Below are 461,373 nucleotides of genomic sequence, written 5' to 3' on the forward strand. Positions count from 1 at the left end.
AAGCCGTCAAAATCTACGGGGTAATTTTTAGCTTGCTGGGTGGTTTCTTGGGCGGCTTGTTGGCACAGCGCATGAACATCATGAAACTGATGTTTGTTGGTGCGATTCTAGCCAGTTCAACCAATCTGATTTTTATTGGTCTAGTCAAATCAGGTCAACAGCTTTCTGATGTGACCGTGCAGGTCGGTGATCAGCGCTATCAGGCACAGTCCGATGAAGTGGGCTACGTTCAGGTTTCAGTGCCGAGCCAAGTCTTGGCACAAACCGACCATGTGACATTTTCAACCCAGTATTTAAATGATGCTCAAGGGGTTGCACAGACGCAGCTGCCGATTTTGAAACAATCAGATCAATTGCAAGTGCAACTGTTTCCAATTTCGCATGACAATGTATTGACTGAACAAGAACTGAAACAAAGCTTAGTTGTGAAAGGTCAAGTGGCCGGTTTAGATTTCGACAACATCAATAAAGACAGCAGCATTGCCTTGGTATTAAATGGCAAAGATTATCCTGCAAAAATTGACACACAAGGCGTATTTACAGCAGCCATTGATGGTAAAGCCTTAAATACTGCAACGGATAAACGCATTACGGTTAAATTCCTAGATACAAGTTTAAAGGCAGTTCCTGAAGTTCAACTCACGTATCAAGTGGCTGCTCAAGTGAAAAATCAAGTTCAAAACACCGCCGAAAACTTAGTGATTGATGTAGATCCAGTTGCCGTAATTGATCCAAGCTCTGATCAGAATATTGAACTGAAAGCCAAAGTGGTGAAACCGTATAGCTCAAATTGGCTGTATTTTGCGATTATTGTCGATAACTTAGCATCAGGCTTGGCTGGGGCTGCATTTATTGCTTTCTTATCCAGTCTGACCAGTGTGTCTTTCACTGCGGTGCAATATGCGATTTTTAGCTCACTTATGACCCTAACCCCCAAGATTTTAGGGGGCTATTCAGGTACTATAGTTTCCAATATTGGCTATCCAAAATTCTTTTTGATGACCACGTTAATTGGGATTCCCATTTTAATACTGGTGGTTTGGGTGGCAAAACTGTTAGGCGATCATCAACGCAAAACATCTATGCATGAGGAAATATAATATGCGAATGCTCCATACCATGTTACGTGTAGGCAATTTAGAACGTTCTTTGGCGTTCTACACTGAGGTACTCGGTATGACTTTGCTTCGTAAGCGTGATTATGAAGAAGGTCGTTTTACTTTAGCGTTCGTTGGCTATGGCGATGAAGAAAACAATACCGTGCTTGAGTTGACTCATAACTGGGACACAGACAGCTACGAACTCGGCAATGCTTATGGTCATATCGCGATTGCTGTGGACGATGCTTATAAAGCCTGTGAAGAAATCAAAGCACGTGGTGGCAATGTGGTGCGTGAAGCAGGGCCAATGAAAGGTGGCGTGACCGTGATAGCGTTTGTTGAAGACCCAGACGGTTATAAAATCGAATTGATTCAACAAGACAAATTTGCACGTGATAACTAAGTACTTGAGAACGCATAAAATGATGAAGGATTTTCACTTCATCGCTTAAATAGTCTCATCTTCGATAATGCCCGGAATCTGTTAAGATGACCGGGCATTTTTGTATGAAAAATAAAATAGAGGGAATTGGGTGTATGCTGAAATTATTAGCCATTGATCGCTTTACGCTGTTGTTATTTTTGATGGTGATTTTAGCCAGTTTTTTCCCTGTATCTGGGCAGGGCGCGCAGGCTTTTAGTGTGTTAACCACAGTCGCGATTGCTATTTTATTTTTTTTACATGGTGCAAAGTTATCACGCCAAGCAGTGGTTGAAGGCATCATGCATTGGAAATTACACAGCTTGGTGTTTGTGTTTACCTTTGCCTTATTTCCGCTCTTAGGTTGGTTGGCAAAACCGATCTTGGTGCCATTACTTGGACAAGAGCTGTATTGGGGCTTTTTGTTTATGTGTTTCTTGCCCTCGACAGTGCAATCTTCGATTGCATTCACGTCTGTAGCAAGAGGCAATGTGGCGGCTGCGGTCTGCAGTGCATCATTTTCCAATATTATCGGGATGTTTATCACCCCAGTATTGGTGGCATTTTGTATTTTGGGGCAAAGTCAGCATGGCTTCGATCCAACCCAGTCGATTATTCAAATCACCTTATTATTGCTGGTGCCTTTTATTTTGGGACAATTGCTTCGTCCTTACGTTTTCCCCTTGATGAAAAAAATGCCCAAAGTGGTCAAAGTCTTTGATCAAGGCTCCATTTTGATGGTGGTATATGGGGCATTCAGTAGTGCGGTGGTGGCAGGCTTATGGACTCAAGTGAGTTGGACGACATTGTTATTGTTAATTCTGGCTTGTTCAGTTTTATTGACCGTGGTGATGCTATTGGCACTGTATATTCCCCGTGCAATGGGCTTTAATCCCGCAGATCAGAGAACCATTTTCTTCTGTGCATCTAAAAAGACCCTAGCCAGTGGGGTACCGATGGCACAAATTTTATTTATTGGTCAGCCTTTGGGAATGATTGTTTTACCAATCATGATTTTTCATCAGATCCAATTGATGGTCTGTGGCATCATTGCCAATTACTGGTCGAAAAAGGCTGAGCCTCAGCTTCAGGAATAATTGGATATCTGCATCAAATTGACGTATAATACGCCCACTTGTTGTGCTTAGCTCTGACGGTATCCGTCTCGGTGGGCCAAAAGAATGGTCTGTTGTGGTGTTGATCTGCCATTGAATTCAGTTCAATGTGCTTCCTCGTTTGAGAGTGATCAATTGCGATGACAGCAAAACCTTCTTAATTTTTATGGAGCATCGACCATGCGCGCCGATATTCACCCAAAATATGAAACACTCGTTGCTACTTGTTCTTGCGGTAACGTAATCGAAACTCGTTCAGCTCTTGGTAAAGAAACAATCTACCTTGACGTATGTTCAGCTTGCCACCCATTCTACACTGGTAAACAAAAGAATGTGGACACTGGCGGTCGTATCGACAAGTTCAAACAACGTTTTGCTGGTATGTCACGTTCTATCAAACGTTAATACTGCAAGACCAAAAAAACAGGCTTTATGCCTGTTTTTTTATGCCTGAAATTTCTTAGATCAAGATGAGTGCCCTATTGATGATCATCTTGTACAAGACCTTATTGGTCTTGTACGTCAGTTAAATGATCGAGTTTTTTCTGGAAATAATCACCCTGTAAGAAGCGGGCTTCAATATTCCAGGCATTCGCAAAGGTACTCATATCATTCAGCTCTTTGGCTAGAATCTCGATCGGTTTAATTTCAAGATAAGTATTGATTCGCGCTTGTAGTTCAGGCAATTTTTTATCATTACTGAGTAGTGCGGTCAGCTTCGGATCGAGGGTTACCAGTGAGATATCGGTTTGTTTTAAAATTGCTTCGCTGGAAATGGTCGAACCAAAGTGACGAATTGAGATTTCAGCGCCACTTTGACGAAGCAGTTCAATCACCTTATTGGCTTCATTTAAATTTTTGGCGATGTCTTCTTCATCAAACTGCAAAATCAATGGGTTGCTTAACTTACTACCAACAATGGTCAACAGTTTGGAAACCAATGCTGGAAGCTGTGCATCGTGCAATAAAACATGACGGTTTAGATTTACAATCAATTTGGCTTCAGGATATTGGGTAATAAAGTTATGCAGTTGCTTACATGCTTCGACTAATATCCAACGATCAACTTTAATGGACAGTTCTTGGTCTTCATCGAGTTCAATCAGACTGCTGATCTGTTTAAACGCATTGTCATAGATCAAGCCACTGGTGACTTCGTAGGTATTCACATTACTGTCATGCTTGTCATACAGCTGTTGATATTTAAGCTGTATTGCATTTTTATCTAAGGCTGTTTGAATGTGGCTGAGAATTGCAGATTGATTAAAATTCAACGGTTCAACATTTAATGCCAGTTGAGTGTCTTGGCTAACATTCTCTTTAGATATTGAAATACTTGAGGAAATTGGAGCACTTTGACTTGGCATGGGTTCTAAAGAAAGTCCTGCAAGGTCATATGAGCCTGTTGCTTTCGCCGTTGATGTATCTAAGCTCGATGCTGTTGATGTTGCCAATGTTGAATCAGCTGACAATGAGGTTGAAGCTTGGAAATCTACAACGTTGAATTCCAGTTCAGATTCAAGACTATTTTTCGGCAGACGGGTATTATAGGCATCGGCAATTAAGGGTTCAAAAGCAGTGTCATTGAGTTGTTCAATAGTAAAGAAGCTGTAGCCAATTTTGACATTCTGTTGATAGGTTTTATCGCCTAAGGTCACCAACTGTGGCTTTTCAAGTGCTGCTAAAGCGGTTAAACGTGAATTTAAAATCTCTTTGTTTTCTGCTTGAACAACAGTTGCATACAAAGCCGTTTCAAGTTTAAACACTGAACCATTAATCTGAGTTTTAATAAAATCTGCGAGCTGGTCAAAATAGCCTTTAAAGGTGTTCCAATCAGAACTTAAAATCGCTTCAGGGCAACTGGCGAGGCTGAACAGAATAATTGCATTTTCTTTGGCAGGATGATTCTGCACAAAGCGTTTTACTTTCTCATAAGTATTTAAGGTCAGTGAGGCAAAATTGTTTTGAGAGGGTTCTACGCTATGTGCTGTAGCCGTCGCCGTCGCGATGGTGATCTGCACCGCATCATCTTCATGACTGGCAATAAACTCAACATCCAATGGGTTTTGTGCGGCCGCATGTGGATTTTGCGTATCCACATCAAAATGACCATGCTCAAATTGACCTTGAGAGACCTTTTTAAAACGAGATTTAAAGTCGTTTAAGGCTTTGGGCTGAATCACATCAAGTAAAGGTACACCCATGATGTCAGCTTGATCTTTGATACCAAAAAGATTCAAATATTCGGCGTTGGCTTCAACATGAATACCTTCTTGAATCACCGCAACTGCTTTATTTTGCTCTTCAATCTGTTCAATTTTTTTTAGTTTTACATTTTCTAAATCATCAGACAGATTTTTTTGAACTTGTAGCGTGCGACCATAGGACAAAGCACGAATGACACTGATATAAAAACGATCCTGATAATCCAAATTCACCACGTCATAGACGCCTTTTTGGATATAAGACATATATTGTTCGTAGTGATAATTGTTCGGTGTTAACAATAAAATCGGAATATCTGCATTGTCTGAAGTTTGGATCAGTGCTGCTGCTTGTTCAATACGAATATCATAAGCACGACCGAAAATGACCAAATCCCATGGGGCATTCAGTTGCTTTTCAAAGGATTTCAAATCATCAAGCAGGGTGGTTTGAATCAGATGATTGTTGTCTTGTAGAATTTTAACAATTTCATTGTAGCGAATTTGATTATCATCAATGATCAGAATGCGATTTTCTGAACGTTTCAGTTGTTTTGATAATAATAAATTTCTCACTTCAGCGCTTCCCATACATCTTGGTGATTATTAGATTCAATCTTTTGTTCATGAACAAATTGATCAATAAGTGATTGTTGTTCATCATTTAATAGCTCAAAGTCAAACTGTATGAAACTTTGTGTAATCAAAAGGGTTTTTATTAAATACACTTTAATGTCTTGACCAGATAAGCGCAAATAAATCGTTTGGTGCTCTTTAAAAAAAGCCAAGTTCGGCAAAATGAGTGATGACTTGGTATTTTCTAAATTTTGGATCTGAACCAATAAACATGGATGGAAGTTAACGCCAGAGCGATCTGTAATTACTTTTACCGCACAGGGGAAAATATCTTGTGCCAAGACTTCTAAACCCAGTTCATAGGATTTATTCACCGATTGCTTGATCCAGCGAATCACACCACCTTTCCATTGATTGTGTAAATGTTCACTTACCAAAATAAATTCGCCGGTTCTCAAGTTATGAGGGGCTTCTTGATTCGACCAGCGTACTCGATAACCATTAATACTGATATCGAGCACTTGCGCTTGGTAAATATGTTTGGCTTTTCGGTCTAAAAGATTTAGATCTTTTTGAATACTATTGTCTTGGGTATTGGCTAAGTTGGCATACAAATTCGTTTCAGATTGAAAATCATAATGATGATTTAAGTGCAGTGTTTCATGAAAATTCTTGGCTTTAGATAAATAAAAATGTGCAGTCAATAAACTAAAGCATATTTGCAGTTGTGCCGAATATTCATAGCGTTCATGTTGGCGTTCACTGCTTGATCCGAGGACATTTTGCACATGAAACTTTAACGGTGCAGATAGATACACCTTTTCATTTTTAGATGAATACTCATTTTCTTTTTGAATGGTCAGATTGATGTGTTCAAACAGGCTTTGCGTTGCTATAAAAATATTAGCTTTAAAGCTGTCATGCTGACGACGGTTATAAACCGGCGGATGGTCTTTACGGGTGTCGATAATATAACGTGATAGGGTGGTTTCTCGAGGTAAAATTTGAACCATTTTGGCCCAATCAAAACTGCACTGATACAAGGCATGAATTTCTGAAGGGCGAATTTGATGAGTATTGAAAATCTCGAGTAACAACACTTGTGCATAGGCTTGCTGAATGTTGTAAATGGTCCGGTTAATGCCTTGCAATTGATTGATATTAATCAGTTGTTCCTGATTTTTAAGCGCTAAATCATACAATGTATGGGTCATCAGCCATTGATTGGATAAGGGCGAGCTATATAGCATCTGTTGTTGCACCAACAACAAGCCCAACTGCTCTAAACCATAATAGCTCGCCAAAATCCGCGCGGTTTTTAGATTTCTTTTTTCAGTAAATCTAAAAAAAGAAATCTTTTGCTGTTTGAGTTGGCTCTCGCTACGCATCGCAATATCAATATAAATATTGGCAAAGAAAGTTCTTAAGCGCGTCGACAGTTCAATAATATGTTTATTACGATCTGAGTGAAACAAACCTTGATTAAGAAAGTTTTTTTCTAAACTGACCAAGACATTTTCAATCAGTGGATGCAAACTTTGAATCAAATCGAAACGTAAGGTTTCCAAGCATTGCAACTCAGCCAATTCATACAAGGCGTTATAGACAGCTTCAGTGGTATCGCCCAATTGCATCAGGGAAAAGCTCGATGACCATTCAGAAATTGCAGCCACAGTGGGTTCTGAGAACGTTAATTTTTCACGGGTTAAAGCGGTTGGAAGCTGAAAAATTTCTGCAATTTGTTCCTGAATCATGGTGCCCCATCTCTAAAAAGTCGCAATACCAAATAGCGGTGTTTTATTTTTTTCTCCCGCAATTTCTCGTACAAGTTTTGGTACTAAATATCCAGGCAAGCTGGCCAGCACATCTTTATAAATCAGGTCGATTTGGCGAGGCGCTAAATCAAAGTGATGTGCGCCTTTGACTTTATCTAAGACATGCAAATAATAGGGCATGACTCGTGCTTCAAATAATTGATGACTCAAAGCGACTAAAACATCCGCTGAATCATTGACCCCTTTGAGTAAAACAGCTTGGTTTAACACCAAAATGTCTTGCTTGGTTAATTGTAGCAATTTTGAGCAGGTAAAATCATCTAATTCTGCCGGATGATTAGAGTGTACCACTACGATAATACGTAGCCTACTGTTTTTTAATAAAGAAATCAGTTCTTCATCGATGCGATTTGGAATCACAATCGGCACACGAGAGTGAATACGCAAGATTTTTAAATGCGCAATCGACTCTAATCTTTCGATCCATTGTGCCAATTTTCGGTTCGACAAAGTCAGTGGATCACCCCCACTTAAAATCACTTCGTTAATCTGAGCTTGTGACTGAAGATAGCTTTGAATATTCAGCCAATCATCATTTTTAGGTAAATTTTCTTGGTAAGGAAAATGTCGTCTAAAACAATAACGACAATGCACGGCACAGGCACCGGTTAAGGTGAGCAAAAAACGTGAGCTATATTTGTGTAATACACCAGGAATATGATTGGCAGATTCTTCATCTAAGGGATCGGTCACGAAACCAGGATGTTCTTCAAGTTCAAGATGATGCGGTAGAACTTGTAGCAGAAGGGGATCAAAAGGATCGCCAACGCTCATTTTTCCGACAAATGCGCGTGGGACACGCAATTTAAACTGTTCAGAAGCCAGAATTGCCCCTGATAATAGTTGCTCGGGTGAAAGCTGCAGCAGTTCAAGCAACTCTAAAGGGTCAGTAATTAAGTCACTGAGTTGAGATTGCCAGTTTTGCTCTTGATACAAATAGTTTATCATGCCGCATGTAAAAAATAATGCTAGTCTAGCATTAATAGATTTAAGTTAGTAAGTTTGGAGCGAGCCTTTCATGGCCAATTATTCTACAAATGACTTTAAGCAAGGTCTTAAAGTAATGCTTGACGGCAACCCATGTTCAATCATGGAAAATGAATATGTAAAACCTGGTAAAGGTCAAGCATTCAACCGTGTAAAACTTCGTAACCTGAAAACAGGTAAAGTGTTAGAAAAAACATTCAAATCGAATGAAACACTTGAAGGCGCGGATATCGTTGACGTTGAAATGGATTACCTTTACAACGACGGCGAACTTTGGAACTTCATGGACCCTGTAACATTCGAACAAATCACCGCAGATAAAGTGGCGATGGGCGATGCTGCAAAATGGTTAAAAGATGACTCGAATGAAAAATGTACCATTACATTGTTCAACGGTGTTCCACTTTCAGTGAGCGCACCGAACTTCGTAGTGTTGAAAATTGTTGAAACTGATCCAGGTGTACGTGGCGACACTTCAGGTGGCGGCGGTAAACCTGCGAAACTTGAAACTGGCGCAGTTGTACGTGTTCCGTTATTCGTACAACAAGAAGAAAGCGTTCGCGTAGACACTCGTACGGGTGAATACTTAGAACGTGCATAATGGTTTAAAAATAGACTATTATTGCAAGGGATGATGAAAATCATCCCTTTTTTTATGCCAAAGTCTTAGATGAATGGACATGTATGAGGAGTAGAGTCGCAAGGGAGTGACAGTATTTCAAATAATAAAAAATGAAGCTGATTAATGTACATACAGATATGAGGGATTTTGAATGGAAACAGTTGATTCGAAGTTGAGCCCAACTTCGAAAATAATATGGCTTTTGGTTGCAATATTAGGTGCAGTCTCTTTCGGTATTTTAGCGGTCAGTCGTGGTGAACACGTCAATGCAGTGTGGTTGGTCCTCGCTGCGATCTGTGTGTATAGCATCGCTTACCGTTTCTATAGTTTATTCATTGCTAACAAAGTGTTTGAACTCAATGCACGTCGTTTAACGCCTGCGCATCGTTTATCCGATGGTTTGGACTATGTGCCGACCAATAAAAGTGTGTTGTTTGGACATCACTTTGCCGCGATTGCAGGTGCAGGGCCTTTGGTCGGACCTATTCTTGCAGCGCAAATGGGTTACTTACCGGGCACTATTTGGTTGCTTGTCGGTGTGGTGCTTGCTGGTGCTGTACAAGATTTCTTGGTGTTGTTTATTTCCACCCGTCGTGATGGACGTTCACTCGGTGAAATGGCCAAGCAAGAACTCGGTTCATTTGCCGGTGTGATCGTGATGCTCGGTGCTCTGGGGGTGATGATCATCATTCTTGCCGTATTGGCATTGGTGGTGGTGAAAGCATTGACCAACAGTCCATGGGGCGTATTCAGTATTGGGGTCACAATTCCCATTGCGCTGTTTATGGGCGTATACATGCGATATATCCGTCCGGGTAAAATCGCAGAAGTTTCGATCATCGGCTTTATTTTGATGATGCTGGGCATCATCTATGGGGAAAATATTGCGCAACATCCCTACTGGGGGCAACTGTTTACGCTTTCAGGTACGCAGTTAACGTGGTGCTTAATCATTTATGGTTTTATCGCCTCTGTTTTACCCGTATGGTTATTGCTTGCACCGCGTGATTATTTATCGACGTTTTTAAAAATTGGTGTAATTGCAGGCTTAGCAATTGGCATCATGGTGGCATTACCTGATTTGAAAATGCCGGCAGTCACCCATTTTGTTGATGGTACAGGTCCTGTCTTTGCAGGCTCGATGTTCCCATTCTTATTTATTACCATTGCTTGTGGTGCAATCTCAGGTTTCCATGCCTTAGTGTCTTCAGGCACCACGCCAAAACTGGTCGATAACGAACGCGATATTCGTGTGATCGGCTATGGCGGTATGTTGATGGAATCCTTCGTTGCGATCATGGCGATGATCTGTGCAACGGTACTTGAACCTGGGGTGTATTTTGCAATTAATGCACCTGCGGCAGTCTTAGGGACAACGGTTGAAAGTGCAGCGGAAGCAGTACGTACTTTAGGCTTTGTGATTACCCCTGAAGCACTGAGCCTTTTAGCACAAGAAGTTGGTGAGACGTCAATTCTGTCTCGTACTGGTGGTGCGCCAACCTTTGCAATTGGTATGGCACATATCATTTCAGAAATCTTTAATAGCCGTGCAATGATGTCATTCTGGTATCACTTTGCGATTCTATTTGAAGCACTCTTTATTTTAACCGCAGTCGATGCGGGTACCCGTGCATGTCGTTTTATGGTGCAAGATACAGTCGGTATCGTGATTCCTGCGGTGAAAAACTCACACAATTTCTTCGGTAATTTACTCGGTACCGCGGTTGCAGTTGCAGGTTGGGGCTTCTTCGTTTATCAAGGTGTGGTCGATCCACTCGGTGGGATCAACAGCTTGTGGCCGCTGTTTGGTATTGGTAACCAAATCTTGGCAGCGATGGCACTGATTTTAGGTACTGTCATTCTGTTCAAAATGAAGAAAGAAAAATATGTGTGGGTGACGATTCTGCCGACCATTTTCTTGTTCATTACATCAATGACTGCGGGCTGGCAAAAAATCTTCCATGAAAATCCTAAAATTGGTTTCTTGGCCCAAGCCAATCGTTTCTCAGATGCGATTGCCAAAGGTGAGGTGTTAAAACCAGCGAAAGATTTAGCGGAAATGCAAACCATTGTCATGGCCAATCAAATTAATGCTGGCTTATGTGCATTCTTTATGATCGTGGCATTTGTGATGTTATTTGCTGCCATTGGCGTGATTCGTCGTGCTTTGGCCAATCCACAGCCAACGGTAAATGAAGCGGAAGCGATCTATAACGACGAAACTTACCCTACCAAGTCATAAGGAGCTTTGAGATGCGTTTAAAGGATCAGATTCAACGTAAATTGGCTTTGGGTAAGATCATTAAATTTACCGTGTTGGCACAGCCGAAAAAGTTCTTAATGTTAAATGGCATTAAAACCATTCAAGTGATTTGGCAACGCTTACAACAGAGCTTTCGTTTGATGGTCGGTGTACCAGACTATCAAACTTATTTGACCCATATGGCAAAACATCATCCTGATCTTGAGCCGATGGATTCGAAAACTTTTTATCGCTACTGCGTAGATGCGCGATATCCATCAGCTGGTGGTGGCATGAAGAAATGTCCATGTTAAGATTTTGTTGATGTGATAAACATTGCAAGAAACGGAGCTTAGGCTCCGTTTTTTTATGATGGGTCAATTGATTGAGTAATCATTCAAAAATAAACTTCAATCCAAGCGCGATGTGATTATGATGTAAGACAGAAAAACAAAAGGGAAGCATAATGAACATTGGAATTTATGCTGCAGGCGCCATTGGCAGGTTCATCGATGCAAGATGATTTAAGCGCAGAACGAGTAAGTGAAGTGGATTGGATTAATGGTGAAGTCGTGCAATTGGCAAAAGTTTTAGATGGTATGCACCAATAAACCAAAATTTGATCGAGCTGATTAAGCAGGCTGAACAAGTCAATCCACCACAAAGTATCGATGCACATTCATGATTAAAATTGCTGAAAGATGACAGCTAAAAACAGTAAAACTAAAAGTTGTATAACAAAAATATAAATGTTTAGATCTCAGTCTAAAATGGATAAACGATGTTTCTGTTTTATTTGAGTATTTTTAAATACCGTGTATGTTAATTGAGCATGGGATTTTTTTTATTGGGGAAGAGTGGCGATGTGGGCGAAACCAAAGATTCAACAGCAAGATTTAAATGCTGCTCAGCAGCAGCTCAATGAAAAAATAGCCCTTTATCAGCCCAAAATTAAAGCCTTTCTGCATCAGATCAATCAAATTATTTTAGATAAGAATCAACAAACCCAATTGGCACTTTGTTCATTGTTGGCAGGTGGACATGTGCTGTTTGAAGACTTACCCGGCTTAGGGAAAACCACGTTATCGAGTGCTTTGGCGCATTTGGCTGGTTTGAAATTTCAACGGATTCAATTTACCAATGACATGTTGGCCAGTGATGTGATTGGCATCAATATGTTTAATCAAAAACAACATCAATTTGAGTTTAAGCAGGGTCCTATTTTTACTCAAATTTTATTGGCAGATGAAATTAATCGTTGTAGCCCGAAAACCCAAAGTGCTTTACTCGAAGCGATGGAAGAGGGTTTTACTACAGTCGATGGAGTGCGCTATGCATTACCCCAACCGTTTTGGGTGATTGCGACTCAAAATCCGTTGTTTCAAAGTGGCACTTATGCCTTACCGGAGTCTCAACTGGATCGCTTTTTAATGCGATTATCTTTGGGCTATCCCTCACGCTCGGCGGAAAAGCTATTGCTCCAACAAGATTCTCGCTACACCTTAATTTCTGCCTTATCGCATATTTTTCATGCGTCTGAAATCTTGGAATTACAGGCTGTAACCCAGCAAATTGCAGTGAATGATGTGGTGCTAGATTATCTACTAGATTTGGCCAATGAAACTCGTAAAGGACGACAGGGTTTATCAACACGTGGGGTATTGGCATTGAAAAAAGCAGCCCAAGCACATGCTTTGATTGAGCAGCGAGCCTTTGTCACCGTTGATGATGTTCAAGCGGTCTTTGTCGCTGTCACAGCCCATCGTACAGGACTCAGTGAGGTCGAAACTTTAGCCTTAATGAAGCATGTAGCTGTACAAGGTTAAAGCTAGGATTGCGACCAATAATGCTAAAAGCCCAACTTCGACAATGGATGGCAAAACGGTTTAGTTTGACATCGAGTAAGCAACTGAAACAACGAGATATCCTGATTTTTATTTATCAGCAAGGCTATCTGTATTTGGTGTTGATTTTGATTACCTTTATCGCAGGAATCAACTATGCCAATAACCTGATTTTAGGCTTTTGCTTTTTGATCAGTGCGCTGTTGTGTATCAGTTTTTATTTAACCTTTAAACAACTTCATCAGTTGGAGATTGAATTTATTTTGCCGGAAGTTGGGCGGGTTAATAACAGTTTTATCCTTCAAGTCTATTTAAAACAAGCCACTCCACAACAGCGCTATCTGTATTTAAAAGTAAATGATGAAATTCAGCCGATTTTATTTCAAGACACGCAACTAAAAATAGAACTGAGCTTAAAAGCTATGACCCGTGGAGCAATGCAGATTCCGCCGATTCAATTGTATTCGACTTATCCATTGGGCTTAGTACGTGCATGGAGCTATTTTTATCTGTCTGAGCCGCTATGGATTGCTCCAGAAGCAAAACATTTTCAAAATAATGTTCAAGCGACTTCGAGTTTGGGTGAACCGGATTTTGATGAATTTCGAGAGCTTCGCAATTATCAAGCCGGGGATTCTTTACACGCCGTGTCATGGAAGCAAGCTGCCCGTGGGCAGGGCTTATACGTAAAACAATTTGAAGATCAGAAAGATGCCAATGTGATCACTATTGATTATGCGCATATGCCCACTACCAACCATGAAGAAAAACTCAGTTTAATGATGGGTTTGGTCGATGAGTGTGAGCAACAGCAAATTCGCTATCGATTGATTTTAAATCAGCACTTTTTAGAACAATCAGTAGGCACACAACAGTATTTAAAAGCACAATTCGTTTTGGCACAGGCGGATTAACATGGAAAAGTCCGTTCAATTGCCTGTGTTATTAAGTTTAAGTCTGATTCTGATTGCACAAGCGGCATTTTCACCGCTATTTTTAACGGTTATTTTTGTGTGGATGCTGCTGACCACCTTTCAGCATTTCAGAACATTGAAAGTTCAGCCCGATCATCAGGTGTCAAGAGTCCTTAAATTGGTCTTGGTCTTCTTGGCGTTATTGAGTATTTATTTCAGTTATCGCAGTTTTATTGGGGTAGAGGCTGGCACGGCATTTTTAGCGGTGTTTTTATTTGCTAAAGCTTTAGAGCTTAAATCTAAACGTGATCTGATTATTCTGTTTAATTTTGCCTTATTTGTTAGTGCGAGTTTATTTCTTTATAGCCAATCGATCTGGATGGCGATACTGGTCATCGCTTGTCTGATCAGTTGTTTATTTGGCTTGTATCGAGTGCAAACTGTTGATTTTGAATCAACTCAACCCTCGATGGTTTCAGCTTTAAAGACTGATTTAAAGCATATTTTAAAATTGATTGGCTTGGCGATTCCATTCTTTGTGCTGCTGTTTATGTTTTTTCCACGCTTTCCACCGCTTTGGCATATTCCATTGGCGAGTGATCAGGCAGTGACCGGCATCAGTGACCGTATGTCACCGGGGGATATTGCAGAGTTGTCACAGTCATCGGAATTGGCATTTCGGGTACTGATTGATTTAAAAAAACTGCCGTCACAACAATCGCTGTATTGGCGTGCAATGGTATTAGATCGCTATGACGGTCAAACGTGGACGGCACATGAGGTGAATCAAAATTTAAAGCATTTCAATCAAAAAATTGATTTAAGTCAAGCGGTTGAATATCAGTATTTGCCTGCTGAGATGCGCCAGCCTTGGGTGATGGCTTTGGAAAAATCGATACCCAATGAGCGCCGTTTAAGTCTGCATCAAGATGGTTCTATTCGCTTAAATCGTTTGGTGCAGTCCAATCAGCCAATTGCATTAACATGGCTAGGCGCACAGAAACAAGCGCAGATCAGAGACGCTGTTTTGCATCCACAGCAATATCAAGCCTTGGCCAGCTTTCCTGCACAGCTTGATCCTCAAGCACAGCAGCTGGCACGTCAGTTATTTGAAAAAAGTGAGTATGATCCTGAGCGTTATATTAAAAATGTGATTGATTGGTATCGTGCCCATGATTTTGTCTATAGCTTAAAACCCGGTGTGCTGGGGCAGCATCGAATTGATGAGTTTTTATTTAAAAGCAAACAAGGTTTTTGTGAGCATTATGCATCGAGTTTCGTGTTACTGATGCGTTATGTTGGTATACCGGCAAGGGTGGTGGTGGGCTATCAAGGGGGACAGGCTGCACCGGATGGTCAAAGTTGGGAGGTGCGTCAACTCGATGCACATGCATGGACTGAAGTTTGGCTGAATGGGGCATGGCAACGAATCGATCCCACGGCGGTGATTGCACCCCAACGACTCGATCTGGGCATGCAAAACTACATTTCCAATGATCAAGCGGTACTGGGAGATACTCAGTTTTCGGCACTGAAATATCAACATTATGCCTTGCTGAAAAACTTGAGAATTTGGAGTGACTATGCCAGTTTTCAATGGCAAAACAAAGTGGTCGGTTATGATTCAGCACGGCAACATCAGTGGTTAAGAAGACTTGGCTTGGATTCTTCTTACGCTTATGGATTATTGATCATGGGTGGGTTAATGCTGATCGGGGTGTTATACGCACTAATGATTCAATATCGTCGTCATTGCAAGACCACAGAATTGGATAAAATCATGGCTCGGTTTAGCAAGCAATTGGATGTAGATCAGCACAAAAAATCTTATGAGACTTTTCAGCAATGGATAACACGGTTGTCATCCAATCAGGCAATGGATGCGCAAGCACAACAGATTATTCAGTATTATCAAAAAATAGTCTATTTAGATCAAAAAGATAAATCCACTGTAAAAACATTGGATGATTTGCTTAAAGATTATGCAATTGTGTTGAAAGTGCAGAAAAAAACTTGTCAGCAAATCGAAAAATGAATATGATCGCTGTCATTCTAGGTTTATAGCTCAGTTGGTTAGAGCGCTACGTTGACATCGTAGAGGTCACCAGTTCGAATCTGGTTAAACCTACCAAAATTTGAAAACCTCCTTCTTTAAGGAGGTTTTTTTATGCCTTATTGAAAGTAAGGGGGGAATTAGGCAATTGCATTTGTGTTTAATACATTCTCTCAAGTTGAGATTGATCTCACTCTTCATTTACGAGTAATCAAATAGAAGTAATCAAAATAAAATGATTTGAATGCATAAATCCAATAAATTATGACATGATTTGAGAATTGATATCGAGCAAAAGTCCATCACAGTTTTGCTCCATTTATGTTGTTTTTATTTATGTATTTATCTAAGTTAATCGTTAAAAAATATCAAAAAATACTACTATCAATTTTAAAAATAACGAAATTTAGCTACGAATATAGCACTATAGAACAACGATGTTGACTGAGCTGTCTTGAGAGCGGATACTTTGACTGTTTTATTTAAGCAATCGGTTCGTAGGGGTTGAGTCATGAGCTTGGCCCTCAAAAACACAATCTAAAGCAAGGGGCTATATATGGCTGGTGGAAAGTCAACAATCATCTACACACTGACCGACGAGGCGCCACTGTTGGCGACTTACTCGCTACTGCCTATCATTGAGACCTTTACTAAGCCGGCTGGCGTTGAGATCGTAAAAAAAGATATCTCTGTAGCCGTACGTGTACTTGCAGAATTCGCAGACTGCTTAAGCGAAGAGCAAAAGGTACCTGACAACCTTGCAGAGCTAGGTCGTCTTACTCAAGATCCAAACACCAATATTATTAAACTTCCTAATATTAGTGCGTCTGTTGGCCAATTAACGGCATGTATTAAAGAACTTCAGTCTAAAGGTTATGCAATCCCGGATTATCCAGAAAATCCACAGACTGAAGAAGAAAAAGCAATTAAAGCGCGTTACAGCAAATGTTTAGGTTCTGCTGTGAACCCTGTATTACGTGAAGGTAACTCTGACCGTCGTGCGCCTACGGCAGTAAAAAACAACGTGAAGAAAAATCCACACTCTATGGGTGAATGGAAACAATGGTCACAAACTCACGTTTCTCACATGGATGAAGGTGACTTCTACCACGGTGAAAAATCGATGACTTTGGATCGTGCACGTAACGTGAAAATGGAATTGATCACCAAGTCTGGTGAAACCATCGTTCTTAAGCCAAAAGTTGCGCTTCAAGACGGTGAAATCATCGACTCAATGTTCATGAGCAAAAAAGCGCTTTGCGACTTCTATGAAAAAGAACTCGATGACTGTAAAGAAGCGGGCATTTTGTTCTCTTTACACGTAAAAGCGACCATGATGAAAGTTTCACACCCGATCGTATTCGGTCACTGTGTGAAAATTTACTACAAAGAAGCGTTTGAAAAACACGCTAAATTGTTTGAAGAACTTGGCATTAACGTAAACAACGGTATGTCTGGTCTTTACGAAAAAATTGAGACTTTACCAACGTCTCAACGTGAAGAAATTATCCGTGATTTACATGCATGTCAAGAACACCGTCCAGCACTTGCGATGGTGGATTCTGCAAAAGGCATTACTAACTTCCATTCACCAAACGACGTGATTGTAGATGCTTCTATGCCTGCAATGATTCGTGGTGGCGGTAAAATGTGGGGTGCTGACGGCAAACCTTACGACTGTAAAGCTGTAATGCCTGAGTCTACATTCGCGCGTATTTACCAAGAAATGATCAATTTCTGTAAATGGAATGGTAACTTTGATCCGAAAACCATGGGTACTGTGCCTAACGTTGGTTTGATGGCTCAAAAAGCTGAAGAATACGGTTCACACGACAAAACGTTTGAAATCGCTGAAGCGGGTGTTGCGAACATTACAGATATCGACACTGGCGAAGTGTTAATGTCTCAAAATGTTGAAGAAGGCGATATCTGGCGTATGTGTCAGGTGAAAGACGCGCCGATTCAAGATTGGGTGAAACTTGCGGTAACACGTGCACGTAACTCTGGTATGCCAGCAATCTTCTGGTTAGACCCGTACCGTCCGCACGAAAATGAAGTGATCAAGAAAGTTGAAAAATACTTGAAAGATCATGACACCACTGGTTTAGACATTCAAATTATGTCTCAAGTACGTGCAATGCGTTATACGCTTGAACGTGTTGCGCGTGGTCTAGATACCATTTCTGTTACCGGTAACATCTTACGTGACTACCTCACAGACTTGTTCCCAATCATGGAATTGGGTACTTCTGCGAAAATGTTATCGATCGTTCCGTTAATGGCGGGCGGTGGTATGTACGAAACAGGTGCGGGTGGTTCAGCGCCTAAGCACGTACAACAGCTTGTTGAAGAAAACCACTTACGTTGGGATTCTTTAGGTGAGTTCTTGGCATTGGCTGTTTCTTTAGAAGAAATGGGCATTAAAGAAGACAATGCTCGTACTAAACTTCTTGCGAAGACTTTAGATACAGCAACAGGTAAAGTCTTAGACAACGACAAATCTCCATCACGCCGTACAGGTGAGTTGGATAACCGTGGTAGCCACTTCTACCTAGCTAAATTCTGGGCTGAAGAACTTGCGAACCAAGATCAAGACGCTGAGCTTAAAGCTAAATTTGCACCGCTTGCGAAAACGCTTGCTGACAACGAAGAAAAAATCGTTGCTGAGCTTGCGGCAGTTCAAGGTCAACCAGCGGATATCGGTGGTTACTACGCTGTAGATCAAGACAAAGTCAATGCAGTGATGCGTCCAAGTGCAACTTTGAATGCTGCTTTGGCTAGCTTCACTGCTTAATCTTGTACGCTACTGATATGAATTTCAATTTAATGTGATCATGTCAGTAAAGTGAAAAAGCCGATGCAATTGCATCGGCTTTTTTTATTGAATATGTATTTGATTAAAATAAAGTATTTCTACAACGCTAAACCTCTACTCATTCAATATACTGTATTTAAATGCAGGCTATTAAGTGCCTGCTTTCAAACCTAGAAAATGAGCCACTTTTGGAATGCGTGAAAGCACCATTTTTTCCCAGACTATAATAAAAATCAAGGACAGTCCTAAAATGGGTAAAATCACCGCTAGTACCACGATGCTGAATTGCACAGTCCAACTGAGTTTGTTCGATAATACGATCGGTGGTGCACCCAATATATGTGCAGGTTTGCGTCTAAACCACATTTCAAGCGCACTGGTACAAATCAAAATTAATGAAACGACCGTAATCACTCCAATTACAACATTCAACCAACCAAAGAAACGACCTTCATGAATGGCAACGCCATAGCCAATGATACGGTCTAGAAGCAGTTGATCACTAAAGTGCTTTACTTGCACCACTTGAGCTTGCGTATTGAACACGACTTTTTCACGTAAGGTGCGGTTTTGAGATTGTGATTCAACCGTCCACGGTTGTTTCATACTGATAATTTCGGGTTTGACCAGCACAGGGTAGGCAAGTTTAAAGCTTGGCGCTTGTGCCACCACTTGATCGAGTATGTTCATTTGAGTTGCATCAAGTGTGGTTGCATGCACCATGCCATGATGCGCTGCATGTTGATGTTTGTGTTGCTGCTTGGTTTCTTTAAACATTTTTTGTTGGTGTGCAGCTTCAGCTTTACTGCTACTGATCCATTCCTGTTGCACTTGGGTATAGCCTGTCCATTCACGGACATTTTTCAGCATGGTGCCCCAAGAGGCCGACCATGGTAGCCCTGAAATAATCAAAAACAAAACAATGATGGAAATCCAAAAACCCAACACGCTATGCAAGTCTTTCCAAAAAGGGCGGTCTTTACGCTGAAAACGTGGGTAGAGCATACCTGCGGCTTTGAATTTTCCACCTTTGCCCAACCACATGAAGATGCCGGTAAGGATGAGTACGACTGTCCAACCTGCGGCAATTTGCATGATGTGTGAGCCAAGATCACCCAGCATAAACTCACCATGTAAGGCAAAAATCTTGCGGGTAAATTCATCATTTTGATTGATGATTTTCATTACATCCAACGTTTCAGGATGCACATAGACTTTAATCACCTGATCATTCACCGCCAAAATTACACGACCGGCTGCTTCTGAAGAGGGCGGCATTTCATAGGCTGAAAATACGGCATTGGGCACAGCATCCAAAGCTGCTTGGACTTGTTGTGAAGCAGGCTGAACCTGTTGAATACTTAAGTGGTCATAAGGGCGATCGTACCAAGCATCAATTTGGGGTTTAAATAAATAGATTAAGCCGGTACACGACAGCCATAAAATAAAGGGTAAGCAAAATAACCCGGCATAGAAGTGCCAACGCCATACTGTGGTATAGGCTAAGCCCGATTGATGTTTTGACTGCTTGTTAGACGTAGCGTCGGATATAACTGACATAGTGTTCTCACATCAACCCAACCTACCTCATCGTAGATTTGAGTAGGAGGGGGTGATATTGATCAGATCTAATGACCTTTAAAAATGATATTTTGCGCCAAAAGTGAAATTGAACGGCATCGCATAGGATGGAATGGTGGATGTATTGAGATCACCATTGGTGTTGTGGCTGAAGCCTTGATCATAGTAATCACGTGCAAACAAATTCTGCGCAATCGCATACAGTTGAAGTTTAGGCGAGGCTTGATAGTTGACACTAACATCTGCAGTGAATGCACCATCATTGCGTTGTAAGTGTGACGTATCATTCCAATAACTGGCAAAATCACGCAGTTGAACATTCAAATTCAATTTATCTGTGGCTTTCCAAGATGCACCTAAGGTAGCATTCCAAGTGGGAATTTGACCGAGTTGTTGACCTGTTGGACTGACTTTACTTCGGGTAAGCTCAGATTGAGTATAGGTGTAGCCTGCATTAAGATTGATACGATCTGTAACTTGCCAATCTGCCATCAATTCAAAGCCTTGCATTTTTGCATCACCCGCATTGATATATTGGCGCAGATTGCTTGCCGCAGAGACCTCAGTGCGACAGTATTGGTTTGACGGATCACAGCCATTTTGCACAATGGCATAGTCAATATAATCTTTGACTTTGTTATAGAAATAAGTGCCTGAGAAATTGAACTGATTGTGATTGAAATCAAAACCTAATTCAGCGCCTTTGTTGGTCTGTGATTTTAAATCGGTATTCGGAACGGTGTAGTTATTGCCACCAATGAAACTACGGTACATTTGATTGAGACCGGGTGCTGAGAAGTTTTTATACACTGCACCTCGAACATCAAAACTGTCCATTGCATGATATTTAAACCCTAAACGTGGACTAAAATGGTTTTCATCTTGATCAGGTAGAGGGTTGTTAATCTCGCTTTGACCGTATTGACCAAAGGTTTTGGCTTTAGAGGCTTGCCAAAAATCTTCACGTAAGCCCAAAGTAATATCAAGCGGGATGCTGTCAGCACGGTAAAGGGCTTGAGCGAAAATGCCATAAAACTGATGGGTCGCTTCAGCCGTTATATCACCTAAATGACCTGAAGCATTGAAAATATGCAAAGGATCTTTGACATCAATCTGGCGGTAATCCACTCCGAATTTAATGTCATGCAGATTTTTCCAATCGGTTGAGGTGCTGAGTGAGCCGCCAAAACTATCGTATTGCGCTTTTTCTTTTTGACTGATGTTTGAAATGCCATTGAAAGGCGTTGCAAGGGTGTAACCAGCATTAGATACATTTTGGGTTTGCATTTCATTGTACTGATACCAACCCACACTATGTAAATCCCAAGTATTAGAAAGTGCAGTTTTCCCGCTATAGGCGATGCGATAACTGTCCCATTGGTTCTCTGCTTGCGCATACTGCAAACCGTTTTCTTGGGTTTGGCTGGATTGCAATGCTAAAGCATATTCATCGCGTTCCCGTGGGGTATAAACGGCTTTGATATTAAAGGTATCAACTTGAGTTTGGGTTTTGCTCATTTCAGGGTGACGATACTTTTTCGGCGTTTGCCAATAGCCATCGGAATAACTACCGTCATAGCTGAAACCAATTTTCAGTTGGTCTGAAACCTCAAAACCTTGATTCACGCCATAAGTGCTGGTGTTGAAACTGCCATAACTGGCATAAACATCGGTCCCTGATTTTGGGGTGCGGGTGACGATATTAATCACACCGCCCATCGCCATATTGCCCCACAAACTGGTTGCACCCCCGCCACGAATCACTTCAATGCGTTCCACTTGCTCTTTTGGAATCTGCGCCCAATTGATGGTTCTAAAGTAGGGATCATTGGCAGGAATACCATCCAAAAGCACCAAGGTTAAACCATTGGTAGAGGTACCGAAACCACGAATATTCAGCAATTGCCCCGTTGGATGAATCTGCGTTGATAGACGCGCAGGCGCAAACACGCCGGGAATTTTATTGATGATTTGATCAAGACTGGTCTGTGGCGCATTTTGAATTTGTTCATGTTGGATAATCGTGGTGCTCATATCCATATCTTTTAAATCACTGCCACGACTGGCCATGACTGAAATCGACTCAAGTTGATTTAAAGATTTCACCGCAGATGGCTCTGAAGTTTCGGCTGCAAAAGCTGAATGACATGCCAAAATCGCCATCGACAATAGGCTAAATTTAAATACACCGTTCTGTGTGTTCATCATCTTATTCCACCCAAATATTGGGTCATCAATAGAGAAATAGCATTGCTTTACGCCAAAAGCGCAAAACAAGATGAAGGCTTAAATCACCGCGAAAGGGGTGAACACAGAAGAAATCGGCGGGGCTCGATTTGGAAACAGAAACAGATGTAGTTTCTGATGCAATCTAAATGGGTAGATTGTTTGCGGTCGAATGCGAAGGCTGATCAGTGCTGTTAAAAGCACAATCAAGCAAGCCAGCAGTATTGGATCGAAATTGTGTCCAAAGACTAAGCAAAACTTACAATTCGCAAAGGGACTATGAATGGGTTTATCGTGGCTATGCGTTGCATCTACATCTTGATGTGATGTGATCGCATGCGAAGCATGATCAACAGGATGTATAGATACTTGATGATTCATTGCTGCATGGTCAACCACCACAGCTAACTCCTCACATACACCAAAACCTAATTCCGGATGTTTCATCAGGATCGGTGTAATAAAGACAGAAAGCTGCATCAACCATGCAAAGATAGCCAGATAAAAAGGCACTTTCTGAATATTTGAACGCAAAGCGGGAATCATCTTTGGAGCAAAGGAGAGTGTGAATTATATTGTTTTTGCACTGGGGATAAAAGCACAAAATGGCAAGGCGATATTTTTCAACATTAAAAGGTTCATCTTCTTGAGCAGTACTCCTGATTAAGTTTTTATAATTAAAGGGATAAAAATTGAAAAAAAGGAATTCAATGATCTGAAAACATTTTGTGAAGAATTTGACACAGCATTTGAAAATGTCGCATTTTATTTAGATTCAAGCATAAAGATTATCAATTGATATAAATCTCTTTATAATGTTGTCATTCTTATTCATACAGCATGTCTTACTCAAAAGCATGTTGAACTGAAGCCATATTTTCTATTCATATTTTTAAGTCCATTTTCATGAACGATATATCAGTCGTTTCATGTTTTGAACTCTTATTTGTCCATGAAGTGACACATAAGAATATTTAGGTGCCCGCATGGAAATCAAAGTCAATTATCTTGACAATCTTCGCCAAGAAGCCAAGTTTGACGACTTCTCAGTGATTGCAGATCAACCGATTCGCTATAAAGGCGATGGCTCTGCGCCCGGTCCATTTGACTACTTTCTCGCATCTTCTGCGCTGTGTGCGGCGTATTTCGTCAAAGTATATTGCGCAGCGCGAGATATTCCGACAGACAATATTCGTTTATCGCAAAACAATATTGTTGATCCTGAAAATCGCTATAAACAAATTTTTAAAATTCAGGTCGAGCTTCCTGCTGATATTTCTGAAAAAGATCGTCAAGGGATTTTACGTTCGATTGACCGTTGTACGGTAAAGAAAGTCATCCAAACGGGTCCTGAGTTTGTGATTGAGGAAGTCGAAAGTATTGACTCAGATGCACAAGCCTTGCTGATGCCAAGTCTAGCTTCTGAGCATAAAACCATGATTCCGGGTAAAGATTTACCTTTGGAAGAAACCATTGCCAATATGTCAGGTATTTTGGCCAATCTAGGAATGAAGATTGAAATTGCCTCTTGGCGCAATATTGTACCGAACGTATGGTCATTGCATATCCGAGATGCACAATCACCAATGTGTTTCACCAATGGTAAAGGTTCAACCAAAGAAAGTGCATTGGCATCTGCTCTAGGTGAGTTTATTGAGCGTCTGAACTGTAATTTCTTCTATAACGATCAGTTTTGGGGTGAAGAAATTGCCAATGCGCCGTTCGTACATTACCCAGATGAAAAATGGTTCCAGCCGGGTCCAAATGGTGAATTGCCTGCTGAAATCTTAGATGAACATACACTCGCTATTTATAACCCTGATGATGAGCTGTTAGGCACGCATTTGTATGACACCAACTCAGGCAATACAGCGCGTGGCATTTGTTCATTACCTTTTATGCGTCAGTCCGATGGTGAAACGGTGTATTTCCCCTCCAATTTGATTGAAAATCTATACTTATCCAACGGGATGAGCGCAGGTAATACGTTAGAAGAAGCACAAGTGCAATGCTTGTCGGAAATCTTTGAACGTGCGGTAAAACGTCAAATCTTGGAAGGGGAAATCGCACTTCCGGATGTCCCAGAAGAGGTCTTGGCGAAATACCCAAGCATTGTTGAGGGCATTAAAGGGCTGGAAGAGCAAGGTTTCCCTGTGTTGGTCAAAGATGCCTCACTAGGTGGTCAATTCCCGGTAATGTGCGTGACTCTGATGAACCCACGTACCGGTGGTGTATTTGCGTCTTTTGGTGCGCATCCGAGTTTTGAAGTTGCGCTTGAGCGTAGTTTGACCGAGCTTTTACAAGGGCGTAGTTTTGAGGGTTTAAATGACCTACCAAAACCAACCTTTAGCTCAAATGCGGTGACTGAACCAAATAACTTTGTTGAGCATTTTATTGATTCAAGTGGCTTAGTATCTTGGCGTTTCTTCTCTGCAAAATCAGACTATGACTTTGTAGAATGGGATTTCACTGCTGAAGGTGAACATGCCAATGCTGAAGAAGCGGCTACGATGTTTAGTATCTTGGAAGACTTGGGTCATGAAGTGTATATGGCGGTGTACAAGCATTTAGGTGCGACTGCATGCCGTATTTTGGTGCCGGGTTATTCAGAAGTATATTTGGTCGAAGACTTGGTTTGGGACAACACCAACAAAGCTTTGCTTTACCGAGAAGATATCTTGAATTTACACCGTTTGGATGATGAGCAATTAGAGGCTTTAGTTGAGCGTCTTGAAGAATGTGATTCAGATGACTATACCGAAATCAAAACTTTGATCGGCATTGAGTTTGATGACAATACCGTTTGGGGTCAAATGACCATTCTTGAACTGAAATTGCAGATTTATTTAGCATTGCAACAGTTTGAAGAAGCGAAAGATTTGGTTGAAGCGTTCCTACAGTTCAATACCAATACCGTTGAACGAGGTCTATTCTATCAATGCTTAAATGTGGTGCTTGAAGTTGAACTCGATGAAGAAATGGACATCGCTGACTATCAGTACAACTTCAAGCGTATGTTTGGTGAAGAGCGACTGAATGCTGCTTTAGGTTGTGTTGATGGAAGTGTACGTTTTTATGGCCTAACCGAAACCAATATGCAGCTCGAAGGGCTTGATCGTCATCTACGTCTGATTGATAGTTACAAAAAATTGCATAATGCACGTGCTAAATCGGCGAACTTGGCTTAAATGTAAATGCTTTAGTTAGAATCTCTTAATGAGCCCAAATTAAACCTTTGGGCTTATTTTTTATCATTTTTTTTGAGTAATATAACCCGTATTGATATGGTTTATGGGTGACAAAACAAGTAATTTCATGTAACATAAAGTTATCAATAAATATAAATATGTAAATACAATGAAAATATTATTGACGCTTATTTCATGTTCAGGGTTGTTGACGGCAGGCTATTGGGGGCATGTCAGTTATGACCAGAAAAGAATAAAACAGATAGATCAGGTTATTCCGAATCCATCCAATAAACCACAGACGATTAAAAGTGAAAATATGTTTGAAAAACAAAGTCGAATTTATTCCATGTGATCAATACTTTAGATTTATGAGGATTTATGCTGCCGATTTCTCGCATAGGGCTTGAGCAATAATGCGTTTAAAGTGATTACTTTGCAAAACACTATGTTATAATTTGTATATCGAATCTGATAGTTAATGTATGGCCTGTGGGCGATACAAATAAAATGTTTAGGCTGCTATAGGCAGCTTTTTTAATTGTATTTTATTTATCGGAACTGTCATTTGGGTACGTTTTTTGAATGTATTATTTGTGCACTTGATGCCAATAATCCATTTTATTAATGATCTAAAGTTACTTAACACATAGCTCAAACTCAAACAGGGGCTCAATAATGACAAATCCAAATCCTTCAGCGGGTTTGCTTGAACGCTTATTTAAACTGAGCGAGAACAAGACCACTTTTAGAACAGAAGTGATCGCAGGTGTAACCACATTCTTAACCATGTGTTACATCATCATTGTAAACCCATTGATTCTGTCTGAAACAGGAATGGATCATGGTGCGGTATTTGTTGCTACCTGTTTAGCAGCAGCCATTGGTTGTATGGTGATGGGGATCGTCGCGAACTATCCGATCGCTTTAGCGCCAGGCATGGGCTTAAATGCTTACTTTACCTATTCCGTCTGTATTGGTATGGGCATTCCTTGGCAAACGGCATTGGCTGCTGTGTTTATGTCGGGTTTGGTGTTTATTGCCATCAGCATGTTTAAAATTCGTGAAGCGATTGTCAATGCAATTCCGATGTCTTTGAAGTTCGCCATTGGTGGCGGGATTGGTTTATTCCTTGCCTTAGTTGCACTGAAAAATGCCGGCATTATTGTCGATAATCAAGCCACTTTGGTGGGCTTAGGTGACATTAAAGAACCAAAAGTATTGTTGGCATTATTGGGCTTTTTCCTTGTGGTGGTGATGCATCACTTTAAGGTTCGTGGCGCCATTATTATCAGTATTTTGGTGGTTACAGGTTTAGCTACAGCATTAGGCATTAATGAGATCCAAGGCGTTGTGGGTTCAATTCCGTCTATTGCGCCAACGTTCTTGCAAATGGATTTTAGCGGTCTATTTACGGCCAGTATGGTCGGCGTGATCTTCGTATTTTTCTTGGTGGATTTGTTTGACTCAACTGGTACTTTGGTGGGTGTAACTCATCGTGCAGGTTTGTTAAAAGATGGTAAGTTACCGCGTTTGAAAAAAGCATTATTTGCTGACTCAACTGCGATTGTGGCAGGGGCTGCACTCGGAACTTCATCAACGACCCCATATATTGAATCTTCTGCAGGCGTGGCAGCCGGTGGTCGTACAGGCTTAACCGCTGTTGTGGTGGGTGTCATGTTCCTGTTGTGCTTGTTCTTGGCACCATTGGCACAATCTGTCCCAGGTTTTGCAACTGCACCAGCATTGCTGTTTGTGGGTGTACTCATGATTCAAGGCATTACCCATATTGATTGGGATGATGTGACTGAAGCCGTACCTGCATTTTTAACCATCGTATTTATGCCGTTTGCATATTCAATTGCTGATGGTATTGCAATGGGCTTTATCAGCTATGCACTGGTGAAATTATTCACAGGTAAGGCAAAAACTGTACCGTATATGGTGTGGATTATTGCGGTGCTTTGGGTGATTAAGTTTATGGCATTTGGCGGTTAAGGTTGTCGAAGTACAAAAAGGGCGTAAACGAGTTTTGCGCCTTTTTTACATCTAGATGCTGTGTATCATAGACAATATATTGTGGTTAGATTGAGGAATAAACAATGAATCAAAGAGCGCTCATTCAAGCATTACCCAAGGCAGAGTTGCATGTGCATATTGAAGGGACATTTGAGCCTGAACTCATGTTTGCTATAGCACAGCGTAATCAGATTGAAATTCCATATAAAAGCATTGAAGAAGTCAAACAAGCCTATAACTTTCATAACTTGCAATCGTTTCTCGATATTTATTATGCAGGTGCAAATGTCTTAATTCATGAGCAAGATTTTTACGATTTAGCTTGGGCATATTTTAAGAAATGCGCTGAAGATCATGTGGTGCATACTGAAATGTTCTTCGATCCGCAAACCCATACCGATCGAGGTGTACCTTTCGGCATAGTGATCAATGGATTACAACGTGCCTGTAATGATGCGCAAGCTCAGTTTGGGATTAGCTCGCATTTGATCATGTGTTTCTTGCGTCATTTAAGTGAAGAGGCGGCATTTGAAACTTTAGAGCAGGCGCTACCGTATAAAGACCAAATCATCGCGGTGGGATTAGATTCGAGTGAAGTGGGTCATCCGCCATCGAAGTTTGAACGTGTCTTTGCCAAAGCACGTGAAGCAGGTTTTTTGGTGGTGGCACATGCCGGTGAGGAAGGTCCTGCTGAATATGTGTGGGAAGCGCTAGATTTGCTTAAAGTGAATCGAATTGATCATGGTGTACGTTCAGAAGAAGATCCTGTGTTGATGCAACGCTTGATTGCAGAGAAAATGCCACTTACGGTTTGTCCACTCAGTAACTTAAAACTTAAAGTGGTCGATGATATGCAGCAGCATAATATTCACCGCTTGTTGCAGCAAGGTGTGCATGTCACAGTCAATTCTGATGATCCATCTTATTTTGGTGGTTATATGAATGATAATTTCTATGCCATTGCTGAGGCTTTGGATCTGAGTAATGATGAGTTAAAGCAATTGGCGATCAATTCGTTTGAAGCGTCATTTATCTCTGAACAGCAAAAACAAGCATGGTCAGAACGTATTCATGCACTTTAAGCTAAGCGCAATATTATCATGAAGGGTGTTTGATACACCTGTGTTTTAAAGAAGGTAAAGCTGTGAAAAAATTATTGACTTGTGCTGTGGTCATGCTCGGGATATTATCGGGCTGTCATTCAACTGACTCGAATGGTCACAATAAAACGCTTTCACAGAAGATGTTACGCCCAGTCATTGCGCATGAATGTCAATCTGAGTTAACGAAGTCAAAAGTATGGAAGGCTTCAAGTTTGTTTTTGGCAAAAGATACACAAACTCAAATTAAGGATCAGGCCTGTGCGTGTGTCAGTGAACATGCGTTAGACGACGTTGCCACCAGTCAAATTTTGAAAGCGACAGTAAGCGAGACTGCAAAAAATGAATTGGTTCGTCAGGCTGTGGTGAATAGCCTTTCAGGCTGTTTACAAGATACCTTGCAGACGCTGTAAATTTGATGCAAGTCATGATTAATCAAGAAAAAAGCCTAAATTCAATTTAGGCTTTTTTCTTGGCTAAAAGACGAGAGCTAGGTCAGTCTTTAGGTTGCTGGGTCATACTGCGCAGGATATGATCACGATCAATAAAATGATGCTTCAGTGCAGCCAACACATGTCCAACGATCAGTAAGCCGACCGTCCAAGATAAATACACATGTAGTGGTTTAACAACAGCTAAAAGTTCAGGATTGTCTTGAACCATGCGAGGAATTTCAAATAAATACAAGACTGGTGCAGGGTGTCCAGCACTCCAGCTATATAAACAACCTGTGACAGGCATGGCAATCAGCATCATATATAAAATCAAATGACCGGCATGTGCTGCCTTTTGCATTGTAGGTGACATGGAGTCAGGCAGTTTCGGTGCAGGATGGGTATAGCGCCAGAAAATTCGTATTGCCACTAAAAAGATAATGGTCGTGGCAATATTTTTATGTAAGGTAATCACTTGACCTTTAAAGCTACCATCAGCGTCATAGCTTAAGAAATTACCGCTATAAAAACCAATGATCCAAGCCACAATAAAAATGAGCGCCATGAGCCAATGCAGCACTTGCGCAGTGCGTGTGTAATATTGAGTATTATTCGACATTATGTAGATTCAAATATATTTTAATCGCTCAATACTAAATCAATCTTTTTCCTTTAAGAAGTTGAGTTTTAGAACAGTGTGTTGATGATCTGCAACGCACAAAATGCATTAAAAATGTTCGTGTGATCATTCAACACAAAATAGAGATTCCTTAACTCAGCAACTTTGTGCAAAATACCGCATATTCTTTTATCAACTCAGGATAAAACTGTGAAAAAATTAATCGCTGCGCTTATTCCAATGGCTTTTGCTTTGTCTGCATGTGTAACCGATACCACAGGTACTGCTGCAACAGGTACAACGACAGGTTTGGGTAATGGTTTGGCTATGACGGCTATTAAAATTGGCGTACAAGCGAAATGTGCATCTGAAATCAACAACAATACTTATTGGAAAACCGGTTCTAAATTGTTAACCGAAACTCAAGCCACTGAGTTACAAACTGAAGTGTGTTCATGTGTTGCGGACAAAGCAACTTCAAGCGTATCTGCTGCTGATTTGGTTGTGGCCGCGATGGATAAATCATCTCAAGCAACCCTTGCAACACGTGTGGTATCAAGCACATTGAATGCATGTGTGGTTGAAACGTTAAAAAACTAAGCGCAGGCTAAGTTTTTAAAATCACGATCTTAAGTGCTCTGATCTTGTTTGAAACATGATTAGATTGATGCTTAAGGTCGTTTTTTATGGTTGAGGAAAAGATATGTTGGTAGCGGGTGCAGATGAAGCAGGGCGCGGACCTTTGGTGGGTTCGGTGGTTGCTGCGGCAGTCATTTTAGATCCAAATAACCCGATTGAAGGGTTAAATGATTCGAAAAAACTCACAGAAAAAAAGCGTGAAAAACTATTTATCGAGATTCAGGAAAAAGCCTTGGCTTGGGCAATTGCTGAAGCAAGTGCGGCTGAGATTGATGAGCTGAATATTTTACAAGCATCGTTGCTGGCTATGCGCCGTGCAGTTGAGCAACTTGATATTCAACCTGAGCATGTCTTGGTTGATGGCAATAAAGTTCCACAAGGTTTGCAGATGGGTTGTGATGCGATTGTGGGGGGGGATGCCTTACATGCTGAGATTTCTGCTGCCAGTATTTTGGCAAAAGTAACGCGTGACCATCAGATGATCGAATTAGATCGCCAGTATCCGCAATTTGGTTTCGCTAAGCACAAAGGTTATCCAACCAAGGCGCATTTTGAAGCAATCGCTGAACATGGGGTGATTGATCAGCATCGTCGTAGTTTTGGACCGGTTAAAAAAGCTTTAGGTTTATAATTGATGATATTGATCAACTCATTCATTTACTAAAATTTTTTGGATGAAATTTAGTCAAATTTAAAGCGGCTAAGTAGCCGCTTTAGGATCTAAGAACGAGTCAACTTAACGGTTGAAATCGTTCTGAGGTTGAACAAAATTTTCTTCTTCAAAAGAAGGTTGGTAATCTTGGTCTAAGTGCTGCAAATGCTCGTGCATTGCACGTTCATGTTGAATTCGTTGATAGATTTCTTCACGGTGTACAGATACTTCTTTTGGTGCATTCACACCAATACGCACTTGATTGCCTTTGACACCAAGTACAGTAACACTGACTTGATCCCCAATCATTAAAGTTTCACCAACACGACGGGTGAGAATCAGCATGTTTATCTCCTTGCTTAAACGCTAAACCTGCGATAGTTTTTCAAAAAGCGACAATAACAACCTCAGCATTAGGCCTAATTTTAACAGAAAATTGTGACGAAATATGCACTTCGAACAATACTGAATCAATTATCCCAACAATTTAAGGTCTAATATAACAGAGCCACCATAGTAAAAACTATAGTGGCTCTGATTATTTATTCATCTTTATAACTAAGTTTTAGCTATAAGCACGAAATTATGCGCGTGCGCTAGACTCACCTGACTCACGGTCTAAACCGAAAGCGGTATGCAATGCACGAACAGCAAGCTCTAAATACTTTTCATCAATGATCACAGAAATTTTGATTTCAGAAGTCGAAATCATCAAAATGTTAATGCCTTCATCAGCAAGGGCAGTGAACATTTTGCTTGCTACGCCTGCGTGAGAACGCATGCCGACACCCACGATTGACACTTTAACAATGTCATCACGAGTCGCAACTTCACGCGCACCAATTTCTTTTGCTGTTGCTTCAAGAATCGCTTTGGCTTTTGCAAGTTCACCACGGTTGACTGTAAACGTGAAGTCAGTTGTTCCATCTTCTTCAACATTTTGAATAATCATGTCGATTTCGATGTTGGCATCGCCAATTGGGCACAAAATTTTAGATGCAATTCCTGGTTCGTCTGGCACACCAAGAATTGTTAATTTTGCTTCATCACGGTTAAACGCGATACCTGAGATAATTGGTTGTTCCATGTTGTCTTCCGCTTCAGTGGTGATTAGTGTCCCGACATTTTTTTTGAAATCTTCATCGAATGCGCCATCATCGTCATTATCAAAACTTGATAATACACGTAAAGGCACTTGGTATTTGCCTGCAAATTCAACTGAACGAATTTGTAAAACTTTTGAACCTAACGATGCCATTTCCAGCATTTCTTCAAAAGAAATACGGTCAATCTTTTTCGCTTTTGGTGCAACGCGTGGGTCAGTGGTATAAACACCATCCACGTCTGTATAAATTTGGCATTCATCGGCTTTCAGTGCTGCAGCCAGTGCAACGCCTGAAGTATCTGAACCACCACGACCTAAAGTTGTGGTGTTGCCATTTTCATCAAAGCCTTGGAAGCCAGCCACCACAAGTACACGACCTGCATCTAGGTTTTCCGTCAATACATCAGTATCGATGGATTCAATGCGGGCTTTGTTAAATGAGCTGTCTGTCTTAATACCAACTTGGCGACCTGTTAGCGATTTTGCATCCACGCCAATCGACTTGAGCGCCATTGCTAACATAGAAATCGTAACCTGTTCACCGGTAGAGACCATTTGGTCAATTTCACGGGGATCAGGGGTTTCGGTAATGGCTTTCGCTAAAGCAAGTAAGCGATTGGTTTCGCCACTCATTGCTGATACAACCACCACGACTTTGTGACCGTGATCATGCCAACGCTTTACACGACGAGCAACATTTAAAATGCGCTCGGGAGTACCCATTGAGGTACCACCATATTTTTGTACGATTAATGCCATAGTTGTTCCATAAGAGCCATGACCCTGACACAACCTTTGTCAGGGTCCGTTACACAAAAAGTGAAGTCTTATTTTGCTGCCAGCCAAGCTGAAAGATCAGCCATAACAGGAGCAAACTTCTCGTTCAGTGGCGCGCCACCTTGTGCCAAGTCAGGTTTACCACCACCTTTACCACCAAGCTCAGTCGCTAAGTGTTTAATGATGTCACCTGCTTTAATAGAAGCAGTGAAGTCTTTTGCGACAGAAGCGATTAAGCTGACTTTATCACCCTCTACGCCTGCTAACACAATCACTGCATTTTCTAATTTAGATTTCACACCATCATGTAGGTTACGAAGTGATTTCGCATCCATGTTTTGAACAGTGGTGATCAGCGTTTGACGACCTGCAATGTCTTGAACTTGGCTTAAAAGTTCAGCTGCTTGGAAGTGCGCTAATTTTTGATTCAATTGATCAATTTGTTTTTGCAGGCTCGATGCTGTTTCAACAATTGCTTCAACTTTATCTAAAGTTTGATCTTTCTGTGCTTTCAAAATCCCATTGATCATATGGATATCACGATCGGCCTTTTGCGAAGCTTCAACGGCTTTGGTTCCTGTCACAGCTTCGATACGACGTACACCTGCTGCAACACCACCTTCAGAGGTGATCTTGAACAGACCGATGTCGCCTGTACGTTTAACGTGAATACCACCACAAAGCTCGATGGAGAAGTTTTTCTCATCAATGACTGAACCCATTGAAAGTACGCGAACTTCTTCACCATATTTCTCACCGAACAGCATCATCGCACCTTTGGCTTTTGCAGATTCGATATCAAGCAGTTCAGTGGTCACTTCAGTGTTTGCAATCACTTCAGCATTGACTAAACGTTCAATTTCTTGAAGCTGTTCAAACGTCACCGGTTGATCATTGGCAAAGTCGAAACGTAAAACGTCAGAGGCTACCAAAGAGCCTTTCTGTTGAACGTGCGTACCCAAAACTTGGCGTAGGGCAGCATGAAGAAGATGCGTTGCAGAGTGGTTACGTGCAGTCGCAGCACGGATATCCGCTTTTACAGTCGCTTCAACAGATTGAGTCGCTTTTAAGCTACCCATGGTCACGATACCTTGGTGTACAAATGCACCACCTGATTTCTTGGTATCTTGAACTTCAAAAATACCCGTATCGTTTTTGAAGAGACCTGTATCACCGATTTGACCACCGCTTTCTGCATAGAAAGGCGTTTGGTTCAGTACGATGAGTGCTTCGTCACCTTCGACCACTTCGTCGACTTGCTCGCCATCTTTGTAGATCGCAACAATTTGACCTTGACCTTGAGTTGCATCATAACCATCAAACTGAGTATCGCCTTCAACATTGACAATGCTGTTGTAGTCGATTGCGAACTTACCGGCATCACGGGCACGCTGACGTTGCGCTGCCATTTCAACTTCAAAACCCGCTTCATCAATGGTTAACTCACGTTCACGCGCGATGTCAGCAGTTAAGTCCGTTGGGAAGCCGTAAGTGTCATAAAGCTTAAATACAGTTTCACCTGGAATCACAGAACCTTTTAGATTTGCCAATTCACCTTCAAGCAATTTCAAACCTTGCTCTAAAGTTTTTGCAAATTGTTCTTCTTCTTTCAGTAATTGCGCTTCGATACGTGCTTTGTTGGCTTCCAGTTCAGGATAAGCGGCACCCATCACGTCAATCAAAGGTTGCAACATTTTGTGGAAGAATGAACCGGTCGCACCGAGTTTGTTACCGTGACGTACGGCACGACGGATGATACGACGAAGGACATAACCACGACCTTCGTTAGACGGGTTTACGCCATCAGCGATCAAGAAGCAGCATGAACGTGCATGGTCAGCCACAACTTTTAAAGATGCAGGGTAATCAACCGGTTTGTTTTCTGCTTGTGCTTTTGCTTCAAGTTCAGACGTATCTAAACCAATGATTTCTGCAGCAGCTTTCAATAGGTTTTGGAACAGATCGATTTCGTAGTTTGAGTTGACGTGTTGTAAAACTGCAGAAATACGCTCTAAGCCCATACCTGTATCCACAGAAGGAGCAGGAAGTGGGTGGAGTACGCCATCAGCAGTACGGTTGAACTGCATGAACACGTTGTTCCAGATTTCGATGAAACGGTCGCCATCTTCTTCAGGTGTGCCTGGTAGGCCACCCCAGATGTGATCACCATGGTCATAGAAGATTTCCGAACATGGACCACAAGGACCTGTGTCACCCATTGCCCAGAAGTTGTCTGATGCGTATTGACCGCCTTTATTATCGCCAATGCGGATAATACGGCTAGCGTCTAAGCCAACATCTTTGTTCCAGATATCAAAAGCTTCATCATCGGTGTGATAAACAGTGACATAAAGTTTATCTTTAGGAAGTGCTAACCAATTGTCACCGGTTAGGAATTCCCAAGCAAAAGTAATGGCATCACGTTTGAAGTAATCACCAAAAGAGAAGTTACCTAACATTTCAAAGAAAGTATGGTGACGCGCAGTATAACCAACGTTGTCTAAGTCGTTGTGTTTACCACCTGCACGTACGCATTTTTGTGATGATGTTGCGCGTACATAATCGCGTTTTTCCAAGCCAAGGAAGCAGTCTTTAAACTGGTTCATACCGGCATTGGTAAACAATAAAGTCGGGTCATTGGCTGGTACCAGAGAACTCGACGCGACACGTGTATGCCCTTGCGATTCAAAGTAGCGCAAAAATGCTTCACGGATTTCAGCTGATGTCATAAAACGAGTACTCACAACCAAGTCACTCCATATTTCGTATTGGCGAATAGTGTGTCTGGATAAAATCATTGCAAAATGATCTGTTTCCGCACACTGGGCTTAAAATTTTCAAACGCCAAATTATAACGGAAAATGTAATGCGCACCAATGATTTTGAACTTGATCGGTGACAATAATATTTAAAGATATTTTTTATACAGTGTTTAACAAAAATGATAAACCCTTGATGCAGAGAGATTGAGCGAGTTTGGTGCATTTGTGCAGATTTTAGTCTCAAAATTGCCCTAAAATAGCAAAATTATCATTATGAAAATAAAGAATTAATCCGATAAAAATAATTTATAAGTCAATAAATAAGCACTAATGCCGAGAATTCCATCTCTGTTAAGAATTTCTGTCTGTAATGCAGCGAAATCTATTAACATAGGGCAGTGGTGAGATCTTTTCACAAGCATTTAAAGGGTATCGAATGCAACGAGTTGCGATAAATGGGTTTGGGCGGATTGGACGTAATGTATTGCGTGCTTGGTTTGAGCAACCTAAACAGTTTGGGTTTGAAATTGTCGCAATCAATGATGTGGCTGATGTTGATACCTTGCTTCACTTATTTAAGTACGATACGACGCATGGGCGTTTTCAAGGTCAGGTTGAACTGTGCTACCACAACCAACAGGCGTATTTACAGATTTCAACGCCGAAAGCGCAGCTAAATGTGCAGGTGTTGAATCAAGCAGATCCAGCGCAATTGCCGTGGGCTGAGCTAAAGGTTGATGTGGTTTTAGAATGTACTGGACTGTTCCGTTCACGAGCTGCTGCAACCCAACATTTAACCGCGGGCGCAAAACGGGTGATTATTGGGGCTGCCCCTTTCGATACGGTGGATGCGTCAATTGTGTATGGGGTGAATCATCAAGAGGTCAAAGCAACAGATCGGATTATTTCGAGTGTGTCATGTACTACGCAGGCTTTGGTGCCTTTGGTGAAAATCATTGATGATGCGTTTGGCATTGAAACGGCATTGATGACTGAGATTCATGCAGTGACGGCAGATCAATCGGTGTTGGATCATGCGCATCGTGATTTAAGACGTGCCCGTGCTTCAGGACAAAATATTATTCCGACCACGTCATCTGCATTGGGTGCACTTAAAAATGTCATGCCTAAGATGTCAGATCGAATTGATGGTTACTCGATTCGCGTGCCGACCATTAATGTCGCAGCGATTGATTTAACTTTTGTTTCCCAATCTGCGATTGATTCAATGCGTTTAAATGAAGCATTGGTGCAAGCCGCACGACATGACTATGCTGAGATTATGGATGTCACTGATGAACCTTTGGTGTCCTCAGACTTTAATCACTCGCCTTATTCTTTAATTGTGGATTTAACCCAAACCTTAGTCGTTGGCAAACAGGCAAAAGTCTATGCGTGGTATGACAATGAATGGGGTTATGCCAACCGCTTATTGGATTTATGTGAGTCGTTTCAGTAGAGATTAACATTTTTAAAGATTAAACGATTCGCTCAAGAATAAAAGCAGGGGGTTGAAGTCACTTAAGATGCAAGCATGCGCTTAGACTTAAGGATGGGCTAAAAAGTTCAAGCCTGCTGCCTACTAAGTGAAATCAAAAGATTCAAGCTTGTGCTGTTAGATAAAAAATAAAAGGGGAAGAAGTGAATGCTGACGATATGGATTTTGGTGGTGCTGGTGATCGCGGTGACAGTCCTGTTTTGGATATTGATCAAAGATCAGAAACAGCGCGCAATACAACAGCACCATTTGGCAAATCTTGCTGACATGGAAAGCAAAGTAGATGGCCTGACCCATAATCTGCACAAGACCTTGGAAATTATGCAGGACTTGGCTAAAAAGATGCACGTCCAACAAGCGCTATTAGATCAAAGCACCGCGAAGATAAAACAACTTGAACTGCAAAATGTGGAATTGGTTAAAGTGATGACGCAATCGATTCAGTCTAAAAAGTAAAATATTGTTTTACCTAATTGCTTGATACTTAATCTTGTTGAGATTTAAACCAATATCAAACGTAATAGCGCAGCCGATAGCATACTGATGCCCACCGTAGGCAGTAAAGAAAAGCGACTCGCTGCAAACAGGGTAATCGCCATTGCGATCAAATCTGCCGGATTGTCTTTAACGAAATAAGGTGCAATCACGGAGATTAAGACACAGCCGGGCACCACTTCCAAAATTCGACGTTGTTTAACCGTTAATGTTTTATTTTTCAGTAACACATAGCCGAGTACGCGCGTAATATAGGTGGTGAATGCAATAAAAACAATCGCGATAAGGGTGCTGGTATGGATCATGATGCTTCTCCCGAATGGTCTTGAATCGCGTCTTTGTGATCAGAATCATCATGCTCATCAATCAGGATAAACGCAGAAAGAATGCCACTGATCGCACCAATCGGTACATACCATCCTGCGGGTAAATATAAATACGCTAATGCTGCTGCAATCAGGCTGACCAACCATGGGCGTGCTGCACGTACCCCTTTCCACATACTGCGTAATAACACCAAAAACACAGCAGGAAAAGCCATGTCAAAACCAAAGCGACTAATATCACCCAGCACTGGCCCGATGACTGCCCCTAAAGTGGTAAATCCGAGCCACATCACATACAGGGCAAAGCATAGGCCTGCATAAAAGGGCATGCTAAACGCATGTTGATATCCCATTTTTTGTTGATTTTTTTGCGCATCGGCGAAGCTCACCGCCCAACTTTCATCAACCATAAAAAATAAAGCGCCAAACACGGTTTTATTGGGTAAGTGACGAAGATAGGGCACAAGACTTGCCCCCATCAATAAATGACGGCTATTGATCAAAAAAGTAATAAACATCAGCATCAATAAATGCGGGGGCTGTGTCCATACTTCCAAAATCGCAAATTCCGAGCCACCTGCAAAGTTCAAGCCCGTCAATAATGATAGTTCTAGTGTGCTAAAGCCTTTTTGGACTGCTTGCGCGCCCAAAACCAAGGCAAAAGGAATAATCCCAAGCAGCATGGGAATCGAAGTTTTCACGCCACGTTTAAATTCGGAAAACTCATACAATGCAAGTCGATGTTGGGTGCTTTGTCTAAAGGTAAACATGCAAATATCTAGATCGGGTAGAACAGCGCTATTTTATTTTGATTAGGCTAGCAGAAGGTGTTTAATTTAGCTTATTCTGGTTTTAATTCGCGATATAATTTCATTCATAGTTTAAAATGCGCAATTTTATTGCTTAATTTTAATATGATGTGAAACATAGCTTGGTAGATGAGTAAAAATGATGGATCAGATTGATAAGAAAATTTTAAACGCCCTACAGCGCAATGGAAAATTGCAGAACAATGAACTGGCACAATTGGTGGGACTCTCACCCTCACCATGTTTACGTCGGGTGAAGCAACTCGAAGAAGAGGGGGTGATTGATCGATATGTTGCACTGCTTAATCCACAGAAGATCGATTTGGGTTTAACTGTGTTCGCCCGAATATGGCTCAAAGGGCAAGATGCCAAAACCGTGAATGCTTTTGTCGATGCCATTCAAACTATGCCAGAAGTGGTCGAATGTCAGCTCATGGCAGGCGATTGTGATTTCTTTTTAAGAATTGTGGTGGGTGATTTGGAAGATTATCGCCGTTTTCAAATTCATCATTTGACCCAAATTCCAAGTGTGCAAAATGTCAAAACTGAAATTCCCTTACAAACCGTTAAGAAGACCACAGAGTTACCTTTGGGCTAGCTGATCGTTTTGGGTTGAAATGTATTTACTGCAAATTGAATCATCGAATGACAATAAAAAGTTCAATTGGATATTTTTAATCCATTAAATCCTCTTAAGAAGCCATAAATATGGGGGATTAATCTTCTAAAATTTTAACGATAGGTATAAAGTCAAATCTAAGCTGCTGTTAAATCGATTATTTGGCGAAGCCTGATTAAATCTGCTTAAAACAGTGAACAGTCGGTTAAAAATTGCCGATGTTTTCTTTAAAAGTCAGGTGCAGAGCCAAAACTATCGTGGTAGACTAGGAGAAATCGGGTGTGTTCCCGATTTTTTTATGCGGGTTCGTTCCGCACTGACAGGATTTAGGTTTACAACATGCCCATTTCAGAGACATGGTTATTACCTGATGGTGTAGCTGATGTGTTACCAGAACAGGCGCAAGTGATTGAAACTTTGCGTCGTGATGCCTTAGATTTCCTTGCATCTCGAGGTTATCAATTGGTGTACACGCCATTTATCGAATACATCGAATCTCTTTCTTCTCTTTCAGAATCAAATCAAGACTTAGATTTAGCCACGTTTAAAGTGATCGATCAATTATCAGGTCGTTTGCTTGGTGTACGTGCCGATATGACGCCACAAGTTGCTCGAATCGATGCTCACGTTCATCCAGTGGTGGGTGTGGCACGTTACTGCTATGCAGGCACTGTATTGCATACTAAGCCTCAAGGCTTTAATACCACACGTGCGCCTTTACAGTTGGGTGCAGAGTTGTTTGGTTCAGACAGTATCGATGCTGACGTCGAGATGATTGACGTGATGTTGAACTTACTGAAAACGACGCAGAATCATGAAGGGATCCATCTCGATTTAGGTCATGTGGGTTTATTCCGTAGTTTGGTCAAGCACGCAAAACTCAGCAAAGCAACTGAACGTCAGTTATCTGATTTGTATCAGCGTAAAGCGTTACCTGAATTGGCAGAATTCACTGCAAGCTTGAAATTTGGTCAAGATTTTTATGTATTGGGTCGCTATGCAAGTGATCTTGATACGCTTGAAGCCAAATTAAGTGGTGAAGTTTTTGAAAATCACCAATTCAAACAAGCCTTTGATGCATTGAAAGCGACCAAAGCTGAAATTCAAGCACGTTGGCCTGATTTAGATATTGGTATTGATGTTGTAGAACTTCGTTCATATCACTATCACACAGGTTTAATGTATGCCGTATATGCGCCAAACCGTGCAGCCCCATTGGCTCAAGGTGGACGTTATGATGGTATTGGTGAACACTTTGGTCGTGCACGTCCTGCAACAGGTTTCTCTTGTGACTTATATGCGTTAAAAACAAGTCAGCTTGAACCTGTGAGTGTGGTGGTTGCACCGAAAGGAACACAAACAGATTTAGTGAAAGCCATTGAGCAGACACGAGCATTAGGCTTTAGTGTGGTTCAATTGTTAGGTAATGATGACCCTCAATCTATTCCACATGCGACGCATCAATTGGTGCAACAAGCAGGTGAGTGGGTCGTTACACATATTTAATCGCTTATCTAATCATTGTTAGGTAAGTTTCAAATTTCAACAGCATGATGCAATGAGGCTATTATGGGCAAGAATGTTGTGGTACTGGGTACCCAATGGGGCGACGAAGGTAAAGGTAAAATCGTTGACCTGCTCACTGATCAAGCGGCTGCGGTTGTTCGCTATCAAGGTGGACACAATGCAGGTCATACACTTGTCGTAGGTGGTAAGAAAACAGTTCTTCACCTCATTCCATCTGGTATTTTACGTGAAAACGTACTGTGCTTAATTGGTAACGGTGTCGTTCTTTCTCCTGAAGCACTGATCAAAGAGATGGGCGTTTTAGAAGCGGAAGGTGTGCCGGTTAAAGAGCGTCTACGTATTTCTCCAAACTGTCCGCTTATTCTTCCGAACCATATCGCACTTGACCAAGCGCGTGAGAAGAAACGTGGTAATGCGAAAATCGGTACTACAGGTCGTGGTATTGGTCCAGCATATGAAGATAAAGTTGCGCGTCGTGCCGTACGTGTAGCTGACCTTGTACGTGGTGGTGATCATTTGAAAGCTCAACTTGAAGAGCTTCTTGAATACCATAACTTCCAATTAACTCAATTCTACGGCGTAGAAGCAGTTAAATTAGAAGACGTATTAGCACTTTGCGACGAATGGCGTAAAGTGGTAGCACCACTTGTTGTGGATGTTACTGGCGAGCTTCACAAATACCGTAAAAACGGTGACAACATCATGTTTGAAGGTGCGCAAGGTTCATTGCTTGACGTTGACCATGGTACATACCCGTATGTAACCTCTTCAAACACGACTGCTGGTGGCGTAAGCTCTGGTTCAGGTTTGGGTCCATTACACCTTGACTATGTGTTGGGTATCACTAAAGCGTATACAACGCGTGTAGGTGCAGGTCCATTCCCAACTGAACTTGTTTACGATGCTGCTAACGATGTGGGTGATGCGATTGGTAAACACCTCGGTACTGTAGGTTCTGAGTTTGGTGCATCTACTGGTCGTCAACGCCGTTGTGGTTGGTTCGATGCTGAAATTCTACGTCGTTCTGTAGAAGTGAACTCACTTTCAGGTATTTGCTTAACTAAACTTGACGTTCTTGATGGTTTAGAAGAAGTGAAAATCTGTGTAGGTTACGAAGCTGCGGATTCTGGTTGTGTCGGTTCTTCTGATGCGCTTGCATTTGAAACTTTAAAACCGATCTATGAAACGATGCCAGGTTGGTCTGAATCGACTTTCGGCGCGAAATCTATCGATCAATTACCACAAGCTGCGCTTAACTATGTTAAACGTCTTGAGCAATTGATCGAATGCCCAATCGATATTATTTCGACTGGTCCAGATCGTGAAGAAACCATCGTTCTTCGCCACCCATTTGATGCTTAATCTTTTAGATTAGCCATTGAATAAAAGCCTCGCATTTGCGGGGCTTTTTTATATCAATTAAAATTAAAAGTGTGACGTAGGTTTTATTTTTATTAAAAAATGATGTATATTTAATCACATAACTAAAATTTTTTAAAAAGTTATAACTTATACAATAATTTTAAATGGGTAAAATCATGTTCTTAAAAAAAATTCTATTGAGTTCTTGTGTCTTATTGACTTTATCTGGTTGTACTACTGTTGCGGAACTGACAGGTAATGATTCTACAACTTTAAGTTTAAATGCTGCTCAAGATTACCAACTGATTGTAAATGATGCAAAAGCACAAAATGCTCTTGATACCTCTTCATCGACCTATAAACGCGTTAATGCAGTTTTTCTGAAAATGAAGCCATTTGCTGACCAGGTCAATAAAACAGGCCAGCAATTTGATTGGAAACTCAGTGTTTTAAAGTCAAATGAATTAAATGCATTTGTCATGCCGGGCGGTAAAGTTGTGTTTTTCACTGGTATTGTTAATCAACTTAAATTGACCGATGCTGAGATTGCGGCAATTATGGGTCATGAAATGACACATGCTTTAGAAGAGCATTCTAAACGTAGTGCAGGCGCAACTGCAATTACCGATATGGCAGTGAAATTAGGTAAATCTTATGCGGGTGAAAAGCTCGGTTCTTTAGGTTCACAAGCGGTAGATATCGGAAGTAAATATGGGGTAGGTCTACCGTATTCACGTAATCTAGAATCTAAAGCGGATCGTGGTGGGCTCATGCTTATGGCAAAAGCAGGTTACAATCCTGAAGCCGCTATTACCGTATGGGAAAAAATGAATAAAGCGGATGGTGGAAGTACCAATGGTGCGCAGAAATTTACGTCTACGCATCCATCAAATAATGACCGTATCACTGATTTAAAGAAAAACATGGTTGAAGCAAAGCAGTTATATGCAGCAAGTGCGAAAGCAAAATAAAAGTAATATGGAATTTAAGAAAAAGGAATACGCCATGTATTCCTTTTTTTTGTCTACTAAAGTTGCAGAATAAGATTCAATTCTGGCGTGATTAAATCTATTAGTATAGATTTTATTCGAAAATTCATTGAGCACGGAATGCAGAAGAATATTGCCAATACCATTTTTTATTCACTGTTGTTTGCGATGGGTGGCGCACCGACCATTGCAATGATCATTATCAAAGCGCAAACCTCCAATCCTGAAGTGATTTATCAAGCCTTGATGGGCTTATCCGTGATGATAGCCTGTATTTTGGTACCGATTATTTTGATTCAGAACGCTTACCTATGGATGAAGCGTAATAGTGAGCAAATTGAACAGCGCATCGCACCTGTGGCACGATTTTATTTGCTGTTAAATGTGTTGTGTTTGGGCTATTGGCTGAGTCAGCAATTTTTATAATTTTTCATACTCTCCTTTGCTGTATAGCGAATTACACAATTGCTATGAAAATGAAGAAAGTTTAGATTTCATCTGGCGATGCATTTGCATATAATTCAAAGAAATCTAATCATTTATATGATCCTTGGCGGAGATAACAAGAATGAATAACAAATTACTTTTAGCACTTTGTGCAAGTAGTATGATCACATTTTCAGGGTGTACCACCATGGCAAGTTTGGCGGGTGCAGACACGCAAACTTTGAACTTGAGTGCGACTGAAGGGTTTAACAAGACTTTGCAAGAAGCACGCAGTAAAGGCACGCTTGACACTAGTTCATCGACTTATCAACGCGTCAATGCGGTATTCAATCGCTTACGTCCATATGCGGATCAAGTCAATCAAACTGGGGTGAAATTTGACTGGCAGTTGGCAGTATTGAAAGCAGATACTGTGAATGCCTATGTTGCACCGGGCGGTAAAGTGGTGGTGTACACGGGTATTGTGAATAAACTCGGTTTAACCGATGCTGAAATTGCAGCTGTGATGGGACATGAGATGATCCATGCTTTAGAAGAGCATGCAAAAAGTAAAATTGGTGCGCAAGCGTTAACTGACTTGGCTTTAGGCATCGGTTTAAGTGCTGCTGGCGTTGGACAAGGTGCATCAGCTGCAGCACAATTGGGCAGTCAGATCGGGATTGGTTTACCGTATTCACGTAATCTAGAAAGCCGTGCTGACCAAGGGGGCTTAATGTTGATGGCGCGTGCAGGTTATGATCCTCAAGCAGCCATTACTTTGTGGCAGAAAATGAATAAACTCGAAGGCAGTGGTGGTTCATTTTTGTCAACCCATCCATCCAATGCGCAACGTATTCAAGCGATGCAAAAGAATTTACCTGCTGCACAAGCGATTTATAAAGCGCGTTGATACAGCCCAAATAAAAAGGATGTCGAGGCATCCTTTTTTGTCTTTAAATCTGAGCAATGCTTTGGTTGATTCTATTTGGCTTCGCATAAAACAAAGCAGTGGTTTTAGAGGATTTCTAAGTCTTTTTAAAGCGTTGCTTTAAAAAGATTTAGGGAGCAGGGTTGGGCTGTTGTTTATGAATCGCTTCGATTTCTTGCAGAATCTCTTCAGATAAATCTATGTCGAATGCGTCAATGTTTTCTTTGAGTTGATCGAGATTGGTTGCGCCAATAATGGTTGAGGTCACAAAGAATTGTTGTTTGATGAAAGCCAAAGCCAGTTGAGTTAAGCTTAAACCATGTTTCTCTGCCAACAGGGCATATTGTTCCGTTGCCCATTCGCTTTCGGGGTTGCTATAACGGCTAAAACGCGAGTAGAGCGTGACACGAGCATTAGCAGGGCGTGCACCATTACGGAACTTACCTGACAAATAACCAAAAGCTAGCGGTGAATAGGCGAGTAGACCTACACCCTCATAATGGGCGATTTCAGACATGCCGACTTCGTAAGTGCGATTCAGCAGATTATACGGATTTTGCACCGTCACCACTTTTTCTAGACCGAGTTGTTCAGCCAAATGCAAAAATTTGAGTGTGCCCCAAGGGGTTTCATTGGACAAACCGATATAGCGAATACGTCCTTTTTTGACTTCATCACTGAGCGCAGACAAGGTTTCTTCTAAATCGGTAATGTCCTGTGCAGCTTGGGCCTCTTGATTGCCATAACCCAATTTGCCAAAGAAATTAGTCGGGCGTTGTGGCCAATGGAGTTGATACAAGTCGATATAATCAGTTTGTAGACGTTTTAAATTGCCATCTAAAGCACTTTCAATATCAGCTTTGTTGAATCGGGTTTGTCCACCTCGAATCTGACTACCCCCTTGCGAGGGACCTGCAATTTTTGAGGCAATGAATAACTTGTCACGACCGCCACGTTGTTGAATCCAATTGCCTAAAATGACTTCTGTTGCGCCTTGGGTTTCAGGTTTAGGTGGAACAGGGTACATTTCCGCAGTGTCCCAAAAATTGAGACCACGATCTAAGGCATATTCGAGCTGTTCGAATGCTTCAGCTTGGGTGTTTTGCTCACCAAAAGTCATGGTGCCTAAACAGATTTCAGGCACTAAAATGCCAGTATGGCTCAAAGGTTTAAATTGCATAGGGTGTTGTCCTTAAACGTTCGACTATCTTTTATATTTCAATCAGTAGTTTAACCGAGTACAAACTGTAGATTAATGCAAAATTCAGCAATGCTATGTATAAAAAGTTAAAAGCTATGAAAGCGGATGATCAAAAAATTATGCTGTGAATGTCGCAACTGAAGCCATTAGGCGACTTAAAAATATCCAAATTTTAAGCTGAATTTTTAAGCTGACAATAAAAAAGCAAATCCGAAGATTTGCTTTTTTAGACGTGATGTTGATGTAAAGACTTATTCGTCATCTACATCATCAAGATCTTCTTCAACAGCATGAACTGCTTCTAAAGACGCATCAAAAATCAAAATGGCTTTACCATCAGTTTCGATCATGCCTTGTTCTTCAAGAGTTTTTAGAACACGACCGACCATTTCACGTGAACAACCGACAATACGACCAATCTCTTGACGAGTGATACGAATCTGACGGCCATTTGGCAAAATCATTGCTTCAGGCTGACTTGAAAGGTCGATTAAACAACGCGCAATACGACCCGATACATCGATAAATGCAAGGTCAGTCACTTTACGTGTGGTGTTTTTCAAACGGCGAACCAACTGTGCGAAAACAGCGTAGCTCAAATCAGGATATTGTTTGCTGACTTCATGGAAATTGGCATACGAAATTTCAGCAATCTCGCAAACATCACGAGTGCGAACTTCCGCTGTACGCTGTGGGTTGGTTTCAAACAGACCCATTTCCCCAAAAAAGTCCCCAGGGTTCAAATAAGCAACAACAATTTCACGGTCATCATCTTCACGTAAAATAATTGAAACCGAACCTTTTAAAATTAAATACAGTGATTTTGACTCAGAGCCAGCATCAATGATAGCAGTACGTTTTGGAAAGCGATTGATGTGGGCACGCTTAAGCAAAGCTTTGACCGATTCAGGCAGTTGACCTGGCGACAAAGCATCTGTACTAAGTTGTGAAAAATTAGAAGTCATGCTTTTTAAATTCCAAATTGGATAATAACTAGATCAAAAGTCAGAGTCGAAATCATCGCTTCTATACAGCAGAGATGAAATTCCTTATCAACTCAAATTATGCTAGTGTACAGTACACAGTAAATTTATAGCTTTTTTTAGGTAGTTGCAATGCATACTAGCGTACATTGGTTAGAGAATGTTGCTTTTGAAGCAAAATCGGAGAGTGGTCATCAAATCATCATGGATGGTGCGGAAGCTTATGGTGGTCAAAACCGTGGTCCACGTCCTATGGAGTTGATATTAATGGGACTTGGTGGGTGTGCTTCGTTTGATATTGTGACCATTTTAAAGAAATCTCGCCAAGATGTGACGGGTGTTGTGTGTGAGCTAAAAGCGGATCGTGCAGACACGATTCCGGCTGTATTTACCAAGATTCATTTGCACTTTGTGGTGACCGGTAAAGGCGTAAAAGAAAAGCAAGTTGCAAAGGCGGTTGAGCTGTCTGCTGAGAAATATTGTTCAGCCAGCAAAATGCTCTCTGACGGCGGTGTTGAAATCACCCATGATTTTGAGATTATCGAAGCTGAAGCGAGTGAATCAGAAGTGCTAAAAGCTGAATAAAAAAGTGTAAATTGAACAGCATATGGGTCTTTAAAGGATTGAATATGCAAAAAGGCAACTGAAATTCAGTTGCCTTTTTGGTTTTTAGATTAAGCTTTTTGATTAGATGGTTTTCTATTCAATCTTAGGGATTGCTGAGAAATAATTGCGGATCTACTCGAGCATTATTCAAGCTCATGCTCCAATGTAAATGCGGTCCTGTAACACGTCCTGTTTTACCAACCAAGCCGAGTACTTCACCTTGTTGAATAGGTTGACCTTGATCGACCTTAATGGCGCTTAAATGACAAAACATGCTAATCAGACCCTGACCATGATCAATCAGTACCGTTTTACCATTAAAGAAATAATCACCGACACCGACTACAACACCTGAGGCGGGGGCAACCACACGCTGACCCACAGGGGCAGGAATGTCGAGCCCAGAATGTGGGGCACGTTCTTCACCATTAAAGAAGCGTTTACGTCCAAATGAGTTGCTAAATTTACCTGCTGTCGGGCGGATAAAATTGGGAAATTCAGTCCATGTTCTTGGACTAAATGACGTGTAAATATCGTTTTGTGCTTTAGCTTCTATAGCATAACGCTCAAGTTGTTCAGGGTTTGGATTGACATACGCCTGATTCTTTACAGTTAGACGTTGTTGCGCATAGGGATAGGATTGAATATTGATTTCAATGGGCTTTTGATTGGTCTGTAATGGTAGCCTCCCCAAAGATGCTGACAAAGGAATGCCAAAGATCGCATAACGTTGCTGTTGATGTTGCGTAATCAAGATTGGCTGATTGTGGTAGCTGACCTGATGAATATTGTCTTGTAGTGGAATCACCGCTATGCCACCGGGACGGAGCGATTGTTTGGGTAAGTCTGCATATAAGGCTGTGGTATTGAAAACGAAATATAGACTGGTACAGCAGAGTGTAAATCTGTGACATAAACGAAATAAAGGCATAAAATTTTATAGTTATAAAAACATTGTAATAAGTATGCGCCTAAGACCATGATCGAACAAGAGATTATAGGCGCTATTAAACCTGAGAAGTATAGTGAGTAAAATGCCTATTATGGAAAATGAACAGAAGTTAATCTTGTACCCAAGGCAGTTTGTGAAAACGCCAACCATTAAAACGGCCACGGTGTTGGTTTTCATCTAGATCGCCCTCAAAACCTTGATCAATGTTATACACCGACTCAAATCCGGCATTAAACGCCACATTGGCTGCCGCCGCTGAGCGTTTGCCACTTCGGCACAGTAACAAGATCAGTTTGTCTTTTCCCACTTTGGTTTCTAAATCTTGTGCAAAGCGTGGATTACGATTTAAAGAAATACCTGTTGCCCACGGAATATGAATGGTGTTGGCAATATGTCCGACAAATTTACGTTCTTCTATGGTCCGTACATCGACAATCACGGCTTGCTGAGTTTGAAATAATAGCCAAGCATCTTGTGGAGAAACAGTGCCTGAAAACTCGAGATAATGGTCTTCAGCCAATTGTTTAGCACGGTTTAGAATCTCTGCAACTTCATCAGGGCTAAGCTGAGGTGTTTGGGCTAAATACGTCATAACAATGCCTTTTAAGCGCTAAAGTCAAAATATGTTTTGAGTGATTTGTGAATATGTATATGTAAATCAGGAGAGTCTAACTATTAATAAAATCACTACATATATTCAGTTTTATTAATATACATTTTTTCTATATTCTTTAAATGAATAAAAATTCAATTAGATATACTCAATATCGAAATGAAACATAGTCAAAAATGAGATATGGATATGTTGATTTGATTGATCTATTTACAGCATTTTCCAATAGAATTTACAGCATGTTTTTGAATATGGTGTTTTTTGAAATGTCTCAAGTATTTGAATAAGACTTATCTTAAATCAAGCATTTAAAAGTGATTTAACAGCTCTAAATAACGTGCAAAACATAAGATTTGAACGTTCAATTGAGGCATTTTAAATTTTCAAGATCAAAATAATAATCACAATGGTGGGTGAAAGATGGCTTGGAATATTCATAAAATTGTTGACGATTTACAACAGGTTCGTCATGAATGGCGCGTTCAGCAAAACAGTCTTAAAGAAGAGGGCGGACGTGAATTGCCCTCACGGGCAGAAATTAAAAAAATCATGGATGACCTGTGTGGCATTCTTTTCCCCATGCGCTTGGGACCGCACGATTTAAGACAACACAGTGAAAATTTCTATATTGCGCATACTTTAGAAAAGACCTTATATGCACTGCTCGAACAAGTAAAATTGAATTTGTCCTATGACTATAAATATAGAAAGCAGATTGAGAATCCAGTCGATATTCAACATTTGGCAGAAGAGATTGTTGGAGATTTTGCTGAACAATTACCCAAAATTCGAAAAATCTTAGATACCGATGTGATTGCGGCCTATGAGGGCGATCCTGCAGCGCGGAGTGTGGATGAAGTATTGCTGTGTTATCCGGGCATATTGGCGATTATTTATCACCGAATTGCACATGAATTCTATAGAAAAGACTTATCATTATTGGCACGGATCATTGCGGAATTGTCGCACTCTAAAACCGGGATTGATATTCATCCTGGTGCTCAAATAGGACAGGGGTTTTTTATCGATCATGGTACCGGTGTGGTGATTGGTGAGACCTGTATCATTGGTCAAAATGTCCGAATTTATCAAGCGGTGACACTCGGCGCTAAACGTTTTGAAATTGATAATGAAGGACGTTTGCAGAAAGAATATGCCCGTCATCCGATTGTCGAAGACAATGTAGTGATCTATGCAGGAGCAACGATTCTTGGACGCATCACCATTGGCAAAGGCGCTGTGATCGGTGGGAATGTTTGGATTACTCAAAGTGTAGAAGCGAATAGCTTTGTATTACAAAGTCATGCTTCTAAATCTCAAAATTAGATATGTAAGAGAAATATCAAAAAGACACTTAGAAGTATTTGTTTGAATGTATATTTCAAACTTTCTGACTTTAAAAAGCTCGAATCTAGATTTGGGCTTTTTATAGCATTCATACAACGCTTGAATCAGACATCTGATTAGATGATCAGCATCAAAATGTCTCAATCCATCAATAATTCAAAATGATCTGCTTTGCAACGCAAATACACTTGAAAAAGAGCCATCGAGATCACATATTATCACTAAGGTTTAATTGTTGTATTTTTATAAGTTTTTGAAAAATATATTAAAAAATTAATTGTATTAGATTGAAATTACGTTAAATGCTCCCATTAATGATTCAAGTACAGAATTTGTTGTAAGGAATAACAAGAATGCGATTTGAAAAATTTACTAATCGTCTGCAACAAGCACTCTCAGATGCACAATCTTTGGCTATGGGTAAAGACCATACGGCAATTGAAGGTATTCATATCCTAGCGGCACTACTCGATGAACCTTCTAATTTAAGTTTGTTACAGCAAGCAGGTGCAAACCCGCGTGAGTTACAAGCCAAGCTTGATCAAGCGTTAAAAGATGCAGCAACGCTGAGCTCGCCAACAGGGGATATTAATCTGAACCCTGAAGCGGTACGTGCCTTAAATTTGGCAGACAGCTATGCACAAAAAGCAGGAGATGAGTTTTTATCAACTGATTGGGTCATGTTGGCATTGGCTGAAACAGGCAATACTAAAAACTTACTCAGCAGTGTTGGTGTAAGCACAGATAAACTCCGTAAAGCGATTGAAAATATTCGAGGTGGCGACAAAGTCATGGCAAATAATCATGAAGATCAACGTGATTCACTCAATAAATACACCATTGATTTAAATGAGCGTGCGTTGTCAGGCAAGCTCGACCCTGTGATTGGTCGTGATGAAGAAATTCGCCGAACTATCCAAGTCTTATCACGCCGTACCAAAAACAACCCTGTGCTGATTGGTGAGCCGGGTGTGGGTAAAACTGCGATTGTAGAAGGTTTGGCGCAACGTATTGTCAATGGTGAGGTGCCTGAAAGCCTCAAAGGTAAACGTGTTTTATCTTTAGATTTGGGTTCATTACTGGCTGGTGCAAAATACCGCGGTGAATTTGAAGAGCGCTTAAAAGCCGTTCTTAAAGACTTAGCCAAATATGATGGTGAAATTATCCTGTTCATTGATGAGTTACATACGCTCGTAGGTGCAGGTAAGGGCGATGGTGCGATGGATGCCGGCAATATGTTGAAACCTGCTCTAGCAAGGGGTGAACTTCGTTGCGTTGGTGCAACCACATTGGATGAATATCGTCAATTCATTGAAAAAGATGCCGCTTTAGAACGTCGTTTCCAAAAAGTGTTGGTGGATGAGCCAAGTGTGGAAGATACCATCGCGATTTTACGTGGTTTGAAAGAGAAATATGCCACCCATCATGGGGTGCAAATTTTAGACTCTGCGATTATTGCTGCGGCGAAAATGTCGCATCGTTATATTACCGATCGTCAATTGCCGGATAAAGCGATTGATTTGATTGATGAAGCAGCATCACGCATCAAAATGGAAATTGACTCAAAACCTGAGCCTCTAGACCGTTTAGACCGTCGCTTGATTCAATTGAAAATGCAGCTTGAAGCCGTGAAGAAGGATGCGGATTCGGTCAGTAAAGCAGAAGTAACCCATTTGGAAAATCAAATTGCGGAAGTTCAGAAAGAATATAGCGATTTGGAAGAACAATGGATTGCAGAAAAACGTCTAGTCGATGGTACCAATCAAGCTCAGATTGAGCTCGATAAAGCGCGTACTGCCTTTGAAAAAGCACAACGTGAAGGTGATTTGGCTGAAGCAAGCCGTTTGCAATATGGCGTGATTCCTGAGTTGCAAAAACGTTTGGATGAAGAAGAAGTGGCTGAGGTGAATGAAGAGCCGAAACTGATTCGTACCAAAGTCACTGAAAACGAGATTGCTGAAGTCGTCAGTGCCGCAACCGGTATTCCTGTGTCAAAAATGCTGCAAGGTGAACGCGAGAAATTACTTCAAATGGAGTCATTCTTGCATAACCGTGTCGTAGGGCAAGAAGAAGCAGTGCAAGCTGTATCGAACGCTGTACGCCGTTCACGTGCAGGGTTGTCTGACCCGAACCGTCCAAGTGGCTCATTCTTATTCCTTGGACCAACAGGGGTGGGTAAAACTGAGTTAACCAAAGCACTTGGTAACTTCTTGTTTGACAGCGACGATGCGATTATTCGTATAGACATGTCTGAGTTTATGGAAAAACATTCCGTGAGCCGTTTGGTGGGTGCGCCTCCAGGATATGTCGGTTATGAAGAAGGTGGTGTATTGACTGAAGCGGTGCGCCGTAAACCGTATAGCGTTGTATTGTTTGATGAAGTGGAAAAAGCTCATCCAGATGTGTTTAACATCTTGCTTCAAGTATTGGATGATGGTCGTTTAACCGATTCTCAAGGTCGTGTGATTGACTTTAAAAATACCGTAATCGTGATGACGTCAAACTTGGGTTCAAATGATGTACGTGAGTTGGGTGAAGGCGCAAGCGATGATCAAGTGCGTGCAGTGGTGATGGATGCAGTATCGGAACATTTCCGCCCTGAATTCATTAACCGTATTGATGAACTGGTAATCTTCCATAGTTTGAAGAAAGCGCAAATTCGTGGCATTGCAGACATTCAATTGGATCGTTTACGTGAGCGTTTGGCAGACCGTGACTTGAGCCTAACTGTGGATGACAGTGCATTTGATCAATTGATTGATGCTGGCTTTGACCCTGTGTATGGTGCGCGTCCATTGAAACGTGCCATCCAACAACAAGTGGAAAATAGTTTGGCGCAAAAAATATTGGCAGGGGATTTTGTCCCAGGTGATAATATTTTGATCAAAGCTGAAAACGGTCAACTTGAGTTTGGTCGAGTGAAGCTGAGCTAAATGTCACTCAAACATATTTAGGTTCTGTTTCAATGTATTGATCATCGCCTAAAAACAAAGCCTGACTTCGGTCAGGCTTTTTTATGTCTTATGCAAAACTGTGAGATGTGCATGAAAGTGTCTGATGAAGTGATGAAATAATTTTATTGTGTATAAAAATTAAACAGTTTGTCGGAAATGTAAATTTGAGATTGATAATGAGCCATCAAAAACGTTATCTATATAACCAAAAGCAGAATAAAGGTGTATTAAGATGAAATATTTATTTAACAATAAAAATAGGGCGTTTAACTCAAATTTAACAAATTACAAAAAGGCAGTTTCATTAATCACTAGGCTAACTATGAGCTTATGCATGGTGTCTGCATTTAGTGTGTATGCTGAATCCGATGCATTTTTGGCAGAACAACGGGTTGAGAATCCAAAAGTAACGGAAGCATTGATTTCAGAAGTTAAACAAGAGGCACAGAAACCGGTTTCCGATCAACGCGTCAAGCATGATCAAAAAGCCACAGAGCAAGCCAATCAAATTAAAAAAGAGAATTTAGAAGAAAATGCCACATCGGACTATGAATTGAAACGTAAAACTGACACGGCAAAATTATTGAATGTCGCGAAACGAGAATACATTCCAGCCAAGCAAAGTCATGTGATTTATACAGTCGGATATGAAAACAAAAATGTGCACTTTGGCAATAAAGCAAAATAACATTGAACCTAGATCCAATTCATGTTGCGATAAAACAAAGTACACATTTTATTTAAAGCTCAGCATCAATTGTGATTCTGAGCTTAATTGATTGATAATAAACAGCTTTAAACGTTTAAGCCTGTAAGTGGCGGATACGCCAAGAACGGTGAATTTTGGTATTGCGTTTGAAGTCTAAACCAATGGTTTCATTGGTCAGTTCTTCAACGTCAAAGAATGCTTTGATTTCATCATCCAACTCAAAACCACGATAGTTATTTGAGAAGTACAATGTACCACCCGTAGTTAAGCGGTTCATGGCACGTTTTAACAATGACAAATGGTCACGTTGAATATCAAAAGTCCCGTGGAATTTTTTCGAGTTAGAGAATGTTGGTGGATCGATAAAGATTAGGTCATATTGCTCATGACCTTCTTTTAACCATTCAAAGCAATCACTTGCAAAGAATTGGTGCTGTTGATCTGCATGATCGACAGTCAAACCATTCAATACAAAGTTTTCTTTAGACCAATTCAAATAGGTATTGGATAAATCGACACTGGTGGTACTTGCAGCACCGCCCAAAGCCGCATGTAAGCTGGCAGTTGAAGTGTAGCTATACAAGTTTAAGAAGTGTTTACCTTTGGCTTCCGCAGCAATGCGTAGACGCATTTGACGGTGATCGAGGAACAAGCCTGTATCAAGGTAGTCAGTTAAGTTCACTAAAACTTTAGCTTTACCTTCTTGCACGATAAAACGTTTAGACGCCGTACTTTGTTTGGTGTACTGAGTTTTACCTTCTTGACGAGCACGGGTCTTGATAAAGATCGCATCACGACCTAGACCTGTTACGGCACGAATCCCTGCTAACGCAAGATTGAAACGTTTTTTGGCTTTTTCAGGATCAATAATTTTTGGTGGCGCATATTCTTGAACGTGTAAACGGTCACCGTATAAATCCACCGCCACGTTAAAGTCAGGTAAGTCGGCATCATAAATACGTAAGCAGTAAATATCTTCTTTCACTGCCCATTTCTTTAAGTTCTGCATGTTCTTTTGCAGACGGTTGGTAAAGTCTTCCGCACCTTCAATTTTTTCAAATTGTTGCGGTTGCCAATCGGCTAAGAATGGTTTAGCCACCGCAGCAGGTTTGATTTCACCTGAACGGATATAAATCGGCAATTTACCATTCATCAAACGCAGCGTTTGTGGCTCTTTAATTGCCAATACGTCAGCTTGCTCAATTTGCGCAGCAATAATCGCTGTTTTTTGATTTGGGAAATGCTTTTGTAGTAAACCCGATAAACCTAAATAGAACGCACGGCTAGACACTTTGTCACCTAAACGCTCACCATAAGGGGGGTTGGTCACGATCACAGCCGTTTTACCTGCGGCTTGGAAATCAGGCCAATCTGCCAAGGTACGTTCTTCAATTTGAATGCGATCTAGAAGTGATTCAAAACCAGCTGCACGGATATTTTGTTTAGTCGCTTTTACCGCTTCCCAATCTGCATCATAAGCATAGAATTTTGGCAGTGGTTTTTCTAAAGCAGCTTTATGACGTTCAGCTGCTTCACCTTTAATCGACATCCATAACTCATGGTCATGACCATTCCAACCATTGAAACCGAAACGACGTACTAGACCAGGTGCACGATCCGTCAACATCATCAATGCTTCAATAATGAATGTCCCTGAACCACACATTGGGTCAAGGAAAATATCAGGATTTGAATCTTGTAATTTTACACGACGTAAAATCGCAGCCGCTAAATTTTCCTTAATCGGTGCATCGGTCATGTAATGGCGATAGCCACGTTTATGCAGTGAATCACCTGACAAGTCTAAGCAGTAAGTATGTTCAGTTTTACCTGCTAATACATAAAGGGTAATTTCAGGTTGTTTAATATCAATGCTTGGACGTTTGCCCACAGCTTCCATAAACGAATCGACTACACCATCTTTCACACGAAGAGTAGCGAATAAACTATTTACTTTGATTTCACGTTCAATATGCAGACGCACAGCAAAGGTACTTTGTGGTGCAAAAATGAGTGACCAATCGAAGCTATTTGCGCCTTCATAGAGTTCTTCTGCCACATCACGCGCATCATGACTAAATTCAATTTCATGCGTATGAATTGGAGTGAGTACACGAGACGCTAAACGTGACCACATGCAAATACGGTATGCACTTTCAAGTGTGCCTTTGAAAACTAAACGACCTGGGAACCGTTCGATATTTTGAACCCCTAACGCTTCAATTTCTTCTTGAAGTAAGGTTTCAAGCCCATCTGCACATGTAACCCAATATGTAGAAAGACGTGGTTTCAAATTCATTTAATTTTCCAAAAGCAAACAAGCAATCTTATATTTTAACGTATTTTGAGACTTAAAACCGCATCAATAAAATGATAGGGGATGTTTTTTTATGAAGCGATTTTATTTATATAAATAATTGGTCAAGTTAGGGTGACTTCAAAATAGAGGATTGATTAAAAATAAATCATACAATTTACGTTAATGATTGAGTTTGATCTATTCTGATTGGCGATTATGATTCAATTGTCATCAACATAAGTTAAAAAACAAATATATGAAAAAGCTTTTTTTTACTTTATGGATACTCTGCTTCATGCACAGTAATGTGTGGGCAAATCTTACTAAAGATGTATTTTGGAATGCCGATAAGACTTTGGCGGTTTATACGAAAAATGTAGCTAAACAAACCAAAGTAACAATTTTGATAAAGCAAGATCAGCATTTACGAGAAATTGATATTAGCCAAGTCGAAGGTATGAATTTAGGCAAGTTAGCTCTTTATCGTAATGATTATTATGACCGAGTTGAAACGAAACCCATTGAATGGGTGTATAGAGATGATGGGAAGTTTCAGGTGAATATTCAGACACGGGTTTGGAAAAATGGTAAAAGACAAACTGTGAAAGAATATGTCACTTTTGATAAAAATGGTAAGGTGTACTGGCGCTGATGATTATTTGTTATTTCGCAATTTTATAAAAAATGTTTAAAATAAATTAATGAAAATTAATAAATAATTATAATATTTTCTAATAATTGATGAGTAATAAAAAAGCAATCAATACGCTTTGTAACTGCCAAATCAAAATGATCTCTGTATAATACGTTGACTTAACGTATAAGGAATCTCTCATGCACTTGGCGGCATTGCATTCACCGAGCCAGATTCAACTCAACCAAGATGGGCATTTAAAACATTTCCTCACCATCGAAGGTCTTTCTAAAGAAACACTGACAAAAATATTAGATACAGCCAATTCTTTCTTTAACGATCAAAACCAATTGATCACCACGCCACTGTTAGAAGGGCGCACGGTGATGAATCTCTTCTTTGAAAACTCAACCCGTACCCGTACCACTTTTGAAGCGGCTGCAAAACGCTTATCTGCCAATGTTTTAAACATTGATATCGCTCGTTCAAGTACTTCAAAAGGTGAAACGCTACGTGACACTTTGTGGAACTTAGAAGCAATGGCGGCGGATATTTTTGTAGTACGTCATTCATCTTCAGGGGCTGCACACTTTATTGCGCAAACGGTATGTCCAAATGTCGCGATTATTAATGCAGGTGATGGTCGTCATGCCCATCCAACCCAAGCGATGCTCGATATGCTCACCATTCGCCGTGAGACTAAAAAGAATTTTGAAGACATTTCCATTGCGATTATTGGCGATATCAAACATTCGCGTGTCGCACGTTCTGATGTCGCAGCATTACAAACATTAGGCTGTAAAGATATTCGCGTGGTGGCACCGAATACCTTATTGCCTTATGGCTTTGAAGAATATGGTGAAGGGGTTCGTTTGTTTAATGACATGGAAGCAGGGATCAAAGACTGCGACGTAATCATTACCTTACGGATTCAAAATGAACGGATTGATTCGCCTGCACTGGCATCTCAAGCCGAATTCTACAAAATGTATGGTTTAAACAAGGAACGCTTAGCCATGGCAAAACTGGATTGTATCGTGATGCACCCGGGGCCGATGAACCGTGGTGTCGAGATTGATTCCAGTATTGCCGATGGTCCGCAAAATGTGATTTTGCGCCAAGTGACCAACGGTATTGCAGTACGTATGGCAGTCTTGGCCTTGGCAATGCAAGGTCAGTTGCAAGAAAAAGGTTTAATTGAAGCGATTGCGGTATAAGGGATCAGTCATGACTATTGTAAAAATTGAAAATGTACGTGTCTTGGATCCAATTCAAAAAACGGATAGCGTAAAAACCGTTTATCTTGAAAATGGTAAATTGGTTGCAGAAACTGCAAATGTGACAGAAAGCATTGATGGTCAAGGCAAATGGCTCATGCCCACCATGGTGGACTTGTGTGCGCGCTTACGTGAGCCAGGTCAGCAACAACATGGTACGCTTAAATCAGAAGGTCGTGCAGCACGTGAAAATGGGATTTTGCATGTGTTTACACCTCCTGATTCAAAACCGATTGTGCAAGACAATGGCGCCTTAATCCATGGCTTGGTTGAGAAAGCCATGCTGGATGGTGGTATTTACCTTGAAGTGATTGGTGCACAAACCCAAGGTTTAAAAGGCAATCAACCTGCCAATATGGCGGGCTTAAAGAAAGGCGGATGTACGGCTGTGTCTAATGCCAATGCACCGTTTGCCGATGATGATGTCGTACTTCGTACTTTAGAATATGCTGCTGGTCTGGATATGACGGTGGTGTTCTATGCCGAAGAACATCAAATTGCCAAAGATGGTTGTGTACATGAAGGCTTCATTGCCTCTCGTCAAGGTTTACCGATGATTCCAGCGTTGGCTGAAACCATTGCGATCGCCAAATACTTATTGATGATTGAAGCGACAGGCGTGAAAGCCCACTTTGGCTTATTGTCATGTGGTGCTTCGGTTGAGTTAATTAAAATTGCGAAAGACAAAGGTTTGAAAGTCACCTGTGATGTAGCGATGCATCAGTTACATTTAACCGAACAATTGATTGATGGTTTTAACTCACTGGCACATGTGCGTCCACCATTACGTTCAGATAATGATAAACAATTATTGCGTCAAGGTTTAAAAGATGGTGTGATTGATGCGATCTGTACCCATCATGAACCTTTAAGTAGCTCTGCAAAACTTGCACCTTTTGCTGAAACTTTGCCGGGTATGACCGCTTTTGATACCTATATACCTTTGGGTGTGCAGCTGATTCAAGAAGGCTTGTTTGAACCTTTAGCATGGGTGGAGAAAGTGACGCTTGCAGCGGCAAAAGTCGCCAATATGGTTGAGCGTTGGCAAGACGAGGCGGGTTGGGTGTTGCTTGATCCTGAGCTTGAGTGGACACTCAGCAAAGATGCAATTTTGTCTCAAGGCAAAAATACGCCGTTATTGGGTCAGCGCTTGAAAGGTAAAGTCATTCAGGTGTTTACAGCCTAAGTATTTAAATGGTTGTAGAACGTTTTTGCTGTCATCTAAAGTGCCCAGCATAAACCTTTTTAAAAGTCAGCTTCGGCTGGCTTTTTTATTATTTGATCTAAACCGATGCTGTTTTATAAGTCAAAATTTAGGAAAAAAATCATCAATGAGATTAAAAAATATACATAAATACCATGCTCTTGTGTTTTAATAAAATTTAGAATGATTCGATCATCCAACAACAATAAACACAATGCATCATAAAAAAGGAGTCACCAAATGGATTTAATACAGATTCTAAAAGACCGTATTATTCCGATCGTTCTCAATCAACACGGTTCAACTGAACAAGAACCGAGTGTGGTTGCTCAGAAAAGTACAGCCATCGCCACTTTTTTGCCGATTCTACTGACCATTTTAAAATCCAAACCGGATCTGATTTCAAGCTTACAAAGCAGTCTGAATCCACGCTTAGGTGATCTGTTTGGTAGTAATCCAATTTTAAAAGACAATCTACTCGACTCTATTCAACCGGCTGTCTCTAAACAAGAGACTGAAACTTTGTTAAATCATTCTATTGCGCCAACTTTAGGGGTATTAGGTGATCTGGCAGGCAGTGAAGATCCGCATTCAATCTCACACTATTTGCAACAACATGCCGATACCATTAAAGGAGCATTGCCAGTTTGGGCGACTTCAATTTTAGGCGGCTTAGGTCTCGGTGCTTTTGCAACGCATGCAGCAGCGGATTCTGGCGTGAACAGTACGCCATTGAGTACGCCAGTCACCACATCATCGCATGTGGCACCGACTCAAGTTCCGCCAAGCCATTCCAATATTCCGCCACGTGAACCTGAGCAAAAAAAATCAAGTTTATTGGGGCCAATATTGGGGCTGATTCTTTTGGCGATTTTGGTCGGGCTTTTACTACGTTACTGCAATAAAAAAGATGAACCGGTTCAAGCCGATCAAGTACCGGCATCGACTGCAGTGGCTGATCCTGTGGCACAACCTGCATTCTTTGAACTGAGTACCGATGCTTCAGGCGGATTAGTGACGTGTCAGGCACGTATTGGCAATCCATCTTTCACCGACATTATCCAAAAAGAAGTAAAGTCTTTGTTTAATCATCCTGTCGGTTGTGGGATTGATTCAAGCAATCAATATAACGCTGAATTGGTTGATCAAAATGGTTTATCCAGTATTCTGAAATTGTTAAAAGGTGTGCCAAGCACCACCTTGACTTGGACAGGTAATGAAATTTCACTACAAGGTCAAGATGCGGCTGCAACCCAAGCACTGGCAGACAAGATTAAAGGACTTGTGCCTAATGTAACGGTGAAAACAGAGCAAGGCATTGATGTGAATAGCGCTGTGAACACCAGTGTCAGCGATGCAGAAAAAGCTTTAGCAAGCATTAATCCTGATCAAGTGAAACCGATTGATATCGCAACGGCATTAAATTTACAAATCATTAATTTCGCTACGGGTTCAGATGACATTCCGGATATCAATAAATCGGTATTGGATCAGGCAGCAGCACTTATGAATCGTGTACCGAATGTTCAGTTAACGGTGAAAGGGCATACCGACAATACCGGTGATGCAAATGCCAATAAAGAACTTTCACGTGAGCGTGCGCAAGCTGTGGTGGATTATTTGGTTTCTAAAGGTGTAGATCCGAGTAAGTTGAGTGCAGTTGGTTTAGGTCAAGATGAACCGATCGCTGAAAACACCACTGAAGAAGGCAAGTTTAAAAACCGTCGTATTGCATTTGAAGTGACCAATACCGAAACAGGTACACAACGTACAGTGGATGGTGAAAAAGTGACAGAGAAAAATTAAGCCTCAGGCTGGATTGAATACAGCTATATTTCATCAGAAAAACCTCATTATTGAGGTTTTTCTGTTATAGAGAGTCGTAAAAAGAATAAGATTTTGCTTTAATGATGCAGAAAATAATGACAACAAGGTCACATAAATGAATAAGATTTTTATAATGAGTGTGTTAGCGACATCTTTAAGTTTAGGAGGATGTGATAAATTCAAAACTCAAAAGGATGAAACCGTGCAAGCCAGTGACGCTGCTTGGAGTTGTACCAATCAAGAACATCTGAATGATCTGCAAGATTTCCTCAAACAAGAATATCTCAAAGAAGTGGAGAAGAGCTTAAGAAACTCACGTCATTATCAAGCCGATGAAGCTTTACTCAAAACCATCAATGATGGGTTGAAATTCCAAATTAAAAATATTCGTACCATTACCCAAGACCCTAAAGCGACTTCGCAGTTGGAGTGTGAAGGTCAAGTGGTGGTGAACTTTCCAAAAGGTCTGCAAAAACGTGCTGAAAATGCCTATTTGGAACAACACAATGACTGTGAAGAGTGTGATGGAGAAGATTATTCATCGTTAAATGATTATCTTGAAGCGCGTGAAGTGGCGCTGAGCATTGACAACGATCTCATTAAAGGCAACTTTAAATTTGATGTGTTAAAAACCGATAAAGAAGGCTATACCCTAAGTGCAGAGCATCAAAATGCAGTGATCGAGGCGGTTGCCTTTGTCACCACAAAAGCGGTGCAATATGAAGCCTATGTGAATGAAAATGCGCAAATCCGTGTCAATCAAGAACATAGCAGTATGCAGAATGCTGAACAGACTGAGCTTGCACAGAAAGCCATGGATATTCGTAAAAAGGAATTGGAAGATGACAAGAAAAAAGTCGTTGATCGTTTAAATCAGACTTGGGATCGCTTTAGTGATGAACAAAAAGCACAACTTCAACAAGACCAATCGGATTGGTTTGAAAAGCGTGACGTCGATTGTAAAGTGATTTCTCAAAAACGTGTTTACGATATGTCTGAAAGTGAGCGTGAAACCTACCAAAAACAATATGAGTATTGGGATGATGCAATGACTGCTCAAAATGCACAAATGCAATACGATAAATGTTTTACGCAGCGCAGCAATGAACGTATTGTCTATTTAAATAACGTATTTAACTAAGCTAAGATCAGCTATTGCCTGAAGTGCACGCTTAAACATTTAAATATTCAGCATCAGATAAAAGGACGAATTGATTCGTCCTTTTTTTATTGGCATGCTGTGTGCAAGTTTAACAGGAAATAACAGTATGCGGATCAGTTTGATTGGGGCAGGGCGAGTCGCCACCCATTTGGCACAAGCATTCAAAGTGAAACATCAAATTATCGATATTTATAGTCGATCATTCGATAAAACTGAGCAGTTGGCACAGCAGGTCAATGCCAGTGCGTGTGCGCAGATTGAGGAGATGCAGTCCGATGTTGATCTGCTGATTATTGCGGTGAGTGATCAGTCTATCGCGACAGTGATTCAGGAGTTAACAGGGCACTTCCCAAATTGCTTGATTGTGCATACCTCAGGCTCAACCCATCTTAATGTTTTGGCGCAATACCATGAGCGGGTGGGTGTGTTTTATCCACTGCAAACCTTTAGTCTAGAGCGAGCCGTCGACTGGAACGCTACGCCGCTGTTTGTGGAGGCAAAACAGCATCCAGATTTAGAAATCTTACAGGTGCTGGCAGAACAATTCAGTCAGCGCGTATATTGCTATGATTCAGCCCAGCGTTTAAGTTTGCATTTGGCCGCTGTATTTGCCTGTAATTTTACTAACTATTGTTATGACATAGCCAAACAAGTGGTGGATGCCGAGCAGGTCGATTTTAGCTTGCTCTATCCACTGATATTAGAAACGGCACAAAAAGCCACGCAAAATGATCCAATGCAGATGCAAACTGGACCTGCCATGCGTGGAGATCAGAACATTATGAGCATGCATACACACATGCTTGAACACGCGGATCGACAGGATTTAAGTCAGGTTTATGCCTTGATGAGTGATCAGATTTTAAAGCGACATCATTAATCTGTTTGCTATGTATCAGTACAAAAAAGAGCTTCATTAGAAGCTCTTTTTTTAAATCGATTTATTTGATTTTTTTGAAGTAGAAGTCGTTAATTTTATGACCTTCTTCTAAACCACGACGTTCAAATTTGGTTTGTGGACGCCAATCTGGGCGAGGATAGCTGTTGCCTTTACCTGCCAAGTTTTCTAAACGCTCACGATTATCTAGAACATCCAGCATCCACTCAGCATACGGTTCCCAGTCTGTTGCAGAGTGGAAAGTACCGCCCAATTCTAACTTTTCTTCAACCAATGGCATACGATCGTGTGATACAAAGCGACGTTTAAAATGACGTTTTTTCTGCCATGGATCAGGGAAGTAAAGCTGAATCGCATTGATGCTGTTGTCCGGCATTTCACGCAGTACTTGAATCGCATCGGCATCTAACAGACGAAGGTTGCTTAAACCAGCCATACCTGCTTCATAAACACACTGTGCAATCCCCGGTACATGCACTTCGATCCCGACATAGTTGCGTTCAGGGTTGGCTTTTGCCATAAGCACCAGTGAACGACCCATGCCAAAACCGATTTCTACTGTCAAAGGACGCTCTGGATGCTCAAATTGCTGACGTAAGTCACCAACCGGGTACTCCAAAATCATATGACCATATTGCTCAAGTGCAGTACGTTGTGACGTGTTTAGCGGAGAAGAACGACGCATAAAGGTCACAATTTCACGGTGCTCGTTCAAGTTGTCTAGTTCTACAACTTGCGGGTCTAATGGTTCGTTCGACATAAATTGGCAAATGTAAAAAATTCGAATGCGGTATTTTAAGACCTGAGACCATCAAGTCAAACTTTTTTCATCGTGAATCTGATCCGCTTCAAAAATCAAAAGGAGGTTTTTAAAAGTGAATGACCTCCCGATGATAGGTAAATTGTGATTGAAAGGTCTTAACTCACCTGATCGATCAAGGTGCGACTCGCTTCATTCATCCCGATCAATTGCACTTGAATCTGTTTCGCTTCGAATTTTGCTTGCACACTTTTCAGCATATTGACTGAGGTAATGTCCCAAATATGTGCTTGGCTCAGATCGATACTGACGTGCTTGAGTTGCTCGTTAAAATCAAAGAATTGATAAAATTTTTCTGCACTGCTAAAAAAGATTTGACCTTGAATTTGGTAAACACGATGATCAGGCGTTAATAGATTTGATTGCACTTTGACTGCACTTTCCAGTTTATTGACCAAAAATAAAGCCGACAACATCACGCCAACCAAAACCCCCAAAGCCAAATTGTGTGTGGCAAGTACAATGATCACGACTGCAATCATCACCAGATTACTTTGTTGAGGATGCTTGTTGAATTGCTTGACTGAACCCCATTGGAAAGTGGTGAATGCCACCATAATCATAATCGCAACCAATGCCGCAATCGGGATATACGCCAACCAATCTTTTAAGAACACCACCAAGCAGAGTAGAAATACCCCTGCAACCAGTGTCGATAAACGGGTACGCGCACCAGAAGACACATTGATAATCGACTGACCAATCATGGCACAACCCGCCATACCACCCATAAAGCCACTGACCATATTGGCAATCCCTTGACCGCGGCATTCTTGATGGCGGTCACTGTCAGTTTGGGTCACTTCATTGACCACGGTGGTGGTCATCATGGTCTCGAGTAAGCCCACAGTCGCTAAAGTGATTGAATAAGGAAAAATAATTTTCAGCGTTTCAAAATTCAGCGGAATTTCAGGAATTAAAAAAATCGGCAATGTATCGGGAAAATGTCCGAGATCGCTCACGGTACGCATATCTGCACCCAAAACCATGGCCAATACACTTAACACCACAATACAAATCAGTGGAGATGGAATCGCCTTACCGATTTTCGGTATATAAGGAAACAGATACACAATCGCTAAACCCAACACTACAAAAAGGTAGGCGGTGCTGTCCATTTTGCTCAGTTCAGGCAACTGTGCGGTAAAGATCAAAATCGCCAAAGCATTTAAAAAGCCATACACCACAGATTGCGACACAAAGCGCATCAGCTTGGCCACTTTAAAATAACTGGCAATCACTTGAATTACACCAGTTAAGATGGTGGCCGCGAGTAAATACTGTAGACCGTGTTCTTTAACCAGGGTAATCATCAATAAAGCTAGCGCACCGGTGGCTGCTGAAATCATGGCAGGACGCCCACCAAAAAAAGCGATGCTCACGGCAATACAAAAAGAGGCATAAAGACCGACTTGAGGGTCTACACCTGCAATGGCTGAAAATGCAATGGATTCAGGAATCAACGCCAAACCGACCACCAAACCAGCAAGGACATCGGTACGGATGTTAGAGAACCATTCCTCTTTTTTCAGACTAATCACTGCAAACCTTTTATACAATTTTGAATGGAGCGTATCTTAAAGCAAGTCTTTGCCAAAATGCAGAACAATTTGCTTGAAAATAGCCTTGAATGATTGAATATTTAAGCTCAATCACTAAAGCTTTACGCATATTCGCAAATAAAAAAGCAGTTCAACTTGAAAAAAGTTGATAAGCCATTTAAAACTGATAGAGAAGACATAACGACGTTAAATAACAAGGACAATCTATGAAGTTGTATTATTCGCCAGGCGCATGTTCACTGGCTGCACATATTATTTTAAATGAAATTAATGTCGATTTTGACTTGGTAAAAGTCGATTTGAAAAACCATCAAACTGAAAAGGGCGATGATTATTTTCAGATTAATCCCAAAGGTTATGTGCCTGCTTTAGAGATCAATCCTGGCTTGATTCTGACTGAAAATGTAGCGATTTTACCATTCTTGGCACAACACGATCCCAAACAAGATTTAATTCCACCTTCAGGTTTAGGGCGTGCTAAGGTCTTAGAATGGCTGGGATATTTAAACTCAGAACTGCATGATGCTTATGCGGTATTCTTTGGTGCGCCATTATCAGGTGAAGCAAAAGAAAAAGCCTATGCTGAAATTGATCGTTTACTGACGTATATTGATCAAGCGATTGAAAAATCAGACAATGACTATTTAGTGGATGACAACTTTGGTCCTGCGGATGCTTACTTATTTGTACTGACCAATTGGTCGAACGGCATTGAACATGATTTAAGCCCTTATAAAAATGTGATTCATATACGCAATAAAGTGGCAGAACGTCAATCGGTGCAGATTGCAATGCGCGATGAAGGACTCATTCCTTAATTGCTTAGATTGAACGAACAGTTCACACATGAAAAAGGACGCTCGAGCGTCCTTTTTTAATCTTCGCTAGTTGAAAAGGACTATTTAAAGAAATAACCGGTTTCAGGTGAGCTGGCATTAGCTATACGTTTGCGCGGCATACGCCCCGCTAAATAGGCTTCACGCCCCGCTTCCACCGCTTTTTTCATCGCAGAGGCCATCAAAATCGGATGTTGTGCGGCTGCAATGGCAGTATTCATCAGCACGCCGTCACAACCGAGCTCCATCGCAATCGCGGCATCACTGGCGGTGCCGACACCCGCATCCACCAATACAGGCACTTTGGCATTTTCTTTAATGATGGCGAGGGTATGTGGATTTAAAATTCCCAAGCCTGAACCAATCAAACTACCCAATGGCATAATCGCCACACAGCCCATACTTTCAAGTTCTTGTGCCACAATCGGATCATCAGAGGTATACACCATCACCTCAAAACCATCATCAATCAATGTCCTTGCAGCTTTGAGTGTTTCGACGATATTGGGATATAAGGTTTTTTCGTCCCCCAACACTTCAAGCTTGACTAAGTTGTGACCATCCAGTAGTTCACGTGCGAGCATACAGGTACGCACCGCAGTCTTGGCATCGAAACAGCCCGCAGTATTGGGCAGTAGGGTGTATTTTTCAGGTGGAATCACTGAGAGTAAATTCGGCTGATTGGGATCTTGACCAATATTGACCCGACGAATCGCCAAAGTCACAATTTCAGCGCCACTGGCTTGAATCGCTAGATCGGTTTCATGTAAATCTTGATATTTACCTGTTCCGACCAAGAGACGTGAAGAAAATTGACGAGAACCAATAATCAGCGGTGAATCTTCCATGACTGCTCCTTTTAACCGCCACCGACGGCATGAATGATTTCAATACGATCAAACTCAGCAATCGGGGTAAGACTAAGTTTGCTTTTAGAAATGATCATTTCGTTCATTTCAATAGCAAAGCGTTTGTCTTCAAGCGACAGCTCTTGTACCAATGCCAATAAATTTTGGCACTCGGTTTGTTGAAGTTCGCCATTGATATAAATCATCATATTGAGCATCCCTAATGAGGTGCTTTAAAGCACTTTGAAATTCTTATTTTTAAAATTTATCGGGCATATTTAAAAGCATGCCAAGCCAAGACTAACCAGCCTGCAATCATCAGTGCACCGCCAATCGGCGTAATCGCACCCAAAATCCGAGGTAAGCCCAAAGCCATGACATAGAGTGAGCCACAGAAAAATACAATGCCAATTTGAATCAGCATGAAGCTGGCTTTAATTGGAATCTGAGGAATCACTTTGGCCATGATGCCAAGCAGCAATAACCCGAGTGCGTGATAAAAGAAATAATCAGTTGCGGTTTGCCACCAACCCAGTTGTTCAATTGAAGCTTTGGCTTTTAAACCATGCGCACCAAAGGCACCGAGCATCACCGCAAGGGCTAAGTTTAATGCTGAGATTGCAATCCACATAATGAACGTTGATTAACTAAATATGCATCCAACCATAGCATGATCAGCACCAAGTTTTAAGAGCAAAAAAAGCCGATTGCATGTGCAACTGAGTCAAATGCTGTAGGCACAAAAAAAGGGCTGACGCCCTTTTTTTATTGAATTCAATGTACAAAATTCGATTTAAATGCAATGCATATTAATTGGATGACATTGCCACTTTAATTTTATCCATCGCATTTTTTTCAAGTTGACGAATACGCTCCGCAGAGACGTTATATTCAGCCGCCAACTCATGCAAAGTGGATTTATCATCATCGAGCCAACGACGCTGTAAAATATTACGTGAACGATCATCCAATTGATCCATCGCGTCATGTAGCGCAGAGGTACTCTGTTGTTCGTAGTCTTCCTCTTCGACCAAACGCGCCGGGTCGTAACGATTGTCTTCTAAATACAGTGCAGGGGCAACATAAGTTGAACCTTCATCATCGTCATCGCCTTGTGCTTCAAATGCTGCATCATAGGCGGTTAAACGACCTTCCATTTCTAACACTTGTTCAGGAGTGACATTCAAGTCATTGGCAATCGACTTGGCTTCATCAAGTGTCAGTTTTTTGCTGGACTTTTTAAGGCTACGCAAATTAAAAAACAGTTTACGTTGCGCTTTGGTGGTCGCAATTTTGACGATACGCCAGTTGCGAATCACATATTCATGAATTTCAGCTTTGATCCAATGCACAGCGAAAGACACCAAACGCACACCCATATTCGGGTCGAAACGTTTGACGGCCTTCATTAAGCCTAAGTTACCTTCTTGGATGAGATCGCCTTGTGGTAAGCCATAGCCTGCATAACTACGCGCAATATGCACCACAAAACGCAGGTGAGACATCACCAACATTTTCGCTGCATCTAAATCTTGATCGTAAAAATAGCGATCAGCCAACTCTTTTTCTTGTTCAGCTGTCAAAATTGGTATTTGATTCACCGTGCTAATATAAGCACCAAGATTTACCCCAGGCGCAGACAATGACAGGGGCATCAATTGATTGCTGCTGTCAGTCATGTGTTCTCCTTGTTGGATAAGCGTTGTAAAACCAATAGTGTCATCTTAATTCGAATAAGCAACATAATTAAGGAAATTTGGGTAGTGAAATGTAATTTTTATTTCACTTGAGCACAATTTATGCATCAGCTTAGTTTAATTGAAAATAATTAAGTTTCAATCAAGTAATGAAATTCACTGGCAGATATTTTTTCCAATTGAAAGCGATAACTATGTATGTGGCAATAACGTGCAATATCGATCTGACTATTGGGGTCGGAAGCCTTCAATAGATACTGTTTTAGATCCGGTGTTTTTTTCAACTGTTTCTTCAGTAACAGCAGGGGCATTGGGCAGGGTTTTCCCAAGGCATCGATTTCAATGGGTAAGGTCATTAATTGGACAAACCAAGTTGTTATTGACTGTATTCTAACAAATTCCGATTTGCGCCTTAAAAATTTTGTGAAATTTCTACAAAATTAATTTAATAGCAGCTTTGGTAAAGCTATTTGGGTGATATATATACGAATTATTGTGAGATAAATTGCAAAAATTTCTCTATTAATTGTAATAAACCCGTGTTAAGCTCGTTGCGTACTTAAGGATTGGAATAGGGATATTTTTTCTCTAAGCCTTATGTATGAATGGATGTAACCGGGATTTTGTTAATAGTTTTACAGAATGATTACAAGCTTTGAAATACAAAAATGTTTTAAAACTTTGTTTAGCTCTGCTGTTTGCAACACCGGGTGGTCCCTTTTCTTACCAACTGAGGATTAACTTATGACAGCTCGCGAACAAGGCGTAGTTAAGTGGTTTAACGATACTAAAGGTTTTGGCTTCATTCAACGCGCTGGCGGTGATGACGTATTCGTTCATTTCCGTGCAATTCAAGGCGACGGTCACCGTTCACTTCGTGACGGTCAACGCGTAGAATTCAGCGTTGTACAAGGTCAAAAAGGTTTTCAAGCTGAAGAAGTTCAGCCTTTAGACTAATTATCATTTTCTAAAAAATGATGATAACGCTCCAATTTTGATGAATTGGGGCGTTTTTTGTTTATAATGATCACTCATATTTAAAATTTGAACATCGAGCACGTATATATGTCATCTGGTTTCGAAACCCTTAATTTACATCCGCAACTTAAGCAAGCGATTGATGCTTTAGGGTTTAAAGGAATGACCCCCATTCAAGAAAAAGTATTGAAGTATACTTTGGCGGGGCATGATGCAATTGGTCGTGCACAGACAGGTACAGGTAAAACTGCAGCATTTTTGGTGAGTATCATCAATGATTTGCTTAGCAATCCTGTGACCACGCAACGTTTTCGTGGTGAACCACGTGCGTTAATCTTGGCACCGACACGTGAACTGGCGATTCAAATTGAAAATGATGCACGTGATCTGACCAAATTTTCTGACTTAAATGTGGTGACTTTGGTCGGTGGTGTCGATTTTGACAAGCAAAAGAAACAGCTTGATCAAGGTTTTGTCGATATTTTGGTGGCAACACCAGGTCGTTTAATTGATTTCACAGAACAAAAAGAAGTTTGGCTCGATCAAATTGAATTTTTAGTTATTGATGAAGCAGATCGTTTACTCGATATGGGCTTTATCCCATCGGTAAAACGGATTGTGCGTTTCTCACCGCGTAAAGAACAACGTCAAACGCTCATGTTCTCTGCAACCTTTAGCTATGATGTTTTAAATTTGGCACAGCAATGGTTGTTTGAACCAGTGACGGTTGAAATTGAACCTGAAAAGAAAACCAATGCAGACGTTGAACAACGTGTCTATGTGGTCGGTAAAGCAGATAAATACAAGCTCTTGCAAGAAATCCTACGTGATGAGCCGATCGAAAAAGTCATGATTTTTGCCAATCGTCGTGATCAGGTACGTAAACTATATGATCATTTAAAACGTGATGGCTATAAAGTGGTAATGTTGTCCGGTGAAATTGCGCAAGACAAACGCACCAAAATGCTTGATCAATTTAAAAATGGTCAGCACAACATCATGATTGCAACAGACGTCGCAGGGCGTGGTATTCATGTCGATGGCGTATCGCATGTGGTGAATTTCACTTTGCCTGAACAATCTGATGATTATGTGCATCGTATTGGTCGTACCGGTCGTGCAGGTAGCCGTGGTGTGAGTATCAGTTTCTTGTCTGAAGATGATGCGTTCTATTTACCGGAAATTGAGAAAGCCATTGGTCAAAAAATTCCACTCACGCGTTTAGATGGCTATTGCTAATCATTGAAGCGAAGCAAGAATAATTTAAGTTTTGCAGGTTAATAAAAAAGTCCCAATACGGGACTTTTTTATTTTCTAAGTTTTTAATTGATTAGCTTGCACGGCAAGTAAAGGTTATTAAAGATTGATAGTCGGTGTCTTTTTCAATGCCAGTACCTTTGCCTAAAACAGTGCCGAGTACACTGGCTGCGGCAGTGACCATTTGTCCGGTTTTTTCATCGACAACGCCTTTTAACGCACCGTTATATTCGGTTTTTTCACTGACCAAAACGGGGGTGGCATTTTTACCACAGGTTTTATTGGCAGCTGAAATCGCATTATTTTTGGCAATCACTTGAGTTTTACCTAAACCTGAAATTTCATATTGATTATTAGCATTTTGAATCGCCAAAGTTTCTGTAGGGGTAGATGCACAAGCGGTTAAAATCAAAGTACTTACAGCAACTGCGCAAAGGCTAAGAGTCTTTTTCATCTGGATTCCCAATCTTAAAATATAAAAAATTAAATATGAATCATATGCTAGCGGGTTGTGATGAATGAAGTCAGGAGTCTTTGTATAAGATTTGCGTTTTCCTATGCTTTTACTGTGATTTTACTTAAATCTGTAACGGTTAATTCAAGTTGAGCGCTCATTTTCGCACTTTATGCTTTCGAGGTTTATGCTAAGCTAAGTCATCCGTTTTCTTACAGATCATTCGTCAATGTCAGATTCTTCTCTACATGCAGTGCATGACAATATTCATCAACGTCAGTCCATTGGTCATTTAGTTGAGCCAGCACCTAATGCAGAACAATTAGAAATGGCATTTCAAGCAGCAATGACGGCACCTGATCATCATCGATTAAAGCCGACACATTTTATTATTGTGCCCCCTGAGCAACGTGAAGCGTTTGGGGCGGTGTTGGCTGATGCGATTCGTGATACGGGCATGCAAGATGAACAGCAAGTAGATCGCGTGCGTAATCATCCTTTTCGCGCACCATTATTGGTGCTTGCAGTAACACGTTTTCAAGAACATGCCAAAGTCCCTGAGTTCGAACAAACCTTAAGTACTGGGGCAGCCATTCAAAACTTCTTGTTGTCTTTGCAAGTACAAGGCTTTTCAACCATGTGGCGTAGTGGTGCTGTGGTCGAGTCACAACTGTTTAAGCAACAATTGGGTTTGCAAGCGCACGATTTGATTTCAGGGATTATTTATATTGGGACTGCGGTGAAAGCGATTCCGCCACGCCATGAGATAGATACCAAGGCCAATGTTTCTTATTGGGCACCTTAGTTATGTTGCATATATGAACAAGGATTAATCAGCTCAGCATGTGACTGTGTTTAAAATTTAAGTGCATTTAAGTGTTGAGTTTGAGAAGTAAACAACGAGTTTAGGATAAAAATAAATGTCGGAATTGAAATTTACGGATTTGGTTCGTCCAGTTGCAGTCAATCATAAAACAGCGTTACGTGTGACGGTATTGGGTGGGGGAAGTTTTGGTACAGCCATGGCCAATACCGCTGTAAGAAATGGCTGTGACACCATGATTTGGATTCGTGATGAAGCGATTGCCAATGAAATTAATCAAACCCATATTAATCGACGTTATTTACCTGATTTTCAGTTAGAAGCGGGCTTACGTGCTGAGTCAAATTTGGAACACGCCGTGCGTGACCGTGACATTATTTTGGTGGCGATTCCAAGCCATTCATTTCGTGATGTACTGCGTCAAATTAAGCCCTTTATTAGTGCGCAAGCGGTGATTTCGCTGACCAAAGGCATTGAGGCAAAAACCTTTAGTTTTATGAGCGATATTATTCGCGAAGAATTGCCTGAAGTGCCTTATGGGGTGTTGTCAGGTCCAAATTTGGCCAAAGAAATCATGAGCGGTATGCCGGCAGGAACCGTGATTGCCAGTGATTCAGAGTTAGTTCGCTCAGCAATACAAAGCGCTCTGCATAGCGCTTTGTTCCGTGTCTTTGCCAGTGATGATGTGCATGGGGTTGAGCTCGGTGGCGCATTAAAAAATATCTATGCTGTGGCAATGGGTATCGCAGCGGCCTATAAAGTCGGTGAAAATACCAAAAGTATGATTTTGACCCGTGCTTTGGCGGAGATGAGCCGTTTTGCAGTCAAACTCGGTGCCAATCCGTTGACCTTTCTTGGATTGTCGGGCGTGGGTGATTTATTTGCCACCTGTAACAGTCCACTGAGCCGAAATTATCAAGTTGGTTTTGCGTTGGGTTCGGGTAAAAGCTTAGAGCAAGCCACACAAGAATTGGGTCAAACCGCAGAGGGGATCAATACCATTGTGCAGGTCAATACCCGTGCCAAAGAACTGGATGTATATATGCCAATCACTACCGCGCTTTATGAGGTGATTTTTGAAGGGGCACCACCTTTAAATATTGCAGTGTCGTTAATGAAAAATGGTCATCGTAGTGATGTGGAATTTGTATTGCCTCATCAAAAAGTATGATATTTTGATCGCAGATGAAATGCGCTGAGATTGACGAAGCTGTTAAAGTATATTCGTCAATTTAGGCGCGTCGCTTTACAGCGATATAGCATAATAAAATGGAATAATACGTGTAGGATCAACACATGCAATTGACACTTGTTCGTCATGGCGAAGCAGCACCTGCATTAAATGGTCAAGACGAAAAGCGACCATTGACGGCTCGAGGGCATGCTCAAGCCCAAGAAACGGCAGAATATTTAAATTCTTATTTCTTGAACCCAAAAAATCAAGGCAATCTGCACAATGATGATCAGCCCGATATTTTTGTGGTGAGTCCATTGTTACGTGCGCAAGAAACTTTGGCACATATTCAGGCATATTTCCCACATGTTGCGACTTTAATCTGTGACAACATTAAACCTGATGATAATGCCAAAGATGCGATCGAATGGCTCAGTCAATTGCCGTTTGAAAATATTGTGGTGGTCTGTCATATGAATGTGGTTGCACATATGGCTGAGCAGTTAACTCATGAATATTTTCATTCATTTCATTTGGCTGAAGCACGTATTTATCAACAAACAGTGATTGCCAATGGGCTGTCGACACAAATCCAGTCTTTCATTCCTAATGCATAATGGAATAATGCAAGCATACAAAAACAAGTAAATTACACGGTAGATCAAAATTAATGTTGTATTTATGGATGCCAGAAGCCAATGGGGTTTGGCAATGGTCGCGTGGTGAGCAGTGGAATCAGGCCAGTAGTCTTGAACAATTGATTCAAGAGATCAAGCCTGATCAAGGGGAGGAAGCAGTGGTTTTCTTTCCAAGTCGAGATACGCAAATCATTCAGCAGACTTTGCCTAAAGCGCAGTATAAACAGCTTGGTTATGAGGGAATTAAGTTTTTACTCGAAGACTATGTGATCTTGCCAATTGATCAAATGAAAGTGTTGTCATATTTTCAAGCACCGGATCAATTGACGCTTTTAGGTGTTGCCAATCATACCGTGTTGACCATGCAACACGCTTTGAGCTTGATTCCAGTCAAGATCGTCTCCTTACTGCCTGACTTTTTAGTGCTTCCTGAACCGCAACATAACGAAACGGTGCTCGCCAATATCAATGGGCAGCTCTTGGTTCGAGAGCATGCCTTGAAAGGCGGATCGATAGACGATTTAGGGTTATATTTGGATATTGCTCCTAAAGCTGAAAAATATCGTTATGCGGATTTAAATGGAGCACAGCTCGAAAGTTTGTGGGTGAACAGTACAGAGGAGCAACGTGAGCGTTTTGATTATCAATTCCAACCGATATTAAAAGCCAAGCAACATCCTTTTAATGTATTACCCAAAGCCAAAAACAGTGATCAGCGTGTATCAGGTTATTGGAAGGCATCGGCATGTGTTTTGCTCGCCTTCATTGTTGTGCAATTTGGCTATGACCTCATTCGTTGGGCGAAACTGAAAAAAGTGGCAGATCAAACCGCACAAATTTCAATTGATCAATATCAGTCTTGGTTTGGTCGAAACAGTCGAGTCACTGAACAGAATCTTAAAAGCTTATTTGAAAGTAATTTACGCCTCAGCCAAGCGGCCAATACTCAAGCTTTACAACTCATCAGTCGAGTTGGGCCGATTTTAATGCAACAGCAAATTGTGGCAAATCGCGTGGCATACGATGCGGATCTGTTGAATTTGGATTTGGTGGCACGCAGTTCAGAGCAGTTGCAAAGTTTGGTTTCGCAACTGAATCAGCAAGGTTTTAAAGCCGAATTAGGCAATATTCAAACGCAGGGTGACGCTGTCGTCGGTTTGGTGAAAATACAATAATGAAAGCATTCGATAAGGTACAGGACAAAATCGATCTTTGGATTGAGCAGGTGCAAGCCTATTTAGCACGGCTCTCATTGCGTGAGCGAATCATGGTGATTGCGGCAACCATCATTGTGCTTGTGGCGATCATTGTGACATCGCTTTGGAAAATGCATTCAGCGGCAGAACAACAACAAGATCGTTTAAATGAACTTAAAGATAATTTGGTATGGATGCAGAGTCATGTGGTAACCATGAAACCTGCTGATGATTTGAGTTTAACGGTGGCAGATAAAATTCAGCGGGTTTCACAGCAGCAAGGAATTTCTGTGGCATCTCAACAGGTTGGTGAACAAATCCAATTGGTTGCGGAACATCAGAATTATGCCATCTTGGCAAATTTTCTCACCCAGCTGGTTCAGATGGGGGTGAATATTGAAAAAATGGAGCTAAATGAAGCTGGACAGCAGATCAAATTAACAGCGACTGTTCATTGATCGGTGAAAATAAACATCTGACAGGCATAGCGTTTTAGCCAATCTATGCCTATAATGTGGCAACTTAAAAAGCAGTAGACTTTTTGGATATGTTATATTCGCTTGCTCGTCCATTTTTATTTTCTTTGGCGCCAGAGCGTGCACATGATCTGACATTATCATTGCTGAAAAAGACCTATAAATTGGGTCTGATGCGCCAGTCGATCGAAGCCAAGCCTGTCACATGTATGGGCATTGAGTTCCCTAATCCTGTAGGTTTAGCCGCAGGTTTAGATAAAAATGGTGCCTATATCGATGCACTGGCAAGTTTAGGTTTTGGTTTTATTGAAATTGGAACCATTACCCCACGTCCTCAATCGGGCAATCCTCAGCCCCGTTTATTCCGTATTCCTGAAGCACAAGCCATTATTAACCGTATGGGGTTTAATAATGATGGTGTTGATCAGCTGATTGAAAATGTCAAAGCCGCCAATTATAAAGGCGTGTTGGGCATCAATATTGGTAAAAATGCCGACACTGCTGTGGAAGATGCGGTGTCTGATTATTTAATTTGTCTTGAAAAAGTCTATAACTACGCCTCGTATGTAACGGTGAATATTTCCTCGCCAAATACTAAAAATTTGCGTAGTCTACAAAGTGGTCATGCCTTAACCGAATTGCTTGAAACACTCAAAAAACGTCAGCTTGAATTGGCTGAAGAGTATCAGCATTACGTGCCATTGGTATTGAAAGTTGCGCCAGACTTGAGTGCAATGGATATCTCTTTTATTGCGGCGGAACTGATTAAATTTAAAATTGATGGTTTGATTGTCACCAATACCACGTTATCACGTGAAGGCGTTGAAAATCTGGCTTTTGGTGATGAGGCCGGTGGTTTATCAGGTGCGCCTGTATTTGAGAAAAGTACCGCTTGCTTAAATGCATTTTCAAAGTTACTCAAAGATCAAATACCTTTGATCGGGGTCGGTGGTATTCTTGCGGGCCAACATGCTACTGCGAAACAACAGGCAGGTGCACAGCTGGTTCAAATTTACAGTGGCTTGATTTATACAGGTCCTGCATTGATTAAAGACTGTGTAGATGCTATGACCTAATTTATGAACACACTTGATATCTTCATCCTGATGGTACTGCTCATTGGAGGGCTTAACGGTTTGCGACAAGGATTTGTAAAAGCCTGTGCGAACTTGATCGGTTGGGTTTGTGCCCTGATCGTGGGTGCTAAATACGCCACGTTGATCGCCCCTTCAATGTCAGCCCTCAGTCCGGATCCAGTGGTTCAAAAGATTGCTGCATTTGCGTTTATTGTATTGATCATCGTGGTGCTGACATGGATTGTGACCAGTATCCTCAATCGTGTGCTGAAAACCTTAAAGCTTGGTCCCCTTAACCGTTTGGCAGGGGGTGCTTTTGGCAGCTTGAAAGGTTTGCTCATCGTCCTCATCTCTATGCAAGGGATTGGTTCGTTTGTGGAAAGCTCACCGTATTGGAAACAGTCTAAATTTATCCAAGCGCTTTTGCCTTATGCACCTATGGCAACTGCATTGACCAAAGACACCGCGAATAAAGCAATGAGTCATATAAAATCAGGTGAATTAACCGAACAGGGACAGGATTTAGAATCGACTAAACATGACTCGGATGTTCATCAAGATTCATCATCACATTCAACGAAAAACCCTTTTAATTAATCCTAGCTTGTCTGCGAGGTTGCTATGTGTGGAGTTGTTGGTATAGCTGGTAAATCACCCGTTAACCAAATGTTGTTTGATGCATTAACGATGTTACAACATCGTGGACAAGATGCTGCTGGGATCGTGACCTGCGCCAATGGTCGTTTATTTTTAAGAAAAGACAATGGTATGGTGCGTGACGTGTTTCATACTCGTCACATGCGTGCTTTGTTGGGCAATTACGGCATTGGTCATGTTCGTTATCCAACAGCGGGGTCTTCGAGCAGTGCTGAAGCACAACCGTTTTATGTCAATTCACCGTATGGTATTACCTTAGCGCACAATGGTAATTTGACCAATGCTGCCGAAATTCACGATGACTTGTATAAAACTGACTTACGTCATATGAATACCGATTCGGATTCAGAAGTGTTGCTCAACGTATTTGCACATGAGTTGCAAAAACGCGGTAAATTGAATCCAACTGCTGATGATATTTTCCATGTGGTGTCACGTGTGCATGAACGCTGTAAGGGCGGTTATGCCGTGGTTGCCATGATTACCGGTCATGGGATCGTGGGTTTCCGTGATCCAAACGGGATTCGTCCTTTGATCTTGGGCTCTCGCGATACTGAATTGGGGGTTGAATATATCTTGGCTTCTGAGTCTGTGGCTTTAACTGCACTGGGCTTTAAAGTTGAGCGTGATGTCTTCCCGGGTGAAGCGATTTTTATTGATGACTCAGGTCAATTGTTCTCGCAACAATGTGCCACTAATCCGCAACATCGTCCATGTATTTTTGAATATGTGTACTTTGCGCGTCCAGATGCGACCATTGATGGGATTTCAGTATATAAAGCCCGTTTAAAAATGGGTGAAAAGCTGGCGCATAAAATTCTTTGTGAATGGGGTGAGTTCCACGATGTTGATGTGGTGATTCCAATTCCAGATACCTCACGTACTTCAGCACTTGAGCTTGCCAATATTTTAGGGGTCAAGTTCCGTGAAGGTTTTATGAAGAACCGTTATATCGGTCGTACCTTCATTATGCCGGGGCAGCAACTGCGTAAAAAATCGGTACGTCAAAAACTCAACCCAGTTGAGCTTGAGTTTAAAGGCAAAAATGTATTGTTGGTGGATGACTCGATCGTACGTGGCACCACCTGTAATGAAATTATTCAAATGGCACGTGATGCCGGTGCCAAGAAAGTCTTTTTCGCTTCTGCTGCACCGATGGTGAAATATCCAAACGTGTACGGTATTGATATGCCGGTGAAAGATGAATTGATTGCATCGAATCGTGATGTTGAAGAAATTCGTGAAATCATTGGCGCAGATCGTCTGATTTTCCAAAATTTAGAAGATTTAAAAGACGCCGTGCGTACCAAGAAAGTTCCTGATTTACGTGAATTTGACTGTTCGGTATTTGATGGAATTTATGTGGCAGGGGGCATTGATGATGCTTATCTTGATAATCTTGAGCAACAACGTTGTGATTCTGCCATGAAGAAAAAAGATGGCTATGTCGATGTCAATGTCGATGCTGCATCGGTAGATTTGAGTGGCATCAAAGAGATGTAAAAACGGCGTAGAAAGTCATTAAAAAAGCGGGTAATTCCCGCTTTTTTAATTTATGATTTAAAAACAATGTATCAGGACAGTTTACATTGAAAGATGTGAGTCACTACTTTATAAAAAACAAAAATATTCTTTGGTCTGCAAGCGTTTGTCTGCTTGTGGTTGTATTTTCTATTGTGATTTTAAATACCGTTTTGGGGTTGTTGGTTCATTATATTGATCCAACCCAATCGATCTTTTGGCATTCCTTAAGCCCTTATTTAATGGTGGTGTTGGTCACAGTCATTGGTGGCTCGATGCTGTATGAGTTTTACGTGTTTCGCTCAGGTGGGCATACACTGGCGAAACAGTTAAAAGCACGGCAACTAACTTTAATGGAAAGTACCCCTGAAGAAAGTGCCGCACTGCGCATCACTGAAAAATTGGCACAGACCTTTGCAATTGATACCCCAACACTGTATGTATTGCCCGATGAAATTGGTGTGAATGCTTTGACTGCGGGGTTTCATCCCAAAGACACCGTGATTATTTTGACTTGGGGGGCATTACAAAATTTAGATGAGCTTGAGCTGTATGGTTTACTCGGACATGAGTTCAATCAAATCCTCTCCGGTGAAGCGACTGAAAACACTCGATTGAAAATTCTATACAGTGGTGTGATTACCTTTAGTCAGTGGGGCAGTAAAATTGCACGTTGGGGTTTTCGCAATAACGAACACGGTCGACGCCATAAACTTGAAACCAGTTTGGTGGCAATCGGTGGGGTGATTTGGCTGATTGGTAGTTTGGGTGTGCTGATCACGCGTTTGATCAAGTACCTGACTCTCGGTGGGCGGACTTTTTATAATGACCATAAAACCAAACGCTTATTGTTAAACAATGCCAATGTACAAACCTTACTCAGAATCTATGTGCATCATGCCGGCTCGCAAATCCATAGTGAATATTCCGAAGCGATTTCGCATATGTGTTTTGCCAATTCACTCAGCCCACAGAGTTGGCTAAATATTCATCCGAGTATTCAAAATCGTATTTATGAGTTGAATCCGAGTTTGCTTGAAGATTTACAGTTGGAAAACTTACAGAAGTTGCGTAGTCAACCTTTGTTTAGTCTCATGCGTTCTTTAGAAGAGTCGGTGGCAGAAGAATATAACCCATGGGTATCTCCGCAGCCCTTGCCATTGCTGCGCTTATCTCCGATTAGTTTTGCGATTAAAGATGCGATTAAACCTCTAAATGCTGAGGTGCGTCAGCAGATGAGTCGACCGGACTTGATTCAACGTGCGATGCAAACTTCAACAGGCTCACGTGAGGTGATGGTGACGATTTTAATGATTCGCCAGTATCGTGAATTTATCCCATCAGATGCACAAGTCAGCCGTGCTATTGTCGATTCGTTATTGAATATTGACGGTCGTGTCCATATCCAAATTTTTCATGAAGCTTGTAGTAATTTAGGCAATATGCCTGCCACCAGTGCCCGTCAATTTATTACCAAGCTGGCTAAAATTATCCAGGAAGATGGTGAAATTGGCTTGTTGGATGCCTTGCTGATTGAAAAAGTCAAAGCAGAACTGAATCTACTTCCGATTCATCGACCTACCTCTATGGAAGAGGCGAAGCCTCAAATCGTACGTTTGATCGATGCCTTATTGCATGTGCAACAGCTCAACAGTGCCAATCAATTGGAAGTGCGCTATCAAATCTTAGAGCGCGTACTCACGGTTGAAGAGTTAGAGCTGTATGAAGAAATTTCGGATGAACCGATTGATTTGGGCGAGATATTAAATGATATCGCAGGTTTGTTGCTGCGTGACCGTTTGAGTATCTTGGGGGTGGCGGAAATCTGTCTGTGGAATGACCGTGTCATTACCCAAGATGAACTAGACGTGCTTGAATTGCTGTATTGGCGTTTAGGCTTTGAAAGTGATGAAATTGTAGAGCAAATGCATAAGCAAAATAGTGTGATGATCATCTAGTTAAATTGCGTTAAAATTATTCAAATAAATTTATTTGCTTTGAAAATTGATTTTAAGGCATTTTGAAGTACGCAAATGCAGATATAAAGCTCAGCATTTGCTTGCGAAAATCGTTAGAATACCCGACCCCGATGAATACTAGTACCGATGTAATGAATGTGAATATGGTAGAGCATCAGCGAAGTCTATTGGCTGTTCTAGGTATCGATGTTTGGATGCCTAAAGTCAATGCGCCTGTGCGAAACTATAGCGCGTCGTTATATCGTGATCAGGCAGCGCTTGAAACTGCTTATGTAGAACCGATTCAATCGTTTGATACAGTTTTAGTGCCTGATTCCACTCAGACTTCGCTTCAACCACAGCAAGCGTCTGCGTCAGCTGAAGTGACTCTGGTTCGGGAACAGGTTCAGCCACACGCTGTTGAACAAAAGGTTGCGCAAGTCACTGTATACGATGATGCTCGACCCGTCATTCACATTGATGCCTTTGAGTTGCAAGCGTGGTGTACCGAGCGCTGTATCATTGTGGTCGATAGTACCGATCTCAATGCTGCGCAAAGTCAGTTATGGCGTAATATTCAACGTGCGCAAACTGGACACTTCTTTGATTTAAAATGGCCTTTTCCACTCGCACTGCTCCAAGATGGGCGTGGAGTACAGGTCTATATTCAAGGTTTCTTGGACGCTATGCGAGGGGAAAAGAAAATCATCAGTTTAGGTCAAATTAAACATTGTCAATATACAGATGTGGTGGTGCTTGCAAGTCTAAGCGAAATGTTGGATCAGCCACTGTTAAAGCGAGATCTATGGGCATTGATGAGATAATACTTTGATCATGGGCTAAAAGCGGTATCATCACTTTGTTTTAAATTGTTCCAGTTTCGATGATTGCTGTTTGGGTTGCTATGGTAATGCTGTATACCTGCTCGTCTTGTCAAGCTCACTCAATCCATTGTTCATGTGAAAAGCAAATCATAAAAGTGTGGCTATAAAAATTAAAATCAGTGTATAAATAAAGCAGGTTGAATAATAAAGACAGGGACACAATGCGTCAAAAAGTCGTGGTATTTAGTCAAATCGATTCCAATATTCTTGAAAAATTAAAAGCACAATATGAAGTTGTGGTGATTGACCCGAAAGCAGGCGAGGTCAATCAACAAATACTTGAGCATGTGGTAGATGCAGACGGCATGATTGGGGCAGGGCGTTTATTAAATCAAAGCAATCTGAGTTCGGCCAAAGAGCTAAAGATTATTTCTTCTGTCAGTGTAGGCTATGACAATTATGATCTCGATTATCTCAATCAACGCAAAATTTGGCTGTCCAATACGCCACACGTATTAACCGAAACCACCGCAGATTTGGCCTTTGCATTGCTCATGAGTGCTGCACGTCAAGTCCCACGTTTGGATCAGTGGACCAAGCAAGGGCAATGGACTCGAACCGCAGGAGCTGCGCAATTTGGACAAGATATTTTTGGAAAAAATTTAGGCATCATAGGTCTGGGGAATATTGGGGCAGCCATTGCACGACGGGGTTTTCATGGCTTTAACATGAATATTCTTTATCATAATCGTCGTGAAAATATAGAACGTGCTGAAGCACTCAATGCCACGTACTGCGAATTTGATGAATTGTTAGAGCAGTCAGATTTTGTAGTGGTGGCGGTAGATTTAAATGCAGATTCTAAAGCATTAATTGGGTCGGCTGAATTTGAAAAAATGAAACCAACGGCTGTTTTTGTCAATATTTCGCGGGGTTCAGTGGTCGATGAGCAAGCCTTAATAGATGCATTAAAGTCACGACGCATATTTGCAGCAGGTTTGGATGTCTATCAAAAAGAGCCGCTACAACACTCTGAATTGTTTGAATTGGACAATGTTGTGACCCTACCACATGTGGGTTCTGCAACTGCTGAAACGCGCTATAAAATGGCGGCTTTAGCGTATCAAAATTTGCTTGAAGGTCTCGCAGGGCGACAGCCGCAATATGTGGTGAATCCGAACTTTTAGCGCATAAGATGTCGATAAAAATTGATAACACTTCATTGCCAATTCATCCTAAATTCAATGTTATAGTCGCATAAAACAGGATTGAGTGTGTATTTTGAAGAAGACCCTACTCGCCTTGAGTTTAAGTCTAAGTGCGCTGTGTAGCGCAGACAATGATTTTGGTTCTGATCAGGCATCCACGATAAAAATTCCAGAAATTGGAAGTGGAGTGGGGTTGATCGATCAACAAAAAGAAAAAATTATTGGTGAAAAAGTCTATCGCCAAGTGCAACAGCAACTCCCGGTATTGCATGATGTTTGGCTAGAAGATCAGTTTATGATGATCTTTACCCGCATCCTAAGTCATACCCAATTAGGTCGTCCTGTGGGGCTTGTGGTAGTCAATGATCCGCAGATTAATGCCTTTGCTGTGCCAGGGGGATTGTTTGCTTTAAATAGTGGTTTGATCACCTCGGCGAAAAATCTCGATGAAGTGGCAGGGGTGATGGCGCATGAAATTGCCCATGTGTCACAGCGGCATTATAGTCGCTCACAAGAGGCCTTTAAGGGGCAAGGTCTGTTGGCACTAGCAGGTATTATTGTCGGGGCTGCCATCGCTGCACAGGCCGATAGTGATGTTGGAAACGCCCTGATGATGGGCACGCAAGCGGCAATGATTGATAAACAACTTAGCTATAGTCGAAATCAAGAGCGTGAAGCAGACCGTATTGGGATGCAACTGATGTATGGTGCAGGCTACAATCCTCAAAGCATGGCTGATTTCTTCGAAACCATGAATCGAGCCACTGCACGCGTCAGTTATTTGCCTGATTTTTGGTATACCCATCCCTTGACCACTGAGCGTATGAGTGAGGCGCGACTACGGGCCAATCAGCTGCCTAAAGTGCCGTATAGCAATACCCAAGAAGACTTTGAAGTGATTAAGTGGTACACCGCTGTGATCACCAATCAAGCTACTGAAAATCAGCTTAAAACCATTGCCCAACGCCGTAATTTCGCAGGACTGTTGGCGTTGTCGGTGTATTACTATCGACAAGGCGATTATAGCGAAGCACAACGTCATATGAATGAAGCCAAGCAACTGAATACATCGAGTACTTTATTAAACTTAATACAAGCGGATATTTATCTCGGGCAAAATAAGCCTGATGATGCTTTAGCTGTGATTGAATATAAGCAACGCATCATGCCTGAAAATCGAGCGCTGAGTTATAAGCTGGCTGAAATTTACTTAAGAAAAAATAATATTCAACAAGTTGAAATGATTGCCAATAAATTCAGTCGGAAAAATCCGAGTGATGTGGTGGCATGGCAATATTTACAACGTGCTGCCAATTTAGATAAGGATAATCCAATGCGAACCATCAATGTTTTGCGTTATCGGGCTGAGGTTGAATATTGGCGAGGTGCTGAATCAACGGCGATCAAATCACTTTTGCATGCACAAAGACTGGCGAAAGATAATGTATCAATGTCTGCCAAAATCAGTCAGCGTTTAAAAGTCATGCAGGCGGAACGTCAAGAGAAAATTTAAATCATTATTTCTATGTAGAGGTGAGGCTACATGATTAAAGGGCAATGTTTATGTGGGGCAATTCACTATGCTTATCATGCAGAGATCAAACAGAGTATTTTGTGCTTTTGTCAGGATTGTCGTTTAGCACAAGGCGCACTATTTGGATGGAATAGTCCTATTGATCAACAGGCATTTGAAATCACTCAAGGTAAGGCATTTTTAAAAGCTTATTTTCATACCCCAAATAAAGCACGTGTCTTTTGTATACAGTGTGGAAGTCCAATTTACTCTTACCGCTTAGATTTGCCGAATGTTTTAAGGCTTAGATTGGGGAGTATTACTGAAGGTGAAATTCCACCGCCAAATCAAACATTTTATAGTCAATATCAGCCTGATTTTATTCAAATTATTAATTGTTTAAACAATTAGTCTTGCGGTTGTTTTAGCGTAAATTCATTCATTTTTGACGTATACTGTAGGCTAAGGCAATAGAGATTGTATGAAGTCGAATGAAAAAAATAGTCTTAATGAGTGTGTTTTTGTGGATGTCAGCGACCAGCATGGCGCAGCAAGTTCCTGAAAAATATGTCAAAGAAATTGATAATATATCGACTCAATATAATACCGATATGAAATATTTTCTACGTACATTAGATTCGCATACCACATCATTTAATCCGCAACAAAAAGCTCAATTCTGTGGCATCGTCAGTCGCTATGTGAATGCTTTTTATCAGGCGACGGACAAGAATCGTAGTTCATTACCTGTGTCTTATGCCCAAATGAGCAAGCAAGATGTGATTGATAAAGTCATGCAATCCAAAGAGATGCGCTTAATCAGCAAATATAATATTCAATGTGACTTAAACGGTTCGCTTTAAAAAAACGGATTTATTTATCACTGAAAAAAATAATATCGATTTTTGCAGAGATGAAATCGGAATGTGATGAATTAAGATTTAAATATGAAATTTGAAAAAGGCTTGAAAGGATAGGGGGAAATTGATTTTTAATTATTTGAATATGAAGTAGAAAATATGAAACTATTTTTAGAGGATTGAGCGGGCTATTTAAACATTAATCAATGACACGGGTTTAAATAGTCCAAATCAAACGTGTGACGCGATAGGATTAAGCAAGCTTTGCTTTGATTTTAGCTGAAACTTGTGCAGGATCGGCACGTCCGGCTATGATCGGACGTAGAGAATTCATCACCTTACCCATATCTTTAATGCTAGTAGCTTGTTGAGCAGCAATCGTTTGCTCAATCATGGAATCAAGTTCTTCCTCAGTCATAGCTGCTGGTAGAAATTGAGATAACACCTCAACTTCGGCTTGTTCCTTACTAGCTAAGTCTTGTCGATTAGCACCTTCAAAGGCTTTAATCGATTCTTTACGTTGTTTGATTTGCTTTTCAATGACCGCGAGAACTCGACTATCATCAAGTTCAACGCGCTCATCGACTTCGATTTGCTTGATTGCTGCCTGTAGACCACGAATGACCGTTAACTTATCCATTTCTTTAGCACGCATTGCAGCTTTCAAAACGTCAGTTATTTGGGTTTTTAAAGTCGTCATCTATATTGTCCAGACAGTCAATGTGTCACAAATTAATCTTAGTAAAGGCGAGTCGTACGTACTGATTCACGCGCCAATTTCTTTTGGTAGCGTTTAACAGCAGCAGCTTTTTTACGTTTACGTTCTTGAGTTGGTTTCTCGTAGAATTCACGTTTACGAACGTCAGCTAAAACGCCTGCTTTTTCGCATGAACGTTTGAAACGACGGATAGCTACGTCTACTGGTTCGCCTTCTTTCAATTTAACTTGTGGCATGAAGAATCCTCTAGTTTATGGATAAGACTGAGTGCACCATTGCACTAAGTCACAAGTGAAGTGCAGTATTTTACTCATTTACATCTCATACCACAAGCCTATAATAGCCTGAGCAATATTTTGAAATGGGTAATAGGCAGTTTAATGATCGTTTTAGGCTTAGAAACGTCGTGTGATGAAACAGGTCTTGCACTGTATGACAGTGAAGTCGGCTTAAGAGGACAGGTGTTATATAGTCAAATTAAATTGCATGCAGAATATGGTGGTGTGGTGCCAGAACTCGCGTCACGTGACCATGTGCGCAAACTCATTCCGCTCATAAATCAGTTGCTTGAAGAAAGCAATCTGAAAAAATCCGAGATTGATGCAATCGCCTATACCCGTGGTCCTGGTCTAATGGGCGCACTTATGACCGGCGCACTTTTTGGTCGAACTTTGGCATTTGCCCTGAATAAACCTGCGATTGGTGTGCACCATATGGAAGGTCATATGTTGGCGCCTTTATTGTCAGAAACACCGCCTGAATTTCCGTTTGTCGCATTATTGGTTTCGGGTGGTCATACCCAATTGATGGCTGCTTATGGCATTGGTCAGTATGAAATGCTGGGTGAATCGATTGATGATGCAGCCGGTGAAGCCTTTGATAAAGTTGCAAAAATGATGGGCTTGCCATACCCGGGGGGGCCAAATATTTCTAAATTAGCCTTACAAGGTGATGCCAAAGCATTTGATTTCCCACGTCCAATGTTGCACCAGGGTTTGGACTTTTCTTTTAGTGGTTTGAAAACTTCTGTTTCAAATCAGTTGAAAAAAGTTGAAGGTCAGGGGCGTGAAGCAGATATTGCAGCCTCTTTCCAAGAAGCTTTAGTAGATACTTTGGTGAAAAAATCGGTGAAAGCACTGAAGCAAACCGGTTTAAAACGTTTGGTGATTGCAGGCGGTGTCAGTGCCAATAAACGTTTGCGTGAGCGTTTAGAAGCCGATTTAGCCAAAATTAAAGCCAATGTATATTATGCAGAACCGGCACTGTGTACGGACAATGGAGCGATGATTGCATTTGCAGGTTATCAACGTTTAAAAGCAGGTCAACAAGATGGTTTGGCGGTCACCACGACACCACGTTGGCCAATGACGGAGTTGACCAATCCAGAAGCGGTATAAAATTTCAATATATAAAAGAGGCGAAAGCCTCTTTTTTAATGGTGATCTGTTATTAAACTTAATAAATCTTAATTAAAGTGGAGTTTTAGCTTGATCTAAGAATGTGATTGGGATCCATACAATATTCGTATGATTGTTTTATTCATAAGGCTTCCATGTTTTTGTTTTTTCGTTGTATTCATATTGAATTTGATCATGGTAATTTGTTTCAAAGCCTATCTCATCTTCAGTTTTTTTAATTTCGAAGCATTGTCGAATATTGCTATAGGTTTCGTGGGTGCCAGGGTGGTCGCCATCATATTGCGATCCAGATAAGCAAACTTTAGGCTGACTTATAGAATATTGAAAACTAGGTTTTTTCATCGTAGCACCTTGGTTATTTTCCCAACCTGTATATTGATAATTGAGTGGGTAAGCCATACCAGTTTTCGTATCTAAAGCGATTAACTCTAAAGCGTCTGTGTTTCCGATATTCAATAAAATATAGTGTTGAGCAAAGTTGGCTTTCTGAGTTTTGAGTACATTTTTATATCGTGCGATATTCTTCTTTGAACAAAAAGAACCATTGTAACCATCTGAATCGCAATGGTTCACTTTTTTGAAAGGTGCATTCTGCGTGGTATTCGCATGGCTTGCAGTTATGCTCACTAAAATGCTAGACGTGAGTAGGAGTATTTTATTCATCAATATTTCCGATTTTTTAATTTTTAAAATTGAGTTGATTTAAGATTTGATGGATCAAAACACAACGTTATTCAGACTTAGCCTCCTGAATCGAGGCTTGGAATTTTTCTTTCATCTCAGCATACTGAGGATGGGCTTTAGCTTCATCCCATTTTTGTTTAAAAATCTGTGCAGCAGCAGCTTTTACAGGGTCTTCTGAGCTACGAGGTAACTCTTCACGACCATGCGCACCACTTAAACCTTTTTTATCCTCAGGCACAGCACCGTCATATTTCTTACCGCCTTTATGATTGGCATATCGGCGAGCACGGGTATAACCCATTTGTAGAAATTTTCGAGCCATGTCCGCCCCCACAAAATCATCATTTTCTAAATAATCTAAGAACAGTTGATAGATCTTTTCAGAGCTTTCCGTGGCTTTGGCTTCATCGGCGAATTTCCAATAGGGTAATATTTCTGATTTATACGGCTCAACCAACAATACGCCTTGTTCGCCACGACCAACACGATATAGCTCAGGGCGTTTCCGAAAGTTGATCTGTTTAAAATCGAGTGAGTAATCAAAACTATTGGAGTGAACACGTGTAGCGCGTTTAGGAATATCTGATCTGCTTTTATTGTTCATAATATCATCCTATTTAATAGATGAATCATACTTGGCAAGTCCTTCAAAATCGATACAGATTTGTAATCAAAACAACGACAGATCTCAACTTGTATCTGGCGAATTAAAGCTTTTATGATGAAAGAAATCAAAAAATCGAATAACAGCACATATTTAAAAAAATCAAAAAAGGAATGACACAATGCACCATGATGCAGAACACTTTAAAGATCATCCTGCTTTTAAAAAAGGCGTTCGTTTTGATTATGAAGTCATGGACTTACATACCATTCAAGATGGTGCAAAGCCAGAGCAAAATATCGAGTTTCGGCTAGGTGGATTTGGTTCAGATCTTTCTCCGCATCCGCTTTACCCTAATCAGTTTTATGCGCTGACCGATCGGGGGCCGAATACCGATTACAACATCAACCATGATCATGGAAAAATGTTTTTAGATCCGGGTTATGCGCCTCGGATTGGGCATTTTGAAATCACGCCACAAGGCAAAATTCAAAAAATTAAAGAAATACTTTTAAAAACTCCCACAGGTCAGCCGATTACAGGGTTGCCCAATCAACATTTTGGCGCGACCAAAGAAATTGCTTATGACCGAAATGATCAATTGTTAAATCCAGGCACAGATGAATTTGGATTGGACACCGAAGCCTTCGTGGCTTTAGACGATGGAAGCTTTTGGGTCAGTGATGAATACGGTCCTCATATCGTGCATTTTGATGCCAATGGTATTGAGATTGATCGGATCAACGCCTATGAGTCTGACACACGTCGCAAGCAGGGGTATTTACTGCCATTAGAATATGCCAACCGCCGTCAAAATCGCGGCATGGAAGGGCTGACCATTACACCGGATCAAAAGACTTTGGTGGGGATCATGCAATCTGCCATGAGTAATCCAGACGCTTCAGTGAATCATTCAGATTTAACTCGAATCGTGATGATTCATTTAGAAACCCATCAAATCTCACAGTATCTGTATAGACAAGACATCAGTCAAAACGTCCATTCCAATACTGCCATTAGCGCTTTATCTGAAATGCAATTTTTAGTGGCTGAGCGAGATGACGATTTTTATAAGGATAATCCGCAGGCGTTTAAGCGGGTATTTAAAATTAATATTGATGCAGCCAGCAATTTAGAGGCTATTGAAGACGCAGAGCATGTTCAGCAAGATCGACATTTAGGCTTATTGATCGATGGTTTAACCGTAGAACAATATGTCTTACAACACGGCTGGGAAGGATTGGCAGCCGTCGGCATTAAACCTGTGAGCAAAACCTTGGTGGTGGATTTGGTTGAAAGATTGAAATATCCGCATGACAAAATTGAAGGCTTATGGGTCATCGATGATACTCATTTAGCGGTATTAAATGATGATGATTATGCCTTTAGTGATGAGGATGATGTGATTCAACAAAAGTATTTGGATACTGCCAAAACATTGATTGATGGCAATACCTTATATATTTTAGATGGATTAGATTTAACAGCAGAATGACTCTAACAGCTCGAGATTGATGCGCGAGCAAAACGAATGCTCAATCTAAGTCTGTATAAAGCACGGCATTAATCCATGAAAGCCAAACCAAGCAGCACAGATTCAAATCAAAATTGCATCAAGCCTGACTCAAATAAAACCACATAAAAAACAGGATGTGTCTAGGCACATCCTGTTTGAGTTTCTTCTAATGAAAGGTTTATTTCGTTGTGTTCAATAGCTGCGAACCAATCCAATGTTTCGAGAACTGATAAGCGGCACGTCCAGAACGTTGACCACGTGATTGACACCAGCGTAAGGCTTCGGCACGTGCTTGTTCAGTGAGCGACATACCATCTTTAGCCAAATAGGTTTCCACAATTTCTAAATATAGATTTTGATCCATTGGATAGAAAGACAGCCACAAACCAAAACGATCAGACAGAGAAATTTTTTCTTCAATCGCTTCTTGCGGATGCAGTTCTGTGTACTGCGGTACATCAACACGGGTGACAGGGGTATTTTCATGCATAAATTCAGGCAATAAATGACGGCGGTTACTGGTCGCATAAATAATGAAATTGCTTGAACCGGATTGCAGTGAGCCATCTAATACGCTTTTTAAACTGCGATAATTTTCATCTTCAGCATTAAATGCCAAGTCATCGCAATACACGATAAATTTCTCAGGTCGGTCTTGAATCAATTTTTGAATCTCAGGCAAGTCCGACAAATCATCACGTTCAATTTCAATGAGTCGAAGTCCTTGATCTTGATACTTAGACAACAATGCACGCACGATTGAAGACTTTCCTGTACCCCGAGAACCCGTCAACAGCAAATCATTGGCAGGCAAGCCCTTTAAAAATTGTTCCGTGTTTTGTAGAACTTTTTCTTTTTGACGATCAATGCCTTTTAAGTCATCTAAATCAATGATTTTCGGTTTGGGAATGCCAATCAGTTGATGATCTTGCCATTTAAAGGCTGGCGCTGAAAAGTCAGTGGCTTGTTTCGGTGTCGGTAGAACATGTTGAAGTTGTTCCAAAACAACGCTTAAGCGTTCAATCAAATGCTCGGGTAATTCTATTGTTGCCATAATGTAGCTACTAAAAATTCTGTTTCATTTATACTAATCGAGAACCAGCAAATAACCTATTCCAAAAAGGTCATGTTATTTGAACCCTAAAGAATGAAACTTTTGGTCAATAAAAAAGATCGCATTGCAGATTGATTAATTTTAACTTTTTGATCATAGTCACTGTATAAAATATGCTCAATACAACAATAGATCTCAAGGATTGAAATCTCAGGAAAAGCGCAATGATGTTTAAACCGATGCATGATCTGAATCCACACCAAGCCTATCGCATTAAAAAATTAAAACGTCAGTTAGACAAAGCGGAAAGCTATGAGGAATGGAAAACCATTGCGCTAAAATTGGATGATGAAAGTGGCGCACAAGAATGGAAATACGACAACAGTTCACCGTATTTTGATGCAGAAATCATTTCACATCGTTTGAATCTATTGCGTAAATACCAACTGAATAAACGTGTCGTGGATTTGATTTATATTCTGAGAGAAGGGTTAAGTCACGATATTGCCAATATTGGTCATCCGATGCTGTTTGCGCATACCTATATTGGCACCAAAAAACTGATTGAAGATTACATTGAGGAAGTCAGTAAAAGTTTAATCTTTATTGCTTCACAAGACTGTGACTCCCTTAGCTTACAGCAAAAATTAGAGTTTTTTGAAAACTGCCAATTGTCCTATGGACAACCAGCGATGATGTTTTCCGGTGGCGCATCTTTAGGCTTGTTTCATAGTGGGGTCTGTAAAACTCTGATTGAACAAGATCTCATGCCCAAAGTACTCTCAGGTTCAAGTGCCGGCGCCATGATGACTGCGATGCTGGGCGTATCCAATGCCGAAGAAATTACCCAATTGCTGACCGGTGAAAGTTTTTATAGTGAAGCCTTTCACTTCCGCAGTTTTAAAGAGTTAGTGCAGGGCAATGGTGGGGTTGCGGATGTTCGTTATTTAAAAAAATTCTTGATTGAAAATTTAGGCGATTACACCTTTAAAGAAGCCTATGAAAAATCAGGTTTAGACATCAATATCAGTGTTGCACCCTATGATGTCACGCAAGAAGATGCACGGATTATGAATAAATATACCGCGCCGGATTTGTTGGTGTGGAGTGCGGTGTTGGCGTCTTGTGCAGTGCCGATTTTGTTTCCGCCGGTACGTTTAACCAGTAAACGTTATGATGGGGTACATACGCCGTATTTGGCCAGTATCCGTTGGGTGGATGGCAGTGTACGCAGTGATTTTCCACAAGAGAAAATGGCACGTCTGTATAATATTAATTACACCATTGCCAGTCAGGTGAATCCGCATATCGTACCGTTTATGCAAAGTGATGCAGAACGCTTCCGGACCGATTTACTCAGTTGGCCTCAGCGGATTGTACGTAAACATGGCAAAACCATTGCCATGGATGTGATGAACTTTACCCGAGATCGGGTGGGGCGTGTACCGACAGTGCGCCGACTGTTAGATCATGGCTATGGGATTATTGATCAGCGTTATTATGGTGATTTAAATATCGTGGGCAATTATAGCCTGCGTCATTATCAATATATGTTACAAAACCCACGTCCGCATTTATTTAAAATTTTACAACGAGAAGGCGAGCGGGCAACTTGGGCTAAACTATCCAGTATTGAAGCGCATGCACGAATTGGTAAAACCATTGAGCATTGCCTTACGCAATTGAAATCAAATTCTATTAAATGTGACGCCGTTGAATCTCATACTTCCCAAACACCTCACGACAGTTCTATCTCGGCTCAAGCCAGCGGTTAATGGCAGGCACAGCCAAAGTTTTGGTCGTCGGTTGCATCAAGTGCAATTTGACGATCAATATTATTGGCTGAAATTTCAATATTTAGGTTTAAGTCATGTCCATGAACAATCTTTTCACAATGAATTGAATGTTTATCAAAGACTATTAGCTCAACAGCCCAATATCACTGCACCCTTTCAAATTCTGAGCTTAAATCAGACGGCTCAAAAAAAATTAGGGTATTTAGAGCCTATTGAAAATGACGGAATCATTGATTCAATGTTGTGTGTAGAACATTTGAGTCCCTTATTTCAGCAAAATCCACACACCCTAGAACGTGATCAGGTACGACATGTGCTGTTACAGAGCATCGAAGTACTTGAGCAGTTGCATGATTTAGGTTTTGTACATGGCGATCTCAAACCCACGCATTTTAGACAGTATCAATCACAGGCTGTTTTGATTGATTTTGAGCAGAGTTTTCATATCAATGACCTAATGACACTTTCTAATCAGCAAGATGATTCCCAGAGCCATACGGCAACACCGCATTATATGGCCCCTGAACTGTTTCATGGACAGGCCAAATCATTTTCAAGTGATGTTTATGCTTTAGGAATTATTTGGTTGGAATGGTTAAACCAACAAAGATTTCAACAAAAAAGCTATTTGGATTGGGCGAAATGGCATTGCCAAAGTTTAGAAATTGAATTACCCATGCGGTTTAAAGATTTTGAAACAGTTTTAGGACTCATGTTGACGAAAAACAAAGCCCAACGTTGTACGAATTTTTATCAAATAAAACAGAGATTAAACAATAATGTATATTAAAAAAGCATAAATAGAGTGGGTTGTTTTATATTTAATCAAACGCATGTTTTTTTAATAAAAAGTGCTTGTCAGGGCGGAGTGATCTCTATAATATACACAGCCATCGGGGACGTGGCGAAATTGGTAGACGCACTGGATTTAGGTTCCAGCGCCGCAAGGTGTGAGAGTTCGAGTCTCTCCGTCCCCACCAAGTAATTTACTTAGGTGGAACGACCGAAGTAAGTGAAATAGAGGATTGGTGTAATGGTAGCATGACGGTCTCCAAAACCGTTCGTCAAGGTTCGAGTCCTTGATCCTCTGCCAAGTTTTATGAAACTCCATGCAATTATCATTGTAGGTGAGTATTCAAAGGGGACGTGGCGAAATTGGTAGACGCACTGGATTTAGGTTCCAGCGCCGCAAGGTGTGAGAGTTCGAGTCTCTCCGTCCCCACCATATTTAAGCAAGGTTGATTCCTTGCTTTTTTATTGTCAAACTTAGACAATAGAAAAAATAGAGGATTGGTGTAATGGTAGCATGACGGTCTCCAAAACCGTTCGTCAAGGTTCGAGTCCTTGATCCTCTGCCAAGTTTTATGAAACTCCATGCAATGTTTTATTGCTGGTGAGTATTCAAAGGGGACGTGGCGAAATTGGTAGACGCACTGGATTTAGGTTCCAGCGCCGCAAGGTGTGAGAGTTCGAGTCTCTCCGTCCCCACCATTATTTAAGCAAGGTTTGATACCTTGCTTTTTTATTGCCTAAATTTTATAAAAGTATAGCTGTGCTGATATTTTGGAAAATACATCGCAATTTAATTGCCTGAATATGTTTTTCATTTTTATTCTAATAAAAAAAATAGAAAGAAATTGCACATTCTGTTTATTAGCTGATTAGCACTGCTGCAAAGAAAGACAGGGGGGATTGTTTTGATATTTGAAGGACTCAATAAAAAGGCATAAAAAAGCCCAAATCCTTTGGGCATCGTGTTCTAAATATTTCAAAAATTAAATTCGTCATGCTCAGTTTAAATGTACTGAATCATGTGTGTGCCTTAAAACACTATTTATCCTGTTTCCTAGATATAGCCTAATGCACTGTCACCCGATCTGAAATTCAGAATACGGCTCAATTAATCATTGTTTAAATTCTACTTAACTTTAGAAGCATCATGATGCTGATCATGAAAATGCAATACTGGATAAACTCCGCATTCATAATCATTCTTTGAAACTATGTTAAGCCAGCATAAATTAAAAATCATTCAAAATAGAAACTGCGCTTTAGCAAGAGTTATGCTTTTAAATGATCCTCAAACTCTTCACCCAATTGCATTGCCAAATTATTACCTGCCAACTCATTGGTCACTAGGCCGTATTCTTTCTTAAAACTGAAAGTAAAGCCCCCATTGTCAGTCAAACTTCTCACTGAATAGCCCAACTTTTCTAACCAAATACGAAATGCGATTAAATTCTTTGCTTTAACGACCTTTTTCACGATTCAACTCCATTTAGTGATAGTAATTAAATAGGGATAAACAAATTGCTTTTAAAGGGTAAATTGCAAGATAAATGCAAAATCAATCTTGTTTGTCTATTTTATATTCAAAAATAAATTCTGTAATATTCAATATGTTTCAAAATAAATGTTAATCCTTTGTTAATTTGTTGAATATTAACAATAATTTTGATATATCTGGTTTTTGGCTAAAGATTGTATTTTTCAATAGTTGTAAGATTTAATTTCAACAATTACTTAATATATAAAGTAAATGGAGAGATCGGAGAATCTAATTCAAAAATATTCATGGATGTATCGATTTTTTTGACTCAAATGCTTCAATCCGCTATAAACAGCTTTTTTAAAAGCCTTAAGACCATGTCTAATTGCCTGACCATTGAAGACGATGTTGCTCATACCGTTGAGCAGATGAAAAAGCTCAATCAAACTGCCGTAGCGGTGATGCTCGGGCATGAGAACTGGTTGATCTTCACTGAGCAATCTAAAGTGTCGTATACACCTTTTGGCAGTGCGCGTCGTTATCAACCCGCGTTATCGGGTTTGCTATTGGTTCGTGTCGATGAAATGGATCTCGTGCGTGTAGTAACTCAGCAAGAATTGGATGAGTACAGTCAAACCCATCAAATCCTTTAAGACTATTTTTCGGCTTGATTCTCAATTGGAGCGCCAAAAAAAAGATCAATTAAAATTGATCTTTCAACTCACGGATGCGTTTAAATTCTGCTGCGCTATCCACCCGTAAAAATGGATTGGTTGCAAGTTCTAGTTCAATCGTTGAGGGTAGCGTGATTTGATGATTAGCGCGCAGTTGATTGACGTTCTGCATCCGTGATTGCAAAGCTTTATTTTCTGGTTCAATCGTGAGTGCAAACTGTCCATTGGACTGGGTGTATTCATGTGTGCAATAGACTTGTGTACGCGGTGGTAGGGCAGCTAAACGATTCAGGGATTGATACATCTGTTCAGCTGTGCCTTCGAATAATCGCCCACAGCCCATCGCAAATAGTGTATCGCCACAAAATAGCGTATCAATTGCATCGATGAAATACACAATATGACCGAGGGTATGACCGGGAACCGAGAAAATATCAACTTTTAAGCCATTAAACTCAAAGCTTTCATCATTTTGCAGTGGACGGCTGATGAAAGGAATCTTTGATAGCTCTTCACGTGGCCCGTAAACCGGAATGGGGCGATTGGCAATTAAATCTGGCACGCCGCCAATATGATCTTTATGCCAATGGGTTAACCAAATTTGCTTAAGATTAAAATGGTGCTGGGCACAGAAATTTTCAACAAGCACGGCTTCAGTGGGATCTACAACAATGACCTCTTGGGTATCGGTGTCTTCTAAGACCCAAATGTAATTTTGCAATGCATTTTTTACATTGATGACATGAATTTTAAATTTCATTCAATTATTTCCTTATCCATATCGATTAGTTTAATCAACTATTTTCGAAAGATCTAATTAAAAATTAATTTTATAAATCAGTAAATTATGTGTATTTTAAGTTTTGCTATTAGAAAGATATGATATAAAAACAATCAAGTGAGAATGATTATCATTGCAATTATTTCATAAATGTAAATAATAGCGATTCTTATTTATAGTATCTCTCTGCTATGTTTGCTTATCTTCCTCATTTTAGTTGTGCAGTTTTGGTGGTCTTTACACCTGAGTTATACGCCAATTCTCTTTCTGAAAAGGATGCGCTAGTAGGAGCAGTATCGGCAGAACTGAATACAATTACCATCACAGCAGAACAAGTCAAAAAAGAGGTGGGGCAACACACATATTCTAAGGAGGATTTAGAACGTACGCCCAATACGCAAAAAACCATCACTGATTTTTTGAAAGTCAATCCAAATGTACAGTTCTCAAATACAGCATTGTCTGGCGGCACACAAGGGGAGTTGACCGCTCAAGAAATCAGTATCAATGGGGCTTTATTTTATGACAATAAATTCTTGGTCAATAATCTAGATATTGGTAATCATTTGAATCCGGTTTCATCTGGGGATGCAGGAGCAACCAGCTTAGCAGGAGGAGGTCTTTCGGCGACGATGAATACCGATCTGCTGTGCGAACTTGAAGTTTTGGACAGCAATATTTCTGCGGAATATGGCGAATTTATGGGAGGCGTTGTAAAAGCCAAGACCTGTTCACCAAAAACCAAAACGGGCGAAGTTCATGGATCTGTGAGCTATGACTATACCAACAGCGATTGGTCAAATATTCATTTTATCGATGATGAAGAGTTTGATGATTTTGAGAAAAATACGGATGCCACATATCAAAAAGATTTTGTTAAACAAGGTATCAGTGCCACAGTTTATGGAAAAGCTCGAGATGATTTGGGTATAAGTGTTTCAGCTTCCCGTCGTTGGTCTGATATTGGATTAACGGCTAATCTTGCGAATCAACCGGAATCCAATCAACAAAGACAAATTGATCATCTTAATGCCAATATTTATTATGACTTCAATGATAAAAATAAATTAAATGTTGGCTTATACCTGCAGAATGAAACTGCTTCAAAGAAAATTAATAATATTCAAAGCGGTTCATATGAATCTAAAAAAAATAATTTTGCTTTAGATGCAGCATTCATGAGTGACTTTGATCATTTCAAGCTTCAGCAAAATATCGTTCTACAACGCAAACAAATGCTGAAAGACTCTGCAAGCAATGAGGCTATTTTGTGGAACCATTCTGCGGATAAACCTTGGGGGACAGGCTCTACTAGTACCCAAGGCGGATATGGAGATTTAGCATCGACAGAAAATAATGTTGAATACACGATCAAAGCAGAACTTGAACCCTTAGCGTTTTTAAAAACCAATCATCTTTTAAAATTCGGTGCAGGTTATCAGCATCAGGAAGCGAATTGGGAACGTCCTGAAAGTGCTTTTATGTACTATCCACCCATAAAAAATATGGGATTGGGAATCAGCAGTTGCACAACGAATGACGGTCAGATCGACAAGTATTGTGATTTAAGCTATGACAAAGATGGTATCCAAGGGCAATATTTAGCGAAACGCTATCATTATCAAGCGGGTGAAAATGAAGTTGTACAAGACAATGTTCATGCATTCTTTGAGGACCAAATCCATTGGCAAAATTATCTGAAAATGCGTTTAGGCGTACGCTATGACTATGACAGTATTGCTAAAAAGCATAATGTTGCTCCACGTACCAACTTACAAATTCTACCTTTTGGCAATGCCTCCTTGGTATTGACAGGGGGATGGAATCGTTACTATGGCAACAATTCATTTTCATATCAGTTAGAAGATGGTGTAAATGCATTAACCATAGAGGAAAGACGAAATAGCATTAACGATGATTGGATTTTCTATAAAAATGTCACGGGTACAAATGTGGGTCGTTCTGCATTAGACACGCCTTATGCGGATGAGACTGTATGGGCTTTAAGTTCAGATTTGGGTAATGTGAGAACTCAGGTTAAATATGTGCATCGAGATAATAAAAATCAGATTCGAAAGAATCGAGTTGAAGGGACAGAATATACCTACACCAATCAGGGTCAAAGTCAGGCAGATACGTATACTTTTGAAATAGGCAGTATCCAACCCTTTTCACTTTGGGGCTCTGAAAACCGAATCAGTCTTGCTGCTGACTATACGGATATCAAACGTAATTTTAATGATTACAATGATTCACTCTTTAATAATGAAGATGTTTACATACGTTATAACGGTAAAATTATTGAAAATGTAGATCGACCTGCAGATAATTTTGCTCGTCCGTGGTCAGCAAGATTGATGTTAGATACTCAGTTTAAACACATTCCTCTCACCATTAATCATCTTTTTCGATATCGTTCAAGCTATGACGCTATGACCCTAAATACGTTAAAAGGTCAAAATATTATCCAATATAAGGATGAGTTCATTACAAAGGATTATCTTCCTACGCGTGTAAAAGATGCCTTTACTTGGGATATCCGTGCGAATTATGCATTGAATACAGGTAAAAAGACTTCGACCATTTTGGGCCTAACAGTGAATAATCTCCTAGATGCACATCATTATTATCTCAATAGTGAGGGTCGTAAGGTGTCTGAAATGGGTCGGCAGTTTATTGCAGATATAAGTTTTAAGTTTTAATGAATGTTGATGAAAAGTGATGTCATGATGAAAATAGTATTCTGCAGTATTTCTACAATTTTAATTCTCTCCTCCCTTACAGGATGTACATTGTCAAAAACGGCTTTGCCGAAAGCTGATGTTGCACTCGGACAACCTGTAAGAACATGTAGAGTGAACCCAGATATTCAGCGTAATCAGATTCCAGAAACTCCAAACAATATGAGCTTACCTGATTTTGGACAAGGGATTATTGGATGGGCGACAGGCCCTGAAGGTGCTCAATCACGGTTAGAAAGTGTATCTAAAGCAGATCTCCCAACTTTTAAAGAAAAGGGTGTGACTTTGGAAATGGTGGAAGAGTGGCAGGCATTTTACGAAAACGAAGTAAAACGTAATCCATGTAATCCAACAGCACCATATCGTGCACAGTTAATGAAAAAAATTGCAGACCTTTGGGTGCAATAATTTTATCAAAATAGCATGTTGATTTTATTAACATGCTATTGCTTGATTGATTTCAAGCTTAGTAAGTTTGCCATTTTTGAAATGAAATTGAATTGCTGCTGTATAACCCAGTTCAAACTCATCCGGCTTGTTTAAATAGATTTGATTTTCTTTTTGATTCAATAATAAAACAGCATTTATTTTATTTTTTGCACTGTTTGGAAAGTCTTGCTTAAAACGAGCAACACTATAGCTAGCATCGACTTTCTTTTTTCCCACCCAAATTTCATCTTTCGAATGATTAAAATGATTTAAAGTGAGCCAAACATTGCCTTTGGTTGTCCCAAGTTGTTGGAAATTGCTTTTATTTTTATAAAACTGATCAGATTGAATACTTGGATTGTCCTCAGAAAATATCTCAAATTTCAAGGTTTTTTGATCGCTTGTTTGCGTTGAAAATTCGTAATTGCCACTGCATTCGGAGAATTCTTTTTTGACCTTTTGAACTTTGTTATTTAATAGTGATTCAACTTTTTGAGCAGACAATGCTTGGTTGAGTTCAACACCATTCACTTTAACCGAGTTGACATAATCAAAGGGGATTGCTGCATACAGATATGATGCAGTGAAAATAGATAGTGTTGCTACCGTATAAAGGCATTTATTTATTATCATTTTTGTCATGGCTAAAATTTTATAGTTATATGGAAAGAGCATTAGCATAATTCTAAATCATAAAAAATTAAACCCTCATGAATGAGGGTCTAATTGAATCACTGTACAATTGATTAACGCATTTTCGCTAAACGTTCACCCACCATTTGTACGATTTGCACCAAGATCAAGAGCACCACAACAGTAAGAATCACCACGCTGGTATCAAAGCGTTGGTAACCATAAGAAATCGCTAGGTCACCAATCCCGCCTGCACCTACAGCACCTGCCATTGCAGTCGCACCAATCAGACTGATGGTGGCTGTAGTTAAGTTTAAGATCAATGAGCTACGTGCTTCAGGCAAAATAAACTTGAAAATGATTTGTAATGGCGATGCACCCATGGCTTGCGCAGATTCAACAATACCTTCATTGACTTCAAGCAGTGAGGTTTCAATCAAGCGACCGATATAAGGACCGACGTAAATCGTTAAAGGCACAATTGCAGCCCAAGTACCGATAGAGGTACCGACAAGGACTTTAGTCAGCGGAATCACTGCAATAAGGAGAATGATGAAGGGGAGTGAACGTAAGGCATTCACAATCGGGTTTAGTCCGTAGTAAATGGCTTTATTCGGTAAAATCCCTTCAGGGCGGGTCACCAATAGAATGATCGCTTGAATAAAGCCCCAGATACAACCAAACAACATTGAAAAGAACACCATATGAAAGGTTTCTTGTAAGGCTGTAATGAATTGATCTATGGATAAAGAACTCTTCCAAAACGGTGCAGTCAACTCAGTTAACCATTGAACGATCAGTTCTCTCATGCTTGTACTCCTGATTGTTCAACTTCAACACCTTGTTGTTTCAAGAATGCAACTGCTTGTGCAATTTCAGCAGAGTCGCCTAACAATTGAATAAACATTTGTCCAATGACACTACCATTGATTTCAGTCATATTGGCAAACAAAATATTTAAACTAATATCAAATTGTTTAATCACGGCTTGAATCACTGTTTCTTGTGCTGAACTGCCCAAGAATTTTAAACAATAAATACTGTTGTGATTTTGATTTTCCAAATTTTTTAAAATATTGATCGGAAGCTGTTGTTGCAGAACCGTTTGAATAAAGGTCTTGGTGGTTGAATGTTGTGGTTGACTGAAAATTTCTAAAGTCGAACCTGTTTCAATCACTTTGCCTTGTTCCATCACCGCAACATAGTCACAAACGGTTTCAATCACATCCATTTCATGAGTGACCATGACAATGGTGATGCCTTGCTCTTTATTGATCTTTTTCAATAAAGCCAACACAGATTGCGTGGTTTGAGGGTCAAGCGCAGACGTGGCTTCATCGCAGAGCAGAACCTTAGGATGATTTGCCAATGCACGGGCAATACCGACACGTTGCTTTTGACCGCCCGAAAGTTCATCTGGGAAAGCATCTTTTTTATGCTTGAGGTCGATGAATTCAAGCAACTCATTTAAGCGTTTTTCACGCTCAGCTTTGCTCCAACCGAGCAGCTTCATCGGCATTTCAATATTTGCAGCGACAGTTTTGGTCTGCAAAAGGTTGAAGTGCTGGAAGATCATGCCAATATTGGCACGCTCTTGACGAAGAGAACGTGCATCAAGTGCAGTAAAATCTGTCCCATTCATTATGACCTGACCTTCATTGGGTCTTTCCAATAAATTAATCAGACGGATCAGGGTACTTTTACCTGCACCACTATAGCCAATAATGCCAAAGATACTGCCTTCAGGAATCGTTAAATTAATCTGATCCAAAGCACGTAAGGTTTGACCTTTCAGCTGATAGTGTTTTGAAATATTTTTAAATTCAATCATATCGTCAAGAACTACTTAGAAAAGAAAACAGGCAAAGATTGTTTGCCTGTTATTTGCATGAAGTATATTACTATTTCGCATCAGTAAGATAGTGAATTGGTTTGTTCACGTCGACTTTGGTGCCCCCAAAGTGTTCCAGAACGTATTTTGCGACAGCGTCAGAATGATATAGCTTACCGACTTTTTTCAGTACAGCATCGTCTTTACGTGATTGAGCAACCGCAAGCACATTGACGTTTAAGCGTGTGCTTTGGTCAATCGGTTCATAAAAAATAGAATCTTTGAGTACGTTTAGCCCCCCTTCAAGTGCAAGGGTATTACCTAAGACGATGGCATCCACTTCATCGATGATACGAACTGCAGTTGCCATTTGAATGGGCTTGATCACCACATTTTTTTCATTTTCAGTCATGTCATTGGGTGTACCTGTGGCAGGATTAAAATCGACTTTAAGTTTCAGCACACCTGCAGATTGTAAGAGTAACAATGCCCGTGCTTCATTGGCCGCATCATTGGGAATGGCAATGGTTGCACCTTCAGCAAAGTCTTCTACTTTTTTAACTTTCGTTGAGTAAATCCCCATTGGCTCTAAGTAGGTGGTCGAGATCGGCGCTATTTTGGCTTTGTTGCTTTCATTGAATGCTACAAGGTATGAATAGGATTGAAATGCATTGATATCGATTTCTTGATTGGCAACCGCACTATTCATAGACACATAGTCAGTGAAGTTTTTGACATCAAGCTTAATGCCTGCTTGCTTGGTCTCAGGCAGACTTGCAATATAGCGCCAGATCTCTGCATCTGAACCTGTTGATGCCATGGTCACGGTTTGAAGTTCAGTTGAATCTTTTATTGCGGCTTTATCAGCAGTTGATGGGTTGGGTTCAGAACAGCCTGTGAGTCCTATGGCAAAGCCTAATACTAGACCAAGAATTTTTTTCATGCTTTTTTCTTTCCCCATAATTGAAATTCACACGATGTTTTGGATTTATTTTAAGGTGCTATTGATGTGAATTTGAATCTACACACTCCCTTAGAATAAAGCATAAAGTGAAGCAAAAATAGCCATAAAACTGCGTCAGCCCATTCTCTACATTTGAAATTAAAGCATTGATCATACTAAAGTTCAAAGTATTCCAATTTAAATATAGTGCTAAAATTTGCAGATATATTAACAACGTTTCATTATCCGATATAGTGGAGAAGCTCAGCTTAAAAATTTGGTTCAATGCATAAGTAAAATCACATTTTTTGAATTTTTGTTAGAATTACAGAGGATTAATTAAAACTTAAATCTTTTCTAAGGAATTGTTTTTAAAAACAAGGCTTTAGAATATTTTACGTGATTAAAATATCTAAAATGAATAAAGATTGAAGAAACAACATTATTTAAAGCAATTTGCCAATAAAAAAGCCCACACATGGCGGGCTTTTATAAGCATTTGAAATGAAGTTTTAGCTTATTTCAAATTGGCAAATTCACTTACAGGTTTGTTCACTTGAACTTTAGTGCCGGCAAATTTCTCAGTCACAAATTTTTGCACTTGAGGTAAGTGATAAAGCTCACCTAATTTTGCATAGGTTGGATCATCTTTATTGGCTTTAGATACACCCAATAAATTCACATATAACTGCGTAGTTTGGTCAATCGGCTCACGGAAGACTGAATCTTTCAGTACGTTTAAGCCACCTTCAAGCGCTAATGTATTCCCTAAGACAATCGCATCGACATCGTTTTTAACACGAACAGCTGTGGTCATTTGAATCGGTTTAAGTTTCAAAGCTTTCGGGTTTTCAAGCACATCATTTACTGTGCCTTTGGCACGGTCAAAATCAGGTTTTAATTTGATTAGACCAGCAGACTGTAATAATGACAGGGCACGTGCTTCATTTGCCGTATCATTTGGAATTGCAATGGTTGCACCTTGTGGAAATGCATCAACAGTTTTGATGTTGTTGGTATAGATTCCCATTGGTTCAAGGTAAGTGGTCGCCAAAGGATAGACCTGTGCATCTGGGTTTGAAGCGTTGTATGCAGCAAGATAGTTAAAAGATTGGAATGCATTCACATCCATTTCACCACTTGCCACAGAAGTATTTAACACAACATAGTCAGTCAAATTTTTAACTTCAAGCTTAATGCCTGCTTGCTTGGTTTCAGGCAAGCTTGCAATGTAGTTCCAAACATCGGTATCTGAACCGGTTGAAGCAACCTTAATGGTTTTTACCGCTTCAGTTTTTGTATCCGTTTCAGCAGTTGTTGGTGCTTCTTGTTTTGAACAACCCGTGATCCCGACTGTTAAACCTAAAATCAAACCAAAGATTTTCTTCATGATATGTCCTTAGTAAAATGAAATTTTTCAAATTACATCTAATGTGTCTTGAGTCATTGAAATTTTAAAACTTAACCAATGGCTCAATTTAATTGATCTCTATATTTTTTAGTTATCTCGATGGATAACAATATGCATCCATCATAGCAAGATTTTTTTATTCAATACATTGAACTAAAAGATATCTCTTAGTAAAAAATGTGATAAAGAATTTAACTTAATAATATTTCATTGTTATAACTTTCAATCATTTATTTTTACTAGAGCGTTTATTAGAGTTTTTTGTGTCCTCTATAGAACCTTATAAAATTTTTAGCTATGAGTAGTCGTAAAAAAGATATAGAGCAATTCAAAATAGAATGCAGGGCGCAAAGGAGAGCATCAAAATTTATCTAAGGTTTTGAGTGCTGTGTTCGATATTGACTCGGTGTAAGGCTAAACCATCGTTTAAAAGCACGGCGGAAATTGGAAGCATCATAATAATTGAGTAAGCTCGCAATAACTTCAATCGAAAGTTCAGTGTGCTTTAAGTAATAGAGGCTTTGTTGACTTAACACCGACTCCCTGATCTGTCTAAAATCTGTGCCTTCTTGCTCAAGATAACGTGCTAGCGTTCTTTTACTAACAAATAATGACTGTGCAACTTGTTCTTCACTGATGAAATGGTGCAGATTAGAAATCAGAATTCTTTGTACCTTAGATTGGAAGCTGGCTTCAGGAAGCTGTATTTGGTTTAACAAATATTCGCACTGCTGTTTGGCAATCAGGTAAATTTCAGGATTGGCCGCACTATTGGGGATGTCACACAGTTGCAGTGGGATCTGAATACCTGCAATCTTATGGTCGAATGAATATTCAGCATCAAAGTAATCTGCATATAACGCGGAATAGCGTGGTTCAGGAAAATTAAAATTGATTTTGGCTGGGTTTAATGTCTGACCAATCATAAATTCTGCACATTCGCAGAATACCACCATACATGCCTCAAGCAGTACGCGACGCATCTCTTGCGATAAATCGATATTAAAGACGATGGAGCAGTGAATAAATTCATGGGTTTTTTGTAGTTCTACATGGGCGAAATTCATCCGAGTCGGTAAGAAGTGCTGTATCGCTTCGAGTGCAGTCATGAGGTTGGGAGAGCTATGGAGTAGGAATCCCATTGATCCATGTGTCGTAGGTTTTAAACGTGCACCCAGTCTCAAACCAAAATCTTCACGATGATTTAGATGCAAAGCGTGATTAAAAATCGTTAAAAAGTCCTGAGTCGAGATTCGTTGATCTTCTTGTTGTAAGACTTCGATATTCAAGCCGGTAAATTGAAACAGTTGAGGAAGCTCTTTGAGAGATAAGCCAAGTTCCTGTGCCATTATTCTAATATAGCTTGCAGGAATCGCAGGATCAGACAGGGAATTCGTCTGATTTGGAGGGACATGATCTACATAAGGCTCAAGCATAACGGTGTATTCATTTGTTTATTTTTTCAGTTTTAACTGAATTTTTTAAAATTGAAAATGTCAAAAAATGACTTGTTGTTGTCAAAAAATGACCTGCACGAATCATCTAATCAGGCATACAGTGTACAGAGCAAAGGATGTGATCAATGAAAAGAACAACTCACCTGAAAACAATACGCATAAGCAAGGAATCAATAAAATGAACAGTGTGGTTAAAAAAATAAAAACTGCCCGTGTAAATCTGGTCAATTTTACGACCCGTTATATTCCTTTGGAAAATCACATTACAGTGGCGCATGTTTATCATAGTCTTAAAGACCGATATTTTGAGAGCCGTGATTTTAAAGCCTTTATAGATGAACAGCTTCCAGATCCTAAACATTGTGATTTACAGCAGATTGATTTAAGCAATCCGTTTTTGTATCGAAATGGATTGTGGAAAGATGTATTTCAACGACTTCGGAAAGAAGCGCCTGTGCATTATCAGCCTAACAGTCCTTTTGGTGCATTTTGGTCAGTGACGCGTTATGAGGATGTGATGTTTGTCGATAAGCATCATCAGTTGTTTTCTTCAGAGCCAGTCATTTTATTAGGTGAGCCGCCGCAAGGTTTAGAACTCGAAATGTTTATCGCGATGGATCCGCCTAAACATGATGTTCAACGTAAGGCGGTACAAGGTGTTTTTGTCCCTAAAAACCTGCAAGAAATGGAAAGTCTGATTCGAACCCGAACCATAGATGTCTTAGATCATTTACCTGTGAATCAAGCTTTTGATTTTGTTGATCGGGTGTCGATTGAACTGACTTCGAGAATGCTTGCAACTTTACTGGATTTTCCTTATGAACAGCGCAGAAAATTGGTGTATTGGTCGGATCTTGCATCTTCGACTCCAGGAACTACAGGAGGAGCAATGACCCTACAAGAAACCTTTACTGGGCTGAAAGAGATGGTTAAGGCAATGTCGGCACTTTGGCATGATAAAGCAGCTAAAATTAAAGCAGGGGAAACCCCGACCTTTGATTTGATGAGTATGTTGATTCGAAGTGAAGCGACCCAAGATTTAATTCATCGTCCATTAGAGTTTATTGGAAACTTAGCACTGCTGATGGTTGCGGGAAATGATACGACGCGTAACTCGATGAGTGGAGGCGTATACGCCATGCACCTTTATCCTCAACAGTTTGAAAAATTGAAGCAAGATCAGCTATTGTTGCCTAACGCGATCAGTGAGATCATTCGTTGGCAAACACCTTTAGCCTATATGCGCCGTGTGGCAACGCAAGATGTGATGCTAAATGGTCAATATATTCGTAAGGGCGATAAAGTGGTGATGTGGTATGCCTCTGCAAACCGAGATGAATCCGTTTTTGAGCGTGCGGATGACTTTATCATTGACCGTGATAATGTGAAAAAGCATCTGTCTTTTGGTTTTGGGATTCATCGTTGTATGGGCAGTCGCTTGGCCGAAATGCAACTGACCATTTTATGGGAAGAGTTGTTGAAGCGTTTTGATCGTATTGAAGTATTAGAACCGCCTGAGTTGGTACAATCTAATTTTGTACGGGGTTACTCAAAAATGATGGTCAAGCTCCATCCGCATGTACAACCCTCATAAATTGCAGAATATAGGATTAAAGGTGCCACATGGAGAGTGCCTCATTCAATATGTGGCTCAGATTAACAGAAAGGAATTGAGAGATAATCTGATCTAAACTTTTCATACAATACATGTGGACAGAGTTCATGCTCTTTTGGAATCAAAGGGTGATCGAACGCTCTGACTTTTTCTAAGTCAATTTGTTGCATGACCCTTTGTGAGGGAAGGTTGGCTGTAGCAGTAAATGAAATCACTTTTTCTAAGCGTAGAGTTCTAAACGCATATTTTAAAACAGCTTTAGCACCCTCGGTGGCATAGCCTTGATGCCAGTACTGTGGCAGTAAGCGCCAACCGATTTCAGGTGCATCTGCCATATCGAATTCAGGCGGATGCACATGTAGACCGATAAATCCTATAAATTCACCTGTAGCTTTGAGCTCAACCGCAAATAATCCCCAGCCACGTGTTTCAATGGCATCACGTAGGCGATTCATAAATGCTATGGCTTCCTCAGTATTCAGTTTTTTATAGAAGTAACGCATCACGTCATCATCTGCACACATTTGGATAAATGGGGCAGTGTCGGAGTCTTGCCATTGGCGGAGGATTAGGCGAGGGGTTTGGATATAGGTAGTCATGTCGAAAGGATTGTTGATAGATGTTTTAAAGCATCATAGATATATTTACTAAAAAAAGAACGATGATTTCGGTGATTCCGCAAGGGGATGAGCGGGGATACACCTCTCCCTGACCCTTTCCTGAGAGGGGAGGGTAATTTGGAAGTTAGAATTTTAGAGGTATATTTGAATCGATAAAATTAATAAATTCGTCTGTGGATTTCATTTCAGTTTAAACGCCAACCTCGTGTTTCAATCGCATCGCATTATCGTCTACAAATATTTGGAGAAATGGGACAGTATGAGGGGCTTGCTATTGGTACGGGATCAGAAGAAGAGTTTAAATAAGTAGCATAAAACAGTATATTTTCTTTATTTGATTCGTATATGTATAATTACAAAAATATAAGCGTCGTCGCATGTAGTAAATAATTTTTGAATATCATAGGTTTAGAACACGGTATAACAAATGAAAGTTAAAGAATTAATTGAGCAGTTAAAGAAGTTAGATCCAGAACAAACAGTATTAGCTATTTGTGAGGATGAAGATATTGTACGCAAAAATGAGGGGTTTGAAACTTTTTGGGTTGATTCAGTATCTTCTGTTCGTGCTGAGTCAAAAAGAGAAGATTTTGGGGAAGTTAAATTTAAATTTGGTGAATATCCTGAAAGTAAAGATCATGTTTTTATTACGTTAGAACATAAATTTTAACGTATCGAAAATATTTATTTGAGTATTTAAGGTATTAAAAAACCCCGCATTTAGCGAGGTTTTTCTCAATCAAAATATAGATTAAGCATTTTCACGCGTAATGGCACGGTAACCAATATCTTTACGATATTGAACGCCATCAAATGTTACTTTTTGGCAAAGTTCTAACGCTTTCGCTTGTGCTTCACCAATCGTATCACCTAGAGCAGTCACACAAAGCACACGACCACCTGCAGTTACGATATCGCCATTTTCATTGGCTTTCGTACCCGCATGGAATACTTTCGCATCTGCCATCACAGTGTCTAAACCTGAAATCACATCACCATTGCTCGACGTTTCAGGGTAACCACGTGATGCAAGTACGATACCAACTGTTTTACGCTCGTCCCATTTAGCTTCTGAAGGCAAATTGCCTTCAATACCTGCTTGAACTAAATCAACTAAAGATGATTTTAAACGCATCATAATCGGTTGCGTTTCAGGGTCGCCAAAACGACAGTTAAACTCGATTACTTTTGGTTGACCTTTGTCGTCAATCATCAAACCTGCGTATAAGAAACCTGTATAAATATGACCATCTTTTTTCATACCTTCAACGGTAGGACGCATCACTTCATTCATGGTTTTTTCAAATACGTCTGCAGTCACCACAGGCGCAGGAGAGTATGCACCCATACCACCCGTGTTTGGACCTTGGTCGCCTTCAAAGATACGTTTGTGATCTTGCGAAGTTGCCATTGGCAAAATGTTGTCGCCATCAATCATACAAATGAAAGAGGCTTCTTCACCAGCAAGGAACTCTTCAATTACAACACGTGAACCTGCATCGCCAAATTTGTTGCCTGCCAACATGTCATCAATTGCATCGAATGCTTCTTGATTCGTCATCGCCACGATCACGCCTTTACCAGCAGCAAGACCGTCAGCCTTAATCACGATCGGCGCGCCATTTATCTCAACAAATGCTTTAGCGGCATGGACTTCTGTGAACACGTCATAGAAAGCGGTTGGAATGTTATGGCGTTTTAAGAAGTGTTTCGCAAATGCTTTAGAGCCTTCAAGCTGTGCAGCAAATTGGGTTGGCCCCCAAATTTTTACACCTGCTTCACGACAAGCATCCACAACACCGTTTACAAGTGGTGCTTCAGGGCCGACAATGATTAATTCGACTGCATTATTTTTGGCAAAATCAATAATGGCAAGGTTGTCGAGAATGTCTAAAGCGACATTTTCACATTTATTTTCAGTTGCAGTACCTGCATTACCTGGCGCAACAAAAACTTTTGTTACTTGATCGTCTTGTGCGATTTTCCACGCCAATGCATGCTCACGACCGCCACTACCCAAAACTAAAATGTTCATCTTTAGAATAACCCTCGAAAATGAAATCCCAATGCCGAATTCGGCTTAAAAATCACTAACATCTTAAATTAAGATGCAAATCAATACAGACATAATAAACCCCCCTTTATCAAAAGGAGGGCTTATTTTAAGTTTTACAACTTAGTGGCGGAAATGACGCATACCAGTGAAGACCATTGCAATACCAGCTTCATCGGCTGCAGCAATTGTTTCTTCATCACGCATAGAACCACCCGGTTGAATAATGCATTTGATACCTGCTTTCGCAGCGTTATCAATACCATCACGGAATGGGAAGAATGCATCAGATGCCATTACCGCACCTTCAACCACAAGACCTGCATGTTCAGCTTTGATTGCAGCGATACGAGCAGAGTTGACACGGCTCATTTGACCTGCACCCACACCAATGGTTTGACGGTTTTTCGCATACACAATCGCGTTAGACTTCACGTATTTCGCCACTTTCCAAGCGAAGATCATGTCATCGATTTCTTGTTCAGTTGGCGCGCGTTTCGTTACCACTTTTAGGTCAGATGCTTTGATCATGCCTAAGTCTTGGTCTTGTACTAACAAACCGCCGTTTACACGTTTGTAGTCAAGTTGTGCGGCACGTTCGTCAATCTTCGGAAGTTCACCACATACCAGTACACGCACGTTTTTCTTCGCGCCAGTCACTTCAAGTACGCCATCAGCAATACTTGGCGCAATGATCACTTCAACGAATTGACGGTCTACAATCGCTTGCGCTGTTGCAACGTCTAATTCACGGTTGAATGCAATGATACCGCCGAATGCAGATTCAGGATCGGTTGCATAGGCAAGGTCATACGCCGCTTTAATGCCGTCTAGAGACACCGCAACACCACATGGGTTCGCATGTTTAACGATGACACAAGCAGGCTTCGCAAATGATTTCACGCATTCAAGTGCTGCGTCTGTATCGGCAATATTGTTATAAGAGAGTTCTTTCCCTTGTAACTGCTTCGCTGTTGAAACAGACGCTTCAGTTGCAGCAGGGTCTACATAGAACGCAGCAGATTGATGCGGATTTTCACCGTAACGTAAATCTTGTGCTTTATTCAATTGTGTATTGAATGTACGTGCAAATTTATCAGCTTGACCTTCTTCCTTACCTACGCGAGCGCCTAAGTAAGAGGCGATCATGCCGTCATATTGAGCTGTATGTTCAAATGCTTTAACTGCAAGGTCAAAACGTGTTGCATGAGATAAAGCACCCTCAGCTTTCAGCTCAGCAATCACGGTTGCATAGTCAGATGCATTCACAACAATACCCACAGAAGCATGGTTCTTTGCCGCAGCACGAACCATAGTTGGACCACCGATGTCGATATTTTCAATGGCATCTGCAAGTGAACAGTTTGGTTTTGCTACAGTCGCAGCAAATGGATATAAATTCACAACAACCAAATCAATGGCATCGATGTTGTGTTCAGCCATTACAGCTTCGTCTAATCCACGACGCGCTAAAATTCCACCATGAATTTTAGGATGTAGTGTTTTTACACGGCCGTCCATCATCTCTGGGAAACCTGTGTGCTCTGAAACTTCAACAACAGCGACATTATTGTCTTTCAACAATTTATATGTACCGCCAGTTGATAAAATTTCTACCCCTAGAGCAACCAGGTTCTGGGCAAATTCAACAATACCAGTTTTGTCAGAAACAGAGATTAAAGCGCGTTTAATAGTCATGATCTTCGTCACAGTTTTTAAGAAACAAAATAAAACAAAAGGAACAGATTAAAACAATGTATTAAATTCAGGTCAAAAAAAATGCCTGCGTTCAACGCAAGCATTTTATCATTTATTCACTCATTAAACCGTGAGCTTTCAACTTTTTACGTAAGGTACCACGGTTGAGTCCGAGGATCTCAGCAGCACGTGTCTGATTACCACGCGTGTATTCTAACACTACAGATAAAAGAGGTTTCTCCATTTCTGCTAGCACCATGTCGTAAACTTGAGATGGCTGCTCGCCTTGCAATTGTGCAAAATAATGGCGAACTGCGCGATCTACGTGAATACGAAGAGCAACATCAGATTGTGCAGTAAAAATAGGAGATTTGCTATTCATGCGAGTTAATCCGAAAATCAATATCACTAGGATAAAGTGATAAATGTGGTCAAAAAATAAAAAATTAGCTCCGTTTTAAATACTAAAACGGTTGGCTCTAAAACAAGAACTTTAGCTTGCCACAACTGCGACAATTGCGCGAAATTTAACCGTAACAATAGATTAATATTTGTTACAGCCCCTATTTAAAAAAAATAAAACCTGATGCGCACAATTTTTGAATCAAGCGCAGAAGTTAGATGTTATTTTTTAGAAATAATGCGAGAAGTCGATATGGCAAAGCTTTCGTGGGGCGTATCATACCATTCTGAAAAAAAAAGTGAGCAAGAAAACTACATTTTTTTGCTTTTTTTAATAGGTTTTTTCAATCCTAAGGACGGATTACTTCTATTTTGTAACTATCAAATGAATTTCGAGGGGTATTGATAAAAAAATGGAATTTAAAAGGGCTTTCAGTTGGAATTCTGGTAATGCCATGTAAACTTTCAATCAAATATTCACTGGGTGATTTGATCATAGAGTGAATGACTTTATTTTGCTTCATTAAGCTTACCTTAATTAAAGGCAGTTCTAAACCTTTCTTATAGTGATTCACAAGTACCCCTTTAAACTCAGTTTGATCACTGCCTTTTCTAGCCAATGTGATTTGTTCAGGTTTGATATGGGTATAACGTTCATCTAAGGTTTCACAGTTAAAGGCATGACAGGTTTGGATAAACGCGGCATTTAACAAAGGATGACGTTCTAATAGTTGTGGATTGAACCAAAGCACTTGGAAAATCAGCAGAAAGACCAGCGTTAAATTCACCAATGACCACGTGCCATAATACAGCACGGTCTTTTTTGAAAATTTACCATCGGTATGATGTTGACCTGAAGCGAGGTTCAGCGCGGGGAATTGGGTAACAGGATCGTTAGTAAAGGTATTCAGGTTGTTTAAATAGGTTCTTAAATTGATATTAGAGCTTTCAGGCTTGCGCTGAAAAATATCTAAGACATGCTGTTCAGCAGAGTAGTCTTGCATCACCATCGGCGCTTGATCAAAGATCCGCCCTAGAGGGGGCTGTTGAACCTGATCATCTTTGATCTGATTCAGATTCAACAATGCATTAAATTCAGCAGAACACTTTGGACAACACACCATGCCTTGCGCTACAGTCAATTGAGTCACGGTGACTTTATAGATCGTAGAACAGTTTGGGCAGCGGGTCTGTTTTTCACTCATAGTTCAGAATTTAACTCTTTTTTAAATTTTATGGCGTTTTCCTGAAATACGGCACCAGTTCTGGTCACGTTTTTCAACCGCTAATATATCAAAAAATTCGGCATAAACATTAGAAACATCATCAACTTGCTCTTCAATTACACCTGCAAGTGCGAACTCACCCTCAGATTTAATCAAAGTTGAGAAGTCAGCCGCAAGCGCCATCAGCGGACCTGCCAAAATGTTAGCCACAAACACGTCAGCTTTAATATCACCGAGTTCAGCATTAAACTCTTCAGGTAAGCCAACATAAAGGTTGTCTAAAACGCCATTCAGTTCAGCATTTTGTTGGGTCGCCAACACCGCTTGTGGGTCAATGTCTGTGGCATAGACTTTCTTTGCACCTAAAAGCAGGGCAGCCACACCTAAAATGCCTGAACCACAACCATAGTCAATCACGATTTTGTCTTTCACATCGGTTTGACCGAGCCATTGTAGGCAAAGGAAAGTCGAAGCATGGTTACCGGTACCAAACGCCAAACCTGGATCAAGTTTGATATTCACCGCATCTGCTTCAGGTGGCTGCATCCATTCAGGGACGATCCAGTATTTTTCACCAATTTGAATCGGTTCATAGGCATCCATCCAAGTGCGTTCCCATTCTTGGTCTTCCATGAACTCACTGCGCATTGGTTCTGTTGGTAATTGCGTGCGAATAAAAGTTTCTAATGCTGCAACATCAATGTGCTCATCATCTTCTTGGGCATAAATACCGGTCACAATCACTTTATTCCAAAGTGGCGTTTCCCCTGGAAGAGGCTCAAGCAAATCTTGATTTTCAGCATCATCTAAAGTCACGCTCACTGCGCCTAAAGATTCTAAAAGCGTTTCAGTAAAATCAACTTGTGACTTTTCAACCGTAATATGAATTTGTAACCACTTCACAGGAATAACCTAAATCTATACGTATAAAGGCAGTATTGTAGCCGAAGCGTGGCAAATACGCTTCATTTTCAGTAAATCGACTTTAAATAAGCAGGGTCAAGATACAGTGTCCTCAACATCATGATCCATAGTTGAAGATAAAGGATGCATAGCGCATCCTTTATCTTCATCAGTGTGGGCATAGATAGATTGAACAAATGTAATGCATCATGCCTCATTTCAATCAATCACTAGTTTAATCAATCACTATGCTGTGCTTCCAAAGGAAAAGGCATGTAGCGATTAAGCATCAAACCAAATAGCGCAGCGAAGATATACATAAAGATCGAATACACCGCAGCAGGCATGGCGACGGTTGAACTCGCCATAACGGTAAGAGCAATGGTCATGGCCAAGGTACTGTTGTGAATGCCAATTTCAAAGGCACAGGCACGCGCTTGTGCACTATTAATGCCAAAGAACCGTGGTACACAATAGCCGACCAATAAGCTACAGATACAAAAAATGGCAGTTGCCATACCCACTTGTGCGAAATACTCCATGATATGAGCACGTTCTTTTAAAATCGCACCTACAATAATCAGCACTAAAAATAGTACTGAGAATATACGTAATGGCTTATTCAATTTCTCAGTAAAATGTGGGGCAAAATGACGAATCAGCATACCAATCGCAACGGGAATCAAAATAATCCCAAACACTTGCATGATTTTACTGAACTGAAGTGAAATCTGTTGCCCCTCATTCATAAAGTGATAAATGGCAAAATTCATAATCAAAGGCAGGGTAAATGCAGCGACCACCGAATTGATGGCGGTTAAGCTAATATTTAAGGCTAAGTCACCCTTAAATAAGTAACTGAACAGATTGGCTGTACTGCCCCCAGGGGAGGCTGCCAATAACATCAGTCCGACCGCAAGCAAGGGCGGTAATGCAAACAATTTACATAACAGGTAGGCGATCCCCACCAATAAGAACAACTGACAGAACAAAGCAATTAAGACTGCTTTGGGGTGTTTGCTAACTCGCTTAAAGTCGTTTGGGGTCAGTTCAAGCCCTAAACCAATCATGATAATGGCTAATGCCAAGGGCAATATAATGGTAATCATCCCGCTATCCATAACATTCTTCCTGAATGAGTTTATTTAAATTCGGCGTTCAGTCGCTGTGAACGTATTTATTGTTTTAAAGCATGTGATCGAAATCCACATTTTTAATATAGCTGAATGTTTTTGATTGTGCTGAATAAATACGCAATTTTAGATATAAAAAAAGCAATCCACTCAAATGCAAGGCTTTGAATGGATTGCTGATCGATCTATAACATCGGTTAACAGTTTTTAGATGGATAAAGGTGCTGAAGTAATATCGGCAAGCTTAAAAATTAGGATTTAGGCATCGGTGGTGCATAGCCGAGTGCACATTTACCTTTATATTCCTGACCACCTATGCTGGCTGTTTTCGCGGCTGCATCACTTGCGCAGACAGAGCGTAATTCTGCTTCATCGCCTTTTAAGCCTTTGGTGACCGTTGGGAAAAACTGGGTTTGACATGTCCCATTCCAAATAATACCGCGATAAGCAAAGCTGACTTCCGCACCTTCGGATTTGCCTTTACAGACTTGTTGATATTGTTTGGCGTTATAGGTGCTTTCCACCTTATCGTTGGCAAAACCAACAGTACTCAAACCCATGCTACATAAAAACGCACTTAATAGAATTTTATTTTTCATGTTGTATCCCTATAGCGTGAACTTAGCTCATTTCAGACTAAACTTTTCTGTTTATTTGTTAAGTTGGCTTGCTGTAAGGATTCATTTTTGATTGTGAAATTTATATATAAATGTGCAAATTTTATACACATTTTCATTTTTTGCGTGTAAATTATTATGCCCAATTCAACAATGAATAAAAATCTGAGAATCTGTCTCCTCAATCTCAAAATTTGTTATAATTTTAAGTCATTCATTTTATCTCCTAATTACCACTATGCATTATCCTAAAGTTTACGATGTCATTGTTATCGGTGGCGGTCACGCAGGTACGGAAGCGGCATTGGCTGCAGCGCGTATGGGTCGTCAGACATTGCTTTTAACTCATAACATTGAGACTTTGGGGCAGATGAGCTGTAACCCAGCGATCGGTGGTATTGGTAAATCACATTTGGTACGTGAAATTGATGCTTTAGGCGGTGCAATGGCATTGGCTGCCGACAAAGGCGGTATTCAATTCCGTATTTTAAACTCACGTAAAGGTGCTGCGGTTCGTGCAACGCGCGCGCAGGCTGACCGTGTACGTTTTAAAGCTGCCATTCGTCATACCTTAGAAAATCAAGCGAATTTGGATATTTTCCAACAAGCAGCAGATGACCTAATTGTGGAAGGCGATACCGTAAAAGGTGTTGTGACCCAAATGGGGATTCGCTTTGATGCGAAAACGGTTGTGCTTACTGCTGGTACATTCCTCGGTGGCGTGATCCACGTCGGTTTAAACAATTCTTCAGGTGGTCGTGCTGGAGATCCTCCTTCGATTTCACTTGCAGCACGTTTACGTGAACTTAAACTGCCTGTGGGTCGTTTAAAAACAGGTACACCACCGCGTATTGATGCACGTTCAGTGGATTTTTCAGTGATGACGGCGCAACCGGGTGACTTCCCATCTCCAACCATGTCATTCATGGGCGATGTGTCGATGCATCCTGAGCAAGTCAATTGCTACATTACGCATACCAATGAACGTACCCATGACATTATCCGTGGTGGTTTAGACCGCTCTCCGATGTATACAGGTGTGATTGAAGGCGTTGGTCCACGTTACTGCCCATCCATTGAAGACAAAATTCACCGTTTTGCCGATAAAGACTCACATCAAATCTTTTTGGAACCAGAAGGTTTAGATACACACGAGCTTTATCCAAATGGTATTTCAACGTCGCTTCCATTTGACGTGCAGTTTGAATTGGTTCGTTCAATGAAAGGGATGGAGAATGCGCACATTCTTCGTCCGGGTTATGCAATCGAGTATGATTACTTCAACCCACAAGCCTTGAAGTTCTCTTTAGAAACTAAAGCGATTAATAACTTGTACTTTGCAGGTCAGATTAACGGGACAACCGGTTATGAAGAAGCAGGTGCACAAGGCTTATTGGCAGGTTTAAATGCTGCACGCCGTGCATGGGATCAAGAACAATGGACACCTAAACGTGATGAAGCGTACATGGGTGTATTGGTTGATGACTTAATTACACTCGGGACTAAAGAACCTTACCGCATGTTCACTTCACGTGCGGAATATCGTTTGATGCTTCGTGAAGACAATGCGGATCAGCGTTTAACGCCAATTGGTCGTGAAATGGGCTTGGTGGATGACGAGCGTTGGGCGTCTTACTGCGAAAAAATGGAAGCCGTAGAGAAAGAAACGGGTCGTCTGCAACATCTATGGGCTGCGCCAAACAATCCATTGGGTAAAAAATTCGTAGAGTTAACGGGTGGTGATTTAAGCAAAGAAACCACTGCAATCGACTTATTAAAACGTCCAAATGTGAACTTCGCTCAAATTGCTGAATTGACTGATTCTGAAGTTACGCCATTTGTCGGTGAGCAAATTGAAATTGCAGTGAAATATGCCGGTTATATCAACCGTCAGCATGAAGACGTTGCACAAATGAAGCGTTTGGAGGAGACTCGTATTCCTGTAGATTTCGATTATGACATCGTTTCAGGTCTTTCTCGTGAAATTACTTTGAAATTGAAAGACATTCGCCCTGAGACTTTGGCGCAAGCCAGCCGTATTCCGGGTGTAACGCCAGCCGCAGTACAATTGGTGATGATCACTATTCGTAAAAATGCTGCCGCAGCTAAAAAATCTGCTTAATCCTTTAAGCATTTAGAAAAGCCCGCATAATGCGGGCTTTTTTTATGATGAAAATAAGTCCAATCAGAAACAAATGATCAACCCAGTTATCGGTGAATGTTGCCAGCGAATAGATCGGCGAATCGTACTATCTACAGAAGAGAAAACCAATCTAGATGACTGAATGCTTAATTTATTTTAAAAGCATATAAACAAAGCCAAATCCTTCCTAATGAAAGAATCAGATTTAAGCTGCAAAAAAGTGTATTTCACATTTTTTTTGAATAAGCTTAAAGTGACTCTACACCAACAACCAAGAGGAAGATGCCATGACGATGAAATCGATTCGTTATAATGGATATGATCTCGCATGCTGCAGTTAAATATGCGACAACATGATCTCCAAACGATGTCTACATTGCCATTTAGTCCAATGGCTACTCGGGGCTGGATTGAATGCAATGTAGATAAATCTCATCCAATAAGAACAACATCGCCTATTAAAATAACAATTCTAAAAAATCTACAAAGAGCCCTTGATGGCTCTATTTTTTTGTCGAGTCATTCATCCAAACGAGAGTGGATAGAATGTGCTATTTGAGGCTCTGAAAAGATGACGCTATATGAATACAAAGCTACATTTAAAATATTATTCGATCTCATGCACCGCATTAAATACATTTACAGGCTCAATGCGAATAATCTTTTTCCCAAAACTTCTCAGCCACCACACCAACTGAGAGGTAAAAGGCACAGAAGCGCTGACTTTAAAGAGCTCTTCTGAAATTTGAGTAATGGTCTGTTCTTTACTGAGCTGACTTTCAGTGAAATATAAGGCATCTGCTTCATTCATAATCAATTCAAGATCAACCATTTCTGTGGGTTGATTAAAATCAACACGAAAGCCGAGTGCACCTGAGTCGATATATTCATCAATATCGAAATTCACCGGATGTAAGGCACGACTGTCCAGCACATGGGCAGATTTAAAGCGATGTAAAGCAAAGGTTTGCACTTCGGTTTTATCATGACGGGTACAGATCAAATAAATGATCGAGCCTTTTTGCACCAAAGCCAATGGATTTAAAATATAACTGCGGTCTTCACCCAATGGTCCTCGTGCGCGATAGACACATTCAATTTGCTTGTCTTGTAATAAACCTTCATAAATCGCTTGTTGTGCCGCTTTCTCGACCACAGGAGGAATCAGCGGTTGGCTGGCCGGTACAATGCGAACCCGATTGATCCATTGCCGCACATTGTTTTGGGTGGATAAGCTCCGCCGTGCCAAATCAAACCACGGATTCATTTCTTCAATCAGGCTCGGTGGAAGCAGATGTTTTAAATGTTCTTCCACCATCATAAAGGTAACCGCTTGTGAGCTGGTCATATGCGGTAGGCTTTGAATCGGAGCATCTGAGCGCCAGCGCCAACCTTGAGGAACAGTTTTATTGCTTTCGATCGGAAAGCGTTGTGAAATTTGGTTTAAGTCACGTTGAATCGTACGTAAACTGATTTCAATACCTTCACGTTCAAGGGTTTCTTGAAGTTCACGTGTGCCCATCCATTTCCCAGTGGACAGACGTGAAAGAATTTGCCACTGTCGATAGAGGCTATTCGAGGTTTCTTTTTCTTGTGATGACATAAATGTATGAACAACGAAAAATTAAAATAAGTGACTCGATCACAATAAAAAAACTCGCTTAGATAAGCAAGCATCGCTTGCGTTTCTTTTTCTATATTTGGAAACAACTTAGTTGATTTAATTCTAACTTCGGCCATTGAATTGGCTGAACTTCTGAGTATTAATAGCCATACAGCCAATGATTTTTAATTTGGCATTAAACTTGCTACCTACACTTACAATTGATAACAAATCAGAGGTTAGTATGCTTAAAGAAGATCAAGATACAACTTCGGTAATAAATAATTTGAGCATGGAAAATAATACCCAAGCATTTGAAAAATCATTAGATATCGAAGTGAAACACAACAGTACTGCATACTTATTTGATCAATTAAAATCCGAGTTTTTTAATGAAATGTTGGATGATGAAGCGATATGTAATGAGGCTTCAAAGAAAATTGAAGCATGGCTATGTCAGCACAGTCTAGATGAATTAAAGGCACTGAATCATCAAGCCAAAGAACATTTTTTATATCAAGGGATTACTTTTGCCATGTATGGTGAAGCGGAAGGCACTGATCGAATTATTCCCTTTGATTTAATTCCACGCGTCATCGCAAAACAACAGTGGAATAAAATGGAGCAAGGATGCTCACAAAGGGTGCGTGCACTGAATTTGTTCCTCGATGATATCTATCATGATCAAGCGATTTTAAAAGAGAACATTATTCCTGCTGAACAAGTACTGAGTCATGAGGCTTATCAACCTTTAATGTATAAACATGATTTGAAAGGAAAAATTTATAGTCAAATCAGTGGAATCGACATTGTTCGAGACAAGAAAGGCGAATTTTATGTGCTTGAAGATAATTTAAGAACACCATCAGGTGTGTCTTATATGTTGGAAAGTCGAAAGATTAGTGAAAAGCTGATGCCTGAACTGTGCCAAAAAAATCAACTTTTAGGCATAGAGCAATACCCTAAGCTATTAAAAGAAATCTTAGAAGAAAATGCCTACGTGGATAATCCTTTTATTGTTGTGCTCACCCCAGGTCGCTATAACAGTGCATTTTATGAACATTGTTTTTTAGCAAGGGAAATGGATGTACCTCTTGTGACAGGAAGTGACCTTTTTGTTGAGAACAACAAGGTTTATGTAAAAACAGTATGGGGCAAGAAGCAAGTTGATGTAATTTATAAGCGATTGGATGATGTTTTTATTGACCCATTGTGTTTTAAACCAGACAGTACCTTAGGTGTTGCAGGTTTAATGTCGGCTTATTTAAATCATAATGTAGTGATTGCCAATGCACCAGGTACGGGTGTCGCAGATGACAAATCAATTTATCCTTATGTTGATCAGATGATCGAATTCTATTTGGGTGAAAAACCCATTCTACACAATGTTCCGACTTATCAATGTCGTCAAGCCGATCAATTGGACTATGTGGTTCAAAATTTAGATCAATTGGTGGTAAAAGAAGCCCAAGGTTCGGGTGGATATGGTATGTTGATTGGACCTCAAGCATCGGAGCAAGAAATCGATGCATTTAAAATCAAACTCCTCAAAAATCCACATCATTACATTGCACAGCCGACCTTAGCCCTTTCAGTTGCACCAACACTCACTGAAACCGGTTTAGGTGAACGTCATATTGACCTTAGACCTTTTGTGCTGAGTTCGCCATTTAGAACGGAAATTGTGCCCGGTGGACTAACACGGGTGGCGATGCAACCAGGCTCTTTGGTGGTCAACTCTTCACAGGGTGGTGGTATTAAAGACACATGGATTATTGATGCTTTGCACTCTTAATTCAGGATTTAAAGACTCGATGTGAAATCAAAGCTTTAAAAGCTTTAATTTCCGAGCATTTTTGAAACATTTTTATATTTATTAGAATATTTTTGAAACACCAGGAGGATGGCATGATTATATTAAATAGTAATGCGCAAAATATTTACTGGGTTGGACGTTATCTGGCACGTATTCAATATCTGTGCGGGCAATTTCCATTTCAAACCGATGAAGAAGCCAACCAATATTCACATGCATTTTGTTTGCCGGCGTTTAATGCCTCATCTTTAAATGAATTGGTACTGAACCCTGAGCAACCGGCATCATTCCATCAACAATTTCAATATGTCAAAAACAATATTCAAGACCTGCGTGGTGTACTGTCGATTAAAGCCTACTGCGAATTAAAGCAGATGATTGATACCGCAAATGCCAATGCCGGTTATATCTGTACAGTGGTCGACGAATGCAGTGATGTACTTGAAGCCGAAAATGAAGATATCTTTTTGTTTTATAGCTTAGGTCAGTTGTTTGAAAATTTAGACCGTCAGATTCGTCTCAACCATGATATTGAAAAAACCATGCAGTCTCTGTCAGGCTTGATTGAGATGCTCAAAGCTAAAGGTTGGGACAGTGTAGATGAAGCATGGCAACATTTGATTCAGCATCCGAACAGTAATAGCTTTTATCAGTTGCATGATCAAGTTCAGTACCTGTTTGAGGTGGCTGCATGAAATTGATGATTAATCATCAAACCCACTATCAATATACCGATTGGGCGAAAAATAGTGTCCAATATATCAAAATGACGCCTCAAACCAACGCGCACCAAGCGGTGTTGACCTGGGGAGTGAGTGTGCCGGGTCAAACGCAGTCGCAATTGGATGCGTTTCAGAATATTTGGCTGACCAGTACACAGCGTTATGCCTACCAGAATATGACCATCATGGCGCAAGGTATAGTGGAAATTAACCCACATACTCAATATGCGATTGATTTAGATCTTCTGCCTCAGATTTTCTTACAAAATACCGAGAGTACCCAATGCGATGCAGAAATGCGGGCATTTGCCCAGACTTATGTTCCTGACATTAGTCATGCCAATTTGGTCAAGCTTTCAGAAGCTTTAATTCAGCGTATGCCGTATATTAGCTATACCACAGACGTACATACCAAGGCAGTTGATGCCTTTCATCAGCAACAAGGGGTATGCCAAGACCATAGTCATGTGTTTATCGGCATGTGCAAAGCTTTAGGGATACCGGCACGTTATGCTTCTGGGTATTTATATGTACCGGATAGTAGCCATTTGGCAAGCCATGCTTGGGCTGAAGTATTCTTAGATCATAAATGGCATAGTTTTGACATTAGTAATCAACTCTATACGCCTAGTTCACACATTTATGTTGCAATTGGGCGTGATTATTGGGATGTTGCACCTGTAAGAGGGGTTCGTGAAAAAGGTGGTATTGAGAGCATGAGTTCGATTGTGCAGGTACTGCCATGTTAAAAAAATAAATGAAGGGTGTTTAATGACTTATTGTTGTGCAATGCGTTTGAAAGACGGTTTGGTATTTATTAGTGATACTCGAACCAATGCAGGCGTCGATCATATTTCTGTATTTCGTAAACTGTATACCTTTGCAGTCGAAGGTGAGCGCTTTATTACGATTCAAACGTCTGGAAATTTGGCAACAACACAGGCGGTCATTGGACACCTTAAGAATCAACTGGATTTAAGACAAGAGCCTAATCTGTATAGCGTGAACAACATGTTCGAGTTGGCAGAGTTGGTTGGACATACTTTAAAACGCGTCATTGCAGATGTGACAGCAGATCAACAAGAACAAAGTAATTATTACTGTAGTTTGTTGGTGGGTGGTCAAATTCGTGGTGAAGAAATGCAGTTGTATAATATTTACCCGCAAGGAAATTTTATTAGCGCCACAGATGACACGCCGTTCTTTCAAATTGGTGAAAGTAAGTATGGCAAACCGATTTTAGATCGGGCTTTGCGTTATGACACTTCACTTTCAGATGCACTGCGTTATGGTTTGGTGTCTTTTGATTCGACCTTAAGATCCAATGTTTCTGTGGGAATGCCTTTGGATGCGATCATCTATAAAAAAGACAGTTTTGCATTTCCGAAAGGTAAAAGGATCTATGAACAAGACCCGTATTTTAATCACATCAGTCGTGAATGGTCAGATATACTCAGACAAGGTTTAAATACTTTACCTGACCCTACAGAAGATTATTGGCAATAAGCAAAGATTATCTAAATGCCTTGAATATAACAAATAGACATATTTTTAAAGAAAAAGCCCAATTTGATTGGGCTTTTTGATTAATGAGAAGAGTGAATTAAATTTGTTTGCGTTGAGGACGATTGCTTAAACGACATAACAGTTCATAACCAATGGTTCCATTGGCTTCTGCAACGTCATCCACCAAACGGGTATTGCCCCAAAGCTCAACTTTAGTGCCCAACGAGGCATTCAAGCCTGATACATCAATTGCGATCATATCCATCGCTACACGACCAATCACACGGGTCAATTGACCATCCATTGCCACATAATTTTGTTTCGGGAACGCACGTGGGTAACCGTCACCATAGCCAATGGAGACAATCGCCAATTGCATTGCTTGATCTGCAACAAAATGAGAGCCATATCCGACACTTTCGCCGGCTTGAATGGTGTTTAAAGCAATAATTTCAGCTTCAAAAGTCATGACTGGCTTGAGATCAAGTTCTTTGACAGATTTGTCGGCAAAAGGTGATGCACCGTAAAGCATAATGCCCGGGCGTACAAAATCGAAATTCAGTTCAGGCCATTTAAAGAGGGCAGCCGAGTTACAGCATGAGGCCAGCACAGGGGCACAAGCTTCTTTGACCTGTAGAAACTGCTGTTTTTGTTGTTCATTCAATGGATGCTGTTCAGCATCGGCATTGGCAAAATGCATGGCAAGTACGCAAGTAAAGCCTTCAGCTTTTAAGCTGTTAATGACTTCAATAATTTCAGGCACTTTAAAGCCTAAACGGTTCATACCGCTGTTGAGTTTGACCCATACTTTAAGGTTTTTACCGACATAGGCATTTTTGTGAGTGCGTAGCCAATCGACTTGCTGCTGATGATGCACCACCACTTCGATATTTTGGTCAACCGCAACTTGCATTTCATCTTCAGAAAATACCCCTTCAATCAGGGTAATCGGTTGATGATAACCCAGTTCACGAATCTCTAAGGCTTCTTCCAAGCACGCTACACCAAAAGCATCCGTTGCGCTTAATCCGCCCAAGCAATCTGCGACACCATGACCATAGGCATTGGCTTTGACCATGCTGACGATTTTGGCTTGAGGGGCAAGTTGTTTAACACGATTTAAATTATATTGAAGGGCTTGATGATCAATATAAACTGTAGCTTGGCGCACCGAGTGACTCCCGTGGTTAATGAAATATCATGCATGAAACTTCATCTAAAACATCAGACTAATTTGAAATAAAATCATCAGTCTGAATTGAACTGGATGGATAGCGGAGTATTGTATGCCGATGTTTGGCAAATAAACATGCTTGATTGATTCTATTTCTAAGTTTTGAAAATTTTATCTAATTTAGCATTTTTATAGTGCATTAAATTTCCACTGCACATAAAAAATGGACCCAATCAGTCCATTTTTACATGCTTATAAAGCCCATCAGTATTATTCTTCATCATCGTACTGGGCATAGTATTCAGGTGATAGGTTACTAAAACGCGTATATTGACCTTCAAATGCCAAGCGTACTGTACCAATCGGGCCATTACGCTGTTTACCGATGATGACTTCTGCTGTGCCGGCTTCTTTGGATTCTTTGTTATAGACTTCATCACGGTAAATAAACATGATCAAATCGGCATCCTGCTCGATGGCACCAGATTCACGTAAGTCAGACATTACAGGGCGTTTATTGGGACGATTTTCCAAAGAACGGTTGAGCTGTGATAAGGCGATGACAGGGCACTGCATTTCTTTGGCCAAGGCTTTTAAACTTCGAGAAATTTCACCAATCTCACCAACACGGTTATCGCCCATGCCCGGTACTTTCATCAACTGTAAGTAATCGACCATGATACAACCGAGTTTGCCCCCATGTTGTTTGGCAATACGACGTGCACGTGCGCGCATTTCCGTTGGAGGTAATGCCGAGGAGTCATCGATATATAGGTGTTTTTCTTGGAGTTGTAGAATGGTGCCAGTAACTTTAGACCATTCATCTCCATCCATTTTACCTGAACGCAAATGTCCTTGATGGACACGTCCCCACGATGAAATCAAACGCATCGCAATCGAGTCTGCAGGCATTTCCATAGAGAAAACCAATGCAGGTAGATTGCTATTAAACAGAACACTTTCGACCAAGTTCATAGCTAGGGTAGTTTTACCCATGGATGGACGGGCTGCGACAATAATCATGTCACCGGCTTGCATTCCAGAGGTTTTATTGTCTAGTTCTACGAAACCTGTACTTAGACCAGTAATACTGCCTTCAAGCTGAGAAAGCTCATCGAGTTTAGTGATCAGATCCGCTGTCACGCTACTGATCGGCTTAGGACCTTGTGCTTTGGCGTTATTATTATGTTGTTCTGCAATAGAGAAAATATTGGTTTCGGCTAGATCTAAAATTTCACTGACTTCACGACCTTTGGTGTCATAGGCATTTTGCAAAATTTCATTGCCGACTTTGATCATGTTGCGAAGCGTGGCAAATTCACGAATTTTGGTGGCATAGGTTTCTAAGTTATAGAAGCTGGCAGGGGAGTCTGCCATCAATTGCATTAAATACTCTTCACCACCAATGGCATCGAGCAAATTTTGCTTGATCAGCCAATCGTTTACTAATACCGCATCATAAGGTGAATTTTCTTGTGCCAATTTTTCAATGGCACGATAGATGTATTTATGACGTGTCGCATAAAAATCATTTTCAGACAAAATATCACTGACTTGCTCATAAGATTCAGCAACGGTCATGAGTGCCGCCAAAACCGCTTGTTCAATCGACAAGTTATGCGGAGGCGTGCGGAATTCTTTTAATGATGCTGCATCATTTTTTTTAGCGTCAGCATTAAAGTTGTTAGATTTCGCAGTGGCAGTCGCCTGTGACATATAAGACCTTGATTTTTAATAAAACTGAAACGATCAGTTAAAACTGATGGGTTTAATCTAGAGAGATTAAGAGCATAACTGAAATATCAGTTGGAGAGGAGATATTACAAATAAAAATCGCTAAAAATAATAGCCAACTCAAAAAATGCTGAGTTTAAAAATAAAAATATTACGCTCGATCAAATTTTAAAGATAAAAAAAGAGCATGCAAAAGCATGCTCTCTTTTCTACAAAAATTACTCTGCTACGATAGTAACAAGAACTTCTGCAGCAACATCGTGGTGCAATTGGATTGCGATGTTGAATTCGCCAGTGTGACGAAGTGCACCGTTCGGTAAACGAACTTCTGCACGGTCAACTTCAAGACCAGCATTTGTCAACGCGTCAGCGATGTCACGTGTACCGATTGAACCGAATAATTTACCTTCATCACCAGATTTAGCAGTGATCACGATATTTACTTCGTTCAACTGGTCAGCACGTGCTTGAGCAGCAGCTAAAACTTCAGCTTCAGCTTTCTCAAGTTCTGCACGACGAGCTTCGAATGCAGCAGTGTTTGCTTCAGTAGCAGCTACTGCTTTACCTTGAGGGATAAGGAAGTTACGGCCGTAACCAGCTTTAACTGAAACTTTATCGCCTAATTTACCAAGGTTTTTAATGCGTTGTAATAAAATAATATCCACAGCTCAACCTCACTTATGATTGTCAGTGTAAGGAATCAACGCTAAGTAGCGAGCTTGTTTAATCGCAAGCGCTAATTGACGTTGGTAACGAGCTTTAGTACCAGTGATACGGCTAGGAACAATTTTGCCGTTTTCAGTGATGTACTGTTTTAAAGTATCGATATCTTTGTAGTCGATGTACGCAACTTTCTCAGCTGTAAAGCGGCAGAACTTGCGACGACGGTAAAAACGTGCCATGTAGGTTCTCCTTAAGCTTCAGCAGAGTCTTGAGTTTGTTGTGCTTCTTCACGTTGAGCTTTACGCGCACGCTTTTCTTCAGCACTTTTAGCAAGCAATGACTCTTCAGTGATTGCGTTCTCACGACGAATAATAACGTTACGAAGGATAGCATCGTTGTAACGGAATAATTCTTCTAATTCATTAAGCGTAGTTTGGTTACATTCTACGTTCATTAGAATGTAATGCGCTTTGTGAATTTTGTTGATTGGGTAAGCCAATTGGCGACGGCCCCAATCTTCAAGACGGTGAATTTGACCTTCAGCATCTTTGATGTGAGAAATGTAGCGTTCTACCATTCCCACAACTTGATCGCTTTGGTCTGGGTGTACCAGAATTACGATTTCGTAGTGACGCATTGTCAGCTCCTTACGGTTTTATGCAGCCCCTAACTTAAATGTTAGAAGCAAGGAGTCACAATTCAAAAAGCCTAAAAGACCAGATCATTGTGTCGCAAAAAATTGCGAAGCTGTATTCTAGGCACTTTGCTTGAAAATTACAAGGAATGTCAGGCGAATTCCAAGAAGAATTTAAGGTTTTAGAATTAATTAAAAATGTCTTTCTTACATAAAGTAAGTAAATGACTGAGAGAAATAAAGTGAAGAAAGCAGGGAGGGGTTTTGCTTAGATTATTTGTAAGAAGTGAAAAACAAAAAAGATAGAGTTGAACTCTATCTTTTTAAAAAATTGGCAATTGCGGAGCAGGAGATAAAGCAATAAAGAAGAAGCTTATGCTTAACACGGTAATCAAAGTGACTGAGAAAAGGAAATAACGTTTTGCCCAGATTTGATCATTCTCTGCTTTGAAACCAATCACACTCAAATATAACCAATAAATACAGAGTGCATTTAAAATCACTAAATAGAACCAATGGGTATAACCAAATACAAAAAGTAAATTCATGCAAATGGTAAACAATACGACATAAATCAATGATTCGATTTTTGTGCGTAAAACTGAACGTGCCACGGGTAAAATCGGGACACCCGCATTTTTATAATCATCAAAACGATAAATTGCAATGGCCCATGAATGTGGCATTTGCCATAAAGCGTATCCGATAAAAATAAGTAATGCAGCTACATCAAACTGTTCTGCAACAGCGACATAACCAATGACAGGTGGACTTGCACCTGAAATGCTGCCTACAACAGTTTGGTGAATTGTTGTTCTCTTGGTCCAAAGACTGTAGAAAACCACATAAACCACAAAACCAATCAATGCAAATAAAACAGCATAAGCATTAACGAGGAACCAAAGTAAAGCAAATCCTAAAACACCCAGCACTAAAGCGAATACTAAGGCAACGGAGGGTTTAATGGTTTTTTTTACTAAAGCCCGGTTTCGTGTGCGTTGCATTTTATGGTCGATATCTTGGTCGATCACATTGTTGACAACACAACCTGAAGCAACAACCAGTGTTGTTCCGAGTAGGGTGATAAAGAGGAGAAGGAGATCTATAGAGCCTTGGGTGGCTAAGAAATAGCCACCCAAAGTGGTAACGAAGTTACCAAATAGAATCCCTGGCTTAGTCAGGAATAAATATTTTTTTAACATGATGAGCTGATTAGATCATCATATTAGAGTGTAGGTAATTCATGATCCATACAGAACCCACTAATAGAACAGCAATAGTAAGAATTGTATAAATAAACGCGACCACGTTCCAACGTTGTTCAGAAGATGAGTTCATGTGCAAGAAGAAAACTAATTGAACAAGAACCTGAGCAACAGCGGTAATTGCAATCACTGCAACAATCGCACCACGGCTGAAACTATCAGCATGCATTGCCATGTAGAAAGGAACTACAGTCAACAATACTGAAAGAATAAAACCTACAGTGTATTGCTTCACAGTACCGTGTGAAGCACCAGCAGCATTATGATCGTGACTCATTATAATACTCCCATCAAGTAGACTACGCTGAATACGCAGATCCAAACGATGTCAAGGAAGTGCCAGAACAAGCTTAAGCAAGCTAGACGACGAGTGTTAGGAAGCGTCAAACCATTTTTCTTGATTTGAATCATTAACACGATCATCCACACCAAACCAGATGTTACGTGAATACCGTGCGTACCAACTAAGGTAAAGAACGCAGATAAGAACGCACTGTGGCTTGGGCCATGGCCTTCGTGAACTAAATGAGAGAACTCATAAAGTTCCATACCGATGAATGATGCACCGAATACAAATGTGATTGCTAACCAAGCTAACACTTGACCAACATTCTTTTTGTAAGAAGCAAGTACTGCGAAACCAAAAGTTACAGATGAAATCAAGAGAGCAAAAGTTTCAGTTAAAACGAAACCTAAAGACTCACTGAAAAGATCATGTGGACTTGGTGTTCCCGCAGGAATATGGCTGCTTAAAACAGCGAAAGCGATGAAGAGTGTACCGAATAAAATCAAGTCACTCATCAAGTAAACCCAAAAACCGAAGACTGTGATGTCAGTATCATCGTGATGATGATCATCATGTCCGTGGCTTTCGTGATGAAGTACTTCAGTCATATCCTTAGTCCTTCTTCAAATGTTTTTCAAGGATCGCATAGCGTTCGTTTTCAATACGTTCAACTTCAGCAGCTGGTACATAGTAGTCCACTTTCTTAGTGAAAGAAGAAACAATGAAAGTGATGATTGAAGCAGCGAATGAAACAACGACTAACCACCAAATATGCCAGATTAACGCAAAGCCCATTACAGTGATAACTAAGCCTAATACGATACCAGCAGCACGGTTTGTTGGCATGTGAACGTCTTCATAATGCGTTGGACGTGCATACGCAACACCATTCTCTTTGTCTGTCCAGAAGCGGTCGATACCGTCAGCTTGTGGAAGTACAGCAAAGTTATAGAACGGAGCAGGAGATGAAGTCGCCCATTCAAGCGTACGACCATCCCAAGCATCACCTGTAACATCCAAGTGTTTGTCGCGTTGTAAGTAACCAACTACGATTTGAAGGATGAAAGAAGCAATACCACAAGCAACCAATACAGCACCGAACAAAGCGATCGCTAGGTACGGGTCCCAATCAGGGTTGTTGTAAGAGTTCAAACGACGAGTCATACCCATGAAACCAAGGATATAAAGTGGCATGAACGCAAAGTAGAAACCGAAGAACCAGAACCAGAAGCATGCTTTGCCCCAGAATTCACTCAATTTCCAACCAAACATTTTTGGCCAGTAGAAAGTGATACCTGCGAACATTGCGAATACTACACCACCAATAATTACGTTATGGAAGTGGGCAATCAAGAACAATGAGTTATGTACCAAGAAGTCCGCTGGTGGCATAGCCATCAACACACCTGTTAAACCACCGATACCGAAAGTTACAAGGAAACCGATAGTCCAGTACATTGGAGATGTGAATGTAATACGACCCTTGTACATAGTGAACAACCAAGAGAAGATTTTCACACCAGTAGGAATCGCAATAACCATGGTCATGATACCGAAGAACGAGTTAACGTTGGCACCTGAACCCATAGTGAAGAAATGGTGAACCCATACAACGAACGCAAGTACAGTAATTGCGATAGTTGCATAAACCATTGATTTGTAGCCGAACAATGTTTTGCGAGAGAACACTGAAGTGACTTCTGAGAAAATACCAAATGCTGGTAATACCAAGATGTAAACTTCTGGGTGACCCCAAGTCCAAATCAAGTTCACGTACAACATTGGGCTACCGCCTAAGTCGTTTGTGAAGAAATGGAAACCGAAGTAGCGGTCAACCGTTAACATTGCAATTGTAGCTGTTAACACTGGGAATGATGCAATGATCAGAATCGCAGCACATAAAGATGTCCACGTAAAGATCGGCATATCCATAAGTTTCATACCAGGTGCACGCATTTTGATGATGGTAACGAAGAAGTTAACACCTGTTAAAAGCGTACCTAAACCTGAAACCTGAAGTGCCCAGATATAGTAGTCAACACCTGCACCTGGAGAGTATTCGATACCTGATAGAGGCGGGTAAGCCATCCAACCAGTTGCAGCGAATTCACCAATTGCGAGTGAAGCCATCATTAAGCCTGCAGCACCGGCGAATAACCAGAAGCTCAAAGAGTTTAATAATGGGAATGCAACGTCACGAGCACCGATCTGTAAAGGTACAGCGATGTTCATTAAGCCAACAACAAGACCCATCGCCACGAAGAAGATCATGATCACACCGTGTGCTGTGAAGATCTGGTCGTAATGTTCAGGGTGTAAGTAACCTTCACCGCCGCCTTTAGCGAGGAAAAGTTGTAAACGCATCATAATCGCATCGGCAAAACCACGCACAAGCATGATTGTCGATACCAATAGATACATGATACCAATTTTTTTATGGTCTACAGAGGTAAACCATTCAGTCCAAAGGTAGTTCCATTTTTTGAAATAAGTGATCGCACCAACAACGGCGATACCACCTAAGATCATCATGGCAACAGTTACCAACACGATTGGATCGTGCGGAATTGCTTCTGGACCTAACTTACCTAATAAGAAACTCATGTCTTATTCCTCTACAGAAGCCGCATGATCTACATGTGCTGCTTCAACCGCTGCTTTAGTGTCAGCATTGTTAAAGTTGCTCATGTATTTGTTGATCACAGATTCAAATAACTTCGGTTCTACTGAAGAATAGTAAGTCACAGGGTGTGGCTTTTTAGGATAAGGCTTCATTGCTTCAGCTTTAGCCTTTTCTTCAGGAGTAGTTGCATTTGCAATAATTGCTTCGATTTGATGTGGAGAACGATCACCATCACGTAACGCCGCAAATTCAACTTTATCCAAAATGCCTTTTTGAACAGCTTCTGGATTTACTGAAGTACCGTTACCTGCTTTGATTGCAGCAACCCATTCAGCAAATTGAGCTTCACTTACAGAGTGAGCCAAGAAGTGCATTTGCGAGAAACCATAACCCGAGTAGTTTGATGAGAAACCACGGTATACGCCTTGTTCATCAGCAAGCATATGAAGTTTGGTTTGCATACCCGCCATTGCATAGACCTGACCTGCTAACTGTGGAATGAAGAATGAGTTCATTGTGAAGTTAGAAGTGATTTTGAAGTTAACTGGAGTTTTTTCTGGGAAACGTACTTCGTTAACAGTTGCAATTTCTTGTTCAGGGTAAACGAAGATCCATTTGAACTGTTCAGCGATAACTTGAACGGTTACAGGAGCTTTGTCACTCTCAAGTGGACGGTATGGGTCATACTTGTGGGAACCCCACCAAGTTAACCATGCAAGAATACCAATAATAATTACAGGAATACCCCAAACAACGATTTCAATCGTAGTTGAGTGTGCCCATGTTGGTTTATAGTCTGCATCTTTATTTGACGCGCGATATTTCCAACCAAACCACAATGCCATTACTGCAGATGGAATAACCACCAACAGCATTAGGTAAATCGCAGTCATCATTAGGTTACTTTGACCTGCAGCGACTGGACCTTTTGAGTTTAGAAGTACTAAATCACCACCACACCCAGTTAAGAGTGCAGCAAGCGTTGATAAAGACAATACAGCTAAAGTCGTTTGTCTCATTTTACAACCTCGGTGAAGAGTCCCATTCCCTAAAATTAATTTATGGGATAGCGAATAAAGTGTCACATGATTGAGAACATTCTCACATCGTGAGAGTTCGCAATCATGAAACACCGCTACGTTGTGGTGCATTATGCCCTAATTAGAGCAACTAAGCTATACATAAAGTAGTATTGACTTAGTTGACTAATCCCGATATTTATAGTCAACTTTAAAATGCTTGACTTATCTTTCTTTTTTTAAATCAATGAAATAGAAAAATCACATTGAAATTAAGCGTTTAGCTGATGGTGTTAATTTTGACGCTTAATGACCTTGGTTTTGGCTAATTTATCGTGCAGTGTTTGACGTTTTTTACTCAAAGCGAACACATGGTCAACAACCGTGATAAATGGAAAGAAAACCAGATTCAAAACGATAAAAATCACACTTCTTAAGCTAAATCCGCGCATTAAGTTTACTTTTTGATCTGTTTCTGCATCTACAATTTGAATCTTAACAAGTTTCTTACCAATACTTTGTCCGCTTTTTGAAATAAATATTGCTTGCATAATAAGCATCAAAACAACGTAAATTCCCATTGCTTGCCAAGCTTCCATTGGAATTAATGAAAATAGCTCACTTTGGAGTGCAATGGCTTGATCAGAAGTGGTCGCAGCTTGCATCTTTTGTTGAATCACAGCCAATTGATCTATTTGACTTTTGTCCAAAAAGAATGAGGGCATCGCAAGGCTTGGAATCCAAAATAAAAAATCGATCAATTTTGCTGCAACCCGAGAGCCAATAGAGGCTAATTCAGGCTTATTTTTTTTATTTACGCCGATATGACGAATTGTAGGGTTTTGATCAGCATTTGAATTGTTATTATTTAATCTATTATCAGATGGTGATAAATTGCTATTTTGTTGGTAACCGATGGGTTCAAACACCAATTTTCCTTGAGTGATTTCACCTAAAGCTTTCCATTCAGGCATTCCTTGGTACCACGCTAAATCAGTCAGGAGTACCTGTTGGCTTGCGAGCATTTGATTGATTTGCTCAACGGTATAAGGACCAGCTTGTTGATTATTTCGCGCCAAGTAAATTTGCATAAACTAACATCTCAAACGAATTCTAAAAATAGTGGACAAAAAAAAGACCCACGAATGGGTCTTTTTTTAACACGTTTTACTGTGCTTGTTTAGTCTTTTCTTCAGCAAGGAAGAACCAAGTATCTAAAACAGAGTCTGGGTTTAATGAAACTGATTCAATACCTTGTTCCATGAGCCAAAGTGCAAGATCTGGGTGATCCGAAGGACCTTGACCACAGATACCCACATATTTACCCGCTTTACGGCAAGCATGGATCGCCATAGAAAGAAGTGCTTTCACTGCAGGATCACGTTCATCAAATAAATGAGACACAATGCCTGAGTCACGGTCTAGACCAAGCGTCAATTGAGTTAAGTCATTTGAACCGATAGAGAAACCATCGAAGTGTTCAAGGAATTGTTCAGCTAATAATGCATTGGTTGGTAATTCACACATCATGATCACTTTAAGGCCGTTCTCGCCACGTTTAAGACCGTTTTGACCCAATAGCTCAATCACACGTTTCGCTTCAGCTACGGTACGTACAAAAGGAATCATGATTTGGATGTTGGTTAAGCCCATTTCGTCACGCGCTTTTTTCAAGGCACGGCATTCAAGCTCAAAACAGTCACGGAAGTTATCAGATACATAACGACTCGCACCACGGAAGCCCAACATTGGGTTTTCTTCTTCAGGCTCGTATAACTTACCGCCAATCAAGTTTGCATATTCGTTTGACTTAAAGTCAGACATACGAACGATCACTGGCTTATCAGCAAATGCTGCAGCAAGGGTGGAAATGCCTTCAACCAATTTTTCAACGTAGAACTCAACAGGAGATGCATAACCTGCAGTACGTGCCATCACAGCGGCACGTGTTTCGCGTGGCAGACTGTCAATGTTGAGTAAGGCTTTAGGATGCACACCGATCATACGGTTAATGATGAATTCTAAACGTGCTAGACCGATACCCGCATTTGGAATTTGCGCGAAGTCGAATGCACGGTCAGGGTTACCGACGTTCATCATCACTTTAAATGGTAAATCTGGCATGGATTCAATTGAATTGCGTTGTACTTCAAAGTCCAAAGCGCCTTCATAGATGAAACCTGTATCACCTTCAGCACAAGATACAGTCACTTCTTGACCATCAACAAGCAATTCTGTTGCGTTACCACAACCGACGATTGCTGGTACGCCCAGTTCACGTGCAATGATCGCAGCGTGACAGGTACGACCACCACGGTTGGTGACAATCGCAGCAGCACGTTTCATTACTGGTTCCCAATCTGGGTCAGTCATGTCTGATACAAGTACGTCACCGTCTTGTACTTTGTCCATTTCACGGATTGAAGAGACAATACGTACACGACCAGAACCAATACGTTGACCGATTGAACGACCTTCACATAAAACAGTACCTTTTTGTTTGAGTAGGTAGCGTTCCATCGTGCCGACATTTTCACGGCTCTTCACTGTTTCTGGACGTGCTTGAACGATATAGATTTGACCGTCGTCACCATCTTTTGCCCATTCGATGTCCATTGGCGCACCGTAATGTTGTTCGATGATCATGGCTTGTTTAGCTAAGTTTTCAAGTTCAGCATCCGTTAATGCAAATTGTTGACGTTCTTGTTTTTCAACATCAACAACAACAACCGACTTACCTGCAGAACCTTCTTCACCATAAATCATTTTTTGGTGTTTAGAACCGAGGTTACGACGGATCACAGCATGTTTACCTGCGTTCAATAACGGTTTAGACAGGTAGAATTCATCCGGATTCACCGCACCTTGAACCACCATTTCACCCAAACCATAAGATGCAGTCACGAACACTACATCACGGAAACCTGATTCAGTGTCGAGGGTAAACATTACACCCGCAGCACCTGTTTCAGAGCGAACCATGCGCTGAATACCAGCAGACAGGGCAACGATGTCATGATCAAAGTTTTGGTGTACACGGTACGCAATTGCACGGTCGTTATACAAAGATGCAAACACTTCTTTGATCGCGATTAGAACGTTATCGATCCCACGGATATTTAAGAAAGTTTCTTGTTGACCCGCAAAAGATGCATCGGGTAAGTCTTCCGCTGTTGCTGAAGAGCGTACAGCCACCGCAATATGTGGGTTACCAATCGACAAAGTCGCGAATGCTTCGCGAACTTCTTTTTCTAAAGCAGGAGTAAGTGGCGTATCTACGATCCATTTACGAATTTTGGCACCTGTTTCAGCCAGTGCGTTTACATCATCTACATTCAGCTGTTTCAATTCAGCAGAGATTTTTGCGTTTAAACCACTTTGTTCTAGGAATTCACGGTATGCAGCAGCAGTAGTCGCAAAACCACCTGGAACTGAAACGCCAGCATTTGCTAAATGACTGATCATTTCTCCAAGTGAAGAGTTTTTACCACCCACGATCTCAACGTCGTGTTTACCTAATTTTTCCAGACCGATTACGCGTGCTTCCAAAGTTGTTACTCCACTTATGCAGTATTTATCACCATCTTGGCATGATGATTTTGACAAAAACTCAGTAAAAATATTTTACTAAGCGACAGCCATGTAAGATCAGTTTACTATAAAGATTATACTGTACTTAAACAAATTTTTAAGGAGATTTTTAATGTCGGAAAGTAAAGAAATTAAAAGGAGCGTTTTTTTCATTTCTGATGGAACAGCCATTACTGCAGAAACCTTAGGTCACTCATTATTGGCTCAATTTCCGCACGTCACTTTTGACATTCATATCATTCCTTATATTAGCTCAGAAGAAGCAGCCACAAGCGTTGTAGCCGAAATTAACAAACGTGCAGAGATCGACGGAGAGCCACCTTTGGTGTTTGACACATTGGTCGATCCTTATGTACGAGACATCATTAATACCGCCAATGCGATTAATTTAGATGTGTTCGAGGGGCTCATCAGTAAGCTATCTGAAGTGCTTGAAACAGAGCCTACAACTTTAGTCGGACAAACGCATGCGGTGACCGATTCAGAGTCATATAAAGCACGTATTGATGCAGTACATTTTGCACTCGATAATGATGATGGTGCCCGTACTCGACATTACGATAAAGCTGACCTGATTTTGATTGGGGTCTCACGTTCGGGTAAAACACCGACCTCTATTTATTTGTCGCTGCAATTTGGTATTCGGGTCGCAAACTATCCGTTGACTGAAGAAGACTTAGATGACAACCGACTGCCTGCTGTTTTGAAAGAACATAAACACAAGTTGTTTGGTCTAATGATTGATGCTGAAAGGCTTGTAGCAATTCGTTCTGAACGTAAAGCCAATAGCCGTTATGCCAGTTTTAGACAGTGTGAGATGGAACTGCGTGCAGTTGAAGGGATTTATATTTCGGAAGGCATTAAATTTTTAAACGTCTCAGAAATGTCGATTGAGGAAATTTCAACACGTGTTTTACAAATGACAGGTCTTAAACGTCGTATTGGTTAAGTCCGTCATGTTGTCGCTAGTTGTGGAAGAAAAGAGCTAAATTGATTTGGCTCTTTTTGATGATTATCTAGCTCAAAATCATATAATTTTTGTATTAATTGTTAATAAAGGCTTATAAATTTTACAAGAAAAGTGCTTTATTTATTCTTAAGAGGCCTCGATCTTCCTTAGAATTTGACCCATTATAAATAAAATAAATAATCGGCTTTGTTCGATGTTTAAATCATCAACTTAGCCATTTTTTTATGTTCAAGCGCCTAATATTTAATCTTTAGCTAGGATTTTTTTTAAGTTTTTAGGATTGAAAATAGACTGAAATCACGCAGAAAAATAATACCAAACACAAAATCAGGATAAAAATTGACTCATTTGACGCAACATTTTGTTTTCTGGTCATGGAATTTTGAAGTGCAATGGATTCTTTTTAACACGATATTGAAGTAATGATAATGAAATAATTTAGTTTTACTTACATAGAGCAACATAAAAACCATACAAAGATTAAGAGATTTTTTTATGTACTTTGATCATTATTCAATAGAGGATTGTTTTTTGAGAATTTAATCAAAAAATAAACAATTTTAGGCATTACATTAGATAACGATAATTTTGATAGGGTTTGCATAAGATTCGAAAAACTTGAGTAAACACTCATTTTTTGATGAAGAACTTAATGTGAACTCTATAATGAAAAATTCTTATTATCTTGAAAAATTTTATGCTTTTATCCCGATTTCATTGCTTATTTTAACGCCTGAAGTAGTTTTTGCTCAGAACTCCAAGGATCAGAAAGAATTTGATCACAAACGTGAAAATATCGTGGTTGCGATCAAACAAGGGCAAGTAGCGTCAGGCTTGCAGCAGTTGAAATTCCTCCATCAACAACAGCCACATGACCAAAAGGTATTGGCTGATTATCTATTATTGTCATTACAACATCATTACTTTAAGCCTGAAGACGATAAATTGCTGAGTCACATTCAGTCCTCAACTTTTCCTCAATATGCACAAATTCCATTGATTAAAGGTTTGCGTGATCTGAAAAAATTTACTGAGGCATTGAGATTAACCGATGCCTTTATTGCGGTGACACCAACTCAAGCTGTGGTGGTGAAGGAGCAGGTCAATCATCTTCGGGATTTAAAACTACTCAGAGCGTTGTTGTTGGCGGAAAATCAACAAAAAGATTTGGCAAAGGCTCAGCTAAAAGATGTAGCTACAGATCAACTGAATCTAGACCAACTGATTCAGTTGTCCTACGCCTATCGGCTGGTCGGTCAACCGATTTATTCTTTAACCCTGATGCAACGGGCACAGCAAACAGCACCGAATGCAGCAAAAGTACAAGCTGAATATGCCAATGTGTTATTGGCATTGGGTGCCAATCAGCAAGCGATGAATGTGTTAAAGCAACAGCCTGAGTTGAAGGTTGATCAAGGTGTACAGCAACAAGCAGTGCTAGCACAGTTTTCCGAAAATATTCGCGATGCGATCAAAAATCAAAAGTATTTATCACGCCAAGGTGAAACGGATTTATCTAGTTTTCAACAGTTAGATCAAGTACTCGCTCAAGCTGAGAGTGTGAGAAAGCAGTTTCCGATCGGTACGCCTTTATACAATCGTTTTCAGTACGAATACATTTATGCTTTGAGCTATCGTGGACGATATCAAGAGGCAATCGATACAGCGACGGCTCTAAATCTTGGTGTTGGTCAGATGCCTGCCTATGTCCGACATGCGATCGCGGATGCGTATTTAGCCCAAAAAAAACCAGCGCAAGCAGAACGGTTGTACCGTTCTTTGCTGACTGAAAAAAATTATGCAGATATGAATCTGTATAGCGCTTTGTATTATGCCTTGATTGATCAAGAAAAATATCAACAAGCCAATCAGTTCATTCAGCAAGTCGACAAACTGATTCCGACCTTTCAGTACAGTTTGGCAAAAGGGGTCGACAAAAGAGTTCATCCCGATCGTGCTGATTACTTGGGTCTAAAGGAAACCGCACATGCTTATGCCAATCAATTGAATTTGGCGGAAAACAATCTTAAAGACATGACCGAAAAGTCGCCCAATAATGAAGACTATTTAAATGCATTGGTACGTGTGCAACGTTGGCGAGAATTACCTGAAACAGCACAAGCGACCTTGAGCCGTTTAAATGGACTTGAGCCAAAGTCGAAAACCACAAAAATTAATCAAATGCAAAATGATCAAGCGCTTGGAGATATTCAAGCGTGGCGTGAGCAGGCCGAACAACTGCATTTGTTTTATCCGACCGATAGTAGTGTGATTAAAAGTCGTAAAGAGTTGTTTGATCGCAATCGTTTTTCCATTTCTCATGACACTCGCTTTTCGAAAAGTGAAGCCAATCAAGATCAGGTTTTAGAAACTTTGAAAGGCTCTAAAGACATTGAATCATCGACGCGTATCAACTCACCGTGGTTCTCAGACAACTACCGTGCCTTTGCTCAGTATGACGACCGAATGGGGGATTATCGTGATGGCAAAATCCATGATCAGCGCATTGGACTCGGTGCTGAATGGGAGTCAAAACGTAAATCACTGAGTGTGATGGCTTCTCAACAAATTGATGGTGATCGTGCAGGTTTTGATATTGATTGGAAACAGCATTTAAATGATTTTTGGAGTTATCAACTTAACTTCACTACGCAAGCACCCGTTCCGTTACAAGCGCTGAAGCAAGATCATGATGCTAAAGGGTATGGGATTGGTTTGAATTGGCAAGCCAATGAATCTAAGAAGGCGGGACTGCAATATCAAGCGACAGACATTAGTGATGGCAACCTGCGCCAAGAACTGAGTGCGTCTTATCGTCAAACTTTATTTTTACAGCCACACCATACGACACGTGGTGGCATCTCTGCCTATTACGGCAAAAATAGTACCGATCAAGTGCCTTACTTTAGCCCTAAAAGCAGTTATAGCGTTGGGGTAGATTTGAATCATGACTGGTTAACTTGGCGCCAAGATGAACAGTCGCTGACCCAACAGTTTGCAGTGAGTACAGGATTTTACGATCAAAGCCAGCACAGTGCCAAAGCCATATTTGATCTGCGTTATTCACACCTATGGCAATTGACCCGAACTTGGGGACTACGTTATGGCGTTGGCTGGAATATGCATCCTTATGATGGCATCAATGAAAAACAATGGTATGGCAACTTCGGTTTTGAGGGGCGTTTCTAATGAAAAAACGATTTAGAGCACCCGCACTGCAAAATCAACTGCCATTCAACATGCGCTTTACAATTAAATCATTCATTCAACCGCATCCAATGACATTCAATAGATTAAAAAAAAGTTTAATGAAACAAACCAACCTTTCAAATTGCTGTGAAAAGACCAGTTCATTTGATCCATCAGCAATGCAGAAAAAAACGAATTTTTCTTTTATGCAAAAAATTGCTCTATTCCTCGGTTCACTTGTGATGAGTGTTTCGATGGCACAGGCAGAACCGAGTCAAAAAGATCATTTGCCTGAAAATACCTTTATCGGGTTGACCTTTCACAATGTACGAGATGATGTGTTAAAGCAGGGAGACAAGGACCTGTATGCTATTAACACCAGCAACTTGGTGCAATATTTTGAATGGTTAAAACAGTCCAAATGGCATCCGATCAGTTTAAAAGAGATCATGCATGCCAAACAAAGCGGTCAACCCTTGCCGGAAAACTCAGTGGTGATCAGTTTTGATGATGGTGCGCTCAGTGGTTACACCCACGTTTATCCTTTATTGAAGCAATACAAGATTCCGGCTGTATTTGCGATTGTGACCAGTTGGACTAACGGCAATACCCAAGCGCCATATGAAGCTTATGGTCAAGGCAACTTGATGAGCTGGGCACAAATGCGGGAAATGCAACAATCCGAATGGGTTGAATTTGCCAGCCATTCCGATGATTTACATAAGGGGATTTTGGCCAATCCTCAAAATAATCAGGAGCCTGCCGCACTGACCCATCAATATTTTCCTTTAGAAAAGCGTTATGAAACGGATCAAGAATATCAACAACGCATATTTCAAGATTTAGTGAAATCCAAAGCAGTATTAAAAAAAGAACTGGGCATCGACACGTTAGCTGTGATTTGGCCTTATGGCGCGGTCAGTCCGCAAGTGGAAAGAATTGCAGAACAAGCGGGCTATCCCTTGTCTTTTAGTTTAGGCATTGACAGCTTAAATCATAAGGATGATGGCACCTTTCAACGGGGACTGATCATGAACAATCCCAGTGCTGAAGATATTCGTCAGCAAATGACTGAGTTTGTGAATTATCAACATTTGGCCAATTTCGAACCTGTCCGCTCGATGGGTTTAGATTTAAAACAACTTGAAGCCAATAGCATTGATGAGGGTAATCAGAAACTCGGTTTAGCCCTTAATCAAATCAGTGCAGTAGCGAATAATGCCTTAATTGTAAATGTACTCGCTGATGAAAATCAGGATGGAGTCTATGAGCATGCGTATTTCCCAACCCAACATTTAACCGTGGCGCAAGATCTCTTAAATCGTGTGGCATGGCAGGCACGAACAAGGGTCTTTAATCGGGTTACGGCGAAACTACCGTTTTACCCTGACCCGAAACAGCCTTTATTGGTCTTAGATTTGGCTGAAGATTTGGTCAAAAATAATAAGGGCATTGATGGGATTATGCTGAATGCGGATGACCGTTTGCAGTGTTTATTGGAACAACCTACAAATACACAGACTCAAACGCTATCAGATCCTTGTCAGCAACAACTCAATCAATTGTTTGAGCTGAGTAAAGGCATTCATCAACGAACCAATCCTTATTTAAATATCAGTAACCATCAGAAATTTTCGATTCAACTGAATGTTCAACCAAGCAAAAACATTGCGGTACAACAGGCAGTGACCCAATTGCAAAAGAATTATTCGTTGATCAATTTTGAAATTGATTCGATTCATCAGCCACAGTTGTTTCAGTCATTTGTGAAAAATGTGGAAAAACTAAATCAGACCGATAAAGCCATGGTGATGGTGACCTTGAACAATCATCAGCTTAAAGACAGGCAACAGTGGCAACAACTGCAAAAAGATTTATTGCGGTTGCAGTCGGTCGGCGTGCAGAAAATCGGGATTTCTGAATACTCCTTTAACAATGCACTAAATATTCATCAATATTTGTATAAGCCGATGAGCTTAAATCCAAGTCCATTGCTGTATCGTGACCCGTTTCGTATCGAACTCAAGCAAGAGGTTAAAGCGGATATAAAATCAGATACAAAACCAAATGTTACACCCGATATTAATCAGGGAGTGAAACCATGAGTACGGTTGAAGCTCTATTTTTCTTTGCCTTTTTATATCCTTTGGTGATGGCGTGGACATGGATGATTGGCGGGATTTGGTTTTTCTTTAAATATGAGTTCCGAGATCGAAGTTTACCTGTGCCCAGTCAAGAGGGCGCAAGTATTATCATCCCTTGTTTTAACGAAGATGAGCAGGTTCGAGAAACCATTCGCTATGCTTTACAGACACAATATCCCAATTTCGAAGTGATCGCCGTGAATGATGGCAGTTCAGATCGAACCGCTGAAATTTTGGATGAACTGGCAGAGCAACATGAACGTTTGCGTGTGGTGCATCTTGCTAATAATCAAGGGAAAGCCTTCGCTTTGAAATCAGGTGCGATGGTGAGTCAATATGAATATTTGATTTGTATTGATGGGGATGCCTTATTGCATCCGCATGCGGTACTGTGGATGATGCATCATTTATTAAATTTCCGAGTCGTCGGTGCGGTGACGGGTAATCCACGGATTATTAACCGTTCAAGCATTTTAGGTAAACTCCAAGTCGGCGAGTTTTCCTCCATTATTGGTTTAATTAAACGAGCCCAGCGTACCTACGGACAAATTTTTACCGTATCAGGGGTGATTGCTGGATTCCGTAAAACCGCTTTGGCGCAAGTGGGCTTTTGGTCGCCAGATAAGATTACCGAGGATATTGATATCTCTTGGAAAATCCAAATGGAGAAATGGAAGATTCACTATGTCCCTCATGCGCTATGTTACATCTATATGCCAGAAACATTTACAGGCTTATGGAAGCAACGTGTGCGTTGGGCGCAAGGCGGGGTTGAGGTATTAAAAACCTATTTGCCCAAATTGTTCAAATTAAAATATCTCGGTATGTGGCCGGTTGCGATTGAATGTCTACTCAGTGTGATTTGGTCGTATTTAATTCTGTTCATTGTATTTCTATTTATCAGCGGTTTTTTGATTGATTATCCAACTGCATTGCAAGTGCATTCACTGATGCCGCAGTGGTATGGCGTGATTTTAGCCATGACCTGTTTAATCCAATTTTTTATCAGTTTATGGATTGATAAACGCTATGACCATCAACGATTCTTTCGCAATTATTTTTGGGTGATTTGGTACCCGATTTTCTTTTGGGTGTTGTCGGTGACAACGACGGTAGTCGCCGTGCCAAAAGCACTGTTTAATCGAAATAAACGTGCACGTTGGGTCAGCCCAGACCGTGGTTTTAAAGGAGAAGAATAATGTCCTTCAATCATCCAACCCAGATCGATCATGACAGTCATGCCATCGTCAGTGATCCAGAATTATTGGATCTGCCACAATATATTGACCAAGCTAAATTTGTACGCAATAAAAAAGGCCATCAAACCTTACAATTTGTCGGTTGGGTATTTTGGAGCTTTCTATTTATGCCGATATTCACGCTCTTGCTGTGGATTTTTCAAGGCAATCTAATTCGTAATTATATTTTTGCTGAAAAACTCAATGTGCAATTGTTAAATATCGCTTGGCTCGCCGTGTTGGTGCTAGTCTTTGGTGCGACTCTATTGTTGTGGGCGAGTTTTAACTGGATCCGCTTTCGTAAACATCATATCCAACCGATGATTGAAAATGTCAGCATCCAATCTTTAGCAAATTATTTAAAGATCAGCCCACAAGAGTTAGATGGGATGCAACATTCTAAACGGGTGGTGCTGTACTATGATGAAAATGGTGTGTTATACGATTATCAGATGAATCGGGCCTAGCTTCATCAGCAATCGCATTGAATTTATAAATAGAAAAAAGGAGCTGATCGGCTCCTTTTTTGTCTTTGACCATTTAACAGCATGAATCAATCATAGGTGGTAATGATTACATCCACGATATGTTCAACGCCTTCCATACTTTGAATGGCATCCGGAGTGATTTTGACAATCGGCCATGTGATCAATTTGCAATTGTCACGCTGCAAGGCATTGTAATAGCTGTCCGACTTAAAAAAGACTTTTCGTTCACTGGCAGAGTTGGGCATCAATTGACGTTTCAGCCAAGTGTCCGCAACTTGTGATTCAAGATAACGAATCGCCAACAGTGATTTAATTCGGTTGTTAAATAGGCGGCGGTTTTTAATCATTAAGGGATGTGAAACCAAGCGTTGCACGCCTTTTTCTGTATGCGGTAACACAAAATGCGGACGTATTTGAAAAACTTTGACAAATTCAGCCTGATCACAGATCAAGTTTAAGTGTGATACTGACATTTGATTGGCACCAATGATGGCGACTTTTAAGCCTGTAAAATCGGTGAGTTTAATGTTTTCTGCCGCAATCATTTTTCCGCTGTATTGTCCAAAGTATTCAGGCAAATTTTGGAAAAATGCATCCATGTGACTCTGATTCCTTTTTTTCATTGTTATACCTAATTGTTGTTTTAGCTGACGGCTTTCGGTTCTGCTGTTAATTCATATATCCAAGATGGTACTTGAGGTAAAGATTTTTCTGGTATCTTGTCAGTCATCGCCACCATGGCATCAATCGGTTTATGATAAAAACGATTCTTGCGATTGATCATAATTCGGGTATGTCGGTTGATAATTTGGAACCAAGGATTACGACGACCTTCAGCCGTCCGACCAGCAATGCGTTCGAATTTATTCATTGCGGCATAAAGCTTTTCTTCAGGTAGACCCAATTTCATCACGTTATCCCGCATTTTATTCAGTAGCGGTAAATACGCCAAAATGCCTAACATCAAACGTGGATCCATAATTCGAGCCGCCATTTGACTGAGTTCGATGAAGGTTTTGTTAAACCCTTGTGCTTCCATCACACTAAAGCCGACGCCTAAATGACGTGCTTCATCCCCATTGATCAGCTCAAAGGCTTGGTGACACACCGGATCATCGACGGTATCGAGTAAAAAAGTACACAGTGCGCCGTCAAGTGCCACTTCAAGCATTGGAATAACTGCCCCTAAAATATAAAAGGGCATATCATCGGCATAGGTATCGAGCCATTCAATAATTAAGCGAAGATTTTTATTGGGTTTTGGCACATCGCCGTCTAACATGCCCCAACGTTTCATCAAAGCCATTTCTGCATTGGCATGACGTTGTTCTTCAGCATGAAAAATCGCATACATTTCGCATAAGGTGTCAGTGGGCGCTTTTTTGGACATGGCTGAAAAGGCACGTGCACCGACATGTTCAATCCACATCAGATCTGCCATAAAATCTTTAAGCTTTGGCCATTGCTCGGCAGTCACTAACTCACGACCGGGCGCATCCCAATCAATATCAGACAAGGTCCATTGGGTATTTTTCACTTTCTCAAGCATTTTTTCTAAGTCGATTGAAGCCATCACATTGTCCCAAACAAACAGGTTTGATCAGAAGTCTATGCTTTATAAATGTGATGTAATTTGCAAAAACGCTTAATGTGTTTTGGCGAAAATTGCTAACTGACTAATGCTTTGATTTTGAAAATTTTATAAAGATATCGAGTGTTTGGATTTTTGTAAGTTTAGTCATTTCAGGACAAGACTTATCTGCAATAAAAACAGATTGTTAGACATATATTCTGAAATTATAAAAATAAAGCGCTGATTGTCAACGCTTATATCTGGGTTAGATTCTGATGAGGATGTTGATTTATTCTAAAGGTGCATCGAGATCCAATTTTTTTGTCTCAACATATGTATTGCTGAGAGGGATTTCACCCGACTCATGCGTGCGCAAATATTCAAGATCACGAATATTTTTTTGCACCGCCACCGCACCAAATAAACTGAGTAAAAACGCCATCATATAAAAGCCTTTTTCACTGAGCAGTAAACTGGCATTCCATAGCCCCATCGCCAATAACGCCACACAGACCACGATCGACACCCAACATAGCGCATAATAAATCGGAGTCACTTGTAAACCTTCTAATTTATCGCGCACCACTTTTTGTAAAGAGACGGAGGCAAACAGGGCATACAGCAACACCACTAAATAGTAGCCTTTTTCATTGAGTTGCATATCGGCATTGAAGAGTCCGATCAGATAGGCCACTGCACCTGCAATGAGGGCAAGCCAACTGGCAGCAATAAAAGCGGAGGAGGGTTTGTTAATATAATGATTCATATGATGATCCAATATTATTTTTGATTATTATCAATTTTGAAATTTAAGTTTTTTATGATTGTTTATGCTGATTAAAGCATTTCTCAGTTGCATTATGCCTGATTTACAGCACATCGCAAATCATGGCAATTTAAATCCAATGTTTGTGGTGCATGCATTGAAAATTTTGTGGTGAGCGATATATAAAAAGCCCAATCGATGATTGGGCCTTTCACAGATCAAAACGGGTGAAGATGAATCATACTTTCAGTTTTAAACTTAAATATTAAGCATTACGCAATTGCATCAACAACTCAAAATTACGAATGCGTTTTTCAGTGTCATAAATATCACAAGTGAAAATGAATTCATCGACATCGTAAGGCACTAACAACTGCTCTAAACCTTGCTTCACGGTGTCTGGTGAACCAATTTGTGCCATGGCATAGAAATTATCGACTGACATTTTCTCAGCTTGATTCCATAAACCATCCATAGATTCAACAGGCGGTTTGAGTTTTAAGCTTTGACCTCGCATTAAGCCCAAAACACGCTGATAGGCACTGGTCGCTAAATATTCAGCTTCTTCATCCGTGTCAGCAACCACTGTCGGCACGCCCATAGACACATAAGGTTTATCTAAATACGCAGAGGGTTGAAAGTTTTCACGGTACAGTTTGATCGCTTGACCGAGCATACGGGGTGCGAAATGCGATGCAAAAGAATAAGGCAAACCAAGCTGTGCCGCTAATTGTGCACTGAATAAACTTGAACCCAATAGCCAAACAGGTACATGAGTGCCTTGACCCGGTGTCGCAGTAATGCGTTGATTCGGTTCGGCATCATCAAAATATCCTAAGATCTCAACTACATCTCGTGGAAATTGATCTTCTGTTTCTTGACGGCCACGACGTAGCGCACGCATGGTGACTTGATCTGTGCCGGGCGCACGCCCTAAACCGAGTTCAACGCGGTTGGGATATAAAGTGGCTAGGGTACCAAATTGTTCTGCGACTACTAATGGCGCATGGTTGGGTAACATGATCCCGCCTGAACCGACTTTTAAAGTTTCGGTATTGGCTAAAATATAGCCCAACAACACCGCAGTGGCAGAGCTTGCGATACCATCCATATTGTGGTGTTCCGCAAGCCATAAACGTTCATAGCCTAATGTTTCAATACGTTGCGCCAATTCCAAAGCATGTTTTAATGAAAATTCTACGCTTTTATCATCACGCACTGGTGCAAGTTCAAGAATCGAAAATTTGGTTTCTTTTAAGCTTCGCATACACATGCTCAATCAAATATATTGCTTAGATCATACGACTTAGCCCGATCTTTGTATATCGAAAATTTACGATATAGTCTATTTATCTTATCAGGAGATATACTGATTTCGATTCAAGACTTCCAATGCATAGGACACGCCACTGCTTTGAAATGTCTTTAAGTACAACAAAAAAGCACCGCTGAGGGGTGCTTTTTTTGTTGATCTATCTGTTTTCAATCATGAAACATGATCGATTAACGACGATTTTTCTTATTTTTACTCCAGCCTAAATGGCGACCATTGTCATGACGGTCATCATAATAGCGGTCGTTTGAACGATAATTAGAACCACGGTAACCACCACGGTTGTCGTAACGATCGTATCGGTCATCATAGCGACGGTCTTCAGAGACCTTTTTACCTAGCACACCACCACCGGCAGCACCTAACGCTGAACCAATGTAACCACCATTGCTACCGCCCATGCTTTTACCGACGCTATAACCACCGACTCCACCTAAGCCTGCACCAATGGCAGCACCGGTACGGTCACGTTTATTTGCAGAGACTGCAGCACCACCGGCACCGCCCAAAGCAGAACCAATCATGGCGCCGGTATTACCACCCATATTTTTACCCACTGCGGTACCGACGACACTACCGAGTGCAGAGGTCAGCGCGACATTGGTATTGTTACCTGCATAAGTACTGGTTACGGTAATAGCTGAAGTGGCGATCAGTGTTGCCATCAACATTGTATTCATTTTCATGGCAGAATCCTTTAGAGCTTTTTTAATATCTTGAGCACACTGTATCGAAACATTTGGAAATGATAATGGATATGGTGTTAACGCATTGTAGGTTTTTCCTACCGAATGTAATGATTGTGAGTAGGTAAAAATGGATGGGTTTTAAGCAATTCATATATGCATATAAAAAAAAGCACCCGAAGGTGCTTATAAAAGGAGTAATGATGTAATTTTAGTGTGATTCAATATTTAAAATTAACGACGGTTATAGCGGCGGTTGTAACGGTCATCATAACGACGGTCTTCAGAGACTTTTTTACCTAACACACCACCCCCAGCAGCACCTAAAGCTGAACCAATGTAACCCCCATTGGTACCACCCATGCTTTTACCTACGCTATAACCACCCACGCCACCTAAGCCTGCACCAATGGCAGCACCGGTACGGTCACGTTTATTTGCAGAAACTGCTGCACCACCTGCACCACCCAAAGCTGAACCAATCATGGCACCCGTATTACCACCGATGTTTTTACCTACGGCAGTACCTACTACGCTACCTAGTGCAGATGTTAATGCAACATTGGTATTGTTTCCTGCTTGAGTAGCTGTTGCAGTAATTGCTGAAGTAGCTAAAACAGATGCGATAAGGATAGAGTTAAACTTCATGACCGACTCCTTGGAGAGGTTGTATTTATCTGATGTGATTAGTATAGAAATAAATGTGGAAATGAGCATGGAGGCTACGTGTGGTTTTGTAAATTTTATCTTCTTAATTTATTCATATTCTTTAAAATCAAGGGTTTTTGATTGTTTTTTCATCAAAATACAGCCTTGGTCATTGGTTGGGGGAGCGATACATTGTAGAAATATGAAAGTAGAAAGATGAAAAAGATCGAGGTTGAATATAAATCTATATGGAATGGCAAATGGATTTGAAACGAAATGCGATATATCCAAAATGTTTGAATATTGGGTTTTAAATAATAAAAAGGTATAGCAATCTGCAACTGGGTTTTATTGGGATAGCATGAATATAGTAATCAAATATAGTCATCAAACATACGTGTATACAATCTAAAGCAATGAAGTCCCAATCGCTAAGAATCATATAGAAAGCAAAAAAGCATCCGAAGATGCTTTTGCGTGTAACTCATGCGGGATGAAATCTAACTCAATTTCACCGCTCATATAAGTTAAAGTTTTGAATGCTTAGTTACGGTGTTTGCGGTGTTTACGATATTTACGGTTGTCAGCGTCTTTATCTTTAGACACTTTATTACCTAGAGCTGCACCACCCGCAGCGCCAAGTGCTGAACCAATGTAACCACCATTGCTACCGCCCATGCTTTTACCGACTGTATAACCCGCACCGCCACCTAAAGCACCACCAATCGCAGATTCAGTACGGTTACGTTTATTACTTGCAACCGCTGCACCACCTGCACCACCAAGAGCTGCACCAATGGTTGCACCTGTCGTGCCACCCATGTTTTTACCTAAAGCTGTACCTGCTACGCTGCCGAGCGCACTTGCTGCAGCAACACGCGCAGTACTGTCTGCATGGGCATTGATAGCCACCATTGAAGAAGTAGCTAAAGTCGCACTCACTAAAAGGGCATTTAATTTCATGGTTCACTCCATGTCCAAGTAGGTGGACTGTTGTAATTGAATTCGATGAGGCAAATGTAACAAAAACTTTAGTCAACATTGTGGAGAACTGCGCTTAGAGTTTTGCAGTTTGGTATCTCAATGTTAGTTTTATATTAAAAACGTAGAAAAAATACGCATGCTGATGCTTTTGTTTGATGCTTAACAGTATGCACCCGATTAGAGCAATTGACAAAGTATTCATACATGATTGAAAACGCATTTTCTTTTGAATAGATGATCCATTGGATTGATTGTAGCTTAGATATGTCTTTTAGTGATTAGACTCGGTAAACTATGCACAATTTTTAGAATTTGCTTACCGTCTCTAGCTTAGAGCGATTGGGTAAGTCTTAACTTGAGATCTTATTTAAAATGAAAGAATCGTTAAGATTACGATTAGACCAACTCTGTGATCGACATGAAGAGTTAGAAGCATTATTGGCTGATGTGGAAGTGATTTCAGACAATAAACGCTTCCGTAACTTGTCTCGTGAGCATAATGATTTAACTGAAATTACTAGTGTTTGGAAGAAATATACCCAAGCAGAACAGGACATTGAAACCGCTGAAGCGATGCTATCTGATCCTGACTTTAAGGAAATGGCTCAGGAAGAGATTCAAGAAAATAAAGCTTTAATCAGCTCACTTGAAGCTGACTTGAATATTTTAATGATTCCGAAAGATCCGAATGATGCCAACTCGGCTTATTTAGAAATTCGTGCAGGAACAGGTGGTGACGAAGCTGCGATTTTCTCAGGTGACTTATATCGTATGTATAGTAAATATGCTGAATCGCAAGGTTGGCGTATTGAAGTACTGTCTGAAAATGAAGGCGAGCATGGTGGCTATAAAGAAGTCATTTGCTTGGTCAATGGTGAAGGCGTTTACGGTCGCTTGAAATTTGAAAGTGGTGCGCATCGTGTACAACGTGTGCCTGCAACTGAATCTCAAGGTCGTGTGCATACATCTGCATGTACTGTAGCAATTTTGCCTGAAATTGATGTGGATACCACAGTCGATATTAATCCATCTGATTTACGTATTGATACCTACCGTGCCTCAGGTGCAGGTGGTCAGCATATTAACAAAACCGACTCTGCGGTCCGTATTACCCATCTTCCAACAGGCACCGTAGTGGAATGTCAGGACGAACGTTCACAGCATAAAAACAAAGCCAAAGCGATGGCTTTATTGGCATCACGTTTAGAAAATGCCAAACGTGCTGCGGCTGATGCGGCAACTTCTGAAATGCGCCGTGATTTGGTCGGTTCAGGGGATCGTTCAGAACGTATTCGTACTTATAACTATCCGCAAGGGCGGATGACCGACCATCGTATTAATTTAACTTTGTATAAGTTAGATGCCGTGATGGAAGGGGATTTAACCGAACTTTTAGACAGTTTACATCGTGAATATCAAGCCGATCAGTTGGCAATGCTCGCACAACAGAATGGTGGTTAATTGAATATTGCACAGGCTTTGGCCTTACGTGGTGAAGCAGAAAGTTATGAGCGCCAAGAAAATGCGTGGTTGCTCGAACACATTACCAAAATTGATTCTTTTGATTTGGTGATGAAAAAAGACAAAGAGCTGACAGCTGAGCAAGAACAAGCTTATGTTGAGGGCTTAAAGCGTATCGAAGCAGGTGAACCCTTAGCTTATGTCACCGGTTCACAGCCATTTTGGACACTGGATTTAAAAGTGACAAAAGATACTTTGGTGCCTCGTCCAGATACTGAAGTGCTGGTTGAAACGGTATTGCATCTCGATTTACCTCAAGATGCACGTATTGTGGATATGGGCACAGGCACAGGCGCGATCGCATTATCGCTAGCCAGTGAACGACCTGAGTGGGAAGTGACCGCAACTGATATTTATGCACCGACGCTTGAAGTGGCAAAATTTAATGCGGCGGCGCATGATTTAAATCATGTCAAATTTGCATTGGGCAGTTGGTTTAAAGCCTTAGAGAAAAATCAGTTCTTCGATGTGATTGTGTCGAATCCACCGTATATCGATCCGCAAGATAAGCACATGAAGGACTTAGCTTCTGAGCCGCGTCGTGCGTTGGTGGCTGGAAATAACGGTTTGGCTGATATTGAATTTATTATCCAAAACGGTAAGAAATGGCTGACTGCGAATGGTTGGATCGCACTTGAACATGGTTATGATCAAGCAGGCGTGGTGTACCAATTGTTTAAAAAGTATGGCTATAAAGATGTGCGTACGGTGAAGGATTACGGTGGTAATAATCGTGTAACATTGGGATGTTCTAAATAGTTTTAGAGCTTCTTATGCATTTAAGTATTCAAAAAGCGACTATCAATAGTCGCTTTTTTTTAGCTCTTTAATGATAGACAGAATGGGTTGCTCACCTAAACGATGACTTTATTTAATGGAATAGTCATGAATTTGTTTGGGCAGAAACAGTCACTTTATTTGATATTTTATGACTTGTTGTTTCATCAATTTGTGCATATATTTTATACATCCATAAATCAATCAAAACAACGGAACAAAGAATGAAAATTCAAGGAAAGGTATTTGTCGTCACCGGTGGTGCATCAGGTTTGGGTGCAGCTACAGCAACCTATCTCGTGGAGCAGGGTGCGAAAGTGATTATGGTCGATATGAACCAGAGTCTCGGTGAGGAACTCCAACACAGCTTAGGTGAGCAGTCAAAATTCGTAGCGTTGGATGTCACTGATGAAAGCGCCGTTGAACGCTTCTTTCAACACTTAGAAACGGATTATGGTCAACTGAATGGTCTAATCAACTGTGCAGGCATTGGACCTTCGGCAAAAGTGTTGGGACGAGATGGCATTCATGAATTGGCATTGTTCCAAAAAGTGCTCAACATTAATGTCACCGGTACATTCAATATGCTGCGTTTCGCAGCTCAATTGATTGCGAAATATGAATTAACAGACGGTGAACAAGACCGAGGTGTGATTGTAAATACTGCATCCGTTGCTGCTTTCGATGGTCAAATAGGTCAGTCGGCTTATGCAGCATCAAAAGGTGCAGTGGTCGCGATGACCCTACCTTTGGCACGAGAGTTAGCGCGTGACGCCATTCGTGTGATGACCATTGCACCGGGAATTATGGAAACCCCAATGCTCAAAGGCTTGCCACAAAATGTCCAAGACTCGCTGGGGCAAATGGTGCCGTTTCCACCACGCTTAGCACGACCTGAAGAATTTGCACATTTGGTGGGTCATATTATTGAAAATGAATATTTAAATGGTGAAGTGATTCGTCTAGATGGTGCAATTCGTATGGCACCAAAGTGATTCAGCGTAGGGCAATCAAAGGGCGATCTTTTTAGATCGCTTTTTTAATTCGTGTCTAACATTTAAACAACCATAAGCCAATAATTCTTAGCTCAAAAGAGCTAGATACATAAAAGCATATAAGCTATTTAGTTTTAGCGAATACCATGCTCAAATAAACGCATTTTTGTATAAAATGCCGTAAAGGATGCCATTGTGGATGACGAATTAGAGCTAGACTTGAGCGAAGCGGAAATGCAGCTTTATTCTCGCCAAATCTTATTGGATGGTTGGGATATAGAGGCGCAGGAAAAGCTCAAACTTGCCAATGTGCTGATTGTGGGCTGTGGCGGCATTGGCTGTACCACCGCTGAGCTTTTGGCTAGAGCTGGGGTAGGTCGAATCACTTTAATTGATGCAGATACGATTGAAATCAGTAATCTACAACGCCAAATTGGCTTTACCCAACAAGATATCGGTTACTACAAATCCGAAGTATTGGCGAAACGCCTAAAACAGATTAACCCGTATATTGAAGTTGAATTCTTTACTGAACAACTCTCTTCAAGCAATGCTGTGCACTTAATTGCTGCACAAGATTTAGTTTTGGATGGTTGCGATAATTTTGAAACACGTTATTTGGTCAATGCGCAGTGTAAAGCTTTAAATGTCGCATTGATTAGTGCCTCAGCGATTGGCTTTAAAGGTCAATTGTTTATGGTTGCTGGAGATTCAGCCTGCTATGAATGTTTATTTCCCAAAAGGCAATTTTCCGATGAATCGGTGAGTTGTACAGAAACAGGGGTTTTGGCGACGACACCGAATGTGATTGCCAGTTTACAAGCGCATCATGCCTTATTGTATTTGGGTTTAAATCAAATGCCACTGCTGTATACGTTGTTGTTATGGGAGGGCTTAACCATGCGACAACGCTTTTTAAGATTTGATCATGACAGCAATTGCCCAATCTGTCAGGCAACATCATCCGCAAATGCTGTTTAATTTGCTACACTCAAACTAATTCAATGCTATATCAGACATTATGAAAAACAATATTTGGTTAGATGGACTGCGTTCAGTTGCCCGTGTTGGGGAAACTGCCGTAATTGCGGCCAAGGCGGGCTTTAAATACGCCACAGAAAAACCAAGCAATGCAAAATTGATGCGTGAAACCTTTGAATCTTTAGGTTCAACTTATATCAAGCTCGGTCAATTTATTGCCAGTACGCCGTCGTTGTTTCCACGCGAGTATGTGGAAGAGTTTCAAGGCTGTTTAGATCAAACCCCAAGTTTGCCATTTAGTTATGTGCAAGGGGTATTGGCTTCAGAATTTGCCGGTCGTGATTTGAGCGAAATTTTTGCTTCAATCGATGAAACGCCTTTGGCATCAGCATCGATTGCACAAGTGCATGCAGCGAAACTGACCACGGGTGAAGATGTGGTGATTAAAGTGCAAAAACCAGGGGTAGAAACCATTCTCTATACCGACTTAAATGTATTGCACTGGGCGACCAAAATCTTAGAAAAAGCTGTACCGAAAGTGAAATTTGCCTCACTTGCGGATATTGTGGAAGAGATCAAAACACGCATGGTACGTGAGGTTGATTTTATTGAAGAAGCGCAAAACCTCGATGACTTTGTGAATTATTTGAATGTGTCACAAAATCTAGCCGCGACTGCACCGAAAGTTTATCACCATTTTTCTACGCGTCGTGTACTAACCATGGAGCGTTTCTATGGTGTACCGTTAACCGATTTTGATGTAGTTAAAAAACTGTCCAAGGACCCATCGCAAGTGCTGATTACTGCAATGAACACTTGGTTCGGTAGTCTGATGATGTGCAAGAGCTTCCATGCCGATTTACATGCTGGCAATCTGATGCTACTTGAAGATGGTCGCGTCGGCTTTATCGATTTCGGGATCGTGGGACAACTCAAGCCTGAAGTATGGACCGCTAGCATTGCCTTTATGGATGCATTGCAAAAAACCGATTATGCGGTGATGGCAGAAAATATGCTGAAAATGGGCATGACTGATCGCAAAATTGATACGCAAGTCTTGGCAACAGATTTGGAACGTTTATTTAGTGGTGTGTTAACGGCAGATCCGCAGCAAATTTTGTCGACCAATCCCGCAGATTTAAATGAGATCATGATGGATATGGTGGGTGTGGGTGAACGTCATGGCATTCGCTTCCCACGTGATTTTGCCTTGCTGTTTAAACAAATGTTGTATTTTGATCGCTTCATGCGCATTCTTGCACCGTATACCGATATTTATGCCGATCAGCGTTTGCAAATGATTCAAAATATTGACCCAGCGACATTGCTGAAAAATTAATTTTTTATTTTTTTAGAATCCCCCTAAATCCCCCTTTTTAAAGGGGGACTTTAAAAGCTCCTCCCTTTTTTAAAGGGAGGTTGGGAGGGATTCAAATTATTTATTTTAAGGTTAAGCTATGGACGCCATCATTATTGAAGGCTTAAAAGTTGAAACAGTGGTGGGATGTTTCAATTGGGAACGTCAAATCATGCAACCGTTGTTGTTAGATTTGACCATACACACCGACCTAGAAAAAGCTTCAAATTCAGATGCTTTGGCTGATACCTTGAACTATGCTGAAATTTGCGAGATTTCGGCCAAAGTGATTCAAGACGCCAAGCCAGAATTGATTGAACATGCTGCAAAGTTGGTCATCAACGCGCTTTTTACTACCTTTGCCGCCATAGAATCTATTATTATCACTATTCGTAAGCCTGCCATTATCGCGCAAGCAAATTCAGTAGGAATTCGTCTTGAACGACACCGCAACGATCTTCGCCTTAGCGCTAGCGAGTAATCAGAATCCTGAGCAGCATTTTAAAACCGCATTTCAGCAGCTTTCCAAGCTCGGAAAAGCTGAATTTTCTTCGATTTATCTGATTCCATGTCGTGATGGTGTGGGCGCAGATTATTGGAATGCTGCTTGTCTATTGAGATGTGATCAAAGCGTTTCAGCACTTTCATCTGTGCTCAAACACATGGAAGCTGATTCCGGACGGGTGCGACCATCGCATCAGATTTCACTGGATATTGATTTGATTGCGTGGGGTACAGATTTAACAGATATGCAGCTAAATCCCAAGAAATTACCTTTGGCGTTAGATGTCAAGATTCCGCTGTATGAGTTATGGCATCACGCTGAATTTAAAACAGAGGTGAGTTTTCCCCAAGTTCAAGTCGCTCTTTCAAACAGCACTTTGGGTTGAATGGACATGATCAGCACTTGTTTATCAGGTCATGAATCCTACCGTCATGATTAAAGATAATCGTTTTGCGCATTAAAATGCACAACTAATCGGTTTATGATGCTAATGCGAGATTGTTTCGGGCTTTGAATTAATCGGCTAAAGCATCTTGCATCATACAAAAAGGCGTTGTCTGAGGAGAGCGTCTTTTTGGGTTACACAGCGGGTTAAATTTAGGGAAAAATGTGTGTCCGAAATTGATATTAAAATTTTAAAAATATTTCTGTATGTGTATAAATTTAAAAATGTGTCTATCGCAGCGCGTGAGTTAGAACTGAGTCAGCCGGCCGTGAGTAATTTACTCAATAAACTGCGTAAATATTATGATGATCCGTTATTTATTCGTGTCGATAATGAAATGCGTCCAACGGAATTGGCGATTCAACTGTTACCCATGGTGTCGAATTTAATCAATAATTTTCATGAAATTTGTCAGCACCGAGAGCATTTTAATCATTTTGAGTCGCAAAAAATTTACAATATCGCCATGACAGATGTAGCACATCTAGTGTTGTTGCCACAAATTTCTAATTATTTAAAAGACCATGCACCTCAAATGCAATTGAATGTGCATTCCATCAAACCGCAAAGTCTAGATTTATTGAAGGATGGCACGCTTGATTTGATTGTGGGCTATTATGAACAATTGGATGATTATTTCTATCAGCAAAAACTGTTTGAGCAACATTTTGTGGTGATTGCATCGAAAGATCATCCACGGCTGAATCCTGAGTTAATTCAGCAACAAAAAATCAGTTTAGAACAGTATTTGGCTGAAAAGCATATTGAAGTTGAAGTCGGAGCAGGGCATTTTTCTTTTGAACGGCATATTGGGCAATTGGGCATTCGCCGTCATAAAGTGATGAGTTTACCGAGTTATTTGGGCGTGGGTTTGGTGGTGCAACAGTCGGATGCGATTGCGACTGTGCCTTATTATTTAAGTGAAGTGCTGTTGGCGCGGGGCAATCTACAAATTTTAGAATTACCGCCTGAGTTTCCAAGTTATTCCATTAAACAGTTTTGGTATATCTCCAGTCATAATCAAAAAAGCCATCAATGGATTCGCCAAGTCTTTTATGAAAATTTAAAAGATATGAATATGCAACCCAATAAGCAAAAGCCCTGAATCATCAGGGCTTTGTTGTCTTAAAAACAGTCTTCAAAATCTTATTTGAACACGTCTTAAATAAAGTAACTGGTTTTGGTCATGAGCTTAGAAATGCCTGTCATGGCAATACGCACCGGATAAGGCAAATCGACACCGCCTGCGTTGAGTGCAGTATCCCGATGATGGAGTTCATCTTCATTCATTTGCATCAAAATTTTACGTGAACGCTCATCTTGCTCAGGCAACTGACGTAAATGATCTTGCAAATGCTGGCTGACTTGACGCTCAGTTTCAGCCACAAAACCTAAGCTGTACTTATCGCCTGCAATCCCGGCAATTGCACCCATCCCAAAAGACAAACCGTACCAAACTGGATTCAGAAGACTGGTATGGCTGTCCAATTCTTTTAAGCGATCTTCGCACCATGCCAAATGGTCTTGTTCTTCAATCGCGGCAGATTCCATTTCGCGACGAACATTGGGCAATTTTGCCGTTAAAGCCTGACCATGATATAGCGCCTGCGCACAGACTTCACCACTGTGATTGACCCGCATTAAACCTGCAACATGACGGGCTTCGGTCACTGCCAATTGAGTTTCGGCATCGACACTTGGGTTCTCACGCTGTGCTGAGGTGGTTCCGGGCACAAGGCTACGCAATGCTTGATCAAAAGAATGAATAAATTTGTCTAAACCGGTGTATTGACGCATGCATTAATCCTCCAACGCGATTTTTTCAGTTTTTAGCATCGGTTTTAGGCGCATTAAAAGCCAAATCGAAAACACGGCACTCAATACCGCAGTGATGCTAAACAAGATTTTAATGTCAATTTCAAGAATACTTAAAATAATGATTGAGAATATAGCAGAAGATACCATGAATACGGCATTCAAAATATTATTGGCGGCCACCACACGTGCACGATGTGAACGTGGTGAATAGGCTTGCATCATGGCGTAAAGTGGCACGATATAAAAACCACCACTGATGCCCAGCAAGGTCACTGCAATCATCACATGATAATAACTCGCACCTAACGTAAACATGTCTTTGATGCCAATGAAATCACCTGTACGTTCAGGCACAAAAGCAAGACTGATCGCCAAGTAAAAAGCAAAAACAGTTAAGCCGATTGCACCCAAGGGAACCATCTTGATATTAACGTCTGCGCCACCAATTTTACGACAGAGTAATGAGCCGACACCAATACCCACAGAGAAGAAGGTGAGTAATAAACTCACCACATTTTCAGACGCATGTAAGTTTTGTTGAGTCAGTTGTGGAATTTGGGTCAGATAGGTTGCGCCATAAAACCAATACCAAGAATTACCCAATAAAATGGTGAAAATCAAAGGAATGCTTTTGGCATACTTTAAGGTGTCTGTTGTGGTTTTAAACACATTCCAGTCGATGACTAAATCAGGCTCACTAGTGTTTTGTTTTAAAATAAAACAGCTACACAGATAACCGATTACGGCAATGAACACTACAGTCAAACTGATCCACAGCAGATTGCCATGTGAATTGGAAATGACAGTTCCACCCAAAATCATACCGGCAAGAATCGCAATCGAGGTGCCGGATTGAAACAGCGCATTACCGGACATCAGTTCTTTGGGTTTTAAAATTTCTGGCAAAATGGCGTATTTGATTGGGCCAAAGAAGGTGCTATGCACTCCCATCAAAAATAAGGCAATCAGTAACAGCCATAGATTTCCGAGCATAAAGCCTGCGCTACCAATCAGCATGATCACGATTTCTAAAAGCTTAATGTTACGGATTAAAAATGAGCGTTCATATTTGTCGGCAATTTGACCCGCAGTTGCAGAGAAAATGAAATAGGGCAGAATGAACAACAGCGCAGCCAAATTGTTTAAGGTGCTCACGCTTGCGCTTTGTTGCTGAATGAGTCCGTAAGTAATGACCAACAACAGCGATTGTTTAAAAACATTGTCATTTAAGGCCCCAAAAAATTGGGTCAGGAACATCGGTAAAAAGCGACGCGTTCCTAAAAGAGATTCATTTTTTTCCATCATTTACAGGCTTCATTAAAAATTATTAAGAAATGTGATGTTTTGGTAACAATATCTCAAAATCATGTATCATACTTTTGTATTAAAACTCGATGAAAATACTCGAAATTTGCACTGAAATGTTGACGAAAATGTCTCAGTATTTTCAATTTAAAAGATAATGTGTTTAGAGCGTGGTATGCCAACGAATATTCAGTTTAAAAAATCAATGCTTGCCGTGAGCATGCACACGATATTCCAGCCAAATGATATCAATAAATGGTTGTGTGCAAGTGTTTTTTTAAGTGTATTTACGTCGCCTGCCGTTTTGGCTGTTGAAAGCAAAAGTAATGACCCGCAATATATCCAATTGCCTCAGTCTGAGGCGGCACTCGATGAGCATAAAAAAGCCTTAGAAACAGCTGCGGTGCAACAAGGCGTATCGAATGAAAAAATTGAACAACTCGACGAAAAGATCGAATCGATTCAACAAAACCAGCAAGCCCCTGCATTTGACAGCTTAGACATGCTTGAGCAGCAGCGTCAACAGTCTGCGGCCAATCGTTCAGCCTTTAAGCCAATTGAATTTGAAGACTTAGAAGATTTACCGGTACAGTCGGTTGATCCAACTTTAGCCAATGATATTTTACAGCAGGCGGAACAAGCCAAGGCAGAAGCACAAAGCTATCGCGCAGGTGGGCTTAAAGCACCTGAGCTGGAAGTGTCTGAAATCAGCAAAGCTGAACTCACTGAAATTCAAACGGCACCGGTCAATGTCGATCAATTGATGCAAAGCATTCAAGCAGACAGTAAATTTGTGGTTGAAGAAAACCAAAGTGGGCGTTCGTTGGCAACGCAAACGGTTGCCGGTGATCAGTCCAAAGAAAAACAAAATCTGTTGAAGCGCTTGTTTTATAAAATTCGCCCTGCACGCATGAATCAAGTGGCGAGCGTACCTAAAATCAGTGCCGATGTAGCCGGCGCGCCAAAAGCTTTAGCCGACAACATTAAAGCGAAATTATCTTCCTTTACGGTTGAGTCTTTTGCAGATTATAACGCAGCGGTTCCGCAACTGCGTTCACTGACCAACCAAGCGGCGCAAGCTGTGGGCTACTATGACGCTGAATTTAAATTTGAAAAAATCAGCGACAATAAAGTCCGTGTCACGGTCACCCCAAATGAACCAGTGATTGTGCGTGAACAAAATATTGAATTTAGCGGTGCAGGCAAGAATTTAGCGCAACTGCAAGTGATTAAAGTGCTTCCTGAGCTTGAAGTCGGCGATATTCTCGATCAAGGAAAATACGAAACCACCAAAGCTCGTATAACGGATGCCGCAGCCAATAATGGTTTTTTTGATGCTTATTGGCGGATGCACGATGTGATGTTGGCACGTCCAGAGAATCAAGCCGATATCAATTTAAAATATGAAACCGGTGATCGTTATAAAATTGGTCATGTGAAATTTCAAATGAGTGATCCGAGCAAGCCATTGCCGATTAAGGAAGAAATTTTACAAACCTTAGCGCCGTGGAAAGACGGTGCAGACTATACCGCGTGGCGTGTCAATGTATTGTCCAACAATTTAACCAACTCGCGTTATTTTAATTACACCTTGGTGGATGCGGTTAAACCTGAACCCATTATAAAAGAGCTTGAACTTCCCCCGGATTTACAAGCGTTGGTAGATGAACAAAAAGTCTCAGCAGATGCATTTTTGCCTGAAGAAAAGAAAAAGGCGGTTGCCACAACTCCTGATGACGTGGTGCAAAATGTCGCAGATGAGAATCAATTTGCGGGTGTGCAAGAGGCCAAAACCGATCCGAATTTAACCGAAGCACAAAGTAAAGCGCTCGCGAAACAAAAAGAGACTGAACGGTTGCAGGCTCAAGCGCGGGCTGAGAAAGAGATTCCGGTGATCGTGACTTTAAATGCCGATAAACTCAATAGTTTAGAGGCCGGGATTGGTTATGGCACCGACACAGGTGTGCGTTTGCGTAGTCAGTATCGCCGTGCCATTGTCAATGAAAATGGACATTCTTTTGATGCCAACTTAGAGCTGTCACAAATTCGTCAATCGCTCGATGGGCGTTATAACATTCCGTACAAGCATCCATTGAATGATTACATCAGTCTGGTGGGTGGTTATGAACGTGAAGAACGTGACAAGATTGGTAATGGACTAGGGCTGATTGTAGAATCTGCGGTGGCCGGTGCCGATCGAATCATTAAAGGTTCACGTAAAGAATGGCAGCATGTGATTGGACTGCGTTACCGTTTAGACCGAGTGGGTGTCGATGGAAATATCGAAGGGGATATCGACTTTGATGATATTCCAGATGCGTTCCTAGCGCCGGGTGCCAATACTGAACAACAGTCCTTATTGTTTGGTTATGAAGTCACCAAAACTTTGAGTGACAATCGGGTCAATCCAACCAAAGGTTTTAAACAAAACTATAAAATTCAGTTGGGCAGTGAAAGTTTATTTTCTGATGCCGATATGGCGATTGCCAATGCCAGCTTTAAGGGCTTGTATTCTTTAGGCAAGGACAACAATCACCAATTTATTGCTGGGGCGAATTTAGGTTATATCTTTACTAAAGATTTTGAAAAAGTGCCGTATAACTTACGTTTCTTGGCCGGTGGTGACCAAAGCCTACGGGGTTTTGACTACAAGAGTTTATCGCCAACAGAATATGGCTTTAAAGTCGGTGGTCAGGCTTTGGCGGTCGGTACGGTGGAATACAACTATCAGTTTAAACCGGGTTGGCGTGCAGCCGTGTTTTCTGACTTTGGTAATGCCTACGATGAAAAATTTAAGAATGACACCGAATACAGTATGGGTTTGGGGATTCGTTGGTCATCGCCAATTGGACCCATTCGTTTAGATGTGGCATCAGGAGTGTCTGATCCTGCCCATCCGATTCGTTTACATTTCTTTATTGGTTCACAGTTGTAGAATGAAACAACGATTTTAATTAAATATGTTCATTTAAGTGGACAGATTGAAACAACGCTTTAATTTTTGGAATATTTATGGCTGAACTCGAGCAGCAAGATCAACCAACATCGGAAATAGAATCGCCAAAACGCAGACGCCGTGTTTTACGCAGTATTTTGCTGACCTTGCTGTTTCTGCTGATTTTGTTTTTTGCTGCTTTGGCTGTGATGTTCTCCACCGACAAGGGCAGTAAGTTCTTACTGGATCGGGTCTTGTCGGCTCAAAAAATGATTTCCTATGAGTATGAAGGCGGTAATCTACTCAAAGGGATTATTTTAAAAAACGTTTTGGTCAACCTTAAACCGGTGGATGTAAAAATCGATCATGCCGATATTTCTTTAGGTTGGCGTGCGATTATCAGTAAAGAAGTGCATTTAAGCCATGCTGATGTTAAAAATCTAAGAATTATTCTAAAAAATCCACCGAGTGATGAGCCATTTCAGTTTAATGACATTGCCTTGCCGTTTGTACTCCGGGTGAACAAATTAGATTTTGACTATATGTTGATCCAAACCGGTTCAGGCACCAAAGTCGATTTCTATGAGGGTCAGGTCAATAATGCTTTGTGGAAAGGTCCTGATCTGACTTTTGAAGACACCAAAGTCGATATGGGCTATTTAAATGTTCGTGATGCCAATGGCTCAATGAGTTTTACTAAGCAAGGCAAGTATCCCTTAGATGTCACCGGCATTGTTCGAATTCCATCTTTAAAAAGCATCAATGTGGAAGACATTGCGTTAAACGCCAAAGGCTCACTCGACACCATTCAAGCCGGATTTGCCTCACGAACACCGGATCTGCTCACCGGTTGGGGCGTGGTACACCCGATGCGTGAAGCTGTACCGATGAAAGGTGCGCTGAAATTTAAAAACTACCATTGGCCATTTTTACAAGAATATGAGGTCTTGTCTAAAAAAGGCATCGCCAAATATCAAGGCAATATTGATCGCTTAGATATCAGTTTAAACACCGACATTAGTGGTAAAAATATTCCTGAGGGGCAATATACCGCATTGGGACATACCGATTTGGTCAATCAAATTGATATCACCAATGTTAATGGTCAAGTCATGGGTGGCGCAGTGAATGCGGCCGGTGTGGTGAGTTGGAAAGATATTGTGACTTGGGATATAAAAGGTCGTTTAGATAAAATTAATCCCAAAGACAAAGCAATTCCACAAGTGGTACAGGATTTTTTACCGCCAACCTTAGATGCCAATATTGCCTCGACCGGCGATTTAAAAAATGGCATGACCGTCAATGCCAATGTTGATTTTGATCGTTATGAAACGTGGAATTTAGTCTTTAAACAAGCCGAGCAAAAAGGCGAAAAACTTGAGCCAATGCTGCTTGATGTGGCTTGGAAAAATATTGATCGTGCCGTGCCGTATGTGGGTTGGCTGAGTAGTGATTCAGGTCAAGTCAAATTGGCGTTGGTGGATGATCGTCAAGATATTCATGTCGCAACAGTAGTTAAACAACATGAAAAAGGCAGTCTACCTGCAGGTCAATACAATGCCCAGTTGGACTTAAAAGGCAATTTACTCAAGATTCCGACCTTTAGTTATCAAGCAAGTTCGAAAGGCAGTTTAACTGGACAGGCAGTCGTCGATCTACCGGATGAAAAGCGTCAGTTAAAATGGAATGCAGTCTTAAATGCCAAAGACTTTAACCCGCAATCGATTGTGCCTGCGGCACCGGTCGATGTGTTGAATGGTGAGCTGAAAGCCAATGGCTACGCACTGCCGAATCAACAAATTATTCAATTAAATGCCATTAACCTGAATGGTCATATCGTCGACCAAGGCAAAGCTGAAACGGTCAAACTGACCGGTAAAAGTACCATTGCCTTAATTTTTAATGATGAGAAAGCCGGTGGGGCGTTTAAAAGTTTTGCTGTGAATTATGACGGCAATCTGGCATCGACGCAGCTTCCTCAAGGCGATGGCATTCTGAAAATGCGTTTATCAGGTACGCCTGAGCTCATCAACATTGCCGAGTTTAAACACAATGGTGCAGCAGGACAGATCAATGCCAATGGTGTATTGGACCTTGCCAATGGCATTGGTTGGAATGTGAATGCTTCGTTAATTCGTTTTAAACCGCATTATTTTGTTTCGAGTGTTCGAGGTGAATTATCGGGTAATGTGAAATCTCAGGGCGTTTGGTCAGATCAGTTAAAACGGGTCAGCATTGAACGTTTAAATTTGGCAGGCATGATCAATAACAAGCCTTTACGTGCCCAAGGTAATTTGGCGTTGGTGATTAACTCAAACCAAAATGGGTTTATGCCACAGCAGTTTGAGGCGAATAACTTATTTGTATCTTATGCACAAAACCAATTGCAGGCCTCCGGCAATGCGCAAAATCTAAGGGTTAAAATCAATGCTCCGGCATTGTTTGAAGTTTATCCGGGATTACGAGGCAAGGCACAAGGCTTTATCAATTTGCAGTCTCAGCCAAGAATGAGTGCAACCGCCAATTTGGTGGTCGACAACTTTGGCTACAACAGTGTGGTGAGCATTAAAAAGATCACACTCAAAGGCGAGTTGCCGACTTCTGAAACGGTGCCATCCCAAATTTCGGCAGTGATTACTAATTTACGCAGTGGTAATCGTGAAATGCAACATGCTGAGTTTGCGATTGCAGGCACACGTAAAGCGCATATTGCTAAGCTGCAAGCGTGGAACAATAGCTCGAAATTTTATGTGCAGTTGGCAGGTGGATTTAATCCGCAAAATGACTGGCTTGGACAAATTCAAAAAGGTGAGTTCGACTCGGTACGTGCGCACTTGTTCCAAGATCAAAAAGCCCCTGTGATTTACAACACCGCTAAATCTGAAGTCTATGTGGGACAACATTGTTGGTCGAGTCAACAAAGCCAGCTGTGTTTTGACCAACCGGTACGTGTCAGCAAAACCAAAGGCAATGTGTCTTTTGTGACCAAAAATTTGGATCTAAAAGATTTTGCAGCCTTTATGCCTGAAGGCTTGGCGATCACAGGCAAACTCAATGGCTATGCCAAAGCCTCATGGGCGCAAGGGGCTAACCCTAAAATCGATGCACGTTTGGTGACCCGTAATGGTGAGTTAGGCTTAAGTGCGGTCGATCCAGATGATGTAGCCTCGACCATGAATTATGACGAAGCCAGCATCATTGCCAAAAGTGTGCAAGAAGGTTTATTGCTGCGTGTTGACTTGAAAGCACCGACCATTGGTACGGGTTATGCCAGTGTGGTGGTGAATCCTTATGTCGATGCTAAACCGATGCGTGGTGAAATTGCCTTTAATCAAATTCAATTGAAAATTCTAAAACCGTTTATTGCGGATGTACGTAAGCTCGATGGCACATTGTCACTCGCGGGTAAAATCAGTGGGACACTGACCAAACCACTGTTTAATGGTGAAATGCGTTTGAAAGACGGTCAAATCAGTATGATTTCACTGCCTGTCAATTTAACTAATGTACAGTTATATTCATCGATTCGCCAAAATGAAGCCAGCATCAATGGCGCATTTAACAGTGGTCGAGGTGTGGGTAAACTGACTGGTAATATCGATTGGAAAAATGACCCTCGGATTCAGTTGAGCTTAAAAGGCGATAACTTATTGATTCGCCAAGCACCACTGATTACTGCCGTGGTCAATACCCAAATGGATGTTGATGCACGCCCAATGTCGAAGCAAGTCACGGTGAAAGGTAAAGTCGATGTGCCACGTGCTTTAATTTCAATGCCGGAATCGAGTGCAACGGTGGTGCCACTGTCTGCTGATGTACGTGTGGTGCGTGAAGGCGATGACCGACTCGCGATCTTAAAAGCGGCAAAACCTTGGGATATTCGTGCAGATGTTGAACTGAATCTAGGGCAACAAGTGATTTTCCAAGGCTTTAACAGTCGTATTCCATTGCTTGGTCGGGTGTATATGACCCAGCATGGTTTAGAAACTGCAATGCGTGCAACAGGGGCAATCGGCGTCAGCCAAAAAGTGACCATTGAAGCTTATGGTCAGCGTTTAGATTTGAATCGAGCGATTGCACGTTTTAATGGGGCTTTAGCGAACCCATCGCTTGATGTCGATGCCAATAAAAACATTTCGGGCAGTTTGGTTGGTGTTCGTGTCACAGGTACGGCCAACAGTCCAAACATTCAGGTGTATAATGATGCCGGCTTGTCTGAACAAGAAGCCATGAATGCCTTGATTACCGGTCGTATTAACGATGGTTCAAGCGGTCTAAACAATGCCGAAGGCTTTAAGTCTGATGTCAATAACACCATTGCTGCCGCAGGGATCAGTCTGGGGTTAGGTGGAACACGTGCCTTTACCAATCAGATTGGTCGTACTTTAGGTTTAAGTGGTTTGGCACTCGATGCACAAGGTACAGGCGATGACACCCAAGTCAGTGTGACCGGTTATATTACCCCTGATCTGTATATTCGTTATGGCGTGGGTGTATTTACCCCAGTCAATAAGCTGACCTTACGTTATCAGATGAATCAACGTCTTTATCTAGAGGCAAGTCAGTCTTTGGAAAAAGCCATTGATATGTTCTACCATTGGCGCTTCTAAGTTGGGCAGAGTTAAAACTTAGACCCTATTGAAAAAACGATGAATCCCAACTTCGGTTGGGTTTTTTCAATCATGCGTCTGATGTTATTTTCCATTTATAGCAAGATTCAGTATCATAGCCACCTGAGGAGAATCGTATGAAAAAGTTAGTGATCCTAAGCATGTTAAGTGCGATGGTCTTGGTTTCAGGTTGTGGTGAAGAAAAAGCACCGTTGACCCCTGAGCAACAATGGCAAGGTTACTGTAAAAGTATTGGTAATGCTGCTCGTTCGATTGTATTGGACCGTCAAAATGGTATTACGCAAAAAGCTGCCGTGGACTATGCCAATAAGGTCACTGACCCAACCACCAAAGCTTTTGTTCTAGCTCAAATTGAAAAAGTCTACGCTCTGCCTGCAGATCAATTGTCTAAAGACAAAGATGCAGTTCAAGTGAAATTCAAAGATGAAGCGTATCAAACCTGTATCGATACACCGTTTGATCCGAAAAAAATGCCAGATTACAAACAGTTCTAATCGCGATCTGTATGTGAAAGCGAGTTTGAAAATTAAAGGATGCGATAGGCATCCTTTTTTTGCATAAAATCATTTAAATACATAAGTGCTAACAATTTAGCCCAACTTGATATTCAATCCTTTTGACTCAACCGAGTTATGTATTGGTGCTTAAAATGTGAATAGATTCTCTGTATTTAAACACATTGATTATTTTTATTTCATAAACGATGCCACAGATAGAATGACTGTCATGTGAAAAATAAACGGTTAAAAAATAATCAAATTAATACGCTAGCCTTAGTGCATCACAATAAAAACATGCAAGTGGGGACATCGTATGAACAAAATGGCATTCAATTCAGTTTTAATCGCAAGCTTAACACTGGGCTTAAGTTTACCTAGTCATGCAGGGTTGTTCGGTTCGAAAAAAGAGAGTCCGAGCTATGACTCTTCGGCAGTGAGTCAATTGGCTGCCTTAAAAGCACAAGGGATGAGTCATGATTTTGAACCGATTGAAGTCGGGCGACTTAAAAATGCAGATTGTGCTGATTTGACCGTCTATGCGTCGAATGCAAAACGCGAAATGCAAAATTTATTGGATCAAGCAGATCAACATCAAGCACAGCAATCATCGCAAGGGGACAGTAAAAAGTCCGGCGGTCTATTTTCAGGCTTAGTCTCCGTTGCATCACTCGGTGCCAAAACACTTGCAGTAGCAACGGGTGGCCCTGCAATTATGGGGTTGGCCAATATGGGTGGTCAGTTGACCAGTTCATTGACATCACACAGTAGCAATAAAAAAGCACAGGCTGCGCAACAAGCGGCGGCACACAATGCTTCTGAAGCTCAAGCCAACTACATTGTTCGAAAATATAAAAAACATGAAGCCGATTTAGAAAATATTCAGGTCTATCAAAATAGTAAGCAGTGCCTTTAAACAGAGCCTTTAATGGATATTCACAAAAAGAATGATCAATGCAAGCCTATTCAACCTGAGTAGGCTTTTTGGTTATCGCTTGAAACAAAAAAGCATTCGCTATAAAAGTGAAATGCTTATATAAATGAGATATAGAATAAAAATCATGAGGAGCGAAACGATGGAAGTTGTCGCGTATATGCATAATGCAGATTTATTGTTAGAAGATGAAAAAGGGATCGCGGTCATCAATGGTAGTCATTATGTACTGAGTTTAGGTGACCGTGTTTATATTAAAGAAATGATTGATCAAAATGCGCAGATTTATCAGGTTCATATCAGTTTTGCCTGTGCAGAACATTGCATGTTGCATGATGACCAAATTCTATTGCGCTTCGAAGGCAACAAAGAAAGCTTGCAACAGTACCTAAATAAGACCACTGTACACTAAGGTTGCATATCTAAACTTGGAAAAAAAAGGCAACATAGGTTGCTTTTTTTTTGGTTTTTGAGCCAAAAATCAAGCTAGACAAAATTTGCGATGAAGAAATGAACCAAAGTACTTCATTTTTCAGCTAAATTTTCCGAATTTAGACATTTAGTTAGAAAATGACGGTCATCACGAATATATACGGTACTTTCATTAACTTTTGGCCTGAATTTTAGTAAAATTTAATCGTCCATATTGCCTATGAAGCTTTGTAAAGAGCTGGAATTCAGAGGCAATTTTTTAAAAAGAGGAATAAACTGTGCTTGAAGCTTACCGCCAACACGTTGAAGAACGTGCCGCACTCGGAGTCCCACCGAAGCCACTTGATGATGCTCAAACTGCTCAACTTGTTGAATTAGTAAAAAATCCACCAGCAGGTGAAGAAGCATTCCTCGTTGATTTGCTTGAAAACCGCGTTCCTGCGGGTGTTGACCAAGCTGCTTATGTAAAAGCTGCTTTCTTGGCTGCATTGGCAAAAGGCGAAGCAACATCTCCTTTAATTACTAAACAACGTGCTGTTTACTTACTAGGTACTATGCTTGGTGGTTACAACGTTGCACCTTTAGTTGCTCTTCTTGACGACGCAGAACTTTCAGAACTTGCTGCTGAAGCGTTGAAGAAAACACTTCTTGTATTTGATGCGTTCCATGACGTTGCCGATAAAGCTAAAGCGGGCAATGCAAATGCACAAGCTGTTATGCAGTCTTGGGCTGACGCTGAATGGTTCACAAGCCGTGAAGACGTTCCAGAAGAAATTAAACTGACTGTGTTCAAAGTCACTGGCGAAACCAATACAGACGACTTGTCACCTGCACAAGACGCTTGGAGCCGTCCAGATATTCCATTGCATGCAAATGCAATGCTTAAAAACGAACGTGATGGTATCAACCCTGAAAAACCAGGTGAAGTTGGTCCATTAAGCCAAATTAAAGCACTGATTGCGAAAGGCAACCAAGTTGCCTACGTAGGTGACGTTGTTGGTACAGGTTCATCTCGTAAATCTGCAACGAACTCTGTGCTTTGGTTCTTTGGTGATGACATTCCGCACATCCCGAACAAAAAAGACGGTGGTTACTGCTTAGGTTCTAAAATCGCGCCGATTTTCTTCAATACTATGGAAGATGCGGGTGCGTTACCGATCGAGATCGATGTTGCTAACATGAACATGGGCGACGAGATCACACTTAAGATCGATAAAGCTGCTGCGAAAGTAACTGCGTCTAAAGACGGTGCTGTGATTGCTGAAGCTGAACTTAAGACTCCAGTTCTTCTTGACGAAGTTCGTGCGGGTGGTCGTATTAACTTAATCGTTGGTCGTGGTTTGACCACTAAAGCACGTGAAGCTTTAGGTCTTGCTCCATCTACATTGTTCCGTACACCAGTTCAACCTGCTGCAACGGGTAAAGGCTTCACTCAAGCACAGAAAATGGTGGGTCGCGCTTGTGGTCTTCCTGAAGGTCAAGGTGTTTTACCGGGTACTTACTGTGAACCACGTATGACGACTGTGGGTTCGCAAGATACCACTGGTCCAATGACACGTGACGAATTGAAAGACTTGGCTTGCTTAGGTTTCTCTGCTGACCTTGTTATGCAATCTTTCTGTCATACCGCTGCGTATCCAAAACCAGTTGACGTTCAAATGCAACACACGCTTCCTGATTTCATCATGAACCGTGGTGGTGTGTCTTTACGCCCAGGTGACGGTATTATTCACTCTTGGTTAAACCGTATGCTTCTTCCAGATACCGTAGGTACTGGTGGTGACTCACATACGCGTTTCCCAATTGGTATTTCATTCCCAGCGGGTTCTGGTCTTGTTGCGTTCGCTGCAGCGACTGGTGTTATGCCATTAGACATGCCTGAATCTGTACTTGTTAAGTTCAAAGGTAAAATGCAACCGGGTATCACACTACGTGACCTAGTGCATGCGATTCCTTACCGCGCGATTCAAGAAGGCGACTTAACTGTAGAGAAGAAAGGTAAGAAAAACATCTTCTCTGGTCGTATTCTAGAAATCGACTTAACAGAAATGGAAACTGACTTAACGGTTGAGCAAGCATTCGAATTGTCTGATGCTTCTGCTGAACGTTCTGCTGCGGGTTGTTCGATCACACTTTCTGAAGAGAAAGTTGCTGAATACCTGAAATCAAACATTACAATGTTGAAATGGATGATTTCTGAAGGTTATGGCGATGCGCGTACAATGGCTCGTCGTGTTGAGAACATGGAAAAATGGTTAGCGAACCCATCACTTCTTAAAGCTGATGCTGACGCTGAATACACCAAAGTGTACGAAATCGATCTTAACGACATCAAAGAACCTGTTCTTTGCTGCCCGAACGATCCAGATGATGCGAAATTACTTTCTGATGTTCAAGGCGTGAAAATTGACGAAGTATTCGTTGGTTCATGTATGACAAACATCGGTCACTTTCGTGCAACTGGTAAGTTACTTGAGAAAGTTCCGGGTGGCGTATTGTCAACTCGTTTGTGGATTGCTCCGCCTACGCGTATGGACGAACGTCAATTGATGGAAGAAGGTTTCTACAACATCTATGGTAAAGCTGGCGCACGTACTGAAATGCCAGGTTGTTCATTGTGTATGGGTAACCAAGCACGTGTAGCGCCGAACACGACTTGTGTATCGACTTCTACTCGTAACTTCCCGAACCGTCTAGGTCAAGGTGCGAACGTTTACTTAGCGTCTGCTGAACTTGCTTCTGTTGCTGCTGTACTTGGTCGTTTACCAAGCCCAGAAGAATACCAACAGTATGCAGCTCAAATTGACAGCATGTCTGCTGACATCTATCAATACTTAAGCTTCGACAAAATGGGCGACTATACTGACGCTGCTAAAGATGTTGATACCAAGAAAATTGCTGCTGCTCAGTTGACTTAATTTATTGAAAATTAAGATATTTTGAGTTAAAAATAAGGGCTGATTAATCAGCCCTTATTTTTTGAGTATAGAATGGATAAACCTAATATTTTCAAATATGCCACCAAAGAATTATCACAGGATGCTTTCATTTTTTGGTTATTAGATCATGCAAATCCTAAATATGAAAATGTAGATCCAGTTCTCAAGGATTGTGCCATAACTTTGATTTCTAAATTTTTTGAATTAGAAAATAAAGAAATGCCTAAAAAAATTGAAAAATTCACTCTTCATAAACAATACCAAAATATTGATATGAACCGTACCGGGTTTGTCGGAGACCAACTTTCTTGAGAGAATGTCCCAATGACAAAACCAAAATATACCCCTGAAATCAGAGAAAGAGCGGTTCAATTATTGATTGAATCTGAAAAAGATTATCCTTCTACTTGGGCTGCAATCACAGCAATTGCACCTAAGATTGGCTGTACTCCTGAAACACTACGTTCCTGGCATCAGAAGTATTTGAATCAACAGAATCCAATCAAAGTACAGCAGCTTTCAGACCAAGAACGCATTAAACAACTTGAACGCGAAAATAAAGAACTGCAACGAGCCAATGAAATTCTACGCAAAGCAGCCGCTTTTTTCGCCCAGGCGGAGCTCGACCGCCCACACAAATAATGGTGGATTTTATCCATAATAATAAAGAGCTGTACGGAGTCGAGGCGATTTGTAGAATTTTACCTATCGCACCTTCAACCTATTACCGAACTTTAGACCTCGCGGACAATCCAGAACATCGAGCGAAACGAGATTTACATGACTTGCATCATGCTGAACAAATTAAACGAATTTGGAAGGAAAGTTCAGGTCGATATGGTGTACGTAAAGTTTGGCAAAAACTGAAACGTGAAGGCTATATTATTGCGCGCTGTACAGTTGCTCGATTGATGCAAAAGCTAGGTATACAAGGTGTTTGGCGAGGTAAGAATAAACAAACGACCCGTAGCCGGGATGATCAAAAACGAGCAGATGACTTGGTGAAACGCAATTTTAGTGCTGATCAGCCTGACCAGCTGTGGGTCGCTGACTTCACGTATATTCAAACAAATTCAGGCTGGGTCTATACCGCCTTTATTATTGATGTGTTCTCACGAGCAATTGTTGGATGGAAAGTATCAACACGTATGAATACAGACATGGTGCTCGATGCACTGGAGCAAGCATTGCATGATCGAGGCATGCCAAAGAACGTGATTCATCATAGTGACAGAGGCGTGCAATATCTTTCCATTCGTTATACCAATCGTTTAGAAGCAGCAAATTTACGAGCATCAGTCGGTACGACCGGTGATTCATACGATAATGCTTTGGCTGAAACGATGAATGGCTTATACAAAACAGAGGTGATTGAATATTTAAAAGCAGATTGGCAAGGTTTAGCGGATGTACAACTTGCGACACTAAATTGGGTAGATTGGTTCAATAAAGAACGTGTACATAGTGCACTGGGTTATGTATCACCTTTTGATTTTGAAGTAATCTACTATGATAAGATTAACCCGTTAGGTCAGGTGGCCTAACTTAAATAAAAAGTCTCCGACAAACCCGGTACGGTTCAATATACTTCTTAAATTAAACAATTTTTCTATCATTATTGAAGATAAAACAGGAACAAAAGCACATGGGGATCAGTTAACAAGATATAGAAATCTTATAGTTTCAGAAGCTGGTGAAGAAAACGTCTTAGCCATATTTTTTAAAACACATGATCAGTCGAGTTATAAGAAAGAAATAGAAGAAGGTTTTAAGATTTTTTCTAGAGATAATTTAATCTCGATTTTAGATATTTATAAAAATGTTAACAGTGATATTTTCAATAACTTTAAAGATTATATTGTCGAAATTGAAGATGAAGTAAATGCTTTTGTCTTTAGAAAGGAATGGAATAAGAAGAATTGGATTGGATTTTTCAAATATGTAAAAAATGAGTTGAAACGTGGGGATTGGGGATACGTATCTAATCCTAGTGGTGGCTTTATGGGCTTTTGGTGGGCATTTCAAAGAAATGAATATTGTACTCAATATTTACAACTTCAAAACGATCAATTAGTACTAAAGATAAATAGTAATAAAGCAGAGAACGATAGAAAGTTTAGAAATATTTGCTACGAGCATTATATTGAGAAAGCAAAATTAGAAGGACTAAAATTTACTAAACCTACTAGATTCGGTAAAGGTGAGACCATGACCATATTATGTACCGATTATGTTGTAAGATGCCCTGATACTGAATTGATTAATATAGAGCAGACACTTGAAACGATCCATACTTATACTAAATTTATAGAAAAATACGCTTTATTGGATAAAGTTTTTTTTGAATAACTTTGAAAGCTCTATATTATATAGGTTATGTTCTAAAAAATAATTTATTATGTCCAAACAATCCCGCTTCCTCTGTATTGGTGGTTTCCTCAATGGAACCCAAGTTAAAGACCAAGGCGACAGCTTTGTCTGTGTTGAAAAAGGCAAAAACGTCACCTACACCAAGAAAGAAATCTTTAATCAAGATGCTTGGAATCATGACTACTACGTCTGTGAGGACACCACAGACCTACAAGCCAAAAAGTGGGTCTTTGATATTCAATAATGAATATTAAAGAGTCAAAAAAAGCTCAGATGCTAAACAGTATTTGAGCTTTTCTATTTTGAGATTTGAATGTTATTTTTATTCAATCATCAGTAAGTCAGAATGATTTGCCAATTTTAAAGGGCGTAAAGCAAAGATCGAACGGGTATGACGAATCCCTTTCATCGAATATAAATTTTTACGTAAAAATCGTTCATAGTGTTCAGAGTTTTTAACCGCCACTTTCACCAAATAATCATAATCACCTGTGACCAAATGCGCTTCAACCACTTCAGGCATATTGGCAAGGGTTTCACTAAACTGATTTAAAATTTCATCATCATGACGCTCAAGCGTGATTTCAATAAAGAATAGCTCATTGATGCCAATCGCTTTCGGGTTAATGTTGGCGGTATAACCCTCAATCACATTCAAGCTTTCTAAACGCTTTAAACGCGTCCAACACGGCGAGGTCGATAGCATCACTTTCTCAGCCAGCTCAGTAACGGTCAAACGCCCATCTTTTCTCAGCTCAGACAAAATTTTGTAGTCCACACGGTCTAACTGGTAATTGCTATCGTTCATTGTGTATTAAAAAATGTTATGTATTGCATGAATTATAGTTATACCATTATTTTGAAAGATGAAAATAGTTAAGGCTTGAGATCAGACCAAAGTGGGTCTTAGATGCTTTAAAACTAGCCATTTTGAACGATAGTTATAATTAAAAGCATGAAAGTTAAGCTATTAAATTGATAAAAATCCAAGTCTATTCTTGGAGAATAGCCAAGTAATCGCACTGAATACCGTATAAGCATATGGGTACATTGATCATGGATACAGCAGTTAAAGTCGAATGATTTTTAAAATCGAGTGACACGTATTACCATGAGCTATCCCTGCATTTAAGCTTCCACTATGAAACACAGCGCTTGGTTCAGCATTCGTAAATGGGTTTATCACCATTTACATGATGAGGACTATCAAACTCCTTTAAGTCAAATCATCAATTTCTTTTTGATTCTACTGATTTTGGGCAATGTGGTGGCGGTGCTGTTGGAGTCAGTGAATGACCTGTATCACCACTACCAAGTGTATTTTGATGCGTTTGAGCACTTTTCAATTGTGGTGTTTAGTTTGGAATATCTGCTTCGTTTTTGGAGTGTGGTGGAACGCAATCCACAGCAATCTGCACTCAAACAGCGTTGGGGCTACGTCACCAGTGGGGCTGCGATCATTGACTTGTTGGCGATTCTACCGGCGTATCTAAATCTGTTTGTAAAACTCGATCTGCGTTTCCTACGAATTTTAAGACTGTTCCGTTTATTTAAGCTGACCCGTTATTTTGTATCGCTGCAAATTTTACTCAGAGTCATCGAGCGTGAAAAAGGCTCATTCCAAGCGGTGATTTTTATCTTGATCATTATGATCGTGATTGCAGCAGCAGGGATTTACGGCGTGGAAAGTCGGGTACAGCCTGAAGTGTTTAGCTCAATTCCGGGTTCAATGTGGTGGGCGGTGGTAACCTTAACCACAGTGGGTTATGGCGATGTGACCCCAATGACCCCAGTCGGGCGTTTTTTAGGGGCGATGATCACCATTCTTGGGGTAGGGCTTGCAGCATTGCCTGCCGGGATTTTAGCCAATGGTTTAGCCAATGAGTTGGAATTGCGGAAACAACAATTAGAGATTCGATTTCGCCAACTCTTGCAAAATTCAGACATCGACATTTTAAATGACACTGAAAAAATGGAAGCGCTTCGAAAAGAAGTCGGACTGTCGACTGAGCAGATGCATGACATTACTTTGCAATTGATCCGTGAGCGGGAAGAAATGAAGCTGAAACAACAACAGCATCAATATTGTTACTGTCCACATTGTGGCAATAAATTACCCGATTAAACATGACTTCACAGGCTATATAAAGGGATTTAAATAGCCTAAGCATATTTGATGCAATATTCCAAAAATAAAAATAACCTCAATTTACGACTCGAAATTTTTACATTTTTTGAGCTGAAACAAGACCTTGTTTTAGGGTCTAATCATGATTAATAAAAATGACAGACGATTGGAACGAGAATGACATTTGAAATTGATGCCTTTGGCACCTTGGTGATTGCAGTATTTTTCTTATTTATCGGGCGGTTTTTGGTTCAAAAAATTGCATTTTTTAGAAACTATAATATTCCAGAGCCAGTGATTGGCGGTTTGATTGCTGCACTATGTGCCTATGCATTGCATCTGTTTTTTAATATCAGTGCGAGCTTTAGTGCGCAGATTCAAAATATTTTGATGTTGATGTTCTTTACCTCGATTGGTCTGAGTGCCAGTTTTGTCAAACTCAAAGAAGGCGGTAAAAGTTTAGTCATCTTTCTGTTCTGTGTGGCAGGCTTTGTGTTGCTACAAAACGCAGTCGGGATGAGTCTGGCGACAGTATTAGGACTTGATCCTTTAATTGGTTTGGTGGTCGGTTCGATTACCTTAACCGGTGGACATGGAACAGCAGGGGCTTGGGGACAGGTTTTAGAAACTGAGTATGGTATTCAAGGGGCTATTGTATTAGGCATGGCAAGTGCCACCTTCGGTTTGATCATTGGCGGTGTGATTGGTGGACCGGTTGCAAAGTTTTTAATCAAACGTCATCAACTGGCTGAGCAAGTCGCTGTAGAAGACAATGATCAACCCGCACATGCCGATTCAGCTGCATTTGAATATCCACGTAAAACCCGTTTAATCACTGCCAATAATGCAGTATCGACTTTGGGGATGTTTGCACTGTGTATTTATGTTGCCAATGGTATGACCGAGTTCAGTAAAGGGCAGTGGTTTGAATTGCCCACTTTTGTGTGGGCGCTGGCGAGTGGCGTGATTCTACGTAATATTCTAGAACACGTTTTAAAAGTGAATATTTTTGACCGTGCCATTGATGTATTTGGCAATGCGTCTTTGTCGCTATATTTGTCGATGGCATTGCTGTCCTTACAACTGTGGCTGTTGGCAGATTTGGCCGGACCTTTGGTCATTATTCTATTGTTGCAAATGCTAACTTTGGCGCTGTTTACAATTTTCGTGACCTTTAAAGTGATGGGCAGTAATTATGATGCAGCCGTACTTTCAGCCGGGCACTGTGGTTTTGGCATGGGAGCAACACCAACAGCGATTGCCAATATTCAAGCCATTACCAACACCTATGGGCCATCACATAAAGCCTTTTTGATCATTCCACTGTGTGGTGCGTTCTTTATCGACATTATTAACGCGGTGGTGATTCAAACCATTTTAAAATTCTTTTAGTGCTCTTCAATACGCTTAAAGATTAAAACAGCGCTTCGGTGCTGTTTTATATGGTGTGTCATCCTATTCGGAAATTCAAGCATTAAAAAGCCCCATGGTTAGGGGCTAGTCGTAAATGGGTCAAGCCCAGATACTGTAAGAGGCTCATCTCAAACTGCGTGTATTAGAACACAGAATTTGAGATGAAGCACGCCTTATGCAATCAATCCGCAGAATTATTTGTTCACACCAAATTTATACACAGTGGTTGCTTGGAAGGTTTGACCTTTTTTCAGCACAGTCGATGGGAATGACGGTTGATTTGGTGAATCTGGGAAATGTTCCGCTTCTAAAGCAAAGGCTTCAGTTTGACGATATGCCTTACCTGATGTGCCGACCACGCTGCCATCTAAGAAGTTAGAGGTATAGAACTGTACGCCCGGTTCAGTGGTATGGACTTCTAAGGTACGACCTGATTCAGGGTCAAGGGCTTTAACCGCCAATTTTGGTTGTTTCGATTTCGCATCATAGTTGTCCAATACCCAGTTATGGTCATAGCCATGGGCCATCACCATTTGTGGATGGTTGTTACGCAGCTGCTGTCCAATTGGCGTCATTTGACGTAAATCAAACGGTGTGCCTTCAACTGAAGCCAATTCACCTGTTGGAATAGAACCTGCATCAGTTGGGGTATATTTAGACGCTAAGATTTGAATTTGTTGTTTCTCAACTGAGCCTGAACCTTCGCCGGCCAAGTTGAAGTAACTGTGATTGGTGAGGTTAACCACGGTGTCTTGATCTGTAGTCGCTTTATATTCTGCGGTTAATTCATTTTGCTCATTGAGGCTGTAGACCACAGTGGTTTTTACATTGCCGGGAAAGCCATTTTGACCGTTTGGTGACAGGTAAGTCATTTCTACAGAAGCAGTATCACTGCCTTTTTTCTGTTTTAAAATTTTAGACTGCCACAAGTCCTGTGCATACGTCGAGGGACCACCGTGTAGAGTATTTTCACCATTGTTTAATGGTAGTTGGTATTGCTTACCGTTTAAAGTGAACTGACCTTTAGCGATACGGTTGGCATAACGTCCAACGATTGCCCCAAAGTGCGGATCATTTTGAGTGGCATAGGCTTCAGCATTAGGCAAACCGAGTACCACATTCGCCATTTGACCTTTCGCATCAGGCACATTGATTTCACGGATTGCACCGGCAATATCCAAAATCTTAACTGTCATGCCATTGTTGTTTTTAAAGGTATATTCAGTAACCGTTTGACCTGCCGCAGTTTTACCATACGGTTCAGCAGTCACTGTTGCTGCAGATACCGCTTGAATACTGAGTGCAAGGAGGGAGAGGGCAAGTAAATATTTCATCAGTTTATCCAAAATTTATTCGTGAGTAATAAGGGAGAGAGGATATGTGATATAGCTTATGCTTCTCCATTCTAAATTTTAACGCGACGTTGGTATAATCATTCAGGCAAGAAACTGTTGCGAGCGGTTTAAATGTGAGGGTTTTAAACCCTTTTGATCTGAACCACTAAGCCCAAAATTAGGTGGGAATACGATCACCATCCTAACATGCAGCCCAAGAAATCTATTTTAATTAAAGTACCTGTTTCAAACTTTAAATCTCATTCCTTTTTTATATCACAATCACTTAGATAGCAATACGAAACGTATTTAAAGCCTAGAGTGTCAAAACAGCCATCATTCAACCTTATAAGTGCTTTTAAGTTTAAAAATGCTCAACGACTAAAGTTTCACCATTTAAAATGCAGCATGAAACATAGTCATGACTTCAATGCTATAGTGAATTTTATTCATTATTTATTCTGTTTGTACATTCATTAGATGTATTAGACGCGCTGTGGACTTTCATACATGTTAGAAATACGACATCTAAAAACGCTCACCGCATTGCGTGAGCATGGCTCATTGGTTGCTGCAGCCGGTGACTTATGCTTAACCCCTTCGGCAATTTCTCATCAGCTTAAAGAATTAGACCATTGGTATGGCGTTGAAGTGGTTAATCGTCGTAGTCGTCCTGTGACTTTTTCCAACGTGGGACAGCGCTTACTCAAACTTGCAGATGATGTGTTACCGCAAATTCAAATTGCGCAAAGTGATATTACCCGTATCGTGCATGGGCAAACAGGACGGATTGTATTTTCATCAGAATGCCACAGTTGCTTTGATTGGTTAATGCCTTTGTTGAATCAATACCGTTCACAATATCCGGATGTGGATCTCGACTTTGCTTCGGGCTTTGAATCCAATCCGCATGAATTATTGCAAAGTGGTGAATTTGATTTACTGATCACTGCTGACCCCATTGCGCTTAAAGGCATCGAATATTTCCCGATTTTTGAATATGAATCACGTTTGGTGTTGTCCAACACCCACCCATTGGTTCGTGCTGAAAATATCAGCGTGCAAGATCTGGCTGAACAGACCCTCATTACTTATCCGGTAGATAAGCACCGTTTAGACATCATGGCGAAATTGTTTATTCCAGCCAATATTATGCCCAAAGCCATACGTAATACCGATCTGACTCAAATGTTGATTCAATTGGTGGCCAGTGGGCGAGGGATTGCCGCATTGCCAGATTGGGTGGTGAATGAATATGAACAAAAAGGGTGGGTCACCTCACGCCGTCTAGCATGTGTGTCTGCTCAAGGTTTAAGACGAACGTTATATGCAGGGTTTAGAAGCGATGAAAAAGAGAAAAGCTATTTTGAAGGTTTTTTAAAGCATTTGTATAAATTTTCGAGCAAACGTCACAGTTATTATGCGGATTAATCCGTTTTAAACAGCGTGAAATACTCAGTCCTCTTTCAATGGGTTTGTTGGATAGCGTGAAGCATGGCTTGAAGCAAACCAAGATTAACTTTTTTTGACCAAGAAAATGGAATGTCTAAGGATATTCCATTTTTTAGGGAAAATATGCTGTTGTTTTAAAGCTAAATATTGATTGGTTTTAAGTCTAATGAGACTGGGTAAAAATGAATGCGAATACTTTTTTCTGTGTGCTGTCTGTATTTTGATTAGTGTGTAATGCAATGTTACACGAGTGATGATTAAATAAACGCATTGGTTAAAAAATAGCAAAACAGTCTCTTGATTCATTTTTTTAATGGCGATTGATCGCTTTTGGGTCTTAAACTAAGGTCTTGTTTCTGGCGTAAAGCACTCGTGGTAGATGAAAGATTTAGATTTTATGGCCTCTATTAAAGATTGGGCGGATCAGTTTCCTTGGCTGGAAATGGCAACGTCGCTCAGTATCCTTATTTGTGTCGCAGTATTGGCAAACTTTATTGCAAAGCAAGTGGTGGTGCGTGGCATACGTGCACTATTAAAGAAAATGCCATTTATCAATAATGACATTGCATCGCAATATAGTGTCATTCAACTGATTTCAAATGTTGTACCGGCAGTTGTGATTCTAAATGGTATTAAAACCGTCCCATATTTAAGTACAGGCAGTGTCACTTTTATTCAGATGTTGGCGCAATCCTTTATTTTTATTACGATTGCACGTGCCATTTCTGAATTTTTGAATATTTTTCATGTGGTATATCAATCTAAGCCCAGCTCTAAAAATAAACCAATCAAAGGTTATTTACAGCTGATCAAACTGATTGTATCCATCATTTGTGGCTTGTTAATCCTCGCGACCTTTTTAAAGAAAGATATTTTTACTTTATTGGCAGGCTTCGGTGCCATGGCAGCCGTATTGATGTTGGTGTTCCAAAACACCATCCTCTCATTGGTGGCCTCAGTTCAGATTTCTTCTTATGACATGGTTCGTATTGGCGATTGGATTGAAATGCCAACCCTAAACGCCAATGGTGATGTGATTGATATGTCATTACATACCATTACGGTACAAAACTTTGATAAAACCTTAACCACGATTCCGACCAATAAATTGGTCACCGATAGTTTTAAAAACTGGCGAGGAATGCGTGAAGTTGGCTGTCGCCGAATTTTACGCTCAGTCATTGTTGATCAAAATACCATTGGATTTTTAGCGAAACCCAAACTTCAAGAGTTGGAAAAATATTTACCGGAAGATCAGCGCATTAGTCAGGATCCTGCACAGTTTGATACCACCAATCCTTATCGTTTAACCAACTACGGCTTATTCCGTAAATATGTAGTGGCGTATTTAAAAAATCACCCAAACATTGCACATAACCAAACAACGATTGTACGTCACGCACAACCGACTGCAGAAGGCTTGCCATTAGAATTGTATTGCTATGCAGCCACTACAGTTTGGGTTGATTATGAAAATATTCAGTGTGAAATCATTGAGCATTTAATTGCGATGTCGAATAAGTTCGATTTGAAGATCTATCAATCTGCATCTGCGGATGACATTCGTCATGCGGTTCAGCAAGCGGGTCTGCAAAATCAGCATGATTACGTTTAAACATTGGAATTGATTTGAGTCTGTATCAAATACAATTGATCGTGAATTGAAACAGATTCAAAGCTTGATAAAAAACCTCTCCAATAGGAGAGGTTTTTTTATCTTTTTATTTTGTGCTAAATAGTGGGAGTGAAGAATGTGCTTGATCAGCCTTTTAAGAAGAGCCAATAATTAAAGACAACAAGCCTGCTGCAATCAGCGGGCCCACAGGGACACCACGCAGCAGTGCAACACCTGCCACAGTGCCAATTAAAAGTCCTGCAACCACATTGGGTTGATTGGCCATTAAGGTCACACCCCGACCACCTAGCCATGCCACGAATAATCCAATTGCCACAGCGACCAAAGATTTCCAGCTCATAAAGGATTTTAAGATGTCATTGCCTGCAATTGCACCACTGGCGATCGGCGTCAGTACCCCGATGGTTAAAATAATAATCCCAATATTTAATCCATGTTGTTGCAACAGAGGGAAATAGGCGCTGAGCGGAGTAATTCTAAAGATGATCAGCACTGCTGCTGCAATGGTGACTGCTGTATTATGACTAAAAATGCCACATGCCAAAAGAATGATCAGTACGATCAAATTAAGATCTAAATGTGACATAAACCTGTTCCATGACTTACTTAATAAAGGGCTTGCTCGATATAATAGTTTAACTGATTCAATGCTAAAGTGCTGTACAGTTGCTTTTGCGACTTTTCAACTTGCTATTTGAGCTTGCTATGAAGAGCTGCTCAACCTTAACTTTATGCAGAATCATTTTTATTTCTTTTACTTATTGTTAGGCACGTTATGAATCTCGAAAAAATGTTGCAGTCCCAAGGTTTTGGTTCACGCAAAAACTGTCAACAGTTAATAAAAAATGGGGCAGTGCAGATTCAGGGCGAGGTGGTGACTGAACCTAAATTTAAGTTAAATTTAAATGAACTTGAATATTCGGTGTACGGTAAGTCATATCAATATCGTGAAAAGGTCTATATTGCGTTAAACAAGCCCGCAGGTTATGAATGCTCACATCAAGCAACGCATCATTTTAGTGTGTTTGAATTGTTCGATGATGTGTTGCTTGATCGCGGTTTACAGTGTGTAGGTCGACTTGATCAGGACACGACCGGGTTGTTATTACTCACCGATGATGGTCAGTTCTTGCAAGCGCTCACCCATCCGAAAAAGCATGTGCCTAAAGTGTATCGTATGCACACTGCAGACCCTGTTAACGATGAGCAATTAAAACAACTTGAACAGGGTGTGGAATTACACAATGAATCAGGTACCTTTGCCGCAACCAATGTGGAGCGACTGGCTGAACATGAATTACAAATGGCGATTCATCAAGGGGTCTATCATCAGGTAAAACGTATGTTGGCGGCAGTCGGAAACAAAGTTGAATCCTTACATCGTCAACAAATTGGACAACTTAAATTGCAAGATTTAGCTGAGGGTGAATGGATGTATTTGACTGAAACCCAAATCTGCGCAGCGAAAAATCAAATCAACTCTGAAGTAGCGGGCGAAGTCATTGCCATTTAAGCAAAGCCAAATTTTTATGGGCTAGGCACGTATATCCAAAAGCTGCTTTTGGTGATATTGAATCAATATAAACCAAAAGCATTCTTAATTTTACGCTTATCTATCGATTCGCCATTACACCCATTCAAAAGTTTATAAAAAGCAATGATAGGTTTGGAACTCGTTGTCCTTCACAAAACCCATTTGCTCATACAATGCTTGAGAGTGATAATTGGTTTTTTGCGTCTCTAAACTGATACGAATCGCATTGTCATGTCGTGCAAATAAAATCGCAGTATCAATTAACTGTTTCGCTGAACCTTGCCGACGATAAATCGGGGTGACATAGACATCATCTAAAATGTAATAACTTGAACATGCAACCGATGAAAAGCCTTTGTATAGCACCACAAATCCAGTAATTTGATCATCTTTAATGTGAATAAAAATCACACTTTCTTGATTGGAAAAACGTTGTTTGAGAAAGTTCAAAGACTGATTTGGGCTAGAAGATGCCCCATAGAATTGACGATATTCATCAAATAAGACAGATAATGTTTCTAAATCATCGGGCATTGCACGTCGGACGATCACAGTCTAGCTCCTTGCAGTTTTTATTGTATACAAGTGAGCTAAGCATAGATTGATGATTTATTGGAAAATAAAGTGTTTAAAATTGCGACACTGTTAACTTTTGTCAGTTATGCCTAGCTTTTGTCACTCTCGCCTAGCAGGGCATTGAGTTCAGCAAAGAAATCGTCATCGTCCATTTCACGATCTTGGGCTTGGTCGGATTGAGTTTGATCTTGTTTTAATTTTTTTAACTTCAGCAACTGTTCCATGTTAATGCTTTGGTTCTCAATCGCAAAAGGAATAGACTTGGTTAGCACCACTTGTTTAAAAAACAAACGCACTGCTTGCGCCGGTGTAATCCCCAACTGTTTAAACACCGCAAAAGCATGTTTCTTTTCGAGTGAGTCAAGTCGGACTTGATAAACTTCTGTTTTTCTCATGAATACAACCAAACGACTTATTGTTTAAGATGCTATTTTAATCAAACTCAACCAAAATTCAATGTTTTAACGATAAAATAGTGGTTGAGTGTCATTACAACGCAATTATAGTGTCAATACTTGCTCAGAACAAAAATGCATGTCTTGCACCGTCACAGGATCTTTAAAGTCAATTTCTTTCGCAAGCAGTTGCAAAGGCGCACTAAAATCATCAGGTGCTTTATGCGTTACTTGCGGGTAGAACGGGTCGTTTTTAATGGGGATTTCGAGGTGATTGAGATGAACACGCAGTTGGTGTTGCTTACCTGTAGATGGTTTGAGTTCATATAGCGCATAGGTCTGATTATGTTCTAACAGTTGAATATGCGTATGCGTATTCGGCTGACCCTCATACACTTGCATCGTGTAGAAAGGATTACCTTTATCCATGCGCAAGTGCAAATCAAGCGGGAAATTTAAATCGCGACAGTAACCCGCAATGGCATGATAAATTTTTTGAACTCTACGTTCAGCAAATAACTGCTGATACGCCCCTCGAGTTTCAACACGCTTTGAAAAAAGCACCACTCCAGCGGTTTCCCGATCTAAACGATGAATCGGTGTAAGTTCAGCATTACCTGTACTTTTCTTTAAACGAACCAATAAAGTTTCTTGTACATATTGTCCAGTTGGACTCATGGTTAAAAAGTGAGGCTTGTCGACCACCAGCAGATCATCATTTTCAAACAGAATTTTTTCTCGAAAAGGCACATGAATCTCATGGGCCAAAAACCGATAATAAAATAGATGTTGATTGGGGTGGTAACTGGAGTAAAGGCTGAGTTTTTGTCCGGATGAATCGAGAATCAAACCATCTTCAAAGCGTTGTTGCCATTCAAGTTTATCAATATGTTTGAAATGCTCAGATAAATATTCAAAAACGCTGTTTGGACATGGTTCACAATGGGGCAAAAACACTTTACTTGCCCCGACACCATCGATCATGGGCGGTTGAAAGCCTTGTATATTTGAGGAGTGATGCGTGTGATCTGATGCAGTGGATTCTGGGATGCGCGCAGTTTTTTGAAGAGAATGTTTAGACATGAAGGCCAAGTTTGAAACAGTGCATGAATGAAATATATTTGAGCAGTCTTCAATGAAAATGCCGTTCAACATAAGCGCGACATAGGTTTTCATCTATGGCAATGGTATCATAGTCCTTCGTTTGAATCATGTTGTGAGAGTTATGCAGTATTCATTTCAACTCAATTTGAATAATGAACAGGATACCCAAAAATTAGCGACATTTTTGGGGCAACATATTGCACAGGGCGTGATTTATCTGATCGGGGACTTAGGTGCGGGTAAAACGACCTTGACCCGTTATTGGTTGCAGAACTTAGGTCATCAAGGCGCCGTGAAAAGCCCGACTTACACCTTGGTTGAACCTTATAAAATCCAAGGTAAAGATGTATTTCACTTTGACTTATATCGCTTAAATGATCCTTATGAGCTTGAGTTAATGGGGATTCGTGATTATTTAGACATTGAAAACGCATTATTCTTATTTGAATGGCCATCGAAAGGTGGCGATGAAATTCCGCAAGCGAATGTGGTCATCAATATTGAAAAATCTGAACAAGATGATGTCCGTCAGGTGACATTGAATTTTGATTTATCCAGCTTTAACACCGCTTTAGAACAGTATTACCAAGGTTAATCTATGCAACGCGAAGAAATTAGTTCACGTCGAATTCATCATTTAAATCCTGCATTAGCCAATCAGATTGCAGCGGGTGAAGTGATTGAACGTCCTGCATCCGTGGTCAAAGAATTACTTGAAAATTCGATCGATGCAGGTGCGACTGAGCTGATTATTCGTGTAGAGCAAGGCGGCAGTACTTTAATCGAGATTATTGACAATGGTAAAGGCATACATCCTGAAGATTTGGCTTTGGCGGTGATGCGTCACGCCACCAGTAAAATTCAAACCTCAGAAGATTTACATGCTATTGTCAGCTTGGGTTTTCGGGGCGAGGCATTGGCGTCCATTGCTGCTGTATCGCGTTTAACCTTAATTAGCGCACAAGATGACTCAGGCATAGGGCATCAGGTTGAAGTCAATGGTACAGCGTTTGATCATCAAGAAATTCAACCCGTTGCCACACAACGTGGAACGCATATTCGAGTACAGGATTTATTTTTTAATGTGCCTGCTCGCCGTAAATTTTTAAAAAAGCCGACCACAGAATTTGGTCATATTGAAGAAATTGTGCGCCGTATGGCGTTGACACATTTTGATATTCGATTCGTATTAGAACACAATGGCAATATTCGTTTAAACCTACCCATTGCAGACAGTGGTGAGTTGCGTTTTCAGCGCGTGCAACAATTGCTTGGGCGTAACTTCACTGAAAATGCCTATTGGATCGATGCAGACAGTATCTCTATGCGTCTTTCAGGTTGGCTAGGTCATCCTTCGGATGCACGTGCGCAAGCCGATTTACAATATGTGTATGTGAATGGGCGAATTGTCAAAGACAAAACCATCTCTCATGCCTTGCGTATGGCCTATGAGGGTATTTTGCATGGTCACCAGCATTCAGCGTATTTATTATTTTTAGAAATTGATCCTGAAAATATTGATGTCAATGTACATCCGACCAAACATGAAATTCGTTTCTTAAATCAGCGTGAAGTGCATGAATTTGTACGTCATTATGCTAAAGAAACTTTATCTCAGTTTCAAACCGCATCAGCAGATTTAGCTTCAGCCATGAAAGTTAAAGATACAGCGCAAACTGACAAACCATCTATTCAACAACCCCGTTATCAAGAACAATTTCAGTTGCATAAAAACGCTTTAGATCAGCAGCCATCTTCAGTTTCGATGCAACACAATCAGTTAAAGCATGATGCACATGATCAAACAGATGCATTGCTGACGGATTTTAATAGCAGTCGACCGCAGTCGGTATCTTATACAGCACCATCGTCGTATCAAGCTTCAGGGCAGATGAGTAATGCACTCAAGTCTTATTTAGCCCCTTTGAAAGCGCAGCAAGATTTAGAACAAGGTGTTGCTGTAGAGCGTATTGCTGAAAAGGACGCTTTACAAAGTACTGCTACATCTAAAGTCGATGAATTTCCCCTTGGCGTTGCGATTGCACAATTACATGGTATTTACATCCTTGCACAGAATACGGAAGGGTTGATTATTGTCGATATGCATGCAGCGCATGAGCGAATATTGTTGCAACAAATGAAAATGGCGTGGGATAAACCTGAGTTTTGGATATCGCAACAGTTATTAATTCCAAAAGTGGTTTCAATTACCCGTATGCAGGCGATCCGTATTGAAGAACTCAAACCTCAATTAGAACGATTAGGTTTGGATATTGATCAATATGGTGATGAACAAGTGATTGTGCGTGGTGTGCCCGCCATTTTACATAAAGCGGATTTGGCAGCCTTAGTGAATGAATTGCTCAATGATTTAGATCCAAATGATCAAGCTCAGGCTTTACAGCAGAAACGCGATCAAATTTTAGCGGGTATGGCATGTCATGGTGCGGTGCGTGCGCATCGTTTACTCAGTTTGTCTGAGATGAATGCGTTACTGCGCCAAATGGAACAAACAGAATTTGCGAGTCAATGTAACCATGGTCGTCCAACTTGGCGTGCCTTTCCGTTGTCTCAATTAGATAAATTATTTGCTCGAGGAGAGTAGTTGTACATGTCAAATCAAATGCCTGTCATTAATTTAATGGGACCCACTGCAAGTGGTAAAACTGCATTGGCATGTGAACTCTATGATCGAGGCAATTTTGAAATTATTTCAGTCGATTCAGCACTGGTCTATCAAGATATGGACATCGGTTCAGCTAAACCGAGTAAAGAAGAGCAGGCACTTTATCCACATCATTTAATCGACATTATTACGCCATTGGAAGTCTATTCAGCCGCACAATTTGTCGATGACTCAACGAAGTTAATTGATCAAATTCACGCAAAAGGTAAAACGCCGATTTTGGTGGGCGGGACCATGCTGTATTTTAAAGCTCTGCTTGAAGGTCTTGCTGATAATTTGCCCAATGCTGATGAAAAAGTCCGTCAACACATTGAGCATGAAGCTGAACAAAACGGTTGGGAGTGGGTTTATGAAGAGTTAAAACGCGTCGATCCGCTGGCAGGTGAGCGTTTTAAAGTTTCAGATCGTCAACGGATTATTCGCGCACTTGAAGTGTACCGTTTAACGGGTCGTCCAATTACACAACTGCAATCAGAGCAACCTAAACAGACAGCATATCGTTACAATTTTCATAACTATGCTTTGCTGCCTGATCGGTTAGAATTACATGGACGAATTGAACAGCGTCTAAAAAAAATGTGGGAGATTGGATTTTTAAATGAAGTTGAGTCTCTGATTGAAAAATACAATTTAAACGAAAACCTTCCTTCTGCAAGATCAGTGGGTTACCGCCAAGCTTTAGATTTTCTTAAAAATAGTGACAGAAGTCACAAAAGCAAACTTGAAATGGAGGATAAAAGTTTATTTGCAACACGACAACTTGCAAAACGTCAATATACTTGGCTGCGTTCCTTGCAAGAAGCGCACACTTTTAAGACTTATTTAACGATAAAGCAAGCTCAAGAAGACTTGCGAAACTTACATGGATAAAGCAAAATTTAGCGACTGTCTTTTTATAAATTTTAATTGCAACATAAAGACAGTTTTTGCGCTGATTTTAAATTTTTTTTTGGAGTATAAAATGTCTAAAGGTCAAACTTTACAAGATCCGTTCTTAAATTCTCTCCGTAAAGAACGTATTCCTGTTTCTATCTTTCTTGTAAACGGTATCAAACTACAAGGTCATATCGAGTCTTTTGACCAATACGTTGTTTTATTAAAAAATACAGTAAGCCAAATGGTTTACAAACATGCGATTTCTACCGTTGTTCCTGCACGTAATCCACGCCCTGCTGGTGCACCTGCTGGCGCGCCTGCTGCTGGTCAAGGTGGCTTCGGTGGTCAAGGTGGCTTCGGTGGTCAAGGTGGCTTCGGTGGTCAAGGTGGCTTCGGTGGTCAAGGTGGCTTCGGTAGTCAAGGCGGCTTCGGTGGTCAACAAGGTGGTTTTGGCGGTCAACAAGGTGGTTTTGGTGGTCAAGGTTTTGGCGGTCAAGGTGGCTTCGGTGCTCAAGGTGGTTTCGGTGCTCCGTCTACACCTAGCTTTGATGGCGAACCAAAATTTGATGACGCTCAAGAAGACGAAAACAATCGTTAATTGATTGTTGATCACTCAATCCTTAAAGATTGTTGAAAAGACGCCCAATGGGCGTCTTTTTTTATTGTTGATGTATGAGTGATTGTCAAACATTAAAAAAGCCCACATCAGTGGACTTTTTTTAGCAAACGAAAAATTACTGTTGTTTTAAAGCAGGATCTTTTATTTCAACATAGGTGTTGGCCTTCAGTTCACGTAACCAACTATCAAGCTCTGCATCAAATTGACGTTCACCTAAAATTTGGCGCGCCATACGACGTTGATATTCTTTGGTCATGTCTTGTTGACGTGTATCGGTTACTTCTAAGATATGCCAACCAAATTGGCTTTCAAAAGGTTGACTGACTTTACCGACAGGGGAGCTTTGCATCACTTTATCAAACTCTGGCACCATCATGCCAGGTGTAACCCAACCTAAACTACCGCCATCACGTGCTGAGCCGGGATCGTTTGAGTAGGTTGCCGCAAAGGTACTGAAATCTCCACCCGCATTGATTCGGTTATAAATATTTTCAATGGTTTGTTTAGCGCTTTCAGGGGTTACCACTTCTGATGTTTTAATCAAAATGTGACGTGCTTTAAACTGAGGCACCAACGCTTTTTGATCATTAGATTTGCGATCAACCAACTTTAATACATGTACACCATCTTGCGCAGTGATTAATTCAGTGGTTTGACCCACATCAATTACACTGACACGTGCTGAAAGTTCAGTCGGGATGTCAGACAGTGAGCGATAGCCCATATCTGCACCATCCACTTTGATTTTACCTTTGCTGAACTGTTTCTCTAAACTTTTGACGTCGTTGTTATGTGCAAGTGCTGCTTTAATCTCTTTTGCAGTACTATTTAGCTCAGATGCTGAAGCTTCACCTGAAATACGCATATGCAGTACATGTGCTTGACCGCCAATCGCAGCTTGACCTTCGGGTGATTTTAGAAAGTTATCAACATCTTGGTCACTGATTTTAATCCGTGACATGACTTGTTGTTGGCGTAGGCGTTGAATCAGTAAATCATCTGCCACACGTTCTCGTAAGGTTTCATACGTTCCCGGAGCGATTTTATCGAGCTTTTGTTGAAAAGCTTCTAAGCTTTTAGCACCGGATTGATTTGCGACTTTTAATACCGCTTCATTCAAACTTTTTTCATCAGCTTGAATCGCATAGCGTTTAACTTGTTCGAGCTGTGCATTTTGGATAATCAGTTGGTTTAAAATTTGAGCCTGAAGAATATTCAGCGGAGGTGCTTCTTTTTTTTGTGCTTGTAATTGATGTTGAGCTTCAGCCACACTTTGGTCTAATTCACTTTGAAGAATTGCACTTTTACCTACGATCGCAACGACACGGTCGCTTACAGCAAAAGCTTGCACTGATGAAAACATCATCAGTGCAAGTGCTGTTGTTTTAAAAATTTGTTTTAAATTTCTTTTCTTCATTAATTCGTCCAATTTTGATTAACTTTATTAAATCCTAAAATGCGATCTTCTAATAGATTGCTAAGTTTACTGTTTAGACCACCCAATCCCTTTAAGGTGAATTCGACCATCACGTTACGACGTGGTTTAAAGTCGGCACTGTTGACATCATCGAGGTCATTATAGTGAGAGCGACCATAAACAGTCACACCCCAACAGCAAGATTCATAATTGACACCCAATAAAAATTCACGGGCAATACTGTTGTCCATATCATATTGAACATGACCCAATACACGCCAGTTGTCTTTTACAGGTTTAATGAAAGACGCTGTAATCTGATCGTATTTTTCTTGACGATCGGTTAACTCATTTCGGTAGAAATAACCGAGGTTGTATAAGCTGCCATGATCGGTGTTGTAATACACTTGGAAGTCACGTTGTGCTGTATCGCCATTTGACATCCACATGGAATTGGCATTCACAGTGATATTATCAGAAAGTTGGCTCGATAAGCTGACTACAGGACCGGTACGATCTTCAGTGTTGTATCTATCTGTACGGCTACTGTTTAAAGTGACTTTACGATCACTAAAGTAGTAACTTTGTCCCACACTGGCTTTTAAACGTTCTAAGCCAACGGTGTCGAATAAGCTATAACTCACACCAAGTGATAAGAAGTCGTTATCTTCTAAACGGTCATGACCATAGAAACGTTTGGCATTAAACAACTGATCATAGTTGAGTGATGCTGCTGATGAGTCAAAGTTTGGTGTATTGTCTTGGTTTTTATAAGGTGCATAGGCATAGAATGCACGCGGGGTAATCGTTTGAAGGAATTTACCTTCTTTTTCAAAGATTAAACCCGTATCTAAAGTAAATTGGGGTACAACCACCGAGGTGCTTTTTGAATTTGCACTAAAGTTGTTTGGATTGCTTGGGTCGGTTTGATCAACAATGTCTTGGTCATAGCTGGTATGTAAACTACGAACGGATGCTTCAGGAATCACAAAGCCCCAAGGTTTACGGAAGTTATAACGTGCTGCAAACTCATTATAAAAACGCGTACCATTGGGCTCTGCATGATCCTTACGAGGATCTAAACCATCGAAATCATTAATCGTTTTTTTGAAATAAGCAGTATCGTTGTTAAATTCATATTCAAAACCTTGAACATCACCACCAACGTAGTTGACCAATAGTTGTGGTAAACGACCATAAGGGCGATCTACATCGTCTACTTCACGATTTAAGGTTTGGAAATCTTCAGCTTTAAGTTTAGCGGTGAGTCCAGGAATGCCGTGCGCATAATTGATCTCCCAAGCACGGCGTTGGTTCATTCGAACACGTTCTGAAGGGTCATCGCCTAAATCATTATAATAATCTTTGTCTGAGATATAGTTATAATCAACATTGGTCGACCACTGATCATTAATTTGCCATTCATGTAATAAATGGAATTCAGAACGATCTTCATTGTTCATGCGCGAGTCAGACGGTAAGTATCCGCCCCACATGATGCCTTTACCGTAATTTTCTGTTAAATAACGGAATTGACCTTCTGCCATCATGCCACGTCCACCTAAGAAACGCGGCGCAATGATGGCATCATAATTCGGTGCTAAATTTAAATAAACAGGAACTGTTAAATCTAGACCCCCGTTATTGTTCCAGCCCAGCGAAGGGTTCACGATCCCGGAGATTCGACGATTATCTGTCGGGAAATTGAAATAAGGCACAGCAAGCACAGGCTTGTCTTTGATATAAAGTTTAGTCCCTTTTGTTGTTCCTCGACCTGAATCTTGATCAATTTTAATTTCATCCGCTTGGATGTGCCAAATCGGCTTTTCTTCAGGCGGGCAGGTGCTATAGGTGGCATTTTTAAGTACTAAAACGCTTGGGGAAGTACGTTCAATGCGGTCGGCATGACCATGACCATTGGTCCCTTCAGAGATATAGTAGCTGTTATTTAATTCGCCGGTTTGTGTTTGTAAGTTGTAGTTAATTTCATCACTTTGAGCGATTAAACCCGACTGTGCCATTTGCACATTGCCTTTGGCTCTGGCGTGGGTCTGAGTTTTGTCGATGGTGACGCTATCGGCTTTCACCATTCGACCGGCTTGATCAATGACTACATTGCCTTGCAGGGTTGAGTCACCGTTCGGGTTGTAATAACCATCATCTGCGGTAATCACAGACGTGGTTTTTTCAGGATCTGCAGCCTTGGTTTCTGGGCTAATCGGCGTAATCCAAGAGTTTTGGCAGTATTTTGCGAAAGCAGCATTGCTGTTACGTTGACGCACTTCAGGGGCGTCATTACTCACATAATACTGTTTGAAGAATTTTTGACCAGGGTAACTTTCATTCACCACTGATTTAAGCTTTTGATTGTCAACGTCACTAGCAGGCTGGATGGATTCGGCATAGCTTGATACGGTGCTTCCGCAAAGTAATGTCAATATAGCAGTCGCTAAAGGATTGAATTTAAACTGATGCTTCATTTCTCTCACTAACCCAGTTTTGCAGATCGCAATTATTTACTGCTACATGATAGAGAAAAAACTGATTAGTGGCTACACTTAGTGCTTTAAATATTCAGCCTGTACTAGAATTTATAGCTAATGAATACACAACGTGAAAACTTAATCCAAGCATGGATTGCATCTGTACTTCAATCTGAGCAATTTGAAATCAATTTTCTTGCAGGGGACGCAAGTTTTCGTCGCTACGCACGTATTAAACTTAATAATAAAACCTATATGCTCATGGACGCGCCACCTGAAAAAGAAGATTGTGCTCCCTTTGTTATGATTGATGAATTTTTTGATCAACACGGTGTGCGTGTACCGCATATCATTGCCAAAAATCTAGAACAGGGTTTTCTGTTGTTAGAGGATTTTGGTGATGTGGTGTTGTCTACTTTACTAAATGAACAAACGGTTGATGCACATTACAGCCAAAGTTTTAAACAGTTGATTCAATTGCAATCGATTGATGGTTCAGCACAGTTGCCTGCTTATTCCTATGAAAAATTAATCAGTGAAATGGAGTTGCTGACGGATTGGTTATTGCCATCGTTACATATTCAGCCTACGTCAGAGCAATCCGCTTTAATCAAACGCACATTCGCTATTCTTGCCAATGCAGCAGTGGCACAACCGCAAGTGATTGTGCATCGTGATTTTCATAGTCGTAATCTGATGATTATTGAAGGTGAACAAGAGCAAGGTGTGATTGATTTTCAAGATGCGGTGATTGGTGCGGATACCTATGATTTGATTTCAATCACCCGTGATGCCTACGTGCAGTGGAATGCCGATCGAGTCTATACATGGTTTAAGCAGTTCTATGACCTGTTGCCTGACACTGCAAAACAAGACCGTGATTTTGAGCAATTTAAAAAAGATGCGGATCTCATGGCGATTCAGCGCCATATTAAAATTCTCGGGATTTTTGTACGTTTGTTTGAACGAGATGGGAAGTCAGGTTACCTCAAAGATTTACCCCGCGTGATGTGGTATTTGCTTGAGGAAAGTAAACCCTACGCTGAACTTGCACCATTTATGCAGTTCATTCGTGAAACGGTATTGCCAAAATTTGAAGAAAAATTTGGTCGTTACGAGGTGGTTGCATAATGAAAGCCATGATTCTTGCTGCAGGCTTGGGTAATCGGATGCGTCCACTGACGCTGTATACACCAAAGCCGCTTTTAGAAGTGGGCGGAAAACCGCTTATTGTTTGGCATATTGAAAAGCTTAAACAGATCGGGGTGACTGAGATTGTCATTAACTCAGCTTGGCTTGCAGATAAACTCATTGGTAGCTTGGGCGAAGGTTCTCAATTTGGTGTACGGATTTTATGGACACGTGAAGAAGAGGGGTTGGAAACCGCAGGGGGCATTATTAACGCATTACCACTTTTAGGTACAGAACCTTTTATTTTGGTAAATGGTGATGTGTGGACCACCATGGATTTTGCGCCCCTGTTAAATGTAGATTTACAGCAGGATTTGGCACATTTGATCTTTGTGCCGAATCCCCAACAACATCCCAAAGGTGATTTTACTTTGCTTGGTGGTCGTGCTTATACATTCGATCAAGACAAGCAAGGCGAAAACCTGACCTATAGCGGTGTTGCAGTGATTCATCCCAAAATGTTTGATGGGCTGGATGCGGGCAAGCGTCCACTTGCACCACTGCTCAAGCAAGCTATGCTAGAGGGTAAAATCTCGGCTGAAAAAATGCAAGGTGAGTGGGTGGATGTTGGAACGCCTGAACGATTGACTAAACTAGATTTGCAAATTCGTGAGGGCTTCTTTGCCTAACTGTGTAAAGACTAAGCATTAAATGATGTTCCACGGAGCATAAATGGGTATACTTTGGTTTAAATTTTACTAAGATGTTACCCGTTTATGCATCCTTTTTTTCAAGACTTACAACAAGGTAGTCAAAAACTTGGTTTAACACTAAGTGATGAGGCGCTTAATTTATTACTCAAGTATCAAGATGCGTTGGTCTTGTGGAATAAAGCATATAACTTAACAGCGATTCGTGATCCGAAAGAAATGTTGGTAAAACATTTATTGGATAGTTTAAGTATTTTGAAAGACTTACCAGAAGGTCGTTTGCTTGATATTGGTACAGGCGGTGGTATGCCGGGCATGATCATTGCGCTTTGTCAGCCTGAACGTCAATGTGTATTGCTAGATTCGAACGGTAAAAAGATTCGTTTTTTAAAGCAGTTTATTGCAGATTTAAAACTCAAAAATGTGGTTGCCGTGCAAACCCGTGTTGAAAATGTCGACAGTATCAATGAGCTGGGCAAGTTTGACGTGATTACCAGTCGCGCATTTGCATCATTGACTGACTTTATTGCGGCTTCACGCCCATTTATGCATGAAAACAGTATCATTGCCTCGATGAAAGGATTAATTCCTGAAGAAGAAGTTGAGCAACATAAAAATGAATTTAGTTGCGAGATTATTGCTTTAACTGTTCCACGGTTAGATGAACAACGCCATTTACTTTTATTAAAACAGATTTAAAAATTTCAAGGATTGGGGTTTAACATGGCTCAAATTATTGCTATCGCGAACCAAAAAGGTGGCGTGGGTAAGACGACGACTGCAGTAAATTTAGCAGCATCGTTGGCGGTACTGAAAAAGCGTGTGTTATTGGTGGATATGGATTCTCAAGGGAATGCTACCATGGGCTCGGGAATTCAGAAGAATGATTTGCTGTATTCAGTAACGGATGTGTTATTGGGCGAAGTCCCTATTCAGACCGCCATTATGAAAGCTGAAGTCGGTTATCGTGTTTTGGGGGCTAACCGTGATTTAGCAGGGGTTGAACTGGCGATTGCGGATCAAGAAGGTCGTGAGTTCATTCTGCGTGAAGCACTCAAAGAAATTGAACAGGACTTTGATTATATTATTGTGGATTGTGCTCCGAGTCTGAGTTTAATCACCATTAATGCGATGTCGGCTGTGAATGGTGTGATTATTCCAATGCAATGTGAATATTATGCACTCGAAGGTTTAGCTGATTTGACCCAGACCATCGATCGTATTCAGCAAGCACTTAATCCTGATTTGGAAATTATCGGTGTACTACGCACCATGTATGATGCCCGCAATGCATTGACCCGTGATGTGTCGGATGAATTAGAACAATATTTTGGTAAAAAACTTTATACCACGGTCATTCCACGTAATGTGCGCTTAGCAGAAGCGCCTGCACACGGGTTGCCGATTATTTATTTTGAAAAAAGTTCAAAGGGTGCAGTAGCCTATTTAAACCTAGCTGCTGAAGTGTTAAAAAAAACCAGAGTAAAAAAGGGAAGTAAGGCATGACCGTTAAAAAAAGAGGCCTAGCAAAAAGTCGTGGCTTGGATGCATTGTTAGGTTCTATTCAAAAAGAAAAATTACAATTAGAAGTCCAAGCTTTAGATCACGGTCAACTTAAACAAATTGATGTGAAATTATTAAAGCGTGGTAATTATCAGCCACGTCGTTTTATTCATGAAGAAGATTTACAAGAGCTTGCTGCATCGATTAAGAAACACGGGGTGATGCAACCGATTGTGATTCGTCCGATTGAAGATGATGTTCATCGTTATGAGATTATTGCAGGTGAGCGTCGTTGGCGTGCTGCGCAAATTGCAGGATTGAAAGAAGTTCCTGCCATTGTTCGCGATTTAACAGATCAAGTGGCGATTGCATTGGCATTGATTGAGAATATTCAACGTCAAGATTTGAACCCGATTGATCAAGCGATGGCTTTGCAGCGTTTCCATGAAGAGTTTGGTTTGAGTCATCAAGAAATTGCTGAAACTGTGGGTAAGGCGCGCACGACAGTGAGTAACTTATTGCGTTTACTGAGTCTTGCTGATCCAATCAAAGATCATATTCAACGTGGTCAATTGGATATGGGGCATGCCCGTGCGATTTTAACCTTAAAAGAAAAAGAGCAGATTCAAATTGCCAAAGTGGTGATTGAAAAGAGTTTATCGGTTCGTCAAACTGAGCAGCTGGTGCGCGAATTTAATACACCAAAGCAAGATAAACCCAAAGAGCGTATATCTTCAGATTTGGATCAATTGACACAGCGACTTTCAGAGCGTTTTAGTGCTAATGTAAAAATTGATCACAATCAGCAAGGTAAGGGTAAATTGGTGATCCATTACCATTCATTGGATGAATTGGATGGAATTTTAAATATTTGTCTGGCTGAAAACAGTTAATATCGGTTTTAAATCGACGCTCGTTTGAAATGGAATAAAACGAGCGTTTCAATAGGATTGCGATTCACTTTTTTTAATTTTGGGGAATTAAAAATGTGGGAATTGGTGAAAGCAGGCGGTTGGCTGATGCTGCCGCTGTTGTTGTGTTCGATTTTTATGTTGGCGATTGCCATCGAGCGTTTTATTCGGTTAAAGCGAAACTTGGTGTTGCCTACTCAGCTGATGATGAGTAAGTCACAACCGTCATCGGAGGTGCTGAAAGCCTTACAGCAAAATTCGGCGCTTGAAAAAACCAGTTTAGGCGCCATTTTAAAAGATGGTTTAGATGCCTATGCGCAAGGCGAAGCATTTGCTCGAGCGCAAATGGAAGCGACTGCTTCTCGTGAAATTGGTTTCTTAGAAAAGAATATCAATTTTTTAGGCACTTTGAGTGCAGTTGCGCCGTTACTTGGACTTTTAGGTACGGTGCTTGGGATTATTGAATCATTTTTAGGTATGGATTTGGGTTCAGGCTCCAATCCCACCATGATGATTCCAGGCTTGTCGAAGGCTTTGATTACAACGGCAGCAGGCATGGTAGTGGCGATTCCTGCCTTATTTGCTTTTCGTTATTTTCAGCGCCTTGTGCAAGAATATGTGGCTGAGCTTGAACAGCAGTCGACTTTATTTCATGCAGCATTCTTTTATCAAAACCCAACGGATGCCAAACAGCAAAACGTGGGTTAATTGAGGAAATGCTTTGATGAAATTTAAGCGTCGTCAAGTGGAAGAGATTTACATTAACTTAACGCCAATGATTGACTGCATTTTGTTTATCTTGGTAATTTTGTTATTAACCACGACTTTTCAACAGCAAAGTCGTTTGAATTTGAGTTTACCTGATGCTCAAGGGGTTCCACCAAAAGAGTTCGATCATAAGATTGAGGTCATGGTAGACTCTAGCGGGCATTATGCTGTGAATGGACAGGCTTTATCTTCTAAAGAATTGCCTGATTTAAGCACAGCAATTAAGCAAGCGGCGAATGATCGTCGGGACTTGATGTTTGTGATTGCAGCCGATTCTGCGGCCACGCATCAAGATGTGATACGTGTGATGGATGTTGCAGGTCAATTGGGCTTTGTGAACATTAATATTAGTACCAAGGTACCCACTAGAGGCTATTAGTGAATCAAGATTTTAAAATTTATTGGCGTCTACTTAGCTATCTCAAACCCTTTTGGGGGATTGCAATTCTTGTGTTTATTGGTTTTGCGATCAATGCGGCAACGGAAGTTGCGGTGGCTGAAGTGCTTAAACGTATTATTAATGCGATTCAGCTCAAAGACCGAAATTTTACAAGTCTATTTCCTTTGGTGGTCATCGCACTGATGTTCTTCCGAGGCTTGGGTTCATTTGTCGGGGGCTACTATACCGCCGTCATTTCACGAAACTTGGTGTTTAATATTCGCCAAGAAGTCTTTGCCAAACTGTTGAAATTGCCATCGCAATACTATTTAGACAATACCAGCGGTCATATTACTGCCAAAATTATGTACAACGTGGAGCAATTGACTGCGGCATCGTCAGAATCATTGCGTACATTGGTCCAACAAGGTTTGATTACTTTGGGCTTATTGGGTTTCTTGCTGTATACCAATTGGCGCTTAACTTTTTGTATTTTGATTTTTGGCCCATTGATTGGTGTGCTGATTCGTAAAGCAGCCAAGCGTATGCGTAAATTGTCTTCACAAGTGCAAGACACCATGGGTGATGTCAATCACGTGGTGCAAGAAACGGTGAATGGTAATTTGGTGGTGAAAAGCTTTGGTGGTGGAACCTATGAGCAAGAGCGCTTTCGTGCAACATCGCAAGAGAATTTACGCCGTGGTTTAAAAATGGTGGTGGTTCAGCAAATGAATAGCCCTGTAGTGCAATTGATTATGTCAATTGCACTCAGTGTGGTGATTTGGATTGCGCTGCGCCCTGAAATTTTAGGTGATGTGACCGCAGGTGAGTTTGTGGCCTATATTACTGCTGCCGGGATGCTAAGCAAACCGATTAAAGCCTTAACCGATATCAATGAAAAATTACAACGCGGTATGGCGGCAGCACACTCTGTGTTTGAATTGCTGGATATGCCTGAAGAAGTCAACAAAGGCACTTTAACGCCGAACTTAAAAGGTGATATTGAATTTGATCATGTCAATTTGACTTATCCTGATGGTTTGCATGCCATTCAAGATTTTAGTTTGTCTGTCAAAGCAGGTGAAACGGTCGCTTTGGTGGGTCGCTCAGGCGCAGGTAAATCATCTTTGGTCAATCTACTGGTGCGCTTCCAAGAGGCGTCATCAGGACATATCCGTTTCGATGGGATTGATATTCAAGACATCGAAGCCTCCGCACTACGTATGCAAATTTCTATGGTCAATCAACAGGTGGTGTTGTTTAACCGCACCGTACGTGAAAACATTGCCTATGGTCAGCTAGAAAATGCCACCGATGATCAAATTATTGCCGCTGCCAAAGCTGCCTATGCGCACGATTTTATTATGAGTTTGCCAAAGGGTTATGATACACCTTTGGGTGCGCAAGGTTTGAATTTGTCGGGCGGTCAGCGTCAACGCATTGCGATTGCACGTGCGATTTTGAAAGATGCGCCGATTTTAATTCTAGATGAAGCCACCAGTGCCTTAGATAATGAGTCTGAATACTTTATTCAACGTGCATTCGATGCGGCCATGCAAGATCGTACCACCATTGTGATTGCACACCGTTTATCCACCATTGAAAATGCAGACCGTATTGTGGTGATGGATCAAGGGCGTATTGTTGAGCAAGGCACACATAACTCCTTGTTAGAGCAACGTGGTGCATATTATCAACTTCATCAACGTAATTTTGAGGAGTAATGCCGATGTCACTTGCGCAAAACATTCAAAATGCTTGGAATCGAAAAGCCAAGTGGTTGATCGTATTGCGTCCATTGTCATGGCTTTATCAAACCGGTTTTGCGCTGAATAAAAAACTCTATCAATCTGGTGTGAAGCAATGTTATACCGCACCCGTGCCGGTGATGATTATTGGTAATATCACGGTAGGGGGCAGTGGTAAAACGCCATTGTTGATTCAATTGGTGAAGTATTTACAAGAAAAAAATATTCGAGTCGGTGTGATTAGTCGTGGCTATGGGGGCAAAGGACCCTTTCCAGCATCAGTGACTTTGGAATCTGTGCCTGAAACGGTCGGTGATGAGCCTTGTTTGATTGTGCAATCGACTGGCGTGCCGATGGTGGTGGGTTCCAACCGCCAAGCCAGTATAGAGTTACTATTACAGCAGTATGATTTAGATCTGATTATCAGTGATGATGGTTTGCAGCACTGGGCTTTAGATCGTCAGATTGAATGGATTGTCTTGGATCAAAACCGCGGTTTAGGCAATCAAAAATTATTGCCCGAAGGTTATTTGCGAGAGCCTGTAGATCGTTTATCACAAAGCACTGTGATTGAACATGCAGCGCATCCAAGCTCCGATTTGCATATGCATTTGCAAGTGGCGCAGCCCTATTTGCTGAATCCTACATTTGATCAGGCTGACATTTTTGATCCTCAACTGGATTATTATGCAGTGGTCGGCATTGGCTTCCCACAACGCTTTTATACGACGTTAGAGAGTATTGGGCTGAAGCATTTTCAATGTCATGAATTTCCCGATCATTATGATTATGAAATCGACGATATTCAGTTTGAAGACAACAATTCGATTATTACCACTGAAAAAGATGCAGTTAAACTTTTACCCTTACTCAAAAAACATCCGGATTTTCGTCGTGAAATTTGGGTGGTGCCTGTAGAAGCCGTGTTGTCTACTGCATGTTATACGTTATTGGATCAGCAGTTGGCTGAATTGGGTATTCTACCGAGCGTTTAGGAAAGATTAATGAAACATATTGTGATCCCGGCACGTTTTGCCAGTTCTCGTTTACCCGGCAAACCCTTGTTGGACATTCATGGTCGTCCGATGATTTTGCGTGTGGTGGATCAGGCCCGTAAAGTCGAGGGTTTTGACGATTTATGTGTGGCCACAGACGATGCACGTATTGCTGAAGTATGTCGTGCTGAAGGCGTAGATGTGGTAATGACCAATCCCAATCATCCCTCAGGCACCGATCGTTTAAGCGAAGTTGCTCAAATTAAAGGTTGGGATGCCCATGATATTATTGTTAATGTTCAGGGTGATGAACCTTTGTTGCCTGCACAATTGGTACAACAAGTGGCTGAGTTGCTTGAGCAAAAACCACAGTGTTCCATGTCTACCTTATGCGAATCGATTCATCACATTGAAGAGTTTCAGCGGGACAGCATTGTGAAAGTGGTGATGTCTCAATTGAATGAGGCGCTGTATTTTAGTCGTGCCACCATTCCTTATGACCGTGATGGTGCAAAACATGAAACGCCACAATTACATACACAAGCCTATCGTCATCTTGGCTTATATGCGTATCGTGTGAAATTGTTGCAAGAGTATGTGACTTGGGACATGGGGCATTTGGAGAAGTTGGAAAGCCTTGAACAACTACGTGTGTTGGAAAATGGACACCGCATTGCCATTGCTGTTGCACAAGTCAACTTGCCCCCAGGTGTGGATACGCAAGCCGATTTAGATCGTTTAAATGCTATGGATGTATCGAATTTTGCTTAAGCCACGATTTAAATTCTGTTTTATGATTGATAAGAAGATGGTATGAACGATCTTCATCACGCACAAGTGTATCCTTGGCAACAACAGGTTTGGGAAACGCTGACGCAGCGTTTTCCTAAAATTGCACATGGTATTTTGTTATACGGCAAACAGGGCTGTGGAAAGCAGGCCTTTACCCAGCATTTAGTGGCTTGGCTACTGTGTTTAAATAAGCAATCGCAGAGTGCTTGTGGTGAATGTAGCAGTTGTCTGTGGTTAAAATCGGATACGCATCCAAATTATGTCTACATTTCAACAGATGAAGACAATAAAAAGCAAAATGCCAAAATCAAAATTGAAAAGATTCGAGATCTGCAACCTTTTGTACAGCAAACGGTAGAAGGTTGGCGAGTGATTGTGATTGATCCGGCTGAGGCCTTAAATATTGCATCCTCCAATGCGTTGTTGAAAACCTTAGAAGAGCCGGGTGAGCGGGTAATTATCATCTTGATTGCAGATCATTATTTGAAGTTACCTGCAACCATCCGTAGTCGTTTGCAGCATTTTGCTCTAGATCGCGTATCAGCGTCACAAGCGCATGATTATCTGCAAAGCCATTTAGATCAAGCGCTACATCCCCAGATTCCTTTGTTGATGGCATTGTCCAATGATATGCCTTTACAAGCAATTGAATTGGCACAGTCTGAATGGTTCAAACGGCGTCATGATTTTCTGCAGGATTGGCAGAAATTGGTCATGCAAAAAAGTATGCCGATGCACTATGCGACCCGATGGAGCAAAGAGCTGAGTTTTAGTGATTTCGTGGTGATGTTTGAATACTTGTTGTCTGATATCATCTGTGTCAAGCTGAATCAACAGAGCAAAAATACTGATTTGGATTTCACAAATATTTCAACCCAATACAGTCTGGAAGTATTGTTTGATCTCTATACTGAAATTCAACATTTCAAACAATTGGTTGAACAAAATGTGCAAACCAATTTGGTCATGGATCAGTTGTTTATAAAATTAATGAATGTGTCTTAAATTAAGAATAATAGGGGAATAATCATGCAGCCACCTCGTATGGGCGGGTTATTACAGGCCAATATTTCGGATCGTGCCACTTTGCAAGCCAGTTATATGCCTTATGTACAGGGCGGGGGCTTATTTATTTCTTCTAAGCAAGACGTGAAAATGGGGGAAGAAGTCTTTGTTTTGGCAACCTTGCCAAATCAATCACAAAAAATTCCATTAACCGGTAAAGTGATTTGGATTTCTTATAAGCAGACCGGGATGAAGCCACAGGGCTTTGCCATCCAATTATCCGGTGAAAAAGGCAACTATTATCGTATGGAAGCTGAAAAACTTCTCGCGGGGAGTATGTCTTCAGACCTTCCTAGTTTTACAATGTAGTTCCAGAATTGCAAAACGTATAGGTGTTGCTGTGTTTGTCGATACACATTGTCATTTAACCATGCTGAATTTAGATCCTTATGATGGAAATCTAGATCTTGCGATTCAACAGGCCCGTGATGCAGGTGTCTCTAAAATGATGGGCATCTCTGTCGATTTAGATGATCACATCGCCTTGTCTGAAATTGCTGCGCGTCATGCCGATGTAGGGTATAGCGTTGGGGTGCATCCCTGTGAAGACCCTGCCATGATGCAACGTGCTAGCGTGGAAAAACTGGTTGAACTGGCGCAGTCTGAAAAAGTCTGGGCAATTGGTGAAACGGGATTGGATTATTTCCACAGTACTGATTTTGTCGAGGAGCAGAAAGCCTGTTTTGAACGTCATATTCAAGCGTCCAAAATAGTCAAGAAACCTGTGGTGGTGCATACCCGTTCGTCTAAGACAGATACGATTGATATCATCCGTGCCGAACAGTCGAGCCATGGGATTTTGCATTGCTTTACTGAAGATTGGGAAACTGCAAAAGCGGTATTGGACTGTGGCTATTACATTTCATTTTCAGGTATTGTTTCTTTTAAAAATGCGCAAGACTTAAGAGATGTGGCAAAGCAGGTGCCGCTCGATCGCATATTGATTGAAACCGACAGTCCTTATTTGGCGCCAATGCCCTATAGAGGAAAGTCTAACGAGCCAAAGTATGTTCCTTATGTAGCCAAAGCCTTAAGTGATGTATATGATAAGTCTCTCGAAGAGATTGCGTTCATCACCACGCAGAATTTTGAAAATCTTCTTCGTCAGCAGTAAAAAAGTTTAAACGGATATAATAGAAAGAAGAGAGTTTATAGAGTGAAGATGGATCGTCAGGCTCAGTTTAGAGCGAGAGAAGCATTAATTTTTCAGGTAGCTGAACAACTTCTTCTAGAAAATGGTGAGTCAGGTATGACTTTGGATGCGCTTGCAGCCGAGTTGGATTTGGCCAAAGGCACGCTCTATAAACATTTCCAAAGTAAAGATGAGCTCTACATGCTGCTGATTATACGTAATGAGCGCATGTTGTTAGAAATGGTGCAAGATACCGATAAAGTGTTTCAGGAGCACTTGGCATTTTTTATGTTGCACCATTTGCATCATCCTGAACGTACCGTGTTGTTTCATCAAATTGAAGAGCGTTTATCCACCACGGGTGTCGGCATCAATCATTTGTTTAGTGAAATGTATCAGGTGCGTAAAAGCCGCTTACGTTTGATTATTCGAATGACGGAACGTTATTTGCAAGACATAAACAGCGGCATGTGCTCACGTGATTATTTAGCCTCAATCTGGTCGATTACCCATGGCGGCGCAGCGATTTTGAATTCGAGTTTCTATCAACGTTATTTAGGCTGTCGTGACACCTTGCGGGTTGCGCTGATTGATCAGGCCTTGATGTTGCCTAAGCAAGTTGCGCCTGTGGTTCAAGTGGCTTAATTAATGAATACCGCACAATCATCTTCGCATCAGTTCGGATTTACTTTAATTGAACTGATGGTGGTGATTGTGATTATAGGTATCCTTGCTTCATTGATCGTGATGAATATCGGTGGTATTGATCAACGTAAAGCCATGCAAGCGCGTGAAATCTTGATCATGGATTTAAAGCGCATCAATCGTGAAGCCAATGATCAATCTCGAATCTTGGCATTGGTCACTCAGAGCGCAACCGATGTCGCACCTTTTCAATATCGCATTGACGAATATCAACGGCCCCAATCTCAAGCCAATGCAATGGGGCAAGCTCAACCCGATCTTTTTGCTTCACAGAAACCAAGTCAAAGGCAGACTTGGATACCTATAGCAGATCAAAAAGCTCAGGCACTTCCTGATCGGGTGTCCTTTAGTGTTGAAGCTCAGTCTTATGATTTTAAAAATGCCAATAATGCCGAGCTGTTGGGTGCAAATGCACCGAAATTGATATGGCTCGGCAATGGCGAAGTTAAACCGGTCAGTATTCAAATGTACTATGATCAAAAACCGGTCGGTGAGCTGATTCAGGTCGATTATTTGGGGAAAGTGATCGATGAGAACTAGCGATTCAAGCAAAGTGATATCATTACGCATATCAGGACTAGCCTTCGATCTTGTAACACGATCGAGCAGTGTTGAATGGTGTCAATCGAAACATAGTTTCTCATCTTGCACTCGGGAAAAACGATGTTCTAACCATTCTCGCATCTCAGGCATAGCCTTCGATCTTGCGACACGATCGAGCAGTGGTGAATTGTGTCATTCGAAACACAGTTTCTCATCTTGCACTCGGGCAAAACAATGTTTTGCTCATCCTCGTTCAGGATTTACTCTAATAGAAGTGGTGGTGGCATTGGCGATCTTTGCTGTCGCAGCCATGGCTTTAACCAAGGTCGCCATGCAATATACCCAGTCCACAGCCAATGCCATTTTAAGAACCAAGGCGCAATTTGTGGCTCAAAATGAAATTGCCCAGATGGAGATTAATGGTGAGTGGCTAGAGGGAACGCAGTCTAAACAAATTACGGCACAAGGTGAAACCTGGCAAATCGACAAGCGCGCAGAATCGACCATCAGCCCCAAAGTTCAAAAAATTGAAATACAGATCAGCTTATTTAACACAGAATTGGGCAAGGTGGAGTCTGGTGTAAGTAATATGGTGTTTTATAACCACCCTATATCTAATGCTTCATCATAAAAATATCCTCTCATGATTTTCTGTAATGGACTGTGAATCAACTGCATGAAGCAAAACCTAAAAAATAAAGCCGGATTGCCATTTAAAACCAAAGTTCTGGGCTTTACGCTGGTAGAGTTATTGGTGGCAATAGCGATCTTTGCGGTCTTGTCTGCATTGGGTTGGAAAGTCTTTGATTATCTAATCAAAGTCAAAGACCGTAATGCCATGCATGAAGAAAATTTAGGTCAGTTGCAAGAGGCTTATCTGCAAGTACAACGGGATGCTTTGCAAATCGTACCGCTGACGGCTCATGTTGCAGGTCAGATACAGCCTGCGCTGTTACTGAATAATCAGCAACTCAGTTTTAGCAAAGCGGGTGTGACTGATCCACTGAAGCAGGGTAATTCACCTTTTGAGCGGATTGAGTATCAATACAACGCACAAGACAAAAAAATCTACCGATTGAAATATCCTAATTTAAACTTCAACGTTTCGGCTCAGCCCTTATCAAGTGTTTTGCTCAGCGATGTGGAGCAGTTTCAGATCACAGTATTGAATCCCAATGCATTGAATCAGTGGCCTGAAGCGAGCACAGATCCAAATGATCTTAAAACTTTACAGCGCCTCCCCAAAGGGATTCGGATGCAGTTTTCGGTTAAAGATGTTGAATATGAGTGGATATTTAGTCTTTTAAACACGGATTTTTTACAGCAGGATAAAACCAATCATTCGACAGACGCTGATACTCCATCAGTGAATGACACCGTGAATAAGAAGAATTAGGCAATAGTGCGTATCAATCGTTTTTAAGTATTAATTTAAACGCAGGGGAAGGTTTTGGTGAAACGACAGCAGCATGGAATCGCACTGATCACAATATTGATGATGGTGGCTTTGGCGACGATTATTGCTGCAACCATTGCCAAACATCAAGCCAATACCCAAGATAGTACCGCTTACCTGATGCGTCAGAACCAAGCTTTATATTATGCTAAAAGTGCAGAAGCTTTTTTTGAAGAAATTTTAGCAGAAGATGCCGAGTCGAGTGCTTCAGCAGACTATTTGCAAGAAACATGGGCAAAACCGATGCCGGGTTTTCCAATTGATGGTGGTATGGTTTCAGGGCAGATTTTCGATGAATCTGGAAAGTTCAATTTAAATACTTTACTAAAATCTGATGGCACACCCAATACCGATGCTCAAGCCTATTTTGAACGTTTATTAAAACGTGTCGGTTTGTCGCCTGAGTTGAGTCAGGCCGTAATCGATTGGCAAGACCCTGATGATCTCACCATTGGGGCAATGGGAGCGGAAAGTAACTATTATGGCAGTTTGCCAAAGGGCTACATGGCAGCCAACCAACCGTTTCATAGCGCGGAAGAACTGAAACAGGTGCGTGGCTTTGAGGGAGCGCAATATGATTTGATTGCACCCTATATCACCGCCATTCCAAGCATCAACTCTAAAATTAATGTGAATACTGCGCCTGCCTTGGTTTTGGCTGCGCTAGATGAGCGCTTAAATCTACAGGCAGTTCAGGAAGCAGTGAATGCGAAACAGGGGAAGCTTGAATATTTTGCAAGTATAAATGATGTCTGGGAACTAGCTCCCTTTAATCAAATTAATGCCAACAATAAAAATTTAGCCAGTCAAATTTTCGATGTAAAATCGACGTTCTTTAAAGCCCAGATTGAAGTGATTTTGTCTGAACGTAAACGTCAATTTACCAGCTATTTGATGCGAGAAGACAACAAGGTCTATGTCTATTCAAGAAGTTTGGCGCCATTTTAAAATCAGTGGATTAGATTGAAAGAAATATTATAAAATCAAAAAATGAGCGAAATGAACTTAATACATTTTACCTATTGTCAAAAACGATAAAATTAATGATCTATATGGTGGATTTGCTCTATAATCGAATCTCTTAACGATTTGTTGATAGCTTTGGCATATGTTAATTCGTAAGTTATTTAAGTTTGAAAATGCGCATATCGTGCGTAATTGTACGTCTGATCGTTGTAAGCGTTCGATTCATGGTCATAGCTATAAAGTAGAGTTGTTATTAAAAGCATCGAAACTTGATCATGGTCAAATGGTCTATGACTTCGGTTTGCTAAAAGGTGTGATCAAAGACCTCTACGACAGTTTTGATCATGCGATTTGTTTTTGGGAGCATGACAGCGCTGAATATATTCAAGCGTGCAAAACCTTTAGTGCACGTTGGGTGTCTTTGCCTGTGTCGCCATCAGCAGAACAATTTTCTCGAATTTTCTTCTATTTGGCACAGCAAGTCCTAGCATCGACTGAAACCCAAAATGGTGAAGGTGATGTTGAAGTATATTCAGTGATTGTGCATGAAACTGACACGGGGTATGCGCAAAGTTTTGCCGAAGACATTTCTAATGAACAAATGGGCTTGTTGCAGTTAGATCAAATTATTTTCTCAGAACAGATTATGTCTGAGTGGAATGATCCAAGCATGTATGACAATCTAAAAGCGGGGATGAAGTTTCAAAACCCTGAAGTGGCCTTACAAGTTCAGCTTTAAGTTTAAAGCGCCATGATAAAATTCAATATTGTGGTTTAAACTATATTGAACCGATAAAATATTCAGCACAAAAAGAGATTTAAGATTTAGGATGAAAATGCAATTGACTGAACAAGAACTCAAGAAGTTAAATCAAGTTCGGTTAGAAGATGGCTGGAAATATAGCTTGTCCGAGTTTTTATTGGGCTCGCGTATGGACGCATTACGTGAATTCTTAAAATCTGAAATCCAAGCTGAAAAAGTGATCTATCCACCGAGCGCACAAATTTTTAATGCATTGAACACCACGCCTTTGGCCAATGTGAAAGCTGTGATTTTGGGGCAAGATCCCTATCATGGACCGAATCAAGCCAATGGCTTAAGTTTTTCGGTGCAAAAGGGGCTTGCAATCCCACCATCCTTGCGTAATATTTTTCATGAGCTGAACACTGATTTAGGTATTGCACCGTCCAAGCATGGTGATTTAAGTCAATGGGCGCAAGAAGGTGTGCTGCTATTGAACAGTGTGTTGACTGTAGAAGCCGGTCAACCGACATCGCATCAAAAAAGAGGTTGGGAAGACTTTACTGATGCTGTGATTGATGTATTGAATGAACAACGTGAACACGTGGTTTTTATTCTTTGGGGTGCCTACGCACAACGTAAAGGTCAACGTATCGACCAAAACAAACACTTGGTGTTAAAAGCTGCACATCCATCGCCTTTGGCTGCAAACCGAGGTGGTTTTTTTGGATGCCAAGCTTTTTCAAAAACAAATAAATATCTTCAACAAAATGGCATTGAGCCGATTAACTGGCAGCTGGACGCATGACACAATCTCCTGAATTGAAACAATATCATCCTGACTTAATCGTTGAGGCTAAAAATGGTTGGCGTGTGATTCGTCTGAACCGCCCTAAATCTCTGCATGCATTAGATGAATCGATTGTGACTGCGCTTCTTGAGGTGTTTAATGATTTTCATCATGATGACTCAGTAAAAGCGATTTGGTTAGATTCCACCACACCGAAAGCCTTTTGTGCCGGCGGTGATGTGCGTAAGTTACGTCAGTTGGTGATTAATAATGAAGTGGACAATGCCAATAAGTTTTTCGAGCAAGAATATGCTTTAGATTTATTGTTGCATGACTACATTAAGCCAATTGTGGTCTGGGGTGAAGGCTATGTGATGGGCGGTGGTCTAGGCTTGTTTATGGCTGCACCATTCCGTTTGGTCACGCCGTATTCACGTTTAGCGATGCCTGAAGTCAATATTGGTTTATACCCAGATGTCGGGGCAAGTCGCTTCTTGGCAGATCGTGGTCCTGTCGGTTTATTTACCGGTCTAACCGGTTCAATCATGACCGCAGCAGGGGCGTATGGGATTGGTTGGGCAACCCATATTTGTGATGCACAGCGCGATATCGTATTACAGAAACTCTTAGATATTGATTGGGATCATTATCCAGCAGGTAACTTCCGTGCCTTGGATGATACCTTAAATAGTTTGCATCGTCCTGTATCGCCAGGTCCATTACAGATTTCTTTAGACACCATTCATAGTGTGTGTCGTGGAAGCAGTTTTGAAGCGGATTATGATGCGATTATTGGGTTGAATGATGCACGCAGTGATTGGTTGCGACAAGCCAGTGAGAATCTCAGTAAAGGTTCACCAAGTACCGCAGCCATCACATGGCTACTTTGGCAATGGGGACGTCAAGTCCATCCTTGGCAAGAAGTTTTTGATTTGGAAACCCAAATCTCAGACTGGAAAATTCGCCATCCGGATTTTGTCGAAGGTGTGCGCGCACGCTTGGTCGATAAAGACTTATCTCCTGAATGGCAAGCGGTTGAGTCGATGTCGTTAAAAGGTATTTTAGGTGCAAACCCACCTGTGACTTCGATTGAAAGTTGGAATGCGTTACTTAAACATTATGGAATTATTTAAGTCCGAATGTCTGAGTGTATAGTGACTGATTTAAATATTGAAGATGAAAAATGGATGCAGCTTGCCTATGAGCAAGCTGCATTGGCGGCATCTATAGGTGAAATTCCTGTGGGTGCAGTGATTGTGAGTCAAGGTGAGGTTATTGGGCAAGGGTATAACAACCCTATTGCACAACATGATCCGACTGCACATGCAGAAATTGTGGCAATTCGCCAAGCGTGTCAAAGTATTGAAAATTACCGACTCCCTGAAGATGCAACTTTGTATGTCACGCTAGAACCTTGCACTATGTGTGTGGGAGCTTTGGTGCATTCACGTATACAACGTGTCGTGTTCGCAACCACTGAGCCTAAGGCTGGCTCATTGATTAGTGAACGTCAATTGCTATCCAATAATGGCTATTACAATCATGTATTTGAATTTAGTCATGGCTGTATGCAGCAGCAATGTGCACAGCAATTGTCTGATTTTTTTAGAATGCGCCGTGAACAAAAGAAGCAAATTCGTTTACAACAAAAATTAGAAAATCTGCAACTGACCGAGAAATAAGTATGTCAAAATAAGATGACATAACACATTGTCAGATACATAGACTCAACCAATCGCGTTATGTAAAACAGACATCAATAAATCAAAATCAGACATAAGGAAAAATAATGAATTCAATGCAAGTTAAACAAGAATTTAATGCACCTTTAGAGACAGTATTTGAGCTTTTATCTAAACACGCCACCTACAGTCAAGTTTTTGCACCTGTTCAAGTGGTTCGAATTAAGGATGCTGCAGATCCACAGCGTCCTGATGGGGTGGGTTCAGTACGAAAAATGGGGATTGGTCCAGTTAAGCCGCTTCAAGAGCAGATTACCTTGTTAGAAGTGAATGAACGCATCGAATATCAAATTATCAAAAACCCTTTAGTTAAACATCATTTAGGCATTATTGAGTTTAAAGCGATTGATGCTAATAAAACATTAGTGACTTATACGATTGAATTACAAGCAAGAGCGCCGTTTGTAAGCAAATTAATACTTGCACAGCTTAAACTTGCGATTACACTTGGTTTCAAGAAGTTAGCGAAAACTGTTGCTTAAACTGGATACCCCATGACAATTCAAATTATCACCATCGATGGACCGAGTGGTTCAGGTAAAGGCACACTGGCTGCTCGCTTAGCAGCACATTACCAATATCATTTACTCGATTCAGGCGCGATTTACCGTTTACTTGGATTGTCATTACACCAAAAAGATTTATTAGACACTTTGGATCAAGCCGATGTACTTGAGCAAGGTGCAGAGATCGCAACACATTTAGACATACAATTTTTAAGTACTGAAAAGGGCATTCAAATCCTCTTAGAAGGTGACGATGTGACCGAAACGATTCGTACTGAACGGGTCGGTGAATTTGCTTCAAAAGTGGCTGCAATTCCTGTACTTAGAACAGCACTTTTTGATCGCCAACGTGCTTTTGCACAAGCGCCGGGCTTAGTGGCAGATGGTCGTGATATGGCGACAGCGGTGTTTCCTGAGGCAAAAGCCAAGATATATTTGACTGCATCAGCTGAATCTCGAGCGGAACGACGTGTAAAGCAGTTGCAGGCTATGGGGCTAGATGTTAAAATAAGCGACATTTTAGCCAATATCCAAGCACGTGATAAGCGTGATATGGAACGAACTGTAGCACCGTTAAAGCCGGCAGCAGATGCATATATTATCGATAGTTCAGCTTTGAGCATCGAAGACGTATTCAAAATGATGACCAGTTATATTGATGCTCAATTGACTAAATAACTTAACATCAGTGGAAGCATAGCTTGATCAGTTTATACGGACTATGTGGATACTTAATTAAACCGGCCTTGTCTGATCCAAGACCGCTGACTTTTCTAGGTATATCATGACCGAATCTTTTGCAGCCCTCTTTGAAGCAAGCGAATTAAATCTTAACGTTGAAAAGGGTGCAGTAATCCAAGGTATCGTTGTTAGCATCGATTCTGACTGGGTAACTGTTGATACTGGCCTTAAATCTGAAGGCGTAGTAGCTCGCTCTGAATTCTTAAACGAACAACGTGAACTTGAAGTGAACGTTGGCGATACAGTTGACGTTGTTGTTGAAGCGCTTGACAACGGTATGGGCCAAACAGTTCTTTCTCGCGAAAAAGCGAAACGTGCTGAAACTTGGACTAAACTTGAAAAAATCTTTGAAGACGGCGAAATCGTTACTGGTGTTATCTCTGGTAAGGTTAAAGGCGGTTTCACTGTTGACATCGGTCCAGTTCGTGCGTTCCTTCCAGGTTCATTGGTAGACACTCGTCCTATCCGTGATACAACTCACCTTGAAGGTAAAGAGTTAGAATTTAAAGTTATCAAACTTGATGCTAAACGTAACAACGTTGTTGTATCTCGTCGTGCAGTAATGGAAGCTGAATCTTCAGCTGATCGTGAAGCGCTTCTTTCTCAATTGGAAGAAGGCCAAACAGTTACTGGTACAATTAAAAACCTTACTGACTACGGTGCATTCGTTGACCTTGGTGGTATTGACGGTCTTCTTCACATTACTGACATGGCTTGGAAACGTATCAAACATCCATCAGAAGTGGTTGAAGTGGGTCAAGAAGTTACTGTTAAAGTACTTAAATTCGACAAAGAACGTAACCGTGTTTCTCTAGGTCTTAAACAACTTGGCGAAGATCCATGGTTAGCGATCATGAACCGTTACCCTAAAGGTTCTATCGTTAAAGCTCGCGTTACTAACTTAACTGACTACGGCTGTTTCGCAGAAATCGCTGAAGGCGTTGAAGGTTTAGTACACGTGTCTGAAATGGACCACACAAACAAAAACATCCACCCATCTAAAGTAGTTCAGATCGGTGATGAAGTTGATGTTATGGTTCTTGAAGTTGATGAAGAACGTCGTCGTATTTCTTTAGGTATCAAACAAACTCGTGCTAACCCATGGGAAGAGTTTGCTAAAGATCACGATAAAGGCGAAAAAGTTTCTGGTACGATCAAATCTATCACTGACTTCGGTATCTTCATCGGTTTACCAGGTGGTATCGACGGTCTAGTTCACTTGTCTGATATTTCTTGGAACGAACAAGGCGAAGAAGCGATTCGTCGTTACAAGAAAGGCGACACTGTAGAAGCGGTTATCCTTTCTGTAGACGCTGAAGGCAACCGTATCAGCCTTGGTATCAAACAAATGAACAACGACCCGTTCAATGATTTCCTTGCGAACAACGAACGTGGTGCATTGGTTAAAGGTACTGTAACTGCAGTTGACGCTAAAGGCGCAACGATCAAGTTAGCTGACGAAGTTGAAGCTTCTTTGAAAGCATCTGAAATTAACCGCGATCGCGTTGAAGATGCAACTAAATTCTTAGAAGTTGGTCAAGAAGTTGAAGCTAAGATCATCAATGTTGACCGCAAATCACGCGCAATCAACTTGTCAATCAAAGCGAAAGACGAAGCTGAAGAGAAAGAAGCAGTTGCTAACTTGAAAACAGCTACAACTGGTCAAGACAACGGTCCTAAGACTATTGGTGATTTGATCAAAGCTCAAATGAACCACTAAGTTGTCTGTGCGAATTGTATTGTTAATGTAAATTAACCAATACTTTTTACACAAATACTGTAAACGGTAGCGTAGTATTAACTTATTACGCTACCGTTTTGTATTTAAACAGGTTATTATCAGCCTATCGATCAAGTAGCTTGATAATTAAAGAGGTCGCAGATGACTACTGAAGCACTTAATAAGTCTGACTTAATAGAACGTATTTCTATCAAAAATCCACATTTAGCTGAGCCACTCGTTGAAGAAGCTGTTAAAATTATGATCGATCAAATGATTGAGTCATTGTCTTCAGATAATCGCATCGAAATTCGTGGTTTTGGTAGCTTTGCATTGCATCACCGTGATCCACGTGTGGGTCGTAACCCAAAAACAGGTAAATCTGTTGAAGTTGCAGCAAAAGCAGTTCCACACTTTAAACCGGGCAAAGCGCTCCGTGATGCGGTGAACGAAACAGTAAATTAATAACAATATGGGGTGTTTATGCGTTACGTTTTAGTCGCTTTATTAATCGTACTTTTTGGTTATGCACTGGCATTGGTATTGCAAAATGGTACCGAACTTTCTGTAGACTTGTTGTTTACTCAAGTACCTGCAATGCGTTTAGGCTTGTTGCTACTACTTACACTGGTTTTAGGCTTAGTATTGGGTCTATTGTTGGGTGTACAAATTTTCCGAGTTTTTCAAAATAGTTGGGAAATTAAGCGCTTACGTAAAGATATTGAACATCTCCGTAAAGAACAGATTCAAAGTGCGCAACTGGCTGCTGCTGAAGCTGCAGCAAGTGTACGACATGAGAAGACCGTTTTAGATATTCAAGCAGAAGATAACAGACGTCCGCTGTAAGAATTTCAAGATATAAATAAAAACACCTTGTTGCCACACACAGCAAGGTGTTTTTTTGTTTGAAATTTAGATAGTTAGTAAAATCAACTCTATGAAATTATAAAGTATATTTTGCACAGTTTAAGAATATCATTATAATGGCGCAACTTTTGTGGGATGGAAAAGAGAATTCATGAGTGTAATCGTTGCTTTAGATGCCAAAAGTCAATTGGATGCCTTAAAAATTACTGAGCAGCTTGATCCATCCTTATGTCGCGTTAAAGTCGGTAAAGAGTTATTTACGCACGAAGGTCCAAAGGTTGTTCAGGCATTACAAAATCAAGGGTTTGAAGTCTTTTTGGATCTTAAGTTTCATGACATTCCAAATACGACCGCTCAGGCGGTGTGTGCTGCTGCTGATTTAGGTGTCTGGATGGTGAATGTGCATGCATCCGGTGGTCGTAAAATGATGGAAACTTGTGTGGAGCGTTTAAAAGCAGGGAATTACAACACTCAATTGATTGCGGTGACGGTTCTAACCTCGATGGGGCGTGAAGACTTAAAAGATTTAGGACTGGACATTGAGCCTGTTGAACATGTGAAACGCCTTGCTGAATTGACCAAAGATAGTGGTTTAGATGGTGTGGTGTGTTCTGCGCAAGAAGCGAAAATGCTTCGTGAAACTTTAGGTCAAGATTTTGCTCTAGTGACACCGGGTATTCGTCCAGAGGGCGCTAATGCTGATGACCAAAAACGTATTGTCACACCAAAACAAGCCATGTTGGATGGTTCAACCCATTTGGTGATCGGTCGTCCAATTACGCAATCTACAAATATGAATCAAACGCTAAAAGATATCTTAGCTTCACTTTAATCTATTTATAAAGTCAAAAAAATCCACTCTAATGAGTGGATTTTTTATTTTAAAGGACTTTAAAGCATTATTTGCTTAGCACTGCTTTTAAGCGATGAACTACTTCTTCACATTGTGCTAAATCAGCGACTAAGGCTAAGCGAACATGATTTTCACCCGGATTGCCTTGCTCAGTCTCGCGAGATAAATAGCGTCCTGGTAAAACTTTAATGTTTGCTTGTTCCATCAGCATTTTGGCAAAAGCTTCATCGTTGTCTACTTTTAACCAATAGTAGAAACCTGCATCTGGTTTTTTAAGCGGCAGTAAATGACCGAGTTCTTGCTGAAACAGTTCAAACTTAGCACGATATTGTTTACGGTTTTCTTCAACGTGTTCTTCATCATTCCACGCGGCAATAGATGCCAATTGGTGTTGCACGGGCATTGCAGCACCGTGATAGGTACGGAATTTTAAATAGGGTTTAAGCAGGGCTTTATCACCTGCGACAAAACCTGAACGCATACCCGGTAGGTTTGAACGTTTAGACAGTGAATGGAACACGATACAATTTTTATAATCATCACGTCCCATTTCAGCACAGACTTCAAGTAGTCCTATAGGTGCTTCATCAAACCAAAGTTCTGAATAACACTCATCTGAAGCAATCACGAAATTATATTGATCAGACAGTGCAATGAGTTTTTTAAATTGCTCTTTAGAAAGTACAGCACCTGTAGGATTGCCCGGCGTACACACAAACAATAAAGCAGTTTTTTCCCAAACTTCAGCGGGCACGGCATCAAAATCACCGAGATAACCATTTTCTTCGGTGCAGTTGATGAAGTAAGGCTTTGCACCTGCAAGTAGCGTTGCACCTTCATAGATTTGATAAAATGGGTTTGGCATCACCACATAAGGCGCTTCTTCACGGTTAATCAACGCTTGCACGAAGGAGAAAATACCTTCACGTGTACCTGTTACTGGGAGGATATGATCTTCAGCGCTAATAGCGTTTAACTTAAAACGATGGGTTAACCATTGTGCAATGCTTTCACGTAGCTCAGGCAGGCCTTTGCTATTTGGGTAGGTGGAGAGGTGATTAAAGTTATCAATAATCGCTTGTTTCACAAACTCAGGCGCAGGGTGCTTCGGTTCACCAATCGAAAGGGGGATGAGTGGTAAATCAGCAGGTTTTACATCCTTAAAAAGTGTGTTTAATTTTTCAAAAGGATAAGGATGTAATAAAGTTAAACTTGAGTTCATGAAACAAATACCATGCGTTAAAACAAAAAATAAAATTAATGTGGATTGGCGACTTGATTGGATGCTTCATCTAAAGCAGCAGTCAAACGGTCAGAGAAAGCTTCAGCTTCTTCTTCAGTCATTGGTGTGCCATTTTTCTTGGTCACAAAGAAAATGTCTTCCGCGCGTTCACCGAGTGTGGCAATGCGGGCAGAATGAATATCTAAGCCTTGCATCATAAATAGTCCACCGACCTTTGCCAGTAAACCCGGGTGATCGAGAGTTGCAATTTCAACCATATTTTGTTGTAGGGCTTCATTCAGCGTGATGTCCACGGTATTTTCAATATCGAAATGACGCAGTTGACGTGGAATACGACGTTGCATCAGTCCTGGGTATTTATCAGAGTCGCTAAGTGCTTTGACCAAGGCTTCCTTTACCGTTTCTTCACGCTCAGGGTCTGTGACCAATGTACCAAAACGATCAAGCACCACATAGGTGTCTAAACTAAAGCCTTTCTTGGCGGTGATAATTCTTGCATCTTGTACATCGAGATTCATGCGATCAAGCACCGCGACCGTCGTGGCAAAGAGATTGGGTTGATCTTGAGTATAAATAAAGATCTGTACGGCATCTTGAGCAGCTTTACGATGCGCACGCATCAGCACCAATGGTGCAGAATTATCGCCATGTTCTAAAATGGCACGGGTATGCCAAGCCACTTCATCGGCAGATTCTTTTAAGAAATACTCATCGCCCAGTTCTTGCCACACGCTTTCAACAGCATCTAACGAAAAATCATTGACTAAAATTTCACTGGCTGCAAATTTAGTATCTTCAATCAATAAATGATATTCCACAGGACGACCCAAACCGGTACGAATCACATCACGGGCATGGGTATAGAGCTGACGCATTAAGGATGCACGCCATGTGTTCCATAGATTTGGATTGGTGGCATTAATATCGGCTACAGTCAATGTATACAGATAATCGAGATGCTCCATATCACCGAGTTTTTCGGCAAAATCTTTCACTACATCTGGATCAGAAATATCTTTTTTCTGTGCCGTCATCGACATCAGTAAATGGTTTTGAATCAGCCACGCCACCAAATTACATTCACGCTCGGTAAACCCATGTGCACGACAGAATTCGATCGCATCGATGGCACCTAACTCGCTATGATCTCCGCCACGCCCTTTGGCAATGTCATGAAATAATGCTGCTAGGAACACGATATCGCGTCGTGCTAAACGTTGGAACACAGAGCTGACTACAGGGTAGTCCTTGGCAAATTCAGGCGCTTTAAAGCGATTTAGATTGCGCAGCAATAACAGGGTGTGGGCATCGACGGTATAAATATGGAACAGGTCGTACTGCATTAATCCCATAATTTGACCAAAGGCTGGAATGTAATTGCCCAAAACGCCATAACGCTTCATCGCCACCATGGTTTCATATAAGCGATAAGGTGATCGAATGATCGCCATAAATAATGATTGATGTTCCGGATTGTCTCGGAAATCTTGATTGATGCGTTTAGCCGCCAATGAAAGCAAGCGTAAGGTACGTGCACGAATCCCTTCTATTTCTGGACGATTGGCCAAGATATAGAAAATTTCTAAAACGGTACTAGGCTTTTCCGCAAAGATTTTATGGTGTTGTACCGCAAGTTTGCCATCGACCAGTTTGAAGTTCTCGTTAATTTCTTCAATTTTACGTTGGTAATTGGGCAGGCGTGGGGTAATCACTGATTCATCGAAATATGCCAATAACATTTCATTTAAGGTAGATACCTGTTGCGCTGCACGGTAGTAACGCTTCATGAACTGTTCAATCGGATAATTGATGTGTTCGCCTTCCACTTTTTCATAGCCGAATTTAGCCGCGATATCACGTTGATAATCGAACAACAGTCGATTTTCATCACGTTTGGTCAAACGATGTAAATAGTGGCGAATTTCCCACAGAAAATTTTCAGCTTCTTCTAAAACAGACAATTCAAATTCTGAAATAAACCCCAGATGCACCAAATCATAAATACGGTTCACTCTAAAATGGCGTTTGGCGATCCATCCAATTTGGTTAATGTCACGGATACCACCGGGTGCATTTTTAATATCCGGTTCTAAGTTGCTTTCAGTATTGTTATGCTGAGCATAGCGTTTGGCTTGCTCTTGCATTTTTGCATCAAAAAAGGTCTTGTCGGTCCAAGTTTGAGACACCACACGGCGTGGCCATTTGGTCAGTTGTGCATTGCCAATAATCAAACGTGCTTCAATCAGTGTGGTTGCAACGGTTAAATCACTCATGGCTTGATCGAAACATTGCTGAATCGAGCGCACACTAACGCCGGGTTTAAAATTACCGACATCCCAAAGTGAAGAAATAAAACCTGATACAGTTTCTTCGAGTTCAGTGCTGAGTTCATGTTCAGACAGAATCATGATATCAACATCTGAATAGGGCATCATTTCACGACGCCCATATCCACCGACCGCAAACAACCCTAAGTCAGTTTGATCTAATCCTGCATGCTGCCACAGGAAACTTAAGGCTTCATCGATCATGTTCGATCGAGCATGAATAATTTCACGAATCGGCTGACCTTGTTCAAACTCTGCTTGTAATTGATCTTCAACATCGCTACGCCATTGATTGATCGCTTTGATATCATTCGAATTAGAAACATAATGAGTGAGCGCTAAGGTCTTGATCATGAATGTATTGTCTGCCCGTATCGAGAAATAAAATAAATTAAGATGGGTTCTGATTAACCAGCACTTTAGCGGCAGTTTCAAACGCAAGTTCACGTGCTAAATCTGTGTTTTCTGCACGTGCAGTTGCGACCCCCATTCTGCGTCGTTTAAAGCCTTCTGGTTTACCAAATAGTCTTAAATCAGTATTGGGATTTTGTAAAGCAAGATCTACACCAGTAAAGGATAAATTCTGATCATCTACACTGGCATAAATCACGGCACTGGCAGCAACACTATGGCGTTGGGTATTTACAGGCAGTCCTAAAATTGCACGTGCATGCAGTTCAAACTCACTTTGGAACTGTGAAGCTAAGGTCACTAAACCGGTGTCATGGGGACGAGGAGAAACTTCGCTAAACCACACTTGATCGGCTTTTACAAACAGCTCTACCCCGAAAATACCACAACCACCAAGCGCAATGGTGACTTTATTGGCAATGCGTTTGGCTTCAGTCAGTGCTGCTTCACTCATCTGTTGCGGTTGCCAACTTTCAACATAATCGCCTGCTTCTTGACGGTGTCCAATCGGATCACAGAAATGGGTTTCGATTTCGCCTGTTTCAGGATTTTTTGCACGTACCGTGAGGAGGGTAATTTCAAAATCAAAATCAATTTGTGATTCGACAATCACGGTGCCTTGATTAACGCGCCCGCCGGTTTGCGCATACTCCCAAGCCGCATCCACTTCAGAGAAATTCTTAACGCGAGATTGACCTTTACCCGAAGATGACATGACTGGTTTCACAAAGTTAGGATAGCCAATGTCATCGCAGGCTGAACGGAACGCTTCTAAGCTACTGGCAAAACGATAAGCAGAAGTCGGTAACCCGAGTTCCTCTGCGGCTAAACGTCGAATGCCTTCACGGTTCATGGTTAGATTAACGGCTTTGGCAGAAGGGATCACGGTCGCGATATTTTGTTGTTCGACGTCTAGCAATACTTCTGTCGCAATCGCTTCAATTTCCGGCACGATTAGATTGGGTTTAATTTTTTCAATCAGTGCTTTGAGTTCGACCGGATCTGCCATATTTAATGTATATGAAAAGTGCGCCACTTGCATCGCAGGTGCATGGTCATAACGGTCTGCAGCATGAACTTCCACGCCCAAACGTTGTAGGGAGATCACCACTTCTTTACCGAGCTCGCCTGAGCCAAGTAATAGCACTTTAAATGCAGAAGATTGAAGTGGTGTACCTAAAGTTATGCTCATGATGATCATCCATGCTTGATATTATGGGGCTTTTAGCATAGCAGAACTGGAATGCTGATTAAGCTTTCATTCACATAAAATAATGATATTGTCTAACAATTTTATTTATAAAGTTTCTTTCTATTATCAATGATTTAATTTGATTTGTTTAATCTTTTTGTTTTGTTCATATACAGAATCACAGCGTCCTCAAAGTCATTGTATTTACTAATTTTTATTAACAATGGCTCTTTTTTGAATGATTCAATACTCGAAAAGAAGTTGATGTTTGGCCTTGATCAGTCAAAAAAGTTGAAGCATCCATGCGCTTTCAATCAATAAAATTAAATTTTTTGAAATCTCGAAGATCTGATACACAATGTTTTATCGCTTAACTGATCTAAATTTTGTATCAGTATTTGTTTTATATTCAATCGCTTGAATCCTACTATGCCTATTCAGACATAGGGCATTGGATTACCATGAAAACTCATTCAGTAGATGTTTAACAGTCAGATTTCCATGAAAAAACTGATGTGCTACGCGTTAATAGCAAGTCTATGCGCAGGCTGTATGAGCACCACATCCATGGGTGCGGGTGCTGGGCGCAAACAATTCATTTTGGTTACCGAGCATTATGTTGATGAACGCGGTGACAAAGTCTTTCAAAAATTAGCCGGGCAGTCAGATCCGCATCAATATGAAGCGCAAGACCAACGTTTGGTCGAGCTGATGAATCGATTGATTCCTTATGCTGAAGAGTATTTAGATGCTGATGAAAGGGTACACTGGGCGATTCACGCTTGGGATGCCAAACGCATCAACACGCAAGCACTGGGTAATGGCACAGTATTAATTGCAGACCAATATAGCCAAAATCCAGATTTAAGCGATGATGATCTGGCTTTAATTATTGCCCATGAAATGGCTCATATTATTCGTCACCATCCGCAAGAGTATTACTCTTGGAAATATTTAATCTCACCAGTTTTATTTGCGTCCTCATTTTTAACGTCGGGTGCAGTCTCCATTGCTGCTTCAGCAGGTCAAGATGTGTATGGGATTGGCTTTAAACATTCAGCTGAGAAAGAAGCCGATTTATTGGGTTTGGAAATCTATGCCAAAGCCGGATTTGATCCTGCAAATGCCATGAGCCTGATGCGAAAAATTCAGCCACTTTATACGCAAGATCATCCCGTTGCGTCCAAACTGCCAAAATGGTTGCAATCTCAGCGATCATTTAAATCGAGAGAAAAATCCTTAAAAAAATATCAGGCCAAGGCGCAAAGTTTATATGCACAGCATCAACAGAAGTCATCAGCGCATTTAATTGATTGGGATTTTAAGCAACATGAGCAGATTACACAGCAACACCTAGCTGAGGCCAGTCACGGTTTTAAATATTTGCATTAAGCCATGCATCTAAAAAAGCCCAAATTGATTTGGGCTTTTTGCATTTTATTAGAACTGATCCATGAGCCTTAAATGGGCACATAGGTATAGATCAGTCCATAGACCAATGCCGCGGTTAAAGTCGCAAGTACAATACGCTTAAATTGAAAATACATAGCAGTCAGGGTAATAAAACCCATCAACATCGCAAAGCTCTTATTGGGTGTTTCAAGTAACGGTGGCAGGGTGGCAACCACCAACATTGAACTAATGGCAGCAATACCAATCGATCCCAATGCAATTTTGATCCAAAGCGCACCACGTTTTTGAGTACCTTGTTGGAACTTTTGAATGACCCAAAATGGCCCAAACCGTGACGCAAAATTGGCAATGCCGACCATAATGCCGACCAAAATAATCTCAAGACTCATACTGCATCTCCCGCATGTTCAGGATCAGGTTTTTTTAACACATAATGCTTAAATAAACCCGCCAGAATGCCGGAACCAATCCCGATAAAAATTGCCGCTGACAAATTAATGCAATAACAGGCAATGGCTGAAACCACTAGACTGACGACCACCACAAAAGTATGCTTTTTCTCAAATGCCGCCAATAAGAAGCTGAGGAACAAGGCAGGTAACAGGAAATCTAAAGCGGCTTGTAAAAATTGTGGCATATGACTGACTTGATCAGCAAATAAGCCGCCCAAGAATGAACCCGTTGCCCAAGACAGCCAACTGAATAAGCTGACACCGAGCATCCAAGACTCAGACCATTCTTGGCGGCGTTGGGAGAGTTTAATCATGCCTGCTGCAAATACTTCATCGGTTAGTCCCCACGCCCAAAATGCTGTCTTTTTTAAATTTAAGCGATCTTGAATTAAATTTTGCAGTGCAGGTCCGTACAGTAGGTGACGGATATCCAAAGCAATCACCGTCAGCGCGGTCATCCAAATGGAAGTACCACTGCCAAGTAATGCCACCACTAAAAATTGACTGGCACCGGCATACATTGAGCAAGATAAAAACAGCGCTTCCCACGCAGAAAAGCCAAATTGGGTGGCGGAAACGCCAAATGCAAATGAAACAGGAAGATAGGTGAAAATAATGGCTTGGCTATCTTTAGCGCCTTGCCAAAAGCCAGCAGGTTGGGCTATGGGGGAATTGTGCACGGACACGACACACCTAACTAAAAATAGAGCAAAAGGTATAAATCAAGATTGAGTATTGTAGCTGAATTTAATAGCATAGTGCCGAATAGTTTGATTGGGCTACAGTATGTTTGCTTTAAAATGTCGTATAGGTTGTTTATGTGCGGTGATGGCAACAACCTTTGCTTTGCAAGGATGCGAAAATTCATCAAACGGAGCTGAACAAAAAGTTGAAATCAAGGCTGCACCAAAGATCACCAATGATGCCACGGTGTATGCACAAAAAGCTTGGGATTTGATTAATCAGGTTGATCCAATGTTGTATCAAAATCAGAAGGATCAAATCCAAAAAATGGTGCGTGAACCTGTACGTCAACTGACGCTGGATTGGCGGATCAATGTCAAAATGACCGATTCCGTGACCGAAGGGAAATATGCGCTGTGTCGTAAGGCGCTGACCAGCATTGATTCTTGGGCACGTGCGATTGTTGAAGATGAAGGGCAGTTGGAATTACGTCAATCGACCTATGAAGCGGATAAAGCCAAGTGTAAAGGGGCAATTTCCAATCCTGAGTTGGGCAATACCAAAGCCTATACCAAGATTTTCTAATCCATGATTTGAAAAAAAGATGAATTAAAAGCGAGATGTGATATCTCGCTTTTTTTATTACGTCAGGCGATAAGACTAAAATTTAAAGACATTGAAAATGCTCATCTCAGATATAACAAAGCCCCAAACCCTGAAGTTTGAGGCTTTTAAATTTTAAGGCTAGAACTTAAGCCTAAAAATTAAACATTAAAACGGAAGTGTAAAACGTCGCCGTCTTGAACGATGTAAGTTTTACCTTCTAAACGCCATTTACCCGCTTCTTTCGCACCAGCTTCGCCGTTATATTGAACGAAGTCTTCATAAGCCACACATTCAGCACGGATAAAGCCTTTCTCAAAATCGGTATGAATCACACCTGCTGCTTGAGGTGCAGTTGCCCCGACTTTAACTGTCCAAGCACGTACTTCTTGTACACCTGCAGTAAAGTAAGTTTGTAAACCAAGCAATGAATAACCCGCACGGATCACCACGTTCAAACCCGGTTCTTCCATGCCCATCGCTTCTAAGAATTCCGCACGATCTTCATCTTCAAGGAGTGAAATTTCAGCTTCGATTTGGTTGCAAAGTGGCACTACAATCGCATTTTCTTCAGCCGCTAATTTCTTAACCGCATCTAAATGAGGGTTGTTTTCAAAACCATCTTCCGCCACGTTTGCGATATACATGGTAGGTTTTAAAGTCATTAGACCATAACCACGTACCAATTTACGCTCATCTTCATCAAGGTCTGCTGCACGTGCAGGTTTACCTTCATCCAACAACGGTTGGATTTTTTCAAGCACGGCTTTAGTTGCCATTGCTTCTTTATCGCCACCTTTGGCAGATTTCGCCAAGCGTGTAATCGCTTTAGCCACAGCATCTAAGTCAGCAAGGGCAAGTTCGGTGTTGATGGTAGCAATGTCATCTAATGGATCAATTTTACCATTCACATGAATCACGTTTTCGTCTTCGAAACAACGAACCACATGCGCAATCGCATCAGTTTCACGGATGTTAGCAAGGAATTGGTTACCCAAACCTTCACCTTTAGATGCACCAGCAACCAAACCTGCAATATCCACAAATTCCATAGCAGTTGGAACCACACGTTGTGGTTTTACGATTTCGGCAAGTTTGTCCATGCGTAAATCAGGTACAGGGACAATACCTGTATTCGGTTCAATCGTACAAAACGGGAAGTTTTCTGCAGCAATAGCAGCTTTAGTCAATGCATTGAAAAGTGTAGATTTACCAACGTTCGGCAAGCCGACAATACCGCAATTAAAACCCATGAAATGACTCACACAGTGTTATTTGAAAATTGTCGGTGATTTTACATGAAAGCCATGACAAAGTCAGGTCATGGCTTTTAAGTTTGTAGATTTAGCACCAATAAGAAGCGCAGATGGTGAATTTGTTAGATTTTTCGTTTATCGAGTTGATTGGCAAGTAAGTCACCGGTCGCTTGAATGAGCATGACCAAAACCACCAAGACAAAAATGACAGCTAACATGATTTGCATATCAAAGCGCTGATAGCCATAACGATAGGCAATATCGCCTAAACCACCGGCACCAATCGCACCAGCGATGGCAGAGGAATTGATCATGGTGACAATGGTTACAGTGAAACCCGCTACAATGCCGGGCAAAGCTTCAGGCAATAGTACATGCCAAATAATTTGTTTACGATTACAACCTATCGCCTGTGCGGCTTCAATTAAACCATGATCCACTTCACGTAAACTGACTTCAGCGATACGTGCAAAGAATGGGGTTGCTGCTAATGTAAGCGGAACTACCGCTGCCCATACGCCGTAGCTGGTGCCCACGATCAAACGTGTCAGTGGAATGAGCGCCACCATTAAAATCAAAAAAGGAATGGAACGGGTAATATTGACCACCCAACCTAGAACTTGATTGATGCTTTTCGATGGATAAATCCCATGTTCAGATGTATTCACCAAAATCACCGCCATAGGCAAACCGAGCAACAATGCTAAAAATGCAGATACACCGACCATCAGTAAAGTATCAATGGTTCCGGTGAGCAGTAGTTCAATGAGTTGGTCGTGCATAGCCAATCACCTCAATCTGTGAAATATGTTGCTTTAATTGTTGTTTAATCTCTTCTAAGTTAAGTGCAAGATTTTCTACCCCAATGATTAAACTCCCAACCAAATGCTGTTGAATGGTGTCTATATGACTTTGATACAAATACACCGACTGACCAAATTGATTCAGAATATGACTGAGATCAGGCGATGTTTTACTGTCGGTCGCATATTTCAGTTTTAAAATAGTATGTGTCACCACATCATTTAGGTCTGCATACAGTCGGAACGGTAAATCGATTTGTTCAAGGTTAAGGAGTTCTTGCGTGATGGCTTGTTGTGGATTGGAAAAAACTGACCAGACTTGACCTGATTCCACAATTTCACCTTGATCAATCACCACGACTTGATCGCAAATTTCACGAATCACTTGCATTTCATGGGTAATTAACACCACAGTTAAACCCAGTTCTTGGTTAATTCTTTTTAAAAGTGCAAGTACGATAGAGGTGCTTTCAGGGTCGAGTGCACTGGTTGCTTCATCACAGAGTAAAATTTCAGGTTTACTCACCAAAGCTCGGGCAATGCCAACACGCTGCTTTTGTCCGCCTGAAAGCTGAGACGGGTAGTTTTGCGCTTTATCTGTTAAACCGACCAATTCCAAAACTTCATTGACGCGTTGCTGGATGTCAGTTGAGTTGAAATTGGCAATCTTTAAGGGTAACGCCACGTTCTCATATACTGTTTTTGCCGACATGAGATTAAAGTGTTGAAAAATCATGCCGATTTTTTGGCGTAATTGAATTAAATCGCCGTGATTAAGTTCAGATAAAGATTGTTGATGAATATGAATATTGCCTTCATCAATTTTCTCCAAACCATTTAAAGTTCGAATCAGCGATGATTTTCCTGCGCCACTTTTTCCAATAATGCCAAATACTTTGCCTTCAGGAATATCAAGATTGATATTTTTTAAAGCATGCACCTGTTTATCATTGACCTGATAGAATTTGTTTAGATCCCGAATTTTGATGTGCGGGATGGAAAAATCGATATTAGAACCGAAGCTCACCATAGTCTTGCTCCTTATTTCCACCCTGGGAACCAAAGTTTTTCACCCACGTCATCGTCAATCGCTTGTTTTACCGCAGGCGATGTTTGATAAATTTGGATGAATTTCTTTAACTGGTCCGCACGTTCAGGGGATTTACTTTCATAATCGTCACGCACCACAAATAAAATCGCATAACGGGTATTGGTGTTGTCATCCAAAATCAAGGCATCATTGGGATCGATGGTTTTGGCTAAACGTAGATAATGTGGGTAACTGAATACCAAATCTGCATCATCCACAGCACGTGCCGTTTGTGGGCCTTCCACTTCAATAAATTTAAAGTTTTTGGCATTGGTGGTGATGTCTTGCAGGGTAGACAGATGGTTGTTTGAATCTTTTAATGTAATGAGTTTGGCTTGTTGCAGTAATAACAAAGCACGACCTTGATTGACCGGATCATTCGGTACCACAACACGGGCATTGGCAGGGACTTCGGCTAAAGTTTTATATTTTTTAGAATATAAACCGACATGGGTCGCCACACCTTTACCCAAAGGTTTTAGTTTAAATCCTGTTTCTTTGAGTGCATTACTCAAGAAGGGTTGATGCTGAAAATAGTTGGCATCAATATCACCATGGTTCAAGGTAATATTGGGGGTGTTCCAATCTGAGAATTCTACCAATTTGACCTGAATCCCTTGTTTCTTGGCTTCATCGACAGCCACCTGTAATGGTTTAGCAAAAGGTGGGCTAATCCCAATCACCAATTCACCTACTTCTGTATTCTTTTTAGTGCATGCGATTAATCCAACCATCACCAATGCCAGTAAGACCCCAATTAGGGCAATTTTTGTTTTTGCTATTTGTGCCATGTTGCACCTCTAATTTAAATTTTTAAGGGATTGAACAACGGTGCTCATCCCAAAGTTTTTGAAATAATGAATGTTTAAGCGAATTGTTTTTCACTATGTTGTGTTTGGATTTTCTGATGCTCGTCTTGCTGTAGCGTCACATCTGTGTTGAGTGATGATTCAGTTTCGTGACTTGAGGTCTGATATCGGAAATGATTCACCGGATGTTCAACCGCTAAGTGATCACCATGTTGAATCAGTTTGTGTCGAAGAGTGCCGTGTTCATATGCGGTTTTATAGCGACCACGTTGCTGTAATTCAGGAATCACCCAACGGATAAAGTCATGATGGGATTCAGGCGCAACCGTTCGGGTTAAATTGAAACCATCGATGCCTGTTTCATCAATCAGCTGAATCAATTTTTCAGCAACTGTCGTACCACTGCCCACGATCAGGGGATAACGGCCACCAAGGCTGTGCTGCGCTTTTAGATCATTCACCGTAATGCTTTGTTCTTTGAACTTGTTATTCACCGAAGCAATGCTATTGGTTTTTTGATAGGGAATGGCTTCATCATCAGAAAATTTGGACAGATCAATACCGACCGAACTTGAATAATGCGCTAGACCTGCTTCAGGGCTGGCATAAGCTTGATATTCAGCCAGCTTGTCTTGAGCCAATTGATCAGTTTCAGCCGTGACTACTGTAATGCCGACAAAGATTTTAATGTCTTCAGGGTTACGCCCTTGCGCTTGAGCCAATGCACGAATTTGATCAACCTGTTTCTTAATTTTCTCAGGTTGATCACCACCAATAAAAATCCCTTCAGCATGATGCGTGGCAAAAGACAATCCTTTGGGTGAAGCACCGGCTTGGAACAAGACTGGGGTACGTTGGGGGGATGGAGAAACTTGAAATACCCCTTGGCTTTGGTAGAACCGCCCCTGATGTTGGATTGGATGGACTTTTTTAGGATCTGTAAAAATACGTTGGGTTTTATCTTTTAAAACCGCATCATTTTCCCAAGAGCCTTCCCAAAATTTATAACATAGCTCGACAAATTCTTCGGCTTGCTCATAGCGTAGATCATGGTCTTTGAGGCCTTGCTGACCAATCAATCGTTCTGCGCTGTCCAAATAACCTGTGACAATATTCCAACCGATACGACCTTGGGTGAGATGGTCTAAACTGGCAAAGCGACGTGCAAATTGATAGGGCGATTCATAACTGAGATTGACCGTAATGCCAAAGCCTAGATGTTGGGTGACAGCCGCCATTGCGGAGACCAAAGTACTTGGGTCATGGCTGGGCAGTTGAATCGACTCTTTTAAAGTCAGTTCAATATTGTTTTGGTAGACGTCATACACACCCGTAATGTCTGCTATAAACAGTCCATCAAATAATCCCGCTTCTAAGGTTTTGGCTAAGTCTGTCCAATAACTGAGTTCATCAAAGCGATGCGATTGATCACGTGGATGTGTCCATAAGCCATGATTGATATGACCGACAGAGTTCATATCAAAGGCATTAAGTAATATTTTTTTATGTTGTGTCATTACAATGTCCCTCGGCGTGGAGGAAGAATGCCGTTTAAAACATAATTGCCAATGAAGTAATATTTCCAACGTGCTGCATCATGGAGCGTATGCACACGTGCATTGCGCCAATGGCGATCTAAGCCATCTTGTGACTGACTGCCTCGACTGCCAGCCAACTCCACCAATTTAGAAGAGGCTTTGAGGGCTGTTTCTGTGCTATGCGCACGGGCTTGTGCAACATGTATCGAAGCTGTTGCAACAGTATCGGCATTCGGTTGCGCTTTGGCTGCATCTACAGAACGAGCAGCTTGTTTGAGCAGTAATTCGCTTGCACGAACATCGGCGGCCACACGACCAAGTTCTAAAAGTGTCAGCGGATCTTGGGTCGCGGAGTCCACTTTTGAATCGATCCATGGGCGGGCATTTCGCACGGCAGTTAAAGTATCTTCAAAGGCTGCTCGAGCAATGCCGGTTTCAATCGAGGCATGAATTAATTGCGCAAAGGGGCCTGATATGGTTGGCTCTGTATAGGCAGGATCAAACGCAACCACATCTTCTGCAAGGACTTGAACATGATCAAACTTGACCGTACCACTGCCTGTGGTGCGTTGACCAAAGCCAGTCCAATCATCGATCAGGGTCAAGCCTTGACTGTCTCTAGGCACAAATACCAAGTATTGTTTTTGCTCTTCATCGACCACTAAGGTTGGAATACGATGAGCAAATAAACTGCCTGTGCAATAAAACTTTTCACCATTCAGTACAAAGCCATCTGCATTTTTTCGAATCGAGGTTTGACGCTGTGCGGCATTTTTGGTTTTAAATTCAGCAAGGGCATTGCCAAATCGAGCGCCTTTTAACACTTCGGCATAGAACTTTTGTTTTTGTTGCTCGGAGCCTGTATTGCGTAAAATTTCTAAGCCATAAAAATGGTTTTGTGGAATTTGACCAATTGAACCATCCACACCGCTCATCAGCGCAATGATTTGCGCCACGGTATAACTTGAGACTTCTGCACCACCATACTGTTTCGGCACCGTAATCGCCCATAAACCCGATTGGCTATAGGCTTCAATTTCCTCAAAGGGTAAAATCCGTTCCGCATCACGTTGCAGGGCATTGACTTTAACTTGTTCAGCCAATTGATGCGCAATCTCTAAAGCCTCTGCATCAGATTGGATAATATGCGCAGGTTTGGTGTCGAGCGTGGTGATATGGGCTTGTTGCTGTTGAATGTTTTGATAAGAGGTCATGAGCTTCTCCTTAAATCCAAGCATGGCGGGCAGGGAAGGTGTTATTCAGGTAATAATCACCGACAGCATGTAGTTTCCAACGGATCGGATCATGCAAAGTATGCACACGGGCATTGCGCCAATGCTGATCAAGGTTATGTTGACTTAAACTTGAACGGCTACCACCGAGCTCAAGCAATTTTTCAGAAATATGCAGTGCAGCATCATTGGCATAGATTTTTGCTTCAGCGACTTTAATCGAGGCTTCAGCGGCTTGTTCAGCCGTAACACTTTCGAACTGATCAAGGTGATCTAAAAATTCTGCGGCTTCATCAAGTAGTAAAATCGCGGCATCTAAAAGTATTTTGGAGCGACCGACTTCTTGTAAGGTGTAATGCTCAAAACTGGCTTTTTCGACATTGGCATCCACAATCGGGCGTGCTTTACGCACCGCAGTTAAGGTATCTTCAAATGCAGCTTCTGCAATGCCAACATCAATTGCCACTTGAAGCAGTTGAGAATACGCACCACGATAATTGGGTTGATTGCCCAACAGGCGTTCATCAAAAATCAAGAATGGATCAATTTCCACATGATTCAGAATCACCGTGCCACTCGATGTGGTGCGCTGACCAAAACCATTCCAATCATTGATCACTTCGACACCTTGTGCATGGCGGTCAATAATCGTTAAAACCACATGTCCTTCAGGGTGTACCGCTTTAATGGCGAGCCAATCTGCAAAATTGCTGCCGGTTGAATAAAACTTCTGACCATGAACAATGTATTTGTCATTTTCGATGCTGAGGGTGGTATTTAAAGTTCGACTGTCTTTGGTATTGCGCTCAGGTCCGCCATTGGCAAGGCGTTTACCTTTTAAAATTTCGCTATAAATGAATTGCTTTTGTGGCTCAGTCCCCATGATGTTAATCATATTGAGCAATGCGATTTGATTTTGTGGAATCTGCCCAAGGCTTGAATCGGCTTTATTAATAATCCGAAAGACATGTGCCAAGGTTTTATTGGACACTTCTGCACCGCCGTATTTTTTCGGAATTCTTAAGCCACTGAGTCCTTTTTGGCTGAACAGATCAATTTCATCGAAAGGTAACTTACGATGTTGATCACGATCATTGCGACCTTCCAATGCAAAATCTGCAACTTGATACGCCGCATTAATGGCATCTTGGTCACTTTCTAGAATATGAACATTTTCTGAAATTAATCGAGACATGATTGAGATCCTTACACAATCACATTACGGTATGCCTTGAAAAGAAAATTCAGAAATGTCTGATTATGAAAAGCTATGCGAAAATAATGTTTAAGATCATTTGTGCTAAGTTTAGATTTGATATTAAAATATTAAGTATTTGAAATATAAGTATTAGTGATATTTTTCATCTAAAATTGAAAGCTCATTCTATAATTCTATATTTAGTTTAAAGATAACTTAGTGCGTTAAATTTATAATTCGTAAAATAACAAAGCTGAAAATTCAAGCAAATTCAAAATTTCACAACATTGTCTTTCAGTCGACTTCTGACTAGGCTAAACTTCAATGAAAACTTAATAATTGATCGTCATTTTTTTGGAGCATTTATGCGTACACTTTACCAGTTTCCTTTATCTCATTTTTGTGAGAAAGCTCGCTGGTTACTCGATCACAAAGAACTTGATTTTGTGGCGCATAATTTAATTCCCGGTGTGCATCGTGCTTTTAGCCAATTAAAAACAGGGCAAAATACCTTACCAATCCTAAAAGACCAAGAAAAATGGATTGCGGATTCAACCCAAATCGCCTTGTATTTAGATGAGCGATATCCCGAACATGCGTTATTACGTTCAGATCCGAAATTGCGCCAACAAGCTCTTGAAATTAATGCAGTTGCCAATGATTTGGGTTTATATGTACGCCGTTGGGGTTTGGCACATGCCTTAACTGAAAGTGATGAACCGCTTGAAATTATGATTGGTGAAAAAGGTTATTTGAGAAAATTTGAAAAATTATCCAAACCGATTTTAAAGAGTTTGGTCTCAAAAAATTATCAGCTTGATTCTGAAAAAGTCACTGAAGCGAAAATTAAACTCGATGAAATTGTTGCTGATCTAAATCAACGCTTAATTACAAATAACGGGCGTTACCTTGTGGGTGACCGCTTGGGTTTGGCAGATATTGCAGTCTGTTCAATGTTAGCACCATTGTTAGAAATGGCCGGTACACCTTGGGAGAATGACCGAAATATTGAAGTTTCCGATGAATTTCAAAATTTTAAAACGGCATTACTCGATTTGCCGCTTGGACAATATGTGAAACGAATCTATGACAATGAACGTCATGCACGGGTAGATTGGCGTGGGATTTAAAATGTTAATCATGATTAAAATCTAGGATTGAATTCAGTGTTGTTTTGAAAATAATTCTTTATAAATGATCTAATTTGTATTGGATTTCCCACTAATCAGTCTAAAAGCTCTATTTTTTTCTCGAGAAACAGGGTATACCTTTAGAACATCATGTAGTAATGAACAATAAAGGGAAGCGAGATGGAATTAGATCGATACGACAAACAAATCTTAGAAATCCTGACGCATGAAGATTTAAACTTAAACGAGCTTTCTGAACGCATCAGTTTATCGGTGAGTTCGGTGCATCGGCGTATTAAGCATTTGATTGAAACCAATATCATGACCAATTTAAAGCGTGATATTAATTATCAGAAATTGGGGTTTAGTCTGCATGTGTTATTGCAAGTGTCACTGAGTAAACACGATACCGATACTTTTGCGAAATTTTTAGAAGAACTCGAGAGTATCCCCGAAGTGATTAATGCATTTTTGGTGACAGGGCAGTCGGCGGATTTTATTGTGGAAGTCGTCGCACGGGATATGGAAAACTACAGTGAAATTTTGCTTAAACGTATTGGGAAAATTGAATTTGTGGTCGCATTGCATTCCAGCTTCGTGATTAAAGAATATAAAGTGTTTAACTGTAGTGGACTTTTAAGCAGAGTGTGATTGGTTAAGCGAGAATAAAATGCTTCATTTTTATGAGCCGACAGAATACCAGCCCAAATGTAATGCACTATATGAAACCTACCATAGACAGTTATTTCTTTTGATTCCGCATGCCAAGATTGAGCATATCGGCTCATCTGTAAATCCAAAGTCATTCTCTAAAGGTGATTTAGACATTGATGTAGCAGTATCACAGAGCGAGTTTGAACACAGCATTAGTCAAATTAAGCGTTTAGGATTTCAAGAGAAACTCAATACCTTTAGAACACCACATTTATGCATGCTTGAATCACAAAATAATGATGATGTTGCTATTCAATGGGTTGTTGCAGGAAGTGAGTTTGAATCGTTTATCCTGTTTAGAGATCGACTTAGGGCTTCAGTTGATTTGGTCGAGCAATATAATCTGTTGAAGTTAAATTCCGTTTTTCTATCAATGAATCAATATCGTGAGAAGAAGTCTCAATTTATTAGATATGTTTTAAGTTTATAAAAAAACGCACCCTAAGGTGCGTTTTGAATGTCGATACAATTAAGCATCAAGTTCAGCTAAAACTTCATCTGAGAATTCAACGTTGGTATATACGTTTTGCACATCATCTAAATCTTCAAGCATATCAATCATTTTTAAGATTTTCTTCGCTTGGTCGATATCAGTGATTTCAGCTTTGGTTGATGGATTCATCACAACTTCGGCATTGTCTGATTTGAGTCCGGCAGCCGTCAAAGCATCCTGAACATCACCAAAAGCTTCAGGTGAAGTGATGACCAAGATGCCTTCTTCATCTACTTCAATATCGTCAGCACCAGCTTCAAGCGCCACTTCCATGATTTGATCTTCTAAAGATACATCTTCAAAACTGATCTCACCACGTTTAGTGAACAGGAAAGCAACAGAACCATTTGTCCCCAAATTGCCATCTGTTTTAGAGAAACAGTGACGAACATCAGGTACAGTACGATTCAGGTTATCAGTCATAGTTTCAACAATGACTGCAACACCACCGACACCATAACCTTCGTAAGTGACTTCTTTTAAATCAGCATTGTCTTCACCACCAACACCACGTGCAATCGCACGGTTGATTGTGTCACGTGTCATGTTCGCAACAAGTGCTTTTTCCACAACAGCACGCAGACGCGGATTTGCCGCAGCATCACCACCACCAAGTCGTGCAGCTGTTACAATTTCACGAATAAATTTTGTGAATACTTTAGCGCGGCTCGCATCTTGTTTTGCTTTGCGATGCTTTGTATTTGCCCACTTGGAATGACCCGCCATGCGAAATATGCTCCTTGTAGATTGGCCTTATGCCGAATCAAATAAGTGAAATTTTACCATAAGCTCATTTTTCATAGAAAGACCCATAAAATGAGTTTTTGAACAAAAAACAGATTAATTTTTTGGTTCTGGAATAACGATATCTAAACCCGTATGTTCTTTATACAACGCCTTAATTTGAGCAAGATCTTTGTCTAGATCGCTTGGATAAATTTTTCCAAAAATGCCCCCTTGTTTGGTCTTTTGATTTACAAACAAAAATACGATAGGCACACCCGCAGCTTTGGCAATATGCCAAAAACCTGTACGAATCGGACGACGCTCTTCACCATTTTTTGCACGTGTTGCTTCAGGGGCAATCACAAGATTAAATTGATCATGACTTTTAAATTCATCGACCATTTGTGACACGATGTCTTGATTAGAATGCCGATCGACTGCAATGCCCCCAATACCTTCAAGTAAGGGTTTAAAAGGTCCTTTAAACAATTCTTTCTTAATAAGTGTATGAATCTTGATCCCATGAATCTGGAACAGTGCAATCGATAACACGGCATCCATCATCGTGGTATGTTCAAAGCCAATAATGACCTGTTTGTCTTCAAGGACATTCGGTTCAATGTGATATTTTACGCCTGCTAATTTAAATGCAAGTTCACCAATTTGTTTTTTCATAACCTGATCTTTTTTAGAAGAATTTCAATTTGTGGCAATTCTGCGAGGAAGGCTTCAAAATTACAATATCTAATCAGTAAATTTGCTTATTCAAGCTTAAGTTTTACATGTTAATATTGAAAGATTAGATGATTTGATTACAATTAAATCATTGAATTGTCTATAACTTATTAATTTGTTTAATTATTGCGCGATTCATTTTTAAGATTTGAAAAAGCCTTGTAATCAGATTTTTTTTTAGATAGTATTCTCGGACGAAAATACTTGATATATCAGTATTTATAGGGCCTATAGCTCAGTTGGTTAGAGCAGCGGACTCATAATCCGTTGGTCGACAGTTCAAGTCTGTCTGGGCCCACCATATAAAACAACCACTTACGTGCATTAATCGTAAGTGGTTTTTTAATGTTTAAATGCATGTAAGCACTATGTAAGCAATAAGAACAAATAAATTTTATAAACATAAAATATAGATAATTTTTTGAATAGGTTTTTAAGATTTCAATTTTCTGTTTAAGCGGAAGAGCTTTGTATATTTTCTTTTTGGGATTGTTTATAAGGCATAGGTTCACGGTCCACAGAAACAAAATAAATGGACTTCTTGAATTACAGATTGGAAGTAAGCGTTATTTCATTGAGCAATCTAAGCAGGATCTAGCCAAAACTGGAAATAATTTGATAACTAAGTTAAATACATAAACAATATTTCACAAATTAATTATTTTTATAAAAAAAATCTCAGAAGCTTGAACGGAATGACTCGAAATTCTTGAGAGAATATATTAATTTTCAATAGAGTGTATGTTCTTACTCAACCTGAGCCACTAAAAATAAAGCTATGGAAATACTTCGATATTTAAATGATAAATGAGTAGTGGGTGGGGCCTAAATCCCCACCAAATTTCGAATATCAGTCAACCGCCATTTAGCTCCTTTTGTTGTCATAACGGGTTTTAAATCCCCTTTACCACGACTTGCCCATACTCTTAAGGTATTGGGTTTTAAACCTAAAATAATCGCAGCATCATTCGTACAGACTAAACTAGTACCAGACGCGATTAATTGAGTTAAACGTTCCTCTGGTTTTAATTCGATATTCATTTCATTTCCCCAGCTAAAATTTTTAAGCAAGTTTCTATAATTTCATTTTCCATAAACCTAATTCACTCTCTTTGCACATTCATTGAATCTTTCATGATCCTAAACGATTTGATATCGTCGTGATCAGCCATACAAAGACGATAGCACTGTTTAATTTTTAAAAATTAGTTTGAGATAAAACTTCAAAAAAATGACTTATATTTTTTTAAAAAAGTTAAAGAGCTGAGTATGTCTAGAATTTTTTCATCATTTTTACGATCGATGAGTCGCGCAGTTATTCCTAATTTTCGTGGACCATCTACATCAGCAAGTTGAGTATCACCAATGAAGAGTACTTCATTCGGTTGACAGTTCATTTGAGTTAAAAAATATTGGTAGATAAAAGGTTTTGGCTTATTCGCACCGACCTTAAAGCTCCATGCATAGGCATCTAAAGGTGGAAGAAGATGCTCCGCATGTTCACCATAAGGCATTGCTGCATTGGAACAGATTGCCACGTTGTATCCCAGATTTTTAAGCTGAATTAAAGTTGGCATTGAATCATCAAACATTTGCATTTGCTTTATGTCATTTTGAAGATCTGTGTTCATTTCAGCTAACAAAGTCTTAGGAAGTTGGTAACCCAAAACAGCAGCAATCATTTCGAAATTGCCATTTATCGACATGATGGTTTCTGCATCATTCGGTTGAGGTGTTCTTCCTTGCTGTTTTAGCCATTTCATCATTTTTTATAAGGTGAACGGCCATTTCGAATTTCAATGAGCGTGCCAAATATATCGAAAGCAATTGCTTTATAAGACTGATTATTCATCATTATTCTTCCATTTAAAGTTTAAACATTTTTTGATTTTTATATCAATTCTAGTTTTAAGAACGTACCAAAATCAGGCGTTTTAAAGTGTAAGCACTGAACTTTTGTCTTTAATTCATTTGATTTTTAATTAAGACCCAACTGTTCAGGACTATACCAACGCATTTTTAAGTGCCCGAGCTGATCTTTAAGATAGGCAGCTTTTTGCAGAATGAATTTTTTTCGCTTCAGCCATTCATCTAGACGGGCATCATCATAGTGAATGTCGATTTTGAGCTGTATCAGCTGATTATATAAGCCACGTTTTTCCAATGACATTGCATCCAGTGTTGCTGATGAAGCCATAGGAGCTAATGGAGAGAGTAATCCCTCGATTTTATTAGGCTTTGTTTGGGTTTTGGGTTGAGTTAAAGCGGAGACCTTTAGATCCTGAGCACTGTTTTTCACTAATTTAGGTGAAGGAGTAAGGGAGTGGACAGGCTTTTTCTCAGAACTCTCAATTTCAACTGATTCAGTCGAACCTTTAAGTAAAGCACTTAACTTTCGATAGTTGATGCTATAAAAGTTGGTTTGAATCCATTTATTTTGAGACAGTTTTTTAACAACCAAAATGCCTACTTTTTTTAGTTTAGACACGATACGCTTGATGGTAGATGGGCTGTATGTACCTAAAGTTTCAGCCCATTGCTCATAGCTATGATAAAAGTACTTCTGCTGTTGTATGACTTGAGCTTCTTGACTTTGTAGGCAGTAATGAAGCTTTTGTAAGAAGATTGCGGATGCCACTCCATACGCTTGTGCAAGCGTAGGAGAGGCGATAAGCGGGTAGTCGCCTTGGACTAACAGTTTGGTTTTTTTCGTCATGATCTTGCTCACTTAAAGTTTAGTAAGCAGGTTTGGATAATGTGCGACGAGGACGTTGCTGCGCTCGGCGTAGCCACTCCTCAGGATATTCTTGAGTATCCACATCGAAATACTGCCCAGACCAAAATTCTTGGTTGAGTTCATCGTGATATTGATGATGTGGGTTTTGGTGATGGGATAGAAGCGGTTGTTCCAATTCGAGATCAGACGGAGTGTCGCCTTGAGTATTACTTTCAGCTTGGTCTAGCGTCTTGTAAATATCGAGTAAAGCTTGGTGTTGTTGATGAGAAAGAAGAGTTGCACTTTCAACAAGAAGTTGTTTTGCTAGTTTTTTTGGGGTGCAAAGGTTCGCACCATTGAATTTGTTATTCATAGTCGTATGCTCTTGGGCTGTATTGAACACACCACCGCTCTTTTTCCACGAAGAGTATTGGTGGCAGTTTAACAGGGGTGGAAATACCGTTCCAAGAGTACGGCCAGCATAAAGCTGCCCTGTCAAACCGCCATAACGACTGCTTAACAGTAGGCAAAAAAAATGCCGCACGAGCGACTTTAGTTTTGCACTCTTGGATAATATCAGGTTTCCACGCCTGAACGCAGATTTTGCTGCGTTGAAATAAGATTATCCCGCAATGGAACTGGGGTCAAGGCCTAGAAAGTGATTTTTTTAAAATATCAAAAGAAAAAATGAAATTTGGCATGTGCTAGATATATTTAATTATTCTATTGTTTATTTTATTTATAAAGAAGAAAAGCTCAATTTGACCCAATGGTTTGGTCCATATTGAATTGATCGAGAGTAACAAAATGAACTAAATTGGAAACTCAACATTTTAAGATGAGTCCAATAGTTTCTTAAATTTTTTCTCTATCACGATGTTGAGTTTTTCATAATATGCTATTGAGTGGCCCAATAAGTGTATGAAAGTTGACTTATTGAGCTACTTCAATGAGCTGAATAGGGGAGCCAAAAATTTTGCAAATAGGAGAGGGCTCTATTCAGCATTGGATCATGAATTAATTTTTTTGTTCGCAGGATTTCTAGGATCTAAAGAAATTTCAGTTAACTTATTTTCTAAATCTGCAAAAGCTTGTAAGTGCCGATATTGTTCAAATAAGTTAGATAACGCTGAGTTGTGCTGAGCGTTAAATTGGTAAATGGCATACACTTTGATCATATCAATCAATGCATTTGTTGGATGAATGTTTTCGTTATTGAAGAGTTCTTTATATACAGATAAAAATGCGCCACCTAAAAAGAATTTTTGGTGATTTAGATTTTTGCGAGCGTTAAATTTTTCTTGTTCAATAGCTTTATCTTCGGAGGATTTGATATTTTGTGAAACCCTATTTTTGATTTGAGACATGTTCTTGCTCCTATAATTATTGAGTAGTTTTTGTAGTTCAAAATATTCATCACGTGTTAATGCAAACCAATTTTCCTCAAGGTTTAAAATTTGCTTTTCAGTTGTTGATAATTTTTGCTGTTCTATATTTTTTAAATATTCTATTATTTCATTATTTTTACGTCGTTCATTTAGTTTATATTCAAACTTTTTTATTAAATCTAAATGAATGTTTATAAATTTTTCAAATTTAGAACTATTCATATTTTTTATATCTGAATTTATTAAAACTTCAAATAATTGATCTTCACATTTATATCTATGCTCACACCATAATACTTCTTTGTAAATATAAAGATAATTATATAAATCATTTTTGGTGATTTTTTTATGAGGTCTACCGGCCATTTTAAGCCTCCTGTTTTCTATGAGGCTTAATCATGACACTAATTAAAAAAGCATGATGAGTTTGATAGCAATTCTCAAAAAAAAGTGATCCTGCTTTCCAATGAATTGACCCATTAATAATATTGACGTTTTTTAAGAATTTTTTGGGCTGCGCACAAAAAATTCTTATCTCGTCTCCGTGTCTTTTTATTCCCTCATTTGCGTTGCCAATGAAGGAATAAAAAGACACTACTACTCGCCCGGTGGGACCAAAAGCTGATTGTGAAAATTTTTAAGTAATTGAAATAATGTAATTTTTATTTTTTAGGTATGCATTACACTATAAAGGCTAAATCATTACACTATAATTTAGTGTGCGTTACACGATAAAGAAAGCGCATTACACCATAAATAATATGCATTACACGATAGAAATAGGCATTACACTATAAAATCTTCTCGTGTATCGATTTGTGATGATTGGGTGTGGTGTGATAATCGTCAGTCCTTTCTCAAGATGCCTCTTGTTTTGAATATCTGTTAAAAATTTATTCTGAGATATAACCATTTTTTTGATCTTTTTTTATGAAATGATTTCTTATTAAATTTATTGACTACATTGACTTTTTAATTTGAGAGTTAATGTAAATGTTTTATTTTGATCTAAGAAATAATCATAAAGAGAAATCTAAGTCATCATTTAATGCATACTGCTATATTACAAGAGTAAAACATTTTGCATTAAATAAAATTGAATTAAATGAAGTGGTTGAATTTGTAGATTCAGGTAATATGCCGAAATGGGTAGAATATAAGCCTGACAAATTTTGGGCTTCAGCTGATAAATTTGAAAAGAAAGGAGCTCGTACGTCAACTCATATTACGATTGCATTACCTAAGGAATTAACTTCTGAACAGAGAATAGAATTATCAAAGAGTTTAATCACCGCTTTTTGCGATGAATTTAAATTTCCATATAGTTGTGCGATTCATAATCATAAAGGTGCATTGGATAGTCAATATGATCAACCTCATTTGCATTTACAATATTCTGAGCGTACAACGCTTGATGATTTTGAGCGACCACCAGAGTTGTTTTTTAGGCAATATAGACCGAAGAATCCTGAACGTGGCGGAGCACAAAAAATTACTGCTGATGTTTTGGGTTTAGGACGTCAGCAGATCACCTATATGCGACAAGTGACCGAAAAACTAATTAACGAAATGCTAGAAATATATGCGCCGACGAAACATGTTCGTATTAAGGGAGTTGAAGTAGTCGTACCAAACCGAGTTTCATGCTTATCTAATCAGGACTACAATGGCAAATTCGGGACGCAGCTTAAAGATACGCCTCAAATTCCACGTTGGAAGCTTCATAGCAGTGATCCTATAATTCAAATGGATATAAAGCCTCAAATTGAACAAATTAAAAAAATTCGGGAAGACAATTTATTTGAACTGTATAAACCTTTTTATCTCGCTGAACTTCAACGGCAACATCAGCTTAGAAATCAAATAGATCGTGACGTTTCAATGTGAACAACAGAATGAAGATGTCACTTGAGTAACGAATTGATATAAACATGAGTAAGGATATCTGTTGTGAAAGTGTCTAAAGAAAAAATAGTACTAGAAGAATTTGCAGCTTTTGAGAAAGGAAGAATATTCTCGATTTTAGATTTTAGCGTTTATATCAATGATAAAAAGCTTCGTTGGATTTTAAGACATCAGTTCGAAAAAGGTGAGGTGATCATGGCCTTTCCGACCATTTATTACAAAGTAAAAATGAACAGTTTTTTTCCAGATAAAATTTTATCTCCTAGTATTGTGCTTGCACTAGAAGCTTTAACGAAACGTACCGGGCAAAAGTTTCAACATGATGGTGGGATGGTAATCCTCCCATAAATAACCGAAGTTAAAAGTAGAGGTTAAGCAGCCATTAGAGGTGGCTTTCCTTTGTTTGCTTGATGTGGTCTTTCATGGTTGTAATGCCACAGCCAACTCGTTGCATAATCTTGTACTTCATCCAAAGTATCAAATAAATGTTTACTCAGCCAGCTATAACGTATGGTCCGATTATAACGTTCAATATATGCATTCTGTTGTGGCTTACCCGGTTGAATATATTCAATACGAATGCCGTGCTCAGTAGCCCAACGTACAAATTCATGACTGATAAACTCCGGGCCATTGTCACACCGAATAACTAACGGTTTTTCTCGCCATTCCAATAGCTGATTCAACGTACGAATAACCCTGATTGTGGGCAATGAGAATCCTGCTTCAATGGCTAGGCCTTCGCGGCGGTAATCATCAATTACATTCAATAGCCGATACTTTCGACCATCGGAAAGCTGATCATGCATAAAATCTAATGACCAAACTTGATTTTCTCGGATTGGTTCCTTTAGTGGTTCTGGTGCATGTCTTTTTAGTCTTCTTCTTGGCTTAATACGCAGATTCAGTGCCAACTCACAGTAAATGCGATAAACCCGCTTGTGATTCCAGCAGTGATTCTCAACATGTCGTAAATATGAGAAGCACAGACCAAATCCCCAATCTGTATTTTCTTCAGTGAGTTCAATGAGCTGTTCAGCAATTAATGCATTGTCATCGCTGAGTTTGGCTTGATAGCGGTAGCAGGTTTCACTAATGCCAAATGCTTTACAAGCCAAACGAATACTAATGGCATGCTGGGCAACTACCTGATGTGCCATCTTACGCCGGCAAGATGGCTTCACCACTTTTTTACCATCGCTTCCTGGATGATCTCTGCCTTTAATCGTTCTTCCGCATACATCTTTTTAAGTCTGGTATTTTCTGCTTCCAGCTCTTTCAGTCGAGCCATCAATGAGGTATCCATACCGCCATATTTGGCACGCCATTTATAAAACGTGGCATTACTCATGCCGTGTTCACGACAAAGGGCGGCTACAGGTGTGCCAGATTCCGCCTGCTTCAAGATGGACATGATCTGACTGTCAGTAAATTTCGATGTTTTCATGCAGAATCTCCTGCTTGTATCTTAAGAGAAAATTCTACTTTTAGATCCTTTTATTTTTAGGGGGGATTACCGGATGGCAGCCAACCTTTTAGGACTCAGTACACAAGTGCCATTAATTAATGTGTTTTATACCAATAAGAATTCTAAAGAATTTCGGTTTTTTGGTCAGATAGTTCGGTTTGTTAAAACCCGTTGCCATGATGTATTTCAGTATCCTTTTGAACGTGTAGGTTGGGCTATTGCAGCATTGTATTACTTCGGTCCTCATATTGATGATCAAGCGTCGATCGTAATGAAGCTGAGGAAAGAACTGACGAAAGAAGAGTATCAAAGCCTGCTTAATGCTAAGAAGCCAGGTTGGATGCAAAAAATTCTAGAGTTTTGATTTTTTAAATGATTAAACTTGTTTTAGAGAGTGATGCCTATACAAACTAAAAAATTCAACCCAGTGGAATCAATAAAGTAGATGTGGTCCCATGCAATTCTTTTGAGTACTAACTTGAATACGAAATATTTTTGTCTTTTGTAAATCAGAGAATAATACATCTAGAGCTATCCAATCTAATCTACAGAGCATAATCAGGCTTTAAAAAAGCTATTGCGACATAAATTGTCGCTTTATTTTTATTCTGCTGTTAACAGAGATAGATATAATTTATTATAAAAAAACAATATCTTATATTTTGGTATAGAGAATGGAATCTCTTAGTACATCACATTTAAAAGCAATTCTGCATTCTAAACGTGCGAATTTATATTACTTAGAACATTGCCGCGTGATGCAAAAAGATGGGCGTGTCTTATATCTCACTGAAGCCAAGAATGAAAATCAATATTGGAATATCCCGATTGCCAATACCACAGTCATTATACTTGGAACGGGCACTTCTATTACTCAAGCGGCTATGCGCATGTTGGCGAGTGCTGGGGTACTCGTTGGTTTTACAGGTGGTGGTGGTACACCGCTGTTTATGGGTTGTGAAATTGAGTGGATGACTCCGCAAAGTGAATATCGTCCCACTGAATATGTTCAGGGATGGTTGTCTTTTTGGTTTGATGAAGCCAAACGTTTAGAGGTTGCGAAACAGTTTCAACTATCACGTATCGCATTTATAGAGAAAATTTGGGCTAAAGACCGAGATTTAAAAGAATATGATTTTCATGTTGATGATTTAGACATTACCCAGGCATTAGGTGGCTTTGCAAACAAAATACTGCAACAGAGCAAAGTTGGGGATTTACTTCTTGCTGAGGCAGCTACCACAAAACAACTTTATAAAATTGCCGCGACTCGGACAGGGCTTAAGGATTTTAGTCGTAATCCTGAGCAGGGTGATTTAGCCAATGACTTTTTAAATCATGGCAATTATTTGGCCTATGGTTTGGCTGCGACCACGCTTTGGGTACTTGGTATTCCGCATGGGTTTGCTGTGATGCATGGGAAAACCCGTCGTGGGGCATTGGTCTTTGATGTGGCGGATTTGATTAAAGATGCTGTGGTTTTACCGTATGCCTTTATTTGCGCTAAAGAGAAAATGACCGAACAAGAATTCAGACAACAAGTTTTGCAAAAGTTTACCGAGCATAAGGCATTGGATTTTATGTTTGATCAAGTCAAAGCACAAGCTTGCAAAAATCATGATGTGGATGGGGATTCATTATGATTGTGACCTTTATTAGTCAATGCGAGAAGAAAGCCATTGCTAGAACACGACGAGTCTTAGATGCCTTTGCTGATCGGATTGGTGATAACACGTGGCAAACGGTGATTACCGAAGATGGTCTCATTGCTGTTAAAAAGTTATTGCGTAAAACGGTGACCAAAAGTACTGCGGTGAGTTGTCATTGGATTCGGGGACGGCGTAGAAGTGAGTTGCTGTGGATTGTGGGGAATCGGAATAAATTTAATAACATTGGGATTGTGCCAGTCAATAGCACACAAAAAGACGTATTTATGGATGTGGTGACAATGAAAGCAAAACAAGATGAATTTTATGCTAATACTCATCGACAACCACTTGCTGAACATAGCTTTGCAATTGGTTATTTAGCACAAAAATTATTTAAAAAAGTAGTCGATAACGATGAATATGACAACTTATCTAAAGTTGCATTTTTAGCGGGTTGTTTACATGATTTAGGAAAGCTTGATCCTCTATTTCAGGAATGGGTTAAAAAAGGTAAACAGAAAGATCCTGAGGATGATGGTCAGCATATCGATGTTAAATTTACTTTCGATAAACATCCACGTCATAACGAAGTTTCACTGTTGCTATTTAACTTTTTTGAACAGCAATGTAAGGGGTTAAACAATCGTCAAAAAGAATGTTTACAGCATATCTTATATTGGCATCATGCAAAGCCATATCGTCAAAATGATGATTTTACAGGCGTGTATAAAGCTTATGAATATTTAATCAAAAATGTCCAAGCAGATAAGTTTGAAATATTGATAAAAAATACATCTGACTTGGTCAAACGAATTAACACGCTATCGAAAAACTATCATGCCAATGAAAGTATCGAAAAGCATATTGATTGGAATGTAGATCAAGCGCCAGAATTAAAAGAGAACTTTGAGTATCAGTTTAAAAGCAAACATTTTCCTGAATTTAAACATTATACCAATACTGATTCTATTGAGGTATTGCGTGATAAGGTTCGTATCAATTCAGAACATAACTTATTGCGTGCCTGTGTAATTAGTGCAGATCGTTTGATTTCGAAATTGTCTGCACAAGATTTACTGGAATACATAGCTGAGCAACGCTTGGATGAATTATTAGAGACACAGGAAACACTTTCTAATTTATATGAACATTTAAGCAATGTATCCACAAAATTCCCAAATAGTGAACGCACTCAGAAACAGAATGAAATCGCACAACAACTTGCCGATTTAAGAGATATTGCTGTACTTGCAGGTCCAGCAGGCTGTGGTAAAACAAAAATTGCGCTAGAGTGGGCAAAACTAAAAAAGGCAAAAAAAATATTTTGGATTTGTCCTCGTGTGCAAGTGTGTCAGGGCATATTCCAAGAACTGACAGAAAGCTATTTGCCAGATGCAAAGGTAGAAATCTTTACGGGTGAATTTAAGTTCACCAATGCTTGGGACAAGGCGACACCTGAGACAGAATATCTATCGGGGGATGTTGTGGTTACCACAATTGATCAAATCTTAGGATCAATTGTGACGCATAGTAAAGTCGATAGTTTAGTTCCATTTATGGATGCGCATGTGGTGTTTGATGAATACCATGAATATATTGGCATGGAAATTTTCAACTTATTGTTTGCTGAGTTGATTGCTAATAAAAACATGCGTAAAAAATATGAAAAAAATACGTTATTGGTTTCTGCAACACCGCACTATTCGTATTTAAAACAAGTTTTAGGTTTACATGAAGATGATGTCATTGCCATGCCATCATTTAATGATCGTGATTATAAAATTGAATTTATTGATTATGATGAATCAGTCATTGTAGGGAATCCATTTTATCAAAGCTATGATGGACAAACCTTTGTAATTTCCAATACAGCTTTAACAGCACAATTAGGCTTTATTTATCAAAAGAACCAAGAAAAAAGCGTACTTTTTCATTCTAAGTTTAAGCGTAGTGATAAAAAATATTGGTTTAATGAAGTGTACGAGGCATTTAAAAAAGAGGGTACACACAAGTTTGAGGTCTTACGCAGTGGTCCAATTGTTCAAGCGTCATTAAACATCACAGCCAAAAACATGCTGACAGAAATGACCTCGCCTGAAAATATGCTTCAGCGTTTAGGGCGCTTAGATCGTTTTGGCGAAAGTGAAAGTGTTAATATTTTAAAAGTTGCGATTACTGAAAATGTAAAAAACGGTAGTTGTAAAGGTTCATTGGCATACTTCTTAAATCAACTCAATTGTTTGCAGAATACAAAAGCTTGGTATGATTTTTTACAGAATCAGCTTGCAGAGCAAAGCTTTAAGTTATCCAAGCTGTATCAACTTTATAAAGATTTCCATAAACAGCAAGATCAAGATAATTCAGCTGTTTTTCAAGATATGCAAAAAGCGTTAAAGAAAAGTATTGATCGAATCAATAATAAGGTGACAGAGCCAACAAAAGTATCAAAACCGAAAACGACAGAACGCAAATCTAAAATCAGTAAAAACTCATTACGTGGCGATAGCCGTTTTGTTCAGTTGGCGAAATTGAACCTAAATGATTATGCCAAGCCTATTTTTGAAAATGAATATGCGTATCAGCCACCATTAGATGATACGACTGAATATGATAATTTGACGGAGTCTTTAAATATTATTCAAGAACTTGGATTGATTCATTTTATTGCTCAAAAGCATGGCAATATTGATCCGTCACATCCAGTGAAAGGCATTCCTGAGAAAAAACAAAAATCACGATGTATGGTCTTGGAAAATTATGCAAGAGATGCAGATTTCCCTTTGTACTTAAGTTACATCGAAGATGACTTGAATAAAGTAGGGGGTACAGGAGTAAGACATCCTGAAGCAATTTATTATGCGGTATGCGATCAGCAACCGATTGGTTCAATTACATTAGACAAGCTAAATATTTTAACAACAACGCCAGAGGGAAATTAACATGGCTAAAGTAACAGGTGTAAAAAGCGTAGATTTTAAAATTACAGCATATGGTTATGGGGTGGTGAATTGGAATGGTCCAACGTCACTAACAGGCAATGACGGTAAGACAGTGGATAACCACACATTACCTAAACTGCGTGGTTTTAGTAATTTATCGGGTAAAGTCAAAGAAGAAACAGGCTACAAATACCGTAAAGAAGCATCGGATATTGATTTTAACGAAACGCCTTTATATATCAGCCAGAACTGTATTCGCCATCACTTATTTCGCGATCAATCTTTTGATTTACATTATGCTAAAGATAAGAATTTGATTGATGTTGTTGCATCTATTACGGGATTAATCCGTGGTTATGTTGTGCCATCGAGCCAATGTAAACGTACCAGTCCTCTTTTAATCACTGATTTCATCGATCAGTTGGGTAATGGTAACTTCGAGCAACTTTCGAATGCGAGTTCAAGTGAAGAAATTACGCAAGCTGATGGTTCAAAAACATATAAACGTGGTGAAAACTCAATCTTCTCTAAAACAACTTTTGGTGATACTGAATATATCGCTTATGGTTCAATTAGCATTGAACAATTGCAGTTTATTTCATTGGATAAGAAGTTTGACCGTGCTTCGATGATTATTAAAGAAGGTGAAGGTGAAAAAATTGCTGAACGCGTACAGGAATTTATTAAGAGCCTTGATCCATCGAAAGAACCCAAAGCAATTTTCCACAAAAATTATGTGCGTAAGGGTACGATTTTTAATGAAGGTGAAGTAGGTATATTGCTCGACAATACTGCAATTAATATTTTAGTCAAAGAAACCCTTTCAATGCTTGAAGAACTTGTCATTAAGCAGGCCAAAGGCTATATGTGTGTTGATACGGTCGAAGTGGATTATAACGACAGTCATAAAATGATGCGTATTAAACGTAATCCAGACCAAGCCAATCCTGAGCCACAACAAGATTATGCGGTTTATTTTGAAGCCCAATAATGAGGTGATTTATGCAAATCATTATTGAATATGAGTCTTCATGGCGAAATTCATTTTTAGATGGCTCTAACAATGAACCTTTGCCTAAAGGCGGACGTAATTTTATTGCTTCAATGACAACATTAAAGCAAGAAGGTAATTACAAAAAGCGTAGTATTTCAAAAGATACCGTCATGGGGGTTCTGAATCGTTTGATTGGCGATCAACGTAAACTTTATCAAGCACGGCAAGATGAAAATTATTATTTTACTGAAGTTGAGAAAGTACTTCAGGACAGTGATATTGTCGATCAAGCTTTAAATAGTAACGAAATGGTTTATATCCGTAATGTTTCAGGCAGTACAGATCAAAATTCATTTACAGGTGAAATTAAAGCAAATGATCCATCCTTTAGCTCAAGTTTTTCAGCTGAACTTTGGGGTGTTTTATGGCTTAATTTATCTGAAGTTTCCAAATTTATTTTGGATGAGTCATATTCTGTAACGTACTCTGACGTTTTAGACCCAATTACAGTATGTAATCGTATTGAAGTTTTGAGTGCAGAAAAACCAATGGATCTGACGGAAGATATTCAAGCTGTACTAGACTGTTTATTGAATCATTTCCCAGATACAAATTACTTGACCGCTAAAAAGCAGTTGCCTTTGATTAGTATTTACGCCTCCGCTTTGTATATCCAAATTGCAAGATTGTCACAACGATATGATCTTTCAAATGCGTTAACAAAAAGTGGTGGACTGAGTGGAATTTCTAAACGTGGTTTTACCAAAAAAGATTTTATGGATCGTTATACGACAGGAAGTAAAAAGCTCATTTGGGGAAATCCATATTTATTGAAAGAAAAGAAAAAAGGAGAGGGTGAAGTCGTATCTGTTTTAACCAAAGCGAGTGGAAAGCTCATTATCAATTTGAATATTTCTAAAGAACAAGCAAGAGATTTAGAAGAAAAAATTGAAGATGCAGGTGTTTCATCTTTTTACTTAGGGAAAAAAGGCTTGGCTTATGTCACGGATATTCGAGTTTAAGGTGCTTATATGAACTATTACATTGAAGTGACATTAATGGAAAATGAAAATTTTTCCCCTTATGAATTATGGTCACAGCTTTATCCTCAATTACATCTTGCATTGGTTGAAGTTAAAAATGCTGAAAATAAAGTCAATATAGGATTTTCATTTCCTCAATATCGTTTTCATCAAGATAAAGGGGTAGGCTTTATTGGCACAAAGTTACGTTTATTTGCTGAATCCGAAGCCGATTTAAAGAAATTAGATGTTCGAAAATGGTTAGAGCGACTAGAGGATTATGTACATATCACCTCTATACGTGTAGTACCTAGTGATATTAAGGGCTATGCCATTTACAAGCGTAAGCAAGTGAAAACTAACGCCCAGCGTTTAGCACGGCATCGTGTAAAACGTGGTGATATTGGCTTTGATGAAGCATTAGCGCGATATAGCAATGTAGTGACCACAACGAATTTGCCTTATATCGAAATGAAAAGTTTAAGTACTTCAGATCAGCAAAGTGAAAAGCGCTTTAAATTATTTATTGAAAAGCAATCTGCAACAAAATCTGAAACTCAGGTTTTTAGCACTTATGGATTAAGTTCGGTGTCCTCTTTACCCGAATTTTAACCCAATATTTTTTCACTCTTTAACATCTTAATAAAATCAATAGGTTATGATAGTGGTTTGAAACTTGGGTCTTGTGAAAGATTTAAGGGTTAAATCACTGTTATAGCTTTATTTTTTGCTTTAAAATTACTGTTCACTGCCATGTAGGCAGCTTAGAAAAAAACACTAAAGTTGATAATTGCATTTGTTATGTTCACTGCCATGTAGGCAGCTTAGAAAATAGACTTACCTGTATCCGAAGTATTCTGAAGGTTCACTGCCATGTAGGCAGCTTAGAAAGTTGGACGCATCAAGTATTTTGAATTATTTAAGTTCACTGCCATGTAGGCAGCTTAGAAAAATAATGGAAAGCTTGTATTGCAAAATACAACGTTCACTGCCATGTAGGCAGCTTAGAAATAAACCACTTTTAACCGCATTTTCCGCAGCTTGTTCACTGCCATGTAGGCAGCTTAGAAAATCTAAACTTTTACGAAGCGAAAACTGCGCAGGTTCACTGCCATGTAGGCAGCTTAGAAAATCGTTGTCTTTCGTTAAGCTTCGTATAGCTTGTTCACTGCCATGTAGGCAGCTTAGAAAATGATCAATAATCCAACCAACACCATTGACCAGTTCACTGCCATGTAGGCAGCTTAGAAAGCTACGTTCTAACCAACGCTTTTTCATGCGTGGTTCACTGCCATGTAGGCAGCTTAGAAATGATTTGGTTACTTCTAAGCGGTCGATAGCTAGTTCACTGCCATGTAGGCAGCTTAGAAAAATTGCAGTCCGAGCAAGTTTATCACCGCCCGGTTCACTGCCATGTAGGCAGCTTAGAAATTTAAACATCACTTCACAGTCACGCTTAACATGTTCACTGCCATGTAGGCAGCTTAGAAAATTACAGGTATTGATAAGACCAACAAACAGATGTTCACTGCCATGTAGGCAGCTTAGAAAGTATAGGATAAAATCAAGGTCTTTGTATTCTTGTTCACTGCCATGTAGGCAGCTTAGAAAATTAAGGGGTGAATACATCTTTGCGACTATGTGTTCACTGCCATGTAGGCAGCTTAGAAAAAAAATACGAAAAAGTATTTGATCTAAAACAGGTTCACTGCCATGTAGGCAGCTTAGAAAGATAATACGCATTTAACAAGTGACGGCTCACAGTTCACTGCCATGTAGGCAGCTTAGAAATGTTATAGCTGATGACATTGTGGGAACGCTCAGTTCACTGCCATGTAGGCAGCTTAGAAAATTTCAACAATGAATCACAGGCTTGTTTGTATGTTCACTGCCATGTAGGCAGCTTAGAAAATCGGTACGAATATAAGAAATCGCCCCTTGTTGTTCACTGCCATGTAGGCAGCTTAGAAAAAGTCTTGCGATAAACCTCATCATCCATCTGCGTTCACTGCCATGTAGGCAGCTTAGAAAAGTTGATGTTGATGAAAAAGGCAATGTGGTCAAGTTCACTGCCATGTAGGCAGCTTAGAAAATGTTTTGGCTGCACGTTTTACAACAATTGTCGTTCACTGCCATGTAGGCAGCTTAGAAATTTGGAATGGGAAGCAATATTACTATTAGTGTGTTCACTGCCATGTAGGCAGCTTAGAAAAAATGGTCAAAACACTACAGTTGAATGAACAAGTTCACTGCCATGTAGGCAGCTTAGAAAACGACAATCATTAAATATTTTCTGCATAGCACGTTCACTGCCATGTAGGCAGCTTAGAAAACATAATCAATATTTTTATCGGGCTTGGTCTGGTTCACTGCCATGTAGGCAGCTTAGAAAAATATACGGCCACCAAGCAGAACAAACAGATTCAGTTCACTGCCATGTAGGCAGCTTAGAAATTACCAAGCCCACGACCGATAGGCGCAACAACGTTCACTGCCATGTAGGCAGCTTAGAAAAGTTACAACAAAGAAAAGATTGAATATTTTTCGTTCACTGCCATGTAGGCAGCTTAGAAATTTTTGGAGTTTGTATGTTAACTATATTGCTAGTTCACTGCCATGTAGGCAGCTTAGAAATATTGTTTTTAACTTTCAATTTTTCAAATACAGTTCACTGCCATGTAGGCAGCTTAGAAAATTCTATATATTTCGTGGAGCTTAACTAATGGGTTCACTGCCATGTAGGCAGCTTAGAAATAGAGATATTTATATCACTTACTAGTCTTTTGTGTTCACTGCCATGTAGGCAGCTTAGAAAATAAAGGTTTACGGTGAAAAAACAAAAGGCAAGTTCACTGCCATGTAGGCAGCTTAGAAATAGACAGTGCTAACATTCATGACTCACTAAAAGTTCACTGCCATGTAGGCAGCTTAGAAAAACGGTTAGCAATTGCTTGTGTGTTAGGGTTGGTTCACTGCCATGTAGGCAGCTTAGAAAAGCTTTTGATTTATTGCCTTGTGGTTTTTCATGTTCACTGCCATGTAGGCAGCTTAGAAATTAAATGGTAAACAAGCGGAATTAGCTCAACAGTTCACTGCCATGTAGGCAGCTTAGAAACAATACAAATCATTCTTGGATGGCTTTAACAAGTTCACTGCCATGTAGGCAGCTTAGAAAATTGGTTTCGATTTGGATTAAAGCTTGCACTGGTTCACTGCCATGTAGGCAGCTTAGAAAAAATTCAACATCAGAATACATCAGCGACAAAAGTTCACTGCCATGTAGGCAGCTTAGAAAGTGCCAGATTCAGCCCATTCTTTCGCACGATAGTTCACTGCCATGTAGGCAGCTTAGAAAAGACAGAAGGAGTGGCAAACTGTGATTGATGTGTTCACTGCCATGTAGGCAGCTTAGAAAAAACTGGTATACAAATAAGCGGGTAACATGCCGTTCACTGCCATGTAGGCAGCTTAGAAATTTCGGCTGCATGTGGTTTGAAATGAATTAGAGTTCACTGCCATGTAGGCAGCTTAGAAAGGTTGAATTGCATATCGCTTGTATCGCAAAACGTTCACTGCCATGTAGGCAGCTTAGAAAAACGAAACCACATTTATATGACTCACTACCAAGTTCACTGCCATGTAGGCAGCTTAGAAATTCTATCTGGTCTTGTTCGTTTCACCGGTTCGGTTCACTGCCATGTAGGCAGCTTAGAAAATGCAAGATTTAAAGTATATCAACAACAGTAAGTTCACTGCCATGTAGGCAGCTTAGAAATACTTCTTCGGGTTCATCCGTTAATAGTAGTTGTTCACTGCCATGTAGGCAGCTTAGAAAAATTTGACGCTGTAGCTCGTTATAAGCATTCTGTTCACTGCCATGTAGGCAGCTTAGAAAATTTAAAACTGACAATCTATCTGTAGAAGTAAGTTCACTGCCATGTAGGCAGCTTAGAAAAAAGAACCACGTTACAGGTGATTTTTATAGTGGTTCACTGCCATGTAGGCAGCTTAGAAATCGATAGCGTTATTGAAGTTCGTACAGCTTATTGTTCACTGCCATGTAGGCAGCTTAGAAATAGATCATAAAAAATAGTCACACTAATAACTAGTTCACTGCCATGTAGGCAGCTTAGAAAAGTTTTGATTCATGACTGGTATTGATCTGCTGGTTCACTGCCATGTAGGCAGCTTAGAAATTACAGCGAAGCCACGATTTTTTATTACAAGAGTTCACTGCCATGTAGGCAGCTTAGAAAGTTAAAGTCACTTTAGATGGTCAAGGTGTTCCGTTCACTGCCATGTAGGCAGCTTAGAAAGATTCCATAGCATTATCGGTCACTGTTAAAGTGTTCACTGCCATGTAGGCAGCTTAGAAAAATATCCACAAGAGCTAATTTTGACGGCGTGTGTTCACTGCCATGTAGGCAGCTTAGAAATAGACCGTGAAAGCCGTGTCATCTTGCCAAGTGTTCACTGCCATGTAGGCAGCTTAGAAAAGTAGCTCCATTAGCATCTGAAATTCCTAAAGGTTCACTGCCATGTAGGCAGCTTAGAAAAAGCTAAATACGTCATTTGGTGCAACTTCTAAGTTCACTGCCATGTAGGCAGCTTAGAAAACTCTAAGAGTGGTTTTTATTTAGTTCAACTTGTTCACTGCCATGTAGGCAGCTTAGAAATTAGATAACATTTTCATCGATAAAGCGCATGAGTTCACTGCCATGTAGGCAGCTTAGAAAAATGACTTCATCACTGAGAAGTTGACCAAGGAGTTCACTGCCATGTAGGCAGCTTAGAAAGTAAAGCAAAATATACGTACGTAAGTACGTACGTTCACTGCCATGTAGGCAGCTTAGAAATAAAGTCTTAAAGTGTTTAGCCATCTCATGAATGTTCACTGCCATGTAGGCAGCTTAGAAAAGCGCAATCGCAAGCACTAATAAACAAACAAAGTTCACTGCCATGTAGGCAGCTTAGAAAGTACTACAGGATCATTTAATTCCAGTTTCCATGTTCACTGCCATGTAGGCAGCTTAGAAAAATAAAGGCAATGCACTTACAAACAAAAGGTTGTTCACTGCCATGTAGGCAGCTTAGAAAGGCATACATAGCACCAAAAATGGGATCGTTGGGTTCACTGCCATGTAGGCAGCTTAGAAATTTTATAGCTGTTTCATATATTTTTTTCTCGAGTTCACTGCCATGTAGGCAGCTTAGAAATGTTAAAGCTAAAGGAACAATAGCTGAAGCTAGTTCACTGCCATGTAGGCAGCTTAGAAAAAAAGGGTAATGGTTTGGATTCTTACGATCCAGTTCACTGCCATGTAGGCAGCTTAGAAAAGTGAATGTGCGTTTCTTCTTCCCATCTTCAGGTTCACTGCCATGTAGGCAGCTTAGAAATGTGGCACCTGTCCGATCATTGGTTAATGTAAGTTCACTGCCATGTAGGCAGCTTAGAAATTGTTCCTTTATTTACACCTATCGCATAAGGAGTTCACTGCCATGTAGGCAGCTTAGAAAATACGTGGAGAGCTTTTAGCGTTCATTTTCATGTTCACTGCCATGTAGGCAGCTTAGAAAACACCTGAATCAGCCCATTGAGCTTCACCATTGTTCACTGCCATGTAGGCAGCTTAGAAAACACCACGTTTTTAGTTTGGAGGGCGACAATTGTTCACTGCCATGTAGGCAGCTTAGAAATGTTCTAATACTTCGGCAAATTGCCCTGTTTCGTTCACTGCCATGTAGGCAGCTTAGAAAAGTAGATTCATTTTGCTTAACAGTAAAATAACGTTCACTGCCATGTAGGCAGCTTAGAAAATAATTCTTCTAATTCTTCTTTAGTAAATTCCAGTTCACTGCCATGTAGGCAGCTTAGAAAGAAACTAAATGTCACCCAATCAACAGCGACTAGTTCACTGCCATGTAGGCAGCTTAGAAAATTGCTCTAAAGTGATGCGAACGAAACGACCAGTTCACTGCCATGTAGGCAGCTTAGAAATCCATTAATTTTTTATGCAGAATCAGGTGATAGTTCACTGCCATGTAGGCAGCTTAGAAAACTGATGTTGATGTGCAATTTTTTAGCGATTCGTTCACTGCCATGTAGGCAGCTTAGAAAAAAACCCCATCTTTGATGTATGTGAAGTCAGCGTTCACTGCCATGTAGGCAGCTTAGAAATGATTTAGTCAAAGTTGTCAAACGTGCAATTCGTTCACTGCCATGTAGGCAGCTTAGAAAATTAATCATTGGGCTGGCGTGGAAAGGGTGACAGTTCACTGCCATGTAGGCAGCTTAGAAATAGAAAGATGCAAAGTTTCGAGCAAGCATTCTGTTCACTGCCATGTAGGCAGCTTAGAAAAATCAATACGGCTTTTTGGTAACTTGCGAATCGTTCACTGCCATGTAGGCAGCTTAGAAAATTGAGAAGAAAAGAACAGCGAAGCCAAATAAGTTCACTGCCATGTAGGCAGCTTAGAAAATCGGAAGCATTTAAAACGCCCATAGAAAATAGTTCACTGCCATGTAGGCAGCTTAGAAAATTAGAAGAATATCGTTGGAATAAAGCTGTTGGTTCACTGCCATGTAGGCAGCTTAGAAATCATAGACAACAGAAGCACCTTGAGCAATACCGTTCACTGCCATGTAGGCAGCTTAGAAAAAGCAATGCGCTTGATAGACTTGCGCCTGACAGTTCACTGCCATGTAGGCAGCTTAGAAAAGTATTTGTGCTGTTCCACAGCGCATTTTTACCGTTCACTGCCATGTAGGCAGCTTAGAAAATCCCTAATTCTTTATTTTCAAAGAATCCATCGTTCACTGCCATGTAGGCAGCTTAGAAAACCGTCAGCAAGGTCTTTGCGAACATAGCCGAGTTCACTGCCATGTAGGCAGCTTAGAAAAATCAGGAAGTTCGTGATGCTGGCATGTTGATGTTCACTGCCATGTAGGCAGTTTAGAAAATTATAGGGGCTTATCTTTTGGTGGTTCTGGCGTTCACTGCCATGTAGGCAGCTTAGAAAATTTTGAGATTTCAATCTGAACTGCTTCAGCAGTTCACTGCCATGTAGGCAGCTTAGAAAATTAGAACGATGGCGGTGTACAATGCGAACGTGTTCACTGCCATGTAGGCAGCTTAGAAAAATCAAATGGGTGGTGCAAAACAATCACCAGTGTTCACTGCCATGTAGGCAGCTTAGAAATGCTCGACTTCTAATTGCTCAGAAGCATCAAGGTTCACTGCCATGTAGGCAGCTTAGAAAGAGAAAACAATATTTTTGAGGTGGGGGATAGAGTTCACTGCCATGTAGGCAGCTTAGAAATTTTACCGCCACAGATAAGGGTGATCTGCTATGTTCACTGCCATGTAGGCAGCTTAGAAAATTTCGGTATGAGTAAACGAGCGATTCAGCGAGTTCACTGCCATGTAGGCAGCTTAGAAATGACATAGCGAATCATCAAAAAATGCTGTACGGTTCACTGCCATGTAGGCAGCTTAGAAAATTGAGAACGTGAAAACAAAGGTTGCTTTGGCTGTTCACTGCCATGTAGGCAGCTTAGAAAATTGTTGTTTTGGGTGTGCGTAAAGTTGAAACGTTCACTGCCATGTAGGCAGCTTAGAAATAAGCCGTTCAAGCCACGCTCTGAGTCGCTAAGTTCACTGCCATGTAGGCAGCTTAGAAATTAAGTGCGCCCCAGTACATACCATAGTCTTTGTTCACTGCCATGTAGGCAGCTTAGAAATGACATAGCGAATCATCAAAAAATGCTGTACGGTTCACTGCCATGTAGGCAGCTTAGAAAAATGCTCACTTAATCAATTGCTCAGTTGATCAGTTCACTGCCATGTAGGCAGCTTAGAAAATCGAAAGCGTAGATGGGTTGTAACCTGTCAAGTTCACTGCCATGTAGGCAGCTTAGAAAAATGGGTTCACGCACTTTTACATACACATTTAGTTCACTGCCATGTAGGCAGCTTAGAAAATAGATGCTTCGGAACTCAGAACTGAGCCTATGTTCACTGCTATGTAGGCAGCTTAGAAATTTAAATTGACTGCGCAGTGAATCAGCAAGTTGTTCACTGCCATGTAGGCAGCTTAGAAATTATGCTGTGAGTCAGTCATGAAGCGTTCAGTGTTCACTGCCATGTAGGCAGCTTATAAACTCCTGAATATCTTCAGTGATTAGCCCCCATTTGTTAACTACCATGTAGGCGTTTTATATAGTCACTTGCTTATCAGTACCTGTCATAGGTATGTTCACTACGATGAAGGCGGTTTCATGTCTAAGACATTGAGAGCAGTCCAAACTAAACTCAATCAGGGTACAAATTGGGTTTGAGTATTGAGAAAATAATTTTTATTCAAATTCTTAGAATTATAATTCAATCGTCCCAATCATAGAATTAAATTTTTTAATTTAGAAATTTTAATTTGCCACATTTTTTGCCACATTTTATTTAAACGCTATCATTATGTATTAAACGTAAATTTTTAAAAACCTGTAAATACATATACTTAAGTTTGATGGGTTTTGGTGGAGTCAAACTTAAGTGAGTTCGACTCCCACTCTATTAAGCAATTTTTTATTTTATGTAAAGAAAAGGCAATTAATTGATTAGCTAAAATTTTAAAATTCGATCTCTGCTTCTTTTAAAATCCATTTTTCAAATTTAGTATGATGCACACGCAGTAAATCCACGGGTCTATCTTTATAGTGTTTTTCAGCAGTGGCACTTGGTTTATGCCCCATAATTTGAGCAACTACACCAGTTGGTATTTCAAGCCATTCAGCTAAGTTGGAAAATGATCGGCGTAGATCATGAATGGTAAACTTTGGAAGTTCTTGTTTTTTAAGAGCGGTGTAGTAACTGTTTCTTATATCTGTGATGTAACCAGTATCAGAATCTTCAGACCAAAATACATAATTAGAATTAGAGTGTTTTGGAAGTTGCTTAAATAAATGTTCGACATAAGGTGTCATTGGGATAAGACGGTCTCGTTGTTCATACTTGTCCCATACAGAAATAGTTTTCCATTTGAAGTCTAATTGTGAATAGGTGAGCGAACGCATTGATTCAGAGCGTGGCCCACATAAAATGCTAATTTGTAAAAATGTTCTATACATGATATTTGATATGTTATTAACTGCTAAAAACCAATCTTTTAATTGGTCTCTTAGAACTGAATTTTTAACAGGTTTTAATACTGGAACAGCACGACGTACTCGCTTTTCTTGATGTACTTTTGAATCAATTAAATTTTTATAAACGTTATGCTCCTGACACCAATTAATGCATGAGCGTGTAATTCTAAATGCTAATGCAGCACGACCAGGTCTTGTTTGAGCTTCTTTTGTTTGCCAATTTATCAAAGTATCTGAAGTAAGCTCAATAAGAGGAATATCTAAAATCGATGCCATAACCCCTGGTATTGTTAATCCTTTTCCTCTAACTTTAACTTCACCACCACGATGGGAAAGTACGATGTGATCTTTTAAGTGACGTGGTGACCATAGGTGTTTATTTGAATCGATATATTCAGCAAATACATGACCAAAAGTGATTTTTTCATTTTCTTGAGCTTTAGAGAACTCATGATTCTTTTTGGCTTCTTCTGCACGAGTACGACGAGGATCAATTCCTTGGTCACAAAGCTGTTGTAGTCGTCTAGATTCTTTTCTAGCATCATCTAGAGACCAAATATTCACATCGCCGATAGTTATACGTAAACTCTTACCAGAAACACGACTTTGGAAAATGTAAGCTCTATTTTCATTTTTAGTGACACGAACAGAAAGACCCGCTGTTTCTAAATCCCAATAGAAAATTTGATTTTTATCATTGCTAGGTTTATCAAGTTTTAGAACTTTGGCGGTAGTAAATTTTAGTTTCATTTTCTTATTGCTTACATAGTGTTGGTGTAAGCACTATGTAAGCAAATAAACTCAATGTTAGTCAATAAAAATAAAGATAAAAATAACTTAAGTTATTAAATAAGAAGGAAAAATTAAATTTAATCAACACTAATAAGTATGCGTAAATGCTTTAAAAATAGGACTCATAATCCGTTGGTCGACAGTTCAAGTCTGTCTGGGCCCACCATATAAAACAACCACTTACGTGCATTAATCGTAAGTGGTTTTTTTGTTTTTGAAGTTTAGTAAGCAAATGGTAAGCAGCTTAAATCAACATTATGAACCGTACCGGGTTTGTCGGAGACCAACTTTCTTGAGAGAATGTCCCAATGACAAAACCAAAATATACCCCTGAAATCAGAGAAAGAGCGGTTCAATTATTGATTGAATCTGAAAAAGATTATCCTTCTACTTGGGCTGCAATCACAGCAATTGCACCTAAGATTGGCTGTACTCCTGAAACACTACGTTCCTGGCATCAGAAGTATTTGAATCAACAGAATCCAATCAAAGTACAGCAGCTTTCAGACCAAGAACGCATTAAACAACTTGAACGCGAAAATAAAGAACTGCAACGAGCCAATGAAATTCTACGCAAAGCAGCCGCTTTTTTCGCCCAGGCGGAGCTCGACCGCCCACACAAATAATGGTGGATTTTATCCATAATAATAAAGAGCTGTACGGAGTCGAGGCGATTTGTAGAATTTTACCTATCGCACCTTCAACCTATTACCGAACTTTAGACCTCGCGGACAATCCAGAACATCGAGCGAAACGAGATTTACATGACTTGCATCATGCTGAACAAATTAAACGAATTTGGAAGGAAAGTTCAGGTCGATATGGTGTACGTAAAGTTTGGCAAAAACTGAAACGTGAAGGCTATATTATTGCGCGCTGTACAGTTGCTCGATTGATGCAAAAGCTAGGTATACAAGGTGTTTGGCGAGGTAAGAATAAACAAACGACCCGTAGCCGGGATGATCAAAAACGAGCAGATGACTTGGTGAAACGCAATTTTAGTGCTGATCAGCCTGACCAGCTGTGGGTCGCTGACTTCACGTATATTCAAACAAATTCAGGCTGGGTCTATACCGCCTTTATTATTGATGTGTTCTCACGAGCAATTGTTGGATGGAAAGTATCAACACGTATGAATACAGACATGGTGCTCGATGCACTGGAGCAAGCATTGCATGATCGAGGCATGCCAAAGAACGTGATTCATCATAGTGACAGAGGCGTGCAATATCTTTCCATTCGTTATACCAATCGTTTAGAAGCAGCAAATTTACGAGCATCAGTCGGTACGACCGGTGATTCATACGATAATGCTTTGGCTGAAACGATGAATGGCTTATACAAAACAGAGGTGATTGAATATTTAAAAGCAGATTGGCAAGGTTTAGCGGATGTACAACTTGCGACACTAAATTGGGTAGATTGGTTCAATAAAGAACGTGTACATAGTGCACTGGGTTATGTATCACCTTTTGATTTTGAAGTAATCTACTATGATAAGATTAACCCGTTAGGTCAGGTGGCCTAACTTAAATAAAAAGTCTCCGACAAACCCGGTACGGTTCATTATTCTTAATTGGTTTTTTGCATAAAGACTTCAAAGATAGAATTTCCTGTAGTTACTCAAATTCAAGTGACGACTTAGGTATGGGGGCGATCTAATTCTGACATAGCTTAATCATAATTTAAGTAAATACTTTGAGATATAGAGTATATGATCGAATTTTAGATCAGTTTATTACAAGTTTCTACATAAGCGTTCGCTGAACCTCATAGCTATTTTTTAATGGGGTTTAGGTTTTAGGCAGTGTGGTAGTAATTCTTGTAGGCAGGACACTTTATGTGTTGGCGGCCTTTTCAGCCTATCACCTAAAGTAGATGCAGGTTATGGCAAAGGCAGTAACCACTTATAAAGCACAATACATAACAACACGACACTCAATGCAGAGCAGATTAGCTTAAAGAGCAAAGGTGATACCACGATTTAACGGCAGGGATTGGTGAGGCTGCAGGAGATTCTAGCTACAATGCTCAGTTGGCTGGTGTGGTTGGAAAAAATGAGTTAGAGAATAATGAGATGGGATATTCCCAGTTAATCCTAAGCAAATGAAGCCTGCACAATCGCTGGCAGAGTATGATATTAAGGAAGGGTAAAACTTATGTCGGAGCTATTATTAATGACAGCGTAGTAATAGCAAGCGTCACTCCTTTGTGACCTGGTTATAGAATTTACCAAGGAAGTAAATGGGTTTTGTATACGGCAAAACAAGGGGCTGGCAGTGCCACATTAAGAAATATAATTAACAACGCAATGCTGAATGGGACAATTTCAGGTGGGATCTCACCTCCTTCAGGTGACGATGTTAAAGGTATTATTGCCAATATAGCTAAAAACTTAAGATGAGCTACAATAGAAAAAACTCTAATCTTTAAGATCATGCCAAAACATATTCTGTCGATTTACGCGAAAAAGCCATGCAGTTTTATAAAGAGTCAAAGCATAAATCTAAGACGTGCGAAATATTTAATATTGCCAGAACCACGCTCGATGATTGGATCCTGATCGAACAGCAGACTGGTCAACTCAAACAACCTAAGTCTCCAAATGTAGGACGTCCCTCAAAGATTCTGGACCTGCAAGCTTTTGAAGCATTTGTAAAAACAACGCCATTTACCCAAGCTAAAGATCTTATTCCTTTGTTTGAACAGAAATTCGGTTATAGCGTTGGCTATCATGTCATTTTAAAAGCTCTAAATAAGATGGGTTGGACGCGTAAAAAAAGAGTTTTCTCTACAAACAAGCCTGCAAGTTAAGCCGTGCTGTATTTGAATGGTGTTTGCCTCAGTGGAAGCAGCAATATGGTGAAGATCACATTCTTTATATCGATGAATCAGGCATCAATACCAATGAAACCGCAGAAATACGGTTGGTCTCCAAAAGGTCAACGTTGTCATGCATTTAAGTCAGGTGGGCATGGCACGAGACTCAGTATGATCAGTGCGGTCAGATCAAATGCACCATTCAAGTTTACTCAACCTTTAGTTTTTCACGGTTCGTGTGATCGGAATATTTTTGTCTGTTGGTTGGAATATTTGTTGCAGGATTTAAAGCAAAAGGATGATCAGACTAAGAGTTATTTGCTGATTCTAGATAATGCATCCATTCATAAAGGTCGAGTAATTGATGACTTGGCAGCACGATATCAGATAAGAATTGTTTATCTACCTGCATATAGTCCTGATCTAAATCCTATTGAGAGAGCATGGTCTGTCCTAAAAAGTAAAGTCAGACATATGGTTGCCCATAGCAATAAAACACTTCCCGACGCTTTAGATATTGCATTTAAAATGATGTAGCTTATATTTTATACTTAGCTATACAGCATTTGGTGCAGCGGCAGGCAGCGTGAGCACATGGAATAAGGTTTACTAACGATAAAAGAGCAGGCTGCCATACCTGGGTGTTAATTGTGGGTGTCCGCTTTAGTTGGGGGAATACAATATGATGTGGGAAGGAAAAAAATCATTAAAGTGAAGGGTGATTAGATCATTTGGATCAGTAGCAATTTTCGCATGCAATATTAAAGAATCAGAATAGGAAATGTAAATTTCTTTATTTTCAAATTTTTTTGATATAACAGAATTTTTGCTCAACTTATATTCGGATACATATGAGTTCATTCGAATATCACTGATCCAAGTTTTAGCTCTTAGCAGGCGCCAATTTATATTTGTGACTTCAGCTATAGTTAGGCCTTGATAAGATATTTTTCTAATTTTATCGAAAATTATGTCGAATAAAAATATGTGAGATCTATACAGATAACTAATATTTAATAAAAAAGTTTCTAAGTTTTTTTCAAGAGCTTCAGCACAATAGTTACATAATTCATAGTTATTAATAACTAATCCCCATTGATATAGAAGATATATAGAATAGATAGCATCAAGATTTCTAAAAGAAATAATTTTTTCAAGTGTTGAATAACATATGGGTTGTGGACTATGTAATCCATCGCATATTACATAGCCGCGAATATCTGAAGATAAGTTATGCATATCATTTATAATTTTATTTGATGTATATTTTGTGTTTTCAATATCCCAAATAGGGTGTTGAATAATACAGGTTGCACCGAGTATATTTTTCTCAGTACTTTCTTTCCATGATTTTTGAGGTGTAGATAAACCAAATTTATATTTTTTAAATAATTTATCTTCAGGTGAGTGTTTAGAATTTGAATACATGAATTTATAAAACTGGTATTCATTTGTTATGTTTAAGTCCTTTAATTTTTTAGCTTCATTGAATAAATAGTCATACCAAGTAATTGTTTTTGCATATTCCAAAATACCACGAGCTGTACGTCCCATTTTTTCCACTCCATACTAAAGTTGGGGTAAAGTTATTTTATAATTATACTTCTTTTCTCTACCCCTTTAAATATGCTTTTATAGGTATAAAGCATTCTAAAGAGAGAAATATGGTACTAAAGCATAAGCAAAAGAAGATCACAGAAGATCGACTTTTGCTAACTACGAAGGAAGCAGCCAGATTACTGGGATATGCAGAACAAACATTGCGTAAGTGGGCATTGTATGAAAACGGACCAATAAGTCCTATTAGGCATGGTCGCAGTCTTCGATGGAGTAAAGCAGAAGTCTATAAATTTGCTTGTGTCAAAGAAGAAGTCTAGAAAAATTGAGACAGTTTTTCTTGTTATTAACGCTTATTGCATTTGATATAAAAAGACACGCAATAACAAGAAAAGCTAGCTCATCCAGAAAAAATTTATAATTGATTTTTTAAAAATATCATTAGCTTAAATTTGATTGAGATTTAGGTCCTAAGATTTCTCATGCTCAAAAAAAGCCTTTATGAAATTTTTAGAATGATGAATTTGGAGCTAATAATGTCCAAAAAACAAGCTAAACCAAAGAAGAGTTTTAAGCTATCGCAACCGAAACAAGTCAACTTAATTGACAGTGCGCTAAGAAAATATTCCAACTTAATCGACCAGACAGTAAAGCTTACTAATGTTGAGGTAAGTGAGCAAAAAAATGCAAAAGATCGACTGAGAAAATTAATGATTAATCGCGTTATGAGAGACTATTTGAGCCATACACAACATACCTATCTTTTATCTAGTAAAGAAAAAACGGTAGTGTCTAAATGTGACGTGTTAACCACCTATCTTTAATGTCTTGATTGTATTTTAATAAAAATAGATGCAAGACAGCTTCATGATTTTCTTTCTTCTTCGAAAAGCTTAAAGTTTTCCGTGTAAAACGCCCTAAGCGATTTCTTAATGTGGCATTGAAACGCTCAACATGGTTGGTTAAACCTGTATGTTTACCTACAGAGCGATGAGTATCAGGATCAAATACCTCAGCATAACTTGACCAATAATCACTACAGGTTGCTAAATTAAAGTAGCTTGTGGGAATACGGCAACGTAAATCTGTACACGTTTTATCATTACGCTGACCACACACATAAGCCACTATAGCTAAAAGTTTAAGATGAGCTACAATAGAAAAAACTTTAATCTTTAAGACCATGCCAAAAACATATTCTGTCGATTTACGCGAAAAAGCCATGCAGTTTTATAAAGAGTCAAAGCATAAATCTAAGACGTGCGAAATATTTAATATTGCCAGAACCACGCTCGATGATTGGATCCTGATCGAACAGCAGACTGGTCAACTCAAACAACCTAAGTCTCCAAATGTAGGACGTCCCTCAAAGATTCTGGACCTGCAAGCTTTTGAAGCATTTGTAAAAACAACGCCATTTACCCAAGCTAAAGATCTTATTCATTTGTTTGAACAGAAATTCGGTTATAGCGTTGGCTATCATGTCATTTTAAAAGCTCTAAATAAGATGGGTTGGACGCGTAAAAAAAGAGTTTTCTCTACAAACAAGCCTGCAAGTTAAGCCGTGCTGTATTTGAATGGTGTTTGCCTCAGTGGAAGCAGCAATATGGTGAAGATCACATTCTTTATATCGATGAATCAGGCATCAATACCAATGAAACCGCAGAATATGGTTGGTCTCCAAAAGGTCAACGTTGTCATGCATTTAAGTCAGGTGGGCATGGCACGAGACTCAGTATGATCAGTGCGGTCAGATCAAATGCACCATTCAAGTTTACTCAACCTTTAGTTTTTCACGGTTCGTGTGATCGGAATATTTTTGTCTGTTGGTTGGAATATTTGTTGCAGGATTTAAAGCAAAAGGATGATCAGACTAAGAGTTATTTGCTGATTCTAGATAATGCATCCATTCATAAAGGTCGAGTAATTGATGACTTGGCAGCACGATATCAGATAAGAATTGTTTATCTACCTGCATATAGTCCTGATCTAAATCCTATTGAGAGAGCATGGTCTGTCCTAAAAAGTAAAGTCAGACATATGGTTGCCCATAGCAATAAAACACTTCCCGACGCTTTGGATATTGCATTCAAGATGATGTAGCTTATATTCTATACTTAGCTATATTTGGCGTGTACGATGGCAGGGAGCAATCCAAGTCCAAACCTTATGGCGACGGGCTTTTACGAAACTCCATAACTCATCAAGCTCAAGGACATCTGTTGGATGAGCATCAAGTAATTCGTCACTCAGTTTCCTGCTGTTTACTTTTTTTTATCCAGCCCATCAGTGTTTCAGGTGCAACACCGAATAGACGCTGCATGCCTCTCAAACTGCCTCGTTCAAGATAGGTACTGATAATGAGTTCTTTCTGTTCTTCGGTATATTTAATTTTGGGTTTGAGTACACTAGAGCGCCCACAATCTTTACATCTGAACTGTGCATTTCCACTTTTGTTGTGACCATTCTTATGGATATTGGGTGATTGGCAACGGGTGCAGACATAAGTTGTCTTTTCTATGATCATGTTAAAGGTTTATTGCTCAGACATTTTCACGTCTATTCTAAATTAAAACACGTTGTTTTTGTACACTACCAGTTTGTTAATGATGGTGAGACTCATCAATATTATTGAGTTTGAAACTCAAAGCGAAAGGCGTCAGGGAGAAAAAAGGCTAGTTCAGCTTATAGAGTCTATCGATGCTCAAAATGGTGAAGGCTTTGATCGATATATTGATTTGGCTATATTGGATGTCGATCAAAATAGCATGTTATGTAATTATTTTAAAAAGGAAAAATATAAATTATTTGAGCATGTCGATTACGTGCAATATTTTAGTCAAAAGAATACGCTTGACGGTTTTACAACGGCATTATCTATGGGGACGTTAGACAGCGCTGCACTATCATTGTCAACCTTAAAAATGCTTGAGACATTTGTTGCATTTAAAGACAAGAAATCTTTAAAAAAGAAATTTATTACTTCCGAAAATGCATTTGATGATCCAAACGGGAGTTTTCGAAAGCCTAAGTCTGAAAATATCCAAAAACTGAGTACGGAATATCATTGTGCCGCAGAAATTAAAAAAGGATTGATAGGGCAATTTAAAGATAAAGAAAAACCCGAGATCATTAGGCAATTCTCTGAAGATATTAAGTCGCTTAAAGAAAGCTATAGTAATCATAAATATAGCTTAGCTAAAGATATTTCGCTTGTGAGTGTTCAGATTGCGTTGATGACATGGTATCGGGAGTATCTTGTAGGCGGTCAATCTTCAAATTTTTCTAAAGTAAAAGATGGTATTGCTCTGAGCTCCTTGGATACTTATAAATCCTCTTTCGCTGAAGATCTTTTTATGTATGTTGTTATTCATGACCTTGATATCTTTAAGATGGATGAAGAACAATTTGAGGGGGCGTATGAATATATTTTAAGCGAAAAATTGATTACTGATAAACATCGAAAAAATAAAGCATTTAAAAATAATATTAGGGAGGTGAAATATGATAGCTATGGTAAAGCTGTAGAAAATTTAAAAAAATTTCATAACAGTTTAATTCGTAATTTTGGTGCTCCCCGAGTAGGTTTTTTAGATCAGTTAAAGTCTGAGGGTCTTCAGATGTGTAGAGCATCATATGTTACCCCAGTGATGTGGGCTCATTTTAATAATTTAATTGGTCGCCAAGCTGATCTGAGTAAAGAACAAAAAAATATATTCAAAACAATTTGTATGATTGCTTACCGCACAGGTTTAAGAATTGGTGAAATTCTTGGGCTAAGGTTAAGCGACTTAGGCATGATTGAACTTGATGTTAAAACAATTGGCTATGAACGATATTATTTTTTAACAGCCAGTAATCCTCAATTTATCAAAATCTTTATTCATAATAACTATCATCGTCAGGTTAAAACGAAGAATGCAAAACGAGGAATACGCCTTGATGAATTGCTAACTGAATGTGAATTGAATGAATTTATTGGCCTAATCAAAAAGCATCTTAATGTAAAAGTTGGTCAAAAATGGTTGGGGGGAGAAGATTGTTTTATCTTCCAAGATGAATTTGGTCAAATTTTTTCATCTCGTTTTATTAGTGCTAAGACAAAGGAAATTTTTGATACTTTATTTAATAATCCACACGATTACTCCTTTCATAGTTTTAGACACACTGCTACCAACAATTTAGCTTTAATTTTGAAAGGAAGTGACACATTAATTAAAAGTTGGATCGGCTATTCACCCGATCATATTGTCAAAATTAAGAATTATTTACTGGGTAATACGGACAGTATTGCTGGACGTCAGGATGTTTGGAAGATTTTGGCACATTTTGTAGGTCATTCATCAATTGAGATGACAGCCAATCATTACCTACATTTGGGTTCAATGTTAGTCGGGGATGCATTATGTCCAGATGAAAGTAAAATATCAGCAAATATTGTAAGAGCTTTACTCTCTTGCAGAGTATTCAAGAAACAATTGAATACGTCTCAAATGAAAGAAAAGCTTGAATTAAAAGAAATCTTAGAGAAGATAGCTCCCAATTCAAAGATTATTCAAGACGCAATATTTCCTGATCGGTGGCATACTCAGATATTAAAATGTGAAGATGTAGAGCAAACTGATAATGTAACCGAAAGGCTCAAACTGAAATCAGAATTGAATAATATTATAGATGTACTTTCAGGAAAAAATGAAAATCTGAAGTTGAAAGAAATTGGGAGAGACTTGGCCTCAAACCTGTATAAAAATAGACACTTTCAACACAAAAATGATATTTCTAAAAGTAATCCTTTAGACATGCTGTTAAAGCATATCAATAGAAATAAGTCTGGAAATGTATTTAGCGAAGCTGATTTTGAAATTTTCACAGCTGTGCTGGATAGTAACTTTACGTTAGATTATTTTGAGCGCCGTATTCGTCTTATAGATGCTCGTATGGAGGTGTATATCCAAAGCGAAGTAGAGTATCAGGAGTTTGATAAATTTTGTCGTGAGTTAAAATTTATATACAAGCAGTTTAAAGAAAAAATTAAAATATCAAAACTGTCCTGGAAGGAAATTGAAGCTGAACTTGGAGCGGCTAAAAGTAAGAAAGGGGTAAGCTTAACAATTAGTAATGACAACTATAAAGATAATACCTGCCAAAAAATCTTGAGTGACTTATTTTTAGCAGTCATCTATCGCCGTTGGAGTTTAGCTCAGATTAATAATTAGTTACTGCGTTAAATAATTTAACAAGTTTAAGAATGTGATTTCAAAAAATGGAAGTGGACTAAATGAAGTATACTTATATAGATGTAGATCATTGTATTTAAGAAGCTTTACAAGGGAATATCGTTTATTTAGACGATAATTGATATTTTGTAAGTGCTGAAACAGCCTTACAGCAAGTCCTTATACCTGAGCATATTTTCTGTACCGCACCATATTGGGTCATTGGATATAAGTTGCCTAAACCGATTCAAACCCAAAAGGAATTAGAGTCATTATTTACATGGCATAATTTTTTTACTGAATTTGCTAGCAATGCTGATGAATTTAAAGATTTTAACCCTAGGGGCGAGTAATGAAACTTTATAGTGTCAGCTCTTATAGTTTTTAAACTCATCAGCGTGAGTAGATAATAATTTCAGTATTGACTGCATCTTAAAGGATTGTTTATGAGCAAAAGTATAAAGAGGCAACTCAGTTTCTTTTTAATCGTACTTTTCGGAGTAAATGCCTATAATTATGTGGCTACTCGTCAAATAGAACATACGGTGGTGAATTCTAGCGTTCAAGAGCGAGCATTTATGCAAAAACGAGCTGAATACATAAAAAATCACGGTGAGACCAGTATGGCTGATAAAGAAATTAAGCAAGAACTGGCATTTAGAAGTAGGCATGCTTTAATGAATAGTTCATCTTTGTATCAGCGTGTTGAAGAGCAAGATCTTGAAAAATTTGTAAAGTGAGGTACATATAATGCAAGATAGAACTAGATTTATGCAAGATGGGTCTATTGTTCAATCCAGCTTATCTTCCACAAGCAATAGTAGGTATCCTGCATGTGATGTACTATCAATGGAAACGGATGATAGTGATGTGTTGAAAGAAACTGCTGAAGCTATGTACGCATCTACAGGTGATACAATTTGGTTAAGCTTTTAAATATAAAATTCAAGCGCTTTATATCGTTTCAATGAGCAGAGTTCAAAATTGCTTGAGTACGTCGTCAATTGATATTTCTTCTTCTACATAGAAAATACCATTTTGATCTGCTTTCATTTTTTAATAGTCATACCTTCAAGCTTTGCAATCTCGATTAAATCGTCAAGTATTTGATCTGCAATTTTATTTTTCCAATCATTTTCTGGGTCTAAAGGATTCGACATGAGTTTTTCCTAGTTCATGGTGTAGAAGCTAAGTCAACAGTACTAAAGGATGTATGATATTAGAGTTGGTTTAAATTGCTTCAATACGAGTATGACTACTTAAACTTCGATGATCAAATTTTCTCTAAAACCATTTTTCCCTTGTTCTTCCGGATAACCTAAAGGATTAATCAATAATCTACATCCATCAACTACAGTATCCACTGATGTATGCGTATGTCCAGATATCCAAAGCTTGAATCCTTTCACATCTAAGTCATTGATGAAATAGGGATTGAGAATTGAAGCAATAGGGTGATTACCCCAATATGGATCAAGACAGGCTAAATGTGGTGGAAAGTGTGTAATCACGATCACATTATCTTGCTGTCTAAACTGCATAATATTTTGATGATATTTTTTAAATAGTTCTATGTAGTCATCGGCGGTTATAGGTCTATTTACATTGCTAATCATGATTTGATCAAAATCATAAATCGATTGTTCAGCATCTTTTTGGGACTGTAAAAGTACCTCAGGAGATGTAAGTAGTGAATTGGAGCGAAAGTTCGTAAACAGCGTGCCACCTACAAATATTTTATCTTGAATTTTGATATGGTTGTCATCAAGTAGTGCATTTTTTGGGTAGTTTTCTTTCAAGAAATTCACGACTGAACTGTAGTTAGAGCTGTAGTAATCATGATTACCTAAAACAAAGATAAATTTTTTATTCAGAGATTTACATTTTTCGGCAAACTCAATTGCACCACTTAAGCGATTAGAAAAATCGCCAGCGTGAATAATGACATCAGCTTGCTCTGATATTGAATATTTGGAATTGTGAGTATCCGATAAAATTTGCAGTTTCAATCTACTTCCTTTATTAAATCACGCTGCTTAAATATATAGTGTTTCATTGCGATCAGTTTACAGCAACTAAATATTGTAGAAATTATAAGATACTTATCTGTATTCTTAAGCCTCTAGAAATATAGGTAATTATTTTTGCATAGATTGATTAAATATTAATCATAAAATTTGACCATTTAAATTTATGCACATAAGATAAAGATGTTACAGCAAAATCTGTGACCAGGCGTGGAAACCTGAATTTACTACAGAAGCAGTAAACCGCTTTGGCGGTTTTTTGCATTAACTATGTTTAGTCTATCGTAATGGTAGGCCAAGCAGGGCAGTCTATGACTGGCCGTCTTCTGTAGTACGGTATTTCCACCCCTTGAACCGTACCGGGTTTGTCGGAGACTTTTTTATTTAAGTTAGGCCACCTGACCTAACGGGTTAATCTTATCATAGTACATTGCTTCAAACTCAAAAGGCGACTTGTAACCCAGTGCACTGTGTACACGCTTTTTATTGAACCAATCTACCCAGTTTAGTGTCGCAAGTTGTACATCTGCTAAACCTTGCCAATCTGCTTTTAAATATTCAATCACCTCTGTTTTGTATAAGCCATTCACCGTTTCAGCCAAAGCATTATCGTATGAATCACCAGTCGTACCGACTGATGCTCGTAAATTTGCTGCTTCTAAACGATTGGTATAGCGAATAGAAAGATATTGAACACCTCTATCGGAATGATGAATTACATTCTTTGGCTTACCTCGATCATGCAATGCTTGCTCCAGTGCATCAAGTACCATATCTGTATTCATCCGTGTAGATACTTTCCATCCAACAATTGCTCGTGAAAACACATCAATAATAAAGGCGGTATAGACCCAGCCTGAATGAGTTTGAATATACGTAAAGTCACCGACCCATAGTTGGTTTGGATGATCAGCACTAAAATTACGTTTCACTAAATCATCTGCCCGTTTTTGGTCATCTCGGCTACGGGTAGTTTGTTTATTCTTACCACGCCAAATACCTTGTATACCTAGCTTCTGCATCAATCGAGCAACTGTACAACGTGCAATCACATAGCCTTCACGTTTCAGTTGTTGCCAGACCTTACGCACACCGTATCGACCTGAACTTTCTTTCCAAATTCGCTTAATCTCCTCAGCATGATGCAAGTCATGTAAATCTCGTTTCGCTCGATGTTCTGGATTTACTGTGAGATCTAAAGTCCGGTAATAGGTTGAAGGTGCGATCGGTAAAATTCTACAAATCGCCTCGACTCCGTACAGCTCTTTATTATTATGGATAAAATCCACCATTATTTGTGTGGGCGGTCGAGCTCCGCCTGGGCGAAAAAAGCGGCTGCTTTACGTAGAATCTCATTGGCGCGTTGCAGTTCTTTATTTTCGCGTTCGAGTTGTTTGATACGTTCTTGGTCTGAAAGCTGCTGTACTTTAACTGGATTTTGTTTATCTAAATATTTTTGATACCAAACACGTAGTGTTTCAGGAGTACAACCTATCTTGGGAGCAATAGCGGTGATCGCAGCCCAATTCGATGGATAATCTTTTTCAGATTCAATCAATAATTGAACCGCTCTTTCTCTGATTTCAGGGGTATATTTTAATTTTGTCATCGGGATAGTCTCTCAGAATATTGACTCTCCGACAAACCCGGTACGGTTCAATACTTTTAGAGCCGGATTTAACACACGGAAAAAAAATCGGCTTGGTCAATGAACTCCTGAATATCATGTTTGGTGATATTTGTCAGAATACTGTGAGTATAGAGCAAGGTCAGCGTGTAGAAAATTTAATGCTAAAACTTAGAGTTGTGCTGTGTCGTATCGCTACACCAGCAGTTAGTATTCGAATTCCAAGTTTGGGTTTACACCCAAAACTATATTTTTATAAAGATCATCGTTTTCAAGTGACATCCTTTTTGGCTTGGTTCTCTATCGTCTGCGAAATTGAAGAAGATTGTTTTGAAATACAGAATAAAAAGTTAGATTTTATTGGTTTTACCCGAGCACGCCGTGGTGTTGAAAGTTTAATTGAAAAAATTCCTGTGGCCATCAAAGAAACTGTCGGTAAGTTTGGTAGCGGGATCAGATCACATGAGCGATTGAAGAACGTGTATCAAGCCTTTATCTGTATTGGACTCAATATAGATTTAGATTTTGAAGACGAAGTTTGTTTGAACACCGTCATTCTTTCGATGAGTCAATCATTTGATTATATTAATTTTAATGATTTTTACCTTGAACGTTTTGGTGGTGATTATGATGAGAGCATTGTTGATGATGTTGTGAGCTTTGTGAAATCAGTAAGACCATCAAAGAAGAAAAAACCTCTAAATTTTTCAATCGCTACTAAAAGAAATCTGTATCAACGTGAGGAAAAGAAAACATGGAGCTATTGCGAAGTATGTGATAGCGCTCTATACCTTGAATCGACTGAAGTAGATCATCGAGAATCGAAAGCAGAAGGTGGTTACGGTATTATAGAAAATGGAGCAATTATTCATCCTATATGTAATCGTTTCAAGTCGGATCGTGATTTGGATGAAGTAAGGGCTGATTTATTTGAATAATTTGATGTATACAAAATGATAGAGAGCTTTTGCTTTCTATCAGTATATTTAAATATTATTAAAAACGATTGTGTTTTCTGTATATCATTTAAATTTAACAATAATTTAAAATATTTAGTGTTAATTTTTTCAATCAATTGAATATCATCTACAATAATAGTACTCTCCCTGGAGAAATTTCTCCAGTGAATCTTTGTTGCAATGAAATCTGATATTTTTAATTTACATTTTTCGGGTCATGAAACCTTTGCACTACGCTATGGTTGGCTAAATAAAGCATATAATAATTTTAGTTTAAATGAAAAAGATATTGAAAAACAAGTTGTTGAGCTTGGTGTTGGTAAAAATATGGTTAACAGTATTAAATACTGGGCTGAAGTTTCAGGGTTGGTGCCGCTCAAAGATTCTGAGAATAGTAAACAAAACTATAAAACTGCAATAAGTGAAATTTTTGCAAAATATGATACTTACTTAGAGTTGAATGAATCTACTTGGTTACTACACTATTTTATTCAAAAAAACTTTACTGATCTAACACTTGCTCGCTGGTATTTTAATTATTGTAATAAACAAGTCTTTGAGAAATCTGAATTACTTAGTGATCTTATATTTTGGCTTGAAACAAACGGTTTGAAGCTACCTTCGGAAGCGACTTTGCAGAAAGATTTAGATTGTTTCATTCTTTGTTACTCAAAAAAACTAAGTAAGAAACAGCTTAATGAAGATGCTTTTATTTCGCCATTAAATGAACTAAATCTAATTTATCAGGTGGATTCTCATAAGTTTAAAGCTGATCTACTTGAGCAAAAAAATCTTTCAGTGGATATATTTTTATATTGCTTAACAGATTTTTGGCAAACACATTTCTCGGAAGCTCCTTCACTAAGTGTAGATATGATTTCGACTTATCCGGGAAGCCCTGGTCGTTTATTTCGTTTAAATAATGCATCGGTTGATTATTTCTTAAATCAATGTGCAGTTATTGACGATCGTTTTAACTGGACTGATACATTAGGAATGCGAAGCTTATCTTGCTTGGATATCAAAAATGTAAATTTAAACGAACTACTGGCTAATATTTATCGTGAGTATCAGAAATGAATCAAAACTATAAATTAAATCATTACTATGAAATTCACGTAAACCATCTACTTTCGACACGACTTGATAGTGACATATCGAAGGAATTTTTTGAGCGAGTAATTTTTCATGGAACAGCGTACAACTCATTGAAAACAATAGTTGATTCTTTTTATGAAAACACTCAATCCGCTTTTACTTTGACAGGTGGATATGGAACGGGTAAATCTACTTTAGCAGCGATTTTATCAGGGCTTTTACATCCAAATGATGAAATTAGAGTGGCTGCTAGAGCCCTAGTACAAGATTCTGATTTACTTAAGCAAATTGATAAAAATTTCAAGTTATCTAGTGATAAACCTTGGTTGATTATTAAAGCAGTCGGAGGGGTAACTTCACCTGTTGAGCTATTTTATAAATCCATCCTAAAAGCACTTCAAGATGCTAATCTTATGGATGTGTTTGAAAGTGACTTATTTTTTCTGCCAGATCAGATAGATAGCGATCATCAATTAATTGAATGGATTGATGAAGTATTTAGAGCATTAGATGGAAGAATTTCGGGTAGTTTACTTATCTTAGATGAGATGGGTAAGCTTTTAGACCATATTGCTAGAAATAATGGTGATCTACATTTATTCCAGGATTTATCTGAGAGAATCAATAGACTTTCTACTAAGCAGTGTCCTTTTATCTTTTTAGGGATTTTGCATCAGGCGTTTGCTGACTATGCAAGAGGAATGAGTCATCATATCGCTTTAGAATGGACTAAAATTCAAGGTCGTTATGTTGATATCTCATATCGAATTTCATTGGATGAATCGGTCGCACTTGTTTCTAAAACAATAAAAGCAAGAGAAACTCAAATTCCAGAAGCTATTACTGCTGTAAATAATGCCTTAGTAACTAAAGTTGTAGGTTCTATTAAATCTCGATTGACAGAGAATAGTCCAAAACTGAATGTATATCTGCAAGAGGCATTGCCACTACATCCATTAACTACGGTACTTCTGGGGATTATTTCTAAAAGTAGCTTTAGTCAAAATGAACGTAGTATTTTTAGTTTTCTTTTGTCAGTTGAACCTTTTAGTTTTAGAAAGTTTCTAGAGTCAGAAGTTAATCTAAACTCAACTTACACGATTGTTGATTTATGGGATTACTTAAGTCAAAACTTGCAACACCAAATCCTAAGTTCTAAAGAAGGGCATTTATGGGCAATCGTTGAAGAAACTCTAACTTTACTTAGTAAAAATCTAAGTAAAAAAGAGGGTTTAACTCCGGAAAGTGAAGAGTTATATCCTAACGTTATTAAAGCAATTGCAATGCTTAATATGTTTGGTAAGTCTTTAGGTATTTATCCGTCAGTAGATTTAATTGCTCACGCATTACCATCTTCATCAAAAAACCTAGAAATTCTCCCTATATGTTTAAAGAATCTAGAAGATTGGGGAGTGATTACTTATTGGAATCGTACAAAGTCTTATGAAGTTGTTGAGACATCTGAACTCAATATTCAGCAATTGTTACAAGAGAAGTTAGAGGCATTAAGTAACCAACAAAATTATTTTGAGCACATCAACTATAAGGGCAATTCAGTACTTGCAAAACGCCACTACCATGAAAGGGGTGTAATGCGTTGGATGGATCAGCATCTAGTAAATGATCTTCCTGGACTAGAACGTCTCATAAGTAAATCTGAATTTATTAAGTCAAAAGCTTTTGCGCACTTTGTTTTAATAACAGATCAAGCTCTTAATTCAACGAAACTAATTGAATTATCAAAGGAACATTCTCGTATTGTTATTGCTAAGTTAGATAAAATTAGTGAATTATTAAGCTGGTCCAAAGAAATTTATGCACTAAATGAAATTTTTAGAGAATTGCCAAAACTGATGCTGGACACTGTTGCGAAAAAAGAATATGAGCAACGGTTAAATTATGCATATCAACAGGTCGATGATCTATTTAGTCAGTCATTTGAATCAGTGGAATGGTACTGTAAGGGAAACCTTTTAAAGGGTAAGTCTTTATCCATTATTGTCTCTGATTTGGCTGATGAGCTATATCAATCATGTCCGAAAATCCTAAACGAATTGGTTGTTCGACATGATGTTTCTAGCTCTGCAGCTGCTGGTCGTAAAAAACTATTAGAAAATATGTTGGAGAATTCGAATCAAGAAAATTTAGGTATCGAAAAGTTCCCACCAGAAAAAGCAATTTATTTGTCTTGTATTAAACAATTAGGCTTACATCAGTTTAATGTGGAGAAGATGGAATGGGTATTTGATTTTCCTGTCTTAGATGAATCTAATAGAGATCAAAGTGAAAATTTAGAGCGTGTTTCGAAATTATTTCAACATGGATATAAAATTTTCACAGATACAAAGTCTTTAGTTCCTTTAACAGAGCTTTATAAAGTATGGTCAGATACGCCATTCGGTATTCCTCAAGGTGTATTACCAATATTTGCTTTAACCCTTTTGTTGGCTAAAGAAAAGAGCCTTGCTTTTTATGATAAAGATGTAACTCAAGAATTTAAGTTTATTAGTGAAATTGATGATGAGTACATCAATAAGCTGGTTAAGCGACCTCATGAGATTGCGGTTAAATATATTAAAGAGCCTGCTGAAAAAAATAGGTTTATCAATCTTCTAGCAAATAGCATTAAAGATATTTTTGACAAAAATATAGAGGCTACCCCTTTAGCTGTAGCACGCTTTCTAGTTTCATACACTGTGAAGCAGTCTAGTTGGGCTAAGTTTTCTAAGGATAAAGAATATTTTGACGAGAAGGTACAGTTATTAAGATCATTCCTTGTTAAGGCAGATGATCCTTACAAATTGCTTTTTGAAGACTTGTATGATGTGCTTGAGGTTTCTACAAGATCTGATGATCTAGTTCTTGCAGATCTATCAAATTTACTTGGTAGTTTTATGGGTGCAAAGCCAAATCTACTTAAAAATTTTGAAGGTAGATTACGTAAAGAACTCGGTAATATCACACCCGAAATCATTCAAGAAGCAGATGCAGTGAGCAAGTTTGCAGCTGATTGGAAAATGAAAAAATTTGCGGAACATCTATCTAGAAGCTCAAAAGAGTCCACTCAATGGTTGTCAAATTTAATTACATTGCTGGGTCAGATACCAGAAAAAGATTGGACAGATGATAGTCTGAAAAAAGCTTTTGAAGCTCTGCCTGGTTATGTCCAAAGATTTAAGCAACTAAGCTTTTTTGCTAGAAATGCTGAGAAATCAGAACAAATTTCATCTAATAAGCGATCCTTAGCAGTAATTATTAACACGGATCAAGGTCTTGAAGAATATAACCGAGACGTCATTGTAGATTCGACTATTGAGGATGATTTAAAAAAATTGCAAAAAGAGCTACTTAAAAAGGTGAATACTTTTGACCTAAGTGACGATGCTAAAGCAATGGTATTATATGGGTTGCTTAAAGATTATTTACATCCGATTGGTGAGGACAAAGCATGACCCTTGAAAAACCAGTAAAACATGTCCTAGGGCTTTCTGGTGGTAAGGATAGTGCTGCGCTTGCTGTCTACATGCGAGACCACTATCCTGAGTTAGATATTGAGTATTTTTTCACTGATACTGGTAAAGAATTGCCTGAAGTCATGGATTATCTAAACCAATTAGAATCTTACCTAGGTAAACCAATTTTGCGCTTAGGTTCAGATAAAGATTTCGATTACTGGTTGAAGGAATATAATCATTTTCTTCCGTCTGGCCATCAACGCTGGTGTACTGTACAGATGAAACTAGTACCATTCGAGAAATGGGTTAAACCCTTTCTTGATGAAGGGTATGAAATCATCAGTTACGTTGGAATTCGTGCAGATGAGCCTTGGCGTGAAGGTTATGTACCAACTCAAAAATTTTTAACGACCAAAATGCCATTTGCTCAAGATGGTCTAGTCAAAGAGGATATTATTAATATTCTAGAAGGGACTGGATTAGGCCTTCCTAAATATTATGAATGGCGCTCTAGGAGTGGATGTACTTTCTGTTTTTATCAAAGAAAGATTGAGTGGGTACGTTTGATGGAACGACATCCTACTAAATTTGAAGAAGCGAAAGCTTATGAAAAGCAACTTAATGATGAGAAGTCTACTAATGGTGAAACATATTACTGGATGGGTAAGAATACTCCTCTAAGTACCTTAGAGGATCCAGTACGTGTAGCCCAAATAAAATCTGATCATGAGAAAAAACTCGAACGATTTAAGAAAAAGCGCCGTCGTAATGCTCTATATGATGATCAGTTGATTGAGATGATTGATTTAGATGCTCTGTATGATGACATAGAGGGTGGTGGTGCTTGTGTGACGTGTTATAAATAAAAAATAACTCGCTTTTAGGCGAGTTATTCTTTTAAAGTTGGTGGTAATCCTCTAAAAGTAGAATTTTTCTTAATATCCAAAAAGGAGGTTATGAATGAGAATATCTAAATTTATTAACATTCAGATCATGGCCATTTTCTAAGAATGTTCTTCAATGGTATCTAATAGATTAAATAGAGGTTTTCCTTCTTCTATATCATTAAGAATTTGTAAAACATGCGGTATTCCTGCATTTGCTAAAGCAGAAACATAATTAAACATTTCACGGGCTTCATCTAATTTTTCAATATCCTGGTTATCGGCTAAATATACCATTTGCATATGTTTGACATGATAATCTTCTAATATACTTGCAGCTGTAATATTGCTTACATCATTTGTACTAAAGTGTTGTGGTTTAATGTTTGTTTTTACAGCATAAATAAAGGCAAAATACCAAAGGTCTACTTGTCGATTAAAAGGAGTAAATTCTCCTTGAGCTCTAGGTTCAGATTGTTTACAGAACTTTTTAACTTCTTCAGCATATTGTTTAGGTATAGCAATTTGGTAGTTACTAAAAGGATTGTAAATTGACATTTTAGATAGCCTCTTGGTAATCAATGCGTTGACATATATCACAAGACTGCTTGTGATTACATTCACATCTTAAAATTCTTGTGTCTGAAATTTCAGGTTTATTAGCTAGCATTAAAGGATAGTGGTAAGCGTCCGCTGAATCCCATGCCTATTTTTTAATTTTGGTCGGATTTCCAGCGGTGTGGCAGTAATTCTGATGTGGTTCTAGGATTTTAGACCACGCCTATAAGTGATAATCTACTCCCCAATAAGCATGGGAAATGCTTGTTTTTGGAGTCAACCATGACACGAAGAAAACGTCGTAATCATTCAGCAGAGTTTAAAGTTAAAGTTGCTCTCGCAGCAATTAAAGGCGACCACACACTCGCTGAACTTTCTACTCAATTCGATTTACATCAAAACCAAATCATCGATTGGAAAAATCAACTGCTTGAGCAATCAGTCAATATTTTTTCACGACCAACAGCACAACAAGAACCAGAGATTGACCTCAAAGCTCTACATGCCAAGATAGGACATCAGGCATTGCAAATTGATTTTTTAGAAGGTGCGCTCAGAAAAATAGGGCAGCTGAGCGGCAAAAAATGATCGATAAGACCCATCAACTTTCGGTACGACAACAATCGCAATTGATTCAAATCAATCGCAGTACGTTGTATTACAAGCCCAAAGAGATTTCATCAACTGATTTGAGTTGGATGCGTCTAATCGATGAAATTCATCTCGACTACCCATTTATGGGCAGTCGAATGATACGAGATATGCTACAGCGTCAAGGACATCAAATAGGTCGGCGTAAAGTCCGACGTGAACCGTACCGGGTTTGTCGGAGACCAACTTTCTTGAGAGAATGTCCCAATGACAAAACCAAAATATACCCCTGAAATCAGAGAAAGAGCGGTTCAATTATTGATTGAATCTGAAAAAGATTATCCTTCTACTTGGGCTGCAATCACAGCAATTGCACCTAAGATTGGCTGTACTCCTGAAACACTACGTTCCTGGCATCAGAAGTATTTGAATCAACAGAATCCAATCAAAGTACAGCAGCTTTCAGACCAAGAACGCATTAAACAACTTGAACGCGAAAATAAAGAACTGCAACGAGCCAATGAAATTCTACGCAAAGCAGCCGCTTTTTTCGCCCAGGCGGAGCTCGACCGCCCACACAAATAATGGTGGATTTTATCCATAATAATAAAGAGCTGTACGGAGTCGAGGCGATTTGTAGAATTTTACCTATCGCACCTTCAACCTATTACCGAACTTTAGACCTCGCGGACAATCCAGAACATCGAGCGAAACGAGATTTACATGACTTGCATCATGCTGAACAAATTAAACGAATTTGGAAGGAAAGTTCAGGTCGATATGGTGTACGTAAAGTTTGGCAAAAACTGAAACGTGAAGGCTATATTATTGCGCGCTGTACAGTTGCTCGATTGATGCAAAAGCTAGGTATACAAGGTGTTTGGCGAGGTAAGAATAAACAAACGACCCGTAGCCGGGATGATCAAAAACGAGCAGATGACTTGGTGAAACGCAATTTTAGTGCTGATCAGCCTGACCAGCTGTGGGTCGCTGACTTCACGTATATTCAAACAAATTCAGGCTGGGTCTATACCGCCTTTATTATTGATGTGTTCTCACGAGCAATTGTTGGATGGAAAGTATCAACACGTATGAATACAGACATGGTGCTCGATGCACTGGAGCAAGCATTGCATGATCGAGGCATGCCAAAGAACGTGATTCATCATAGTGACAGAGGCGTGCAATATCTTTCCATTCGTTATACCAATCGTTTAGAAGCAGCAAATTTACGAGCATCAGTCGGTACGACCGGTGATTCATACGATAATGCTTTGGCTGAAACGATGAATGGCTTATACAAAACAGAGGTGATTGAATATTTAAAAGCAGATTGGCAAGGTTTAGCGGATGTACAACTTGCGACACTAAATTGGGTAGATTGGTTCAATAAAGAACGTGTACATAGTGCACTGGGTTATGTATCACCTTTTGATTTTGAAGTAATCTACTATGATAAGATTAACCCGTTAGGTCAGGTGGCCTAACTTAAATAAAAAGTCTCCGACAAACCCGGTACGGTTCACAGTGTCTATAACTGTCTTTAAATCCATAAATAGGTGTCCACTTAAATTTTAGTGGACACTATCGCGGTATTAATGAGTCAGGAAAAGTGGGGCTCAGCGGACGCTTACGGATAGTGAGCCGGGTTAGTTAATGTAAAAATTCTATCCGCATAATTGTCTATTATTTTCTCTACACCATGAATCTCATCATGAGTTAGAAAAAGGATGATTTGACTACCGTCTTTAATCATCTGTTTCAATACAGACTGCTTTACATATCCTGACATCATACCTAAAGGAGTATCAATTACATTTGGAGCTTCAACTTCTGAAACCTTAGTCAGTGCAAGAATAAATGCTAATGTGATTGCCCGTCGAGATGCGCCATTTAGATCTTGGTCTGGATCAATTCTAATGCCATTTATACCGTATACCATGATTTCATAATCTGTACTTAAGGCTGCTTTTGTAATTGAGGAAAAGTCATTTTCATTAGGTGAGGAACCAATCATTTCTAAGAAAATCCTATTCATTTCACTACTAACACGCTGTATTTCTTCATGTTGTAATTTATCTAAAATATTTTTAAAACCATTCTTAAGTGTTTCAGATAATAAAACCCGATTAGTATTTTTATCATTTTTACCTAGTTTCTTTTGAACTTTTTCTCTGTCTTCATTAAGTTCTTTAATTTTTATTTCTGAATTTTCCAGTAATGCTTGTTTACGACTTAATTCATTTGAGGCATCTATAAAATTATTATCGTGTTGTTTGAATATCGAGCGATATAGTTGTAAAGAATCATCATTAATACCATTTATCAGTTCATTTTTTTCGTTAATTTTTGATTGATTGTCAGCAAAAGACTTTAGACAGCAAGTATATTGATGCATCCTATCGTTATAAACACTATTCCAAGTATCACTAGCAATACTAGGGTTGGTACTAACTACTTGGAAATGTAAGCTAGTTGCAAGCTCAGTTTTTCTATCAGAATCTTGGCTATCTTGAATAATCTTTCTAATATGTTGAATATGATTATGGCCGGTAATCCTCCCATAAATAACCGAAGTTAAAAGTAGAGGTTAAGCAGCCATTAGAGGTGGCTTTCCTTTGTTTGCTTGATGTGGTCTTTCATGGTTGTAATGCCACAGCCAACTCGTTGCATAATCTTGTACTTCATCCAAAGTATCAAATAAATGTTTACTCAGCCAGCTATAACGTATGGTCCGATTATAACGTTCAATATATGCATTCTGTTGTGGCTTACCCGGTTGAATATATTCAATACGAATGCCGTGCTCAGTAGCCCAACGTACAAATTCATGACTGATAAACTCCGGGCCATTGTCACACCGAATAACTAACGGTTTTTCTCGCCATTCCAATAGCTGATTCAACGTACGAATAACCCTGATTGTGGGCAATGAGAATCCTGCTTCAATGGCTAGGCCTTCGCGGCGGTAATCATCAATTACATTCAATAGCCGATACTTTCGACCATCGGAAAGCTGATCATGCATAAAATCTAATGACCAAACTTGATTTTCTCGGATTGGTTCCTTTAGTGGTTCTGGTGCATGTCTTTTTAGTCTTCTTCTTGGCTTAATACGCAGATTCAGTGCCAACTCACAGTAAATGCGATAAACCCGCTTGTGATTCCAGCAGTGATTCTCAACATGTCGTAAATATGAGAAGCACAGACCAAATCCCCAATCTGTATTTTCTTCAGTGAGTTCAATGAGCTGTTCAGCAATTAATGCATTGTCATCGCTGAGTTTGGCTTGATAGCGGTAGCAGGTTTCACTAATGCCAAATGCTTTACAAGCCAAACGAATACTAATGGCATGCTGGGCAACTACCTGATGTGCCATCTTACGCCGGCAAGATGGCTTCACCACTTTTTTACCATCGCTTCCTGGATGATCTCTGCCTTTAATCGTTCTTCCGCATACATCTTTTTAAGTCTGGTATTTTCTGCTTCCAGCTCTTTCAGTCGAGCCATCAATGAGGTATCCATACCGCCATATTTGGCACGCCATTTATAAAACGTGGCATTACTCATGCCGTGTTCACGACAAAGGGCGGCTACAGGTGTGCCAGATTCCGCCTGCTTCAAGATGGACATGATCTGACTGTCAGTAAATTTCGATGTTTTCATGCAGAATCTCCTGCTTGTATCTTAAGAGAAAATTCTACTTTTAGATCCTTTTATTTTTAGGGGGGATTACCGTCCTTTCCCATCCATACTGATACGGATATTTCGCAATTTTAACTCATTCAAAAATGCCTCGCTTGTGAATTGACTGCCTTGGTCTGTATTAAACACCTCTGGACAACCATATTTCACAATTGCTTCTTGCAACGCATCTATGCAAAAGTCTGTTTCCATACTGATCGATACTCGATGAGCCAGTACTTTACGACTATGCCAATCTATAATTGCACACAGATAGACAAAGCCTTTAGCCATAGGAATGTACGTGATATCTGTACACCAGACTTGATTAGAGTGATCGATGACCATGTTTTTCAACAGATATGGGAAAATACGGTGTGCAAGATTAGGCTTACTGGTATTGGGTTTTGGATACAAGGCATGTATTCCCATCAAGCGCATTAAACGTCGGACTTTACGCCGACCTATTTGATGTCCTTGACGCTGTAGCATATCTCGTATCATTCGACTGCCCATAAATGGGTAGTCGAGATGAATTTCATCGATTAGACGCATCCAACTCAAATCAGTTGATGAAATCTCTTTGGGCTTGTAATACAACGTACTGCGATTGATTTGAATCAATTGCGATTGTTGTCGTACCGAAAGTTGATGGGTCTTATCGATCATTTTTTGCCGCTCAGCTGCCCTATTTTTCTGAGCGCACCTTCTAAAAAATCAATTTGCAATGCCTGATGTCCTATCTTGGCATGTAGAGCTTTGAGGTCAATCTCTGGTTCTTGTTGTGCTGTTGGTCGTGAAAAAATATTGACTGATTGCTCAAGCAGTTGATTTTTCCAATCGATGATTTGGTTTTGATGTAAATCGAATTGAGTAGAAAGTTCAGCGAGTGTGTGGTCGCCTTTAATTGCTGCGAGAGCAACTTTAACTTTAAACTCTGCTGAATGATTACGACGTTTTCTTCGTGTCATGGTTGACTCCAAAAACAAGCATTTCCCATGCTTATTGGGGAGTAGATTATCACTTATAGGCGTGGTCTAAAATCCTAGAACCACATCATTTAGGATCTTTGTACCATTTTAAGATAATTTGAAGGTCATCTTTACTAAGGTTAGGGCTTACTATAAAGCGCATTTTAGTATCTAAATTAGACTTTAAAAAAATTAGTAAAGATTTAGCAATAATTTGAAATGAGGAGCTGTTGAAATAACCAATCATACAATCATAGCTAATAGCATTTCTTAGTGCAGGATTAAAAAACACATCATCTATATCACTTGTAAAGGTATTTACAACTGAGTGCACTAAAGAGCTTGTATTTTCGCTTTGCATATCATTCCTTGATATTTTTATTTACTTAAATTAATTAATAATTTATCAATTATATTGGGTGAAACTTGATGATCAAGACTTAATCTTAAACTCGAGAGTGCGTCGGTAGTACTTAAACCAATTTCCATAAGTACATGAGACATTTCAATTGTTATTGAAGAACAGGCAGAACCTTGGGAACATAAAAAGTCTGAATTTCCTACAAAAAGTGAGGCATCAAACTTTGGTAAGCGGATATTTAAGATATGAGGTATATGATTTTCAGTTGGAGTATTTAATGCTCCGCCAATTTCGGAAACCCTTAATCTTACTAAGGAGTTTATTTTACTCACTTTTTCAAAACTATTTTCAATAGTTTGGTCTTGTACAGCAGTTCCAAAACCTAAAATTAATGGTGTAGCCAAAGTACCACCTCTTAAACCGTATTCTTGACCAGCTCCATGAATAACTGCTTGAATTTTAGTTTCTCGTAAGTCTCTAATATAAAGTGCACCAATTCCTTTAGGACCATAAATTTTGTGTGATGAAATAGAAAGGAAATCAATGTTGAGCTCGTCAACATCAATAGCAATTTTCTTATAGGACTGAGCTGCATCAACATGGAATTTGATGTCTTTTTCAAAACAAACTTTTCCAATCTTTTCGATAGGTTGAATAGTTCCGAGTTCATTATTAACATGCATAATGCTAATAAGAACTGTATCTGGCCTGATCGCTTTAATTACATCCTCTGCATCAATAACTCCATCATTTTTTGGAGAAATATAACTAACTTCATAACCGTGTTCTTTTTCTAAGAAAGTGCAAATGGAAAGGATACATTTATGTTCTATAGAAGAAGTAATGATATGTTTACCTTTCTTTTGATTAGCTAGTACATATCCTTTGATTGCTAAATTGTTAGACTCGGAAGCTCCACTTGTGAAGATGATTTCACTTTTATAGGATCCGATCGAATCTGCAATTTTTTCTCTCACATTCTCTATTTTTTCTGCTGAAGAACGACCTAATTTGTGAGCAGAAGATGGGTTTGAGTATTCTTCTTCAAATGCTCGAAATAATTCTTTTTTAACAGATGGTAGAAGTGGCGTAGATGCTGCGAAATCTAAATAAATCATCTTTGATCTAATAAAAAACAGATATTTCAAGCATCTCTTTTTTTTTAGATTTAAGCAAATATTCTTACTCATAAATTCGAAAATTCTTATCAATATAATGTTTGTTCAAAAAAAACAATTAGTTTAGTACAATTAGTTAATTGTTATAATAAATTTATATACTTATCAGATATAACTGAGGGGCAATTTATGTCAGAATTACAATATAAGCCATCTGCGAGATGGATACGTTATTTGCGTAGTTACGGTCCGACTCCAAATAATGCAGTTATGTTTGATGAACATGTTACGAAAGCAGCGCGTCTAGCTAAAATTGATCCAATAGAATTACCTATCCCATTGCTACCTAATATTTTAGAAGCAGTACATGCAGAGGGCGGCGGATCTATTATCATTGCAGGAACAGCTGGAGATGGGAAAACTTATCACTGTCGTGCATTATGGGAAGCAATAGGAGGAGATCCTTCTGAGTGGAATGATTCACACGCAGCAATTAAAAGTTTAAATATTAATAATGATAAAAAAATATATTTTGTAAAAGATTTAAGTGAATTAAATGAACAAGATGGAAAATTTGTTCTTGAACTATTAGAGAGATCCGTTTTAGAAAACGACAATAAACATATTCTAGTAATTGCTGCCAATCATGGGCAAATTTTAGAACGTTTACGAAAACGATCATACAAAGAATTTTCTACCCACCCAATACGAGAAACTTTAGAGCAAGTTTTTCTGCAAACTGGTGAAGGGCTTTCAAGGTTACATGTATTTGACTTAAGCCGTAGTACTCATCGTAAGTCATTAACTGATGTGCTAGATATATTAATTACCCATCCTGAATGGGAAAAATGTTCAAATTGTTATTTTCAAAGTAGTGGGAAAGGCTGCCCAATCAGTGAAAATCGTCAACGCTTACTTGGTGCAACATTCGAATCTGAACAGTTACGCTCACGTTTATCCGATTTAATTGATATTGCTAGGTTAAATGGCTCGCATTTACCTGTTCGTGATGTACTTGCTTTATGTGCAAATATTTTGCTTGGTCATGCTGAGGTTAAAGATGGACTGATGCGTTGTGATGATATTGAGAAAATACTAAATGATGGAACATTTTCTAAGGGAAGTTTGTATGACAATATCATGGCAAAAAATTTACCTAATCAGAGAGTAGGAGAACGCCCTGTTTTTAAAGCTTTATCTTCTTTTCAAATAGGTGAAGAAACAACAAATGAAATTGATGGGTTATTAATTTATGGTCGCTACGATAGTGAATTATCTCCAATCTATGAAGACCTTATCGAAAATGATAAACAGTATGGTGGTTCAGCATATTTTAAAAAAGCCCAAGAAGCTTATTTAGAAGGTGATGAATACCAAAAAGATAATATTAATCAAAAGCTTATTCAGTTGTTAGAAAGCCAACGCCGTCGATTGTTCTTTACATTGCCTGATAGTGGTTTAGGTAAAAACTATTTTTGGAATCTAAGTGCATACAAATATGCTGCTTCTTATTTAGATCTTATTAAAAATCTCAAAAATAATCAGCCCATTCCTGAGGATATACGTCAATTAATTACATTGGGTATTAATCGTATTATGACGGGAATTTTAGTGGAAGAAGTAGAAAATATTATAGTTGCAACATCTGGAGGCTTTACAGAATCAAAAGTAAGCGTACTAACTAAAGAAGAAATACCAGCGCGTCCTACAAGAAGAAACACAGAGGGGATGCTGATCAGATTGAATCATAATAATAGGCCATTAATTGATTTCCATATGGAAGATGATAAGGATGGTGTTCCTTTTGAGTTAACACCAATTAGATTCGAATTTCTGGCGAGAGTTGCCAATGGAATCTTACCTAATAGTTTTTCTAGTGAGTGTTTGGAAGATCTATTAGCTTTAAAGTCAAAACTCTTACGAAGAGTTGAGCAAATACAACTCGAGTTTGGTGATAGCTACATAGCTTATAACATTAATACGCTGTCTTTAAAATTTGTGAATGATGGGTTTAGTCATGGTTCTAAACATATATCAGTGAGATTAGATAAATGAAATTCCTAGAAGATGTTGATTTTGTTGTTGATGAAAAAATTTGGGGACATCGTTTATATGATGAGCAGTTACCTCATTTAATCTTATTAGAATTTCTAGGAATATTAGCTTCACATCGAGATGATCCATTAAATGAAGTAGATGATAAAGTAATTTATAAGCCGCAGCGTCAGCTTCGATTGCGCGGTGTATTATTTAATAATCCATATATAAATATAATCGCATCTTCTAATAGGTCTGACGAAAAAAAATGGCAAGAATGGTTTGAGGAATATCAAAAAGGTGCATATGCAGAAGAAGATATGACTTATTTGAAAGAGGTCTTTAGTTCATTTGATGATTTTGCACGTGTTGTTGAATTGTTGCGATCTTCGTCTTTTGAGATAAATAGTAATAAAAGATGGAGTTCAAAATTTGTCTTCCCATTCGGGCCTGATGCCTTATATGAAGATTTGCGCATTGATAAATCTGAAACGAATGATAGACGATTTTTTGCACGAACAGGTGAGATTTTGTATTTAATGCTTTGTCGTGCTGAGAATAAAAATGAATTGGGAGAGCTGTTAGTCAAACGTCTTTTAGAATCTGATCTATCTCTAAATCGATTAGTGAAAGCTATTCAAGGTGATAGACAAGAGGCAAAACTAGCTAAAGAGATTAGTAGTTTGCAATTACCAATCCTTAAACATGATCGTTTCGATCAGCTCTGCCGTGATTGGATTCATATCCTAAAGCAAGATATTCCCTCCTATGATGCAATTTCATACTTAATGTTTTCAGCTGGTTTGAACATGTTGTTGTATTTTCTTGAGCGCTCGAAAGAAGTTTTATCTGAAGAAAAGCCTATAAGATTAGTCTGTGAAATCATTTCTAAAAATCGAACTAAAATAAGAGCAATTTCTGCGGATGATTATCAACATAATCAGAATTTGTCTATACGCTCCATTGCTGCAGAAATTGAAAATATTCAGCAAAATGAAGAGTGGATGTCCGCATCTTCACAACTTTATCCTGAGTCAGAATATATACGTTTAATGCAGAAGCAATTTAAATGGCCAAGTGAAGATGAAGAAAGTTCAGACTGGTCAGCTGATTCACTTATTGAAAAGTTAATTGATAAAGCTCAACTCAGACATAAGCAACATTTAGCAAAAGTCCACTCAGCTTGGTCTAAGGCTATTGGTTTAAGTTCTCGTCGCTTATCTAGAAGAATGCGTTATGCGCCTAATGATCATTTTTTGAAATCGCTTGTTATTACAGTAGTTGATAAACGCATGCCTTTTGATGATTTCTTAGAAGTAATTAAAAATAGGTATGGTTTAGTGGTTGGTGAGGCACAAGCTCAAGAGCTTATTACTAGTAATCAAGTGGATCAGGAAGCTTTCAGTAAAAATAGTGAATATCTAGCTGAACGTTTAATGAGTTTAGGTTTAGTTAGGCAATTGTCTGATGGATGTGCTTTTGTAGAGAACCCATTTAATATTTAAGGAAATGAATATGAAAGAAAATAAAATTATTGGATGGGTTGGTGCTGTATATTTTGAAAATTACCTGCAGCAAATAAATGATTCTCAGCTAACAAACGAACCATTAAATATTGAAACTGCGTTATTTAGACTAGACCAATTAACGGCAGGCCAAATTGCTACAATTGTAAAGGAAATATTGTCGAGGCCATCTTTAGAACAGTATATTTCACTTAAAATTCCAAGAGCTTTAATTGGAGATGAAGTATTACCAAATGAAGTATTGATTGATGATAATGCTGCTAGTGTTCGAAATCAGAGTATTGAAAAACAGATATTAATAACAGCAAGCTCTAGAAATGACATTGGAGATACTCTTGCGCATATTACTATCGTCAGTGCGAAAGAGTTAAAGGCAAATAGTGATCCGTGGGTTCAAGCATGTTGTCAATTAGGGAATTTAGTCCTTACTCCAGATGATGAAAAAACTTTTGCAAAAGCACTAGAAGCACTGATTGATTCTATTGAGCTTTCATTGGTACAAATTGCTAATTTTTGTCTTAGTATTATTGAGGCAAATAATATTCATGGATTAGCGATAAGACAGGCAATCGGATGGGCTCTACCAAGTATAGGGTTGCCTCGAGATACTTACTTTTTTAGTAATGCTAAAGCATTTTCACATGCTAATCGTCCTTGGAAAAATGCCTTTGATAAATTAGCGACGCATCGATATCCCTTATTAAAGTATCAAAAAGCAAATGGTCAACCGTTAGATCCTGCAGAAATGGAAAATCGTCTGAATGATAATTTGGAAGATATAGATGAAGACATTATTCCTGTTTTGCAACGATTTATAAAGGGGTCTATTAATGATGTTGAAGCTATTCAAGCACTCGCAGAATTAGAATGGGAACAAGATAAAGTTTATCTTATTTTTGACCGGCCGAAAGAAAAACAAAGTGGTTTAGCTGAATCTACTTTGCAATTTTTCTCAGATATTTGTGACCCAGATGATGCTTTAACTGAAGAGTGGTGCAATCACTTAACTGAGTTAAAAACACGAGAAAAAAGAGGCGAATGGATTGATGAAGATAAAATTTTCTTTGATCTACATCGTTATTTCTTAGAGCAAGATACAAAATTATTAGCACGTTGGGAAAAAGTCATCTTTGGGCAGGCTATAGAGTGTCAGGACTTTTTAGAGGGATTAGTTTTCGCAACTTATCAATTACTTGCTGGATCAGAAGATTTTAATGGTGAGCGTTACTTAAAAATCTCAGTCAACAAGGGGAGAAAAGCTTGGCTTGATCAGTTTAATCATGATGCAGTGACATTCTTTTGTGTAATGTATCGTGGTTTATATAAGGCGATGGGATCCAGAATTATTTGGGAAATTCCAAATCAAAAAACTCAATTACCAGATATCTTATTTGATTATGAAGCTTTCTTAAATAAACAAAAAGAACGTCTAGGAAAGAAATTTAAATCAATAAAATCTCTATCACGAGCTGCATTGCAAATTAAATTTGAAGTTGCACTAGTTGAACGTCAATCAAGTAATCAAGAAGTTATTTTGAAGAAAAATCAACTGATATGGAATTACTCAGCTAATTCTATTGGGCTTGCTCTTGCTGATGACTTAGGGCGAATACTTGAGAAAGGGGGGATTGCTTGTACACAAGTCAGTCGGAAAATAGTGAGCAAAAAAGGGGGAGTGCAAAGTGTTTCTCTTGAAAATGTTGGTAGTTTAGAAGCTACATTTTCAAATGATCCAGGCTCTCTTATCCCATCAGCTAGTAAATTAAAAAGTCAACGTCATCAAATTAAACAATCTCTTGAAGAGTTATTTAAAGATGGATTTATAAATGACGTAGCGTATAGGAAGATAAAAGAAAGCTGGGAAAAATTTGAAAAAGTTTATCCTTTTGCACTTCAAAATTTTAAACAACATGGATTAAATCAACCAAGTATATTTGATCAAGCCGATGCATATGCTGAATTATTAGATACGCTATTAACTTATGCATGTAACGATGTTAGCCGGGAAAAACTTGTATCCAAGGTAATGTCTATTGGAACCGTTATAGTCTCAGGAGAGCAATCTACTTTAATAATTCCACCTTGGCACCCTGAACGTTTAAAGGCATTAGCTGTTAAAACTAAACGAACAACTGCGTTGCTAACCCATTTATTGACAGCTGATAGTATTAAATTTGGTGATAGAAATATTTTCTTTAAAGAGTTTTTTGATGAACTTAAACATCCTTTCTATCCAGAAGTAGCGATACTTCAAAAGAAAAATGTTGCGGAGCCCGAGCTAGTTACAGTTACTAGTACAGTGAATGGCTATAGCCTTCTAGAAACTCCTATGAATTCGGGGCAGACACTTAGTGATACTTCCCCGCAAATAGCAGCTAAACAAATTAATGAGCTTATAGAACGCTATATAGGGTTGCAACCTCATAAAATTCGCAATTTAAATATTTTATTGTATAACTCTGATGCAGCAGACTTACCATTAGCTGTGGTTAAAGAACTCTCTAATCTGTATGAAACGGAACAAGCTGAGATGAAATGTAATGTCATGGTTCGACATACAGAACCAAGACATTTAGCTTCTATTTATGCAGAATTAGTGAATAGAGCTGCAGAAGATGAAGATTTACCACTCGTAAGTGAAATATCTGATAATTTTATTTCTAAATTAAGGATAGGTGTCTCTAAATCTGCAGGAGTGGACAGCAATTCTCTTTTAGGATCCAAGCCATTTGATATCGCTTTTTTACATGATGTTGTAGCAAGGACTGCTACAATAGAATGGATTCCTGCTCCTTGGAGTGAGAATCGTCAGAATTTAGAACACGCTCCCTCACGCTGGTCTTATAGGCGTGTAGCAAAAGATGGTGAGCTTAAATCAACCAGTTTTCTAACTTGCCCATGGCAGACTGAAACCGGTTGGAGCTATTTGGCTGCAGTAGCTGCTCTCGCGAAAAAAGATGCAATTAATAAACATGACCGCTTGCTTCCGGCTCGTCAGATTTCATTACAGCATCAACGTTTAGCTGAAATAATGGATGATGCCCATCAGCAAGCAGAATGGGTTGCCACATATGATGAACTTTTAGATAAAAAACAATTGCAAAATCAAAATATTACAGTTGTTCGATATCGTAGAAATTCAACGAATGGTCGTAATATGATTGTTAGCTCTACTGCTGATTTAAGATTATTAAATGGACTTACGTATCGTCGTTTAGAAGCTCTATCATTATCTTTCAATCAATCGGAATTGAACGATCTTACTAAACTAATTAAAAAAGATGCTTTATCTATTTCTGGACAGATTGTATTGCGTGCTGCACGCCGTGGTATATCTGCTGGTGAAATGTTAGGGTTAGTACTGAGTCGTTATTTAATCTCTAATGAATTTGAACATTTAAATAATAATCGTGACGCAATTAGTGTCTATTTCTTACTAGATGACTATGCATCTTGGTTATCTCAAAAAGAAAGTCGAATCGCTGATTTACTTGCTCTGTCTATAATTGATTGTGATGATGAAATTCATTTGCACATTGCAATTGTTGAATCTAAATATGTCTCATATGAAGGCGTCGCAGATGCAAGACGCTCATCAAAAGCACAGTTGATGGCGACATTAACATCTTTTAGAGATGCTTTATTTGGAGACCCGAGTCGATTAGATAGAGACGTCTGGTTATCACGTATTTCTGATCTACTTGTAGATGCTGATGTAGGAATTGGCCAAACTGATTTACTTGAAAGAGCACGAATAGCGATTCGTGAAGGAATAGTTAATATCTCTTTACGAGGGTACTCTCATGTGTTCGTTCACAGTAATGATGTATCAGCTACTAATTCTCTGTCAGAACAGTTAGAAATCGATAGCTCAAATATTTTCCAAGCATGGCAGGAAGTATTTGATCGGAAGGAGCTTCGTGCTCTAGTCGAAGCATATGCTAAACAAGAAGATTCTTTATATGTTAGATCCGTATTAGGTATAACAGAGCCATGGAAAAATATCATTCTTAATAAGCCTGCTCCTCAAGTGAATTGGACATCACAGGTTGATGAATTACATGGTTTTGGACCTAAAGATGCATTACCAAACACTTTAGAAGAAACACAAGTTCCAGAAAAAAGTGATCAGATACAGATAGAGTTTAATGATGTAAATTCTGAAGAGGTTATTCATTTATCTGACCAAATATTAGGTGAAACATCTAAGATCAGTGAATCTACGATTGATTTAGTTCGAACAGATATAGCTAAATCTAATTTAGCTGAGTTAATTCATTCAAATAATTCTTCACAAAATCAGAAAGATGCATCTAAAGAAGAATGGGCAGAAAAAATTACTAAAGATTTAAGAAAAGCTTTAAATGGATGGGGTTTCCAAGTAAATCTACTAGGAACAAGAATCACTCCAAACGGATGTCTAGTTCGTTTAGCTGGCTCAGATCGTTTACGAGTTGAGGATATTGAAGCTAAGCGAACTCAATTGTTAACCACACACGCTATAAATATTATAACTGTACAACCTAAACCTGGTGAAATTGTTGTAACAATTTCAAGCGATATACGACAAGCTGTTTCAATATGGGATTTATGGCAACGTCGTTTAATAAATCGTAATAAAGCTGGGATTAACGTTTCTTTTGTAATAGGAATACAAGAGCTTAATGGCGAGTTACTATATTTGAATTTAGGTGGAGATTTTTCAGGATTACCTGGACATGAGCCACATACTCTAGTAGCTGGTGCTACAGGAAGTGGTAAATCAGTATTACTACAAGTATTACTTCTTGATATAGCAGCAACAAATTCTAAAGATTTAGCTCAGATTATTCTTATCGATCCTAAAATGGGGGTCGATTATGCAGCTTTAGAAGATTTACCACATATGCGTGAACGAATTATTACAACTAAAGAGAGAGCAACTGAAGTTCTTGCAAATTTAGTTGATGAAATGGAAAATCGCTATCAGTTATTTGCTCAAGCTAGAGCAAGAGATTTAGCAACTTATAATTCAAAAGTTGCTGAAAGTGATAGGCTACCTATGGTGTTTCTAGTACATGATGAATTTGCTGATTGGATGTTTGATGATACTTACAAAGCGGACGTAGGTTCGGCTGTTCAGAGATTGGGTGTGAAAGCTCGAGCAGCAGGTATCCACTTAATATTTGCTGCACAAAGACCAGATAAGGATGTTATGCCAATGCAACTACGAGAAAATTTGGGTAATCGCCTAATCTTAAAAGTTGCTAGTGAGGCGACTTCCAAGATTGCCCTTGATCGTCCAGGGGCTGAGAGATTATTAGGTAAAGGACATCTAGCCGCTAAATTAAATGGGGATTTGATATATGCTCAGGTACCCTTTGTTTCTGATGATGAGATAAATCAAATCGTAGAAACGATAGTCAGAGATAATGGTACTCCCCAACACTTATCTAGTCTTGAAAACAAAGAAATTACTTGTTAGTAGTTAGTAAAAGAAGAGGGCATTAAGTCCTCTTCTTTATGGGAGGATTACCAGGCCAGTGTCTATTTTGATTATCAAGAAATTGTAGACTAGCATAAAAAGCAACTTAAATTGAGATAATTGTTTTAAACAGCTAGTCTAGTAGAGCTAAAGATTATGGTAGTAACCTTTAGTTTATTTAGAGGTATAAAAAATATATCTTAATCACAAGTTTTTTAAAGGAAACTATTATTCACTTAAGTTATTACTCTTTCAATAGCTTCTTTCAGTTCATATCAAAAAATTTGAGAAACTGAAAGATCGCTATAGGTAACTTTGGATTTAATAATTAAGCTATTTTTGATTCAAATTCTATTTTATTCTCTTGAGGTTTATAACGGAAGCTAGCTCCTCTATGAGTGTTAGGTAACAACGGTCCTTGTCCAAACAGTTTCTCACGCAGTGTGCCTTCGGCATACTCAGTTTGATACACACCGCGGCGCTGCAGTTCAGGAACAACATATTCCACGATATCCTCAAAGCTCTTGTGCGCCAAAATGTAGGCCAAGTTAAAGCCGTCAATGCCGGTATTTTCAATCCATTCCTGAAGGCGGTCAGCGACAGTGGACGGTGAGCCGACAATTACAGGACCGTTGCCGCCAACACTGGTCCAATTGGCGATTTCCTCAATCGTCCAGACTTTGTTTGGATCAGCTTCGACATAAGACTGCAGCATCGACTGAATTGCATTGGTTTGGATATATTCTACTTGATCAGTAGGCTTGAATTGCGAGAAGTCAACGCCTGACCAGCCGGAAGCTAATGTTAAACCGCCGTCATAGCTGCCGTACTGCTGATATTCACGGAATTTCGCCTGCGCTTTTTCATCTGTTTCATCGACGACAATCGCCAGCATGGTGTAGATCAGCACAGAATTCGGGTCTTTGCCTTCTTTGACCAGATTGCTGCGCACGCCGTCTGCCAATTTTTTCACTGCAACCTGAGTCGGCGCAGAGATAAATACGCATTCAGCATTTTGGCTGGCAAATTTTTGGCCGCGTGCAGAAGCGCCTGCTTGATACAGAACAGGCGTACGCTGCGGCGACGGTTCACAAATGTGGATGCCCGGCACAGTAAAGTATTGGCCATCATGATTGATTGGATGGACTTTAGTGTGATCTGCGAATACGCCTTTATGCTTATCGCGTACCACTGCATCATCTTCCCATGAACCTTCCCAAAGCTTGTAGAGCACTTCAAGATATTCATCCGCGATGTCATAGCGGTTGTCGTGGCTGACTTGAGTTTTTAAGCCCAGATTTTTAGAACCGCTTTCCAAATAAGAAGTCACAATATTCCAGCCGGCGCGGCCTTTGGTCAAATGATCCAGCGTGCTCATGCGGCGGGCAAATGGATAAGGGTGCTCAAAAGAGATAGAGGTTGTGACACCAAAGCCTAAATGCTTAGTCACAGCGGCCATTGCCGGCACGATTTGCAGCGGGTCATTGACAGGCACTTGCACAGCGCCAGTCAGGGCGTGTTCTGCTGAGCCGTGATAAACATCATAGATGCCCAGTACATCGGCAATGAATACGCCGTCAAATTTTCCGAGTTCAAGGATCTTGGCAAGATCTGTCCAATATTCTAAGTCTTTGTATTCTGTTGAACGGTCTTCAGGATGGCGCCACAAGCCCGGAGACTGGTGAGCGATACAATTCATTTCAAAGGCGTTAAATCTAATTTGCTTAGTCATATCGTCGCTTTACATCTGCATTTAATACTGACTTCATCTTAAGAAAAAAACCTTAATACTTTTAATAATAAAAAACTCAATCTTTAGCAGATATGTTTTAAATGAAAATAATAGATTTGCTTATGTAAAATAATAACTTAAATATTTTCTTAATGGCTGCGCCTGAGAGGCTGGATGGATGCTGCATATGTAAAATATCAAGACAATCGTTAGCGCTTTTAATGTCAGGCTTTTATGCGGTCTTGAGCAGCATTGGTATTCATCGCATTTGAAATAAGGCCACAGCTGCATCATTAAGTTTTTAAATTTAATTCATAATCAGTGCGAGTACGAAGGGAACAGCATGCCCAAGAAGAAAATGCTCAAGCCAATTCAAAGGGCGTGATGCTGTTTATTTTACTTTTATTATTCTTTGTTTGCCGGAATTTCACTTCAGATTGATGTTAGGCGAATAAGGGTAAATTCTTTAGATGCGGCTTTATGTAATCAATTTTCTAGCCGTACATTTATCTTATTTTCCTCTCTATGCATTCGCTGCAGCTGCTATTTATTTCAGTGAATACAAAAAATAAAGGGAACTCAAACGGTTCCCTATATTTTGTCTAAAAGCAGATCAGTCTTGAGATACTGGCGTTAAGATGCCTTTGACGTTCAGATCATCGGTTGTTTTCAGATATTCAGCAATGCGCGGATCAGCAAAGATCTTTTGCAGTTTCACAATTTGCGGATCATCTTTTTTCGCCTCAGCAATAACTAGGCGGCTGTCGAAAGTACGCGGTGCTGCCGGGAACAGAATGCCTTTGCTGCGCGGGATTTTTCCGGCATCGAACTGCGCGACATAGCCAATTGCAGCATCCACAGAGTCCAGCGTGCGCGCCATAGACAGCAGGTCAATTTCGGTAAATTTATATTGGTGTGGATTTTCCTTAATGTCTTTTATCTTCGCTGTACGCGGTTCAATCGCAGGATTCAGTTTAATCAAGCCTTCACGCTGCAGCAGCCACAGCGCTTGGCCTTGGTTGGCTAAATCGCTTGGAATCGCAAATACAGCATTTTGCGGCAGTTCATTAATATTTTTATAGCGGTCTGAATAAATGCCGAATGCCCATTGGAAGACTTCAGCTGTCGGCAGCAGTTTAAAGCCGTTGGCGTCAGCCACTTGTTTCAGCCACCATTGGTGCTGATAGATGGTGCCGGCAAATTCACCGTCATTGACTGCGCGGTTGGCTTGAACTGGATCTTGTACGCCCACCGCTTCCAGTGTGACGCCGTAATCAGGCGCGATATGCTGGCTGGCATATTCGATCAGGCTTTTTTCTCCGATCATGGTTGGTTCATAATGAACTTTCAGCACATTGCTTGCTGCCGAGGAAGGATCAGAAGACGTTTGCTTGAACAATGCAAATCCAGCGATGACTGCAATGACAATGATGGCGCCAATGATTAAAGGCAGTTTGGATTTTTTCTTCAGTTCAAAGGGATGCTGCGGGGAAGTCATAACAAGGTCCGTATGTTGAATTAAGCATGTTTCAATGAAGCGCTGATGCGGTTGCCGATAAACTGCACCGCTTGAATGGTCACGATCAGTGTGACGATTGTGGCGATCATGATGTGATGGTCAAAGCGCTGATAGCCATAAAGCACGGCCAAATAGCCAATGCCGCCAGCGCCGATGGTGCCTGCAATCGCAGAGTATTCAATCATGGCGATCAAATTCAGCGTGGCCGCTGAAATCAGGCTTGGCAGCGACTCTTTCAGCTGTACCTGATGAATAATCTGAAGGGAGGTGCCGCCGGATACGCGCCCGACTGAGGTGATTTCAGGCGGCAGTTCATTCAGCGCGTTTTCAACCAAGCGGGCAAAGAAAGGAATGCCTGCGATCGTCATGGGTACGACGGCTGCGGCAATGCCGATGGTTGTGCCAGTCAGCCATTTGGTCAAAGGAATAATGGCCGCCATCAGTACCAGAAAGGGTAATGAACGCCCGACATTGACAATCGAGCTTAACGTCCCGTAAAGCTTGCGGTTTTCGAATAAGCCCCGGTCAGAACTGTTGAATAAGGCGATGCCAGTAATGCTGCCAATAATAATCACCAGCGTCATGACGATGCCGACCATAATCCATGTTTCCAAATAGGCAGGCAGCAGCATGTCAGGGATTTCCGCCCAAGGCGTATTTTGATCAAGTATGATATCTTTAGACATGGGATTTATTCCTTAGGCCGCTGCATGCTGCGGGCAGGGATGAGCAGATTGAATGATGCTGTACTGTACATTCCAGCTCACCAGCTGACGTTCAAGCTGTGTCTTGTGCTGACAGTAGACCGCATCAGGCAGGCTGAAAATAAGCTTTCCAACCGTGGCATGACTGATCACTTCTACCGTTGAAGCGTGTACATCCAAGCCATAACCGGTTTGAATGCTTAACTGGCTGAGCCAATTCAGCGGCGTATTTTTCGCTGAGGAATATGTTGCGGAAAATACAGTGTGGTCGGCTGGCAATGAGGAAGGAATATGCAAAGGCAGAATTTTTGATCCAATCGTTGATTCAGGATTTAAGATCAAATCCAGCACGCTGCCTTGCTCAGCAATTTCACCGTGAGAGAGCATGGCAACATCGTCAGCAATCTGACGCACCACATCCATTTCATGGGTAATTAAAATTACCGACAGCCCAAGTTCATCACGCAGTTCAGTCAGCAGTTTTAAAATAGATTGCGTTGAATCCGGATCTAGACCGGAAGTGGCTTCATCTGCAATGACAATGCTGGGCTGAAGCGCTAGAGCGCGTGCAATGCCGACACGCTGCTGCTGTCCGCCGGAAAGCTGTGCAGGGTAATGATTCGCGCGGTCAGAGAGTTTGACGTTTTCCAGCAGGTAAGCCACCCGTTCTTGAATTTGATGATCCACTACGCCGAGGAATTCCAGAGGAAGCGCAATATTTTCAGCAGCTGTGCGGCGCTTGAGCAGCGCTGAAGACTGGAAAATCAGTCCGATTTTCTGGCGCTGCTGTCGGAGCGCTTCAGCATTCAGTGTATTCAGTACTGTGCCGTCTAAAATCAGCTCGCCGGAGCTTGGATGTTCTAGCAGGCTTAAGCATTTTGAGAGTGTGGATTTTCCTGAGCCGCTGGGGCCGACAATAGCGGTAATTTTGCCTTTTGCAATGCTGAGATTGATATCTTTCAGCACCTGCGCTTGGCCGCCGTTTTTCAGCGGATAGCTTTTATAAAGATTTCGAATTTCATACATTGTGCAAAAACTTCAGCTTTAACATGAGCTGAAATTTAATCTGAATTTAATATGTTTATTAAATATAAATTTCTGCATTTTATATGCAATTAAAGGCATATATAAATAAATAAATAGTTAATCAGATTTAATTAAAACTATTTTAAATAAAACGATTTCGTTGTCGGATTAATGTATAAAAAACTGCGGAAAATGATGCTAGCGTAGATTTATAACAAACAAGAGAGCATTTTATAATGACTTCGAAAATCGAAATAAAATTGAAAGATGCGCAGAATATCCCGCGGGATTTTTATCAGCATGATCCTTTGGCTCATGTGATACGGTCAGATGAAGAAGCCATTCAAATAGCACAACAATTAGCGCATGAATTTGCAAAGGAAGCATCAGCACGTGATTATGAGCGTCGTTTACCTTTAAAAGAAATAGAGCAATATTCAGCTTCCGGCTTATGGGGCATTACCATTCCAAAAGCATTTGGCGGTGCTGGTGTCAGCTATAGGACATTGGCGGAAGTGGTCAAAATTATTTCCAGTGCAGATTCTTCTTTGGGTCAGATTGCGCAGAACCATTGGGCATTTTTAGAACATATCCGTTTGGATGCATCGCCGCAGCAACAGGAATTTTTCTTTGATCAGGTGCTGCAGGGCAAGCGTTTCGGCAATGCATTTTCAGAAAAAGGCTCGAAAACCGTGGCGGATTTAACCACTGTGATTGAGTTTGAATCGGATCATGCTGTGATTAATGGCCAAAAGTTTTTTGCCACCGGCGCGCTGCTGGCGCACTGGGTGCCCGTCGTTGCAGTGAATGACGGCAAGCCTTATGCCGCTTTAGTCCCGCAGCATACGCCTGGACTGACCATCATTAATGACTGGAGCGGATTTGGTCAGCGCACTACAGTCAGCGGTTCAGTGCTTTTAGATAATGTGAAGGTCGATCTGAAATATATCGTGCCGATTCATCAGGCCTTTGAACGTCCAACAGCGGCAGGCGCAATTTCCCAGTTTATTCAGTCTGCCGTTGATGCAGGCATTGCGCGCGGCGCAATTCAGGAAACCATTGATTATGTGCGCCAGCATGCGCGTCCATGGATTGATTCAGGTTTGGAGCAGGCATCACAAGACCCTTACACCATTTCCAATATCGGTGAGCTGAAAATCAAGCTCCGCGCGGCTGAAGCTGTGCTGGATTTGGCGGCTGAGGCGATCGACCGCGCTGTAGAACATGCCACAGAAGAAACAGTCTCGGAAGCGACGCTGCTCACGGCAGAATCCAAGGTGCTGACCACTGAAATTGCGCTGCTGGCTGCCAACAAGCTGTTTGAACTGTCCGGCACGCGTTCGACACTTTCTGAGCTGAATTTAGACCGGCACTGGCGCAATGCGCGTACCCATACGCTGCATGATCCTGTGCGCTGGAAACTGAATTTAGTTGGCAATTACTACTTAAATGATATACCGCTGCCGCGCCATGCGTGGAGCTGAGAGGGAAAGATTATGACCATTCAAAATAAACAGAATTTATCGCTTGGCGCCAATTATGAACAGGTGGCCGGCAAATTCCGTCCGGTATTCCAGCGCATTGCTGAAGGCGCGCTTCAACGTGAAAAAAACCGTGAACTGCCGCGTGAACCGATTCAATGGCTGAAACAGGCTGGCTTTGGCGCAGTGCGTGTGCCTTCAGCTTTCGGCGGTGACGGGGTATCACAAAAACAGCTGTTTCAGCTGCTGATTGAGCTGGCCAAAGCGGATTCTAACATCGTGCAGGCATTGCGCGGGCATTTCGCTTTCGTTGAAGACCGTTTGAATGCGCATAAAACCGAAGATCAAAGCCTATGGTTTCAGCGTTTTGTCGAAGGCGATCTGGTCGGCAACGCATGGACGGAAATCGGTAAAGTGGAAATTGGCGATGTCGTGACCCGTGTGACGGAAAATGCTCAAGGCCAGCTTGAAGTCAATGGGCGTAAATATTATTCAACGGGCACCATTTTTGCGGACTGGATTGACTTGTTCGCGCTGGATGAAACCACCAATCAGCATGTAATCGCTGCGGTTTCAACGCATTCATCCGGCATTAAAATCAGTGATGACTGGCATGGCTTTGGCCAGAAAACCACAGGCAGCGGTACGCTGGTGATTGAGCATGTTCCTGTCACCCGTGACTATATTTTGCCGTTTGATCAGCGCTTTAAATATCAAACCGCGTTCTATCAGGTGGTGCATTTGGCGACGCTGGCAGGTATTGCGCAAAGCGCTGTTACAGCTTTCAGTAACGAAGTTCGCAAGCGCACACGTATTTACAGTCACGGCAATGCAGAGCTGGTGCGCGACGATGCTCAAATTCTGCAAGTGATCGGTAAAGCATCTGCGCAAGCTTATGCTAGCGAATCTATTGCGCTGCGGTCAGCAGAAGCATTGGATAGGGCTTACCTTAGTCATTTTCAAAATGATGCTGCGCTGGATCAGAAAGCCAATGACCTTGCTGAGCTGGAATCTTCTCAGGGGCAGGTGGTGATATCTGAACTGGTTCTGAATTTGACGACTGAATTGTTCAATGCGCTCGGCGCATCTGCAAGTACAACCGAGAAGCAGCTGGACCGTTTCTGGCGCAATGCGCGTGTGGTGTCCTCACATAATCCGCTGATCTATAAGCAAAAAGTCATTGGCGATTGGGAGATCAATAAGGCGCCATTGCCTTATGTGTGGCAAATTGGAAACAGCCCGGCAGCTAAGCAGCAGGAGATCGCGGCTTAAAACGGATGCAGTATCTATTTTTAGAATTAAAACCGCACGATTGCGGTTTTAATTCTATGGATATATTTAAAATTTATAATGACTGCTTATTTTATTTCGTGTTTTATAAATATATATAAATTCTAAAAGATTAAATAAATTGCTGATATTTTGAGGTGAATATATTGATATAGCTAAATTAAGAAGATGAGCTACAATAGAAAAAACACTCACCTTTAAAATTATGCCAAAAACATATTCTGTCGATCTACGTGAAAAAGTCATGCAGTTTTATAAAGAGTCAAAGCATAAATCTAAGACGTGCGAAATATTTAATATTGCCAGAACCACGCTCGATGATTGGATTCTGATCGAACAGCAGACTGGTCAACTCAAACAACCTAAGTCTCCAAATGTAGGACGTCCCTCAAAGATTCTGGACCTGCAAGCTTTTGAAGCATTTGTAAAAACAACGCCATTTACCCAAGCTAAAGATCTTATTCCTTTGTTTGAACAGAAATTCGGTTATAGCGTTGGCTATCATGTCATTTTAAAAGCTCTAAATAAGATGGGTTGGACGCGTAAAAAAAGAGTTTTCTCTACAAACAAGCCTGCAAGTTAAGCCGTGCTGTATTTGAATGGTGTTTGCCTCAGTGGAAGCAGCAATATGGTGAAGATCACATTCTTTATATCGATGAATCAGGCATCAATACCAATGAAACCGCAGAATATGGTTGGTCTCCAAAAGGTCAACGTTGTCATGCATTTAAGTCAGGTGGGCATGGCACGAGACTCAGTATGATCAGTGCGGTCAGATCAAATGCACCATTCAAGTTTACTCAACCTTTAGTTTTTCACGGTTCGTGTGATCGGAATATTTTTGTCTGTTGGTTGGAATATTTGTTGCAGGATTTAAAGCAAAAGGATGATCAGACTAAGAGTTATTTGCTGATTCTAGATAATGCATCCATTCATAAAGGTCGAGTAATTGATGATTTGGCAGCACGATATCAGATAAGAATTGTTTATCTACCGGCATATAGTCCTGATCTAAATCCTATTGAGAGAGCATGGTCTGTCCTAAAAAGTAAAGTCAGACATATGGTTGCTCAGAATAATAAAACCTTTCAGGAAGCTTTAGATATCGTCTTTAAAATGATGTAGCTTATGTTTTTTATTTAGCTATATTAATCACCCAGAGCTTTAAAAGATTATGAATATTAAAATTCAAGACCTTCAAATTGAAAACCTGAAAATTGAAAATAACCAGGATATTCCAGATTCCGTTTTTGAACAGCACCAGCCTGCACATATTATCCAAAATGATGCTGAAGCCATCGCTGCTGCCAAGAAGCTCGCAGAAATTTTCAGGCAACAGGCATCGCACCGTGATGCGAACCGTTTGCTGCCGCTGCAGGAAATCGTTGAATTTTCGCAAAGCGGTTTATGGTGCATCAATATTCCTAAACAGTATGGCGGCGCGCAAGTGAAGCACCGCACACTGTCACAGGTGATCCGCATTTTAGCCAGCGCTGATCCTGCACTGACGCAGATTTCAGAAAATCATTTGTCCTTTTTGGAACAAGTGCGTTTAGATGCAGCAGAAGAACAGAAGCAGCTGATTTTCGGCAATATCCTCAAAGGCCAGCGTTTGGGCAATGCACTGTCCGAACGGGGCGGCAGAACGGTCATTGATTTAAAAACCCGGATTACACCGAATGCGCAAGGCTATGCGGTGAACGGCAAGAAATTCTATGCTACCGGTGCGATCTTAGCGCATTGGGTCTATGCAGTCGGTCTGGATGACGAGGGCAATGAACTTACTGCACTGATTCCGCATCATGCACCAGGGCTGAGCATTATCAATGACTGGTCCGGCTTTGGTCAGCGTTCCACAGCGAGCGGCACAGTGATTCTGGACAACGTTCAAGTCGATGCTGCTTATGTCATCCCAACAGGAGCAGGCGGTGAAAGCATCAATCTTGTCGGAACAATTTCACAGCTGATACATTCATCTATTGATGCCGGTATTGCTCATGCTGCTATTGAAGATGCGATTGAGTTTGTACAGAAATATACACGTCCTTGGATAGATGCAGATCAAGAACATGCGGTGGATGATCAATTCACACAAGCCGCAGTCGCTGAGCTGAAAATAAAATTGCATGCGGCTGAAGCGCTGTTGGACCGCGCGGGAGATTTTGTTGATGCAGCCTTGGAAAATTTAACTGAAGACAATGCCAATGCAGCTACTTTAGCTGTGGCGGAAGCCAAAGTGCTGAGTGCGGAAATCGCCATTTTAGCGTCGAATAAACTGTTTGAACTGGCTGGAACACGCGCGGCGCTGTCAGAGCTGAATTTAGACCGCCATTGGCGTAATGCGCGCATCCATACGCTGCATGATCCTGTGCGCTGGAAGTATAAGCTGATTGGCGAATATTATTTAAAAGGCAAGCATTTGCCCCGCCATCCTTGGAGCTGATCGGCAGGTTTTGTTATACGAAAAAGTAATAATCAATGCAGCCTTTGTTAATTCTATTTTTTGCATATAAAAATAATATTTAAATTATTTTTTAAATAAGCATTTTTGTATATTTTTGCAGAATTGAAATATAGAACTGCTGCCATGATTAATATTGAAAATGCTGATAAGTATTTTAATGCAAAGAATAATAAAATCTTTGCATTAAAAAATATTTCCCTGCAGATTGACGCATCGAAAATCGTTGGAATTATCGGATATTCCGGTGCGGGAAAATCAACATTATTAAGACTGATGAATGGGCTGGAAAAGGCGGATGCGGGTCAAGTTGAGGTGCTGGGCCAGTCTATTCAGCATGCCTCTGAAAATGAGCTGAAAGCACTTCGTAAACAGATTTCCATGATTTTTCAGCATTTCAATTTGCTGAAAACCATAACCGTTTTTGACAATATTGCCTTTCCGCTGCGCTTAGACGGCAGTTTAAGTAAAAAACAGTTGCAGCAGCGCGTTGAGGACTTAGCGCATCAAGTCGGTTTAAGCGAGCATTTGCATAAGTATCCTAAGCAGCTCTCAGGCGGTCAAAAACAGCGTGTCGGCATTGCCCGCGCATTGGCGAATTCACCGAAGATTCTGCTGTGCGATGAAGCGACCAGCGCGCTTGATCCGATCACCACACATGAAATTCTCAATCTGCTGCTGCAAATCAATCGGGATTTGGGTATTACGATTGTGCTGATCACGCATGAAATTGATGTTATCCGCCGTATTTGCGATGACGTTGTGGTGCTGGAAAAAGGCCAAATTGCAGAGCAGGGGCCAGTCGATCAAGTGTTGCTGCATCCTGTGCATGACATTTCCCGCTCCTTGATCTTGGAAAATACCGATATTGATGAAGCGATTCTGCTGCCAAATTCGCAGATCCTCCGTGTCACTGCAATCGGTGAACTGGCGCAGCGTCCAGTCTATGAAACGCTAGCGCTGAAGCATCAAGTGAATTATCAGATTCTGCATTCAAAAGTCGAACGGACGAAAACCTCGCTGTACAGCCAGTCCATCCTGTCGATTCAAGGGCTGAACACGGCCAATTATCTGCAGCAGCTGGAACAGCTGGGCGCACATATCGAAATTATTCAAGGCGCCGCGCCGCGCATTACAGAGGCAGCCTAAATGCTCGAACTTATTGCAAATCTGGATTATCAAGAACTCTGGGATGCAGCCAAAGCCACATTGCTGATGCTGTCATTGTCACTGCTGTTTATAGTTGTGCTTGGGCTGCCTTTAGGCGTGGCGATATATTCCTTTGCCAACAGCAGGATTAAGAAGCATCCTGTGCTTTATTCCATCCTGTCATTCTTTATTAATATTATCCGCTCAATCCCATTCATTATTTTAATGATTCTGCTGATGCCGCTAACGGCGCTCATTACAGGGACAACTATTGATGTTGCAGGCGTGATTCCGCCAATTACTGTTGCAGGCATTGCATTCTTTGCGCGCTTAACGGAAACCGCGCTGCATGAAGTCGATAGCGGCGTGATCGAAGCGGCCCAGTCTATGGGCGCCAGTTACTGGCAGATGGTCAAAGGCGTGCTGCTGCCGGAAGCGCGTGCTCCGATTATTGCCGCAATTACCGTGACCAGTATCGCGCTGGTGGACTATACAGCCGTATCCGGTGTGATTGGCGGCGGCGGTTTAGGGGACTTGGCGATCCGTTACGGCTATCAGCGCTATCAGACTGAAATCATGCTGGTTACTGTGTTTTTGTTGATCGTGATTGTGCAAATCATGCAGTTTATTGGCAATAAAGCAGTGCTGTATTTTTCCAAGAATTACACCTAAGGCACTCAAAAATTCAGAGACACCAAATTGAATGTTTAACTTGAAGGAACAATGATGAACACTTTAAAAAAATTAGCGGCCGTGATCAGTATCGCTGCGGTATCTGCTGGGGTTTGGGCAAATCAAACGGTTACGGTTGGCGCCAGCGCAACACCGCATGCCGTGATCTTAGAGCATATTAAGCCTGAGCTGGCGAAGCAGGGCATTGATTTGAAAATCAAAATCTATTCAGATTATGTGCAGCCGAATACACAGCTAGTATCGAAAAAACTGGATGCCAATTATTTCCAGTACCGCCCATTTCTGAATGATTTTAATGCCAAAACCAAATCAAATTTAGTGCCTGTGGTGCCTGTGCATATAGAGCCATTTTTGCTGTATTCCTCAAAAATCACCAATTTAAAGCAGTTGAAAGACGGCGCTACAGTTGCGATTCCGAGCGATCCGGTCAATGGCGGACGCGGTCTGCTGCTTTTGGCGAAACTGAATTTGATTACGCTGAAACCAGGATTTAAACAGCTGGCGCTGCCGACCGATAAACTGCTGTCAGTACGCGATATCGCATCTAATCCAAAGAAACTGAAAATTAAAGAGCTGGACTCTGCAATGCTGCCGCGCACTTTGTCTCAAGTGGATTTGGCGGCATTAAACTGCAACTATGTGCTTGAAGCGAAATTGGATATTAAAAAGTCGCTGTATATTGAAAGCGGTCAGGACGGTAAAAATATCTGGGCTGAATATTTAGTCGTGCGCCCAGGCGATCAAAAGAAACCTGAGATCCAAAAAGTAGCTAAAGCGCTGAACAGCGATTCAACCCGCCAGTTTATCAAGCAGCACTTTAAAGGCGAAATTTATACCGCCTTCTAATGCGCTGACGAAATTTAAAAAGGCATTGTCATCAATGCCTTTTTTATTGGCTGCAGTTTTTTTAGTTAGGGATTAAGTTGTCTGTTGTCCTATCAACAGATATAAACAGTTTTTGAATTCTGCACTTATTCATTCGATCAGCATGTTCAATGAATTGAATAGCTGCATTGATTTTTTATTAAAATTTCTTGCACCATGCAGGCTGGAAAATTGCATTAAATCAATAATAACTCCATTTAAAGATGAAACTGAGGCTAGCTTAGGCCTGAAATGTATTTTGCGCATAATCATTGTTAATGAAAGCTGTCGAGCTTATTCGTTTTTATGAAAAATACTGAATTATAAAAATTGACTGGGATATAGGATGCTGCATGCAGACCTAAGCTTTCTGCATGAGAAACCGCCAGTAAAAAGCCTATAAACTCAATGAATACTTCCCTTTGAAATTTAAGATTAAAAAAAGCGCTTGAAAATTAATCCAAGCGCATGCTGAAAAGTCAAAATGATTATTTTATAGAGCTTAGACCTGACCGATGCGCCATTGGTATGGAGGCAAGGTGCCATTCACGCTGAAGTCACCTACAATGCGGTCTTTGTAAATGCGCGGATTATGTGACGCCAATGTGCGGATATTGCGCCAGTAGCGGTCTAATGCAAGATCTTTATCCGTTGCGGATGCGCCAAGCGCATCAAAAATAATCGTTGACGCATTTAAAGCCAAATCAGAAATAATGGTTTGCGATTGCGCAATTTCCAGTTCTGCAATGGCATTCTGATCAGCTTCTTCCGCTGGATTATTTAAGAATGCTGACTCATAAGCGCGCTGCAAAGCCTGCGCATTTTTTTCAATAATCGCGCCTGATGTGTAAGCTGCGCCGCGGATTTTACCCACAACCTGCAGTACTTGCGGATCATGGCGGACATAGGCCGCATTTGAATGGGTATAGTTGCGTGTCCGTTTTTCCACGGCTTTGGATACGTCATAAGCCGCTGCACGGTTCAGGCCAGCAATAATGGATAATTGAATCAGCTGATAAAAGCCCGCAGAATATTTAAAGCGGTCATCATCTGGAAGGACATCTGCGGGATTGACTTCAACATTGCTGAAAATAGACGTGCCGCTGGCGGTCAGGACTTGGCCAAAACCGTTCCAGTCATCAATCACTTCAACCCCGGCCGCATTGCGCGGAATGATGATCGAAGCTGAGTTGCCGTCCAAGTCTGTAATGCCGACATCAATCCATTCTGCGTAAAGGCTGCCTGTTGTATAGTATTTTTGCCCATTCAGCAGCACACGGCCATCTTCTGTTTTAGACAGATGCGTACTGAATTGGCCAATCGACTCTTTTCCGCCTTCAGACCAAGCGCTGCCCACAGTTTGGCCTTGACCAATGCGTTCCAGCCATAGGTTTTTAAATGCGCCGTCTTGGCTGAGCAAAATGTCTTCGGTAAAGCCGAAATGCACCCGCAGCGCTTGCGGCAAGTTGGCATCTGCCTGAGCGAGTTCAATCAGTAGCGCAAACAGTTCTGGAATAGTCGCATCGAAACCATGATGGCTTTTTGGCAGGCGCAGGCGGGTAAAGCCGGCATCCTTCAACCATTGCAGCTGTTCAAACGGCAGAATATGGTTTTTTTCCCGCTCATTGGTGGTTTCTCGAATTTTGTCAAAAATCGGACGGAAGTTTGAAGCCAGTTCATCATAGCGCGCAGAAGGCCCTTGTCCCCATACTTGATAAATCGAAGACTCTTGTGAACGCTGATGTTTTAATTGGGTTGGCTGTTGCAAATCAGTAAGCGCAGTCATAATAATATTGGCAAACGAATAAAGATAAAATATTAAATGAGCTGCATGATTTATAAACTAATTAATATAGATAATAAAATGAGAAAAACATATTAAATGATTTTATTTTAAATATATCAAAAAATACTATTTAGTAAAAAATCAGATATTAAAAATAAAATAATATTTATTTGGAATTAAAACAGCCGCTAGTCTATTCCCCATAAATTTAATCGGGATTCGATATGACTCAAACAGCCAGTGCTGAAAATAAATATGTGATACAGCGGCCGGAAGATGTTTCTCAGCTCATTTCAAAATATGCGGGATCGGGCAAGACCAATAAAGTGATTTGGCTTGCCCTGATCGGGGTTTTTATTGATGCTTATGATTTGACGACATTGTCATTCGGCATTGAACAGGTTATTTCTGATTTTTCTCTTAGCCCCGTGATGACAGGTGTGGTGGCATCGGCAATTGTGGTCGGCACAATTGTCGGCAATTTATTGGGCGGCTGGCTGACAGATAAAATCGGCCGCTACCGTGTCTTTATGGCTGATATGGTGCTTTTTGTGATCGCGGCGATCGTAGCAGGATTAGCGCCGAATGTGTGGGTGCTGATTGCAGCACGCTTTGTGATGGGCATCAGCGTCGGCATCGACTTGCCTGTGGCGATGTCTTATTTGGCGGAATTTTCTAAATTCAACGGCAAGAGCAGCAAAGCTGCGCGTTTAGCCGCATGGTGCCCAATGTGGTATGCGGCTTCAAGTGTATGTTTTGCCATTGTGCTGGCGCTGTATTTTATCTTGCCGCCGGAATATGCCAATTGGCTCTGGCGCATATCGCTGATTTTTGGCGCGGTTCCGGCCTTGCTGATTATTTTTATCCGCGGGAAATATTTAACCGAATCGCCGATTTGGCTGGCGAATCAAGGCGACTTGAAGGGTGCAGCAAAAATTCTGCGTGAGTCCTATGATATTAACGCGCATGCGCAGGTTGATCATGTGCAGAAAGTGGAACAGAAGCATGCTCAAGCCAGCTATAGTGTGTTGTTCAATAAAACCTATTTGCCGAGAACAATCGTTGCGCTGGTGATTCATATTTCCGTGGCATTTCAATACACGACAATTGCATTTTTCCTGCCGTCGATTCTGACACGCTTTTTCCATACGGATACATTGACCACGATTACGACAACATTGGGACTGAATTTGGCCTTTGCATTCACAGGAGGCTTGCTGGGTGTTTATATGGCCAGCCGATTGAGTTCGCGTTTTATCTTGCTCAGCGGCTTTATCCTGCAGTTTGCGGCGCTGGTGCTGCTTGGCGTAGTCGGAGAGCCGGGAAGCAGCTTGCTGTTGTACTTTGCGATCGCGATGCTCGGCTTATGGCTGTTTGCTGAAGGTTTTGGCCCAGGTGCACAGATGATGGTTTATCCGACGATGGCTTATCCTGCTTCAATTCGCGGTGTAGGTGTGGGTATGAACCGCGCAATATCTGGTGTGGCGCAAGCCATTGCACTTTTTGTATTGCCTATTTGGATGTCTAAATTTAATACAGATGTTTTCTTAATTATTTCGATTTTTGCCTTCGTACCAATTATAGTTATTGGTTTTTTAATTAAGTTTGAACCGACAAAATTTGATGTTGACTCGATAGATTTAGATATAGAAATTAATAAGACTGTTGCCTCCAAAATGATTTAAAATTTATTTTCTTCAGCTGATAAAATTTGGCTTAAAGTTTAATTTTATCAGCTAATGTAGTGTGAAGTATCCAATCTTCATATTTTTGTAATGTTTCTCGTAGCATATCCATTGGCCTTACTGTGTAATGCCTTTCAACTAAAGCACTAGGCTTGTGTCCTGAAATTTGTGCTAAAGATCCTTCATTGATATTTTCCCAAATAGCTAAAGTTTTATAAGATCTTCTTAAACCATGAGGCGTAAGATGAATATTTAACCGCTTACATATTTTATTTAAACTATCATAAGGATTAATAATATGGCCACATGCAGAATCTTTACTACTAAAGACAAACTCAGAATCAGAACCTTTCTTAAGCTCCAATAAGAGACTTTCAACATGTGTAGTTAATGGGATTAAGCGCCCAGAATCTTCAATCTTATCTTTTACTTTAGCTGTTTTCCAACGGAAATCGATGTCCTTCCACTTTAATGAAAGCAATTCATTCTTCCTACAACCTGTAATTAGACTACATATTAAGAAGATTGGGGTAATCCCCCCTAAAAATAAAAGGATCTAAAAGTAGAATTTTCTCTTAAGATACAAGCAGGAGATTCTGCATGAAAACATCGAAATTTACTGACAGTCAGATCATGTCCATCTTGAAGCAGGCGGAATCTGGCACACCTGTAGCCGCCCTTTGTCGTGAACACGGCATGAGTAATGCCACGTTTTATAAATGGCGTGCCAAATATGGCGGTATGGATACCTCATTGATGGCTCGACTGAAAGAGCTGGAAGCAGAAAATACCAGACTTAAAAAGATGTATGCGGAAGAACGATTAAAGGCAGAGATCATCCAGGAAGCGATGGTAAAAAAGTGGTGAAGCCATCTTGCCGGCGTAAGATGGCACATCAGGTAGTTGCCCAGCATGCCATTAGTATTCGTTTGGCTTGTAAAGCATTTGGCATTAGTGAAACCTGCTACCGCTATCAAGCCAAACTCAGCGATGACAATGCATTAATTGCTGAACAGCTCATTGAACTCACTGAAGAAAATACAGATTGGGGATTCGGTCTGTGCTTCATATTTACGACATGTTGAGAATCACTGCTGGAATCACAAGCGGGTTTATCGCATTTACTGTGAGTTGGCACTGAATCTGCGTATTAAGCCAAGAAGAAGACTAAAAAGACATGCACCAGAACCACTAAAGGAACCAATCCGAGAAAATCAAGTTTGGTCATTAGATTTTATGCATGATCAGCTTTCCGATGGTCGAAAGTATCGGCTATTGAATGTAATTGATGATTACCGCCGCGAAGGCCTAGCCATTGAAGCAGGATTCTCATTGCCCACAATCAGGGTTATTCGTACGTTGAATCAGCTATTGGAATGGCGAGAAAAACCGTTAGTTATTCGGTGTGACAATGGCCCGGAGTTTATCAGTCATGAATTTGTACGTTGGGCTACTGAGCACGGCATTCGTATATTTGATACTTTGGATGAAGTACAAGATTATGCAACGAGTTGGCTGTGGCATTACAACCATGAAAGACCACATCAAGCAAACAAAGGAAAGCCACCTCTAATGGCTGCTTAACCTCTACTTTTAACTTCGGTTATTTATGGGAGGATTACCCAACAAGTTATGGTGTGTCAGAGCCGACTGCTTCAAGAATTGTCCGTCATGTAGAGGACTGCCTGATCAAGTCTAATCTATTTAATTTACCGAAGCATTTGCCTGAGGGCGAAGGTATTGACTGGAATGTGGTGATCGTAGATGCCACAGAAATTCCAATACAAAGACCTAAAAAAACAGAAGAAAAGCTATAGTGGAAAGAAGAAGACACATACTTTTAAAGTTCAAGCCATTATCCATTATAGAACTCAGCAAGTTCTGAGTTTATGCACGAGTCGTGGTGCAGTACATGATTTCGAGCTCTTCAAAGGTAACTTGAATCAGATTCCTAAAGGGTCTTTTATTCTTGCAGATAAAGGCTATCAAGGGATGTATACAGTGTATCCAAATAGTTTATTGCCATTAAAAGCAAAAAAGCGCTGCAAATTAGATCCTGAGCTAAAAGTTTACAATCAAGAAATCAATAAAAGAAGAATTGTAATTGAGCATGTATTTGGCAGTTTGAAAACCTTCAAAATCCTTACCGAGCGATATCGCAACCGCGGCAAAAGACTAGGCTTAAGATTCAATTTAATTGCTGGAATCTATAACATAGAGCTGATTAAAAAATGATTTATGAAAGAACTCTAATATTTATTTAAATCGATGACACTCGCTAGGCTATTTCCGATGTTTTCACTCAGATATTACTGATGATTTAATTTTTCAGACTTGCATTCGGATTAAGTCATGACCTTAGTTACTCAAGCACAACCATGGCATTTAATCCATAGGACAGAAGATGTCTCCAATTTAATTTTCTAGTATGCAGGCTCAGGTAAAACCAATAAGGTGATTTGACTTCCTTTGAGCTGTATTCCTTATTTAAATGAAGGCTAAAGAGTGATTGATTTTTAAGTCATGGAAAATTGAACAAATAAAGTGGGACATCCCAAATTTTATTAAGATAAATTATATTTAGATCAATCGGTAAATAATTAAATCTAAATTTATGGTTTAAATGGTTATTTTTTATATTTATTAAATTATTAATATATGAAAATTCAACTATTATATGCCGAACCTTAATGATTAGAGAGTAAAAAGTGTCAAAGTTATTTCCTTCTTTTTCAAAAAACAATCAAACACTGACAGGCAAAACCGAGGCTGGAGCAATCGTCACTGCGAGCTTTAATGGTCAAGTGATTGGAACAGCAGTTGCAGATCAAAAAGGTAAATATAGCCTTCAACTGGATAATGCTTATCTGAACGGAGAAGAAATTAAAGTTGTTGCTCAGGATTCATCAGGCAATAGCAGCGTAGCCCATGTGGTTAAAGCCAAAGATAAGACAGCTCCAACACTTTTAACAGAAGAATTAGATGAAACAGGTCAATTGATCAAGGGTGTTTCTGAAGCAGGAGCAACGATTACAGCAACATTGAATGGCAAAGTCATTGGTAAGGGTATTGCAGATGATCAAGGTGCCTATCAACTTACGTTAAATAAAGCCTATGTGAATGGTGAAACCATTCAGGTGACTGCTAAAGATCAAGCGGGCAATACAATGTCACCACATACGGTGACGACCTTAGATATCACTGCACCTACACAGCTGAGTCAATCTATTTCAAAAGACAATCAAACAGTGACAGGAAAAACTGAAGCTGGAGCAACCGTTATTGCGAGCTTTAATGGTCAAGTGATTGGAACAGCGGTTGCTGATCAAAAAGGTAAATATAGTCTTCAACTGGATAAAGCTTATCTAAACGGAGAAGAAATTAAAGTTGTTGCTCAGGATTCATCAGGCAATAGCAGCGTAGCCCATGTGGTTAAAGCCAAAGATAAGACAGCTCCAACACTTTTAACAGAAGAATTAGATGAAACAGGTCAATTGATCAAGGGTGTTTCTGAAGCAGGAGCAACGATTACAGCAACATTGAATGGCAAAGTCATTGGTAAGGGTATTGCAGATGATCAAGGTGCCTATCAACTTACGTTAAATAAAGCCTATGTGAATGGTGAAACCATTCAGGTGACTGCTAAAGATCAAGCGGGCAATACAATGTCACCACATACGGTGACGACCTTAGATATCACTGCACCTACACAGCTGAGTCAATCTATTTCAAAAGACAATCAAACAGTGACAGGAAAAACTGAAGCTGGAGCAACCGTTATTGCGAGCTTTAATGGTCAAGTGATTGGAACAGCGGTTGCTGATCAAAAAGGTAAATATAGTCTTCAACTGGATAAAGCTTATCTAAACGGAGAAGAAATTAAAGTTGTTGCTCAGGATTCATCAGGCAATAGCAGCGTAGCCCATGTGGTTAAAGCCAAAGATAAGACAGCGCCAACACTTTTAACAGAAGAATTAGATGAAACAGGTCAATTGATCAAGGGTGTTTCTGAAGCAGGAGCAACGATTACAGCAACATTGAATGGCAAAGTCATTGGTAAGGGTATTGCAGATGATCAAGGTGCCTATCAACTTACGTTAAATAAAGCCTATGTGAATGGTGAAACCATTCAGGTGACTGCTAAAGATCAAGCGGGCAATACAATGTCACCACATACGGTGACGACCTTAGATATCACTGCACCTACACAGCTGAGTCAATCTATTTCAAAAGACAATCAAACAGTGACAGGAAAAACTGAAGCTGGAGCAACCGTTATTGCGAGCTTTAATGGTCAAGTGATTGGAACAGCGGTTGCTGATCAAAAAGGTAAATATAGTCTTCAACTGGATAAAGCTTATCTAAACGGAGAAGAAATAAAAGTTGTTGCTCAGGATCAATCAGGCAATAGCAGCGTAGCCCATGTGGTTAAAGCCAAAGATAAGACAGCGCCAACGGTTTTGACAGAAGAATTAGATGAAACAGGTCAATTGATCAAGGGTGTTTCTGAAGCAGGAGCAACGATTACAGCAACATTGAATGGCAAAGTCATTGGTAAAGGTATTGCAGATGATCAAGGTGTATATCAATTAAATCTCAACAAAATTTATAATCATGGTGAGACAATATATGTTGCTGCTAAAGATAAAGCTGGCAATGCTAGTAAAAGTCATGAAATTAAAGTATTTGATATTGATGCCCCTGATACCACAGCACCTGAGAGCTTAACGCAAGAACTAGGTACTGATAACCAAACAATTACAGGATCAACTGAAAAAAGTGCAACGATCACTGTAAGTCATGATGGTAAAGTGGTAGGTACAGCCGTTGCTGATGCAAATGGAAAGTACAGCGTGAGCCTAGACAAAGCGTATAACAATGGTGAAAAGCTTGAAGTTGTTGCCAAAGATCAGGCAGGTAATGCAACGCAGCCAAATCAAATTACGGCACCAGATACCACAGCACCATCAAGCTTAACGCAAGCGATCAGTACTGATGGACAAACGATTATAGGAAGTACTGAATCGGGTGCAACAGTCACCGCAATGTATGAAGGTAAAGTGGTGGGTACAGCAGTTGCAGGTACTGATGGTCACTACACATTGACTCTTAATCCAGCATTCACCAATGGTGAAAGCATACAAGTCACAGCAACAGACAAAGTCAATAACAGCACCCAACCAACGACCATTACAGCTCCGGATACCACAGCACCTGCGGCCTTGATGCAAGAACTAGGTACTGATAACCAAACAATTACAGGATCAACTGAAAAAAGTGCAACGATCACTGTAAGTCATGATGGTAAAGTGGTAGGTACAGCCGTTGCTGATGCAAATGGAAAGTACAGCGTGAGCCTAGACAAAGCGTATAACAATGGTGAAAAGCTTGAAGTTGTTGCCAAAGATCAGGCAGGTAATGCAACGCAGCCAAATCAAATTACGGCACCAGATACCACAGCACCATCAAGCTTAACGCAAGCGATCAGTACTGATGGACAAACGATTATAGGAAGTACTGAATCGGGTGCAACAGTCACCGCAATGTATGAAGGTAAAGTGGTGGGTACAGCAGTTGCAGGTACTGATGGTCACTACACATTGACTCTTAATCCAGCATTCACCAATGGTGAAAGCTTACAAGTCACAGCAACAGACAAAGTCAATAACAGCACCCAACCAACGACGATTACAGCTCCGGATACCACAGCACCTGAGAGCTTAACGCAAGAACTAGGTGCCGATAACCGAACAATTACAGGATCAACCGAAAAAGGTGCAACGATCACTGTAAGTCATAACGGTAAAGTTGTGGGTACTGCCGTTGCTGATGCGAATGGTCAGTATAGTTTGAGTTTAGATAAAGCCTATAGCAATGTTGAAAAGCTTGAAGTTATTGCTAAAGATGCGGCTCATAACAGTACAGCACCAATAACCATTATTGCTCCTGACACTACAGCACCAATTGTTTTTACGCAAGTCATCAGTAAAGATGGACAAACGATTACAGGAAGTACTGAAGCGGGTGCAACAGTCACAGCAGAGTACAATGGAAAAGTTGTCGGCACAGCGACAGCAGGAACAGATGGTCACTATACACTGAGCTTAACTCCAGCTTTTAGCAATGGTGAGAGCTTAAGAGTCACAGCAACAGACAAAGTCAATAACAGCACCCAACCAACGACGATTACAGCTCCGGATACCACAGCACCTGCGACCTTGACGCAAGAACTAGATACTGATAACCAAACAATGACAGGATCAACCGAACAAGGTGCAACAGTCACTGTAAGTCATCATGGTAAAGTTGTGGGTACTGCCGTTGCTGATGCGAATGGTCAGTATAGTTTGAGTTTAGATAAAGCCTACAACAATGGTGAGAAACTGGCAGTTACTGCTCAAGATCCAAGTGATAATGCTTTAACCCACAATTTATATGCACCCATGGCTGAGATTCAAAGTGGTAATATTCATTTTGCTTTAAGTAAACATTTTATCACGCACGTTGACAATCAAACACAAACTATTGACCATTATGATTTAAATTCATCCCTAACCAATTTTAATTTTGAGGTCACAGGTAACAATGGTCTAATAACGGTTGATCTGACGAATAACTCTCGCGTCATTCAAGGAAGCTACACTTATACTCTATCTGGTAATGGACGTAACTCTAGTGGTTCTTCCTCCATTTCAAGTGTTGGATCAACCTATAAAGAATTAGTGATTGCTGAAAACTTATCACCTGGGTTCTACTCATTAAAGTTAAATGTAAATTCAAGTTCTATGGCGAGTCTAAATATTCAGCAAGACATAGAAGTTACTTCACTTACATTTAATGGGTATGAAGTTACTACAGGAAATATATTTATAGATAGTAATGGCATTGTTTCCGCACCAGAAAACTATATTTTAAAATTAGGTAATCAAGAAGTCAGTTTTGATGTTGATAAAGGAAATATAGAATCACTGGTATATGAAACCGAGCATGGGTATTTAACATTGAATGCCGATGGTTCATATACATACGAATCTAATTGGGCTGAATCCAGTGTAGATGAAGAAAGTTTACATGATCAACTCAATATCGAAATTATGAGTATGGATGGTGAAACTCAAGGGAGTTATCAAATTGATATTACACCCGATATTAATTCAGTTGTAATTGATGAATTAAACTTTAACGAGGTTGAAGATGCTGATCTAGCTGAATTTAATGATAGTACAGATGACTCATCATTTGAGCAGGACTTCATTTGGGATTATGAAGCGATTTTTAATCAAATGAATGTGAATGAGCCTTTACAGTTCTCAATGAATGAAGACTCTTTATTTAACGTTCTAAATGTAGTGGAAGAAGATAGTGAGGATTCTCAATTTAATTTCACAGAAGAACAAGGTGTTTTAAGTAGTATTGATCCATTGTTAGTGAATACATCAAGTAATGATATTCCTCTTTCAGAATTCTTAAGAGAAACACCTACAAAATCTACTGCCCTGATGAGTAATAAAGTACCAACAGTATTGAGTAACTATGAAAATGATTTATTTAATGAACTTTTAACTCAAAATACAACATTGATTTAATCTTAAGAAAGTTTTGAGTCATTTAAAGCTTTCTAAAATTTAGATTTAATTTAAGTTTTAATGATTTTTTACAGAAGTTGTATTTAGTAATTATCTCAAAAAAGCCCTGAATCATTCAGGGCTTTTTATTCAAATTTTATGGGTATGACATGGCTGATCTAAGGCAATGAGCTTTATGCAGGTTTCCAATCACTTTTGACTTCTTCAGAATCTTTGGTTAAAAGTACTTGATTATCTTTAACTTCTTTTACCCACGACACAGGAATCAAATGATGCAAACCGTCGCCGTGCTTGGTGAGTTTAATTTGATCTGAACCTTCCAAATGGTCAACTTGACCCACTTTAGTTCCACAAGATGCAATGACATCAGCATGTTTAGTAATATCATTTACGTTAATCGTAGACATTTAAACCTCTTCTCATTGCGTTGTATTAAGTTTCTACCTTAGAGGGTTTTAGATCGTCTGTGGAGAAAAGATTCAGAACGCCAACAAAGCACAATATAAAATTACTTTAGGTTATTTGTGTAAAAGGATTTCAAAAATTTATTTCTATGTATTTTGAATAGATTCAATGTCCAATCTCTTTTATTTTAACGCCATGTTGAGGGCGTATTTCAAGAATAGCATTTTGATTTACTTAATCCATCAACAGGGGTTGTTGGGTATCAACGTGTTTTCTTAAAAAATCCCAAACCAATTTAATCCGGGGTTCATGCTGTAAATCGACTAAAGTCAACATCCAAAAGGTGTGGGTAAAGCGCACTTGTTGTTCTAATACTTGTTGTAACTCAGGACGATTTTCCGCTAAAAACTTGGGTAATATCGCCAACCCTGCATCGGCACTCACCGCCAGTTGTTGTGCCAGAATACTACTACTGCGAAAATTTGCAGTCAGCTGGATAGGCAGGCGTTCTAAACAATACAGCTCAGGGCTATAGACCAAATCATCAATATAATTGACAAAACGATGCTGTTTAAGATCTTCAATGCTATGAATTGATGGATTCGCTGCTAAATAACTTTTACTGCCATAAATTTTTAAACAATAATCGGTTAGCCGAGTAATGATATAAGGACCTGATTTGGGGCGGTCAATCGAAATCACAATATCTGCTTCACGATGCGATAACTTGAACATTTTCGGGACGGGAATAAGATCAATACTGATCAAGGGGTAGAGCTTGGAAAATTTCACCAACAATTGAGTGAGAAAAGCAGTACCAAAGCCTTCCGGTGTGCCAATTCGCACACGACCTTCTAATGGGTTATGGGGTTTCTCAATTTGTAAATAGGCTTGTTCCATATGTTCGATGCGCGGTACCAAAGCCATGCCTTCCACCGTGAGTTCATAGCCGGTCGCTTCTCGTTTAAATAATGGTGTCCCTAGGGCACGCTCTAATGCCTGTACACGTCGTGCAACGGTACTATGTTCTACCCCAATAATTTTGGCAGCATTGGTTAAAGTTTTAGCCCGAGCCAAGACCAAGAAATACTGTAAGTGATCCCAATTTATTTTCATTGTTATGTTCACGTCTTGTGCAAATTTGCACAATGATCGTGCATGATTTCAGCTTGGTCGTCAAAGGGAATTTTGCTAGTTTGATTTCAGAATATGAAAAAAATGGAGATCTTAAAAACTCTTTAAGATCTTTGAAAAAGAACAAACAAAACACCCAAGGACAGGTTATGAACGCATTAAATAATATTCAACTGAAGCAAGCGCAGTTATTGATTAACGGTGAATTTGTCGAATCTAAAACCACGCATTGGCAAGATATTGTCAATCCTGCAACGCAAGAAGTGCTTGGACAAGTCCCTTTTGCGACAACAGCTGAAGTGAATGCAGCGATTGCTGCGGCTCAAAATGCTTTTGAAACTTGGCGTCAAACCCCGATTCAGGCACGTATGCGCATCATGCTTAAGTTACAAGATTTGATTCGTCAAAATGCCAAAGACATTGCGAAAGTACTGACTGCTGAACAAGGTAAAACCTTGGCAGATGCTGAGGGTGATATTCAACGTGGTTTGGAAGTCGTTGAACATGCTTGTTCTATCGGCAGTTTGCAGATGGGCGAATATATTGAAGGGGTAGCACGTGGTGTAGATACCTATACTTTACAACAGCCTTTAGGTGTCTGCGCAGGAATTACGCCATTTAACTTTCCTGCCATGATTCCACTTTGGATGTTCCCGATGGCAATCGTCTGTGGTAACACCTTTGTATTGAAGCCTTCTGAACAAGATCCATTGTCGACCATGATGTTGGTTGAGCTAGCTGTACAGGCAGGCGTTCCCGCAGGTGTACTGAATGTGGTTCATGGTGGTAAAGATGTGGTGGATTTACTCTGTACGCATCAAGATATTAAAGCCATTTCATTTGTAGGCTCAACCCATGTCGGCACCCATGTTTATAATTTAGCAGGGCAACATGGAAAACGTGTTCAGTCGATGATGGGCGCTAAAAACCATGTGGTGGTCATGCCAGATGCCAATAAAGAACAAACCTTAAATGCTTTAGTCGGTGCAGCGTTTGGTGCAGCAGGTCAGCGTTGTATGGCCTTGTCTGTTGCGGTGATGGTGGGCGAAGCAAAACATTGGGTTGAAGAATTGGCTGAAAAAGCCAAAACCCTCAAGGTCAATGCCGGACATGAACCGAATACGGACATTGGACCTGTTATATCGCCGCGTGCGAAAGCCCGTGTCCTAGATCTGATCAATAGTGGAGTTGAGGAAGGTGCAACCTTATTGCTTGATGGTCGTGATGTGAAAGTCAAAGGCTATGAGCAAGGCAATTTTGTCGGGCAGACCATTTTTACCCATGTTACGACCGACATGCGTATTTATAAAGAAGAAATTTTTGGTCCAGTTTTGGCGATCATTACTGTAGATAGCTTAGAAGAAGCGATTGCGCTCATCAACGCTAATCCATTTGGGAATGGCGTGGGGTTATTCACTCAAAGTGGTGCAACTGCACGTACCTTCCAACATCAGATTAATATTGGTCAAGTGGGCATCAATATTCCCATTCCAGTGCCGGTACCATTCTTTAGCTTTACCGGTTCGCGCGGTTCTAAATTAGGTGATTTGGGCCCATATGGTAAGCAAGCTGTTCAGTTCTATACGCAAACCAAAACCATTACCAGTCGCTGGTTTGAAGATAGCCATCAATCGACAGGTGTAAATACCACGATTAACTTAGGTTAAGGAGGCTGACCATGAAAATTGCATTTATTGGTCTAGGCAATATGGGCGGTGCGATGGCACATAACCTCCTCAAAGCAGGACAAGAGGTTTATGGCTTTGACCTAAGTGAAAAGGCATTGCAGGCTTTTCAAGCGGCAGGTGGTCTCGTGGCTGAGAGCCCACAAGCGGCGGCGCAACATGCAGATGTCGTCATTACTATGTTGCCTGCAGCCAAGCATGTGCGTGAGGTTTATTTAGGGGAAAATGGTGTATTGGAGGTCTTAAAAGCGGGCAGTCTTTGTATTGATAGCAGTACCATCGATCCCAAAACCATTCAAGATTTAGCACACGTGGCTCAAGACAAAGGCATTCAAATGTGTGATGCGCCTGTATCTGGTGGAACCATTGGTGCACAAGCAGGCACACTGACCTTTATGGTCGGTGCAGACCAAACGACTTTTGATCGTGCTCAACCTATTTTGGCTTATATGGGCAAAAATACGGTGCATTGTGGGCAAGTGGGTGCAGGTCAAATTGCCAAGATATGTAATAATCTGATTTTGGGAATTTCTATGGCGGCGGTAGCTGAAGGCATGGCATTGGGCGCTAAACTGGGCATTGATGCACAGGCATTGGCCGGTGTGGTCAATACTTCAAGTGGTCGTTGTTGGAGTTCAGAAATCTGCAATCCATGGCCAGGCATCAGTCCAAATGCACCTGCTTCTCGTGACTATCATGATGGATTTGCCAATCAATTAATGTTGAAAGACTTAGGCTTGGCCGTGGAAGCTGCGGGACAAGTGCAACAACCGGTATTACTGGGTGGATTGGTGCAGCAGCTGTATCAGCAAATGTGCCTACAGGGCAAAAATCAGTTAGATTTCTCTAGCGTGATTCAACAGTATTTACCGCAAAACAATTAAAACAAGCGTTCATTCAGAAGTTGCTGCTTCAGGAAAACAAATAGGCTTTAACTAGATTTAAAGCTTTATTGAGATGATGGAGCAGCAACATCAATAACAACAGTGCACCAAGGGATGGGGCATCAGCCAATGACGATGTGAATACTACAAAATCATGGATAAGAACAAGACAGCATAGAGGATGACATCATGTTGAATTATAAAAACGTTGCAGAACATTTTGATTTAAAAGTGGCAGCAGATACGCTGTTGAACGGTTCTCTACAATCTTTAAATGCATGTGAAGAATGTTGTGACCGACATACGAATACCGATCGAGTAGCTTTATATTGGCAATCCAAAGAAGGTCAGAAAAAACAATATACTTTTAAGCAGTTAAAAGACTATTCAAGTCAATTTGCCAATTTTCTGAAAGCGCAAGGTGTTGGTCGTGGTGATCGTATTTCTGGGTTACTGCCACGTAATGTAGAGTTGTTGATTACGATTTTGGCAGCATGGCGTATTGGTGCAGTCTATCAACCTTTATTCACTGCTTTCGGTCCTAAAGCGATTGAACACCGAGTACAGTTGGCAAAAAGTAAATTTGTGGTCACGGATTTAAACAACCGTCCTAAACTGGATGAAGTTCAGGAATGTCCGACCATTATTTCAATTGCAGATGCGAATGGGCCAGCTTTGGCTAAGGGGGATCTGAATTTTTGGGATGAGGTGAATGCCCAATCCGATCAATGTGATGTGGTACGCCTGACGATTGATGACCCATTTTTGTTGATGTTTACTTCAGGAACCACAGGCTTAGCCAAACCATTAGAAGTGCCGTTAAAAGCATTAATTGCATTTGGTTTATATATGCAAAATGCAGTGGGTCTGACAGATGATGATGCGTTTTGGAATATTGCTGATCCCGGTTGGGCTTATGGATTGTACTATGCCATTACAGGGCCGTTGCTGTTGGGGCATGCAACCTTGTTCTATGAAGGTGGATTTAGCACAGACAGTCTGATTCAAATCGCTAAAGAATATAACATTACCAATTTAGCTGGGGCACCGACGGCCTATCGCTTAATGATGGCCGCTGATCAGACACAAATGGCCAGTTTGCGTGGTCAATTCCGCAGAGTCAGTAGCGCAGGTGAGCCGTTAAATCCAGAAGTGATTCGTTGGTTTAAACAGGTCTTAGATGCACCGATTTACGATCACTATGGGCAAACCGAAGTTGGGATGGTGGTGTGTAATCATCATGCTTTAGAGCATGAAGTCCATGCTGGATCCGCAGGTTTTGCCAGCCCTGGTTATCATATTGCGGTGGTGGATGAACACGGCCAAGTTTTGCCTCAAGATACTCCAGGCATTTTAGCGATTGATTTAGAGAGATCACCGTTAATGTGGTTTGGCGGCTACAAAGAAAGTCGTAAATCACCATTTGTGGGCGGTTATTACCTTACGGGAGACACCGCAGAAATTCATGCCGATGGAAGCATGAGTTTTGTTGGGCGTAGTGATGATGTGATCACCACTTCAGGCTATCGGATTGGGCCGTTCGATGTTGAAAGTGCATTATTAGAACATGATGCAGTTATTGAGGCAGCGGTGGTGGGAGTGCCTGATCCGGAACGTACTGAAGTGGTCAAAGCCTTTATTGTTTTGGCACAAGACATTACGGCTTCTGACGAGCTGGCTGAAAGTTTAAGTTTATTTGTGAAAAAACGCTTGTCTGCGCATGCCTATCCGCGTTTAGTGGAATTTGTCACTGAACTTCCAAAGACTCCAAGTGGTAAGATTCAACGTTTCTTGTTACGTAATCAAGAAATCAATAAACAAAAAGAAGCGGCAGCGACTGCAGTTAATTAATTGATTCAAAGGATGAAAAATGCAACTCACAGAAGAGCAAGTGCTGATTCAAGATATGGCAAAAAGTTTTGCCTTAGAGCAAATTAAACCTTTTGCTGCAGAATGGGATGAAAAAGGTATTTTTCCCAAACAAGCACTGAAACAAATGGGTGAATTAGGCTTTTTAGGCATGTTGGTGCCGGCTGAATGGGGCGGATCAGAAACAGGTAATCTGGCCTATGTGTTGGCACTTGAGGAAATAGCTGCTGCAGATGGTGCAACCTCAACCATCATGAGTGTGCATAATTCTGTAGGCTGTGTGCCGATTTTAAATTTTGGTACAGATGAGCAAAAGCAGCAATATCTGACCCCTTTGGCTCAAGGTGAGATGATTGGCGCCTTTGCTTTAACTGAACCCCATACCGGTTCAGACGCTGCCGCGATTAAGACTCGGGCAGTGAAAGATGGTGATTATTACGTTTTAAATGGGGCCAAACAATTTATTACTTCAGGTCATAATGCGGGTGTCATCATTGTATTTGCGGTCACAGATCCAAATGCAGGTAAAAAAGGCATGAGCGCATTTTTAGTACCGCGTGATACTGAAGGTTACGAAGTGATTCGAGTCGAAGAAAAGCTGGGCTTACATGCATCGGATACCTGTCAAATTGCCTTAACCGATGTACGTTTGCACAAAAGTATGTTGTTGGGCAAAGAAGGCGATGGTCTAAAAATTGCCTTGTCTAATTTAGAGGGTGGACGTATTGGTATTGCTGCTCAGGCGGTAGGTTTAGCGCGTGCAGCATTAGAAGAAGCGACACGCTATGCCAAAGAACGTATCGCATTTGGTAAACCGATTTTTGAACAACAAGCCATCTCATTTCGTTTGGCCAGCATGGCCACTGAAATTCATGCAGCGCGTCAAATGGTACATTATGCCGCGCGTTTGAAAGAAGCAGGACAAGCCTGTTTAACCGAAGCATCAATGGCTAAGCTGTTTTCTTCAGAAATGACCGAGCGTGTCTGTTCACAAGCATTACAAATCTTTGGGGGGTATGGTTATTTGAAAGACTTTCCGATTGAGCGGATTTATCGAGATGCACGAATTTGCCAAATTTATGAAGGCACTAGTGATATTCAACGCTTAGTGATTGCACGTAGTTTATAAGTTTAATTTCACTCAAGCGTGGATTAACGTGTTGGGGTGGAACTTAAGAATAAATAGCAAGAAAGTCAAACGATTCAAACACAAAGCTCAATGATGGAAGAACAAAGGAAAAGACCAGATGACTTGGCAAACGATTGTATTGGAAAAAAATAAAGGTGTGGGTCTGATTACTCTGAATCGACCTAAAGCCCTGAATGCATTAAATACAGAACTCATTACTGAATTGAACCTTGCATTAGATGAATTAGAAAAAGATGCTTCAATTGGTTGTATTGTGCTGACCGGTTCAGAAAAAGCGTTCGCTGCAGGTGCAGATATTAAAGAAATGGCGGAACTCAATTTCCCCAATATCTATTTCGATGATTTCTTTAGTTTGGCAGATCGAATTGCACAGCGCCGTAAGCCTTTAATTGCAGCGGTCAGTGGATATGCCTTGGGTGGTGGATGTGAGTTGGCACTGATGTGTGACTTTATTTACTGTGCTGATAATGCCAAATTCGCCTTACCTGAAGTGACTTTGGGTGTACTCCCAGGGATTGGCGGTACACAGCGATTAACTTTAGCGGTAGGTAAAGCGAAAGCCATGGAAATGTGTCTGACTGCCCGTCAAATGGGTGCAGTTGAGGCTGAGCAAAGTGGCTTAGTTGCACGCGTATTTGCTCAAGCTGAGCTATTAGAACAGACCTTACAAGCAGCAGAAAAAATTGCGGAAAAATCCTTAACCGCAGTAATGATGATTAAGGAATCTATTAACCGTGCTTTTGAAGTGAGTCTCGCAGAAGGCTTACGCTTTGAGCGTCGGACTTTCCATTCGATTTTCGCAACTCAGGATCAAAAAGAAGGGATGCGTGCTTTTATTGAGAAGCGACCTGCACAGTTTAAAAATCAATAGTGAGAGAGGGAGCATGTGTAAATATGCAATCCCTCGTTGCAATACCCATTTATATGCGAGGTGTGATGGGTATAGGTCATGGATGAAAAACGTCAAGGTATGACGTTCATCCTAAAAAATGATGAAAACAAAAATAAGGTGAAATCAACATGAGTTCTGACAATAATTTAATTTGCTCGAGCGAAGGTGTATTGGGCATCATTACCTTAGATCGTCCTACCCATTTAAACGCGTTATCTTTAGAAATGGTGCAAGGGATTCAAGCCCAGCTAGAGGCATGGCGCAATGACAGCACAGTTCAAGCGATTTTATTCAACTCTAGCAGTCCAAAAGCATTTTGTGCAGGCGGTGATATTCGCTATCTGTACGATGCGTATAAAACTGGGCAGCATGATTACCGTGACTATTTTATCGCTGAGTATGAGATGCTGGATAACATTCGAAACTATCCTAAACCGATTTTGATTGTGCTTGATGGTTATGTGCTCGGTGGTGGTTTGGGGCTAGCACAAGCCTGCCACATTTTAATCAGTAGCGAAAAATCACGTTTTGCTATGCCAGAAACAGCCATTGGATTTTTCCCGGATGTCGGTGCTACGCATTTCTTGTCCCGTTTAGATGATATAGGGGTGTATTTGGCAGTTACGGGTGAACAGATCAGTAGCAGCGATGCCTTACATCTAGACTTAATTGATTATTATGTGCCCAGTGAGCGTTTAGCGGATTTGTTCAATAGCATTCGCAGTAGTGAGATACTGGATAAACTTACGATTGAGCAGATCATCAGTCGTTTTATCACGGATCCGGATGTGAGTGAAATTAGAAACTTATCCAGTGTGATTCACCAACATTTTTCTCATGCCAGTATTGAACAGATTGAGGCCAGTTTAGCGGCTGAATCAGATGCTTTATATCAGCCTTGGGCGCATAAAGTACTGAATGTTTTACAGCAACGCTCTTTGATTGCCAAAAAAACCAGTTTGACCTTACAGCACGTGGGGCGCGGTCTGTCCTTAAAGCAATGTATGCAACTTGAGCGTGACCTGCAAGACATTTGGTTTGAACATGGTGACTTGATGGAAGGCGTACGTGCATTATTGATTGATAAAGACAAACAGCCAAAGTGGCAAAGCCATAATCCTCAGCTCGATCAGATCATTGAAGACTTGACCAAAGCCGCTTAATCCAGCGAAAGACTCAACTTTAAATCTTTATCAGATGTTAATTCAGGAGAAATCTTAGCCTTATTGATTCAACAGAAATTTATCAAAACAAAAAATGACTCCACATGGAAGAGAGGTCGATATGCAACAGGTGAATCAACAATATTCATCCGAGGAAAAGTCATCCCATCGCTTGGCGGGTATTTCGAGTATGGTGGGAACCACCATTGAATGGTATGACTTTTTTATCTATGGTGCTGCCGCAGCGCTGATTTTCAATAAACTTTTTTTCCCGAATCTCGATGCATTAACAGGTGTATTGGCGGCCTTCGCCACCTACGCCGTCGGTTTTATTGGACGCCCTTTAGGGGGCATTGTTTTTGGACATTTTGGTGACAAAATTGGTCGAAAATCGATGTTGTTGCTGACCTTGATGATGATGGGTATTCCCACCGTCATGATTGGGTTATTGCCGACCTTTGAAACGATTGGGTATTGGGCGGCATTTGCACTGGTAGTGTTACGCTTTATTCAGGGTATGGCTATGGGCGGAGAATGGGGTGGCGCAGTCCTAATGGCAGTTGAACATGCACCTGAAGGTAAAAAAGGCTTTTGGGGGAGTTTACCGCAAGCCAGTACAGGTGGCGGTTTGATGCTTGCCTCTATTGCGCTTTGGCTGGTTTCATTATTGCCTGAGCAGGCTTTGTTTAGTTGGGGTTGGCGACTGCCGTTTTTAGCCAGTATTTTGCTTTTAGGCGTAGGCTGGTATATTCGAGTCAAAGTCCCAGAATCTCCAGATTTCGAGAAAAATAAACATAAGGTTGAAGCGGTAAAAATTCCGGCATTTAAAGTCATTCAGGAGCATCCGAAAAAAGTACTACGTATTATTGTGGCACGTGCGGCAGAGAATGCTTGGTTCTATATGGCATCGACTTTCACTTTGGCTTATACCACCACACAGTTGGGTATTGCTCGTGCCGATATTTTATTTGCCACCATTTGTGGTGCAGCCGTGATTATGGTGATGACACCGCTGTGTGGACATTTGTCTGATAAAGTCGGTCAACGCAATATGTTTATGTTCGGCCTTTTGGTTTTGGCTCTATATTGTTATCCATTTTTTATGATGCTGAATACCAAAGATCCTGTTTGGGTTTGGACGGCTATTGTATTGGCCATCGGGGTGGTATTTCCGATCATGTATGCGCCTCAATCTCAGTTATTTGCGCGTCAGTTCCCAGCCGAAATTCGCTATAGCGGCATTTCCATTTCGGTACAATTTGCCGGCGTTTTAGGGGGAGGATTAGCCCCAATGATTGCCACTAAATTGTTAGGCATAGGTGGTGGAAGTCCGCATCTGATTGCTGCATATATCTGTGCGATGGCAGTGATTGCGATCATATGTACCAGTTTTATGTCCAAAGATCCAAAAGTGGGTACTTCGAAGACATATACGTCCAAAGCGGTATTGGATAAAAGCTGAGTACTAGATTCAGTCAAAAAAAAGGTAGAGGCATGCAGGTGCATCTGCCTTTTTTACATCTGAGATTCGCTTTAAAAAAGCGTCATCGGCTTTGTTTTAATGGGTATTTATGCTTTTACGATTTGAGCTTTTCAGTACAATATCGGTATTGAAATCAATCAACCGTTAAATATGTGCAAAGATTTTAAAGCGATGACCTATGTGGTCGATGAGAATTTAACCGATACGTTTGCTTGGTTACTGGCACATCAGGATTGCTATGATGCTTTTGAGTTTGATGTACTAAGCCAGACATTATTGGTACATCATGCCAATGGGACAGATCAAATAAAAAAGGGTGATTACCTGAATGCCAACTACGGCATTTTAATCACGTCTCTTTAGTGAAGTGATTCATCACTTAAATTTTTTTCACAGCTTACAGTTTAAAGCTTAAATATTGAATCAGCTTCTTTATTCTAAAGCCCAACACTAGATTGGGCTTTATATTGAGAACAGATTTTAATAAGCTAAAAGTGTATTTAGACTTTTAATTTTCAGGTCCTAACTGGCCATCGTATCGACGCTGATGTCAGTGAAAGTTGGTTTGGCTTGTTCTGCTTTTAATCCGAGTTTATCAAACAATTGCTTGTCTCGGCCTTCACCGGCATTGGGAGTGGTCAATAATTTTTATGTGAGCACGGTCACTTAAACAGATAGTTTGAGCTGTTGTTCTTGGATCGCCCAATTAATATGGACTTGCACAATTTGATCATGCAGATCGTAATGTGATTTTAATTGTTCTAAAATCTCGGGCGAATAGGGGGCATTGCCTAAGCCAATCGCAACATTGCGCATAAAACTTTGGTAGCCTGTACGGCGCAAAGGACTGCCTTCGGTTTTACTGAGAAAGGTGCTTTCATCCCATTGCCAAAGCTGAATTAAATCGACTTGGTCCAAACCATGCCGAGGATGAAAATCTTCCACGCTTGTGGTTTTTGCAAAGCTGTTCCAAGGGCAAATCAGTTGACAGTCATCACAGCCAAAGACACGATTACCAATCCCGCGGCGTAATTCCTCTGCAATCACACCTTGATATTCAATCGTAAGGTAGGCAATGCATTTACGTGCATCAAGCATATAAGGTTCAACAATAGCTTGAGTTGGGCAAATATCAATGCAGGCTGTGCATGAACCACAATGTTTGGTTGCAGGCGTATCAAATGGCAAATCTAAGGAGCTAAACAGTTCACCCAACACAAAAAATGAGCCTGCTTTCTTATTGATCAGTAAAGTATGTTTACCTGTCCAACCCATGCCTGCATTTTCAGCCAGCGATTTTTCAAAAATCGGGGCTGAGTCTGCGAAAGGGCGTGACTCGAAATCTCCCACTTTTTCTCGAATACGCGTCGCCAAGGTTTTGAGCCGTCCACGCATGACTTTGTGATAATCACGACCACGGGCATAACGCGCGATAATGGCAGAATTCGGTGCATGGGGTATCAAGCGAGGCTTTGGTGTTTCAACCAAATAATCCATACGTACACAGATAATGCTTTTGGTGCCTGGTACAAGTAAGGCTGGGTTGGCACGTTTTTCTAAATTTTCTTCAAGAAACTTCATATCGCCGTGATAACCACGATCTAAATATTCTTGAAAACGTGGTAATTCTTCTTGAGCATCCGGTTTGGCAATGACACAATCAGAAAAACCCAAGTCCAATGCTTGCGCTTTAATCCATGCTTTTAATGCAATAGGATCATATTGATCTAGAGGTATTTTTTCTAAAGATGTGGACTGAGACATAACCAAACAGAAGGGAAGAACAATGCATCAAGCAGTTTACCATAGCCAAGCCATCCAAGCATGGGAGCAACGTTGGTTTGATCAACAAAACAGTGCTTATGGTTTGATGCAGCAAGCGGCTTGGTCGATCTCCCAACGGTTGATTCAGCGTTTTGCTACTCTAAAAACAGAGAGTATATCGATCGCTGTATGCTGTGGCGCAGGGAATAATGCTGGAGATGGTTACTTGGTGGCAAAATATTTGTCACAAGCAGGTTTTGAGGTTCACCTCTATACAGCCCAACGAGGAACGTCCCCCTCACTACAACACGCTTATACCGAAGCACTTGCATTGGGTATAGCGATTTACTCCGGTTTTGATTTCCAGCAATCTTATACCGTATATATCGATGCATTATTTGGCATTGGTTTAAATCGTGATCTCAATGCCGATTGGCAAAATGTCATTCTTCGAATCAATCAGCAAGTGGGATTCAAAGTTTCAATTGATGTGCCCAGTGGTCTAAATGCCAATACAGGACAACCGTTACCTTGTGCTGTTCATGCCGATTTAACCTATAGTATTTTGGGTTTAAAAGCAGGTTTATACACGGGGCAGGGCAAAGAATATACGGGTGAAATCGAATTGATATCCTTAATCCCCCTCGATCATGCTTTAACCCCATTGGCATATTTAAGTCAGCATCAAATTCAACTTCCTCAGCGTCAAGCCCATGGGCATAAAGGCAGTTATGGACACGTGCTCATCGTGGGTGGTCATGCAGATATGGGCGGTGCTGTGATCATGGCTGCAGAAGCGGCGTTTTCATCAGGTGCAGGTAAAGTCAGCATTGTCTGTGATGCCAAACACCATGGGGCGATACTTTCACGTTCACCCAATATCATGGTTCGAGATATCAATGCATTCAGTGAAAGTGACATACAAGATATGGTTCAGCATGTAGATGCCGTGAGTTTCGGTATGGGACTTGGACGGGATCCTTGGGCGGCATCGATCTTTCAAACATGGTTTAGGGTGTTGAATGAGTCACCTATTGAATTGGTGCTGGATGCAGATGCTTTATGGTTTCTCGCTTTACATCCAGCACAACTGAAAACACGTTGTTATGCCACCCCCCATCCAGGAGAAGCAGCCAAACTACTTGCACTAAATACAAAAGATATTGAAGCAGATCGGATTGAGGCAATTTATCGTTTGCAAACACAATATGGCGGTGAATGGGTGTTAAAAGGTTCGGGGAGCCTGATCTTGGAAAAAGAGCTTTGGATCTGTACAGCAGGAAATCCAGGAATGGGAACAGGAGGAATGGGAGATGTGCTTGCTGGCATGATTGCAAGTTTAAAAGCACAAATGCATGAGGACATTAGACTCAATGAAATCGTCACCTTACATGCATTAGCCGGGGATGAGTTGGCAAAACACGGCATGAGAGGCGTGCAAGCACATCAGATGGGAGCTGCCATTCAAAAAATGGTAAATCAAAACTATTTTAAACAATGAAATGCATTGAATTGAAATTACTTAGATTTTTTTGATCAGAAGATATTTTTCATGATCAGTAACAATTTACTCTACAGTGCATATTTTTATTTAAAAAGAACTGAATTAAATTAAAACCTCATTCAGGTTTGCAATGAGTCATCGTTATGCCAAATAGAACCATGAAACTAAGGATTGAGGGCAGAGTACAGGGTGTGGGTTTTCGACACTGGATGCTAAAGCAAGCGTCAAAACTGTCTCTTAAAGGTTACGTAAAAAATATCGCAGATGGTGGGGTCGAAGCGGTGATTTCAGGTGAAGATCACGCCATTCATGAAATGCTCAAAAAATGTTTAATCGGACCTTTGCGCGCTAAAGTGAAAAATTTAAATCCGGTTGAACTGCGTGCACACAATGTGGTTTTTGCAGATTTTCAAATCTTACGTTAAACCAAATTTTTCGTTTTAGCGCCAAAAAGCCATAAACTTAACGTCGACGGGTACTGGTACGACTACGGCCTCGTGCCATACCGCCTAAAGCATTCAGTACCGCCATTTTTGACATACTGCCTGAAGCATGGGCATGACAAATCGCGGCTGCTAAAGCATCGGCAGCATCAGCTTGCGGTTTAATGCTTAAATTTAAAATACGCATTACCATCATTTGAACTTGTTCTTTGTCTGCTGCGCCGTAACCGACCACAGACTGCTTAATTTGACGTGCCGTATATTCTGCGACTTGTAAGTCTAAATTCACCAAAGCAGCAATGGCAGCGCCACGTGCCTGACCCAATTTTAACGCTGAGTCGGGATTGACCGCCATAAAGACTTGTTCAACGGCAGCTTCTGTCGGACCATGGAATTTTACAATACGTTCAATACCCGCAAAAATGCGTTTTAAGCGCTCAGGCATTTCTGGGGTTTCAGTGCGAATGGTACCTGCATCGACAAAAATCAGTTTTTGACCTTCTTTTTGTATGATTCCATAGCCAGTTAAGCGAGAACCAGGATCAATTCCGATAATTAGTGACATGCAAAGACTTTAAAAATAAAATAATGCCCATATTGTTACATAAGTGTATGAAAAAAGCTTGATACAGATTGAGCAGATGATTACCGCAATTTATCCATTATGTTGAGATTAGATTACTTTCCATGAAAATAGCGCTTATAGTTTTAATCGGTTTGATCCTTGAAATCTTCGTTTGGATCGGTGTTGGTGATCTAGTCGGAAGCATGTGGTATGTGTTCTTCTGGTTTGTGGCTGCATTTTTTATCGGTAGTAATTTGATTCGTGCACATGCATCAGGCTTGCAGCAAATGAAACAGGGGGGTGCCATGGCACTTGACCCAAGCATGACCAATAACTTACCTAAAATTATTGCGGGCATTTTATTGATTATTCCGGGCTTGATCACGGATGTATTGGCTCTGCTGATTTTGATTCCACCTGTGCAACAAGCCCTTAAAGCTGTGGCAATGAAAACCTTAATGAAACGTCAACAAGCCATGATGGAAAAAATGATGGGTGGAATGATGGGTGGTATGGGCAATATGGGCGGTGCAGATGCACAAGGTCAAAACCCATTTGCTGATTTAATGCGTCAAATGCAAGAAGCACAACAAGGGGGTCAACGTGGTGGACGTGATTCAAACGTGATTGATGGTGAAGCGCGTGAAGTCACACCAGACGCTAAAAAGATTGAATTTAAAGACGTAAAATAAATTGTGATTTAGTTGCTAGAATTAAAATAACCTGGAAAAGGCTGAACCGAATGTTCAGCCTTTTTTGTTTTATAAAATATACATTTCATTTAAACACTCGATATAATTTACTGTCTAAATTTTAATATTCATCTTTTATGTCATTGCTCTTCACCATTTGTGCATTACATTTTGTGGCTCAACTCAGCCCTGGTCCAGATGTATTGTTGATTGCAAAAAGTTCTGCTTCGACAACACGCATCAATACCTTAAAAATTATTCTGGGTATTTCAGTCGGTATTGTGGTGTGGGTGATTCTGACCCTGTCAGGATTTAGCGTCTTGATTGAGAAATTCCCTTGGATTCAACAGCTGTTGATGTTGATTGGTGGGTTTTTCTTGGCAAAGATGGGATGGGCGATGCTAATAGGTGGTTTGAAGTCAAGGCATCAAAGTTTTGATTTAAATGCTGGATCTGAAGGGAAGTCTGAATCTCGAGAAGCTCAAACAGCAGCTAAGACTCACTATTTTTTACAAGGTTTACTTACCAATCTATCCAATCCCAAAACGCTCATTTATTTCAGTAGTGTCTTTTCATTGGCATTAACCTCATCTGCCAGTGCTTATCTCAAAACACAGTTGGCGATCATTATTCCTATTCAAACCTTTTTGGTTTTTGCCGTGTTTATGTTGATTATGTCGATGCCGAAGATCAAACAATTTTATCAACACTCAGGCAGTTATATTGATATTATTTCAGGCACACTATTTTTAATCTTTGCGATTTGGCTGTGGGTGGATGCCATTCGTTTGATCAACTGATGGGTTTTGTTCAATTGGATTGATTTGGGATGAGGAAGCGGTGTTTTGCTGATTTTTTAGGTCACGATAACGATTGGGTGCTAAAGTAGTTTCAGTGTTTTCAGAACCCTGATAAGAGCGACTCCGATTCGCACGTTCTCTTAGACCACCTTTTTTAATGAGTTGCACCACGGTCTCTCTCCAAAATTGACTTTAAGCAATCTGTATTTATGCTTTAACTTCAAGTTATTTTAACTGATCAAGCTGTTTTATTTCTGCTTTGATTAATTTTTTTTAAATTTCCTTGCAGATCAGTTCATTTTAACATCATTTTATAAAAGATTAGTTACATTCTTAAGGTAAAATTAAGAGTGATTATTTTATTTCAAAAACAAAGCTTAATCACGATATTGAACATGTTATGAATTTTTTGTTTTGAACGCATGAGTCTGGTGGTCTTGTAAATGTTAAATATGTCGCATAAAATAAATCCAATAAAGGGTGATTTTTCAAATAATCATAAAAATAAATCGTTACAGATAAAGTGGGAGTATACCTATGCTGTATCATCAATATCATTGTGCTTGTTGCGAGAAAGCAGTTTCCTCAAGCGAAAAATCATGTTCGAACTGCGGTTCTCAAAATATTCGTACGCCTTATGGCTTTTGGTTGTTCTGTATTTTTGCTTGTCTAATCGTCGCAATCGCATTTAAAGTCGGTCATGTCTATTTGCAAGCAGAGCAGGAAGTGCCGGCCCAGCAAGGCTTTCTAGATGCTTTGCATAAGACCAATAAAAATATGGATTCCTAAACTTATTCAATTGATGTTTTGGTTTTAAAGTTTAGGGTTTAAAGTTCAAGATTTGCCAGATATTGATTGTCTAAAATCCTCAAAAAATAAAAAAGCTCACATAAAGTGAGCTTTTTTATTGAATGCAATTCAATTTGGAATAAAAACTTATAGACCTGCTGATGCTTTTAATGCAGCAACTTTGTCTGTTTTTTCCCATGTAAATGCAGTATCTGAACCATCACGACCAAAGTGACCATAGGCTGCAGTTTGCTTGTACATCGGTTGAATCAAGTCAAGCATACGGGTAATGCCATATGGACGTAAGTCGAAGTGTTCACGTACCAGTGCAATAATCAATTCTTCAGATACTTTAGCGGTATTAAATGTATTGATCGAAATCGATGTCGGTTCAGCAACACCAATGGCATAAGATACTTGGATTTCACATTTATCTGCTAGACCTGCAGCCACAATGTTTTTCGCAACATAGCGACCTGCGTAGGCAGCTGAACGGTCAACCTTCGATGGATCTTTACCAGAGAATGCACCACCACCATGACGCGCCATACCACCGTAGGTATCGACAATGATTTTACGACCCGTTAAACCACAGTCACCTACAGGACCACCAATCACAAACATCCCCGTTGGGTTGATGTGGAATTTAGTATCTGCATGGAACATTTCAGCAGGAATGATTTTTTTCACGATTTCTTCAATCACAGCTTCTTTTAAGTTGGCTTGTGAAATTTCAGGATCGTGTTGAGTTGAAAGCACTACAGCATCTAAGCGAACAGGTTTGCCATTTTCATAGGCAAAGGTCACTTGGCTTTTCGCATCTGGACGTAACCAAGGCAAAGTTCCGTCACGACGAAGCTCAGCTTGTTTTTCCATTAGGCGGTGTGCATAAGTGATTGGGGCAGGCATTAAAACATCTGTTTCACGGCTTGCATAACCAAACATTAAGCCTTGGTCGCCAGCACCTTGATCTTCAGGTTTTTGGCGGTCAACACCTTGAGCGATCTCAGGAGACTGTTTACCAATCATGTTGATCACAGCACAGGTTGAACCATCAAAACCAAGGTCAGAATGGTGATAACCAATACCATTCACGGTTTGACGAACAATCGCTTCGAAGTCAACATTCGCAGTTGTTGTGATTTCACCGGCAAGTACTACCGCACCCGTTTTTACAAGCGTTTCACAAGCAACCCGCGCATAAGGGTCTTCTTTTAAGATTGCATCCAAAATAGCATCGCTGATTTGGTCAGCCATTTTATCCGGATGGCCTTCGCTTACAGATTCCGAGGTAAATACAGCGTACTCGCGCATAAGTCCTATCACAGTTAATTTTAAAGACGCAATATGTTACATCGAGATCGTGATTTGGACTAGCTTAACCTGACTAAAAAGCATGAAAATAATTCAATTTTATGCGTTTTTAATTGATATGTTCATCAGTTAAATAGATATAAGCACAAATTCGATGACTTTTAACTTATATTTTTTAAATATCGTAATTCTATCCCGCACTATCGCTACTGTGATGAATAATGATACTTAAAACAGTTATCTAAGCATTATCATACTTTTCAATGTTTTTATTTGTAAGAGTTATGGTGACTAGCGTAAACTTCAGCAGGCTTTTGTATTTCAAGTAAAATACTCTTTTAATTCTGCTTCACATTTAATTTATACTCTTAAGTAAAAATTAACAGATTTTCTGTATCAAGGTACAATCACTGCATGAATGGCACTTTAGGGCGTATCGCATACCGTTATGTGGGAGATCCAAATATATTAAATTGGAGCTCAGTCCATAAGTGTGTTTTGGTTTTAGTTTTTTTTCTGTTCACTAAGCTGCTTTGGATTGGTTGGAAAATATATACGCTTTCAAGCCCTGAGTTTCATCAATTCGTCAACTTGGAGCCGATGCGATTTCATCTCAACATTGAAATCCTTGAAGCCTTCGTGACTGTGTTGATGATTCCGACCTTTCATCTATTACGGCACAACACTTTTGCTAAGAAGATTCTGCCGCATGTCTGTATCGCACTCATCACAACGTCTTTAGTTTTTGATTGGTATTCTTCGGGGTTGCTTGCTGCGGGGACCGTCATCAATGCGATGGATTTTTTGTATTTGATGATTGTTTTGTTTGATCGACGTTTTTTGTTGACCACACTGATTTATACCATCTCTATTTTTGTGGTTTTTTTAAGTAGTGGCATGGTCAATGGTGAAATGAATTATGCGCCCTTATTTAATTTAGCCAACATCGGTTATCCTAATTTTAAAAATAACTTTTGGTTAGCCAGTACCTTGTATTCAAGTGTACCGCCTTTAATTGTCTGTGTATCTTTACTTAGTACCATTTTGACCCAATGGCGAAACCGTGAAAACTATATTACCCAACTGAGTCAACGTGATGGCCTAACTTCCATCTATAACCGACGCGTGCTGACAGAAAACCTAATGGCACTTGATCAAAATCAATCGCAATTGCCTTATGCCATTTTAATCATTGATTTGGATTTCTTTAAATCCGTGAATGACACCTATGGTCATATCGTTGGTGATCATGTGTTGATTGATTCGGCAAAATTAATACAACAATCGATTCGAGCTACAGACATTCTCGGTCGTTATGGCGGCGAAGAGTTTCTGATTATTATTCAAGATGCGACCATGCCTGATATTCAAGGCGTGGCTGAACGCTGTCGTAAAGCCTTGGCAGATTATCGGCATGTGGTGGATGCTAAATCTAAAATTCAAGTGACCTGTAGTATTGGTGTGGCGTTGTCCAGTCATCATGACAATGTGATGCATGTCTTAGATAGTGCCGATCAAGCCTTATATCAAGCCAAAATTAATGGACGAAATCAGGTCTGTTTGGCTTAAATTCACATTAAAACCATGATTGAGCTGTAGTATAATTAGCCATGCTGAGATTTTTTAACTTTTTTGCCTGTAAAAGGCCAAAAGTTACGCTCTAGTCTTTACGCTGTCTCGTTTTTTTAAGACAATAGTCGTAGTTTTGAATTTTATTCAACTTTTCATCTTTTTATATATCGGACTCTGATCTATGACAACCCCGCTGAACGAACGTCGCATTGCCAACGCAATTCGTGTATTAGCAATGGATGCTGTGCAAAAAGCAAATTCTGGACATCCAGGTGCACCAATGGGGATGGCTGATATTGCTGATGTGGTATGGCGTGAATTTTTAAATCACAATCCGACCAACCCACAATGGGCGAATCGTGACCGTTTCGTATTGTCAAATGGTCATGGATCAATGCTTCAATATGCATTGTTACATTTGACGGGTTATGACCTTTCAATTGAAGATTTGAAATCTTTCCGTCAATTACACTCAAAAACCCCAGGTCACCCTGAATTGGGTTATGCACCAGGGATTGAAACCACCACAGGTCCTTTGGGTCAGGGTATTGCCAATGCGGTTGGTTTTGCACTGGCTGAAAAAACTTTGGCTGCGCAATTCAACAAAGACGACATCAAAGTTATTGATCATTTCACTTACTGTTTCCTAGGTGATGGTTGCTTAATGGAAGGTGTTTCTCACGAAGCATGTTCATTGGCAGGAACTTTAGGTCTAGGTAAGTTGATTGCTTATTATGACGACAACGGTATTTCAATTGATGGTGAAGTAGAAGGTTGGTTCTCTGACGATACAGAGCAACGTTTCCAAGCTTACGGTTGGCAAGTGCTGAAAGTTGATGGTCACGATAGCGATGCTTTACGTGCTGCTACTTTAGAAGCGAAAGCTGAAAGCAGTAAACCAACCATCATCATTTGTAAAACGATTATTGGTTTAGGTTCACCAAACAAGCAAGGTAAAGAAGATTGCCACGGTGCACCGTTGGGTAATGACGAAATTACCTTGACGCGTGAAGCTTTAGGTTGGACTGAAGGTGCATTTGAAATTCCTGCTGATGTCTATGCAGCATGGGATGCAAAAGCAAAAGGTTCTGCATCTGAAGCCGCTTGGAATGAAACATTTGCTGCTTATGCTGCAAAATATCCAATGGAAGCAGCGGAATTAAAACGTCGTCTTTCAGGTGATTTACCTGCTGATTTCGTTGCCAATGCCGATGCGTATATTGCTGAAGTAAATGCTAAAGCTGAAACTGTAGCAACACGTAAAGCCAGCCAAGCTGCAATTCAAGCATTTGCGCCACAACTTCCAGAAATTTTAGGGGGTTCTGCTGACTTAGCGGGTTCTAACCTTACGCTTTGGAAAGGTGCGCAAGGCGTTCAAGACAATGCTGCGGGTAACTACGTCCACTACGGCGTACGTGAGTTTGGTATGACTGCAATCGCCAATGGTGTTGCACTTCACGGTGGTTTCATTCCTTATGTAGCAACATTCCTCATGTTTATGGAATATGCGCGTAATGCAGTACGTATGTCTGCACTGATGAAACAACGTGTGATTCATGTGTATACCCATGACTCGATTGGTCTAGGTGAAGATGGTCCTACGCATCAGCCTGTAGAGCAAATTGCATCTTTACGTGGTACACCAAACCTCAATACTTGGCGTCCATGTGACACCGTAGAAGCGGCGATTTCTTGGAAATCTGCACTTTTACGTTCAGAAGGTCCAACAGCTTTAATTTTTTCTCGTCAAAACTTAGCATTCCAAACCCGTACTGAAGCTCAAATTGCTGATGTTGCGAAAGGTGGTTATGTATTGGCTGAAGAAAAAGGCGAATTGAAAGCGATCATCATTGCAACAGGTTCAGAAGTTGCATTGGCAATGGAAGCACATGCACAGCTTGAAGGTGTGCGTGTTGTGTCTATGCCATGTGCTGAAGAGTTTGTTAAGCAAGATGCGGCTTACCGTGAAGCGGTTCTTCCATCGAATATTCGTGCACGTGTTGCGGTTGAAGCAGCACATGTGGATTACTGGTGGAAGTTTGTGGGTCTTGACGGTCGTGTGATCGGTATGACCACATACGGTGAATCAGCGCCTGCAAAAGACTTGTTCCAACACTTCGGTATTACGACTGAAGCAGTGGTTGCAGCTGTAAAAGAACTTACAGCTTAAGTCTAAGTAAGATTTAAAAAACGCTCCAGTTGGAGCGTTTTTTTATTGAACTGCACATTTCATATTTTTGTGATGGCAGTTTTTTTAAATAGGTATATAGTGATGCCATTCATTGAGTATTCATTTTGAAATGTCATTCATTTAGCAAAAGTGAGGAAAATATGAGCCTGTACAATGAAATTAATGACGAAATCACATTAATGGAACCTGGTGAGCAAAAGTGGATTGGACAAGATCTACCACTTGAGAGCATGATGGCTGTCGTCCTCTTGTTAAAAGATTTGGATGAAGAAAAAGTCATTAAAGTGCGTCGCCAAAACCGTGAGAAGCATACCGGTCTGAAGCAAATTGATCGTGTCTTGATTGAAAAACTTTAATTAAAAAGAAGCCCATCCTATGGGCTTTTTTAATGCCTGAAATTTTATACCGATCGGATCAACGCGTTGAATAAATGAGTAGTGTTCGAGAGATCAGTCTTTTAGAGACAGCAAAGAATAATAATGAGCATATTAGTGGTTTAAATGCTTTTAGAAGAAAATCATCAATGCATGAATGCTTGAACGAAAAACTTGAGCTATTGCCTCAAAAGACCCTTAAATCCATTGGGGTAGAGCATGTGATTTGAACATGATATACATGCATTAAAATAAAAAAGACATTGAGAGAATAAGATGAGTCTACATATCACCATTCAGCCTTTGTCAGAGATTGATAGTCAACAGTGGTTATCGCTATGGCAAGCTTATCAAGCGTTTTATCAGGTGAAGATTGATTCCACAATTAGCCTTAGAACATGGCAAAAATTAACGGATACCAAGCTAGAACATATGTATGGCTTTGCTGCAATTTTGCATGAACAGGTGGTGGGAATTGTACATGTGATTGAACATGACAGTTGTTGGACCGCTCAGCCATATGCCTATTTGCAAGATTTATATACGCATCCAAACTATCGAGGCCAAGGAATTGCAGCACAATTGATCGCATATGTGTATCAAGTGAGTCTTGAGCGAAACTGTGATCGCGTATATTGGTTGACTCAAGACAGTAATGAAACAGCGCAAAAACTGTATGATCGCGTTGCTCGAAAAACAGGGTTTATCCAGTATAGAATTTAAGCATCAAATGGCTCTATACTTTTGGATTCAATGCAACGTTCTACAGATGCAACAGATCGTTTTAACAATCAGACTGATGATTGGTTATAAATAACGATAAACTCACTCGATAATTGATAGATCACTAAATAGAGAACAAATCATGAACTTTAAAACATTAAGCTTAGGATTGGCCGTTGCTGCTGTAGCAACAGTTTCTGTAGCAAAGCCAGTTGAATATAAAATTGATCCAACCCATACAGCAACTGTTTTTACTTGGAATCATTTTGGTTTTTCAACACCATCGGCAAACTTTAGTGATATTCAAGGCACAATCAATGTGGATACAGCCAAGCCGACTGCTTCATCTGTTAATGTCACGATTCCATTGGCAAGTTTAAATACCAATGTGAAAGCCTTGGATGAGCATTTAAAAACGGCTGATTTCTTTGATGCTGAAAAGTATCCGAATATCACCTTTAAAAGTACCAAGGTTCAAGCCCTAAATAATAACAAATACAAAATCACCGGTGATTTGACAGTTAAGAATGTCACTAAGCCTGTGGTGTTGGATGCAACTTTGAATAAGAAAGCTGTACATCCAATGACTAAGGCTGAAACGGTTGGCTTTAATGCAACCACATCATTTAACCGTTCAGCATTTGGTGTGGGTGGTTATGTTCCGAATGTCGGTGATAAAATTACGGTAAATATCACCACTGAAGCTTCGGTACCGACAGCGGAAAAGAAATAAGTTTTTATCCACGCGGATGAACAGATCAAAAAAGCACCCCAATAGGGTGCTTTTTTGATCTGTGATGAAATCAATTGAGCTCAAAGTATCAAATAGTTTTTTTGTGCTTGAATGTTCTGATTCAAAGATTCAACACTTTAAAATTAATCTCTTAATAACAATAAACAGCCAAAGCTGATGAAGATACCACCGGTAATACCATCAATACGTTTACTCATTTTCTGATAATAGTGATTGATTTTGGCATGCGAAAAAAGACAGGCTACTAAGGTAAACCACAGTAGACTCTCAACAAAAACCAATAACAATAACGAACTTTGTTGCATCAATGAGGCATTGGCATCAATTCCTAATGCAAAGACGCTACTAAAATAAATCAAGGCCTTGGGATTGGCCATATTGGTGAGAAATCCTTGGAGTAAAAGCTGTTTATAACTTTTAATGGTTCTACCAGTATCTGTTGGAGTGGAGGAATTAGATGAGCTGAATGCAGACTTAAACAGTTGATAGCCCAGATAGAATAAATACAGCGCACCACAGACCATCAGTCCCTGTTGTAGCCACGCCATTTTTTGAAATAGATAATGCAATCCACTGAGCGCACAAAGCGACCACACTAAAATACTAAGTGACACACCCAATGCACCAAATAAGGCATGTGAACGTGATTGGCGGATTGCACTTTGCGTGACAAAAAAGAAATCAGGTCCGGGGCTAATTAAAGCAAAAAAATGAATCAATGCAATACTGAGTAAAGGAGTCATTGTTTTAAGAGTCCGCTGTTTTTAAGTCTTTATGATTAGTCATCTATATACAACGCTTCATCAGTAAAAGAAATTCGACTATAGCTTTATGTGTTGTATAAAGTTGTTAACCACAATCGCTGCAATCGGTTCAAGATGATGCCCAAAATTTTGATTGTCTGCACGTAACTTTGAAATCTCGATATTGGCTTTGCGCAGTTCACAAGTATGACCAATCAACCATTTTTCTAAAGTATCGCTTGCAACTTCGATATGAAATTGGAGAGCAAGAATATTTTTGCCGACCTGAAAGGCTTGATTGCTATAGACACTTGAACTTGCCAGTAGTGTTGCATTTTCAGGCAGATCAAAAGTATCGCCGTGCCAATGTAAGACCTGTGTATTGGCAAGTGGGAGCAGAGGATTGTCTTTCACAAGGCGAAGTTGCAAAGCACTCCAGCCAATTTCCTTGGCATGACCTGCATATACACGTGCACCTAAAGCATGCGCAATCAATTGTGCACCTAAACAGATGCCCAAAGTGGGTAAATTCTTGTCTAAACGTACTTTAAGTAAGTCTATTTCTTGTTGTAAGAAAGGGTAGTCTTCTGTTTCATAAACACCAATAGGCCCACCTAAAATAATGGTTAAACCTTCATATTGATAAGCTTTAGTCAGGTCATCAATGCCTGCTTCAAAATAACGCACGCGAAAACCGAGTTGATAGAACACATCTTCGAGTGATCCTAAGTCTTCAAAAGCAAGATGCTGTATGGCGTAGATGGTTTTAGGCAAGTGTTCGAATGCAGTCATTGTGTCGTTATAAACGTTTAAAAATATGCAATGAACTGTAAGCTGAAATGAAACAAAAATGAATGACTAATTTGTGAAATATAGAATTATTCTGCCCAAAACAAGGATCAGAATTGGCATGAATATATTTTGACTCGATCATGACAAGCTCCTAAGATCAAAAGATAGACACGATCAGAGCAATAAAGCTAAAAGAACGAGATAAATCATCAAATAAGTAATTGAATGAACAATGGAGAGGGAATAATGTCGGATACTCAACAAGGAAGAGCGCTAGAACTAAAAGATTCAGAACGAAACATTGAAGATCGTCCCAAAATTGCCTTAGTGATTGGGGCCGGCGATGCCACAGGCGGTGAGATTGCCAAACGCTTTGCCGGTGGAGGTTATGCCGTATGTATGACCAGACGCAATGCGGAAAAGCTACAACCCTTGATTGATGAGATCAAGGCGCAAGGCTCGGAGGCATTTGGTTTTGCTTCCGATGCACGAAAAGAAGATCAAGTCATTGAGTTGATCGAAAAAATTGAGTCAGAGATTGGACCTATTGAAGTGATGGTGTTTAATATTGGTGCCAATGTACCCTGTAGTATTTTAGAAGAAACCGCACGTAAGTATTTTAAAATATGGGAAATGGCGTGTTTCTCAGCCTTTTTAACCGGTCGAGAAGTAGCAAAGCGTATGGTCACACGAGAGCGCGGCACGATTATTTTTACCGGTGCCACGGCAGGTTTAAGAGGTGCCGCGTATTTTGGTGCGTTTGCAGGGGCGAAACATGCACTGCGGGCTTTGGCACAAAGTATGGCAAGAGAACTGGGTCCGCGAAATATTCATGTCGCGCATGTGGTGGTGGATGGTGCGATTGACACCGAATTTATTCAAACGACTTTTCCTGCACTGTATGAGAAAAAAGAGCAAGATGGCATTTTAAATCCTGCTCATATTGCTGAAAATTATTGGCATATTGCCCATCAACCCCGCGATGCATGGACGCATGAATTGGATCTCAGACCTTGGATGGAAAAATGGTAATGGACCAAAACCACATCATAGAAAATATTTAAGCTCAAAAATAAAGCATTTGAATAATAAGGACATTAAACATGAAGATGATCGAATTTTACTTCGACTTAGGCAGCCCTTACAGCTACATCGGGTTTTATCAATTGCAAAAAATCGCCGCACAATATCAGGCTGAAATCATCTACAAGCCGATGCTGTTAGGTGCGGTGTTTAAATCTACAGGCAATTCAAGTCCGATTATGGTGCCTGCCAAAGCACAATACGCCATGATTGATTTGCGCCGTTGGTCCAAGTTGTGGGACATTCCTTTAAAAATGAATCCGCATTTTCCGCTCAATACCCTATACATCATGCGTTTGGTTACCGCGGTGCAACTATTTGAACCTGAGAAGTTTCAAACGGTGTTGATAGGACTGTTTAATGCCATGTTTAGACAACCACGGAATCTCAATGATCAAACAGAGCTGCTCCAAGTGACTACGGCATTGGGACTGAGTGAACAACAAGTCAAAGTATGGTTGGAAGATGAAAAAGTAAAAAGTGAATTAAAAGTCGTGACTGAAGAAGCAATTGAGCGTGGGATTTTTGGTGCGCCAAGTTTCTTTGTCAAAGATGAATTGTATTGGGGTGTGGATCATTTACATTTTGTTGAAAACGCTTTACAACAGAATGAATAAAGCACTTGATATACAGCTTGGCTCAATGATTTGAATCATAGAGAGTATTTAAATCGTATCGTTCACAAATGAATCTAATGGATCATTCTTTTAAGCAAAATCCTGAACGCTTCAGTGCGTATAAGCAATAAAACATGATAGTTTTTAATTCTGATAACTGATGAAAAAGGAATACAGCATGACACAACAGATTTTGGCCTATGCAGCACTTGATGCTAAAAGTCCTTTGGTTCCTTTTAAGTTTGAACAGCGTAAATCACGTCCGGATGATGTGATTATTGATATTGAATATTGTGGTGTGTGTCATTCAGACCTACATCAAGCGCGCAATGATTGGGGCTTTAGCCGTTATCCGATCGTCCCTGGTCATGAAGTGATTGGGCGTGTGAAAAGTATTGGTAGCGCCGTCACTAAATTTAAAGTCGGTGAGTTGGTCGGCATTGGTTGTATGGTAGATTCATGCCGTAGCTGTTCAGCCTGTCACCAAGGTCTTGAGCAATATTGTGAGCAGGGCAATACAGGAACGTATGGCAGTGTTGATCGTCATGATCAAAGCATAACTTATGGGGGTTATTCACAAACCATTATTGCCAGCCAAGATTTTGTGCTCAGAGTCCCTGAAAATTTAGATACCCAAGCCGTTGCGCCAATATTATGTGCAGGGATTACCACGTGGTCACCACTTCGTCACTGGAAAGTCGGTCCTAAATCTAAAGTGGCTGTGGTGGGTCTAGGTGGACTTGGGCATATGGCGATTAAATTGGCGCATGCTTTAGGTGCAGACGTGACACTTTTTACACGTTCGCCAAGTAAGGAACAAGATGCCAAAGATTTAGGTGCAGATCGAATTGTGCTATCCACCGATGAGCAGCAAATGAAGTCTGCACAAAACCAGTTCGATCTAATTATTGATACTGTACCGTATGATCATGATCTAAAACCCTATATTCCAACGCTTGCATTAAATGGCACAATTGTATTGGTGGGCTATTTGGGTGAAATCAGTGCAACCAACACGGTACCATTGATCTTAGGTCGTAAATCAATTGCAGGTTCACTCATTGGCGGGATTCAAGAAACCCAAGAGCTTTTAGATTTCTGCGGTGAGCATAATATTGTCTCTGATGTTGAAGTCATCAAGATGCAAGAGATCAATGAAGCTTTCGAGCGTATGCAAAAAAGCGATGTGAAATACCGTTTTGTGATTGATTTAAAATCATTACAAGCGTCAGCTTAAACGAGTTTATGTAATAATTCGCACCATGGATGACTAGATTCATGATTAAAATCCCCATTTAGGTAGGGATTTTTTATTCAGAGCAAATGAACTTTAAAACCTATTCATTATTCAAAATAATCGTTTTAGATGAGTTGAACTTTCCACTTGTTCAATTTCATGTTCGTCTTTCAGATTAACACCTGAATAGCCTAATTTGTTTGATTGTCGCATCAAATTCATTAAACGCTGTGTGGCAATCGGAATGCTTAGACCGGCAGGTCGGACATTGGAAATACAATTTCGTTTGGAGTCTAAACAACCTGATTTTGCCTGCCAGGTGTAGTAAATCCCCATACTGTCGGGAGAGCTGAGTCCGGGGCGTTCACCAATTAGCATCACCAACATTTTAGTATTGAGACGTTCTGCCACTTCATCGCCCAAAGCGACACGACTCCCTGTGGCAATCACAACAGGTGCTAAAGACCATTGTTCATATTCAATTTGGCTTTTTAAAGAGTGTATAAATGCAAGCGCATTTTCTTCAATTGCAAGCGCAGATAGACCATCTCCAATCACAATGCAAACATCATACTGATTGGCTTTGCCATAATTAAAATTATGCAAGGTTTGTTGTGATTCTTCATTGAGTAAACGACCAAAGTCAGGGCGTTTTAAATACTCTTGTTTGTCTTGCGCTTGACTCTGTACTAGCAAACTGTCTAATCCAATACTTTGTAGCTTGTGTTGTAAAGTTTCAGTATCAAGTTCCTGATAGACCGCATCACGTGCTTGTGCATGAGCCAATTGAAACTCAAGCATGGCTTTTGTCGGAATGCTACAACCTGCACGACCGATGGCAATACGAGCATCGGTAAATTGTTTCAGTTTTTCCCATGCATCAATGTGAGTGTCTTGAGCATAAGGATCATTGGGGATTAAATTCATCACATGCTCCTACGCCAACAATTTTGAAAATTGAGCAGGCATGTGTTCTGCCCAGTGGATGCGATTATTGCTTTGCTTAAATATGCCTTGCTCGCTGAGCCATGTATCGAACTCAGGAGCGGCTTTGAGTCCCATCAATTGACGTAAATACAAGGCATCATGGAAAGAGGTGGTTTGATAATTCAGCATGACATCATCCGAACCCGGAATCCCCATAATAAAGTTCAGTCCTGCTGCACCAAAGAGGGTCAGGAGTACGTCCATATCATTTTGATCCGCATCGGCATGGTTGGTATAGCAGATATCACAGCCCATCGGTAGGCCAAGCAATTTGCCACAGAAATGATCTTCTAAGCCTGCACGAATAATCTGTTTACCGTCATAGAGATATTCAGGGCCGATAAAGCCAACCACGGTATTCACAAGCAAGGGATTGTATTTACGGGCGACCGCATAAGCGCGTGCTTCAAGGGTTTGTTGATCCACGCCGTGATGGGCATGACTCGATAAGGCACTGCCTTGTCCTGTTTCAAAATACATCAAGTTTTGCCCGACCGTACCACGTTTTAAAGCTAGAGTGGCTTCATAACCTTCTTGCAGTAAATCGAGTGAAATACCAAAACCTTCATTGGCCAATTGCGTGCCTGCGATGGATTGGAACATCAGATCTATCGGGACATTACGCTCTGCCAATTGAATGCCTGAACTGATATGGGTCAGCACACAAGACTGCGTTGGAATTTGATACTCTTGAATAATATGATCCATGAGTTTTAGTAATTCAGTCAAATTTTGTAAGTTGTCTGTGGCAGGGTTGATCCCAATCACAGCATCACCATTGCCATACATCAAACCATCTAAAATACTGGCAGAGATTCCAAGCAAATCATCGGTCGGGTGATTCGGTTGTAAACGTGTAGAGAGATGACCTTTAAGCCCAATAGTATTACGAAATTTTGTGATCACTTCGCATTTACTTGCGACCAGAATCAAGTCCTGATTACGCATAATTTTACTGACCGCCGCCACCATTTCAGGCGTTAAGCCCATGCTCAAGCTTTGCAATTTTTCAGTGGTTGCATCGCTACTCAATAACCAATTGCGAAAATCACCCACCGTAAAGTGAGAAATTGGCGCAAATAAATCCGCACGATGATCATCGATAATTAAGCGTGTGACTTCATCTCGGTCGTAATCGACCAAAACTTCATTTAAGAAATTCTTTAAGGGAATATCGGCTAAAGCCATTTGTGCGGCAACGCGTTCTGTTGCATTTTCTGCGGCAACACCCGCGAGCTCATCGCCTGAGCGTAGCGGGGTTGCTTTTGCCATCAGGGTTTTTAAATCAGCAAAGACATAATTCTGATGGGCAATTGATGTTTTGTACGACATATTTAAATCCTTTTAATTTTATTTTTTTAAAGCTCTTGTTCAGCTTGACGAATCGCTTCAAATTCTTCTTCAGGTGTACCTTTCACCAATTTGTGGCGACTGTAGACCAAGAAGTACACGATAAATGCGACATAAATGCCCGCAGCCATAAACCACACTTTAGGATCCACCAAGAAGCCTGCAATGACTGCGATCAATGCTAAAACAAGCGCAATACTAGACGTCACAATACCACCCGGTGTTTTATAAGGGCGATGCAGTTCAGGACGACTAATACGAAGTTTGATATGCGACAACATCATTAAGACATAAGAAATGGTGGCACCAAAAACAGCCATGAGAATCAGTAGGTCACCTTCGCCTGTTAAAGATAATAAAAAACCCATGATGCCCGGAATAATAATCGCTAAATAAGGCGCTTTATTTGAGTTGGTGAGTGACAGCGAAGTTGGTAAGTAGCCGGCACGAGACAAGGCAAAGATTTGACGTGAATAGGCATAGATAATCGAGAAGAAACTTGCGATTAAACCTGCAAGACCGACAAAGTTGACGAAGCTTGCAAGCCAAGTGTTTTCACCATAGACCGCTTTAAGCGCATCGACCAAAGGTGCGCCTGATGCTTTCAGTGAGTCTGCACCTGCAGCACCTGCGCCTAAGAAGAGTATTAATATGGCAAATGCCGCTAAAATGAGCATTGAACCAATGAGGCCACGGGGTAATGATTTGGTTGGGTCTTTGGCTTCTTCAGCCGCCAAAGGCACACCTTCAACCGCTAAGAAGAACCAAATCGCATAAGGTACGGCCGCCCAAATGCCAATATAGCCCATCGGTAAGAATGAACTTGCACCGGCTTTATCAGTCACCGAAATATTAAATAAATTGGCACTATTAAAATGCGGAATCATGGAAACGATAAACACGATCAATGCCACAGCGGCAATGGCCGTGATACAGAACATGATTTTTAAAGCTTCACCGGCGCCTACCAAATGAATCCCCATAAACACCACGTAGCATGCGAGATAGATCATCCACCCGCCTATGCCAAATAAGGACTCACAGTAGGCGCCAATAAAGCAGGCAATCGCAGCAGGGGCAATTGCATATTCAATTAGAATCGCTGTTCCTGTGAGGTAGCCACCTAAAGGACCAAAAGCAGTGCGGGCAAAACTATAACCACCGCCTGCAGTCGGGAGCATGGTCGACATTTCTGACATTGAAAGACACATACATAGGTACATAATCGCAGCAAAGACAGTGGCGATAAACATGCCACCCCAACCGCCTTGGGCCAAACCAAAGTTCCAGCCTGCGAAGTCACCTGAAATTACATAAGCCACGCCCAAGCCGACCAAGAGCAGCCATCCAACAGCACCTTGTTTCAGTTGTCGCTTTTCAAAATATTGTTGTTGAATATCGGAATGCGAGGTCGGTAGAATACGATCACTACGAATTTCTGTCATGTTGAACTCCAATGTATTGTTTTGCTTGATCTGTGGGCTAATGCAATTTCAGTACCAATGATCAGATCGCACATCCGTGTAATGACTGAAGTGAGGAAGACTTCATTTTTTGTTATCAGTTGTTTTTAAATTTTCAGAATAAATTCTAATGATGCAAGGTAGAGGGGAAATGCATACGGCTAAAGGCTTAACCGTATGCATTGAGACTTTTATTTGCTAGTCGCAATATCCGCTACGAGATGTATCAATGAAAAAGAGTTAGAAAAAGCCCATCGCTTTCGGTGAATAGCTCACTAGCAAGTTTTTGGTTTGTTGATAATGATCGAGCATCATTTTGTGGTTTTCACGACCGATGCCTGATTTTTTATACCCACCAAAGGCTGCATGGGCAGGGTAGATATGATAACAATTGGTCCATACACGACCAGCCTGAATCGCACGACCTGCACGGTATGAGGTATGTGCTGAACGTGACCACACCCCGGCACCTAAACCATAAATGGTGTCATTGGCGATTTTGATCGCATCATCAAAGTCTTTAAAAGTGGTTACCGCAAGGACAGGTCCAAAAATTTCTTCTTGGAAAGTTTTCATGCTGTTGTTGCCTTTGAAAATGGTCGGTTCAATATAGAAGCCTGAACCAACTTCATGACGTTCACCGCCACCTGTTAAAACTTGTGCACCTTCAGCACGACCTGTGGCAATACACCCCAAGATTTTGTCTTGTTGCTCTTGTGAGGCTTGTGCGCCGATCATGGTGTCGGTATCAAGAGGGTGACCAGTCTTAATGCGTTTAACCCGTTCTACCGCTTTTTCTAAGAATTTATCGGCAATACTTTCTTGAACTAAGGCACGTGAAGGGCAGGTACAAATTTCACCTTGGTTTAAGGCAAACATCGCAAAACCTTCGAGGGCTTTGTCTAAGAATTCATCATCTTTATCCATAATGTCTTCAAAGAACAGATTCGGTGATTTACCACCGAGCTCTAAAGTCACAGGAATGATATTCTCAGTGGCATATTGCATGATCATTTGACCCACTGCTGTAGAGCCTGTAAATGCAATTTTGGAAATACGTGGATTCGTTGCCAATGGACGCCCGACTTCAACGCCATAACCATTGACAATATTGAGTACGCCTTCAGGCAGTAAATCTTGAATGAGTTCTACTAACACCAAAATACTAGCAGGGGTTTGTTCCGCAGGTTTGAGTACAATACAGTTGCCGGCCGCCAAAGCTGGGGCAAGTTTCCATGCCGCCATTAAGATCGGGAAGTTCCATGGAATGATTTGACCGACGACGCCCAAAGGTTCATGGAAATGGTAAGCGATGGTGTCTTCATCAATTTCAGAGATGCCACCTTCTTGAGCACGAATACAGCCTGCAAAATAACGGAAATGATCGATGGTCAGTGGAATATCAGCTGCTAAAGTTTCACGCACAGGTTTACCGTTGTCCCATGTTTCAGCCACAGCAATCAGTTCTAAATTTTCTTCTAAACGGTCTGCAATTTTCAGCAAGATGTTCGAGCGAGTGGTAGGTGATGCTTTGCCCCAAGCGTCTTTTGCTTTGTGAGCAGCATCGAGCGCAAGTTCAATGTCTTCGACAGAAGAACGTGGAATTTTAGTAAAAGCTTTACCATCAACTGGGGAAATATTATCAAAATATTCACCCTTAACTGGTGGCACCCATTTTCCGCCAATAAAGTTTTCATATTGGGCTTTAAATTGTACTTTTGAACCGGGTTGGTTTGGATCGACATAACGCATAAGAATTTCCCTTTACTTATTGGGCACTGCATTCAATTGAGCAGACAGTGCCATGTGATAACCTGATACTTGATCTGAGCATATAAATGCAAAGGTAGGTAAAAGGTAGGCGTATTGACTAAGGGTGTGGAATGATTAGATAGATGTCAGTTTGAATAGTTTGGCTGTCTTTGTTTTAAAAGGAAAATGTTACTGGAATGTTGCATGGTATTTTTTGCGCTTTCATTGAAAAAAGCTTTGCGATATGCTCGAAAAAGATCACTATGAAAAGTGGATGAATTAAAGTTATTTGCTTCTTAGAGATTGTATAGATCAAAGTTTAATGAATTTAATTTTTAGAATTTCAGTGCGTTAGAAGGTTGATTAAGCAGATAAAAATAACAATAAAAGATAGAAAAATGAAAAAAATCCATTGGATTAGGGAAGCAATGCACACACAATGAAGGACGGTTAAAAATGTTAAGCAAGCAGGCATTATTACAAAAGCGTCATCAAATAGAGCAGTTTAGACAAAAGAGCAGTGTCTCAATGGATCAAGCACGGCAACTCGGTGACAGTATTTTAAGTTCATGGCAGCGCTCTGAATCTGCGCACATTCCGGATGAGCGTGATGCAGCACCGTTATTAACAAAATTTAGTGTTTCGAGTAGCCTAAATCAGGCCGTTGATCAGTGCCAACAGGAACTGAAACATATTGCTGAACAGTCTTCGATGGTGATCGCCGTAGGGGATGTGGGCAGTACCATTATTTGGAGTGCAGCCAGTGGTGCCATGCAAAATGCGGCTGAAAAAGTGCATTTTGTACAGGGTGGACAGTGGCGTGAAGAGTTGGTCGGGACCAATGCTCTAGCACTCACTTTAAAAACCCAACAATCGAGTTGTGTATTTTCCAACGAACACTATATGCGTTCGATCCAAGATTGGGTTTGTTATGCTGCACCGATTATCGATCCCTATTCAAAGCAAATGATAGGGGTGATTGATTTATCGACCACTTGGAAAAAACACAATAACTTAGGGCTTTTGGCAGCAGAGCGTTGTGCGTCGATTATTCAAACTTCACTGCTGACGATTCAGCAACAGCGCCTGTTTATCCGTTCATTTCATATTCCGCAAGTGCTGTTTAATGGGAAAATCGTGGTGCTCACGCCACGACAAATTGAAATTTTGTGTATTTTGGCACTGTGCCCACAAGGCTTGAATCTCGAAAATCTACATCAAGCGCTTTATGGTGAACGCAAGGTGAGTTTAGGCACCTTAAAAGCGGAAATGTCACAATTGCGCGAAATGTTAGGTTCAATGTTGTGTTCAAGACCGTATCGTTTGAACCATCAAATTGACGCTGATTTCTTACAAGCTGAGCAAGCTTTAAATGCAGGTTATATCGAAACGGCTCTAACTCTATGCTCAGGCGTGTTTTTAGCCAAGACGGAGAGCCCATTTCTCTGTGCATGGCGAGACTGTTTGGAATCCCGTTTAAGCAATGCAATCTTTGAAACACAGCAGACCGATGTATTGTTTAGGCATTTATCGCGCTGTCCTCAAGCGATTGATGCGGTTGAGCGATTGATGGAATTAATTCCTGAACATCATCCAGCCCAACAACGATTAATCCATTTTCAAAAATAGCGATAAGATACACACCGCTCAAATCTATTTTTTATAGCTAAATCTAGCTAGCGCTTTTTTTAAGAATGAGCTGAGAGAAGTAGCTTATTCAAACTGACTATTCGATCCTACTATTTAAAGATGCTTGGTATTTAACCATGCAAATAATTTGCTATAGACCTGATGACGAACATCCGAACGTGATAAGACCAAATCATGCAGCCCTTGTTTAATTGTCATTACATTGACATCACCTTGTAATTTCTTTCCGTATTTTTTGATGTGTTTGACATTCAAAATCACATCACTGCTGTAGGCATTTTTGTTGACTTTTTCGGTGCGGTGGTTCGATCTGAATGCATAATCAGAGCAGGAACGTTTAACTTAGCGCCACGATGAATTTCTTTTTGGGCTTCATAGATCGCATGAATAAAACTTAAGTATACTTTGGAATATTCAGTTGGTTTCCAGTTTAAATCAAAGTTCCATTCGCCTTGCATGGTCTGATGCAAACTTTGTACATAACATGGACTCAGTTCACTGGGGAATCTTAGCTTTGGATATTTTCCCCCTAACCAACTGATCCGTGGCAACAGCAATTTTTTCTTCAGCACATTCATATTAAAGTCATAAAAAGGGCTATTTGCCCACAGTGCTTTAATCAAAGGATGATCAGGGTGATGTGCGGCATATAAAGTTGTAATCAAACCCCCGGTTGAATGGCCACAGAGTAATACTGCGTCATGCTGTTCGCTTTGAATAATATTCAATGCTTCAGTAATTTCAGCATCATATTCTCTTAAATCTTTGACATAAAATAATCTTTGATGGGTTAAATGTGAACGTCCGTATTTACGTAAATCAAGCGCATAGAAATCATAACCGTGTTGGTTAAATTGTTCCGCCATTTCAGTTTGGAAGAAATAATCAATAAACCCATGAATATATAAAACCGCTTTGCGTGTGCTTTGGGGCGCTTTTTTACGCACTAATGTTGCTATGACTTTTCCTTCCTCATCATCTGGAAAATCAAGGGTCAACTGTTCATAACCTTCTCCTAAAACATCAGGTTGATACCGATGCACCTGATCATCTTGGATTAAATTCATAGCTTTGATGTCCTCTATTGGATGTACGAGCCACTCTCAGTCTTTTCTGATGAAGATAGAATGAATTATTGAACCAGAGTATAGATGTGCTGAATCTTTATAAATAATCTTTCAGCATGGCATAAGTCTCATCATACAGTTCATGGGCAAGTTTTTTATTTTTTGCCTTACGGGATTGAATCGCAGGGGTTTGTAAACTGACATATTCGCCATTACGTTTTGCCCAAGCGGGATCTAAGGCCATTTTTTTTGATCAGTTCAGCAGGTTTGCTCGGGGGGATTAAAAATAATTTAATGACTTTATATTGATACTTGGGTAATTCACGGTAAATCTCTGAATCAACCCCACCTGGATGAAGTGCATTACTGGTGGTGCTCGTGCCTTTTAATTTTTCCGCCAAAGCATGGCTAAATAATAGGTTTGCCAATTTACTGTTACCATAACGGATCACGCCGTTATATTTGTGAACGTCATCGGCACGGAATTGATCGAGTTGAATCGAACCCATCAAATGCATCATTGATGCAAGATTAATAATTCGACCTGCCTCAGATTTTTGAACTGCAGGGAGCAGTTTCAGGGTCCATAAAAAATGCCCCAAATAATTCACCCCAATTTGCTTTTCAAAGCCATCTTCAGTGCGTTCTAAGTTCGGGGTCATGATGCCGGCATTGTTCACCAGCACATCAATTTTTTCATATTTTTGCAGTAATGAATTGGCTGTGTCTTGAATATTCTGCAAGCTGTTCAGGTCAAGCGCGATCACTTCAACTTTTCCTGTGCCGAGTTTTTCTAATTCGATACGGGCGTGTTCGGCTTTTTGTGGGTTACGGCAGGCAAGAATCACATGCTGTCCGTCTTGAATAAAGGCTTGGGCGGTGGCAAAACCTATGCCTGTATTAGCACCGGTAATCACGACTATTTTCATGGTGTTCATTCCATCGTTTTTCATTGATATTGTTATCTTGTGATTAAGTTCAGAACGGCTTTACATTGAATATAGACACAGTGGTAGAAGATGACAATAAAAATTGTCAAACATGATGAATCGAATAGATGAATAGGCTGCATGAATAGGATATATGGATAACAAAGATGTGATGGCAAAGTTCTGATATTGAAGAGGTATAGACCAAGCGTGGCGGGCTGACTTGAGAAAGTGATTTTATACTCCAGCTCATCAAGCCAAAGATAAGATTGTATTGATCAAGAATATGATTTGTTTAGCAGAAATATGCCTTTTGGATTTACACAACATGCACTGCAATTCACTTAAATTTTAGAATAATGTTAAGATTCATCCACTTTTTTAAAATCAGGTCTTGCTTTAAGGCATTGTTATGAATCTGAATGTGCAAAACACCCAAATGCAGAATCATCAACAAACAGCACAAAAGTTGCTGGATCACTCCAATGTACTGAAGCAGATTTTCCAAGATCAGTGGTTTTATTTGTGGTCGCTTACCCCGCAAAACTTGTTTCACATCGATGCTGAGCATCATCAATTATTCATCGCTGACGGTTTAATTCAGGTGAAGTTTCACGATGATTTAAAATCGACCGATTCATCATTGGCTATGCCATTTATTCAATGTCATTGTTCCTATCCTAATATTAATGTACAAAAAATTGCCGATTTTATTTTTAATGACATCAGTTTTTTGATGGGGGATTTAAAAGCACAACATCCGTTATTTTTACAAAGCAAAGTGCAGTTGTTTCGTCAACTTTTGGTCGAAGAAGCGTTTCAATGGATCGATGGTGAAAATCGGATTGAGCAGTATTTATATAATCTGACCGAGCAACAAGCTGAGCAACTTGATCAGATTATGATTGAGGCAGGGTATTACCAACAAGCGCATTTAACTGAGTTTGCCGCATCAGGAATCAGTATTCCCTTATTTGTAGAGCTGAATTTTAAGCACTTGAGTTTAGTCAACTCTGTTTTGGGTGATAGTTTCCTGAATGTTCAGCAGGCGATGATTGAATATGACCAACTGTGTTTTTCAGCAGATCAACTGATTCCCCCCGATGTGTATCGCATGATTCAAACTCGTTTCGATGACCATTTTAGCTTGGCGCAATTGTTACACCATCAAGAGGATTTTCAGCTCCTAGTACAACATGCCAAACAGCAGCCGCATGTTTTAGGATTTAGTCGTTGGATTAAACGTGGCTTCTGGCAACATTCCGATATTTTTGCCAAGAAACAGTTTACTCAAGCGGGTGGAGCATATTGGGATGAACGGCTATCCACTCAATTTCCATTGTTTTATTTTAATCGCACCGTCAATTGGCTGTTTAAACAAGATACGTTGGTGATTGATTGGGTAGCCAGTCAATTGGATGATATCAATGTGCGTATTGCTGTAACCGCCTTAAGCTTTACAGATACTCATCATATTCATCCGCAAGTGATCCTTGAAACTTTGCTTTATTTTAAAAATATTACAGGTCGAATATTAATTCAAGAATGCTTTCAATTTTCCAAAAAAGAACATTGGTTTGATTTTAATCACCCTAATGCACAGGCATCGGTTGCCTATGACAAGCATCCTTATGCGCTTAAAAATAGTCAGATACAGCTACACAATCATAACCAGCAAGTGATTCAAGATACTGATCAAAACCTTATCCAAGATCAAATTCAAGCGCCTGTAGAAGAGCTTAAGCAATTTGTCAGTCAAGAGCCGCTTTTAAAGGCTCAACTCGACACGCATGCCAACAACCTTACAAATATTCCGCTTAATCATCAGTCAAACACAGTCCATACAGCACGATCACATCGGATTGAAATCTCAGATTCGATTTTATATATCGAAGAGTGGTTACATCTATTGGCTTTGCTTGCTCAAGATGATCCACGCATTGCCAAACAGGTCTATCAGCGTTTGTTCCGTGTAATGCAGGCGTATATGCTGTTTTTACAGAACATCATTCAAGATTTACCAGAGTCGCTGATTCCGTATATACGACCTGAGTTACAGCAAGATCCAAAGTTTTATCAGGTCTTACATCAGCATCAACTGAATGCAGATGAATTTCGCCAACATTTTAAGCATCCTGCGTTGCAGTTTAATCGATCGACCAGTGTGTTTGATTCTTATGTGGCAGATTATTTGGTCGATTATTTTTATCATTACGATACTCTGGCCAAAAACGTCACTTGGACAGGCTTATATCAGCAAGCGGTGCGTTGGCATCAACAAATCGATTTTCAAGATACTTTGTCTAAACTACGGCAACGTATTCATAAAGATTCGTGGCGCAGAGTTTCCCCGCAAAAAATCATGTTTACGGAGCGTTGGAAGTTTGTTGAGTTGAATAGCTTAGAGCAGATTATTCATGAGTCAGTCAATTATAAGCATTGTTTGGCTTTGTCCTATACTGAGCGTATCGCTGATGGCGAATATGTGGCTTTTCATATGACCCATCTAGACAATGAACAGCTCCAATTGACACTGGGGTGTTATTTTAAATTCGAACAATTGCATTTTGATCAATTGCGCTTACCCAATAACGAAATTCCCAATCGCGCGATTCAACTGGACGCATTGGAATTTATTCAAAAGGTCAATCAGCATCTGATCTGGGATTTTAAAGAACCGAAGCTACAATAATCAGGATTATGATGATTAAACTTAACTTTTCAGCGAAAAATCGTTAGGCTATGTGCCATCTGATAAGGTTAAAGTTGTTATGAAGCAAGAAACTGCACTGAAGTTAATGAAAGCGGGTGAAAGTGTCTTTTTGACAGGTTCTGCCGGTGCAGGGAAAACCTATACCTTAAATCAGTACATCAATTATTTAAAAGCACGAAAAGTTCCTGTGGCGATTACCGCATCGACAGGCATCGCAGCGACGCATATGAATGGCATGACCATTCATACTTGGGCAGGTATTGGTATTAAAGACGTTTTGTCAGATGATGACTTAAAGCGCATGAAAGAACGCAAATACTTAAAAGAGCATTTAGAAAATGCCCAAGTATTGATCATCGATGAAATTTCAATGTTACACGCCAAGCAACTGAATTTGGTCAATCAAGTCTTAAAATTTTTTAAAGAATCGGATGAGGCCTTTGGCGGCATTCAAGTGATTGCCGCCGGAGATTTCTTTCAGTTACCGCCTGTAGGGCGTAATGATGAAAAAAACCGAGATAAATTCTGTTTTATGTCGCAAGCATGGGTCGAAGCCAAGTTTCGGGTGTGTTATTTAACAGAGCAGCATCGTCAGGATGATTCTGCTTTAAATGACATTCTCAATGCGATTCGCTCCCAAAGTATTAATCAGCAACATATTGAAGCACTACAAAAAACCCGTCAGCAAGATATTGGGGACACCTATACACGTCTGTATACCCACAATATGGATGTCGACAGTATTAACTTTCGGCATTTAAATGAAATTGATGGCGATGGTCATCAGTTCTGTGCGCAAATGGATGGTAATGAAAAACTGATTGAAACTTTAAAATCCTCTGTGCGTGCGCCTGAAGAATTAACTCTGAAAAAACATGCCAAAGTGATGTTTGTAAAAAACAACTTTGATATGGGCTATATCAACGGTAGCTTAGGCGAAGTGATTGGTTTTGAAGAAGTCGATGATCACGGCATCTTGCCTAAAGTGAAGTTAACCGATGGTACCGTGCTATTGGTTGAGCCTGAAACATGGTCAGTCGACAATGATGCTGGTAAGACTATTGCCAGTTTTGCGCAAGTGCCGTTACGTTTGGCATGGGCAATTACCATTCATAAATCACAAGGAATGACTTTAGCTGCTGCTGAAATTAATCTCGCCAATACCTTTGAAAAAGGTCAGGGCTATGTGGCATTGTCGCGCTTAAAATCGATTGATGGTTTACGTTTATTAGGCTTTAACGAGCAGGCATTGGAATTAGACAGCCTAGCGATTAAGGCGGATCGACGTTTTCAGGAACTCTCTGCGGAAGCTGAAGCACATTTTGCAGATATTAATTTAGACGCACAGCATAAAGCCTTTATTCGTCATTGCGGCGGTACTTTGAATGAGACTGAAATTCAGCGTAATGAAAAGAAAATTGCCAAGAATGCCGGTAAACAAAGCTATGCCACTGCGACCTTAGATGAAACCAAAGAATTGTTCTTAAGTGGCTATGAAATTCAGGACATTGCGGTGGAGCGTGGTTTAACGCCTGCAACTATTATCAATCATTTGGCAAAATTGCATCGTGAGCAAGGTTTGGATATTTCGGTTGCCCATCCCGGCGATGAAGTCGTTGAACAAGTGCGAAAAATCTATAAAAAGTTGATGAAGCGTAAGAGTCCTGAAAACTTTTCTGAAGATGGTGTAATTAAACTGCGTCCAATTGTGGAAGCCACCAGTCCTCGTATGGGTTATGACCAAGTGCGTTTGGCATTGCTCTATATCGAGTAAGCATTATTGGTTTCTATTTCTATTTTTAATACACGGTTATTGTTATGCCACAAATGATTGTTGAGTATTCAAACAATATTCAAAACTTAGATGCTCAACGCTTGATGATGGATTTGAATCAAGCCTTATTTGATACAGGCTTTATTGGGCATCCCGATGAAATCAAAACCCGTACGCGTGCCAATGCTGATTTTTTAATTGGATTTGGTGAAACTGGGCAGGCATACATTCATGTCTGTTTAGCGATTTTAACCGGACGTACAGCAGAGCAGAAAACCAAAATGGCGGATGCACTGATTTCAGCACTTGAAGCTTTTAAAGCTTATCAAGTAAAAGATTTAACGGTTCAGCTTTGCGTTGAACTAACTGAAATGCCAAGAGAAGATTATCGTAAAGTGGCGATTAAACTTTAAAATGTTCAATTAAGGCTGATATCAGTCTGAGTTTAGATTAATCGATGGTGTGTCTTGAGCGAATATAGGCTGAATATCGCGTTCAAGATGCACTTAAAATAAGAATGATGACAATGAAAAATAAGACAGGCACTTCAATACAACCCATAAAGTCACTCATGTTCATCGCCGTGATGAGTACATTTTGGGTCTTATCTGGCTGTGATTCCAAGCAAGCACAAGATCATCCTGTCCAAGATGCATCAGTGAATCATCAAGCGGGTTTAAATAAACAAGATGAGATGAAGTGTAAATCAGTGCAAGCGCTTCTGAATGATATTTATATGAATCAAATCAAGGTGACCGATTTAAATAATGCACAACTCAAACATTATTTTTCGGATGAATTGGTACAACTGATTTCAAAAGATAATCAGTGCCGTGCCGATATAAATGGCATCTGTAATCTTGAATTTAATATTTTTACCGATTCGCAAGAGTTTAAGTTTCAAAATTATGATTTAAATCGACTGTCTAAATCTCAGCGCTATGAAATTGTGATGCATGCTCATAATGAGCAAAGCAGAGTCGAAATTGAAATGACCGATAGCCATTGTCCAAAGATTGCCAATATTTATTACAAAGAAGGTAATCTCAAACACATCTTGTCAAATTAAGATGAAAAACATGATAAAAAACCAATCAGAGTTGATTGGCTTTTTATTTTGAGGATTAAGTCTATTTTAATCTCAGCTGTTTTTTAATATGCACCGATTTTTTAATATTCATCTATTTTTTTAAATTAACGGCTTTTTAAGATTTGAAGATCGGCATATTCAGCAATCCTGTCTGCATTTAAACTGTGAACATGGTCGATAAATGCCACATTAAAACTGCCTACACTCTGTGATTTTTCAAAAGCGAGTTTACCCGCAATAGCAAAATGCACATGGGCAGCAATACAAGCGATTGTTGGGGGAGTTACGGCAGTATAAGCTGCAATCAAGGCACCCAATGCACAGCCCGTCGCCGTAACTTTCGGTTGTAAATAACTACCGCCATTGACTTGAATCACCGCATCCCACGCTTTGGACACAATAAAATCCGACTCACCTGAAATGGCGATACATTCTGCATGCTCGAGCAATACTTGAGCTTGTGCATAAACATCAGCACTGTTTAACGTACTGTCGACGCCTTTAGACTCGACTTGGTTGCCTGCAAGGGTGCTGATTTCAGAGGCATTGCCACGAATAACAGTCGGTTTAAATTGTAGTAATTCATCGGTGATGTCTGAGCGCCATTTTAAAACAGGCCCATAACCGACAGGATCGAGTACCCAAGGCACTTGATGGGTATGCGCCGTTTTGGCAGAAATCTGCATGGCTTGGACTTGTTCAGTGGTCGGGGTACCCAAATTTATACTTAAAGCGCCACTGATTTGAGTGAAACTTTCCGCTTCAAAGGGATTATCAATCATCGCAGGGGAAGCGCCCGCTGCGAGCAAAATATTGGCTGCATAATTGGCAGCAACACTGTTGGTGATGCATTGCACCAAAGGCTGCTGTGTTTGCAGTGCAGTCCACGCTTGAATCACATGTTCAAGTATTGTGCTTGTATCCAATTGAGTATGCTCAATATTCAAAGTATTTAATGATTCTGGATGATTCATAGCAATCCCTTAGCGGGTAAAATAATGATCTTGATGTTTGCAGTTTCTGCACAGCAAGGACACATAGTCGTTGGCATCATATTCTACGGTTAAATCACTCGAACCACAGTGCATACAACGCTTTTGAGAATAAAAGTTTAGACGAGGTTCAATTCTTTTCCAAGCGTGGCGAATCGGATGAAAAAAGATACTCTCGTCATAACCTAAAAATTTAAACAACAGAATTTCGCTCATGCGACTAAACGGAATATTGTTTGGACGAGGCAGGGTTGAGGTTTCCCATTTTTCTGTTAAAGATTTTTCACGATACTGTTGCAAGGTTTTTTTCAGCAAATTGGTGTTGATGAAATTTTCATTACGCGCTTGCAAGGCCTTGCTTTTATATAAATATTCCAAGGCATTTTGAATCAGATAATAAATTTGTCCAACCGCCAATACATCAAGTAAACGGAAACAAAAGGCTTGAAAGGCATGGTTTCCTGCAATTTGAATACCCCATGTGCGGCAGTAATGTTGTGCAAATTGCACAATTTCCTGATACAGCACCATATATAAAGCTGATTTAACTTCTTCAGCATCTTTAAAGGGAATACCTTGGGTTAAGTTTTCAAAAAATAAATGTCTAAGTTGTTGGGTGATGCTATATACACTCGGCTCAGAGTAGCCGTCTAAACGTACATTGATGTAATACTGATGCACTTCATCCGAGAAATCTTTTGGTACCAAGACCTGATCTTTGACCAATTGTTTGAGTAGATGGTGTTGAAATAAATAATTGGGGGTAATGGTGTGATATTTAATCTGTTCCCAATCGATAAATTCATTGTACCGATGATGTTCTTGCACTTGCTGATCTAAAATACTCAATAAAAACAGCTTATGCATAAAGCTGAGTTGGGTCAGCTCATATTCAAAATTTTCTTTTTTACGCGCACTGATTTTACGCTGTTCTTGGCGTGCTGTTTCTTGGGTAATCTTTTTACGATTGCTCTGACATTTTTCACAGTGACAATTGTGGCGCTGATCTTGAAACACACGATGCTGACAATGGTGACATTCATGAAAGAAAATGCCTTGCTCATATTGTTCTGCTTCAATCCAGTGCATAGCCGCCTGACATAGCGGGCAACGTGTACTTTCATCGAGTTGTTTTTGCAGAATTTGAAGTTGCATAGGACAAGAAAAAATCGACAGAAGAGAATGGTTTTGATTATACACAGGTCGAATGTCCCTGACGCAACAATAAATAGCCTAAGCATTAATGCCATTGGCACATTAAATGCTCATCTAAAAGCTGCATATCTCGATTTAAAATTTTTATAGAATTGAAAATCATAGAATACATGCCCATATATAAATACAAAGCAAATGCACAGACAGATGATCAAACTTGTCGTATGATCGAATCATACTCAAGAATTCGTTCTCTGCAGAGACCATAGAATCAGGACATGATATGAATATTGCAGCACAGCCAGTGATCGAAGCAGATCAAACTGTTTATTTAAAAGATTATCAAAAACCATCGTTCCTTGTTGATTCCATCAACCTTGATATTCAATTGTTTGAAGATCATACGAATGTCGATTCAACCTTAGTGATGAAACGTCAAACGGCGGGTGATTTGGTGCTCTTAGGGCGTGATCTCGAACTTAAATCAATTATTTTAAATGGTCAGGCTTTGACGGAAAATGAATACCAACTCGATGCAGAACAGTTGGTCATTGCCAATGCACCGGATGAGGTGATCCTCAACATTGCTGTGCAAATTCACCCTGAAACCAATACTCAACTTGAAGGTTTGTATTTGGCGGGTGAAGGTTTATTTGTCACCCAAAATGAACCTGAAGGTTTCCGAAAAATTACCTTTTATCCTGACCGTCCAGATGTATTGTCTGAATTTACCACGCGTGTTGAAGCCGATAAAAAATATCCTGTACTGCTTGCCAATGGTAACTTACTTGAAAAAGGTGAGGCAGGTGAAGGGCGTCATTATGCGATTTGGCAAGACCCAACCAAAAAGCCAAGCTATTTATTTGCCTGTGTGATTGGTGATTTGGCCGTTTTAAAAGATTCTTATGTGACCTCAGAAGGTCGTCAAGTTGCATTAGAAATTTATGCTGAAGAAAAAGATATTCCAAAATGCCACATTGCAATGGAAGCCTTAAAGCATTCGATGCGTTGGGATGAAGAACATTATGGTCGTCCTTATGACCTAGACAACTATATGATTGTGGCAACGTCTGCGTTCAATATGGGGGCAATGGAAAATAAAGGGCTAAATATTTTCAATACTTCATGTGTGTTGGCAGATGAAGAATACACCACCGATGCTGCGATCATGCGTGTACAGTCAGTGATTGCGCATGAATACTTCCATAACTGGACCGGTAACCGAATTACCTGTCGTGACTGGTTCCAATTGTGTCTAAAAGAAGGCTTAACGGTTTTCCGTGATCAGTCTTTCTCAGAAGACTTACAATCTGCTGCGGTACAGCGTATTGATGATGTCGCCGTGCTAAAAGCGCATCAGTTCCCTGAAGACTCAGGTCCATTGTCACATCCACCACGTCCAGACCATTTTGTCGAAATTAATAATTTCTACACCGCAACGGTGTATGAAAAAGGTGCGGAAATTAACCGCATGATGGCAACCTTGCTCGGTAAAGAAAAATTCCGTCAAGGCACAGATGAATACTTCAAACGTCACGATGGTCAAGCGGTGACGGTTGAAGATTGGGTGGCGGCATTGAGTGCAGGCTCTGGTGTAGATTTGTCTGAATTTTTAATTTGGTATAACCAACCGGGCACACCAAAATTAGAAGCCAAAGGTGAATATGATGCGGCTGCTCAGACTTATACTTTAAGTTTGAAACAAAGCCTGAAAGCACATCCGAAATATCCAAACTTAAAAGCCGTGCCGATTCCTGTCGCTTTAGCATTGTTCGATGCTACAACAGGTGAGCAATTGACATTAAATGCCGATGCTTTGGTGGAAAATGGCGTTAAAGACGGTGTGTATCTGTTTGATACCGATAGCGCTACCATTCAATTCACAGGGTTAAAAGCTCAACCAGTGGTGTCTTTACTGCGTAATTTCTCTGCACCGGTTGATCTTGTATTTAACTATTCAGATGAAGACCTTGCCTTTTTGTTGCAGTACGAAACCAATGGTTTTAACCAATGGCAAGCGACCCAAACTTTGCTTGAACGTATTTTATTAAATGGTCATGATGCGGATATTTATATCCAAGCCATGAAGCAAACCATTCCAAATGTGATTCAACACGATCCATTGCTGGCTTCACGTTTATTTGATGTGCCTGCGGAAGGTTATTTGGGTAGCCGTATAGACTCAGATTACAGTCCGGTGAAAGTTCAGGAACAGCGCAATGCCTTGATGTCGACTTTGGCACGCGAATTGGGTTCATTCTGCAAAGAAACTTATTTATCACTTGATCCATCAGCACAAAAAGACTTCTCTCAAGCCATGGGTGTGCGTGCATTGAAAAACATTATGCTCAGTATGATGGCACGCCAAGGCGATGAAGCTGTGTTTGAATTGGCATATCAGCAATATCAAAGCACAGGAAATATGTCTGAGCGCCTAGGTGCATTACGTGTTTTAGAGTGGAATGATGCGCCACAAGCTGAAGCTGCGCTGACAGATTTTTATATGCGCTTTAAAGATGAAGCCTTGTCTATGGATCAGTGGTTCATGCTGCAAGCGGCTCATCCTAAAGCGACTGCCGAAACCATTGCATACTTAACCCAACATCCAGATTATGATTTAGGTGTACCTAATCGTATTCGTGCAGTCAGTGGCGGTTTAAATGCCAATCCAGTCAATACATGGAGTTTTGGTGTGCAGCACTTTATTGGACTGGCCAAATATTTAGATGAGAAAAATCCAATTGTGGGTTCGCGTTTATTACAGGCATTGTCACGCTGGTATACATTGGCTGAACCGCAACGTTCAGAAGTGAAGGCAGAACTTGAAGCCTTAAAACCACAAGTGAAGTCTAAAAATGTCTCTGAAACATTAAACAGTATGTTGAGTGTTTAATCTCGATACGGTTTAAATATTTTAAGCAGTGAATGAAACCACTCAAAGTCGATGTGCTTTGGGTGGTTTTTTTACGGATTGATCTTTTATAAGTCAAATAGAAGCATAAATGCAAAACTATTCTATAAAATACTATTTTTAATGATTTAATCGGTTTAATATAAATATTATGTGTTATGCATCACATAATATTTATTTAATGTGTATTCACTTCATCTAAAGAATTGCGTTATCTCGGGGTTAAAATGTTAGTTAAAGTTGAAAATGGTTTTTATTTAAACTCACATCACATTATTGCCATTCGTGTGGCAAAATGTGAAAACACAGGACATTTTTTAGTGGATTTGGAATACACCCCAAACAGTATGCATAAACTGGGCAATTATCAAATTACCTTTGAAACCAAAACTGAAGCAGAAAATTATTTACATACGTTAAACCAAGCACTTAAATCATAAAAAACGCTTAGTGCATTTAAAACGCTCAATAAGAAAAAAACTAGACCGATAAAAAAACCAAAACGAGAAAAAAGCCAAACCGAATATTCAGTTTGGCTTTTGTTTATTTGAATTCAATCTGTTGATGCAAAATAGAGCACAGCATCGGGTATAAGTCAGTTATTCGATTAACCTTGTAAGGTCATTAAACTGGCATTCCCGCCTGCAGCCGCCGTATTGATACTCAGCGCACGCTCAATAAGCAGGGGTTCAATATGAAGTGGATCTATATCATCCTTAAAATGAGTAATTGCAACAATTGCACCTTCACGTTGCGCCACTTGCTGTTGGATGAGTTTCAGGTGTTCCACTGAACCGTGATGTAATACTGCGTCAAAGTCCCCCTTAATCACATCTGTGATGCTGTGAATCTGCTGTTTAAGCAGTTTTGGCATAGTCTGCATCATGTCGAATAGTAGCGTATTATCGGTTAAAATCACCATTTGACTACCGACTGCAAAGATTGCATTCATTTGAGCCAAATACTGTTGTTCAGTTTCTGCTAAAGCCAGTACACGACTTCGAGCCAAGACGGTATATTGATTGGTTTCACCTGTTGGGCCGGGCAGGATATAACGACCTACAGCGGTCTGTATAGGTTTCAAGTTTGAACTCGGATGGTATTGTTTCAGCCAAGACTGAAATTCAGCATAAATGGAGTTTTCCGGATGTTGATCGTGCGCTTCTAGTTTATCTAAAGTGCCAAAAGGCTGAGCACATTCATTCGATTTCTCTGAACAGTTTTTCTGCATCAGTTTATGAATATATAAAGGTCCACCGGCTTTCGGTCCGGTACCGGAAAGACCTTCGCCGCCAAAGGGTTGCACGCCAACCACTGCACCCACGATATTGCGGTTGATGTATAAGTTACCCACATGCGCTTGATCAATCACGGTCTGAATCGTTTCATCAATACGGGTATGTAAGCCCATGGTCAGACCATAACCTTTAGCATTGATCTGTGCTAAGAGTTGATCAAGTTCACCGTACTGATAGGTGATGACATGTAACACAGGGCCAAACACTTCACGCTCTAAATCATTTAAATTCGGCAGCTCAATCAAAGTGGGTGGAATAAAAGTACCATCCTTTAAAGTGTGATGATTTGGATTCAACATCAGTTGATGAACCGGATAACCCTTCGCTCGCATTGCATCAATATGCTTTTGAATATTTTGTTGCGCTTCTTGATCAATCACAGGGCCCACATCCGTGGCTAAGGTATATGGATTGCCTACGCGAAGTTGTTGCATCGCACCTTTGAGCATTTGAATTAAGCTTGGGGCACTGTCTTTTTGCACACAGAGAACTCGTAAAGCCGAACAACGCTGACCGGCACTGTCAAAGGCAGAGTTCACGGCATCGAGCACGACCTGTTCAGTGAGGGCAGAGGAATCCACGATCATGGCATTTTGCCCACCTGTTTCAGCAATCAACGGAATCGGTTGACCATGTGAACTTAGACGTTTAGATACGGTTTTATGTAAAATTTTGGCAACTTCAGTTGAACCGGTAAACATAATGCCCTGAATACGAGGGTCTTCAGACAGCTGAGCACCAATGGTTTCACCTCGACCGGGTAACAGTTGTAATACCGCTTGAGGAACACCTGCTTCCCACAGAATTTTAACGGCTTCCGAGGCAATCAGCGGGGTTTGCTCCGCGGGTTTGGCAATCACACAGTTTCCAACCGCAAGTGCCGCAGAGATTTGTCCTGAAAAAATTGCCAAAGGAAAATTCCATGGGCTAATGCACAGCACGGTACCTAAAGGTTGAATGAGGGCATCTTGATTAAAAGACTGTACTTGGGCGGCATAGTAACGCAAGAAATCTACCGCTTCACGTACTTCGGCAATCCCATTGGCATAGGTTTTACCACTTTCACGGCTGAGTAAAACCATCAATTCCTGCATGCGTGATTCCATCAGATCAGCCGCACGAAATAAAATATCTGCGCGATGTTTTGCGCCCACCAACGACCAAGTGTTATGCGCTGCCTCTGCAGCATGCAGGGCATGATCAACTTGCTGAGCATTCGTTTCTTGAACAAAACCGACAATATCTTGATGATCGGCTGGATTTACAATGGCCTGTTGCGCTTGAGCTGATCCATGACTTGCAGTTTGATCGTTTAAAAAGAATTCTTGCGCCATTAGGGGCTTGGCGAGCCATTGCTGGGTTTTAAATTGTGCCACCACAGCATTTAATTCAGATAGCGCTGAATCATCGGCTAAATCGAGTCCAACTGAGTTGATACGCACAGGCAATAACACATGTTCAGGTAAGGGAATGGCCGGATGACTTTCACCTAAACTGCCTGTTTGCAAGGCCGTCTGACGAATTTCATGAATCGGATCTTCAATCAAATCTTCAATTTTTAAGGTCTTATCGGCAATGCGGTTGACGAATGACGTATTGGCACCATTTTCCAGTAAGCGACGCACTAGATACGCCAATAAGGTTTCATGGTTGCCGACGGGAGCGTAAATTCGACAGGGCACACCTAATTTATGCTCTTGCTTTGAACCCACCACCTGTTCATACAACGGTTCACCCATGCCGTGCAAACATTGGAACTCGTATTGACCGACATAATAGTGTTCAGGCTTGGCCATTTCATAAATGGTCGCCAAGGTTTGCGCATTGTGCGTGGCAAACTGCGGATAAATATAATCCGGCGCTGCCAAGAGTTTTTTGGCACAAGCAATATAAGACAAGTCAGTATGAACTTTGCGGGTAAAGACCGGATAGTCTGCCATGCCATCGACTTGGGCTTTTTTAATTTCACTGTCCCAATACGCACCTTTAACCAATCGGATCATCAGGCGTTTACGGCTACGTTTGGCCAAATCAACGATATAATCCACCACGTAGAAACAGCGCTTTTGATAGGCTTGAATCACAAAACCAATGCCTTTCCAATCGGCAAGTTCCGGTTCAAAGCATAGACGTTCAAGCAGTTCTAAGGACATCTCTAAACGATCTGCTTCTTCTGCATCAATATTTAGACCAATGTTGTAGTCTTTAGCGAGCAGTGCCAAATTTAAAATTTTTGGATACAGCTCATCATGCACCCGTTGAATTTGCGAACGTTGATAACGTGGATGTAAAGCAGAAAGCTTGATGGAAATTCCGGGACCTGAGTAAACGTCTTTGTCTTTTGATGCTTTGCCAATGGCATGAATCGCTTGGGTATAATCCTTCAAGTAACGATCAGCATCATGGTCAGTCAGTGCGGCTTCCCCGAGCATGTCATACGAGTAACGAAAGCCTTTTTCTTCTAAAACTTCAGCATGTTGTAGTGCTTCTTCAATGGTTTCGCCAGTCACAAACTGCTCACCCATCATGCGCATGGCAACATCGACCGCTTTACGAATAATGCCTCGACCACTGCGTGCTAAAAGACCGGTTAGCATGCTCGATAAGCTTTGTTGTTTTGGGGTTTCCATTAATTTGCCTGTCAGCATTAAGCCCCAAGCCGCCGCATTAACGAACATTAAATGGCTTTGACCCAAATGTTCTTTCCAATTGCCTTGATTGATCTTGTCACGAATCAGCAAATCACGGGTGGCGCTGTCAGGAATACGCAGTAAGGCCTCAGCCAAACACATCAGGGCAATGCCTTCTTGGGAGGATAGGGCAAATTCTTGCAACAAGCCTTGTACGATGCCTGCTTTACCGCCTGAGCTTTTACGTTCACGTAACGAATGCGCCAAATTAAAGGCGAGGGCATAAATTTTTTGATTCAGTTCAGTATCCATCTCAGTCTGTGCAATTAAATGCTCAACACACTCTGGTTCGGCACGACGCCATGCGGTATTAATCGCCTGTTCATAGGTGTTGTATTCTTTGAATTCAGTAATGTATTCCGAACTTGGGAGCGTTGTCGCGGGGCGAACGATTTCAATCGTATTCATATCCACATCCTGTGAAGGGGCTTAATTGTTGTTGAGTAAATAACCTGATTTAATTTATCATTGCAGAAAATTTACCGAATAACTCACTATAATTTCACCCATCTTTAGAGAATAATTCGTATGTCAAATGCCCCGCTGACACTGGATCGTATCGATATCAAAATATTGGACTTGCTACAGAACGACGGACGTATTTCAAATATTAAACTGGCCGAAGCGGTGAATCTTTCAGCCACTGCAGCCTTAGCAAGAGTGCAAAAACTGACACAAGAGGGCTATATTTTAGGTTTTGAAGCCAAGCTTAATCCTGAGTTGTTGAACGCCAATTTTGTGGTGTTTGTTGAGGTGTTATTAGACAAGACTACCCCGAATGCGTTAGATGATTTTTCTGATGCAGTGAAGGATTATCCTGAGATTGTGGCGTGTCATATGATCAGTGGCGGGTTTGATTTTTTGATTAAAATACGCTGTCAAAATATGGATGATTACCGCCGTATTTCAGGTCAGATTTTATGGCGTTTACCGGGCTTAAAAGAAACCCGCAGCTATCCCGTCATGGAAGTGATTAAGGATAGCTCGCAAATTAAGCTGTCGGCCAAGTCAAAGTAAATTGAACATGTATTAGATCTCTTGTAAAAGTCGAAAAATGTTCAAAATTAAACCATAAAATAAAGATTGAAAGATTCTTTTTCGCTTTGCGAGAAGGTCAGGATGAGGAAAATTTTGATATAAATCATCTCCCTTGCGTACTCAGCATATACTCTGAGGGTACTCATCAACTTTAAAAGGAGAGTGAACTTCCATTATGAATTAAATCGTGCTTAGAATTTGATTTATGCAAGAAGTCTATGGATATCACTCATTCATTTTGAACCTAAAAATGCATGCGATCTTGCATTAAAAAAGAGGCACTTAGGCCTCTTTTTAATGATCAATTCAATATCATTTTAATGCTTCACCCATCTCACGATGATAAATCTCATCCGACTGCTCAAAACGCTCGATCACGTCTTGGGCTGGGGCTTTACCCATTAAACTCACGATGATAATGGTCAGCAATGACAAAATAAAGCCCGGTACAATTTCATAGAGACCGACATGCGCCATCGTGTTTTTCCATACAATCACCGTGATAGCACCGACGATCATACCCAGCAGTGCGCCATTTAAGGTCATGCGTTTCCAAAACAACGATAAAATAATGAGTGGTCCAAAGGCTGCACCGAATCCCGCCCATGCATAAGCCACTAGACCGAGAACTTTACTGTCAGGGCGCATTGCAAGGAAAATCGCCAATACCGAAATCGCGAGTACCATCAAACGTCCGACCCAAACCAATTCAGTTTGCGAGGCATTTTTACGGATAAATGATTTATAAATATCCTCAGTTAAGGTGCTTGAACAGACCAAAAGCTGACAACTTAGTGTACTCATCACGGCCGCTAAAATCGCCGCAAGCACCACACCTGCAATCCAAGGATTAAACAGAATTTTGGTCAGTTCCATAAACACAGTTTCAGGATTGGCTTTGACCGCACTGGCAAGTTCAGGGTGAATATGGAAATACGCAATCCCAACATAACCCACAGCCACAGCACCGGCTAAACACAGCACCATCCAAATCATACCGATCCGACGTGCATTGGGAATTGAGCGCACTGAATCGGCGGCCATGAAACGGACTAAAATATGCGGCTGACCAAAATAACCTAAGCCCCAAGCCATCGATGAAATAATTGCGATGCCACTGACCCCAGTAAACATATTAGATGCATGTGGACGAGCCGTTTCAATGATTTGGCTAAATTGTGAAGTATCACCCAACGCCAAATAGGTCATGATCGGTGCCAGCAGTAAAGCAAAAATCATCAATCCGGCTTGGAACGTATCGGTCCAACTGATCGCAAGGAAACCACCGATACACACATAACTGATGGTGGCGATGGCGCTGACCCATAGGGCAGTGGTGTAGGATAGACCAAAAATACTCTCAAACAATCGTGCACCTGCGACCATACCGGACGCACAATAAATTGCGAAAAACACCAAAATAATCATCGCGGAAACGATGCGAAGAATTTTTTTAGTGTCACTAAAACGATAGGTAAAAAAGTCCGGCAATGTCAGGGCATTGTTTTGAATTTCAGTATGTACCCGCAGACGACCTGCGACCATATACCAGTTAAACCAAGCCCCGATGATCAAGCCAATCGCGATCCATGATTCAGATAAACCCGTTAAAAAGATTGCACCGGGCAGGCCCATGAGCAGCCAACCACTCATGTCGGAGGCACCTGCCGACAATGCGGTAACAAAACTCCCCAGACTTCGTCCACCTAAAATATAATCGGAGAAGTCGGTGGTTTTTTTATAGGCATAGAGCCCGATACAGACCATGACCACGATATAAAACAAAAACGTGACCACGGTGGGGGTGAGAAAATTCATAATGTATCCTTATATCCGTGTGGGGATTAATTCGTCCAAGCATTCTTTTTATAAGTCGATGAATGAGTGAGCAGATTCAAACATATATTCAATTTTTTTTGCTGTTTTTTTTATAATGGGATTCTGCGTAACTTGTGTATCCGATTGTACATTGAGATACAAAGCTGATTTTAATTTAACTCAATGAGATGATAAAAATTTAAAACCGCATACTCTTATTTAAAACAATTTGATTTATATATAACTTGAATAAGCGATTAATCATCGAGATCATTTTAAATCTCTATAAATTTACACGTTGTTACAGTGCGAACATTGCCTCTATAAATCTCAATAAACCCTTGCTAAATCCTGCTGAATCCTCTGTAGTGAATATTGATGAATAGATTCATATTAAATCGGCATTTATAGCAATATCAATAATACGTGAGAATAATCATGGAAACGGTTCAAGCACAAACACATCAAGCAGAAACAACAAGAACAGAAAAAGATTTACTCGGAACGAAACAGGTTCCGATGCAGTTGTACTACGGCATTCATACACTCCGAGCATTGGATAATTTCAAGATTTCCAAACATACAGTCGGTGAACAACTCAATTTCATTCGTGCTTTGGCGCAAGTGAAAAAAGCATCTGCCCAAGCCAATTTAAACTTTGGCAAGCTAAATGAAGAACAAAGTCTGGCGATACAAAAAGCCTGCGATGTCTTAATCGAACATCCAGAACAGTGGTCAAGTTCGTTTCCCAGTGATGTGTTTCAAGGTGGAGCAGGCACATCGATTAATATGAACAGTAATGAAGTGATTGCCAATATTGCACTTGAACTGATGGGCTATGATAAAGGGCGTTATGACATCATTCATCCCAATGATCATGTCAATAAATCACAGTCGACCAATGACGTTTATCCAACAGCCTTAAGACTGGCAACGTATTATGCGTTGGATGATTTATTTAAGGTCATGAATCAACTGATCCAGAGTCTGATCTTAAAAGCCAGTGAGTTTAATTTTGTCTTGAAAATGGGGCGTACTCAGTTGCAAGATGCAGTCCCCATGACTTTGGGGCAAGAATTTCATGCCTTTGCCACATTACTCAAAGAAGATGAAAAATTGATTCAGCAGACCCGTGAATTATTGCTCGAGATTAATTTGGGTGCCACTGCGATTGGCACAGGGGTCAATACCCCACAGGGCTATGCACATAAGGTGAATCAATATTTGAATGACATTACCGGCCTGAACTTAAAAGGTGCTGAGGATTATGTCGAAGCCACCAGTGATTGCGGTGTATTTATTATTTTATCCAGTACCTTGAAGCGGTTGGCAGTAAAACTTTCCAAAATTTGTAATGATCTGCGTTTACTCAGTTCAGGACCTCGAACTGGTTTGGCTGAAATTCGATTGCCAGAACTGCAAGCAGGCTCATCGATCATGCCAGCCAAAGTTAATCCTGTGATTCCTGAAGTGGTCAATCAAGTTGCCTTTAAAGTCATTGGCAATGAATTGACCATTACTTTTGCTGCCGAAGCAGGGCAACTTCAATTGAATGTGATGGAACCTGTGATTGCGGTGTCATTAAATGAATCAATTGAACTTCTTATCAATGCAATTCGGACTTTAGATGAAAAATGTGTGCAGGGCATTACTGCCAATGAGCAAACCTGCTTCGATGCCGTGATGCGTAGTGTCGGTATTATTACCTTGCTTGATCCAATTTTAGGGCATGCCAAATGTGATGAAATTGGCAAGCAATGTATTGCCGAGAATAAAACCATTCAAGAAGTGGTGCTTGAGCAAGGCTTATTAACCCAACAACAGTTAGATACAATTTTTTCATTTGAAAATATGATTTCTGAAATTGCGGTGCATCATCCTGAAGAAGTGATTGATCGTGTCAGTTAATCTGCCTTTGGTTCGAACTTTGGTTTGAACGTTGATTTGAACTTTGCTTTAAAATTTTATAATCATGCTTCCTACAGTGACGACTTCAAAGGTCGTCACATTTCTTGAATCATTCATTCGGGTTTTAAAAAGTGTGACTTGATTTGCAAAAAATGATCGTTATAATCAGTCTATATAAATACAAGAATTGAAAAATTAGTTTTTAGATTGCTCCTCTTATTTTTATAAAAAACCACCTCTAAAACACTTAAATTGAAGTCATTCCTCATGTCTATTTTAAAAATTAGTCCAAACTATAAGTACATCTTTGTTTCAGGATTGCTGAGTATTTCTTTACTGGCAGGTTGCGCTAAGAAGCCTGAAGATAGCAGTGCCGAAGCAAACACTGAGACGTCTGAAAAAGCTGAATCCGCAGAAGCGGCAGCAGATGCAGTTAATGACAATCAACCTGACACCACACCGAGTACCACACAAAAACCTGATGTGATTTTAAATGCCGAAGCGAATCCCGCTGAGGCAGCTCGACGTATGGTGCGTGAAGCCAATGTTGCTTTTACCGCAAAAGATGTGGTGAAAACGACACTTGCGATTGAAAAACTCACCATCGATGCAGGTGGATTCATTGAACAAAAAAATATCGACTTTCATGTAGCGGATACGCAAACTCAAAAAATTGCAGATGGAAAAATCAAAATCTTTGAAAAAGTTGATCCACTGGCATCATTGATTATTCGTGTGCCAAGTGAACGTGCCGCAGGTGTGGTCAATCAACTGTTACCTTTAATGTTTTTTCTGAATCAACAGCAATATTCAGCCAAACGTTATGAATTAAAGCTGTTAGAAGAAAAAATCGCACAGACGCAAACCGTTCCAAGTGATACGCGCCGTGCACAGCAAACTGAAATTGCACGATTAACCCAAATGGAAGTGCAAGACCGTGTACGCTATAGCACGATTCAGATTCAAGTGAATCAAACGAGTACGGTGCGTGAACGCATTGATATCGATATGGATGCTGTGGCACGACTCAATGGCGACAGTTTTTGGAAGCGCGCTTGGAATGGCATTCAATATGGTTGGCAGTTTGTACTCGATCTTTTGGTGGTTCTGATTACCATTTGGCCTTTGTACTTGATTATGATTGTGGGTATGTTGATTTATCGTGTGGCAAAGCCTTGGATCAATAAACTCAAATAATGCTTTTGAGTGATTAGTCATGCAGATTGAGACCCGAAAATTTTCGGGTCTATTTATTTGATGTTTTATAAAGATATAGTTTTAAGGCTGTAAATGTGTTTTTAAATATTGCATGCCTTCAGTTGCCGTCATATTTAGGCAATGATAATGCGAGGGAACTCGAGTTTGATCCGCTTTGGGATCGATATAGTAGGCTTCGCAATGCTTTGGAATTTCATGGATTAAACCTGCAACTGGATAGACCGTTAAAGTAGAACCAATCACAATAAAAATCTCGGCATCTTTTAAAATATTCAGTGCATCCTCATAAGTAGGGACAGCTTCACCAAACCACACTACATGCGGACGAAGCGGGTAACCTTTAGGGCAAAGATGTTGCTCTAAATCCAATTCCCAACCTTCGATGTGGTAGAACGTGGTGCTGTACTGTGCATCGGGGCCTGAACTTTTGGCTAAACGAATATTGCCATGTAAATGTAACACTTGCTGGCTGCCTGCACGTTCATGCAGGTCATCGATATTCTGGGTAATTACCTGTACCTGAAATTGATCCTCAAGTTCAGCAATGGTTTGATGTGCCTGATTCGGCTGTGCAGCCAAAATATGTTTACGCCGTTCATTATAGAAGCGTTGTACTAATTCAGGATTTTTTGCCCAAGCTTCAGGTGTGGCAACTTCTTGAATGTCATAGTTTTCCCACAAACCATTACTGTCCCGAAAGGTACTGATGCCACTTTCAGCACTCATGCCTGCACCTGAAAAGACCACCACTTTTTTCATGCTGTTGTTCCACTATTTCAGATTATGTTGGAGTTTAGGGCTTAGTGGTGTTGCTTGAGAAAACGTTGAATCTCTCGACTAAATTTGACCGGCTCAGAAATTAAGGGCGTATGACCTGAACGATTAAACATGACTTTATTGGAATTTAAAACCGAATCCGCAATTTCAAGCTGACCTTTGGCAGGGTATAGCGTAGATTGCGCGCCAATAAAGAAAGTCGCAGGAGATTTTAAACCGGCAATCGCGGTTCGATAATCCTCAGCATGATGTAAATAACTGTCGATATACCAGCTTAGATAGTCCAAACGTTGAATTGGCATGACATAGTCCTGTAAGCGCGGAACTTTGAATGCCCATTGCATGCTCTTTGGAGTGCTTTGATCAGCTGACTGGAGTTTGACAAAGGCTAACCATAGATCAATCAATTTCTGTTTTGGATCTTTAGGCAGTTGCTTTAAGGTCTGATGGTGTTTATTTGCATTTACAAGGGCTGAAATCTGTTGCAATAGTTGTTTAAATTCGGTGTGTTTAGCGCCTAATAGCCCATATTGCCAAGTTTCATCTGTTGGAATTTTAGGGGTTTGATCAATATGCAAATAGGCTTTTATTTTATCGCCAAACTGACCATATTGCATGCCATGCATGGAAGTGGTTGCCCCCATTGAATAGCCCATAACAATGATTTGATCTAAGTGTAATTGTTCAATCAAGCAATTCACATCTTGCCAATGACTGGAAATGGCATCCAAATGTTCAGGTATACGGCAATGTTTCGAGCCACCAAAACCACGCCAATCGGGAATGATAAATTTAAATTGTTTTAAATTGGGAAAAATAAAGGGCAGCCATTGCCAACTTTGCATACCTAAGCCCGACAACACCAATACAGGTTCACCTTGTCCTATTTCACGGACATACAGTTGTTCGCCATCAGGCATTTGATAACGTGGCATATCGCACCTTATAGAAAATATAATCGCTGATTTAATCAGCACTGAAATTAAAAGTTAATGTTGCAATGATTTTAAATGCGGAATGACCCGTTCTAGCCAACTGATCCATCCCAGTTCTAGCTCTATCCCCAACTGTAAAATCATTTTATGGATATACAGGGTTCGATCTAAGTCATCGCCATGCTTAAAGTCCTTATCATAAATACTTTGATAGGTTTTTAAATGCTGTTGATGTAATGTTAAATGACGTTCTAACTCAGGCAATACCGTATTACCACCCAATTGAGCTTCCGCCCGTAAACGTACCATCAGTTCTTCACGAAGTTGTGCGGGTGGACTTTGTTTGACCATCCAATCTGCCAATTCAGCACGACCAAGTTGTTCAACCTGATAGGTTTTTTTACGACCGGTATCATTTTCATCTTCCATCACAGAGATCCAGCCTTTTTTTTGCATGGCGCCCAATTCACGATAAATTTGCTGATGGGTGGCATTCCAAAAAAATCCCATGGAGCGGTCAAAGCGACGAGCCAGTTCAAATCCAGAGCTTGGCTTTTCGATTAAGCTGGTTAACAGTACATGGGAAAGCGACATTATTGTTCTTCATAGCTATTGAATCAATCTATTATGCAACATGTTGCATAAAAATCAATTCTCGCTTATAAAGTATTCATATGCTTGTATGCAACATGTTGCACTGAATTTAAAAATTGAAGCTTTAAAAATAAAACAAATCGGCAAGCCCTGCGCCAGCCAAGGAGATTGTATGTCCAATTCGTCAAATCGCTATCCGCATTTACTTGCACCGCTTGATTTGGGCTTTACCACGTTAAAAAACCGTGTGTTGATGGGTTCAATGCATGTTGGGTTGGAAGAAGTACCCGGTGGTTATGAGCGTATGGCAGCATTCTATGCTGAACGTGCACAGGGCGGAGTTGGACTGATCGTGACTGGGGGGATTTCACCGAATGATGCAGGGGTGACTTTTGCGGGTGGATCTAAATTAGACAATTTAGAGGAAGCTGAAAAGCATAAAGTGATTACCCAAGCGGTACATGACGCAGGTGGCAAGATTGCCATGCAAATTTTGCATACTGGGCGTTATTCGTATCAAGCTGAAAATGTTGCACCTTCAGCGATTCAAGCTCCGATTAATCCGACCAAACCGCATGCACTCACTTCTGCTGAAGTGGTCCAAACCATCGCTGACTTTGCACAATGTGCCAAACTTGCGCAACATGCGGGTTATGATGGCGTGGAAATTATGGGTTCAGAGGGTTATCTGATCAATGAATTTATTGCAGCACGCACCAACCATCGAGATGATGAATGGGGCGGCAGTTATGAAAATCGCATTCGTTTGCCTATAGAAATTGTAAAACGCACACGTCAGGAAGTCGGTGAAAATTTCATTATTATCTATCGACTGTCGATGCTAGATTTGGTCGAAGGTGGATCGACTTTAGAAGAAGTGATTCATCTGGCTAAGCAAATTGAAAAAGCCGGTGCAACCATTATCAATACCGGTATTGGTTGGCATGAAGCTCGTATTCCGACCATTGCTACCAAAGTGCCACGCGCAGCCTTTACTTGGGTGACTGAAAAGCTCAAAGGTGAAGTCAATGTTCCACTCATCACATCCAATCGAATTAATACCCCTGAAATGGCGGAGCATGTCTTGGCATCAGGTCATGCCGATATGGTGTCAATGGCGCGTCCACTTTTGGCTGATGCATTCTTTGTGAATAAAGCTGAACAAAATAAGAGTGATGAAATTAATACCTGTATTGGCTGTAACCAAGCCTGTTTAGATCATATCTTCTCGATGCGTATTGCCACATGCTTAGTCAATCCACGTGCGTGCTATGAAACAGAATTGATTTTTAAAGAAGTGAATACTGCAAAAAATATTGCGGTAATAGGTGCCGGTCCTGCGGGTTTAAGTTTTGCGACCTATGCCGCAGATCGTGGGCATAATGTCACGCTTTTTGAAGCATCGCATCAAATTGGCGGTCAGTTTAATATTGCCAAAACCATTCCGGGCAAAGAAGAATTCTATGAAACCTTGCGTTATTTCAAACGTAAAATCGAACTGCAACCGAAGATTAAACTATTGCTCAATCATACTGCGAGCTTTGAAGAACTTGAACACTCTCAGTTTGATGAGATTGTGATTGCGACAGGGGTCACGCCACGTCAGCTTGATATTGAAGGGATGGATCATCCAAAAGTATTGTCATACCTAGATGTATTAAGAGATCGTAAAGCGGTGGGTCAACGTGTGGCGATCATCGGTGCAGGGGGGATTGGTTTTGATACCGCCGAATTCCTGACCCATGAGGGCGAGAGTGGTAGTTTGAATCCTGAAAAATTTTATGATGAGTGGGGCATTGATACGTCTTATGAGCATGTCGGTGGTTTAAAAGCACCAGTACTGGAAAAATCAGAGCGTGACATTTATCTCCTTCAGCGTAAATCGAATTCTGTAGGAGCAGGACTTGGTAAAACGACGGGTTGGATTCATCGTACCGGACTGAAACACCGTGAAGTGAATATGATTCCGGGGGTGAGCTATCAAAAAATGGATGATCAAGGGCTACATATTCTTGTCAATGAGCAACCAAAAGTGCTTGATGTCGACAATGTGATTATTTGTGCAGGTCAGGAACCGTTTACAGCCATGTATGAACAACTGCAAGCTCAAGGTAAATCAGTGCATTTGATTGGTGGGGCGAAAGAAGCGGGTGAATTGGATGCGAAGCGTGCCATTCGTCAAGGGGCTGAATTGGCTGCGGTGATTTAAACATTTTCTAAAATTCTCTCCCTTGGTTAAAGCAGTGAAGCAATGCTGCTTAGGGATAGGGGGAGATTCAATTTAACATTTAATCCGCCTAACCCCCTTTATTAAGAAGGGTACCAATACAAAAAAAGTGAATAACCCAATAAAAAAGGAATTGTAAATGAGCATTGAAACCACAACAAAAGCCATGTCACGTTGGCATGAAATGTTAGACACACGAGATATGTCGATACTCAATGAACTGTTGGATGACGATATCGTATTCCGTTCACCTGTGGCCTATCAGCCTTATCCGGGCAAACAGGTGGTGTTTTTTATTCTGAGTAACGTAATTCAAATTTTTGAGAACTTTAGCTATCACCGTGAATTTTATAGTGAAGATGGATTAAATGTGGTGCTGGAATTTTCAGCCAATATCGGCGACAAAAAACTTAAGGGCATTGATATGATCCGCTTGAATGAACACGGCAAAATGGTGGAGTTTGAAGTCATGATTCGTCCGAAGAGCGGTATAGAAGCTTTGGCTGCCTTGATGGGGCAACGTATGGCACAAGCACCTCAAGCTTAAACATAATGATATATTCTCACCTAAAGAGAATTAAACCTATTTAAATCTGATTAAGTAGTTATGAATCGCAATGATGGTGTTAAAATCTGCGCAGGAATGTTGAACATATAGGTCTAGGAAAGACTGGTTTACCCGAAAACGATATGCATACCTGCAAGGTTTAACACCATGAAATTTGTTGTGAATAAATTCAGCAGTTTTGTTCAAAACGTCATTGATCACGTGACAGGCGCAGAAGCCCCAAATGTGTATTCTCAGCCTCAAGGGCAAATCGACAAAGTTCTCCATCAACTGCCACAGCTTAAACAAAAATATCGTCCGACACCGTGGTTATCCAATCAGCATGTGCATTTGTTGTATTTTGATCTGATTCGTAAACGCACGATTAAATTGCAATATGACAAAATCGAACAACTGACTATGCAAGATGGTGGCATTACTGCAATTGCATGGTTAGGGTATGACTTGCCTGCCACTACACCGACGATTGTGCTGATGCACACTATCACCGGTACACCGGAAAGCATGCGCGAATTGGTGAAAGATTTACATGCTTATACCGGATGGCGGGTTGCGCTGTGTTTACGCCGTGGACATGCACAATTGCCAATGCCTGTGCCAAAAATGAATTTGTTTGGTTCGGTTGAAGACTTAAAAGAACAAATCAATTTCATTCAACAACAATTTCCACAGTCAGAACTGTATGGGGTTGGCTCATCTGCAGGGACTGGATTATTGGTGCGTTATTTGGGCGAGCAAGGTGAAGATACGCCGTTAAAAGCCGCCTTTGCATTGTGTCCGGGCTATAACACCGAAACTGGCTTTGAAAATGTTCATCCGTTTTACAGCAAGATCATGACCAAAAAGCTGTTTAATAAATTTATTCAACCTTATGCCAATACATGGGGGGAGAGTCCTGCATTATCCAAAGTGCTGCAAGCCAAAACGTTGCTTGAGTTTGAGCAGGCCTATTTTGAAATGGCGGGATATCCGGATTATCAAAGCTATAGCCAAGCCACCAATCCGATTTATGTTTTTGAAAATGTCAAAATCCCACTGATGATTTTAAATGCCGAAGATGATCCTGTCTGTCATATTCGTAACTTTGAACCTTATAAAGAGGTGATACGTTCTATGCCGAATATTGCGGTGGTGACCACCAAAAAAGGCAGTCATTGTGGTTTTTATCAAGGGGTGAAATATACGCATTCATGGGCAAATAAATTGGTGGCTGATTTTTTATTAACTCAAGAAAAAGAGAAATAATTTCTCCTTTAAAATTTTGAATATCTTCTAGGGAGGATATGTGAATTTAGATCAAATAGAAAAAGAAGTGTTTATTCGAAAAGGAAAATATGGAAATAGTAAGTTTTTAAACAATTTAGTTCATGAAATTGAATACAGCATGCTCTTATTTGATGAATTTCCTGAGGAAGTTTTTAATTTTTATTTGAGGGTATTATCTGACACAGATTTAAGAGTGACTAAGGGTGTTGAGTGGTTTGTACATCACTTATATTCCGATTTTAAAAAAATTAAAGCTGAGCAGTTCATACAATTAAAGGAAGTTTTGATAAAGACGTCGAATCATAAAATGACCGATGAATTGCGTTTTGTAATTTTAGATTTGTTTTTAAGAAAATTTAATTATCAAGATATGAGGGATATGAAAAAAATTGTAAAAGGCTTGAATTTTAGTGCTGAGGATAATGATATTGTGTATGCAATAGAGGAGATGATTCAGCGATATAAATTAGGTTTAATGAAAGATATTAATTGATACAAAATTAAAAAATACATTTATATGAGTACTTTAAATAAAAAAACCGAGCTAATTAGCTCGGTTTTTTATATCAATCAATTTAATGATTAATTTTCTAAAGCAGGGGTTGCAGCAGCAATAGCCGCTGCCACAGCATCCTCTTCAGTTTGTGCAGTATTAGAAGACGCTTTCGGTGTAGAGGCAGTCGCTTCTGGTTTTGGCTTAACGGTTTCAGCTTTGGCTGGTTTCGCTTCTTCTTTAGGCGCACTTTGTTCTTTCGGTGCAGCAGTTTGGCTAGACGTTGGTTGAGCCGTTGGTTGTTGTGCAGGCGCTGCAACTTGCGGTTCATCATGATATTCACGACGAATCGTTGCTGAGGTATTGTTTGACTCTTGATGCTCAATTTCAACTTGTGTTGGAATTTCAGCTTCAGACGGTTCAACAGGGTCTAATTCTTGAAGAGGAGCGGTTTCCTGTTGGGTGTTTTCAACAGTTTGTTCCTGTTCTTCTTCTTTCGGGCTTTCTTTTTTTACACATGCGGTAACCAGGAGTGCTGTGACAATTGCACCGCCAATTAAAAATTTCTTATTCATAATCACTCAAAACAAAACTTGATAAATCGACAAGGGTAGTATAACAGCAAAAAATCATCTGGAAATCACGTAAAGTGGACTTAAATCTCGATTGGAAATGGTGATAGAATAACCAATTGTTTATTGTTCTTTGAATTGATGCGGATTGACTTTGCTTTATAGGTACAAGGTAAAGTAAAATTGCGCAACATTGTAGGCCGATTTAGGCTCGATTGTACGAGAAACCCAATGACCCATTTTATTTTCGTGACTGGTGGTGTAGTTTCATCACTAGGTAAAGGTATTTCAGCTGCTTCAGTTGCTGCACTTTTAGAAGCCCGTGGTTTAAAAGTCACCATGGTCAAAATGGATCCATACATTAATGTCGATCCAGGGACAATGAGCCCGTTCCAACATGGAGAGGTTTTTGTCACAGAGGATGGTGCAGAAACAGATTTAGACTTGGGTTATTACGAACGTTTCTTACGTCGTGCGAAAATGACTAAGTTGAATAACTTTACTTCAGGTCGCGTATATCAAGACGTTCTGAACAAAGAGCGCCGTGGTGATTACCTTGGCGGTACTGTACAAGTTATTCCACACATTACGGATAATATTAAAGAGCGTGTACTTCGCGCAGGTGAAGGTTACGACGTTGCGATTGTAGAAATCGGTGGTACGGTTGGTGACATCGAATCTCTTCCATTTATGGAATCTGTACGTCAGTTAATGGTTGAACTTGGCCATAAACGTACAATGTTGATGCATTTAACGCTTCTTCCATACATCAAATCTGCTGCAGAATTGAAAACTAAACCGACTCAGCATTCTGTAAAAGAGCTATTGTCGATTGGTATCCAACCTGACATCTTGATTTGTCGTACTGAATACGATGTTGACGCTGACACGAAACGTAAAATCGCATTGTTTACCAATGTTGAAGCACGTGCCGTGGTGGTGTGTAAAGATGCACGCTCAATTTACCAAATTCCACGTACGTTCTATGAGCAAAATGTGGATGATCTAATCTGTGAACGTTTTGGTTATAACGACCTTCCTGAAGCTGATTTAACAGATTGGGATAACGTGGTAGAAGCATTGTTGAACCCAGAGTACACCGTACGTGTTGCGATGGTCGGTAAATATGTTGAACTTCCAGATGCATACAAATCTGTAAATGAAGCACTTTTACATGCAGGCGTTAAAAACCGCGTGAAAGTTCAAATTGACTATGTCAATGCTGAAGAGCTTGAAAGCCAAGATGTGACCGAAGTTCTTAAAGATGCTGATGCAATCTTAGTTCCAGGTGGTTTTGGTGAACGTGGTACTGAAGGCAAAATGAAAGCCATTCAGTACGCTCGTGAAAACAAAGTTCCATTCTTGGGTATTTGTTTAGGTATGCAGTTGGCTGTAATCGAGTACGCACGTAACGTTGCGGGCATTACAGATGCAACGTCGACTGAATTTAACCGTTCTACAAAATCACCATTGATTGGTTTAATCACTGAATGGTTAGATGAGCGCGGTGAAGTTCAGCAACGTACAGCTGAGTCTGATCTTGGTGGTACCATGCGTTTAGGTGCTCAAAAATCTGAACTCGTTGAAGGCACCAAGACGCGTGAAGTGTATGGCAATGCTGAAATCATTGAACGTCATCGTCACCGTTACGAAATGAACAACCGTTTCATTCCTGCGCTGGAAGAGAAAGGCATGAAAATTTCAGGTTATTCACCAGTACAACGCTTAGTTGAAACTGTTGAAATTCCTGAACATCCTTGGTTTATTGCGGTACAATTCCACCCAGAATTTACCAGCTCGCCACGTGATGGTCATCCATTGTTTGCAAGCTTCATTGATGCAGCCAAAGCGCAGTTCAAAAAAGCAAAATAAGGTAAGCAGCAAGGCGTGATTTTCACGTCTTGCTTGTTTAGGAATACGAACTAGGAAGTTTAAATGTCGCAACTAAAACCACAAGAAATTGTACGTTTAGGCGATATACACATGGCAAATCACTTGCCATTTGTATTATTCGGCGGAATGAATGTACTTGAGTCTAAAGATTTAGCGTTTGAAATTGCAGAAACCTATATTGATATCTGTACCCGTTTAGATATTCCCTATGTGTTTAAAGCAAGTTTTGATAAAGCCAATCGTTCAAGCTTAACGTCTTTCCGTGGTCCCGGTCTTGAAAAAGGCTTGGAGTGGTTGGCTGACATTAAAAAGCAGTTTAATGTTCCGATCATCACCGATGTACATGAGCCTTATCAAGCTGCACCTGTTGCAGAAGTGGCAGACATTATTCAACTGCCTGCATTTTTAAGTCGTCAAACGGATTTGGTTGAAGCGATGGCAAAAACCAATGCCATTATCAACATCAAAAAAGCACAGTTCCTTGCACCGCATGAAATGCGTCATATTATGAATAAGTGCTTGGAAGCAGGCAATGACAAGCTGATTCTGTGTGAGCGTGGTTCGGCATTTGGTTACAATAACTTGGTTGTTGACATGCTTGGTTTCGATACCATGAAACAGATGAATGTGCCTGTGTTCTTTGATGTGACACATGCGCTTCAAACGCCGGGTGGTCGTGCAGATTCTGCCGGTGGTCGTCGTGCGCAAATTACCACACTGGCACGCGCAGGTATGGCAACAGGTTTGGCAGGGTTGTTCTTAGAAGCACATCCAGATCCAGATCAAGCCAAATGTGATGGTCCTTGTGCACTGCGTATGTCACAACTTGAGCCATTCTTGGCACAATTGAAAGAACTCGATACTTTGGTGAAAGGCTTTAAACAGCTCGACACCCACTAAATTTGTAATACATTGATGCGTCTTTTAGACGCATCGTCTTTATTAATCAACTGAGGAATTGTTCATGAGTCAAATCGTTGACATTCGTGCACGTGAAATTTTGGACTCTCGTGGTAACCCAACCATCGAAGCTGACGTAATCTTAGCCTCTGGCGTAGTTGGCCGTGCATGTGCACCATCTGGTGCTTCAACTGGTTCTCGTGAAGCTTTAGAACTTCGTGATGGCGATAAAGCACGTTACTTAGGTAAAGGTGTTAAAACTGCTGTTAATAACGTGAATACAATCATTCGTGATGCATTGATCGGTAAGTCTGTTTTTGAACAAAAAGACATCGATAACACTATGATCACGCTTGATGGCACTGAAAACAAAGAAAAATTAGGTGCAAACGCAACTCTAGCCGTGTCTTTAGCTGCTGCACGTGCTGCTGCAACTGAAAAGAAAATTCCGCTTTTCCAATACATCGCAGATTTACGTGGTCAATCAATCTTGACCATGCCTGTACCAATGATGAACATCATCAATGGTGGTTCACATGCAGACAACAACGTTGATATTCAAGAATTCATGATCGAGCCAGTTGGCTTTGGTTCATTCTCTGAAGCACTTCGTGCTGGCGCGGAAATTTTCCATTCTTTAAAATCAGTATTAAACAAAAAAGGTTTAAACACTGCTGTTGGTGATGAAGGTGGTTTTGCACCAAACCTTCGTTCAAATGAAGAAGCAATTACGGTTATTCTTGAAGCGATTGGTCAAACTGGCTACAAAGCAGGTTCTGACATCATGCTTGCGCTTGACTGTGCATCTTCAGAATTCTACAAAGATGGTCAATACATTCTTGCAGGTGAAGGCAACAAAGCATTCACAAGCAACCAGTTCTCTGACTACCTTGCAGGTCTTGTAAACCAATACCCAATTATCTCAATTGAAGATGGTTTGGATGAGTCTGATTGGGAAGGATGGTCTTACTTGACTTCAATCCTTGGCGATAAAATCCAATTGGTGGGTGATGACTTATTCGTAACCAATCCTAAGATTTTACAACGTGGTATTAATGAGAAAGTCGGTAACTCTATCTTAATTAAATACAACCAAATCGGTACGTTGACTGAAACTTTAGATGCAATCTACCTTGCGAAAGCAAATGGTTACTCTACTGTAATTTCACACCGTTCAGGTGAGACTGAAGATTCAACCATTGCGGATCTTGCAGTGGGTACAGCAGCGGGTCAAATCAAAACCGGTTCTCTATGCCGTTCTGACCGTGTAGCGAAATATAACCAATTGCTTCGTATTGAAGAATTGACTAATGCTGCTTACCGCGGTAAAGCAGAATTCAAAGGTTTAAACTAATCATTCATGATTAATTTAGATTTAAAAAAACCACTCTGATTAGAGTGGTTTTTTTATTGGTCAGGAATATATTGCTCATGGTCCTGAATTTATACAATTAACTTATATGGATAAAACAAATTAGGTTTATCGTTCAGACAGTTTCAGTCGGATATGCTTAAAGTTAATGCTCATGAATAAGATCAGATCTTTTATATTTTATGGGGTCGCCTGAAATCAGAATAAATAAAATGAGCTGGCTTAATGCTCTGTATATATAACAATTTTAAACAGCGCAGAGATTTAAAAAGAATAGGATATCGACCTTATAATTTGGTCGTTGGTTATTTTTCTTGATTCATAGTGAATGGTGTGAATCAGTGAAGTTAAACTGTAAATTTTCATAAGACTTAAATATGGTATGAAACGTATTATCAGCGAGTATTTTGTTCAGCTTTTTCAGTTTTGCAACAGTTTGAGGTACTTCATAGAAAACATTTCATGTATATTAGTGCATTAATTCAATGCCGTTAAAATAAGACCAAAATTCATGTTAGACGTCTTTAAAACAACTTCGAGTCGAGTGATTCTGGGGATTGCGATCATTATGATCATCGTCCTGCAATATCGCTTTTGGTTTGGTGAGGGGGGGTATTTCCCGCATCAAGCATTACTTCAACAAATCCAACAACAAGTTGAAGCCAACGAAGAGCTCAAAGAGCGTAATCGAATTTTGGCGGCAGAAGTATACGATTTAAAAAATGGCGTTGAAGCCATTGAAGAACATGCCCGTTTAGATTTAGGTCTGATTAAGCCACATGAAACATTTGTACAAATGAGTACGATTAGTAGTAACTATAAACCGATCTATATTGATCCAAATGCGAAAGTAGATGTTCGAACCAATGAAGCGGATTCAGATGCACTCATTACTCAATAATCCTAAGTTATGGGCAATTATCCCAGCAGCGGGTTCAGGCAGTCGATTTTCAAAAACAGCATTAAAGCAATATCAAACTATTCAAAATAAAACCGTTTTAGAGCATACCATTCAACGACTCACAGCGTTGCCACTGAGTGGTTATGTGCTTGCCATTTCTGAACAAGATGATGTGGCGAAAACGTTGAATTTCAATGACCCAGACAAAGCCATGTTTTGTTTGGGTGGTGCTGAACGTGTTGATTCGGTTTTGAATGGTTTGCGGTATTTATCGGACATTGCTTCAGATGAAGATTGGGTGTTTGTACATGATGCAGCTCGTCCATGTGTTTCAATAGAGTGTTTAGAGTGTTTGCTGGCTACCGCCATTGAATCAGATCAAAGTGCAATTTTAGCGATTCCTGTACGCGATACCTTAAAATGTGTATCCGAAACGCATGATATTGAAAAAACGGTGGATCGTAGTCAACTTTGGCAAGCACAAACCCCGCAAATGGCTAAATTAGGTGTCTTAAGAAAAGCGATCGAATTTGCTTTGGAAAAGGGCATAAGTATTACTGATGAAGCCAGCGCTTTAGAAACTTTAGGTAAAACAGTCCAAGTTGTAGCAGGGCGTTCGGATAATATAAAAATTACCTATCCAGAAGATTTAGAGTTGGCTAAATTGATTCTACAATCTCAAAATGTATAAATTGTTTGATGTGTTTTATCACGATGATTAAACCGAAAGCCTAAAGATATCTTTAGGCTTTTTTAATTATTGAAGTGTCCCCAAACAATGAAGTGATTTGTTTTAAAATAGCCTAAGTTCATGCCTAAATTCGGAGTAAAGGAGGCTGCTTTAAGATGCAAAAACTCACTTGTAATCCATATCATTTATGCTTAGCGTCAAAATAAACAGGTGCATAACCAGGCCATTTATTTTTCATAAATTTTTTGAATAAATGGGAGTGAGTTATTTGTACTCAAATCAAAGTGAACATTAAAACAAGAATAGAGGTAAGGTATGCATATTGTTGTCATGGGTGCAGGCGTGACTGGTACAACCACTGCCTACTATTTATCCCAAGTAGGTCATGACGTCACGGTGAATGACCGTCAGCCGAATGTGGCTTTAGAAACCAGTTTTGCCAATGCAGGTCAAATTTCACTAGGCTATGCCTCGTCGGGCGGTACCCGGTTGGTGTTCCACTCAAAGCATTTAAATGGATGTTTCAATATCATGCAGCGCTCAGTATTGGGCTGACAGGAGATATGTATCAATATCACCGGATGATTCATATGCTAGCGGAATTTAATATCAGCCCTTATTAAATCAATAAAGAACGCATGGTCAGAATGTTGGAATACAGTCGAGATTGCTTGATCAGTTACGTATCGAGACCAATATTTATTTTGATGAAAGACAACTTGGCATACTTTAATTGTTTAGAAAACAAGAGCAACTTGATATTGTCGCTAAAGATACGGAAGTCTTAAAAGAGGAAGGTTTTCCATTTGAGCTGCTCGATCATCAAGGTGTGATCAATATTGAATCAGTATTGGCACATGCAACGATTGACTTTGTCGGTGGGTTAAGATTGCCGAATGACCAAATGGGAGACTGTCAAAAATTTACCACGGAACTTTCAGAAATCGCTAAATTACAAGGCGTACAGTTTCTGTTTAACATCATATTAAAACCATTGAAGAAGATGTAGATCAGATCAAAGTCATTGTGTTAAGGAGGGGTGAAAAAATCAAAGGGGGTGCGTATGTGATGGCATAGGGGAGTTACAGCCATGAAATGCTGAAATTGATTGGTATCGATACACCCGTTTATCCGCTGAAATGCTGTTCTTTTACGACCAAGATCATTGATCCAAAACGTTCACCTGTTTCGATCATCTTAGATGAAAGCTACAAGATTGCATTAACGCACTTTGGTGATCGCATTTGGGTTGGTGGAATGAAGGGAATTAACGGTTTTGATCGTTTGCTGAATCATAGCCGAGAAGGTATAGCTAAGTATAGAATATAAGCTACATCATCTTGAATGCAATATCCAAAGCGTCGGGAAGTGTTTTATTGCTATGGGCAACCATATGTCTGACTTTACTTTTTAGGACAGACCATGCTCTCTCAATAGGATTTAGATCAGGACTATATGCAGGTAGATAAACAATTCTTATCTGATATCGTGCTGCCAAGTCATCAATTACTCGACCTTTATGAATGGATGCATTATCTAGAATCAGCAAATAACTCTTAGTCTGATCATCCTTTTGCTTTAAATCCTGCAACAAATATTCCAACCAACAGACAAAAATATTCCGATCACACGAACCGTGAAAAACTAAAGGTTGAGTAAACTTGAATGGTGCATTTGATCTGACCGCACTGATCATACTGAGTCTCGTGCCATGCCCACCTGACTTAAATGCATGACAACGTTGACCTTTTGGAGACCAACCATATTCTGCGGTTTCATTGGTATTGATGCCTGATTCATCGATATAAAGAATGTGATCTTCACCATATTGCTGCTTCCACTGAGGCAAACACCATTCAAATACAGCACGGCTTAACTTGCAGGCTTGTTTGTAGAGAAAACTCTTTTTTTACGCGTCCAACCCATCTTATTTAGAGCTTTTAAAATGACATGATAGCCAACGCTATAACCGAATTTCTGTTCAAACAAATGAATAAGATCTTTAGCTTGGGTAAATGGCGTTGTTTTTACAAATGCTTCAAAAGCTTGCAGGTCCAGAATCTTTGAGGGACGTCCTACATTTGGAGACTTAGGTTGTTTGAGTTGACCAGTCTGCTGTTCGATCAGGATCCAATCATCGAGCGTGGTTCTGGCAATATTAAATATTTCGCACGTCTTAGATTTATGCTTTGACTCTTTATAAAACTGCATGGCTTTTTCGCGTAAATCGACAGAATATGTTTTTGGCATGGTCTTAAAGATTAAAGTTTTTTCTATTGTAGCTCATCTTAAACTTTTAGCTATACTTTGATCATGGTACTTGAACAGCTTTTCCCTAATGCTAGTGATTTGAGCAATGCGCATTTTTGGACTGGGCTACGACCTGCAAAGCCTGATGGAACACTAATAGTGGGTAAAACAAATTATAAAAATTTATATACCAATACAGGGCGCGGCACATTAGGTTGGACCATGAGTTGTGGTTCAGCCAAATTATTGACTGATATTATTTCGAATCAAACACCACAGATTGAATATGATGATTTGAATATGTTTCGGAATTTATAATCAATACGTTATAAACTTCAAACATGTAAATGGATTTCAATAAACTGATGTTGACCATGTGGTGAGCCCATTTTTTTTAGAATAGGGTCTGCTGATAAACTGAAATAAGCATATTGATGTTCCAATAGCTGTAGCGTCGATTCATTTAACTCAAACTTGTGCTGATATTGTGATGTATCAAGGTCTGTGTGAATGATTAATTTTGCAATCTCTTGCAGAAATTGAACATAGACTTCTAATGAAAAAGGTTGCAATGCTTTTACAATATGAAAGGTTAGTTCAAATCCATATTTGCTGATCAGATTGCCATAACTTACTTCATTGTAATACAGTGCTGATAGACCATAGCTGACACAATATAAATGGCCATCCTCCCATTCACACACCGCAATATTATCCAATAAGTCATTCGGGTCACTATTTTTATAATGATGAAATGCGCAATTGGGGAGCATAGATCTTAAATGGCGATCTATGGCATGCCATCCAACGGCAAAATCGGGTGAAAACATTGCCTTGTATTGGGTGGTGTTAAAAAATTTAGGATGAGATTTGGTTAAGGAAATTAATTTAGTCATTTGAATTTATTCATTTTTTAAATTTCATTTACATCTATTGACTATTCATTAGATCAAGAATGGCATATACATTGCTATATAACAAATATATTTATAAAACATGTTTGTTACAGGAGAGATGTTCTTTAGAACACGCCGAAGGAGCAACAACCCCGGAAACTCTCAGGCAAAAGGACTGTAATGAGCCAATAACATCTGGAGAGAAGTCTAAACTGAAATTTTAATTGATTTTAATTAATGGCTTAGACTCACCGAAGGGGATGAACTTATACAAATAGGTTGTAGGGGTTCAGAAGCTCTCAGGTACCGTGACAGATGGGGCAGCGTTTGGAATCACTGATTCCAAGGAGAATACGTATGCCACATATCGTCGTCATTGGTTCAGGGATCACAGGGGTCACATCAGCCTATGAATTGTCTCAATTGGGTTATCAAGTCACAGTAATTGATAAGCATCTTTTTCCTGCCATGGAAACCTCATTTGCCAATGGTGGGCAACTCTCAGCATGTAATGCAGAAGTGTGGAATCAAAAAGCCACAGTACTTAAAGGGATTAAATGGATGGCGCAAAAAAATGCACCATTACTGCTCAATCCCTCTTTTGATTTGCATAAATATGCTTGGTTGTTGGAATTTTTAGGCAATATCAAACATTATGAAGCCAATACCAAAAATACCGTCAAAATGGCACTGATCGCACGTGAGCGTTTATTTCAAATTGCTCAACAGGAAAGTATTGATTTTGATTTGGAGAAACGAGGCATTCTGCATTTCTATCATTCTGAATATGATTATGAGATAGCAACACGTGTTAATGACTTGTTATGCGCTGGGGGGTTGGCACGACACGCAATTAGTAATGAAGAAATTAAAAGTATCGAACCGAGTCTTACAGGACAGTATTATGCAGGCTTTTATTGTCCTGATGATGCTACAGGAGATATTCACAAGTTCACCACAGGTTTAGCAGAAGCATCTAAAAAGTATGGTGTGTGTTATGTGTTTGGGATGGAAGTGGTGGATGTGAAGCATCATGACAAGGGTGTACAAATTCAATATCGTCAAAGTACCGAAAATATTAAAGTTCAAGCCGAAGTTATTGAGCATCTTGATGCTGACGCTGTATTGGTGTGTGGCGGCGTGAGCAGTTACCATTTGGCTCAACAGTTGGGTGATCGCATTAACATCTATCCTGTAAAAGGCTATTCCATTACGGTACAACTTGAAGATCAAGCGAGTATTGATCATGCTCCTTGGATAAGCTTATTGGATGAAAGTGCCAAAATTGTGACTTCACGCTTGGGAAAAAATCGGTTACGTGTCGCAGGTACGGCGGAGTTTAATGGTTATAACCGAGATATTCGTGCTGATCGTATTCAACCGCTTATTGATTGGACCAACCGAAATTTTGATATTTCCACAGAACATTGTATACCTTGGGCAGGCTTAAGACCGATGATGCCGAATATGATGCCAGTGGTGAGACGCGGGAAACATGAACGTGTCTTTTATAATACGGGGCACGGACATTTGGGTTGGACCTTGTCAGCTGCCACAGCGGCCATGATCAGTCAGGAAATTGCAGCGGCGATTCCCGTGTAAATATATTTTTAGATCTGTTTATTTTAAAGCAAAAAGGCATGGATTGAACATGCCTTTTATGTTTGAGTTTTAAAGCTGAGTGAAAATCACTTCAGGGTTTAAACGTGATTTAGGCAGTTTTGCATTGAAATCATTTTCACTACGATAGCCCAGTGTTAAGAGAACAGAAGGAATGAGACCTTTTTCTGCTAAGCCAAGTTCTTCAGAGATAATTTTTTCATTGAAACCGCCAATCGGGGTGGCATCAATCTGTTCAATCCCTGCTGCTAGCAAGATTTGACCTAGGGCAATAAACGTCTGATTTTCAGCCCAACGTTGAATATCACCTTTTTCATTGCGGTAATAGTCGACATATCCGATACGTGCATCTTTCTGACCTTGCTTGGCATTTTCATCTTTAAAACGACCACTCACATCATCTTGCTGAAGTAAGGCATTTAGATGGTCTTCGCTAATATCGGCTTTAGTGCAAAATAAAATCGTGTGTGAAGAATCGAGCACTTTAGGTGCATTGTAGGCATATTTACCCACTAAAGACTTAGCAATACGTTGTTTGGCCTCTGTATTGTCCGCAATAAAATAATGCCACGGCTGAATATTGATTGAAGAAGGGGCTAAACGAAGGATTTGAAGTAAACGATCAAATTGTTGTTGTGGGATTTTTTTAGAAGCGTCATAAGCTTTGGTGGTGTAACGAGTTTTTGATACGTTAAGTAAATCCATCAATGATTCTCCAATATGATTTTCAACTGATTTTACTGTAATCATCCTATAAATAAAGCATAAAAAAGGCTAAGTTTATATTAGGCTTTAGATTCTATTGCTTAAAAATGAAGCATGACTAAAAAGAAAAACTCCTAACAAATCTATCATTCATCAGGAGTGTCAATAACTGGGCTTTTCAATTGCTTAGTATGCGTATTTTAAATCGGTATATTGATTCAGTGACATCGCAACATGTTGGTCAATAAATTCGCGTACATCTTCAGGGCTCATGGCTGCGCCATCTTTGCTAATCACATGTTCAAGAGGTGCTTGATCGGCAGCTTTAATGCGATACACAAAGTTTTTCTTTAAGCTATAACCATCATCGGCTTTGATAATATTATTGGTATACACATAACTATGTTCAAAGTTTAAGTCAGTATGCGAGAAAATAAATTGTTCAAATAATTTATAAACACTGCCATTTTCTAGATTTTGTAATTCTTCAATCACACTTTGATCAAGATGAATATCATAACGATCTGAGATTTTCTGACCATCAATCAGAAGTTCAACTTTGTCATTTTCATGATGAGTGACCGTAATATTACTAAAGTTAGACATGGTTAGACTCTAAAAATGGGGTTTAAAATGAGTATCTGCTTTTCTGTTTTGATTACAAGCAGAGTAGGGTTTATTCGTATAAATAAACGTCGCCAGTGCCTGAGTTATATGCTGAAAATTGACTAAAGTCTAATAATCCCAAGTCTTTAACTGTAACTGAGAAAGCGTGGTGTATTCATCAATTTCTAAAATTTGCGCCTGATCTTTACGCCAGTCCCCCAATACAATCCTGATTTTATCAAACTCGTGATGTATAGCTGGACGGTGGGTATGACCATGAATTAATAGATCGACTCGTTGTAATGCTTGTTCAACGGCTGTTTGATTCACATCCATAATCTCATAAGATTTAAACTCTTTAGAGTCATGGCTTCTTTTACGAAATCCATTGACCAATTTTTCGCGAAAACTTAAAGGCGTTTTTCTTAAAAAAGCGACAAGCAGTGGATTACGAATAATTTTTTTAAAGCGTTGATAAGACACATCATCGGTACACAGTGCATCACCATGTTCCATACGAATCTTGAGTGAACCAGTATTTAATAAAGCAATGTTTAGATAATCCACTTCATTCAATAGCTTGCCATTGAACTTATTTAAGAAAATTTGATGTAAGGCAAAATCACGATTGCCGACTTGAAAAAAGACCTGATTTCCTGCTTGAGTAAATGTTTTTAAATGCTGAACAATTTCATCCAACCATGGGGCAGAGTAATCATCGCCAATCCATGCATTAAACCAATCACCCAAAATGTACAGTCGGGTCTTTTTATCTTGATACTGTGTCAATAAATCTAAAAACCCCCGAACGAGTCGAGGGTGATCAGGTGACAAATGTAAATCTGATATAAACAGATGGGTCACTTAGGTTTCCTATTTTTAAAATCTCCCTAAATCCCTCTTTGGTAAAGAGGGACTTTCCACTAATTCGAAAGTGGAAATTCCTTCCTTTTTTAAAGGGAGGTTAGGAGGGATTCTTATTCAGAAATGATTTTAGCAGATTCGATAACCACGTTTTCTAAAGGAACGTCAGCGTGGTAACCACGGTTGCCAGTGCGAACACCTTTAATTTCGTTTACGACTTCCATGCCTTCAGTCACTTTGCCGAAAACTGCATAACCCCAACCTTGTGCTGTTTTACCAGAATGGTTAAGGAAAGAGTTGTTGCCAACGTTAATGAAGAATTGAGCAGATGCAGAATGTGGCGCTTGAGTACGAGCCATTGCAATGGTACCCAAATCATTGGTTAAACCGTTGTCCGCTTCGTTTTCGATAGAATCACGAGTTGTTTTTTCTTTGAAGTTTTCATCCATGCCACCGCCTTGGATCATGAAACCGTCAATAACACGGTGGAAGATAACGCCATCATAAAAACCATCACGAACATATTCTAAGAAGTTAGCCACAGTTTTAGGTGCTTTCTCAGCGTTAAGTTCAAGAACAATACGTCCTTTATTGGTGTTTAATTCGACTTGAGGAAAACTCATTCTATAATCTCCTGATCATGGACAAAAAAGCCATGGGTTTTTGGTTGAGAGAAGCATAAGCAAACTGTAAACTACAAGGCAAGCAAAAACGTTACTTTCTTTGTTAATAAATAAAGAAAAGCGTTTTAATTATCCTATTTTATCTTATAGAAGTGATTTATCAACTATGAAGCCGAATGATGTTGTTTCATCCCTGCCCAATACCCCGACAACACAAAACCAATCTGTCGAAGCTGCGCAGCAAGAACAACAGCCGGGCTTAGATTTTGTGCGTCAAGTGATTACAGAAGATCTCGCATCAGGACGTACTCAACAAGTGGTGACACGTTTCCCACCAGAGCCAAATGGTTATTTACATATCGGTCATGTGAAAGCAATCTGCCTCAATTTTGGTATTGCACAAGAATATGAGGGTTTATGTAATCTTCGTTTTGACGATACAAACCCCGATGCTGAAGAACAAGAATATGTCGATGGTATTGCCAACGATGTGAAATGGTTAGGTTTCAATTGGAATGGTGAAACACGCTATGCATCAAGCTATTTTGACCAATTGTACACATGGGCGGTGCAACTGATTAAACAAGGCGATGCTTATGTCGATTTGCAATCACCAGAAGAAATTAAGCTGAATCGTGGTAATTTCATCGAACCGGGTAAGAATTCACCGCAACGTGATGCCACAGTTGAAGAAAACTTAGCGCGTTTCGAGCAAATGCGCAATGGTGAGTTGGGTGAAGGTCAAGCGGTGCTTCGTGCCAAAATTGATATGACTTCACCGAATGTGCATATGCGTGACCCGATCATGTACCGTATTTTGCATTCTGAGCATCATCAAACAGGCAACACTTGGAAAATTTATCCAATGTATGACTATGCACATCCACTGTCAGATGCCATTGAAGGTGTAACGCACTCACTTTGTACACTTGAGTTTGTTGATCACCGTCCATTCTATGATTGGGTGATTGAGAAAGTCGGTTCTGCTTCTGTACCACGTCAGTACGAATCTAGCCGTTTAAACGTTGACTACACCATTACCTCTAAACGTAAATTACGTAAATTGGTTGAAGGTGGTTATGTCCATGGTTGGGATGACCCACGTATGCCTACAGTGGTTGGGATGCGTCGTCGTGGTTTCACGCCAGAAGGTTTACGTGATTTCTGCAAACGTGTTGGTGTAACTAAAGTTGATGGTAGTATTGTTGATGTGGCAATGCTTGAATTCTGTATCCGTCAGTCTTTAGAAAATACGGCTGCTCGTGGTATGGCAGTGCTAAACCCTCTGAAAGTGACGTTAACTAATTTACCAGCGGATATGGACTTGACCCACTCGCGTCATCCGAACGTAGACATGGGTGAGCGTATTATTCCACTCACACAAGAAATCTTTATTGATCGTAAAGACTTCGAAGAAATTGCACCAAAAGGCTTTAAACGTTTAATTCATGGTGGTGAAGTACGTCTTCGTCATGCTTACGTCATTAAATGCGATGAAGTGATTAAAGATACCAATGGTGAAGTGATTGAATTGAAATGTTCAATCGACCCTGAAACTTTAGGTAAAAACCCTGAAGGTCGTAAAGTGAAAGGCGTGATTCATTGGGTCTCCTCAAGCAAAGGCGTTAAAGCTGAAGTTCGTGTTTATGATCGTCTGTTTAATGAAGCTGCGCCAGATGCGGATGATGATTTCTTACAGCACTTGAATCCTGAATCTTTAAAAGTGGTTCAAGCAATTGTTGAGCCTGCATTGGCTCAAGCGAAAGCCGAAGATCGTTTCCAATTTGAACGTGAAGGTTACTTTGTTGCAGATCAACATGATCATACGAGCGATAAGCCTGTGTTTAACCGTATCTTAGATTTGAAAGATAGCTTTAAGCCAGCAAAATAAGGTTTAAACGTCTATTTATAAAAAGCTCAACTTCGGTTGGGCTTTTTTTATTGCATTTGTTTTATAGAGTATTGGTCTATGTTCAGGTGAATGATGTTCAATCCTCAAAAAGACATTGAAAATTTGCCGAATCGATACGCTGAATGCAAATCAATAGAGGAAATTTCATTTGAAATAAATGTGTTGTTTTTAAGTTTTCGAAAGTATAAAACTGATAAATTAGAGTAACTTAACTGAGCTTTAAGTATTTTTAAATCTTTATAAAACAATAATTTATATTGACAAGGTGAAATAAAAACCGCATATTAATCATGAACCGAAAGGTTTAATTTGAAACTATGTTTTCCTCGAAGCCCTACTTAATGTGGGGATTTTTTTTGCCCGATTTTTTGTCTTTGTTCACGTAGTGCAATATACACCGGCGTATTTAACTTCTTACGATCATTCAATTTCTTTTTAATATACAGCACCAGAGCAAATGACGTGGTCGCAAGGGTGAGAAATAAACTATTTAAATAACTCATAATTGAGCTGACATAGCCGATGGTGGTCAATCGATTCATCATTTTGATCACTTGTGGACTGTCTTCAACCCCCGTGATTGCCCAACTGCATAAATGTTCACAGTTATTGATAATCAAATGATAGTTATTTTCATGCATCCTTGAACGCATACGTTTCACCACATGACGTCCGAGATATTTGGGATTGTCATACTCACGTACGAATATTTTTTTCCCGCGTGCGAATTGATCAATCGAGGTGATTTCAATGGGGTGCTTTTTAAACAGGTGCGCAAAACCAGAGTAGTGGATGACACGACCTTTACCCGCATAAATTCCATGATGGCTATAACCAAAATGATTCACAATCAGGTGGCTGCCCAATTGAAAATTTTTGGTACGTTTGGCTTGCATATGTTGATTTCCAATAAATAACAACTGCATCGTTTTATTGAAATTTAAAGCAGAATTATACCGAAAAAAAACATAAAGAAGCATTGCAACACTGATCATTTTTAACAATCAATCAGCGCCACATTGCAGAAGTTTTATGTAAGTTGCAGGATTTAAAAATCTTGCGATAAGGATCAGGTGGTTAACAAGAATCTAAACGTTTAGATAGGGATTACTTGATCATCCCAAATACCGAGGACTGGGCATTACAAGTTTCAATGGCATCCTGTTTAGGCATGGCTTTGATTTGCTCTTCAAATTGCTTTTTCTGTGCTTGAATAGAATCTTCAGGAATACCGCTTTCTTTGGCGAGCTTTTCAACCTGATCCCAAGATTTCTCACACTCATCGGGTATACCACTACATGCAGTCAAAATGAAACAGCTCAAAATGAGTGGGCTTAAATAGATTGTTTTCATGGTTATTCCTTTATTGTCATTATGATGAATGATTGAGTGTTTATTTTAATTAGTCATAACATTATTAGAATGGAAAGGAAAGAGATCTGCCGATGATTGGAGGGCATAGGTACTACTAACCGATATGACAGAAAATAGCTTATAAAAATCAGTATATAAAAAATCACTGCTAGACGATTGCGTAGCAGTGACTTTTTTCGAATTATTGAATCGTAATTTTTGGCTGTAAAAGCGCAGTTAAATCTTTACGACTGTAGCCTCGTGACATTAGCACTTTTTTAATGCCGAGAATCACATCCTCATCCGTAGCTTTCTGCAGCGCAGCGATGAGCTGTTCATTGGTCTTACAAGCGCAATCATTTTCAACCCAAGCAATTTGGTTTTTATGCTCGTTTTGTTGAGGATCGCCCGAAAACAGTTTTTGCCAAAATGTCATATAGACTTCATTTACAACCTAACATAGAGCGAAATATAACCAATACAAAATTAAATACAAGCACCATAATGTGATTGAATTCGCAATTTTGAAATCAATATTTCGATAATAACATGCTGATTTAACGTTTTTATGACAGTTAAAATTCTTGCATTTTTATAACTATATGATTGATCAAAACAAAATATTCACTCACAAAAAAAGAGTCACATGAAAGTGACCCTTTTGATTGGAAATAAATTGTTTAAATTTTTTCCAAAAGAACACCTGACTCTACATGGTGGGTGTATGGGAATTGATCAAACATGGCAAACTTCTGAATTTTATGGGTTTGACTCAGTGTTTTTAGGTTGTCATGTAAGGTATCTGGATTACATGAGATATAGATAATTCGCTTAAAACCTTGCAGTAATTTTAAAGTATCATCATCAATACCGGCACGAGGTGGATCCACAAACACCGTTTCAAAGTCGTAACTTTGAATGTTAATTTCGGCTTCTTGTAAACGTCTAAATTCACGTTCAGCATTGTACGCTTGAGTAAATTCTTCAGCCGATAAACGTGCCACTTGAATATTATCAATCTGGTTTTGTTCGATGTTCCATTGCGCTGCATAGACTGATGATTTTGCCAATTCAGTCGCAAGTACACGATTAAACTTTAGAGATAAGGGCAGGGTAAAGTTACCGTTACCACAGTACAGTTCAAGCAAATCTTTTTCAGACTTTTCTACACTTGAACATGCCCATTCCAACATTTTTTGGCAGACTTGGGCATTGGGCTGAGTAAAGCTACTTTCAATCTGTTTATACTTAAACGTGCGATCAAACACTTGCAATTCTTCAACCACAAATTCATCGCTAAGCACGACTTTTTGACCACGGCTGCGCCCAATGATTTTAATATTCAGCTGATCCGCCAATGGTTTTGCTTCTGCTTCCCATGCTTCGTTCAATGCTGAACGATAGATCATAGAAACCAACATTTCGCCTTTCAAGGTACTGAGAAAATGCACTTCAAATAGACGTTTTGAAAGGACTTCACTTTGTTTTAAAAGATTCAGTAAAACAGGCATCAAATCATTAATGCTTTTGTCTGCGATCGGGAATTCATCTATACGGACAACTTTCTTATTTTCACCTGCTTCGTTACGCTCGAACATAGCATAAAACATGTCATCTTCAGTGTGCCAAATACGGAATTCAGCACGCATACGGAAGTTTTGCTCAGGGGAAGCAAATACTTCAAGTTCAGGTGGGTGATATTCAGCAAATTGCGAACGAATACGCTCGATTTTAGCGTCGAGCTGTTGTTGGTAAGATGAAGTCATAAAAATCGAAAACTAACACAGAGCAGAGGCGATGGTAACAAAGATTAGCCAATTTTTCTGCATAATCTTTGCCAGAATCGTATGATCGATTATCTTTTGGTGAGATGTTCAACCAAATAGTCGATAAAAACCCGTACCGCTGGCAATAAGCCACGACGTGAAGGATAAACCGCATGGAAGATCCCATGTGGCGCTTTCCATTCAGGCAGGACGCGAACCAATTGACCTGCATCGACATAATCTTGCACGATGCTGTCGGGTAGCAAAGCAATGCCTGAGTTTTGACTGGCCAAATTGGCAAGCATCATCAAATCTGAACCCATTAAAACAGGATTGACTTTGACTTTGGTAATGTTGTTGTCTTGATCGTGCAACACCATTTGCTGGTCGGTCAGTTCATCGACCATACTCAGAATACGGTGCTGACTCAGTTCCTCTGGGCTTTTCAGCATGCCAAATTCATTTAAATAGGCTTGGCTTGCAAACAGATGTTGTTCGATATTTTCAAACTTACGAATCACTAGACTTGGATCATCATCTAAACTTGAGCGTACCCGTAAAGCAATATCTATACCTTCGTTAACAATGTCGACACGGCGATTACTGACGATCAGTTGCACTTTAATTTCAGGATATTGTTTTAAAAACGCAGGCAATAATTTGGTCATTTCACTTTGTGCAATAGACACAGGTAGACTGACTTTAATTAATCCCCGTGGTTGTTCACTCAAATGATCGACCAAGTCATGTGCCGATTGTGCAGCATTCATCATCACTTGGGCGTGCCGATAGATATTCATACCAATATCGGTGACCGCAAAGTGACGTGAACTACGCTGAATCAGTCGAACCCCTAAGTTTTCTTCCAGATTATAGACGCGGCGACTCAATTTGGACTTGGGAATGTCGGTGGCGCGTTCTGCGGCACTAAATCCGCCATGTTCAACCACAAGCGCATAACAATAAAAGTCATCTAAATCCGAAAGCATAAGGTCATTCCATTATTGCAACAATTTAAGCATTAAAAGAAATGTTGTTGCATTTGGTCAATGAAATTCTTGTAATTTTTATTCAAAAACAACGGATTCATTGATGAGAATAAGAATTGAAGCTAAGATCAACAAGACACTAAAATCTGATGGACTTGTTTATATTCTTCTAAGCGCAGCAGATCTCGAGTGGTCGGTTGAGGAATACGACTGATATCCATATTGTCAGCCAAATCCGCTAATTTTACGACACGTGCGATGGGATTTTTCACTGTTCGATACGCCGCTTCTATACGGGTTTCATGGGGTCTCTTGGTCATTGCATCGATGGCATCAATGACTTCTTGAGAAAAGCCCAAGGAAATTAAATCGACTATGGTGGTGTCAGTGTCCTCCAAAATATCATGTAAAACCGCCACTATTTGCTGTTCCGGAGTTTTGACTTTAAACATCAAACGCAGTGGATGGAAAATATAAGCTTGACCGGCTTTATCGACTTGACCCATATGTTTTTTTGCTGCCAATGCAATGGCTTTTTCAATCGTAGACATAACTTCCTTGACTTATGTACTTAAAATAATCGTTCTTTTATCTATATCTAGCGACATTATCTGATTGAATGTCAGCGAGTTAATGCTCAAGGTCTATTCAAAAACTTTCAATTTAAAAATTATGCATAGACCGTTAAACTATATTTTTTATTCTGTTCCAAAGATTATGGCTTTTCAACTCATCGAACTCGAAACTGTTTTACATGATCAAAATAATCCTCAACAGCATCATGTGCAAAATATCCAGTGTCCTTTTTGCCACCACGCTGTAATTGATTGGTCTGAAGAACAGTATGTTCAACCTTGTGCACATACCTTGTTTATTGCGATGGATTTAGGCTTTGAATATATTTCAGATGAGTTTGAAAGCACCATGCAACGCACGGTCGATGACATTCATGCAGATGATGAAAACTCTAATGTCTTTAATGAAATTTCCAAATCAAGTTATCCTGAATTTAGTGTGTATAAATCAGATTTAGGGGTGGAAGGCATGTATCGTTATTTGGGTTTTGCCAACTAAAACTCTTATTTTAAAACTGAAAAAGGATTCAGCTCATGTGAGATGAATCCTTTTTATTTAACCGACTTGAATTTCCGTACCCGGATGGCTGAGTCGACTCTTTTTCGGCGTTGCGATTAAATACGCCAAAGTTAAAGGTCCTAAACGTCCCCCATACATCAGTAACATTAAGGTAATTAAGCTACTGGGTTGTAAGTCTTCGGTAATGCCTCGAGAAAGTCCTACAGTACATGCGGCTGAAACGGCTTCAAACAGCAAATCTAGAAAGGTTTTATTCGGTTCAAATATCAATAGGGTAAAAAATCCAATCACAATCAGCATTGAGGTGATTGCAATCACGGCCAAAGCTTTATAAGTGGTCACAGGTGAAACCGAATGTTTAAAAACACGCAGTTCATCTGAGCGTCTTAAAAATGTGATCACGCTGAGCACCATAATAATAAAAGTACCAACTTTGATTCCGCCTGCTGTACTCAGCGATCCGCCGCCAATAAACATCAGTAACATGGTGACTAAGGTGGCAGGGTCACGCATATTGTTCATTTCAATGCTGTTAAATCCAGATGAGCGGGGCACAGTGGCATGAAACCAAGCATTTAAGGCCTGATCACCAATCGACATAGGTGCAAGGGTCAAAGGATTGCTGGCTTCAATGCTCCAAATGATCACAAAGGCGAATAGGTTGAGTCCCGCAATAGTCGATAAAATCAGCTTACTGTTGGTGGACAGTTTTTTCCATGAATGCGTGCGCTTAATATCCATCAGCACCACAAAGCCAATCCCGCCAATGATGTACAGCAGGCTAATGGTAAAAGTCACCATATATTGCCCTGAAAAACTCATCAGGCTGTTGGGGAACAGTGAAAATCCACCATTATTGAATGCAGAAATACTATAAAAAGCGGCGTAGAAAAACGCTTGATCAAATGAATATTGCGGCAGCCATGCGATGGTCAGGATCGCTGTTCCAATGGCTTCAAAAAATAATGAATAGAGCAAAACGCCTTTAATGGTCATGGTGGTGTGTGCCAAACTGGTTTGACCAATGGCTTCTTGCGCCATGACTTGCTGTTTGATGCCAATCTTAGGGGATAGACTCATTGCAGCCAAAATCGCAAAGGTCATAAAGCCCAAACCACCACACTGAATCAATAGCATGATAATACATTGACCGAAGGTGCTATAGGCTTCACCAATATTCACCACAGACAAACCTGTAATGGTCACAGCCGAAGTGGCGGTAAAAATGGCGTCTAACCAACTGACATCACCGTGGTTGGAAAAAGGCAGCTTTAATAATAATGAACCTAAAACAATAAAACTCAAAAATCCCAATGCCAATAAACTTGGAGGGCTGAGATTGATGCTGTTGTGTTTTTCATTCACCAATCGGCTGTAAAATTTCATCATGCCGATATAAATCTCGAAGACAATTTACGTAAAATGTCGACAGGACCTTCAACAATCAAAATATCGTGTTCTTGAAGCAGTGTGCCGGGGGCGATGTCATAGATCACATGTGAACCGCGTTGTAACAACAAGGTCTGTACGCCGTGGGTATGATCAATCACCGATTTAAATTCAGAACCTTGTAAATGACCTTCCACCTCGATTTTGACAATATATCGATCATTATTGAGTGCCATATAACGGCGCACCATCGGATAACTCAGCGATTGAGCGACACGAATGCCCATGTCTTCTTCAGGATGAATAATCTTGGAAATACCTAAATGCGATAAAATCATATGGTGCGATTTCGATTTGGCTTTCGCCATAATTTTCTCAACACCTAGATTTTTTAGATGTAAAACACACAGAATACTGGCTTCAATATTGTCACCAATTGCAACCACCACAGCATCACAATTTTTAATATTCAGTTCTTCGAGGACATGCTCATCGGTTGCGTCAGCAATCACCGCATGACTAATCTCATCGGAAATATTTTCCACATATTTTTTTTCAGTATCGATTCCAATCACGTCATGTTTTAACTGGGTCAGTTCCAGTGCGACTGTGGCACCAAAACTTCCTAAACCGATCACTGCAAACAACGCCATGATATGTCCTTAACCTTATAAATTATTGTGAAGTAAATGTAGCGGCTTATCATAACGTCTTTATTTAAAAATAAAAATTCTAGTCTCTAAGTTGTTGTATAAGCCGTGTATAAAGCGACTGCATTATGAACGTTTATTGAATAAAGTTCATGATTGATTATTTTTAAATCTTTATGAGACTGAATCAGCCATGAGCTTAGGGTGGTGCTTAAAGGCATAGATCAGCATGGCAATAGCGCTAAAGATCAAACTGCTATACAGGTTTGAAATCTGGAACTGGCCAAAATTAAATTGTGCCATGATTAAAATCAGCAAACCTTTAAAAGCAAGCATATAGATGAGAGTGGCTATATATTCATGCTGTGGGGCGTATTTCAGCATCGCATAGGGCATGGCAATAAGCGGGATGAAAGCGAGAATATGGATTGCAGCATCATAATATGAATAGGCCAAATTTTGAATGTTGAAGCTCCACACTATGGCTGACCAGAATAACCAAATAAGGAGGGGAATAAGGGTGAATTTTCTCCAGCTTCTCACAAATGTTTATCTCTTGTCTTTCTTTTAAAATGTATAAGCTTTTATGACCAACATGGGTGAACAAATTGTAAAAAAATAGCCCATCATCAAGACGGGCTATAGGGTGATTTGGATTTAAATCTTTTATTTGAGGAAACGCTGATAACCTAAATTATTGGTAATCTCATCATACGGATAACTAATGTTTTCCAAAGTTTCGATCAAACCATCTGGGTTTTGTTGCGCATCTTCTGCATCAAGACCGACCAATACGCGACCTTCAGCTGCACCGTGGTTACGGTAATGGAACAGGGTGATGTTATGGGTTGGACCAAGACGCTCTAAGAAAGTGAGCAATGCCCCTGGACGCTCTGGGAATTCCACACGGAACAGACGTTCGTTTTCAATATTGGCATGACCACCAATCAAATAACGAATATGCAGTTTCGCCACTTCATCATCAGACAAATCATCGACGTCATATTGCGCTTTTAAGGCTTCGAAAATATCATGACGTTCTGTTTCACCGCCTTTCAGGCTAATACCGACAAACACCTGCGCAGCAGATGAATCGCTGGCACGGTAGTTAAACTCAGTAATGTTACGCCCTTGCAGTGCACGACAGAAGTTCAAGAATGAACCTTTCTGTTCAGGAATGGTCACCGCAAAAATCGCTTCACGACGCTCACCGAGTTCTGTACGTTCCGCAATGTAACGCAGACGGTCGAAGTTCATGTTGGCACCACAGACAATCGACACCATATTTTTACCTTGGATGCCATGTTCAGCGACGTATTTTTTAATCCCCGCCAATGCCATTGCACCTGAAGGTTCTACAATGCTACGACATTCATCATAGGTGTCTTTAATCGCAGCACAGATTTCATCGGTATTCACCAGCACAACATCACGTTCAACGATTGGACCTGAGTTGTCTGATTTTTGCAGTTGAATCACTTCAAATGGTTTTTCGCCAATTTGTGCAACCGCTGTACCATCTGCAAATAGGCCTACAGACGGTAGGATGACACGTTCATTGGCTTCAAATGCGGCTTTTAAGCACGCAGATTCATCATATTCAACAGGAATCACTTTGACATGTGGTGCAACATCGCCTAGGTAGGCTGCAACCCCTGCAATTAAACCACCACCACCGACAGCCACGAATACGTAATCCACATCACGCCATTGACGTAATATTTCATTACCGATTGTGCCTTGACCAGCCATCACGAGTTCGTCGTCATAAGGAGGAATAAAGGTCATGCCTTCGTCTTTTGAACGTTGAATGGCATATTTGTTGGCAACATCAAAAGAATCGCCGTGTAAAACCACTTCACCACCGAGTCTTTTAACCGCTTGAACTTTAATGTCAGGTGTTGTTTTTGGCATCACGATAATGGCACGAATTCCGAGCTTTTGGCCTGAAAGTGCAACACCTTGGGCATGGTTACCCGCAGATGCCGTAATAACACCTCGTTCTAACTGAGATTTTGGGAGTTGGCTAATACGGTTATACGCACCGCGTAGCTTAAAAGAAAAGACAGGTTGGAGATCTTCGCGTTTAAAGCGAATGTGGTTGTTCAGTTTTTCACTAATTCGTGGTGCCGCTTCGAGTGGAGTTTCGATCGCAACATCGTAGACTGTTGCTTGTAATATTTGTCGAACCAAACGAGACAGCATGTTAATTTTCCATCTAACAGTTTAAAATAGATTTTTATTGTAACAAACCCCTGTACTTTTGGGCTGTATAAACAGCAACAAATGTCAAAAAATAGTTGAGCCAAGTTATGAGTCTGTATGCAACCCAAGATGAAAAGAAACAAGCTGTCGCAAAAGCTGCGTTGAAGCACTTGCCGAAAGGTGGGATTCTGGGTGTCGGTACAGGAAGTACTGTTAATTTCCTCATTGAGTTATTGCCTGAGCTTGAACTTGAAGCGGCAGTCGCAAGTTCGGAAGCAACTGCGCAGCGCCTTAAAAAATTAGGCATTGAAGTGGTGGATATGAACTCAGTTGCGAGCCTTGATGCCTATGTCGATGGTGCGGATGAAATCGATCGCAATATGCACATGATTAAAGGTGGTGGTGCTGCACTTACGCGTGAAAAAATTGTGGCTTCAATTGCGAAAAAATTCGTATGTATCGTGGATGATTCTAAATGGGTGGATCAATTGGGTCATGATTTCCCACTGCCAGTAGAAGTGATTCCAATGGCACGTTCTGCTGTAGCACGTAAAATCGTGGCATTGGGGGGTGACCCTGTGTATCGTACTGGTGTTGTGACAGATAACGGTAACGTGATTTTGGATGTTCATAACCTCAATATTTTGGATGCACTTGAACTTGAAAAAACCTTGAATGATATTCCAGGTGTGGTGTGTAACGGTATTTTTGCGATCAACAAGGCTGATATTGCTGTGGTTGCAACTGATAACGGTATTGAAGAGCGTACTGCGGTTTAATCAATAATCCCTCTAAATCTCCCTTTGTAAAAGGGAGACTTTTAAAAGCCCTTCTTTTTAAAAGAGGGTCTTCCCCCTTTAAAAAGGGGGACTGAGGGGGATTAAAGGATTTAGAAATAAAAAGAACAATCAATGACTCTAGCTGACTTACCTGAAATTCAAATCATCCGAAATATTCGTTCTACACGACTCAGACTCCGTGTTGATCAAGATCAGATTCGCTTAACTGCACCTGTGTTTTGTACCCAACGCCAAATTCAAAGTTTTATCGATCAGTCTGAACAGTGGTTGATTCAAACTTGGCAGAAACAACAAGAAAAAATCGTACAAATTGATAAAAGTTTACCCATAGAATTAAAGTTGTTTAATTTAGAGCAACCGTTACATATTCTTTATCAGGCTCAGAAAAAGTCATTCGATTTAGACTTGGAAAATCATCAGCTTTTAATCAGTGATCGTCAGCCTGAAACTTATCTCAAAGCCTTTGTGATTGGTTATGCTAAACAGTATTTACCGCTTTATTTGCAAGAGGTGAGTCAGGCATGTGGTTTGCCTTACGGCAAATGCTCCATTCGCCAGCCGAAGACACGTTGGGGAAGTTGTACTTCTAAGCATGACATTATGTTGAATAGTGGTTTGGTACTATTTCCAAAAGACATTACACGTTATGTGTGTGTGCATGAGTTAGCGCACACAAAACATTTTGATCATAGTGCGAGTTTTTGGAAAGAAGTTCTAAAGCATGATGCAAATTTTCAACAGCATCGCAAGATATTAAAAAGTACACCTATGCCTTGGTGGTGGATAATTATATAGAAAAATTAATAGGTTTATAGAACAAATGAATTTGGAATGCTTTTATGAAAATAATAATGATGCAAATGATCTGTTTAGTATTTATTTTAGGGTGCTCTAATCATACAAATGATTTGAATATGATGGTTAAAGAAGAATGTGAAATAAATGGATTTCACAGTGAGCAATGTAAAATTACTCGTTCTGATCAATTAACAGACATTGAAAAACTTTCATCATTGGGAGTTTTATATCTATTTGGTAGTAAGGAAAATGAAAGAAATTATTTAAAATCATATAATTTCTTTAAAATTTCAGAAAAATATAATGATGCCGAAGGACTCAATGGACTAGGTGTTATTTATATGTTTGGATTAGGTCGATATAAAGATCTGAATGAAGCGGAAAAACTGTTTAAAAAAGCAAATAGCTTAGGCGATAAAAATGCAAAAAATAATTTAGGTGAGTTGTTTAGGATCCAAAAAAATAGTGAACATGCTTTGTATTGGTTTAATTTAGGTATTCAGGATAATCCTGAAAAAGCATATGAAGGATTATCGAAATTATATATTGATCAGAATAATTTTAAGCAAGCTTATGCTTATGCACTTAAAGCTGCAAGATTGAGAAACACCGAATCTGAATATAATTTAGGTGTTTTTTACGAGAGAGGAATATATGTAAATAAGAACATTGATCAAGCAATCTATTGGTATGAGCGTGCAGCGAATCAAGGTCATGTTGATGCTAAAAATAATTTAAATCTCTTACGTAAAAAAGTAAATAATTATCCTTAAAATAAGAATTATCTTTCATAAATCGTTCTTTAGTCAGTTCTAAATTATAGGAGCCTTAGATTAAATTGAATCTTAAATCGAGTCTTTAACTTCGTTTATGATATTTCAAAGCAAGAATTTTGAAGATTTTCAAGCGAACCCATTCTGCTTAATTCTTCTTCTTTTAATTTATGAAAGAGATACCGTCTGAAACGTTAAGCAAATTATTGAAAATTCATGCTGAATAATCTGCTTGGTAAGGTTGTTGATGTTTGAGTACACCATAACAAAGATGAACCAACTTCCTCATCGCAGCTCCAATCGCTATCATTTTGGTTTTACCATTGGCCAATAACCTTTTATTCATCCCTTTGATATGAGGATTATGTCGAGTTGCGACAATGGCTGCCATATATAAACCAGCACGTATTTTGGAAGAGCCCGCTTTGGATAAACGGCTTCTACCATGAATCGAGCTACCCGACTGCTTTTGAATGGGAACCAAGCCAACAAAGGCAGCCGCTTGACTAGCCCTTTCAAACGTATGGCTGCGCAAGAAACTCAGCATTAATAAACTGGTTCGATCTGCAATGGCTGGAATACTGCTGAGCAGTTCTTTATCATTTTTTAAATCGGGATTCTGATCAATGTGATCATCAACTTGCTGGTCGATACCCTGAATGTGTTTGTTTAACTGTTCAATGCTCTTATGGATAGATTGAAGTACAGGTTCCATCGTGAAGGTAGACTCTGCTTTTTCCAAACGATTCTCTTCACGTTGTAAATCTTCACAAAGAGCAGCTCTTCTATCCAACAAAGCATTCAGCAATTGAATATGTTGGGGTAAAGGTTGCCAAAAATGTAGATCAGCAGTCATTGCGAATCGGGCTAGAACCTCACTATCTACCTTGTCTGTTTTATTCAGCTTAGACATACTCTGAGCAAAATATCGAGCTCTGGCAGGATTGGTTACGCAGACTTGATAGCCCGCATCAAATAAATATTTCGCCAAGAGTTCATGATAAATAGAAGTTGCTTCCATTAAAGTAATGGTCTGCGTAGAAGTTACAGCATGCTGCTTTAGCCAAGTTTGAAGTTGCTCAAAACCTTTTGGTGTATTTGAAAAAGTTTTAGTCTTCTTTTTACTTACAGAGTTTTCTAAAATTAAACAGCAATCAATTTTAGCTTTAGCAACATCAATACCAAGATAAAACATAATTTTTACCTGCTTTATTTATTCAATTATTGTTTTAGCATAACCACCGTCTTTTCTTGTGAATACAGCATCAAAGTGCCTAGTTACCCGTCCAGAGTTGTGCAAGTGGTTAGGGCAAATTGTAGGTTTTATCTCTTTCACAGACTAAAAGTCTTAGGTCTATTACAAACTCTACAATTTGCATATAGTGGAAGCTAATCACTACAAGCGCTAAGATACAAGATCTATTGCTTAAAAATTTATTCTAGGGTAGGTTTGTGAAATAAAGGAATGTTAAGCTAAAATTGGATCGAAATATAATAAATATAAAGAGAGAAAGAATGTTTAGTTTTGATGAAGAACTCACCGATTTTATTGGTCTAATTATAAAGTTTTTAATTGTTCAGTGGATTTTTTTTTGGACAGTATTGATTATTCCAGCACAAGAAAATTATTTATTGATTAAGGATGGACAGTATCAGTATCAGACGTATAGAGTTCCGCAGGATGTGAGCTATAAAATTAAGCGAATTGAACATAAGAATATAATTGATTTAGTTTTAATTAAGGATTTCCAAGATGTTTTAAGAATAAATTGTGAGGGACTTTTTGTTAATGGGGCGAATGAAGAGGTTTGCGGTATTTTTTTAGACAAAACTAAAAATGTTAGCCATATTGCGTTCTATGAGCGATATCCAGAGAACGGTTATAAAACAGTTTATGAATTAAAAGGAGTGACATATAGAGATGTGCTAGGCAAAACTAATACAATAGAAATGTCGATTTTGTCTTATGAGGATAAAGAATATTTAAATAGTGCAAAGTTGAAATTTTTAATGAGTATCGTGGGGAGCTCTTTGGTTTTATGTTTCTTCTTTTTCTTATTTTATTCGATTGATTTTAGAAAGCCTAAAAGGAAAGAAGTTAAATTTTTAATATACCTTAAGAATACAATAAAATATTCTGTCCTTATTTTTATCATTTATCAATTTATTAAAATTTGGTATTTCATATTCCATTCCTTATAAAAAGACACTTGGGGGGAGGGTGTGTTGAACAAATTGAAAATATTTATAGCTTTAAAAAAATAACCAAATCCAAGCAAAACAGTTCAGAAATCACCAACTTCCTGTCATACTTAGTTCTTCAAATGGATATTTTTGATTAGAGGTAAATATCGTGATTTCAGTAGGTATTGTTGGCGGTACAGGTTATACAGGCGTTGAATTGTTGCGTCTTTTGCTCCGTCATCCAAACGTTCAAGTAAACGTACTGACTTCACGTACCGAAGACGGTCGCCGTGTCGATGATATGTTCCCAAGTCTTCGTGGACATACCGATCTGTGCTATTCAGATTTAAACATTGATGAATTAAAAAAATGCGACGTCGTATTTTTTGCTACGCCACATGGTGTGGCGATGAAACATGCTGAAGAATTGGTTGCTGCAAATACCAAAGTGATCGATTTGGCTGCCGATTTCCGTTTACAAGATTTAGAACAGTTTGAGAAGTGGTATGGCATGCAACACGCTTGCCCAGAACTACTGAAAGACTCTGTTTATGGTTTATCTGAACTCAATCGTGACAAAATTAAAAATGCACAAGTGATTGGTAACCCAGGTTGTTACCCAACAACCGTACAATTGGGTCTGGCTCCACTGTTTAAACAAGCTGAAGTATTGGTGAAGCCTGAAAGCATTATTATTGATGCCAAATCTGGGGTATCAGGTGCAGGTCGTAAAGCAAGCTTAGGCATGATCTATTCTGAAAACTCAGACAACTTTAAAGCCTATGGCGTAGCAGGTCACCGCCATCAACCTGAAATTGTAGAAGCTTTAGAAAATATTTCAGGCTTAAAAGATGTGTTTGATCACATTGTATTTGTGCCACATTTGGTGCCTATGATTCGTGGTATGCTCAGCACGATTTATGTAGATTTGACCGATGCTGGGGATGCTCTAGATTTACAAGCATTGTATGAGCAATTCTATGCCAATGAAGCATTTGTAGATGTCATGCCTGCGAACAGTTCACCTGAAACACGTTCAGTGCGTGGTGCAAATCAATTGCGTATCGCATTGTACAAGCCACAGCCGAAAAAATTAGTGATCTTGTCAGTACAAGATAACTTGGTGAAAGGTGCTGCAGGACAAGCGGTACAGAACATGAATTTAATGTTTGGTTTTGAAGAAGATGCTGGTTTGCAAGGCATCGGATTATTACCATAAAAAACGCTTTTCAACTTCACACACATTTAACTTTAGCGTTAAATGTGTGTTTTGACTTTATCAAAATTCAGAGATGACGATGCAGAACACAGAAACACCCACGACGTCGCCCAAGTTAACAAAAAAAAATTCTCTTAAGGGGAATATGCCACTATTTGTCAGTGGTGCAGTGCTTTGTGTAGGCAGTATCTTCTTGGGATATACCGTAGGACACCGTCAAGGTTTAACTGTGGTGGGCTACGACGCCGATGCTGAACAATTGGTTGAAGTTGTTGAAAAACAAAAAAATGAATTAAACGATTTAAACAAAAAACTCAATTTGGCAGTTCAAGAACGTGATGTCGCAGTCACCAATTCAAATGACTTATTTGCGGCCAACAATCAGGCGAAAGCAGATAAAGCTCAGATCGAAGGCATGAGTGCGATTTATCGTGAGGTATTGCGTCAACGTGGTGGTTTAAGCCTGACGGTACAAAACTTGTCGGTAAAACCATTGCCTGAAAATGCCTATGAGTATCAAATTGATTTGGTTCAAGTCAGTCCAAATAAGCGTAAAGCCGCAGGTGAGATTGAATTACGTTTAATTCAAGGTACTGAAGTTTTAGTGGTTCCGATTTCTGAAAGTCGTTTTAATTTTGAAGATTTTGAACGTTTGACTGGACGTTGGACCATGCCTAAAGGCTTTACACCACAGTTTATTGAGGTTCGTGTCAAAGGCTCAACAGCTGTAACCAAGCGTTTTAGTTGGCAACGTGGTAAACCTGTCGAAAATTTACCTGCACTCGCTGCTGAGGTTCCTCAAGCAGAACCGAATGCACAATAAAGACATCATAGTAAAATTTAAGAGTAGATGTATAGATTATGCGAAGAAACAAGCGTCATATGAGTTTGAATGACATCAAATCATCATTTCAACAATCAGGTTATGTCGATTGGCATTTAAGCCCTCGCTTAGGTGATTCGCAAAATGGTGATCACGATCCAGATCAAGCCGATGGCGATATAGCTGTGCAGACAGCACCTCCTCAATTCAAACGTCCTCCTTTGTACAATGTTGTGCTGATGAATGACGATTACACGCCAATGGACTTTGTAATCGAAATTTTACAACAATACTTTGCTTTGAATCTTGACCAAGCCACTCAAGTAATGCTAACAGTACATTATGAAGGTAAAGGTATTGCTGGCGTCTATCCAAGAGATATTGCAGAAACAAAAGCAAACCAAGTAAATAACTATGCTCGATCACAAGGTCATCCATTACTTTGCCAAATCGAGCCACAAGAATAAGGGGATCTCATGCTCAGTCGTCAATTAGAAGTATCACTCCGTTTGGCTGTAAGCATGGCTCGTCAAAAGAGACATGAGTTTCTTACTGTTGAACATTTGCTACTAGCCTTATTAGATAATGATTCTGCAGTCAATGCGTTAAAAGCGTGTGGCGCAGAAATTGTAAGCTTACGTAAAGAATTAGAAGAATATGTAGAGCAACATACCCCAAAATTGGCTGAGAATAACGAGCAAGCGCCTCATCCAACTGAAAGTTTTGATCGTATTTTGCAACGTGCTATTTTTCACGTTCAATCAAGCGGTGGGGACCGTACAGTTGAAGGCGCAGATGTGCTGGTTGCGATGTACTCTGAACGTGATTCTTTTGCGGTCTATTTGCTTAAACGTCATCAAATTAACCGTTTAACTCTGACTCAATATTTGTCACATGGCGGACGTAAAGACGAAATTCAAATTGAAGAAGAATCTGAAGATTTGGATGGTGAAACAGGTGCTTCTGCCAATGCAGGACCACTTGAGCTATATACAGTGAACCTAAATGCTGAGGCACAAAAGGGTAAAACTGATCCGCTCATTGGTCGTGAAAAGGAAATTGAGCGTGCTGCACAAATTCTTTGTCGTCGCCGTAAAAATAATCCGCTGTTGGTGGGTGATCCAGGGGTCGGTAAAACCTCAATCGCTGAAGGTTTGGCGTGGTTAATTGTCAATGGTAAAGCTCCAAAACCGCTTGAAAATGCTGAAGTCTTTAGTTTGGATATTGGCTCATTGGTTGCAGGCACTAAATACCGTGGTGACTTTGAAAAGCGTTTAAAACAATTGCTCAATGCGTTGAAGAAGAAACCCGACGCGATTCTATTTATTGATGAAATTCACATGATCATTGGTGCAGGCTCAAGTATGGGTAGTACGATGGATGCATCGAATCTCATTAAGCCTGCTTTGGCGAATGGCAGCTTGCGTTGTATCGGTTCAACAACCTTTCAAGAATATCGTCAAGTGTTTGAAAAAGATCATGCCTTGTCACGTCGCTTCCAAAAAATTGATGTCAATGAGCCTTCAATTTCTGAAACCATTGATATTTTACGTGGCTTAAAATCTAAATTTGAAGATTTTCACCATGTAGAATATGACGATAAAGCCTTGGTTTCAGCAGTAGAGCTTTCTGCTAAATTTATCAATGATCGTTTCTTGCCAGATAAAGCGATTGATGTGATTGATGAAGCAGGTGCGCAACGCCGTCTGAAAGCCGAACAAGATGGTTCAATGATTACGGTTGAGAACATTGAAGACATCGTATCCAAGATTGCGCGTATTCCACCGAAAACTGTCTCTAAAGACGATAAATCAGTGCTTGAACATATTGAGCGTGATTTGAAACGTGTAGTGTTTGGACAGGATGAGGCGATTACTGCTCTGGCATCTGCGATTAAACTGTCACGTGCAGGCTTGAAAGCACCGGATAAGCCAGTCGGTAACTTTGTCTTTGCGGGCCCAACAGGGGTCGGTAAAACGGAAGTGACCAAACAGCTTGCCAAGTTGTTAGGTGTGGAGCTTGTTCGTTTTGATATGTCCGAATATATGGAACGTCATGCGGTATCACGCTTAATTGGTGCGCCTCCGGGTTATGTGGGTTATGATCAAGGTGGCTTGCTGACCGATGCAATTCATAAAAATCCGCACTGTGTGTTGTTGCTCGATGAAATTGAGAAAGCGCATCCAGATGTATTCAATCTATTACTTCAAGTGATGGATCATGGTTCTCTGACAGATAACAATGGTCGTAAGTCTGACTTCCGTAATGTGATTATTGTATTAACCACCAATATTGGCGCAGAAAGTATTTCACGGACAAGTATTGGCTTCACCGAACAAGACAACAGCAATGACAATCAAGAAGCGATGAAAAAAGCCTTCTCGCCTGAATTCCGTAATCGTCTAGATGGTGTGATTCAATTTAAATCATTGCCGAATACGGTGATTGAATCAGTGGTCGATAAATTCTTAACTGAGCTTCAAGCACAGTTGGATGATAAGAAAGTCGTACTTGAAGTTGATCAATCCGCTCGTGATTGGATGACAGAACATGGTTATGATCGCCTCATGGGTGCACGTCCAATGCAACGTTTGATTCAAGAGCACTTGAAAAAACCGTTGGCTGAAATGATCTTATTTGGTGAGTTGGCTGAAAATGGCGGTAACGTTTCAGTGACTGTTAAAAAAGAGAATGGAAAAGCAGTGGGTTTAAGTTTGGAAGTGTTTGAAGATCAAACCGCTGAACCAGCTTAAGCTTAAAAAGCCAAAAATAACCCGTCTTCGCACGGGTTATTTTTTATTGGGATATATGAAATTTCAAAACCAGATGAACTAGAGTGCTATGGATATACAGATTACAAAAGTGCTCACAACCTTTGGCTTATTTTTTATTACTGCCACCGCTGAAATATTGGGCTGTTACTTTCCATATCTGATTTTAAATCAGCATAAATCACATTGGTTATGGATTCCCACCGCATTCAGTTTGGTCATCTTTGTGTGGTTGCTGACCTTGCATCCTGCTGCTTCAGGACGCATTTATGCTGCTTATGGGGGTATCTATATTTTTACAGCACTGATGTGGTTACGCTTTGTTGATCAAGTGACGTTAAGTCGTTGGGATTTGCTCGGTGGTTTGGTGGTTATGCTTGGCGCTGCAATCATTATTCTGCAACCCCAAGGCTTGATTCGTTAATTGATGAGCGTAAGGCTTATATTGAATGTTTGTTAAGCATGTTTAACAGTTGAAAATGTATAAACATCCTGAAAGCCTTAAAAATCAAATGTTCTAAATGCCACAATCTTTTTGTGTCACTTTAAAATCATATTGATCATGATCTGATTTCAGTTCGATAGCAATGCTATAAGGATTGACCCGTTGATATTCATGCTCAAAGAGCACGTCACAATTGTTCAATAGATTTTTTTCAATCATTTTGCGAATGTCTTTTTTACCTAAGTCTTTCTCAAATTGATTAAAATCTGGCGTGGTAATCGAACCTTTTAAAATGGTTTGATTGGCTGAAAGTTCAAGTTGTTCAATTAAACTATTTTGGTCGATTTGTATTGGGAGTGTTTTTGAATCTTCAGCACTTAGTACTTTCAGTATTTCATTGAGTTGTTTTTTGTCTTCAATCTTATATTGATCATTAAGAATTTTCTTCTGTTTTAAATATTGGTCAAATTCCGTGGCTTGTGATGTTGCTGCATGTACAGGGCTAACCAAGCACAATGATGTAAAGACTAGAGCAGAAAAGGTTGAACGCATAATTTATTCACTTTTATATCCATTGATTTGAGTATAACAGTGCAATCAAAAAAAGCACCCGAAGGTGCTTTGATTTAAATCAAAAAGATTGTCTTTAAAGATAATCGTTCAGATTAGTCTTTTTTTAAATTTTCATTGATTAAGAATTCAACCAATGCTTTTTGTGCGTGAAGACGGTTTTCAGCTTCATCCCAAACTACAGCATTTTTGTGATCCAGCATATTCACTGAAATTTCTTCACCGCGGTGTGCCGGTAGGCAATGCATAAATAAACAGTCTGGGTGTGCAAGATCCATTAAGCGTTCATTGACTTGGAAGTCAGCAAACGCTTTTTCACGGATTTTTTGTTCTTCTTCTTGTCCCATACTCGCCCAAACGTCAGTCACGATGAGGTCAGCATTGACTGCAGCATCTTCAGCTGAATCTACTAGCTCAGCACAGTGCGCAAATTCAGACATAAATTCTGGCTTAGGTTCATAACCCTTAGGCGCAGCAATTTTTAGCTTAAAGCCCCACATATGCGCAGCTTCAATGTATGAATTACACATGTTATTGCCATCGCCAATCCAAGCCACAGTTTTGCCTTCAATCGAACCACGGTGTTCAACATAAGTTTGAACATCCGCAAGCAACTGGCAAGGGTGGTGGTCATCAGTTAATGCATTGATGACTGGAACTTTTGAATATTCAGCAAAACGCGTCACGATGTCATGACCGAAAGTACGAATCATCACAATATCAAGCATGCTTGAAATGACACGAGCAGAATCTTCGATCGGCTCGCCACGACCCAATTGGGTGTCGCGTGAAGACAAGAAAATGGCGCTACCGCCAAATTGGCTCATACCCGCTTCGAAAGAAACACGGGTACGTGTACTCGATTTTTCGAAAATCATTCCCATTACTTTACCAGTGAAAGGCTGGTAGACAACATTGTCATGTTGCATGCGCTTCAGTTCTTGCGCACGTTCAATGATGCGGTTTAATTCTGCAGTAGAAAGGTCACGTAAAGTAAGAAAATGTCGAAGAGCCATAGTTACTCCACAATCATTGCTCGATCAATAGTAGATTGACCCACAACGTATTGTTGGGTTAGTCAGAAAAACGGAGAATCGACTAATATACTATAAGATAAGAGAATTGCAAAAAATCTAGCGCTTTTGATGTCCGTCTAGGAAGCGATCTACACAATAACTGATGTAATTGGTGGTTTCTTGTTCGTTTTCTTCAATGGGAAGATTCATTAAAATTCGCCATTCTAAATTTCTCAAAATTCCAAAATAAAGTTGTGCCGAATACACTGGATTTTCGCAGACCAAAGTGCCTTTTTGATGCGCTTGAGCGAGTTCTTGAGAAATGGCAAATTGAATATGTTTAGGACCTTTTTCATGTAAATAAAGCGCCAAAGTGGGATTGACTTGAGACTGTTCAATCACCAAACGCATAAATGCAGCATTTTCGGGTTGCACAATATGCTTATTAAAATTAATTAAAGTATTGATTAAATAATTTCTTAAATCTGAATGTTCCGCATCGAAAGGAATGCAAATGTCGTTAAAAAATTGTTCACGCCGATAATCACAAATCGCAGTAAACAAACCTTCTTTATTACCAAAATATTTATAAATTGAGGCTTTGGAACCCCCTGCATGCTGCACGATATCATCCAAAGATACAGCATCATAACCTCGTTCAAGGAACAGTGTATTGGCACTCAATAAAAGTGCAAGACGGCGTTCAAGCCCTCGACGTGTGTGAGGTAAGTCACAGCCGTTCACTTCTACTGTTGCTTCGAGGTTTGCCATGGGATTCAGCATATTAAGTGAATATTGATAAAATTTAAGAACTTGAAATCAGTATAGCAAATTCATAGCCCGATTACTGTTTTGAAGGTGTATTTAATAATCTTCAGTCAAAGCCTAGATTTTTTATCCTTAAAAAAATGAATGAATATTCACTTTATATGACTAAAGTTTTAGAGCAAAAACACTAAATGGTCATTTCCGAATAATTATTTGCCGTTATACTCAGGATTCGAACAACGAAATAAATAACTGTGGAAAAGGATATGACAGAACAAATGTCTGCAGGTTTAAGATTTAGACAAGCATTAGAAAATGAAAAACCATTACAAATTATGGGAACAGTGAATGCTTATGCAGCCATGATGGCCAAGCAAGTCGGTTATAAAGCCATTTATCTATCGGGCGCTGGTGTTGCAAACTATTCATATGGTTTGCCTGATTTGGGTATGACCAGTTTGGATAATGTCTTAGAAGATGTTCGTCGTATTACTGAGCGCGTGGATACGCCATTATTGGTGGATATCGATACAGGTTGGGGAGGTGCATTTAATATTGCACGTACGATTAAACAAATGACTGCTGCGGGTGCTGCTGCTGTTCATATTGAAGACCAAGTAGCGCAAAAGCGTTGTGGTCATCGTCCGAATAAAGAAATTGTGACTCAGCAAGAAATGGTCGATCGTATTAAAGCAGCCGTAGATGCGAAAACAGACTCAAATTTCGTGGTCATGGCACGTACTGATGCACTGCAAAAAGAAGGGCTACAAGCCGTGATTGATCGTGCATGTGCTTGTGTAGAGGCGGGTGCAGATGCAATTTTTGCTGAGGCGATGACTGACATTACCATGTATCGCACTGTATGTGATGCGGTGGGTGTGCCGGTATTGGCAAATATTACTGAATTTGGTGATACGCCTTACTACACCGTGGACGAATTGGCAGAGCAGGGTTTAAGCATGGTGTTGTACCCATTGTCTGCAACCCGTGCGATGCAGAAAGCTGCGCTGGAAGTGATGCGCTCGGTACGTAAAGAAGGCACACAAGTGAATGTGCTCGATATTATGCAAGAACGAAAAGAACTGTATGAATTTTTAGATTATCACACTTTTGAAAACACCTTAGATAAACTGTTTAAGCAGGAGAATTAAAAAAATGGCTGAAGGAAAAGTACTCACGGGCGCAGGATTGCGCGGACAAGTTGCAGGCAAAACTGCACTGTCAACTGTAGGCAAAAGTGGTGCAGGTCTAACTTATCGTGGTTATGACGTACAAGACCTCGCTGAAAATTGTCAATTTGAAGAAGTGGCTTATTTGATTTTCTTTGGTGAATTGCCAACGTCTGAACAGCTAAACCAATATAAAGCCAAACTTAAATCTTTGCGTTCATTGCCACAGGCTTTGAAAGAGGTTTTAGAGCGTATACCTGCTGATTCGCACCCGATGGACGTGATGCGTACAGGGGTTTCTATGCTGGGTAATATCGAAACTGAGCAATCCTTTACAGACCAGCAAGATGTTGCAGATCGTATTTTGGCAACGTTACCTGCAATCATTTGCTATTGGTATCGTTTTAGTCATGATGGCGTACGCGTAGAAGAAAATACCGATGATGAGTCAATTGGTGCACAATTCTTGCATTTATTACGTGGTGAAAAGCCGAACGAGTTGCATGAACAAGTGATGAATGTGTCACTCATTCTGTACGCTGAACATGAATTTAATGCCTCTACCTTTACAGCGCGTGTATGTGCTTCAACCTTATCTGATATGCATTCATGTATTACCGGTGCAATTGGATCACTTCGTGGTCCACTGCATGGGGGTGCCAATGAAGCAGCAATGGAAATGATCGAGAATTGGACTTCACCTGAAGAAGCTGAGCGTGAAATGCTCGGTAAGCTTGAGCGTAAAGAAAAGATTATGGGCTTTGGTCATGCCATTTATAAAGATAATGATCCACGTAATGGCATCATTAAAATTTGGTCTGAAAAATTAGCCAAAGATGTGGGAGATACGGTGCTTTATCCAGTATCTGTTCGTTGTGAAGAAGTGATGTGGCGTGAGAAAAAATTATTCTGTAATGCAGACTTTTTCCATGCCTCGGCTTATCACTTTATGGGTATTCCAACCAAATTGTTTACGCCGATCTTTGTGATGTCACGTGTAACAGGTTGGGCGGCACATGTGATGGAACAGCGTGCAGACAACCGTATTATTCGCCCAAGTGCGGATTATACCGGTCCTGAACTGCGTAAAGTCGTGCCAATTGCAGAGCGTCAAGCGGCTTAATACTGAAGCGCCTAGATCCTTGTAATATTAAAGCGTCCAATGAATCTCATTGGGCGCTTTTTGCATATAAAAGGAAATATAAAGTGTTTTAAAATCTGATTCAAAATGAGTGAATATCGAAATCAAAATAAGGATAAATAACGTGAATTGTGAATGGGGTATCAACTGTCAGAGATGAAAATGAACTTGAACGTAATTTCAACAGAGCGTCAAGACGGTGCATTGATCAGGTTGATTGATATTCTGAATTTGATTCCAGACAATAACTATTCTTGGTCAATTTTAGAATATGAGGGTATTGGTGGGTTGGGAATTAATGATTTTAGTTTCGAGCAAGTCTGTCAATATGCTCAGTCAAATTCGCAAGGATTTATTCTTAATTTTAATGATTTAAAAGTTTTTGCCAGTACGCTTCATCAAACATTAGATTGTTTGATTGTGGCAAGTAAAGATACTAAGGATTTCTTATTGGATCGAGCACAGATTGAAAATTTTTATCATACACCGTACTTGATTGAGGTTTGGGATGGATATGAGTGGTTAATTGGGGCGCAAGAGGCTTTAAATATAGACGCTTTAGAGTAATTGCTATGTATGTGTTCTTTATCATCAATTTTTAGGCGACAGCTAAGCCTTAATGCAGGCTTTAGCTGTCAGTTGCTTTCAAAATTACTCTGCTAACGACACAATTTCTTCTTCATCGTCATCGGCTGTATCCATACCAAGTTCTTTCAGCTTACGGGTTAAGGTGTTACGTCCCCAACCGAGAAGCTCAGCGGCATGACGCTTACGACCACGGGTTTGCTGTAAAGCAGCATTGATTAAAGTGCGCTCAAACATTGGAGTGGCAATATCAAGTAACTTCATTTCGCCATTTTTCAGCTTTTGTACCGCCCATTGTGATAATAATTCATCCCAATGTTGGATTAAAACACGATCAGGGTGTGCCGCTTGATTTGGATCATCTGATTTCGTAATTGGAATCTGTTTGAGTTCCGATGGTAAATCTTCAGGATAAACTTCACGCCCCGTGATCATGACTGTGAGCCAGCGACAGGTATTTTCCAGTTGACGCACGTTCCCTTGCCAAGGCAGTTGTTGCATGTATTCTACAGTTTCTGAACGTAAGATCTTTGGACTGACACCCAACTCTTTACCTGCACGGGCTAAGAAGTGTTGCGCCAACATTGGAATATCTTCAGAGCGATGCGCCAGTTTTGGAATGTGAATGCGAATCACATTTAAACGGTGATATAAATCCTCACGGAATCGACCATCATGCACCAATTTTTCCAAATCTTGATGCGTCGCAGCCACAATACGCACATCCACACGCACAGGAATATGACCGCCGACACGGTAGAATTCACCATCTGCCAATACACGTAGTAAACGTGTTTGGGTTTCAAAAGGCATATCGCCAATTTCATCGAGGAATAGCGTACCGCCATTGGCTTGCTCAAAACGACCTTGGCGTTGTGAGTTGGCACCCGTAAAAGCACCTTTCTCATGACCAAAAAGTTCAGTTTCAATTAAATCTTTTGGAATGGCTGCCATGTTTAACGCAATAAAGGGTTTGCTTCCACGTGGCGAATGACGATGCAGTGCATGTGCCACCAACTCTTTACCTGTGCCTGATTCACCATTAATCAGTACCGTAATATGAGACTGCGAAAGTCGTCCAATCGCACGGAACACTTCCTGCATCGCAGGAGATTCACCAATAATTTCAGTCGATTGAATCGGTTTAACGGACTTGGCAGATTCTTGTTGTTGTAATTTGTTGAGATGCATAATGGCACGATTCACTAGTGCCAATGCTTCATCAATATCAAAGGGTTTGGGTAGGTACTCAAACGCACCGGTTTGATAGCTCGACACAGCCGATTCTAAATCCGAATGTGCGGTCATAATAATAACAGGTAAATCAGGATAACTGGTTTTGACCTTAGCTAGAAAGGTTAAACCATCAATCCCAGGCATACGAATATCGGTCAGAATCACATCGGGTGTGTCTTCTGCCAATTGATCAAGCGCAGACTGTGCTTCTTCAAAGCTGGTGACATCGAAACCTTCTTCTTTAAAGGTTTTTTCCAGCACCCAGCGCATGGCGCGATCATCATCAATTACCCAAATTTTATTTCGCGACATGGTTTAACTCCCAAGGTATATAAAGGCTAAATACAGTTTTTCCGGGAACCGATTGGCATTCAATCATTCCGTTATGTTGATGCATAATATTTTGAGCAATACTTAAGCCAAGGCCTGTTCCTTTTGCTCGTCCGGTAACAAGTGGATAAAATACAGACTCTAAAATGTCTTCTGGAACACCAGGTCCATTGTCTGCAATATCAATACGAATCGCAGAACGATGCAAAACACCGTTAATGGTAACAAGACGTTGGATGCGTGTTCTTAAGCTGAGTTCAGGTTGTTCTTCTTCAAAGAATTCTTTATTTTCAGTCATGGCTTGTACAGCATTCACGCTAATATTGAGCATGACTTGAATCAGTTGATCACGATCTGCCATGACTTCAGGCAGTGACAAATCATAGTCACGGGTGATTTTAATTTTTTTCTTGGTTTGATTGACGATTAAAGCGCGTACACGTTCTAAAGGTTCATGCACATTGACCCATTCATAACTTGGTAGTTGCCGTGAACCGAGCATTGTATCAGCTAAATTTCTCAGCCGATCTACTTCACTGATAATGATGTTGGTAAATTCAGCATATTGCGGGTCATTTAAGCTGCGTGCTAATAATTGCGTTGCGCCACGAATCCCCCCGAGTGGATTTTTAATCTCATGCGCTACACCACGAATCAGTTGGCGTGCCACTTGGTGCTGCTGAATCAGATTTTCTTCTTTAGATATTTTCAACATTCGATCAATCGGATTGAGTTCGATCAGCAGTAAAGGGTGGTAAGGTTTGCCCGCATTTAATCGAACGACACTATAGTCAACGTGTACATCTTTAAAGTTCACAATAATTGTGGCTTCACGTCGTGTATAGGCTTGACCTGTATTTACGGTATTGGTCAGCGCATCTGCGGTATCAAAACTGTCACCCGGAGACTGTAAAATGTTAAGCACCGGTTGTCCCATAGCGCGAAGTAAACTGATATCAAACAGCGTTTCGCATGATGAGTTTAAGTAAAAGATATTTAAATTACGGTCGACCAATAAAATGGCGGTAGACAAGTTGTCTACCAGCAAGCGATAGTCAATCGGAGGTTGTTGATCCATTAGCTTAACAATCCTGTATTAAAATAGCGCAATGGCATCTATATCTCATTCTAAAATTGCTCATTAAAAGGGATTTATTGATATAAAGCGTCCCTAAATAAAGCAAGATGCACGCCAACTTTGTTAAGACATCTCATTTTATTTGGCAATTGCTTTTTAAATATGAAAAAAGTGCTGCTTGTCTTCTATATATAGGAAGAATATTCCGGATGTAAAGTAAATATGCATTAAAATGGTGCATTAAATAATTTTGATAATTTAACTGGATATATTTTGGTGCGTTATACAATAGGCAAGCCTAGCACCTGTATTTATGGAGCGAAAAGTCATACAATACGCCGATTATAGTGGAGTGCAGATTCATGAAATCCCCCAAAGTCGGTTTTGTTTCTTTAGGTTGTCCTAAGGCGTTGGTCGATTCCGAACGAATTTTAACTCAGTTGAAGACTGAAGGTTATGATGTAGCGTCTGATTATGACGGTGCTGATTTAGTTGTTGTAAATACCTGTGGTTTTATTGAATCTGCGGTACAAGAATCTCTTGATGCGATTGGCGAAGCCATGAGCGCAAACGGCCGTGTTATTGTGACGGGCTGTCTCGGTAAAGATGAAGATAAAATTCGTGAAATGCACCCGAATGTCCTGAAAGTGACAGGTGCAGCAGCGTATGAAGAAGTGATGGATGCGGTTCATCAATATGTGCCTGAACCGCCAAAACACAATCCATTTATTGATCTCGTGCCTGAACAAGGCATTCGTTTAACGCCGAAACATTATGCTTATTTAAAAATTTCAGAAGGCTGTAACCACCGTTGCACATTCTGCATTATTCCAAGTATGCGTGGTGATTTAGTTTCTCGTCCTGTAGGTTCAGTACTCACCGAAGCACAAGCTTTGAAAAAAGCCGGTGTGAAAGAAGTTTTAGTCATCTCCCAAGATACTTCTGCTTATGGTGTGGACACTAAATACAAGCTTGATTTCTGGAATGGTCAGCCGGTTAAGACCAAGTTCTATGACATGTGTGAAGCATTGGGTCAATTGGGTATTTGGGTGCGTTTGCACTATGTGTATCCATACCCACACGTGGATGCAGTCATTGATTTGATGGCACAAGGTAAAATTTTACCTTATTTGGATATTCCGTTCCAACATGCCAGCCCACGCATCTTAAAATTGATGAAACGTCCTGCGCACAGTGAAAATACATTGGAGCGTTTAAAAGTTTGGCGTGAAAAATGTCCAGATTTGGTTCTTCGTTCAACTTTCGTTGTGGGTTTCCCGGGCGAAACTGAAGAAGACTTCCAAATGTTATTGGATTGGTTGCAAGAAGCACAGCTTGACCGTGTAGGGTGCTTCACTTACTCACCGGTTGAGGGTGCTACGGCAAATGATTTGCCTGATCATGTCCCTGAAGAAATTAAGCAAGAGCGTTATGAACGTTTTATGCAAGTTCAGCAAGCGATTTCTGCAGCCAAACTTCAAAAACGTATCGGTCAAACCATGACTGTGTTGGTTGATGATTTGGATGAAGAATTCCCAGTTGCGATTGCGCGTTCATATGCCGATGCCCCAGAAATTGATGGTAACGTGTTTGTAGAAGACATCGACAAGAGTTTAATTAAATCAGGCGATTTGCTTGAAGTTGAAATTACTGATGCAGATGAGTATGACTTATTTGCCAAGTTGATTTCGATTAAATCAGCGTGATGGGTCGCTGATTAAAGTCGCTCAATTAAATAAGTAAAACGTATTGAAGAAATGACGTCATTGGAGTTAAAGATGCTAGATTCAAAAAAACCACGCTTTGGGCGTATCTTGTTGAAGTTGTCTGGTGAAGCGCTTGCAGGAAATAAAGACATGGGTATTGATGCTCAAGTCTTAGACCAAATGTCTTTATCGATTGCGCACTTGGTCGGTTTGGGTGTGCAAGTGGGTATCGTCGTTGGTGGAGGTAACTTATACCGTGGTAGCCAACTTCAAAAAGACGGTCTCGTAGGACGTGTGACTGGCGACCAAATGGGGATGCTAGCAACTGTCATGAACGGTTTGGCTTTGCGTGATGCTTTGGTGCGCCGTAACATCAAAACGCGTTTAATGTCAGCACTTTCGATTGGTACTGTGGTTGAATCTTATTCTAGCCGTGATGCAATTCGTCATTTGAACAATGGTGAAGTGTGTGTATTTGTTGCAGGAACAGGTAATCCATTCTTTACAACTGATACTGCCGCTTGCCTACGTGGTATTGAAATTGAAGCGAACTTAATCTTAAAAGCGACCAAGGTTGATGGTGTCTACAATAAAGATCCAAGCAAATATGAAGATGCTGTTAAGTATGATACTTTGACTTTTGATCAAGTACTTGATGAAAAGTTAGGTGTCATGGATTTAACCGCGATTTGCTTATGTCGTGACCATCATGTGCCATTACAAGTATTTGATATGAATAAATCAGGTGCTTTACTGTCTGTGGTAATGGGTGAAAAAGAAGGGACTCACGTTACAAACTAATGTACGTGGGTGCTAAAGCTCTTTATACTAGCCGCAAATTGAATTCAACACTTTAAATAAATTAAGTAAGGAAGATCATATGATTAACGATCTTAAAAAAGACAGCGAAGAACGTATGAACAAGACGCTTGAGTCTATGGAACATGGTTTCGCAAAAGTACGTACTGGCCGTGCGCACCCATCAATTTTAAATGGTGTGATGGTTCCTTACTATGGTTCAGATGTACCATTAAACCAAGTAGCAAACGTGGGTGTTGAAGACTCACGTACTCTAGTTGTTCAACCGTTTGAACGCACCATGGTGTCTGCAATTGATAAAGCGATCCGTGAAGCTGATTTGGGTCTAAACCCAATCACTGCGGATGCGATTCGTGTGCCAATGCCAGCATTGACTGAAGAAACACGTAAAGACATGCAGAAAGTTGCACGTTCTGAAGCTGAAAATGCCAAAGTTGCGATCCGTAACATCCGTCGTGATGTATTGGGTGATATCAAAGCATTGTTGAAAGAAAAAGAGATTTCTGAAGATGATGAACGTCGTGCAGGCGATGACATTCAAAAAATCACCGATAAATTCGTTGCTGAAATTGACAAGCGTCTTGCTGCAAAAGAAGCTGAATTGATGAAGGTATAATCTACAGAATGACCATTTCTGAAGATCAATCCATTCCTCAACATGTTGCCATCATTATGGATGGCAACAATCGTTTTGCCAAAAAGAAACAAATGCAAAAGGGTGATGGACACCGTGAAGGGAAAAACGTCCTTGACCCGATTGTAGAACACTGTCGTAAAGTTGGGGTGAAAGCCTTAACCGTTTATGCCTTTTCAAGTGAAAACTGGAATCGTCCACAGTATGAAGTGGATTTACTCATGGCGTTGTTGGAAGAAACCATCCATGAGCAAATTCCTCGAATGATTAAGTTCGAAATTTCACTGCGTTTTATCGGGGATCGTAGTCGTTTATCGCCTAAGCTTCGTGCACTCATGTTGCATGCTGAGGAATTGACTGCTAAGTTTACCCATATGACGCTGACCATTGCTGTGAGTTATGGTGGCATGTGGGATATTTCCCAAGCTGCTCAAACACTTGCGCAGATGGTCAAAGATGAAAAGCTTGAAGTAGAGCAGATCACACCTAGTGTATTTAGTCAGCATGTGAGCTTGGGTGATTTAGCCCCTGTCGATCTGATGATTCGCACCGGTGGTGATTATCGAATTTCGAATTTTTTATTGTGGCAAGCGGCGTACGCAGAGTTTTATTTTACGCAAACCTTGTGGCCTGAATTTACCATTCAAGAACTTGATCATGCCTTCGATGTATTTCGAGGTCGTGAACGACGTTTTGGTAAAACTTCAGAGCAAATTCAACAAGAGAAAACAGAGAACGAATAATGTTAGAGCGGATAATTACCGCCTTGGTTTTGGTCGCTGTTGTACTGAGCTGCATGTTTGGTACAACATCATCTTATCCAATGTTGGTGTTAATGATTGTCGCTGCAGGGGGAGCAGGCTATGAGTGGTTTAAACTCATGCCACATCAATCTGTTTCAGTGAGTAAAATCAAAGCAGGATGCTTTGGCGTTTTAACTGCTGTCTTTTCTGGGCTTGCGCTGTATTTTAATGATCTTGCACTGATTCTGTGGAGTGCATCGATCATCACCTGGATCATTAGTTTATTTTGGGTGAAAAGTTATCCAGCTTATGATGGTTGGTATAACCCAAGTCTGAATATTATTGGTTTGGTGCTCATTAGTGCTGCAGTGACTGCGATCTTTGATGTTTGGTCAAGTTCACCGTGGTGGTTAATGTATCTGTTCCTGTTGGTATGGGGTGCGGACAGTGGTGCTTATTTTGTTGGGCGAAAATTCGGTCAGCGTAAACTTGCCCCCGAGGTGAGTCCAAACAAATCCATTGAAGGTTTGATCGGTGGAATTGTTACCGTTGCGATCGTGATTGTGTGCGTGCAATCGCTGTATTTAAACCTTTCATTAACACAACATATTCTTTTCCTAATTTTATCTATCATTACTGTATTTAGTTCTGTGCTTGGTGACCTGTTTGAATCGATGATCAAGCGTCGTGCAGGCATTAAAGACTCTGGTCGTATTTTACCGGGTCATGGTGGTGTGTTAGATCGAATTGACTCATTACTTGCTGCCGCGCCAATTTTCGCAGCAGGAATGTATGTTTTAAAACTTATTGGTGTAGATTTATAGATGTCTCAATCTGTTTGTATATTAGGTGTTACAGGTTCAATTGGTCAAAGTACCTTAAAAATTTTAGATCAACATCCCGACAAATACTCAGTCTTTGCGGTCACGGCTTATAGTCGTATCGATGCATTGAGTGAAATATGCAAACAGTATCGACCGAAAATCGCTGTGGTTCCTGCACATAAAGTGGATGAGCTTCAGAGCGTTTTTAAACAAAAAAATATTCAAGGCGTTGAGATCTTATCTGGTGAAGCAGGCTTAATTGCTGTTGCAGAGCATTCAGAAGTCGATGTCGTGATGGCAGCGATTGTGGGGGCTGCAGGTCTGTTGCCGACTTTGGCAGCAGTGAAAGCGGGTAAGCGGGTATTACTTGCCAACAAAGAAGCCTTAGTGATGTCGGGTGACATCATGATGCAAGCCGCTAAAGATCATCATGCTTTATTGCTTCCGGTAGATTCTGAGCACAACGCTATTTTCCAATGCTTACCGCAAAATTATTTCCAAATCGAAACTCATAAAGAACCTCAACTCGGGGTTAAGCAAATTTTGCTGACGGCTTCGGGTGGCCCATTTTTAAATCATACGCTTGAACAGCTGAAGGAGGTTACACCTGCTCAGGCGTGTAAGCATCCGAATTGGTCCATGGGGCAAAAGATTTCGGTCGATTCTGCAACCTTGATGAACAAAGGCTTGGAGTTAATCGAAGCGTGCCATTTATTTTCAATTAAAGAACATTTTGTTACAGTCGTGGTTCATCCACAAAGTATCATTCACTCTATGGTTCAATATGTAGATGGTTCAACTTTGGCTCAAATGGGTAATCCCGATATGTGTACACCCATTGCTCATGCATTGGCATGGCCTGAGCGATTGACCACACATGTTCCACCGCTTGATTTGTTCACTCATTCTCAACTCGATTTCACAGCGCCTGATATTACTCGTTTTCCAGCTTTAAAGTTGGCGCGTCAAGCAATGCAAGTAGGTGGTTTGGCGCCTGCGATTTTAAATGCAGCCAATGAAGTGGCTGTCGCTGCATTCTTAAAACAGCAAATTGGCTTTTTAAATATTCCAGAAGTAGTTGAACATACGTTAAATCAAATAGATAATGCTTCTGCAGAGGCATTGGATGTCATTCTGAACATTGATCAGCAAGCACGACAAGTGGCCACGCAACGTATAACACAACTAAGTAGGTAAGCATGAGTGTTCTTTTTATTATTGTTGCTGCGATCCTGCTCTTAGGGCCACTCATTGCAATACATGAGTTTGGTCACTATTGGGTGGCACGTAAATTAGGTGTAAAGGTCTTGGTATATTCCATTGGCTTTGGCCCAACAATTTTAAAATGGACCTCTAAAAAATCCGGTATTCAATATCAGCTTTCCGTATTACCATTGGGTGGTTATGTCAAAATGCTCGATGAGCGTGAAGGCAATGTGAGCGTTGAGGATTTGCCTTATGCATTCAACCGTCAGTCACCTCTAAAGCGTATTGCAATTGTCGCTGCGGGGCCTGTGATCAACCTGATTTTTGCAGTATTATTGTTTTGGGTTTTAGCATTACCGGCACAGGAACAGTTGAATACTCGCGTTGGCAAGGTGATGGAAAACACGCCTGCGGCGGCTGTGCACATGCAAACTGGCGATAAGATTGTGAGTGTAGATGGGACCTCGACACCGAATTGGGAAAAGCTCAACTATGCGTTGGTTGATCGTGTCGGTGAGACGGGGCATATTCGAATCCAAGCTGATCGTAATGGTCAGCTGCAAACATTCCAATTACCCATTGAAAATTTCTTAAAAGATCAAAGCCAATCCGCTTTAGATGTATTGGGCTTTTTACCGTATCGTCCGCATATTTCAGCTGTAGTCGATCAGCTGAGTGCTGATGGTGCTGCGATTCGTCAAGGCATGAAGCCGGGTGATCAAATTATTGCCATTGATGGTAAAGCGGTTAAAGATTGGTTTGATGTCGTTGATATTGTTCAGCATTCACCTGAGAAGTTGCTTGCCATTGATGTATTACGTCAGGGTCAAATGGTTCAATTAAAAGTGATGCCACAAGCCAAGCGTGACAATATGGGTAACACCACGGGTATGCTCGGTGTTCAGGCAAAAACCGCTCAAATCACTATTCCAGACCAGTATAAACAAACGATTCAATATAATCCTGCTGAAGCATTCGTGGTTGCAGTTGAAAAAACAACAAACTTATCAGCCATGATTTTAAACTCGATTACCAAGATGGTTCGTGGTTTAATCGGGCTAGATAACTTATCAGGCCCTATTACCATTGCAAAAGTGGCGGGTCAAAGTGCTGAAATGGGCTGGCAAACCTTTATTTCCTTTATGGCATTGATGAGTGTGAGTTTGGGGATCTTGAATTTATTGCCTATTCCGATGTTGGATGGTGGGCATTTGGTCTACTACATTATTGAATTGATTCGTGGTAAACCTGTTTCTGAACAAATACAATTAGTTGGAATAAAAATTGGTATGGTGTTGCTGGGAAGTATGATGTTCCTTGCAATATTCAATGATTTTATGCGTTTATAAAAACGCCTAGATGGATAATTAACTTACTGGAAAACAATAGGCATGCAGCACAAACATTTATTTATGCCGTTGGCACTCGTTAGCGCAATGGCGGCAGTACAACAAGTATATGCAGCAGACGAGTTTATCGCACGGGACGTGCGTGTAGAGGGTTTGGTGCGTTTATCGCAAGCCAATGTACTTGCGATGTTACCGATTAATAGCGGTTCACGTATCAACGATCCTGTCATCGCAGATTCGATTCGTGCTTTGTATGCCTCAAATGCTTTTGATGATATTCAAGCCTCTCAAGAAGGTGATACTTTAGTTTTTAAAGTGGTCGAACGCCCGATTATTTCTAAGGTTAATCTTAAGGGTAATAAACTGATTCCTAAAGAAGCTTTGGAAGAAGGCTTAAAGAAAATGGGCTTGGCTGAAGGTGAAGTCCTGACCAAAGCATCATTACAAACATTGGAAACTGAACTTGAACAGCAGTATGTTCAGCAAGGTCGTTACGATGCGGATGTGACGGTCGATACTGTGGCACGTCCCAATAACCGTGTTGAAGTCAATGTCAACTTCAATGAAGGTAAATCGGCAAAAGTTTTTGATATCAATATCATTGGTAATACTGTTTTTAAAGATGATGATATCAAGCAAGCATTTGCGCTGAAAGAAAGTGGTTGGATGTCAGTTGTATCACGTAATGACCGTTATGCACGTGAAAAAATGGCAGCGAGCCTCGAGTCTTTACGTGCACTTTACTTAAATAAAGGCTATATCAACTTTGATGTTAACAGCTCAAATTTGAATATTAGCGAAGACAAGAAAAAAATCTTTATTGAAGTATCGGTTAAAGAAGGTGATCAATTTAAATTTGCAGAGTCTAAATTCTTAGGTGATGCATTGTATAAAACTGAAGACTTAGAAGCACTGAAACTGTATAAAGATGGTGATGTGTATTCTCAAGAAAAAGTGAATGCGGTTAAGCAGCTTTTATTGAGAAAATACGGTAATGCTGGTTATTACTATGCTGAAGTCAATGTGGTTCCTGAAATCAATAATGAGAATAATACGGTTGATTTAAATTACTACATCAATCCAGGTCAGCAAGTGACTGTGCGTCGTATTAACTTCTCAGGAAATACCAAAACGGCTGATGAAGTACTTCGTCGTGAAATGCGCCAAATGGAAGGTGCATTGGCAAGTAATGAAAAAATTGAGTTGTCTAAAATACGTTTAGAGCGTACGGGATTCTTCAGTAAAGTAGATGTAAAACATGTTCGAGTACCGGGTACGTTGGATCAGGTTGACTTAAATATAGATGTTGAAGAACAGCATTCAGGTACCAGTACGCTTGCTGTTGGTTATTCTCAAAATGGTGGTATTACTTTCCAAGCAGGTTTAAGCCAAACCAATTTCTTAGGGACAGGGAACCGAGTTTCATTTGATTTATCCCGTTCAGAAACGCAAGATTATTATAACCTCAGTGTCACTGACCCGTACTTCACCATTGATGGGGTCAGCCGCGGATATAACTTGTATTACCGTAAAACAAAGCTTGACGAGGATTACAACGTCAATGACTATGTGACGGATAGTTTTGGTGGGGGCTTAACCTTTGGTTATCCAATTGATGAAAACCAAAGCATCAGTGCAGGCTTGAATGTTGATAATACTAAAGTGACTACTGGTCCTTATGTTTCAACCTATATTCGTGATTACCTGACTTCTCATGGTGGTAAATCGATTCATGATTCTAAATATTGTATAGGTAATGAAACTTTAAATGAAATCACTAATACACTTGAGTGTTTGGATGCTGATGGTAAAAATATCGGATATTCGACTTTGGGTGATCAGTATGAAGGCGAATTTTTCACTTACAGCTTAAATTTGGGTTGGTCGTATAACACTTTAAACCGTCCTATGTTTCCAACAGCAGGTATGGCACACCGTATTAATGCCGAAATTGCATTGCCAGGCAGTGATGTTGAATATCAAAAAATCACCTACGATGCTCAAGCGTTATTCCCGATAGGTAAAGATTTTGTGATTCGCGGTTATGGTAAGTTGGGTTACGGTAATGATTTACCTTTCTATAAAAACTACTATGCTGGTGGCTATGGTTCAGTCCGTGGTTTTGATAATAATACTCTAGGTCCACGTTATAACAGTGTGACTTCAGAAAATGCAGGCAAGACTGATGATTATCGTTATCAAGAAGAAGTCGGTGGTAATGCATTGGTGCAATTTGGTGCTGAATTGGTATTACCCGTACCATTCAAAGGCGATTGGGCGCGTCAAGTCCGTCCTGTGATCTTTGCTGAGGGTGGTCAGGTCTTTGATACTCAATGTGATGTCTCTAAAGTAGACTCAGAGCGTCAGAAGTGTAAGGATGACTTTGGTTTCTCGGGCGAAAATATGCGTTATAGCGTCGGTGTGGGCTTTACCTGGATTACCATGATTGGTCCTTTATCGCTGAGCTATGCTTACCCGATCAATGATAAACCGGGTGATGAAACCAAAAATATTCAGTTTGAAATCGGTCGTACCTTCTAAGTACGATCGCTTAATTAATGTTTAAAAGATGGATGATATAAAGTTGAAGACTAAAATTGCTTTTGCATTGCTGGGAATGGGTTTAACAGGTTTAGTTCATGCGGCAGGCTATGGTTTTGTCGATTTGGAAAAAGTAGTTGAAGGGAGTACTTACCTCAAGCAACAAAATTCAAGTCTAGAACTTGCGATTAAACCGCAAACCACCAAGCTCGAACAAATTGGTAAAGAAATTGAAGCATTGCAAAAAAGTGCTCAAACCAAGGGTGCTAATGTTCAACAAATCAATACCCAATACCAAGCAAAAATGACTGAATTTCAAACGATTCAACAAAGTGTTCAATCACGTGTGCAATCGACGATTCAAAGTACAAACAAAATTTTTGATGGTCGTGTGAAGCAAGTTGCTGAACAATTGCGTCAAGAAGGAAGTTTGGATATGGTTTTGAATAAAAATGCTGCTTTAGCATTTGACTCTAAATACGATTTAACTGCTAAAATGATTCAAAAGGTTAATGCAATCAAATAAGCAATGAAATCCAAACAGATTCAACTCGATGAATTGGCTCAGCTTGTTCAAGGTGAGCCAATTGGTCAAAACCATCTACTTTTAGATGGTCTCGCAAGTTTACCTCAAGCAAAAGCGCATCAAATTGCGTTTGTAAATGGGGATAAACATATCGAAGATGCACAAGCCTCACAAGCAGGTGCACTGATTGTCACTGCTGCTATGCGTGAGCATCTGAGCAACCATCAAAATTTTATTATTGTTGATAATCCGTATTTGGCCTTTGCGATTCTAACCCATGTGTTTGAGTCTAAAGTCACTCAGCGCGGGATTGAATCGACAGCTCAAATTGATCCTTCCGCTTTGATCGCTGATGATGTCTACATTGGGCATTACGTGGTGATTGGTAAGAATGTAGTGATCGGTGCCAATACCGTGATTCAGTCTCAAACCAAAATTGATGATCATGTCGAAATTGGCAAAGACTGCTTTATTGATTCTCACGTCACCATTACCGGTGAAGCTAAAATTGCTGATCGTGTGCGTATTCATGCCAATACTGTGGTGGGTGGCGAAGGTTTCGGCTTTGCACCATATCAGGGTAAGTGGAATCGCATTGCACAATTGGGTTCGGTTCGCATTGGCCATGATGTTCGGATCGGTTCAAATTGTAGTATTGACCGTGGGGCACTGGACGACACGATTTTAGAAAATGGCGTCATTATTGATAACCTTGTGCAAATCGCCCATAACGTTCGTGTCGGTGAAAATACTGCCATCGCAGCGAAGTGTGGTATTGCGGGTAGTACCACGATTGGCAAAAACTGTATCCTTGCAGGCGCATGCGGTGTGTCAGGACATATCTCTATCACAGATAATGTGACACTTACCGGAATGTCAATGGTCACAGGTAATATTTTAGAGCCTGGCACCTATTCTTCAGGCATGGGTTTGCTTGAAAATTCGAAATGGAAACGCACGGTTGTGCGTCTAAGACAATTAGCAGATGTGCCATTGACCAAGCTGGTGAAACAAATAGATCATATGCAGGCTCAAATTGAGTCAATTGAATCAACTTTAAAATTGCGTAAATGAATATGACTGAGTCTACAACACTACCTTTCGCGGTACCTGAATTACCTATGCAGATTGAACAGATTCGTGAATATCTTCCGCATCGTTATCCTTTCTTATTGGTAGATCGTGTCACTGAAGTTTCTGAACATGGCATTGTCGGCTACAAGAACGTTTCTATCAATGAAGAATATATGCAAGGACACTTTCCGGGTTACCCGATTATGCCGGGCGTTTTAATTGTTGAAGCAATGGCGCAAATTTCTGGTATTTTGGGTTTTATCATGAATGATGAGAAACCAACACCAGGCTCATTGTTTTTGTTTGCCGGTGCGGAAAAGGTTCGATTTAAAAAACAAGTCGTTCCGGGCGACCAACTCGTGCTAAAATCTGAACTTGTAATGCAAAAACGCGGGATCTACAAATATCTTTGTAGTGCAAGTGTTGATGGTATTACGGCAGCAACCGCTGAAATTATCATTTCTCACCAGAAATTAGAGCAGGCATGAGTAACAACGAATTCATTCATTCTACTGCAATCATTGATTCCTCAGCAGTCATTGCTTCAGATGTAAAAATTGGTCCTTATTGTATTATTGGACCTCACGTCACAATTGGTGCGGGTACAGTGCTGCATTCTCATGTCGTGATTGGTGGCTATACGCGTATTGGTAAAGACAATGAAATCTTTCAGTTCGCAAGTGTCGGCGAAGTTTGCCAAGATCTTAAATATGCGGGTGAAGAAACCTGGCTTGAGATTGGTGACAACAATAAAATTCGTGAACATTCTAGCTTGCATCGTGGCACGGTTCAGGATCAATCGCTAACTAAAGTGGGAAGCCATAACCTGTTGATGGTGAATACCCATATTGCGCATGACTGTGTCATTGGTGATCATAATATTTTTGCCAATAATGTGGGTGTTGCAGGTCATGTCCATGTGGGTGATTATGTTGTGGTTGGTGGTAACTCAGGGATTCACCAATTCTGTAAGATTGATTCTTATAGCATGATTGGTGGGGCATCACTCATTCTGAAAGATGTTCCTGCTTATGTAATGGTATCAGGTAACCCTGCACATGCATTTGGTTTGAATGTTGAAGGTATGCGTCGTAAGGGTTGGTCTAAAAATGTGATCGTGGGTTTACGTGAGGCATTTAAACTGATTTATAAATCAGGTTTAACCACTGAACAGGCGATTGAAAAAATCCAACAGGATATTTTAACTGAAGTACCTGAAGCACAACGTTTAATTGATTCTTTACAAGCGTCTAAGCGTGGTATTGTACGTTAAGTCATCAGATTCAATGTTGAAATGCTAACAGGCATATAAAAAAGACATCCGAGGATGTCTTTTTTTTATATCTCAAGCAAGCAATTTGAATGGATTAACCTTGTTTGAAGTATCCCGCTTCTTCAGACTGTGGATAGCTGCTCAACAATTTTTTTTTATAGACTTCGGCAGATTGGGTGTTTTTATTGACATCCTTAGCAATGCTATACAGTTGATAGAGTGAACGTGGTGCTTTGGCTGAATCAGGATATTTGGCTGCTACGGTTTCATAATTCTTTTTAGCTTCAGTGTAATTCGGTGGCTCAATGGCTAGATTAAACTCAGCCAACCAGAAGTAGGCATTTCCGGTATAGACACTGTTAGGATTATTTTTTATAAAGTTTTGCATCGGTGCGATGGCTTTCTTGGCGCCGCCTTGTTTGTAGGCATCCAGAGCAATGGTATAAGCCGCCTTGTCTAATTCGGCTTGATTGCTTGAAACTGCATTGGTCGAGCTAGGATTGCTTGCTGTAGTCGTTTCTGGGCTCAGGTTTGAGGCAGCCGTTTTAGTGGGCTCTGTTGCTGTATTTGTACCAGCTTCACCTTCCGCTTGTGGTTCTTCTTCGCTAGGATCAATCTTTTGTTGAAGAAGCTCTAAGCGTTGATCGAGGTCGGTATAGCGGTTAGTGAGTTCTTTGTTGAGTTGGTCAATTTGGTAGTCTTGTTCTTCGATTTTGCCACGTAACTCACGCAGTTGATTTTCTAAGCGTTGATTTTGTTGCAATAAATCCCAATTCATATTGCTTGAAATCGCTGCTGAATTTGCACCTGCTGCGCTGATATTGGCTGGATTTGTATTTGAGCTATTACCACTCAGGCGATTCGATTCAATGGGTACAGCGAACACCTGTGTAGAGCTGAGCAGGGCAAGGGTGATAAGGCTATGCTTGTTGAGCATGATCATATATCCAAATTAACACGATGGAAAATCTAATCCGTACAGAGGGACTTAGATTCTGCATAAAATAAAAAAACTGACTCCATTTAAAACGGCATAGGCTTGAATTGCAATATGTATTTACAATCTTGTTATACAAAGATTTAAAGTGAAGATTCACATAGTTTAGCGATTAATTTTCGCTTTTTAATACAGATCGAATGTTAAATAATCAAACGAATGAAAGACTTGTATAAAATCAGAAAAGTTACTTGCATCATTAAAAAAAATCTCTATACTCTCACCTTGTAATGGTAGCCCCGCTGGTGGCTTCGCAATTGTACTCTATGAACCCCGCCAGGACCGGAAGGTAGCAACGGTAATAGAACTATGATGTGCCGAAGTTTTGCTAGTGGGGTTGCCACCAGTTTTTAAAATAATAATATAATCGCTTTTAGCATCTCATTTATTTTCTCTCTTATTTCTAGTTCGGTCTTAAATTCATTTCTTTATATCGCTACTACATTCATTACTGATTTATGATTCGGTATTCATCTAGGTGGCCTATTCATCTATGCTGTGAAGAATACTTTGATTTACATGTAAGGCGTTGGGTGTAGAAAAGTGAATCTTTCAAAGCCTATATTTGGCTAAAAACAATAGATCATTTTTCATTTAACATCTTACAGTTTAGATATTTAGATCAGTTTAAATAAAAATTTAAAATCACCAATCTTCATCCTCAGGTTTTTTCCGAATGGCTTTCATAATCGCATCCATCTCAAAACCCCGATATTGCAAAAAGCGTATTTGCTTGGCTTTGAGTTTGGGATCAGTTGCAACCTCAATACCATATTTTTTTACTTTTAATTGATAGGCTTGTTCATACCAATCAATGTCTTGCATGTCATTCTGAGCAAGCGCTTTATCAATTTTTTTGGCATTCAGGGCAAGTTTGATTCGATTTGGACCTTTGCCTTTACGAATTTGACTACGCACCACCATTTCAGCAACACGTTGGTCACTTTGGTAATTTTCTCGTGCAAGCTCTTCGACTAGTTCAAGCACCTCATCCCGGTGTTCTGCATAGAGTGCTAATTTTTCAATCAGATCTTGTTTGGAGTATTCCTTGCGGGTGAGTACTGCAAAAGCGTAAGAGCGTAGGCGAGTGCCCGTGAGTCCTGGTCTGTGCTTTTTTGCTTGATCATCCTCAGATGCTTCTAAATGATCTGCATTTACTTCACCTGAATGTGCGTGACGATACAAAGCATTAGGCTTTACTTTTTGAGTATATGAACGATCATGATTAAAAATCAGCGAATCTTGTGCTTGTAATGATGGCTGAGATTCACTTGATGAACAATCCTCACCAAATTGACGTTTCAACGCCTCATAATCTATGAATTTCGGGAATTTAGCTTCAGACATTGTTTTAGACACACCCAGTATTAAAAAACGCCCCGTAGGGCGTTTATAGTTTAAATCGAATCATTTAAAGCTGCATGACTTAAACATCAAGTAAATCAACTTCTTCATCTTTTTCGTCAGCAGGTGCTGGATTTGCAGTCACCAATAACTGTTCGCGAATCATGCGTTCAAGGTCTTTGGCCAATTCAGGGTGTTCTTCCAAGTGACGGATCACGTTGTTTTTACCTTGACCAATTTTGCTGCCTTGGTATGAGTACCAAGCACCTGCTTTTTGCACCAATTCTTGAGAAACAGCGAGGTCAACCAATTCGCCTAAATGATTTACGCCTTTACCGTAAAGAATTTGGAAAATCGCTTCGCGGAATGGAGGTGCCATTTTGTTCTTCACAACTTTAACCCGTGTTTCAGAACCGACGATTTCATCACCTTCTTTGACTTGACCGATACGGCGGATATCCAGACGTACAGAAGCGTAGAATTTGAGTGCATTACCACCGGTTGTGGTTTCTGGGCTACCAAACATTACACCAATCTTCATACGGATTTGGTTAATGAAGATCACCATACAGTTTGAGCGTTTTGCATTACCGGTGATTTTACGTAAAGCTTGGCTCATCAAACGGGCTTGTAGACCCATGTGTGAGTCACCCATTTCGCCTTCAATTTCGGCTTTTGGGGTTAGTGCTGCCACGGAATCGACCACGATCATGTCCACAGCACCTGAACGTACCAGCATGTCCGCAATTTCGAGGGCTTGTTCACCATGGTCAGGTTGAGACACCAAAAGATTGTCAATATCTACACCCAATTTGCGTGCATATTGAGGATCTAAAGCATGTTCAGCATCGATAAAGGCACAAGTCCCCCCGCCTTTTTGACATTCAGCAATCGCTTGTAGTGTCATTGTGGTTTTACCTGAAGATTCAGGACCATAAATTTCACAGATACGACCTTTAGGTAGGCCACCTATACCGAGTGCTATATCAAGCATTAAAGAGCCAGTTGATACGGCTTCAACCGCTTGTACCGTGTTGTCACCTAAACGCATCACTGAATTTTTACCAAATTGTTTTTCAATTTGGCTTAATGCAGCATTCAGTGCTTTGCTTTTGTTCTCATCCATCTCGTAACCTCAAAAACGATGTAATATCACTAATAACTTAAGTGGATGTCTTGAATTAAGTCTCATGTCCACGGGGCTTATAGTGACAGAAAAAGGGCTTTGGTTCTATGTTTCTAGTCAGTGTAACGACATATATTGTCGCGCGATTTAGTCATCATCATAAGACCATTGTTGATCAAATCCGTGATCATTTTCTTGTTTAAATTTACTAATATCACGACGATCTTTTTTGCTTGGTCGATGATCGGGTCGAGCAAGATTATGCATTTTTCTTTGTGAAGAAAGCAACTCTCGTTTTTCAATACTTTCAGCGGTTTCTTCGTACAAAAGTTGTGCTTGGGGAGCACCACCACGCACACTGGACAAGGCTTTAACGATCACAGTTTTCTTTTCAAAACCTTGCTGAATGGTCAGCTGCATCCCCACGCGGATTTCACGAGAGACTTTGACCCGTTCATTGTTTTGATGGACTTTACCGCCCTCAATTGCATGCTTTGCAATCGAGCGAGTTTTAAAAAAGCGTGCTGCCCATAACCATTTATCGATACGCATGGATTCAGCAAGTTGAGATTCAGGCTGTTTTGACATTCAGTTCCTTGGTGTGTACTGGGTTTAAAAGAGGAAGCAGTTCAGTGAGATCATTAATCGCTGGGTAATCAAGCTCTAAAGGATTGCGTGCGACTTGATCGCTTGAGGGTTGGGTAATGGTAATCAATTTTGATAGACCAAAACGTTCTGCGCCTTGCAGTACTGGTGCAGTGTCATCAACCAACATGGCGTTATTTGGGTCAAAGGGATGTTTTCTTTGTAGAATCTGCCAAAATTCGATACATTCTTTGGAGTACCCAATCTCTTCACTGCTGATCATGACTTCAAAATAAGGGGCAAGGTCGACATTTTCAAGTTTAAGTTTTAAGCCTGCACAATCAGCATTGGTCAGTAACCAGCAGCGATAACCTTGTGCTTTTAACGCTTCGAGTAATTCAAAGCATCCCGCGCGCGGACGAATTTGATCTTTAAAGTCATATTGCAGTTGTAAAGTATCGACTCCGACTTTAGCCGTCCAGTAGCGAGATGAATACCAAGATAGTGTATGCTTATGTTGTTGATAAAAAGCATGCAGCGTATCTAAACTGTGTTGCAGTGAACACTGATGGGTGTGGGCATGTCGTTCTGGGAGCTTATGATTCCAGATCAAATTATCAAAAGCCAGATCGAGTAGCGTACCGTCCATGTCAAACATGATGATCGGTTTTGTTTCTAAGTCAGACATAAAATAGGTTTTTATCCATGTTTATCACAACTCAAGCGCCGCAAGATGCACAAATTCTAAAATTGGTACCGATTTTGGCTGCTGCAAGTCAAATTTTAAGAGAAGAATACCAAAATTATTGTGCAGGCAGTGAGTTTAAAATTGATAAGAAGTCTGATCAATCACCGGTCACGCAGGCAGATTTAAAGGTTAATCAGTATTTAATTCAAGAGCTGGCGCGTCTTACCCCAGAGATTCCGGTGTTGTCTGAAGAGAGTGATAATTCTGAGCGTCATGCATGGTCAATCTGTTGGATGCTTGATCCTTTGGATGGCACTAAAGAATTTATTCATCAGCGTGATGAATTTACCATTAACTTAAGTTTAATTGAAAATCATCAAACCATTTTTTCAGTGATTGCTGTGCCTATGGAGCAAGTGGTGTATATGGGGTATTTAACCGAGTTACCTTATAAATATTCATTTGTTGAAAAAACCTGGGCGCGCTACAGCAAGTTTAAAGACAGTGAATCTGATGCAATCCAAGTGGGTTTAAGTCATAGCAGTAAGAATCCCAAATATCAGCAATATATTGAGTATTTGGAGCAAGACAGCCCTGTGATTCGTAGAGAAGCAGGCAGTGCCTATAAGTTTTGCATGATGTTAGAGGGTGAAATTGATATTTATCCACGCTTTCACCCGACATCTGAATGGGATACCAGTTCAGGGCAGGGCTTGCTGGAAAGTATTGGTGGGGGGCTCGTCAGCTTAGATGCATTACCGTTCACCTATAATCAGCGAAGTACTGTTCTCAACCAAGGTTTTATTGCGTATCGAGATGCGGAGAATCAAAAAATCGCATTAGACGCCCTGAGCAATGTTAGTTTCTAAAAATGAATCTTATTTTTGCCATGCTATAGTGAGACATACTCAAATGTTTAAATACGTCCTATGTCACTGAAGTTACTACCACCGAGTATGTTTCGGGCTTTAGATTTATTGCCTGATTCAGATGTTCCTGTGACCTTATTTACCCGTCATTCTTTACGTGAAGTGGTATCTGGTCAAGGCTTAGCAGGCTACGACTTACAGCTGACTGAGCAAGGTAGAGAATTGGCTTATTCATGGGGTTCTTACTTGGTTGAGCATACCGATCGTGTGATTCAGCATTGTATATCCAGCCCGATTCAGCGTTGTGTAGACACGGCAAGTTTAATGCTTAAAGGTGCTGATGGGATGATACCCGATACCAGTACCCATGTAATCGAGGTGATCGAACAGGGATTATTGGTAGAACCCGGGAGTTTCGTCGTTGATATTAAACAAGCAGCGCCTTATTTTAAACAACAAGGTGCATTGGGCTTTATTAATAGTTTCGTCAATCATGCCTTACCGGGGATGAAGCACCCGATCAGGGGTGTAATAGATGTGCTTGAGCTGATTTACAATACGCATCCCAATAATAAACGTGGCCTAAGCTTAGCGGTCAGTCATGACACCATTTTAGCCGCAATCATTGCGGTGATTGCAGGTAAAACACAGATCGATCAAGCGGATTGGCCGGCCATGATGGAAGGTTTGTTTGTTTGGTTTGAGGGTGGTGCGTTTATGGACTGTAAACTCAAGTGGATTTGGCGAGGGGAGTGTCATGAATTGGTGATTAGAGAGTTCTGCCAATTTAAAACTTAAGCTCTTCATATTTTGATTTAAGAAAAATCTTGGATTGAATAATCAAAAAGCCCGTATTAAACGGGCTTTTTTGAGGGTGTTGTATAAGTGTTTGGGGTTAATGGTCGTGATGTAGGTATTGAGGTGCTTTAGGGAGTTTTAAACTACACAGGAAACAAATCACGAGCATGACGATGACATAGATAAAGAAAGTGCTTTCATGACCAGATGCCTTAAATTGTAAGGCTACAGAAGGTGCTGATCCGCCAAAAATGGCATTACCTACTGCATAAGAGAAGCCAACACCTAAAGCTCTTACATGAGGAGGGAACATTTCAGCTTTGACAATTCCACTGATAGACGTATAAAAGCTTAAAATTAACATCAAAAAAATCAGCAATAGAGCCAGCATTAGCGGAGATGAGCTAAAATGCGGCATGGCGATTACCATTACGGGGTAGATAAAAATGGCCATGAGTGCGCTAAATGCGAGCATGGAATTACGACGTCCAATTCGATCGGATAAAATACCGAACACAGGTTGTGCAATCATTAAAACAAAAATACAGGCCGTCATGATTAAGCCGACTGTATTGCCTGCTAGGCCTAAGTTGGTTAAATATGTTTTTGAATATACGGTAATGACATAAAAACTTAATGAACCAGCAGAGGTGTATCCGACAACAAGTAAAAATGTTCTCCAGTGATGACGAAATAATGCTTTTAAAGAGCCAGATTCTTCACGATCGCGATCAGCGCTAGATAGGGTTTCTTCAAGACCACTACGTGCCAACAATGAAATGATTGCTGCTATACCGCCAATCACGAAAGGAATACGCCAGCCTCCATTCAACAGTTGGTCTTCAGACATGAACGCAAGCAAAATCACACCGAGTAAGCTGGCCAGTAATTGTCCGCCTGTTAAAGTGACATATTGAAAAGAAGAAAAGAAACCGCGTTGACCTTTTAATCCAAGCTCACTCATATACGTGGCAACAGCGCCATATTCGCCGCCAACGGATAAGCCTTGGAGTAGTCTGACTAAGAGTAATAAAAAGGGAGCAATCATACCCACGCTTTCATAGGTGGGCAGTGCTGCAAATAAGAAAGAGCTGAGCGCCATTAAACAAATTGAAATGACCATTGATTTCTTGCGACCATGTTTATCTGCAATATGGCCGAATAACCAGCTTCCAATAGGACGCATAAAAAAGCTGGCTGCGAAAACACCCCAAACATAAATAGATTGTGTGGTTGAATCCATATTTGGGGCAGTCAGTGCTTTGGTGAAATAGACTGCAAAGACCGCATAGATATAAAAGTCGAACCATTCGACTAAGTTACCCGATGCTGCCCCGACAATTCCTTTAATTCGACTGGCTTTTTCTTGTGGAGTGTAAGTTTGATTCATTCCATATCCTTGGTGAGTGAATAATTGCTTAAATTTTCATCTTTAAAAGCATATTTTATTTATGCTTGGAATGTAAGAGAAATGGGAAAGTAATTTATTTTTAATCTAAATTTTTGAATTTTTGCTGAGATGATTTGAATAAGGGGTAAATGCGAAATGAAGACTGTATTGGATTTTTAGAAATGCTAGACATAAAAAAAGCCCCAGAGGGGCTTTTTTTATCATGCATAAATTAGTTAGCTAACGCTTTAACTTGTGCATTTAAACGGCTCTTATGACGAGCAGCTTTGTTTTTATGGATGATGCCTTTATCAGCCATACGGTCAATTACAGGTACTGCAGTTTTGTAAGCTTCAGTAGCTGCTGCATAGTCACCAGCTGCGATAGCTGCTACTGTGCGTTTTAAATAAGTACGAACCATTGAACGTAAGCTAGCGTTGTGTTTACGTGCTTTAACGTTTTGACGAGCACGTTTTTTTGCTTGAGCAGAGTTTGCCACTCGTGCACTCCTTGAAATAGATTGGTCTGGGCGGGCTGAAATTGCATCTAAAAATCTTCATCAGAAAAATTTTAACCAGCCCGTAAACAAGTGCCATATTGTGATTAATTGACTGAGCAAAGTCAAGTCTTGACATGCTTTGACAACATTTTAGATGCAGATAAAATCGAGATAAACCGTTAAATTATCTTAATCTTAGCTGGAATGATTAAAAAATGACTAAAACGATAAAACGTGCAGTGGTGATTGGTGCAACGGGTATGGTGGGGCGAATTCTAATACAACAACTGAATGAAATAGAATCATGTGAGCAAATCATAGCGATTGTGCGCCGAGAAGATCAACAACTGAAAAATTTATCCAAAGTTAAGCAATGGGTAATGGATGATTTTCTCTTACTCAATGATCAAGATGTGGCGGGATTTAGTCATGCTTTTAGTTGCTTGGGTACTACCATTAAAAAAGCGGGATCGAAAGCCAATTTTTACGCCATCGATTTTGAAATCAATGCACATTTTGCTGACCTCTTTGAAGGCACAGAAACCCATTATGTTTTGATTAGCGCACAAGGCGCCGAAGCAGGGTCGTTATTTTTCTATAATCAAGTCAAAGGTGAGCTAGAACAGCATCTATTACAATCAGACTTGAGTTGTATATCTATCTTAAGACCGTCACTGTTGATCGGTGAGCGGGATGAAGCTCGACCTTTGGAGGATCTTTCACAGACGGTATTTAAAGGTTTGTCGCATTTACTCCCTAAGCGTTTTAAATTTAAGCCAGTGACAGCAAAGCAAGTCGCTCATACTATGGTCGAGGTTGCGCAGACTCAAACCGAAAAACTGAGAATTTATGATAATTTAGAAATACAGCAAAATCGTGCTTAATTAAACGTATGCTGATAAACGAATACATCTATATATAAAAAGAGGGGCTTTAAGCGTGTCTATACCTGCATTTGTAACCTGTGATCTACTTGATGACCATCCCGAGCATCCATTTCAAGTGATGAGTCCATCCATTGATGGTAAATCATTTCAAAGTTATGGCGCGATCAAAAGCTTTGCTGGTCAAGTGGTGACTGTGAAATGTTTTGAAGACAATTCAAGGGTTAAAGAGTTATTGGCGACAGACGGGACAGGTAAAGTCTTGGTGGTGGATGGAGGTGCATCAATGCGCTGTGCATTGATGGGCGACATGATTGCTGAATCTGCAGTCAAGCATCATTGGAATGGAGTCATTATTTATGGTTGTGTGCGTGATGTCGATGCTATTGCACAATTACAGCTCGGTGTGCATGCTTTGGCTGCGATCCCATGCAAAAGTAACCGTAAAGGTCTAGGTGAAGTTGATGTCACTTTAACTTTTGGTGGTGTGACCATTCAATCAGGTGATTATGTCTATGCAGATAACAATGGCATCATTATTGGTCAGCAAAATTTTCTAGACTAAGTACGTTATTACGGTTTTATGCGCAGATAAATTTTATTTAACCAGCCATTTGATACAGCATCATATCCTTTGAAGTTTGAATATGCTGCTGTATAGCATGACGCTAACCACTGGACGTGAATTCAATCATTGTTCATTAAAATAAAACAGTGAATACAAGCTAATCATTCAACACAACCACACAATAAGCAAAGACAATAAAAAGGATATCGACATGGTGAATCATCATATTAAAGTGATACAAGCGCTCGCTTCTGGCGTTTTGGAAGGCGGTAGAGGTACAAGTGGTACACCATTCCCACAACAACCTGAAAAAGCTTTGAAGCTCTATGAGTTTGAAGGTTCGCCATTTTGTCGTCGTGTCAGAGAAGTGCTCACCACATTAAACTTAGATTATGAAGTGTATCCATGCCCGAAAGGCGGCAATAAATATCGTCAAATCGTGAAAGAAAAAGGCGGTAAGTTACAGTTTCCATTTTTAATTGATGAAAATACAGGAGATCAACTTTATGAATCTCAAGCGATTATTCATCATTTGTTTAAGCATTATGGCAAGACAGGGAACACCCCGAAGAAGTATGCACACTATCCGAATATTCCCTATGTCGCTTTAGCGGGTACGGTGGTGAATGGTGCGCGTGGCATCTGGATTAATCAGAACATTAAAGATCGCGCTGCACCGAAGCATCTTCTTGAATTATGGGGCTTTGAAGCGAGTCCTTTTACCCGTGTGGTTCGTGCAGAATTGGCTGAACTGGAAATTCCATTTATTTTTCACAATGTGCCAAAAGAATGTTGGCAAGATCAAGGTCCAGCAGTGCTGCGTTTAAAACCAGGTCAATATCATCCGGTGAAAGGCGGTAAGCGTGAGCAAGTGATTAAACTGATGAATCGGGATAAAAAAGACATTCAAGTGCCTTATTTGGTCGACCCTAATACCAACACCAAGCTGTTTGAGTCAAAAGATATTGTGGAATATTTAAAGCATCAATACGGTAAGTAGTGCATGCTTGTTTTGTTTTTCTATGTAGAAGTAGTCCTCAGGGCTACTTTTTTATTTGCTTATGAATATAGGTTGCACTTAGATGAATTATACCTCTGATATTGAACTTGCATTTATAGGTTTGGCTTTTAAACTAGAGCGCATTCAATCAAGGGTAATCGTCATGTTTGGTAAAATTGCACAGATGTTTAAAGGCAATAAAGCATCAGAACAACAGAATTTTATGAATGAACATGCCATGCAGATTGATTCTGAACAGGGTTTTATCATAGATGGGGTGGTGCTCAATGATTTAAACGAGCGTTTAGAGTATTTTTCAAATCGTGGTTTAAAAAGCTTTGATGATTTGCAGGCACTGTTTTACAAAAGCATTTTGATCAATGAAAAAATTGATTTAGAAATCGCCAGTCAACGCTACGTAGCACGTTTAGGCAATACTGAAGAAAATCTTCAGCAATTGAAGCATTATATTGCCATTTTAAACGACTATTATCGTCAGTTTATACGGGAAAAATAGAGCTTCATTTGCTGTATCTCGTTGAGCAATATATATGCACAGTGTAGAAAAAAGCCTGCCTGAATCCTCATAAAAATCCCGCCCAGTGGAAAAACATCATGCTAAGATAGTGTGATGTGTTCTAAACCAAAAAGCGATCTTCATGTTTCAGAATGAAATTTCTCAGCTTAATTTAAAACAACTTAAAACAAATGAAAAACGTTGGGTGGGCACATTACATGGCTCTGCCGCCGCCTTATTATTTAAAGAGATTGCCGAGAATTCGGATCGGCTGTTTGTATTGGTTGCGCGTAATAATCAGCATTTATCACAGCTTGAAACTGAACTGGAGTTCTATGGTTTAAAGCCGACGATTTTCCCTGATTGGGAAATTTTGCCCTATGATCGCCTGTCACCCCATCAAGACATTGCTTCAGAGCGTTTGTCTATACTGTCAAATATGCCGAAAACTGGCGTATTGCTGATTTCAAGCAATACATTGGCACAGCGTGTTGCACCGACATCATGGGTGTTGGGTGAGCATTTCGATATACATGTCGGGCAAAAATTTGATTTAGAACAACAGAAATTACGTTTGATTCAAGCCGGTTACCATTTGGTGGATACCGTCTACGATCATGGTGAATTCGCTGTACGTGGCAGTATCATGGATATTTATGCTTCCGGACAAGATGCACCAATTCGAATAGATTTATTTGATGACGAAATTGACACTTTAAAATTCTTTGATCCAGAAACGCAAAGAACCAGTACCAAAATTGAAAATTTCACCGTATTGCCAGCTAAAGAATTTCCGCTTAAAGAAGCACGCTCCATCTTTCGTGAGCGTTATGCAGAAACTTTTCCTACATCGAATGCGAAAAAGAATCCGATTTATCAAGATGTGATGGAAGGGATTGCTTCACCAGGCTTAGATTATTACTTCCCATTGTTCTTTGATGCTGAAGCAATGCAAACCCAAAGTAGCATTACTTCATACTTACCTCGTCATTCTGTTGTCATTACAGATAAGCAATTGGATGAGGGATTAACGAGCTTTTGGAAGGAAGTGTATCGACGTTATGAAGATCGTCGGCATAATGTGGATCAGCCCCTATTGCCGCCTGAGCAAATTTTCTTTCAACCCAATCAAGTCTTCGAGCAACTGAATCAATTTTCACGCATTATTGCTTCACCTGAGCCGATAGAAGACAAAGCCGGTGTCATTAATTTACAGACGGAAGAGTCGCCACGCTTACCTGTTGATCCAAAACATGAGCGACCTTTCCATCAGGTTAAACACTATATCGACATGGCCAATCATCCTGTGTTGTTGGTGGCTGAAAGTGCGGGTCGCCGTGAGTCATTAAAAGACTCACTCCGTGCCAGTATGGGAGAAATCCCTGTTGTAGAAAGCTACGCTGAATTTATTAAGCAAAAATACTCCGTTGCCATTACCAGTGCACCTTTAGAGCGTGGTTTGTTGGTCAAAGATCAACTGACGGTGATTTCTGAAAATCAGTTGTATGAACATCGTGTGGTGCAACGTCGTCGTAAGCGTCAACACGAAGTGTCAGAAGAGTTCTTGATTAAGAGCTTAACAGAATTGAGTTTAGGTTCGCCTGTGGTGCATATTGATCACGGCATTGGGCGTTATGCTGGATTAGTGACTTTAAGTATTGATGATCAAGATCATGAGTTTTTGCAACTTGATTATGCTGAAGGCGCCAAAGTATATGTGCCCGTGACCAATCTGCATTTGATTAGTCGTTACAGCGGTGGTGACCCTGATATGGCGCCCTTGCATAAATTGGGCACTGATGCATGGAGCAAGGCGAAACGTAAAGCCCTAGAGCAAATTCATGATGTCGCTGCTGAGTTATTGCATATTCAAGCACGTCGTAAAGCGAAGCCGGGCATTAGTTTTGAACTTGAGCAGAGTACTTATATGCAGTTTGCAGCCGGTTTTGCCTATGAGGAAACTTTGGATCAAGCCAATGCCATTGAAGCGACTTTGAGTGATATGCAACTGGCTAAGCCAATGGATCGTTTGGTCTGTGGTGATGTAGGCTTTGGTAAAACGGAAGTGGCAATGCGTGCTGCGTTCGTCGCAGTTCAAAACAATAAACAAGTCGCTGTTCTTGTGCCAACCACACTGTTAGCGCAACAGCATTTTGAGTCATTTAAAGATCGTTTTGCCGATTGGCCGATCCGTATTGAAGTCCTATCACGTTTTGGTTCTAATAAGGCTCATACCAAAACCATTGAGGATTTGATCGATGGCAAAGTCGATATTGTGATTGGTACACATAAAATTTTGCAGGAAAATGTCCAGTTTAAAAATTTGGGCTTAATGATAGTGGATGAAGAGCATCGCTTTGGCGTACGTGACAAAGAACGCATTAAAGCGATGCGTGCCGATGTGGATATGCTGACATTAACCGCAACGCCGATTCCTCGTACGCTGAATATGGCATTTTCAGGCATGCGTGATCTATCGATTATTGCCACACCACCAGCACGCCGTTTAGCAGTTAAAACCTTTGTGAATGAACAAACTGATGCCACCATGAAAGAAGCCATTTTACGAGAATTACTGCGTGGTGGTCAGGTGTATTTACTTCATAATGAAGTCGATACGATTGAGCGTGCAGCCGAAAATATTCGCAATTTGGTGCCTGAGGCACGTGTAGCTGTTGCCCATGGTCAGATGCGTGAGCGTGAACTCGAGCAAGTCATGCAACAGTTCTACCATAAAGAATATAACGTCTTGGTTTGTTCAACGATTATTGAAACCGGTATTGATGTTCCCAATGCCAACACCATTATTATCGAACGGGCAGACAAACTTGGTTTGGCACAGTTACATCAATTGCGTGGTCGTGTCGGACGTTCACATCATCAGGCCTATGCCTACATGATGGTACCGTCAATCAAAGGATTGAAAGGGGATGCAGAAAAACGACTAGATGCGATTCAACGTGCTTCGAATCTGGGCGCAGGTTTTATGTTGGCGACCGAGGATTTAGAGATTCGTGGTGCAGGTGAGTTGTTAGGTGAACAACAAAGTGGCTCCATGCATGCGATTGGTTATAGTCTGTATATGGAAATGCTTGAAAAAGCCACCAAAGCCATTCAGCAAGGTAAAACTCCGAACTTTGATGCGCCGTTGTCACTGACTGCTGAAATCAATTTACATATGCCAGCGTTAATTCCCGATGATTATTTGGGTGATGTGCATCAACGGTTATTGTTCTATAAACGTATCAGTAATACCGATAGCCAAGAAAAACTGGACCACATCCGTATGGAGTTGATCGATCGTTTTGGTATCCCGCCGATTCAAGTGAAACAATTGTTTAGTGTGCATCAACTGCGCATTAAAGCTGAACAATTGGGCATTACCAAAATTGATTTAAATGCCAATGGCGGTTATGTTGAATTTTCTCCTGAAACCCCTGTACAAGCGATCAGTATTATTCAGCTCATGCAAAAACATCCGACCTACTATCGTATGGAAGGCGGGCAACGTTTAAAAGTGATGGTGATGTTGGAAGAGCATGCCAAACGCATCCAGTTTGCTGATGATCTGATGAATATCTTGCTCAAGGGATTACATTGATCATTCACACAATGTACATGCCTGAAATTCAACTTAAACCTTTATTTGTGGTTATTTTTAATCCAAATAAAGGTTTGATTTATTTAAGGGATTGATTAAAGTATCGCTGAGATATAAATCAATTTTTTTTGTAAATCTTTTATATCAAAACACAATACTAATAATATTCAGGTCAAAACTGATGTGTTAGTATTAGTCATCAATTTCATTTTGCGTCATTTATAAATATATGTTTAGTTTGCATCCCCAACTTGCTCAAGATACGTTTTTTGTCGGCGACTTTCCGCTGTCTACATGTCGTTTAATGAATGATATGCAATTTCCGTGGCTGATTTTAATTCCACGTGTGCCGGGTATTACAGAATTATATGAACTGAGCCAAGCAGACCAAGAACAATTTTTAAGAGAATCGAGCTGGTTATCGAGCCAATTGTCGCGTGTTTTTCGTGCGGACAAAATGAACGTTGCAGCATTGGGTAATATGGTTCCTCAACTGCATTTCCATCATGTTGTACGTTACCAAAATGACTTGGCTTGGCCAAAACCAGTGTGGGGCGCTGCGCCTGCCATTCCTTATAGCAATGATGTTTTAGCGCATATGCGTCAAACTTTGATGCTTGCACTTCGTGGTCAAGGTGATATGCCATTTGATTGGCGTATGGACTAATTTTTAGCAACATTTGCAACAAACATTAGAAGAAAATCGTGTGAATTGAGGTAATAGAATTTGCCAATAGATCGTATGTTGGACAAGGAACCAAAGCAATTTGAAGTGCTCCAAAGGATAATGGGGTATTTGATGGTTGCACTTTTGGTTGTGATCTATTACTTCACATCACCGAATGCAAGTTATCAAATTGTTTTTCCTATTTTTGTTTTTTTTATTTTACTGATTATTCCACGTCTTTCACACGCCATACAATATAAATACGGCAGTAAAGTTCGCCGTAATGCATTTTTCTTTCTCGATATTATTGTTGTTTCATCGGCTTTATCAGCGGTACATTTAAGTTTGTTGGTGACCTTTGTCTTGGTGTTTGGGCTGGTCTATACGGTTTTTAACAATAAAATCTCGATGATGGTCGGTTCAGTTTCAATTTTGCTGGGCATTATTAGCTTTTATTTGAATACCATTTTTATTTATGGTTTTGAAGACTATTTTCAGCAAACCTCCATTGAACTGTCAGTTGTTTCTTGTTTATGTACGATCATTTTTGTCAATTTTGCTAATTATTATCAAAATCGTCGTATGAAAAACTTAGAAGGACAGCGTGAAAATTATTTTAAAGAAATGAATCGCTACATTGAGTTGTCCAATCAACTCAGCCGCTATGCGCCAATTCAATTGTGGCAATCGATTATGCGCGGTGAAACCGAAGCGAAGCTTGAATATAAACGTAAAAAGATCACCATTTTCTTCTCCGATATTCAAGGATTCACTGAGCTGTCCGAAACCCTGATCCCAGATGATTTGGCATTTGTACTGAATGATTATTTAAGTCATATGACTGAAATTGCCAAGCAGTATGGCGGAACGATCGATAAATTTATGGGGGATGCGATCCTGATTTTCTTTGGTGATCCGGATTCTCAAGGCGTTGAGCAAGATGCTAAAAATTGTATCGATATGGCAATGGCGATGCGTCAGCAAATGAAATTTTTGCGTGAACGTTGGGTGAAAATGGGTTATTCACCTTTGCATGTTCGTATGGGAATCAGTACCGGCTATTGTCACGTAGGCAACTATGGTGCGGTGCATCGTATGGCTTATACCATTGTCGGTCGTGATGCCAATCTTGCAGCGCGCTTACAAAGTGCAGCAGAAATTGACGAAATTTTGATTTCCGATGAAACCTATAAGATTGTTAAAAATCACTATCTTTGTGCACCACAAGCACCTATTGAATTAAAGGGAATTCAGGGTTCAGTGAAAAGTTGGCAGGTGATGGAGCGCTACAGTGCGCAAAAAGATACTCAGCAATGGTTTGATTTTGAGTATAAAGGTTTTCAGTTGGTGCTGAATCTTGAAGAAGTGCAAAACTATGAATATGCAGAATTGCTGTCTGTACTTGAAAAAATGATTGAGCGAATTAAGGTGCAACAAGACTTAACCAACAGTGGCGGAATTGTGAAACTAAATTTAGCGGACGAAGTAAAATAGATTTTATTATTATATTTTTTTAATTTAAGAAACAAAAAAGGTCACTTGAGGTGACCTTTTTTTCGATGAAAATCAGTATTTAATGATTTTCAGAGGCATGATTGATGGTGTATTTTGGAATTTCGACTTCTAAGTCATCATTCTCAATTTTGACTTGGCAAGACAAACGTGAATCAGGCTCTAGACCCCAAGCACGATCGAGAAGATCGGCTTCAACATCATTCATTTCTTCCAAGCCATCAAAACCTTTACGTACCACAACATGACAAGTCGTGCATGCTGCAGACATATCGCAAGCATGCTCAATTTTGATACCATTTTTCAATAGGCTTTCGCAAAGATTGGCATTTTGCTCAACTTCAAACTCAGCACCATTTGGGCAAATTTGCGCATGTGGGAGAACTTTAATACGTGGCATAATTTTTACCTATGTTTTAATTTGAGTTTGACCAATCGTCAAGCTTAGTACCTTTAAGTGCATGATCAATATGTTGATTCATACGTTTTGCAGCAAATTCATCACTATGAACTTTTAATGCTTCAACCGCTTGTTCAATTGCATCAATATCATCGGAAGCTAAAGTCACTTGAAGTTGAGATTTAGCTGCATTCAATGCGCTGAGTTCAGCTTCTGCCAACAGTGTAGCATCCACTTTCAACGCTTGTTCTAAAGCTTCAAG

General features: G+C 40.2%; 405 protein-coding genes, 7 tRNA genes, 1 other RNA gene, 14 pseudogenes, 1 CRISPR repeat array, 1 riboswitch and 4 other annotated features (2 of these 433 cut by a window edge). Of the genes and pseudogenes, 258 read left to right on the plus strand and 169 right to left on the minus strand.

The annotated features are described in order from the left end of the window. The 4 genes from G8D99_RS05065 to rpmE all read left to right on the plus strand — a co-directional run. Positions 1-1,100 carry the 3' portion of an AmpG family muropeptide MFS transporter gene (locus G8D99_RS05065; RefSeq protein WP_166323218.1) on the plus strand. 1,087 nt of this gene lie to the left of the window's left edge, so only the last 1,100 of its 2,187 coding nucleotides appear in the window; its start codon lies beyond the left edge, outside the window; its stop codon occupies positions 1,098-1,100. A gap of 1 nt (position 1,101) precedes the next feature. After that, positions 1,102-1,503: a lactoylglutathione lyase gene (gloA, locus tag G8D99_RS05070; protein ID WP_166323220.1), complete on the plus strand. Its 402-nt coding sequence runs from the start codon at positions 1,102-1,104 to the stop codon at positions 1,501-1,503. A 134-nt stretch (positions 1,504-1,637) separates the two neighbouring features. Next, a complete protein-coding gene (locus G8D99_RS05075; RefSeq protein WP_166323222.1) occupies positions 1,638-2,618 on the plus strand; it encodes a bile acid:sodium symporter family protein in 981 nt (326 codons plus the stop codon). A gap of 198 nt (positions 2,619-2,816) precedes the next feature. Continuing rightward, a complete protein-coding gene (gene rpmE, locus G8D99_RS05080; RefSeq protein ID WP_166323224.1) occupies positions 2,817-3,041 on the plus strand; it encodes a 50S ribosomal protein L31 in 225 nt (74 codons plus the stop codon). A gap of 101 nt (positions 3,042-3,142) precedes the next feature. Here the strand turns inward: rpmE and G8D99_RS05085 are convergent, their stop codons facing one another. Genes G8D99_RS05085 through epmB form a run of 3 tightly spaced genes read right to left on the minus strand, consistent with a single transcriptional unit; the run spans position 3,143 to position 8,199 of the window. Further along, positions 3,143-5,431 carry an EAL domain-containing protein gene (locus G8D99_RS05085; RefSeq protein ID WP_166323226.1) on the minus strand — a complete coding sequence of 763 codons (2,289 nt, stop codon included), beginning with the start codon at positions 5,429-5,431 and terminating at the stop codon, positions 3,143-3,145. Then, positions 5,413-7,170, minus strand: a complete 1,758-nt coding sequence (locus tag G8D99_RS05090) for a GTPase (RefSeq protein ID WP_166323228.1) — start codon at positions 7,168-7,170, stop codon at positions 5,413-5,415. The genes G8D99_RS05085 and G8D99_RS05090 overlap by 19 nt, the downstream gene beginning before the upstream one ends. A gap of 12 nt (positions 7,171-7,182) precedes the next feature. After that, positions 7,183-8,199 carry an EF-P beta-lysylation protein EpmB gene (gene epmB / locus G8D99_RS05095; protein WP_166323230.1) on the minus strand — a complete coding sequence of 339 codons (1,017 nt, stop codon included), beginning with the start codon at positions 8,197-8,199 and terminating at the stop codon, positions 7,183-7,185. A gap of 70 nt (positions 8,200-8,269) precedes the next feature. Here epmB and efp point away from each other — a divergent pair, with 70 nt between their 5' ends. From efp to G8D99_RS05140, 9 genes and pseudogenes are all read left to right on the plus strand, one after another. Beyond that, entirely contained in the window at positions 8,270-8,839 is a 570-nt protein-coding gene (efp, locus tag G8D99_RS05100; RefSeq protein WP_166323232.1) for an elongation factor P, read from the plus strand. Between the two features lie 172 nt (positions 8,840-9,011). Continuing rightward, on the plus strand, positions 9,012-11,102 hold the full coding sequence (locus G8D99_RS05105; protein ID WP_166323234.1) for a carbon starvation CstA family protein: 2,091 nt from the start codon (positions 9,012-9,014) through the stop codon (positions 11,100-11,102). An 11-nt stretch (positions 11,103-11,113) separates the two neighbouring features. Beyond that, a complete protein-coding gene (locus G8D99_RS05110; RefSeq protein WP_166323236.1) occupies positions 11,114-11,416 on the plus strand; it encodes a YbdD/YjiX family protein in 303 nt (100 codons plus the stop codon). 180 nt (positions 11,417-11,596) lie between these two features. Continuing rightward, positions 11,597-11,787, plus strand: a pseudogene (locus G8D99_RS05115) (ketopantoate reductase C-terminal domain-containing protein); the annotation flags it as partial. A 178-nt stretch (positions 11,788-11,965) separates the two neighbouring features. Then, positions 11,966-12,928 (plus strand): AAA family ATPase, encoded by a 963-nt coding sequence (locus G8D99_RS05120; protein WP_166327532.1) that lies wholly within the window; start codon positions 11,966-11,968, stop codon positions 12,926-12,928. 20 nt (positions 12,929-12,948) lie between these two features. Beyond that, positions 12,949-13,860 carry a DUF58 domain-containing protein gene (locus G8D99_RS05125; RefSeq protein WP_166323238.1) on the plus strand — a complete coding sequence of 304 codons (912 nt, stop codon included), beginning with the start codon at positions 12,949-12,951 and terminating at the stop codon, positions 13,858-13,860. A 1-nt stretch (position 13,861) separates the two neighbouring features. Then, on the plus strand, positions 13,862-15,895 hold the full coding sequence (locus tag G8D99_RS05130) for a transglutaminase family protein (RefSeq protein ID WP_166323240.1): 2,034 nt from the start codon (positions 13,862-13,864) through the stop codon (positions 15,893-15,895). 19 nt (positions 15,896-15,914) lie between these two features. Continuing rightward, positions 15,915-15,991, plus strand: a tRNA-Val gene (locus G8D99_RS05135). A 478-nt stretch (positions 15,992-16,469) separates the two neighbouring features. Next, entirely contained in the window at positions 16,470-18,707 is a 2,238-nt protein-coding gene (locus tag G8D99_RS05140; protein ID WP_166323242.1) for an NADP-dependent isocitrate dehydrogenase, read from the plus strand. A gap of 171 nt (positions 18,708-18,878) precedes the next feature. Here G8D99_RS05140 and G8D99_RS05145 read toward each other — a convergent pair whose 3' ends face one another. From G8D99_RS05145 to G8D99_RS05155, 3 genes are all read right to left on the minus strand, one after another. Further along, a complete protein-coding gene (locus G8D99_RS05145; RefSeq protein ID WP_166323244.1) occupies positions 18,879-20,288 on the minus strand; it encodes a PepSY-associated TM helix domain-containing protein in 1,410 nt (469 codons plus the stop codon). 78 nt (positions 20,289-20,366) lie between these two features. Further along, positions 20,367-22,517, minus strand: coding sequence for a TonB-dependent receptor plug domain-containing protein (locus G8D99_RS05150; protein WP_166323246.1), 2,151 nt, complete (start codon positions 22,515-22,517; stop codon positions 20,367-20,369). A 78-nt stretch (positions 22,518-22,595) separates the two neighbouring features. After that, positions 22,596-23,081 carry a DUF2946 family protein gene (locus G8D99_RS05155; RefSeq protein WP_166323248.1) on the minus strand — a complete coding sequence of 162 codons (486 nt, stop codon included), beginning with the start codon at positions 23,079-23,081 and terminating at the stop codon, positions 22,596-22,598. Between the two features lie 440 nt (positions 23,082-23,521). Between G8D99_RS05155 and G8D99_RS05160 the strand changes: the two genes are divergently transcribed. The 4 genes from G8D99_RS05160 (at position 23,522) to G8D99_RS05175 (ending at position 29,255) form a co-directional block, all read left to right on the plus strand. Then, positions 23,522-25,723, plus strand: a complete 2,202-nt coding sequence (locus tag G8D99_RS05160) for an OsmC domain/YcaO domain-containing protein (RefSeq protein ID WP_166323250.1) — start codon at positions 23,522-23,524, stop codon at positions 25,721-25,723. A 678-nt stretch (positions 25,724-26,401) separates the two neighbouring features. Then, complete coding sequence (locus G8D99_RS05165) at positions 26,402-27,721, plus strand: NCS2 family permease (RefSeq protein WP_166323252.1); 1,320 nt, start codon at positions 26,402-26,404, stop codon at positions 27,719-27,721. Positions 27,722-27,825: 104 nt separating this feature from the next. Then, positions 27,826-28,824 (plus strand): adenosine deaminase, encoded by a 999-nt coding sequence (locus G8D99_RS05170; RefSeq protein ID WP_166323254.1) that lies wholly within the window; start codon positions 27,826-27,828, stop codon positions 28,822-28,824. A gap of 62 nt (positions 28,825-28,886) precedes the next feature. Beyond that, entirely contained in the window at positions 28,887-29,255 is a 369-nt protein-coding gene (locus G8D99_RS05175) for a hypothetical protein (RefSeq protein WP_166323256.1), read from the plus strand. Between the two features lie 82 nt (positions 29,256-29,337). On the opposite strand, the gene G8D99_RS05180 is transcribed toward G8D99_RS05175, so the two are convergent. Next, positions 29,338-29,895, minus strand: coding sequence for a cytochrome b (locus tag G8D99_RS05180; RefSeq protein ID WP_406741507.1), 558 nt, complete (start codon positions 29,893-29,895; stop codon positions 29,338-29,340). Positions 29,896-30,105: 210 nt separating this feature from the next. Between G8D99_RS05180 and G8D99_RS05185 the strand changes: the two genes are divergently transcribed. Both G8D99_RS05185 and rnhB read left to right on the plus strand, forming a co-directional pair. Further along, positions 30,106-30,495 (plus strand): hypothetical protein, encoded by a 390-nt coding sequence (locus G8D99_RS05185; protein ID WP_166323258.1) that lies wholly within the window; start codon positions 30,106-30,108, stop codon positions 30,493-30,495. A gap of 103 nt (positions 30,496-30,598) precedes the next feature. Then, positions 30,599-31,165, plus strand: a complete 567-nt coding sequence (rnhB, locus tag G8D99_RS05190) for a ribonuclease HII (RefSeq protein WP_166323260.1) — start codon at positions 30,599-30,601, stop codon at positions 31,163-31,165. A 105-nt stretch (positions 31,166-31,270) separates the two neighbouring features. Here the strand turns inward: rnhB and csrA are convergent, their stop codons facing one another. The 3 genes from csrA to alaS all read right to left on the minus strand — a co-directional run bounded on the left by csrA (position 31,271) and on the right by alaS (position 35,812). Beyond that, positions 31,271-31,531 (minus strand): carbon storage regulator CsrA, encoded by a 261-nt coding sequence (csrA, locus tag G8D99_RS05195; RefSeq protein ID WP_166323262.1) that lies wholly within the window; start codon positions 31,529-31,531, stop codon positions 31,271-31,273. 238 nt (positions 31,532-31,769) lie between these two features. Next, positions 31,770-33,050 carry an aspartate kinase gene (locus G8D99_RS05200; protein ID WP_166323264.1) on the minus strand — a complete coding sequence of 427 codons (1,281 nt, stop codon included), beginning with the start codon at positions 33,048-33,050 and terminating at the stop codon, positions 31,770-31,772. 68 nt (positions 33,051-33,118) lie between these two features. Beyond that, complete coding sequence (gene alaS / locus G8D99_RS05205; RefSeq protein WP_171522754.1) at positions 33,119-35,812, minus strand: alanine--tRNA ligase; 2,694 nt, start codon at positions 35,810-35,812, stop codon at positions 33,119-33,121. 454 nt (positions 35,813-36,266) lie between these two features. On the opposite strand from alaS, the gene G8D99_RS05210 reads away from it, so the two are divergent. Both G8D99_RS05210 and G8D99_RS05215 read left to right on the plus strand, forming a co-directional pair. Beyond that, positions 36,267-37,289 (plus strand): type I glyceraldehyde-3-phosphate dehydrogenase, encoded by a 1,023-nt coding sequence (locus tag G8D99_RS05210; protein WP_166323266.1) that lies wholly within the window; start codon positions 36,267-36,269, stop codon positions 37,287-37,289. A 186-nt stretch (positions 37,290-37,475) separates the two neighbouring features. Further along, the gene (locus G8D99_RS05215) at positions 37,476-37,784 is read left to right on the plus strand and encodes a hypothetical protein (protein WP_166323268.1); all 309 of its coding nucleotides are present in this window, start codon (positions 37,476-37,478) and stop codon (positions 37,782-37,784) included. Between the two features lie 44 nt (positions 37,785-37,828). Here the strand turns inward: G8D99_RS05215 and G8D99_RS05220 are convergent, their stop codons facing one another. Continuing rightward, positions 37,829-38,128: an AzlD family protein gene (locus G8D99_RS05220; protein ID WP_166323270.1), complete on the minus strand. Its 300-nt coding sequence runs from the start codon at positions 38,126-38,128 to the stop codon at positions 37,829-37,831. Continuing rightward, positions 38,125-38,919 carry an AzlC family ABC transporter permease gene (locus G8D99_RS05225; protein WP_166323272.1) on the minus strand — a complete coding sequence of 265 codons (795 nt, stop codon included), beginning with the start codon at positions 38,917-38,919 and terminating at the stop codon, positions 38,125-38,127. Before G8D99_RS05225 ends, G8D99_RS05220 begins: the two co-directional genes overlap by 4 nt. Positions 38,920-39,100: 181 nt before the next feature. On the opposite strand from G8D99_RS05225, the gene G8D99_RS05230 reads away from it, so the two are divergent. The 6 genes from G8D99_RS05230 to G8D99_RS05255 all read left to right on the plus strand — a co-directional run bounded on the left by G8D99_RS05230 (position 39,101) and on the right by G8D99_RS05255 (position 44,791). Further along, positions 39,101-39,556, plus strand: a complete 456-nt coding sequence (locus G8D99_RS05230) for an Lrp/AsnC family transcriptional regulator (RefSeq protein ID WP_166327555.1) — start codon at positions 39,101-39,103, stop codon at positions 39,554-39,556. A gap of 360 nt (positions 39,557-39,916) precedes the next feature. Next, the gene (locus G8D99_RS05235) at positions 39,917-41,083 is read left to right on the plus strand and encodes an ATP phosphoribosyltransferase regulatory subunit (protein ID WP_166323274.1); all 1,167 of its coding nucleotides are present in this window, start codon (positions 39,917-39,919) and stop codon (positions 41,081-41,083) included. A gap of 63 nt (positions 41,084-41,146) precedes the next feature. Then, positions 41,147-42,466 (plus strand): adenylosuccinate synthase, encoded by a 1,320-nt coding sequence (locus G8D99_RS05240; protein ID WP_166323276.1) that lies wholly within the window; start codon positions 41,147-41,149, stop codon positions 42,464-42,466. 176 nt (positions 42,467-42,642) lie between these two features. Further along, entirely contained in the window at positions 42,643-43,437 is a 795-nt protein-coding gene (locus G8D99_RS05245; protein ID WP_166323278.1) for a M48 family metallopeptidase, read from the plus strand. A gap of 138 nt (positions 43,438-43,575) precedes the next feature. After that, entirely contained in the window at positions 43,576-43,881 is a 306-nt protein-coding gene (locus G8D99_RS05250) for a phosphoethanolamine transferase domain-containing protein (protein ID WP_166323280.1), read from the plus strand. 142 nt (positions 43,882-44,023) lie between these two features. Beyond that, positions 44,024-44,791, plus strand: a complete 768-nt coding sequence (locus G8D99_RS05255; RefSeq protein ID WP_166323282.1) for a M48 family metalloprotease — start codon at positions 44,024-44,026, stop codon at positions 44,789-44,791. Positions 44,792-44,939: 148 nt separating this feature from the next. Here the strand turns inward: G8D99_RS05255 and G8D99_RS05260 are convergent, their stop codons facing one another. Both G8D99_RS05260 and crp read right to left on the minus strand, forming a co-directional pair. Continuing rightward, positions 44,940-45,989 (minus strand): NADP(H)-dependent aldo-keto reductase, encoded by a 1,050-nt coding sequence (locus G8D99_RS05260; protein WP_166323284.1) that lies wholly within the window; start codon positions 45,987-45,989, stop codon positions 44,940-44,942. A 272-nt stretch (positions 45,990-46,261) separates the two neighbouring features. Next, on the minus strand, positions 46,262-46,975 hold the full coding sequence (gene crp / locus G8D99_RS05265) for a cAMP-activated global transcriptional regulator CRP (RefSeq protein ID WP_166323286.1): 714 nt from the start codon (positions 46,973-46,975) through the stop codon (positions 46,262-46,264). 150 nt (positions 46,976-47,125) lie between these two features. On the opposite strand from crp, the gene G8D99_RS05270 reads away from it, so the two are divergent. Beyond that, the gene (locus G8D99_RS05270) at positions 47,126-47,578 is read left to right on the plus strand and encodes an OsmC family protein (protein WP_166323288.1); all 453 of its coding nucleotides are present in this window, start codon (positions 47,126-47,128) and stop codon (positions 47,576-47,578) included. Positions 47,579-47,702: 124 nt separating this feature from the next. Here the strand turns inward: G8D99_RS05270 and G8D99_RS05275 are convergent, their stop codons facing one another. Further along, entirely contained in the window at positions 47,703-48,530 is an 828-nt protein-coding gene (locus G8D99_RS05275; protein WP_166323290.1) for a peptidoglycan DD-metalloendopeptidase family protein, read from the minus strand. A gap of 130 nt (positions 48,531-48,660) precedes the next feature. Continuing rightward, entirely contained in the window at positions 48,661-49,143 is a 483-nt protein-coding gene (locus G8D99_RS05280) for a rhodanese-like domain-containing protein (RefSeq protein ID WP_166323292.1), read from the minus strand. Between the two features lie 441 nt (positions 49,144-49,584). On the opposite strand from G8D99_RS05280, the gene epsC reads away from it, so the two are divergent. The 3 genes from epsC to G8D99_RS05295 all read left to right on the plus strand — a co-directional run bounded on the left by epsC (position 49,585) and on the right by G8D99_RS05295 (position 54,153). Beyond that, positions 49,585-50,490, plus strand: a complete 906-nt coding sequence (gene epsC / locus G8D99_RS05285; protein ID WP_166323294.1) for a serine O-acetyltransferase EpsC — start codon at positions 49,585-49,587, stop codon at positions 50,488-50,490. A 374-nt stretch (positions 50,491-50,864) separates the two neighbouring features. Beyond that, the gene (clpB, locus tag G8D99_RS05290) at positions 50,865-53,444 is read left to right on the plus strand and encodes an ATP-dependent chaperone ClpB (RefSeq protein WP_166323296.1); all 2,580 of its coding nucleotides are present in this window, start codon (positions 50,865-50,867) and stop codon (positions 53,442-53,444) included. A gap of 355 nt (positions 53,445-53,799) precedes the next feature. Beyond that, entirely contained in the window at positions 53,800-54,153 is a 354-nt protein-coding gene (locus G8D99_RS05295; RefSeq protein WP_166323298.1) for a hypothetical protein, read from the plus strand. 115 nt (positions 54,154-54,268) lie between these two features. On the opposite strand, the gene rlmKL is transcribed toward G8D99_RS05295, so the two are convergent. Beyond that, complete coding sequence (gene rlmKL, locus G8D99_RS05300; protein ID WP_166323300.1) at positions 54,269-56,473, minus strand: bifunctional 23S rRNA (guanine(2069)-N(7))-methyltransferase RlmK/23S rRNA (guanine(2445)-N(2))-methyltransferase RlmL; 2,205 nt, start codon at positions 56,471-56,473, stop codon at positions 54,269-54,271. A 295-nt stretch (positions 56,474-56,768) separates the two neighbouring features. Here rlmKL and G8D99_RS05305 point away from each other — a divergent pair, with 295 nt between their 5' ends. From G8D99_RS05305 to G8D99_RS05330, 6 genes are all read left to right on the plus strand, one after another. Continuing rightward, positions 56,769-57,125: a hypothetical protein gene (locus G8D99_RS05305; RefSeq protein ID WP_166323302.1), complete on the plus strand. Its 357-nt coding sequence runs from the start codon at positions 56,769-56,771 to the stop codon at positions 57,123-57,125. Between the two features lie 182 nt (positions 57,126-57,307). Further along, positions 57,308-58,324, plus strand: a complete 1,017-nt coding sequence (locus G8D99_RS05310; protein ID WP_166323304.1) for an aspartate carbamoyltransferase catalytic subunit — start codon at positions 57,308-57,310, stop codon at positions 58,322-58,324. 10 nt (positions 58,325-58,334) lie between these two features. After that, positions 58,335-59,570, plus strand: coding sequence for a dihydroorotase (locus G8D99_RS05315; RefSeq protein WP_166323306.1), 1,236 nt, complete (start codon positions 58,335-58,337; stop codon positions 59,568-59,570). Between the two features lie 258 nt (positions 59,571-59,828). Next, the gene (locus G8D99_RS05320; RefSeq protein WP_166323308.1) at positions 59,829-61,394 is read left to right on the plus strand and encodes an OmpA family protein; all 1,566 of its coding nucleotides are present in this window, start codon (positions 59,829-59,831) and stop codon (positions 61,392-61,394) included. A 136-nt stretch (positions 61,395-61,530) separates the two neighbouring features. Beyond that, a complete protein-coding gene (locus G8D99_RS05325) occupies positions 61,531-62,556 on the plus strand; it encodes a DUF1311 domain-containing protein (RefSeq protein WP_166323310.1) in 1,026 nt (341 codons plus the stop codon). Between the two features lie 94 nt (positions 62,557-62,650). After that, complete coding sequence (locus G8D99_RS05330) at positions 62,651-63,457, plus strand: Rossmann-like and DUF2520 domain-containing protein (RefSeq protein WP_166327557.1); 807 nt, start codon at positions 62,651-62,653, stop codon at positions 63,455-63,457. Positions 63,458-63,518: 61 nt separating this feature from the next. On the opposite strand, the gene trmB is transcribed toward G8D99_RS05330, so the two are convergent. Together trmB and G8D99_RS05340 are read right to left on the minus strand one after the other, a co-directional pair. Next, on the minus strand, positions 63,519-64,235 hold the full coding sequence (gene trmB, locus G8D99_RS05335; RefSeq protein ID WP_166323312.1) for a tRNA (guanosine(46)-N7)-methyltransferase TrmB: 717 nt from the start codon (positions 64,233-64,235) through the stop codon (positions 63,519-63,521). A 158-nt stretch (positions 64,236-64,393) separates the two neighbouring features. Further along, the gene (locus tag G8D99_RS05340) at positions 64,394-65,836 is read right to left on the minus strand and encodes a SulP family inorganic anion transporter (protein WP_166323314.1); all 1,443 of its coding nucleotides are present in this window, start codon (positions 65,834-65,836) and stop codon (positions 64,394-64,396) included. A 227-nt stretch (positions 65,837-66,063) separates the two neighbouring features. Here G8D99_RS05340 and G8D99_RS05345 point away from each other — a divergent pair, with 227 nt between their 5' ends. After that, a complete protein-coding gene (locus tag G8D99_RS05345) occupies positions 66,064-66,675 on the plus strand; it encodes a glutathione S-transferase N-terminal domain-containing protein (RefSeq protein ID WP_166323316.1) in 612 nt (203 codons plus the stop codon). 80 nt (positions 66,676-66,755) lie between these two features. Here the strand turns inward: G8D99_RS05345 and G8D99_RS05350 are convergent, their stop codons facing one another. The 5 genes from G8D99_RS05350 to G8D99_RS05370 all read right to left on the minus strand — a co-directional run bounded on the left by G8D99_RS05350 (position 66,756) and on the right by G8D99_RS05370 (position 69,594). Continuing rightward, complete coding sequence (locus tag G8D99_RS05350) at positions 66,756-67,541, minus strand: thiazole synthase (protein ID WP_166323318.1); 786 nt, start codon at positions 67,539-67,541, stop codon at positions 66,756-66,758. Between the two features lie 11 nt (positions 67,542-67,552). Continuing rightward, entirely contained in the window at positions 67,553-67,750 is a 198-nt protein-coding gene (gene thiS / locus G8D99_RS05355; RefSeq protein WP_166323320.1) for a sulfur carrier protein ThiS, read from the minus strand. A 56-nt stretch (positions 67,751-67,806) separates the two neighbouring features. Continuing rightward, positions 67,807-68,172 carry a DUF423 domain-containing protein gene (locus G8D99_RS05360; protein WP_166323322.1) on the minus strand — a complete coding sequence of 122 codons (366 nt, stop codon included), beginning with the start codon at positions 68,170-68,172 and terminating at the stop codon, positions 67,807-67,809. A gap of 178 nt (positions 68,173-68,350) precedes the next feature. Further along, positions 68,351-69,220, minus strand: coding sequence for an RNA polymerase sigma factor RpoH (rpoH, locus tag G8D99_RS05365; protein WP_166323324.1), 870 nt, complete (start codon positions 69,218-69,220; stop codon positions 68,351-68,353). Between the two features lie 149 nt (positions 69,221-69,369). Beyond that, complete coding sequence (locus G8D99_RS05370) at positions 69,370-69,594, minus strand: sulfurtransferase TusA family protein (RefSeq protein WP_166323326.1); 225 nt, start codon at positions 69,592-69,594, stop codon at positions 69,370-69,372. A 388-nt stretch (positions 69,595-69,982) separates the two neighbouring features. Here G8D99_RS05370 and G8D99_RS05375 point away from each other — a divergent pair, with 388 nt between their 5' ends. Both G8D99_RS05375 and rhlB read left to right on the plus strand, forming a co-directional pair. Beyond that, the gene (locus G8D99_RS05375) at positions 69,983-70,195 is read left to right on the plus strand and encodes a cold-shock protein (RefSeq protein WP_004822370.1); all 213 of its coding nucleotides are present in this window, start codon (positions 69,983-69,985) and stop codon (positions 70,193-70,195) included. A gap of 108 nt (positions 70,196-70,303) precedes the next feature. Then, complete coding sequence (gene rhlB, locus G8D99_RS05380; RefSeq protein WP_166323328.1) at positions 70,304-71,455, plus strand: ATP-dependent RNA helicase RhlB; 1,152 nt, start codon at positions 70,304-70,306, stop codon at positions 71,453-71,455. A gap of 91 nt (positions 71,456-71,546) precedes the next feature. On the opposite strand, the gene G8D99_RS05385 is transcribed toward rhlB, so the two are convergent. After that, on the minus strand, positions 71,547-71,927 hold the full coding sequence (locus tag G8D99_RS05385; protein WP_166323330.1) for a hypothetical protein: 381 nt from the start codon (positions 71,925-71,927) through the stop codon (positions 71,547-71,549). A gap of 229 nt (positions 71,928-72,156) precedes the next feature. Here G8D99_RS05385 and G8D99_RS05390 point away from each other — a divergent pair, with 229 nt between their 5' ends. The 14 genes from G8D99_RS05390 to G8D99_RS05455 all read left to right on the plus strand — a co-directional run bounded on the left by G8D99_RS05390 (position 72,157) and on the right by G8D99_RS05455 (position 85,854). Beyond that, positions 72,157-72,732: a nitroreductase family protein gene (locus G8D99_RS05390; RefSeq protein WP_166323332.1), complete on the plus strand. Its 576-nt coding sequence runs from the start codon at positions 72,157-72,159 to the stop codon at positions 72,730-72,732. Positions 72,733-72,847: 115 nt separating this feature from the next. Further along, complete coding sequence (locus G8D99_RS05395) at positions 72,848-73,921, plus strand: NAD(P)H-dependent glycerol-3-phosphate dehydrogenase (RefSeq protein WP_166323334.1); 1,074 nt, start codon at positions 72,848-72,850, stop codon at positions 73,919-73,921. 125 nt (positions 73,922-74,046) lie between these two features. Beyond that, entirely contained in the window at positions 74,047-74,541 is a 495-nt protein-coding gene (locus G8D99_RS05400) for a SixA phosphatase family protein (RefSeq protein WP_166323336.1), read from the plus strand. Between the two features lie 53 nt (positions 74,542-74,594). Continuing rightward, on the plus strand, positions 74,595-75,737 hold the full coding sequence (gene gspL, locus G8D99_RS05405) for a type II secretion system protein GspL (RefSeq protein WP_166323338.1): 1,143 nt from the start codon (positions 74,595-74,597) through the stop codon (positions 75,735-75,737). Then, on the plus strand, positions 75,737-76,216 hold the full coding sequence (gene gspM / locus G8D99_RS05410; protein WP_166323340.1) for a type II secretion system protein GspM: 480 nt from the start codon (positions 75,737-75,739) through the stop codon (positions 76,214-76,216). Before gspL ends, gspM begins: the two co-directional genes overlap by 1 nt. An 89-nt stretch (positions 76,217-76,305) precedes the next feature. After that, positions 76,306-77,310 carry a quinone-dependent dihydroorotate dehydrogenase gene (locus tag G8D99_RS05415; protein WP_166327559.1) on the plus strand — a complete coding sequence of 335 codons (1,005 nt, stop codon included), beginning with the start codon at positions 76,306-76,308 and terminating at the stop codon, positions 77,308-77,310. Positions 77,311-77,313: 3 nt separating this feature from the next. Continuing rightward, complete coding sequence (locus G8D99_RS05420) at positions 77,314-77,907, plus strand: CvpA family protein (RefSeq protein WP_166323342.1); 594 nt, start codon at positions 77,314-77,316, stop codon at positions 77,905-77,907. A gap of 24 nt (positions 77,908-77,931) precedes the next feature. Beyond that, positions 77,932-79,470, plus strand: coding sequence for an amidophosphoribosyltransferase (gene purF / locus G8D99_RS05425; protein ID WP_166323344.1), 1,539 nt, complete (start codon positions 77,932-77,934; stop codon positions 79,468-79,470). A gap of 86 nt (positions 79,471-79,556) precedes the next feature. Next, positions 79,557-81,446 (plus strand): M48 family metalloprotease, encoded by a 1,890-nt coding sequence (locus G8D99_RS05430; protein WP_166323346.1) that lies wholly within the window; start codon positions 79,557-79,559, stop codon positions 81,444-81,446. A gap of 131 nt (positions 81,447-81,577) precedes the next feature. Beyond that, positions 81,578-82,270: a hypothetical protein gene (locus G8D99_RS05435; protein WP_166323348.1), complete on the plus strand. Its 693-nt coding sequence runs from the start codon at positions 81,578-81,580 to the stop codon at positions 82,268-82,270. A 221-nt stretch (positions 82,271-82,491) separates the two neighbouring features. Continuing rightward, positions 82,492-83,457 carry a 2-hydroxyacid dehydrogenase gene (locus G8D99_RS05440; protein WP_166323350.1) on the plus strand — a complete coding sequence of 322 codons (966 nt, stop codon included), beginning with the start codon at positions 82,492-82,494 and terminating at the stop codon, positions 83,455-83,457. A 94-nt stretch (positions 83,458-83,551) separates the two neighbouring features. Further along, positions 83,552-84,991, plus strand: coding sequence for a M48 family metalloprotease (locus G8D99_RS05445; RefSeq protein WP_166323352.1), 1,440 nt, complete (start codon positions 83,552-83,554; stop codon positions 84,989-84,991). 30 nt (positions 84,992-85,021) lie between these two features. Beyond that, complete coding sequence (locus G8D99_RS05450; RefSeq protein ID WP_166323354.1) at positions 85,022-85,402, plus strand: GFA family protein; 381 nt, start codon at positions 85,022-85,024, stop codon at positions 85,400-85,402. A gap of 80 nt (positions 85,403-85,482) precedes the next feature. Continuing rightward, positions 85,483-85,854, plus strand: coding sequence for a hypothetical protein (locus G8D99_RS05455; RefSeq protein ID WP_166323356.1), 372 nt, complete (start codon positions 85,483-85,485; stop codon positions 85,852-85,854). Positions 85,855-86,104: 250 nt separating this feature from the next. Here the strand turns inward: G8D99_RS05455 and G8D99_RS05460 are convergent, their stop codons facing one another. After that, positions 86,105-86,551, minus strand: coding sequence for a GatB/YqeY domain-containing protein (locus tag G8D99_RS05460; RefSeq protein WP_166323358.1), 447 nt, complete (start codon positions 86,549-86,551; stop codon positions 86,105-86,107). A gap of 38 nt (positions 86,552-86,589) precedes the next feature. Beyond that, a complete protein-coding gene (rpsU, locus tag G8D99_RS05465) occupies positions 86,590-86,805 on the minus strand; it encodes a 30S ribosomal protein S21 (protein ID WP_001136722.1) in 216 nt (71 codons plus the stop codon). A gap of 144 nt (positions 86,806-86,949) precedes the next feature. Between rpsU and tsaD the strand changes: the two genes are divergently transcribed. Continuing rightward, complete coding sequence (gene tsaD, locus G8D99_RS05470; protein ID WP_166323360.1) at positions 86,950-87,966, plus strand: tRNA (adenosine(37)-N6)-threonylcarbamoyltransferase complex transferase subunit TsaD; 1,017 nt, start codon at positions 86,950-86,952, stop codon at positions 87,964-87,966. Between the two features lie 138 nt (positions 87,967-88,104). Here the strand turns inward: tsaD and G8D99_RS05475 are convergent, their stop codons facing one another. Then, entirely contained in the window at positions 88,105-88,650 is a 546-nt protein-coding gene (locus G8D99_RS05475) for a hypothetical protein (RefSeq protein ID WP_166323362.1), read from the minus strand. A gap of 67 nt (positions 88,651-88,717) precedes the next feature. Next, the gene (locus tag G8D99_RS05480; RefSeq protein ID WP_166323364.1) at positions 88,718-89,275 is read right to left on the minus strand and encodes a DUF4385 domain-containing protein; all 558 of its coding nucleotides are present in this window, start codon (positions 89,273-89,275) and stop codon (positions 88,718-88,720) included. A gap of 181 nt (positions 89,276-89,456) precedes the next feature. Here G8D99_RS05480 and G8D99_RS05485 point away from each other — a divergent pair, with 181 nt between their 5' ends. Further along, entirely contained in the window at positions 89,457-90,770 is a 1,314-nt protein-coding gene (locus G8D99_RS05485) for an esterase-like activity of phytase family protein (protein ID WP_166323366.1), read from the plus strand. A 199-nt stretch (positions 90,771-90,969) separates the two neighbouring features. On the opposite strand, the gene G8D99_RS05490 is transcribed toward G8D99_RS05485, so the two are convergent. After that, positions 90,970-91,845: an ATP-binding protein gene (locus tag G8D99_RS05490; RefSeq protein ID WP_166323368.1), complete on the minus strand. Its 876-nt coding sequence runs from the start codon at positions 91,843-91,845 to the stop codon at positions 90,970-90,972. Between the two features lie 224 nt (positions 91,846-92,069). Here G8D99_RS05490 and G8D99_RS05495 point away from each other — a divergent pair, with 224 nt between their 5' ends. From G8D99_RS05495 to G8D99_RS05525, 7 genes are all read left to right on the plus strand, one after another. Further along, complete coding sequence (locus tag G8D99_RS05495) at positions 92,070-93,620, plus strand: DUF3336 domain-containing protein (RefSeq protein ID WP_166323370.1); 1,551 nt, start codon at positions 92,070-92,072, stop codon at positions 93,618-93,620. Positions 93,621-93,660: 40 nt separating this feature from the next. Continuing rightward, entirely contained in the window at positions 93,661-94,431 is a 771-nt protein-coding gene (locus G8D99_RS05500; RefSeq protein ID WP_227554393.1) for a protein kinase domain-containing protein, read from the plus strand. A gap of 105 nt (positions 94,432-94,536) precedes the next feature. After that, positions 94,537-94,621 (plus strand) — tRNA-Leu (locus G8D99_RS05505). Positions 94,622-94,660: 39 nt separating this feature from the next. Then, positions 94,661-94,734, plus strand: a tRNA-Trp gene (locus G8D99_RS05510). 47 nt (positions 94,735-94,781) lie between these two features. Further along, positions 94,782-94,866 (plus strand) — tRNA-Leu (locus G8D99_RS05515). Positions 94,867-94,925: 59 nt separating this feature from the next. Beyond that, positions 94,926-94,999, plus strand: a tRNA-Trp gene (locus G8D99_RS05520). A 48-nt stretch (positions 95,000-95,047) separates the two neighbouring features. After that, positions 95,048-95,132, plus strand: a tRNA-Leu gene (locus G8D99_RS05525). Between the two features lie 570 nt (positions 95,133-95,702). On the opposite strand, the gene G8D99_RS05530 is transcribed toward G8D99_RS05525, so the two are convergent. Further along, positions 95,703-95,906 (minus strand): hypothetical protein, encoded by a 204-nt coding sequence (locus G8D99_RS05530; protein WP_166323372.1) that lies wholly within the window; start codon positions 95,904-95,906, stop codon positions 95,703-95,705. A gap of 432 nt (positions 95,907-96,338) precedes the next feature. Here G8D99_RS05530 and G8D99_RS05535 point away from each other — a divergent pair, with 432 nt between their 5' ends. Next, positions 96,339-96,563, plus strand: a complete 225-nt coding sequence (locus G8D99_RS05535; protein WP_171522586.1) for a hypothetical protein — start codon at positions 96,339-96,341, stop codon at positions 96,561-96,563. Positions 96,564-96,612: 49 nt separating this feature from the next. Here G8D99_RS05535 and gloB read toward each other — a convergent pair whose 3' ends face one another. After that, complete coding sequence (gene gloB, locus G8D99_RS05540; protein WP_166323376.1) at positions 96,613-97,344, minus strand: hydroxyacylglutathione hydrolase; 732 nt, start codon at positions 97,342-97,344, stop codon at positions 96,613-96,615. A gap of 212 nt (positions 97,345-97,556) precedes the next feature. Here gloB and G8D99_RS05545 point away from each other — a divergent pair, with 212 nt between their 5' ends. Beyond that, positions 97,557-100,067, plus strand: a complete 2,511-nt coding sequence (locus G8D99_RS05545; protein ID WP_166323378.1) for a TonB-dependent receptor plug domain-containing protein — start codon at positions 97,557-97,559, stop codon at positions 100,065-100,067. 9 nt (positions 100,068-100,076) lie between these two features. Then, positions 100,077-100,514 carry a DUF4951 domain-containing protein gene (locus G8D99_RS05550; protein WP_406741508.1) on the plus strand — a complete coding sequence of 146 codons (438 nt, stop codon included), beginning with the start codon at positions 100,077-100,079 and terminating at the stop codon, positions 100,512-100,514. Between the two features lie 27 nt (positions 100,515-100,541). Here the strand turns inward: G8D99_RS05550 and G8D99_RS05555 are convergent, their stop codons facing one another. The 6 genes from G8D99_RS05555 to G8D99_RS05580 all read right to left on the minus strand — a co-directional run bounded on the left by G8D99_RS05555 (position 100,542) and on the right by G8D99_RS05580 (position 106,789). Further along, positions 100,542-101,210, minus strand: coding sequence for a hypothetical protein (locus G8D99_RS05555; RefSeq protein WP_227554360.1), 669 nt, complete (start codon positions 101,208-101,210; stop codon positions 100,542-100,544). Positions 101,211-101,281: 71 nt separating this feature from the next. Next, positions 101,282-101,977 (minus strand): methionine ABC transporter permease, encoded by a 696-nt coding sequence (locus G8D99_RS05560; protein WP_166323380.1) that lies wholly within the window; start codon positions 101,975-101,977, stop codon positions 101,282-101,284. Further along, on the minus strand, positions 101,974-102,999 hold the full coding sequence (locus tag G8D99_RS05565; RefSeq protein ID WP_166323382.1) for a methionine ABC transporter ATP-binding protein: 1,026 nt from the start codon (positions 102,997-102,999) through the stop codon (positions 101,974-101,976). The genes G8D99_RS05560 and G8D99_RS05565 overlap by 4 nt, the downstream gene beginning before the upstream one ends. 70 nt (positions 103,000-103,069) lie before the next feature. Then, on the minus strand, positions 103,070-103,942 hold the full coding sequence (locus tag G8D99_RS05570) for a MetQ/NlpA family ABC transporter substrate-binding protein (RefSeq protein ID WP_166323384.1): 873 nt from the start codon (positions 103,940-103,942) through the stop codon (positions 103,070-103,072). A gap of 517 nt (positions 103,943-104,459) precedes the next feature. Next, positions 104,460-105,332, minus strand: a complete 873-nt coding sequence (locus tag G8D99_RS05575) for a MetQ/NlpA family ABC transporter substrate-binding protein (RefSeq protein WP_166323386.1) — start codon at positions 105,330-105,332, stop codon at positions 104,460-104,462. 392 nt (positions 105,333-105,724) lie between these two features. After that, positions 105,725-106,789 carry an AraC family transcriptional regulator gene (locus tag G8D99_RS05580; protein ID WP_166323388.1) on the minus strand — a complete coding sequence of 355 codons (1,065 nt, stop codon included), beginning with the start codon at positions 106,787-106,789 and terminating at the stop codon, positions 105,725-105,727. A 121-nt stretch (positions 106,790-106,910) separates the two neighbouring features. Here G8D99_RS05580 and G8D99_RS05585 point away from each other — a divergent pair, with 121 nt between their 5' ends. Further along, a complete protein-coding gene (locus G8D99_RS05585) occupies positions 106,911-108,404 on the plus strand; it encodes a cytochrome P450 (RefSeq protein ID WP_454923392.1) in 1,494 nt (497 codons plus the stop codon). Between the two features lie 62 nt (positions 108,405-108,466). On the opposite strand, the gene G8D99_RS05590 is transcribed toward G8D99_RS05585, so the two are convergent. Beyond that, positions 108,467-109,024, minus strand: coding sequence for a GNAT family N-acetyltransferase (locus G8D99_RS05590; RefSeq protein ID WP_166323390.1), 558 nt, complete (start codon positions 109,022-109,024; stop codon positions 108,467-108,469). A gap of 448 nt (positions 109,025-109,472) precedes the next feature. On the opposite strand from G8D99_RS05590, the gene G8D99_RS05595 reads away from it, so the two are divergent. Further along, complete coding sequence (locus tag G8D99_RS05595; RefSeq protein WP_166323392.1) at positions 109,473-109,715, plus strand: hypothetical protein; 243 nt, start codon at positions 109,473-109,475, stop codon at positions 109,713-109,715. Between the two features lie 81 nt (positions 109,716-109,796). On the opposite strand, the gene purD is transcribed toward G8D99_RS05595, so the two are convergent. The 7 genes from purD to G8D99_RS05630 form a co-directional block, all read right to left on the minus strand. Further along, on the minus strand, positions 109,797-111,080 hold the full coding sequence (gene purD, locus G8D99_RS05600; protein WP_166323394.1) for a phosphoribosylamine--glycine ligase: 1,284 nt from the start codon (positions 111,078-111,080) through the stop codon (positions 109,797-109,799). Between the two features lie 141 nt (positions 111,081-111,221). Then, positions 111,222-112,796 carry a bifunctional phosphoribosylaminoimidazolecarboxamide formyltransferase/IMP cyclohydrolase gene (gene purH, locus G8D99_RS05605; RefSeq protein ID WP_166323396.1) on the minus strand — a complete coding sequence of 525 codons (1,575 nt, stop codon included), beginning with the start codon at positions 112,794-112,796 and terminating at the stop codon, positions 111,222-111,224. Positions 112,797-112,908: 112 nt separating this feature from the next. Beyond that, the gene (fis, locus tag G8D99_RS05610) at positions 112,909-113,178 is read right to left on the minus strand and encodes a DNA-binding transcriptional regulator Fis (protein ID WP_001086304.1); all 270 of its coding nucleotides are present in this window, start codon (positions 113,176-113,178) and stop codon (positions 112,909-112,911) included. 370 nt (positions 113,179-113,548) lie between these two features. Then, positions 113,549-114,403: a zinc-ribbon and DUF3426 domain-containing protein gene (locus G8D99_RS05615; RefSeq protein ID WP_166323398.1), complete on the minus strand. Its 855-nt coding sequence runs from the start codon at positions 114,401-114,403 to the stop codon at positions 113,549-113,551. 21 nt (positions 114,404-114,424) lie between these two features. Further along, on the minus strand, positions 114,425-115,327 hold the full coding sequence (gene prmA / locus G8D99_RS05620; protein ID WP_166323400.1) for a 50S ribosomal protein L11 methyltransferase: 903 nt from the start codon (positions 115,325-115,327) through the stop codon (positions 114,425-114,427). Between the two features lie 239 nt (positions 115,328-115,566). Continuing rightward, complete coding sequence (locus G8D99_RS05625) at positions 115,567-116,448, minus strand: bile acid:sodium symporter family protein (RefSeq protein ID WP_166323402.1); 882 nt, start codon at positions 116,446-116,448, stop codon at positions 115,567-115,569. Positions 116,449-116,711: 263 nt separating this feature from the next. Beyond that, positions 116,712-117,059 carry a hypothetical protein gene (locus G8D99_RS05630; RefSeq protein ID WP_166323404.1) on the minus strand — a complete coding sequence of 116 codons (348 nt, stop codon included), beginning with the start codon at positions 117,057-117,059 and terminating at the stop codon, positions 116,712-116,714. A gap of 256 nt (positions 117,060-117,315) precedes the next feature. Between G8D99_RS05630 and mnmG the strand changes: the two genes are divergently transcribed. Continuing rightward, entirely contained in the window at positions 117,316-119,199 is a 1,884-nt protein-coding gene (gene mnmG / locus G8D99_RS05635) for a tRNA uridine-5-carboxymethylaminomethyl(34) synthesis enzyme MnmG (RefSeq protein ID WP_166323406.1), read from the plus strand. A gap of 628 nt (positions 119,200-119,827) precedes the next feature. Here mnmG and G8D99_RS05640 read toward each other — a convergent pair. After that, positions 119,828-120,823 carry a helix-turn-helix transcriptional regulator gene (locus G8D99_RS05640; RefSeq protein WP_227554150.1) on the minus strand — a complete coding sequence of 332 codons (996 nt, stop codon included), beginning with the start codon at positions 120,821-120,823 and terminating at the stop codon, positions 119,828-119,830. 292 nt (positions 120,824-121,115) lie between these two features. Here G8D99_RS05640 and G8D99_RS05645 point away from each other — a divergent pair, with 292 nt between their 5' ends. The 4 genes from G8D99_RS05645 to G8D99_RS05660 all read left to right on the plus strand — a co-directional run bounded on the left by G8D99_RS05645 (position 121,116) and on the right by G8D99_RS05660 (position 124,867). Next, positions 121,116-122,618, plus strand: coding sequence for a circularly permuted type 2 ATP-grasp protein (locus G8D99_RS05645; protein ID WP_406741509.1), 1,503 nt, complete (start codon positions 121,116-121,118; stop codon positions 122,616-122,618). Positions 122,619-122,731: 113 nt separating this feature from the next. Then, complete coding sequence (locus G8D99_RS05650; RefSeq protein WP_166323410.1) at positions 122,732-123,334, plus strand: alpha-E domain-containing protein; 603 nt, start codon at positions 122,732-122,734, stop codon at positions 123,332-123,334. Then, on the plus strand, positions 123,331-124,110 hold the full coding sequence (locus tag G8D99_RS05655; RefSeq protein ID WP_166323412.1) for a transglutaminase family protein: 780 nt from the start codon (positions 123,331-123,333) through the stop codon (positions 124,108-124,110). Before G8D99_RS05650 ends, G8D99_RS05655 begins: the two co-directional genes overlap by 4 nt. A gap of 22 nt (positions 124,111-124,132) precedes the next feature. Next, positions 124,133-124,867 carry a proteasome-type protease gene (locus G8D99_RS05660; RefSeq protein ID WP_166323414.1) on the plus strand — a complete coding sequence of 245 codons (735 nt, stop codon included), beginning with the start codon at positions 124,133-124,135 and terminating at the stop codon, positions 124,865-124,867. A 97-nt stretch (positions 124,868-124,964) separates the two neighbouring features. Here the strand turns inward: G8D99_RS05660 and alr are convergent, their stop codons facing one another. The 12 genes from alr to ppsA all read right to left on the minus strand — a co-directional run bounded on the left by alr (position 124,965) and on the right by ppsA (position 137,814). Beyond that, positions 124,965-126,038, minus strand: a complete 1,074-nt coding sequence (gene alr, locus G8D99_RS05665) for an alanine racemase (protein WP_166323416.1) — start codon at positions 126,036-126,038, stop codon at positions 124,965-124,967. Positions 126,039-126,311: 273 nt separating this feature from the next. Next, positions 126,312-127,757 carry a replicative DNA helicase gene (gene dnaB, locus G8D99_RS05670; protein ID WP_166323418.1) on the minus strand — a complete coding sequence of 482 codons (1,446 nt, stop codon included), beginning with the start codon at positions 127,755-127,757 and terminating at the stop codon, positions 126,312-126,314. A gap of 236 nt (positions 127,758-127,993) precedes the next feature. Then, positions 127,994-128,440: a 50S ribosomal protein L9 gene (rplI, locus tag G8D99_RS05675; RefSeq protein ID WP_166323420.1), complete on the minus strand. Its 447-nt coding sequence runs from the start codon at positions 128,438-128,440 to the stop codon at positions 127,994-127,996. Positions 128,441-128,449: 9 nt separating this feature from the next. Further along, positions 128,450-128,677: a 30S ribosomal protein S18 gene (gene rpsR, locus G8D99_RS05680; RefSeq protein WP_004676982.1), complete on the minus strand. Its 228-nt coding sequence runs from the start codon at positions 128,675-128,677 to the stop codon at positions 128,450-128,452. 11 nt (positions 128,678-128,688) lie between these two features. Further along, positions 128,689-129,075 (minus strand): 30S ribosomal protein S6, encoded by a 387-nt coding sequence (gene rpsF, locus G8D99_RS05685; protein ID WP_166323422.1) that lies wholly within the window; start codon positions 129,073-129,075, stop codon positions 128,689-128,691. Between the two features lie 320 nt (positions 129,076-129,395). Beyond that, positions 129,396-130,274 carry a heme o synthase gene (gene cyoE, locus G8D99_RS05690; RefSeq protein WP_166323424.1) on the minus strand — a complete coding sequence of 293 codons (879 nt, stop codon included), beginning with the start codon at positions 130,272-130,274 and terminating at the stop codon, positions 129,396-129,398. 10 nt (positions 130,275-130,284) lie between these two features. Beyond that, positions 130,285-130,617 carry a cytochrome o ubiquinol oxidase subunit IV gene (gene cyoD, locus G8D99_RS05695; protein WP_171522789.1) on the minus strand — a complete coding sequence of 111 codons (333 nt, stop codon included), beginning with the start codon at positions 130,615-130,617 and terminating at the stop codon, positions 130,285-130,287. Continuing rightward, positions 130,614-131,231 carry a cytochrome o ubiquinol oxidase subunit III gene (gene cyoC, locus G8D99_RS05700; RefSeq protein WP_166323428.1) on the minus strand — a complete coding sequence of 206 codons (618 nt, stop codon included), beginning with the start codon at positions 131,229-131,231 and terminating at the stop codon, positions 130,614-130,616. The genes cyoD and cyoC overlap by 4 nt, the downstream gene beginning before the upstream one ends. Positions 131,232-131,235: 4 nt before the next feature. Beyond that, the gene (gene cyoB / locus G8D99_RS05705; RefSeq protein ID WP_166323430.1) at positions 131,236-133,227 is read right to left on the minus strand and encodes a cytochrome o ubiquinol oxidase subunit I; all 1,992 of its coding nucleotides are present in this window, start codon (positions 133,225-133,227) and stop codon (positions 131,236-131,238) included. 3 nt (positions 133,228-133,230) lie between these two features. Continuing rightward, positions 133,231-134,265 carry a ubiquinol oxidase subunit II gene (gene cyoA / locus G8D99_RS05710; protein ID WP_166323432.1) on the minus strand — a complete coding sequence of 345 codons (1,035 nt, stop codon included), beginning with the start codon at positions 134,263-134,265 and terminating at the stop codon, positions 133,231-133,233. 293 nt (positions 134,266-134,558) lie between these two features. Next, a complete protein-coding gene (locus G8D99_RS05715) occupies positions 134,559-135,356 on the minus strand; it encodes an RDD family protein (RefSeq protein WP_166323434.1) in 798 nt (265 codons plus the stop codon). Between the two features lie 76 nt (positions 135,357-135,432). Beyond that, positions 135,433-137,814: a phosphoenolpyruvate synthase gene (gene ppsA, locus G8D99_RS05720; protein ID WP_166323436.1), complete on the minus strand. Its 2,382-nt coding sequence runs from the start codon at positions 137,812-137,814 to the stop codon at positions 135,433-135,435. A gap of 154 nt (positions 137,815-137,968) precedes the next feature. Between ppsA and ppsR the strand changes: the two genes are divergently transcribed. From ppsR to pgaD, 5 genes are all read left to right on the plus strand, one after another. Further along, entirely contained in the window at positions 137,969-138,805 is an 837-nt protein-coding gene (ppsR, locus tag G8D99_RS05725) for a posphoenolpyruvate synthetase regulatory kinase/phosphorylase PpsR (RefSeq protein WP_166323438.1), read from the plus strand. A gap of 687 nt (positions 138,806-139,492) precedes the next feature. Next, positions 139,493-142,015 carry a poly-beta-1,6 N-acetyl-D-glucosamine export porin PgaA gene (pgaA, locus tag G8D99_RS05730; protein ID WP_166323440.1) on the plus strand — a complete coding sequence of 841 codons (2,523 nt, stop codon included), beginning with the start codon at positions 139,493-139,495 and terminating at the stop codon, positions 142,013-142,015. A 206-nt stretch (positions 142,016-142,221) separates the two neighbouring features. Next, on the plus strand, positions 142,222-144,120 hold the full coding sequence (pgaB, locus tag G8D99_RS05735) for a poly-beta-1,6-N-acetyl-D-glucosamine N-deacetylase PgaB (protein WP_166323442.1): 1,899 nt from the start codon (positions 142,222-142,224) through the stop codon (positions 144,118-144,120). After that, positions 144,117-145,358 (plus strand): poly-beta-1,6-N-acetyl-D-glucosamine synthase, encoded by a 1,242-nt coding sequence (pgaC, locus tag G8D99_RS05740; RefSeq protein ID WP_166323444.1) that lies wholly within the window; start codon positions 144,117-144,119, stop codon positions 145,356-145,358. The genes pgaB and pgaC overlap by 4 nt, the downstream gene beginning before the upstream one ends. After that, positions 145,358-145,864, plus strand: a complete 507-nt coding sequence (gene pgaD, locus G8D99_RS05745; RefSeq protein ID WP_166323446.1) for a poly-beta-1,6-N-acetyl-D-glucosamine biosynthesis protein PgaD — start codon at positions 145,358-145,360, stop codon at positions 145,862-145,864. Before pgaC ends, pgaD begins: the two co-directional genes overlap by 1 nt. 86 nt (positions 145,865-145,950) lie before the next feature. Here pgaD and G8D99_RS05750 read toward each other — a convergent pair whose 3' ends face one another. From G8D99_RS05750 to G8D99_RS05780, 7 genes are all read right to left on the minus strand, one after another. Continuing rightward, positions 145,951-146,508, minus strand: a complete 558-nt coding sequence (locus G8D99_RS05750) for an NAD(P)/FAD-dependent oxidoreductase (protein ID WP_166323448.1) — start codon at positions 146,506-146,508, stop codon at positions 145,951-145,953. A 20-nt stretch (positions 146,509-146,528) separates the two neighbouring features. Beyond that, positions 146,529-147,458, minus strand: a complete 930-nt coding sequence (locus G8D99_RS05755) for a ferritin-like domain-containing protein (protein ID WP_166323450.1) — start codon at positions 147,456-147,458, stop codon at positions 146,529-146,531. 289 nt (positions 147,459-147,747) lie between these two features. Next, positions 147,748-148,224 (minus strand): inner membrane protein YiaA, encoded by a 477-nt coding sequence (yiaA, locus tag G8D99_RS05760; RefSeq protein WP_166323452.1) that lies wholly within the window; start codon positions 148,222-148,224, stop codon positions 147,748-147,750. 265 nt (positions 148,225-148,489) lie between these two features. After that, a complete protein-coding gene (locus G8D99_RS05765; protein WP_166323454.1) occupies positions 148,490-149,491 on the minus strand; it encodes an LLM class flavin-dependent oxidoreductase in 1,002 nt (333 codons plus the stop codon). A 236-nt stretch (positions 149,492-149,727) separates the two neighbouring features. Next, the gene (locus tag G8D99_RS05770; protein WP_166323456.1) at positions 149,728-150,243 is read right to left on the minus strand and encodes a hypothetical protein; all 516 of its coding nucleotides are present in this window, start codon (positions 150,241-150,243) and stop codon (positions 149,728-149,730) included. A 234-nt stretch (positions 150,244-150,477) separates the two neighbouring features. Beyond that, positions 150,478-150,891 (minus strand): hypothetical protein, encoded by a 414-nt coding sequence (locus G8D99_RS05775; protein ID WP_166323458.1) that lies wholly within the window; start codon positions 150,889-150,891, stop codon positions 150,478-150,480. 543 nt (positions 150,892-151,434) lie between these two features. Further along, entirely contained in the window at positions 151,435-151,854 is a 420-nt protein-coding gene (locus tag G8D99_RS05780; RefSeq protein ID WP_166323460.1) for a glycine zipper domain-containing protein, read from the minus strand. Between the two features lie 393 nt (positions 151,855-152,247). On the opposite strand from G8D99_RS05780, the gene prfA reads away from it, so the two are divergent. The 8 genes from prfA to G8D99_RS05820 all read left to right on the plus strand — a co-directional run bounded on the left by prfA (position 152,248) and on the right by G8D99_RS05820 (position 159,561). Continuing rightward, a complete protein-coding gene (gene prfA / locus G8D99_RS05785; protein ID WP_166323462.1) occupies positions 152,248-153,336 on the plus strand; it encodes a peptide chain release factor 1 in 1,089 nt (362 codons plus the stop codon). Beyond that, on the plus strand, positions 153,337-154,155 hold the full coding sequence (prmC, locus tag G8D99_RS05790) for a peptide chain release factor N(5)-glutamine methyltransferase (RefSeq protein ID WP_166323464.1): 819 nt from the start codon (positions 153,337-153,339) through the stop codon (positions 154,153-154,155). A gap of 242 nt (positions 154,156-154,397) precedes the next feature. Further along, complete coding sequence (locus tag G8D99_RS05795; RefSeq protein WP_166323466.1) at positions 154,398-155,168, plus strand: 3-hydroxyacyl-CoA dehydrogenase; 771 nt, start codon at positions 154,398-154,400, stop codon at positions 155,166-155,168. Between the two features lie 234 nt (positions 155,169-155,402). After that, positions 155,403-156,149, plus strand: a complete 747-nt coding sequence (locus G8D99_RS05800) for a HesA/MoeB/ThiF family protein (RefSeq protein ID WP_166327571.1) — start codon at positions 155,403-155,405, stop codon at positions 156,147-156,149. Between the two features lie 40 nt (positions 156,150-156,189). Further along, on the plus strand, positions 156,190-157,488 hold the full coding sequence (locus G8D99_RS05805; protein ID WP_166323468.1) for an ABC1 kinase family protein: 1,299 nt from the start codon (positions 156,190-156,192) through the stop codon (positions 157,486-157,488). 118 nt (positions 157,489-157,606) lie between these two features. Next, positions 157,607-157,987, plus strand: a complete 381-nt coding sequence (gene folB, locus G8D99_RS05810; protein WP_166323470.1) for a dihydroneopterin aldolase — start codon at positions 157,607-157,609, stop codon at positions 157,985-157,987. Then, complete coding sequence (locus G8D99_RS05815) at positions 157,944-158,396, plus strand: 2-amino-4-hydroxy-6-hydroxymethyldihydropteridine diphosphokinase (RefSeq protein WP_166323472.1); 453 nt, start codon at positions 157,944-157,946, stop codon at positions 158,394-158,396. Before folB ends, G8D99_RS05815 begins: the two co-directional genes overlap by 44 nt. A 226-nt stretch (positions 158,397-158,622) precedes the next feature. Continuing rightward, complete coding sequence (locus G8D99_RS05820; RefSeq protein WP_166323474.1) at positions 158,623-159,561, plus strand: LysR family transcriptional regulator; 939 nt, start codon at positions 158,623-158,625, stop codon at positions 159,559-159,561. Between the two features lie 56 nt (positions 159,562-159,617). On the opposite strand, the gene coq7 is transcribed toward G8D99_RS05820, so the two are convergent. Then, complete coding sequence (gene coq7 / locus G8D99_RS05825) at positions 159,618-160,253, minus strand: 2-polyprenyl-3-methyl-6-methoxy-1,4-benzoquinone monooxygenase (RefSeq protein WP_166323476.1); 636 nt, start codon at positions 160,251-160,253, stop codon at positions 159,618-159,620. 3 nt (positions 160,254-160,256) lie between these two features. Next, positions 160,257-161,579, minus strand: a complete 1,323-nt coding sequence (locus tag G8D99_RS05830) for an MFS transporter (protein WP_166323478.1) — start codon at positions 161,577-161,579, stop codon at positions 160,257-160,259. Between the two features lie 175 nt (positions 161,580-161,754). Here G8D99_RS05830 and G8D99_RS05835 point away from each other — a divergent pair, with 175 nt between their 5' ends. The 11 genes and pseudogenes from G8D99_RS05835 (at position 161,755) to G8D99_RS05880 (ending at position 176,561) form a co-directional block, all read left to right on the plus strand. Then, positions 161,755-164,514 (plus strand): autotransporter assembly complex protein TamA, encoded by a 2,760-nt coding sequence (locus G8D99_RS05835; protein ID WP_166323480.1) that lies wholly within the window; start codon positions 161,755-161,757, stop codon positions 164,512-164,514. Between the two features lie 77 nt (positions 164,515-164,591). Then, positions 164,592-169,124 carry a translocation/assembly module TamB domain-containing protein gene (locus tag G8D99_RS05840; protein WP_166323482.1) on the plus strand — a complete coding sequence of 1,511 codons (4,533 nt, stop codon included), beginning with the start codon at positions 164,592-164,594 and terminating at the stop codon, positions 169,122-169,124. Positions 169,125-169,261: 137 nt separating this feature from the next. Then, on the plus strand, positions 169,262-169,639 hold the full coding sequence (locus tag G8D99_RS05845) for a hypothetical protein (RefSeq protein ID WP_166323484.1): 378 nt from the start codon (positions 169,262-169,264) through the stop codon (positions 169,637-169,639). A 319-nt stretch (positions 169,640-169,958) separates the two neighbouring features. Next, on the plus strand, positions 169,959-170,558 hold the full coding sequence (locus G8D99_RS05850; protein WP_166323486.1) for a hypothetical protein: 600 nt from the start codon (positions 169,959-169,961) through the stop codon (positions 170,556-170,558). 160 nt (positions 170,559-170,718) lie between these two features. After that, positions 170,719-170,988, plus strand: a complete 270-nt coding sequence (locus G8D99_RS05855; protein WP_166323488.1) for a hypothetical protein — start codon at positions 170,719-170,721, stop codon at positions 170,986-170,988. A 298-nt stretch (positions 170,989-171,286) separates the two neighbouring features. Further along, a complete protein-coding gene (locus tag G8D99_RS05860) occupies positions 171,287-173,926 on the plus strand; it encodes a bifunctional aconitate hydratase 2/2-methylisocitrate dehydratase (protein ID WP_166323490.1) in 2,640 nt (879 codons plus the stop codon). 72 nt (positions 173,927-173,998) lie between these two features. Further along, positions 173,999-174,259, plus strand: a complete 261-nt coding sequence (locus tag G8D99_RS05865) for a hypothetical protein (protein ID WP_166323492.1) — start codon at positions 173,999-174,001, stop codon at positions 174,257-174,259. 12 nt (positions 174,260-174,271) lie between these two features. Further along, a protein-coding gene (locus G8D99_RS05870) for an IS3 family transposase (RefSeq protein WP_166323496.1) occupies positions 174,272-175,491 on the plus strand; the annotation gives its coding sequence in 2 pieces (ribosomal slippage) (positions 174,272-174,548 and positions 174,548-175,491; 1,221 coding nt in all). Continuing rightward, positions 174,547-174,663 (plus strand) — a sequence feature (AL1L pseudoknot). (Overlaps the previous gene by 117 nt.) A 40-nt stretch (positions 175,492-175,531) precedes the next feature. Further along, positions 175,532-175,744, plus strand: a pseudogene (locus tag G8D99_RS15875) (PD-(D/E)XK nuclease family protein); the annotation flags it as partial. A gap of 204 nt (positions 175,745-175,948) precedes the next feature. After that, on the plus strand, positions 175,949-176,296 hold the full coding sequence (locus G8D99_RS15640) for a hypothetical protein (RefSeq protein ID WP_227554361.1): 348 nt from the start codon (positions 175,949-175,951) through the stop codon (positions 176,294-176,296). Between the two features lie 49 nt (positions 176,297-176,345). Continuing rightward, positions 176,346-176,561 carry a hypothetical protein gene (locus G8D99_RS05880; protein ID WP_166323498.1) on the plus strand — a complete coding sequence of 72 codons (216 nt, stop codon included), beginning with the start codon at positions 176,346-176,348 and terminating at the stop codon, positions 176,559-176,561. A gap of 78 nt (positions 176,562-176,639) precedes the next feature. On the opposite strand, the gene G8D99_RS05885 is transcribed toward G8D99_RS05880, so the two are convergent. After that, positions 176,640-177,125: an Lrp/AsnC family transcriptional regulator gene (locus G8D99_RS05885; protein ID WP_166323500.1), complete on the minus strand. Its 486-nt coding sequence runs from the start codon at positions 177,123-177,125 to the stop codon at positions 176,640-176,642. A gap of 333 nt (positions 177,126-177,458) precedes the next feature. On the opposite strand from G8D99_RS05885, the gene G8D99_RS05890 reads away from it, so the two are divergent. Further along, positions 177,459-178,442: an ion transporter gene (locus G8D99_RS05890; protein ID WP_166323502.1), complete on the plus strand. Its 984-nt coding sequence runs from the start codon at positions 177,459-177,461 to the stop codon at positions 178,440-178,442. Positions 178,443-178,622: 180 nt separating this feature from the next. Then, positions 178,623-179,837 carry a sodium/glutamate symporter gene (gene gltS / locus G8D99_RS05895; protein ID WP_166323504.1) on the plus strand — a complete coding sequence of 405 codons (1,215 nt, stop codon included), beginning with the start codon at positions 178,623-178,625 and terminating at the stop codon, positions 179,835-179,837. A 215-nt stretch (positions 179,838-180,052) separates the two neighbouring features. Here the strand turns inward: gltS and G8D99_RS05900 are convergent, their stop codons facing one another. Further along, positions 180,053-181,192, minus strand: coding sequence for an aldose epimerase family protein (locus G8D99_RS05900; protein ID WP_166323506.1), 1,140 nt, complete (start codon positions 181,190-181,192; stop codon positions 180,053-180,055). 510 nt (positions 181,193-181,702) lie between these two features. Here G8D99_RS05900 and G8D99_RS05905 point away from each other — a divergent pair. After that, positions 181,703-182,623 (plus strand): LysR family transcriptional regulator, encoded by a 921-nt coding sequence (locus G8D99_RS05905; RefSeq protein ID WP_166323508.1) that lies wholly within the window; start codon positions 181,703-181,705, stop codon positions 182,621-182,623. Positions 182,624-183,023: 400 nt separating this feature from the next. Next, positions 183,024-184,259 (plus strand): mechanosensitive ion channel family protein, encoded by a 1,236-nt coding sequence (locus G8D99_RS05910; protein WP_166323510.1) that lies wholly within the window; start codon positions 183,024-183,026, stop codon positions 184,257-184,259. Positions 184,260-184,413: 154 nt separating this feature from the next. Here the strand turns inward: G8D99_RS05910 and G8D99_RS05915 are convergent, their stop codons facing one another. Beyond that, positions 184,414-184,866, minus strand: a complete 453-nt coding sequence (locus tag G8D99_RS05915; protein WP_166323512.1) for a DUF441 domain-containing protein — start codon at positions 184,864-184,866, stop codon at positions 184,414-184,416. Between the two features lie 189 nt (positions 184,867-185,055). Here G8D99_RS05915 and G8D99_RS05920 point away from each other — a divergent pair, with 189 nt between their 5' ends. After that, positions 185,056-185,793, plus strand: a complete 738-nt coding sequence (locus tag G8D99_RS05920; protein WP_166323514.1) for a pseudouridine synthase — start codon at positions 185,056-185,058, stop codon at positions 185,791-185,793. Between the two features lie 132 nt (positions 185,794-185,925). Here the strand turns inward: G8D99_RS05920 and G8D99_RS05925 are convergent, their stop codons facing one another. The 3 genes from G8D99_RS05925 to G8D99_RS05935 form a co-directional block, all read right to left on the minus strand. Beyond that, a complete protein-coding gene (locus G8D99_RS05925) occupies positions 185,926-186,366 on the minus strand; it encodes a GNAT family N-acetyltransferase (RefSeq protein WP_166323516.1) in 441 nt (146 codons plus the stop codon). 113 nt (positions 186,367-186,479) lie between these two features. Then, positions 186,480-186,785, minus strand: coding sequence for a type II toxin-antitoxin system RelB/DinJ family antitoxin (locus tag G8D99_RS05930; RefSeq protein WP_166323518.1), 306 nt, complete (start codon positions 186,783-186,785; stop codon positions 186,480-186,482). Between the two features lie 105 nt (positions 186,786-186,890). Then, the gene (locus G8D99_RS05935) at positions 186,891-187,769 is read right to left on the minus strand and encodes a pseudouridine synthase (protein WP_166327575.1); all 879 of its coding nucleotides are present in this window, start codon (positions 187,767-187,769) and stop codon (positions 186,891-186,893) included. A 241-nt stretch (positions 187,770-188,010) separates the two neighbouring features. On the opposite strand from G8D99_RS05935, the gene tsaE reads away from it, so the two are divergent. The 4 genes from tsaE to hfq all read left to right on the plus strand — a co-directional run bounded on the left by tsaE (position 188,011) and on the right by hfq (position 192,049). Continuing rightward, positions 188,011-188,484 (plus strand): tRNA (adenosine(37)-N6)-threonylcarbamoyltransferase complex ATPase subunit type 1 TsaE, encoded by a 474-nt coding sequence (tsaE, locus tag G8D99_RS05940; RefSeq protein ID WP_166323520.1) that lies wholly within the window; start codon positions 188,011-188,013, stop codon positions 188,482-188,484. A gap of 3 nt (positions 188,485-188,487) precedes the next feature. Further along, a complete protein-coding gene (gene mutL / locus G8D99_RS05945) occupies positions 188,488-190,494 on the plus strand; it encodes a DNA mismatch repair endonuclease MutL (protein ID WP_166323522.1) in 2,007 nt (668 codons plus the stop codon). A gap of 6 nt (positions 190,495-190,500) precedes the next feature. Beyond that, positions 190,501-191,445 (plus strand): tRNA (adenosine(37)-N6)-dimethylallyltransferase MiaA, encoded by a 945-nt coding sequence (miaA, locus tag G8D99_RS05950; RefSeq protein ID WP_166323524.1) that lies wholly within the window; start codon positions 190,501-190,503, stop codon positions 191,443-191,445. A gap of 91 nt (positions 191,446-191,536) precedes the next feature. After that, entirely contained in the window at positions 191,537-192,049 is a 513-nt protein-coding gene (hfq, locus tag G8D99_RS05955; protein WP_196782901.1) for an RNA chaperone Hfq, read from the plus strand. Positions 192,050-192,185: 136 nt separating this feature from the next. On the opposite strand, the gene G8D99_RS05960 is transcribed toward hfq, so the two are convergent. Further along, positions 192,186-193,487, minus strand: a complete 1,302-nt coding sequence (locus G8D99_RS05960; RefSeq protein WP_166323528.1) for a peptidylprolyl isomerase — start codon at positions 193,485-193,487, stop codon at positions 192,186-192,188. After that, complete coding sequence (locus tag G8D99_RS05965; protein WP_166323530.1) at positions 193,487-195,967, minus strand: LPS-assembly protein LptD; 2,481 nt, start codon at positions 195,965-195,967, stop codon at positions 193,487-193,489. The genes G8D99_RS05960 and G8D99_RS05965 overlap by 1 nt, the downstream gene beginning before the upstream one ends. Before the next feature lie 120 nt (positions 195,968-196,087). Here G8D99_RS05965 and G8D99_RS05970 point away from each other — a divergent pair, with 120 nt between their 5' ends. The 28 genes and pseudogenes from G8D99_RS05970 (at position 196,088) to pyrF (ending at position 218,714) form a co-directional block, all read left to right on the plus strand. Then, positions 196,088-197,101, plus strand: a complete 1,014-nt coding sequence (locus G8D99_RS05970) for an aminoglycoside phosphotransferase family protein (RefSeq protein ID WP_166323532.1) — start codon at positions 196,088-196,090, stop codon at positions 197,099-197,101. Beyond that, positions 197,101-197,790 carry an N-acetylmuramate alpha-1-phosphate uridylyltransferase MurU gene (gene murU, locus G8D99_RS05975; protein ID WP_166323534.1) on the plus strand — a complete coding sequence of 230 codons (690 nt, stop codon included), beginning with the start codon at positions 197,101-197,103 and terminating at the stop codon, positions 197,788-197,790. The genes G8D99_RS05970 and murU overlap by 1 nt, the downstream gene beginning before the upstream one ends. 87 nt (positions 197,791-197,877) lie before the next feature. Then, on the plus strand, positions 197,878-198,510 hold the full coding sequence (gene rsmG, locus G8D99_RS05980) for a 16S rRNA (guanine(527)-N(7))-methyltransferase RsmG (RefSeq protein WP_166323536.1): 633 nt from the start codon (positions 197,878-197,880) through the stop codon (positions 198,508-198,510). Positions 198,511-198,534: 24 nt separating this feature from the next. Next, the gene (locus G8D99_RS05985; protein WP_166323538.1) at positions 198,535-199,317 is read left to right on the plus strand and encodes a ParA family protein; all 783 of its coding nucleotides are present in this window, start codon (positions 198,535-198,537) and stop codon (positions 199,315-199,317) included. Beyond that, complete coding sequence (locus tag G8D99_RS05990; protein ID WP_166323540.1) at positions 199,314-200,207, plus strand: ParB/RepB/Spo0J family partition protein; 894 nt, start codon at positions 199,314-199,316, stop codon at positions 200,205-200,207. The genes G8D99_RS05985 and G8D99_RS05990 overlap by 4 nt, the downstream gene beginning before the upstream one ends. A gap of 93 nt (positions 200,208-200,300) precedes the next feature. Then, positions 200,301-200,933 (plus strand): MotA/TolQ/ExbB proton channel family protein, encoded by a 633-nt coding sequence (locus G8D99_RS05995; RefSeq protein WP_166323542.1) that lies wholly within the window; start codon positions 200,301-200,303, stop codon positions 200,931-200,933. A 16-nt stretch (positions 200,934-200,949) separates the two neighbouring features. Beyond that, on the plus strand, positions 200,950-201,372 hold the full coding sequence (locus G8D99_RS06000) for an ExbD/TolR family protein (RefSeq protein WP_166323544.1): 423 nt from the start codon (positions 200,950-200,952) through the stop codon (positions 201,370-201,372). After that, entirely contained in the window at positions 201,372-203,096 is a 1,725-nt protein-coding gene (gene msbA, locus G8D99_RS06005; RefSeq protein ID WP_166323546.1) for a lipid A export permease/ATP-binding protein MsbA, read from the plus strand. The genes G8D99_RS06000 and msbA overlap by 1 nt, the downstream gene beginning before the upstream one ends. 5 nt (positions 203,097-203,101) lie before the next feature. Next, complete coding sequence (gene lpxK, locus G8D99_RS06010; protein ID WP_166323548.1) at positions 203,102-204,115, plus strand: tetraacyldisaccharide 4'-kinase; 1,014 nt, start codon at positions 203,102-203,104, stop codon at positions 204,113-204,115. A gap of 9 nt (positions 204,116-204,124) precedes the next feature. Next, positions 204,125-204,886: a 3-deoxy-manno-octulosonate cytidylyltransferase gene (gene kdsB / locus G8D99_RS06015; RefSeq protein ID WP_166323550.1), complete on the plus strand. Its 762-nt coding sequence runs from the start codon at positions 204,125-204,127 to the stop codon at positions 204,884-204,886. Positions 204,887-204,928: 42 nt separating this feature from the next. Beyond that, positions 204,929-205,912, plus strand: a complete 984-nt coding sequence (locus tag G8D99_RS06020; RefSeq protein ID WP_166323552.1) for a DNA polymerase III subunit delta' — start codon at positions 204,929-204,931, stop codon at positions 205,910-205,912. A 24-nt stretch (positions 205,913-205,936) separates the two neighbouring features. Next, positions 205,937-206,281 (plus strand): PilZ domain-containing protein, encoded by a 345-nt coding sequence (locus G8D99_RS06025; protein WP_166323554.1) that lies wholly within the window; start codon positions 205,937-205,939, stop codon positions 206,279-206,281. A gap of 31 nt (positions 206,282-206,312) precedes the next feature. Next, positions 206,313-207,086, plus strand: coding sequence for a TatD family hydrolase (locus G8D99_RS06030; protein WP_166323556.1), 774 nt, complete (start codon positions 206,313-206,315; stop codon positions 207,084-207,086). Between the two features lie 48 nt (positions 207,087-207,134). After that, positions 207,135-207,749 carry a TetR/AcrR family transcriptional regulator gene (locus G8D99_RS06035; RefSeq protein ID WP_166323558.1) on the plus strand — a complete coding sequence of 205 codons (615 nt, stop codon included), beginning with the start codon at positions 207,135-207,137 and terminating at the stop codon, positions 207,747-207,749. Positions 207,750-207,752: 3 nt separating this feature from the next. After that, the gene (locus G8D99_RS06040) at positions 207,753-208,349 is read left to right on the plus strand and encodes a type II secretion system protein (RefSeq protein WP_166323560.1); all 597 of its coding nucleotides are present in this window, start codon (positions 207,753-207,755) and stop codon (positions 208,347-208,349) included. A gap of 259 nt (positions 208,350-208,608) precedes the next feature. After that, positions 208,609-208,983, plus strand: a pseudogene (gene gspI / locus G8D99_RS15645) (type II secretion system minor pseudopilin GspI); the annotation flags it as partial. A 45-nt stretch (positions 208,984-209,028) separates the two neighbouring features. Next, on the plus strand, positions 209,029-209,748 hold the full coding sequence (gene gspJ / locus G8D99_RS06050; protein ID WP_166323564.1) for a type II secretion system minor pseudopilin GspJ: 720 nt from the start codon (positions 209,029-209,031) through the stop codon (positions 209,746-209,748). A 54-nt stretch (positions 209,749-209,802) separates the two neighbouring features. Next, entirely contained in the window at positions 209,803-210,756 is a 954-nt protein-coding gene (gene gspK / locus G8D99_RS06055) for a type II secretion system minor pseudopilin GspK (RefSeq protein ID WP_166323566.1), read from the plus strand. Positions 210,757-210,916: 160 nt separating this feature from the next. After that, entirely contained in the window at positions 210,917-211,513 is a 597-nt protein-coding gene (locus tag G8D99_RS06060; RefSeq protein ID WP_166323568.1) for a 6-pyruvoyl trahydropterin synthase family protein, read from the plus strand. A gap of 97 nt (positions 211,514-211,610) precedes the next feature. Then, positions 211,611-212,324: a uracil-DNA glycosylase gene (gene ung / locus G8D99_RS06065; RefSeq protein WP_166327577.1), complete on the plus strand. Its 714-nt coding sequence runs from the start codon at positions 211,611-211,613 to the stop codon at positions 212,322-212,324. Beyond that, positions 212,321-213,439: an enoyl-CoA hydratase/isomerase family protein gene (locus tag G8D99_RS06070; protein ID WP_166323570.1), complete on the plus strand. Its 1,119-nt coding sequence runs from the start codon at positions 212,321-212,323 to the stop codon at positions 213,437-213,439. Before ung ends, G8D99_RS06070 begins: the two co-directional genes overlap by 4 nt. Before the next feature lie 6 nt (positions 213,440-213,445). Continuing rightward, positions 213,446-213,988, plus strand: a complete 543-nt coding sequence (gene tadA / locus G8D99_RS06075) for a tRNA adenosine(34) deaminase TadA (protein WP_166323572.1) — start codon at positions 213,446-213,448, stop codon at positions 213,986-213,988. 107 nt (positions 213,989-214,095) lie between these two features. Next, positions 214,096-214,530 (plus strand): SRPBCC family protein, encoded by a 435-nt coding sequence (locus tag G8D99_RS06080; RefSeq protein ID WP_166323574.1) that lies wholly within the window; start codon positions 214,096-214,098, stop codon positions 214,528-214,530. 12 nt (positions 214,531-214,542) lie between these two features. After that, entirely contained in the window at positions 214,543-215,232 is a 690-nt protein-coding gene (cmk, locus tag G8D99_RS06085) for a (d)CMP kinase (RefSeq protein WP_166323576.1), read from the plus strand. Between the two features lie 106 nt (positions 215,233-215,338). Continuing rightward, a complete protein-coding gene (gene rpsA / locus G8D99_RS06090; protein WP_166323578.1) occupies positions 215,339-217,015 on the plus strand; it encodes a 30S ribosomal protein S1 in 1,677 nt (558 codons plus the stop codon). 162 nt (positions 217,016-217,177) lie between these two features. Further along, a complete protein-coding gene (locus tag G8D99_RS06095; RefSeq protein ID WP_166323580.1) occupies positions 217,178-217,480 on the plus strand; it encodes an integration host factor subunit beta in 303 nt (100 codons plus the stop codon). Between the two features lie 18 nt (positions 217,481-217,498). Next, entirely contained in the window at positions 217,499-217,861 is a 363-nt protein-coding gene (locus G8D99_RS06100; protein WP_166323582.1) for a lipopolysaccharide assembly protein LapA domain-containing protein, read from the plus strand. Positions 217,862-218,033: 172 nt separating this feature from the next. Next, positions 218,034-218,714 carry an orotidine-5'-phosphate decarboxylase gene (gene pyrF, locus G8D99_RS06105; protein ID WP_166323584.1) on the plus strand — a complete coding sequence of 227 codons (681 nt, stop codon included), beginning with the start codon at positions 218,034-218,036 and terminating at the stop codon, positions 218,712-218,714. A 67-nt stretch (positions 218,715-218,781) separates the two neighbouring features. Here pyrF and dapC read toward each other — a convergent pair whose 3' ends face one another. The 3 genes from dapC to purT are packed head-to-tail and all read right to left on the minus strand — an operon-like array spanning position 218,782 to position 223,917. Further along, a complete protein-coding gene (gene dapC, locus G8D99_RS06110) occupies positions 218,782-219,957 on the minus strand; it encodes a succinyldiaminopimelate transaminase (RefSeq protein ID WP_166323586.1) in 1,176 nt (391 codons plus the stop codon). A 35-nt stretch (positions 219,958-219,992) separates the two neighbouring features. Continuing rightward, positions 219,993-222,659, minus strand: coding sequence for a [protein-PII] uridylyltransferase (glnD, locus tag G8D99_RS06115; RefSeq protein ID WP_166323588.1), 2,667 nt, complete (start codon positions 222,657-222,659; stop codon positions 219,993-219,995). 37 nt (positions 222,660-222,696) lie between these two features. After that, positions 222,697-223,917, minus strand: coding sequence for a formate-dependent phosphoribosylglycinamide formyltransferase (purT, locus tag G8D99_RS06120; protein ID WP_171522755.1), 1,221 nt, complete (start codon positions 223,915-223,917; stop codon positions 222,697-222,699). 543 nt (positions 223,918-224,460) lie between these two features. On the opposite strand from purT, the gene G8D99_RS06125 reads away from it, so the two are divergent. Next, positions 224,461-225,300 (plus strand): M48 family metalloprotease, encoded by an 840-nt coding sequence (locus G8D99_RS06125; protein ID WP_166323614.1) that lies wholly within the window; start codon positions 224,461-224,463, stop codon positions 225,298-225,300. Between the two features lie 68 nt (positions 225,301-225,368). On the opposite strand, the gene ygaH is transcribed toward G8D99_RS06125, so the two are convergent. Next, the gene (ygaH, locus tag G8D99_RS06130) at positions 225,369-225,710 is read right to left on the minus strand and encodes an L-valine transporter subunit YgaH (protein ID WP_166323616.1); all 342 of its coding nucleotides are present in this window, start codon (positions 225,708-225,710) and stop codon (positions 225,369-225,371) included. Continuing rightward, positions 225,707-226,459, minus strand: a complete 753-nt coding sequence (locus G8D99_RS06135) for an AzlC family ABC transporter permease (RefSeq protein WP_166323618.1) — start codon at positions 226,457-226,459, stop codon at positions 225,707-225,709. The genes ygaH and G8D99_RS06135 overlap by 4 nt, the downstream gene beginning before the upstream one ends. 100 nt (positions 226,460-226,559) lie before the next feature. On the opposite strand from G8D99_RS06135, the gene G8D99_RS06140 reads away from it, so the two are divergent. Further along, positions 226,560-227,042 carry a hypothetical protein gene (locus G8D99_RS06140; RefSeq protein ID WP_166323620.1) on the plus strand — a complete coding sequence of 161 codons (483 nt, stop codon included), beginning with the start codon at positions 226,560-226,562 and terminating at the stop codon, positions 227,040-227,042. A gap of 179 nt (positions 227,043-227,221) precedes the next feature. On the opposite strand, the gene ychF is transcribed toward G8D99_RS06140, so the two are convergent. The 7 genes from ychF to G8D99_RS06175 all read right to left on the minus strand — a co-directional run bounded on the left by ychF (position 227,222) and on the right by G8D99_RS06175 (position 234,983). Next, positions 227,222-228,313, minus strand: a complete 1,092-nt coding sequence (gene ychF, locus G8D99_RS06145; protein WP_166323622.1) for a redox-regulated ATPase YchF — start codon at positions 228,311-228,313, stop codon at positions 227,222-227,224. 125 nt (positions 228,314-228,438) lie between these two features. After that, positions 228,439-229,098, minus strand: coding sequence for a methionine ABC transporter permease (locus G8D99_RS06150; RefSeq protein WP_166323624.1), 660 nt, complete (start codon positions 229,096-229,098; stop codon positions 228,439-228,441). Then, a complete protein-coding gene (locus G8D99_RS06155; RefSeq protein ID WP_166323626.1) occupies positions 229,079-230,149 on the minus strand; it encodes a methionine ABC transporter ATP-binding protein in 1,071 nt (356 codons plus the stop codon). The genes G8D99_RS06150 and G8D99_RS06155 overlap by 20 nt, the downstream gene beginning before the upstream one ends. Positions 230,150-230,160: 11 nt before the next feature. Further along, positions 230,161-231,000 (minus strand): MetQ/NlpA family ABC transporter substrate-binding protein, encoded by an 840-nt coding sequence (locus G8D99_RS06160; protein WP_166323628.1) that lies wholly within the window; start codon positions 230,998-231,000, stop codon positions 230,161-230,163. Positions 231,001-231,074: 74 nt separating this feature from the next. Further along, positions 231,075-232,535 carry an LLM class flavin-dependent oxidoreductase gene (locus G8D99_RS06165; RefSeq protein WP_166323630.1) on the minus strand — a complete coding sequence of 487 codons (1,461 nt, stop codon included), beginning with the start codon at positions 232,533-232,535 and terminating at the stop codon, positions 231,075-231,077. Next, the gene (locus G8D99_RS06170; RefSeq protein WP_166323632.1) at positions 232,535-233,770 is read right to left on the minus strand and encodes an SfnB family sulfur acquisition oxidoreductase; all 1,236 of its coding nucleotides are present in this window, start codon (positions 233,768-233,770) and stop codon (positions 232,535-232,537) included. The genes G8D99_RS06165 and G8D99_RS06170 overlap by 1 nt, the downstream gene beginning before the upstream one ends. 10 nt (positions 233,771-233,780) lie before the next feature. After that, positions 233,781-234,983, minus strand: a complete 1,203-nt coding sequence (locus G8D99_RS06175; RefSeq protein WP_166323634.1) for an SfnB family sulfur acquisition oxidoreductase — start codon at positions 234,981-234,983, stop codon at positions 233,781-233,783. A gap of 368 nt (positions 234,984-235,351) precedes the next feature. On the opposite strand from G8D99_RS06175, the gene G8D99_RS06180 reads away from it, so the two are divergent. From G8D99_RS06180 to G8D99_RS06190, 3 genes are all read left to right on the plus strand, one after another. After that, positions 235,352-236,116, plus strand: a complete 765-nt coding sequence (locus G8D99_RS06180) for a glutathione S-transferase family protein (RefSeq protein ID WP_166323636.1) — start codon at positions 235,352-235,354, stop codon at positions 236,114-236,116. A 180-nt stretch (positions 236,117-236,296) separates the two neighbouring features. Further along, positions 236,297-236,767 carry an Lrp/AsnC family transcriptional regulator gene (locus tag G8D99_RS06185; RefSeq protein WP_166009552.1) on the plus strand — a complete coding sequence of 157 codons (471 nt, stop codon included), beginning with the start codon at positions 236,297-236,299 and terminating at the stop codon, positions 236,765-236,767. Positions 236,768-236,786: 19 nt separating this feature from the next. Continuing rightward, the gene (locus G8D99_RS06190) at positions 236,787-237,260 is read left to right on the plus strand and encodes a GrpB family protein (RefSeq protein WP_166323638.1); all 474 of its coding nucleotides are present in this window, start codon (positions 236,787-236,789) and stop codon (positions 237,258-237,260) included. 39 nt (positions 237,261-237,299) lie between these two features. Here G8D99_RS06190 and G8D99_RS06195 read toward each other — a convergent pair whose 3' ends face one another. Together G8D99_RS06195 and G8D99_RS06200 are read right to left on the minus strand one after the other, a co-directional pair. Further along, on the minus strand, positions 237,300-238,049 hold the full coding sequence (locus G8D99_RS06195; protein ID WP_166323640.1) for a YebC/PmpR family DNA-binding transcriptional regulator: 750 nt from the start codon (positions 238,047-238,049) through the stop codon (positions 237,300-237,302). Between the two features lie 114 nt (positions 238,050-238,163). After that, the gene (locus tag G8D99_RS06200) at positions 238,164-238,724 is read right to left on the minus strand and encodes a 1-acyl-sn-glycerol-3-phosphate acyltransferase (RefSeq protein ID WP_166323642.1); all 561 of its coding nucleotides are present in this window, start codon (positions 238,722-238,724) and stop codon (positions 238,164-238,166) included. A gap of 284 nt (positions 238,725-239,008) precedes the next feature. Between G8D99_RS06200 and G8D99_RS06205 the strand changes: the two genes are divergently transcribed. Beyond that, positions 239,009-239,085: transfer RNA gene (locus G8D99_RS06205), tRNA-Ile, on the plus strand. Between the two features lie 524 nt (positions 239,086-239,609). Here the strand turns inward: G8D99_RS06205 and G8D99_RS06210 are convergent. From G8D99_RS06210 to G8D99_RS06230, 5 genes are all read right to left on the minus strand, one after another. Next, the gene (locus tag G8D99_RS06210; protein ID WP_166323644.1) at positions 239,610-239,825 is read right to left on the minus strand and encodes a MerR family transcriptional regulator; all 216 of its coding nucleotides are present in this window, start codon (positions 239,823-239,825) and stop codon (positions 239,610-239,612) included. Positions 239,826-240,007: 182 nt separating this feature from the next. Next, on the minus strand, positions 240,008-240,550 hold the full coding sequence (locus tag G8D99_RS06215; RefSeq protein WP_406741510.1) for an HAD family hydrolase: 543 nt from the start codon (positions 240,548-240,550) through the stop codon (positions 240,008-240,010). A 212-nt stretch (positions 240,551-240,762) separates the two neighbouring features. After that, complete coding sequence (locus G8D99_RS06220; RefSeq protein ID WP_166323646.1) at positions 240,763-241,500, minus strand: hypothetical protein; 738 nt, start codon at positions 241,498-241,500, stop codon at positions 240,763-240,765. 19 nt (positions 241,501-241,519) lie between these two features. Beyond that, positions 241,520-241,873, minus strand: a complete 354-nt coding sequence (locus G8D99_RS06225; RefSeq protein WP_166323648.1) for a hypothetical protein — start codon at positions 241,871-241,873, stop codon at positions 241,520-241,522. 637 nt (positions 241,874-242,510) lie between these two features. Continuing rightward, positions 242,511-243,254 carry a hypothetical protein gene (locus tag G8D99_RS06230; RefSeq protein ID WP_166323650.1) on the minus strand — a complete coding sequence of 248 codons (744 nt, stop codon included), beginning with the start codon at positions 243,252-243,254 and terminating at the stop codon, positions 242,511-242,513. Between the two features lie 627 nt (positions 243,255-243,881). Here G8D99_RS06230 and G8D99_RS06235 point away from each other — a divergent pair. Together G8D99_RS06235 and G8D99_RS06240 are read left to right on the plus strand one after the other, a co-directional pair. Next, a complete protein-coding gene (locus G8D99_RS06235; RefSeq protein WP_166323652.1) occupies positions 243,882-244,775 on the plus strand; it encodes a MobA/MobL family protein in 894 nt (297 codons plus the stop codon). A gap of 63 nt (positions 244,776-244,838) precedes the next feature. Beyond that, positions 244,839-245,141 carry a hypothetical protein gene (locus G8D99_RS06240; protein ID WP_166323654.1) on the plus strand — a complete coding sequence of 101 codons (303 nt, stop codon included), beginning with the start codon at positions 244,839-244,841 and terminating at the stop codon, positions 245,139-245,141. A 23-nt stretch (positions 245,142-245,164) separates the two neighbouring features. Here the strand turns inward: G8D99_RS06240 and G8D99_RS06245 are convergent. Then, a protein-coding gene (locus G8D99_RS06245) for an IS3 family transposase (RefSeq protein WP_104505755.1) occupies positions 245,165-246,240 on the minus strand; the annotation gives its coding sequence in 2 pieces (ribosomal slippage) (positions 245,165-245,988 and positions 245,988-246,240; 1,077 coding nt in all). 73 nt (positions 246,241-246,313) lie between these two features. Here G8D99_RS06245 and G8D99_RS06250 point away from each other — a divergent pair. From G8D99_RS06250 to cas6f, 6 genes are all read left to right on the plus strand, one after another. Then, positions 246,314-246,625 carry a hypothetical protein gene (locus G8D99_RS06250; protein WP_166323656.1) on the plus strand — a complete coding sequence of 104 codons (312 nt, stop codon included), beginning with the start codon at positions 246,314-246,316 and terminating at the stop codon, positions 246,623-246,625. A gap of 310 nt (positions 246,626-246,935) precedes the next feature. Next, positions 246,936-247,904 (plus strand): type I-F CRISPR-associated endonuclease Cas1f, encoded by a 969-nt coding sequence (gene cas1f / locus G8D99_RS06255; RefSeq protein WP_166323658.1) that lies wholly within the window; start codon positions 246,936-246,938, stop codon positions 247,902-247,904. Next, a complete protein-coding gene (locus tag G8D99_RS06260) occupies positions 247,901-250,849 on the plus strand; it encodes a CRISPR-associated endonuclease Cas3'' (protein ID WP_166323660.1) in 2,949 nt (982 codons plus the stop codon). Before cas1f ends, G8D99_RS06260 begins: the two co-directional genes overlap by 4 nt. Position 250,850: 1 nt before the next feature. Beyond that, positions 250,851-251,840, plus strand: a complete 990-nt coding sequence (gene cas7fv, locus G8D99_RS06265) for a type I-Fv CRISPR-associated protein Cas7fv (protein ID WP_166323662.1) — start codon at positions 250,851-250,853, stop codon at positions 251,838-251,840. 11 nt (positions 251,841-251,851) lie between these two features. Further along, complete coding sequence (cas5fv, locus tag G8D99_RS06270) at positions 251,852-252,865, plus strand: type I-Fv CRISPR-associated protein Cas5fv (protein ID WP_166323664.1); 1,014 nt, start codon at positions 251,852-251,854, stop codon at positions 252,863-252,865. A 9-nt stretch (positions 252,866-252,874) separates the two neighbouring features. After that, complete coding sequence (gene cas6f / locus G8D99_RS06275; RefSeq protein ID WP_166323666.1) at positions 252,875-253,477, plus strand: type I-F CRISPR-associated endoribonuclease Cas6/Csy4; 603 nt, start codon at positions 252,875-252,877, stop codon at positions 253,475-253,477. A 131-nt stretch (positions 253,478-253,608) separates the two neighbouring features. Then, positions 253,609-261,026: a CRISPR direct-repeat array (repeat unit 28 nt; unit sequence GTTCACTGCCATGTAGGCAGCTTAGAAA). Positions 261,027-261,491: 465 nt separating this feature from the next. Here the strand turns inward: cas6f and G8D99_RS06280 are convergent. Beyond that, positions 261,492-262,757, minus strand: a complete 1,266-nt coding sequence (locus G8D99_RS06280; RefSeq protein WP_166323668.1) for a tyrosine-type recombinase/integrase — start codon at positions 262,755-262,757, stop codon at positions 261,492-261,494. 350 nt (positions 262,758-263,107) lie between these two features. Between G8D99_RS06280 and G8D99_RS06285 the strand changes: the two genes are divergently transcribed. The 3 genes and pseudogenes from G8D99_RS06285 (at position 263,108) to G8D99_RS06300 (ending at position 266,156) form a co-directional block, all read left to right on the plus strand. Further along, a protein-coding gene (locus G8D99_RS06285; RefSeq protein ID WP_166323496.1) for an IS3 family transposase occupies positions 263,108-264,327 on the plus strand; the annotation gives its coding sequence in 2 pieces (ribosomal slippage) (positions 263,108-263,384 and positions 263,384-264,327; 1,221 coding nt in all). Beyond that, positions 263,383-263,499: a sequence feature (AL1L pseudoknot), on the plus strand. Its footprint overlaps the gene before it by 117 nt. A gap of 929 nt (positions 264,328-265,256) precedes the next feature. Beyond that, a pseudogene (locus G8D99_RS06295) lies at positions 265,257-265,613 on the plus strand (IS630 transposase-related protein); the annotation flags it as partial. A 93-nt stretch (positions 265,614-265,706) separates the two neighbouring features. Then, a complete protein-coding gene (locus G8D99_RS06300; protein ID WP_166323672.1) occupies positions 265,707-266,156 on the plus strand; it encodes an IS630 family transposase in 450 nt (149 codons plus the stop codon). A gap of 126 nt (positions 266,157-266,282) precedes the next feature. Here G8D99_RS06300 and G8D99_RS06305 read toward each other — a convergent pair whose 3' ends face one another. Next, positions 266,283-267,173: a hypothetical protein gene (locus G8D99_RS06305; protein ID WP_166323674.1), complete on the minus strand. Its 891-nt coding sequence runs from the start codon at positions 267,171-267,173 to the stop codon at positions 266,283-266,285. 110 nt (positions 267,174-267,283) lie between these two features. Between G8D99_RS06305 and G8D99_RS06310 the strand changes: the two genes are divergently transcribed. Together G8D99_RS06310 and G8D99_RS06315 are read left to right on the plus strand one after the other, a co-directional pair. Then, positions 267,284-267,496 carry a helix-turn-helix domain-containing protein gene (locus G8D99_RS06310; protein ID WP_171522756.1) on the plus strand — a complete coding sequence of 71 codons (213 nt, stop codon included), beginning with the start codon at positions 267,284-267,286 and terminating at the stop codon, positions 267,494-267,496. 216 nt (positions 267,497-267,712) lie between these two features. After that, complete coding sequence (locus G8D99_RS06315) at positions 267,713-268,000, plus strand: hypothetical protein (RefSeq protein ID WP_166323676.1); 288 nt, start codon at positions 267,713-267,715, stop codon at positions 267,998-268,000. On the opposite strand, the gene G8D99_RS15650 is transcribed toward G8D99_RS06315, so the two are convergent. Then, positions 267,969-268,361 (minus strand): IS1 family transposase, encoded by a 393-nt coding sequence (locus tag G8D99_RS15650; protein WP_227554362.1) that lies wholly within the window; start codon positions 268,359-268,361, stop codon positions 267,969-267,971. The two genes, G8D99_RS06315 and G8D99_RS15650, sit on opposite strands and share 32 nt — an antisense overlap. Between G8D99_RS15650 and G8D99_RS06325 the strand changes: the two genes are divergently transcribed. Next, positions 268,360-268,737: an IS630 transposase-related protein gene (locus tag G8D99_RS06325; RefSeq protein ID WP_166323678.1), complete on the plus strand. Its 378-nt coding sequence runs from the start codon at positions 268,360-268,362 to the stop codon at positions 268,735-268,737. The genes G8D99_RS15650 and G8D99_RS06325 overlap by 2 nt on opposite strands. A 23-nt stretch (positions 268,738-268,760) precedes the next feature. Continuing rightward, a complete protein-coding gene (locus G8D99_RS06330) occupies positions 268,761-269,279 on the plus strand; it encodes an IS630 family transposase (RefSeq protein ID WP_166323680.1) in 519 nt (172 codons plus the stop codon). A 142-nt stretch (positions 269,280-269,421) separates the two neighbouring features. On the opposite strand, the gene G8D99_RS06335 is transcribed toward G8D99_RS06330, so the two are convergent. Further along, positions 269,422-269,703, minus strand: coding sequence for an IS1 family transposase (locus G8D99_RS06335; RefSeq protein WP_166323682.1), 282 nt, complete (start codon positions 269,701-269,703; stop codon positions 269,422-269,424). 79 nt (positions 269,704-269,782) lie between these two features. Between G8D99_RS06335 and G8D99_RS06340 the strand changes: the two genes are divergently transcribed. The 3 genes from G8D99_RS06340 to G8D99_RS06350 all read left to right on the plus strand — a co-directional run bounded on the left by G8D99_RS06340 (position 269,783) and on the right by G8D99_RS06350 (position 273,328). Beyond that, positions 269,783-272,392 carry a site-specific integrase gene (locus G8D99_RS06340; protein WP_196782902.1) on the plus strand — a complete coding sequence of 870 codons (2,610 nt, stop codon included), beginning with the start codon at positions 269,783-269,785 and terminating at the stop codon, positions 272,390-272,392. Between the two features lie 446 nt (positions 272,393-272,838). Next, on the plus strand, positions 272,839-273,132 hold the full coding sequence (locus G8D99_RS06345; protein WP_166323684.1) for a hypothetical protein: 294 nt from the start codon (positions 272,839-272,841) through the stop codon (positions 273,130-273,132). 10 nt (positions 273,133-273,142) lie between these two features. Beyond that, positions 273,143-273,328, plus strand: a complete 186-nt coding sequence (locus tag G8D99_RS06350; protein WP_227554363.1) for a hypothetical protein — start codon at positions 273,143-273,145, stop codon at positions 273,326-273,328. A gap of 323 nt (positions 273,329-273,651) precedes the next feature. Here the strand turns inward: G8D99_RS06350 and G8D99_RS06360 are convergent, their stop codons facing one another. Both G8D99_RS06360 and G8D99_RS06365 read right to left on the minus strand, forming a co-directional pair. Then, positions 273,652-274,401 carry a metallophosphoesterase family protein gene (locus G8D99_RS06360; RefSeq protein ID WP_166323686.1) on the minus strand — a complete coding sequence of 250 codons (750 nt, stop codon included), beginning with the start codon at positions 274,399-274,401 and terminating at the stop codon, positions 273,652-273,654. A 407-nt stretch (positions 274,402-274,808) separates the two neighbouring features. After that, positions 274,809-276,028, minus strand: a protein-coding gene (locus tag G8D99_RS06365) for an IS3 family transposase (protein ID WP_151208087.1) whose coding sequence is annotated in 2 segments (ribosomal slippage) — positions 274,809-275,752 and positions 275,752-276,028 — 1,221 coding nt in all. Because the reading frame shifts where the segments join, the coding sequence is not laid out codon by codon here. Beyond that, positions 275,637-275,753: a sequence feature (AL1L pseudoknot), on the minus strand. It overlaps the preceding gene by 117 nt. A gap of 116 nt (positions 276,029-276,144) precedes the next feature. Between G8D99_RS06365 and G8D99_RS06370 the strand changes: the two genes are divergently transcribed. From G8D99_RS06370 to G8D99_RS06385, 4 genes are all read left to right on the plus strand, one after another. After that, positions 276,145-276,984: an HNH endonuclease gene (locus G8D99_RS06370; protein ID WP_227554364.1), complete on the plus strand. Its 840-nt coding sequence runs from the start codon at positions 276,145-276,147 to the stop codon at positions 276,982-276,984. A gap of 201 nt (positions 276,985-277,185) precedes the next feature. Further along, the gene (locus tag G8D99_RS06375; RefSeq protein ID WP_166323688.1) at positions 277,186-278,085 is read left to right on the plus strand and encodes a DUF4007 family protein; all 900 of its coding nucleotides are present in this window, start codon (positions 277,186-277,188) and stop codon (positions 278,083-278,085) included. Further along, on the plus strand, positions 278,082-281,555 hold the full coding sequence (locus G8D99_RS06380) for a P-loop NTPase family protein (protein WP_166323690.1): 3,474 nt from the start codon (positions 278,082-278,084) through the stop codon (positions 281,553-281,555). The genes G8D99_RS06375 and G8D99_RS06380 overlap by 4 nt, the downstream gene beginning before the upstream one ends. Next, complete coding sequence (locus G8D99_RS06385) at positions 281,552-282,424, plus strand: phosphoadenosine phosphosulfate reductase family protein (RefSeq protein ID WP_166323692.1); 873 nt, start codon at positions 281,552-281,554, stop codon at positions 282,422-282,424. The genes G8D99_RS06380 and G8D99_RS06385 overlap by 4 nt, the downstream gene beginning before the upstream one ends. A 138-nt stretch (positions 282,425-282,562) precedes the next feature. On the opposite strand, the gene G8D99_RS06390 is transcribed toward G8D99_RS06385, so the two are convergent. Next, the gene (locus tag G8D99_RS06390; RefSeq protein WP_166323694.1) at positions 282,563-283,000 is read right to left on the minus strand and encodes a hypothetical protein; all 438 of its coding nucleotides are present in this window, start codon (positions 282,998-283,000) and stop codon (positions 282,563-282,565) included. Between the two features lie 282 nt (positions 283,001-283,282). Between G8D99_RS06390 and G8D99_RS06395 the strand changes: the two are divergent. Then, positions 283,283-283,809 (plus strand): annotated as a pseudogene (locus G8D99_RS06395) (IS3-like element ISAcsp5 family transposase); the annotation flags it as partial. A gap of 49 nt (positions 283,810-283,858) precedes the next feature. Then, positions 283,859-285,078, plus strand: a protein-coding gene (locus G8D99_RS06400; protein ID WP_166323496.1) for an IS3 family transposase whose coding sequence is annotated in 2 segments (ribosomal slippage) — positions 283,859-284,135 and positions 284,135-285,078 — 1,221 coding nt in all. Because the reading frame shifts where the segments join, the coding sequence is not laid out codon by codon here. Beyond that, positions 284,134-284,250: a sequence feature (AL1L pseudoknot), on the plus strand. (Overlaps the previous gene by 117 nt.) 143 nt (positions 285,079-285,221) lie before the next feature. On the opposite strand, the gene G8D99_RS06405 is transcribed toward G8D99_RS06400, so the two are convergent. From G8D99_RS06405 to G8D99_RS06425, 5 genes and pseudogenes are all read right to left on the minus strand, one after another. After that, positions 285,222-285,989, minus strand: coding sequence for a hypothetical protein (locus G8D99_RS06405; protein ID WP_166323696.1), 768 nt, complete (start codon positions 285,987-285,989; stop codon positions 285,222-285,224). Between the two features lie 192 nt (positions 285,990-286,181). Then, a protein-coding gene (locus G8D99_RS06410) for an IS3 family transposase (protein ID WP_104505755.1) occupies positions 286,182-287,257 on the minus strand; the annotation gives its coding sequence in 2 pieces (ribosomal slippage) (positions 286,182-287,005 and positions 287,005-287,257; 1,077 coding nt in all). A gap of 69 nt (positions 287,258-287,326) precedes the next feature. Next, a pseudogene (locus tag G8D99_RS06415) lies at positions 287,327-288,246 on the minus strand (IS3-like element ISAcsp5 family transposase); the annotation flags it as partial. A gap of 85 nt (positions 288,247-288,331) precedes the next feature. Next, complete coding sequence (locus tag G8D99_RS06420) at positions 288,332-288,607, minus strand: phospholipase D-like domain-containing protein (RefSeq protein ID WP_166323698.1); 276 nt, start codon at positions 288,605-288,607, stop codon at positions 288,332-288,334. Positions 288,608-288,624: 17 nt separating this feature from the next. After that, a complete protein-coding gene (locus tag G8D99_RS06425; protein ID WP_264821738.1) occupies positions 288,625-289,797 on the minus strand; it encodes a cysteine desulfurase family protein in 1,173 nt (390 codons plus the stop codon). A 117-nt stretch (positions 289,798-289,914) separates the two neighbouring features. Here G8D99_RS06425 and G8D99_RS06430 point away from each other — a divergent pair, with 117 nt between their 5' ends. The 3 genes from G8D99_RS06430 to G8D99_RS06440 are packed head-to-tail and all read left to right on the plus strand — an operon-like array spanning position 289,915 to position 298,752. Continuing rightward, positions 289,915-291,780 carry a DEAD/DEAH box helicase family protein gene (locus G8D99_RS06430; protein WP_166323699.1) on the plus strand — a complete coding sequence of 622 codons (1,866 nt, stop codon included), beginning with the start codon at positions 289,915-289,917 and terminating at the stop codon, positions 291,778-291,780. Then, complete coding sequence (locus G8D99_RS06435) at positions 291,777-293,267, plus strand: hypothetical protein (RefSeq protein ID WP_166323700.1); 1,491 nt, start codon at positions 291,777-291,779, stop codon at positions 293,265-293,267. The genes G8D99_RS06430 and G8D99_RS06435 overlap by 4 nt, the downstream gene beginning before the upstream one ends. Before the next feature lie 10 nt (positions 293,268-293,277). Next, on the plus strand, positions 293,278-298,752 hold the full coding sequence (locus tag G8D99_RS06440) for an FtsK/SpoIIIE domain-containing protein (RefSeq protein WP_166323701.1): 5,475 nt from the start codon (positions 293,278-293,280) through the stop codon (positions 298,750-298,752). A 328-nt stretch (positions 298,753-299,080) separates the two neighbouring features. Here the strand turns inward: G8D99_RS06440 and G8D99_RS06445 are convergent, their stop codons facing one another. The 4 genes from G8D99_RS06445 to G8D99_RS06460 all read right to left on the minus strand — a co-directional run bounded on the left by G8D99_RS06445 (position 299,081) and on the right by G8D99_RS06460 (position 303,733). Further along, positions 299,081-300,484, minus strand: coding sequence for an LLM class flavin-dependent oxidoreductase (locus tag G8D99_RS06445; RefSeq protein WP_166323702.1), 1,404 nt, complete (start codon positions 300,482-300,484; stop codon positions 299,081-299,083). Between the two features lie 613 nt (positions 300,485-301,097). Further along, positions 301,098-301,982: a MetQ/NlpA family ABC transporter substrate-binding protein gene (locus G8D99_RS06450; RefSeq protein ID WP_166323703.1), complete on the minus strand. Its 885-nt coding sequence runs from the start codon at positions 301,980-301,982 to the stop codon at positions 301,098-301,100. A gap of 20 nt (positions 301,983-302,002) precedes the next feature. After that, the gene (locus G8D99_RS06455) at positions 302,003-302,689 is read right to left on the minus strand and encodes a methionine ABC transporter permease (protein WP_166323704.1); all 687 of its coding nucleotides are present in this window, start codon (positions 302,687-302,689) and stop codon (positions 302,003-302,005) included. A gap of 12 nt (positions 302,690-302,701) precedes the next feature. Further along, positions 302,702-303,733 (minus strand): methionine ABC transporter ATP-binding protein, encoded by a 1,032-nt coding sequence (locus G8D99_RS06460; RefSeq protein WP_166323705.1) that lies wholly within the window; start codon positions 303,731-303,733, stop codon positions 302,702-302,704. A gap of 236 nt (positions 303,734-303,969) precedes the next feature. On the opposite strand from G8D99_RS06460, the gene G8D99_RS06465 reads away from it, so the two are divergent. The 8 genes from G8D99_RS06465 (at position 303,970) to G8D99_RS06500 (ending at position 311,653) form a co-directional block, all read left to right on the plus strand. Further along, complete coding sequence (locus G8D99_RS06465) at positions 303,970-305,217, plus strand: SfnB family sulfur acquisition oxidoreductase (RefSeq protein WP_166323706.1); 1,248 nt, start codon at positions 303,970-303,972, stop codon at positions 305,215-305,217. Between the two features lie 12 nt (positions 305,218-305,229). Further along, positions 305,230-306,486 (plus strand): acyl-CoA dehydrogenase family protein, encoded by a 1,257-nt coding sequence (locus G8D99_RS06470; protein ID WP_166323707.1) that lies wholly within the window; start codon positions 305,230-305,232, stop codon positions 306,484-306,486. Between the two features lie 223 nt (positions 306,487-306,709). Then, positions 306,710-307,087 (plus strand): IS630 transposase-related protein, encoded by a 378-nt coding sequence (locus G8D99_RS06475; protein WP_166321839.1) that lies wholly within the window; start codon positions 306,710-306,712, stop codon positions 307,085-307,087. A gap of 23 nt (positions 307,088-307,110) precedes the next feature. Then, complete coding sequence (locus tag G8D99_RS06480) at positions 307,111-307,629, plus strand: IS630 family transposase (RefSeq protein WP_166323708.1); 519 nt, start codon at positions 307,111-307,113, stop codon at positions 307,627-307,629. A 49-nt stretch (positions 307,630-307,678) separates the two neighbouring features. After that, entirely contained in the window at positions 307,679-308,947 is a 1,269-nt protein-coding gene (locus G8D99_RS06485) for an SfnB family sulfur acquisition oxidoreductase (RefSeq protein ID WP_166323709.1), read from the plus strand. A gap of 144 nt (positions 308,948-309,091) precedes the next feature. After that, positions 309,092-310,114, plus strand: coding sequence for a methionine ABC transporter ATP-binding protein (locus G8D99_RS06490; protein ID WP_166323710.1), 1,023 nt, complete (start codon positions 309,092-309,094; stop codon positions 310,112-310,114). Next, positions 310,115-310,786 (plus strand): methionine ABC transporter permease, encoded by a 672-nt coding sequence (locus tag G8D99_RS06495; RefSeq protein WP_166323711.1) that lies wholly within the window; start codon positions 310,115-310,117, stop codon positions 310,784-310,786. Between the two features lie 51 nt (positions 310,787-310,837). Beyond that, positions 310,838-311,653 (plus strand): MetQ/NlpA family ABC transporter substrate-binding protein, encoded by an 816-nt coding sequence (locus G8D99_RS06500; RefSeq protein WP_166323713.1) that lies wholly within the window; start codon positions 310,838-310,840, stop codon positions 311,651-311,653. Positions 311,654-312,173: 520 nt separating this feature from the next. On the opposite strand, the gene G8D99_RS06505 is transcribed toward G8D99_RS06500, so the two are convergent. After that, positions 312,174-313,457 (minus strand): acyl-CoA dehydrogenase family protein, encoded by a 1,284-nt coding sequence (locus G8D99_RS06505; protein ID WP_166323715.1) that lies wholly within the window; start codon positions 313,455-313,457, stop codon positions 312,174-312,176. A gap of 224 nt (positions 313,458-313,681) precedes the next feature. Here G8D99_RS06505 and G8D99_RS06510 point away from each other — a divergent pair, with 224 nt between their 5' ends. Further along, positions 313,682-315,142, plus strand: a complete 1,461-nt coding sequence (locus G8D99_RS06510) for an MFS transporter (protein ID WP_166323717.1) — start codon at positions 313,682-313,684, stop codon at positions 315,140-315,142. A 31-nt stretch (positions 315,143-315,173) separates the two neighbouring features. On the opposite strand, the pseudogene G8D99_RS06515 reads toward G8D99_RS06510, so the two are convergent. Further along, a pseudogene (locus tag G8D99_RS06515) lies at positions 315,174-315,668 on the minus strand (tyrosine-type recombinase/integrase); the annotation flags it as partial. 74 nt (positions 315,669-315,742) lie between these two features. Between G8D99_RS06515 and G8D99_RS06520 the strand changes: the two are divergent. The 3 genes and pseudogenes from G8D99_RS06520 to G8D99_RS06530 all read left to right on the plus strand — a co-directional run bounded on the left by G8D99_RS06520 (position 315,743) and on the right by G8D99_RS06530 (position 322,728). Beyond that, positions 315,743-316,726: pseudogene (locus G8D99_RS06520) on the plus strand (IS3 family transposase). A 180-nt stretch (positions 316,727-316,906) separates the two neighbouring features. Further along, on the plus strand, positions 316,907-317,377 hold the full coding sequence (locus tag G8D99_RS06525; RefSeq protein ID WP_166323719.1) for a transposase family protein: 471 nt from the start codon (positions 316,907-316,909) through the stop codon (positions 317,375-317,377). A gap of 473 nt (positions 317,378-317,850) precedes the next feature. After that, entirely contained in the window at positions 317,851-322,728 is a 4,878-nt protein-coding gene (locus G8D99_RS06530; RefSeq protein WP_166323721.1) for an Ig-like domain-containing protein, read from the plus strand. Between the two features lie 173 nt (positions 322,729-322,901). On the opposite strand, the gene G8D99_RS06535 is transcribed toward G8D99_RS06530, so the two are convergent. Together G8D99_RS06535 and G8D99_RS06540 are read right to left on the minus strand one after the other, a co-directional pair. After that, positions 322,902-323,135: a DUF2171 domain-containing protein gene (locus G8D99_RS06535; RefSeq protein WP_166323723.1), complete on the minus strand. Its 234-nt coding sequence runs from the start codon at positions 323,133-323,135 to the stop codon at positions 322,902-322,904. Positions 323,136-323,367: 232 nt separating this feature from the next. Beyond that, a complete protein-coding gene (locus G8D99_RS06540) occupies positions 323,368-324,249 on the minus strand; it encodes a LysR family transcriptional regulator (protein ID WP_166323725.1) in 882 nt (293 codons plus the stop codon). 167 nt (positions 324,250-324,416) lie between these two features. Between G8D99_RS06540 and G8D99_RS06545 the strand changes: the two genes are divergently transcribed. From G8D99_RS06545 to G8D99_RS06580, 8 genes are all read left to right on the plus strand, one after another. Next, on the plus strand, positions 324,417-325,934 hold the full coding sequence (locus G8D99_RS06545; protein ID WP_166323727.1) for a CoA-acylating methylmalonate-semialdehyde dehydrogenase: 1,518 nt from the start codon (positions 324,417-324,419) through the stop codon (positions 325,932-325,934). Positions 325,935-325,945: 11 nt separating this feature from the next. Next, positions 325,946-326,836, plus strand: coding sequence for a 3-hydroxyisobutyrate dehydrogenase (gene mmsB / locus G8D99_RS06550; RefSeq protein ID WP_166323729.1), 891 nt, complete (start codon positions 325,946-325,948; stop codon positions 326,834-326,836). Positions 326,837-327,025: 189 nt separating this feature from the next. Further along, positions 327,026-328,687, plus strand: a complete 1,662-nt coding sequence (locus G8D99_RS06555; protein ID WP_166323731.1) for an AMP-binding protein — start codon at positions 327,026-327,028, stop codon at positions 328,685-328,687. A gap of 19 nt (positions 328,688-328,706) precedes the next feature. Next, a complete protein-coding gene (locus tag G8D99_RS06560) occupies positions 328,707-329,834 on the plus strand; it encodes an acyl-CoA dehydrogenase family protein (RefSeq protein WP_166323733.1) in 1,128 nt (375 codons plus the stop codon). 118 nt (positions 329,835-329,952) lie between these two features. Then, the gene (locus G8D99_RS06565) at positions 329,953-330,726 is read left to right on the plus strand and encodes an enoyl-CoA hydratase (protein ID WP_166323735.1); all 774 of its coding nucleotides are present in this window, start codon (positions 329,953-329,955) and stop codon (positions 330,724-330,726) included. A 149-nt stretch (positions 330,727-330,875) separates the two neighbouring features. Beyond that, positions 330,876-331,910, plus strand: a complete 1,035-nt coding sequence (locus G8D99_RS06570; RefSeq protein ID WP_166323737.1) for an enoyl-CoA hydratase/isomerase family protein — start codon at positions 330,876-330,878, stop codon at positions 331,908-331,910. A gap of 121 nt (positions 331,911-332,031) precedes the next feature. Then, positions 332,032-333,372, plus strand: a complete 1,341-nt coding sequence (locus tag G8D99_RS06575) for an MFS transporter (RefSeq protein WP_166323739.1) — start codon at positions 332,032-332,034, stop codon at positions 333,370-333,372. 171 nt (positions 333,373-333,543) lie between these two features. Further along, entirely contained in the window at positions 333,544-333,756 is a 213-nt protein-coding gene (locus G8D99_RS06580; protein ID WP_166323741.1) for a hypothetical protein, read from the plus strand. A 159-nt stretch (positions 333,757-333,915) separates the two neighbouring features. Here G8D99_RS06580 and G8D99_RS06585 read toward each other — a convergent pair. Continuing rightward, positions 333,916-334,041 (minus strand): annotated as a pseudogene (locus tag G8D99_RS06585) (biotin synthase BioB); the annotation flags it as partial. An 18-nt stretch (positions 334,042-334,059) separates the two neighbouring features. Continuing rightward, positions 334,060-335,157: a tRNA epoxyqueuosine(34) reductase QueG gene (gene queG, locus G8D99_RS06590; RefSeq protein WP_166323743.1), complete on the minus strand. Its 1,098-nt coding sequence runs from the start codon at positions 335,155-335,157 to the stop codon at positions 334,060-334,062. 22 nt (positions 335,158-335,179) lie between these two features. Between queG and G8D99_RS06595 the strand changes: the two genes are divergently transcribed. Beyond that, positions 335,180-336,658 (plus strand): NAD(P)H-hydrate dehydratase, encoded by a 1,479-nt coding sequence (locus G8D99_RS06595; RefSeq protein ID WP_166323745.1) that lies wholly within the window; start codon positions 335,180-335,182, stop codon positions 336,656-336,658. Positions 336,659-336,804: 146 nt separating this feature from the next. Further along, positions 336,805-337,086, plus strand: coding sequence for an acylphosphatase (locus G8D99_RS06600; protein WP_166323747.1), 282 nt, complete (start codon positions 336,805-336,807; stop codon positions 337,084-337,086). A gap of 37 nt (positions 337,087-337,123) precedes the next feature. On the opposite strand, the gene ruvC is transcribed toward G8D99_RS06600, so the two are convergent. After that, the gene (gene ruvC / locus G8D99_RS06605) at positions 337,124-337,669 is read right to left on the minus strand and encodes a crossover junction endodeoxyribonuclease RuvC (RefSeq protein WP_166323749.1); all 546 of its coding nucleotides are present in this window, start codon (positions 337,667-337,669) and stop codon (positions 337,124-337,126) included. Positions 337,670-337,791: 122 nt separating this feature from the next. Between ruvC and G8D99_RS06610 the strand changes: the two genes are divergently transcribed. Further along, positions 337,792-338,361 carry an FxsA family protein gene (locus G8D99_RS06610; RefSeq protein ID WP_166323751.1) on the plus strand — a complete coding sequence of 190 codons (570 nt, stop codon included), beginning with the start codon at positions 337,792-337,794 and terminating at the stop codon, positions 338,359-338,361. Between the two features lie 137 nt (positions 338,362-338,498). Continuing rightward, positions 338,499-339,161 (plus strand): LysE family transporter, encoded by a 663-nt coding sequence (locus tag G8D99_RS06615; protein ID WP_166323753.1) that lies wholly within the window; start codon positions 338,499-338,501, stop codon positions 339,159-339,161. Here G8D99_RS06615 and G8D99_RS06620 read toward each other — a convergent pair. Beyond that, the gene (locus G8D99_RS06620; RefSeq protein ID WP_166323755.1) at positions 339,111-339,332 is read right to left on the minus strand and encodes a hypothetical protein; all 222 of its coding nucleotides are present in this window, start codon (positions 339,330-339,332) and stop codon (positions 339,111-339,113) included. The genes G8D99_RS06615 and G8D99_RS06620 overlap by 51 nt on opposite strands. Before the next feature lie 369 nt (positions 339,333-339,701). Between G8D99_RS06620 and G8D99_RS06625 the strand changes: the two genes are divergently transcribed. Continuing rightward, positions 339,702-339,950, plus strand: a complete 249-nt coding sequence (locus G8D99_RS06625; protein WP_406741516.1) for a hypothetical protein — start codon at positions 339,702-339,704, stop codon at positions 339,948-339,950. A gap of 147 nt (positions 339,951-340,097) precedes the next feature. Here the strand turns inward: G8D99_RS06625 and metK are convergent, their stop codons facing one another. Then, positions 340,098-341,264 (minus strand): methionine adenosyltransferase, encoded by a 1,167-nt coding sequence (metK, locus tag G8D99_RS06630; RefSeq protein ID WP_166323759.1) that lies wholly within the window; start codon positions 341,262-341,264, stop codon positions 340,098-340,100. Between the two features lie 600 nt (positions 341,265-341,864). Here metK and G8D99_RS06635 point away from each other — a divergent pair. From G8D99_RS06635 to G8D99_RS06655, 5 genes are all read left to right on the plus strand, one after another. Beyond that, positions 341,865-342,833: a GGDEF domain-containing protein gene (locus G8D99_RS06635; RefSeq protein ID WP_166323761.1), complete on the plus strand. Its 969-nt coding sequence runs from the start codon at positions 341,865-341,867 to the stop codon at positions 342,831-342,833. A gap of 184 nt (positions 342,834-343,017) precedes the next feature. Continuing rightward, positions 343,018-345,006 carry a transketolase gene (tkt, locus tag G8D99_RS06640; protein ID WP_166323763.1) on the plus strand — a complete coding sequence of 663 codons (1,989 nt, stop codon included), beginning with the start codon at positions 343,018-343,020 and terminating at the stop codon, positions 345,004-345,006. Positions 345,007-345,167: 161 nt separating this feature from the next. Then, complete coding sequence (locus tag G8D99_RS06645) at positions 345,168-345,383, plus strand: hypothetical protein (RefSeq protein ID WP_166323765.1); 216 nt, start codon at positions 345,168-345,170, stop codon at positions 345,381-345,383. 294 nt (positions 345,384-345,677) lie between these two features. After that, positions 345,678-346,124, plus strand: coding sequence for a GNAT family N-acetyltransferase (locus G8D99_RS06650; protein WP_166323767.1), 447 nt, complete (start codon positions 345,678-345,680; stop codon positions 346,122-346,124). 142 nt (positions 346,125-346,266) lie between these two features. Then, on the plus strand, positions 346,267-346,857 hold the full coding sequence (locus tag G8D99_RS06655; RefSeq protein WP_166323769.1) for a YceI family protein: 591 nt from the start codon (positions 346,267-346,269) through the stop codon (positions 346,855-346,857). A 143-nt stretch (positions 346,858-347,000) separates the two neighbouring features. On the opposite strand, the gene G8D99_RS06660 is transcribed toward G8D99_RS06655, so the two are convergent. Together G8D99_RS06660 and G8D99_RS06665 are read right to left on the minus strand one after the other, a co-directional pair. After that, on the minus strand, positions 347,001-347,621 hold the full coding sequence (locus G8D99_RS06660; RefSeq protein WP_166323771.1) for a LysE family transporter: 621 nt from the start codon (positions 347,619-347,621) through the stop codon (positions 347,001-347,003). Between the two features lie 78 nt (positions 347,622-347,699). Continuing rightward, a complete protein-coding gene (locus tag G8D99_RS06665) occupies positions 347,700-348,413 on the minus strand; it encodes a glutamine amidotransferase (protein WP_166323773.1) in 714 nt (237 codons plus the stop codon). 246 nt (positions 348,414-348,659) lie between these two features. Here G8D99_RS06665 and G8D99_RS06670 point away from each other — a divergent pair, with 246 nt between their 5' ends. The 3 genes from G8D99_RS06670 to G8D99_RS06680 all read left to right on the plus strand — a co-directional run bounded on the left by G8D99_RS06670 (position 348,660) and on the right by G8D99_RS06680 (position 351,350). After that, a complete protein-coding gene (locus tag G8D99_RS06670) occupies positions 348,660-349,445 on the plus strand; it encodes an SDR family oxidoreductase (protein WP_166323775.1) in 786 nt (261 codons plus the stop codon). A gap of 71 nt (positions 349,446-349,516) precedes the next feature. Continuing rightward, positions 349,517-350,113 (plus strand): 2-hydroxychromene-2-carboxylate isomerase, encoded by a 597-nt coding sequence (locus G8D99_RS06675; protein WP_166323776.1) that lies wholly within the window; start codon positions 349,517-349,519, stop codon positions 350,111-350,113. Positions 350,114-350,291: 178 nt separating this feature from the next. Next, complete coding sequence (locus tag G8D99_RS06680; RefSeq protein WP_166323777.1) at positions 350,292-351,350, plus strand: NAD(P)-dependent alcohol dehydrogenase; 1,059 nt, start codon at positions 350,292-350,294, stop codon at positions 351,348-351,350. 111 nt (positions 351,351-351,461) lie between these two features. Here the strand turns inward: G8D99_RS06680 and eutC are convergent, their stop codons facing one another. The 4 genes from eutC to exaC form a co-directional block, all read right to left on the minus strand. Continuing rightward, positions 351,462-352,277 (minus strand): ethanolamine ammonia-lyase subunit EutC, encoded by an 816-nt coding sequence (eutC, locus tag G8D99_RS06685; RefSeq protein WP_166323778.1) that lies wholly within the window; start codon positions 352,275-352,277, stop codon positions 351,462-351,464. Between the two features lie 9 nt (positions 352,278-352,286). Beyond that, a complete protein-coding gene (locus G8D99_RS06690) occupies positions 352,287-353,669 on the minus strand; it encodes an ethanolamine ammonia-lyase subunit EutB (RefSeq protein ID WP_166323779.1) in 1,383 nt (460 codons plus the stop codon). Between the two features lie 26 nt (positions 353,670-353,695). Continuing rightward, complete coding sequence (eat, locus tag G8D99_RS06695; RefSeq protein WP_166323780.1) at positions 353,696-355,132, minus strand: ethanolamine permease; 1,437 nt, start codon at positions 355,130-355,132, stop codon at positions 353,696-353,698. 258 nt (positions 355,133-355,390) lie between these two features. Then, the gene (gene exaC / locus G8D99_RS06700) at positions 355,391-356,902 is read right to left on the minus strand and encodes an acetaldehyde dehydrogenase ExaC (RefSeq protein ID WP_166323781.1); all 1,512 of its coding nucleotides are present in this window, start codon (positions 356,900-356,902) and stop codon (positions 355,391-355,393) included. A gap of 456 nt (positions 356,903-357,358) precedes the next feature. Between exaC and G8D99_RS06705 the strand changes: the two genes are divergently transcribed. Beyond that, the gene (locus G8D99_RS06705) at positions 357,359-358,531 is read left to right on the plus strand and encodes a helix-turn-helix domain-containing protein (protein ID WP_166323782.1); all 1,173 of its coding nucleotides are present in this window, start codon (positions 357,359-357,361) and stop codon (positions 358,529-358,531) included. A gap of 114 nt (positions 358,532-358,645) precedes the next feature. Here G8D99_RS06705 and G8D99_RS06710 read toward each other — a convergent pair. Together G8D99_RS06710 and G8D99_RS06715 are read right to left on the minus strand one after the other, a co-directional pair. After that, positions 358,646-359,619 (minus strand): annotated as a pseudogene (locus G8D99_RS06710) (alpha/beta hydrolase). 97 nt (positions 359,620-359,716) lie between these two features. Beyond that, positions 359,717-360,557, minus strand: a pseudogene (locus tag G8D99_RS06715) (SDR family oxidoreductase). A 403-nt stretch (positions 360,558-360,960) separates the two neighbouring features. Here G8D99_RS06715 and G8D99_RS06720 point away from each other — a divergent pair. The 4 genes from G8D99_RS06720 to G8D99_RS06735 all read left to right on the plus strand — a co-directional run bounded on the left by G8D99_RS06720 (position 360,961) and on the right by G8D99_RS06735 (position 366,104). Then, positions 360,961-363,240 carry a hypothetical protein gene (locus tag G8D99_RS06720; RefSeq protein WP_166323783.1) on the plus strand — a complete coding sequence of 760 codons (2,280 nt, stop codon included), beginning with the start codon at positions 360,961-360,963 and terminating at the stop codon, positions 363,238-363,240. A gap of 79 nt (positions 363,241-363,319) precedes the next feature. Then, on the plus strand, positions 363,320-365,035 hold the full coding sequence (locus G8D99_RS06725; RefSeq protein ID WP_166323784.1) for an AAA family ATPase: 1,716 nt from the start codon (positions 363,320-363,322) through the stop codon (positions 365,033-365,035). Positions 365,036-365,079: 44 nt separating this feature from the next. Continuing rightward, positions 365,080-365,448: a 5-carboxymethyl-2-hydroxymuconate Delta-isomerase gene (locus tag G8D99_RS06730; RefSeq protein WP_166323785.1), complete on the plus strand. Its 369-nt coding sequence runs from the start codon at positions 365,080-365,082 to the stop codon at positions 365,446-365,448. A gap of 113 nt (positions 365,449-365,561) precedes the next feature. Further along, positions 365,562-366,104: a hypothetical protein gene (locus tag G8D99_RS06735; RefSeq protein WP_166323786.1), complete on the plus strand. Its 543-nt coding sequence runs from the start codon at positions 365,562-365,564 to the stop codon at positions 366,102-366,104. Positions 366,105-366,229: 125 nt separating this feature from the next. Here G8D99_RS06735 and thiM read toward each other — a convergent pair whose 3' ends face one another. After that, positions 366,230-367,099 carry a hydroxyethylthiazole kinase gene (thiM, locus tag G8D99_RS06740; RefSeq protein ID WP_166323788.1) on the minus strand — a complete coding sequence of 290 codons (870 nt, stop codon included), beginning with the start codon at positions 367,097-367,099 and terminating at the stop codon, positions 366,230-366,232. Positions 367,100-367,108: 9 nt separating this feature from the next. Beyond that, the gene (locus G8D99_RS06745) at positions 367,109-368,272 is read right to left on the minus strand and encodes a hypothetical protein (RefSeq protein ID WP_166323790.1); all 1,164 of its coding nucleotides are present in this window, start codon (positions 368,270-368,272) and stop codon (positions 367,109-367,111) included. Between the two features lie 283 nt (positions 368,273-368,555). On the opposite strand from G8D99_RS06745, the gene pepN reads away from it, so the two are divergent. Beyond that, positions 368,556-371,165 (plus strand): aminopeptidase N, encoded by a 2,610-nt coding sequence (pepN, locus tag G8D99_RS06750; protein ID WP_166323792.1) that lies wholly within the window; start codon positions 368,556-368,558, stop codon positions 371,163-371,165. Between the two features lie 245 nt (positions 371,166-371,410). Next, a complete protein-coding gene (locus G8D99_RS06755) occupies positions 371,411-371,623 on the plus strand; it encodes a hypothetical protein (RefSeq protein WP_166323794.1) in 213 nt (70 codons plus the stop codon). A gap of 167 nt (positions 371,624-371,790) precedes the next feature. Here the strand turns inward: G8D99_RS06755 and putA are convergent, their stop codons facing one another. Continuing rightward, on the minus strand, positions 371,791-375,579 hold the full coding sequence (gene putA, locus G8D99_RS06760; protein WP_166323796.1) for a trifunctional transcriptional regulator/proline dehydrogenase/L-glutamate gamma-semialdehyde dehydrogenase: 3,789 nt from the start codon (positions 375,577-375,579) through the stop codon (positions 371,791-371,793). 120 nt (positions 375,580-375,699) lie between these two features. Between putA and G8D99_RS06765 the strand changes: the two genes are divergently transcribed. After that, complete coding sequence (locus G8D99_RS06765; protein WP_166323798.1) at positions 375,700-376,188, plus strand: Lrp/AsnC ligand binding domain-containing protein; 489 nt, start codon at positions 375,700-375,702, stop codon at positions 376,186-376,188. Positions 376,189-376,521: 333 nt separating this feature from the next. Here G8D99_RS06765 and putP read toward each other — a convergent pair whose 3' ends face one another. Further along, on the minus strand, positions 376,522-378,027 hold the full coding sequence (putP, locus tag G8D99_RS06770; RefSeq protein ID WP_166323800.1) for a sodium/proline symporter PutP: 1,506 nt from the start codon (positions 378,025-378,027) through the stop codon (positions 376,522-376,524). A 438-nt stretch (positions 378,028-378,465) separates the two neighbouring features. On the opposite strand from putP, the gene G8D99_RS06775 reads away from it, so the two are divergent. After that, the gene (locus G8D99_RS06775) at positions 378,466-379,935 is read left to right on the plus strand and encodes an aspartate ammonia-lyase (RefSeq protein ID WP_166323802.1); all 1,470 of its coding nucleotides are present in this window, start codon (positions 378,466-378,468) and stop codon (positions 379,933-379,935) included. A 267-nt stretch (positions 379,936-380,202) separates the two neighbouring features. Beyond that, positions 380,203-381,132: a DUF4349 domain-containing protein gene (locus tag G8D99_RS06780; protein WP_166323804.1), complete on the plus strand. Its 930-nt coding sequence runs from the start codon at positions 380,203-380,205 to the stop codon at positions 381,130-381,132. Positions 381,133-381,213: 81 nt separating this feature from the next. Here the strand turns inward: G8D99_RS06780 and G8D99_RS06785 are convergent, their stop codons facing one another. The 3 genes from G8D99_RS06785 to G8D99_RS06795 are packed head-to-tail and all read right to left on the minus strand — an operon-like array spanning position 381,214 to position 383,459. Continuing rightward, the gene (locus G8D99_RS06785) at positions 381,214-381,912 is read right to left on the minus strand and encodes an SIR2 family NAD-dependent protein deacylase (protein ID WP_166323806.1); all 699 of its coding nucleotides are present in this window, start codon (positions 381,910-381,912) and stop codon (positions 381,214-381,216) included. Between the two features lie 41 nt (positions 381,913-381,953). Further along, positions 381,954-382,865, minus strand: coding sequence for an alpha/beta fold hydrolase (locus G8D99_RS06790; protein ID WP_166323808.1), 912 nt, complete (start codon positions 382,863-382,865; stop codon positions 381,954-381,956). Positions 382,866-382,919: 54 nt separating this feature from the next. Beyond that, positions 382,920-383,459, minus strand: coding sequence for a PadR family transcriptional regulator (locus G8D99_RS06795; RefSeq protein ID WP_166323810.1), 540 nt, complete (start codon positions 383,457-383,459; stop codon positions 382,920-382,922). Positions 383,460-383,631: 172 nt separating this feature from the next. Here G8D99_RS06795 and G8D99_RS06800 point away from each other — a divergent pair, with 172 nt between their 5' ends. The 4 genes from G8D99_RS06800 to G8D99_RS06815 all read left to right on the plus strand — a co-directional run bounded on the left by G8D99_RS06800 (position 383,632) and on the right by G8D99_RS06815 (position 388,013). Continuing rightward, positions 383,632-385,668 carry an NADPH-dependent 2,4-dienoyl-CoA reductase gene (locus G8D99_RS06800; RefSeq protein ID WP_166323812.1) on the plus strand — a complete coding sequence of 679 codons (2,037 nt, stop codon included), beginning with the start codon at positions 383,632-383,634 and terminating at the stop codon, positions 385,666-385,668. 157 nt (positions 385,669-385,825) lie between these two features. Further along, positions 385,826-386,233: a nuclear transport factor 2 family protein gene (locus tag G8D99_RS06805; RefSeq protein ID WP_166323814.1), complete on the plus strand. Its 408-nt coding sequence runs from the start codon at positions 385,826-385,828 to the stop codon at positions 386,231-386,233. A 168-nt stretch (positions 386,234-386,401) separates the two neighbouring features. After that, a complete protein-coding gene (locus G8D99_RS06810) occupies positions 386,402-387,499 on the plus strand; it encodes a YheT family hydrolase (RefSeq protein WP_166323816.1) in 1,098 nt (365 codons plus the stop codon). A 40-nt stretch (positions 387,500-387,539) separates the two neighbouring features. After that, complete coding sequence (locus G8D99_RS06815; protein WP_166323818.1) at positions 387,540-388,013, plus strand: hypothetical protein; 474 nt, start codon at positions 387,540-387,542, stop codon at positions 388,011-388,013. A gap of 89 nt (positions 388,014-388,102) precedes the next feature. Here G8D99_RS06815 and G8D99_RS06820 read toward each other — a convergent pair whose 3' ends face one another. Next, positions 388,103-388,588, minus strand: coding sequence for an internalin (locus G8D99_RS06820; protein WP_166323820.1), 486 nt, complete (start codon positions 388,586-388,588; stop codon positions 388,103-388,105). A gap of 228 nt (positions 388,589-388,816) precedes the next feature. Between G8D99_RS06820 and G8D99_RS06825 the strand changes: the two genes are divergently transcribed. From G8D99_RS06825 to G8D99_RS15880, 6 genes and pseudogenes are all read left to right on the plus strand, one after another. Continuing rightward, entirely contained in the window at positions 388,817-390,457 is a 1,641-nt protein-coding gene (locus G8D99_RS06825; RefSeq protein ID WP_166323822.1) for a CTP synthase, read from the plus strand. Positions 390,458-390,520: 63 nt separating this feature from the next. Further along, on the plus strand, positions 390,521-391,378 hold the full coding sequence (gene kdsA / locus G8D99_RS06830; protein ID WP_166323824.1) for a 3-deoxy-8-phosphooctulonate synthase: 858 nt from the start codon (positions 390,521-390,523) through the stop codon (positions 391,376-391,378). A gap of 64 nt (positions 391,379-391,442) precedes the next feature. After that, positions 391,443-392,732 (plus strand): phosphopyruvate hydratase, encoded by a 1,290-nt coding sequence (gene eno / locus G8D99_RS06835; RefSeq protein ID WP_166323826.1) that lies wholly within the window; start codon positions 391,443-391,445, stop codon positions 392,730-392,732. Positions 392,733-393,261: 529 nt separating this feature from the next. Then, on the plus strand, positions 393,262-393,651 hold the full coding sequence (gene ftsB / locus G8D99_RS06840; protein WP_166323828.1) for a cell division protein FtsB: 390 nt from the start codon (positions 393,262-393,264) through the stop codon (positions 393,649-393,651). Next, on the plus strand, positions 393,632-394,342 hold the full coding sequence (gene ispD / locus G8D99_RS06845; RefSeq protein WP_166323830.1) for a 2-C-methyl-D-erythritol 4-phosphate cytidylyltransferase: 711 nt from the start codon (positions 393,632-393,634) through the stop codon (positions 394,340-394,342). Before ftsB ends, ispD begins: the two co-directional genes overlap by 20 nt. Positions 394,343-394,657: 315 nt before the next feature. After that, positions 394,658-395,647, plus strand: a pseudogene (locus tag G8D99_RS15880) (D-amino acid dehydrogenase); the annotation flags it as partial. 25 nt (positions 395,648-395,672) lie between these two features. On the opposite strand, the gene G8D99_RS06855 reads toward G8D99_RS15880, so the two are convergent. Next, positions 395,673-396,191 (minus strand): IS630 family transposase, encoded by a 519-nt coding sequence (locus tag G8D99_RS06855; RefSeq protein ID WP_166323680.1) that lies wholly within the window; start codon positions 396,189-396,191, stop codon positions 395,673-395,675. 23 nt (positions 396,192-396,214) lie between these two features. Next, positions 396,215-396,592: an IS630 transposase-related protein gene (locus tag G8D99_RS06860; protein ID WP_166323678.1), complete on the minus strand. Its 378-nt coding sequence runs from the start codon at positions 396,590-396,592 to the stop codon at positions 396,215-396,217. A 54-nt stretch (positions 396,593-396,646) separates the two neighbouring features. Here G8D99_RS06860 and G8D99_RS06865 point away from each other — a divergent pair. Continuing rightward, a pseudogene (locus G8D99_RS06865) lies at positions 396,647-396,910 on the plus strand (FAD-dependent oxidoreductase); the annotation flags it as partial. Between the two features lie 17 nt (positions 396,911-396,927). Here G8D99_RS06865 and G8D99_RS06870 read toward each other — a convergent pair. Beyond that, complete coding sequence (locus tag G8D99_RS06870) at positions 396,928-397,488, minus strand: suppressor of fused domain protein (protein WP_166323832.1); 561 nt, start codon at positions 397,486-397,488, stop codon at positions 396,928-396,930. Between the two features lie 100 nt (positions 397,489-397,588). Beyond that, positions 397,589-397,676: riboswitch (glycine riboswitch) on the plus strand. A 169-nt stretch (positions 397,677-397,845) separates the two neighbouring features. Between G8D99_RS06870 and G8D99_RS06875 the strand changes: the two genes are divergently transcribed. Then, entirely contained in the window at positions 397,846-399,090 is a 1,245-nt protein-coding gene (locus G8D99_RS06875; protein ID WP_166323834.1) for a D-amino acid dehydrogenase, read from the plus strand. Positions 399,091-399,159: 69 nt separating this feature from the next. Here G8D99_RS06875 and nfsB read toward each other — a convergent pair whose 3' ends face one another. The 4 genes from nfsB to G8D99_RS06895 all read right to left on the minus strand — a co-directional run bounded on the left by nfsB (position 399,160) and on the right by G8D99_RS06895 (position 401,906). Then, a complete protein-coding gene (nfsB, locus tag G8D99_RS06880) occupies positions 399,160-399,813 on the minus strand; it encodes an oxygen-insensitive NAD(P)H nitroreductase (RefSeq protein ID WP_166323835.1) in 654 nt (217 codons plus the stop codon). Positions 399,814-399,999: 186 nt separating this feature from the next. Beyond that, positions 400,000-400,419 (minus strand): hypothetical protein, encoded by a 420-nt coding sequence (locus G8D99_RS06885; RefSeq protein WP_166323836.1) that lies wholly within the window; start codon positions 400,417-400,419, stop codon positions 400,000-400,002. A gap of 129 nt (positions 400,420-400,548) precedes the next feature. Continuing rightward, the gene (locus G8D99_RS06890) at positions 400,549-401,283 is read right to left on the minus strand and encodes a UDP-2,3-diacylglucosamine diphosphatase (RefSeq protein WP_166323837.1); all 735 of its coding nucleotides are present in this window, start codon (positions 401,281-401,283) and stop codon (positions 400,549-400,551) included. A gap of 113 nt (positions 401,284-401,396) precedes the next feature. Continuing rightward, positions 401,397-401,906, minus strand: coding sequence for a peptidylprolyl isomerase (locus G8D99_RS06895; protein WP_166323838.1), 510 nt, complete (start codon positions 401,904-401,906; stop codon positions 401,397-401,399). 166 nt (positions 401,907-402,072) lie between these two features. Between G8D99_RS06895 and G8D99_RS06900 the strand changes: the two genes are divergently transcribed. Next, positions 402,073-403,797, plus strand: coding sequence for a glutamine--tRNA ligase/YqeY domain fusion protein (locus G8D99_RS06900; RefSeq protein WP_166323839.1), 1,725 nt, complete (start codon positions 402,073-402,075; stop codon positions 403,795-403,797). A 359-nt stretch (positions 403,798-404,156) separates the two neighbouring features. Here the strand turns inward: G8D99_RS06900 and G8D99_RS06905 are convergent, their stop codons facing one another. The 6 genes from G8D99_RS06905 to G8D99_RS06930 form a co-directional block, all read right to left on the minus strand. Further along, a complete protein-coding gene (locus tag G8D99_RS06905; protein ID WP_166323840.1) occupies positions 404,157-404,714 on the minus strand; it encodes a lecithin retinol acyltransferase family protein in 558 nt (185 codons plus the stop codon). A 211-nt stretch (positions 404,715-404,925) separates the two neighbouring features. Beyond that, entirely contained in the window at positions 404,926-405,171 is a 246-nt protein-coding gene (locus tag G8D99_RS06910; protein ID WP_166323841.1) for a hypothetical protein, read from the minus strand. 202 nt (positions 405,172-405,373) lie between these two features. Continuing rightward, positions 405,374-405,607, minus strand: a complete 234-nt coding sequence (locus tag G8D99_RS06915; RefSeq protein WP_166323842.1) for a hypothetical protein — start codon at positions 405,605-405,607, stop codon at positions 405,374-405,376. A gap of 244 nt (positions 405,608-405,851) precedes the next feature. Then, entirely contained in the window at positions 405,852-406,937 is a 1,086-nt protein-coding gene (gene trmA / locus G8D99_RS06920) for a tRNA (uridine(54)-C5)-methyltransferase TrmA (RefSeq protein ID WP_166323844.1), read from the minus strand. An 89-nt stretch (positions 406,938-407,026) separates the two neighbouring features. Further along, entirely contained in the window at positions 407,027-407,926 is a 900-nt protein-coding gene (locus G8D99_RS06925) for a LysR substrate-binding domain-containing protein (RefSeq protein ID WP_166323846.1), read from the minus strand. A gap of 128 nt (positions 407,927-408,054) precedes the next feature. Then, a complete protein-coding gene (locus G8D99_RS06930) occupies positions 408,055-408,477 on the minus strand; it encodes a guanosine-3',5'-bis(diphosphate) 3'-pyrophosphohydrolase (protein WP_166323848.1) in 423 nt (140 codons plus the stop codon). Positions 408,478-408,643: 166 nt separating this feature from the next. On the opposite strand from G8D99_RS06930, the gene G8D99_RS06935 reads away from it, so the two are divergent. Next, a complete protein-coding gene (locus tag G8D99_RS06935; protein WP_227554368.1) occupies positions 408,644-409,000 on the plus strand; it encodes a hypothetical protein in 357 nt (118 codons plus the stop codon). A gap of 57 nt (positions 409,001-409,057) precedes the next feature. Here the strand turns inward: G8D99_RS06935 and G8D99_RS06940 are convergent, their stop codons facing one another. The 4 genes from G8D99_RS06940 to ilvA all read right to left on the minus strand — a co-directional run bounded on the left by G8D99_RS06940 (position 409,058) and on the right by ilvA (position 413,265). Next, entirely contained in the window at positions 409,058-410,407 is a 1,350-nt protein-coding gene (locus G8D99_RS06940; protein ID WP_166327589.1) for a TrkH family potassium uptake protein, read from the minus strand. Then, on the minus strand, positions 410,407-411,063 hold the full coding sequence (locus tag G8D99_RS06945; RefSeq protein WP_166323850.1) for a potassium channel family protein: 657 nt from the start codon (positions 411,061-411,063) through the stop codon (positions 410,407-410,409). The genes G8D99_RS06940 and G8D99_RS06945 overlap by 1 nt, the downstream gene beginning before the upstream one ends. Before the next feature lie 171 nt (positions 411,064-411,234). Next, complete coding sequence (locus G8D99_RS06950) at positions 411,235-411,540, minus strand: hypothetical protein (RefSeq protein WP_166323852.1); 306 nt, start codon at positions 411,538-411,540, stop codon at positions 411,235-411,237. 186 nt (positions 411,541-411,726) lie between these two features. Then, the gene (gene ilvA, locus G8D99_RS06955) at positions 411,727-413,265 is read right to left on the minus strand and encodes a threonine ammonia-lyase, biosynthetic (protein WP_166323854.1); all 1,539 of its coding nucleotides are present in this window, start codon (positions 413,263-413,265) and stop codon (positions 411,727-411,729) included. Between the two features lie 107 nt (positions 413,266-413,372). Between ilvA and rpiA the strand changes: the two genes are divergently transcribed. The 3 genes from rpiA (at position 413,373) to G8D99_RS06970 (ending at position 415,636) form a co-directional block, all read left to right on the plus strand. Continuing rightward, complete coding sequence (gene rpiA, locus G8D99_RS06960) at positions 413,373-414,044, plus strand: ribose-5-phosphate isomerase RpiA (protein ID WP_166323856.1); 672 nt, start codon at positions 413,373-413,375, stop codon at positions 414,042-414,044. A 132-nt stretch (positions 414,045-414,176) separates the two neighbouring features. Continuing rightward, positions 414,177-414,860: a M48 family metallopeptidase gene (locus G8D99_RS06965; protein ID WP_166323858.1), complete on the plus strand. Its 684-nt coding sequence runs from the start codon at positions 414,177-414,179 to the stop codon at positions 414,858-414,860. A gap of 44 nt (positions 414,861-414,904) precedes the next feature. Beyond that, positions 414,905-415,636, plus strand: coding sequence for a tetratricopeptide repeat protein (locus tag G8D99_RS06970; RefSeq protein ID WP_166323860.1), 732 nt, complete (start codon positions 414,905-414,907; stop codon positions 415,634-415,636). A gap of 214 nt (positions 415,637-415,850) precedes the next feature. On the opposite strand, the gene G8D99_RS06975 is transcribed toward G8D99_RS06970, so the two are convergent. Continuing rightward, the gene (locus tag G8D99_RS06975) at positions 415,851-416,831 is read right to left on the minus strand and encodes an IS110 family RNA-guided transposase (protein WP_166322541.1); all 981 of its coding nucleotides are present in this window, start codon (positions 416,829-416,831) and stop codon (positions 415,851-415,853) included. A gap of 320 nt (positions 416,832-417,151) precedes the next feature. Here G8D99_RS06975 and G8D99_RS06980 point away from each other — a divergent pair, with 320 nt between their 5' ends. From G8D99_RS06980 to G8D99_RS07005, 6 genes are all read left to right on the plus strand, one after another. Then, entirely contained in the window at positions 417,152-417,838 is a 687-nt protein-coding gene (locus G8D99_RS06980) for a hypothetical protein (RefSeq protein ID WP_166323862.1), read from the plus strand. A 151-nt stretch (positions 417,839-417,989) separates the two neighbouring features. Continuing rightward, complete coding sequence (gene argC, locus G8D99_RS06985) at positions 417,990-419,039, plus strand: N-acetyl-gamma-glutamyl-phosphate reductase (RefSeq protein ID WP_166323864.1); 1,050 nt, start codon at positions 417,990-417,992, stop codon at positions 419,037-419,039. A gap of 79 nt (positions 419,040-419,118) precedes the next feature. Next, a complete protein-coding gene (locus tag G8D99_RS06990) occupies positions 419,119-419,862 on the plus strand; it encodes a DUF6776 family protein (protein WP_227554369.1) in 744 nt (247 codons plus the stop codon). 38 nt (positions 419,863-419,900) lie between these two features. Then, complete coding sequence (gene clpS / locus G8D99_RS06995) at positions 419,901-420,329, plus strand: ATP-dependent Clp protease adapter ClpS (protein WP_166323868.1); 429 nt, start codon at positions 419,901-419,903, stop codon at positions 420,327-420,329. A 9-nt stretch (positions 420,330-420,338) separates the two neighbouring features. Beyond that, complete coding sequence (clpA, locus tag G8D99_RS07000) at positions 420,339-422,615, plus strand: ATP-dependent Clp protease ATP-binding subunit ClpA (protein WP_166323870.1); 2,277 nt, start codon at positions 420,339-420,341, stop codon at positions 422,613-422,615. A gap of 88 nt (positions 422,616-422,703) precedes the next feature. Continuing rightward, positions 422,704-423,057, plus strand: a complete 354-nt coding sequence (locus G8D99_RS07005) for a YnfA family protein (protein ID WP_166323872.1) — start codon at positions 422,704-422,706, stop codon at positions 423,055-423,057. Positions 423,058-423,150: 93 nt separating this feature from the next. Here G8D99_RS07005 and G8D99_RS07010 read toward each other — a convergent pair whose 3' ends face one another. The 3 genes from G8D99_RS07010 to G8D99_RS07020 form a co-directional block, all read right to left on the minus strand. Then, entirely contained in the window at positions 423,151-423,630 is a 480-nt protein-coding gene (locus tag G8D99_RS07010; protein ID WP_166323874.1) for a hypothetical protein, read from the minus strand. 113 nt (positions 423,631-423,743) lie between these two features. Next, complete coding sequence (gene argF, locus G8D99_RS07015) at positions 423,744-424,664, minus strand: ornithine carbamoyltransferase (protein WP_166323876.1); 921 nt, start codon at positions 424,662-424,664, stop codon at positions 423,744-423,746. 117 nt (positions 424,665-424,781) lie between these two features. Beyond that, entirely contained in the window at positions 424,782-425,435 is a 654-nt protein-coding gene (locus G8D99_RS07020) for a TetR/AcrR family transcriptional regulator (protein ID WP_320108672.1), read from the minus strand. 263 nt (positions 425,436-425,698) lie between these two features. Between G8D99_RS07020 and prpB the strand changes: the two genes are divergently transcribed. From prpB to G8D99_RS07035, 3 genes are all read left to right on the plus strand, one after another. Beyond that, entirely contained in the window at positions 425,699-426,583 is an 885-nt protein-coding gene (gene prpB, locus G8D99_RS07025; RefSeq protein ID WP_166323880.1) for a methylisocitrate lyase, read from the plus strand. Between the two features lie 4 nt (positions 426,584-426,587). Beyond that, positions 426,588-427,724 (plus strand): bifunctional 2-methylcitrate synthase/citrate synthase, encoded by a 1,137-nt coding sequence (gene prpC, locus G8D99_RS07030; RefSeq protein ID WP_166323882.1) that lies wholly within the window; start codon positions 426,588-426,590, stop codon positions 427,722-427,724. A 153-nt stretch (positions 427,725-427,877) separates the two neighbouring features. Beyond that, positions 427,878-428,309: a hypothetical protein gene (locus G8D99_RS07035; RefSeq protein WP_166323884.1), complete on the plus strand. Its 432-nt coding sequence runs from the start codon at positions 427,878-427,880 to the stop codon at positions 428,307-428,309. Positions 428,310-428,393: 84 nt separating this feature from the next. Here G8D99_RS07035 and glnG read toward each other — a convergent pair whose 3' ends face one another. Next, positions 428,394-429,875, minus strand: a complete 1,482-nt coding sequence (gene glnG, locus G8D99_RS07040) for a nitrogen regulation protein NR(I) (protein WP_166323886.1) — start codon at positions 429,873-429,875, stop codon at positions 428,394-428,396. After that, complete coding sequence (glnL, locus tag G8D99_RS07045) at positions 429,862-430,971, minus strand: nitrogen regulation protein NR(II) (protein WP_166323888.1); 1,110 nt, start codon at positions 430,969-430,971, stop codon at positions 429,862-429,864. The genes glnG and glnL overlap by 14 nt, the downstream gene beginning before the upstream one ends. A gap of 362 nt (positions 430,972-431,333) precedes the next feature. Here glnL and rimO point away from each other — a divergent pair, with 362 nt between their 5' ends. The 12 genes from rimO to lpxA all read left to right on the plus strand — a co-directional run bounded on the left by rimO (position 431,334) and on the right by lpxA (position 443,666). Next, positions 431,334-432,677, plus strand: coding sequence for a 30S ribosomal protein S12 methylthiotransferase RimO (gene rimO / locus G8D99_RS07050; protein WP_166323890.1), 1,344 nt, complete (start codon positions 431,334-431,336; stop codon positions 432,675-432,677). 72 nt (positions 432,678-432,749) lie between these two features. Continuing rightward, the gene (pyrH, locus tag G8D99_RS07055) at positions 432,750-433,478 is read left to right on the plus strand and encodes a UMP kinase (protein ID WP_166323892.1); all 729 of its coding nucleotides are present in this window, start codon (positions 432,750-432,752) and stop codon (positions 433,476-433,478) included. 79 nt (positions 433,479-433,557) lie between these two features. Further along, complete coding sequence (gene frr, locus G8D99_RS07060) at positions 433,558-434,112, plus strand: ribosome recycling factor (RefSeq protein ID WP_166323894.1); 555 nt, start codon at positions 433,558-433,560, stop codon at positions 434,110-434,112. Positions 434,113-434,120: 8 nt separating this feature from the next. Further along, positions 434,121-434,873 (plus strand): polyprenyl diphosphate synthase, encoded by a 753-nt coding sequence (gene uppS, locus G8D99_RS07065; RefSeq protein WP_166323896.1) that lies wholly within the window; start codon positions 434,121-434,123, stop codon positions 434,871-434,873. Further along, positions 434,873-435,697: a phosphatidate cytidylyltransferase gene (locus G8D99_RS07070; RefSeq protein WP_166323898.1), complete on the plus strand. Its 825-nt coding sequence runs from the start codon at positions 434,873-434,875 to the stop codon at positions 435,695-435,697. The genes uppS and G8D99_RS07070 overlap by 1 nt, the downstream gene beginning before the upstream one ends. After that, on the plus strand, positions 435,698-436,894 hold the full coding sequence (gene ispC, locus G8D99_RS07075; protein ID WP_166323900.1) for a 1-deoxy-D-xylulose-5-phosphate reductoisomerase: 1,197 nt from the start codon (positions 435,698-435,700) through the stop codon (positions 436,892-436,894). Positions 436,895-436,896: 2 nt separating this feature from the next. Next, positions 436,897-438,252 carry an RIP metalloprotease RseP gene (gene rseP, locus G8D99_RS07080; protein WP_166323902.1) on the plus strand — a complete coding sequence of 452 codons (1,356 nt, stop codon included), beginning with the start codon at positions 436,897-436,899 and terminating at the stop codon, positions 438,250-438,252. 42 nt (positions 438,253-438,294) lie between these two features. Further along, a complete protein-coding gene (gene bamA / locus G8D99_RS07085) occupies positions 438,295-440,793 on the plus strand; it encodes an outer membrane protein assembly factor BamA (RefSeq protein WP_196782903.1) in 2,499 nt (832 codons plus the stop codon). A 28-nt stretch (positions 440,794-440,821) separates the two neighbouring features. Continuing rightward, positions 440,822-441,319 carry an OmpH family outer membrane protein gene (locus G8D99_RS07090; protein WP_166323904.1) on the plus strand — a complete coding sequence of 166 codons (498 nt, stop codon included), beginning with the start codon at positions 440,822-440,824 and terminating at the stop codon, positions 441,317-441,319. A 3-nt stretch (positions 441,320-441,322) separates the two neighbouring features. After that, positions 441,323-442,393: a UDP-3-O-(3-hydroxymyristoyl)glucosamine N-acyltransferase gene (gene lpxD, locus G8D99_RS07095; protein ID WP_166323906.1), complete on the plus strand. Its 1,071-nt coding sequence runs from the start codon at positions 441,323-441,325 to the stop codon at positions 442,391-442,393. A gap of 2 nt (positions 442,394-442,395) precedes the next feature. Further along, a complete protein-coding gene (fabZ, locus tag G8D99_RS07100; RefSeq protein ID WP_166323908.1) occupies positions 442,396-442,881 on the plus strand; it encodes a 3-hydroxyacyl-ACP dehydratase FabZ in 486 nt (161 codons plus the stop codon). Then, positions 442,878-443,666, plus strand: a complete 789-nt coding sequence (lpxA, locus tag G8D99_RS07105) for an acyl-ACP--UDP-N-acetylglucosamine O-acyltransferase (RefSeq protein WP_166323910.1) — start codon at positions 442,878-442,880, stop codon at positions 443,664-443,666. The genes fabZ and lpxA overlap by 4 nt, the downstream gene beginning before the upstream one ends. Positions 443,667-443,760: 94 nt before the next feature. Here lpxA and G8D99_RS07110 read toward each other — a convergent pair whose 3' ends face one another. After that, a complete protein-coding gene (locus G8D99_RS07110; protein WP_166323912.1) occupies positions 443,761-444,603 on the minus strand; it encodes a YbgF trimerization domain-containing protein in 843 nt (280 codons plus the stop codon). 300 nt (positions 444,604-444,903) lie between these two features. On the opposite strand from G8D99_RS07110, the gene ffs reads away from it, so the two are divergent. Further along, positions 444,904-445,000: signal recognition particle sRNA small type (gene ffs / locus G8D99_RS07115), an RNA gene on the plus strand. A gap of 308 nt (positions 445,001-445,308) precedes the next feature. On the opposite strand, the gene G8D99_RS07120 is transcribed toward ffs, so the two are convergent. The 4 genes from G8D99_RS07120 to G8D99_RS07135 all read right to left on the minus strand — a co-directional run bounded on the left by G8D99_RS07120 (position 445,309) and on the right by G8D99_RS07135 (position 448,406). Continuing rightward, the gene (locus tag G8D99_RS07120; RefSeq protein ID WP_166323913.1) at positions 445,309-446,010 is read right to left on the minus strand and encodes a regulatory protein RecX; all 702 of its coding nucleotides are present in this window, start codon (positions 446,008-446,010) and stop codon (positions 445,309-445,311) included. 79 nt (positions 446,011-446,089) lie between these two features. Continuing rightward, a complete protein-coding gene (recA, locus tag G8D99_RS07125) occupies positions 446,090-447,133 on the minus strand; it encodes a recombinase RecA (RefSeq protein WP_166323915.1) in 1,044 nt (347 codons plus the stop codon). A gap of 147 nt (positions 447,134-447,280) precedes the next feature. Next, the gene (locus G8D99_RS07130; RefSeq protein ID WP_166323917.1) at positions 447,281-447,721 is read right to left on the minus strand and encodes an RNA-binding S4 domain-containing protein; all 441 of its coding nucleotides are present in this window, start codon (positions 447,719-447,721) and stop codon (positions 447,281-447,283) included. After that, complete coding sequence (locus G8D99_RS07135; RefSeq protein WP_166323919.1) at positions 447,705-448,406, minus strand: HAD-IA family hydrolase; 702 nt, start codon at positions 448,404-448,406, stop codon at positions 447,705-447,707. Before G8D99_RS07135 ends, G8D99_RS07130 begins: the two co-directional genes overlap by 17 nt. A gap of 17 nt (positions 448,407-448,423) precedes the next feature. Here G8D99_RS07135 and G8D99_RS07140 point away from each other — a divergent pair, with 17 nt between their 5' ends. Both G8D99_RS07140 and G8D99_RS07145 read left to right on the plus strand, forming a co-directional pair. After that, positions 448,424-449,275 (plus strand): 3'(2'),5'-bisphosphate nucleotidase CysQ family protein, encoded by an 852-nt coding sequence (locus G8D99_RS07140; protein ID WP_166323921.1) that lies wholly within the window; start codon positions 448,424-448,426, stop codon positions 449,273-449,275. A 60-nt stretch (positions 449,276-449,335) separates the two neighbouring features. Next, entirely contained in the window at positions 449,336-450,073 is a 738-nt protein-coding gene (locus G8D99_RS07145; protein ID WP_166323923.1) for a histidine phosphatase family protein, read from the plus strand. A gap of 97 nt (positions 450,074-450,170) precedes the next feature. On the opposite strand, the gene G8D99_RS07150 is transcribed toward G8D99_RS07145, so the two are convergent. Both G8D99_RS07150 and rpsT read right to left on the minus strand, forming a co-directional pair. Continuing rightward, positions 450,171-451,463, minus strand: coding sequence for an MFS transporter (locus G8D99_RS07150; RefSeq protein ID WP_166323925.1), 1,293 nt, complete (start codon positions 451,461-451,463; stop codon positions 450,171-450,173). 232 nt (positions 451,464-451,695) lie between these two features. Beyond that, positions 451,696-451,962, minus strand: coding sequence for a 30S ribosomal protein S20 (gene rpsT / locus G8D99_RS07155; RefSeq protein WP_039622003.1), 267 nt, complete (start codon positions 451,960-451,962; stop codon positions 451,696-451,698). 215 nt (positions 451,963-452,177) lie between these two features. Between rpsT and G8D99_RS07160 the strand changes: the two genes are divergently transcribed. From G8D99_RS07160 to G8D99_RS07190, 7 genes are all read left to right on the plus strand, one after another. Further along, entirely contained in the window at positions 452,178-452,846 is a 669-nt protein-coding gene (locus G8D99_RS07160; RefSeq protein ID WP_166323927.1) for a Rossmann-fold NAD(P)-binding domain-containing protein, read from the plus strand. 55 nt (positions 452,847-452,901) lie between these two features. Beyond that, a complete protein-coding gene (gene rraA, locus G8D99_RS07165; protein WP_166323929.1) occupies positions 452,902-453,411 on the plus strand; it encodes a ribonuclease E activity regulator RraA in 510 nt (169 codons plus the stop codon). Positions 453,412-453,625: 214 nt separating this feature from the next. Next, on the plus strand, positions 453,626-454,414 hold the full coding sequence (locus tag G8D99_RS07170) for a glutathione S-transferase N-terminal domain-containing protein (RefSeq protein WP_166323931.1): 789 nt from the start codon (positions 453,626-453,628) through the stop codon (positions 454,412-454,414). Between the two features lie 163 nt (positions 454,415-454,577). Then, complete coding sequence (locus G8D99_RS07175; RefSeq protein WP_166327593.1) at positions 454,578-454,931, plus strand: hypothetical protein; 354 nt, start codon at positions 454,578-454,580, stop codon at positions 454,929-454,931. A gap of 142 nt (positions 454,932-455,073) precedes the next feature. After that, positions 455,074-458,532 carry a transcription-repair coupling factor gene (gene mfd / locus G8D99_RS07180; protein WP_166323933.1) on the plus strand — a complete coding sequence of 1,153 codons (3,459 nt, stop codon included), beginning with the start codon at positions 455,074-455,076 and terminating at the stop codon, positions 458,530-458,532. A gap of 229 nt (positions 458,533-458,761) precedes the next feature. Next, on the plus strand, positions 458,762-459,199 hold the full coding sequence (locus tag G8D99_RS07185; protein ID WP_166323935.1) for an HIT domain-containing protein: 438 nt from the start codon (positions 458,762-458,764) through the stop codon (positions 459,197-459,199). Positions 459,200-459,259: 60 nt separating this feature from the next. Further along, positions 459,260-460,693 (plus strand): adenylate/guanylate cyclase domain-containing protein, encoded by a 1,434-nt coding sequence (locus tag G8D99_RS07190; RefSeq protein WP_166323937.1) that lies wholly within the window; start codon positions 459,260-459,262, stop codon positions 460,691-460,693. Between the two features lie 79 nt (positions 460,694-460,772). Here the strand turns inward: G8D99_RS07190 and fdx are convergent, their stop codons facing one another. Next, complete coding sequence (fdx, locus tag G8D99_RS07195; protein WP_166323939.1) at positions 460,773-461,111, minus strand: ISC system 2Fe-2S type ferredoxin; 339 nt, start codon at positions 461,109-461,111, stop codon at positions 460,773-460,775. Positions 461,112-461,127: 16 nt separating this feature from the next. Beyond that, positions 461,128-461,373: pseudogene (gene hscA, locus G8D99_RS07200) on the minus strand (Fe-S protein assembly chaperone HscA) (it continues 1,612 nt past the right edge of the window).

This window comes from Acinetobacter lanii (genome assembly GCF_011578285.1).
GTDB classification, from domain to species: domain Bacteria; phylum Pseudomonadota; class Gammaproteobacteria; order Pseudomonadales; family Moraxellaceae; genus Acinetobacter; species Acinetobacter lanii.

Coding starts and splice junctions, on each gene's coding strand:
- gloA (WP_166323220.1), top strand. CDS start 1,102: ATGCGAATGCTCCATACCATGTTACGTGTAGGCAATTTAGAACGTTCT.
- G8D99_RS05075 (WP_166323222.1), top strand. CDS start 1,638: ATGCTGAAATTATTAGCCATTGATCGCTTTACGCTGTTGTTATTTTTG.
- rpmE (WP_166323224.1), top strand. CDS start 2,817: ATGCGCGCCGATATTCACCCAAAATATGAAACACTCGTTGCTACTTGT.
- G8D99_RS05085 (WP_166323226.1), bottom strand. CDS start 5,431: ATGGGAAGCGCTGAAGTGAGAAATTTATTATTATCAAAACAACTGAAA.
- G8D99_RS05090 (WP_166323228.1), bottom strand. CDS start 7,170: ATGATTCAGGAACAAATTGCAGAAATTTTTCAGCTTCCAACCGCTTTA.
- epmB (WP_166323230.1), bottom strand. CDS start 8,199: ATGATAAACTATTTGTATCAAGAGCAAAACTGGCAATCTCAACTCAGT.
- efp (WP_166323232.1), top strand. CDS start 8,270: ATGGCCAATTATTCTACAAATGACTTTAAGCAAGGTCTTAAAGTAATG.
- G8D99_RS05105 (WP_166323234.1), top strand. CDS start 9,012: ATGGAAACAGTTGATTCGAAGTTGAGCCCAACTTCGAAAATAATATGG.
- G8D99_RS05110 (WP_166323236.1), top strand. CDS start 11,114: ATGCGTTTAAAGGATCAGATTCAACGTAAATTGGCTTTGGGTAAGATC.
- G8D99_RS05120 (WP_166327532.1), top strand. CDS start 11,966: ATGTGGGCGAAACCAAAGATTCAACAGCAAGATTTAAATGCTGCTCAG.
- G8D99_RS05125 (WP_166323238.1), top strand. CDS start 12,949: ATGCTAAAAGCCCAACTTCGACAATGGATGGCAAAACGGTTTAGTTTG.
- G8D99_RS05130 (WP_166323240.1), top strand. CDS start 13,862: ATGGAAAAGTCCGTTCAATTGCCTGTGTTATTAAGTTTAAGTCTGATT.
- G8D99_RS05140 (WP_166323242.1), top strand. CDS start 16,470: ATGGCTGGTGGAAAGTCAACAATCATCTACACACTGACCGACGAGGCG.
- G8D99_RS05145 (WP_166323244.1), bottom strand. CDS start 20,288: ATGTCAGTTATATCCGACGCTACGTCTAACAAGCAGTCAAAACATCAA.
- G8D99_RS05150 (WP_166323246.1), bottom strand. CDS start 22,517: ATGATGAACACACAGAACGGTGTATTTAAATTTAGCCTATTGTCGATG.
- G8D99_RS05155 (WP_166323248.1), bottom strand. CDS start 23,081: ATGATTCCCGCTTTGCGTTCAAATATTCAGAAAGTGCCTTTTTATCTG.
- G8D99_RS05160 (WP_166323250.1), top strand. CDS start 23,522: ATGGAAATCAAAGTCAATTATCTTGACAATCTTCGCCAAGAAGCCAAG.
- G8D99_RS05165 (WP_166323252.1), top strand. CDS start 26,402: ATGACAAATCCAAATCCTTCAGCGGGTTTGCTTGAACGCTTATTTAAA.
- G8D99_RS05170 (WP_166323254.1), top strand. CDS start 27,826: ATGAATCAAAGAGCGCTCATTCAAGCATTACCCAAGGCAGAGTTGCAT.
- G8D99_RS05180 (WP_406741507.1), bottom strand. CDS start 29,895: ATGTCGAATAATACTCAATATTACACACGCACTGCGCAAGTGCTGCAT.
- rnhB (WP_166323260.1), top strand. CDS start 30,599: ATGTTGGTAGCGGGTGCAGATGAAGCAGGGCGCGGACCTTTGGTGGGT.
- csrA (WP_166323262.1), bottom strand. CDS start 31,531: ATGCTGATTCTCACCCGTCGTGTTGGTGAAACTTTAATGATTGGGGAT.
- G8D99_RS05200 (WP_166323264.1), bottom strand. CDS start 33,050: ATGGCATTAATCGTACAAAAATATGGTGGTACCTCAATGGGTACTCCC.
- G8D99_RS05210 (WP_166323266.1), top strand. CDS start 36,267: ATGCAACGAGTTGCGATAAATGGGTTTGGGCGGATTGGACGTAATGTA.
- G8D99_RS05215 (WP_166323268.1), top strand. CDS start 37,476: ATGCTGACGATATGGATTTTGGTGGTGCTGGTGATCGCGGTGACAGTC.
- G8D99_RS05220 (WP_166323270.1), bottom strand. CDS start 38,128: ATGATCCATACCAGCACCCTTATCGCGATTGTTTTTATTGCATTCACC.
- G8D99_RS05225 (WP_166323272.1), bottom strand. CDS start 38,919: ATGTTTACCTTTAGACAAAGCACCCAACATCGACTTGCATTGTATGAG.
- G8D99_RS05230 (WP_166327555.1), top strand. CDS start 39,101: ATGGATCAGATTGATAAGAAAATTTTAAACGCCCTACAGCGCAATGGA.
- G8D99_RS05235 (WP_166323274.1), top strand. CDS start 39,917: ATGCCCATTTCAGAGACATGGTTATTACCTGATGGTGTAGCTGATGTG.
- G8D99_RS05240 (WP_166323276.1), top strand. CDS start 41,147: ATGGGCAAGAATGTTGTGGTACTGGGTACCCAATGGGGCGACGAAGGT.
- G8D99_RS05245 (WP_166323278.1), top strand. CDS start 42,643: ATGTTCTTAAAAAAAATTCTATTGAGTTCTTGTGTCTTATTGACTTTA.
- G8D99_RS05250 (WP_166323280.1), top strand. CDS start 43,576: ATGCAGAAGAATATTGCCAATACCATTTTTTATTCACTGTTGTTTGCG.
- G8D99_RS05255 (WP_166323282.1), top strand. CDS start 44,024: ATGAATAACAAATTACTTTTAGCACTTTGTGCAAGTAGTATGATCACA.
- G8D99_RS05260 (WP_166323284.1), bottom strand. CDS start 45,989: ATGCAATTTAAACCTTTGAGCCATACTGGCATTTTAGTGCCTGAAATC.
- crp (WP_166323286.1), bottom strand. CDS start 46,975: ATGACTTCTAATTTTTCACAACTTAGTACAGATGCTTTGTCGCCAGGT.
- G8D99_RS05270 (WP_166323288.1), top strand. CDS start 47,126: ATGCATACTAGCGTACATTGGTTAGAGAATGTTGCTTTTGAAGCAAAA.
- G8D99_RS05275 (WP_166323290.1), bottom strand. CDS start 48,530: ATGCCTTTATTTCGTTTATGTCACAGATTTACACTCTGCTGTACCAGT.
- G8D99_RS05280 (WP_166323292.1), bottom strand. CDS start 49,143: ATGACGTATTTAGCCCAAACACCTCAGCTTAGCCCTGATGAAGTTGCA.
- epsC (WP_166323294.1), top strand. CDS start 49,585: ATGGCTTGGAATATTCATAAAATTGTTGACGATTTACAACAGGTTCGT.
- clpB (WP_166323296.1), top strand. CDS start 50,865: ATGCGATTTGAAAAATTTACTAATCGTCTGCAACAAGCACTCTCAGAT.
- G8D99_RS05295 (WP_166323298.1), top strand. CDS start 53,800: ATGGTGTCTGCATTTAGTGTGTATGCTGAATCCGATGCATTTTTGGCA.
- rlmKL (WP_166323300.1), bottom strand. CDS start 56,473: ATGAATTTGAAACCACGTCTTTCTACATATTGGGTTACATGTGCAGAT.
- G8D99_RS05305 (WP_166323302.1), top strand. CDS start 56,769: ATGCACAGTAATGTGTGGGCAAATCTTACTAAAGATGTATTTTGGAAT.
- G8D99_RS05310 (WP_166323304.1), top strand. CDS start 57,308: ATGCACTTGGCGGCATTGCATTCACCGAGCCAGATTCAACTCAACCAA.
- G8D99_RS05315 (WP_166323306.1), top strand. CDS start 58,335: ATGACTATTGTAAAAATTGAAAATGTACGTGTCTTGGATCCAATTCAA.
- G8D99_RS05320 (WP_166323308.1), top strand. CDS start 59,829: ATGGATTTAATACAGATTCTAAAAGACCGTATTATTCCGATCGTTCTC.
- G8D99_RS05325 (WP_166323310.1), top strand. CDS start 61,531: ATGAATAAGATTTTTATAATGAGTGTGTTAGCGACATCTTTAAGTTTA.
- G8D99_RS05330 (WP_166327557.1), top strand. CDS start 62,651: ATGCTGTGTGCAAGTTTAACAGGAAATAACAGTATGCGGATCAGTTTG.
- trmB (WP_166323312.1), bottom strand. CDS start 64,235: ATGTCGAACGAACCATTAGACCCGCAAGTTGTAGAACTAGACAACTTG.
- G8D99_RS05345 (WP_166323316.1), top strand. CDS start 66,064: ATGAAGTTGTATTATTCGCCAGGCGCATGTTCACTGGCTGCACATATT.
- G8D99_RS05350 (WP_166323318.1), bottom strand. CDS start 67,541: ATGGAAGATTCACCGCTGATTATTGGTTCTCGTCAATTTTCTTCACGT.
- thiS (WP_166323320.1), bottom strand. CDS start 67,750: ATGATGATTTATATCAATGGCGAACTTCAACAAACCGAGTGCCAAAAT.
- G8D99_RS05360 (WP_166323322.1), bottom strand. CDS start 68,172: ATGTGGATTGCAATCTCAGCATTAAACTTAGCCCTTGCGGTGATGCTC.
- rpoH (WP_166323324.1), bottom strand. CDS start 69,220: ATGACTGACAGCAGCAATCAATTGATGCCCCTGTCATTGTCTGCGCCT.
- G8D99_RS05370 (WP_166323326.1), bottom strand. CDS start 69,594: ATGACCTTACCCATTGAAATCGATGCCTTGGGAAAACCCTGCCCAATG.
- G8D99_RS05375 (WP_004822370.1), top strand. CDS start 69,983: ATGACAGCTCGCGAACAAGGCGTAGTTAAGTGGTTTAACGATACTAAA.
- rhlB (WP_166323328.1), top strand. CDS start 70,304: ATGTCATCTGGTTTCGAAACCCTTAATTTACATCCGCAACTTAAGCAA.
- G8D99_RS05385 (WP_166323330.1), bottom strand. CDS start 71,927: ATGAAAAAGACTCTTAGCCTTTGCGCAGTTGCTGTAAGTACTTTGATT.
- G8D99_RS05390 (WP_166323332.1), top strand. CDS start 72,157: ATGTCAGATTCTTCTCTACATGCAGTGCATGACAATATTCATCAACGT.
- G8D99_RS05395 (WP_166323334.1), top strand. CDS start 72,848: ATGTCGGAATTGAAATTTACGGATTTGGTTCGTCCAGTTGCAGTCAAT.
- G8D99_RS05400 (WP_166323336.1), top strand. CDS start 74,047: ATGCAATTGACACTTGTTCGTCATGGCGAAGCAGCACCTGCATTAAAT.
- gspL (WP_166323338.1), top strand. CDS start 74,595: ATGTTGTATTTATGGATGCCAGAAGCCAATGGGGTTTGGCAATGGTCG.
- gspM (WP_166323340.1), top strand. CDS start 75,737: ATGAAAGCATTCGATAAGGTACAGGACAAAATCGATCTTTGGATTGAG.
- G8D99_RS05415 (WP_166327559.1), top strand. CDS start 76,306: ATGTTATATTCGCTTGCTCGTCCATTTTTATTTTCTTTGGCGCCAGAG.
- G8D99_RS05420 (WP_166323342.1), top strand. CDS start 77,314: ATGAACACACTTGATATCTTCATCCTGATGGTACTGCTCATTGGAGGG.
- purF (WP_166323344.1), top strand. CDS start 77,932: ATGTGTGGAGTTGTTGGTATAGCTGGTAAATCACCCGTTAACCAAATG.
- G8D99_RS05435 (WP_166323348.1), top strand. CDS start 81,578: ATGAATACTAGTACCGATGTAATGAATGTGAATATGGTAGAGCATCAG.
- G8D99_RS05440 (WP_166323350.1), top strand. CDS start 82,492: ATGCGTCAAAAAGTCGTGGTATTTAGTCAAATCGATTCCAATATTCTT.
- G8D99_RS05450 (WP_166323354.1), top strand. CDS start 85,022: ATGATTAAAGGGCAATGTTTATGTGGGGCAATTCACTATGCTTATCAT.
- G8D99_RS05455 (WP_166323356.1), top strand. CDS start 85,483: ATGAAAAAAATAGTCTTAATGAGTGTGTTTTTGTGGATGTCAGCGACC.
- G8D99_RS05460 (WP_166323358.1), bottom strand. CDS start 86,551: ATGACGACTTTAAAAACCCAAATAACTGACGTTTTGAAAGCTGCAATG.
- rpsU (WP_001136722.1), bottom strand. CDS start 86,805: ATGCCACAAGTTAAATTGAAAGAAGGCGAACCAGTAGACGTAGCTATC.
- tsaD (WP_166323360.1), top strand. CDS start 86,950: ATGATCGTTTTAGGCTTAGAAACGTCGTGTGATGAAACAGGTCTTGCA.
- G8D99_RS05475 (WP_166323362.1), bottom strand. CDS start 88,650: ATGAATAAAATACTCCTACTCACGTCTAGCATTTTAGTGAGCATAACT.
- G8D99_RS05480 (WP_166323364.1), bottom strand. CDS start 89,275: ATGAACAATAAAAGCAGATCAGATATTCCTAAACGCGCTACACGTGTT.
- G8D99_RS05485 (WP_166323366.1), top strand. CDS start 89,457: ATGCACCATGATGCAGAACACTTTAAAGATCATCCTGCTTTTAAAAAA.
- G8D99_RS05490 (WP_166323368.1), bottom strand. CDS start 91,845: ATGGCAACAATAGAATTACCCGAGCATTTGATTGAACGCTTAAGCGTT.
- G8D99_RS05495 (WP_166323370.1), top strand. CDS start 92,070: ATGATGTTTAAACCGATGCATGATCTGAATCCACACCAAGCCTATCGC.
- G8D99_RS05535 (WP_171522586.1), top strand. CDS start 96,339: ATGAAAAAGCTCAATCAAACTGCCGTAGCGGTGATGCTCGGGCATGAG.
- gloB (WP_166323376.1), bottom strand. CDS start 97,344: ATGAAATTTAAAATTCATGTCATCAATGTAAAAAATGCATTGCAAAAT.
- G8D99_RS05545 (WP_166323378.1), top strand. CDS start 97,557: ATGTTTGCTTATCTTCCTCATTTTAGTTGTGCAGTTTTGGTGGTCTTT.
- G8D99_RS05550 (WP_406741508.1), top strand. CDS start 100,077: ATGAAAAGTGATGTCATGATGAAAATAGTATTCTGCAGTATTTCTACA.
- G8D99_RS05555 (WP_227554360.1), bottom strand. CDS start 101,210: ATGCTCTTTCCATATAACTATAAAATTTTAGCCATGACAAAAATGATA.
- G8D99_RS05560 (WP_166323380.1), bottom strand. CDS start 101,977: ATGAGAGAACTGATCGTTCAATGGTTAACTGAGTTGACTGCACCGTTT.
- G8D99_RS05565 (WP_166323382.1), bottom strand. CDS start 102,999: ATGATTGAATTTAAAAATATTTCAAAACACTATCAGCTGAAAGGTCAA.
- G8D99_RS05570 (WP_166323384.1), bottom strand. CDS start 103,942: ATGAAAAAAATTCTTGGTCTAGTATTAGGCTTTGCCATAGGACTCACA.
- G8D99_RS05575 (WP_166323386.1), bottom strand. CDS start 105,332: ATGAAGAAAATCTTTGGTTTGATTTTAGGTTTAACAGTCGGGATCACG.
- G8D99_RS05580 (WP_166323388.1), bottom strand. CDS start 106,789: ATGCTTGAGCCTTATGTAGATCATGTCCCTCCAAATCAGACGAATTCC.
- G8D99_RS05590 (WP_166323390.1), bottom strand. CDS start 109,024: ATGACTACCTATATCCAAACCCCTCGCCTAATCCTCCGCCAATGGCAA.
- G8D99_RS05595 (WP_166323392.1), top strand. CDS start 109,473: ATGAAAGTTAAAGAATTAATTGAGCAGTTAAAGAAGTTAGATCCAGAA.
- purD (WP_166323394.1), bottom strand. CDS start 111,080: ATGAACATTTTAGTTTTGGGTAGTGGCGGTCGTGAGCATGCATTGGCG.
- purH (WP_166323396.1), bottom strand. CDS start 112,796: ATGACTATTAAACGCGCTTTAATCTCTGTTTCTGACAAAACTGGTATT.
- fis (WP_001086304.1), bottom strand. CDS start 113,178: ATGAATAGCAAATCTCCTATTTTTACTGCACAATCTGATGTTGCTCTT.
- G8D99_RS05615 (WP_166323398.1), bottom strand. CDS start 114,403: ATGAGTGAAAAACAGACCCGCTGCCCAAACTGTTCTACGATCTATAAA.
- G8D99_RS05625 (WP_166323402.1), bottom strand. CDS start 116,448: ATGGATAGCGGGATGATTACCATTATATTGCCCTTGGCATTAGCCATT.
- G8D99_RS05630 (WP_166323404.1), bottom strand. CDS start 117,059: ATGAAAAATAAAATTCTATTAAGTGCGTTTTTATGTAGCATGGGTTTG.
- mnmG (WP_166323406.1), top strand. CDS start 117,316: ATGCATTATCCTAAAGTTTACGATGTCATTGTTATCGGTGGCGGTCAC.
- G8D99_RS05640 (WP_227554150.1), bottom strand. CDS start 120,823: ATGTCATCACAAGAAAAAGAAACCTCGAATAGCCTCTATCGACAGTGG.
- G8D99_RS05645 (WP_406741509.1), top strand. CDS start 121,116: ATGGAAAATAATACCCAAGCATTTGAAAAATCATTAGATATCGAAGTG.
- G8D99_RS05650 (WP_166323410.1), top strand. CDS start 122,732: ATGATTATATTAAATAGTAATGCGCAAAATATTTACTGGGTTGGACGT.
- G8D99_RS05655 (WP_166323412.1), top strand. CDS start 123,331: ATGAAATTGATGATTAATCATCAAACCCACTATCAATATACCGATTGG.
- G8D99_RS05660 (WP_166323414.1), top strand. CDS start 124,133: ATGACTTATTGTTGTGCAATGCGTTTGAAAGACGGTTTGGTATTTATT.
- dnaB (WP_166323418.1), bottom strand. CDS start 127,757: ATGTCACAGGCGACTGCCACTGCGAAATCTAACAACTTTAATGCTGAC.
- rpsR (WP_004676982.1), bottom strand. CDS start 128,677: ATGGCACGTTTTTACCGTCGTCGCAAGTTCTGCCGCTTTACAGCTGAG.
- rpsF (WP_166323422.1), bottom strand. CDS start 129,075: ATGCGTCACTACGAAATCGTAATTCTGGTACACCCAGACCAAAGCGAT.
- cyoE (WP_166323424.1), bottom strand. CDS start 130,274: ATGTTAAAAAAATATTTATTCCTGACTAAGCCAGGGATTCTATTTGGT.
- cyoC (WP_166323428.1), bottom strand. CDS start 131,231: ATGACTGAAGTACTTCATCACGAAAGCCACGGACATGATGATCATCAT.
- cyoB (WP_166323430.1), bottom strand. CDS start 133,227: ATGAGTTTCTTATTAGGTAAGTTAGGTCCAGAAGCAATTCCGCACGAT.
- cyoA (WP_166323432.1), bottom strand. CDS start 134,265: ATGAGACAAACGACTTTAGCTGTATTGTCTTTATCAACGCTTGCTGCA.
- G8D99_RS05715 (WP_166323434.1), bottom strand. CDS start 135,356: ATGCAAATTTACTTGGCGCGAAATAATCAACAAGCTGGTCCTTATACC.
- ppsR (WP_166323438.1), top strand. CDS start 137,969: ATGTCGGAAAGTAAAGAAATTAAAAGGAGCGTTTTTTTCATTTCTGAT.
- pgaA (WP_166323440.1), top strand. CDS start 139,493: ATGAAAAATTCTTATTATCTTGAAAAATTTTATGCTTTTATCCCGATT.
- pgaB (WP_166323442.1), top strand. CDS start 142,222: ATGCAAAAAATTGCTCTATTCCTCGGTTCACTTGTGATGAGTGTTTCG.
- pgaC (WP_166323444.1), top strand. CDS start 144,117: ATGAGTACGGTTGAAGCTCTATTTTTCTTTGCCTTTTTATATCCTTTG.
- pgaD (WP_166323446.1), top strand. CDS start 145,358: ATGTCCTTCAATCATCCAACCCAGATCGATCATGACAGTCATGCCATC.
- G8D99_RS05750 (WP_166323448.1), bottom strand. CDS start 146,508: ATGAAAAAAAGGAATCAGAGTCACATGGATGCATTTTTCCAAAATTTG.
- G8D99_RS05755 (WP_166323450.1), bottom strand. CDS start 147,458: ATGGCTTCAATCGACTTAGAAAAAATGCTTGAGAAAGTGAAAAATACC.
- yiaA (WP_166323452.1), bottom strand. CDS start 148,224: ATGAATCATTATATTAACAAACCCTCCTCCGCTTTTATTGCTGCCAGT.
- G8D99_RS05765 (WP_166323454.1), bottom strand. CDS start 149,491: ATGCGAAGCTTAAAAGAAACCAAATTTTCGATTCTTGAACTTGCACCA.
- G8D99_RS05770 (WP_166323456.1), bottom strand. CDS start 150,243: ATGAAAATGAATACAATGTTGATGGCAACACTGATCGCCACTTCAGCT.
- G8D99_RS05775 (WP_166323458.1), bottom strand. CDS start 150,891: ATGAAGTTTAACTCTATCCTTATCGCATCTGTTTTAGCTACTTCAGCA.
- G8D99_RS05780 (WP_166323460.1), bottom strand. CDS start 151,854: ATGAAATTAAATGCCCTTTTAGTGAGTGCGACTTTAGCTACTTCTTCA.
- prfA (WP_166323462.1), top strand. CDS start 152,248: ATGAAAGAATCGTTAAGATTACGATTAGACCAACTCTGTGATCGACAT.
- G8D99_RS05795 (WP_166323466.1), top strand. CDS start 154,398: ATGAAAATTCAAGGAAAGGTATTTGTCGTCACCGGTGGTGCATCAGGT.
- G8D99_RS05800 (WP_166327571.1), top strand. CDS start 155,403: ATGCAGCTTTATTCTCGCCAAATCTTATTGGATGGTTGGGATATAGAG.
- G8D99_RS05805 (WP_166323468.1), top strand. CDS start 156,190: ATGAAAAACAATATTTGGTTAGATGGACTGCGTTCAGTTGCCCGTGTT.
- folB (WP_166323470.1), top strand. CDS start 157,607: ATGGACGCCATCATTATTGAAGGCTTAAAAGTTGAAACAGTGGTGGGA.
- coq7 (WP_166323476.1), bottom strand. CDS start 160,253: ATGCGTCAATACACCGGTTTAGACAAATTTATTCATTCTTTTGATCAA.
- G8D99_RS05830 (WP_166323478.1), bottom strand. CDS start 161,579: ATGATGGAAAAAAATGAATCTCTTTTAGGAACGCGTCGCTTTTTACCG.
- G8D99_RS05835 (WP_166323480.1), top strand. CDS start 161,755: ATGCCAACGAATATTCAGTTTAAAAAATCAATGCTTGCCGTGAGCATG.
- G8D99_RS05840 (WP_166323482.1), top strand. CDS start 164,592: ATGGCTGAACTCGAGCAGCAAGATCAACCAACATCGGAAATAGAATCG.
- G8D99_RS05845 (WP_166323484.1), top strand. CDS start 169,262: ATGAAAAAGTTAGTGATCCTAAGCATGTTAAGTGCGATGGTCTTGGTT.
- G8D99_RS05850 (WP_166323486.1), top strand. CDS start 169,959: ATGAACAAAATGGCATTCAATTCAGTTTTAATCGCAAGCTTAACACTG.
- G8D99_RS05855 (WP_166323488.1), top strand. CDS start 170,719: ATGGAAGTTGTCGCGTATATGCATAATGCAGATTTATTGTTAGAAGAT.
- G8D99_RS05865 (WP_166323492.1), top strand. CDS start 173,999: ATGGATAAACCTAATATTTTCAAATATGCCACCAAAGAATTATCACAG.
- G8D99_RS15640 (WP_227554361.1), top strand. CDS start 175,949: ATGGGCTTTTGGTGGGCATTTCAAAGAAATGAATATTGTACTCAATAT.
- G8D99_RS05880 (WP_166323498.1), top strand. CDS start 176,346: ATGTCCAAACAATCCCGCTTCCTCTGTATTGGTGGTTTCCTCAATGGA.
- G8D99_RS05885 (WP_166323500.1), bottom strand. CDS start 177,125: ATGAACGATAGCAATTACCAGTTAGACCGTGTGGACTACAAAATTTTG.
- G8D99_RS05890 (WP_166323502.1), top strand. CDS start 177,459: ATGAAACACAGCGCTTGGTTCAGCATTCGTAAATGGGTTTATCACCAT.
- gltS (WP_166323504.1), top strand. CDS start 178,623: ATGACATTTGAAATTGATGCCTTTGGCACCTTGGTGATTGCAGTATTT.
- G8D99_RS05900 (WP_166323506.1), bottom strand. CDS start 181,192: ATGAAATATTTACTTGCCCTCTCCCTCCTTGCACTCAGTATTCAAGCG.
- G8D99_RS05905 (WP_166323508.1), top strand. CDS start 181,703: ATGTTAGAAATACGACATCTAAAAACGCTCACCGCATTGCGTGAGCAT.
- G8D99_RS05910 (WP_166323510.1), top strand. CDS start 183,024: ATGAAAGATTTAGATTTTATGGCCTCTATTAAAGATTGGGCGGATCAG.
- G8D99_RS05915 (WP_166323512.1), bottom strand. CDS start 184,866: ATGTCACATTTAGATCTTAATTTGATCGTACTGATCATTCTTTTGGCA.
- G8D99_RS05920 (WP_166323514.1), top strand. CDS start 185,056: ATGAATCTCGAAAAAATGTTGCAGTCCCAAGGTTTTGGTTCACGCAAA.
- G8D99_RS05930 (WP_166323518.1), bottom strand. CDS start 186,785: ATGAGAAAAACAGAAGTTTATCAAGTCCGACTTGACTCACTCGAAAAG.
- G8D99_RS05935 (WP_166327575.1), bottom strand. CDS start 187,769: ATGATCGATGGTGTCGGGGCAAGTAAAGTGTTTTTGCCCCATTGTGAA.
- tsaE (WP_166323520.1), top strand. CDS start 188,011: ATGCAGTATTCATTTCAACTCAATTTGAATAATGAACAGGATACCCAA.
- mutL (WP_166323522.1), top strand. CDS start 188,488: ATGCAACGCGAAGAAATTAGTTCACGTCGAATTCATCATTTAAATCCT.
- miaA (WP_166323524.1), top strand. CDS start 190,501: ATGTCAAATCAAATGCCTGTCATTAATTTAATGGGACCCACTGCAAGT.
- hfq (WP_196782901.1), top strand. CDS start 191,537: ATGTCTAAAGGTCAAACTTTACAAGATCCGTTCTTAAATTCTCTCCGT.
- G8D99_RS05960 (WP_166323528.1), bottom strand. CDS start 193,487: ATGAAGAAAAGAAATTTAAAACAAATTTTTAAAACAACAGCACTTGCA.
- G8D99_RS05965 (WP_166323530.1), bottom strand. CDS start 195,967: ATGAAGCATCAGTTTAAATTCAATCCTTTAGCGACTGCTATATTGACA.
- G8D99_RS05970 (WP_166323532.1), top strand. CDS start 196,088: ATGAATACACAACGTGAAAACTTAATCCAAGCATGGATTGCATCTGTA.
- murU (WP_166323534.1), top strand. CDS start 197,101: ATGAAAGCCATGATTCTTGCTGCAGGCTTGGGTAATCGGATGCGTCCA.
- rsmG (WP_166323536.1), top strand. CDS start 197,878: ATGCATCCTTTTTTTCAAGACTTACAACAAGGTAGTCAAAAACTTGGT.
- G8D99_RS05985 (WP_166323538.1), top strand. CDS start 198,535: ATGGCTCAAATTATTGCTATCGCGAACCAAAAAGGTGGCGTGGGTAAG.
- G8D99_RS05990 (WP_166323540.1), top strand. CDS start 199,314: ATGACCGTTAAAAAAAGAGGCCTAGCAAAAAGTCGTGGCTTGGATGCA.
- G8D99_RS05995 (WP_166323542.1), top strand. CDS start 200,301: ATGTGGGAATTGGTGAAAGCAGGCGGTTGGCTGATGCTGCCGCTGTTG.
- G8D99_RS06000 (WP_166323544.1), top strand. CDS start 200,950: ATGAAATTTAAGCGTCGTCAAGTGGAAGAGATTTACATTAACTTAACG.
- lpxK (WP_166323548.1), top strand. CDS start 203,102: ATGTCACTTGCGCAAAACATTCAAAATGCTTGGAATCGAAAAGCCAAG.
- kdsB (WP_166323550.1), top strand. CDS start 204,125: ATGAAACATATTGTGATCCCGGCACGTTTTGCCAGTTCTCGTTTACCC.
- G8D99_RS06020 (WP_166323552.1), top strand. CDS start 204,929: ATGAACGATCTTCATCACGCACAAGTGTATCCTTGGCAACAACAGGTT.
- G8D99_RS06025 (WP_166323554.1), top strand. CDS start 205,937: ATGCAGCCACCTCGTATGGGCGGGTTATTACAGGCCAATATTTCGGAT.
- G8D99_RS06035 (WP_166323558.1), top strand. CDS start 207,135: ATGGATCGTCAGGCTCAGTTTAGAGCGAGAGAAGCATTAATTTTTCAG.
- G8D99_RS06040 (WP_166323560.1), top strand. CDS start 207,753: ATGAATACCGCACAATCATCTTCGCATCAGTTCGGATTTACTTTAATT.
- gspJ (WP_166323564.1), top strand. CDS start 209,029: ATGAAGCAAAACCTAAAAAATAAAGCCGGATTGCCATTTAAAACCAAA.
- G8D99_RS06060 (WP_166323568.1), top strand. CDS start 210,917: ATGTTAATTCGTAAGTTATTTAAGTTTGAAAATGCGCATATCGTGCGT.
- ung (WP_166327577.1), top strand. CDS start 211,611: ATGCAATTGACTGAACAAGAACTCAAGAAGTTAAATCAAGTTCGGTTA.
- G8D99_RS06070 (WP_166323570.1), top strand. CDS start 212,321: ATGACACAATCTCCTGAATTGAAACAATATCATCCTGACTTAATCGTT.
- tadA (WP_166323572.1), top strand. CDS start 213,446: ATGTCTGAGTGTATAGTGACTGATTTAAATATTGAAGATGAAAAATGG.
- G8D99_RS06080 (WP_166323574.1), top strand. CDS start 214,096: ATGAATTCAATGCAAGTTAAACAAGAATTTAATGCACCTTTAGAGACA.
- cmk (WP_166323576.1), top strand. CDS start 214,543: ATGACAATTCAAATTATCACCATCGATGGACCGAGTGGTTCAGGTAAA.
- rpsA (WP_166323578.1), top strand. CDS start 215,339: ATGACCGAATCTTTTGCAGCCCTCTTTGAAGCAAGCGAATTAAATCTT.
- G8D99_RS06095 (WP_166323580.1), top strand. CDS start 217,178: ATGACTACTGAAGCACTTAATAAGTCTGACTTAATAGAACGTATTTCT.
- G8D99_RS06100 (WP_166323582.1), top strand. CDS start 217,499: ATGCGTTACGTTTTAGTCGCTTTATTAATCGTACTTTTTGGTTATGCA.
- pyrF (WP_166323584.1), top strand. CDS start 218,034: ATGAGTGTAATCGTTGCTTTAGATGCCAAAAGTCAATTGGATGCCTTA.
- dapC (WP_166323586.1), bottom strand. CDS start 219,957: ATGAACTCAAGTTTAACTTTATTACATCCTTATCCTTTTGAAAAATTA.
- glnD (WP_166323588.1), bottom strand. CDS start 222,659: ATGATCAAGACCTTAGCGCTCACTCATTATGTTTCTAATTCGAATGAT.
- purT (WP_171522755.1), bottom strand. CDS start 223,917: ATGATCATCATGAGCATAACTTTAGGTACACCACTTCAATCTTCTGCA.
- G8D99_RS06125 (WP_166323614.1), top strand. CDS start 224,461: ATGAGCACCACATCCATGGGTGCGGGTGCTGGGCGCAAACAATTCATT.
- ygaH (WP_166323616.1), bottom strand. CDS start 225,710: ATGAGTCTTGAGATTATTTTGGTCGGCATTATGGTCGGCATTGCCAAT.
- G8D99_RS06140 (WP_166323620.1), top strand. CDS start 226,560: ATGTTTGCTTTAAAATGTCGTATAGGTTGTTTATGTGCGGTGATGGCA.
- ychF (WP_166323622.1), bottom strand. CDS start 228,313: ATGGGTTTTAATTGCGGTATTGTCGGCTTGCCGAACGTTGGTAAATCT.
- G8D99_RS06150 (WP_166323624.1), bottom strand. CDS start 229,098: ATGCACGACCAACTCATTGAACTACTGCTCACCGGAACCATTGATACT.
- G8D99_RS06155 (WP_166323626.1), bottom strand. CDS start 230,149: ATGGTGAGCTTCGGTTCTAATATCGATTTTTCCATCCCGCACATCAAA.
- G8D99_RS06160 (WP_166323628.1), bottom strand. CDS start 231,000: ATGGCACAAATAGCAAAAACAAAAATTGCCCTAATTGGGGTCTTACTG.
- G8D99_RS06165 (WP_166323630.1), bottom strand. CDS start 232,535: ATGACACAACATAAAAAAATATTACTTAATGCCTTTGATATGAACTCT.
- G8D99_RS06170 (WP_166323632.1), bottom strand. CDS start 233,770: ATGACCTCTTATCAAAACATTCAACAGCAACAAGCCCATATCACCACG.
- G8D99_RS06175 (WP_166323634.1), bottom strand. CDS start 234,983: ATGTCTCGATTAATTTCAGAAAATGTTCATATTCTAGAAAGTGACCAA.
- G8D99_RS06180 (WP_166323636.1), top strand. CDS start 235,352: ATGCGTACACTTTACCAGTTTCCTTTATCTCATTTTTGTGAGAAAGCT.
- G8D99_RS06185 (WP_166009552.1), top strand. CDS start 236,297: ATGGAATTAGATCGATACGACAAACAAATCTTAGAAATCCTGACGCAT.
- G8D99_RS06190 (WP_166323638.1), top strand. CDS start 236,787: ATGCTTCATTTTTATGAGCCGACAGAATACCAGCCCAAATGTAATGCA.
- G8D99_RS06195 (WP_166323640.1), bottom strand. CDS start 238,049: ATGGCGGGTCATTCCAAGTGGGCAAATACAAAGCATCGCAAAGCAAAA.
- G8D99_RS06200 (WP_166323642.1), bottom strand. CDS start 238,724: ATGAAAAAACAAATTGGTGAACTTGCATTTAAATTAGCAGGCGTAAAA.
- G8D99_RS06210 (WP_166323644.1), bottom strand. CDS start 239,825: ATGAATATCGAATTAAAACCAGAGGAACGTTTAACTCAATTAATCGCG.
- G8D99_RS06215 (WP_406741510.1), bottom strand. CDS start 240,550: ATGATGAAATGGCTAAAACAGCAAGGAAGAACACCTCAACCGAATGAT.
- G8D99_RS06220 (WP_166323646.1), bottom strand. CDS start 241,500: ATGACGAAAAAAACCAAACTGTTAGTCCAAGGCGACTACCCGCTTATC.
- G8D99_RS06225 (WP_166323648.1), bottom strand. CDS start 241,873: ATGAATAACAAATTCAATGGTGCGAACCTTTGCACCCCAAAAAAACTA.
- G8D99_RS06230 (WP_166323650.1), bottom strand. CDS start 243,254: ATGGCCGGTAGACCTCATAAAAAAATCACCAAAAATGATTTATATAAT.
- G8D99_RS06235 (WP_166323652.1), top strand. CDS start 243,882: ATGTTTTATTTTGATCTAAGAAATAATCATAAAGAGAAATCTAAGTCA.
- G8D99_RS06250 (WP_166323656.1), top strand. CDS start 246,314: ATGGCAGCCAACCTTTTAGGACTCAGTACACAAGTGCCATTAATTAAT.
- cas1f (WP_166323658.1), top strand. CDS start 246,936: ATGGAATCTCTTAGTACATCACATTTAAAAGCAATTCTGCATTCTAAA.
- G8D99_RS06260 (WP_166323660.1), top strand. CDS start 247,901: ATGATTGTGACCTTTATTAGTCAATGCGAGAAGAAAGCCATTGCTAGA.
- cas7fv (WP_166323662.1), top strand. CDS start 250,851: ATGGCTAAAGTAACAGGTGTAAAAAGCGTAGATTTTAAAATTACAGCA.
- cas5fv (WP_166323664.1), top strand. CDS start 251,852: ATGCAAATCATTATTGAATATGAGTCTTCATGGCGAAATTCATTTTTA.
- cas6f (WP_166323666.1), top strand. CDS start 252,875: ATGAACTATTACATTGAAGTGACATTAATGGAAAATGAAAATTTTTCC.
- G8D99_RS06280 (WP_166323668.1), bottom strand. CDS start 262,757: ATGAAACTAAAATTTACTACCGCCAAAGTTCTAAAACTTGATAAACCT.
- G8D99_RS06300 (WP_166323672.1), top strand. CDS start 265,707: ATGAAACCGCAGAAATACGGTTGGTCTCCAAAAGGTCAACGTTGTCAT.
- G8D99_RS06305 (WP_166323674.1), bottom strand. CDS start 267,173: ATGGGACGTACAGCTCGTGGTATTTTGGAATATGCAAAAACAATTACT.
- G8D99_RS06310 (WP_171522756.1), top strand. CDS start 267,284: ATGGTACTAAAGCATAAGCAAAAGAAGATCACAGAAGATCGACTTTTG.
- G8D99_RS06315 (WP_166323676.1), top strand. CDS start 267,713: ATGTCCAAAAAACAAGCTAAACCAAAGAAGAGTTTTAAGCTATCGCAA.
- G8D99_RS06325 (WP_166323678.1), top strand. CDS start 268,360: ATGCCAAAAACATATTCTGTCGATTTACGCGAAAAAGCCATGCAGTTT.
- G8D99_RS15650 (WP_227554362.1), bottom strand. CDS start 268,361: ATGGTCTTAAAGATTAAAGTTTTTTCTATTGTAGCTCATCTTAAACTT.
- G8D99_RS06335 (WP_166323682.1), bottom strand. CDS start 269,703: ATGATCATAGAAAAGACAACTTATGTCTGCACCCGTTGCCAATCACCC.
- G8D99_RS06340 (WP_196782902.1), top strand. CDS start 269,783: ATGATGGTGAGACTCATCAATATTATTGAGTTTGAAACTCAAAGCGAA.
- G8D99_RS06345 (WP_166323684.1), top strand. CDS start 272,839: ATGAGCAAAAGTATAAAGAGGCAACTCAGTTTCTTTTTAATCGTACTT.
- G8D99_RS06350 (WP_227554363.1), top strand. CDS start 273,143: ATGCAAGATAGAACTAGATTTATGCAAGATGGGTCTATTGTTCAATCC.
- G8D99_RS06370 (WP_227554364.1), top strand. CDS start 276,145: ATGTTTGGTGATATTTGTCAGAATACTGTGAGTATAGAGCAAGGTCAG.
- G8D99_RS06375 (WP_166323688.1), top strand. CDS start 277,186: ATGAAATCTGATATTTTTAATTTACATTTTTCGGGTCATGAAACCTTT.
- G8D99_RS06380 (WP_166323690.1), top strand. CDS start 278,082: ATGAATCAAAACTATAAATTAAATCATTACTATGAAATTCACGTAAAC.
- G8D99_RS06385 (WP_166323692.1), top strand. CDS start 281,552: ATGACCCTTGAAAAACCAGTAAAACATGTCCTAGGGCTTTCTGGTGGT.
- G8D99_RS06390 (WP_166323694.1), bottom strand. CDS start 283,000: ATGTCAATTTACAATCCTTTTAGTAACTACCAAATTGCTATACCTAAA.
- G8D99_RS06405 (WP_166323696.1), bottom strand. CDS start 285,989: ATGCATCAATATACTTGCTGTCTAAAGTCTTTTGCTGACAATCAATCA.
- G8D99_RS06420 (WP_166323698.1), bottom strand. CDS start 288,607: ATGCAAAGCGAAAATACAAGCTCTTTAGTGCACTCAGTTGTAAATACC.
- G8D99_RS06425 (WP_264821738.1), bottom strand. CDS start 289,797: ATGAGTAAGAATATTTGCTTAAATCTAAAAAAAAAGAGATGCTTGAAA.
- G8D99_RS06430 (WP_166323699.1), top strand. CDS start 289,915: ATGTCAGAATTACAATATAAGCCATCTGCGAGATGGATACGTTATTTG.
- G8D99_RS06435 (WP_166323700.1), top strand. CDS start 291,777: ATGAAATTCCTAGAAGATGTTGATTTTGTTGTTGATGAAAAAATTTGG.
- G8D99_RS06440 (WP_166323701.1), top strand. CDS start 293,278: ATGAAAGAAAATAAAATTATTGGATGGGTTGGTGCTGTATATTTTGAA.
- G8D99_RS06445 (WP_166323702.1), bottom strand. CDS start 300,484: ATGACTAAGCAAATTAGATTTAACGCCTTTGAAATGAATTGTATCGCT.
- G8D99_RS06450 (WP_166323703.1), bottom strand. CDS start 301,982: ATGACTTCCCCGCAGCATCCCTTTGAACTGAAGAAAAAATCCAAACTG.
- G8D99_RS06455 (WP_166323704.1), bottom strand. CDS start 302,689: ATGTCTAAAGATATCATACTTGATCAAAATACGCCTTGGGCGGAAATC.
- G8D99_RS06460 (WP_166323705.1), bottom strand. CDS start 303,733: ATGTATGAAATTCGAAATCTTTATAAAAGCTATCCGCTGAAAAACGGC.
- G8D99_RS06465 (WP_166323706.1), top strand. CDS start 303,970: ATGACTTCGAAAATCGAAATAAAATTGAAAGATGCGCAGAATATCCCG.
- G8D99_RS06470 (WP_166323707.1), top strand. CDS start 305,230: ATGACCATTCAAAATAAACAGAATTTATCGCTTGGCGCCAATTATGAA.
- G8D99_RS06475 (WP_166321839.1), top strand. CDS start 306,710: ATGCCAAAAACATATTCTGTCGATCTACGTGAAAAAGTCATGCAGTTT.
- G8D99_RS06485 (WP_166323709.1), top strand. CDS start 307,679: ATGAATATTAAAATTCAAGACCTTCAAATTGAAAACCTGAAAATTGAA.
- G8D99_RS06490 (WP_166323710.1), top strand. CDS start 309,092: ATGATTAATATTGAAAATGCTGATAAGTATTTTAATGCAAAGAATAAT.
- G8D99_RS06495 (WP_166323711.1), top strand. CDS start 310,115: ATGCTCGAACTTATTGCAAATCTGGATTATCAAGAACTCTGGGATGCA.
- G8D99_RS06500 (WP_166323713.1), top strand. CDS start 310,838: ATGATGAACACTTTAAAAAAATTAGCGGCCGTGATCAGTATCGCTGCG.
- G8D99_RS06505 (WP_166323715.1), bottom strand. CDS start 313,457: ATGACTGCGCTTACTGATTTGCAACAGCCAACCCAATTAAAACATCAG.
- G8D99_RS06510 (WP_166323717.1), top strand. CDS start 313,682: ATGACTCAAACAGCCAGTGCTGAAAATAAATATGTGATACAGCGGCCG.
- G8D99_RS06525 (WP_166323719.1), top strand. CDS start 316,907: ATGCCACAGAAATTCCAATACAAAGACCTAAAAAAACAGAAGAAAAGC.
- G8D99_RS06535 (WP_166323723.1), bottom strand. CDS start 323,135: ATGTCTACGATTAACGTAAATGATATTACTAAACATGCTGATGTCATT.
- G8D99_RS06540 (WP_166323725.1), bottom strand. CDS start 324,249: ATGAAAATAAATTGGGATCACTTACAGTATTTCTTGGTCTTGGCTCGG.
- G8D99_RS06545 (WP_166323727.1), top strand. CDS start 324,417: ATGAACGCATTAAATAATATTCAACTGAAGCAAGCGCAGTTATTGATT.
- mmsB (WP_166323729.1), top strand. CDS start 325,946: ATGAAAATTGCATTTATTGGTCTAGGCAATATGGGCGGTGCGATGGCA.
- G8D99_RS06555 (WP_166323731.1), top strand. CDS start 327,026: ATGTTGAATTATAAAAACGTTGCAGAACATTTTGATTTAAAAGTGGCA.
- G8D99_RS06560 (WP_166323733.1), top strand. CDS start 328,707: ATGCAACTCACAGAAGAGCAAGTGCTGATTCAAGATATGGCAAAAAGT.
- G8D99_RS06565 (WP_166323735.1), top strand. CDS start 329,953: ATGACTTGGCAAACGATTGTATTGGAAAAAAATAAAGGTGTGGGTCTG.
- G8D99_RS06570 (WP_166323737.1), top strand. CDS start 330,876: ATGAGTTCTGACAATAATTTAATTTGCTCGAGCGAAGGTGTATTGGGC.
- G8D99_RS06575 (WP_166323739.1), top strand. CDS start 332,032: ATGCAACAGGTGAATCAACAATATTCATCCGAGGAAAAGTCATCCCAT.
- G8D99_RS06580 (WP_166323741.1), top strand. CDS start 333,544: ATGTGCAAAGATTTTAAAGCGATGACCTATGTGGTCGATGAGAATTTA.
- queG (WP_166323743.1), bottom strand. CDS start 335,157: ATGTCTCAGTCCACATCTTTAGAAAAAATACCTCTAGATCAATATGAT.
- G8D99_RS06595 (WP_166323745.1), top strand. CDS start 335,180: ATGCATCAAGCAGTTTACCATAGCCAAGCCATCCAAGCATGGGAGCAA.
- G8D99_RS06600 (WP_166323747.1), top strand. CDS start 336,805: ATGCCAAATAGAACCATGAAACTAAGGATTGAGGGCAGAGTACAGGGT.
- ruvC (WP_166323749.1), bottom strand. CDS start 337,669: ATGTCACTAATTATCGGAATTGATCCTGGTTCTCGCTTAACTGGCTAT.
- G8D99_RS06610 (WP_166323751.1), top strand. CDS start 337,792: ATGAAAATAGCGCTTATAGTTTTAATCGGTTTGATCCTTGAAATCTTC.
- G8D99_RS06615 (WP_166323753.1), top strand. CDS start 338,499: ATGTCATTGCTCTTCACCATTTGTGCATTACATTTTGTGGCTCAACTC.
- metK (WP_166323759.1), bottom strand. CDS start 341,264: ATGCGCGAGTACGCTGTATTTACCTCGGAATCTGTAAGCGAAGGCCAT.
- G8D99_RS06635 (WP_166323761.1), top strand. CDS start 341,865: ATGCGATTTCATCTCAACATTGAAATCCTTGAAGCCTTCGTGACTGTG.
- tkt (WP_166323763.1), top strand. CDS start 343,018: ATGACAACCCCGCTGAACGAACGTCGCATTGCCAACGCAATTCGTGTA.
- G8D99_RS06645 (WP_166323765.1), top strand. CDS start 345,168: ATGAGCCTGTACAATGAAATTAATGACGAAATCACATTAATGGAACCT.
- G8D99_RS06650 (WP_166323767.1), top strand. CDS start 345,678: ATGAGTCTACATATCACCATTCAGCCTTTGTCAGAGATTGATAGTCAA.
- G8D99_RS06655 (WP_166323769.1), top strand. CDS start 346,267: ATGAACTTTAAAACATTAAGCTTAGGATTGGCCGTTGCTGCTGTAGCA.
- G8D99_RS06660 (WP_166323771.1), bottom strand. CDS start 347,621: ATGACTCCTTTACTCAGTATTGCATTGATTCATTTTTTTGCTTTAATT.
- G8D99_RS06665 (WP_166323773.1), bottom strand. CDS start 348,413: ATGACTGCATTCGAACACTTGCCTAAAACCATCTACGCCATACAGCAT.
- G8D99_RS06670 (WP_166323775.1), top strand. CDS start 348,660: ATGTCGGATACTCAACAAGGAAGAGCGCTAGAACTAAAAGATTCAGAA.
- G8D99_RS06675 (WP_166323776.1), top strand. CDS start 349,517: ATGAAGATGATCGAATTTTACTTCGACTTAGGCAGCCCTTACAGCTAC.
- G8D99_RS06680 (WP_166323777.1), top strand. CDS start 350,292: ATGACACAACAGATTTTGGCCTATGCAGCACTTGATGCTAAAAGTCCT.
- eutC (WP_166323778.1), bottom strand. CDS start 352,277: ATGAATTTAATCCCCAATGATCCTTATGCTCAAGACACTCACATTGAT.
- G8D99_RS06690 (WP_166323779.1), bottom strand. CDS start 353,669: ATGTCGTACAAAACATCAATTGCCCATCAGAATTATGTCTTTGCTGAT.
- eat (WP_166323780.1), bottom strand. CDS start 355,132: ATGACAGAAATTCGTAGTGATCGTATTCTACCGACCTCGCATTCCGAT.
- exaC (WP_166323781.1), bottom strand. CDS start 356,902: ATGCGTTATGTCGATCCAAACCAACCCGGTTCAAAAGTACAATTTAAA.
- G8D99_RS06705 (WP_166323782.1), top strand. CDS start 357,359: ATGTTAAGCAAGCAGGCATTATTACAAAAGCGTCATCAAATAGAGCAG.
- G8D99_RS06720 (WP_166323783.1), top strand. CDS start 360,961: ATGAATCTGAATGTGCAAAACACCCAAATGCAGAATCATCAACAAACA.
- G8D99_RS06725 (WP_166323784.1), top strand. CDS start 363,320: ATGAAGCAAGAAACTGCACTGAAGTTAATGAAAGCGGGTGAAAGTGTC.
- G8D99_RS06730 (WP_166323785.1), top strand. CDS start 365,080: ATGCCACAAATGATTGTTGAGTATTCAAACAATATTCAAAACTTAGAT.
- G8D99_RS06735 (WP_166323786.1), top strand. CDS start 365,562: ATGAAAAATAAGACAGGCACTTCAATACAACCCATAAAGTCACTCATG.
- thiM (WP_166323788.1), bottom strand. CDS start 367,099: ATGAATCATCCAGAATCATTAAATACTTTGAATATTGAGCATACTCAA.
- G8D99_RS06745 (WP_166323790.1), bottom strand. CDS start 368,272: ATGCAACTTCAAATTCTGCAAAAACAACTCGATGAAAGTACACGTTGC.
- pepN (WP_166323792.1), top strand. CDS start 368,556: ATGAATATTGCAGCACAGCCAGTGATCGAAGCAGATCAAACTGTTTAT.
- G8D99_RS06755 (WP_166323794.1), top strand. CDS start 371,411: ATGTTAGTTAAAGTTGAAAATGGTTTTTATTTAAACTCACATCACATT.
- putA (WP_166323796.1), bottom strand. CDS start 375,579: ATGAATACGATTGAAATCGTTCGCCCCGCGACAACGCTCCCAAGTTCG.
- G8D99_RS06765 (WP_166323798.1), top strand. CDS start 375,700: ATGTCAAATGCCCCGCTGACACTGGATCGTATCGATATCAAAATATTG.
- putP (WP_166323800.1), bottom strand. CDS start 378,027: ATGAATTTTCTCACCCCCACCGTGGTCACGTTTTTGTTTTATATCGTG.
- G8D99_RS06775 (WP_166323802.1), top strand. CDS start 378,466: ATGGAAACGGTTCAAGCACAAACACATCAAGCAGAAACAACAAGAACA.
- G8D99_RS06780 (WP_166323804.1), top strand. CDS start 380,203: ATGTCTATTTTAAAAATTAGTCCAAACTATAAGTACATCTTTGTTTCA.
- G8D99_RS06785 (WP_166323806.1), bottom strand. CDS start 381,912: ATGAAAAAAGTGGTGGTCTTTTCAGGTGCAGGCATGAGTGCTGAAAGT.
- G8D99_RS06790 (WP_166323808.1), bottom strand. CDS start 382,865: ATGCCACGTTATCAAATGCCTGATGGCGAACAACTGTATGTCCGTGAA.
- G8D99_RS06795 (WP_166323810.1), bottom strand. CDS start 383,459: ATGTCGCTTTCCCATGTACTGTTAACCAGCTTAATCGAAAAGCCAAGC.
- G8D99_RS06800 (WP_166323812.1), top strand. CDS start 383,632: ATGTCCAATTCGTCAAATCGCTATCCGCATTTACTTGCACCGCTTGAT.
- G8D99_RS06805 (WP_166323814.1), top strand. CDS start 385,826: ATGAGCATTGAAACCACAACAAAAGCCATGTCACGTTGGCATGAAATG.
- G8D99_RS06810 (WP_166323816.1), top strand. CDS start 386,402: ATGAAATTTGTTGTGAATAAATTCAGCAGTTTTGTTCAAAACGTCATT.
- G8D99_RS06820 (WP_166323820.1), bottom strand. CDS start 388,588: ATGAATAAGAAATTTTTAATTGGCGGTGCAATTGTCACAGCACTCCTG.
- G8D99_RS06825 (WP_166323822.1), top strand. CDS start 388,817: ATGACCCATTTTATTTTCGTGACTGGTGGTGTAGTTTCATCACTAGGT.
- kdsA (WP_166323824.1), top strand. CDS start 390,521: ATGTCGCAACTAAAACCACAAGAAATTGTACGTTTAGGCGATATACAC.
- eno (WP_166323826.1), top strand. CDS start 391,443: ATGAGTCAAATCGTTGACATTCGTGCACGTGAAATTTTGGACTCTCGT.
- ftsB (WP_166323828.1), top strand. CDS start 393,262: ATGTTAGACGTCTTTAAAACAACTTCGAGTCGAGTGATTCTGGGGATT.
- ispD (WP_166323830.1), top strand. CDS start 393,632: ATGCACTCATTACTCAATAATCCTAAGTTATGGGCAATTATCCCAGCA.
- G8D99_RS06860 (WP_166323678.1), bottom strand. CDS start 396,592: ATGCCAAAAACATATTCTGTCGATTTACGCGAAAAAGCCATGCAGTTT.
- G8D99_RS06870 (WP_166323832.1), bottom strand. CDS start 397,488: ATGACTAAATTAATTTCCTTAACCAAATCTCATCCTAAATTTTTTAAC.
- G8D99_RS06875 (WP_166323834.1), top strand. CDS start 397,846: ATGCCACATATCGTCGTCATTGGTTCAGGGATCACAGGGGTCACATCA.
- nfsB (WP_166323835.1), bottom strand. CDS start 399,813: ATGGATTTACTTAACGTATCAAAAACTCGTTACACCACCAAAGCTTAT.
- G8D99_RS06885 (WP_166323836.1), bottom strand. CDS start 400,419: ATGTCTAACTTTAGTAATATTACGGTCACTCATCATGAAAATGACAAA.
- G8D99_RS06895 (WP_166323838.1), bottom strand. CDS start 401,906: ATGAGTTTTCCTCAAGTCGAATTAAACACCAATAAAGGACGTATTGTT.
- G8D99_RS06900 (WP_166323839.1), top strand. CDS start 402,073: ATGAAGCCGAATGATGTTGTTTCATCCCTGCCCAATACCCCGACAACA.
- G8D99_RS06905 (WP_166323840.1), bottom strand. CDS start 404,714: ATGCAAGCCAAACGTACCAAAAATTTTCAATTGGGCAGCCACCTGATT.
- G8D99_RS06910 (WP_166323841.1), bottom strand. CDS start 405,171: ATGAAAACAATCTATTTAAGCCCACTCATTTTGAGCTGTTTCATTTTG.
- G8D99_RS06915 (WP_166323842.1), bottom strand. CDS start 405,607: ATGACATTTTGGCAAAAACTGTTTTCGGGCGATCCTCAACAAAACGAG.
- trmA (WP_166323844.1), bottom strand. CDS start 406,937: ATGACTTCATCTTACCAACAACAGCTCGACGCTAAAATCGAGCGTATT.
- G8D99_RS06925 (WP_166323846.1), bottom strand. CDS start 407,926: ATGCTTTCGGATTTAGATGACTTTTATTGTTATGCGCTTGTGGTTGAA.
- G8D99_RS06930 (WP_166323848.1), bottom strand. CDS start 408,477: ATGTCTACGATTGAAAAAGCCATTGCATTGGCAGCAAAAAAACATATG.
- G8D99_RS06935 (WP_227554368.1), top strand. CDS start 408,644: ATGGCTTTTCAACTCATCGAACTCGAAACTGTTTTACATGATCAAAAT.
- G8D99_RS06940 (WP_166327589.1), bottom strand. CDS start 410,407: ATGAAATTTTACAGCCGATTGGTGAATGAAAAACACAACAGCATCAAT.
- G8D99_RS06945 (WP_166323850.1), bottom strand. CDS start 411,063: ATGGCGTTGTTTGCAGTGATCGGTTTAGGAAGTTTTGGTGCCACAGTC.
- ilvA (WP_166323854.1), bottom strand. CDS start 413,265: ATGCTGTCTCGTTTGGTTCGACAAATATTACAAGCAACAGTCTACGAT.
- rpiA (WP_166323856.1), top strand. CDS start 413,373: ATGAGTCTGTATGCAACCCAAGATGAAAAGAAACAAGCTGTCGCAAAA.
- G8D99_RS06965 (WP_166323858.1), top strand. CDS start 414,177: ATGACTCTAGCTGACTTACCTGAAATTCAAATCATCCGAAATATTCGT.
- G8D99_RS06970 (WP_166323860.1), top strand. CDS start 414,905: ATGAAAATAATAATGATGCAAATGATCTGTTTAGTATTTATTTTAGGG.
- G8D99_RS06975 (WP_166322541.1), bottom strand. CDS start 416,831: ATGTTTTATCTTGGTATTGATGTTGCTAAAGCTAAAATTGATTGCTGT.
- G8D99_RS06980 (WP_166323862.1), top strand. CDS start 417,152: ATGTTTAGTTTTGATGAAGAACTCACCGATTTTATTGGTCTAATTATA.
- G8D99_RS06990 (WP_227554369.1), top strand. CDS start 419,119: ATGCAGAACACAGAAACACCCACGACGTCGCCCAAGTTAACAAAAAAA.
- clpS (WP_166323868.1), top strand. CDS start 419,901: ATGCGAAGAAACAAGCGTCATATGAGTTTGAATGACATCAAATCATCA.
- clpA (WP_166323870.1), top strand. CDS start 420,339: ATGCTCAGTCGTCAATTAGAAGTATCACTCCGTTTGGCTGTAAGCATG.
- G8D99_RS07005 (WP_166323872.1), top strand. CDS start 422,704: ATGGATATACAGATTACAAAAGTGCTCACAACCTTTGGCTTATTTTTT.
- G8D99_RS07010 (WP_166323874.1), bottom strand. CDS start 423,630: ATGCGTTCAACCTTTTCTGCTCTAGTCTTTACATCATTGTGCTTGGTT.
- argF (WP_166323876.1), bottom strand. CDS start 424,664: ATGGCTCTTCGACATTTTCTTACTTTACGTGACCTTTCTACTGCAGAA.
- G8D99_RS07020 (WP_320108672.1), bottom strand. CDS start 425,435: ATGGCAAACCTCGAAGCAACAGTAGAAGTGAACGGCTGTGACTTACCT.
- prpB (WP_166323880.1), top strand. CDS start 425,699: ATGACAGAACAAATGTCTGCAGGTTTAAGATTTAGACAAGCATTAGAA.
- prpC (WP_166323882.1), top strand. CDS start 426,588: ATGGCTGAAGGAAAAGTACTCACGGGCGCAGGATTGCGCGGACAAGTT.
- G8D99_RS07035 (WP_166323884.1), top strand. CDS start 427,878: ATGGGGTATCAACTGTCAGAGATGAAAATGAACTTGAACGTAATTTCA.
- glnG (WP_166323886.1), bottom strand. CDS start 429,875: ATGTCGCGAAATAAAATTTGGGTAATTGATGATGATCGCGCCATGCGC.
- glnL (WP_166323888.1), bottom strand. CDS start 430,971: ATGGATCAACAACCTCCGATTGACTATCGCTTGCTGGTAGACAACTTG.
- rimO (WP_166323890.1), top strand. CDS start 431,334: ATGAAATCCCCCAAAGTCGGTTTTGTTTCTTTAGGTTGTCCTAAGGCG.
- pyrH (WP_166323892.1), top strand. CDS start 432,750: ATGCTAGATTCAAAAAAACCACGCTTTGGGCGTATCTTGTTGAAGTTG.
- frr (WP_166323894.1), top strand. CDS start 433,558: ATGATTAACGATCTTAAAAAAGACAGCGAAGAACGTATGAACAAGACG.
- uppS (WP_166323896.1), top strand. CDS start 434,121: ATGACCATTTCTGAAGATCAATCCATTCCTCAACATGTTGCCATCATT.
- G8D99_RS07070 (WP_166323898.1), top strand. CDS start 434,873: ATGTTAGAGCGGATAATTACCGCCTTGGTTTTGGTCGCTGTTGTACTG.
- ispC (WP_166323900.1), top strand. CDS start 435,698: ATGTCTCAATCTGTTTGTATATTAGGTGTTACAGGTTCAATTGGTCAA.
- rseP (WP_166323902.1), top strand. CDS start 436,897: ATGAGTGTTCTTTTTATTATTGTTGCTGCGATCCTGCTCTTAGGGCCA.
- bamA (WP_196782903.1), top strand. CDS start 438,295: ATGCAGCACAAACATTTATTTATGCCGTTGGCACTCGTTAGCGCAATG.
- G8D99_RS07090 (WP_166323904.1), top strand. CDS start 440,822: ATGGATGATATAAAGTTGAAGACTAAAATTGCTTTTGCATTGCTGGGA.
- lpxD (WP_166323906.1), top strand. CDS start 441,323: ATGAAATCCAAACAGATTCAACTCGATGAATTGGCTCAGCTTGTTCAA.
- fabZ (WP_166323908.1), top strand. CDS start 442,396: ATGACTGAGTCTACAACACTACCTTTCGCGGTACCTGAATTACCTATG.
- lpxA (WP_166323910.1), top strand. CDS start 442,878: ATGAGTAACAACGAATTCATTCATTCTACTGCAATCATTGATTCCTCA.
- G8D99_RS07110 (WP_166323912.1), bottom strand. CDS start 444,603: ATGCTCAACAAGCATAGCCTTATCACCCTTGCCCTGCTCAGCTCTACA.
- G8D99_RS07120 (WP_166323913.1), bottom strand. CDS start 446,010: ATGTCTGAAGCTAAATTCCCGAAATTCATAGATTATGAGGCGTTGAAA.
- recA (WP_166323915.1), bottom strand. CDS start 447,133: ATGGATGAGAACAAAAGCAAAGCACTGAATGCTGCATTAAGCCAAATT.
- G8D99_RS07130 (WP_166323917.1), bottom strand. CDS start 447,721: ATGTCAAAACAGCCTGAATCTCAACTTGCTGAATCCATGCGTATCGAT.
- G8D99_RS07135 (WP_166323919.1), bottom strand. CDS start 448,406: ATGTCTGACTTAGAAACAAAACCGATCATCATGTTTGACATGGACGGT.
- G8D99_RS07140 (WP_166323921.1), top strand. CDS start 448,424: ATGTTTATCACAACTCAAGCGCCGCAAGATGCACAAATTCTAAAATTG.
- G8D99_RS07145 (WP_166323923.1), top strand. CDS start 449,336: ATGTCACTGAAGTTACTACCACCGAGTATGTTTCGGGCTTTAGATTTA.
- G8D99_RS07150 (WP_166323925.1), bottom strand. CDS start 451,463: ATGAATCAAACTTACACTCCACAAGAAAAAGCCAGTCGAATTAAAGGA.
- G8D99_RS07160 (WP_166323927.1), top strand. CDS start 452,178: ATGACTAAAACGATAAAACGTGCAGTGGTGATTGGTGCAACGGGTATG.
- G8D99_RS07170 (WP_166323931.1), top strand. CDS start 453,626: ATGGTGAATCATCATATTAAAGTGATACAAGCGCTCGCTTCTGGCGTT.
- G8D99_RS07175 (WP_166327593.1), top strand. CDS start 454,578: ATGTTTGGTAAAATTGCACAGATGTTTAAAGGCAATAAAGCATCAGAA.
- mfd (WP_166323933.1), top strand. CDS start 455,074: ATGTTTCAGAATGAAATTTCTCAGCTTAATTTAAAACAACTTAAAACA.
- G8D99_RS07185 (WP_166323935.1), top strand. CDS start 458,762: ATGTTTAGTTTGCATCCCCAACTTGCTCAAGATACGTTTTTTGTCGGC.
- fdx (WP_166323939.1), bottom strand. CDS start 461,111: ATGCCACGTATTAAAGTTCTCCCACATGCGCAAATTTGCCCAAATGGT.